Annotated in this window: 386 protein-coding genes, 1 tRNA gene, 12 pseudogenes and 1 riboswitch (2 of these 400 only partly in view); of the genes and pseudogenes, 178 read left to right on the top strand and 221 right to left on the bottom strand. The window is 70.6% G+C overall.

The annotated features are described in order from the left end of the window. Positions 1-199, top strand: the end of a protein-coding gene (locus AB0L95_RS02000) for a glycoside hydrolase family 2 TIM barrel-domain containing protein (protein WP_365155381.1). The gene continues 2,723 nt to the left of window position 1, outside the view; only the last 199 of its 2,922 coding nucleotides appear in the window; its start codon lies off the left edge, out of view; it ends in the stop codon at positions 197-199. Positions 200-237: 38 nt separating this feature from the next. Here AB0L95_RS02000 and AB0L95_RS02005 read toward each other — a convergent pair whose 3' ends face one another. Next, positions 238-1,470, bottom strand: a complete 1,233-nt coding sequence (locus tag AB0L95_RS02005; RefSeq protein ID WP_365155384.1) for an MFS transporter — start codon at positions 1,468-1,470, stop codon at positions 238-240. A gap of 103 nt (positions 1,471-1,573) precedes the next feature. Beyond that, entirely contained in the window at positions 1,574-2,164 is a 591-nt protein-coding gene (locus tag AB0L95_RS02010) for an ATP-binding protein (RefSeq protein WP_365155387.1), read from the bottom strand. Here AB0L95_RS02010 and AB0L95_RS02015 point away from each other — a divergent pair. From AB0L95_RS02015 to mmuM, 7 genes are all read left to right on the top strand, one after another. After that, positions 2,163-2,999 carry a helix-turn-helix transcriptional regulator gene (locus tag AB0L95_RS02015; RefSeq protein ID WP_365155390.1) on the top strand — a complete coding sequence of 279 codons (837 nt, stop codon included), beginning with the start codon at positions 2,163-2,165 and terminating at the stop codon, positions 2,997-2,999. The two genes, AB0L95_RS02010 and AB0L95_RS02015, sit on opposite strands and share 2 nt — an antisense overlap. After that, the gene (locus AB0L95_RS02020) at positions 2,996-3,196 is read left to right on the top strand and encodes a DUF397 domain-containing protein (RefSeq protein WP_365155393.1); all 201 of its coding nucleotides are present in this window, start codon (positions 2,996-2,998) and stop codon (positions 3,194-3,196) included. Before AB0L95_RS02015 ends, AB0L95_RS02020 begins: the two co-directional genes overlap by 4 nt. Positions 3,197-3,241: 45 nt before the next feature. Next, entirely contained in the window at positions 3,242-3,838 is a 597-nt protein-coding gene (locus tag AB0L95_RS02025) for a TetR-like C-terminal domain-containing protein (protein ID WP_365155396.1), read from the top strand. Beyond that, the gene (locus AB0L95_RS02030) at positions 3,831-4,610 is read left to right on the top strand and encodes an alpha/beta hydrolase (protein WP_365155398.1); all 780 of its coding nucleotides are present in this window, start codon (positions 3,831-3,833) and stop codon (positions 4,608-4,610) included. Before AB0L95_RS02025 ends, AB0L95_RS02030 begins: the two co-directional genes overlap by 8 nt. A 602-nt stretch (positions 4,611-5,212) precedes the next feature. Then, the gene (locus AB0L95_RS02035) at positions 5,213-9,496 is read left to right on the top strand and encodes a HAMP domain-containing protein (protein ID WP_365155401.1); all 4,284 of its coding nucleotides are present in this window, start codon (positions 5,213-5,215) and stop codon (positions 9,494-9,496) included. Between the two features lie 342 nt (positions 9,497-9,838). Continuing rightward, positions 9,839-12,226, top strand: a complete 2,388-nt coding sequence (locus AB0L95_RS02040; protein WP_365156471.1) for a SpoIIE family protein phosphatase — start codon at positions 9,839-9,841, stop codon at positions 12,224-12,226. Positions 12,227-12,276: 50 nt separating this feature from the next. Next, on the top strand, positions 12,277-13,236 hold the full coding sequence (gene mmuM / locus AB0L95_RS02045; RefSeq protein WP_365155404.1) for a homocysteine S-methyltransferase: 960 nt from the start codon (positions 12,277-12,279) through the stop codon (positions 13,234-13,236). 161 nt (positions 13,237-13,397) lie between these two features. Here the strand turns inward: mmuM and AB0L95_RS02050 are convergent, their stop codons facing one another. The 3 genes from AB0L95_RS02050 to AB0L95_RS02060 form a co-directional block, all read right to left on the bottom strand. Next, positions 13,398-15,017, bottom strand: a complete 1,620-nt coding sequence (locus tag AB0L95_RS02050) for a carboxylesterase family protein (protein ID WP_365155407.1) — start codon at positions 15,015-15,017, stop codon at positions 13,398-13,400. A gap of 156 nt (positions 15,018-15,173) precedes the next feature. Next, positions 15,174-15,830: a ThuA domain-containing protein gene (locus AB0L95_RS02055; RefSeq protein ID WP_365155409.1), complete on the bottom strand. Its 657-nt coding sequence runs from the start codon at positions 15,828-15,830 to the stop codon at positions 15,174-15,176. A gap of 26 nt (positions 15,831-15,856) precedes the next feature. Then, positions 15,857-17,014: a YihY/virulence factor BrkB family protein gene (locus AB0L95_RS02060; RefSeq protein ID WP_365155412.1), complete on the bottom strand. Its 1,158-nt coding sequence runs from the start codon at positions 17,012-17,014 to the stop codon at positions 15,857-15,859. 123 nt (positions 17,015-17,137) lie between these two features. Here AB0L95_RS02060 and AB0L95_RS02065 point away from each other — a divergent pair, with 123 nt between their 5' ends. The 16 genes from AB0L95_RS02065 (at position 17,138) to AB0L95_RS02140 (ending at position 32,639) form a co-directional block, all read left to right on the top strand. After that, positions 17,138-18,772 carry an acyl-CoA dehydrogenase family protein gene (locus AB0L95_RS02065; protein ID WP_365155415.1) on the top strand — a complete coding sequence of 545 codons (1,635 nt, stop codon included), beginning with the start codon at positions 17,138-17,140 and terminating at the stop codon, positions 18,770-18,772. 428 nt (positions 18,773-19,200) lie between these two features. Next, on the top strand, positions 19,201-20,490 hold the full coding sequence (locus AB0L95_RS02070; protein ID WP_365155418.1) for a GAF domain-containing protein: 1,290 nt from the start codon (positions 19,201-19,203) through the stop codon (positions 20,488-20,490). A 92-nt stretch (positions 20,491-20,582) separates the two neighbouring features. Then, positions 20,583-20,783 (top strand): hypothetical protein, encoded by a 201-nt coding sequence (locus AB0L95_RS02075; protein WP_365155421.1) that lies wholly within the window; start codon positions 20,583-20,585, stop codon positions 20,781-20,783. Positions 20,784-20,936: 153 nt separating this feature from the next. Further along, on the top strand, positions 20,937-22,331 hold the full coding sequence (locus tag AB0L95_RS02080) for a hypothetical protein (protein ID WP_365155424.1): 1,395 nt from the start codon (positions 20,937-20,939) through the stop codon (positions 22,329-22,331). A gap of 153 nt (positions 22,332-22,484) precedes the next feature. Next, on the top strand, positions 22,485-23,057 hold the full coding sequence (locus AB0L95_RS02085) for a GNAT family N-acetyltransferase (protein ID WP_365155427.1): 573 nt from the start codon (positions 22,485-22,487) through the stop codon (positions 23,055-23,057). Positions 23,058-23,182: 125 nt separating this feature from the next. Then, on the top strand, positions 23,183-23,266 hold the full coding sequence (locus tag AB0L95_RS02090; RefSeq protein ID WP_309486338.1) for a putative leader peptide: 84 nt from the start codon (positions 23,183-23,185) through the stop codon (positions 23,264-23,266). 125 nt (positions 23,267-23,391) lie between these two features. Further along, positions 23,392-25,083 carry a nitrite/sulfite reductase gene (locus AB0L95_RS02095; protein ID WP_365155430.1) on the top strand — a complete coding sequence of 564 codons (1,692 nt, stop codon included), beginning with the start codon at positions 23,392-23,394 and terminating at the stop codon, positions 25,081-25,083. Beyond that, positions 25,080-25,259 (top strand): hypothetical protein, encoded by a 180-nt coding sequence (locus AB0L95_RS02100; RefSeq protein WP_365155433.1) that lies wholly within the window; start codon positions 25,080-25,082, stop codon positions 25,257-25,259. The genes AB0L95_RS02095 and AB0L95_RS02100 overlap by 4 nt, the downstream gene beginning before the upstream one ends. Then, positions 25,256-25,966, top strand: a complete 711-nt coding sequence (locus AB0L95_RS02105) for a phosphoadenylyl-sulfate reductase (RefSeq protein ID WP_365155436.1) — start codon at positions 25,256-25,258, stop codon at positions 25,964-25,966. Before AB0L95_RS02100 ends, AB0L95_RS02105 begins: the two co-directional genes overlap by 4 nt. Positions 25,967-26,013: 47 nt before the next feature. Beyond that, a complete protein-coding gene (cysC, locus tag AB0L95_RS02110) occupies positions 26,014-26,550 on the top strand; it encodes an adenylyl-sulfate kinase (protein ID WP_365155439.1) in 537 nt (178 codons plus the stop codon). Next, on the top strand, positions 26,547-27,485 hold the full coding sequence (cysD, locus tag AB0L95_RS02115; protein ID WP_365155442.1) for a sulfate adenylyltransferase subunit CysD: 939 nt from the start codon (positions 26,547-26,549) through the stop codon (positions 27,483-27,485). Before cysC ends, cysD begins: the two co-directional genes overlap by 4 nt. Before the next feature lie 2 nt (positions 27,486-27,487). Continuing rightward, positions 27,488-28,816 (top strand): GTP-binding protein, encoded by a 1,329-nt coding sequence (locus AB0L95_RS02120; RefSeq protein ID WP_365155444.1) that lies wholly within the window; start codon positions 27,488-27,490, stop codon positions 28,814-28,816. 235 nt (positions 28,817-29,051) lie between these two features. Continuing rightward, complete coding sequence (locus AB0L95_RS02125; RefSeq protein WP_365155447.1) at positions 29,052-30,161, top strand: aliphatic sulfonate ABC transporter substrate-binding protein; 1,110 nt, start codon at positions 29,052-29,054, stop codon at positions 30,159-30,161. 35 nt (positions 30,162-30,196) lie between these two features. Further along, entirely contained in the window at positions 30,197-30,985 is a 789-nt protein-coding gene (locus tag AB0L95_RS02130) for an ABC transporter ATP-binding protein (RefSeq protein WP_365155450.1), read from the top strand. Next, a complete protein-coding gene (locus AB0L95_RS02135) occupies positions 30,972-31,883 on the top strand; it encodes an ABC transporter permease (RefSeq protein WP_365155453.1) in 912 nt (303 codons plus the stop codon). The genes AB0L95_RS02130 and AB0L95_RS02135 overlap by 14 nt, the downstream gene beginning before the upstream one ends. Positions 31,884-31,889: 6 nt before the next feature. Further along, positions 31,890-32,639, top strand: a complete 750-nt coding sequence (locus AB0L95_RS02140) for a sirohydrochlorin chelatase (RefSeq protein ID WP_365155456.1) — start codon at positions 31,890-31,892, stop codon at positions 32,637-32,639. An 82-nt stretch (positions 32,640-32,721) separates the two neighbouring features. Here the strand turns inward: AB0L95_RS02140 and AB0L95_RS02145 are convergent, their stop codons facing one another. Continuing rightward, positions 32,722-35,328 (bottom strand): fibronectin type III domain-containing protein, encoded by a 2,607-nt coding sequence (locus AB0L95_RS02145; protein ID WP_365155459.1) that lies wholly within the window; start codon positions 35,326-35,328, stop codon positions 32,722-32,724. Between the two features lie 141 nt (positions 35,329-35,469). Continuing rightward, positions 35,470-36,468 (bottom strand): WYL domain-containing protein, encoded by a 999-nt coding sequence (locus tag AB0L95_RS02150; RefSeq protein WP_365156474.1) that lies wholly within the window; start codon positions 36,466-36,468, stop codon positions 35,470-35,472. A 101-nt stretch (positions 36,469-36,569) separates the two neighbouring features. Between AB0L95_RS02150 and AB0L95_RS02155 the strand changes: the two genes are divergently transcribed. Then, positions 36,570-36,977, top strand: coding sequence for a DUF3224 domain-containing protein (locus AB0L95_RS02155; RefSeq protein WP_365155462.1), 408 nt, complete (start codon positions 36,570-36,572; stop codon positions 36,975-36,977). Here AB0L95_RS02155 and AB0L95_RS02160 read toward each other — a convergent pair. Then, complete coding sequence (locus AB0L95_RS02160) at positions 36,962-38,023, bottom strand: ketopantoate reductase family protein (protein WP_365155465.1); 1,062 nt, start codon at positions 38,021-38,023, stop codon at positions 36,962-36,964. The two genes, AB0L95_RS02155 and AB0L95_RS02160, sit on opposite strands and share 16 nt — an antisense overlap. Positions 38,024-38,097: 74 nt before the next feature. Continuing rightward, on the bottom strand, positions 38,098-38,652 hold the full coding sequence (locus AB0L95_RS02165) for a DUF1697 domain-containing protein (protein WP_365155468.1): 555 nt from the start codon (positions 38,650-38,652) through the stop codon (positions 38,098-38,100). Positions 38,653-38,882: 230 nt separating this feature from the next. Here AB0L95_RS02165 and AB0L95_RS02170 point away from each other — a divergent pair, with 230 nt between their 5' ends. Further along, complete coding sequence (locus AB0L95_RS02170) at positions 38,883-41,150, top strand: MMPL family transporter (protein ID WP_365155471.1); 2,268 nt, start codon at positions 38,883-38,885, stop codon at positions 41,148-41,150. Positions 41,151-41,390: 240 nt separating this feature from the next. Beyond that, positions 41,391-42,254, top strand: a complete 864-nt coding sequence (locus AB0L95_RS02175; protein ID WP_365155473.1) for an aminoglycoside phosphotransferase family protein — start codon at positions 41,391-41,393, stop codon at positions 42,252-42,254. 28 nt (positions 42,255-42,282) lie between these two features. On the opposite strand, the gene AB0L95_RS02180 is transcribed toward AB0L95_RS02175, so the two are convergent. The 4 genes from AB0L95_RS02180 to AB0L95_RS02195 form a co-directional block, all read right to left on the bottom strand. Next, positions 42,283-43,005 carry a 3'-5' exonuclease gene (locus AB0L95_RS02180; RefSeq protein ID WP_365155476.1) on the bottom strand — a complete coding sequence of 241 codons (723 nt, stop codon included), beginning with the start codon at positions 43,003-43,005 and terminating at the stop codon, positions 42,283-42,285. A gap of 198 nt (positions 43,006-43,203) precedes the next feature. Continuing rightward, positions 43,204-44,442, bottom strand: coding sequence for an SAV2148 family HEPN domain-containing protein (locus AB0L95_RS02185; RefSeq protein ID WP_365155479.1), 1,239 nt, complete (start codon positions 44,440-44,442; stop codon positions 43,204-43,206). A gap of 115 nt (positions 44,443-44,557) precedes the next feature. After that, positions 44,558-45,874 (bottom strand): copper amine oxidase, encoded by a 1,317-nt coding sequence (locus AB0L95_RS02190; protein ID WP_365155481.1) that lies wholly within the window; start codon positions 45,872-45,874, stop codon positions 44,558-44,560. 134 nt (positions 45,875-46,008) lie between these two features. Further along, a complete protein-coding gene (locus AB0L95_RS02195) occupies positions 46,009-46,815 on the bottom strand; it encodes a Tat pathway signal sequence domain protein (RefSeq protein ID WP_365155484.1) in 807 nt (268 codons plus the stop codon). A 205-nt stretch (positions 46,816-47,020) separates the two neighbouring features. On the opposite strand from AB0L95_RS02195, the gene glgX reads away from it, so the two are divergent. Together glgX and treY are read left to right on the top strand one after the other, a co-directional pair. After that, complete coding sequence (gene glgX / locus AB0L95_RS02200) at positions 47,021-49,132, top strand: glycogen debranching protein GlgX (protein WP_365155486.1); 2,112 nt, start codon at positions 47,021-47,023, stop codon at positions 49,130-49,132. A 69-nt stretch (positions 49,133-49,201) separates the two neighbouring features. Continuing rightward, on the top strand, positions 49,202-51,553 hold the full coding sequence (treY, locus tag AB0L95_RS02205; RefSeq protein WP_365155488.1) for a malto-oligosyltrehalose synthase: 2,352 nt from the start codon (positions 49,202-49,204) through the stop codon (positions 51,551-51,553). Between the two features lie 79 nt (positions 51,554-51,632). On the opposite strand, the gene AB0L95_RS02210 is transcribed toward treY, so the two are convergent. The 3 genes from AB0L95_RS02210 to AB0L95_RS02220 form a co-directional block, all read right to left on the bottom strand. Then, positions 51,633-52,136 carry an SSI family serine proteinase inhibitor gene (locus AB0L95_RS02210; RefSeq protein WP_365155491.1) on the bottom strand — a complete coding sequence of 168 codons (504 nt, stop codon included), beginning with the start codon at positions 52,134-52,136 and terminating at the stop codon, positions 51,633-51,635. Beyond that, positions 52,133-53,452: a M14 family zinc carboxypeptidase gene (locus AB0L95_RS02215; RefSeq protein WP_365155493.1), complete on the bottom strand. Its 1,320-nt coding sequence runs from the start codon at positions 53,450-53,452 to the stop codon at positions 52,133-52,135. Before AB0L95_RS02215 ends, AB0L95_RS02210 begins: the two co-directional genes overlap by 4 nt. A gap of 211 nt (positions 53,453-53,663) precedes the next feature. Then, entirely contained in the window at positions 53,664-54,215 is a 552-nt protein-coding gene (locus AB0L95_RS02220) for a DUF1707 and FHA domain-containing protein (RefSeq protein WP_365155496.1), read from the bottom strand. 172 nt (positions 54,216-54,387) lie between these two features. On the opposite strand from AB0L95_RS02220, the gene treZ reads away from it, so the two are divergent. Continuing rightward, on the top strand, positions 54,388-56,133 hold the full coding sequence (gene treZ / locus AB0L95_RS02225) for a malto-oligosyltrehalose trehalohydrolase (protein ID WP_365155499.1): 1,746 nt from the start codon (positions 54,388-54,390) through the stop codon (positions 56,131-56,133). 51 nt (positions 56,134-56,184) lie between these two features. Here treZ and AB0L95_RS02230 read toward each other — a convergent pair whose 3' ends face one another. From AB0L95_RS02230 to cyc2, 4 genes are all read right to left on the bottom strand, one after another. Further along, on the bottom strand, positions 56,185-57,108 hold the full coding sequence (locus AB0L95_RS02230) for an aminoglycoside phosphotransferase family protein (RefSeq protein ID WP_365155502.1): 924 nt from the start codon (positions 57,106-57,108) through the stop codon (positions 56,185-56,187). 72 nt (positions 57,109-57,180) lie between these two features. Next, entirely contained in the window at positions 57,181-58,326 is a 1,146-nt protein-coding gene (locus tag AB0L95_RS02235; protein WP_365155505.1) for an aminopeptidase P family protein, read from the bottom strand. A 113-nt stretch (positions 58,327-58,439) separates the two neighbouring features. After that, entirely contained in the window at positions 58,440-59,054 is a 615-nt protein-coding gene (locus tag AB0L95_RS02240; protein ID WP_365155508.1) for a PDZ domain-containing protein, read from the bottom strand. A gap of 49 nt (positions 59,055-59,103) precedes the next feature. Beyond that, positions 59,104-61,272, bottom strand: a complete 2,169-nt coding sequence (cyc2, locus tag AB0L95_RS02245; protein WP_365155510.1) for a germacradienol/geosmin synthase Cyc2 — start codon at positions 61,270-61,272, stop codon at positions 59,104-59,106. Between the two features lie 173 nt (positions 61,273-61,445). Between cyc2 and AB0L95_RS02250 the strand changes: the two genes are divergently transcribed. After that, complete coding sequence (locus tag AB0L95_RS02250; RefSeq protein WP_365155513.1) at positions 61,446-62,225, top strand: alpha/beta hydrolase; 780 nt, start codon at positions 61,446-61,448, stop codon at positions 62,223-62,225. Continuing rightward, positions 62,222-63,484 (top strand): cytochrome P450, encoded by a 1,263-nt coding sequence (locus AB0L95_RS02255; protein WP_365155516.1) that lies wholly within the window; start codon positions 62,222-62,224, stop codon positions 63,482-63,484. The genes AB0L95_RS02250 and AB0L95_RS02255 overlap by 4 nt, the downstream gene beginning before the upstream one ends. Positions 63,485-63,487: 3 nt before the next feature. Here the strand turns inward: AB0L95_RS02255 and AB0L95_RS02260 are convergent, their stop codons facing one another. Both AB0L95_RS02260 and AB0L95_RS02265 read right to left on the bottom strand, forming a co-directional pair. Further along, the gene (locus AB0L95_RS02260) at positions 63,488-64,636 is read right to left on the bottom strand and encodes a damage-control phosphatase ARMT1 family protein (RefSeq protein WP_365155519.1); all 1,149 of its coding nucleotides are present in this window, start codon (positions 64,634-64,636) and stop codon (positions 63,488-63,490) included. Then, the gene (locus AB0L95_RS02265; protein ID WP_365155522.1) at positions 64,629-65,204 is read right to left on the bottom strand and encodes a hypothetical protein; all 576 of its coding nucleotides are present in this window, start codon (positions 65,202-65,204) and stop codon (positions 64,629-64,631) included. Before AB0L95_RS02265 ends, AB0L95_RS02260 begins: the two co-directional genes overlap by 8 nt. A gap of 167 nt (positions 65,205-65,371) precedes the next feature. Between AB0L95_RS02265 and AB0L95_RS02270 the strand changes: the two genes are divergently transcribed. Continuing rightward, complete coding sequence (locus AB0L95_RS02270) at positions 65,372-66,298, top strand: lytic polysaccharide monooxygenase (RefSeq protein WP_365155525.1); 927 nt, start codon at positions 65,372-65,374, stop codon at positions 66,296-66,298. 63 nt (positions 66,299-66,361) lie between these two features. Here the strand turns inward: AB0L95_RS02270 and AB0L95_RS02275 are convergent, their stop codons facing one another. Continuing rightward, positions 66,362-67,018, bottom strand: a complete 657-nt coding sequence (locus AB0L95_RS02275; protein ID WP_365155527.1) for a Tat pathway signal sequence domain protein — start codon at positions 67,016-67,018, stop codon at positions 66,362-66,364. A 634-nt stretch (positions 67,019-67,652) separates the two neighbouring features. Here AB0L95_RS02275 and AB0L95_RS02280 point away from each other — a divergent pair. Beyond that, positions 67,653-68,327 (top strand): DUF6230 family protein, encoded by a 675-nt coding sequence (locus tag AB0L95_RS02280; protein ID WP_365155530.1) that lies wholly within the window; start codon positions 67,653-67,655, stop codon positions 68,325-68,327. Beyond that, positions 68,327-68,746, top strand: a complete 420-nt coding sequence (locus tag AB0L95_RS02285) for a DUF6114 domain-containing protein (RefSeq protein WP_365155533.1) — start codon at positions 68,327-68,329, stop codon at positions 68,744-68,746. The genes AB0L95_RS02280 and AB0L95_RS02285 overlap by 1 nt, the downstream gene beginning before the upstream one ends. Positions 68,747-68,886: 140 nt before the next feature. Here the strand turns inward: AB0L95_RS02285 and AB0L95_RS02290 are convergent, their stop codons facing one another. From AB0L95_RS02290 to AB0L95_RS02300, 3 genes are all read right to left on the bottom strand, one after another. Continuing rightward, on the bottom strand, positions 68,887-69,687 hold the full coding sequence (locus AB0L95_RS02290; RefSeq protein ID WP_365155535.1) for a VOC family protein: 801 nt from the start codon (positions 69,685-69,687) through the stop codon (positions 68,887-68,889). A 163-nt stretch (positions 69,688-69,850) separates the two neighbouring features. Beyond that, positions 69,851-70,321 carry a hypothetical protein gene (locus tag AB0L95_RS02295; RefSeq protein ID WP_365155538.1) on the bottom strand — a complete coding sequence of 157 codons (471 nt, stop codon included), beginning with the start codon at positions 70,319-70,321 and terminating at the stop codon, positions 69,851-69,853. 123 nt (positions 70,322-70,444) lie between these two features. Beyond that, complete coding sequence (locus AB0L95_RS02300) at positions 70,445-70,936, bottom strand: ATP-binding protein (RefSeq protein WP_365155541.1); 492 nt, start codon at positions 70,934-70,936, stop codon at positions 70,445-70,447. A 293-nt stretch (positions 70,937-71,229) separates the two neighbouring features. Here AB0L95_RS02300 and AB0L95_RS02305 point away from each other — a divergent pair, with 293 nt between their 5' ends. Continuing rightward, positions 71,230-72,105 carry a helix-turn-helix transcriptional regulator gene (locus AB0L95_RS02305; RefSeq protein ID WP_365155544.1) on the top strand — a complete coding sequence of 292 codons (876 nt, stop codon included), beginning with the start codon at positions 71,230-71,232 and terminating at the stop codon, positions 72,103-72,105. Between the two features lie 92 nt (positions 72,106-72,197). Continuing rightward, on the top strand, positions 72,198-73,013 hold the full coding sequence (locus tag AB0L95_RS02310; RefSeq protein WP_365155547.1) for an SAM-dependent methyltransferase: 816 nt from the start codon (positions 72,198-72,200) through the stop codon (positions 73,011-73,013). 337 nt (positions 73,014-73,350) lie between these two features. Here the strand turns inward: AB0L95_RS02310 and AB0L95_RS02315 are convergent, their stop codons facing one another. After that, entirely contained in the window at positions 73,351-74,310 is a 960-nt protein-coding gene (locus tag AB0L95_RS02315) for an ABC transporter substrate-binding protein (RefSeq protein WP_365155550.1), read from the bottom strand. A 428-nt stretch (positions 74,311-74,738) separates the two neighbouring features. Here AB0L95_RS02315 and AB0L95_RS02320 point away from each other — a divergent pair, with 428 nt between their 5' ends. Genes AB0L95_RS02320 through AB0L95_RS02335 form a run of 4 tightly spaced genes read left to right on the top strand, consistent with a single transcriptional unit; the run spans position 74,739 to position 78,761 of the window. Then, positions 74,739-77,231: an ATP-binding protein gene (locus tag AB0L95_RS02320; RefSeq protein ID WP_365155553.1), complete on the top strand. Its 2,493-nt coding sequence runs from the start codon at positions 74,739-74,741 to the stop codon at positions 77,229-77,231. Beyond that, entirely contained in the window at positions 77,228-77,704 is a 477-nt protein-coding gene (locus AB0L95_RS02325) for a roadblock/LC7 domain-containing protein (protein ID WP_365155556.1), read from the top strand. Before AB0L95_RS02320 ends, AB0L95_RS02325 begins: the two co-directional genes overlap by 4 nt. A gap of 36 nt (positions 77,705-77,740) precedes the next feature. Continuing rightward, positions 77,741-78,175: a DUF742 domain-containing protein gene (locus AB0L95_RS02330; RefSeq protein ID WP_365155559.1), complete on the top strand. Its 435-nt coding sequence runs from the start codon at positions 77,741-77,743 to the stop codon at positions 78,173-78,175. Continuing rightward, positions 78,162-78,761 carry an ATP/GTP-binding protein gene (locus tag AB0L95_RS02335; RefSeq protein WP_365155562.1) on the top strand — a complete coding sequence of 200 codons (600 nt, stop codon included), beginning with the start codon at positions 78,162-78,164 and terminating at the stop codon, positions 78,759-78,761. Before AB0L95_RS02330 ends, AB0L95_RS02335 begins: the two co-directional genes overlap by 14 nt. 53 nt (positions 78,762-78,814) lie before the next feature. On the opposite strand, the gene AB0L95_RS02340 is transcribed toward AB0L95_RS02335, so the two are convergent. The 5 genes from AB0L95_RS02340 to AB0L95_RS02360 all read right to left on the bottom strand — a co-directional run bounded on the left by AB0L95_RS02340 (position 78,815) and on the right by AB0L95_RS02360 (position 82,586). Then, positions 78,815-79,483: an ABC transporter permease gene (locus AB0L95_RS02340; protein WP_365155566.1), complete on the bottom strand. Its 669-nt coding sequence runs from the start codon at positions 79,481-79,483 to the stop codon at positions 78,815-78,817. Continuing rightward, positions 79,480-80,196: an ABC transporter permease subunit gene (locus AB0L95_RS02345; RefSeq protein WP_365155569.1), complete on the bottom strand. Its 717-nt coding sequence runs from the start codon at positions 80,194-80,196 to the stop codon at positions 79,480-79,482. Before AB0L95_RS02345 ends, AB0L95_RS02340 begins: the two co-directional genes overlap by 4 nt. Continuing rightward, a complete protein-coding gene (locus AB0L95_RS02350; RefSeq protein ID WP_365155572.1) occupies positions 80,193-81,359 on the bottom strand; it encodes an ABC transporter ATP-binding protein in 1,167 nt (388 codons plus the stop codon). Before AB0L95_RS02350 ends, AB0L95_RS02345 begins: the two co-directional genes overlap by 4 nt. Positions 81,360-81,544: 185 nt before the next feature. Then, positions 81,545-82,027 carry a molybdopterin-dependent oxidoreductase gene (locus tag AB0L95_RS02355; protein ID WP_365155575.1) on the bottom strand — a complete coding sequence of 161 codons (483 nt, stop codon included), beginning with the start codon at positions 82,025-82,027 and terminating at the stop codon, positions 81,545-81,547. A 160-nt stretch (positions 82,028-82,187) separates the two neighbouring features. Then, positions 82,188-82,586, bottom strand: coding sequence for a VOC family protein (locus AB0L95_RS02360; RefSeq protein ID WP_365155578.1), 399 nt, complete (start codon positions 82,584-82,586; stop codon positions 82,188-82,190). Between the two features lie 93 nt (positions 82,587-82,679). Between AB0L95_RS02360 and AB0L95_RS02365 the strand changes: the two genes are divergently transcribed. The 3 genes from AB0L95_RS02365 (at position 82,680) to AB0L95_RS02375 (ending at position 85,262) form a co-directional block, all read left to right on the top strand. Next, the gene (locus tag AB0L95_RS02365) at positions 82,680-83,669 is read left to right on the top strand and encodes a YafY family protein (RefSeq protein WP_365155581.1); all 990 of its coding nucleotides are present in this window, start codon (positions 82,680-82,682) and stop codon (positions 83,667-83,669) included. Between the two features lie 76 nt (positions 83,670-83,745). After that, on the top strand, positions 83,746-85,119 hold the full coding sequence (locus AB0L95_RS02370) for a hypothetical protein (protein WP_365155584.1): 1,374 nt from the start codon (positions 83,746-83,748) through the stop codon (positions 85,117-85,119). Positions 85,120-85,186: 67 nt separating this feature from the next. Further along, positions 85,187-85,262, top strand: a tRNA-OTHER gene (locus AB0L95_RS02375). Between the two features lie 156 nt (positions 85,263-85,418). Here the strand turns inward: AB0L95_RS02375 and msrB are convergent. From msrB to AB0L95_RS02395, 4 genes are all read right to left on the bottom strand, one after another. After that, the gene (gene msrB / locus AB0L95_RS02380; protein ID WP_365155587.1) at positions 85,419-85,832 is read right to left on the bottom strand and encodes a peptide-methionine (R)-S-oxide reductase MsrB; all 414 of its coding nucleotides are present in this window, start codon (positions 85,830-85,832) and stop codon (positions 85,419-85,421) included. Positions 85,833-85,846: 14 nt separating this feature from the next. Beyond that, positions 85,847-87,235, bottom strand: coding sequence for a UDP-N-acetylmuramate--L-alanine ligase (murC, locus tag AB0L95_RS02385; protein ID WP_365156477.1), 1,389 nt, complete (start codon positions 87,233-87,235; stop codon positions 85,847-85,849). An 84-nt stretch (positions 87,236-87,319) separates the two neighbouring features. After that, positions 87,320-87,793, bottom strand: coding sequence for an indole-3-glycerol phosphate synthase (locus tag AB0L95_RS02390; protein WP_365155590.1), 474 nt, complete (start codon positions 87,791-87,793; stop codon positions 87,320-87,322). A 185-nt stretch (positions 87,794-87,978) separates the two neighbouring features. Continuing rightward, positions 87,979-88,821: a pyrimidine reductase family protein gene (locus AB0L95_RS02395; protein ID WP_365155593.1), complete on the bottom strand. Its 843-nt coding sequence runs from the start codon at positions 88,819-88,821 to the stop codon at positions 87,979-87,981. A gap of 37 nt (positions 88,822-88,858) precedes the next feature. Between AB0L95_RS02395 and zapE the strand changes: the two genes are divergently transcribed. From zapE to AB0L95_RS02435, 8 genes are all read left to right on the top strand, one after another. Beyond that, complete coding sequence (gene zapE / locus AB0L95_RS02400) at positions 88,859-89,959, top strand: cell division protein ZapE (protein WP_365155596.1); 1,101 nt, start codon at positions 88,859-88,861, stop codon at positions 89,957-89,959. Positions 89,960-90,124: 165 nt separating this feature from the next. Continuing rightward, a complete protein-coding gene (locus tag AB0L95_RS02405; protein ID WP_365155599.1) occupies positions 90,125-90,508 on the top strand; it encodes a hypothetical protein in 384 nt (127 codons plus the stop codon). A gap of 144 nt (positions 90,509-90,652) precedes the next feature. Beyond that, positions 90,653-91,234, top strand: a complete 582-nt coding sequence (locus AB0L95_RS02410; protein ID WP_365155602.1) for a carbonic anhydrase — start codon at positions 90,653-90,655, stop codon at positions 91,232-91,234. A gap of 8 nt (positions 91,235-91,242) precedes the next feature. Then, positions 91,243-92,700, top strand: coding sequence for a SulP family inorganic anion transporter (locus tag AB0L95_RS02415; protein WP_365155604.1), 1,458 nt, complete (start codon positions 91,243-91,245; stop codon positions 92,698-92,700). Between the two features lie 171 nt (positions 92,701-92,871). Further along, a complete protein-coding gene (locus AB0L95_RS02420) occupies positions 92,872-93,951 on the top strand; it encodes a slipin family protein (protein ID WP_365155606.1) in 1,080 nt (359 codons plus the stop codon). A gap of 149 nt (positions 93,952-94,100) precedes the next feature. Further along, positions 94,101-94,952 carry a polysaccharide deacetylase family protein gene (locus tag AB0L95_RS02425; protein WP_365155609.1) on the top strand — a complete coding sequence of 284 codons (852 nt, stop codon included), beginning with the start codon at positions 94,101-94,103 and terminating at the stop codon, positions 94,950-94,952. 77 nt (positions 94,953-95,029) lie between these two features. Then, positions 95,030-95,779, top strand: coding sequence for an aminoacyl-tRNA hydrolase (locus AB0L95_RS02430; protein ID WP_365155612.1), 750 nt, complete (start codon positions 95,030-95,032; stop codon positions 95,777-95,779). Between the two features lie 66 nt (positions 95,780-95,845). Then, positions 95,846-96,139 carry a hypothetical protein gene (locus AB0L95_RS02435; protein ID WP_365155615.1) on the top strand — a complete coding sequence of 98 codons (294 nt, stop codon included), beginning with the start codon at positions 95,846-95,848 and terminating at the stop codon, positions 96,137-96,139. A gap of 46 nt (positions 96,140-96,185) precedes the next feature. Here AB0L95_RS02435 and AB0L95_RS02440 read toward each other — a convergent pair whose 3' ends face one another. Beyond that, on the bottom strand, positions 96,186-97,097 hold the full coding sequence (locus AB0L95_RS02440; RefSeq protein WP_365155617.1) for a glycosyl hydrolase family 16: 912 nt from the start codon (positions 97,095-97,097) through the stop codon (positions 96,186-96,188). Between the two features lie 422 nt (positions 97,098-97,519). Here AB0L95_RS02440 and AB0L95_RS02445 point away from each other — a divergent pair, with 422 nt between their 5' ends. After that, positions 97,520-98,875 (top strand): DUF692 domain-containing protein, encoded by a 1,356-nt coding sequence (locus AB0L95_RS02445; RefSeq protein WP_365155620.1) that lies wholly within the window; start codon positions 97,520-97,522, stop codon positions 98,873-98,875. A 317-nt stretch (positions 98,876-99,192) separates the two neighbouring features. After that, positions 99,193-99,966, top strand: coding sequence for a DUF4142 domain-containing protein (locus AB0L95_RS02450; protein WP_365155623.1), 774 nt, complete (start codon positions 99,193-99,195; stop codon positions 99,964-99,966). A 43-nt stretch (positions 99,967-100,009) separates the two neighbouring features. Here AB0L95_RS02450 and hemQ read toward each other — a convergent pair whose 3' ends face one another. Next, positions 100,010-100,741 (bottom strand): hydrogen peroxide-dependent heme synthase, encoded by a 732-nt coding sequence (hemQ, locus tag AB0L95_RS02455; RefSeq protein WP_365155625.1) that lies wholly within the window; start codon positions 100,739-100,741, stop codon positions 100,010-100,012. Positions 100,742-100,745: 4 nt separating this feature from the next. Then, entirely contained in the window at positions 100,746-102,203 is a 1,458-nt protein-coding gene (gene hemG, locus AB0L95_RS02460) for a protoporphyrinogen oxidase (RefSeq protein WP_365155628.1), read from the bottom strand. A gap of 127 nt (positions 102,204-102,330) precedes the next feature. Between hemG and AB0L95_RS02465 the strand changes: the two genes are divergently transcribed. After that, positions 102,331-103,731: an FAD-dependent oxidoreductase gene (locus AB0L95_RS02465; RefSeq protein WP_365155631.1), complete on the top strand. Its 1,401-nt coding sequence runs from the start codon at positions 102,331-102,333 to the stop codon at positions 103,729-103,731. A gap of 49 nt (positions 103,732-103,780) precedes the next feature. Here AB0L95_RS02465 and AB0L95_RS02470 read toward each other — a convergent pair whose 3' ends face one another. Further along, positions 103,781-104,122, bottom strand: coding sequence for a hypothetical protein (locus AB0L95_RS02470; RefSeq protein WP_365155634.1), 342 nt, complete (start codon positions 104,120-104,122; stop codon positions 103,781-103,783). 125 nt (positions 104,123-104,247) lie between these two features. On the opposite strand from AB0L95_RS02470, the gene AB0L95_RS02475 reads away from it, so the two are divergent. After that, positions 104,248-105,066 (top strand): rhomboid family intramembrane serine protease, encoded by an 819-nt coding sequence (locus AB0L95_RS02475; protein ID WP_365155636.1) that lies wholly within the window; start codon positions 104,248-104,250, stop codon positions 105,064-105,066. Between the two features lie 12 nt (positions 105,067-105,078). Here the strand turns inward: AB0L95_RS02475 and hemE are convergent, their stop codons facing one another. Further along, positions 105,079-106,146: a uroporphyrinogen decarboxylase gene (gene hemE, locus AB0L95_RS02480; RefSeq protein ID WP_365155639.1), complete on the bottom strand. Its 1,068-nt coding sequence runs from the start codon at positions 106,144-106,146 to the stop codon at positions 105,079-105,081. A gap of 224 nt (positions 106,147-106,370) precedes the next feature. Here hemE and AB0L95_RS02485 point away from each other — a divergent pair, with 224 nt between their 5' ends. The 5 genes from AB0L95_RS02485 to AB0L95_RS02505 all read left to right on the top strand — a co-directional run bounded on the left by AB0L95_RS02485 (position 106,371) and on the right by AB0L95_RS02505 (position 113,301). Beyond that, the gene (locus AB0L95_RS02485; RefSeq protein ID WP_365155642.1) at positions 106,371-107,039 is read left to right on the top strand and encodes a DUF3000 domain-containing protein; all 669 of its coding nucleotides are present in this window, start codon (positions 106,371-106,373) and stop codon (positions 107,037-107,039) included. A gap of 311 nt (positions 107,040-107,350) precedes the next feature. Next, complete coding sequence (locus AB0L95_RS02490; RefSeq protein ID WP_003993737.1) at positions 107,351-108,013, top strand: response regulator transcription factor; 663 nt, start codon at positions 107,351-107,353, stop codon at positions 108,011-108,013. A gap of 243 nt (positions 108,014-108,256) precedes the next feature. Next, a complete protein-coding gene (locus AB0L95_RS02495) occupies positions 108,257-109,531 on the top strand; it encodes a ribonuclease D (protein WP_365155645.1) in 1,275 nt (424 codons plus the stop codon). A gap of 426 nt (positions 109,532-109,957) precedes the next feature. Further along, positions 109,958-111,175 (top strand): acetyl-CoA C-acyltransferase, encoded by a 1,218-nt coding sequence (locus tag AB0L95_RS02500; RefSeq protein WP_365155648.1) that lies wholly within the window; start codon positions 109,958-109,960, stop codon positions 111,173-111,175. Next, the gene (locus AB0L95_RS02505) at positions 111,172-113,301 is read left to right on the top strand and encodes a 3-hydroxyacyl-CoA dehydrogenase NAD-binding domain-containing protein (protein ID WP_365155651.1); all 2,130 of its coding nucleotides are present in this window, start codon (positions 111,172-111,174) and stop codon (positions 113,299-113,301) included. The genes AB0L95_RS02500 and AB0L95_RS02505 overlap by 4 nt, the downstream gene beginning before the upstream one ends. 96 nt (positions 113,302-113,397) lie before the next feature. Here the strand turns inward: AB0L95_RS02505 and AB0L95_RS02510 are convergent, their stop codons facing one another. The 5 genes from AB0L95_RS02510 to AB0L95_RS02530 form a co-directional block, all read right to left on the bottom strand. Beyond that, positions 113,398-115,368: a PIG-L family deacetylase gene (locus tag AB0L95_RS02510; protein WP_365155654.1), complete on the bottom strand. Its 1,971-nt coding sequence runs from the start codon at positions 115,366-115,368 to the stop codon at positions 113,398-113,400. Between the two features lie 79 nt (positions 115,369-115,447). After that, positions 115,448-118,321 (bottom strand): stealth conserved region 3 domain-containing protein, encoded by a 2,874-nt coding sequence (locus AB0L95_RS02515; protein ID WP_365155657.1) that lies wholly within the window; start codon positions 118,319-118,321, stop codon positions 115,448-115,450. A gap of 8 nt (positions 118,322-118,329) precedes the next feature. Next, on the bottom strand, positions 118,330-119,196 hold the full coding sequence (locus AB0L95_RS02520; protein ID WP_365156479.1) for a hypothetical protein: 867 nt from the start codon (positions 119,194-119,196) through the stop codon (positions 118,330-118,332). Positions 119,197-119,291: 95 nt separating this feature from the next. Next, on the bottom strand, positions 119,292-121,046 hold the full coding sequence (locus tag AB0L95_RS02525; protein ID WP_365156482.1) for a stealth family protein: 1,755 nt from the start codon (positions 121,044-121,046) through the stop codon (positions 119,292-119,294). Between the two features lie 453 nt (positions 121,047-121,499). Next, entirely contained in the window at positions 121,500-122,615 is a 1,116-nt protein-coding gene (locus AB0L95_RS02530) for a hypothetical protein (RefSeq protein ID WP_365156485.1), read from the bottom strand. 289 nt (positions 122,616-122,904) lie between these two features. Here AB0L95_RS02530 and AB0L95_RS02535 point away from each other — a divergent pair, with 289 nt between their 5' ends. Beyond that, positions 122,905-123,981 carry an LCP family protein gene (locus AB0L95_RS02535; protein WP_365155659.1) on the top strand — a complete coding sequence of 359 codons (1,077 nt, stop codon included), beginning with the start codon at positions 122,905-122,907 and terminating at the stop codon, positions 123,979-123,981. Positions 123,982-124,018: 37 nt separating this feature from the next. Here the strand turns inward: AB0L95_RS02535 and AB0L95_RS02540 are convergent, their stop codons facing one another. Then, positions 124,019-125,032, bottom strand: a complete 1,014-nt coding sequence (locus AB0L95_RS02540; protein ID WP_365156488.1) for a hypothetical protein — start codon at positions 125,030-125,032, stop codon at positions 124,019-124,021. Positions 125,033-125,305: 273 nt separating this feature from the next. Between AB0L95_RS02540 and AB0L95_RS02545 the strand changes: the two genes are divergently transcribed. Next, positions 125,306-125,704: an NTP pyrophosphohydrolase gene (locus tag AB0L95_RS02545; RefSeq protein ID WP_365155662.1), complete on the top strand. Its 399-nt coding sequence runs from the start codon at positions 125,306-125,308 to the stop codon at positions 125,702-125,704. Positions 125,705-125,728: 24 nt separating this feature from the next. On the opposite strand, the gene AB0L95_RS02550 is transcribed toward AB0L95_RS02545, so the two are convergent. The 9 genes from AB0L95_RS02550 to ngcE form a co-directional block, all read right to left on the bottom strand. Continuing rightward, the gene (locus tag AB0L95_RS02550; RefSeq protein WP_365155665.1) at positions 125,729-127,249 is read right to left on the bottom strand and encodes an amino acid permease; all 1,521 of its coding nucleotides are present in this window, start codon (positions 127,247-127,249) and stop codon (positions 125,729-125,731) included. Positions 127,250-127,393: 144 nt separating this feature from the next. Next, complete coding sequence (gene dxs, locus AB0L95_RS02555) at positions 127,394-129,367, bottom strand: 1-deoxy-D-xylulose-5-phosphate synthase (RefSeq protein WP_365155668.1); 1,974 nt, start codon at positions 129,365-129,367, stop codon at positions 127,394-127,396. Positions 129,368-129,603: 236 nt separating this feature from the next. Then, the gene (locus AB0L95_RS02560; RefSeq protein ID WP_365155670.1) at positions 129,604-130,896 is read right to left on the bottom strand and encodes a sugar ABC transporter permease; all 1,293 of its coding nucleotides are present in this window, start codon (positions 130,894-130,896) and stop codon (positions 129,604-129,606) included. Further along, positions 130,893-131,684, bottom strand: coding sequence for an ATP-binding cassette domain-containing protein (locus AB0L95_RS02565; RefSeq protein ID WP_365155673.1), 792 nt, complete (start codon positions 131,682-131,684; stop codon positions 130,893-130,895). Before AB0L95_RS02565 ends, AB0L95_RS02560 begins: the two co-directional genes overlap by 4 nt. A gap of 179 nt (positions 131,685-131,863) precedes the next feature. Continuing rightward, a complete protein-coding gene (locus AB0L95_RS02570) occupies positions 131,864-132,967 on the bottom strand; it encodes a sugar ABC transporter substrate-binding protein (RefSeq protein ID WP_365156490.1) in 1,104 nt (367 codons plus the stop codon). Positions 132,968-133,100: 133 nt separating this feature from the next. After that, positions 133,101-134,300, bottom strand: a complete 1,200-nt coding sequence (locus AB0L95_RS02575) for an ROK family transcriptional regulator (RefSeq protein WP_365155676.1) — start codon at positions 134,298-134,300, stop codon at positions 133,101-133,103. A 198-nt stretch (positions 134,301-134,498) separates the two neighbouring features. Continuing rightward, positions 134,499-135,422, bottom strand: coding sequence for a carbohydrate ABC transporter permease (locus tag AB0L95_RS02580; protein ID WP_365155679.1), 924 nt, complete (start codon positions 135,420-135,422; stop codon positions 134,499-134,501). A 15-nt stretch (positions 135,423-135,437) separates the two neighbouring features. After that, positions 135,438-136,373 carry a sugar ABC transporter permease gene (locus AB0L95_RS02585; protein WP_365155682.1) on the bottom strand — a complete coding sequence of 312 codons (936 nt, stop codon included), beginning with the start codon at positions 136,371-136,373 and terminating at the stop codon, positions 135,438-135,440. Between the two features lie 112 nt (positions 136,374-136,485). Further along, complete coding sequence (ngcE, locus tag AB0L95_RS02590) at positions 136,486-137,928, bottom strand: N-acetylglucosamine/diacetylchitobiose ABC transporter substrate-binding protein (protein ID WP_365155685.1); 1,443 nt, start codon at positions 137,926-137,928, stop codon at positions 136,486-136,488. A gap of 458 nt (positions 137,929-138,386) precedes the next feature. Here ngcE and AB0L95_RS02595 point away from each other — a divergent pair, with 458 nt between their 5' ends. Then, entirely contained in the window at positions 138,387-142,190 is a 3,804-nt protein-coding gene (locus AB0L95_RS02595) for a GH92 family glycosyl hydrolase (RefSeq protein ID WP_365155688.1), read from the top strand. 532 nt (positions 142,191-142,722) lie between these two features. After that, on the top strand, positions 142,723-143,088 hold the full coding sequence (locus AB0L95_RS02600) for a hypothetical protein (RefSeq protein WP_365155691.1): 366 nt from the start codon (positions 142,723-142,725) through the stop codon (positions 143,086-143,088). 151 nt (positions 143,089-143,239) lie between these two features. Here AB0L95_RS02600 and acnA read toward each other — a convergent pair whose 3' ends face one another. Further along, entirely contained in the window at positions 143,240-145,957 is a 2,718-nt protein-coding gene (gene acnA, locus AB0L95_RS02605; RefSeq protein ID WP_365155694.1) for an aconitate hydratase AcnA, read from the bottom strand. A gap of 488 nt (positions 145,958-146,445) precedes the next feature. Between acnA and AB0L95_RS02610 the strand changes: the two genes are divergently transcribed. Both AB0L95_RS02610 and AB0L95_RS02615 read left to right on the top strand, forming a co-directional pair. Further along, positions 146,446-146,643 carry a DUF4236 domain-containing protein gene (locus AB0L95_RS02610; RefSeq protein ID WP_365155697.1) on the top strand — a complete coding sequence of 66 codons (198 nt, stop codon included), beginning with the start codon at positions 146,446-146,448 and terminating at the stop codon, positions 146,641-146,643. 64 nt (positions 146,644-146,707) lie between these two features. Then, on the top strand, positions 146,708-148,237 hold the full coding sequence (locus AB0L95_RS02615; RefSeq protein ID WP_365155700.1) for a UDP-N-acetylglucosamine 1-carboxyvinyltransferase: 1,530 nt from the start codon (positions 146,708-146,710) through the stop codon (positions 148,235-148,237). A 127-nt stretch (positions 148,238-148,364) separates the two neighbouring features. Here AB0L95_RS02615 and AB0L95_RS02620 read toward each other — a convergent pair whose 3' ends face one another. Then, positions 148,365-150,254: a glycoside hydrolase family 15 protein gene (locus AB0L95_RS02620; RefSeq protein ID WP_365155703.1), complete on the bottom strand. Its 1,890-nt coding sequence runs from the start codon at positions 150,252-150,254 to the stop codon at positions 148,365-148,367. Positions 150,255-150,591: 337 nt separating this feature from the next. On the opposite strand from AB0L95_RS02620, the gene AB0L95_RS02625 reads away from it, so the two are divergent. Next, positions 150,592-150,894, top strand: coding sequence for a hypothetical protein (locus tag AB0L95_RS02625; protein ID WP_365155705.1), 303 nt, complete (start codon positions 150,592-150,594; stop codon positions 150,892-150,894). A gap of 42 nt (positions 150,895-150,936) precedes the next feature. On the opposite strand, the gene AB0L95_RS02630 is transcribed toward AB0L95_RS02625, so the two are convergent. Beyond that, on the bottom strand, positions 150,937-151,383 hold the full coding sequence (locus tag AB0L95_RS02630; protein WP_365155708.1) for a RidA family protein: 447 nt from the start codon (positions 151,381-151,383) through the stop codon (positions 150,937-150,939). Continuing rightward, positions 151,380-152,588 (bottom strand): acyl-CoA dehydrogenase family protein, encoded by a 1,209-nt coding sequence (locus tag AB0L95_RS02635; RefSeq protein ID WP_365155711.1) that lies wholly within the window; start codon positions 152,586-152,588, stop codon positions 151,380-151,382. Before AB0L95_RS02635 ends, AB0L95_RS02630 begins: the two co-directional genes overlap by 4 nt. 133 nt (positions 152,589-152,721) lie before the next feature. Between AB0L95_RS02635 and AB0L95_RS02640 the strand changes: the two genes are divergently transcribed. Together AB0L95_RS02640 and AB0L95_RS02645 are read left to right on the top strand one after the other, a co-directional pair. Beyond that, positions 152,722-154,527, top strand: a complete 1,806-nt coding sequence (locus tag AB0L95_RS02640; RefSeq protein WP_365155714.1) for an AMP-binding protein — start codon at positions 152,722-152,724, stop codon at positions 154,525-154,527. A gap of 15 nt (positions 154,528-154,542) precedes the next feature. Next, entirely contained in the window at positions 154,543-155,367 is an 825-nt protein-coding gene (locus tag AB0L95_RS02645; protein ID WP_365155717.1) for a PaaX family transcriptional regulator C-terminal domain-containing protein, read from the top strand. Positions 155,368-155,442: 75 nt separating this feature from the next. Here AB0L95_RS02645 and AB0L95_RS02650 read toward each other — a convergent pair whose 3' ends face one another. Next, a complete protein-coding gene (locus AB0L95_RS02650) occupies positions 155,443-157,731 on the bottom strand; it encodes a bifunctional salicylyl-CoA 5-hydroxylase/oxidoreductase (protein WP_365155720.1) in 2,289 nt (762 codons plus the stop codon). 2 nt (positions 157,732-157,733) lie between these two features. Then, positions 157,734-158,561, bottom strand: a complete 828-nt coding sequence (locus AB0L95_RS02655; RefSeq protein WP_365155723.1) for an enoyl-CoA hydratase family protein — start codon at positions 158,559-158,561, stop codon at positions 157,734-157,736. A 327-nt stretch (positions 158,562-158,888) separates the two neighbouring features. Here AB0L95_RS02655 and AB0L95_RS02660 point away from each other — a divergent pair, with 327 nt between their 5' ends. Continuing rightward, positions 158,889-159,338 (top strand): ATP-binding protein, encoded by a 450-nt coding sequence (locus AB0L95_RS02660; RefSeq protein WP_365155726.1) that lies wholly within the window; start codon positions 158,889-158,891, stop codon positions 159,336-159,338. Here the strand turns inward: AB0L95_RS02660 and AB0L95_RS02665 are convergent. The 3 genes from AB0L95_RS02665 to AB0L95_RS02675 form a co-directional block, all read right to left on the bottom strand. Continuing rightward, positions 159,298-160,773 carry an amino acid permease gene (locus tag AB0L95_RS02665; RefSeq protein WP_365155729.1) on the bottom strand — a complete coding sequence of 492 codons (1,476 nt, stop codon included), beginning with the start codon at positions 160,771-160,773 and terminating at the stop codon, positions 159,298-159,300. The genes AB0L95_RS02660 and AB0L95_RS02665 overlap by 41 nt on opposite strands. A gap of 161 nt (positions 160,774-160,934) precedes the next feature. Continuing rightward, the gene (gene argF, locus AB0L95_RS02670; protein WP_365155732.1) at positions 160,935-161,942 is read right to left on the bottom strand and encodes an ornithine carbamoyltransferase; all 1,008 of its coding nucleotides are present in this window, start codon (positions 161,940-161,942) and stop codon (positions 160,935-160,937) included. A gap of 113 nt (positions 161,943-162,055) precedes the next feature. After that, entirely contained in the window at positions 162,056-163,279 is a 1,224-nt protein-coding gene (locus AB0L95_RS02675) for an arginine deiminase (RefSeq protein WP_365155735.1), read from the bottom strand. A 171-nt stretch (positions 163,280-163,450) separates the two neighbouring features. On the opposite strand from AB0L95_RS02675, the gene AB0L95_RS02680 reads away from it, so the two are divergent. Next, positions 163,451-164,527, top strand: coding sequence for an SPFH domain-containing protein (locus tag AB0L95_RS02680; RefSeq protein ID WP_365155737.1), 1,077 nt, complete (start codon positions 163,451-163,453; stop codon positions 164,525-164,527). Further along, complete coding sequence (locus tag AB0L95_RS02685) at positions 164,524-165,423, top strand: hypothetical protein (RefSeq protein WP_365155740.1); 900 nt, start codon at positions 164,524-164,526, stop codon at positions 165,421-165,423. Before AB0L95_RS02680 ends, AB0L95_RS02685 begins: the two co-directional genes overlap by 4 nt. A 114-nt stretch (positions 165,424-165,537) precedes the next feature. Here AB0L95_RS02685 and AB0L95_RS02690 read toward each other — a convergent pair whose 3' ends face one another. The 9 genes from AB0L95_RS02690 to AB0L95_RS02730 all read right to left on the bottom strand — a co-directional run bounded on the left by AB0L95_RS02690 (position 165,538) and on the right by AB0L95_RS02730 (position 174,425). Continuing rightward, entirely contained in the window at positions 165,538-165,855 is a 318-nt protein-coding gene (locus tag AB0L95_RS02690) for a M55 family metallopeptidase (RefSeq protein WP_365155742.1), read from the bottom strand. 91 nt (positions 165,856-165,946) lie between these two features. Then, complete coding sequence (locus tag AB0L95_RS02695) at positions 165,947-166,048, bottom strand: M55 family metallopeptidase (protein WP_365155745.1); 102 nt, start codon at positions 166,046-166,048, stop codon at positions 165,947-165,949. A 61-nt stretch (positions 166,049-166,109) separates the two neighbouring features. Continuing rightward, positions 166,110-168,689: a polynucleotide kinase-phosphatase gene (locus AB0L95_RS02700; RefSeq protein WP_365155747.1), complete on the bottom strand. Its 2,580-nt coding sequence runs from the start codon at positions 168,687-168,689 to the stop codon at positions 166,110-166,112. Further along, a complete protein-coding gene (locus AB0L95_RS02705) occupies positions 168,686-170,209 on the bottom strand; it encodes a 3' terminal RNA ribose 2'-O-methyltransferase Hen1 (RefSeq protein ID WP_365155750.1) in 1,524 nt (507 codons plus the stop codon). Before AB0L95_RS02705 ends, AB0L95_RS02700 begins: the two co-directional genes overlap by 4 nt. Before the next feature lie 120 nt (positions 170,210-170,329). Beyond that, positions 170,330-171,253 carry an LLM class F420-dependent oxidoreductase gene (locus AB0L95_RS02710; protein ID WP_365155753.1) on the bottom strand — a complete coding sequence of 308 codons (924 nt, stop codon included), beginning with the start codon at positions 171,251-171,253 and terminating at the stop codon, positions 170,330-170,332. A 126-nt stretch (positions 171,254-171,379) separates the two neighbouring features. Further along, a complete protein-coding gene (locus AB0L95_RS02715; RefSeq protein ID WP_365155756.1) occupies positions 171,380-171,856 on the bottom strand; it encodes a DUF6099 family protein in 477 nt (158 codons plus the stop codon). A 235-nt stretch (positions 171,857-172,091) separates the two neighbouring features. Further along, the gene (locus AB0L95_RS02720; RefSeq protein ID WP_365155758.1) at positions 172,092-172,508 is read right to left on the bottom strand and encodes a nucleotide pyrophosphohydrolase; all 417 of its coding nucleotides are present in this window, start codon (positions 172,506-172,508) and stop codon (positions 172,092-172,094) included. Between the two features lie 38 nt (positions 172,509-172,546). Further along, complete coding sequence (locus tag AB0L95_RS02725; protein WP_365155761.1) at positions 172,547-173,836, bottom strand: ATP-binding protein; 1,290 nt, start codon at positions 173,834-173,836, stop codon at positions 172,547-172,549. Positions 173,837-174,035: 199 nt separating this feature from the next. Then, complete coding sequence (locus AB0L95_RS02730; RefSeq protein WP_311692071.1) at positions 174,036-174,425, bottom strand: cell division protein SepF; 390 nt, start codon at positions 174,423-174,425, stop codon at positions 174,036-174,038. 404 nt (positions 174,426-174,829) lie between these two features. On the opposite strand from AB0L95_RS02730, the gene AB0L95_RS02735 reads away from it, so the two are divergent. Continuing rightward, entirely contained in the window at positions 174,830-179,029 is a 4,200-nt protein-coding gene (locus AB0L95_RS02735) for a bifunctional nitrate reductase/sulfite reductase flavoprotein subunit alpha (RefSeq protein WP_365155764.1), read from the top strand. Between the two features lie 193 nt (positions 179,030-179,222). Further along, entirely contained in the window at positions 179,223-180,965 is a 1,743-nt protein-coding gene (locus AB0L95_RS02740; RefSeq protein ID WP_365156492.1) for a hypothetical protein, read from the top strand. A 36-nt stretch (positions 180,966-181,001) separates the two neighbouring features. Here the strand turns inward: AB0L95_RS02740 and AB0L95_RS02745 are convergent. Together AB0L95_RS02745 and AB0L95_RS02750 are read right to left on the bottom strand one after the other, a co-directional pair. After that, a pseudogene (locus AB0L95_RS02745) lies at positions 181,002-181,253 on the bottom strand (transposase); the annotation flags it as partial. 80 nt (positions 181,254-181,333) lie between these two features. After that, positions 181,334-181,699, bottom strand: a pseudogene (locus AB0L95_RS02750) (SDR family oxidoreductase); the annotation flags it as partial. Positions 181,700-181,712: 13 nt separating this feature from the next. Here AB0L95_RS02750 and AB0L95_RS02755 point away from each other — a divergent pair. Further along, positions 181,713-182,099: a hypothetical protein gene (locus AB0L95_RS02755; RefSeq protein WP_365155766.1), complete on the top strand. Its 387-nt coding sequence runs from the start codon at positions 181,713-181,715 to the stop codon at positions 182,097-182,099. Between the two features lie 98 nt (positions 182,100-182,197). On the opposite strand, the gene AB0L95_RS02760 is transcribed toward AB0L95_RS02755, so the two are convergent. The 3 genes and pseudogenes from AB0L95_RS02760 to AB0L95_RS02770 all read right to left on the bottom strand — a co-directional run bounded on the left by AB0L95_RS02760 (position 182,198) and on the right by AB0L95_RS02770 (position 186,004). After that, positions 182,198-184,012: a protein kinase gene (locus AB0L95_RS02760; RefSeq protein WP_365155769.1), complete on the bottom strand. Its 1,815-nt coding sequence runs from the start codon at positions 184,010-184,012 to the stop codon at positions 182,198-182,200. An 810-nt stretch (positions 184,013-184,822) separates the two neighbouring features. After that, positions 184,823-184,964 (bottom strand): annotated as a pseudogene (locus AB0L95_RS02765) (replication initiator); the annotation flags it as partial. An 866-nt stretch (positions 184,965-185,830) separates the two neighbouring features. Further along, a complete protein-coding gene (locus tag AB0L95_RS02770) occupies positions 185,831-186,004 on the bottom strand; it encodes a hypothetical protein (RefSeq protein ID WP_365155771.1) in 174 nt (57 codons plus the stop codon). Positions 186,005-187,547: 1,543 nt separating this feature from the next. Between AB0L95_RS02770 and AB0L95_RS02775 the strand changes: the two genes are divergently transcribed. Next, positions 187,548-188,936 (top strand): mercuric reductase, encoded by a 1,389-nt coding sequence (locus AB0L95_RS02775; RefSeq protein WP_365155774.1) that lies wholly within the window; start codon positions 187,548-187,550, stop codon positions 188,934-188,936. 230 nt (positions 188,937-189,166) lie between these two features. On the opposite strand, the pseudogene AB0L95_RS02780 reads toward AB0L95_RS02775, so the two are convergent. The 3 genes and pseudogenes from AB0L95_RS02780 to AB0L95_RS02790 form a co-directional block, all read right to left on the bottom strand. After that, a pseudogene (locus tag AB0L95_RS02780) lies at positions 189,167-189,412 on the bottom strand (integrase core domain-containing protein); the annotation flags it as partial. Then, positions 189,367-190,131, bottom strand: coding sequence for a YcnI family protein (locus AB0L95_RS02785; protein WP_365155776.1), 765 nt, complete (start codon positions 190,129-190,131; stop codon positions 189,367-189,369). The pseudogene AB0L95_RS02780 and the gene AB0L95_RS02785, both read right to left, overlap by 46 nt. A gap of 43 nt (positions 190,132-190,174) precedes the next feature. Continuing rightward, the gene (locus tag AB0L95_RS02790; RefSeq protein WP_365155779.1) at positions 190,175-190,780 is read right to left on the bottom strand and encodes a hypothetical protein; all 606 of its coding nucleotides are present in this window, start codon (positions 190,778-190,780) and stop codon (positions 190,175-190,177) included. A gap of 101 nt (positions 190,781-190,881) precedes the next feature. On the opposite strand from AB0L95_RS02790, the gene AB0L95_RS02795 reads away from it, so the two are divergent. The 9 genes from AB0L95_RS02795 (at position 190,882) to AB0L95_RS02835 (ending at position 198,189) form a co-directional block, all read left to right on the top strand. Then, a complete protein-coding gene (locus AB0L95_RS02795; protein WP_365155782.1) occupies positions 190,882-191,280 on the top strand; it encodes a helix-turn-helix transcriptional regulator in 399 nt (132 codons plus the stop codon). Between the two features lie 247 nt (positions 191,281-191,527). Beyond that, on the top strand, positions 191,528-192,361 hold the full coding sequence (gene modA / locus AB0L95_RS02800; RefSeq protein WP_365155785.1) for a molybdate ABC transporter substrate-binding protein: 834 nt from the start codon (positions 191,528-191,530) through the stop codon (positions 192,359-192,361). Continuing rightward, positions 192,358-193,209, top strand: a complete 852-nt coding sequence (modB, locus tag AB0L95_RS02805) for a molybdate ABC transporter permease subunit (protein ID WP_365155788.1) — start codon at positions 192,358-192,360, stop codon at positions 193,207-193,209. Before modA ends, modB begins: the two co-directional genes overlap by 4 nt. Positions 193,210-193,243: 34 nt before the next feature. Continuing rightward, positions 193,244-194,332, top strand: a complete 1,089-nt coding sequence (locus tag AB0L95_RS02810; protein ID WP_365155791.1) for an ABC transporter ATP-binding protein — start codon at positions 193,244-193,246, stop codon at positions 194,330-194,332. A 127-nt stretch (positions 194,333-194,459) separates the two neighbouring features. Then, a complete protein-coding gene (locus AB0L95_RS02815) occupies positions 194,460-194,588 on the top strand; it encodes a hypothetical protein (protein ID WP_365155794.1) in 129 nt (42 codons plus the stop codon). Between the two features lie 189 nt (positions 194,589-194,777). Next, a complete protein-coding gene (locus tag AB0L95_RS02820) occupies positions 194,778-195,443 on the top strand; it encodes a DedA family protein (protein ID WP_365155797.1) in 666 nt (221 codons plus the stop codon). Then, positions 195,440-196,090: a phosphatase PAP2 family protein gene (locus AB0L95_RS02825; protein WP_365155800.1), complete on the top strand. Its 651-nt coding sequence runs from the start codon at positions 195,440-195,442 to the stop codon at positions 196,088-196,090. Before AB0L95_RS02820 ends, AB0L95_RS02825 begins: the two co-directional genes overlap by 4 nt. A 27-nt stretch (positions 196,091-196,117) precedes the next feature. Continuing rightward, positions 196,118-196,777 carry a response regulator transcription factor gene (locus AB0L95_RS02830; protein WP_365155803.1) on the top strand — a complete coding sequence of 220 codons (660 nt, stop codon included), beginning with the start codon at positions 196,118-196,120 and terminating at the stop codon, positions 196,775-196,777. After that, positions 196,774-198,189 carry a HAMP domain-containing sensor histidine kinase gene (locus tag AB0L95_RS02835; protein WP_365155805.1) on the top strand — a complete coding sequence of 472 codons (1,416 nt, stop codon included), beginning with the start codon at positions 196,774-196,776 and terminating at the stop codon, positions 198,187-198,189. Before AB0L95_RS02830 ends, AB0L95_RS02835 begins: the two co-directional genes overlap by 4 nt. Here the strand turns inward: AB0L95_RS02835 and AB0L95_RS02840 are convergent. The 4 genes from AB0L95_RS02840 to AB0L95_RS02855 all read right to left on the bottom strand — a co-directional run bounded on the left by AB0L95_RS02840 (position 198,170) and on the right by AB0L95_RS02855 (position 202,621). Then, the gene (locus AB0L95_RS02840; protein WP_365155808.1) at positions 198,170-199,081 is read right to left on the bottom strand and encodes a hypothetical protein; all 912 of its coding nucleotides are present in this window, start codon (positions 199,079-199,081) and stop codon (positions 198,170-198,172) included. The genes AB0L95_RS02835 and AB0L95_RS02840 overlap by 20 nt on opposite strands. A 151-nt stretch (positions 199,082-199,232) precedes the next feature. Next, a complete protein-coding gene (locus tag AB0L95_RS02845) occupies positions 199,233-200,066 on the bottom strand; it encodes a hypothetical protein (RefSeq protein ID WP_365156495.1) in 834 nt (277 codons plus the stop codon). Positions 200,067-200,129: 63 nt separating this feature from the next. Then, complete coding sequence (locus tag AB0L95_RS02850) at positions 200,130-201,104, bottom strand: YbhN family protein (RefSeq protein WP_365155811.1); 975 nt, start codon at positions 201,102-201,104, stop codon at positions 200,130-200,132. Then, entirely contained in the window at positions 201,101-202,621 is a 1,521-nt protein-coding gene (locus AB0L95_RS02855; protein WP_365155814.1) for a hypothetical protein, read from the bottom strand. The genes AB0L95_RS02850 and AB0L95_RS02855 overlap by 4 nt, the downstream gene beginning before the upstream one ends. Positions 202,622-202,872: 251 nt before the next feature. On the opposite strand from AB0L95_RS02855, the gene AB0L95_RS02860 reads away from it, so the two are divergent. The 9 genes from AB0L95_RS02860 to AB0L95_RS02900 all read left to right on the top strand — a co-directional run bounded on the left by AB0L95_RS02860 (position 202,873) and on the right by AB0L95_RS02900 (position 214,221). Then, a complete protein-coding gene (locus tag AB0L95_RS02860) occupies positions 202,873-203,280 on the top strand; it encodes a BlaI/MecI/CopY family transcriptional regulator (RefSeq protein WP_365155817.1) in 408 nt (135 codons plus the stop codon). Then, on the top strand, positions 203,277-204,179 hold the full coding sequence (locus AB0L95_RS02865) for a M56 family metallopeptidase (RefSeq protein ID WP_365155819.1): 903 nt from the start codon (positions 203,277-203,279) through the stop codon (positions 204,177-204,179). Before AB0L95_RS02860 ends, AB0L95_RS02865 begins: the two co-directional genes overlap by 4 nt. Positions 204,180-204,274: 95 nt before the next feature. Continuing rightward, positions 204,275-204,943 carry an RraA family protein gene (locus AB0L95_RS02870; RefSeq protein ID WP_365155822.1) on the top strand — a complete coding sequence of 223 codons (669 nt, stop codon included), beginning with the start codon at positions 204,275-204,277 and terminating at the stop codon, positions 204,941-204,943. Between the two features lie 360 nt (positions 204,944-205,303). Continuing rightward, complete coding sequence (locus AB0L95_RS02875; protein WP_365155824.1) at positions 205,304-206,197, top strand: aminoglycoside phosphotransferase family protein; 894 nt, start codon at positions 205,304-205,306, stop codon at positions 206,195-206,197. 146 nt (positions 206,198-206,343) lie between these two features. Next, positions 206,344-206,745, top strand: coding sequence for a hypothetical protein (locus tag AB0L95_RS02880; protein WP_365155827.1), 402 nt, complete (start codon positions 206,344-206,346; stop codon positions 206,743-206,745). Between the two features lie 262 nt (positions 206,746-207,007). Then, on the top strand, positions 207,008-209,038 hold the full coding sequence (locus tag AB0L95_RS02885) for an ABC transporter ATP-binding protein (protein WP_365155830.1): 2,031 nt from the start codon (positions 207,008-207,010) through the stop codon (positions 209,036-209,038). 112 nt (positions 209,039-209,150) lie between these two features. Further along, the gene (locus AB0L95_RS02890; RefSeq protein WP_365155833.1) at positions 209,151-210,197 is read left to right on the top strand and encodes a GNAT family N-acetyltransferase; all 1,047 of its coding nucleotides are present in this window, start codon (positions 209,151-209,153) and stop codon (positions 210,195-210,197) included. Between the two features lie 136 nt (positions 210,198-210,333). Continuing rightward, the gene (gene fxlM, locus AB0L95_RS02895) at positions 210,334-212,676 is read left to right on the top strand and encodes a methyltransferase, FxLD system (RefSeq protein ID WP_365155836.1); all 2,343 of its coding nucleotides are present in this window, start codon (positions 210,334-210,336) and stop codon (positions 212,674-212,676) included. A gap of 168 nt (positions 212,677-212,844) precedes the next feature. Next, positions 212,845-214,221, top strand: coding sequence for a glycoside hydrolase family 43 protein (locus AB0L95_RS02900; RefSeq protein ID WP_365155838.1), 1,377 nt, complete (start codon positions 212,845-212,847; stop codon positions 214,219-214,221). A gap of 86 nt (positions 214,222-214,307) precedes the next feature. Here the strand turns inward: AB0L95_RS02900 and AB0L95_RS02905 are convergent, their stop codons facing one another. The 3 genes from AB0L95_RS02905 to AB0L95_RS02915 all read right to left on the bottom strand — a co-directional run bounded on the left by AB0L95_RS02905 (position 214,308) and on the right by AB0L95_RS02915 (position 219,460). Continuing rightward, entirely contained in the window at positions 214,308-215,216 is a 909-nt protein-coding gene (locus AB0L95_RS02905; protein WP_365155841.1) for a squalene/phytoene synthase family protein, read from the bottom strand. 193 nt (positions 215,217-215,409) lie between these two features. Beyond that, on the bottom strand, positions 215,410-217,347 hold the full coding sequence (locus tag AB0L95_RS02910) for an FHA domain-containing protein (RefSeq protein WP_365155844.1): 1,938 nt from the start codon (positions 217,345-217,347) through the stop codon (positions 215,410-215,412). A gap of 256 nt (positions 217,348-217,603) precedes the next feature. Continuing rightward, entirely contained in the window at positions 217,604-219,460 is a 1,857-nt protein-coding gene (locus AB0L95_RS02915; protein ID WP_365155847.1) for a protein kinase, read from the bottom strand. A gap of 406 nt (positions 219,461-219,866) precedes the next feature. Between AB0L95_RS02915 and AB0L95_RS02920 the strand changes: the two genes are divergently transcribed. From AB0L95_RS02920 to AB0L95_RS02935, 4 genes are all read left to right on the top strand, one after another. Further along, positions 219,867-220,718, top strand: coding sequence for an IS5 family transposase (locus AB0L95_RS02920; RefSeq protein ID WP_365155849.1), 852 nt, complete (start codon positions 219,867-219,869; stop codon positions 220,716-220,718). Between the two features lie 692 nt (positions 220,719-221,410). Next, positions 221,411-221,827 (top strand): hypothetical protein, encoded by a 417-nt coding sequence (locus tag AB0L95_RS02925; RefSeq protein WP_365155852.1) that lies wholly within the window; start codon positions 221,411-221,413, stop codon positions 221,825-221,827. A 486-nt stretch (positions 221,828-222,313) separates the two neighbouring features. Then, positions 222,314-222,925 (top strand): tryptophan 2,3-dioxygenase family protein, encoded by a 612-nt coding sequence (locus AB0L95_RS02930; protein ID WP_365156498.1) that lies wholly within the window; start codon positions 222,314-222,316, stop codon positions 222,923-222,925. Between the two features lie 124 nt (positions 222,926-223,049). Continuing rightward, on the top strand, positions 223,050-224,504 hold the full coding sequence (locus AB0L95_RS02935) for a pyridoxal phosphate-dependent aminotransferase (RefSeq protein ID WP_365155855.1): 1,455 nt from the start codon (positions 223,050-223,052) through the stop codon (positions 224,502-224,504). Positions 224,505-224,509: 5 nt separating this feature from the next. On the opposite strand, the pseudogene AB0L95_RS02940 reads toward AB0L95_RS02935, so the two are convergent. Continuing rightward, a pseudogene (locus AB0L95_RS02940) lies at positions 224,510-224,688 on the bottom strand (IS5/IS1182 family transposase); the annotation flags it as partial. A 92-nt stretch (positions 224,689-224,780) separates the two neighbouring features. Continuing rightward, positions 224,781-225,278: pseudogene (locus AB0L95_RS02945) on the bottom strand (transposase); the annotation flags it as partial. A 117-nt stretch (positions 225,279-225,395) separates the two neighbouring features. On the opposite strand from AB0L95_RS02945, the gene AB0L95_RS02950 reads away from it, so the two are divergent. The 3 genes from AB0L95_RS02950 to AB0L95_RS02960 all read left to right on the top strand — a co-directional run bounded on the left by AB0L95_RS02950 (position 225,396) and on the right by AB0L95_RS02960 (position 227,989). Continuing rightward, positions 225,396-225,677 (top strand): hypothetical protein, encoded by a 282-nt coding sequence (locus tag AB0L95_RS02950; RefSeq protein WP_365155858.1) that lies wholly within the window; start codon positions 225,396-225,398, stop codon positions 225,675-225,677. Between the two features lie 108 nt (positions 225,678-225,785). Next, complete coding sequence (locus AB0L95_RS02955; RefSeq protein WP_365155861.1) at positions 225,786-226,505, top strand: hypothetical protein; 720 nt, start codon at positions 225,786-225,788, stop codon at positions 226,503-226,505. A gap of 275 nt (positions 226,506-226,780) precedes the next feature. Beyond that, positions 226,781-227,989 carry a phospholipase D-like domain-containing protein gene (locus AB0L95_RS02960; protein WP_365155864.1) on the top strand — a complete coding sequence of 403 codons (1,209 nt, stop codon included), beginning with the start codon at positions 226,781-226,783 and terminating at the stop codon, positions 227,987-227,989. A 933-nt stretch (positions 227,990-228,922) separates the two neighbouring features. Here the strand turns inward: AB0L95_RS02960 and AB0L95_RS02965 are convergent. Next, a complete protein-coding gene (locus AB0L95_RS02965; RefSeq protein WP_037952753.1) occupies positions 228,923-229,093 on the bottom strand; it encodes a hypothetical protein in 171 nt (56 codons plus the stop codon). Between the two features lie 139 nt (positions 229,094-229,232). On the opposite strand from AB0L95_RS02965, the gene AB0L95_RS02970 reads away from it, so the two are divergent. After that, positions 229,233-229,406, top strand: a complete 174-nt coding sequence (locus AB0L95_RS02970; protein ID WP_365155868.1) for a CsbD family protein — start codon at positions 229,233-229,235, stop codon at positions 229,404-229,406. Positions 229,407-229,846: 440 nt separating this feature from the next. After that, positions 229,847-230,698 (top strand): YihY/virulence factor BrkB family protein, encoded by an 852-nt coding sequence (locus tag AB0L95_RS02975; RefSeq protein ID WP_365155871.1) that lies wholly within the window; start codon positions 229,847-229,849, stop codon positions 230,696-230,698. A gap of 384 nt (positions 230,699-231,082) precedes the next feature. Here AB0L95_RS02975 and AB0L95_RS02980 read toward each other — a convergent pair whose 3' ends face one another. From AB0L95_RS02980 to AB0L95_RS02995, 4 genes and pseudogenes are all read right to left on the bottom strand, one after another. Continuing rightward, a complete protein-coding gene (locus AB0L95_RS02980; RefSeq protein WP_365155874.1) occupies positions 231,083-231,928 on the bottom strand; it encodes an RNA polymerase sigma factor SigF in 846 nt (281 codons plus the stop codon). A gap of 96 nt (positions 231,929-232,024) precedes the next feature. Continuing rightward, entirely contained in the window at positions 232,025-233,788 is a 1,764-nt protein-coding gene (locus tag AB0L95_RS02985) for a thiamine pyrophosphate-dependent enzyme (RefSeq protein ID WP_365155877.1), read from the bottom strand. 13 nt (positions 233,789-233,801) lie between these two features. Beyond that, entirely contained in the window at positions 233,802-235,385 is a 1,584-nt protein-coding gene (locus tag AB0L95_RS02990) for an FMN-binding glutamate synthase family protein (protein WP_365155880.1), read from the bottom strand. Positions 235,386-235,952: 567 nt separating this feature from the next. Continuing rightward, positions 235,953-236,168, bottom strand: a pseudogene (locus AB0L95_RS02995) (TetR-like C-terminal domain-containing protein); the annotation flags it as partial. Between the two features lie 5 nt (positions 236,169-236,173). Here AB0L95_RS02995 and AB0L95_RS03000 point away from each other — a divergent pair. Further along, a pseudogene (locus AB0L95_RS03000) lies at positions 236,174-236,716 on the top strand (MFS transporter); the annotation flags it as partial. Between the two features lie 85 nt (positions 236,717-236,801). Here AB0L95_RS03000 and AB0L95_RS03005 read toward each other — a convergent pair. The 6 genes from AB0L95_RS03005 to AB0L95_RS03030 all read right to left on the bottom strand — a co-directional run bounded on the left by AB0L95_RS03005 (position 236,802) and on the right by AB0L95_RS03030 (position 241,291). After that, entirely contained in the window at positions 236,802-238,487 is a 1,686-nt protein-coding gene (locus tag AB0L95_RS03005; protein ID WP_365155883.1) for a ribonuclease J, read from the bottom strand. 191 nt (positions 238,488-238,678) lie between these two features. Next, entirely contained in the window at positions 238,679-238,927 is a 249-nt protein-coding gene (locus AB0L95_RS03010; protein ID WP_365155886.1) for a hypothetical protein, read from the bottom strand. 3 nt (positions 238,928-238,930) lie between these two features. After that, complete coding sequence (locus AB0L95_RS03015) at positions 238,931-239,068, bottom strand: hypothetical protein (protein ID WP_365155888.1); 138 nt, start codon at positions 239,066-239,068, stop codon at positions 238,931-238,933. 275 nt (positions 239,069-239,343) lie between these two features. Beyond that, the gene (locus AB0L95_RS03020; RefSeq protein ID WP_365155891.1) at positions 239,344-239,688 is read right to left on the bottom strand and encodes a MerR family transcriptional regulator; all 345 of its coding nucleotides are present in this window, start codon (positions 239,686-239,688) and stop codon (positions 239,344-239,346) included. A 654-nt stretch (positions 239,689-240,342) separates the two neighbouring features. Then, complete coding sequence (locus AB0L95_RS03025) at positions 240,343-240,939, bottom strand: cation transporter (protein WP_365155894.1); 597 nt, start codon at positions 240,937-240,939, stop codon at positions 240,343-240,345. 43 nt (positions 240,940-240,982) lie between these two features. Beyond that, complete coding sequence (locus tag AB0L95_RS03030; protein WP_365155897.1) at positions 240,983-241,291, bottom strand: hypothetical protein; 309 nt, start codon at positions 241,289-241,291, stop codon at positions 240,983-240,985. Between the two features lie 198 nt (positions 241,292-241,489). On the opposite strand from AB0L95_RS03030, the gene AB0L95_RS03035 reads away from it, so the two are divergent. Next, entirely contained in the window at positions 241,490-242,227 is a 738-nt protein-coding gene (locus AB0L95_RS03035) for a hemolysin III family protein (protein WP_365155900.1), read from the top strand. A gap of 96 nt (positions 242,228-242,323) precedes the next feature. On the opposite strand, the gene AB0L95_RS03040 is transcribed toward AB0L95_RS03035, so the two are convergent. After that, positions 242,324-242,662, bottom strand: coding sequence for a MerR family transcriptional regulator (locus AB0L95_RS03040; RefSeq protein WP_365155903.1), 339 nt, complete (start codon positions 242,660-242,662; stop codon positions 242,324-242,326). A 1,062-nt stretch (positions 242,663-243,724) separates the two neighbouring features. Between AB0L95_RS03040 and AB0L95_RS03045 the strand changes: the two genes are divergently transcribed. Together AB0L95_RS03045 and AB0L95_RS03050 are read left to right on the top strand one after the other, a co-directional pair. Next, positions 243,725-244,084: a hypothetical protein gene (locus AB0L95_RS03045; RefSeq protein WP_352086624.1), complete on the top strand. Its 360-nt coding sequence runs from the start codon at positions 243,725-243,727 to the stop codon at positions 244,082-244,084. An 85-nt stretch (positions 244,085-244,169) separates the two neighbouring features. Beyond that, positions 244,170-245,431: pseudogene (locus AB0L95_RS03050) on the top strand (IS30 family transposase). Between the two features lie 72 nt (positions 245,432-245,503). Here the strand turns inward: AB0L95_RS03050 and AB0L95_RS03055 are convergent. From AB0L95_RS03055 to AB0L95_RS03070, 4 genes are all read right to left on the bottom strand, one after another. After that, positions 245,504-245,830 (bottom strand): SCO5918 family protein, encoded by a 327-nt coding sequence (locus AB0L95_RS03055; RefSeq protein ID WP_365155906.1) that lies wholly within the window; start codon positions 245,828-245,830, stop codon positions 245,504-245,506. Between the two features lie 50 nt (positions 245,831-245,880). Then, positions 245,881-246,282 (bottom strand): CBS domain-containing protein, encoded by a 402-nt coding sequence (locus AB0L95_RS03060; protein ID WP_365155909.1) that lies wholly within the window; start codon positions 246,280-246,282, stop codon positions 245,881-245,883. 45 nt (positions 246,283-246,327) lie between these two features. Continuing rightward, positions 246,328-247,824 carry a DEAD/DEAH box helicase gene (locus AB0L95_RS03065; RefSeq protein WP_365155912.1) on the bottom strand — a complete coding sequence of 499 codons (1,497 nt, stop codon included), beginning with the start codon at positions 247,822-247,824 and terminating at the stop codon, positions 246,328-246,330. 348 nt (positions 247,825-248,172) lie between these two features. Further along, entirely contained in the window at positions 248,173-248,376 is a 204-nt protein-coding gene (locus tag AB0L95_RS03070; protein WP_014145516.1) for a cold-shock protein, read from the bottom strand. A 501-nt stretch (positions 248,377-248,877) separates the two neighbouring features. Between AB0L95_RS03070 and AB0L95_RS03075 the strand changes: the two genes are divergently transcribed. Beyond that, complete coding sequence (locus AB0L95_RS03075; RefSeq protein WP_365155916.1) at positions 248,878-249,396, top strand: hemerythrin domain-containing protein; 519 nt, start codon at positions 248,878-248,880, stop codon at positions 249,394-249,396. 563 nt (positions 249,397-249,959) lie between these two features. Here AB0L95_RS03075 and AB0L95_RS03080 read toward each other — a convergent pair. Both AB0L95_RS03080 and AB0L95_RS03085 read right to left on the bottom strand, forming a co-directional pair. Beyond that, positions 249,960-251,288, bottom strand: coding sequence for a TRAM domain-containing protein (locus AB0L95_RS03080; protein ID WP_365155919.1), 1,329 nt, complete (start codon positions 251,286-251,288; stop codon positions 249,960-249,962). A gap of 121 nt (positions 251,289-251,409) precedes the next feature. Further along, positions 251,410-253,461, bottom strand: a complete 2,052-nt coding sequence (locus AB0L95_RS03085) for an APC family permease (protein ID WP_365155922.1) — start codon at positions 253,459-253,461, stop codon at positions 251,410-251,412. Between the two features lie 379 nt (positions 253,462-253,840). On the opposite strand from AB0L95_RS03085, the gene AB0L95_RS03090 reads away from it, so the two are divergent. Next, complete coding sequence (locus tag AB0L95_RS03090) at positions 253,841-254,512, top strand: TrkA family potassium uptake protein (protein ID WP_365156501.1); 672 nt, start codon at positions 253,841-253,843, stop codon at positions 254,510-254,512. Beyond that, on the top strand, positions 254,512-255,189 hold the full coding sequence (locus AB0L95_RS03095) for a TrkA family potassium uptake protein (protein WP_365155925.1): 678 nt from the start codon (positions 254,512-254,514) through the stop codon (positions 255,187-255,189). Before AB0L95_RS03090 ends, AB0L95_RS03095 begins: the two co-directional genes overlap by 1 nt. Before the next feature lie 64 nt (positions 255,190-255,253). Here the strand turns inward: AB0L95_RS03095 and AB0L95_RS03100 are convergent, their stop codons facing one another. The 7 genes from AB0L95_RS03100 to AB0L95_RS03130 all read right to left on the bottom strand — a co-directional run bounded on the left by AB0L95_RS03100 (position 255,254) and on the right by AB0L95_RS03130 (position 261,764). Continuing rightward, entirely contained in the window at positions 255,254-256,018 is a 765-nt protein-coding gene (locus AB0L95_RS03100) for a DUF3159 domain-containing protein (RefSeq protein WP_365155928.1), read from the bottom strand. A 3-nt stretch (positions 256,019-256,021) separates the two neighbouring features. Then, the gene (locus AB0L95_RS03105) at positions 256,022-256,420 is read right to left on the bottom strand and encodes an OB-fold nucleic acid binding domain-containing protein (RefSeq protein ID WP_365155931.1); all 399 of its coding nucleotides are present in this window, start codon (positions 256,418-256,420) and stop codon (positions 256,022-256,024) included. A gap of 63 nt (positions 256,421-256,483) precedes the next feature. Then, positions 256,484-257,167, bottom strand: coding sequence for a response regulator (locus tag AB0L95_RS03110; protein ID WP_365155934.1), 684 nt, complete (start codon positions 257,165-257,167; stop codon positions 256,484-256,486). After that, positions 257,164-259,707, bottom strand: coding sequence for an ATP-binding protein (locus tag AB0L95_RS03115; protein WP_365155937.1), 2,544 nt, complete (start codon positions 259,705-259,707; stop codon positions 257,164-257,166). The genes AB0L95_RS03110 and AB0L95_RS03115 overlap by 4 nt, the downstream gene beginning before the upstream one ends. Before the next feature lie 197 nt (positions 259,708-259,904). Then, positions 259,905-260,666: a DUF3710 domain-containing protein gene (locus AB0L95_RS03120; protein ID WP_365155940.1), complete on the bottom strand. Its 762-nt coding sequence runs from the start codon at positions 260,664-260,666 to the stop codon at positions 259,905-259,907. A gap of 1 nt (position 260,667) precedes the next feature. Continuing rightward, positions 260,668-261,183: a dUTP diphosphatase gene (dut, locus tag AB0L95_RS03125; protein WP_365155943.1), complete on the bottom strand. Its 516-nt coding sequence runs from the start codon at positions 261,181-261,183 to the stop codon at positions 260,668-260,670. Further along, positions 261,180-261,764: a PaaI family thioesterase gene (locus tag AB0L95_RS03130; protein ID WP_365155946.1), complete on the bottom strand. Its 585-nt coding sequence runs from the start codon at positions 261,762-261,764 to the stop codon at positions 261,180-261,182. The genes dut and AB0L95_RS03130 overlap by 4 nt, the downstream gene beginning before the upstream one ends. Positions 261,765-261,822: 58 nt before the next feature. On the opposite strand from AB0L95_RS03130, the gene AB0L95_RS03135 reads away from it, so the two are divergent. Then, complete coding sequence (locus AB0L95_RS03135; RefSeq protein ID WP_365155949.1) at positions 261,823-262,284, top strand: DUF3093 domain-containing protein; 462 nt, start codon at positions 261,823-261,825, stop codon at positions 262,282-262,284. A gap of 39 nt (positions 262,285-262,323) precedes the next feature. Here AB0L95_RS03135 and AB0L95_RS03140 read toward each other — a convergent pair whose 3' ends face one another. From AB0L95_RS03140 to AB0L95_RS03155, 4 genes are all read right to left on the bottom strand, one after another. After that, positions 262,324-263,223: a hypothetical protein gene (locus tag AB0L95_RS03140; RefSeq protein WP_365155951.1), complete on the bottom strand. Its 900-nt coding sequence runs from the start codon at positions 263,221-263,223 to the stop codon at positions 262,324-262,326. Positions 263,224-263,236: 13 nt separating this feature from the next. Further along, positions 263,237-263,533 carry a DUF4193 domain-containing protein gene (locus tag AB0L95_RS03145; RefSeq protein WP_003993510.1) on the bottom strand — a complete coding sequence of 99 codons (297 nt, stop codon included), beginning with the start codon at positions 263,531-263,533 and terminating at the stop codon, positions 263,237-263,239. 394 nt (positions 263,534-263,927) lie between these two features. Then, the gene (locus tag AB0L95_RS03150; protein ID WP_365155954.1) at positions 263,928-265,160 is read right to left on the bottom strand and encodes a HAMP domain-containing sensor histidine kinase; all 1,233 of its coding nucleotides are present in this window, start codon (positions 265,158-265,160) and stop codon (positions 263,928-263,930) included. Positions 265,161-265,165: 5 nt separating this feature from the next. Further along, the gene (locus AB0L95_RS03155; RefSeq protein ID WP_071369401.1) at positions 265,166-265,819 is read right to left on the bottom strand and encodes a response regulator transcription factor; all 654 of its coding nucleotides are present in this window, start codon (positions 265,817-265,819) and stop codon (positions 265,166-265,168) included. A 413-nt stretch (positions 265,820-266,232) separates the two neighbouring features. On the opposite strand from AB0L95_RS03155, the gene AB0L95_RS03160 reads away from it, so the two are divergent. Next, the gene (locus tag AB0L95_RS03160; protein WP_234513720.1) at positions 266,233-266,406 is read left to right on the top strand and encodes a hypothetical protein; all 174 of its coding nucleotides are present in this window, start codon (positions 266,233-266,235) and stop codon (positions 266,404-266,406) included. A gap of 175 nt (positions 266,407-266,581) precedes the next feature. Here the strand turns inward: AB0L95_RS03160 and AB0L95_RS03165 are convergent, their stop codons facing one another. Continuing rightward, positions 266,582-267,400, bottom strand: coding sequence for an inositol monophosphatase family protein (locus AB0L95_RS03165; protein WP_365155958.1), 819 nt, complete (start codon positions 267,398-267,400; stop codon positions 266,582-266,584). 8 nt (positions 267,401-267,408) lie between these two features. Then, the gene (locus AB0L95_RS03170) at positions 267,409-268,536 is read right to left on the bottom strand and encodes a ferrochelatase (RefSeq protein ID WP_365155961.1); all 1,128 of its coding nucleotides are present in this window, start codon (positions 268,534-268,536) and stop codon (positions 267,409-267,411) included. 193 nt (positions 268,537-268,729) lie between these two features. Here AB0L95_RS03170 and AB0L95_RS03175 point away from each other — a divergent pair, with 193 nt between their 5' ends. From AB0L95_RS03175 to sepH, 3 genes are all read left to right on the top strand, one after another. After that, the gene (locus AB0L95_RS03175; protein WP_365155963.1) at positions 268,730-269,968 is read left to right on the top strand and encodes an MFS transporter; all 1,239 of its coding nucleotides are present in this window, start codon (positions 268,730-268,732) and stop codon (positions 269,966-269,968) included. Beyond that, positions 269,928-271,247 (top strand): D-arabinono-1,4-lactone oxidase, encoded by a 1,320-nt coding sequence (locus AB0L95_RS03180; protein WP_365155966.1) that lies wholly within the window; start codon positions 269,928-269,930, stop codon positions 271,245-271,247. Before AB0L95_RS03175 ends, AB0L95_RS03180 begins: the two co-directional genes overlap by 41 nt. Before the next feature lie 564 nt (positions 271,248-271,811). Then, a complete protein-coding gene (gene sepH, locus AB0L95_RS03185; RefSeq protein WP_365155969.1) occupies positions 271,812-272,855 on the top strand; it encodes a septation protein SepH in 1,044 nt (347 codons plus the stop codon). Between the two features lie 125 nt (positions 272,856-272,980). Here sepH and AB0L95_RS03190 read toward each other — a convergent pair whose 3' ends face one another. Next, a complete protein-coding gene (locus tag AB0L95_RS03190; RefSeq protein ID WP_365155972.1) occupies positions 272,981-273,823 on the bottom strand; it encodes a sulfurtransferase in 843 nt (280 codons plus the stop codon). A 303-nt stretch (positions 273,824-274,126) separates the two neighbouring features. Between AB0L95_RS03190 and AB0L95_RS03195 the strand changes: the two genes are divergently transcribed. Further along, a complete protein-coding gene (locus AB0L95_RS03195) occupies positions 274,127-274,942 on the top strand; it encodes a VOC family protein (protein ID WP_365155975.1) in 816 nt (271 codons plus the stop codon). A 12-nt stretch (positions 274,943-274,954) separates the two neighbouring features. Here the strand turns inward: AB0L95_RS03195 and AB0L95_RS03200 are convergent, their stop codons facing one another. Continuing rightward, entirely contained in the window at positions 274,955-275,554 is a 600-nt protein-coding gene (locus AB0L95_RS03200; protein WP_365156503.1) for a thymidine kinase, read from the bottom strand. Positions 275,555-275,687: 133 nt separating this feature from the next. On the opposite strand from AB0L95_RS03200, the gene AB0L95_RS03205 reads away from it, so the two are divergent. Both AB0L95_RS03205 and AB0L95_RS03210 read left to right on the top strand, forming a co-directional pair. Next, positions 275,688-275,909, top strand: coding sequence for a hypothetical protein (locus tag AB0L95_RS03205; protein ID WP_365155978.1), 222 nt, complete (start codon positions 275,688-275,690; stop codon positions 275,907-275,909). Positions 275,910-276,660: 751 nt separating this feature from the next. Further along, positions 276,661-277,071: a hypothetical protein gene (locus AB0L95_RS03210; protein WP_365155981.1), complete on the top strand. Its 411-nt coding sequence runs from the start codon at positions 276,661-276,663 to the stop codon at positions 277,069-277,071. 689 nt (positions 277,072-277,760) lie between these two features. Here the strand turns inward: AB0L95_RS03210 and AB0L95_RS03215 are convergent. Next, entirely contained in the window at positions 277,761-279,425 is a 1,665-nt protein-coding gene (locus AB0L95_RS03215; RefSeq protein WP_365155984.1) for an alkaline phosphatase family protein, read from the bottom strand. Between the two features lie 1,045 nt (positions 279,426-280,470). Here AB0L95_RS03215 and AB0L95_RS03220 point away from each other — a divergent pair. Further along, entirely contained in the window at positions 280,471-281,205 is a 735-nt protein-coding gene (locus AB0L95_RS03220) for a dienelactone hydrolase family protein (RefSeq protein WP_365155987.1), read from the top strand. A 70-nt stretch (positions 281,206-281,275) separates the two neighbouring features. Here AB0L95_RS03220 and AB0L95_RS03225 read toward each other — a convergent pair. From AB0L95_RS03225 to AB0L95_RS03235, 3 genes are all read right to left on the bottom strand, one after another. Further along, positions 281,276-282,150 (bottom strand): IS5 family transposase gene (locus AB0L95_RS03225; RefSeq protein ID WP_365155990.1). Its coding sequence is split into 2 segments (ribosomal slippage): positions 281,276-281,803 and positions 281,806-282,150, totalling 873 coding nucleotides; the frame shifts between segments, so codons are not numbered across the junction. Positions 282,151-282,432: 282 nt separating this feature from the next. Next, positions 282,433-283,119 (bottom strand): SDR family oxidoreductase, encoded by a 687-nt coding sequence (locus AB0L95_RS03230; RefSeq protein WP_365155993.1) that lies wholly within the window; start codon positions 283,117-283,119, stop codon positions 282,433-282,435. A 709-nt stretch (positions 283,120-283,828) separates the two neighbouring features. Further along, positions 283,829-283,996, bottom strand: a complete 168-nt coding sequence (locus tag AB0L95_RS03235) for a 6-carboxytetrahydropterin synthase (protein WP_365156506.1) — start codon at positions 283,994-283,996, stop codon at positions 283,829-283,831. A 210-nt stretch (positions 283,997-284,206) separates the two neighbouring features. Here AB0L95_RS03235 and AB0L95_RS03240 point away from each other — a divergent pair, with 210 nt between their 5' ends. From AB0L95_RS03240 to AB0L95_RS03255, 4 genes and pseudogenes are all read left to right on the top strand, one after another. Then, positions 284,207-285,415, top strand: coding sequence for an ISAs1 family transposase (locus AB0L95_RS03240; protein ID WP_365155996.1), 1,209 nt, complete (start codon positions 284,207-284,209; stop codon positions 285,413-285,415). Positions 285,416-285,430: 15 nt separating this feature from the next. Further along, positions 285,431-286,567, top strand: a pseudogene (locus AB0L95_RS03245) (replication initiator); the annotation flags it as partial. Then, positions 286,564-286,752 carry a helix-turn-helix domain-containing protein gene (locus tag AB0L95_RS03250; protein WP_365155999.1) on the top strand — a complete coding sequence of 63 codons (189 nt, stop codon included), beginning with the start codon at positions 286,564-286,566 and terminating at the stop codon, positions 286,750-286,752. The pseudogene AB0L95_RS03245 and the gene AB0L95_RS03250, both read left to right, overlap by 4 nt. Then, positions 286,752-288,017 carry a tyrosine-type recombinase/integrase gene (locus tag AB0L95_RS03255; protein ID WP_365156002.1) on the top strand — a complete coding sequence of 422 codons (1,266 nt, stop codon included), beginning with the start codon at positions 286,752-286,754 and terminating at the stop codon, positions 288,015-288,017. The genes AB0L95_RS03250 and AB0L95_RS03255 overlap by 1 nt, the downstream gene beginning before the upstream one ends. A gap of 186 nt (positions 288,018-288,203) precedes the next feature. Here the strand turns inward: AB0L95_RS03255 and AB0L95_RS03260 are convergent, their stop codons facing one another. After that, a complete protein-coding gene (locus tag AB0L95_RS03260) occupies positions 288,204-288,704 on the bottom strand; it encodes a hypothetical protein (protein WP_365156005.1) in 501 nt (166 codons plus the stop codon). 43 nt (positions 288,705-288,747) lie between these two features. Further along, on the bottom strand, positions 288,748-289,209 hold the full coding sequence (locus tag AB0L95_RS03265; protein WP_365156008.1) for a hypothetical protein: 462 nt from the start codon (positions 289,207-289,209) through the stop codon (positions 288,748-288,750). Between the two features lie 127 nt (positions 289,210-289,336). On the opposite strand from AB0L95_RS03265, the gene AB0L95_RS03270 reads away from it, so the two are divergent. Then, a complete protein-coding gene (locus AB0L95_RS03270; protein ID WP_365156011.1) occupies positions 289,337-289,630 on the top strand; it encodes a ribonuclease domain-containing protein in 294 nt (97 codons plus the stop codon). Continuing rightward, positions 289,627-290,103 (top strand): barstar family protein, encoded by a 477-nt coding sequence (locus AB0L95_RS03275; RefSeq protein ID WP_365156014.1) that lies wholly within the window; start codon positions 289,627-289,629, stop codon positions 290,101-290,103. Before AB0L95_RS03270 ends, AB0L95_RS03275 begins: the two co-directional genes overlap by 4 nt. 1,190 nt (positions 290,104-291,293) lie before the next feature. Here AB0L95_RS03275 and AB0L95_RS03280 read toward each other — a convergent pair. Together AB0L95_RS03280 and AB0L95_RS03285 are read right to left on the bottom strand one after the other, a co-directional pair. Continuing rightward, positions 291,294-291,686, bottom strand: coding sequence for a hypothetical protein (locus AB0L95_RS03280; protein ID WP_365156017.1), 393 nt, complete (start codon positions 291,684-291,686; stop codon positions 291,294-291,296). A 258-nt stretch (positions 291,687-291,944) separates the two neighbouring features. Beyond that, complete coding sequence (locus AB0L95_RS03285; RefSeq protein WP_365156020.1) at positions 291,945-292,307, bottom strand: UDP-N-acetylmuramoylalanyl-D-glutamate--2,6-diaminopimelate ligase; 363 nt, start codon at positions 292,305-292,307, stop codon at positions 291,945-291,947. 411 nt (positions 292,308-292,718) lie between these two features. Here AB0L95_RS03285 and AB0L95_RS03290 point away from each other — a divergent pair, with 411 nt between their 5' ends. From AB0L95_RS03290 to AB0L95_RS03300, 3 genes are all read left to right on the top strand, one after another. Further along, entirely contained in the window at positions 292,719-294,359 is a 1,641-nt protein-coding gene (locus AB0L95_RS03290; RefSeq protein WP_365156023.1) for a restriction endonuclease, read from the top strand. 543 nt (positions 294,360-294,902) lie between these two features. Continuing rightward, positions 294,903-295,406, top strand: a complete 504-nt coding sequence (locus AB0L95_RS03295) for a hypothetical protein (RefSeq protein ID WP_365156026.1) — start codon at positions 294,903-294,905, stop codon at positions 295,404-295,406. A gap of 486 nt (positions 295,407-295,892) precedes the next feature. Then, the gene (locus tag AB0L95_RS03300; protein ID WP_365156029.1) at positions 295,893-296,369 is read left to right on the top strand and encodes an SRPBCC family protein; all 477 of its coding nucleotides are present in this window, start codon (positions 295,893-295,895) and stop codon (positions 296,367-296,369) included. A gap of 350 nt (positions 296,370-296,719) precedes the next feature. On the opposite strand, the gene AB0L95_RS03305 is transcribed toward AB0L95_RS03300, so the two are convergent. The 8 genes from AB0L95_RS03305 to AB0L95_RS03340 form a co-directional block, all read right to left on the bottom strand. Then, positions 296,720-297,976 (bottom strand): M20 family metallopeptidase, encoded by a 1,257-nt coding sequence (locus AB0L95_RS03305; protein WP_365156032.1) that lies wholly within the window; start codon positions 297,974-297,976, stop codon positions 296,720-296,722. After that, entirely contained in the window at positions 297,973-298,719 is a 747-nt protein-coding gene (locus AB0L95_RS03310) for a trimeric intracellular cation channel family protein (RefSeq protein WP_365156035.1), read from the bottom strand. Before AB0L95_RS03310 ends, AB0L95_RS03305 begins: the two co-directional genes overlap by 4 nt. Before the next feature lie 407 nt (positions 298,720-299,126). Next, complete coding sequence (locus AB0L95_RS03315; RefSeq protein ID WP_365156038.1) at positions 299,127-299,468, bottom strand: hypothetical protein; 342 nt, start codon at positions 299,466-299,468, stop codon at positions 299,127-299,129. 317 nt (positions 299,469-299,785) lie between these two features. Next, entirely contained in the window at positions 299,786-300,757 is a 972-nt protein-coding gene (locus AB0L95_RS03320) for a restriction endonuclease (protein WP_365156041.1), read from the bottom strand. 735 nt (positions 300,758-301,492) lie between these two features. Further along, complete coding sequence (locus AB0L95_RS03325) at positions 301,493-302,143, bottom strand: thymidine kinase (RefSeq protein ID WP_365156044.1); 651 nt, start codon at positions 302,141-302,143, stop codon at positions 301,493-301,495. 256 nt (positions 302,144-302,399) lie between these two features. Further along, complete coding sequence (locus AB0L95_RS03330; RefSeq protein WP_365156047.1) at positions 302,400-303,590, bottom strand: nucleotide pyrophosphatase/phosphodiesterase family protein; 1,191 nt, start codon at positions 303,588-303,590, stop codon at positions 302,400-302,402. Continuing rightward, positions 303,590-304,186 (bottom strand): DUF5998 family protein, encoded by a 597-nt coding sequence (locus AB0L95_RS03335; protein ID WP_365156509.1) that lies wholly within the window; start codon positions 304,184-304,186, stop codon positions 303,590-303,592. The genes AB0L95_RS03330 and AB0L95_RS03335 overlap by 1 nt, the downstream gene beginning before the upstream one ends. Positions 304,187-304,228: 42 nt before the next feature. Beyond that, complete coding sequence (locus AB0L95_RS03340) at positions 304,229-307,033, bottom strand: GNAT family N-acetyltransferase (RefSeq protein WP_365156050.1); 2,805 nt, start codon at positions 307,031-307,033, stop codon at positions 304,229-304,231. Positions 307,034-307,205: 172 nt separating this feature from the next. Between AB0L95_RS03340 and AB0L95_RS03345 the strand changes: the two genes are divergently transcribed. After that, positions 307,206-307,487, top strand: a complete 282-nt coding sequence (locus tag AB0L95_RS03345; RefSeq protein WP_355920220.1) for an HPr family phosphocarrier protein — start codon at positions 307,206-307,208, stop codon at positions 307,485-307,487. A gap of 258 nt (positions 307,488-307,745) precedes the next feature. Here AB0L95_RS03345 and AB0L95_RS03350 read toward each other — a convergent pair whose 3' ends face one another. The 4 genes from AB0L95_RS03350 to AB0L95_RS03365 all read right to left on the bottom strand — a co-directional run bounded on the left by AB0L95_RS03350 (position 307,746) and on the right by AB0L95_RS03365 (position 312,601). Next, on the bottom strand, positions 307,746-308,441 hold the full coding sequence (locus AB0L95_RS03350; protein ID WP_365156053.1) for a GntR family transcriptional regulator: 696 nt from the start codon (positions 308,439-308,441) through the stop codon (positions 307,746-307,748). Positions 308,442-308,640: 199 nt separating this feature from the next. Further along, entirely contained in the window at positions 308,641-309,393 is a 753-nt protein-coding gene (locus AB0L95_RS03355; protein ID WP_365156056.1) for a M23 family metallopeptidase, read from the bottom strand. A gap of 12 nt (positions 309,394-309,405) precedes the next feature. Beyond that, a riboswitch (cyclic di-AMP (ydaO/yuaA leader) is annotated at positions 309,406-309,618 on the bottom strand. A 224-nt stretch (positions 309,619-309,842) separates the two neighbouring features. Further along, a complete protein-coding gene (locus AB0L95_RS03360) occupies positions 309,843-311,231 on the bottom strand; it encodes a pitrilysin family protein (RefSeq protein ID WP_365156059.1) in 1,389 nt (462 codons plus the stop codon). Next, positions 311,228-312,601: a pitrilysin family protein gene (locus tag AB0L95_RS03365; protein ID WP_365156062.1), complete on the bottom strand. Its 1,374-nt coding sequence runs from the start codon at positions 312,599-312,601 to the stop codon at positions 311,228-311,230. Before AB0L95_RS03365 ends, AB0L95_RS03360 begins: the two co-directional genes overlap by 4 nt. 297 nt (positions 312,602-312,898) lie before the next feature. On the opposite strand from AB0L95_RS03365, the gene AB0L95_RS03370 reads away from it, so the two are divergent. Next, a complete protein-coding gene (locus AB0L95_RS03370; RefSeq protein ID WP_365156065.1) occupies positions 312,899-315,355 on the top strand; it encodes a DNA topoisomerase IV subunit A in 2,457 nt (818 codons plus the stop codon). Position 315,356: 1 nt separating this feature from the next. Here AB0L95_RS03370 and AB0L95_RS03375 read toward each other — a convergent pair whose 3' ends face one another. Next, positions 315,357-316,538, bottom strand: a complete 1,182-nt coding sequence (locus tag AB0L95_RS03375) for a GTP-binding protein (protein WP_365156068.1) — start codon at positions 316,536-316,538, stop codon at positions 315,357-315,359. Between the two features lie 387 nt (positions 316,539-316,925). Here AB0L95_RS03375 and AB0L95_RS03380 point away from each other — a divergent pair, with 387 nt between their 5' ends. Together AB0L95_RS03380 and AB0L95_RS03385 are read left to right on the top strand one after the other, a co-directional pair. Further along, positions 316,926-319,157, top strand: a complete 2,232-nt coding sequence (locus AB0L95_RS03380; protein WP_365156071.1) for a SpoIIE family protein phosphatase — start codon at positions 316,926-316,928, stop codon at positions 319,155-319,157. 61 nt (positions 319,158-319,218) lie between these two features. Further along, on the top strand, positions 319,219-319,395 hold the full coding sequence (locus AB0L95_RS03385; RefSeq protein WP_365156542.1) for a hypothetical protein: 177 nt from the start codon (positions 319,219-319,221) through the stop codon (positions 319,393-319,395). A gap of 9 nt (positions 319,396-319,404) precedes the next feature. On the opposite strand, the pseudogene AB0L95_RS03390 reads toward AB0L95_RS03385, so the two are convergent. The 3 genes and pseudogenes from AB0L95_RS03390 to AB0L95_RS03400 all read right to left on the bottom strand — a co-directional run. Beyond that, positions 319,405-320,001 (bottom strand): annotated as a pseudogene (locus AB0L95_RS03390) (condensation domain-containing protein); the annotation flags it as partial. Between the two features lie 210 nt (positions 320,002-320,211). Continuing rightward, entirely contained in the window at positions 320,212-321,258 is a 1,047-nt protein-coding gene (locus tag AB0L95_RS03395) for an SgcJ/EcaC family oxidoreductase (RefSeq protein ID WP_365156074.1), read from the bottom strand. Positions 321,259-321,418: 160 nt separating this feature from the next. Next, the gene (locus tag AB0L95_RS03400) at positions 321,419-322,219 is read right to left on the bottom strand and encodes an alpha/beta hydrolase (protein WP_365156077.1); all 801 of its coding nucleotides are present in this window, start codon (positions 322,217-322,219) and stop codon (positions 321,419-321,421) included. Between the two features lie 288 nt (positions 322,220-322,507). On the opposite strand from AB0L95_RS03400, the gene AB0L95_RS03405 reads away from it, so the two are divergent. Next, positions 322,508-323,455, top strand: a complete 948-nt coding sequence (locus AB0L95_RS03405; protein ID WP_365156080.1) for a helix-turn-helix domain-containing protein — start codon at positions 322,508-322,510, stop codon at positions 323,453-323,455. Positions 323,456-323,464: 9 nt separating this feature from the next. Here AB0L95_RS03405 and AB0L95_RS03410 read toward each other — a convergent pair whose 3' ends face one another. Continuing rightward, the gene (locus AB0L95_RS03410; RefSeq protein ID WP_365156083.1) at positions 323,465-324,016 is read right to left on the bottom strand and encodes a TetR/AcrR family transcriptional regulator; all 552 of its coding nucleotides are present in this window, start codon (positions 324,014-324,016) and stop codon (positions 323,465-323,467) included. Between the two features lie 91 nt (positions 324,017-324,107). Between AB0L95_RS03410 and AB0L95_RS03415 the strand changes: the two genes are divergently transcribed. After that, entirely contained in the window at positions 324,108-325,355 is a 1,248-nt protein-coding gene (locus AB0L95_RS03415; protein WP_365156086.1) for an MFS transporter, read from the top strand. A 485-nt stretch (positions 325,356-325,840) separates the two neighbouring features. Continuing rightward, entirely contained in the window at positions 325,841-326,476 is a 636-nt protein-coding gene (locus AB0L95_RS03420; protein WP_365156089.1) for a response regulator transcription factor, read from the top strand. Between the two features lie 207 nt (positions 326,477-326,683). On the opposite strand, the gene AB0L95_RS03425 is transcribed toward AB0L95_RS03420, so the two are convergent. The 3 genes from AB0L95_RS03425 to AB0L95_RS03435 all read right to left on the bottom strand — a co-directional run bounded on the left by AB0L95_RS03425 (position 326,684) and on the right by AB0L95_RS03435 (position 330,776). Next, the gene (locus AB0L95_RS03425; RefSeq protein WP_365156092.1) at positions 326,684-327,115 is read right to left on the bottom strand and encodes a hypothetical protein; all 432 of its coding nucleotides are present in this window, start codon (positions 327,113-327,115) and stop codon (positions 326,684-326,686) included. A gap of 357 nt (positions 327,116-327,472) precedes the next feature. Then, on the bottom strand, positions 327,473-328,900 hold the full coding sequence (gene rox, locus AB0L95_RS03430) for a rifampin monooxygenase (RefSeq protein WP_365156095.1): 1,428 nt from the start codon (positions 328,898-328,900) through the stop codon (positions 327,473-327,475). Between the two features lie 289 nt (positions 328,901-329,189). Beyond that, a complete protein-coding gene (locus AB0L95_RS03435) occupies positions 329,190-330,776 on the bottom strand; it encodes a helix-turn-helix transcriptional regulator (RefSeq protein WP_365156098.1) in 1,587 nt (528 codons plus the stop codon). A 1,431-nt stretch (positions 330,777-332,207) separates the two neighbouring features. On the opposite strand from AB0L95_RS03435, the gene AB0L95_RS03440 reads away from it, so the two are divergent. From AB0L95_RS03440 to AB0L95_RS03450, 3 genes are all read left to right on the top strand, one after another. Beyond that, the gene (locus AB0L95_RS03440) at positions 332,208-332,867 is read left to right on the top strand and encodes an alpha/beta hydrolase (RefSeq protein ID WP_365156101.1); all 660 of its coding nucleotides are present in this window, start codon (positions 332,208-332,210) and stop codon (positions 332,865-332,867) included. Between the two features lie 217 nt (positions 332,868-333,084). Beyond that, entirely contained in the window at positions 333,085-333,804 is a 720-nt protein-coding gene (locus AB0L95_RS03445) for a hypothetical protein (protein WP_365156104.1), read from the top strand. Positions 333,805-334,015: 211 nt separating this feature from the next. Further along, positions 334,016-334,957: a D-2-hydroxyacid dehydrogenase family protein gene (locus tag AB0L95_RS03450; protein ID WP_365156107.1), complete on the top strand. Its 942-nt coding sequence runs from the start codon at positions 334,016-334,018 to the stop codon at positions 334,955-334,957. A 150-nt stretch (positions 334,958-335,107) separates the two neighbouring features. On the opposite strand, the gene AB0L95_RS03455 is transcribed toward AB0L95_RS03450, so the two are convergent. Next, positions 335,108-335,527, bottom strand: a complete 420-nt coding sequence (locus tag AB0L95_RS03455) for a nuclear transport factor 2 family protein (RefSeq protein ID WP_365156110.1) — start codon at positions 335,525-335,527, stop codon at positions 335,108-335,110. Positions 335,528-335,673: 146 nt separating this feature from the next. On the opposite strand from AB0L95_RS03455, the gene AB0L95_RS03460 reads away from it, so the two are divergent. Then, a complete protein-coding gene (locus AB0L95_RS03460; RefSeq protein WP_365156113.1) occupies positions 335,674-336,267 on the top strand; it encodes a TetR/AcrR family transcriptional regulator in 594 nt (197 codons plus the stop codon). A gap of 368 nt (positions 336,268-336,635) precedes the next feature. Here the strand turns inward: AB0L95_RS03460 and AB0L95_RS03465 are convergent, their stop codons facing one another. The 3 genes from AB0L95_RS03465 to AB0L95_RS03475 form a co-directional block, all read right to left on the bottom strand. Then, positions 336,636-337,367: a hypothetical protein gene (locus AB0L95_RS03465; protein WP_365156116.1), complete on the bottom strand. Its 732-nt coding sequence runs from the start codon at positions 337,365-337,367 to the stop codon at positions 336,636-336,638. 1,042 nt (positions 337,368-338,409) lie between these two features. Then, positions 338,410-338,997, bottom strand: a complete 588-nt coding sequence (locus AB0L95_RS03470; protein ID WP_365156119.1) for a TetR family transcriptional regulator — start codon at positions 338,995-338,997, stop codon at positions 338,410-338,412. A 99-nt stretch (positions 338,998-339,096) separates the two neighbouring features. Beyond that, positions 339,097-339,507, bottom strand: a complete 411-nt coding sequence (locus AB0L95_RS03475) for a helix-turn-helix domain-containing protein (protein WP_365156122.1) — start codon at positions 339,505-339,507, stop codon at positions 339,097-339,099. A gap of 98 nt (positions 339,508-339,605) precedes the next feature. Here AB0L95_RS03475 and AB0L95_RS03480 point away from each other — a divergent pair, with 98 nt between their 5' ends. Together AB0L95_RS03480 and AB0L95_RS03485 are read left to right on the top strand one after the other, a co-directional pair. Further along, positions 339,606-340,205 carry a flavodoxin family protein gene (locus tag AB0L95_RS03480; protein WP_365156125.1) on the top strand — a complete coding sequence of 200 codons (600 nt, stop codon included), beginning with the start codon at positions 339,606-339,608 and terminating at the stop codon, positions 340,203-340,205. Positions 340,206-340,342: 137 nt separating this feature from the next. Further along, on the top strand, positions 340,343-340,756 hold the full coding sequence (locus AB0L95_RS03485) for an SRPBCC family protein (RefSeq protein WP_365156128.1): 414 nt from the start codon (positions 340,343-340,345) through the stop codon (positions 340,754-340,756). 118 nt (positions 340,757-340,874) lie between these two features. Here the strand turns inward: AB0L95_RS03485 and AB0L95_RS03490 are convergent, their stop codons facing one another. Beyond that, complete coding sequence (locus AB0L95_RS03490; protein WP_365156131.1) at positions 340,875-343,769, bottom strand: SpoIIE family protein phosphatase; 2,895 nt, start codon at positions 343,767-343,769, stop codon at positions 340,875-340,877. Positions 343,770-343,971: 202 nt separating this feature from the next. Then, a complete protein-coding gene (locus tag AB0L95_RS03495) occupies positions 343,972-345,078 on the bottom strand; it encodes an alkene reductase (protein WP_365156134.1) in 1,107 nt (368 codons plus the stop codon). A 429-nt stretch (positions 345,079-345,507) separates the two neighbouring features. On the opposite strand from AB0L95_RS03495, the gene AB0L95_RS03500 reads away from it, so the two are divergent. The 3 genes from AB0L95_RS03500 to AB0L95_RS03510 all read left to right on the top strand — a co-directional run bounded on the left by AB0L95_RS03500 (position 345,508) and on the right by AB0L95_RS03510 (position 348,948). Further along, the gene (locus AB0L95_RS03500; RefSeq protein ID WP_365156137.1) at positions 345,508-346,458 is read left to right on the top strand and encodes a sucrase ferredoxin; all 951 of its coding nucleotides are present in this window, start codon (positions 345,508-345,510) and stop codon (positions 346,456-346,458) included. An 82-nt stretch (positions 346,459-346,540) separates the two neighbouring features. Next, entirely contained in the window at positions 346,541-348,262 is a 1,722-nt protein-coding gene (locus AB0L95_RS03505; RefSeq protein ID WP_365156140.1) for a sensor histidine kinase, read from the top strand. Continuing rightward, positions 348,259-348,948: a response regulator gene (locus tag AB0L95_RS03510; RefSeq protein ID WP_365156143.1), complete on the top strand. Its 690-nt coding sequence runs from the start codon at positions 348,259-348,261 to the stop codon at positions 348,946-348,948. The genes AB0L95_RS03505 and AB0L95_RS03510 overlap by 4 nt, the downstream gene beginning before the upstream one ends. 17 nt (positions 348,949-348,965) lie before the next feature. Here AB0L95_RS03510 and AB0L95_RS03515 read toward each other — a convergent pair whose 3' ends face one another. The 3 genes from AB0L95_RS03515 to AB0L95_RS03525 all read right to left on the bottom strand — a co-directional run bounded on the left by AB0L95_RS03515 (position 348,966) and on the right by AB0L95_RS03525 (position 351,819). After that, complete coding sequence (locus tag AB0L95_RS03515; RefSeq protein ID WP_365156146.1) at positions 348,966-350,027, bottom strand: ABC transporter substrate-binding protein; 1,062 nt, start codon at positions 350,025-350,027, stop codon at positions 348,966-348,968. 123 nt (positions 350,028-350,150) lie between these two features. Continuing rightward, positions 350,151-351,014 carry an ABC transporter permease gene (locus AB0L95_RS03520; RefSeq protein WP_365156149.1) on the bottom strand — a complete coding sequence of 288 codons (864 nt, stop codon included), beginning with the start codon at positions 351,012-351,014 and terminating at the stop codon, positions 350,151-350,153. Beyond that, positions 351,004-351,819 carry an ABC transporter ATP-binding protein gene (locus tag AB0L95_RS03525; protein WP_365156152.1) on the bottom strand — a complete coding sequence of 272 codons (816 nt, stop codon included), beginning with the start codon at positions 351,817-351,819 and terminating at the stop codon, positions 351,004-351,006. Before AB0L95_RS03525 ends, AB0L95_RS03520 begins: the two co-directional genes overlap by 11 nt. 160 nt (positions 351,820-351,979) lie before the next feature. On the opposite strand from AB0L95_RS03525, the gene AB0L95_RS03530 reads away from it, so the two are divergent. Further along, the gene (locus tag AB0L95_RS03530) at positions 351,980-352,672 is read left to right on the top strand and encodes a response regulator (RefSeq protein WP_365156155.1); all 693 of its coding nucleotides are present in this window, start codon (positions 351,980-351,982) and stop codon (positions 352,670-352,672) included. 145 nt (positions 352,673-352,817) lie between these two features. Here the strand turns inward: AB0L95_RS03530 and AB0L95_RS03535 are convergent, their stop codons facing one another. The 6 genes from AB0L95_RS03535 to AB0L95_RS03560 all read right to left on the bottom strand — a co-directional run bounded on the left by AB0L95_RS03535 (position 352,818) and on the right by AB0L95_RS03560 (position 359,761). Next, positions 352,818-354,410: a cation acetate symporter gene (locus AB0L95_RS03535; RefSeq protein ID WP_365156158.1), complete on the bottom strand. Its 1,593-nt coding sequence runs from the start codon at positions 354,408-354,410 to the stop codon at positions 352,818-352,820. Continuing rightward, complete coding sequence (locus tag AB0L95_RS03540) at positions 354,407-354,970, bottom strand: DUF485 domain-containing protein (RefSeq protein ID WP_365156161.1); 564 nt, start codon at positions 354,968-354,970, stop codon at positions 354,407-354,409. The genes AB0L95_RS03535 and AB0L95_RS03540 overlap by 4 nt, the downstream gene beginning before the upstream one ends. A 70-nt stretch (positions 354,971-355,040) precedes the next feature. Then, positions 355,041-355,718, bottom strand: a complete 678-nt coding sequence (locus AB0L95_RS03545; RefSeq protein WP_365156164.1) for a response regulator transcription factor — start codon at positions 355,716-355,718, stop codon at positions 355,041-355,043. Further along, positions 355,715-356,866: a histidine kinase gene (locus AB0L95_RS03550; protein ID WP_365156167.1), complete on the bottom strand. Its 1,152-nt coding sequence runs from the start codon at positions 356,864-356,866 to the stop codon at positions 355,715-355,717. Before AB0L95_RS03550 ends, AB0L95_RS03545 begins: the two co-directional genes overlap by 4 nt. Beyond that, the gene (locus AB0L95_RS03555; RefSeq protein ID WP_365156170.1) at positions 356,863-357,387 is read right to left on the bottom strand and encodes a DUF1453 domain-containing protein; all 525 of its coding nucleotides are present in this window, start codon (positions 357,385-357,387) and stop codon (positions 356,863-356,865) included. Before AB0L95_RS03555 ends, AB0L95_RS03550 begins: the two co-directional genes overlap by 4 nt. Positions 357,388-357,637: 250 nt before the next feature. Continuing rightward, complete coding sequence (locus AB0L95_RS03560; RefSeq protein ID WP_365156174.1) at positions 357,638-359,761, bottom strand: DNA topoisomerase IV subunit B; 2,124 nt, start codon at positions 359,759-359,761, stop codon at positions 357,638-357,640. Between the two features lie 442 nt (positions 359,762-360,203). Between AB0L95_RS03560 and AB0L95_RS03565 the strand changes: the two genes are divergently transcribed. After that, positions 360,204-360,434 (top strand): hypothetical protein, encoded by a 231-nt coding sequence (locus AB0L95_RS03565; RefSeq protein ID WP_365156177.1) that lies wholly within the window; start codon positions 360,204-360,206, stop codon positions 360,432-360,434. Positions 360,435-360,664: 230 nt separating this feature from the next. Here the strand turns inward: AB0L95_RS03565 and AB0L95_RS03570 are convergent, their stop codons facing one another. From AB0L95_RS03570 to AB0L95_RS03605, 8 genes are all read right to left on the bottom strand, one after another. Next, positions 360,665-361,483, bottom strand: a complete 819-nt coding sequence (locus AB0L95_RS03570) for a serine protease (protein WP_365156180.1) — start codon at positions 361,481-361,483, stop codon at positions 360,665-360,667. Positions 361,484-361,603: 120 nt separating this feature from the next. Further along, complete coding sequence (locus AB0L95_RS03575; RefSeq protein WP_365156183.1) at positions 361,604-363,133, bottom strand: RNA polymerase sigma factor; 1,530 nt, start codon at positions 363,131-363,133, stop codon at positions 361,604-361,606. A 596-nt stretch (positions 363,134-363,729) separates the two neighbouring features. Next, on the bottom strand, positions 363,730-364,617 hold the full coding sequence (locus tag AB0L95_RS03580) for a FadR/GntR family transcriptional regulator (protein ID WP_365156186.1): 888 nt from the start codon (positions 364,615-364,617) through the stop codon (positions 363,730-363,732). Between the two features lie 163 nt (positions 364,618-364,780). Further along, positions 364,781-366,520, bottom strand: a complete 1,740-nt coding sequence (locus AB0L95_RS03585; protein WP_365156189.1) for an ABC transporter ATP-binding protein — start codon at positions 366,518-366,520, stop codon at positions 364,781-364,783. Between the two features lie 131 nt (positions 366,521-366,651). Then, on the bottom strand, positions 366,652-367,410 hold the full coding sequence (locus AB0L95_RS03590; RefSeq protein WP_365156192.1) for an NUDIX hydrolase: 759 nt from the start codon (positions 367,408-367,410) through the stop codon (positions 366,652-366,654). Between the two features lie 131 nt (positions 367,411-367,541). Next, entirely contained in the window at positions 367,542-369,491 is a 1,950-nt protein-coding gene (locus AB0L95_RS03595) for a glycogen debranching N-terminal domain-containing protein (protein ID WP_365156512.1), read from the bottom strand. A gap of 389 nt (positions 369,492-369,880) precedes the next feature. Then, positions 369,881-371,566, bottom strand: a complete 1,686-nt coding sequence (locus AB0L95_RS03600) for a DUF4192 family protein (RefSeq protein ID WP_365156195.1) — start codon at positions 371,564-371,566, stop codon at positions 369,881-369,883. A gap of 226 nt (positions 371,567-371,792) precedes the next feature. Continuing rightward, entirely contained in the window at positions 371,793-372,296 is a 504-nt protein-coding gene (locus AB0L95_RS03605; RefSeq protein ID WP_365156198.1) for a hypothetical protein, read from the bottom strand. 782 nt (positions 372,297-373,078) lie between these two features. Here AB0L95_RS03605 and AB0L95_RS03610 point away from each other — a divergent pair. Further along, positions 373,079-374,164, top strand: coding sequence for a hypothetical protein (locus tag AB0L95_RS03610; RefSeq protein WP_365156201.1), 1,086 nt, complete (start codon positions 373,079-373,081; stop codon positions 374,162-374,164). Positions 374,165-374,173: 9 nt separating this feature from the next. Here the strand turns inward: AB0L95_RS03610 and AB0L95_RS03615 are convergent, their stop codons facing one another. Beyond that, complete coding sequence (locus AB0L95_RS03615) at positions 374,174-374,506, bottom strand: hypothetical protein (protein WP_365156204.1); 333 nt, start codon at positions 374,504-374,506, stop codon at positions 374,174-374,176. 163 nt (positions 374,507-374,669) lie between these two features. Next, positions 374,670-374,933 (bottom strand): annotated as a pseudogene (locus AB0L95_RS03620) (GlsB/YeaQ/YmgE family stress response membrane protein); the annotation flags it as partial. 243 nt (positions 374,934-375,176) lie between these two features. Between AB0L95_RS03620 and AB0L95_RS03625 the strand changes: the two are divergent. The 3 genes from AB0L95_RS03625 to AB0L95_RS03635 all read left to right on the top strand — a co-directional run bounded on the left by AB0L95_RS03625 (position 375,177) and on the right by AB0L95_RS03635 (position 378,903). Then, positions 375,177-376,322 carry a TerD family protein gene (locus tag AB0L95_RS03625; RefSeq protein ID WP_365156207.1) on the top strand — a complete coding sequence of 382 codons (1,146 nt, stop codon included), beginning with the start codon at positions 375,177-375,179 and terminating at the stop codon, positions 376,320-376,322. Positions 376,323-376,510: 188 nt separating this feature from the next. Further along, positions 376,511-376,873, top strand: coding sequence for a metalloregulator ArsR/SmtB family transcription factor (locus tag AB0L95_RS03630; RefSeq protein ID WP_365156210.1), 363 nt, complete (start codon positions 376,511-376,513; stop codon positions 376,871-376,873). Between the two features lie 320 nt (positions 376,874-377,193). Then, positions 377,194-378,903: an LCP family protein gene (locus tag AB0L95_RS03635; protein ID WP_365156213.1), complete on the top strand. Its 1,710-nt coding sequence runs from the start codon at positions 377,194-377,196 to the stop codon at positions 378,901-378,903. 85 nt (positions 378,904-378,988) lie between these two features. On the opposite strand, the gene AB0L95_RS03640 is transcribed toward AB0L95_RS03635, so the two are convergent. Beyond that, entirely contained in the window at positions 378,989-381,148 is a 2,160-nt protein-coding gene (locus AB0L95_RS03640) for a RecQ family ATP-dependent DNA helicase (RefSeq protein ID WP_365156216.1), read from the bottom strand. Positions 381,149-381,494: 346 nt separating this feature from the next. Between AB0L95_RS03640 and AB0L95_RS03645 the strand changes: the two genes are divergently transcribed. Next, on the top strand, positions 381,495-382,130 hold the full coding sequence (locus AB0L95_RS03645; RefSeq protein ID WP_365156218.1) for a hypothetical protein: 636 nt from the start codon (positions 381,495-381,497) through the stop codon (positions 382,128-382,130). Positions 382,131-382,550: 420 nt separating this feature from the next. Here AB0L95_RS03645 and AB0L95_RS03650 read toward each other — a convergent pair whose 3' ends face one another. From AB0L95_RS03650 to AB0L95_RS03660, 3 genes are all read right to left on the bottom strand, one after another. Then, positions 382,551-383,162 (bottom strand): hypothetical protein, encoded by a 612-nt coding sequence (locus AB0L95_RS03650; RefSeq protein ID WP_365156221.1) that lies wholly within the window; start codon positions 383,160-383,162, stop codon positions 382,551-382,553. A 69-nt stretch (positions 383,163-383,231) separates the two neighbouring features. Further along, on the bottom strand, positions 383,232-383,933 hold the full coding sequence (locus AB0L95_RS03655) for a ribonuclease HII (RefSeq protein WP_365156224.1): 702 nt from the start codon (positions 383,931-383,933) through the stop codon (positions 383,232-383,234). A 128-nt stretch (positions 383,934-384,061) separates the two neighbouring features. Next, positions 384,062-384,685: a TetR/AcrR family transcriptional regulator gene (locus tag AB0L95_RS03660; RefSeq protein WP_365156227.1), complete on the bottom strand. Its 624-nt coding sequence runs from the start codon at positions 384,683-384,685 to the stop codon at positions 384,062-384,064. 173 nt (positions 384,686-384,858) lie between these two features. Here AB0L95_RS03660 and AB0L95_RS03665 point away from each other — a divergent pair, with 173 nt between their 5' ends. Then, positions 384,859-386,406: an MFS transporter gene (locus tag AB0L95_RS03665; protein WP_365156230.1), complete on the top strand. Its 1,548-nt coding sequence runs from the start codon at positions 384,859-384,861 to the stop codon at positions 386,404-386,406. Between the two features lie 139 nt (positions 386,407-386,545). Here AB0L95_RS03665 and AB0L95_RS03670 read toward each other — a convergent pair whose 3' ends face one another. The 3 genes from AB0L95_RS03670 to AB0L95_RS03680 all read right to left on the bottom strand — a co-directional run bounded on the left by AB0L95_RS03670 (position 386,546) and on the right by AB0L95_RS03680 (position 388,964). Continuing rightward, complete coding sequence (locus tag AB0L95_RS03670) at positions 386,546-387,451, bottom strand: ADP-ribosylglycohydrolase family protein (RefSeq protein WP_365156233.1); 906 nt, start codon at positions 387,449-387,451, stop codon at positions 386,546-386,548. Between the two features lie 92 nt (positions 387,452-387,543). Next, positions 387,544-388,203 carry a histidine phosphatase family protein gene (locus AB0L95_RS03675; protein ID WP_365156236.1) on the bottom strand — a complete coding sequence of 220 codons (660 nt, stop codon included), beginning with the start codon at positions 388,201-388,203 and terminating at the stop codon, positions 387,544-387,546. Between the two features lie 155 nt (positions 388,204-388,358). After that, positions 388,359-388,964 carry a YdbC family protein gene (locus AB0L95_RS03680; protein WP_365156239.1) on the bottom strand — a complete coding sequence of 202 codons (606 nt, stop codon included), beginning with the start codon at positions 388,962-388,964 and terminating at the stop codon, positions 388,359-388,361. A gap of 143 nt (positions 388,965-389,107) precedes the next feature. On the opposite strand from AB0L95_RS03680, the gene AB0L95_RS03685 reads away from it, so the two are divergent. Continuing rightward, complete coding sequence (locus AB0L95_RS03685) at positions 389,108-389,650, top strand: TerD family protein (protein WP_365156241.1); 543 nt, start codon at positions 389,108-389,110, stop codon at positions 389,648-389,650. A 106-nt stretch (positions 389,651-389,756) separates the two neighbouring features. Here AB0L95_RS03685 and AB0L95_RS03690 read toward each other — a convergent pair whose 3' ends face one another. Together AB0L95_RS03690 and nrdR are read right to left on the bottom strand one after the other, a co-directional pair. After that, the gene (locus AB0L95_RS03690) at positions 389,757-392,645 is read right to left on the bottom strand and encodes a vitamin B12-dependent ribonucleotide reductase (protein WP_365156244.1); all 2,889 of its coding nucleotides are present in this window, start codon (positions 392,643-392,645) and stop codon (positions 389,757-389,759) included. Positions 392,646-392,795: 150 nt separating this feature from the next. Next, positions 392,796-393,356 carry a transcriptional regulator NrdR gene (nrdR, locus tag AB0L95_RS03695; protein WP_365156247.1) on the bottom strand — a complete coding sequence of 187 codons (561 nt, stop codon included), beginning with the start codon at positions 393,354-393,356 and terminating at the stop codon, positions 392,796-392,798. A 557-nt stretch (positions 393,357-393,913) separates the two neighbouring features. Here nrdR and lexA point away from each other — a divergent pair. After that, positions 393,914-394,693 (top strand): transcriptional repressor LexA, encoded by a 780-nt coding sequence (gene lexA, locus AB0L95_RS03700; protein ID WP_365156250.1) that lies wholly within the window; start codon positions 393,914-393,916, stop codon positions 394,691-394,693. 161 nt (positions 394,694-394,854) lie between these two features. Here the strand turns inward: lexA and AB0L95_RS03705 are convergent, their stop codons facing one another. The 4 genes from AB0L95_RS03705 to AB0L95_RS03720 all read right to left on the bottom strand — a co-directional run bounded on the left by AB0L95_RS03705 (position 394,855) and on the right by AB0L95_RS03720 (position 401,453). Continuing rightward, complete coding sequence (locus AB0L95_RS03705; protein WP_365156253.1) at positions 394,855-396,828, bottom strand: ATP-dependent DNA helicase; 1,974 nt, start codon at positions 396,826-396,828, stop codon at positions 394,855-394,857. 219 nt (positions 396,829-397,047) lie between these two features. Beyond that, entirely contained in the window at positions 397,048-397,842 is a 795-nt protein-coding gene (locus AB0L95_RS03710; RefSeq protein ID WP_365156256.1) for a GNAT family N-acetyltransferase, read from the bottom strand. A gap of 105 nt (positions 397,843-397,947) precedes the next feature. Next, positions 397,948-399,759, bottom strand: a complete 1,812-nt coding sequence (locus AB0L95_RS03715; RefSeq protein WP_365156514.1) for an IucA/IucC family protein — start codon at positions 399,757-399,759, stop codon at positions 397,948-397,950. Positions 399,760-400,127: 368 nt separating this feature from the next. Continuing rightward, positions 400,128-401,453 (bottom strand): diaminobutyrate--2-oxoglutarate transaminase family protein, encoded by a 1,326-nt coding sequence (locus tag AB0L95_RS03720; RefSeq protein WP_365156517.1) that lies wholly within the window; start codon positions 401,451-401,453, stop codon positions 400,128-400,130. A gap of 462 nt (positions 401,454-401,915) precedes the next feature. Between AB0L95_RS03720 and AB0L95_RS03725 the strand changes: the two genes are divergently transcribed. Continuing rightward, positions 401,916-402,578 (top strand): hypothetical protein, encoded by a 663-nt coding sequence (locus AB0L95_RS03725; protein WP_365156259.1) that lies wholly within the window; start codon positions 401,916-401,918, stop codon positions 402,576-402,578. A 64-nt stretch (positions 402,579-402,642) separates the two neighbouring features. On the opposite strand, the gene AB0L95_RS03730 is transcribed toward AB0L95_RS03725, so the two are convergent. Then, a complete protein-coding gene (locus AB0L95_RS03730) occupies positions 402,643-404,985 on the bottom strand; it encodes an FdhF/YdeP family oxidoreductase (RefSeq protein ID WP_365156262.1) in 2,343 nt (780 codons plus the stop codon). Between the two features lie 219 nt (positions 404,986-405,204). On the opposite strand from AB0L95_RS03730, the gene AB0L95_RS03735 reads away from it, so the two are divergent. Both AB0L95_RS03735 and AB0L95_RS03740 read left to right on the top strand, forming a co-directional pair. Then, positions 405,205-405,666, top strand: coding sequence for a GreA/GreB family elongation factor (locus tag AB0L95_RS03735; protein ID WP_365156265.1), 462 nt, complete (start codon positions 405,205-405,207; stop codon positions 405,664-405,666). A gap of 106 nt (positions 405,667-405,772) precedes the next feature. Continuing rightward, entirely contained in the window at positions 405,773-407,581 is a 1,809-nt protein-coding gene (locus AB0L95_RS03740; RefSeq protein ID WP_365156268.1) for an FUSC family protein, read from the top strand. Between the two features lie 42 nt (positions 407,582-407,623). Here the strand turns inward: AB0L95_RS03740 and AB0L95_RS03745 are convergent, their stop codons facing one another. Then, positions 407,624-408,208, bottom strand: a complete 585-nt coding sequence (locus AB0L95_RS03745; protein WP_365156271.1) for a hypothetical protein — start codon at positions 408,206-408,208, stop codon at positions 407,624-407,626. Between the two features lie 274 nt (positions 408,209-408,482). Here AB0L95_RS03745 and AB0L95_RS03750 point away from each other — a divergent pair, with 274 nt between their 5' ends. Further along, positions 408,483-409,709 carry a hypothetical protein gene (locus AB0L95_RS03750; RefSeq protein ID WP_365156274.1) on the top strand — a complete coding sequence of 409 codons (1,227 nt, stop codon included), beginning with the start codon at positions 408,483-408,485 and terminating at the stop codon, positions 409,707-409,709. Positions 409,710-409,854: 145 nt separating this feature from the next. Here AB0L95_RS03750 and hflX read toward each other — a convergent pair whose 3' ends face one another. The 6 genes from hflX to miaA all read right to left on the bottom strand — a co-directional run bounded on the left by hflX (position 409,855) and on the right by miaA (position 418,411). Next, entirely contained in the window at positions 409,855-411,345 is a 1,491-nt protein-coding gene (hflX, locus tag AB0L95_RS03755) for a GTPase HflX (protein WP_365156277.1), read from the bottom strand. A 194-nt stretch (positions 411,346-411,539) separates the two neighbouring features. Further along, the gene (locus AB0L95_RS03760; RefSeq protein ID WP_365156279.1) at positions 411,540-413,012 is read right to left on the bottom strand and encodes a M1 family metallopeptidase; all 1,473 of its coding nucleotides are present in this window, start codon (positions 413,010-413,012) and stop codon (positions 411,540-411,542) included. 136 nt (positions 413,013-413,148) lie between these two features. Then, positions 413,149-415,368, bottom strand: coding sequence for an HD domain-containing protein (locus tag AB0L95_RS03765; protein ID WP_365156282.1), 2,220 nt, complete (start codon positions 415,366-415,368; stop codon positions 413,149-413,151). A 427-nt stretch (positions 415,369-415,795) separates the two neighbouring features. Beyond that, entirely contained in the window at positions 415,796-416,665 is an 870-nt protein-coding gene (gene dapF / locus AB0L95_RS03770; protein ID WP_365156285.1) for a diaminopimelate epimerase, read from the bottom strand. Between the two features lie 210 nt (positions 416,666-416,875). Continuing rightward, positions 416,876-417,364 (bottom strand): hypothetical protein, encoded by a 489-nt coding sequence (locus AB0L95_RS03775; protein ID WP_365156519.1) that lies wholly within the window; start codon positions 417,362-417,364, stop codon positions 416,876-416,878. A gap of 108 nt (positions 417,365-417,472) precedes the next feature. Next, positions 417,473-418,411, bottom strand: a complete 939-nt coding sequence (gene miaA, locus AB0L95_RS03780; protein WP_365156288.1) for a tRNA (adenosine(37)-N6)-dimethylallyltransferase MiaA — start codon at positions 418,409-418,411, stop codon at positions 417,473-417,475. A 238-nt stretch (positions 418,412-418,649) separates the two neighbouring features. On the opposite strand from miaA, the gene AB0L95_RS03785 reads away from it, so the two are divergent. Both AB0L95_RS03785 and AB0L95_RS03790 read left to right on the top strand, forming a co-directional pair. Beyond that, positions 418,650-418,853 (top strand): hypothetical protein, encoded by a 204-nt coding sequence (locus AB0L95_RS03785; protein WP_365156291.1) that lies wholly within the window; start codon positions 418,650-418,652, stop codon positions 418,851-418,853. A 25-nt stretch (positions 418,854-418,878) separates the two neighbouring features. Then, entirely contained in the window at positions 418,879-419,127 is a 249-nt protein-coding gene (locus tag AB0L95_RS03790) for an antitoxin (RefSeq protein WP_365156294.1), read from the top strand. A 134-nt stretch (positions 419,128-419,261) separates the two neighbouring features. Here the strand turns inward: AB0L95_RS03790 and AB0L95_RS03795 are convergent, their stop codons facing one another. Together AB0L95_RS03795 and miaB are read right to left on the bottom strand one after the other, a co-directional pair. Continuing rightward, positions 419,262-419,981 (bottom strand): class III extradiol dioxygenase subunit B-like domain-containing protein, encoded by a 720-nt coding sequence (locus tag AB0L95_RS03795; protein ID WP_365156296.1) that lies wholly within the window; start codon positions 419,979-419,981, stop codon positions 419,262-419,264. Positions 419,982-420,220: 239 nt separating this feature from the next. After that, positions 420,221-421,750: a tRNA (N6-isopentenyl adenosine(37)-C2)-methylthiotransferase MiaB gene (gene miaB, locus AB0L95_RS03800; RefSeq protein WP_365156299.1), complete on the bottom strand. Its 1,530-nt coding sequence runs from the start codon at positions 421,748-421,750 to the stop codon at positions 420,221-420,223. Between the two features lie 148 nt (positions 421,751-421,898). Between miaB and AB0L95_RS03805 the strand changes: the two genes are divergently transcribed. Both AB0L95_RS03805 and AB0L95_RS03810 read left to right on the top strand, forming a co-directional pair. After that, entirely contained in the window at positions 421,899-422,528 is a 630-nt protein-coding gene (locus tag AB0L95_RS03805) for a protein-L-isoaspartate(D-aspartate) O-methyltransferase (protein WP_365156301.1), read from the top strand. A gap of 177 nt (positions 422,529-422,705) precedes the next feature. Further along, positions 422,706-422,936, top strand: coding sequence for a hypothetical protein (locus AB0L95_RS03810; RefSeq protein WP_365156304.1), 231 nt, complete (start codon positions 422,706-422,708; stop codon positions 422,934-422,936). Positions 422,937-422,967: 31 nt separating this feature from the next. Here AB0L95_RS03810 and tatA read toward each other — a convergent pair whose 3' ends face one another. The 4 genes from tatA to AB0L95_RS03830 form a co-directional block, all read right to left on the bottom strand. Beyond that, positions 422,968-423,225 carry a Sec-independent protein translocase subunit TatA gene (gene tatA, locus AB0L95_RS03815; RefSeq protein ID WP_365156307.1) on the bottom strand — a complete coding sequence of 86 codons (258 nt, stop codon included), beginning with the start codon at positions 423,223-423,225 and terminating at the stop codon, positions 422,968-422,970. A 142-nt stretch (positions 423,226-423,367) separates the two neighbouring features. Further along, positions 423,368-425,941 (bottom strand): magnesium-translocating P-type ATPase, encoded by a 2,574-nt coding sequence (mgtA, locus tag AB0L95_RS03820; RefSeq protein WP_365156310.1) that lies wholly within the window; start codon positions 425,939-425,941, stop codon positions 423,368-423,370. Then, the gene (locus tag AB0L95_RS03825; RefSeq protein ID WP_365156522.1) at positions 425,931-426,299 is read right to left on the bottom strand and encodes a metalloregulator ArsR/SmtB family transcription factor; all 369 of its coding nucleotides are present in this window, start codon (positions 426,297-426,299) and stop codon (positions 425,931-425,933) included. The genes mgtA and AB0L95_RS03825 overlap by 11 nt, the downstream gene beginning before the upstream one ends. 212 nt (positions 426,300-426,511) lie before the next feature. Continuing rightward, entirely contained in the window at positions 426,512-426,916 is a 405-nt protein-coding gene (locus AB0L95_RS03830; RefSeq protein ID WP_365156313.1) for a MazG nucleotide pyrophosphohydrolase domain-containing protein, read from the bottom strand. Positions 426,917-427,014: 98 nt separating this feature from the next. On the opposite strand from AB0L95_RS03830, the gene AB0L95_RS03835 reads away from it, so the two are divergent. Continuing rightward, entirely contained in the window at positions 427,015-428,013 is a 999-nt protein-coding gene (locus AB0L95_RS03835; protein WP_365156316.1) for a TAXI family TRAP transporter solute-binding subunit, read from the top strand. A 42-nt stretch (positions 428,014-428,055) separates the two neighbouring features. Here the strand turns inward: AB0L95_RS03835 and AB0L95_RS03840 are convergent, their stop codons facing one another. Together AB0L95_RS03840 and AB0L95_RS03845 are read right to left on the bottom strand one after the other, a co-directional pair. Next, the gene (locus tag AB0L95_RS03840; RefSeq protein ID WP_365156319.1) at positions 428,056-429,480 is read right to left on the bottom strand and encodes a HAMP domain-containing sensor histidine kinase; all 1,425 of its coding nucleotides are present in this window, start codon (positions 429,478-429,480) and stop codon (positions 428,056-428,058) included. Positions 429,481-429,490: 10 nt separating this feature from the next. Beyond that, positions 429,491-430,177, bottom strand: a complete 687-nt coding sequence (locus AB0L95_RS03845; protein ID WP_365156321.1) for a response regulator transcription factor — start codon at positions 430,175-430,177, stop codon at positions 429,491-429,493. A 387-nt stretch (positions 430,178-430,564) separates the two neighbouring features. Between AB0L95_RS03845 and AB0L95_RS03850 the strand changes: the two genes are divergently transcribed. The 8 genes from AB0L95_RS03850 (at position 430,565) to AB0L95_RS03885 (ending at position 437,181) form a co-directional block, all read left to right on the top strand. Next, positions 430,565-431,341, top strand: a complete 777-nt coding sequence (locus tag AB0L95_RS03850; protein ID WP_365156324.1) for an amino acid ABC transporter ATP-binding protein — start codon at positions 430,565-430,567, stop codon at positions 431,339-431,341. Positions 431,342-431,422: 81 nt separating this feature from the next. Continuing rightward, positions 431,423-432,262: a glutamate ABC transporter substrate-binding protein gene (locus tag AB0L95_RS03855; RefSeq protein ID WP_365156327.1), complete on the top strand. Its 840-nt coding sequence runs from the start codon at positions 431,423-431,425 to the stop codon at positions 432,260-432,262. Between the two features lie 77 nt (positions 432,263-432,339). Next, positions 432,340-433,005 carry an ABC transporter permease subunit gene (locus AB0L95_RS03860; protein ID WP_365156330.1) on the top strand — a complete coding sequence of 222 codons (666 nt, stop codon included), beginning with the start codon at positions 432,340-432,342 and terminating at the stop codon, positions 433,003-433,005. Next, positions 433,002-433,886 (top strand): amino acid ABC transporter permease, encoded by an 885-nt coding sequence (locus AB0L95_RS03865; protein WP_365156333.1) that lies wholly within the window; start codon positions 433,002-433,004, stop codon positions 433,884-433,886. The genes AB0L95_RS03860 and AB0L95_RS03865 overlap by 4 nt, the downstream gene beginning before the upstream one ends. 267 nt (positions 433,887-434,153) lie before the next feature. Next, complete coding sequence (locus AB0L95_RS03870; RefSeq protein WP_365156336.1) at positions 434,154-435,833, top strand: FAD-dependent monooxygenase; 1,680 nt, start codon at positions 434,154-434,156, stop codon at positions 435,831-435,833. 234 nt (positions 435,834-436,067) lie between these two features. Further along, positions 436,068-436,139, top strand: coding sequence for a putative leader peptide (locus AB0L95_RS03875; RefSeq protein ID WP_309544753.1), 72 nt, complete (start codon positions 436,068-436,070; stop codon positions 436,137-436,139). Positions 436,140-436,213: 74 nt separating this feature from the next. Then, positions 436,214-436,783, top strand: a complete 570-nt coding sequence (locus tag AB0L95_RS03880) for a cysteine dioxygenase (protein WP_365156339.1) — start codon at positions 436,214-436,216, stop codon at positions 436,781-436,783. Beyond that, positions 436,780-437,181: a rhodanese-like domain-containing protein gene (locus tag AB0L95_RS03885; RefSeq protein WP_365156342.1), complete on the top strand. Its 402-nt coding sequence runs from the start codon at positions 436,780-436,782 to the stop codon at positions 437,179-437,181. Before AB0L95_RS03880 ends, AB0L95_RS03885 begins: the two co-directional genes overlap by 4 nt. Before the next feature lie 142 nt (positions 437,182-437,323). Here AB0L95_RS03885 and recX read toward each other — a convergent pair whose 3' ends face one another. Both recX and recA read right to left on the bottom strand, forming a co-directional pair. Beyond that, positions 437,324-438,100: a recombination regulator RecX gene (recX, locus tag AB0L95_RS03890; RefSeq protein WP_365156345.1), complete on the bottom strand. Its 777-nt coding sequence runs from the start codon at positions 438,098-438,100 to the stop codon at positions 437,324-437,326. Positions 438,101-438,103: 3 nt separating this feature from the next. Next, positions 438,104-439,231 (bottom strand): recombinase RecA, encoded by a 1,128-nt coding sequence (recA, locus tag AB0L95_RS03895; RefSeq protein WP_365156348.1) that lies wholly within the window; start codon positions 439,229-439,231, stop codon positions 438,104-438,106. 282 nt (positions 439,232-439,513) lie between these two features. On the opposite strand from recA, the gene AB0L95_RS03900 reads away from it, so the two are divergent. Together AB0L95_RS03900 and AB0L95_RS03905 are read left to right on the top strand one after the other, a co-directional pair. Then, positions 439,514-440,446 (top strand): aminoglycoside phosphotransferase family protein, encoded by a 933-nt coding sequence (locus tag AB0L95_RS03900; RefSeq protein ID WP_365156351.1) that lies wholly within the window; start codon positions 439,514-439,516, stop codon positions 440,444-440,446. A gap of 108 nt (positions 440,447-440,554) precedes the next feature. After that, the gene (locus AB0L95_RS03905) at positions 440,555-441,397 is read left to right on the top strand and encodes a hypothetical protein (protein ID WP_365156354.1); all 843 of its coding nucleotides are present in this window, start codon (positions 440,555-440,557) and stop codon (positions 441,395-441,397) included. Positions 441,398-441,410: 13 nt separating this feature from the next. On the opposite strand, the gene AB0L95_RS03910 is transcribed toward AB0L95_RS03905, so the two are convergent. Both AB0L95_RS03910 and AB0L95_RS03915 read right to left on the bottom strand, forming a co-directional pair. Continuing rightward, positions 441,411-442,550 carry an AI-2E family transporter gene (locus AB0L95_RS03910; RefSeq protein ID WP_365156525.1) on the bottom strand — a complete coding sequence of 380 codons (1,140 nt, stop codon included), beginning with the start codon at positions 442,548-442,550 and terminating at the stop codon, positions 441,411-441,413. Between the two features lie 123 nt (positions 442,551-442,673). Continuing rightward, complete coding sequence (locus tag AB0L95_RS03915) at positions 442,674-442,868, bottom strand: DUF3046 domain-containing protein (protein WP_365156357.1); 195 nt, start codon at positions 442,866-442,868, stop codon at positions 442,674-442,676. An 80-nt stretch (positions 442,869-442,948) separates the two neighbouring features. Between AB0L95_RS03915 and AB0L95_RS03920 the strand changes: the two genes are divergently transcribed. After that, a complete protein-coding gene (locus AB0L95_RS03920) occupies positions 442,949-443,893 on the top strand; it encodes a hypothetical protein (RefSeq protein ID WP_365156359.1) in 945 nt (314 codons plus the stop codon). An 84-nt stretch (positions 443,894-443,977) separates the two neighbouring features. On the opposite strand, the gene AB0L95_RS03925 is transcribed toward AB0L95_RS03920, so the two are convergent. From AB0L95_RS03925 to AB0L95_RS03935, 3 genes are read right to left on the bottom strand one after another with little or no spacing between them, the layout of a single operon-like run. After that, positions 443,978-444,286, bottom strand: a complete 309-nt coding sequence (locus tag AB0L95_RS03925) for an AzlD domain-containing protein (RefSeq protein WP_365156362.1) — start codon at positions 444,284-444,286, stop codon at positions 443,978-443,980. Further along, on the bottom strand, positions 444,283-445,062 hold the full coding sequence (locus AB0L95_RS03930) for an AzlC family ABC transporter permease (protein WP_365156365.1): 780 nt from the start codon (positions 445,060-445,062) through the stop codon (positions 444,283-444,285). The genes AB0L95_RS03925 and AB0L95_RS03930 overlap by 4 nt, the downstream gene beginning before the upstream one ends. A 20-nt stretch (positions 445,063-445,082) precedes the next feature. Beyond that, positions 445,083-445,955, bottom strand: coding sequence for an AraC family transcriptional regulator (locus AB0L95_RS03935; protein WP_365156368.1), 873 nt, complete (start codon positions 445,953-445,955; stop codon positions 445,083-445,085). A gap of 111 nt (positions 445,956-446,066) precedes the next feature. Here AB0L95_RS03935 and AB0L95_RS03940 point away from each other — a divergent pair, with 111 nt between their 5' ends. From AB0L95_RS03940 to AB0L95_RS03950, 3 genes are all read left to right on the top strand, one after another. Beyond that, complete coding sequence (locus AB0L95_RS03940) at positions 446,067-451,091, top strand: ATP-dependent helicase (protein WP_365156372.1); 5,025 nt, start codon at positions 446,067-446,069, stop codon at positions 451,089-451,091. Positions 451,092-451,310: 219 nt separating this feature from the next. Continuing rightward, positions 451,311-452,150: a DNA-formamidopyrimidine glycosylase family protein gene (locus tag AB0L95_RS03945; RefSeq protein WP_365156374.1), complete on the top strand. Its 840-nt coding sequence runs from the start codon at positions 451,311-451,313 to the stop codon at positions 452,148-452,150. Positions 452,151-452,187: 37 nt separating this feature from the next. Then, positions 452,188-452,949, top strand: coding sequence for an SDR family NAD(P)-dependent oxidoreductase (locus AB0L95_RS03950; RefSeq protein ID WP_365156377.1), 762 nt, complete (start codon positions 452,188-452,190; stop codon positions 452,947-452,949). 150 nt (positions 452,950-453,099) lie between these two features. Here AB0L95_RS03950 and AB0L95_RS03955 read toward each other — a convergent pair whose 3' ends face one another. The 8 genes from AB0L95_RS03955 to AB0L95_RS03990 all read right to left on the bottom strand — a co-directional run. Then, positions 453,100-453,363, bottom strand: coding sequence for a hypothetical protein (locus AB0L95_RS03955; protein ID WP_365156380.1), 264 nt, complete (start codon positions 453,361-453,363; stop codon positions 453,100-453,102). Positions 453,364-453,597: 234 nt separating this feature from the next. Next, positions 453,598-454,068, bottom strand: a complete 471-nt coding sequence (locus tag AB0L95_RS03960; RefSeq protein ID WP_365156528.1) for a DNA starvation/stationary phase protection protein — start codon at positions 454,066-454,068, stop codon at positions 453,598-453,600. Positions 454,069-454,341: 273 nt separating this feature from the next. Then, the gene (locus AB0L95_RS03965) at positions 454,342-454,719 is read right to left on the bottom strand and encodes a helix-turn-helix transcriptional regulator (protein ID WP_311691687.1); all 378 of its coding nucleotides are present in this window, start codon (positions 454,717-454,719) and stop codon (positions 454,342-454,344) included. Positions 454,720-454,828: 109 nt separating this feature from the next. Further along, positions 454,829-455,374, bottom strand: a complete 546-nt coding sequence (locus AB0L95_RS03970) for a CinA family protein (RefSeq protein ID WP_365156385.1) — start codon at positions 455,372-455,374, stop codon at positions 454,829-454,831. Then, a complete protein-coding gene (gene pgsA, locus AB0L95_RS03975) occupies positions 455,371-456,195 on the bottom strand; it encodes a CDP-diacylglycerol--glycerol-3-phosphate 3-phosphatidyltransferase (protein ID WP_365156388.1) in 825 nt (274 codons plus the stop codon). Before pgsA ends, AB0L95_RS03970 begins: the two co-directional genes overlap by 4 nt. After that, the gene (gene rimO / locus AB0L95_RS03980) at positions 456,192-457,664 is read right to left on the bottom strand and encodes a 30S ribosomal protein S12 methylthiotransferase RimO (RefSeq protein ID WP_365156391.1); all 1,473 of its coding nucleotides are present in this window, start codon (positions 457,662-457,664) and stop codon (positions 456,192-456,194) included. Before rimO ends, pgsA begins: the two co-directional genes overlap by 4 nt. Positions 457,665-457,788: 124 nt before the next feature. After that, positions 457,789-458,670: a RodZ domain-containing protein gene (locus AB0L95_RS03985; RefSeq protein ID WP_365156394.1), complete on the bottom strand. Its 882-nt coding sequence runs from the start codon at positions 458,668-458,670 to the stop codon at positions 457,789-457,791. Positions 458,671-458,961: 291 nt separating this feature from the next. Beyond that, positions 458,962-461,373, bottom strand: partial view of a DNA translocase FtsK gene (locus tag AB0L95_RS03990; RefSeq protein ID WP_365156397.1) — the 3' portion only. It continues 336 nt past the right edge of the window; 2,412 of the gene's 2,748 nt are visible here — the last part of the coding sequence; the start codon falls outside the window, past its right edge — the gene reads right to left on this strand; it ends in the stop codon at positions 458,962-458,964.

The raw sequence follows: 461,373 nt of genomic DNA on the forward strand, positions 1-461,373 counted from the left end.
CGCACGGCGCTGGACGAACGAGGCGCTGGACGCGGCCGGGCACCTCACCGACCTCACCCCCGGCGACAGGGTGTGGGTGAACCTCGACCACGGCCAGCACGGCATCGGTTCCCAGTCGTGCGGCCCGGGACCGCTGCCGCAGTACTTCCTGCGGGTCGAGCCCGCGGAGTTCTCCTTCGTGTTCTCACCGGCCGGCTGACGGTATGGGTACGCCGTCCGGCGCTCCGCCCGGCCCCGTCAGGCGGCCTCCCCGGCGGCCTCCGGGCGGCGTACCCGTACCGGTGTGAACACGGCGAGGGCGGCGATGCACACACAGCACGCACCGGCCACCGCTCCCACCGCCGCGGTGCCCTGGCGCTGTGCGGCCCAGGTGAGCACGGCGGCACCGACGGGGGCCGCCGCGTAGTGGATCGTCCAGAACGTGGAGGTGACCCTGCCCAGCAGATGCTGGGGGGTCACCTCCTGGCGCAGGGACATGGAGCAGGTTCCCGCGGTGGCGGCGGCCCCGAAGAAGGCCGCGGTCAGCAGCGCCACGGCCGGTACGGCGCGCGCCCAGCCGACAGCGCCGAGCGCCAGGCCGCAGACGGCGACCGCGCCGATCCAGGTCGGCCCGAAACCGAGCCCGCGGCGCACCCGGGCCACCGACAGGGACCCGGCGATCGTCCCGAGCGCACCGACCGCGAGCACGGTGCCGACCGCGCCGTCGTTCTGGCCGAGGTCGTGCTTGAGGTGATAGATGATCAGGTCGTTCAGGCCCAGTTGAAGGAAGCTGAACAGGGACAGCAGCACGGTCAGGGTGCGCAGTACGGGGTGGTGCCACAGAAAGGACGCCCCGGTGAGCAGGTCCCGTCGCAACCGCTGCCGGGACGCCGCCGGCTCGGGCGGGGCGGCCTGCCCGAAACGCACGAAGACCAGGCACAGCGCCGACACGCCGAAGCTCGCCGCGTCCACCGCCACCGCGGCGACCGGGCCCGCCCAGGCCGCCACGACCCCCGCGCCCACCGGGCCGACGACGCCGGCCGCCGCGGCGGTCGCGTTCAGCCGCCCGTTGGCCGCGGTGATCCGCTCACCGCCGACCAGTTGGCGTACGACGGTGACGTACGCCACGGCGAACACCATGCCAACGGCCTCGGCCGACGGCAGCACGGCGTACAGCAGCCAGATCCGGGGCCCGGCGAGCCATACGAGCGGGATCAGCGCGTACAGCACCATGCGGACGAGGTCGCAGGCGACCAGCAGCTTTCTGCGGTCCATCCGGTCCACGACCACTCCGGCGAAGACCCCGGTCAGCACCGCGGCCGCCCCGCCGGCCGCGGTCAGCAGCCCCATCCGGGCGACGGACCCGGTGGCCTCCAGCACCAGCAGCGGCAGCGCGATCAGGGCGAAGGAGTCACCGAGCACCGAGAGGGTCTGCGCGGCCCAGAAGATCCCGAAGTCCCTGCTGCCCCGCCGCGCTCGCGTCCGCCCCACCGGCCAGGTCCCCCGCCCTCTGTGTCGCCGTGCCTGCCGCCCGGTACCGCCGGGCGGATGGACGGTCCATGGGTATCACCGGAGGGCGGCCCGGCCAACAGGATTACGGCCTGCGCACCCGCACCTGGGCCCACACCACCTTGTACGGGCGCCCCGGCCGCGGGTCCGCGCCCCAGCGCTCCGCGATCGCGGCGACGATCAGCAGCCCGTGCCCGTCCTCGCCGCCGGGCTCCCGCACCACGGGCAGCCGCTCGGTGCGCGCGTCGGACACTTCGACGCGTACGACGCCGTCGCGCAGCACCAGCCGTACACGGAAGTCACGACCCGGCACCCGGCCATGGCGCACGGCGTTGGCGGCCAGTTCGGCGACGACGAGCGTCACGTTCTCGCTCGGCTCGCTGTCGTACGGGAATCCCCAGACGTCCATCCGGTTCGCCACGAGCCGCCGCGCCAGCCGTGCGCCTCGCGGGGTACTGCTGAACAACTGGGTGAACGTACGTACGGTGACGGGGTCATGGAGCTGCGGGTCTGCGTGCATGGCCCAACCGTCGCCGGGCTCACGGCCGTCGCACCAGGTACGCCACTCGTACGCCGCGCACCGTACGGGTTCACCGAGTGGACAGTGCGGGTAACGGTCCGTGACCATGGGGGTCTTGGCGGGGTTGGCAGCAGTGCACTCGGGGGGTCCCGGCATGACCGACAGCACCATCGACACCACGAACGAGCCGGAGTCGTCCGACAGTCTGAAAGGCTTCGGAGCGGTCCACAAGGCCTTCCGCAAACGCGCGGGACTCACCCAGGAGGAGTACGCACCGCTCGTGCGGTATCAGCCGTCGACGGTCGCCTCGATCGAGCAGGGGCGGCGCTTCCCGCCGCGCGTGTTCGTGGAGCGCGCGGAAGAGGTGCTGGACGCGTTCGGGGCGCTGAAGGGCGCGTACAAGCATGTCGGGCGGGAGAAGGGGCTGGCGTCCTGGTTCCGGCAGTGGACGGAGCTGGAGGAGCAGGCGATCAGTCTGTACACGTTCGAGAATCGGTTGGTGCCGGGCTTGTTGCAGACCGAGGCGTATGCGCGGGTGCTCTTCGACGAGCAGGTGCCGGTCCTCACGGACTCTCAGATCGAGGCCCATCTTGCCGCGCGCGAGGAACGACAGCGCCTGTTGACCGACCGGACCGACGCGGCGTTCAGCTTCATCGTGGAGGAGTACGCCGTCCGACGGGCCACCGGCGGGCGGGACATCACGTGTGAGCTGATCGGCCACATGCTGGAGGTGACCAAGGCCCGCAACGTGGAACTCCAGTTGCTTCCCATGGCACTCGGCGCCCATGCGGGGCTGGCCGGTCCCATCCAACTGCTGGAGACCCCGGAGAACGAGTGGTTCGGATACTGCGAAGGGCAGCGAAGCGGCCAGTTCGTCGCGGACCCGAAAGCGATCAGTGTGCTCCACATGCGCTATGCGAAACTGCGCTCACAGGCTCTCTCCCCGGGCGAGTCCCGGAGCCTGCTCGAACGGATGCGAGGAGCGCTATGAGCACGACCGAACTGGCCTGGTTCAAGAGCAGCTACAGCAGTAGCGGTGACGGCGACTGCGTAGAAGTAGCCCTCCGCCCCACCACCATCCACGTCCGCGACTCCAAGAAGACCACCGGCCCCATGCTCGCCCTCTCCCCGGCCGCCTGGTCGGAGTTCGTGGGGTTCGTCGTGCACGGCCACGACCTCGTCTCCTAGGTGCGCTAGGCTCTTACCTAGGACCCCTAGGTAAGGAGCCCGTCCATGGCCCGTGCCGGGCTCACCGTCGAGCGGATCGTCGCGGCGGCCGCCGACCTCGCGGACGAGGCCGGCTTCGACAAGCTCACCCTGTCGGCCGTGGCGCGGCACTTCGGGGTGAAGGACGCGAGCCTGTACTCGCATGTCCGGAGCCTGGGCGAGCTGCGGGCCCGCCTCGCGCTGCGGGCGGGCGAGGAGATGATCGACGGCATCACGGCGGCCGTCGCGGGGCGGGCCGGCAAGGACGCGCTGGCCGCCTTCGCGGGCGCCTATCGGAAGTACGTCCTCGCACACCCGGGGCGCTACGCGGCCACCCAGATCCGGATCGACGACTCACTGCGCGCACTCGTCGCCGAGTCCGGCGCCCTGCGCCGCACCGCCGAGATCACCTACGGCATGCTCCGCGCCTACGGCCTCGACGAACCCGATCTCACCGACGCCGTCCGCCTGTTGCGCAGCACCTTCCACGGCTACTGCGCTTTGGAGGCCTCCGGCGGCTTCAACGACCCGAGGGACGTACAGGCGTCCTGGGACAAGGCCGTCGAGGCCCTGCACGCGGCATTGGAGCACTGGCCCCGCCAGAAGGAGAAGACCGATGGCTGACCTCTGCCACGACATCCGGGGCAACGGACCCGTGCTGCTGGTCGTTCCCGGCGGCGCGGGGCACCCCATGGGGCTCGACGCGCTGACGGCCGATCTGGCCGGGCACTTCACCGTGGTGACGTACGACCCTCTCGGGCTCGCCCACGGTCGCCTCGGCCTGCCTGTCGCGGAGCAGCGGGTGGAGGCATGGAGCGACGGCGCACGCCGTGTGCTCGACGAGGTGCTGCCGGACGGCGAGTCGGCGTACGTCCTCGGCTTCAGCTCGGGCGGTATCGCCGTACTCGATCTGCTCGCCCGCCATCCGGAACGGCTGCGGCACGTCATCGCGCACGAGCCGCCGGTGGTGCGGGTCCTGTCGGACGCCGAGCGACAGTCGGCGATGTTCGCGGAGGTGTACGACACCTATCGCACCGCCGGTCTCGCGGCGGCCGGAGCCCGTCTCGCCGCCGGCCTGGCGGGCACGCCCGCCACTCCGCCCGAGAGCGGGCAGCCGCTGTCCGCCGAGGGGGAGTTGAGCAGCCCCATGGCCCTCTTCCTGACCCGCGTCCTGACCCGGTTCACCGCGTACCTGCCGGACCTGGACGCCTTGAGGCCGGCGCCGCTGACTCTGGCGGCGGGGGCGGATTCCCGCGGCGGGCCGCTGCACCGGACCGCCTCCGTGGCGGCCGAGCTGACCGGGAGCCGTTTCGCCGAGTTCCCCGGCGGGCATCTGGGGGCGGCCGAGCATCCCCGGGAGTTCGCGGCGAACGTGCTGGCCGCGCTGCGTGGCTGACCGGGTGGGACCTGGAGCGCCCCGGTTCCGGTCGGGACGCCCCAGGGGCTTACGGGCGGGGGCGCGCGGCCGGCGCGCCCACCCCGCGCGTCAGGGTCTCACGGCCAAGGTGAACGACCCTCCGGTATCAAATCCTGCGCCACCGGCGCGTCCCGCACCAGACCCGCGTACCCCGTCACCCTGGCGCCTCTCCCGTGGGGAACGAGAATGCGGCGTTCGAGATCCCGTACCGCATCTCCGGTTCCGAACATCGAAACGGTAGGTGCGCGTCACCAGGAGGTCAACGGGGCGTCAGAGACCGGACGGAAACCGCTTGCAGAAACAGCTGGACGCCGGATCGTCAGAGCGTGAGGACCGCCCTGTCGCGCGCCCGGCCCCGCACCGGTATACCCCCTTCAGGGGGGTCCGATGCGGCGAGCGGGATCTTTGCGAGAGACTTTGGTTGTCACACGACAACTGAGTTAACCTGCGACGGATTTTCTCATCTGGCAGATTCTGTGAACTACCGAAGCGCGGGGGCGGCAAATGGGACCGTTCGCGGGCCCGGGCGCGGTTCCGAGTCCTCGGCGCGAGGACTCCTGGGGAGCGGAACGAGGGTGCGCATGACCAGCAGGACAACCGGGACCGCCCAGCGGACTCCGGGTGACCAGGAGCTGCGGCAGCTGCTGGCCGGGCTGACCGCCGTACGCGACGGCGACTTCGGCACACGGCTGCCGACCGACGGAGAGGGCCTGCTCGGCGACATCGCCACCGTCTTCAACGGGATGGTGGACCAGTTGTCCGTGTTCACCTCCGAGGTGACGCGGGTGGCGCGCGAGGTGGGCACCGAAGGGACGCTGGGCGGTCAGGCGGAGGTGCCCGGGGTCTCCGGCACCTGGGCCGATCTGACCGATTCCGTCAACGCCATGGCCGGCAATCTGACCACCCAGGTGCGGGACATCGCGCAGGTGGCGACGGCGGTGGCCAAGGGAGATCTGTCGCAGAAGATCGACGTGCCCGCGCGCGGCGAGATCCTCCAGCTGAAGGAGACCGTCAACACGATGGTCGACCAGCTCTCCGCCTTCGCCGACGAAGTCACCCGCGTCGCCCGCGAGGTGGGCAGCGAGGGGCGGCTCGGCGGGCAGGCCCAGGTGCCCGGCGTCGGTGGTGTCTGGCGCGATCTGACCGACTCCGTCAACTTCATGGCGGGCAACCTCACCGCCCAGGTCCGCAACGTCGCCCAGGTGACGACCGCCGTCGCCGAAGGCGACCTCTCCCAGAAGATCACCGTCGACGCCCGCGGCGAGATCCTCGAACTCAAGAACACCATCAACACGATGGTCGACCAGCTCTCCGCCTTCGCCGACGAAGTCACCCGCGTCGCCCGCGAGGTCGGCACCGAGGGGCGGCTCGGCGGACAGGCCGACGTCAAGGGTGTCAAAGGCACCTGGCGCGATCTGACCGACTCCGTCAACTTCATGGCGGGCAACCTCACCGCCCAGGTCCGCAACGTCGCCCAGGTGGCCACCGCGGTCGCCCAGGGCGACCTGTCCCAGACGATCACGGTCGACGCCCGCGGCGAGATCCTCGAACTCAAGAACACCATCAACACGATGGTCGACCAGCTCTCCGCCTTCGCCGACGAGGTCACCCGTGTCGCCCGCGAGGTCGGCACCGAGGGCAACCTCGGCGGACAGGCCATCGTCCGGGGTGTGTCGGGGACCTGGAAGGACCTGACGGACAACGTCAATGTGATGGCGTCCAATCTGACCGGTCAGGTCCGCTCCATCGCCCAGGTCGCCACCGCCGTGGCGCGCGGCGATCTGTCGCAGAAGATCACGGTCGAGGCGAAGGGCGAGGTCGCGGCTCTCGCGGACGTCATCAACACGATGGTCGACACGCTGTCCGCGTTCGCCGACGAGGTCACCCGCGTGGCCCGTGAGGTGGGCACCGAGGGGCGGCTCGGCGGGCAGGCGCACGTGCCCAATGTGGCGGGCACCTGGAAGGACCTCACCGACAACGTCAACTCGATGGCCAACAACCTCACCGGCCAGGTGCGCAACATCGCGCTGGTGACGACCGCGGTGGCGGGCGGCGACCTGTCGAAGAAGATCGACGTCGACGCCCGGGGCGAGATCCTGGAGCTCAAGACCACCATCAACACGATGGTGGACCAGCTGTCGTCGTTCGCCGCCGAGGTCACCCGGGTGGCGCGGGAGGTCGGCAGCGAGGGGCGGCTCGGCGGACAGGCCGAGGTCGAGGGCGTCGAGGGCACCTGGAAGCGGCTGACCGAGAACGTCAACGAGCTGGCCGGGAACCTGACCCGGCAGGTACGCGCGATCGCCGAGGTCGCGAGCGCGGTCGCGGAGGGCGATCTGACCCGGTCGATCACCGTGGAGGCCTCCGGCGAGGTCGCCGAGCTGAAGGACAACATCAACTCCATGGTCGAGTCCCTGCGCGAGACCACGCGGGCCAACCAGGAGCAGGACTGGCTCAAGACCAACCTGGCCCGGATCTCCGGGCTGATGCAGGGCCACCGGGAGCTGCCGGTCGTCGCCGAGCTGATCATGGACGAGCTGTCGCCCCTGGTGTCCGCCCAGTACGGCGCCTTCTACCTCGCGGAGGACACCGAACGCGGGCCCGAACTGTGGCTGGTGGGCTCCTACGGCTACCCCGACGACAAGGACCGCCCCGCCCGTATCCCCGTCGGCCGCTCACTGGTCGGCCAGGCCGCCCGTAACCACCGCGCCATCAGCGTGGAGGAGCTTCCCCCCGGATACGTGACCATCTCCTCGGGGCTCGGCCAGGCGGTGCCGAGCGCCCTGATGGTCCTGCCCATCGTGGTCGAGGACCAGGTGCTCGGTGTGATCGAGCTGGCCTCGGTCACCCGCTTCACCCAGATCCACCAGGACTTCCTGGGCCAGTTGATGCCGAGCATCGGCGTCAACCTCAACACCATCGTCGCCAACGCCCGCACCGACGAACTGCTGGAGGAGTCCCAGCGGCTGACCGCCGAACTCCAGGCCCGCTCCGAGGAGTTGCAGGTCCAGCAGGACGAGTTGCAGCGCTCCAACGCCGAGCTGGAGGAGAAGGCGTCCCTGCTGGCCTCGCAGAACCGCGACATCGAGGCCAAGAACCTCCAGATCGAACAGGCCCGGCAGGAACTGGAGACCCGTGCCCAGGAGCTGGCGCTGGCCTCCAAGTACAAGTCGGAGTTCCTGGCGAACATGAGCCATGAGCTGCGCACCCCGCTGAACAGCCTGCTCATCCTGGCCCAGCTGCTCGCGCAGAACCCCTCGCGCAACCTCACCCCGAAGCAGGTCGAGTACGCGGGCATCATCCACTCCGCGGGCTCCGATCTGCTCCAGCTGATCAACGACATCCTCGATCTGTCGAAGGTCGAGGCGGGCAAGATGGACGTCAGCCCGGAGCGGGTCTCGCTGCGGCAGCTGCTGGAGTACGTCGAGGCGACGTTCCGTCCGATGACGACGCAGAAGAGCCTGGAGTTCACGGTCACCACGGCTCCGGGCGCCCCCGCCGACCTGCTCACCGACGACTCCCGGCTGCGTCAGATCCTGCGCAACCTGCTGTCGAACGCGGTCAAGTTCACCGAGCAGGGAAGCGTCGGGCTGCGGATCGAGCCGGCCGCCGGCAAGGAGGTTCCCGAGGGGGTCGTCCGCGGCGGGACCGTCGTGGCCTTCCGGGTGAAGGACACCGGCATCGGCATCCCCCAGCAGCAACTGGAGACGATCTTCGGGGCGTTCCAGCAGGCGGACGGGACGACGAGCCGCAAGTACGGCGGCACCGGCCTCGGTCTGTCGATCACCCGGGAGATCGCCCACCTGCTCGGCGGTGCCGTCACGGTCGACAGCACGCCGGGGCAGGGCAGCACCTTCACGCTCTATCTGCCCGTGGCACGCGCCGACTTCGAGGAACTGATGGACGGCGCCGGCCGGGCGGCGGAGCAGACCGGCCTCATGATGCCCGCCGAGGTGCTGCCCGCGCCGGGTCCGGACTTCTCCGTCCCCCTGGCGGTGCCGGGACAGCGCAGGCGCCGGCTGCTGGTCGTGGAGGAGCGTCCGCGCGGTCTGCTCACCCTGGTCGCGGAGAGCGCGGTGGCGGACATCGCGCACGATCACGACAGCGGCGACACACACGGCGCCATCGACATCATCACCGCCATCGGGGCGCAGGAGGCGGCGAGCGCGCTGGCCGCCGAGCCGTGCCACTGCGTCGTCCTCGAACTCGGTATGCCGGGCGAGGAGGCGTCACGCCTCCTGGAGGCCATGGGGGGCGACACCGCGCTGGCGAGCGTCCCCGTGCTCGTGCACAGCGGCCACCGGGTGGACCTGTCCCAGGAGCATGCCCTGCAGTCCCGTTCGGGGGGCCGGCCGCTGGAATTCCTGTCCAGTCTGGACGAGCTGCGCGAGCACATCACCCTGCACCTGTCCGCCGAGGAACCGGGGGACGTACTGTCCCTGGTCCGTGCCGAGGAGCCGCAGCACACCGCCGCGCAGCCCGTGGACGACGCGTTCCTCGGTCGTACGCTGCTCGTGGTCGACGACGACGCGCGCAACCTCTTCGCGCTGAGCGGGATCCTGGAGCTGCACGGCTTCCGGGTGCTGCACGCGGAGAACGGCCGCAAGGGCATCGAGACGCTGCTCGCCCATCCCGACATCGCGTTGGTCCTGATGGACGTGATGATGCCGGAGATGGACGGGTACGCCGCCACGGCCGAGATCCGTACGATGCCGCGGTACGCGGACCTGCCCATCATCGCCGTCACCGCGAAGGCGATGCCGGGCGACCAGGAGAAGAGCCTCGCGTCGGGGGCGAACGACTACGTCACCAAGCCCGTCGACACACATGACCTCATCGCCCGCGTCCGGCGCTGGCTGCCCGTCTGACCGGGGCGCCCGCTGTGCGCACCAGCCGACCGGGCGCCTGCCGGCGCCCTCCGTGTGCGTCTTAGGACGTCCCAGCCGAGGAACAGGCCAACCGTGAGCAACCCCCCACAGCCCCCCGAGCGGCCCGCCCCGAGTCCGACCGGCACCGGGTCGTCGGAGCGGCCGGATCCGACGCCCCGGCCTCCGGCGGCCGCGGAGGCCACCGGCCCCCACCCGCCCGCTGCCGGTCCGGGCGCTGTGATTCCGCCCGCCGCGGGTCCGGGCGGCTCGGGGGTTCCTGTGGTCGATCCGGACAGCCCTGTAGCCGGCCCGGCCGGGATCCCGCAGGTCAGCGACGGTCGTATCGAGGCCGGGTTGTCCAGTGACGTCACCCAGGCCTCCGTCTCGCGAGTCGGGCGGCTGGCGGCCACCGTCGAGCGGTTGCGGCGCGAAGTGTTGGCGGCGCAGGCCCAGGCCGACGGGCGGGCCCTGATCGAACTCGCCAAGGGCATCCTCGTCGAACGGCTGGGCTGCGGCCCCGCACAGGCGGCCCGGCAACTCGCCGAGCTGACCGAGCAGGCGGGTGCGACCTCCCTGGAGTTCGCGGTCGAGGTCATCAACCAGGCCTCCCGCGACCGGCTCTCGGAGGTCACCTCGGCCTTCCTGGCCGCGACAACGGGCTCCGGCGCCAAGGCGGAGGGCGCCACCGCCCCGGGTGCGTCCTCCGCCGTACGGCTGCGGGCCGCCGAGAGCGGGGCGCTGGCCGCCGACGACACCCAGGCCGTGGCCGACTCCCTGCTGGAGCACGCCCTGACCCCGCTCGGCGCGACGGCCGTGGCCATCTGGGCCGTGGGCGCGGACGGCTCCCTCACGCTGGCGGGCAGCTCCGGGTTCTCGGTGGCGGAGGCCGGCCGCTGGCGGTATGTGCCCCCGGGCGTGGCGACCGTGGCGCGTCGCGGTCTCGCCGAGCGTGCGGGACAGTGGATCGTCTCCCTGTCCGCGGCCGGTCTGCCCTCCATCGGCCAGCACCACCACCCGGAGGGCGGGAGGGTGGCCCTGCCCGCCGGTACCGGCGGACGCATCCACGGTGTGCTGGAGATCGCCTGGCCCGCCCCGCTGGAACCGCAGCCGCCGCAGATCGTCCGCCAGATCGAGGCGTTGGCGGAGCTGTGCGCGCACACCCTGGAGAGCGGTACACGGCGGCACCCCGACGGGGACGCGGGGCCCCGCGTGCTGCCGGACGCCGCGGAGCTGATGGACCTGGCGGACGGGCTGCACGACCCCGCGCTGGTGCTGGTGCCGCACCTCGGTCCCGACGGGGACCTCGTCGACTTCCGCATCCAGCACGTCAACAGCCGCTTCCTGGACCCCGTCGGCCGGCCGCGGGGCGTCGTGAGCGGTGCTCTGCTGCTGGAGGCGTACCCGATGGCCGCCGGGCGGAGCGAGCTGTTCGACCGGATAGAGCGCGTCTACGCCACCGGCGAGCCCTTCCGCGCCCACCGCATGCGGCTCACCGCGCTGGTGGGCGACGTACCGCTCGCGGCGGTCGCCGACATCAGCATCAGCCGGCACGCGGGCAGTGTGCTGCTCATCTGGCGCATCGAGGACGAGGCGGCCCGGCTGGCGAGCCTGCTCCAGCACGCCCAGCGCCTCGGCCGCATCGGCGGCTTCGAGGAGAACCTGCTCACCGGCGAGATCACCTGGAACGGACAGCTCTTCGCCCTCTACGGCAAGCCCGCCTCAAGCCTGCCGGTGCCCCTGGAGGACTTGCCCGCGCACGCCCACCCCGACGACACCGTCGCCATCGGCAGGTTTCTGCGCACCCTGCTCCACCGCCGGCGGCCGGCGTCCACGGCCTTCCGGCTGCAACGCCCCGACGGGGTGACGCGGCACATCCGGGTGGTGGCCGAACCGGTCCTGGACTCCGACGGGCGGCTGTTCGTCGTACGGGGGGCCTATCAGGACATCTCCGCCCAGCACTGGACGGAGATGGCGCTCGCCGCGACCCGCGACCAGCTCGCGCACACCGAACAGCAGGCGAGTGAACGCAACCGGCTCACCCTGCAGTTGCAGCATGCCATCATGCCTCCGGCGCAGGCCCCGCTGGAGGCGGACGGCCTCCAGGTCGCGGCGCGCTACCGGCCCGCGGAGACCGAACAACTGGTGGGCGGCGACTGGTACGACGCGGTCGTCCTGCCGTCCCGGCTGGTCCTGCTGTGTGTGGGCGACGTCGCCGGACACGGCATCGAGGCGGCCACGAGCATGGTCGTCCTGCGCAACGCGCTGCGCGGGCTCGCCGTGACGGGCGCCGGGCCGGGCCAGTTGCTGGCCTGGCTCAACATGGTGGCCCACCATCTGACCGGCGCGGTCACCGCCACGGCCGTCTGCGGCCTGTACGACCCGAACCGTCACACCCTGCGCTGGGCCAGGGCGGGCCATCTGCCGCCCGTCCTGGTGCGCGGCGGCGAGACGGCGGCGCTGCCCCTGGTCAAGGGCATGCTGCTCGGGGCCGTACCCGAGGCGGTGTACGAGGAGCACCAGGTCCAACTTGCCGTCGGTGACCGGCTGTTGATGTTCACGGACGGTCTGATCGAGCGCCGGGACCGTTCCGTGGAGGAGTCCCTCGCCCAGTTGCTGACCGCCGCGCGGACCGTGCCCCCGACGCTGGACCAGCAGCTGGACCGTCTGCTCACCTACAGCAGGTCGGACACCGACGACGACACCTGCATCGTGGGCATCCGGGTCGGCTGAGGCAGGCCCGCGCCTGTCCCGGGAGGACGTGTTCGACTAGCGTCGTTGTCATGACCGGCAACACCACCCCCACCCTCGCCGAGGCGCTCGCCGACGGGACGGTCGTCCTGGACGGCGGCATGTCGAACCAGCTCGCGTCGGCCGGGCACGACCTGAGCGACGCGCTGTGGTCGGCGCGGCTGCTCGCGGAGCGGCCCGAGGCGATCACCGAGGCGCACCTCGCGTACTTCGAGGCGGGCGCGGACGTGGCGATCACAGCGAGCTACCAGGCGACCTTCGAGGGCTTCGCCCGGCGCGGCCTCGACCACGACCGCGCGGCCGGGCTGATCGCCCTGAGTGTCGGCCTCGCCCGCGAGGCGGCGACGCGGGCGCGCGCGAAGGGCGTCACCCGCCCGCTGTGGGTGGCGGCGTCCGTCGGTCCCTACGGGGCGATGCTCGCGGACGGCTCCGAGTACCGGGGCCGCTACGGCCTCACGGTCGCCGAGCTGGCGGCCTTTCACCGTCCGCGTCTGGAGGTGCTGGCCGCGGCCGGGCCCGACGTACTGGCCCTGGAGACGGTGCCCGACGCGGACGAGGCCGAGGCCCTGCTGCAAGCGGTGCGCGGGCTGGGCGTCCCCGCCTGGCTGTCGTACACCGTCTCCGGCGACCGTACGCGCGCCGGGCAGCCGCTCCAGGAGGCGTTCGCGCCGGCCGCCGACGCGGACGAGGTGATCGCGGTGGGCGTGAACTGCTGCGCGCCCGAGGACGTGGACGCCGCGGTGGAGACGGCCGCGCGGGTGACCGGCAAGCCGGTGGTGGTCTACCCGAACAGTGGGGAGAGCTGGGACGCGGAGGCCCGCGCCTGGGACGGACGCAGCACGTTCAGCGCCACGGAGGTCACGCGCTGGCGTGCGGCCGGGGCCCGGCTGATCGGCGGATGCTGCCGGGTGGGCCCGGAGGCGATCACGTCGATCGCGGGCACGCTGAGGGAGGGTGCCCTGAGGGCGGGTGCGGACACGGCGTCGGACTGAGCCGCGCCGCGTATCCGCGTACCCCCATATCCGCTATCCCCATATCCGCTATCCCCATATCCGCTATCCCCATATCCGCTATCCCCATATCCGCTATCCGCGTATCCGCGTATCCGCGTATCCGCCCGCTGCTGGCGGATACGCGGATCGAGGGTCTCCTCTCACCGGCGCGGGGCGGCTCCCGGCCGGCGCAGCCGCCGTACGGCCGACAGCGGGGTCGCTCCCTTGAGGAGCGAGACGCTTGCGGCGCCCGGTGCGGCGGGCACGGGTTCCGGGCGGGTGGCCGCCGCCTCCCACAGCGCCATCTCCGGGTCCCGCAGGCCATGGGCCACCGGCTCCCCGTCGCCGCCGAAGACGCGTACGGGACGGGTGGCGTCCCAGACCGGCCAGCCCGGGTCGCCGTCCGTCGCGAAGCGCACCCACGCCGTGTGCATCTCGCGGGCGAGTTCACGAGGCGCGCCGGGGCCGGCCAGTCTCGCCGACTCCGGCACCTCCGCGCTGTCGAACACGAAGCCGAGCTCCAGGGCGTGACAGGCGCCGAGACCGGGCACCCGGGAGCGCCAGGCGAACTCGTAGACATGGCAGGGCGCGCGGTCGCCGCCCGTGCGGGAGCCGGCCAGCCGGTGCAGCGGACGGCGGAGCAGATGGTCGGTGACCATCTGGCCCACCAGGTCGGAGACCGGGGCGTCCGGATGGGCGGTGCGGTAGCCGCGCGGCACCTCGGGGCCGCAGTGGCAGCGGGCCATCGCCCCGGCCAGCGCCACCGCGCCGAGCCGGTCGATGCGTTCGGTCAGCCCGGTGGGCACGAGCCACAGCCGGTACTCCTCACTGGTCCAGCCGAGGAGCAGCGGTACGTCCCCGGCGGCGCCGTCGAGCAGCGCCTCCAGGGGGTCGCGGGGCACCAGGTCACCGTCGACGACGATGCCGAAGGCGGGCCCGCCGAGGATCGGGCTCGCCCGGCGGCCCGCCTCCGCCTGCGCCTCGGCCAGCAGCCCGCGGTCCACCTCGGCGAACGCGGCCGCGGTGGCCGGTACCTTCAGCCGCGCCGCCATGCGCCGCACCAGGCGCCGCACCTTGTCCCGTTCCGTCGACTCGGGCGGCCCGCTCTGCAGCACAGCCCGGTGGAACAGTCCCCGGGCGTGCGGACTCGCCAGCAGCGCGCCGATGCTGATGGCGCCCGCGGACTCGCCGAAGACGGTCACCCGGTCCGGGTCCCCGCCGAACGCGGCGACGGCGTCGCGCACCCACTCCAGTGCGGCGAGCTGGTCGCGCAGTCCCGGGTTGGGCGGGGCGTCCGGGAAGAGGCCGTACCCCTCCACCCCGAGGCGGTAGTTGAAGGAGACGAGGACGACCCCGTCGCGGGCGAAGGAGCTGCCGTCGTAGACGGGCACGGCGGAGGAGCCGCGGGTCAGGGCGCCGCCGTGGATCCACACCATGACCGGGAGCCGGGCGCCCGCCTCCGGTGCCGGTGTCCACACATTGAGGTTGAGGCAGTCGTCGCCCGCGACCACCGGGTCGGACAGATAACGGGCGAACGCCGGCGAGTACGGCGGCTTCGGGGGCGTCGGCCCGAACGCGCCCGCGTCCCGGACACCATCCCAGGGCTCGGGCGGTACGGGTGGGCGGAAGCGGCGCGGGCCGAAGGGCGGGGCGGCGAAGGGGATGCCCCGGAAGACGGCGATCCCGTGCTCGTACCGTCCGCGCACCGCGCCGTAGGGGGTGCGGACCACCGGGTCCGCCGCGTTCACCGGGTCCGTCGTCGCCTCGTCCGCACGCTCCATCCGGCCTCTCCTCATCGCCTGGGGACCGCCCGGCCGCCCGACCGGACCGGAAGTGCCCGCCTGCGCGGACCGTCCGATCGCCCGATCGCCAGCGAGTGGCCCGCCTCATCGCATCTCATCTCTTCCCCGTCCGGCCCCCGGGCACGGCACCCGGGGCTACTCCGCGCGGGCCGCCCAGCGGATACCGCCGAGCAGATGGGCCCGGAAGACGGGATCCGCGTAGGCCTCGGTGGCGTGGCCGAGCGCCGTGTAGAAGACCCGTCCCGCGCCCTGTTCGCGGCACCACACCAGCGGATGGTCCTTGCCCATCCCGCCGCCTTCGTACGAGGACTCGTCCGCGGAGGCGAGGACGCGCACCGAACCGCGGGGGCTGGAGCGGAAGTCGTACCACTCGTCCGTGAACTCCCAGACGGCGGGCAGGTGCGCGGTCGCCGGATGACAACGGTCCTCGATCAGCGCCCGGCCCGGCTGGTACTGCGGGTGCCGCGCGAACCGGGCGCCCAGCAGTTCGCCGTAGTACGGCCAGTCCTCCTCGGTGCAGGCGGCCGCGTGGACACCGGCGAAGCCGCCGCCGCCCTCCACGTAGGCCGCCAGCCGGGCGCGCCCTTCGGGCGTGAGGACCTCGCCGCTGGTGGACAGGAACACCACCGCCGCGTACCCGTCGAGGGACGCCTCGAAGAGGGCGGGGTCCGCGCCCTCTTCGACGTCGAACCCGTGCGCGGCGCCGAGGGCGCGTACGGCGGCGACGGCGTCCGGGACGGAGTCGTGGCGGTAGCCGGTGGCGCGGGTGTACACGAGAACGCGGAAGGACACGGCCCGAGCCTAGGCGACCTTGGTCCTCACTCCCCCGTGGTGTCCTTCTTCCCGGGCTGGGGGGCCGCGTTGCGCACATGTGCCCGCAGGCGTGAGGTCACGTCCTCGTGGGGCAGGAAGCGCGACCAGCGCTCCGGGAACTCGGAGGGCATGTCGGGGTCGTCGGGATCGGCGGGATCGGCGGCGCGCGCCGCGGCGGCGCGGGCCACGTACTCGGCGGCCTGCTCCTCCCGCAGCCGTTCGTTCGCCTCGCGGGCCGCAGCCGTGGCCGCGGCGGGCCACACCCGGTCGATGGCCGCGTTGACGGCGGCGCCGACCAGCACGGCGAAGGCGGACACCCCTATCCACAGCAGCACCGCCACGGGCGCGGCGAGCGAGCCGTAGATCGTCGGCCCCTCGACCGTCTGGGTCAGGTAGATGCGCAGCAGGAAGCTGCCCAGCACCCACATCGCGAGGGCCACCAGGGCGCCGGGCACGTCCTCCACCCATGCGGAGCGCACCGGCACGGACACGTGGTAGAGGGTCGTCAGGAAGACGATCGACAGGACGATGACCACCGGCCAGTACAGGACCTGCACCACGGTCGTGGACCACGGCACGACGTTCACCACGGCGTCCGGACCGGCGACCATCAGCGGCAGCGCCACCGACCCGATCAGCAGCGCCACGATGAACAGGACGAACGCCAGCAGCCGGGTCTTCACGATCCCCCGGGTGCCGTCGAGCCCGTACATCACCGTGATCGTGTCGATGAAGACGTTCACCGCCCGGGAGCCCGACCACAGGGCGAACAGGAACCCGATGGAGATGACGTCGGGCCTGCCCCCCTTCATCACGTCGTGCAGGATCGGCTGGGCGATCTCCGTGACGCCCTTGTCGGACAGGACCGTGCGGGACGCCTCCAGGATGTTGTGCTCCAGGCTCTGGATGGTGTCGGCGCCGGTCCAGGCGTCCACGTAGCCGAGCAGCCCGATGAGGCTGAGCAGCAGCGGCGGCACGGACAGCAGCGTGAAGAACGCCGCCTCGGCCGCGAGCCCGAGGATGCGGTACTCCATGCACGAGTTGACCGTGTCCTTCAGCAGCAGCCAGGCGGTCCTGCGCTTGGAGACGTTCCGGTACAGGGCGCGCGCCCGGTGGAGACGGCCCGACGGCCGCTTGGGGGGTTCACTTGCTGCTGACTGCACGCCTTAACGGTATCCGCCGCCCGGGCCTGCCCTCATCCCCCGCCCGGGCCGCCCCCCGAGGGGGCGGCCGGATGCGCCGGGATACGGGTGACCCGGGGGCGTACTCGGGGGTAAGTTCGCCCCATGGCAGCCACCACGCACACCGTGACCAACCAGGCTCCGCCGCTGGTCGAGTACGACGTCTTCACCGCCGATCGCGCCCTCGTGGAGGCCGTCGAGCGGCATCTTGACCCCGCGCTCCTCGACGAGGCCCGCGCCGAGTTGTCCGGACTCGGGCACAGTGCCGGTTCCGCCCAGGTGCAGGAGTGGGGCGTCCAGGCCAACGAGAACCCACCGAAGCTGCGCACCCACGACCGCTACGGCAACCGTATCGACGAGGTCGAGTTCCACCCGGCCTGGCACCGGCTGCTCGGCAAGGGGGTCTCCGCGGGACTGACCGCGGCCTGGGTACGGCCGGGCGGTCATGTACGGCGCGCGGCCGCGTTCACGGTCTGGTCGCAGGTCGAGGCGGGCAACGGCTGCCCGTTGTCGATGACGCACGCCGCGGTTCCGGCCCTGCGCACGGACCCGGCGCTCGCCGCCGAGTGGGAGCCCCGACTGACCTCGCTGGTCTACGAGCAGGGTCTGCGCCCCGCCGCGCAGAAGGCCGGGGTGCTCTTCGGCATGGGGATGACCGAGAAGCAGGGCGGCAGCGACGTACGCGCGAACACGACCGAGGCCCGGCCGCTCGCGGAGGACGGGACGTACGAACTGCGGGGCCACAAGTGGTTCTGCTCGGCGCCCATGTCCGACGGGTTCCTGGTGCTGGCGCAGGCACCGGGAGGACTGACCTGCTTCCTCGTCCCGCGTGTGCTGGAGGACGGCACCCGGAACGTGTTCATGATCCAGCGGCTCAAGGACAAGCTGGGCAACCGGTCGAACGCCTCCAGCGAGGTGGAGTTCGACGGCACCTGGGCGCGCCGGGTCGGCGAGGAGGGGCGCGGGGTGCGGACCATCATCGAGATGGTCGCGGCCACGCGGCTCGACTGCGTCCTCGGCTCGACGGCGCTGATGCGACAGGCGCTGGTGCAGGCGATCCACCACTGCGGCTACCGGGAGGCGTTCGGCGGCAAACTGCTCGACAAGCCGCTGATGCGCAACGTGCTGGCGGACCTGGCCCTGGAGTCGGAGGCGGCGACGACGCTGGCGCTGCGGCTGGCGGCGGCCTACGACGACGGGAGCGAGCAGGAGCGGGCGTTCCTGCGGCTCGCGGTGCCCGCCGCGAAGTACTGGGTGACCAAGCGCTGCACCCCGGTGGTGGCCGAGGCCTCCGAGTGCCTGGGCGGCAACGGCTACGTGGAGGAGTCGGGGATGCCCCGGCTGCTGCGGGAGTCGCCGCTGAACTCGGTCTGGGAGGGCGCGGGCAATGTGCAGGCGCTTGACGTGCTGCGGGCCATGCAGCGCGAGCCGGGGTCGCTGAACGCCTTCCTCCAGGAGGTCGGCCGGGCACGTGGCGCGGACCACCGGCTGGACGGCGCGATCAAGGATCTGCTCACCGAACTCGCCGATCTGGAGGGCATCGAGGCGCGGGCGCGCCGGCTGGTGGAGCGGATGGCGCTGGTGCTCCAGGGGTCGCTGCTCGTCCGGTACGCCCCGACCGAGGTCGCCGACGCCTTCTGCGCATCCCGGCTGGGCGGCGACTGGGGCAGGGCCTTCGGCACCCTGCCGCACACGCTGGATCTGGCCACGGTGGTGGAGCGGGCGCGACCGGTCCTCTGACACCTTCGGCGCACAACAGGACGTAGGAGCGCGCGCGGGGGTGGTGCTGCGCCGACACGGCACCACCCCCGCTCGTCTGGCCCCCCAGAAGGAGCGCGGACGTCGCCGGAGCGACGTTGCACAAGTTTCAATCAGCCTGAGGGCGTCCGCCAGGGTTGCAGAGGGTTGCAACTTTCTGCCCGCAGTTGGCCGGAGTACGCCCCTCCGCCCTGGGCAGACGGCAATATGAGAACCACCGTCAACACGGGTCCGGGTGTATCCGGCCGAAAACGGCCGACGGGCGCGGCGGGCGAGCCGCCGAGGCCGTGGCCGGCGGCGCACGGACGCCGGCGCGGGAGAGACCACGCACGGCAGGTTCTCGCCACCGGCCCGGGCGGCCCGCGGTGGACGGGCCGGACGGCAGCGACAGGTCCTTGGGGGAGGTTCCAGTGGCGCACTCGGCGAAAGACGTCACGCGGCTCGCCGTCCTGAGCCCCGTGCAGGCGGCGCGTGTGCTGAGCGAGGTGCGCAGCGCGACGCTCTCGGGGCAGCGCGCCCCCGTCCCGCCGCGCCCGGTGATCGAGGCGTCCTGGGGACGTGCGCTGCGCGGCGGCGTAGACCCCGAGCACGACGTCCGGGCCCGACCGCTCAGCCACGACGAGATCGAGCGGCGCCGCCGAGACTCGCCGCTCCGGCAGGTGCTGCCGGTGCTGCGGGAGGGCCTGCTGTCGGTCGCGGACGTCGCGCACCACATCATGGTGGTCGCCGACGCGGACGGACGGGTGCTGTGGCGCGAGGGCAGCCCCCCGGTCCTGCGCAAGGCGGACCGACTGGGCTTCGAGCCCGGCGCGGACTGGGGCGAGGGGGTCGTCGGCACCAACGGCGTGGGCACCCCGGCGGTGACCCGGCGCCCGGTGCAGGTCTTCGCGTCCGAGCACCTCGCACGCTCCCACGCCTCCTGGACGTGCACCGGCGCCCCGATCACGGATCCGCGCGACGACCGGCTGATCGGCGTCGTGGACATCAGCGGCCCGCTGCGGACGATGCATCCGGCGACGGTCGCCTGGGTGGACACGGTGGCCAAGCTCGCCGAGGCCCGGCTGCGCGAGCTGCATCTGACCTCGCTGGACCGGCTGCGCGCGGTGGCGGCGCCCTTGCTGGCCGGGGTCGGCGGCCGGGCGCTGGCGGTGGACAAGGACGGCTGGACGGCGGCGGTGACCGGGATGCCGTATGTGAGCCGGGTGGCCCTGCCCGTGGCGATCGCGCCCGGTCGCTCTCTGCTGCCGGTGGTGGGGCCCTGCACGGTGGAGCCGCTGCCGGACGGCTGGCTGATCCGCGCGGCCGACGCGCCCGCGCCGGAGCGTGCCAGCCGCGTGGTCCTGGATGTGGCGCACCCGCGCCGCTGGTCGGTGACGGTGTCGGGCGACACGGGTTCCTGGACCCATGAACTGAGCCCTCGGCACGCCGAGTTGCTGTACCTCCTCGCGCTCCGGCGCGCGGGCCGCTCGGCCGCCGATCTCTCCGCCGACCTGTTCGGCGACCCCGCTCGCACGGTCACGGTGCGCGCGGAGATGTCCCGGGTCAGGCGGTACCTGGGGGCCTTTCTGGAGCACCGGCCCTATCGATTCCGCGATGCGGCGGAGGTGGAGGTGCTGCTCCCCGCCGACCCCGCGGATCTGCTGCCGCACTCGGTGGCGCCGGCGGTGGTGAGGGCCCGAAGCACCACCGCGTCGCCATGACACCGAGGAGGCCTGAGGCGCGCCCGAGGGCAACGGCCGAGGACAGGGCGTGCATCGGGAACTGATCGCTGCCCGTCGGCGTCATCGCGTTCATGACGCAAGGTGGGGGCACAGCGGGCGGGCACTCGATATGGGCCGATCTGCTTTCCTGGGCAGAGGGCCTGCTCGCCCTCTCCCTCATGGCGGTGGTCCCCACCATCGTCGGAGCGTCGGTGGTCGTGTCCCTTGTCGGACTGACGGTCTGGGCGACAGCACCGCTGCGACGACGCAGACGGAACGACACCGACGGCTGACTAGCCCTCACGGTGGGGATATCCCTTTATTTCCCGGGTCTTGGACCGGTGCCGCAGCCGTCTGCCGTAGCATCCCCTGCACAGGCCACCCCACCCGCTCCCCCCGTCAACGTCCGGATCATGAGGAGCAGTTGGCCTACGCCGGGAGGTCGTATGAAGCACCGTGGCAGACACCGCCGTAGGCGGCGGGGCCGTGCGCTACGGGCCACGCTCGCCGGAACCGCACTGGCGCTCACCGCCGCTGCCACGCTGATCAGCACCTCCCAGGCCGCGGGCGGGGACAACCCCGGCGGCCTGACCCGGGTCACCACCGCGGCGGAGACCGCCGGGCTCCGCCTCCACGAGAACCTCACCGACCACCGGGCACTCGACTCGCTCACCCATGCGATGGGCGGCCGTGTGGGCGTCCACGACGTCCTTCAGGCCGCCGACCACCCGATGCGCGAGCGGTCCGCGTGCGACGCCGCCGAGACCGCCGCGCTGCCGGTGAAACCGACGGCCACGCGCGCGTACTGCTGGGACAACGGCGACGCGACGACCCCCCAGTGGCTGCCCCGGTCCGTCACCACCTCCGGGGACGCCGACAACGACGGGCGCTGGGGTCCCGACCGGGTCGTCCTGTCCGGCTGGACGCACGACGACCGCCACGCCGGGCGTCACTCCTCCGCGGCCGACCGGGGCCTCGCCCGGGTCGCCTTCATCGACGCGAACGATCCGGCCCGCCTCGCCTACCGCTGGGTCCTGCTGGTCGCCCCGCGCGCCGACGGCAAGGGCTTCGAGGCCGTACGCACCCGTCTGTCCGGGATGGTGTGGTACCAGGACAAGCTGATCGTCACCGCCCGGGACTCCCTGCTCGTCTTCGACCTCCAGCGCATCCTGAAGGCGGACGTCGACAGTGACGCCATCGGCCGGGTCAAGGGCGGCTACTCCGCGCACGGCTACCAGTTCGTGCTGCCCGAGATCGGCTCCTACCGTCTGACGGGCGGCCCCTGTTCGACGGCCGACGACCGCACGGTCCCCTGCTTCTCCGCCCTCTCCCTGGACCGCACCTCGACCCCGGACAGCCTGGTGGCCAGCGAGTGGTTCCCGCCCGGCGGCACCAACCGGCCGGCCCGTCTGTGGCGCTACGCCTACAGCACCGTCCCCGGCCGCACCGGACTGCTGGCCACGGACGCGCACGGAGACGTCCGGGCCACGGAGACCTACGAGACCGACGCGGCCGGGGTGCAGGGCGTGCTGTCGCACAAGCGCCCGGGAGCTTCCCGGCCCGACTGGTACGTCGACCGCGCACCCGCCGTCGGCGGCCGACACGGGACGCTCTGGCGGCAGACCGCCTCCGGCGCGAAAGCGGCCACTTGTGCGGCCGACGAGACCCATGCCTGCTGGGGCCGGCACACCACTTCCCTGTCGTACTGGCAGCAGACGGGCGAGCTGTGGACGCTGACGGAGGGAGCGGTCGGCGAGGACGACGACTCGGGGACGGGCTCGGCCGACGGGCGGGTGCTGTACGCGGTGCCGCTGGACTCCGTCGACGACGCGCTGGATTGACGGACGCAGGGCCGGCCGGACCGACGACACGCCGCGACAGCGCACACGGACCGGCCGGAGTGACGACACGCCGACGTGCCTGACGCGGACCGGTCGGAGTCCGGACAGCGGCCCCCCTCGTCAGGCCGCGTGCCCCCGTGATTCCCTGACCGCATGAGCACTCTCACCGTGACCACGTGGTCCCTAGAACAGACCTCCCCGGCCGATCTGCGTCCCGCCACGGCCCCCGAAGGAGATGTCCGGATCGTCCGCGCGGAGGTTCCCTCGCCGGAGCTCAACCGCTTCCTGTACGCGTCGGTCGGCGGGGACATCCGCTGGATCGACCGGCTGAGCTGGACCTACGCACGGTGGCAGGAGTACCTGGAGCGGCCGGGCGTGGAGACCTGGGTCGCCTACGACCGGGGCACCCCGGCCGGGTATGTCGAGCTGGTCCCGGTGGCGGAGGGAGTCGTGGAGATCGCCCACTTCGGGCTCGTCCCGGCGTTCCGCGGGCGACGGATCGGGGGACACCTGCTGTCGTACGGCACCGCGCGCGCCTGGGACCTCGCGGACCGCTGGCCGACCCGCGTGCCGACGAAGCGGGTGTGGCTGCACACGTGCAGCAAGGACGGCGAACACGCGATGGACAACTACCAGCGCCGGGGCTTCCGGCTCTTCGACACCAAGGTCGAGGACGAGCCCGACCTGCCCACGCCCGGACCCTGGACGGGGGCCTACTCGGCCTGACCTGCATCCGCACGGCGCGCCCCGCCGTGTGACCCAGGACACCCCTGTCCCGCATCGCGGGACAGGGGTGTCCACATGACGGACGGATCTGGACTGGGTCCAATACGCCGTGACACGCTTCCGTCATGTCTGGAACTGGAATCGCCTTGGTGAGTCGACGACACGTCGATCTCGGCCGCATGTCCAGCGCCATCTGTCCGGCGAGCTGAGACCCGCAGCCAGTTCCCGCATTTCTCCTCTTCCTCCCCCTCGCGCAGAGCCGCGCATTTGTGACATGCGCCTGTAAGCGCAGGCAAGAGCCGCTGCCCCCGTCTGTCCGAAGGACGTATTCACCATGGCCGCCACCCCGCAGAACTCCGCCACGCCCCGCCGCAAGGTGAGCCGTCACCGTGGCGAGGGTCAGTGGGCCGTGGGTCACTTCACCCCGCTCAACGGCAACGAACAGTTCAAGAAGGACGACGACGGTCTCAATGTGCGGACACGCATTGAGACGATCTACTCCCGGCGCGGCTTCGACTCCATCGACCCCAGCGATCTGCGCGGCCGGATGCGCTGGTGGGGGCTGTACACCCAGCGCAAGCCCGGGATCGACGGCGGCAAGACCGCGATCCTGGAGCCGGAGGAGCTGGACGACCGGTACTTCATGCTCCGCGTCCGCATCGACGGCGGCCGGCTGACGACCCGGCAGCTGCGCGTCATCGGAGAGATCTCGCAGGAGTTCGCCCGCGGCACCGCCGACATCACCGACCGGCAGAACGTCCAGTACCACTGGATCCGGATCGAGGACGTCCCCGAGATCTGGAACCGTCTGGAGGCCGTCGGGCTGTCCACCACCGAGGCCTGCGGCGACACGCCCCGTGTCATCCTCGGCTCGCCCGTCGCCGGTATCGCCGAGGACGAGATCATCGACGGCAGCCCGGCCATCGACGAGATCCACCGCCGGGTCATCGGCAACAAGGCGTACTCGAACCTGCCGCGCAAGTTCAAGACCGCGATCTCGGGATCGCCGCTGCTCGACGTGGCGCACGAGATCAACGATGTCGCCTTCGTCGGCGTGGTCCACCCGGAGCACGGCCCCGGCTTCGACGTGTGGGTCGGCGGCGGTCTGTCCACCAACCCGAAGATCGGGCAGCGTCTCGGCGCCTGGGTGCCGCTGGACGAGGTGCCGGACGTCCACGAGGGCGTCATCTCGATCTTCCGTGACTACGGCTACCGCCGGCTGCGCAACCGCGCCCGGCTGAAGTTCCTGGTCGCCGACTGGGGCGTGGAGAAGTTCCGCCAGGTGCTGGAGGACGAGTACCTCAAGCGCAAGCTGACCGACGGCCCGGCGCCCGCGCAGCCCGTACAGCGCTGGCGCGACCACGTCGGTGTGCACCGGCAGAAGGACGGCCGCTACTACGTCGGGTTCGCGCCGCGGGTGGGCCGTGTGGACGGGACGACGCTGACGAAGATCGCGGACCTCGCCGAGGCCCACGGCTCCGGGCGGGTCCGGACGACCACCGAGCAGAAGATGATCGTGCTCGACGTCGAGCAGGACCAGATCGACTCGCTGGTCGAGGGCCTGGAGGCGCTCGACCTCCGGGTGAAGCCGTCCTCGTTCCGGCGCGGCACCATGGCCTGCACCGGCATCGAGTTCTGCAAGCTCGCCATCGTCGAGACCAAGGCGCGCGGTTCCGCGCTGATCGACGAACTGGAGCGCCGCATCCCGGACTTCGACGAGCCGATCACCATCAACATCAACGGCTGCCCGAACGCCTGCGCGCGTATCCAGGTGGCGGACATCGGTCTCAAGGGCCAGCTGGTCCTGAACGACAAGGGCGAGCACGTCGAGGGCTACCAGGTGCACCTGGGCGGCGCGCTCGGCCTGGAGGCCGGCTTCGGCCGCAAGGTCCGCGGTCTGAAGGTCACCTCCGAGGAACTGCCGGACTACATCGAGCGGATCCTCCACCGCTTCCGGGCGGAGCGCGAGGACGGCGAGCGGTTCGCGGCCTGGGCAGCCCGGGCTTCCGAGGAGGCGCTGTCGTGAGCGAGCGAGCGGCCCCCTTCTACTGCCCCTACTGCGGCGACGAGGACCTTCGTCCGAGCGAACAGGGACATGGGGCATGGGAATGCGCGGCGTGCAATCGAGCCTTCCAGCTGAAGTTCCTGGGCCTGCTGGCCCGGGGGCTCCAGCGAGCCGACAGCGGAGGGGACGAAATATGACGACGACTCAGCAAGAGCGCACCGCCGACGAGTTGAAGGCGCTCGCCGAGCAGGCGGGTCGCGATCTGGAGGACGCCTCCGCCCTGGAGATCCTCACATGGGCGGCCGGCACCTTCGGCCGGCGCTTCTGTGTGACCTCCTCGATGGAGGACGCGGTGGTGGCCCACCTGGCCTCCCGCGCGCTGCCGGGTGTGGATGTCGTGTTCCTCGACACCGGCTACCACTTCCCGGAGACCATCGGCACCCGCGACGCGGTCGAGGCCGTGATGGACGTCAACGTCATCACGCTCACCCCGCGGCAGACGGTCGCCGAGCAGGACGCCGAGTACGGGCCCCGGCTGCATGACCGGGATCCCGACCTGTGCTGCAAGCTGCGCAAGGTCCAGCCCCTGGAGGAAGGGCTCACGGGCTATGCCGCCTGGGCGACCGGCCTGCGCCGCGACGAGTCCCCGACCCGGGCGAACACCCCGGTCGTCGGCTGGGACGAGAAGCGGCAGAAGGTGAAGATCTCGCCGATCGCCCGCTGGACCCAGGAGGACGTGGAGGCGTACATCGCCGAACACGGCGTCCTCACCAACCCGTTGCTGATGGACGGGTATGCCTCCGTCGGCTGCGCCCCCTGCACCCGTCGGGTCCTGGCGGGCGAGGACGCGCGCGCCGGCCGCTGGGCGGGCCGCGCCAAGACCGAGTGCGGGCTGCACGGCTGACCATGACTCAGCTTTCCAGAGACCTTCCGACAACCAGGGAGTCCCCCGTGACAACCGGAGCCACCGTCTGGCTCACGGGTCTGCCGAGCGCCGGCAAGACCACGATCGCCTACGAGCTGGCCGGCCGGCTGCGCGAGGAAGGCCACCGGGTCGAGGTGCTCGACGGCGACGAGATCCGCGAGTTCATCTCTGCGGGCCTCGGCTTCAGCCGCGCGGACCGGCACACGAATGTGCAACGCATCGGCTTTCTCGCGGATCTGCTCGCCCGTAACGGCGTCAAGGCGCTGGTCCCGGTGATCGCGCCGTACGCGGACAGCCGCGAGGCGGTGCGCAAGCGCCACCAGGAGAGCGGGACGCCGTACCTGGAGGTGCATGTGGCGACGCCGCTGGAGGTGTGCTCCGTACGCGATGTGAAGGGCCTGTACGCCCAGCAGGCCGCGGGCGAACTGACGGGCCTGACGGGGGTCGACGACCCGTATGAGGAGCCCGAGTCCCCCGATCTGCGGATCGAGTCCCAGAACCAGACCGTGCAGGAGTCGGCGGCCGTGGTGCACGCGCTGCTCAGCGAAAGGGGACTGGCATGACGACCACCGTCGCCTCGACCAGCGAGGGCACGGACAGCCCGTACGCCCTGTCCCATCTGGACGCGCTGGAGTCCGAGGCCGTCCATATCTTCCGTGAGGTGGCGGGCGAGTTCGAGCGGCCGGTGATCCTCTTCTCCGGCGGCAAGGACTCCATCGTCATGCTGCATCTGGCGCTGAAGGCGTTCACGCCCGCGCCGGTGCCGTTCTCGCTGCTCCACGTGGACACCGGGCACAACTTCCCCGAGGTGCTGGAGTACCGCGACCGCGCCGTCGAGAAGCACGGTCTGCGGCTGCATGTGGCGTCCGTGCAGGACTACATCGACCGGGGGGTCCTCAAGGAGCGCCCCGACGGCACGCGTAACCCCCTGCAGACCCTCCCCCTGACGGAGAAGATCCAGGCCGAGCGGTTCGACGCCGTCTTCGGCGGCGGGCGCCGGGACGAGGAGAAGGCCCGCGCCAAGGAGCGCGTCTTCTCGCTGCGCGACGAGTTCTCCCAGTGGGACCCGCGCCGCCAGCGCCCCGAGCTGTGGCAGCTCTACAACGGCCGCCACGCGGCCGGCGAACACGTCCGGGTGTTCCCGTTGTCCAACTGGACCGAGCTGGACGTGTGGCAGTACATCACCCGCGAGGGCATCGAACTGCCCGAGATCTACTTCGCCCACGAGCGCGACGTCTTCCAGCGCAGCGGCATGTGGCTGACCGCGGGCGACTGGGGCGGACCGAAGGAGAGCGAGACGGTCGAGCGGCGTCTGGTGCGCTACCGGACCGTGGGTGACATGTCCTGCACCGGTGCCGTCGACTCGGACGCGGTGACCCTGGAGCAGGTGATCGCCGAGATCGCCGCCTCCCGGCTCACCGAGCGCGGCGCCACCCGCGCCGACGACAAGCTCTCCGAGGCCGCCATGGAGGACCGCAAGCGCGAGGGGTACTTCTAGTCATGACCACGACCACGGAACTCTCCGCCACCACTCTCCTGCGGTTCGCCACCGCCGGTTCGGTCGACGACGGCAAGTCCACGCTCGTCGGACGGCTGCTGCACGACTCCAAGTCGGTCCTCGTCGACCAGCTGGAGGCCGTGGAGCGCGCCTCGGCGAGCCGCGGCAAGGAAGGCCCGGACCTCGCGTTGCTCACCGACGGTCTGCGCGCCGAACGCGAGCAGGGCATCACCATCGATGTGGCGTACCGATACTTCGCCACCCCCCGCCGGCGGTTCATCCTCGCCGACACCCCCGGCCATGTGCAGTACACACGGAACATGGTCACCGGTGCCTCCACCGCCGAGCTGACGGTGGTCCTGGTCGACGCCCGCAACGGCGTCGTCGAGCAGACCCGCCGCCATGCCGCGATCGCCGCCCTGCTGCGCGTCCCGCACGTCGTCCTCGCCGTGAACAAGATGGACCTCGTGGACTACCAGGAGTCCGTGTTCGCGGCGATCGCCGAGGAGTTCACGGCGTACGCGACCGAGCTGGGCGTCCCCGAGGTCACCGCGATCCCGATCTCGGCGCTGGCCGGTGACAACGTGGTGGAGCCGTCCGCGAACATGGACTGGTACGGCGGCCCCACCGTCCTGGAGCATCTGGAGACGGTCCCGGTCAGCCACGACCTGGCGCACTGCCACGCGCGGCTGCCCGTGCAGTACGTGATCCGTCCGCAGAGCACCGAGCATCCCGACTACCGGGGCTACGCGGGCCAGATCGCGGCCGGCACCTTCCGCGTCGGCGAGCAGGTCACCGTGCTGCCCTCCGGCCGGACCACGAAGGTCTCCGGGATCGACCTGCTCGGCAGGCCGGTCGACGTGGCGTGGACCCCGCAGTCGGTGACCCTCCTGCTGGAGGACGACATCGACATCTCGCGCGGGGACCTGATCGTGCCGAGCGAGGACGCGCCCGCGACCACCCAGGACATCGAGGCGACGGTCTGCCATGTCGCGGACCAGGCGCTGACCGTCGGCCACCGGGTGCTGCTCAAGCACGGCACCCGCACGGTCAAGGCGATCGTGAAGGACATCCCGTCCCGTCTCACCCTGGACGACCTGTCCCTGCACCCGCACCCGGGTCAGCTCGTCGCCAACGACATCGGCCGGGTGAAGATCCGTACCGCGGAGCCGCTGCCGGTGGACGCGTACGCGGACTCCCGCCGCACCGGATCGTTCATCCTGATCGACCCGGCCGACGGCACCACGCTCACCGCGGGCATGGTCGGCGAGTCGTTCGCCGCGCCCGAGCCGGTGAACGACGACGCCGACGGCGACGGGTGGGACTTCTGATCATGATCACCACCTGCTTCTACTCGCTGTTCGCGAAGGAGGGCGGCCGCGTCGGCAGCGGTGCCCTCGGGAGCGGGCAGGGCGGAGTGGCGCGATGTGCGTGCTGACGTACGCGCACTGCCTGCGCGCCCCGTCCCCCCACCTGACGTCCCAGAAGCGACGAAGACCCTCAGCCGAACTCCCGGCCACGCCCTGAGAGAGCGTGACCGCCGGGCCAACGAGAGGACAGCCTCCCGTGCCTGCCAACCGCTCCCTGCTTCGCGGCGGCATAGCCGCACTCGCCGCTCTCCCCCTCCTCGCCCTCGCCGCCTGTGGCTACGGGTCCGAGGCCAAGGACGACACCTCCAGCCAGAAGATCGCCTCCGGAGCCAAGAAGATCGACGGTCTCGACTCCGTGAAGATCGGCTACTTCGGCAACCTCACCCACGCGACCGCACTCGTCGGCGTCCAGAAGGGCTTCTTCCAGAAGTCGCTCGGCGGCACGCAGGCCAAGTACCAGATCTTCAACGCCGGTCCCTCCGAGATCGAGGCCCTCAACTCCGGTGCCATCGACATCGGCTGGATCGGCCCCTCCCCGGCGATCAACGGCTACACCAAGTCCGACGGCAAGAGCCTGCGCATCATCGGCGGTTCGGCGTCCGGCGGGGTGAAGCTCGTGGTCGACCCGAAGAAGATCAAGTCGCTGAAGGACGTCAAGGGCAAGAAGATCGCGACGCCTCAACTCGGCAACACGCAGGACGTGGCCTTCCTCAACTGGGTCGCGGAGCAGGGCTGGAAGGTCGACCCGGAGAGCGGCAAGGGCGATGTCTCGGTGGTCCGCACCGACAACAAGGTCACCCCTGACGCCTTCAAGTCCGGCTCGATCGACGGCGCCTGGGTGCCGGAGCCGACCGCGTCCAAGCTGGTCGCGGAGGGCGGCAAGGTCCTGCTGGACGAGTCGTCGCTGTGGCCCGACAAGAAGTTCGTGATCACGAACATCATCGTGTCGCAGAAGTTCCTCACGGAGCACCCGAAGGCCGTGGAGGCGGTCCTGAAGGCGTCGGTCGACACCAACAAGTGGATCAACGCCAACCCGGACGAGGCGAAGACCGCGGCGAACAAGCAGCTGGAGGCCGACTCCGGCAAGGCCCTGCCGGCGAACGTGCTGGACCCGGCGTGGAAGTCGATCCAGGTCACCGACGACCCGCTGGCCTCGACCCTGAACACCGAGGCGCAGCACGCGGTCAAGTCCGGTCTGCTGAAGGACCCGAAGCTGGACGGCATCTACGACCTGACCCTGCTGAACAAGGTCCTCAAGGACGAGGGCGAGAGCACCGTCGACGACGCCGGTCTCGGCGCCAAGTAAGCCCGGTCCCGAAGAGTTCCCAGGAGGTGACGACCATGGCCACCGCTCTCGCCAAGGCCGCCGAAGGAGCCGCGTCGGTGGAACACGCCGCCCGGATCGAGCATGTCTCGAAGTCCTTCGCCGGGCCCGCCGGACAGCAGCTCGTCCTCGACGACATCACCCTGGATGTCGCCCCGGGTGAGTTCGTCACCCTCCTGGGGGCCTCGGGCTGCGGCAAGTCCACCCTGCTCAACCTGGTCGCGGGGCTCGACAAGCCCTCCGCGGGCAGCATCACCACCCAGGGGCGCCCGGCCCTGATGTTCCAGGAACACGCCCTGTTCCCCTGGCTGACCGCGGGCAAGAACATCGAACTCGCCCTGAGGCTCCGGGGCGTTCCGAAGAGCGAGCGGCGCGGCAAGGCCGAGGAGCTGCTCGAACTCGTCCGTCTCCAGGGCTCGTACGGCAAGCGGGTGCACGAGCTGTCCGGCGGTATGCGCCAGCGTGTCGCCATGGCGCGCGCCCTGGCCCAGGACAGCCAACTGCTGCTGATGGACGAGCCGTTCGCGGCCCTCGACGCAATCACCCGGGACGTGCTGCACGACGAGCTGACCCGGATCTGGGCGGAGACGGGCTTGTCCGTGCTGTTCGTCACGCACAACGTGCGGGAGGCGGTCCGGCTGGCGCAGCGCGTCGTGCTGCTGTCCTCGCGTCCGGGCCGGGTGGCGCGGCAGTGGACGGTCGACCTCCCGCAGCCGCGCCGCATCGAGGACGCCCCGGTGGCGGAACTGTCCGTCGAGATCACCGAAGTACTGCGTGGGGAGATCCGCCGTCATGGCCAGCACTGAGACCACCGACCCGACGGCGGACTCCGCCGTCAGGGACAGCGCCGGGCTGGGCGGCCTGGAGGCGGGCCTCGACGCCCTGGAGGTCTCCGCCACCGGCCGGACGCCGTTCCGGCAGACCTTCGTCCACAAGATCCTGCCGCCGATCCTCGCGATCGTGGTCGTCCTGCTGGTCTGGCAGGCGCTGGTCTCCTTCAAGATCGTCGATGATCCGACCAAGCTGCCGTCCCCCGGCGAGGTGTGGGGCGAGGTGGCGGACGCCTGGCTGCAGGGCAAGCTGCTCGGCTACATCTGGACCAGCGTCTCGCGCGGTCTGCTGGGCTTCCTGCTCGCCCTCGCGATCGGCACCCCGCTGGGTCTGGTGGTGGCCCGCGTGAAGTTCGTGCGCGCGGCCATCGGCCCGATCCTGTCCGGGCTCCAGTCGCTCCCGTCGGTGGCCTGGGTGCCGCCGGCCGTGATCTGGCTGGGCCTGAACAACTCGATGATGTACGCGGTGATCCTGCTCGGTGCCGTGCCGTCGATCGCCAACGGCCTGGTGTCGGGTGTCGACCAGGTGCCGCCGCTGTTCCTGCGGGCGGGCCGGACGATGGGAGCCACCGGGCTCAGGGGCACCTGGCACATCGTCATGCCGGCCGCGCTGCCGGGCTATCTGGCGGGTCTGAAGCAGGGCTGGGCCTTCTCCTGGCGCTCGCTGATGGCGGCGGAGATCATCGCCTCCTCGCCCGACCTCGGCATCGGACTGGGCGCGCTGCTGGAGAACGGCCGCAACGCGAGCTCCATGTCCATGGTGTTCGAGGCCGTCATCCTGATCCTGATCGTCGGTATCGCGATCGACCTGCTGATCTTCAGTCCGCTGGAGCGGTGGGTGCTGCGCAGTCGCGGTCTTCTCGTCAAGGGCTGACGTCCCATGCATCCGAAGCCGGTCCGCCCCGTCCTGGTGGTCATCGCCCACGGCAGCCGCGATCCGCGGCACGCCGCGACGGTGCACGCCCTCGTACGGCGGGTGCGGTCGCTGCGGCCCGGGCTGCGCGTGGAGACCGGCTTCCTGGACTTCAACGTCCCCTCGGTGCAGGGGGTGCTGGAGTCCCTGGCGGCCGAGGGAGTACGGGAGGTCGTGGCCCTCCCCCTGCTGCTGACGCGGGCGTTCCACGCCAAGGCGGACATCCCGGCGGTCCTGCGGGAGGCTCCGTCCCGGCTGCGGATCCGGCAGGCGGAGGTGCTGGGCCCCTCGCCGCTGCTGCTGCACGCACTGGAGCGGCGGCTGTACGAGGCGGGGCTGACCCCCGCCGACAAGTCCTCGACCGGGGTCGTGCTGGCCTCGGCGGGGTCGACGGACCCGGAGGCGATCGCAGTGATCGCTGATATCGCGCGGGAGTGGCGGCACACCGGTTGGTGCGCCGTGCGGCCTGCGTTCGCCTCCGCATCCCTGCCCCGCACCGAGGACGCGGTGCGGGAGCTGCGGGCGGCGGGCTGCGCGCGGGTGGCCGTGGCGCCGTACGTCCTGGCCCCCGGTTTTCTGCCGGACCGCATCGCCCGGGGCGCCGCCGAGGCGGACGTGCTGGCCGCTGTCCTGGGGCCGGCGCCGGAGGTGGCCAGGGCGGTGCTGGAACGCTACGACGAGGCCCGGCTGCCGCTGCTGACGGCCCTCGGGGCCTGAGAGCTCCGCATGCCAGGGGCGCCCACCGGCGGTGGGCGCCCCTGGGGACGTCAGCCGATGCCTGCGGCGCAGGCGCGGTCGGTCACGGCGCGGTCTTCGCCGTCACCGTCGCCGCCGGGCCGGTGCCCGCTGCCGTCACCGCGGCGACCGTGACCGTGTACGAGGTGCCCGGCCGCAGACCGCCGATCACCCGGAACATGCCCTTGGCGGACGGCTGGGAGACCAGGACGTCCCGTCCCGTCACCTCGATCGGGTCGCGGCCGTCGGAGACCGTCACCCGGTAGCCGATCACCTTGGCGTCGCCGGTCGCGGTCGGCGGGGTCCAGGCGAGGGTGGCCGCCGTGGACTGCGTCCGCAGCTTCGGGCCCGTGAGCGCCGCGGGCAGCGCGGTGGCGGCGGTGGGCGTCAGCGGGAGCGAGGCCAGGGACGGGGCGCTGGTGCCCTGGGCGTTCGCCGCGGTGACCGTCACCGCGAACGGGCCGCCGGTGGAGGGCAGTCCGCCGATCCGGACGAGCGCCGTGCGCCGGAAGTCCGCGGCGGTGACCGACTGCTCGCCGACCTGCCGGCCGGTGGTGTCGTAGGCGCGGGCCGTGTAGCCCGACACCGGTGAACTCCCTTCGACGAAGCTCGGGTTGAAGGTGACGTACAGGGCGTCCGCGCCTGCGGTGCTCGTGCCGACGCGGGAGGGCGCCTCGGGGGCGGAGGGTCCGCCGGTCCCCCGGTGCAGCAGTCCGCGGTAGGCCGGTTCGAGGCCCGCGTTCGCGACGATCTCGGACGGGACGTCCGACAGCGCCGTCATGATCTTGTTGCCGGTCGTCACCAGGCCCTTGTTGTCGCTGTCGGCCGTGCCCTCCTCCCACCAGTTGTCCTTGACCAGGGTCGGGTCGTTGTTGCCCAGGCCGTCGCGGTAGTCGGTGTGGCGGGAAGCGACGTTGGCGTACGAGGCGTGGTACAGGACGTTGCCCTGGACCGTCTCGTAGGTGCAGCCGTTGTCGGTGTAGACGCTCTTGCCCAGGCCCCACTGGTCGTGGATGACATTGCCGGTGACCTGCTCGCCATCGGCCATCGACGTGCCGGTCAGACCCTGGGTGTAGATGCCGCCGCCGTCGTCGAGCATCTGCATGTAGTCGTAGATCAGGTTGTCGCGGACCGCGTTGTCGTGGCCGGCGTTCGGGGTTGCCGGATCGCCGATCTTGTCGGGCCATCCGCCCCAGCCCATCGAGACGGCGCTGTAGCCGACATGGTCGATCTGGTTGTGGGCGATGGTGTCGTGCTCGGTGTAGCCGTTGAGGATCGCCACGCCGCCGTGGTACTCGCGGGGCAGGCCGTAGAGGTGATTGTTCGTCACCTGGACGCCTGAGGCGGGGCTCTGCCCGTCCACTCCGCCGATCTCCAGGCCGTTGCCGGAGATGTCGGTGAAGACGCTGCCGCTGACGGAGGAGTCCTCGCTGCCCGTCCCCAGGTCCAGCCCGGAGGCGCCGAGATGGGCGAAGACGTCGTCGGCGAAGGCGATGCGCTGCCCGTGGCTGAAGGACACGTTGCCGGGCATCTTCGTCCACGAGGCGAACGGGCAGGTGCCGCCGTCGACGTAGTGGCACAGGCCCTGGGTGGCCCAGCCACGGTCGCCGGTGATGGTGTAGCCGGCCTGGATCTCGGAGAAGCCCTCGGGGCTGGAGGGGGTCAGCCAGGTCGCGTAGCTGAACCGCAGGCCGCGGAAGGCGATGTCGTGCACGGGGGCGGCGGCGGTGCCCCGGCCGTCGACCAGTTTCTCGGCGGCGGGCGCCTCGACATCGGCCCGGCCGAGGTTCTCACCCTTGCGCGGCAGGTAGTAGACGCGGTGGGCGCCGCGGTCGAGGTACCACTCGCCGGGCTGGTCGAGGAGTTCGTAGGCGTTCTCGACGTAGGTCGCCTTGCCGCTGTTGGTGAGCCGGCCCGGCCCGACCATGCTGACCGTGCGGCCGGGGATGTCCGGGAACTCGACCCGCTTGTTGGAGTTGTCCCAGCACGGCTGGGTCATGGTGATGGTGGTGCCCTCGGCGGAGGCGAGACGACAGCGGGGCTCGGTCCACTGGCCGAGGCCGTTGCGCTCGATGTTCCACAGCGCCTCGCCGCTGGTGTAGACGAACTCGGCGTCGGAGGGGCGCTTCCAGTGGGCGATGGCGTCGGAGGACGCCGTGTAGCCGGTCGCCGTCTGGGTCAGGGTCACCGGGACGGCGCCCCGGGCCCGCTGGGCGCGCACCCCGTCGACGTACAACTGACGTGTGTCGGTGAGCCCTCGGGGGGCCGGTGCGGACCAGAGTCCCGGCCGCCCCTTCACCGGCCGCCAGCCGGTGACCCGGCGGCCGCCGCTGACGACGGTGTCCCCCGTGCCCTGCCAGATGACGCGGTGGCCGTGGGTGCCGGAGTCACGGGCGTCGAGGACGAGGGGGTCCGTCAGACGGTAGGTGCCCGACGCGAGATGGACCGTCAGATCGGCCTGGAGATCCGCGGTGCGGGCCCGCGCCAGGTCGCGGGCGCGTTCCAGGGTGCGGACGGGGTGGCGGGCGGTGCCGTCGGCGTGGTCGTTCCCGGACGGGGACACATAGACGTCCGGGGACGCGGGCCGGGCCCGGGCGACGGCGCCGGGCGCACCGACGGCCAGGATCGCGGAGACGAGGGTGACGAGGACGGCTCTTCGGTGCGTGGGCATGGAACCCTCCCGTGGGCTTAGCCTGTACCCAACGCCCGGAAAGGTAGGAGCACTTGAGCGTCACAGTCAATTGAATTGACAGAAACCGTCGAATTGAGCCTCCCCTAGGGGCACTCGTGATTCGATTCATCCGAGCAGTGGTCACATCTCTGACTGAGTCCCAGGGGTGCGCAGGGCCTGCGCATAGCGGTCGGCCAGGGCGGCCACCGTTTCAGCGAGGGCCCGGCGCAGCTCCGGCGGGCCGAGCACTTCGGCCTCCGTACCGAGTCGGAGCAGATCACCCACGGCCACCGCCTGGGCCTCGACCGGAAGTTCCACCTGGACCCAGCCCTCGTGATCCGGCGCTCCGGCGGTTTCGAGGGCCTGTGTGCCGGCCGCGCCGAACTGCATGGGCAGCAGCCGCTGCGCCCGGGGAGAGAGCCGCACCTGTGCGGTTCCCTGGTGGCGCGCGTCCTCCAGCCGCCGGGAGGACTCCGCCCAGTACGCCGCCAGCTCGAACGCGGGCGGCCGGGCGAAGACCTCGTCGGTGATCTCCACCGCCAGGAACCTTGATATCCGGTAGGTCCGCAGCGCCTCGTCCACGAGCGCCACCAGGTACCAGATACCGCCCTTGAGGACGACGCCGAGTGGGCGCAGCTCCCGGTGGACCTCCCCGCGCCACCGCCGGTAGTGGGCGCGCAGCACGCGCTGCTCCCACACCGCCCGCGCGACCGGCGCCAGATGCGGAACCGGGTCGGCGTCCCGGAACCAGGCCGGCGCATCGAGGTGGAACCTCTCCTCGACGAGCCGGGTGCGCGCGGCCGGTTCGGCGGGCAGGGCTGCCCTGAGTTTCAGCTGTGCGGTCGCCAGCACCGGCCCCAGACCGAGATCCCGCGCCGGGCCGGGCGCCCCGGCGAGAAACAGGGCCCCGGCCTCGGCGTCGGTGAGCCCGGTGAGCCGTGTGCGGTATCCGTCCATCAGCCGGTAGCCACCGGCGGGCCCGCGGTCGGCGCGGACGGGTACACCCGAGGCGATGAGCGCCTCGATGTCGCGGTAGACCGTGCGGACCGACACCTCCAGCTCGGCGGCGAGGTCCGGCGCGGTCATCCGCCCACGGTTCTGCAACAGCAGGAGCAGCGAGAGAAGCCGGTCGGCACGCATGGGGGTCATTGTCCCGTCGTACCTGACAGAAGGTGTCAGGTACGACGGTCAGGCTGGTCACCGCACCGCCGACCCCTCGGCGGCCGACCGAAAGGATCCCCATGCCCGCGCACATCACCGGCCATATCGCCTCCGCTGACTGGAAGGAGGTTCCGGCCGGACCGGCCGAGACGACCCCGAGGCTCGCCCGCGCCTGTGTGACCAACACCTTCAGCGGCGGCATCGAGGCGGACCGCACGGTCTGCGAGTACACCATCGTCTACGGCACCGAGAAGACCGGCGGTTTCACCGGCATGGAGTTGCTGGCCGGGCGGCTGGCGGGACGCGAGGGCAGCTTCGTCGTGGAGCAGCGCGGCACCTTCGCGGCCGACGGCACCGTGCAGTGCACCTTCGAGGTGGTGCCGGGGACGGGCACCGGCGAACTGGCCGGTCTCTCCGGCACCGGCGCCTTCACCTACACACCGGGGGAGTCGCCCTTCCCCTACACCTTCGACTACGACCTCGGCTGATCCCCGGCGCCGGTCCGGTCCGGGCGGGGGGCCCGGACCGCCCGCTCCGCCTCCTCGGCGCGTCGCACCAGCTCCGCCACCGGCAGCGACCCGGCCGGCCGCCGCTCACGTGCGAACGCGGTGGCGAGCTGTTGCAGCAGCTCGTTCAGGGGCGTGGGCAGGCCGTGCAGCCGGCCGAGGAGTGCGATCTCGCCGTTGAGATAGTCGGCCTCGATCGTGCCGGTACCGCGGGTGAGCGACTGCCAGGAGGAGCCACCGCCCCGCGCGGCCCCGTCGAGCGGCACCAGACGGATCTTGTCGCCGCGTGCCTCCTTCTGTTCCGTCGTGCTCGCATACGGGATCCCGGCGGCGCGGAGCACCGACTCGCCCTCGGCGCGCACCCGCTCCAGCAGCCGCAGCGCCTCCTCGTCGGCCAGCGGCCCGCTCACCGCCTCGACGGCGTTGGCGAGGTTGCCCAGCAGCTTGGCGTACTGCCAGCGCGCCACATCCGGTACGACAGGTGCCTCGAAGCGGGCGCTCTCCAGATCGGCGGCAATCCGGCGAACGGTGTCATCGGTGCCGTGGGGGTGGCGGCCGAGGTGCAGGATGCCGGTGAGCGGGGTGCCCGCCGCGGAGACCACGCCCGGCTCCACATAGGTGCACGGCAGCCAGACGCAGACCCCGTACACCCGGCGAAAGCGGCGCAGGGCGATCCGGGGGCTCTCCACCCCGTTCTGCAGGCAGACCACGGGCAGGTCCTCGGCGGCCGTGCCGCCGCCCGCCACGGGTGCCGGGCCCCAAGCGTCCAGCGCGGCCTCGCTGTCCTGTGTCTTGACGGTCAGCATGAGCACGTCGTCCGGACGCAACTCGCCCAGTGCGTCCGGACCGTCGACGACCGGCAGCCGGTGGATCCGCTCGCCCTCCGGGCCGTGGAAGCGCAGCCCGTGCTTCCTCAGCGCGGTGAGCTGCGCGCCGCGCGCGACCAGGACCACCTCGTGGCCCGCCCCGTCGAGCCGGGCGCCGATCGTGCCGCCGACCGCCCCCGCTCCGATGATGATGTAGCGCATGCCGACGAGCCTCGCACAGCCGTCAGTCGGGCTCCGTCCGGGGGCCGTTGGTGCGTGCCCGCACCCGCCGGAGGTCATGCTCCCGGAGCGGTCATCTCGGCCAGCTTGACGACGGTGTTCCAGTTCCGGGTGGTGGCGATCACGCCCTTGGTCAGCCGGCGCTTGGCGAGATGCTCGGCGAGCTTGGAGCGGCCGAGTCCGTCGGGGGCGTAGAGATAGAGGGCACGGTCGCCCAGCCGGAACTCCTCCGGCAGATACCCGGCCCGGTCGATCTCGGCGAAGCGTTCGGCGTCGATCGGCCGCGAGAAGTACGTGAGATGCAACTGCCTGCCCTCCAGCCGGTCCGCGGGGAACGGACAGGCGTCGCGCACGGACGTCAGATACCCGTGGTCGCGCACGATCACATCGACGGAGAAACCGAACCGCTTCTCGATCGCCCCGGTGAGCTCCGCGGCCAGGGACTCCTCGTCACCGTGGTCGCAGCGGAAGACGGCCTGGCCGCTCTGGAGATAGGTGCGGGCGCCGTCGTAGCCGAGTCCCTCCATCAGGGTACGCAGTTCGGCCATCGGAATCTTCTTGCTGCCGCCCACGTTGATCCCGCGCAGCAGCGCCGCGTACGTCGTCGTCATCCGCACACACTACGACCGCGCGGACCCTGATGCCGGTCCCCCGAGAACCCCGAACAGGTGTAAGGGCCCCGCTCCTCCCCGATGGTGAGACGACGGGGTACGAGGGGAGGATTCGGGCCGTGCGCGGTTCACCGGCCAGCACGAGGTGAGGCTCCCCCGCCCGCACCTACCGTCGAAGCGAACGGTGACGGCACGGGCCGTCACGTGCACACGAGGGGGGCACGCCCGTCATGGGGAACGGAGACACACGGGTGCGGGGCATCGCCGCGCGGGCCGGCGGCTGGAGCGCCCGGCACCGATGGGCGGCCGTCGGCATCTGGGTACTGTTCGTCGTCCTGGCGATGGCCGTCGGCTCGGCGGCCGGCCGCGTCGACGTCAAGGACAGCGACCAGATGGGGGGCGAGACACACACCGCCGCACGGATCATCCAGGACGCGGGGATCGAGCAGCCGGCCGGTGAGACCGTCCTGATCCAGGCCGAGGACGGCCGGACCACCGCCACGGACCCGGAGTTCCGCTCCGCCGTCACCGCGGTCGTACGGGCCGTCGAGGGCACCGGGCGGGTGACGGACGTGACGTCTCCGTACGACACCAAGACCATCTCGCGGGACGGCCGCAGCGCGCTGGTGCAGTTCGACATGCGCGGGGACGCGGACACCGCGGGCGACCGGGTCGAGCCGGTACTGAAGGCCGTCGCCGGGGTCCAGAAGGAGCACGGCGGGCTGCGGATCGAGGAGATCGGCGGCGCCAGCATGCAGAAGACGTTCTCCGACGCGTTCGGCGACGACTTCCAGCAGGCCGAGTACTCCGCGGTGCCGGTGGCGCTCGGCATCCTGCTCATCGCGTTCGGCGCGCTGGTCGCCGCGCTGCTCCCGGTCGCGCTCGCCATCACCGCGATCATGGCGACGATGGGTCTCATGGGCATTGTCAGCCATCTGCAGCCGATGAGCGACACCGCCAACTCCGTGATGCTGCTGGTGGGCATGGCCGTCGGCGTCGACTACTGCCTGTTCTATCTGCGGCGCGAGCGTGAGGAGCGCGCGGCCGGCCGGGATGCGGGCACCGCGCTGCGGATCGCCGCCGCGACCAGCGGGCGTGCCGTCATCGTCTCCGGTGTCACCGTGTGTGTCGCCATGGCGGGCATGCTCTTCACCGGGATCGCCACCTTCGAGGCGATGGGTCTGGCCTCACTGATGGTAGTGGCGGTGGCCATGGTCGGTTCGGTGACCGTGCTGCCCGCGCTGCTGTCCCTGCTCGGCAAGCGGGTGGAGAAGGGGCGTCTTCCGTTCCTGCACCCGAACCGCCGGCGCGGTGCCGGCGCCCGCTCCTCCGCCGAGGGCAGCCGGCTGTGGGCCGCCGTGCTCAAGGTCGTGCTCGCCAGGCCCGCCGTCTCGCTGGTGGTCGCGGCGGGTGCCCTGCTGGCGGTCGCGGCGCCCGCGCTCGGCATGAAGACCCAGAACCTGACCATGGACCAGGAGTTCGGCGACAAGCTGCCGATCGTGGCCACGTACAACCGGGTCAACGACGCGTTCCCCGGCGGCTCCGAGCCAGCCCAGGTGGTCGTCCGGGCCAAGGACATCAACGCCCCTGACGTGAAGGCCGCGCTCGCCGACTTCCGGGCGCAGGCGATCAGTTCGGGCGCCTCGCGGGGCCCCGTGGACATCAGGCTGCACGACGCGCAGAACGTGGCCGTGGTCTCCGTCCCGCTGGTCGGCGGCTCGGACCTGGACCGGGCGGGCAAGAGCCTGGAACTGCTGCGCGACAAGGTACGTCCGGACACCCTCGGCAAGGTCGACGGCGTACAGGCACCGATCACCGGGCAGGTCGCGGGCTCGCACGACTTCAACGACCAGCTCGTCGGCTCGGTGGTCCCGGTCTTCGCGTTCGTCGTGGTCTTCGCCTTTCTGCTGATGCTCGTGTCCTTCCGTTCGCTGACGGTCGCGATCACCTCGATCGTGCTCAATCTGCTGTCGGTCGGGGCGGCCTACGGCATCCTGGTCGCCGTCTTCCAGCACGGCTGGGGCGCGTCGCTGGTGGGCGCCCATGGCGTGGGCGCCATCGTCACCTGGCTGCCGCTGTTCCTCTTCGTCATCCTGTTCGGGCTCTCGATGGACTACCACGTGTTCGTGGTCTCCCGGATCCGTGAGGCGCGGCTGCGCGGCCGTTCGACGAAGGAGGCCATCACGCACGGCGTGGTGACCACGGCGGGGGTCGTCACCAGTGCCGCGGTCATCATGGTGGCCGTCTTCGCGATCTTCGGCACGCTGTCGATGCAGTCCATGAAGCAGATGGGCGTGGGCCTCGCCGCCGCGGTGCTCATCGACGCGACCGTCATCCGGGGTGTGCTGCTCCCGGCGGTGATGGCCCTGCTCGGCGAGCGGAACTGGTACCTGCCGAAGTGGCTGCACCGGCTGCCCGACCTGACGCACGACGAGTCGGCCCCGGCTTCCCCGCCGCCCGAGCCTCCGGCGCTGGAGGGGGAGAAGGCCGGCGTCTGAACCCCTGCCGGTGAGGGCACCGAGGGCTTGCGTGGCCGGGATGAACGTCCCGGCCACGCTGCCGTTGCACCGGCCCAGGCGGCGACTTGTGGCCGATGCCCCGCGCACACGGTGCGACCTGGGGGAATGCGACACTGGCGGGCGGACGGCCGGGGAAGCTCCCCGAGGCATGTGCTCGGGGGTGCGCTCGGCGGCCGTTCACGAGCACATCAAGGACCGCGTCGAGGCACGGAGGCGAACATGGACGAGGCGAAGGCGCGCGACCTGCTGGCGGCGGCGGGCGTGCTGCCCGGGCCGGCCGGGGACGCACGACTCCTCGCCCTGGGCGAGAACGCCGTGTTCGCCGCCGGTGACCTGGTGGTCAAGGTGGGCCGCGACGCCGAACTCCTGGACCGCGCACGGCGGGAGCTGGACACCGCCGTCTGGCTCGCCGAGGAGGGCGTCCCCGCCGTACGGGCCGCCGAACCCCGACCGCTCCTCGTGGACGGCCACCCGGTGACGGTGTGGCACCGGCTGCCCGATCCCGTACGCCCCGCGGAGCCGCGGGACCTGGCCGAACTGCTGCGGATCGTGCACACACTCCCCTCCCCCTCCTTCGATCTGCCGCCCCGCGATCTGCTGGGCGGTGTGGAGCGCTGGCTACGGCTGGCGGGCGAGGCGATCGACCCCGCGGACGCGGCATATCTGCGCGAGCGCCGGGACGGGTTCGCCGCCGCGGCGGCGGCCCTGACGCCGCATCTGCCGCCGGGCCCGATCCACGGCGACGCGCTGCCCCGCAATGTGCACATCGGCCCGGACGGACCGGTCCTGGTGGACCTGGAGACCTTCGCGGTGGATCTGCGCGAGCACGACCTGGTGGTCATGGCCCTGTCCCGCGACCGCTACGGGCTGCCCGCCGAGGCCTACGACTCCTTCACCCGCACCTATGGCTGGGACGTGCGCGACTGGGAGGGCTGCTCCGTGCTGCGCGGCGCGCGCGAGACCGCCAGCTGTGCCTGGGTCGCGCAGCACGCGCCGAGCAACCCCAAGGCACTCGCCGAGTTCGAGCGGCGGGTGGCGTCCTTGCGGGACGGGGACGAGACCGTGCGCTGGTATCCCTTCTGAGCCCCTGAGCCCTGAGCCCGCGAGGCCGTCAGACCGTGTGCCGCGCCGCCTCCCGCAGCGGCCAGGCCCCGTCCACCACGGCCTCCGTGTCGCCCTTGCGGCGCAGAAACGCCTGGAAGTCCGCCGCCCAGTCCGCGTGCCACTCGATCTGACGGCGGTGCAGCTCCGCCGGGCCGAGCGCCGCGATCTTCGGGTGGCGGCCGGCTATCGCGCGGGCGAGCCGGGCCGCGGCCAGGGCGTCCGCGGCGGCGTTGTGCGCCGAGTCCAGCGGGACGCCGTACTCCTCGCAGACCGCCTGGAGGGTGCGCTTGCCGCGGCGGTAGCGGTCGGCCCGGCGGTCGATGGTGTACGGATCGACGACGGGCGCGGGCTCCGGTCCGCCGAGCCGCTCGCTCAGCGAGGGGAGTCCGTACCGGTGCAGCTCGGCCGTGAGCAGGGTCAGGTCGAAGGACGCGTTGTACGCGACGACCGGGACGCCTGTCTTCCAGTATCCCGTGAGCACGTCGGCGATCGCGTCCGCGACCCGGTCGGCCGGGCTGCCGTCGGCGGTCGCCCGCTCATTGCTGATCCCGTGCACCGCGACCGCGTCCGCCGGGATCTCCACGCCGGGGTCGGCCAGCCATTCGCGGCGGCCCAGCGGCTCCCCGTCCTCGACCTCGATCACCGCCCCCGTGACGATGCGCGCCTCATACGGATCCGTCCCGGTCGTCTCCAGGTCGAATCCGATGAGCAGCTCTCGGTGCCAGGCCATGGCGGCCCCCCCTTCTCGGTGGTGCTTTCCCCCAGTGGCCTCCACCTTCGCATGCGCCACTGACAATCCGGGGAGCGTGCTCCGCTCGGTCCCCGGCCGGCGTCCGCTTCTGGACAGTCCAGGACCGTTCAGGACAGTCCAGTACGGTTTCGGACGATTCTGGATGATTCCGGACGGTTCCGGATGCTGCGGAACGGCTCAGGACACGGGTCGTGAATCGGCCCAGGCCTGTTCGAACTCCTCGCGATACGTCGGGAAGAGACCGCCCTCGACGGCTTCGTCCGACTTGACCACCCGGCTGCCGTTGCGCAGCACCAGTACCGGTGCCTCCATGCCGCGGCTGCGCCGCAGATAGGACTGCACCACCGCGATCCCGTCGGAGCCGTCCCCGTCCACCAGGTACGCGGTGAAGCGGGGCGTCTCGTCGAAGACCTGGATCTCGAAGGCGCCCGGGTCGCGGAGCCGGGCGCGCACCCGGCGCATGTGCAGGATGTTCATCTCGACGGCCCGGCTCAGCTCGCCCTTCTTGATGCCGAGTTCCCGCTCGCGCCGTTTGACGGCACTGGAGGCCGGGTTGAGGAACAGCAGACGCGTCCGGGCTCCCGACTCCGCGAGGCGCACCAGCCGGCGCCCGGAGAAGTTCTGCACGAGCAGATTGAGGCCGATGCCGATGGCGTCGAGGCGGCGGGCACCGCCGAAGATGTCCTCGGCGGGGAACTGCCGCAGCAGCCGTACCCGGTCGGGGTGGACGGCGACCACGTCCGCGTACCGGTCGCCCACGAGATCCTCGACCGCGTCCACGGGCAGCCGGCGCGCGGAGGGCACATCGCCGCCCGCACCCAGGATCTCCAGCAGCCGGGCGGAGGCGCGCTCGGCCTGGGCGAGCACCGTCTCCGACAGGGCCCGGTTGCGCGAGACCACGTTCCGGGTCACTTCCAGCTCGTCCAGGGCGAGTTCGACGTCCCGGCGCTCGTCTATGTACGGCTCGAAGCACGGCCAGTGCTGCACCATCAGCTCGCGCAGCTGCGGCAGCGTCAGAAAGCTGAGCACATTGTCGTCCGCGGGGTCGAGCAGATACCCCTTGCGGCGGCTGACCTCGCGGACGGCGACCGCGCGCTGCACCCACTCCTGTCCGGCCGGCCCGGCCGCGGCGACCACCCACTCGTCGCCGTGGACGGGTTCGTAGATGGGACGGAGAACAGCGGCCACGACCGCGCGCAGCCGCTGTTCGACCAGATTCAGCCAGATGTAGGCGCGTCCCGCCCGCTGAGCGCGGGTCCGTACCTCGCGCCATGCCTCGGCGTTCCAGTCCAGTTCCGGTCCGATGGATCCCATCTCCATCGGCCGTGCCAGGGACACCGCCCCGGGCGGGACCTCAGTGGAGTTTCCCTCGTGACCCTCGTCACCAGGGGGCAGCTCCAGCCCTCCCGAGCCCACCCGCGCACCGCCTTCCGCTCCCCCGAGCCTCCTCAGGGGCCAGGCCCCAGCCAACGATCAAGGAAGAGTACTCCGGGAGAGCGGCGGGATGCAGCCGGATGCACAGGGTCGTTTCTCAACTACCGGGTTGTGTATGCCCGTTCTGGCCCGCCAGGGCCGGTGGCGTGAGGGGATTCATAGCCGTGACGTCGCGCGGAGCGATCGAGAAGCCCTGCCAGTGGACCGGCATCGGCTGCTGGTCCTCGTCACGCGCGATGTGATGGAAGCCGACATTCACCCACACCACCGGGTGAGTGAGCGTCTGTCCGTTGACCCACGTGTCCACCGACTTGCCCGCTCGGGCGCCGCAGTTGCCGAGGTTGTCACTGGCGAACTGCTCGCACCTGTTGTATTCGGTGAAGTAGACGTCGTGGCGGGTGAAGTCGTGCCCGAGGTACTTGGTGCTGGGGCCGGGGACGAGTTCGTACGACCGTGCGTGGCCGTCCTTGTTCTTGCCGGTGTCGCTGACGACCCGCCACCAGCGCATGTTCTGGGCGTCGCCGGCGAGTTCCTTGGTGATCTTCGTGCGTGTGGTCTTGTCGGTCGGCGCCTGGGCACCGTGGGCCGGCGGGCTGACCTGGGAGTCGTACTGCTCGACATGGTTCTTCGACGAGCCGTCGAGGCCGAAGTCGAGCCGCCAGAAGACGTTGTGGCTGTGGCTGGTGGCGTACGCCCTGGCGCCCTTGCCGATCGGCCAGCCGCGGCCGTCGCCCGCGTCGTAGTCGAACGGCGAGAGGCTGCCGGTCGCGCCGATGTTCATGTTGATCGTGCCGTCGTCCTGGAAGCGCCACTCGGTGATGTACTCGTACCAGCCGACCTTGTTGACGGTGTAGACCAGCAGGTCCTTGCCCTGGGCCTGGTAGACCTTGGTCCCGGTGTCGCTCTGCATGCGGTAGGCGTGGCCGCGTGAACGGGTCGTCGTGCACAGGCCGTTGACGCTGGGGTGCCGCGGGTCCACGGCGCCTGGCACCTTGACCGACTTGATGGTGCCGCCGGGACACTCGCCGGGCGTCATGGCGGACAGGCCCTGCGCGAAGCCGGCACCCGTCAGGTCGCTGTACTCGACCGAGCCGTCGTCGTAGGGCACGTCGATCTGGGCGAGCCGGGCGCTGTTGAGGACCTTGATCGGGCGGGCCTCCCCGGGCGGCTGGTAGGAGACGTGCTCCAGGACGAGGCCGGCGTAGGTGTCGTAGCGCCAGCACATCCGCCAGGTGGTGCCGGTGGAGAGCTTCTGCTCGATCCGGTACGCCGCACCGCACTCGGCGGCCGGCTGGGCCGCGGCCCGGGGCTGGGCGACGGCCGGTGCGGCCGCCGTGCCCCCGAAGGCCAGCCCGGCCGCCACGAGGCCGGTCAGGACCCGCCTGCGGGCGCGGCTGTTTCTGTTCACGCGCATGACGAAGAGACTCCTCTTGCACACATCGCACAAAGCGAGAAGGACAAAGCCGGAAAGATGAGAGATGAGGACGGCGAGACGGCGCGCCCGCGGTCCCGGAGGGCGTGCTGTCCGGTGCGCGGGGGACACGTGGCTCAGGCGAGCTTGCCGACCTTTCGGGCGCTCAGGTCGACCACGAAGGAACGGCTGTCGATCCAGGCACCGTTCGGGATCTTCGGGAAGAGCCGCACACAGCGGTGCCGGCCGCACTGGTCGAGGACGGCCGGCTGGGCTCCCGGGACCGCCCGGTAGACGATGCTGGTGAGCGTCAGCTGACCCGGGGAGGTGAGGTCCTTGCCGGTGGCGTCCTTGTAGTCGGCCCTCAGGCCCGCGCCGAGCGGGTCCGCGATCAGCAGTTCGGCCGCCTCGGCGTTCTCCTCGGGGCCGAGAGGCGGCTGTACTCCGTGCTGGGTACCGGTCCGCTCGACCTTCCCGGTGTCCAGGTTGACGGTCTTGGAGATGACGCTGTCGTCCTTGTAGTCGTAGAACGACACGTCCGCGCGGCGGGGCGCGTGGGGGTCGTCCAGGTGGTCCGGGTCCGGCTCGGCCACGTCCACGCTCAGCCGCTGGAGGCCCTTCTTCCCCTCGACGTCCTCGCCGGCCGCGAACTGCTGACGGGTCAGCGCGATGTCCTCGACGCGCTTGATCTCGTCGTCGGTCAGCGGGTCGTCGCCCGTGCCCTTCGTCCCCTCGGCCGGGGCCTGCTCGACGACGCCGGGCGCCGCCGCCTGCCCGCCCTGTCCCCCGCTCTGACGGGCGGCCACCGCGCCGCCCCGGCCTCCGGATTCCTCGGCCGACACCGAGCCCGGAAGCGTGATCCCGACCATCACTGCGGTCCCCGTCACCGCGATGGCCGTACCCGCCACCACCTTGCCCAGATGGCGGCGCACTATTCTGCGCACATTTCCCCCTGCTCCCCCTGTGTCACGGGAGTGGTTCGAGCCCCACTGGTTCGGCATACGCGGTCGCACGGGTGGCTGCGCCCTGACACGTATGCACTGGTCGGCTGATAAGAGGGGCGTAAGTCGTAGGGGGTTCCCGGACTTTCGGGGAAGACTCGGCCACAGGGCGCCCCTCGGGGCCAGGACAACTGGGAGAGTCGTATCCATGCAGGTCTGGCCTGGAGAGGCATATCCGCTCGGCGCCACGTATGACGGCGCAGGGACCAACTTCGCGGTCTTCTCGGAGACCGCCGACCGAATCGAGCTGTGTCTGCTGCACGACGACGGTTCGGAGACGGCGGTGGAACTGCGGGAGACCGACGCGTTCGTACGGCACGCGTATCTGCCCGGGGTGATGCCGGGGCAGCGGTACGGGTTCCGGGTGCACGGCCCGTACGCCCCCGAGCGCGGGCTGCGCTGCAACTCGGCGAAGCTGCTGCTCGACCCGTACGCGCGAGCCGTCAGCGGCTCGGTGACCTGGGGCGAGGAGGTGTACGGCTACCCCTTCGGCTCCCCCGACAAGCGCAACGACCTCGACTCGGCGCCCCACACCATGGCGTCCGTGGTGATCAACCCCTACTTCGACTGGGGCGACGACCGCCGGCCGCACACCGAGTACCACCGCACGGTGATCTACGAGGCCCATGTGAAGGGTCTGACGATGCGCCATCCGGCGCTGCCCGACGAACTGCGCGGCACCTACGCGGCGCTCGCCCATCCGGCCATCATCGAACACCTGACCGAGCTGGGCGTCACCGCACTGGAGCTGATGCCCGTACACCAGTTCGTCAACGATCACCGTCTGGTGGACATGGGCCTCGCCAACTATTGGGGCTACAACACCATCGGCTTCTTCGCCCCGCACAACGCCTACGCGTCCTGGGGCGACCGCGGCCAGCAGGTCCTGGAGTTCAAGTCGGCCGTCCGCGCGCTGCACGAGGCCGGCATCGAGGTCATCCTCGACGTCGTCTACAACCACACCGCCGAGGGCAACCACCTCGGCCCGACGCTCTCCTTCCGGGGCATCGACAACCCCTCGTACTACCGGCTGACGGACGATCCGCGCTACTACATGGACACGACCGGGACCGGCAACTCCCTGCTGATGCGCTCCCCGCACGTGCTCCAGCTGATCATGGACTCGCTGCGCTACTGGGTCACCGAGATGCATGTAGACGGCTTCCGCTTCGACCTGGCGGCGACGCTCGCCCGGCAGTTCCACGAGGTCGACCGGCTGTCGTCGTTCTTCGACCTGGTCCAGCAGGACCCGGTGGTCTCCCAGGTGAAGCTGATCGCCGAGCCCTGGGACGTGGGCGAGGGCGGCTACCAGGTGGGCAACTTCCCCGCCCTGTGGACCGAGTGGAACGGCAAGTACCGCGACACCGTACGGGACCTGTGGCGCGGCGAGCCCCGCACGCTCGCGGAGTTCGCCTCCCGGCTGACCGGCTCCTCGGACCTCTACCAGGACGACGGCCGCCGGCCGCTCGCCTCGATCAACTTCGTGACCTGTCACGACGGCTTCACGCTGCACGACCTCGTCGCGTACAACGACAAGCACAACGAGGCCAACGGCGAGGACAACCGCGACGGGGAGAGCTACAACCGGTCCTGGAACTGCGGGGCCGAGGGCGCGAGCGACGACCCGGCGGTGCTTGTGCTGCGGGACCGGCAGATGCGGAACTTCATCGCCACGCTGATGCTCTCCCAGGGCGTGCCGATGCTCAGCCACGGCGACGAGTACGCGCGGACCCAGCAGGGCAACAACAACGCCTACTGCCAGGACAACGAGCTGTCCTGGGTGGAGTGGCCCGAGGACGGCGGCGGGGAACTGCTGGAGTTCACGCGCGCGATGGTGTGGCTGCGCCGGGACCACCCGGTCTTCCGCCGGCGCCGGTTCTTCCACGGCCGCCCGGTGCAGGGCACCCACGACGAGCTGTCCGACATCGTCTGGTTCACCCCGCGGGGCGAGGAGATGACCCAGCGGGACTGGACGTCGGCGCAGGTGAGCGCGCTGACCGTGTTCCTGAACGGCAACGCGATCTCCGAACCCGGCGCGCGCGGCGAGCGGATCACGGACGACTCCTTCCTGCTGCTGTTCAACGCCTCGCCGAAGCCGCTGGAGTTCGTGGTGCCCGTCGACCACGGGCGTCAGTGGCAGGTGGTCGTCGACACCTCCGTCCCGGAGGGGGTGACGCGGGGCACCGGCGACAAGGTCGCGGCGGGGGGCCGGCTGACCCTGGTGGACCGGAGCCTGGTGGTGCTTCAGCGGCCCGCCTGAGCGAGCCGGGGCGGCACCCGACGGCGCGTTTCCGGCACGAAAGCCGGCGGGGCGGGTACGTAGGTCTGCATGACACCTGAGCGTCCCGCCCCGCCGGTGCCCACCGCCACCTACCGACTCCAACTGCAGCCGGAGTTCCCGTTCGGCGCGGCCGAGGCGGCCGTGCCCTATCTGGCCGCACTCGGCGTCTCGCATCTGCATCTGTCTCCCGTCCTGGAGGCCGTCCCCGGGTCGACGCACGGCTACGACGTCGTCGACCACGCGCGCGTACGGGAGGAACTCGGCGGCGAGGCGGGGCTGCGCGCCCTGGCCCGCACCGCCCGGGAGCACGGGCTGGGTCTGGTCGTGGACATCGTGCCCAACCACATGGCCGCCGCCCCGCGCCACAACCGTGCCCTCTGGGAGGTGCTGCGCGAGGGGCCCGGGTCGCCGTACGCGCGCTGGTTCGACATCGACTGGGAGGCGGGGCGCGGGCAACTCCTGCTGCCCGTGCTCGGGCGCCGGCTCGGCGAGGAGATGGGGCAGCTGAAGGTCGACGGGGACGTGCTGCGCTACCAGGACCAGGTGTTCCCGCTGCGCGAGGGCACCGGGACGCTGCCGCTGCCGCAGCTGCTCGACGCGCAGTGGTACCGCCCGGTGTGGTGGCGGCTGGCCCGGACCGAGCTGAACTACCGGCGGTTCTTCACCATCTCCGAGCTCATCGGGGTGCGTGTGGAGGACCCGGAGGTCTTCATCGCGACCCATGCGACGCTGCTACGACTGCTCGACGAGGGGGTGGTCGACGGTCTGCGCGTGGACCACCCGGACGGCCTGGCCGACCCGGAGGGGTATCTGCGCCGTCTGCACGAGGCCACCGGCGGGCGGTGGACCGTGGTGGAGAAGATCCTCGCCGCCCACGAGTGCCTGCCCGCCGCCTGGCCGGTCGCGGGCACCACCGGATACGACGCCCTGCACCGGGTGGACGGGCTGTTCACGGACCCGGCAGGCGCCGCGGATCTGCTCGGCCACTACCGGCGGTTCGCGGCCCCTCTGGGCGACCGCGGCGGGCACTGGGCGTCCACCGTGCGCCACGCCGCCCACCGGGTGGTCACCCATGAGCTGGCGGCCGAGGTGGACCGTCTCACCCGCCTGGCGAGCCGGCTGTGCGAGGCCTCCCCGGACCCTGCGCTGCACGACCACGCCCCCTGGGCGCTGCGCACCGCGCTGTGCGAACTCCTCGTCCGCCTGGAGGTGTACCGGCCGTACACCCCCGGGGACGCCGCCGCGGTCCTCACCGAGGAGGCCGCCGCCGAGGCCCGCGCGGCCTTCATCGTGCCCGAGGAGGCCCACGCGGTGACCGTCGTACGGGACCTGGTGCTGGGACGCGCCGGGGACGGGTCCCTCCACGCCGAGTTGCGGGCCCGGTTCGCCCAGACGGCGTCGGCACTGCGCGCCAAGTCCGTGGAGGACACGGCGTTCTACCGCTATGTGCCGCTGCTGTCCGCCGACGAGGTGGGCGGCGACCCCGGCGCCCCGGCCGTCGCCCCGGAGGACTTCCACGCGTACTGCGCGCGCGTGCAGCGCGAGTGGCCCGCCACCGGGACCGCGCTGTCGACGCACGACACCAAGCGCAGCGCGGACGTTCGGGCCGCCGTCTCCGTGCTCACCCAGTGCCCGGAGCGCTGGGCCGACGTGCTGGCCGAGGTGACCCGCGCGGGCGATCCCGGGCCCGACCCGCATCTGGCCTGGGTCGCCTGGCAGACGCTCTTCGGACTCGGACGGGCCGACCCGGAGCGCCTGGGCGGGGCGCTGCTGAAGCACGTACGGGAGGCGGGGCTGCACACCACCTGGACCGAGCAGGACCCGGCCTACGAGGAGGCCGTGGCGGCGTTCGTCGCCCAGGGACCCTGCGGCGCCCCGGGGCGGCTCGTGACGCAGGCGCGGGACGCGCTGGCGCCGCACATCCGGGCGAACGTCCTCGGGGCCGCGCTGGTCCAGCTGACGATGCCGGGCGTACCGGACGTCTACCAGGGCACGGAGGGCGAGTACCGGGCGCTGGTCGACCCGGACAACCGGCGGCCGTTCGCGCCGCGCACGGCGTCTTCGGAGAAGGCGGACCTGACCGGGGCCGCGCTGCGGCTGCGCGGGCGGCGCCCGGAGGTCTTCGGCGCGTCGGGCACGTACGCACCGCTCGAAGCCGAGGGGCCGGCCGCCGCGCACTGCGTGGCCTTCGTACGGTCCGGGGAGGTGCTCACGGCGGTCACCCGGCTGTCGCTGCGGCTCGCGGAGACCGGCGGCTGGCGCGACACGTCCCTCACCCTGCCGCCCGGCCGGTGGGCGGACGTGCTCGCCCCCGAGCGGCGGTTCGAGGGGCACACGCGCGTGGCGGAACTTTTCGCGCGGCTGCCGGTGGCGTTGCTGGAGCGGGTCACCGGGGAGTGAGGCCCGGCGTACGGCGCACCCCGTCCGGTGCCCCGCGCGCGTGCCGTGGTGGACGCCGGGCACGCGCGCGGGGTGCGGCTCAGTGCCGTACGCCCGAAGCTGCGTGGTGCGGGACGCCAGGGGCCGACCGGTGCGGTACGCCGCCCGGAGCGGACCGTTGCGCGATCGTGAACACCGCTCCGGTCCTCGCCTGGAGCTCGCACACGTTGGCGAAGGTGTGGCTGTACTCCACCGGGCGCTCGTCCCACTCACCGCGCGCGGTCACGGTGACGGGGGCGTAGAGCATCGGGCAGAACGAGTGGCCGCGCGGGATACGGCCGATGTCCCCCTGCGCCGCCTGGAGTTCCGCGCAGGCCTCGGCGGCGCGGGAGTGGCCCCGGGGCGGGTCGCACAGTAGCAGCGTGCCGTTGATCTCCCGGGACCGGTCGTCGCCGTCGGTGACGGTCAGATAGAGCCAGTTGCCGCCGGCCACCGGTCGGGGCGCGGCCTGGGCCGGCGTCATGGGGAGCAGGGCGGCCGCCGCGAGCAGGGCGGCCGCCGCGAGCAGGGCGCCGCGCAGGGCCAGGGTGGTCTTCGTCGTCATTCCCTATGCATCGGCACCGCGGCCTGCGGGCCCCAGCCGGACTCACCCGAACGGGAGCGCACGGGCGCCTCCCGCCCGGCCAGCTCGACGGCGGCGAGCACCACGCGCGTCTGGTACTCGGCCTGGCGGGCGACCGGGATCCAGCGCGTCCCGTAGCCGTCGCGATAGTCGGCGCACCAGTCGTCGATCAGCCCGTCGAGTTGTGGCAGCACCCCGGCCGCCTCGCGCCCGGCGGCCCTGGCGAGCTGGTGGAGCAGTCCGGCGGTGCGCAGCGCGACACGGCGCCCGGAGATGCCGAGGGCGGTCAGCCGGGCGGTGTCGAGCGCCGGCAGGGGCCGCCGGCCGGCGGCGTGGACGTCGGGGTCCCAGGAGTCCGCGAGTCCGGGGCCGACCAGTAAATAGTCGTCCACGGGGGCGAGCAGCCGGGCGGCGTCCGGGACGTCGGCCAGCCGGGGGCGGATCCGGTCCAGGAGTCCCGCCAGCAGCCGGGTGTCGTGGCGCAGGGTGGCGCTGACGGCGCGGAGCACCGCCTCGGGGTCCGGGGGCGGCGAGGCGTCCTCCACGGCCCTCACCCCCCACATGGGAGCCTCCACGACCGCCGTGACGGTGCCGTAGCGGTGCGGGTGGAACCAGGTCGACTCGACCGCGGCCTCCGTGATCGCCGCGGCCAGGTCGCCGCGCCGGGGCGGCGGGATGCGGTACACGGCGGGCCCGAGGGTCGGCCAGTACAGGGTGTCGTAGGGGCCGAGTTCGCGCGGGATGCCGAGCCGGGCCGCGCACTGGGCGACGCGCTGGGCCATGCCCGGCAGATCGTGGGTCAGCTCGACGAACCCGCCGCCGACGTCGACGCCGTGCAGGGAGCACTGGAAGAAGGGCCGCAACTGGTCCTGGAGGTCGAGCAGGGCACGGGTCTCGGGCAGGGCGGCGCGCTCCGCGCCGTCGGGCAGCCACTCGGGCTGCTCCAGGAAGCCGGGCCGGAAGAAGTTCCGGAAGTAGCGGCCCAGGGTGTACGGGCCCGACAGCCAGCCCTCGTTGCGGCGGGCGCCGTCGGGGTCGAGGCAGAGCAGCAGGTTCCAGGTGGTGTCGGCGCCCAGGCGGGGGTCGGCGAGCACCCGCTCGGCCAGGCGCAGGACGGTGGCCCCACCGACGGGTTCGTTGGCGTGGGGGCCGGCGACGACGAGGGTGTGGCGGTCTCCGTGGCCGACGGAGAGCAGCCACAGGGGCGTGCCGCCCCGGGAGGTGCCCACGCGGCGCAGCCTGGCGTCGCGGGGGCGGCGGGCGACGAGCGCGGCCGCGTGGGCCCCGAGTTCGTCCACGCTCGGATAGCGGAGGAGGGGCGACAGGGCACACCTCCACTGTGTGGTGCCGTCGGTTCACCTGATGTACACGGCGTACGCACAGTCAGTCACGGCCCGGGAGCTACGTCAACACCGCGGCGGGTACGCGCGCGGGGCGGGGCGCGGGGAGGGCACTCCGACGGCGGAACGGGGCCCGGCGGGGCGCGCTCCGGTGCGGCACGGTGGCCGGCTACTGCGCGGCCAGGCGGAAGGTCATCGATCCGAAGCTCACCTGGTCGCCGTCCCGGACGACCGCGGCGCCGATCACCCGGCGGCCGTTGACGGAGGTGCCATTGGTCGAGCCGAGGTCGCGCAGCACCCACAGCCCGCCCTGGTGCCGGAGTTCGGCGTGCACTCGGGAGACCGTCTCATGGCTGAGCCGGAGGCCGCTCGCGGGGTCACGGCCGATCCGCAGCGGATAGGGGTTGCCCGGCTGGGGCAGCAGCAGCTTCGGCAGCCGCTCGGCCTGCCAGGCCCGGCGCAGCCGCACGGTGAAGCCGGAGACCGCCTCGACGGCCCCGAAGACATGTCGCGACCAGTGCTTCTCGGAGGTCAGGTCGGCCGTGAGCGCGGCCAGTTCCCGCGGCTCCCGGGCGACCAGCGCCAGCTCCATCCGCCGCATGAACGTGTCGTGCGACAGACGTCCCAGGGCGACGCCGTCGCTGAGCACCTTCAGCGCCCTGTCGCGTTCGGCGTCCGACAGCCGCGCCGGGTACGTGTGGAACTCGAAGGACGACGTCACGGAGGTGATTGTCGGTCAGTCGGTCCGCACTGTCCAGGAGACGACAAAACGACCGCCGACGCCGTGGGGGTCCTTCGGGCGTGTCAAAAGGGCGGATCCGGCGGCCGATTGATCTCGTATGAAGCACGATGGACGCGCTACATCACGATGAGCAGACGAGGGGGAACCGTCCGTGCGGTTCGAGGTGTGGGCACCACAGGCAGCCCGGGTGACGCTCCGTTGCGGTGACGTCACGCGCGCGTTGGCGCGCGATCCGGAGCGGTCGGGGTGGTGGACCGGTGAGGCGGAGGCCGGGGACGGCACCCGGTACGGGTTCGCGGTGGACGACGGCCCGGTGCTGCCCGATCCGCGGTCGCGCCGCCAGCCGGACGGCCCGGACGGGCTGAGCGCGGTGGTCGACCAGGGGCGGTACGACTGGCGCACCCGATGGGCGGGGCGCGGACTGCCCGGAGCGGTGCTGTACGAGCTGCACGTGGGGACGTACACCCGCGAGGGCACGCTGGACGCGGCGGCGCAGCGGCTGGAACACCTGGTGGAACTGGGCGTCACTCATGTCGAGTTGCTGCCGCTGTGCCCGTTCCCAGGCCGGCACGGCTGGGGGTACGAGGGCGTCAGTCTCTGGGCGGTGCACGAGCCGTACGGCGGGCCCGAGGCGCTGAAACGGTTCGTCGACCGGGCCCATGAACTCGGCCTCGGGGTGGTGCTGGACGTGGTCCACAACCATCTCGGCCCCTCCGGCAACCACCTGCCCGCGTTCGGGCCGTACTTCACGGAGACGTATCACACGCCCTGGGGCGCCGCGGTGAACCTGGACGCGCCGGGCTCGGACGAGGTGCGCGCGTATCTGATCGGCAGCGCGCTGGCCTGGCTGCGCGACTACCGGCTCGACGGGCTGCGCCTGGACGCGGTGCACGCGCTCCACGACACCCGCGCGCTGCACTTCCTGGAGGAGCTGTCGTCGGAGGTGGACACGCTGGCCGCCGAGACCGGCCGGCCGCTGTTCCTGGTCGCCGAGTCGGACCTCGGCGACCCCCGGGTCATCACCCCGCGCAGGGAGCACGGGCTCGGGCTGCACGCCCAGTGGAACGACGACTTCCATCACGCGCTGCACACCGCGCTGACCGGTGAGTCCCAGGGCTACTACGAGGACTTCGCCCGGGCGCCCCTCGCGGCCCTCGCCAAGACCCTGACGAGCGGCTTCTTCCACGACGGCACCTACTCGACGTTCCGCGGCCGGCGGCACGGACGCCCGCTGGACCGTACGCGGCTGTCCGCCCACCGTCTGCTCGGCTACGCCCAGACCCACGACCAGATCGGCAACCGCGCCCTCGGGGACCGGCTCCCCGCGTCCCTCTCCCCCGGGCTGCTGGCGTGCGCGGCGGCGCTGGTGCTCACCGCCCCGTTCACCCCGATGCTGTTCATGGGCGAGGAGTGGGCCGCGGGGACGCCCTGGCAGTTCTTCACCGACCACACCGATCCCGGACTGGCCAAGGCCGTACGGCAGGGCAGACGCCGGGAGTTCGCGGCCCATGGCTGGGCGGAGGAGGATGTGCCGGACCCCCAGGACCCGGCGACCCGCGACCGCTCCTGCCTCGACTGGTCCGAGCCGGCGAGCGAGCCCCACGCGCGCGTGCTCGCCTGGTACCGCGAGCTGATCGCCCTGCGCCGCACCCAGTCCGATCTGATGGATCCCGACCTGGAGGGTGTGAAGGTCGCCTACGACGAGGACGCCCGCTGGTTCGCCTTCCGTCGCGGCGATGTACGGGTCGCCGTGAACCTCGCCGAGGAACCCGCGCGGATCCATCTCGGTCTGCCGCACGCGCGCGTACTGGCCGCGTGGGAGCCCGTGCAGCCGCCGGACGAGGAGGGGGTGCTGCATCTGCCCGCCGAGTCGTGCGTGGTGCTGACGCAGGGGTGACGAGGCGTCGGGGCCCCGGGGGCGCGCCGGGCGGCCGGGCGCCCGGGGTCCCTACGGGGCGTCGTCGTCCGGCAGTTCGGTGATCCGCTCCAGCAGGATCGCCTCCCAGGCGCGTCGCAGCCGTGCGCGCAGAACCGGCGGCGAGGTGCGGTCGCGGCCCTGGAGTCCGTCGGCGAGACGGGTGAGCGTGTCGCAGCGGGCGAGCCACAGACCGCGCAGACAGGGGCGGGCGCCGTAGCCCGCGAGGGTCGCGGCGCGCACCGCCGCGGGCGCTCCGACGGCGACCGCCAGGGAGGCGATGTCCTCGGCCGGGTCGCCGACGACTGCCTCGGCCCAGCCGAGGACACCGCGCACCCGCCCCTCGCCGCTCACCACGAGGTGGTCGCCGCTGAGGTTGTGGTGGACCAGGACGGCGGCGCCGGGCTGGGGCACCAGCTGGCGGCCGGCGGGCGCGGTGAGCTGGGCGAGGCGCGCGGGGTCGAACTCGTCGTCCTCGGCGAGGCGGTCGGCGGCGGTCGCGGCGGCGGCCCGGAGCGCCTCCAGGGAGCGGGGCGCGACCCGGGGCACGCCGAGGGACTCGGCCTGCCGTACGGGTACCTCGCGCAACCCGGTGAGCAGCGTCGCGAGGTCCGCCTCGCCGAGCGCGGAGACGTCCGGTGCCTCGCCGGTGGTGCCGGGCAGCCGGGTGTCGAGGGTGTAGCCGAGGCCGGCGGCCCACTCTCCGTGCGCGACACTCGTCGGCACGGCGACCCCGGTGTGCGGGCGCACCAGGGCGCGCACCCGCAGTTCGCGCCGCTGGCGCGCGGAGGCGTCGCGGTCGGTGGCCAGCCGCAGCACATGGCGGGTGCCGACCCACCAGGCGGAGTGTCCCGGGCCCTCCGCGGCGGGTGTCACCTCCGGTCCGCCCTGGTCGGGGAGCAGGGTGCGGACCAGTCGGCGGACCGTCTCCGCCGTCGGTGTCGGTGCCTGGGTCATGATCGCGCCGTTGTCGTCTCGGGGGCGTGCTTGCTGGGGACTCCTGGTGCCGGGGCGGCCGGCCCCTTTCCGTTAGTCGACCAACGCCATCTCCCGGGGAGTGTCGTTGAGGCGGCGTCCGCCGTTCTCGGTCACCGTCACGATGTCCTCGATCCGGACGCCGAAGCGGCCGGGCAGATAGATGCCGGGCTCCACGGAGAAGCACATGCCGGGGACGAGGGGCTGTTCCTCGCCCTCGATCATGTACGGCGGCTCGTGGGTGGTGACGCCGATGCCGTGCCCGGTGCGGTGGATGAAGTGCTCGCCGTACCCGGCGTCGGCGATGACCGCGCGGGCCGCACGGTCCACGTCCTGGCAGGCGGCACCCGGCCGGACCGCGCGGAAGCCCGCCTCCTGAGCCGCGCGCACCAGGTCGTGCACCGTGCGCTCCTCGTCGGTCGGCTCGCCCACGTGGACGGTGCGGGAGGTGTCCGAGCCGTAGCCGTGCTTGAGGCCGCCGAAGTCGAGGACGACCATGTCGCTACGCTCGATGACGCGCTCGCCGGCCTCGTGGTGCGGGTTGGCGCCGTTGGGGCCGGAGGCGACGATGGTGAAGTCGACCTGTGTGTGCCCGAACTGCCGCAGCAGATCGGCGAGATCCGCGGCGACCTCCCGCTCCCGGCGTCCCGCGAAGGGGACCTTCCGGATCTCCTCGTAGGCCGCGTCCGCGGCGGCCCCGGCGGCGGCCAGCCGGTCGAGTTCCGCGGCGTCCTTGACGGCCCGCAGCATCGGCAGGGCGCGGGTGAGGGCGATGTGTCCGGCGTCGGGGAGGCGCTCGCGCAGGCCGAGCAGATGCAGGGCCCAGGCGTTGTCGCTGATGCCGTAGCGGCCGTCGGGTCGCAGCAGGCCCGCGGCGGCCTCGTACGGGTCGTGACCGTCGGTCCAGTCGCGCAACGTGAGCGCGGGCGCGCCGGCCGCCTCCGCCGCGTCGGGCGCCTCCAGGGTGGGCACGACGAGAACGGGGTCGTGTCCGGCCCGCAGCACCAGCAGGGTGAGGCGCTCGGTCTCCACCGGCCGGTACCCGGTCAGCCACACCAGGTCGGGTCCGGGCGCGATCAGCAGCCCGGCGAGCCCGGCCGCGTCGGCGGCCTGCGCGGCGCGCCGCATCCGGGCCGCGTAGTCGCCGGCGGTGAAGGGCGCGGGTCCGTCTGTGTCGGGGTGCGCGGGCGTGCCGGTCATCCTTGTCCTCCGCGGGTCCGGATCTCCCAGGGTCTACGGGCAGCATCCTGCCCTTCCCCCGGGGCGGATGCGAGCCCATTGCGACCATGGCGGCCGTGCGGCGGCGGTACGGCTCAGGTGAGGACGCCGGGTGTCGCGGTCAGGTGGGCACGACTGCCGTCGGGACGGCGGACGGTGAGGGTGACGGCGGTGCCGGGGCGGACGGCGGCGATCGCCCTCGCGAGGTCGGCGGCCGAGCCCAGCCGCGTCCCGTCGAGGGCGAGCAGGACATCGCCGCGCGCGAGCCCTGCCGAGTGGCCGGCACTCGGGACCTGCACGCCGACCAGCAGGGCACCGCCGGACGCGGCGTCGACGGCCTCGACGCCGAGCGTGGCCCTGGAGGGCGCCGGTGCGGGGCCTCCGCCGCGGGCCGCGGCGGAGGCGGTGTGCGCCGGGGCGTGCCCAGTGCCCCGCGACCGGCCGCCGGCGGCCGAGGGTGTGAACCGCCCGGACGCCGCCGCATGCCGCTTCATCTGTGCGAACCGGCTCATGCCGGTCACCGTGGCGCCCACCGTGCCGAGCCCCACCCCGGACAGCACCATGAGCGTCCCGACGACCAGGGCGCACAGCAGGGGCACCAGACTTCCGCCCCGGCGGGCAGGGGGCGGACGCCCTGCGGGGCCGGACGGGCTCCCCTCGCCGGTGTTCCGGCCCGCCGCCGGGTCGGGGCGCGACGCGGCCTGGTCCATGGATCGCCTCCCGTTCCTACCGCCTCGGTTCTGCCCGGCACGCACGTGGTCAGCGGGGCACCCGCTCGGGCCGCAGGCCGACGGCCGAGGCCAGGTCCGGGACGAAGCCGTGGATGCGCCGGGCCAGGTCGGCGGCGCCGTAACGGCGGCAGCCGCGGTGCCAGTTCAGGATGCCTGACATGTAGTTCTGCAGTTCCACGACATAGCCGTCCATGACGGCCCTGGCCTTCTTCGAGAGGTCGAAGTCGTCGTAGAGGACGGTGAGTTCGCGCTCGGCGACATGCTGGAACTGCCGCATGCGCTGGGTCATCAGGTCGCCCACGATCCGCACGGCCGTCGGGTAGTCGCAGCCGAAGAAGTTCTGCACGACGAGCACGGCGTTGTGGATCTCGCCCTCGTACTGGATCTCCTTCTGGTACGAGAAGACGTCGTTGATCAGCATCGCGTAGTCGATGGCCGCGTTCTCCAGGGCGCGGACCGTGCCGCTGCGGTACACCTCGGGCGGCACCTCGGGGCCGTGGCCCATACGGCACAGGTTCTTGGTGAGGTCGGCGCCGAAGGTCGCCCGGCGCATCTCCAGATAGTCCACGGGGTCCGGGATGCGGTTCTGAAGCTGGTTGGACAGCTCCCACAGCCAGCTCTCGGTCATCGTGTCCACGGCGGCGCGCAGGGTGCTTCGCTGGTCGAGGGTCATACCGGCGGTGGTGCACGCCCACAGGTCGATCAGACCGCGCTCCAGGCCGCTCGCCGCCACCGGGGGATCCTCCCCGTCGAGCGGCATGCACGACGACAGCCGCGCGGTGCACGCCCGCGCCGCCGCGAGGTCGCGCCGGAGACCGAAGACCAGCGGGTAGTAGTCGTCGCCGTAGGTGCCCCAGGCGAGCCACCGGGAGCTGAGGTCCAACGCCTCGGGGGTCGCGTCCGGGTCCAGGCCGGCCGCGCACAGCGGAAGGTCGTAGGCGAGGAGTTTGTCCTCGTCCCAGACGCCCTCCCGGAGGATGCCGGTCCGGTGCGCCCAGGGGGTGAGTCTGCTGCGGGCCCCGTCCAGATGGGGGCTGAGTTCCAGCTCGTAGGGCATGTGGAAGTCGGGGAGCAGGGAGGGCCCCACCCGCTGGAAGGGAACATGGGTGTAGGCGCGCATCCTCGCCGCCCCCACGTCGGCGAGCAGGGCGCGTACGTCGGCGGCGGACATGCCGGGGCCGGTCGGTCCGGGGCGCTGCCCGGTGCGGACCTCCTTGTTCATGTAGCGGCTGGACCTCATGTGCCATTCGTGGCCGCCGGACTGCCAGTCCTGAAGTCCCTTCGCGTACGCGCCGATCGCGGCGACCTCGTCCGGGGTGAGTCCCTGGTCCAGGGCGAGGGCGGGCACCTCGGTGAGCGCGGTGTGCTCGAACTGGTGCAGCCGTGAGGTGAGGATGTCGTTGACGGTCTCCGCCGCCTCCTGCGTGGTGCAGCCGAAGAAGGTCTCCAGGACGAGGACGCCGTTGCTGAGTTCGCCCTCCTCCTCGACCTCGCGCTGGTAGGAGAACAGGTCGTTGCGCAGATGGACGCCGTCGGAGAAGGTCTCCATGAGCACGCGCAGCGGGCGTGACTCGGCCACGGCGGCGGGCACTTCGGCGGTAGCGAACTCGACCAGGCCCGCGGACCAGGGCGCGCCGCCGACCTTGCGGCGCATCTCGATGTACTCGACGGGGTTGGCGATCCGTCCTTCGTTGATGTTGGACAGCTCCCACAGCGACTCGTTGAGCAGGTGCTCGGTCGCGACCGCGAACCGGCGCCGCCAGTCCGGGGACATGGACGGCACGGTACGCGCCCACAGGTCGGCGAGTCCCGCCTCGACGGGGTTCTCCGGCTCGGGTACGGGGGTCGCCGGGTCCGTGGGCATGAACAGCGGCAGCCGGTCCAGGTGGGCCTTGCCGGCGTCGCGGTCCTGGGTGCGTTTGTAGGCCTCCAGGAAGTGGTCGTCGAAGAAGAACACCCAGACGTACCAGTCGGTGATGAGGGAGAGGGCCGGGCCGTCGCAGTCGGGGTGGGTGTACGCGCACAGCAGCCCGTAGTCGTGCGCTTCGAGGTCGGTCTGCTCCCAGATGCCGGAGCCCTCCAGCATGCCCATGGCGCGGGCCCATTCCGTGGAGTGGGCCCTCGCCTCGTCGAGATGCGGATTGAGCCGCGCGGGATACGGCATGTAGAAGTGCGGGAGTTGGAACGGCTGCGTCATGGCCCGGCACTACCCGGGGGCCCAGCGGGCCATCCGTGTGGCGGGATGTGATCACACCATCGCGTGAATCGGGAGCACGGGCGCCTTCGAGGGCCCGGGCCCCGCGGGCATTCCGGCGCACGGGGACGTCACGCCCCCTTGCCGCCTCTTCTCCCCGGGGCCACGGTAAGCGCATGACCTCCTTCGTGCTGCCTCATGAAGTGCACGGCGACGGCGCCCACAAGGTGTTCGCGGTGCACGGCTGGTTCGCCGACCGGTCCGCGTACGCGACGGTGCTGCCGGATCTCGACCGCGCCGCCTTCACCTACGCCCTGGTGGATCTGCGCGGGTACGGGGCGGCGCGGGACGCCTCCGGCGCGTTCGGCACCGCCGAGGCCGCCGCCGACCTCCTGGCGCTGGCGGACCGGCTGGGCTGGAACCGGTTCTCGGTGATCGGGCACTCGATGGGCGGCGCGGTCGCACAGCGGCTGCTCGCGCTCGCCCCCGACCGTCTGCGCAGGATCGTCGGTGTCTCGCCCGTCCCGGCGTCGGGGATGGCGCTGCCCGCTGACCAGTGGAGGCTGTTCGCGGGGGCCGCCCACCGGCCGGCGAACCGGCGCGTCATCCTCGATGTCACCACCGGCGGCCGGGCCCCGGCCGCCTGGCTGGACCGTATGGTCGCGCGGTCGCTGGCGCACAGCGACGCGACCGCGTTCCGGGCCTGGCTGGACTCCTGGGCCCGGGAGGACTTCCACTCCGAGGTCAAGGGGGCGACGGTGCCCGCGCTGGCTGTCACGGGCGCGCTCGACCCGGCGCTGACGACGGGGCTGCTGCGCGAGACCTGGCTGCGCTGGTATCCCGGCGGCTCACTGGTGGAACTGCCGTCGGCCGGCCACTACGCGATGGACGAGGCGCCCCTCGATCTGATCCGCACGGTGGAGGACTTCCTGCGGGCCGAGGACACCTCGGCGTGAACGTACGACAGGCGCCGCCCGTCCCCGATGTCTTCGACCCGCGGCGGTACACCGACGGGGTGCCCCACGCGGCGTACCGGATCCTGCGCGACCACCATCCCGTCGCCTGGCAGGAGGAATCCGAGGTGCTCGGCTGGCCGGCGGGGCCCGGCTTCTGGGCGGTGACCCGGCATGCGGATGTGGTGCGCGTACTGAAGGACTCGGCGACGTACTCCTCGTATCTCGGTGCCACCCAGATCCGTGACCCCGATCCGGCGGATCTGCCGTTCATCCGGCGGATGATGCTCAATCAGGATCCGCCCGCACAGGGGCGGTTGAGGCGTCTGGTGAGCCGTGCGTTCACACCGCGCCGCATCGACCGTTTCGCGACGGTCGCGCAGGCCCGGGCGCGGGCCCTGTTCGTCGGGGCGGTGGAGGCGGCGCGGGCCGGTGACGGCACCTGTGACGTCGTCGCCGCCGTCACCGACGACTACGCCGTCCGCAACCTCGGCGACCTGCTCGGGGTGCCGGAGTCCGACCGGGGACTGCTGCTGCGCTGGACCCAGCGGGTGATCGGCTACCAGGACCCGGACGAGGCGGGCGAGGCACGGCTCGACGCCGGCGGCCGGCCCGTGGATCCGCGCTCGCCGGCCGCCCTGCGGGACATGTTCGGGTATGCGCAGGAGCTGGCCGCCCACAAGCGGGAGCACCCGGCCGACGACATCATGACCACGCTCGCCACGGACCCCGAACTCACCGGCCCCGAGCTGGAGATGTTCTTCTTCCTGCTGACCATCGCCGGCAACGACACGGTCCGCTCCGCGGCCCCCGGCGGACTGCTGGCGCTGGCCGAGCATCCGGGGGCGTACGGCGCGGTGCGGGAGCACCCCGGCCGGCTGCCGCTCGCCGTCGAGGAACTGCTGCGCTGGCATCCGCCCGTGCTCAGTTTCCGGCGGACCGCCGCCCGCGACACCGAACTGGGCGGGCGGCGCATCCGCGCGGGCGACAAGGTGGTCGTCTTCCACGCCTCCGCCAACCGGGACGAGCGTGTCTTCGCCGCGCCGGACCGGCTCGACCCGTTCCGGACGCCGAACCCGCACGTCTCCTTCGGGGACGGTCCGCATGTGTGCCTGGGCGCGCACTTCGCCCGGCTCCAGTTGCGGGTGCTCTACGGGGAGGCGCTGCGCGCCCTGCCCGCGCCGCGCCTGGCCGCGCCGCCGGAGCGGCTCGTCTCCAATTTCATCAACGGCATCAAGTCGCTTGTTTTGCAGCTCACTTGACGGTCACGGTCGGACCTGGACCAGGGCGTGTGTGCCGTTGGTGCGCCACCGCTGCCCTTCGGCGGCGACCAGGGCGGCCTCCGTGGCCGCGTCCAGGCCGACGATCACGTCGGACTTCAGGGTGCGCAGGGCCGCCACGGGGCCGGGGAAGTAGGCGGTGACGTCCGCGAACGAGGTCGTCGGAGGATAGAGCCGGTCGCCCACCAGGCGGCGGTAGTTGAGGTCGCCCTTGAAGACGGTCAGGTCCGCCGCGGCGAACTGGATGCGCAGATCCTCCGGCATGTCCGCGTACGGCAGCGGGGCGCAGGAGAAGGGGTGCGCCCTGACCTCGATACGACCGTCGGCGAGCGCGGCCCACAGCCGCTCCCCGGCGTCGGCGGCCGCGCCCTGGGCGGCGGTCAGCCGGCGTACCGCGTCCACGACATCGGCCGTCGTGGCGTCGGAGATGTAGTAGGGGTACGGCTTCACCTGCAGCAGCGCCCGCCGGGCCTGCCCGTGGCGCAGCAGATGATCGAGGAGCAGCAGGTCCGGGATCAGTTCCCGGCCCGCGTTGTCGGCGACCAGGCAGACGGTGTCGGCGGGCAGCAGCGACCAGAGCGCCTCGCTGTCGTCGGCGACGAGCTGCGAGACCGCCGCGGTGGCGCCGGGTGCGGAGAGCCGGAAGCCGAGGTCCGCGCGGTTGCCCCAGAGCGAGCCGTGGAGCAGGGCCCTGGCCTGCTCCTGTTCGGGCCGTCCCGTCAGCCGGTCGAGCGCCGCCAGTTCCTCGTCCGTCTCCGGTGCGTCGAGTTCGGCGAGCTTGAAGGGGCGGAAGGGGTCGATGCCCTGCCAGGGGCCGGGGCCGAAGTAGCCGACGGCCTGGAGGAGTTGGCGGTAGAAGTAGCTCTCGGACCACAGGAAGGGGACCTCGAACCAGGAGCGGCCGAGGTACCGGCGGGCGCCCCAGGCCATCCAGTGCTCGTCGTCGTCCGTGCCGAGCGGTTCGATGACGCCCTCGGTGGCGCTGGTGAGCAGCGCGTCGAGCGCCCGCCGCTGACCGGGGCCGTAGGGGAAGGCGTCCCGTACCGCGCGGATGAGGGCGGGGTGGCGCGCGGCGAGCACACCGTGCGCGAAGGAGGCCGGATCGTCGGCGAGGATGACGGGAGCGTCAGGCATGGTCGGGGCTTCCTCCAGGGCCGGCCGGGACGCCGGGCGGCAGCTTCACGTCCGCGAACTGTTCCTCGAGCTGCTGTCCGTAGCCGGCCTCGGTCCACACCAGCTTCTTGAACTGCTCCGGCGTCAGCCGACCCTGCCATGGAGTGCCGCCGGGGCAGAACACCGACGCGCATCCGGCGCAGTAGTACGCCGATCGCCACAACATGTCGGCGTGGGGCGCGGCCGCCGCCACGAGGGCCCGCTCGCGGGCCTCGCTCCGGACCACGAAGACCGTGCCGATGAACACCAGCACGGCGAGCAGGGTGCCGCCCGCGGTGTAGAGCGGTTTGTGGCCGTGGAAGCCCTCGTAGGCGAGGGCGACGCCGACTCCGGCCATCAGCATGCCCTCCGCGAAGTGCAGCAGGCTGTCGGACCGCGAGGGCACGTCCGGCGACCGCGCCAGCCGGTCGGCCAGGCCCTCGCGCCGGGCCTCCTGGTCGGCGCAGACCTCCGGTACCGCCCGCGCCCCGGCCGAGTCGCAGCCCGGACATATCACCTCGACCGCCCCTGGGGCGCTCTCCGTTCCCATGGCCCTACGCTACGGCCTCCGTCGGCCGGCTCCGACCGGTCGCGGTGCGGGCGCTCCGGCCGGCGCTCGTCACGGGCGGGGCGCCGGCAACGGGGGTGAACGCGCGTCGCCGTTTCCCCGTACCTCTTCGTACGCACCTGCCGGACCCGATGCGCTGGAGAGACCGGATGACCGCACCCCGCACCGCCGCCGCGGCCGCCGTCGCCGTGGCGGTCACGCTGCTGCCGGCGACCCCGGCCTTCGCCCACGGCGCACCCACGGACCCGGTCAGCCGGGTCTTCGCGTGCTCGCCCGAGGGCGGCGGACGGCAGAGCACTGCCGCGTGCCGGGCGGCGATCACGGCGAACGGCGCGCCGTTCACGGCCTGGGACAACCTGCGGGTGGCGGATGTGAACGGCAGAGACCGGCAGGTGATCCCGGACGGCCGGCTGTGCAGCGGCGGACTGCCCGCCTACCGGGGCCTCGACCTGGCACGCGCCGACTGGCCCTCGACCCGGCTCACGCCCGGAGCCGCACTGACGATGACGTACAGCTCGACGATCCCGCACACGGGCACGTTCGAGATGTATCTGACGAAGCAGGGGTACGACCCCACCAAGCCGATGGCCTGGTCCGATCTCCCCGCCAAGCCGTTCGCCGAGGTCAAGGACCCGCCGCTGCGGAAGGGCGGGTACCGGATCAAGGCGACGCTCCCGGGGGACCGTTCGGGACACCACGTCCTCTACACGATCTGGCGGAACACGAGCACGACCGACACCTACTACTCGTGCTCGGACGTGGTCTTCCCGGCATCGGGCGCCGCGGGCGCCTCGAAGGCCGAAGAGAAGAAGGGCCCGTCCGGCACATCCCACACATCCGCCACGCCCGGCACACCCAGTCCGTCCCGGACGCCGGGCACGCCCGGCACGTCCCGGGCGCCCGCGCCGTCCCCCGACGAACCGGCGGCCACCGTGTCCGGGGCTCCGGCGGCGGCCACCGTGCCCCGTGACGGAGGCGGCGGCCCCTCGATGCCGCTGCTCGCGGGCGGTGGCGCCGTGGTGCTCGCGGCGCTCGCCGGGGGCGCCACGCTGATGCTGCGCCGCCGACGCGGGTGAGACGACCGCACGGACCGCCTCCGGTCCCGCACGGACCGGAGGCGGTCCGGGAGTTCCGAGCGGTCAGTTGACGGTGACCGCCGGGCTCCCCGACTGGCTGGTGTCGGTGACCGGGGCGTACTTCGCCGTGAAGTAGCCGTTCGCGAAGCACAGGGACGAGCCCGAGGACTTCGTGAACTGCTGGTTGGTGAAGGCGAGGCTGTTGTCGGCGTTGTCCGTCTTGCCGGTCAGGCCGGCGGCCTGGTAGACGCAGGTGATCGAGCCGAGCAGGGTGCGCAGCTTGACCGTGGTCTGGATGGTGGAGCCGGCGGCCGGGGTGACGTCGACCGTACCGTCGGAGGCAACCGCCGTGGTGTACGGCAGGTTGTCGACCGTGATGCTGGTGACACCCAGGACACCGGTGACATTGCTGGTGCAGCTGCTGCTGGTGAAGGTGTGGCCGCTCAGCGACTCCGTGGCGGTGCCGGGCGCGGCGGGGTTGTCGGTGACGGTGGCGGTGAACGCGGACGAGGTGCAGGAGACGCCGCTGGTGCCGGTGGCGCTGGAGTAGAGCGTGGCGGTGGTGCCGCCGGCCAGCGAGGCGTTGAGCACGTCGCCGACGGCGACGGCGGTGCCCCCGGCGGTGAGCACCGCGCTGTCCGCGGAGGCGGGGGCGGCCGCGGCCACGGCGAGCGCCGCGGCGGCGCCGGTGAGGGCGAGGAGGGATCGAGTCGTACGCATGGGGGGTGCCTCTTCTCCGAAACGGGGAGCTGTGCGGGTGATGGGTGCCGCTGCCGGCCCGGTACGCCTTCTCCGTACGCGCCGGGCCGGCGGCGACCGTCGGCCACCGGCACGGACCGCAGCAGGGGTGAGCGGCCGTGCCGGAGTCACGGGGAAGAAAGAGCGGATCGCCGTCGGAAGGCGAAGGGATCCGTGCGTCGCACCGCGCGGAAGGGGGGTGTCGCGGGCGTTCCGGGCGGACGGGGCCGGGAGAGCGACATGCGCGGTGCCACGGATCCGGCGCCACGGACCCGTGGGAAACAGTCGAATTTGTAAACCTGATGGAGCGTCAACGTCAAGAGGACGTACGGAAGTTGACGCCTGGTGCGGCTACAGGCCAGGTGGGAACAGGTAGGCCGGAGCGGGCCCTCGACACCCCTCCCCCACAGGTGCCACACAACCGGCACCCTTCTGCCACAACTCCCTTGACCCTTCATGTAACCCCGGGTAACTTCCTCGTCGGTAACTGCCGCGCCACGAGAAAGCCCTTGCACGCGACGGGACGTGTGAGGAGGCGTCGCGCGGCAGCCGCTGTCCGCGCCAGGACATCGCGCCGGTGAAGCCTTCCCCGCACTGCCTATGCCCAGGAGCAGACATGGCCTCGTCCTCGGATGCCACGGCGTCCCCCGATTCCACTCCCGACCACCCGGAAAGCGGTTCCGCCGCCGGGTCGCCCGCAAGACACGGGCGGGTCCGCCTGCGCCGCGCCGCGGTGATGGCGGTGCCTGCGACCGTGCTCGCCGCGGGGCTCGCGATCATGACGGCCCAGGGCGCGCTGGGTGTGCAGTTCGCGATCTCCGGTATGCCCTTCACGGTCACCGCCACCGACCTGGACGGCACCGGCTTCGAGCAGTTCGGCAACCTCCGCTACATGGCGGACGACAGCCCGAACGCCGGCGACACCGGCGGCCAGGTGCTGGTCGTCACCTCCGTGGTGAAGAACGCGAAGCTCACGAAGCTGTGCCAGAGCGTCGACCTGGGCGGGACCAACCTCTACATCACCGCGGGCGACGGCAAGGACAAGGTGATCGCCACCGATCTGACCACCGATTCCACCGCGATGTCCGGCAACGCCGAGTTCCACGGCATCGAGATCGGCAACGACGCGAGCACCCTCGACAAGGGTGGGGTGCAGGGCGCCAAGGGCGTCTTCAGTCAGCAGGCCGACACCGTGCACATCGACAACCTGCGGCAGACCAACTACGCCACCACGGCCGGTGTGTTCACGCTGCCCAACCTCCACCTCAGCTTCCACGACTCGGGGTGCTGATGTCCGGCCGGGCGAGGTCCGCCTTCCAGCGCTGGCGGGGGAACCGCCCCTTCTGGGGCGGAGTGCTGCTCGCGCTGGGCGGGGCGGAGATCCTTCTCACCGAGAAGGCGCCGTTGAAGGTGGTCATGCACATCGGCATCCAGGGTCTGGCGGGCTATCTGCTGCCGACGGTGATGCTGCTGTGCGGACTGCTGCTCCTCCTCAACCCCGCGCAGCGGCTCTTCTACTCGCTCATCGGCGTCCTGGTGTCCCTCGGCACCTGGCTCACGTCCAACCTCGGCGGGTTCCTGATCGGGCTGCTGCTGGGCGCGGCGGGCAGCTGTCTGGCGTTCGGCTGGCTGCCGGACCAGGAGCCACGCCGACGCCTGCTGCGCCGCCATCGGTCGGCGTCCCCCACCGCCGACTCGGCCGCGTCCTGAGCCCCCCCCACGGGGCCCCGCCGGTTCACACCGTCGGGGTCCCGGGGAGCCAGGCCCGACCGCCGCGCATGCGCTCGGAGACGACCACTCGAGCGCTCCCGCTCCGACTGCTTGAGCGCTCCCGCTCCGAGTTGAGCCCTTCACCGTTCGAGCTTGGAGGTCACCGTGAAGCGGGCGCCGTCCGGGTCCGCCAGGACCGCCTCCTCCGCGCCCGCCTCCCACTGCAGTACCTCGCCGCCATGCGTGCGGGCGGTCCGTACACAGGCGGCGACGTCGGCGACCGCGAAGTTCACCTGCCAGTGCGGGCGGATCGTGGGGTCCGGCGCCGACTCCACGGCCCCCGAGTGGATCCGCGCCACCACCACTCCCCCGCTGCGCAGCACGACCTCGTCACCGTCGTACTGCACCTCGCAGCAACCCTGGCGCGCGGTGGCCCAGTCGAGGACCTCCCCGTAGAAGATGGCGGCGTCGAAGGCGTTGCGCGTGTGCAGCCGTATGAAGGTGGGGGCGGCCTCGTGCCACCGCTCCCAGTCCGTCACGAGCCGGCCCTCCCAGATGCCGAAGACGGCCCCGTCGCGGTCCGCGAGGAGGGCCGCCCGGCCGGGCGGCAGGGAGAGCGGGCCGACGGCTGTCGTACCGCCGCGTTCGCGGCAGCGGGCCGCGACGTCGTCGGCGCTCGGGACCGCGAAGTACACGGTCCAGGACACCGCCATCTGCCACATCGAGGCCACGGCCGCGATCCCGGCGACGGGCACGCCGTCCACCAGCGCCACCCTGAACCGGTCGCCGAGGCTGTTCGGCCGCCACTCCCAGCCGAACACGGCGCGGTAGAACTCCTCCGTGGTCTCGACATCGCGCGTGGTCAGGCTGACCCAGCACGGCGCGCCGAAGACCGTGCCGCTGGAGACTCCCCCCTTGCCGCTCGTCTCGTTCTCGGCCATGCCCACACACCGCCCGGTTTCGAGGGGGAGGCGCCGGCCACCTCCCCCGTCGCTAGCTCAGGGCATCCGGGTACCCCGATCGCGCCCCTGCAAGGATGCGCCACGGGAGGCCGGACGTCATCCGGAGAGGGACCGGGCGAGACGCCTGAGGCCCGGAACCGCCTCAGGCGCCGACCCCCGGGAACCAGTGCGGAACGCTGCCGGTCAGGCGGCAGGCCAGGAAGTACAAGGGGATGGGCGGTGTGTACGGAGAGTCATCGCCCGGGTGGTGGATCAGCAGCGGCCGGCCGGCCCGGGGGCCGCTCCAGGAGGGGTCGGCGAGCGGTGCGTCCGTCGCCGGGCCGGCGGAGGGCCCCAGGCGCGCGCCGACCGCGTAGGACGTCGACGGCGGCCAGGTGATCCCGATGTCCGAGCCCGCCGGGACGATCCACCACCAGCGCAGGTCGTCGGCGAAGACACAGCCGACGCGGGGCAGCGAGTTCATGATCTTCTCGCCGTGTTCCCGGGGGATGCCCACGGCGTCGTGACCCAGGGTGGCGGCCAGGTCATCGGGCAGGACGAGCTGCCCGGCGGGGGCGGACGGCCGGTCGGGGGACGGATGCGGCAGCGGGTCGCAGACGCGCAGTCGATTCATGGGGGGAGTCCTTGGTGCTCATGCGCCTCCGGGGCCGTGCGCCGGGGTGGAGGGGGCCGGGTGCACTCCCCCTCTCCCCACCGGTGCGCCCCGTCGGCTCGGTCGGCCGGGTGGGGGACGGGCCTAAGAGTGCGGGGCGGGCGGCGGGCCGGTCGCGATCACCTCGCCGGGTTCCGGGGCCAGCTCGGCCCAGACGACGCGCCCGGACCCGTGCGGGGCGTCAAGCACACCCCACTCGCTGCTCAGCGCGCCGACCAGGACCAGCCCACGGCCGCCCTGGTCGTCCGGGCCGGGGCAGCCCCGGGCGGGCACGGTGCCGCTGAGGCTCTGGTCCTCGACCTCGACGCGCAGCCGGTGGCCGTCGGTGCTCACCCGGCACAGGACACGTTCGCTCGCGGTGTGCAGCACCACGTTGGTGACGAGTTCGGAGACCACGAGGACGGCGTTGTCGCCCGTGCCCGCGCCGGTGCCCCAGCGGCGGAGCAGCCCGCGGACACTGCTGCGGGCCGCGCCGACCGCGGACGGGACGGCCGGAAGGTCGAAGACACCCGATCTACGGGGGAACGCGCCCGCGGGAAGGCGGGCGGAGGACTGGGGGAGGGAGGGCGGAGCCATCGCCGTACGCCTTTCGTCTGCCTGGGCACCCTGGCCGGTGCCCCGCCGCCGGACACCCGGACGCGTGCCCCGTGTCCCTCGCGCCGCGTGTACCGACGCACAGCTCCGTCTCCCCCAACCGAGCTGCTCAGCCGCTTCGTTCATCGGCTTCCGGCGACAGGAACACTCTGGCATCCGCCAACAGCGGCTCGCAACCGACAAGTTGAAAATTGCAATTCAAGAGGTGCATGCTGCTTCGGTCGGCGGCCGATCGTGACGGACGGCGGCCGTGCATCCCGTGCGAGGGGGTAGGCATGACGGCGGAGACCGACTGGGGCGGTGCCCCCACCGTCCTGCGCATGATCCTCGGCCGTCAGCTGGAGGAGCTGCGGACCCGGGCCGGACTGAGCTACGAACAGGCCGGCGAGGCGATCGGCGTCAGCCACTCCACCATCCGCCGCATGGAGGCCGCCAAGGTGGCGCGGCTGCGGCTCGCCGACGCGGAGAAGCTGCTCCAGACGTACGGCGTCACGGACCGGCTGGAGATCGACACCTTCCTGAAGTCGGTCCGCGAGGCCAACAAACGCGGCTGGTGGCACACCTACCGCGATGTGCTCCCGGACTGGTTCGACGCGTATCTGAGCCTGGAGCAGGCTGCACTGCAGATCCGGGCGTACGAGCCGGAGTTCGTGCCCGAGCTGCTGCAGACCGAGGACTATGCGCGTGCCCAGCTGAGCGCCGCCGACCCGCACGCCCCAGCCGAGGCGACCGAGCGGCGGGTGGCGCTGCGCATGCGGCGCCAGGAGCTGCTGGCGCGGCCCGCGCCGCCGCGCGTATGGGTCGTGCTGGACGAGACGGTGTTGCGCTGGCCGGTCGGCGGCAGGGAGGTGATGCGCGGTCAGATCGACCGTCTGAGCGCGATGAACGCGCTCCCCCATGTCACCGTGCAGATCATGCCGTTCGGCAACGGCCCGCATCCGGCCCTGCGTTCCGGCGCGTTCCACCTCTTCCGGTTCAGGGCGCCCGAGCTGCCGGACATCGTGTATCTGAGCGGCCTCGTGGGCGCGGTCTACCTCGACAAGACCGACGATGTCGTCGTCCACCGCGAGGCCCTGGACCGACTGGGCGCGCAGGCCGCGCCCGCGAAGAAGACCGAGGCCGTCCTCGGCGCGATCCGCGAGGAGTGGTGAGGTGCAGCAGCAGCTGTACGCAGCTGTGTGCCGTCCCACGCGCCCGGCGCCTTTCACCCCGACCCCCACCACCCCCGACACAGGAGGCAGCGTTGTCCGACAACGGATGGCCGGCCGACCGCATCGACACCGACAGCGCCCATTCGGCGCGTATCTACGACTACATCCTGGGCGGTAAGGACTACTACCCGGCCGACCGGGAGGCGGGCGATGCCATGACCCGGGAATGGCCCGCCCTGCCCGTCCATATGCGGGCCAACCGCGACTGGATGAACCGGGCGGTGCGCCGGCTCGCCGAGCGGGAGGGGATGCGCCAGTTCCTGGACATCGGCACCGGCATCCCCACCTCCCCCAACCTCCATGAGATCGCCCAGTCGGTGGCCCCCGAGTCCCGGGTGGTCTACGTCGACAACGACCCGATCGTGCTCACCCTCTCCCAGGGCCTGCTGGCCAGCACGCCCGAGGGGAGGACCGCCTACGTCGAGGCCGACTTCCGCGACCCGGAGACGATCCTCGGGGCCCCGGAGTTCCGCGAGACCCTCGACCTCACCCGGCCGGTCGCCCTCACGGTCATCGCCATCGTCCACTTCATGCTGGACGAGGACGACGCGGTGGGGATCGTACGGCGGTTGCTGGAACCGCTGCCGTCCGGCAGCTGTCTGGCGATGACCATCGGCACGGCCGAGTTCGCGCCGCAGGAGGTGGGGCGGGTCGCGCGCGAGTACGCGGCGCGCAACATGCCGATGCGGCTGCGGACGATCGACGAGGCCCATGAGTTCTTCGAGGGACTGGAGTTGATGGAGCCCGGCATCGTGCAGGTGCACAAGTGGCACCCTGACGGCACGGGCGAGCAGGGGATCCGGGACGAGGACATCGCGATGTACGGAGCGATCGCCCGGAAGCCGTGAGTTCCGCGGCGGCCGCTGTAACTCCGCGGGCCCGACGAGGAGTTCCGCGGCCGCCGTCACGGCGACACCAGTTCGCAGGCCAGGACGTGCGACAGGCTTCGACCGCCCTCAGGGTCTGGCGGGCGGCCCGGGAGGCGGGCCGACCGCCTCTTCCGGGCCGTGCGTCCGGACCGCCGGGCGCGCCCGCGGCGGCGCCGCCGCGGGCGCGGCGGGCCGGGCCGTGTCGTCGGCGAGGCGGACCGCCCCGCCGACGTCGAGGCAACTGCCGTCCAGGAGGACGCGGGGGACCGTGTCCCCGGGCGGGGGCGTCCGCGTCGGCCCGTCCGCGGCGGACGGGTCAGTCCAGGCCGGCCGACTTCAGCCAGGCCTTGGCGACGTCGAGCGGGTCCTTGTTGTCGAGCTGCACCTGGCTGTCCAGGTCGAGCAGGGCCGCGGTGTCGAGCTTGGCCGAGACCGCGTTGAGCGCCTCGACGCCCTTCTGGGACAGACCCGACTTGTAGACCAGCGGCTGTACGTTCTCGAACCCGAAGAGGTTCTCCGGGTCCTGCAGGACGACGAACTTCTCCTTGGAGATGGTCGGGTCCGTGGTGAACAGGTCCGCGGCCTGCACGGTGTTCTTCTGCAGCGCGGCCTGGGTCAGCGGGCCGCCCGCGTCGAGCGCCTTGAAGGACTTGAACTCCAGCCCGTAGACGTCCTTCAGGCCGGCCAGGCCCTGGTGCCGGGTCTGGAACTCCGGCGAGGCGCCCATGACCAGGTCCTTGGCGATGCTCTTCAGGTCCGTGATGCCGGACTTGCCGGTGAGGTGGTACTTCTGCGCGGTGGCCGCGTTGACGGTGACGGAGTCCTTGTCCTGCGCGGGCGCCGGGTCGAGCAGCGTCAGCTTGGAGTCGAGCTTGGCGTTGATCGCGGCCGTGGTGGCGGCGACCGTCTTCGGGGCCGCCTTCTTGTCGAGATAGGCCAGCAGGGCGCCGTTGTACTCCGGCAGGACCGTGATGGAGCCGTTCTTGAGCAGGCCGTAGGTGGTCTCGCGGCTGCCGATGTTGGGCTTGTAGCTGACCTTGACACCCTTGGCCTTGAGGGCCTCACCGTAGATGTCGGCGAGCAGGATGCTCTCGGCGAAGTTGTTGGAGCCCACGACGACGCTGTCGCCGCCCGCCTGGCCGCCCCCGAGCGGGTTGTCGGACGTGTCGGAGGACGAGGAACACCCCGCGAGCAGTGCCGCCGTGGCGGCGAGGGCGACAGCGGCCGCGCCGGGGATTCTCCTGCTGGACGTGCTGGTGTTCGCGGTAGAAGTCACGATTCCCGTTCCGGGCTGGGGAGGGTGAGGCAGGGCTTGGCAGAGCTGTGCGGAGATGCGGGCACCGCACCCACCGATCCAAGCCAGCCGGTTCTCGGTCAGTCAAGTCCATTCTGGTCACGATTGACTTCAACGCAGAGCCAGTTGTGAATGACCGGTTGTGAAGGAGTGACGCGCGGACCGGAACGGAACCGGGCGCTCTTTGTAATGGATTCTTGACGTAGGGCGATCGGATGTGTGGCCTGATGAGGCGGTAGTCTCCGGACGTCGGCGACGGGCTGTGGTGCGGGCCGGCATCGGCGTTCCAGGCCGCCGCATACCGTTCTGTGTCGACCACGTCCGGTTCCGATGGTGACCCGGGTCGACCGGTCAGTGTCACTTTCCTGTGCAATCCTCGCGCGCCCTGAGCGGCCTTCGAAGGAGGCTTGGTGTCCACGAACGAGGTGGACGCGCCGGCCCGGCCGGCGCCGTCGTCGCCGCGGGCCGGCCTGAGCGGCTTCGCCGACCGATGGCCGTTCAGGCGCAAGCTCAACGTCCTCGTCGGCGTCCCGCTCGCGGTGGTCGCCGTACTGCTCGCCTACCTCATCACCGACCTGTTGCAGCAGTCGAGCAGCGCCGAGTCCGCGGCCCGGCTCGTCCGGGACAGCACCCAGGTCGCACGGCTCGTCGACCGGCTGGAGGCAGAGCACCAGCAGGCCGTCCTGCTCTCCGTACGGTACGAGGCCACCTTCGACGGCGGCACCCCCTCCCTGTCCGGCTACCGCGACGCCCAGCGGGCCGTCGACGCCCAGATCCGTACCGTGCGCAGTACCTTCGGTGACCGGCTGCCGGCGACGGAGGACCAGGCCCTGAAGCAGGTCGAGGGCCTCGCCAGCCTGCGTGAGCGCGTCGAACAGAGCTATCTGCCCGCCGACAGCATCGACCCGGCCTACACCAACACCGCCAAGGGCCTGATCGACGGACTCGCTCTGGAGCGCAACGCGGATCTCGCGACGAGCTTCACCGGCAATCTGCTCGACTCCCTGCTGCGCGCCGATGCCGCCCACGCGGCCTTCGAGACCGGCGTGTTCTCGGCGACGACCGGGGACGCCAACGCGCTCATCGAGTTCACGGGCGCGGTCGGCTCCCACGAGCTGTACACCTACCAGGCCGACCGCTTCGGGCGGTTCGCCGCCGATGACCAGACGGACGAGCTGTCCGGCATGGAACACAACGCGGCCCAGCGGGACATCACGCAGGCGTACGCCGGGCTCCAGATCGACCCCAGCGGGCTGCAGGCCGGCACCACGGCGCAGGTCCGGCAGACGTTCCTGAACGCGCTGAGCGACTACCCAGCCTTCCCGAAGCAGGCCGACAGCCGGCTCAGGATCACCGCCTCGCTGATCCAGCAGATCGCCGACCGGGCCGAGGGCGCCTCGAACACGGCGCAGTGGCGGGCGGGACTGCTGCTCAACCTCGCGCTGATCGGCGCCGTCGTCTGGATCGCTTTCTCCGTGGCGGTGCGCCGCTCGGTGGTCCGCCCGGTGCAGGCCCTCACCGCCGCCGCGCAGCAGGTCGCGGAGGTCGCAGGCCGCGAACTCGCCCGCGTGGCCGACGACGACGCCGAGGACGACGGCCCGCCCCGGCTGCGGGAGATGCCCGTCACCGCGCGCGACGAGATCGGCGAACTGGCCGAGGCGTTCAACCATGTGCAGACCACCGCCGCCGCGCTGCTGGAACGCCAGGTGCTCAGCCGCCGCAACGTCGCCGAGATGTTCGGCAACGTCGGACGCCGCGTCAGCAATCTGACGACCCGCCAGCTGTCCCTGATCGACGCGGTGGAGCGGGGCGAGACCGATCCCGCGCTGCTGGAACGCCTCTACTCCATCGACCACATCGCCGTGCGCCTGCGCCGCAACGCCGACAGCCTGATGCTGCTCGCCGGCATCCGCGAGACGGTCCTGGACTCGGGCCCCACCGCGCTCACCAATGTCGTACGGGCCGCTCTCGGCCAGATCGAGGGCTTCCAGCGGGTGCTGCTGCGGGGCGGGACCGAGGTCCTGGTGGAGCCCGACATCATCGGCGATCTGACCCTGATGGTCGCCGAACTCGTGGAGAACGCCGTCTCGTTCTCGCCCGCGGGCAGCTTCGTCGAGGTCATGGTGGCCGAGGGCGCCGAGGGCGCGGTGGTCTCGGTCGCCGACCACGGCCTGGGCATGAGCGCCGAGCGGCTGGCCGAGGAGAACGCCCGGCTGGTCCGCCGCGAGCGCCTGGACGTCGTCCCGACCAAGGTGCTCGGTCTGTTCGTCGTGGGTACGCTGGCGCGCCGCTGGGAGGTCGGGGTCGTGCTGTCCCGTACCCCCGGCGGTGGTGTCACGGCGACGGTCGAGATCCCCTCGTCGCTGCTACTGAGGATGAGTCCGGTGAGCGCCCCGACGGCCGGCGCCGCGGCGACCCTCACCTCCGCGCCGGTACCCGCGTCCGCCGTGTCCGGGCCGGTGCCCGCGCGGGCCGCCGTGGCGAAGGACATGACGCCCGCGCGAGCGACCGGCACCATCGCCCGGGACCCCGCGGCCACGGGATCCGAGCCCGCCCCCGGGAACGGGACGGGGTCCCTGCCCCGGAGGGTCCCCCGCCGCGATCCCGGCCCGGACCCGGAACCGGGCACGTCCCGGCCGCTGCGCCGTCGCGTCCGGGGTGCGACGCTGCGGAGCACCGCCGATGCCGCCGAGCGGGCGGCATGGCAGATCTCCCGGCCCGCCGACGCGGACGCCGTACGCGCCGCGGTCGAGGAGTTCGACGCGGCGGTGGAGCGCGCGCACCGCGACAGCCCCGCCCCGCGCCGTTCGTACGGCACACACGACATGCACCGCACACACCACTCGCAGGACCCGCACGACCCGCACGACCAGAACCACCTCCCGGAAGGAGCGGAGCAGTGAGCACGTCGACAGGTGACACCCCCGCAGAGGGCACCACGCCGGCCGACCTCCAGGCCGCCGCAGCCGACTTCACCTGGCTGCTCAACCGTTTCGCCACGGAGACAGCGGGCGTCGTCGACGCCATCGCGGTGTCCTCGGACGGACTGCTCATCGCCGTCTCCGAACTGCGCGAGCCCGCCGACTCGGAGCGGCTCGCCGCCATCGTCTCCGGCATCACCAGCCTGGCCGCCGGCGCTTCCGGCAACTACGGCCTGGGCGGCCTCAACAAGGTCATCATCGATCTGGAGGGCGGCCATGTGCTGGTCTCGGCGATCGGCAGCGGTGCCGTGCTCGGCGTCGTCACCGACAAGGAGGCCAAGCTGGGCAACATCGCCTACGAGATGACCCTGTTCGCCAACCGTGCCGGTGCCGCGCTCAGCCCCCAGCTCGTGCTGGAACTGAAGAACAGCGTCGGCGCCGCGTCGACGGGGTGACCGGTCTCCGCCCGGTCGAGGAAGGAAGTAGCACCCATGGCGGACGGCCGCAGTGCGCGCGGCGCCGGCGAGGAAGACGGGTCGGGGCCCGTCGGTCCCGCCCCCGCCGTGCGGCCGTTCCTGGTCACCGCCGGCCGGGTGGCGCCCACGACGTCCGGCCGGCCGGTCCCCGTCGAGACCCAGGTGGTGGCCACCGCCGCCGGCCTTGAGGCCCTCGACGGGCTGTCGTTCGAGCAGCACGACATCGTGGCCGCATGCAGACAGCCGCAGTCCATCGCGGAGATCGCGTCCCGGCTGCGGCTGCATCTGAACGTGGTCCGCGTGCTGGCCGAGGACCTGCGCGCCGCCGGGCAGTTGACGGTGCATGTGCCGCAGGCCGACGTCACCCACCAGGCATCCGTTCTGCGCAGGGTTATCGATGGCCTCCGGGCCGTTCCCGACTCCCGGGGGGTACTCCGTGACACCGACTGAACCCGTCCCCCGCGGTGCCGGGACGCAGACCGCCGTACGACCGCCGCTGCCGGTCAAGATGGTGATCGCGGGCGGATTCGGGGTGGGCAAGACCACCGCCGTCGGCTCGATCTCCGAGATCGAGCCGCTCACCACCGAGGCGGCCATCACCGAGGTCGCGGCGGGCGTGGACGACCTCACGCACACCCCGCGCAAGACCACGACCACGGTCGCGATGGACTTCGGCTGCATCACCATCGACCCGACCCTGAAGCTGTATCTGTTCGGCACGCCCGGCCAGGAGCGGTTCGGGTTCATGTGGGACGACATCGTGGAGGGCTCGGTCGGCGGACTCGTCATCGTCGACACCCGTCGCCTCGACGACTGCTACGCGGCCGTGGACTACTTCGAGCACCGCGGGATCCCGTTCGCGGTCGCCCTCAACGCCTTCGACGGCAAGGTGGAGCACGACGTGGACGAGGTCCGCTGGGCGCTGGACGTCGCCGCGCACGTCCCGGTCCTCGTCTTCGACGCGCGGGAGCGCGGCTCGGTGCGGGACGCGCTGCTCGTCGTACTGGAGCAGGCGCTGGCCCGTACGGAGGCATGAGCCGGACGGACGAGGGCCCGGAGGATGTTCCCTCCGGGCCCTCGTACCTGCCGTCAGGCGCTTCTGCGCACCCCGGGCGACACGGCGGTCCGCGCCACCGCCCAGAACACGCCGAGGGTCACCAGCGCCAGTACGGCCACCAGCGTGGCGCCGCCCACGACCTTCTCGTAGTCGCGCTGGTAGAGCCCGTCGACGATGTACCGGCCGATGCCGCCGAGGCTGACGTAGGCGGCGATGGTGGCCGTGGACACGATCTGGATGGCCGCCGAGCGCAGACCGCTCAGGATCAGCGGCAGCGCGACGGGCACCTCGACCTGGAAGAGGATCCGCGGCTCGGTCATCCCCATGCCCCGCGCGGCGTCCACGGGTGACGGGTCGACGGAGCGCACGGCCTCGTACGTGGTCACCAGGATCGGCGGTACGGCGAGCACGACCAGCGGGATCATCACGGGCAGCAACCCGAACCCGAGCAGGATGAACATCAGCACCAGCAGGCCGAAGCTGGGGAGCGCCCGGGCGGCGGTGGCGATCAGGGCGAGCGTGTTGCCGCCGCGTCCGGTGTGACCGGTGATCAGGCCGACCGGCAGCCCGATCGCGGCGGCGACGGCGAGCGCGATGAGCGAGTACCGGACGTGTTCGAGCAGGCGGTGCGGGATGCCGTCGTAGCCGTGCCAGTGGGCGCTGTCGCTGAAGAAGGCGTTGACGAAGTGGAGTACGTTCACCGGACGGCCTCCTCCAGGGCGGGCAGGGCCCGTTCGGGCCGGGCCTCGGCGCCCTTCGCCCGTCCGCGGCCCGTGCCCCGCGGCATCCAGGGGGTCAGCAGGACGCGTACGAGGACCAGCAGGCCGTCCGCGAGGATGGCGAGGACCGCCGTGGTGAGCACGGAGTTCCAGGCCAGCTCGGGCCGGTGGTAGATGTTCGCGTCGTTGAGCAGGTTGCCCAGCGCGCCCTGGTTGCCGATCAGCATGCCGACGCTGACCAGGCTGATGCTGGACACGGTCGCGACCCTCAGGCCCGCGAGAATGGCGGGCACGGCGATCGGCAACTGCACCTGGACATAGCGGCGCAGCGGCCCGAAGCCCATGGCGGCGGCCGCGTCGAGGGTCTCCTGGGGCACCGAGCGGACACCGTCGACGATCGCCGGGACCAGGACGACCAGGCTGTAGACGGCCAGCGGGATCATGACGGTCAGCTCGGTCTGGCCGGTGTAGTCGATGAGGACGACGAAGAAGGCCAGCGACGGGATGGCGTAGAGCACGGTCGTCACGCCGAGCACCGGCGGGTACAGCCAGCGGAACCGCACGCACAGCTGGGCGATCGGCAGGGCCGCGGCCAGGCCGGCCAGGACGGGCAGCAGGGCCTCCCGCAGATGCAGCCCGATCAGGCCGAGCCAGCTGTGCTGGAGGTCGCTCGGGATGTCGAAGAACCGGTTCATCCGGCGGCCTTCTCCTTCCGTGCGTCCTCCCGCTTGTCGTCCCGCCCGTCCACCGGCGCGCCCGCGGCATGGGCGCTGCGGATGGCCTCGCCGACGGTCTGCTGCGACACGACGCCCGCCACCCGGCCCTCGCCGTCCACGGCGACCGCCCAGCCGGTGGGCGACAGCACGGCGCCGTCGAGCGCGGCACGCAGCGAGTCCCGGCCATGGACGAACGGCCGCCCGTACGGCAGCAGTCGCTCCGGCGCGATGTCCCCCGCGACCAGCTTCTCCGGCTCGCTCCAGCCGAGCGGCCTGCCGTCGAGGTCGGTGACGAGAAGGTACGGCGCCTCCGGGGTGGTGCGGGAGGCGATCTGTTCGGCGGTGGAGTCGACGGCGACGATCGGGGTCTTCGTCAACGCCAGTTCCCCGGAGGCGAAGAAGGACAGCCGCCGAATGCCCCGGTCCGTACCGAGGAAGTCCTCCACGAAGGAGTCGGCCGGGGCGGAGAGCAGTTCGGCGGGCGGGGCGAACTGGGCGAGCCGGCCACCGGTGCGCAGCACGGCGACCATCGTGCCGAGCCGGATCGCCTCGTCGATGTCATGGGTGACGAAGACGATGGTCTTGCCCAACTCGTCCTGGATCCGGAGGAGTTCCTCCTGAAGGCCCTTGCGTACGATCGGGTCGACGGCGGAGAACGGCTCGTCCATCAGCAGCACCGGCGGGTCCGCGGCGAGCGCCCGCGCCACGCCGACGCGCTGCTGCTGTCCGCCGGAGAGCTGATAGGGGTAGCGCTTGGCGAGCGACACGTCGAGGCCGACCCGATCCATCAGCTCCCGGGCGCGCGTGCGGGCACGGTCCCTGCCCCAGCCGAGCAGCCGGGGCACGGTCGCGATGTTGTCGACGATGGTGCGGTGCTGGAAGAGGCCCGCGTTCTGAATGACGTAACCCATGGACCGGCGCAGCGAGTTCACGGGCTGCCGGCCGATGTCGACGCCGTCGATGGTGATCGTGCCCTCGCTCGGCTCGATCATCCGGTTGATCATGCGGAGGGTCGTGGTCTTGCCGCAGCCGGAGGGGCCGACCAGGACGGTGATCGAGCGGTCCGGTATCTCCAGGGACAGCCGGTCGACCGCCACCGTGCCGTCCGGGTACCGCTTGGTGACTGAATCTATCCGTATCAAAGCGCCGAATACCCTTCGGGTGTGGCAGGAGCGGCCCGATCCCCGGCCGATGTCGCACGGACCGTTGCGGGGAGAGTGTAGACGGCGAGTGTTGCGGCTTCATGGCGGGTGACCTGGCAGTCGGCCCCACGGGAGCGATCAGAGGCAGCCGCCCGCGCCCTGCGCCGGGAGCGCCGCCGTCGCCGTCAGGCCCACGCCTGGAAGGCGCCGTCCACCCGGATCGCGTTGACGCCGCTGACGTACCGCGCCCCGCAGCGGTCCTGGGGCAGCACCAGTTGGGGCCCCGCCCGGTCGAGCGGGGTGTCGTCGATGCTGCCCGCGAGCAGCACGGGCGCATGCCCGAAGTCGGGGTCGATCTCGGCCCAGGACAACAGCACATGATGACCGTCCGCGCCCCTCACGGCGATCAGGAAGCGGAGCCGGTCCTTGCGCCGGGCGGGGTCGAAGCCGGGGCCCGCGGCGGACAGCACGTCGTACAGCAGCGGGCCGGTGAACCGGTGTCGCCGTACGCCGCTGGTGGCGCATTCGAAGGTCACCCCCAACCGGTGCTGGGGCCAGGCGCCGAGGTCGGGCACGGTCAGCCGGACCGGGCGCGCGAGGTCCCCGGTCAGCGCGAGCACCGCCGCCGGTCCGGTGCCGACGGCCGGCCCCACGGGGGACGGGCTCACGGGCCACCACCTCCGTGGGCAACGGTACCCAGGCAGCACGCCCTCACAAACGCATCCGCCCGCCGAAACGCGAGAAGACCCTGGCCCCTGCGGCAGGGGTAGGGCCTTCTTCCTCGCAGATACGGCTACGCGAGCCGTCCGATGTCAGCCGTGTCCGGCGTCAGCGAGCGAACTTCTCGATGGCGGCCGGGGTGACCGGGGTGAAGAAGTTGACGAGATTGCCGTCGGGGTCGCGGAAGAGCAGCGACCGATTGCCCCAGGGCATCGTGGTGGGCTCGTTGACGAAGTCGGCGACAAAGCCGGTCAGGTTCCCGTGCACGCGGTCCACGTCGTCGACGAGGAACTCGATGATCACGCTGTGGTTGTCCGCCGGGCGGCCGGCCCCCGGAGCGAACAGTGGGACGGTGCGGGTGCCGGCGATCGCGAGGGTGGCGCTGGGGGTGTTGAGTTCGGCGAAGTCCTCGGTGGCCCATGTCGCCAGTACCCCTGTGGCCTTCTCGTAGAACTCGACGAGGCGCGCGACGTCGCCGGTGATGATGCGGATCGAAACGAAGTCCATGGTGATCTCCCAGGTTGATGGAGCCGCTGCGATCCGCAGACTAGGACAAATAGTGGACAGAATCGGTCCGGTATTCGCGTTAAGCTCCGAATCATGTCTCGACCTACCGGGCGCGTGCTGACTCTCCTGGAGCTGCTGCAGTCGGGCGGCGTCCGGACGGTGGCCGAACTCGCCGACCGGCTCGGCGTCGACGGACGGACCGTGCGGCGGTATGTGGACCAGCTGATCGACCTCGACGTGCCGGTGGAGGCGGTGCGGGGCCGCTACGGCGGGTACCGGCTCGCCCCCGGACACCGCTTGCCTCCGCTCATGCTCAGCGACGACGAGGCGCTCGCCGCACTGCTCGGCCTGGTCGCCGGCCGCCGAACGGGGCTGATGACGACGTCGGACACGGCGAGCGAGACGGCAGCGGCCAAGATCCGCAGGGTGCTGCCCGAGCGCTTGGCCCGCAGGCTGGACACGGTCCTGGAATCCCTCGCATTCACAGCTCCGCCCGGCGAGTTCGCAAACCCGGACGCCGAGGTCCTGCTCACCGTCGCCGATGCGGTACGCCACCGACGACCGGTCTCGATCAGATACACCGACCGGGACGGCCGACACAGCGAACGCCAGCTGCACGCGTACGGGATCGTCGCCCATTCGGGCCGGTGGTACGTCACGGGCACGGATCCCGGGATCGGCGAGGACCGGACCTTCCGGCTCGATCGCATCGCGAGCGCGAGAATCCTGCCCGGCTCGTTCGAAGCGCCCGCCGGACTCGAGCCGGCACAACGCCTGTTGGCAGGGTTCGCCACGGCTGAGTACCGGTATGCGGTGACGTTGCGGATCCAGGGGACGGTCGATCAGATCCGCGCCCGCCTTCCGGCCGGCGTTGCGAGCCTTGAGGAGCCTGCTCCCACGGCAGGCGCGGATCCGGCGACCGAGCGTTGGCTGCGAGTCGAGCTACGGGCGGAAAGCCTCGACTGGCTGCCGCCGGTACTCGCCTCGCTTGACCGGCCGTTCGTCATCGAGCGCCCCGATGAACTGCGCGACCTCGTCATCGCGTTCGCTGACCGCCTTGCCTCCTGCGCCCGTCAGGCCTGAAAGGAGGGAACCGATGTCATGAGACGGCACAATTAACCGGTGGAGGTCCCGTACGCGTGATGGCAGGGTGTGCCGTATGCCGTCGCACCACACCGAGCAACTGCTGCGCGAATTGCATGCCTCGCTCGGTCTCCGCAAGCGTCCCGAGGACATGGCCCAGCTGATCCAGGACCTCTTCGCCGCCCGGCAGGTCACGCTGGATCCTGCCACCGCCGCGGCTCTGGAGAAGGCCTCTGCGCATTCGCTGCGCATGCTGTGGCACGGCTACACCTCCATGCTCGAGGAGTTCGCGCAGCCCATCGGCGCGCGGCGGCAGCTCCACCGCGCAGCGACGCTGTTCGCCTCCGTGCCCGACCTCCCGGAGGGAACCGGGGAAGATCCTTCGGAGATCGAGGCGGTCATCCGCCGGGCCGGCGAGGAGATCTGTCGGCAGTACGGGGAGAACGACTTCGGCCTGGACCGGCTGAATCGCGCCGAGCGCGCCGCAGCCGGCATCAGCGAGATCTCCAAGCGCCAGTACAACAAGCGTTTCCGGCTGCTGCGGCGGATGGAGGCGAAAATGGGCCGGCTCATCCACGAGCAGCGCCGCCGCGAGGTCACCATGACCGGCAAAGGCGCGCTGGCCCACACCCTGCCGTACGACCTCTTCGCCGCCGATCCGGACACCGCAGCCTTCATCGCCTACTTCACTGCCCGCGCGAACATGCGCAGCATCTTCACCAACGGCACACAGCGCCGCCCGTACGACGAGGTCGCCGACGCGCTCTTCGGACGCCTGCGTGCGGCGCCCGAGCAGACGAACTGGTACGCCGTCGCTCACGTACACCCCACCGCCGAGGTGCTGGGGCACGTGTCCGACGAGGAGCTGGTCCGGCTCCTCGTCCGCTGGAACCGCTTTCTGCGCGAGGTGGCCGAGCTGCTCGAGGACGCCTGGAACCGCTCCGGTTTCGAGCCTGAGAGCATGATCGTGCGGCGTGGCGACGATTCCTCGACTTGGAACCAGGCTGCGCAGGCCTGGAGCACCGCCCGAGCGCATTGGTTCGCGCTGATGACCGAGCTGGGCCAGGAGGAGGTCCTGAACCGCGTGTGCCCGGGCAAGGTCCCCCGGCTGATGGCGGCGGACGTGGCCTACTGGCACCGCAGGAGCGGCGGCGGCCTGCACCCCGACACGTACGTGTGGGCGGAACTGCCCCGGCCGTGGGAAGTCCTCCGGGGCGAGAAGGAGTGTCTCCGCTCCATGGTCGAGGCAGCCTGCGCGCGACACGGTGTGGACCCGGTGGTCGGCGGCTGGACCGCACCCCGGCCGGCCGCGGAGGCCGTCCGCTTCAGCCGCACGCCGGAGCTGGTGCACGGCGTGGCCGTCGGCGATCCGCTCATGGCGAGCGCTCTGCGGTCCGCCGGAGTGTTCTCGGGCCGGGGAAAGCGCGCCGCCACCGAGGAATGGCTGTGACGTTCCGGCAGTGCCGGGCCGTAAATCAGTTGCCGGGGCCGCCGCGCCTGACGAGAATCGGGACGGCGGCGAGGAAGCTCTGCGGAGGAGCGCCCGGCTCGTTCTCCGGGTGGACGTAGGTTCGAATCCTGCCCTTGCCGCCACCCTCTGCGCCCCGAGGCGAGATGCTGCTCACCGACTCGGGCACGGGCGCGGCCACCCCGCCGTCGCCCCGGAATTCGCACGAGAGCCCCGGAAACGATCAGCGTCCGGGGCTCAAGACCTCTCGGGGCCGCGGTCGTCCGCGGCCGCCGCGCCGGTCAGCCCTCGTCGGAGTCCGGGGCCAGCCGCAGAGAGATCGAGTTGATGCAGTACCTCTGGTCGGTCGGGGTCGCGTAACCCTCGCCCTCGAAGACATGCCCGAGGTGCGATCCGCAGCGGGCGCAGCGCACCTCAGTGCGGACCATCCCGTGCGAGCGGTCCTCGACCAGTTCCACCGCGTCGGTGTCCTTCGGGTCGTAGAAGGACGGCCAGCCGCAGTGGGACTCGAACTTCGTTCCCGAGGTGAAGAGTTCGGCACCACAGGCCCGACAGGAGTAGACACCCTTGGTCTTGGTGTCGGTGTACTCACCGGTGAAGGCGGGCTCCGTCGCGGCCTGACGCAAGACCGCGTACTCGGACGGGTTCAGCTCCGCGCGCCACTGCTCGTCCGGCTTCTCGACGTTGTACGCCATGCTGTGTCAGCCCCTTACTTCGACAGACGGTCCAGGATGTGCGGGCCGAGGTCGGTGACATCGCCCGCGCCCATGGTGAGAACCAGATCACCGGGCTTCACCATTCCCGCCACCGTCTCGGGGACCTCCGCCTTGTCGTGGACGGCCTGCACGTCGGCGCCCGCGGCCCGGGCCGCCGCGATGATCAGCTCGCTCGTCACGCCCGGGATGGGGTCCTCGCGGGCCGGGTAGATGTCCAGGACCACGGAGGCGTCCGCGAGGGCCAGCGCCGCGCCCATCTCCTTGCCCAGTTCCTGGGTGCGGGAGAAGAGGTGGGGCTGGAAGACGACCAGGATGCGGGAGCCGTCGGCCGCGGCCCGCATCGCCTCCAGGTCCGCGGTCATCTCCGTGGGGTGGTGCGCGTAGGAGTCGATGACCTGGACGCCGGCCTCCTCGCCCTTCAGCTGGAGGCGGCGCTTGACGCCCGTGTACGCGGCCAGGGCCGGGGCCAGCTCGGCCGGCGGGACGCCCAGCGCCACGGCCGCCGCCAGCGCCGCGACCGCGTTGTGCGCGTAGTGGCGGCCCGGGACGGAGACCGTGAAGGTCAGCTCCGCACCCTCCAGGACCACCGTCACCCGGCTCTTCAGGCCCTGCGGCACCACCGAGAGGATGCGTACGTCGGCGCCCTCCGACTCGCCGTACGTCACCGTGCGCACCGAGCCGTCCAGCCGTCGCGTCAGCTCGCGCGCACCCTCGTGGTCGGCCGTGATCACCAGTGTGCCGCCGGGCACGATCCTGCCCGCGAAGGTCTGGAAGGACTCGTAGATCTCCTCCATGGACGCGTAGTTCGCGTGGTGGTCCAGCTCGACGTTGAGGACGATCGCGACCTCGGGCGCGTACTTGTGGAAGCTGCGGTCGCTCTCGTCGGCCTCGGCGACGAAGATCTCGCCCTCGCCGTGCAGGGCGTTGGAGCCGGGGGCGTCCAGGTCGCCGCCGATGGCGTACGACGGGGCGAGGCCCAGCGCGGTGAGGGACACCGCCAGCATCGACGTGGTGGTCGTCTTGCCGTGGGTGCCGGCGACCGCGATCGGGCGCAGGCCGTCCATCAGGCGGGCGAGCGCGTCCGAGCGGTGTACCACGGGGATGCCCAGTTCCGCCGCGCGCGCCAGCTCCGGGTTGTCGGCCCGGATCGCGGAGGAGACGACCACGCAGGTGGCGTCGTCGGCGAGGTGCTCGGCGGCGTGCCCGATGTGCACGGTCACCCCCAGCGCCCGCAGGGCCTCGGCGGTCGCCGAGTCCTTGGCGTCGCTGCCCGCCACGCGGGCGCCGCGCTGCGCGAGGATCTTGGCGATGCCCGACATTCCGGCGCCGCCGATGCCGATGAAGTGCGGTCGGTCCATCGCGGTGGGAAGGCCGGGGGCCATATGGGTCTCCTGGAGGGGTACGGCGAACGTGGAGCGGCACACCACCCTAGTCGTATCGCGCGCGCGACACTTTCTCCGCGCTGCTCACGCCTTGCTGTGCGAGAACAGCTTCAGTACGGGCACGCCCACCTTGTGCCGGGCCCTGGACGCCCAGTCGCGGTGGAAGAACTCCTCCACGTAGTGCGGGTCGGTCAGCACGATCACCTCGTCCGCGTCGACCTCGTCGACCAGCCTCTTCAGCGCGTCCAACGGGTGGTCCTCGATGAGGCGGCCCTCCGCCTCGCTGCCGGCCGCCCGCAGCGCGGTCAGCGACACCTCCAGGGCCTGCTGCCCGAGGGCCGCGGCGTCCTTGCCCTCCGGGGTCTCCCGCTCGTGCGCGGCCTCGTCCAGCTCGCCGAGGGCAATGTCGTCGATGGCCCGCAGCAGGCGGTCGGCCTGGTCGCCGCGCGGCTGCAGCAGCACACGGAAGGCGACCGGCTCCTCACCGTGCAAGGTCGTCACGAACTCCACGTCGGCCGTCGTGAGGGCCTTCTCGATCATCAGTACGCTCGTGAACACGGCAGGCGCCCCTTCCTGTGAGGACCCCGCCGGGGGCCTCTGTCGTCCGTGGGCCGTAGAGGCCCTGCGGAAACCATCCTGCCCCGTGATCGCACAGGGTTGGCAAGATCTAGTGTGCCTGGGGAGGACCGCCGGGTCCGACCGGGGTCGTCCACGTCAGGTCCGGTCGCAGCGGCCGAACGCCGTCAGGTCCGGCGGTAGCGGCCGAAGAGGAATCCCTCCTCCTCCAGCAGCGACACCAGCCCGAGGCGCTCGGGCACCGCCACCGAGGGGCCCCCGGCGATCCGCTGCGCGTCACCCGCCGTAAGCATCGGGGAGACCGTCAGACACAGCTCGTCCAGGACCCCCGCGGCGATCAGCTGCCCGAGCAGACGCGGGCCGCCCTCGGTGAGCAGCCGGGTCATCCCGAGATCCGCCAGGGCGCGTACGGCGCGGGCGGGATCCACCCCCATGCCGTCCCCGGCGATCAGCACACGGGCACCCGCCCGCTCGGCCGCGGCCACCCGGTCCGGCGCCGCGGCGGCCCCGGTCAGCACCAGCGTGGGCACCAGGGGCGAGGTGAACAGCGGCCAGGAGAAGTCCAGGTCGAGACCGGCGCTGACCACGGCGATCGCCGGCGCGGGAGCCTGCCCGGCCGCCTCCCGGAGCCCCGCGAAGGCCGCACGCGCGCGTGCCGGGCGATAGCCCTCCTGCCGTACCGTCTCGGCGCCCACCAGCACGACGTCCGCGAGCCCCCGCAGCGTGCCGAAGATCCGCATGTCGGCGGCGTTGGAGATGGGCTGGGAGCGCCCCTCGTGCTGGGCGGCGCCGTCGAGGGTGGTGACCATGTTGGCGCGCAGCCAGGGCTCCCGGCCGCCTGGGCCGGGCTCGGGGTAGGCGTACGCCGCGGCCAGCTCCTGAAGGCTCCACTCCCGGTCGGCGGTGTCCGTGGCGGGGGGCCCACCCACCGGGCCGGCCTCCGCACCGCCGGGGGGCGTGTCACCGGGTCGGGGCGCTGTCTGGTCGGTCACAGGGAACAGGCGTCGCATGACGTGCAGTGTGGCACGGCCTTTAGCATGGGTAACCGTGTCCTCCTCCTCCGCCGCCACCGGGATCGAACCGATAGCCGAAGCGGTCCCGTTGTCCCTGTGCGCCCGCGAGCCGCACGTCCCCGCCGACCGGCTCGTCGCCGAGATGGTGCCGCCCCCTCGTTTCGACTCGGTCCGCTTCTCGACGTACATCCCGGACCCGAACCAGCCCAGCCAGAGCGAGGCCGTGCGCGTCCTGGAGGGCTTCGCCACGGGTCTCGGCGGGGCCCCGGCCGCGCCCGCCAGGCGCTCGTTCCTCGGCTTCGGGAAGGCGAAGTCCCCCAAGGCCCCGGCCGGCCCCCGCGGTGTCTACCTCGACGGCGGCTACGGCGTCGGCAAGACCCATCTGCTCGCCTCCCTGTGGCACGCCACCCCGGCCGAGCCCGAGCTCAAGGCCTTCGGCACCTTCGTGGAGCTGACCAACCTGGTCGGCGCGCTCGGCTTCCAGCAGACGGTCCGGACGCTCTCCGGGCACCGTCTGCTGTGCATCGACGAGTTCGAGCTCGACGACCCCGGCGACACCGTCCTCGTCTCCACCCTGCTCGGCAAGCTCGTCGAGGCGGGCGTCGCCCTCGCCGCCACCTCCAACACCCTGCCGGGCAAGCTCGGTGAGGGCCGGTTCGCCGCCGCCGACTTCCTGCGGGAGATCCAGGGCCTGTCCGCGCACTTCCGCGCGCTGCGCATCGACGGCGAGGATTACCGACACCGCGGTCTGCCCGAGGCCCCGGCGCCGTTCACCGAGGAGCAGGTCGAGAAGACGGCATACGCCACCGAGGGCGCCTCGCTCGACGCCTTCCCCGACCTCCTGGAGCACCTCGCCCGGGTCCACCCGAGCCGCTACGGCGCGCTGACCGACGGGGTGAGGGCCGTCTGCCTGACCGACGTCGGGCCGGTGCCGGACCAGTCGACGGCGCTGCGGCTGGTCGTGCTCGCGGACCGGCTCTACGACCGGGAGGTGCCGGTGCTCGCCTCCGGGCTGCCGTTCGACCAGTTGTTCAGCGAGGAGATGCTGAAGGGCGGTTACCGCAAGAAGTACTTCCGCGCGATCTCCCGTCTCACCGCTCTCGCTCGCGACGCAAAGGGTCTCGTAAAGGCGTAACAGTCCTGAACGGTTGTGCGCCGTCGGCGCGTTCCGGCCATCCTCACCTCGGTTTTTGGGCTGTCCTTTACCTGAAACGTGAAGTTAACCCTGCAAACGAGCCGGCCGGGTTAACGTGTTGGTCACGTCATCAGTGACGCACGCACACGGTGGGAAGGGGGGCGCATGGTTCGCGGCACGACGGTCCGGTGGGTGCTGACGGCGCTGTCCGTCCTCCTGCTCGCCCTGCAGCTCTTCACGCCCACCCCCTCCTTCGCCTCCGCGCACCGGACCCAGCTGACCGCCGCCGGCTCCCCGGAACCGGTCACGCACAAGCGCGCGGACGACACGGACGAGACCGTCCTCCACGGCGGGACCGGGCATCCTGCGGTCCCGGCCGGCCCGCTGCGCACCCGCGACCGTCATCGCACGGCCGTGGAGCCGGTGCCGGGGAATCCCGCGCCGATGTCGTCGGAGTGCGACGCCCCGGCCGCCCGGCCCGCCGCGCCGCACATATCCAGACCCTCGACGGCTCACACTCCCGCGGCACTCCAGGTGTTCCGCTGCTGAGCCGTCCGTCCGGTACGGACTGACAGCGCCCTCACCACGCCACGTTGGCCGAGCGCGTCGACGTGGGGCCATGTCGCCGTACCCGCATATGCCACGTTCTCGTACGCCGACGCGCCGAACGAAGCGCGCCAGGAGGAACTGACAATGCAGCCCCTCATCGATCACGCCCGTGCGCACGGACAGCGCCCCGAGGAGTTCGCCCGGCTGGCCGAGGGCCAGTCCCCGCAGGTCCTGTTCATCACCTGCTCCGACTCCCGGGTCGTGCCTGCCCTGATCACCGGAGCCCGGCCCGGTGAACTCTTCGAACTGCGCACCGCGGGCAACATCGTGCCCCCCTACGCCTCCGTGCACCCCACCAGCGAGGCGGCCACCATCGAATACGCCGTGGAGGTGCTCGGCGTCAGGGACGTCGTCGTCTGCGGCCACTCCCACTGCGGTGCCGTCGGCGCGCTGGTGCGCGGCGACGACCTCACCGCCGTCCCCGCCGTGCGCGACTGGCTGGCGCACGCCGCGCCCGAGCCGCGGGCGGCCGACGCGGAGGACCCGGCGGTCGCGGACGCCGTACAGAATCACGTGCTCGCCCAGTTGCTGCGCCTGCGGTCCTACCCGTGCGTGGAACAGCGGCTGGCGACAGGCCTGTTGCGTCTGCACGGCTGGTACTACGAGGTGCACACCGGAGCCGTGCACGAACACCGCAGCGCCACCGACACCTTCGAAGCCCTGTGAGCGGCCCGATGCGCGCATTCCCCTATCTCAGGCAGGACTTCACCGCCTCACTCGTCGTCTTCCTGGTCGCGCTCCCGCTGTGCGTGGGCGTGGCCGTCGCCTCCGGCGTGCCCGCCGAACTCGGCCTGATCACCGGCATCGTGGGCGGTCTGGTCACCGGAGTGCTACGCGGCAGCAGCCTCCAGGTGTCCGGTCCCGCGGCCGGACTGACCGTGCTGGTCTTCGAAGCGGTAAGGGAGTTCGGACTGCCGCTGCTGGGTGTGATCGTGCTCGCCACCGGTGTGCTCCAGCTGCTCATGGGCGCGCTGAGGCTCGGGCGCTGGTTCCGCGCCATCTCGGTCTCCGTCGTGGAGGGCATGCTGGCCGGCATCGGCCTGGTGCTGATCGCGGGACAGCTGTACTCCGTGCTCGGGGCGAAGGCCCCGGCCTCGGGCCCGGGCAAGATAGCCGGGCTGCCCTGGGCGCTGATCGACGCCGCGTCGAGCACCCGGACGCTGGCCTCCCTGGCCCTCGGCGCGGGCACCGTCGTCGTCCTCGTGCTGTGGAGGCACCTGCCGCGCGCGGTGCGCACGGTGCCCGGTCCGCTCGCCGCCGTGGGCCTCGCCACCCTCGCCGGCGTGGTCCTCGGACTGCCGGTGGCCACGGTCGAGGTGAAGGGGCTGCTCGGCTCGGTCCGACCGCCCTCCCTGAGCGCCTTCGGCGAGCTGGCGAACCCGGGGCTGCTCGGCACGATCGTGGCGTTCACGCTGATCGCGTCCGCCGAGTCGCTCTTCAGTGCGGCCGCCGTGGACCGGCTCCACGACGGTCCGCGCACGCAGTACAACAGGGAGTTGATGGCGCAGGGCGCCGGCAACGCGGTGTGCGGGCTGCTCGGGGCGCTGCCGATGACCGCGGTGATCGTACGCAGCGCGGCCAATGTCCAGGCGGGCGCCCGCACCAAGGCGTCACGGGTGCTGCACGGAGTGTGGCTGCTGCTGTTCGCGGCGCTGCTGCCGTCAGCGCTGGCGTACATCCCGATCCCGGCGCTGGCCGGTGTTCTCGTGTACTCCGGCGCCAAGCTGGTCCCCGTACGACCACTGGTGGCACTGTGGCGCGAGCATCGGGGCGAGGCGCTGATCCTGCTGGTCACCGCGGTGTCCATCGTGGCGATCAGCATGTTCGAGGGCGTGCTCATCGGGCTCGCGCTGGCCGTGCTGAAGACGGCGTGGGAGGCCTCGCACGTCCGGCTGGAGGTCATAGACAAGGGCGCGGGTCCCGTGCAGGCGTATCTGTCGGGCAATGCGACGTTCCTGCGACTGCCGAAGATCCTCGAAAGTCTGGAGGCGCTGCCGCAGGACCGGCCGGTGCGGCTGGATCTGGCCGGGCTGCACCATCTGGACCACGCCTGCCGTACGGCCCTGGAGAACTGGGCGGAACGGCACAGCGCGGCCGGGACGGAACCCGTCCGGTTGACGTCCGGCGGCTGAGGCCCCGGATCGCTCCCGGCCCCGACGCACAAGGGCCCGCCGGTGCCGCACCGGCGGGCCCTCGCTTCGTGAGCCCCGACGGAATTATCGTGATTATCGAGGCAAGTGCGGATGCATCCGGATATGCCGGGTGCACGGGACTGCACCGGACCTCTCGGTGAGGAGGTCGTCATGCTCTCGGAGCTGGTGGGTGCGCTGGTCGGACTCGGTGCCGTGGGGCTCGTGTACGTGTCCGCGGCGGCCCGGGTGGTCAAGCAGTACGAGCGCGGGATCGTGTTCCGCTTCGGGCGGCTGCTCAGTCCGCCGAGGCCCCCGGGCTTCACCGTGATCGTTCCCTTCGTCGACCGGCTGCAGAAGGTCAATATGCAGATCGTGACGCTGCCGATCCCCGCACAGGAGGGCATCACTCGGGACAATGTGACGGTGCGCGTGGACGCCGTCGTCTACTTCAAGGTGATCGACCCGGAGAACGCGGTCATCCAGGTCGAGGACTACCGGTTCGCGGTCTCGCAGATGGCCCAGACCTCGCTGCGCTCGATCATCGGCAAGAGCGATCTGGACGACCTGCTGTCCAACCGGGAGAAGCTCAACCAGGGCCTGGAGCTGATGATCGACAGTCCGGCCGTGGGCTGGGGCGTGCAGATCGACCGGGTAGAGATCAAGGACGTGTCGCTGCCGGACACGATGAAGCGGTCGATGGCCCGCCAGGCGGAGGCGGACCGTGAGCGCCGGGCGCGCGTCATCAACGCGGACGCGGAACTCCAGGCGTCCAGGAAGCTGGCGGAGGCCGCCGGGGTGATGTCGCAGCAGCCCGCCGCGCTTCAGCTGCGGCTGCTGCAGACCGTGGTGGCGGTCGCGGCGGAGAAGAACTCCACGCTGGTCCTGCCCTTCCCGGTCGAGTTGCTGCGCTTCCTGGAGCGGGCGCAGTCCGGGGAGGACGGGACGCACTCGGCCCTCGGCGCGCCGGTCCAGCCGGTCCAGCCGGTCCAGCCGGTCTCCGACGCTCCGGAGCAGTCGGCCGAGGGTCCGCCGACGCCCGCGAGCGGGACCGCACCGCAGCTGTCGGAGGGAGCGGCGGCGGAGCCCCCGGAGGAGGTCACCGCGACACCTGCGCACGGGCTCGCCCAGGTTCCGCTCGGCGAAGGTGCCTCGACTCCGTCGGGCGAGGCCCCTCCGGAGCTGTGGGCGGAGCCCCCGGCCGAGGACGTGCCGTCGGCCCCCGCCCCCGCCTCCGCCGCCCGCGACGACTGACCGACCGCCGCCCGCCCTCGGCCCCCCTTGCGAGGGGCCGACCGGCCGGCCGTGCGCGGCAGCCCAGCCGGGTGACTTCGCCGTCGTACCGGCCCGGCGCACCGCAGCCGGGACCGATCTCCTCGTAGGCGCGCCCGTACGTTGGTGCGGTGATCTCTCTTGTGCGACGGATCGCCACCGTCTGCGTGTGCGGCGCCGTCCTCGCCGCCTGCGGAGCCCCGAACACCCCGCACGACCCCGGGCGGCCTTCGGCGCCGGCCGCGCCGTCACCCTGGACGGCCGTCTCCAGGATGCCGATGCTCGCGCCCGGGTCCCCCGGGCTGACGCCCGTCTTCCTGAGCGCCCGGACACAGCAGAAGACCGTCGCCCTCACCTTCGATGCGGACATGACCGCCGACGACGGGCCGCGGGCGGCGCACGGCGAGCGCTTCGACAATCCCGGCCTGATCGTGACGCTGCGCGAGCTGAAGGTGCCGGCCACCCTGTTCATGACCGGCCGATGGGCCGACCAGTACCCCGACGAGGCCCGGGACATCGGCAGGGATCCGCTCTTCGAGGTCGCCAACCACTCCTACAGCCACTACTCGTTCACCGACCGCTGCTACGGGCTGCCGGTGCTGCCCGAGTCGAAGATGCGCGCGGACGTGGAGCGCGCCTTCACGGCGATCCGCAAGGCGGGCGTCGCCCGTCCGATGCCGTACTTCCGCTTCCCCGGCGGCTGCTACGACAACCGCGCCCTGCGCGCGCTCGGTCCGCTCGGGGTCACCGCGATCCAGTGGGACGTGGTCAGCGGGGACACATTCGCCGCGGACGCGGGCGCGGTGGCGCGGCGGGTGCTGCGGGGGGTGCGGCCCGGCTCCGTGGTGATCATGCACTGCACACGGAGCGCGGCGCCGGTGACCGAACCGGCGGTGCGCAAGCTGGTGCCTCAGCTGCGCAGGCAGGGCTACCGCTTCGTCAAGGTCTCCGGGCTGGTCGGGGCGTCGGGCGGACACCGTTAGACCTCGGCGGCCTCCGTCTGCGCCGGGGAAACGGCTCACCCGATGACCCGATCTTCCGCCCTGGCACACTTGGCGTCGTGAGCAGTGACCAGACCCCCGCAACGTCGGCGGACGCCCCGCACGACGACCAGGACAGCCCCTTCCGCTCCGAGCGCACCGCGCGCGACGAGGCACCGCAGTTCGTCATGCCGCTGGTGGTCCGCATCGAGCGGGCCGCTCCCCCGGCGCGTACGGACGCGCTGGAGACCGCGGCGCGCGCCGTGCTCGTCATGCTCAGCGACGCGCGTTCGCTGGGCGAGGGCGAGTGGGCCCAGGCCATGCGGGACTGGCAGGACGCACGGATCCGCAAGGTGGTGCGCCGGGCGCGCGGCGCGGAGTGGCGCAGGGCCGAGGCACTGCCCGGCATCACGGTCGCGGGCAAGTCCGCGGAGGTACGGGGCTTCCCGCCGGTCCCGCTGGACGGCTGGCCCAAGGACCTGGCCCGGCTCCAGGTCTCGGGCACGGACCTCGACGACCCGGAGCCGCCCATCGAGCCGGACCCGTCCACGCCGGTGCTGTGGCTGAACCCCGGCCTGGAGATGTCCGCGGGCAAGGCGATGGCCCAGGCCGGTCACGGCGCGCAGCTCGCCTGGTGGGACCTGCCGGACGACGAGCGCGAGGCCTGGCGCGACGCCGGCTTCCCGCTCCAGGTCCGCATGGCTCCCCCGGCCCGCTGGGCCGAACTGACCGCGTCCGGCCTGCCGTTGGTACGCGATGCGGGCTTCACGGAGATCGCCCCCGGCAGCTGCACGGTCGTGGCCGACCACCCGGCCTTGCGCCGGCGCTGACCGCGCGCGGTGCGCGCCGTCCCTCCGATGCGGCGCCGGGAACTCCTTGGTGACAGGATCGGCGTTATGGGCACCGAGACGGACTGGGTGTACCGGGTGTTCGAGCCGCACGGCTCGGAGGGATGGCGCCCCTACGGCAGCGACCCCGCACGGTGGCGGGGCACGATCAGCGCCGCCGACTCCAGCGAGGGCGCCCAGTACGCCGTCGCCCTCGTCGTCGCCGACCTGATGACCGAGTGGAAGGCGTGCGGCCTGCCCCGGGCGAAGCACGTGCGGGTCTTCCTCTGGCGCGAGGAGGAGGGCGAGGCGGCGGACGCGGACATCATCGTGGAGGTCCGGCCGGACATCCACGCAGTGTGACGTGGGGTGTCCGATCCGCCTTCTCCGGCCCGCTCCCGCGCCGGGGTCATCCGCGCGCCGCCTGGTATCGGTAGCAGGTCAGCCAGGTCGTGTCGATCTGGACGGAGGAGCCCCGGGCGGCGTAGTGGCCGCCGAGGCTCGACTCGTTCTGGAGTACCCAGGGCGTGGCGTCGGGGTTGTCGCCCGACACCGCGCCGATCTTTCTGCCGTCCAGGTAGAAGGTGACGCCCGACGGGGTGATCTCGTAGGTGCTGGTGTGCCAGTCGGTCCAGCGGCCGGAGGCGTCGGCGTTGTACTCGCGGAAGCCGTGGACGAAGGCGCTGATCGGGTCGTAGGCGAAGTTCTCGCCTGCCTCCGGGAAGTCGATCTCGCTTCCGGCGTAGCGCAGGTGGGCCATCTTGTAGCCGTCGAGCGTGCCGTGCACACGCCAGCGCTCGCTGAACTTGCCGTAGCGGATGTTCATACAGCCCAGCGGCACCGGCGCGGACACATGGTTGTCACCGACCGGCGGCCGGTACATGCGCACGTGCAGCTGCCCGTCCCCGCTGGATGACGGACCGATCCAGGTGGTGTCGTCCGCGCGGTACTCGCCGCCGAAGGTGCGGGTGTTGCCGTTGGAGTGGTTCTTGGGGTTGGCCGTGTCGTACCAGCCGCGCGGATAGGCGCCGATCTGCCGGTACACGGTGCCGAACATCCTGAGGCCCGCGCAGCGGAAGTCGCCGTCCCCGGCACAGCCGGTGAAGGCCCCGAGCGGCACGTACTGGCCGTTGAAGTCGTCGGCGACGACCTGGCGGAAGGGCCCGCAGTCGCCGTGGGGCATCGCATCGCCCACGGTGTGGCAGGCGTCCTGCGACGGTGCGGCCGCGTGCGCGGGGGCCACGCCGGGGGACGTCACGAGGGCGGCCAGGACGAGAGCGACCGCACCGCGCCGGCGGTGCCTGTGGGGACGGGTGATCACGGTTCCTCCGGATGGGGGTGGGCCTCCGCTGCGAGATGCCGCACGGTCACCAGCAGCTCTTCCTGGGGGCCGCGTGCCGTAGTGCCCTCCGTTGGAGTGGAAGTGGGGAGCCGGGGCTCGGAGAACCCTCCGGCGGAGGGTGCCGGGGCGGGGCGGGTGCCGGACTGAGGCGGGCGCCGGGCGGAACCTCAAATGTTGCTCTGAAGGTTTCCGCGGAGGGTTCGGCCCCGGGGGCCGGGGCCATCACTCCGTCACACCGGCAGCGGCGGTCGTCGACGGGGACGGGCGGGGCGGGGACGGGGCGACGACGGGGACGGGCGGGGCGGGGACGGGGCGACGACGGGGCGAGAGACCACAAGGTCGGCCGGGAGCCGGTGGCCGCGCGAGAACGCGCCGGGTGATCCATGGCGGAGGAGGGGACGATGGAGCGTCTGGGTTCGGGCATCGGGTGGCGGCCGGAGATCGCCGACGCAGTGGAGCGGATGCCCGGCATCGACTGGGTCGAGACCGTGGCCGAGAACGTGTGCCCCGGCCACCTTCCCGAGTCGCTGGTGCGGCTGCGCGAGCGCGGTGTCACCGTCGTCCCGCACGGCGTCTCCCTCGGCCTCGGCGGCGCGGACCGCCCCGACGAGGCACGGCTGGCCGCGCTCGCCGAGTGCGCAGGGGCCCTGGGCTCGCCGCTGGTCACCGAGCACATCGCGTTCGTACGGGCGGCCGGGCCGCTGACCGCCTCGCGGACGCTGGAGGCGGGCCATCTGCTCCCGGTCCCGCGCACCCGCGACGCGCTGGACATCCTGTGCGAGAACATCCGTATCGCCCAGGACGCGCTTCCGGTGCCGCTCGCCGTGGAGAACATCGCGGCGCTGATCTCCTGGCCGGGCGAGGAGATGACCGAGGGGCAGTTTCTGTACGACCTGGCCGACCGTACCGGCGTACGACTCCTGATCGACGTCGCCAATCTGCACACGAACCACGTCAACCGCGGCGAGGACCCGGCCAGGGCGCTGGACGAGCTGCCCGTGGAGGCCATCGCGTACGTCCATGTCGCGGGCGGCTTCGAACGCGACGGCGTCTGGCACGACAGCCACGCCCACCCGGTGCCGCAACCGGTCCTCGACATCCTGGCCGACCTCGCGTCACGCGCCACCCCGCCCGGGGTCCTGCTGGAGCGCGACGAGAATTTCCCCGAACCGGACGAACTGGAGCGGGAGTTGTCCGCCATCCGGCAGACGGTCGAGAAGGCGAGGACCGGGTCGGCGGGCCATGCCGGTGCGGACGAGCCGACGGGCGACACGGGCCCGGGCAGGTCGGCAGGCGGCGTGGGTCCTGGGTCCGGCCGCGGCGACGACGGTGACGGTGACGCGTCCGCGCGGGAGCGGCTCGCGCTGGCGCAGGCCGCGCTGCTGTCCTGTCTCGTCGCCGGCACTCCGGTGCCCGAGGGATTCGACCGCGTACGGCTCGGGGTGCAGGCGCGCGCCCTGGCCGCCAAGCGGGCCGGTGTCGTCGCGAAGGTCGCGCCCGAGCTGCCGGTGATCCTCGGGGAGGCGTACCTGCAGGTCTTCCTGGACTACGCCCAGAGCCGTCCGATGACCAGGGGCTACCGGCGCGACGCCCTCGACTTCGCCGAGCATTTGCTGCGCGCCGGGCTCCCCGAGGACGCCGGGGCGCGGCGACGGCTGCGTGACTGGTGGGTGGAGCGCTCGGGCCCCACCCCGCCCTCCCGGCACCCCGCGGCCCGGCTGGCCCGGGCCACACGCCGGGTACTGCTCCGGCACTGAGCCCCCGCAGTCGTATGACTCACGGGCCCCCGCTCCGTATCACCCCAGCCCCGCCCCGGTATCACTCCCGGCTGTGCGCCGGAGGCCTTCTCGCGGAGTGTGCCGCGGATAACACAGCGGCCCCATGGCTCGAACACAGCGGTCGTTTTGGATGCCTTCGCAAGGGAATGCCCCTCGCTCCCCACAGCGCATTCCATGTGGCATGCCCGCTTTTCCAGCTGTTTCTCCCCTCACGACAGTTGGCACAGAGAGCGCAGAAACATGCCAAACCGCACCCGAAGCGCACTGGCGTGCGGTGCCGCAAGCAGGAGGCCCCCATGCGATCCAGACCCGTCAAAGGCCGCAAAATCCTCAGCGGCACCGGGATCCTCATCACCTTGCTCGCGGGGACCCTCGCCGCGCTGGTCTTCCCGGTCTGGTCCTACGCGGACCGCTCCGGCACCGGCCTGGACACTCTGAACGCCCAGACCGTCCCGACGAGCTACGGCCCGCTGTCCGCGCTGGACCGGGACTTCATCACCCGGGTCCGGCTGGCCGGGCTGTGGGAACTGCCGGCCGGGCAGCAGGCCGAGCAGAAGGGCACCACCCAGGCAGTCCGCACCGCGGGGGAGCATCTGGTCCAGGGCCACACCTTCCTGGACGCGCGCGTCCGCGATGTCGCCGGACGCCTCGGGCTCGCCCTGCCCCGTCAGCCGAACGCACAACAGCAACAGTGGCTCGCGACCCTGAACACGGCCCAGGGCGAGGAGTACGACCGCGACTTCGCCAATCTGCTGCGCCAGGCCCACGGCAAGGTCTTCACCGTCGTCGCCCAGGTCCGCGCCACCACCCGCAACTCACTGGTGCGTGCCCTCGCCGACGACGCCAACGCCACCGTGCTGGACCACATCAAGGTCCTGGAGGCCACCGGCTTCGTCGACTTCGACGCGCTGGCCCGGGACGCGGCCACCGCCTCCCCGCCGCCGCTCACCTACTCCCCCGCCCCACCGGGCCCCACTGCCGACCCGGGCACACCGGTTCCGGTGACTCCGTCGGCGACGTATCCGCTGCCGCCCGCCACGTCCAGCCCTGCGCCGCCCGTGACAGGCTGACGCGCCGGGCACCCCGGGGTGCCCGGCGCGTTATGCACCGCGGTCAGGCGAGACCGGCGACCAGCTCGGCCACCGACTTGCGGCGGCCGGTGAAGAAGGGGATCTCCTCGCGAACGTGCATCCGGGCCTCGGAGCCGCGCAGATGGCGCATGAGGTCGACGATGCGGTGCAGCTCGTCGGCCTCGAAGGCGAGGACCCACTCGTAGTCGCCGAGGGAGAACGAGGCGACCGTGTTGGCGCGCACGTCCGGGTAGCCGCGGGCCATCTTGCCGTGGTCCGCGAGCATCCGGCGGCGGTCCTCGTCCGGCAGCAGATACCAGTCGTAGGAGCGCACGAACGGGTAGACGCTCACATAGTTGCGCGGCGTCTCGTCGGCGAGGAACGCCGGGATGTGCGAGCGGTTGAACTCGGCGGGGCGGTGCAGCGCCATGTTCGACCAGACCGGGGTGAGGGCGCGGCCCAGCTTCGTGCGGCGGAAGAGGTTGTACGCCTCCTGCAGCTGGTCGCTGGTCTCCGCGTGCCACCAGATCATGAGGTCGGCGTCGGCGCGCAGGCCCGACAGGTCGTACGTACCGCGGATGGTCACGTCCTTCGCGGCGAGCTGGTCGAACAGCTCCTGGACCTCGTCGGCGTACCCGGCGCGGTCCTCGGGCAGCACGTCCTTCAGCTTGAAGACGGACCACAGCGTGTAGCGGATGACCTCGTTGAGGTCCTTGGCCAGCTTGCCCTTGTTCGGGATCCTGCCGGACTCGGTGGTGGGGGCGTCGTCGCTCATGTGCCTATTCTCCCGCTCCGCCATGGAGGCTCTGCACCGGGTTGGCGGTGAGCCGCTGCACACCGCGCAGATCGCCGCCCAGCTGGTCCACGGCCGCGTACGCGCTCGCGATGCAGGCGGGGATGCCGACACCGTCGTAGGCCGCACCGCACACGGCCAGTCCCGGGAGCTTCGCGACGTACTCACGGACGCGGGCCGCGCGCGCGTGGTGGCCCACGGGGTACTGCGGCAGGCCGTCGGTCCAGCGGGTCACGCGGGTCTCCACCGGGGTGGCGTCCAGGCCGGTCGCCTCCCGCAGGTCCTCGCATGAGACGGCCACGAGGCCGGCGTCGTCGCGCTGGAGGATCTCGGTCTCCCCGTACCGCCCCACGGACGTTCTCAGGACGAGCAGGTCGGGGTTCTCGTCGGCGATCCAGCCCCACTTGCGGGAGGCGAAGGTCGACGCCTTGATCGTGCGTCCGTCGACCGGCGGCACCAGGAAGCCGCTGCCGTCGGGGAGGTCGGCGTCGGCGCGGCGGTAGGCGAGGGTGACCAGGGCCATGGAGGCGTACTCGACGCTGCGCAGTTCGGCGGCGGCCTCGGGGGACGCGGTGCGCAGCAGACGGGCGGCCTGCGGGGCGGGGGTGGCGACGACCACCGCGTCCGCTTCGTACAGACGGTCCTCGGCCAGGACCTCCCAGCCCTCGTCGGTGCGGCGCAGCCCGTCCACGACCGAATTCAGGACGATCTCGCCGCCCCTGGCCCGGACCGACTCCGCGACGGCGAGCGGAAGCCGGCCGACGCCGCCCTCGATGCCCATGAACACCGGGCCGGTCTGGGCGGCCGCGGCGGCCTTCGCCTGGATGTCGCGGACCGCCGCCGTCAGCGAGTCGTGGGCCCGCGCGGCCTGGAAGAGCTGCGGTACCGCCGAGCGCATCGAGATGCGGTACGCGTCGCCCGCGTACACCCCGCCCAACAGGGGCTCCACCAGGCGGTCGACGACCTCGCGGCCGAGGCGGTCCGCCACGTACTCCCCGACCGCGACGTCGTCGCCGATCTCCGTGCGCGGCAGCCGTGCGTCCTGCTCGATACGGCGCAGGCCGTCGTCGGAGAGGAGGCCGAGGAGCGCGGACGCGGTGCCGGGGACACCCATGACATGGCCCTTGGGCATCGGCCGCAGGGCACCGCGGGTCCAGATCGAGGCGGTCGCCGTGGCCGGCGGCTGCAGCCGGTCCCCCAGGCCTGCCGCGCGGGCCAGCGCCACCGCCTCGGGCCGCCGTGCCAGCATCGACTCGGCCCCGAGGTCGACCCGCACGCCCGCGATCTCACCGGGCAGCAGCTTGCCGCCGAGCCGGTCCGAGGCCTCCAGGACCGTCACCCGCGCACCCCGGTCCAGCAGCCGGTGGGCGGCGGCCAGTCCGGCGATCCCGCCTCCGATGACGACGACGTGCCCCGCGTCCGCGCGGGCGTCCAGTGCGCTCATGTCCCCCAGCCTCTCAGACAGCACTGACAGCCCCGCAGGGGCCAGGTGTCCCCACCCGGGCCCGACCGTCACCGCACCGAGAGGGCCGGATCCGGCCGGACGTGCCGCCTCCTCGTAGCGTGTTCGCATGAGCATGAGCCGTACGAAAGAGCGCCTCGTCGTCATCGGCGGCGATGCGGCGGGCATGTCCGCCGCATCGCAGGCACGCCGTCTCAAGGGTCCCGACCAGTTGGAGATCGTGGCGTTCGAACGCGGCCACTTCTCCTCGTACTCGGCGTGCGGCATCCCGTACTGGGTGGGCGGCGACGTCGACTCCCGGAACCGGCTGATCGCCCGTACGCCCGAGGAGCACCGCGCGCGCGACATCGATCTGCGGATGCGGACGGAGGTCACCGAGATCGATGTCGCACGATGCCGGGTACGCGTGCGGGACGTCGATTCCGGGGCCGAGTCCTGGACCTCGTACGACAAGCTCGTGATCGGGACCGGAGCCCGCCCGATCCGTCCAGATCTGCCCGGTGCCGACGCGCCCGGGGTGCACGGGGTGCAGACGCTCGACGACGGCCAGGCCCTGCTGGACTCGCTCGCCGCCACGCGGGGGCGTCGCGCGGTGGTCGTCGGCGCGGGTTACATCGGCGTGGAGATGGCCGAGGCGATGATCAACCGCGGTTACGAGGTCACGGTCGTCAATCGGGGCAGCCAGCCCATGGCGACCCTCGACCCGGACATGGGCCGGCTGGTGAACCGTGCCATGGAGGGTCTGGGGATCACCATGGTGAACGACGCCGCGGTCACCAAGATCCTCACGGCAGCCGCCGGCCCGGAACGCCGGGTGCGGGCGGTCGGCACGGACGCGGCCGAGTACCCGGCCGACGTGGTGATCCTCGGGATCGGCGTACGCCCGGAGACGGCGCTCGCGCGGGCGGCCGGTCTGCCGCTCGGCGCCCACGGCGGGCTGCTCACCGATCTGGCGATGCGGGTGCGCGGGCACGAGAACATCTGGGCGGGCGGCGACTGTGTGGAGGTGCTCGACCTGGTCTCGGGGCGGATGCGGCACATCGCGCTGGGCACCCATGCCAACAAGCACGGTCAGGTCATCGGCACCAATGTGGGCGGGGGTTACGCCACGTTCCCGGGCGTGGTCGGGACGGCCGTGAGCAAGGTCTGCGACCTGGAGATCGCGCGCACCGGGCTGCGGGAGAAGGACGCGCGACGGGCCGGGCTGCAGTACGAGACGGTCGTCATCGAGTCGACCAGCCGCGCGGGCTACTACCCGGACGCCGCCCCCATGACCGTCAAGATGCTCGCCGAGCGTCGTACGGGACGGCTGCTCGGCGTCCAGATCGTCGGCCGGGAGGGCGCGGCCAAACGCGTCGACATCGCGGCGGTGGCACTGACGGCACAGATGACGGTGGAGGAGATGACGGCCCTCGACCTGGGCTACGCGCCGCCGTTCTCCCCGGTGTGGGACCCGGTCCTGGTGGCCGCGCGCAAGGCGGCCGCGGCGGTGGCAGGAGCGCCCCGGTAGGGGCGGGAGACCGCGCGACCGGCGGCCACCGGTCGCGGTTCCCGTCCGGTCAGGCCGTCTCGTGCTGGCCGACCCCGTTGATCCGCTCGATCGCCTGCCGGGCCTGCTCGGCCGGCGGGCGCGGCGGCAGCGAGGACACGGACGCGCTGGAGGTCACAGCGGCCGGCTGGGGCTGCACGGCGGGCTTCGCGTGCGCGGCGCCGGCCCGGGTGGAGCGCAGCCGGTGGCTGACGGCCTCGTCGAGGGTCACGGGACGCTGCATCTGGGACGCCAGTCGCCCGGCCTCCTGGCCCAGCCGGGCGATGTCCTCCCAGGGCAGATGGATCACGAGCGCGAGCTCGGCCTCACCGTCGGGCAGGGCGTGTATCGGAGGAGTAACTCGGTCGTTCATCGCCTGTTCCTCACGTCGTCCCCGCGACACGCCTTCCCCGCACCGCGGGCGGTTGAGGAGACATACGCACGGGCGGAGCACCGCGTTCACCGGTTCGCCGGTCGCATCCCGGGCACTACTTTCTTGTGGTCATTCCCGTTCATGACGTCAACCCGGTGCGACGCACGCCCTATGTGACGTACGCGCTGATCGCCGCCAACTTCGTCGTCTTCCTGGTCACCCCCGGCATAGCGGGTTCGGTGGCGGGCCAGAGCGACCTGTCCCAGCTGTGTCATCTCCAGGCGTTCCTGGACCACTACGCGGCGGTGCCCCGGGAGTTGATCCACGATCAGCTGCCGCGGCTCGTGCCCACGGGCGCGGTGGGCGTCGGCTCGCACGGCGCGGGCTGCGTGGTGGCCCCGCCGGGCTACCACAAGTCGCCGCCGGCGTCCGTCTTCACGGCGATGTTCCTGCACGGCAGCTGGCTTCATCTGCTGGGCAACATGCTGTTCCTGCTGATCTTCGGGAACAACATCGAGGACCGCCTGGGCCACATCCGCTTCGCGCTCTTCTACGTGGCGTGCGGCTACGCGGCCGGATACGGCTTCGCCCTTCTCAACGACACCTCGGGCGACCCGCTGATCGGCGCGTCCGGCGCGATCGCGGGCGTGCTCGGCGCGTATCTGGTGCTGTATCCGCGGGTCAGGGTCTGGATCCTGGTCCCGTTCCTGCTCTTCCTGCCGCTGCGGCTGCCCGCGTGGATCGTGCTGGGCTTCTGGTTCGTGCTGCAGGCGGTCTACTCGTCCGGGGGCGGCGTCTCCAAGGCCGGGACAGTGGCGTACGCGGCCCATGTGGTGGGCTTCCTCGTCGGCATGATTCTGGCCTGGCCGCTGCGCTCGGGCACCCCGGCGCCGCCCGAGCCGCGCGGCCTGCGATGGGGCAGGCAGGCGCGGGCCGGGTGGTGAACCGGGGGACGGTCAGCGGGCCGTCTGCGTGTGGACGTACTCCACGAGCCGGGTGAGGGCGTCGGGGTCGGTGGACGGCATCACGCCGTGGCCGAGGTTGAAGACATGGCCCTCAAGGCCCGCGGCGGCGTCCAGCACCTCCCGGGTCTTCGCCTCGACGGCCTCCCTCGGGGCGAAGAGGATCGCCGGGTCGAGGTTGCCCTGAAGGGCCTTGCCGGGGCCGACGCGGCGGGCCGCCTCGTCGAGCGGGACGCGCCAGTCGACACCGACGACGTCCGCGCCGGCCTCGCCCATGAGGCCGAGCAGCTCACCGGTGCCGACACCGAAGTGGATACGGGGCACGCCGTATCCCTCGACGGCGCGGAAGACCTTGGCCGAGGCGGGCAGCACCGAGCGGCGGTAGTCCACGGGGGCGAGGGCGCCGGCCCAGGAGTCGAAGAGCTGGACGGCGGAGGCCCCCGCCTCGATCTGGACCTTCAGGAAGGCGGCCGTGATGTCCGCGAGCCGGTCCAGCAGGTCGGCCCACAGCTGCGGGTCGCCGTACATGAGCGCCTTCGTGTGCTCGTACGTCCGGGAGGGGCCGCCCTCGATGAGGTAGCTCGCGAGGGTGAAGGGGGCGCCCGCGAAGCCGATCAGCGGGGTCGCGCCCAGTTCGGCGGTGAGCAGCCCGATGGCCTCCGTGACGTACGAGACGTCCTCGGGGGTCAGGTCGCGCAGCTGCGCCAGATCGGCGCGGGTGCGGATCGGGTGTGCGACGACGGGGCCGACGCCCGGCTTGATGTCGAGGTCGACGCCGATGGCCTTGAGGGGGACGACGATGTCGCTGAAGTAGATCGCCGCGTCCACGCCGTGCCGGCGGACCGGCTGGAGCGTGATCTCCGTGACCAGCTCGGGCCGCATGCAGGACTCCAGCATGGGGGTGCCCTCGCGCACCTTGCGGTACTCGGGCAGCGAGCGCCCCGCCTGCCGCATGAACCACACCGGGGTGTGCGGCACCGGCTCGCGCCTGCACGCCTTCAGGAAAGCGGAGTCGTACGTGGCTGTCGGCTGGCCCGTCGCGGGGCGGTCATTGGCACTCACGCGAAAAGTCTCGCACGCCGCACAGACATCCCTGTCCCGGGTGGGCAGCCCCCGGACGGGGCTCGTCGGCGCCGGGGCACGGGGCTGTCGGACATCGCACCCGGCGCGCGGTCGTGCCCCGGCGCCGACGGCTGCAACCACACCGCGCCGTTCCCCGCCAAACCGCCGCCGGCTTCGGGTGTCTCTCCCTGCGAACGCGCTTTCTTCCCCTTACTCTTCCCCGCATGGCTGCGGCTCAGGGACGACTGACGGACGGCGCTGGCGGAATGGACGACGCGCAGGAGGAGGACCCGGATGGGACGGATACGACTCCGGCGCCCTTCCGTGCCGCGGTCGAGGCGCTGAGGACCGCGCGTCTTCGGGCCGAGATCGAGGTCGAACCCACGCGCCCGCCGCAGCGGCTGGCGCCGTTCGCCTATGCCCTGGAAGCGGCGGTCGTCCAGGAGGACGAGGATCTGGCCGACGGACGTCTCGTGCTGCTCCACGACCCCGCCGGGCACGAGGCGTGGCAGGGGTCCTTCCGTCTGGTGACCCTGGTGCGCGCGGAACTCGAACCGGAGATGGCCTCGGATCCGCTGCTGCCCGAGGTGTGCTGGTCCTGGCTGACCGGCGCCCTCCAGTCCCGCGGACTGTCCTACGGCGAGCCGAGCGGCACCGTCACCCGCGCGAGTTCGCACTACTTCGGGGGGCTCGCGGCCCGGCCGGCCGCCTCCCAGATCGAGATCCGTGCCTCCTGGACGCCGCGTGAGGGTCTCGGCGGGGTCCCGGACACCGCGGCCCACTTGGCCTGCTGGTGCGAACTGCTGGCCCAGGTGGCGGGTCTGCCCCCGGCAGGCCCGGGGGACGGGTCGGTGGTGACGCTGCCGCAGCGGCGGGGGCCGCAGCCCCGCTGACACCCCCGGCGACGAGTGCAGTGAAGATCGCACGCGCGGAGGCCTCGACCTTGTCAACCCCGACTTGACCCTTCTTGCCGTCTCTTTGTCGATACGACCACTTTCGGCCGCTTCTCCATAAAGGACCGAACCCATTCGATCTTCAGCTGATCGCTCGCGCATCCGAATTGCCCGGATTGTTACTCACCAAATCGTGATCATTCTCTAAAGGAGCATGGGTTTGGTGCCGAAGACGACTGTGACCTTGAAAGCACGGTTCGTCCCGGCTTCATCCCCAGAGCCGGCCCCGTCCCGCACCCCCAGGAGGCCTGGTGTCCGTTCTCCTCGAGCAGCCCGCAAGCCTGGTCGCCTACCGCCCGAACAAGCCGACCGCCATGGTGGTCGTCGCCGACCCTCGGGTCCGCTCCACCGTCACCCGTCACCTCTGGGCGCTCGGAGTGCGCGATGTCATCGAGGCGTCGTCGATCGCGGAGGCCCGCCCCCGTATCGGCAACCCGCGTGACATCTGCGTCGCCGACGTCCACCTCCCCGACGGCTCCGGCCTCACCCTCCTGTCGGAGACCCGCGCCGCGGGCTGGCCCAACGGCCTCGCCCTGTCCGCCGCCGACGACATCGGCGCGGTCCGCAACGCCCTCGCGGGCGGTGTGAAGGGCTACGTCGTCACCGGTACGCGCACGAACGTCGGGCTCCCCACCCGACCCGGCGCCGCCCCCATCGGCGCCGCGGCCGCACGCCTGCACCGCCGCCCCCCGGGTGCCCCGAGCCACCCGGGCGGCTACCGCGAGCTGTCCGGTCGCGAGGTCGAGGTGCTGCGGCTCGTCGCCGAGGGCCAGTCGAACAAGGCGATCGGCGTCTCCATGGGCCTGTCCGCACTGACCGTCAAGAGCCATCTCGCCCGCATCGCCCGCAAGCTGGGCACCGGCGACCGCGCCGGAATGGTGGCGGTGGCCCTGCGCACCGGCATCATCCACTGACCCGCCCCCGAACCCCCGTCCCCGCACCCCGCACGCCACATCCCGGCCCGTGCCGACACCGAGCCGCCGCCGACACGAGTCCGGGTCACCGACCACCCCCTGGACGCGCCCGCCCCGTACCGCCCGTGGGCACGGGAAGCGCACGCCGCCATGTCTTGCACATGACTGGTTTACGCCCCTCCGGCGCCCGTCGACGGAACGTTCCGTCGACGGGCGCCGTCCACGCACAGATACCCTTGACAGGTGACCGACGCCCAAGAGACCGCAGCAGACAGCCCACTGCGAACCACCGGAGGCGCCCCTCCGGACGATGTCGAAGCGGCGCCGATCCCCTTGCTGGAGCCGCGCGACGGCATTCCGCCCGTGATCGCCGACGAGGTCTCGCTCGCCGAGGTGATCGCCGCGTTCGCCGCCGGCAGCGGCCCCGTCGCCGTCGACGCCGAACGCGCGTCCGGCTACCGGTACGGCCAGCGCGCCTATCTGGTCCAGCTGCGCCGCGAGGGCGCGGGCACGGCACTGATCGACCCGGTGGCCTGCCCCGACCTGTCGGGCCTGGGCAAGGCGCTCGCCGGAGTGGAGTGGGTGCTGCACGCCGCCACCCAGGACCTGCCCTGTCTGCGCGAGATAGGCATGGTGCCCACACGTCTGTTCGACACCGAGCTGGCGGGGCGCCTCGCCGGATATCCGCGGGTGGGCCTCGGCGCCATGGTGGAGAGCGTCCTGGGCTTCGTCCTGGAGAAGGGGCACTCGGCCGTCGACTGGTCGACCCGGCCGCTGCCCGAGCCGTGGCTGCGCTACGCCGCCCTCGACGTGGAGCTGCTCGTCGACCTGCGGGACGCCCTGGAGAAGGAGTTGGACCGGCAGGGCAAGCTGGACTGGGCCCAGCAGGAGTTCCAGGCGATCGTCTCCGCGCCGCCGCCGGAGCCGCGCAAGGATCCCTGGCGCCGTACGTCCGGGATGCACAAGGTGCGCCGCCGCCGACAGATGGCGGCCGTCCGCGAGCTGTGGCAGACCCGGGACCGGATCGCCCGGCGCCGCGACGTCTCGCCGGGCAAGGTGATCGGGGACGCCTCGATCGTCGAGGCCGCGCTGGCCCTGCCGCCGAACGTGCACGCCCTGGCCTCGTTGAACGGTTTCGGTCACCGTATGGGCCGGCGTCAGCTGGAGCAGTGGCAGGCGGCGATCGACCGGGCGAGGGAACTGCCCGAGGCCGAGCTGCCGCAGCCCGGGCAGCCAGTGGCCGGTCCCCCGCCGCCGCGCGCGTGGGCCGACCGCGACCCGGCGGCCGCGGCCCGGCTCTCCGCCGCGCGCGCCGCGGTCTCGGCGCTCGCCGAGCAGCTCTCCATGCCGCAGGAGAACCTGATCTCCCCGGACGTCGTACGGCGCCTGTGCTGGGAGCCGCCGAAGCCGGTCGACGCCCCGACGGTCACGACCGCGCTCACCGGATACGGCGCCCGGCCCTGGCAGGTCGAGCAGGTCGCCCCGGCCCTGGTGACCGCGCTGTCCGTGAACAGCTGAGGCAGCCGGGCCGGGCGCCCCGGCACAAGGGACGCGGGCGCGGCCACGAGCCGCCCCGCCACCGTACGAACACGGCCACGAGCGGCCCGGCCACCGTACGAACACGGCCACGAGCCACCCCGCCGCCGCACGAACACGGTCGCGACTCCCGCACGCGACCGCCGAACCGGCATGAACACGCCCCTCTGGCGCCCCCGGAAGCCGAGCGGTCGTGTCGGCATCACGCCAACCGGCCACCCCTCCACGGCACCCCCTGCTCTCCCCCCTCTCCTCCCTTTGCCGCTTTCCGCCCCTGCGTCGGCGGTGTGACCTTCACCGCTTGGCCCGGCGGGGCTGGGCAGCTTGGTTACCCACAAGTAGCATGGGACTGAGCGCGCGCTCAGCGTGTCGCAGCAGTGCCATCCCGCACCCTGGAGGAGAGCCATCGTGCCTCGTACCGTCAGGGACGTCGTCTTCGTCGACGGCGTCCGCACCCCGTTCGGCAAGGCGGGCCCGAAGGGCATCTACCACGAGACCCGCGCCGACGACCTCGTCGTGAAGGCGATCCGGGAGCTGCTGCGCCGCAACCCGGGCCTCGACCCGAAGAAGATCGACGAGGTCGCCATCGCCGCGACCACCCAGATCGGCGACCAGGGTCTGACCCTCGGCCGCACCGCGGGCATCCTCGCGGGTCTGCCGACCTCGGTGCCCGGCTACTCCATCGACCGTATGTGCGCGGGCGCGCTGACGGCCGTGACGACCACGGCGGGCTCCATCGCGTTCGGCGCCTACGACGCCGTCATCGCCGGTGGTGTCGAGCACATGGGCCGCCACCCCATGGGCGAGGGCGTGGACCCGAACCCGCGGTTCGTGAGCGAGAAGCTGGTCGACGAGTCCGCCCTGTTCATGGGTATGACGGCGGAGAACCTGCACGACCGCTACCCGCACATCACCAAGCTGCGTGCCGACGAGTACGCGGTGCGCTCGCAGGAGAAGGCCGCCAAGGCGTACGCCAACGGCAAGATCCAGCAGGACCTGGTGCCGATCTCAGTGCGCCGCACCACCCCGGAGGCCGGCGAGACGGGCTGGGGCCTGGTCACCGCCGACGAGCCGATGCGCCCGGGCACCACGCTGGAGAACCTGGCGAACCTCAAGACGCCGTTCCGCGTCCACGGCCGGGTCACCGCGGGCAACGCGGCCGGTCTGAACGACGGCGCCACCGCCTCGATCATCGCCTCCGAGGACTTCGCGCGCGAGAACGGCCTGCCCGTCAAGATGCGTCTGGTCTCGTACGCCTTCGCGGGCGTCGAGCCGGAGGTCATGGGTTACGGCCCGATCCCGGCGACGGAGAAGGCTCTCGCCAAGGCGGGTCTGTCCATCTCCGACATCGGCCTGTTCGAGATCAACGAGGCCTTCGCGGTGCAGGTCCTGGCCTTCCTGGACCACTACGGCATCGCGGACGACGACGAGCGCGTCAACCAGTACGGCGGCGCCATCGCCTTCGGTCACCCGCTCGCCTCCTCCGGCGTCCGTCTGATGACGCAGCTGGCCCGCCAGTTCGAGGAGCAGCCGCAGGTCCGTTACGGCCTGACCACCATGTGCGTCGGCTTCGGCATGGGCGCGACGGTCATCTGGGAGAACCCGCACTTCGAGGGGGACAAGTGAGCACCACCACTGAGCTGCTGAAGGGTGCGGCCGAGCTGTTCCCGGGCGAGGTCGTCACGCAGGCGCACGTACGCCACTTCGACCTGCCGCTGAACGCTGGGCGCTTCGCCCTGATCACCCTCGACAACGGCCTGGACCACACCAAGCCGACCACCTTCGGCCCCCAGTCGCTCGCGCATCTGAACACGGCGATCGACCAGGTCGAGAAGGAGGCCGCGGACGGCGACATCGTCGGTGTCGGCATCACCGGCAAGCCGTTCATCTTCGCGGTCGGCGCCGACCTCAAGGGCGTCGAGCTGCTGAAGCGGCACGAGGACGCGCTGGCCATCGGCCGGGGCGGCCACGAGGTCTTCAAGCGCCTGTCGAAGCTGGCCGTCCCGACGTTCGCCTACTACAACGGCGCGGCGATGGGCGGCGGCGTCGAGGTCGGCCTGCACTGCACCTACCGCACGGTGTCCGCGGCCCTCCCGGCGTTCTCCCTGCCCGAGGTGTTCCTCGGCCTCGTTCCGGGCTGGGGCGGCTGCACCCTGCTGCCGAACCTGATCGGCGCCGACAAGGCCGTCTCGGTCGTCATCGAGAACTCGCTCAACCAGAACAAGCAGCTCAAGGGCAAGCAGGTCTACGAACTGGGCATCGCCGACGCCCTGTTCGAGGGCGCCGACTTCCTGGAGCAGTCGCTGATCTGGACGGCGTCCGTCCTCAAGGGCGAGATCGAGATCGAGCGCCCGGCGATCGACCGCGGCGAGGCCTGGGACCAGGCGGTCGCCCGGGGTCGCTTCATCGCCGACAGCAAGGTGCACGGCGCGGCCCCGGCCGCCTACCGCGCGCTCGACATCATCGCCGCGGCCAAGAACGGCGACCTGCAGCAGGGCTACGACGCCGAGGACCAGGCCCTCGCGGACCTGATCATGGGCGGCGAACTGCGCTCCGGCATCTACGCGTTCAACCTCGTCCAGAAGCGCGGCAAGCGTCCGGCGGGCGCCCCCGACAAGAGCCTGGCGCGTCCGGTCACCAAGGTGGGCGTGGTCGGCGCGGGTCTGATGGCGTCGCAGCTCGCCCTGCTCTTCCTGCGCCGCCTGGAGGTCCCGGTCGTCCTCACGGACATCGACCAGGCGCGCATCGACAAGGGTGTGGGCTACGTCCACGCCGAGATCGACAAGCTGCTCGCCAAGGGCCGCGTCAACCAGGACAAGGCCAACCGTCTGAAGGCGCTGGTCTCCGGTGTCCTGGACAAGGCCGAGGGCTTCGCGGACGCGGACTTCGTCATCGAGGCCGTGTTCGAGGAGATGTCGGTCAAGCAGCAGGTGTTCGCCGAGGTCGAGGCGGTAGCGCCCGCGCACGCCATCCTCGCGACCAACACCTCCTCCCTCTCGGTGACGGAGATGGCGTCGAAGCTGCAGCACCCCGAGCGGGTCGTCGGCTTCCACTTCTTCAACCCGGTCGCGGTGCTGCCGCTGCTGGAGATCGTCCGCGGCGAGACGACCGACGACGCGTCGCTCGCCACGGCGTTCGCCGTCGCCAAGAAGCTGAAGAAGACCGCGGTTCTGGTCAAGGACGCCCCGGCGTTCGTCGTCAACCGCATCCTCACCCGCTTCATGGGCGAGATCCAGAACGTCATCGACGAAGGCACCCCGGTCGAGGTCGCGGAGAAGGCGGTCGAGCCGCTCGGCCTCCCGATGTCCCCGCTGGTGCTGCTGGAGCTGGTCGGCCCGGCGATCGGTCTGCATGTCTCGGAGACCCTCAACAGGGCGTTCCCGGACCGCTTCACGGTCTCCTCGAACCTCAAGGCGGTCGTCGAGGCGGGCAAGCGCGGCTTCTACGTCTACGACAGCGGCAAGCCGGAGCTGGACCCGGAGGTCGCCGCGCTGCTGAAGCAGGGCGACTCGGTGCTGACCGAGGAGCAGGTCCGCGACCGGGTGCTGGACGCGGTCACGCAGGAGATCGGTCTGATGCTCGACGAGGGCGTCGTGGCCGAGGCCCAGGACATCGACCTGTGCCTGATCACGGGCGCCGGCTGGCCCTTCCACCTGGGCGGCATCACGCCGTACCTGGACCGCGAGGGTGTCTCCGAGCGTGTGAACGGCAAGAGGTTCCTGGAGCCGGGCGTGGCGTCGGTCCCGGCGTAACCGCCGCCGCCGAACCCGACGGCAACCGCCGTACATGACAAGGGCCTCCGCATCGCGCGGAGGCCCTTCGTCGTACGCGGCGGCGTCGGCGACGGGTCAGCCGGTGATCTGCCAGGGGCCGAACTCCGGTGAACCGGGGGCGGTCTGGCGGGCGACGGCCAGACGGCCGTCCGCGCCCAGGACCGCGACGGTGGCGCGGCCCAGCGCGTCGAAGGCGGCCGCGGGGGCGTGCGCGATCGTGCCGCCCAGTACGGTCGTGGGCAGTTCCCGCCAGGTCTCCTCGCCGGGCAGGAAGCGGTAGGCCACCCCGCCCAGGTCGCCTCGGGTGACGACGAGCGTGCCCGTCTCGGGCGACGGTCCCGCCGCAAGGGCGATCGCGCCGAAGCCGCCGCGGCCCCCGATCGACGCCGCCGGCTGGGCCCACCGGCCTCCGGGGGCGTCCTCCTGCGCCATCAGCAGACGACCCGATCCGGGCTGCCGGTAGACCGTCATGACCTGTCCGCCCGGCTGGACGACGGCCGCGGCGGGACCGCCCGGCACGGTGAGCCGGAAGCGGGGCGCCCTGCTGGGCGGCGTGTCGAGGGAGCTCTGCGACCAGTGGAAGACACCCTCGCGGCTGGCGGCGAACACCTCCACATGGCCGTTCGGCGCGGTGAGTGCGGTGAGTCCCTCCTGGAGTTCATGGCCGCGCAGGTCGGTCCACTCTCCCCAGGAGCCGTCGGCCTCCTGGACGCGGCTGTGCAGTCCCTGGCCGGCGTTGCGCACGAAGAGATGCAGCCGCCCTCTGCCGTCCCTGGTCACGGCGGGTGCGCCGAGGTGGCGGTCGCGCTGCGGGTCGCCCGCGGAGGGGTTGCCCAGGGTGATCCAGCCGGGGAACACCCCGTCCGGCTCGGACTGTTCGAGCAGCACGATCTCGCGGGCGTGGCCGTCGTCCGCGGCGAGCCGGGACAGCCGCAGGGCGAAGATCTGCCAGCGGCCGTCCGGGGTGTGGCTCACCGCGAGGTTCGGTGCGAGCGGGCCGCCGCCGAGGAAGAAGGGGCCACGCCACTGGTCGGCGCCGGGCCGGGCCTCCAGCCATACCGCGGCCTGCTGATTGACCACGGCGAAGGCCGCAAGCCGGCCCCGCCGGTCGGCAAGCAGCCAGTTCGTCCCGGACGGATGGCGTGGTGCGGTGCTCTGCACCCAGCCAGTGCGCCGGGCGTTCAGACCGACCGCGTAGTCGCCGCTGCCGGCGGGGTCCCCGCCGTCGTACCCGTCCGCGGCGCCGTAGACGTTGAGGAAGTACTCCTTCAGGGAGACGGCCTGCGGGCTGAGGTTGTGCGGCCAGCGTTCGTTGTAGTAGCCGCGGTACGCCTCCACCGTGAAGGTGCGGTTCTCGGCCGGGCCCTGGTAGCGGTCGAGGGCGAGCCAGGAGAACAGGGCGGCGGCGGTGTGGTCGCAGTGGTCCGAGAGGTCGCCGTGGTCGTGCCGCTGCGGGAACTTCTCGTCGTGCACCAGCCGGTCGGGGTCCGGGTCCATGGTGCGCACCAGCGTCGGCCGGACGATCCCCATGATCTGGACCAGCGTGTCCACCAGAGCGGCCCGGGTGTACGTGTGCGTCTCGGGCACGAGGCCGCCGCTGAGCGCCAGCGTCGGGACCTGATCGGTCTCCTCGTGCCAGAGCGCGTGCAGACTGCGCGGCGGCCCCTCCGGCGTGCCGTGCTGGCGGATGTTGAGGAAGATCAGCGTCACCCAGGGCGCGTCGGCGAGGGAGTACACCTCGGCGAGCGCCCCGCCCGCCGTGGACAGGGTGCCCGGGTTCCAGGCGGCCGTGCGGTCGCCGGACACCATGGCGGCGTAGGCGGCCTTGATGCCGTTCTGGCGTGCCTTGCCGTACGCGGCGCGGTCCTCGACGACCGGTTCCAGCTGCCACGGCCGGGGGTTGCGCCCGTTCGCGTCGCCGCTGGTGAGATACACCGTGGTGGTGGGGGTCCCGGCCTTCAGGCCCTGGAAGGTCGCGGGGTTCATGAAGTACAGGTCGTCGTCCGGGTGGGCCACGATCTGCAGGACGGATGCGGGACTGTTCACGTGGTAGCTCCTCCTGACGGCGCGGACGGCGCGAGCGACGGGGACGGCGGGGACGACAGAGGCGGTGGCGACGGCACGGTCACAGCGGCCATCCCGGCAGATAGCCCGCGTGGGCGCGCTGATTGCGCGGTGATCCGGTCTCGAACTGGCTCGGCACCGGGAAGTAGCTCGGCAGGAACGCGGCGAGGATCGCGTCCTGTTCGTCCTCAGGGACGTCACCGTCGTGGTAGTCGTTGAGGCAGAACACGTCGTGCGGACGCACGGTGAGGATCCGGTTCAGCCTGGCGGCGTGCTCGCTCAGGCCGACGTTGACGAATCCGCACGAGATGCTGCCGGGCACACTGCGCTGGGTGTGGAAGCCGAAGTAGTGGTGCAGCGACGAGGCGACGGACAGATCGCTGTGGCTGCGCAGCCGGCTGGCCGCGGTGTCCGCCACCGCCTGCTGGTAGCGGTGCTCGATGTCCGCGAGGACACCGCGCCGCAGCGGGTGCGGCGCGTGCAGGAAGGAGTGCACCAGCGTCTGCCCGAAGTCCCGCTCGACCAGAGCCCGGTTGTTCTTCGCGGCGCTGATGTTGAACTCGTCCTCGGCCGCTCCGGGTCCCATCGGCACGGCCGTCGGCGACATGAAGTGCTTGGCCTGGCCGTTGCCGAGGAAGAACATGTCGGGCCGCACGGTCCGGCCGAGGAACACATCGTCGTTGAAGTAGAGGAAGTGCTCGGCCAGCCCCTCGATGTGGTGCAGCTGACTCTCGATGGCGTGCGAGTTGTAGGTGGGCAGCACACCCGGGTCGCGGAAGATCTCGCTGTGGTCCACGACCCGCACCCGCGGATGGCCGAGGTCCAGCCAGTGCGGCACCTGCCGGTCGGTGACGAGGTGGATGGTGCGGATCCACGGGGCGTACATGTCGATGGACCGCAGGGAGTAGCGCAGTTCGTCGCGGTCCCGGAAGCGGGCGGCGCTCGTGGCCGCGTCCTCGGTCTCAAGGCCCATGGCGGCCAGGACCGCGTTCTTGCGTTCCAGCCATGCCATGTCGGCGCCGTCGACCCAGGTGTAGACGGCGTCGACGGGGAAGGTGATGTCTCCGTGCAGCGCCCGCCCGAAGGCGTCGATCGTCGGGTAGGGGCGGCTGCCCAGGGTGAGGGTGCCGCGCCGCATGGCGCTGTTCGGGACCCGGTCGCCGATCAGCGTGCGTGCGGGGGCCCTGAGGTGGTTCTCGTCCTCCGGGTCGGTGTCCCAGAAGGAGATGGTGCAGCCGTAGACGGCGCCGAGGCGCAGCAGACGTGAGTGCGAGACCACGTTCTGGTACACCCGGATCCCCGAGGACGGGGTGTCGGCGTAGGGGGCGGCGAGACCGGCGAGGACGGTCGCCACCGTCTTCTGCCCCTCGTTGAGCACCGCGGCGTACACGGCCTCCTCGGCATACCGGTCGGCGAGTGCCTTGAAGACCGCCTCCTTGTGCACCGCGTGGACGGCGACCGTGTGCCGCACCAGGCTGTCGCGGACCACGAGATAGGGGATGTCCGCGCCTTCGAGGGCGCCCGCGGCCAGGGCGAGGTTCTGCTGGACGACGTCCCAGGGCGACTCCCAGTCGAGGAGCCGGCACAGCTGGCCGCCGTCGTGCACCAGATGGCCGCCGCGCTTGAGCAGCCGCTCCTCCAGTGCGCGCTGGTCGGAGGTGCGCACGGTGGTGGCGGGGGCGGGGGACGCGGCGGGCAGGGTGCCGTCGTGGCCGCTGTAGAAGGCGTGCACGGCCCCCCGCTCGGCCTTGGCCACGGCGCGGCGGCCGCTGTCGCGCTCGGCGGCGAGTTCGTGGAAGATGCGCTCCCAGTGCGCGGTGACGACGGTGGGCGAGAAGCGGTTGACGGACGCGAGGGCCGCGGCGCCCATCCGCTCCCGTAGTTCGGTGTTCTCGATCAGCAGGAGCAGGGCCGAGGCCAGGGCGTCGGTGTCGCCGGGCGGTACGAGGATCCCGGTCCGCCCGTCGATGACCACTTCACGCGGACCGTTGGGCGAGTCGTAGGAGACCACCGGGACGCCGGCGGCATGGGCCTCGGCGAGCACCAGGCCGAAGGCCTCGTTGCGGGAGGTGAGCGTGGCGATGCTGGCCTTGGCCCACTCCTCCGCCAGATGCCGGGAGTTGCCGTTGAGCTGGACGCAGTCGTGCAGTCCGAGCATGTCGATCTGCCGGCGCAGGGCGCCGCTGAGCGGTCCGTCGCCGAAGATCCTCAGCTGCCAGTCCGGGTGGTGCCGGGCCACGGTCGCCCAGGCGGTGACGGCATGGTCGATCTGCTTCTCCGCCACGAGCCGGCCGGCGATCACCACGGTACGGGTCCGCAGGGTGGAGCGGGGACGGAAGCCGCTGGGCAGGGCGTTGGGCACCACCTCCAGACGGGGTGCGGCGGGACCGAGGGTCTCCGCGAACCACTCGCGGGTGCGTTCGCTGAGCACGGCGAGCGCGTCCAGCCGGGAGGCGTAGCGGCGCAGCGGCTCCCCGCTGGTGCCGCGCAGTTCCGAGACCCGGTGTTCCTGGTGGACGGTGATCACATGGGCCGGGGCCAGCTGGACGGCGAGAGCCATCAGGGCGGGGGTCGTCGTGACCAGGACGTCGGTGTCGGTGCCCTGGAGGGCGAGTTCGAGTTCCACGTCGGACAGCCGGTTGAAGGCCGACTCCCAGGACCGGACGACGATCTGGCTGGGCTGGGCGGCCAGGCCCGCCCACACCGAGTCGTCCACTTCGGTCGGGCGCAGCGGGCGAGGGGTGCGCGCGGTGAGGTCCACGAGGTAGTCCACGCGGACCCGTTCGTCGGGGGTGAAGAACTGCGCCGGTCTGCTCTTGAAGACACTGAGCACCCGGACGTCGTGCCGGGCGGCCAGCTCCGACGCCTGGTTGAACACGGCGCGTTCGGTTCCGCCCACGGCGTCGGCCGTGGTCAGCAAAAACGTGATCTTCATCTGTCGGTTCAGCCTGCCTCGGGCATGCGCGTGCAGGTGACCCGGAGATTTCCTGCGGGGGTGTAGCGCGGTTGGACGATCATGGGCGGGTGGCCCTGGGGGGTGACGGCGAGGCCGCGCATGGCGAAGACGCGCAGCGGGTTGCGTACATCGTGCAGCCGCCGTCCGAGGCGCAGGGACCGGCCGGTCGCATCGCGGAGCACGACGTCCCAGTGTTCGGGCCGGGTCCCGCGGGGCGTCATCCGGCTCAGCGGCACGGCGACCCAAAAGCGGTCCGGTCCGAGGGGTTCGACGGCCTGCTCGATCATGCGTCCCGCGGCGACGAACTCCGCCCGCGGTCCGTCCACGGACGTGCCGAACACCCGGAAGTCGACGGTGACGCCCGCATGGGTCAGCTGCACCTTGGTCACCTCGACAGCGGCGCGGGCGGCCGTGCTGACCACCCGGGCGCTGCCGCGGACGGAGCGTCCGAGCCTGTGGCGTTCCCCGGTCACCGGGGAGGCCTCCATGGGCTTGGTCGGTCCCTCGTACGGAACCGGGGGCTCCAGCAGGAGCAGCGACAGCGTGCGGGACCGGCGCCCCGAGTACAGCTTCAGCCGCAGGCGCCAGCGCCCGGTGCCGACGGGCACCCCGCCGACTTCGGTGCCCAGCAGGATCGCTGCGTCGACCAGGGCCTCGCCGGACGGGCCCTCGTGGACCCGTGCCTCGCAGGGGTGACGGCGGCGGCCACGGCGCAGGACGATCTCGGCCCGGTCCGGCAGGCCTGCGGAGGGCGGCAGTTGGGCGTGCAGGTTCACGGTCTGGCCGTCGAGGATGGCGGCGTAGCGCAGGTGTGCGGTGCGCCCGCGGCGCAGCGGCACGAACAGGCGCAGCATGAGCCAGGTGCGCAGGGCGGCGGCGCGGGCACGCAGTCGGCGGCGCGGGCCGCCCGCCGCGCCACCCGTGGTGGCGCGGCCGGTGGGTCGGGGAGTCATGAGCCGGCGCGTCCCAGCTCGGCGACGCGCGCCGGACGACGGGGGGCCACGATGCCGGAGGCCCTCTCGTAGGGGCTCGCCACCGGGAAGTAGGCGTTCAGGAAGTTCTCGACCATACGGCTCTGGGCTTCGGGGTCGGCGGCGGTGACCGTGTCGTTCATGCAGAAGGTGTCGAAGTTGCGGCGGGCCAGGAGGGTGTCGAGCCTCCGCTGGGCCAGCGCGTCGGCGAGGTCGACGTAGACGTAGCGGATGTCCCCGATGGTGGCCCGGGCCGAGTGGTAGGCGTAGTAGTGGTGCAGCGAGGAGGCGATGGGCACGTCGCCCGGCGACCGGAAGCGGGAGTGCTGGGTCACCCGGTGCGCCTTGTCGTAGACCTGCTCGATCTCCGCGAGCACACTGCGCCGCAGGGCGTGCGGGGTGTGCTTCATCTTCTGGGAGATGACGGTGCCGAACTGCTGGGCGATGAGTCCGCGGCTGTTCTTGCCGGCCGCGTTCACGGGCAGGTCCTCGGTGCTGGCCCGGCCGGACGGGATCAGGGCCTTGGACTGGAAGAACTTGGTCAGGCCATTGGGGTGGAAGAACTGCCCCGGCTGCACGGGCCGGCCGAAGAACACGTCGTCGTTCAGGTAGAGGAAGTGTTCCGAGAGGTCGGGGATGCGGTGCAGCTGGCTCTCGATCGCGTGGGAGTTGAACGTCGGCAGCGCGGCCGGGTCGGAGAAGATCTCCCGGTGGTCCACGACCCGCAGTCCGGGGAAGTCGGTGTTCAGCCAGGCCGGTGTCTGGCCGGCCGTGACGAGGAAGATGTTGCGCACCCACGGGGCGTACTGGTGCAAGGAGCGCAGCGAGTACAGCAGTTCGTCGCGGCTGGTGTAGCGGGCGTCGTTCGCTGCCTGCTCGTGCAGGGTGTTCCCCGGGGCGCCGGTGAGCCGGCCGCGTGCCGCGTCACGGCTCGCCCGCCATGCCGGGTCGGAGTCGTCCACCCAGGTGTAGACCACGTCGATCGGGAAGAGATGGTCGTCGGGCAGGGCGGCGACGAACTCGGGCAGGGTGCGGGCGTGGCCGGTGGTGTACACGGCGGGCACAGCACTGAATCGTTTCTGCTCGGCCCAGCAGCGGCCCGCGTCCACCGGCACCTCGGTCACCACGCGATTGGGCCGCGGCGCGACCAGCAGGCCGTCCTGTTCGGCCCAGAACTCGATGTCACAGCCGGACTCACGGCCGAACACCAGGTGTCCGGTGGGGTCGCAGACGTTCCACGCGACGCGCAGCACGTGCTGCCCGCGCAGGGCACGCCAGCTCGCGGCGGACGCACCGGGACGCATCTGCCCCGGGGAGACGGTGCCGACGTACCCCGGGCTCTCCACGCACAGCAGCCGCAGCACTTCCTCCACCTCGGCGCGCTGCCCGGCCGGGACGGCCACGCAGGGAGCAGCTGACGCGGCGCCACGTACGCAGAAGTAGTCGATGCCGGCCTCACCCAGGACGGAGACGAGGATGTGGAGATTGCGCGCCCGGGCGGCCCAGGCGGTGGCCCCGGGCACCTCCATGGCACGGACATGCCTCCCTGCCACCCGCACGACACGGATGCGGCCCGCGGAAGTGTGCTTGCCGGCCTTGCGCTGCCCGCCCAGCGCCCGGACCACGACGGCGGAGCGCACGGCGTCGGCCGAGGCCAGGGAGCGCTTCACCGAAGCGCGCAACGGAACCGGTACCCGGCGTACGATCCGGCGTCGCGCCCCCACCGGCACCAAAGATCGATATGTCGACACAAGGGCGCTGGCCTCTGGATTGTTGAGGCTCACCTGATTTCCGCACCATCCACTTCGAAACCGGGACACACCGCCCGGCTGTCCGTCGGCGACACCGCCGCTCCCCTGCCTTTGCCATGCGTACGCCGACCACCGCCCCCCGGCGGCGACTCCGGCTCCCCTCCCCTGCCGACGACCGCACCCCCTGGTGCGGTGTCCGCCGGGACCGATCGGCACACCTCTCCCTTAACCCGCAGACCACCCGTTGCTTACCTGCGCCTTACCGATCGGACAGAATGTTTACATCTGCTCCTCAAACTGTCCAGAAGTAATCGGTTTCTGGTGGAGCCTCTGTCGTCAATGCCACATCCATGGAGACTTGATGGAGGCTCCGGTGAGACACCGGGAAGGCGCCGAGGCGGTGCCCCCCGGCCCGGCGCGCGCCACCTCGTCGCGTCAGACGCGCAGCCAGTCCCCGAACATGAGCCCGGGTCCGGACGACTGCCGGGCCACACAGAGGGTGCCGTCCGGATCGAAGGCGGCCAGCACCACACGGCCGTAGGCGTCCCGCGCGAGGGCGGGTGCGCCCAGACAGGACCTGCCCGCGTCCGTCCACCACAGCCCCGCCGACTCGGCCTCCGTGCCGCACACGCCGAACAGAACGCCGCCGTCCACGCCCCGGTGCGCGAGCACCGTGCAGTCGTAGCCGTCCAGGAGGGCGCGCAGCACGGCATTGGCCCCGTCACCGGGAGCGCCGCCCAGCGACACGGGCCAGCCGCCGGGCCGGTGGCAGACCAGACCGGAACCGGCCGGGTCGGTCCAGTAGTGGGTCAGCCGGCCGGGGGCGGTCTCCACCGCGGCCACGGAACCGGGCAGCGGGGCCGGCCGTATGTCGTGGGACCGCTGCGGTGCACCGCCGGATTCCGGCCGGACCCAGTGCAGCGCCACACCGCCGGCGGGCGCGAACACCTCGACCCCGCCGCTCGACGTGGCCGTGGCGAGCAGTCCGTCCCGCACGTCGGTGCCCCGTAGATCGGCCCAGGGTTCCCAGCGGCCGCCCTGCCCCTCACGGCGCATCATGAGCCCGCCGCCCGCGTTCCGTACGAAGACATGGACCGTGCCGGAGGTGTCCACGGCGGCCGTCGGCACCCCGAAGCGCCGGGCCTTGTCCGGCTCGCGATGCGGATTGCCGAGGGAACGCCATTCCGTCACCGGACGGCCCGTCTGGTACTGGATCGCGTGCACGATGTCCACGTCCGCACGGCCGTCCGGCTGCCGACGCTCCCGCCGGCCCGCGAAGTGGACGTAGGTGTCGGCACCCTGGGCGACCGTGAGATGCGTGAGGCCGGCGACCGGGAACAAGTCGGGCGCGGACCAGTCGGGTCCGCCGGGCCGGGTCTCGGTCCAGCGCAGCAGTCCGCCCTCGCACGGGGCGTACGCGGTGAGCCTGCCGTCCTTGCCGCGCACCAGCCATGAGCCCGCGGCGGTCCCGGTCACGGCGGATGACGGCGTACCGACCGCGACCGCGGGGGTACGGCGTCGCTGCGCGGTGCGCACGGACCGGCCCCGCATGACCATGACGGACTCCTTGCAGAACACGCCCGGCCTCGGCCCGGGAACCCGGAATTCACGTGGAATTCTCACATCATATGCATAGGACATACACTCCCCCGGGCTCGGACCGAGGGCACGGCACCGCTTCCCGGGCAGCGCCATGGGTGGCGTCAGGGGACATGACGAACCATCACCGCGAATCATGTGATTCGGATCACGGTCATACAACGCCCGGGGCATGTGACCGGTCTGTCCGATCACCCGAGCACTCCATGCCCGGCCGAAAGAAGACGAGGACACCGATCCGATGACGACCCCAGCCGTCGAGAGCCCGCGCGGATCGCGCCGCGCCTCCAAGGCCGCCAAGCCCCGCCGCCGCAAGGGCCGGTGGGTCCTGCTCTCGCTGGCCGTGCTCGTCGTGGCCGCGGGCGGCACCGGCTACTGGCTCTACAGCGGCCTCGACAACAACATCCAGGGTGTCGACATCGACAGGGCCCTCGGCGACGACCGGCCGGAGAAACTGCCCACTTCAGGACAGAACATCCTCGTCCTGGGCTCCGACTCACGGGCCGGCGCCAACGCCGCCCTCCACACCGGCAATGTCTCCGGGGCGCGTTCCGACACGGCGCTGGTGATGCACATACCCGACGGCCGCACCAAGGCCGTCGCGGTCAGCATCCCCCGCGACACCCTGGTCACGCGCCCCGAGTGCACCAAGTCCGACGGCACCCAGGTCCCCTCGGCGAAGCGCGTGATGTTCAACTCCATCTACTCCCAGGTGGGTCCGGCCTGCGTGGTCAAGACCGTGGAGCAGATGTCCGGGGTCCGCATGGACCACTACGTCGAGATCGACTTCGCCGGTTTCAAGGGGCTGGTGGACGCGATAGGCGGGGTCACCGTCACCGTCGACCAGGCCATCCACGACAAGTCCAGCGGTCTGAACATCACCGCGGGCACGCACCGGCTGAACGGCACGCAGTCGCTGGAGTTCGTCCGCACCCGGCACGGCATCGGGGACGGCAGCGACCTCGGCCGCATCGGGCTCCAACAGCAGTTCATGCTGGCACTGTTGGGCGAGATCAAGAAGCAGGACCTGCTGGGCAGCCCGACGAAGGCCTACAAGATCGCCGACAGTCTGACCGCGGCGCTGACCACCGACTCGGGGCTCGCCTCCCTGACCAAACTGGCGGACTTCGGCCGCAGCATGAACGGGGTGGACCCGTCCACCATGGAGACGATCATGCTTCCGGTGGCGTACGACAGGATCGACCCCAACCGGGTGGTCGCCGCCGAGCCGCAGGCGAGCACGCTGTGGAAGGCGATCCGGACCGACTCGGTCATCCCCGCCTCGGCGAAGAAGTCCCCGGCCACCGGCGGCTCCTGACGAACGATCGCCGGGGAGCAGCGCCCCCGGCGAGCCGTCACACCGACTGCCACGCCGCCAGCGCCAGCCCCGGCTCGTCCTTCTGACGGGCCACGCGGAGTTCACCGTCCGGGGTCAGGCTCGCAGCCGTCACCCGCCCCTCGGCGTCCTCGGCCAGCGCGACCCGCGTGCCCACCGGCAGCTGCGGGCCCGACTCGCTCCACCACAGGCCGGCCGACTCCTGTTCGGTGGGGCAGGCCGCGAGGACGACCCGGCCGGAGTCCGAACGCTGGGCGAGCAGCGTGCAGTCGTAGCCGTCGACGGCGCAGCGCAGTGCCGCCACCGGACCCGCTCCCGCGGTGCGCAGCAGCGGGACCGGGTCGCCGCCCGGACGCCAGGCGTGCAGCATGCCCTCGGGGTCCGCGAAGAACAGCGTGGTGTGCTCCTTGGAGGTGGGCAGGGCGGTCAGCGTGCCCGGCCGCACGGCCGCCTCCAGCGCCTCGTCGGGCACCAGGACCCCACCGGGCTCCTCCTGGCGCCAGCGCAGAATGCCGTCCGACGTGGTGGCATACAGCTCGACGCGCCCTGACCCCGCGGCCACGGCGGCGAGTTCCTCGTGCGCGCCCGGGCCTCCGATGTCGCGCCAGGGGCCCCAGCCGCCGCGCTCCTTCTGGGCGAGCATGCTGACGCCGCCGCCCTTGTTGCGCGTGAAGACATGGGCGCGGCCCTCGGCGTCCACCGCCACCGCCGGCAGCCCGGTCCGGTCGCCCTTCTTGTCCGGGTGGCCGACCGGGGTCCAGTCGAGCGCCGCCAGATGCGGACGGAAGTGGGTGGAGTGGACGAGCCCCGACTCGCCCGGGACCGTGGGGCGCCACGCGACGAGGTGGGCATACCCGTCGGCGCCCTGGCCGAGCGCCAGTTGGGCGTGGAGCCGCTGGTCCCCGCCGACCTTGCGCGGGGGCTCCCAGGGAAGGCCCGGGTGGTGTTCGGCCCGGCACCACACCGCTTCGTCCCGCGAGGCGTAGGTGCTCAGGCTGCCGTCCCGGCCGCGCAGCAGCCAGGAGCCGTTCAAAGTACGGACCGTTGACACTCCCCCACTCTAGTGCTGCGACCGGGAAGGTTCACCGGCTCGCGACTCCCCCCGCCCGGCGGCTGGGAGGTGCCCCCCAGGCACGGCACCTCGCCGCGTTGTCGCATCACCCGCGTACATCCAGTACGCGGGCGATGCTCCGCCTTGCGATCCACCGCACCGGACGCCGCTGGCTTTCCGGCAAACCGTCCGGCCACAGCACTGGTCGGGAGAGCCCGCCGGGCGGGTGTCGCAGGCTCGTGCGAGGCTGTGGGCATGAGCGCCCCGCCCCTGGTGATCGTCGACGCCGCGAACGTCGTCGGATCCGTGCCCGACGGCTGGTGGCGGGACCGGCACGGCGCCGCGGAGCGACTGCGGGACCGCCTGGCGGGATACGCCGAGCGGGGGCTGCCCGGCCGCCCCGGTCCGGTGGAGCTGGTGCTCGTGGTCGAGGGCGCGGCACGCGGGGTTCAGTCCGTGCCCGGCGTACGGGTGGAGACGGCGCCCGGCAGCGGTGACGACCGCATCGTCGAACTGGTGGAAGCGGCCGGGGACCGGCCCGTCCTGGTCGTCACCGCGGACCGGGAGCTGCGCCGCCGGGTCGGCGACCGGGGCGCGGAGTTCGCGGGTCCGCGGTCGTTGCGCGATCCGGAGCCTCCGGCCGGCCCGAGCTGAGAAGCGGCCCGAGCTGAGAAGCGCTCACGGGGTCGCGTCGCCCGGCCGCCCGGCCGCCCGCCCCGCCGCACGCTGCTCCTCGCCCACCCGGCTGTGCCTACGGCCGTAGAAGAAGTACACGAGGAAGCCGACCACCAGCCAGACGGCGAACCGCAGCCAGGTCGTGGCGGGCAGGTTCAGCATCAGCCACAGCGAGGCGCACACCGAGAGGGCGGGCAGCACCGGCACGAACGGGGTGCGGAAGGCGCGGTGCAGATCGGGGCGGGTGCGCCGCAGAACGACCACGCCGATCGCGACGACGACAAAGGCGAAGAGCGTACCGATGTTGATGAGTTCGGCGAGTTCGCTGAGGCTGGTGAAGCCCGCGACCACAGCGATGACCACGCCGAGCAGGACGGTCGGCCGGTGCGGGGTCTTGAAGCGCGGGTGGACCCGGGAGAAGAACCGGGGCAGCAGTCCGTCCCGGCTCATCGCGAAGAAGACCCGGGTCTGACCGAGGAGCAGGATCAGGCAGACCGTGGTCAGGCCGACGGCGGCACCGAAGCTGATCACTCCCGCGTACCAGGGGTGTCCGATGCTCTTGAAGGCGTCGGCGAGCGGTGCGTCGACGGACAGGTCGTTGTAGCGCTGCATCCCGGTGACCACGATCGACACCGCCACGTACAACGTGGTGCAGATCAGCAGGGAGCCGAGGATGCCGCGTGGCATGTCGCGCTGCGGGTTGCGGGTCTCCTCGGCCGTCGTCGACACGATGTCGAAGCCGATGAAGGCGAAGAAGACGACGGACGCGGCGGTGAAGATCCCGAGCACTCCGAAGTCGGAGGGCACCCAGCCGGCGATGAGCTGGATGAGCGGTGCCTTGAGGCTGCCGGCCGCCGGTACGGCCTCGGCCTTCGGGACGAACGGCTTGTAGTTGGCGGTGTTGATGAAGAAGGCACCCGCAATGATCACGATCAGCACGACGACGACCTTGACGGCGACGACGAGCCGCGTGACCCGGGCCGACAGCCTCATCCCGACGACGAGGATGGCGGTGAGCATCAGGACGAGCCCGGCGGCGAGGATGTCGAAGCCGAATCCGCCGGTCCCCTCGTGGCCGCTCAGCGCCGCGGGCAGATGCAGGCCCGCGTTGTCGAGCAGGGAGCGGATGTATCCGGACCAGCCGACGGCGACCACCGCCGTGCCCAGCGCGAACTCCAGGACCAGGTCCCAGCCGATGATCCAGGCGGGCAGCTCGCCGAGGGTGGCGTACGAGAACGTGTAGGCGGATCCCGCGACCGGGACCGTCGAGGCGAACTCGGCGTAGCAGAGCGCAGCGAGCGCGCAGACGACAGCGGCCACGACGAACGACAGCGAGACGGCCGGTCCCGCGTTCTCCTTGGCGACCTTGCCGGTGAGCACGAAGATGCCGGTGCCGATGATGACCCCGACGCCGAACACGGTCAGATCCAGCGCGGTGAGGGTCTTCTTGAGCGCGTGCTCCGGCTCCTCGGTGTCCTGGATCGACCGCTCGATGTTCTTGGTCCTGAAGAGGGTGCTGCTCACGGCGTACCTCCCACGCTTGTCGTCCTCGACATGATCGAGAGGGGCCGTAGTGCGTATGCCCCGAAAGAGTGGGATTCACGCAAATGGGCCGGTCCCGCCACCGTAAAGGATGGCGGGACCGGCCCGGGCCGATCGGCGGGAGGGTCAGTCCCGTGCGGACTCCACCGAGTCCACGGCCCGCGCGGCGGCCGTACCGTCGGCGGAGATCCCGCCGTTCGGGCGGATCCGGGAGGAGTAGGGAAGGCCGTCGAGCTTGGCCACGAGGCCGGTGACCTGGCGGGCGATGTCCGGCGCGGTCAGGCCGATCTCCGCCATGACCTCCTTGCGGGAGGCGTGGTCGAGGAAGCGCGGCGGGACGCCGAAGTCGCGCAGCGGCACATCGACGCCCGCGTCACGCAGGGCCTGCGCGATCGCCGAACCGACACCGCCGACCCGCGAGTTGTCCTCGACGGTGACGACCACCCGGTGCTGCTCGGCGAGCGGGGCGAGCGCCGCGTCGACGGGCTTGACCCAGCGGGGGTCGACGACGGTGGTGGAGATGCCCTGCTTCTTGAGCAGGTCGGCGATCTCCAGGCACATGGGCGCGAGCGCGCCGACGGACACCAGCAGCACGTCCGGCACCGGGGCGTCGGCCTTGCGCAGCACGTCCATCCCGCCGACCTTGCCCACCGCGGGGACCGCCGGGCCGACGACGCCCTTGGAGTAGCGCAGCACGGTCGGCGCGTCATCGACCTCCACGGCCTCGCGCAGCTGGGCGCGCAGTTGCTCGGCGTCGCGCGGGGCGGCGATCCTGAGGCCGGGGACGACCTGGAGCATCGACATGTCCCACATGCCGTTGTGCGAGGCGCCGTCGTCGCCGGTGACGCCGGCCCGGTCCAGCACGAAGGTCACGCCGCACTTGTGCAGGGCGACGTCCATGAGGACCTGGTCGAAGGCGCGGTTGAGGAAGGTGGCGTACACCGCGAAGACCGGGTGCAGTCCGCCGGTGGCGAGGCCGGCCGCGGAGACCGCGCCGTGCTGCTCGGCGATGCCGACGTCGTAGATCCGGTTCGGGAAGGTGTCCGCGAACTTCTTCAGGCCCACGGGGTGGAGCATCGCCGCGGTGATGGCGACGATGTCCTTGCGCTCGTGGCCGAGCTTGACCATCTCGTCGCCGAAGACGGAAGTCCAGCTGGCGGCGGCCGCCTTGATGGGCAGGCCGGTGTCGGGGTGGATGGGGCCGATGCCGTGGAAGCGGTCGGCCTCGTCCTGCTCGGCGGGCTTGTAGCCGCGGCCCTTCTCGGTGAGGCAGTGCACGATGACCGGGCCGCCGAACCGCTTGGCGCGGGCGAGGGCCGACTCCAGGGCCTCGATGTTGTGGCCGTCGATCGGGCCGACGTACTTCAGGCCCAGGTCCTCGAACATGCCCTGCGGGGCGATGAAGTCCTTCAGGCCCTTCTTGGCGCCGTGCAGGGTCTCGTAGAGGGGCTTGCCGACGACGGGGGTGCGCTCCAGCACCTCCCTGGTGCGGGTCAGGAACTTCTCGTAGCCGTCGGTGGTGCGCAGGGTGGCCAGATGGTTGGCGAGACCGCCGATCGTCGGGGAGTACGAGCGCTCGTTGTCGTTGACGACGATGACCAGGGGGCGGTCCTTGGCGTCCGCGATGTTGTTGAGCGCCTCCCAGGCCATGCCGCCGGTCAGCGCCCCGTCACCGATGACGGCGACGACGTGGCTGTCCCGCTCCAGCAGCTCATCGGCCTTGGCGAGGCCGTCGGCCCAGCCGAGGACCGTGGAGGCGTGCGAGTTCTCGATGATGTCGTGCTCGGACTCGGCGCGCGAGGGGTAGCCGGACAGTCCGCCCTTGCTGCGCAGCTTCGAGAAGTCCTGGCGGCCGGTGAGCAGCTTGTGCACATAGGCCTGGTGGCCGGTGTCGAAGAGGACCTTGTCCTTGGGCGAGTCGAAGACACGGTGCAGGGCGATGGTGAGCTCGACCACACCGAGGTTGGGGCCGAGGTGGCCACCGGTCTTGGACACGGCGTCGACGAGGAAGGTCCGGATCTCCTCTGCCAGCTGGTCCAGCTCCTCCAAGCTGAGCTGGTCCAGATCGCGCGGTCCCCTGATGCGGGTCAGCAGCGGCACCCGTGCCTCCTTGCAGTAGAGCTGAGTCGAGCTTTTGCTGGGCCTGTCGAGTCTAATGTTCCGCCTGTGCGGATCATGAGCGGCCCTGGCGTTCGGGGCATATCCGTTTTCGGCCGCACCCTGCCGGCCGGGGCCGGACAAGACTGTGCCCGGCACCGCCATGGGCGCCGGGCACGGGTCTGTCAGGGGACGGTCGCGTCCCGCCCACGAGGCGCAGAGCGCCCCGCGGTGGGGGACTAGGCGCGACCGGCCGTCTTCTGCGTCTTGCGGGTGACCGCGTCGATGACGACGGTCGCCAGCAGAACACCACCGGTGATCATGTACTGGACCGGGGAGGCGATGCCCTCCAGGGCGAGGCCGTACTGGATCGAGACGATGACCAGCACACCGAGCAGCGCGTTCCAGGTGCGGCCACGGCCGCCGAAGAGCGACGTACCACCGATCACCGCGGCGGCGATCGCGTTCATCAGCAGGTCACCGGCACCGGCGCCCTGGTTGGCGGAGGCGATCTTCGAGGCGATGAACAGACCGCCGATCGCGGCGAAGGTGCCGGAGATCGCGAAGACCGAGATCCGGACCGTGGCCACGTTGATACCGGCACGGCGGGACGCCTCCACGCTGCCGCCGAGCGCGAACACCTTGCGGCCGTACGCGGTGCGGCGCAGGACGAAGTCCGTGATCAGCAGCACAGCGATGAAGATCACCACGGCGAGCGGCAGGCCCTTGTACTGGTTGTAGACGATGGCCACGGCGAACGAGAGGATCGCCAGCAGCACCGTCCGCAGGATCGTCTCGCTCAGCGGCCGGGACGGCACACCGGCGGCCTCGCGCCTCTTGTTGCCGAAGTAGGCGCTGAGGAAGTACAGCACGGTCACCGCGAACGCGAGCCCGTAGGCGGCGGCCACGTCGGAGAAGTAGTACGTCGTCAGCTTGGCGACCAGGCCGTCGCTGTTCAGGTTGATCGTGCCGCTGTCGCCCAGGATCTGGAGCATGAAGCCGTTCCAGAACAGCAGACCGGCCAGGGTGACGGCGAACGCCGGCACACCGATCTTCGCGAAGACGAAGCCGTGGAGGGCTCCGGCGACCGTACCGGTGAGGATGGCCAGCACGAAGGCCAGCACCTCGTTCATGCCGTGGGTGATGTTCAGCACCGCGAAGGCGGCACCCGCGACGCCGGACACCGAGCCGACCGACAGGTCGATCTCACCGAGCAGCAGCACGAAGACGATACCGACGGCGATCATGCCCGTGCCGACCATGGCGACGGAGATGTCGGAGAGGTTGCCCGCGGTGAGGAAGTTCGAGTTCAGGCTCTGGAAGATGATCCAGATGATGGCCAGGCCGACGACGACCGGGATCGCGCCCAGGTCACCGGCCTTCATCTTGCGCTTGAACTCGCCGATGTAGCCCGCGAAGCCCTGTTCGCGCACCAGCAGCCGGGGGTCGACCGCGGTGACCGCCTTCGCGGCCGCCTCGGGGTTCTCCACGGCCGTGTCCTCGGGGGGTGTCGAGGTCTTGTCGATGCTCACTTCTTGATCTCCCCATTGCTGCGCGCCGCACGACGGGTCACGGCGTTGTCCGTGGCGCCGGTGATGGCGGAGATGATCTCTTCCTGAGAGGTCGACTTGACCTCGAAGATGCCGTTGTTGTGTCCCAGACGAAGCACCGCCACCTTGTCGGCGACGGCCTTCACATCGGCCATGTTGTGGCTGATGAGGATCACGGCGTGACCGCGCTCGCGCAGCCGCTCCACCAGGTCGAGGACCTGCGCGGTCTGCTCGACACCGAGGGCGGCGGTGGGCTCGTCGAGGATGACCAGCTTGGGCTCGCCGAGCATGGAACGGGCGATCGCCACGACCTGGCGCTGACCGCCGGAGAGCGAGGCGATCGGGATACGGACGCTCGGGATGCGGATGGACAGCTGGTCCAGCAGCTCACGCGAGCGCCGCTCCATCTCCACCTCGTCCAGCACGCCGCGCCGGCGGATCTCCCGGCCCAGGTACAGGTTGCCGACGACGTCGATGTTGTCGCACAGCGCGAGGTCCTGGTAGACCGTCGCGATGCCCAGGTTCTGGGCGTCGTTCGGCTTGCCGATGTTGACGGTCTTGCCTTCCCACTCGATGACGCCCTCATCGATGGGGTGCACGCCGGCGATCGTCTTGACCAGCGTGGATTTTCCGGCGCCGTTGTCGCCCACGAGGGCGACCACCTCTCCGGAGTGGACCTCAAGCTCTACGTCGGTGAGCGCCTGTACGGCACCGAACCGCTTGGAGACCCCGCGCAACGCCAGCACGGGCGTAGCGGACACGTGAACCATCTCCTTCGCCGCCTGACCCGGCGGGAGGTTGTGCAGAAGTTTGGGGGATGTTCCGTCCGGCGCCCCGCTACGAGCTTGCGGGGCTGGTGAGAGCGGGACGCCGGAGGAGCTTGCGTGTGCCCGGTCCGGTACGGGAATTCACGGACGAATTCCCGTACGAGGAAAGGACTCGGGGTCGCTTACTTCAGACCGATCTTGTCGCAGGCGGCCTTGAACTGCGCGGTGCAGATGTCGGCCGTGGTGTAGATGCCGTCCTTGATGACGGTGTCGTTGATGTTGTCCTTGGTCAGCGACTGGACCGGGACCAGAACCGACGGAACCTGCTTGGTGGTCGGGCTGTCGACCTTGTCCTTGGCGATCGAGTCGAGCGACTTGCCCTGGGCGAGCGCGACGGCCATCTGCGCGGCGATGTCCGCCTCCTGCGGGTAGGACTTGTACACGCTCATGTACTGCTCACCCGTGACGATGCGCTGCACACCCGCGAGCTCCGCGTCCTGGCCGGTGACCGGGATGTTGGTCAGGCCGGCGGCCTTGAGGGCGGTGATGATACCGCCGGCCATGCCGTCGTTGGCGGAGTAGACGCCGATGATGTTCTTCTTGCCGAGGGCGGAGATGGCGCCCTCCATGTTGGTGTTGGCGTTCTCCGGCTTCCAGTCCTTGGTGTCGTACTCCTTGCCGACGTTCACCTTGCCGTCGAGCACCTCGTGGGCGCCCTTCTTGAACTGCGCGGCGTTCGGGTCGGTGACGGAGCCGTTCATCATGACGATCTTGCCGGACTTGGCCTTGGAGCCCAGCGCCTTGAGGAGGGCCTCGCCCTGGGTCTTGCCGACGGTCTCGTTGTCGAACGAGGTGTAGGCGCTGATCGGGCCCTGCGCGAGGCGGTCGTAGGCGACGACCGGGATGCCGGCGTCCTTCGCCTTCTGGACCGAGCTCTTTATGGCCGCAGAGTCCACCGCGTCCACGATCAGCACGTCGACCTTGTTGGTGACCATGGTGTCGACCTGCTGGTTCTGCGTGGTGGCGTCCTGCTTGGCGTTGGCGTAGACAACCTCGCCCTTGCCGTTCGTGAGCTCCTTGACCTTCTTCTCGATCAAGGGGCGGTCGAACTTCTCGTAACGCGCGGTCTGGTTCTCGGGGAGAAGCAGACCCACCTTGATGGCGTCGCCCTTCTTGGCGCTCGGCGCGGACGAGGAGGAGCCGCCACCCGACTCCTTGGCGCTGCCACATGCGGCCAGCGAAACGGCCATGGCACCAGCAGCAACGGCGAAGGCCGCACGACGCATACGCGTGTTCACTTCAGAAACCTCCCTGACGAGGCCGCGTCGTTGCGGCCGAGGTGGCTGGAAGTCAACTCGGCCGCACGTGCGACGTCAAGAAGTAAATCCTTAACGAGATGGCAACGGTGCCATCCGTTCTCTAAGTGAAGGCAGGCACGACGGCAGAAAGAGTGCCGTCCAAAAGGGTCGAATCGCCCATCTCGCTGAGCGCGAGAGCGAGCGCTCCGAGCACCTCGGCGCGACCCCCGAGCGCCCCCGGCAGCACCGACAACTGCCGTGCGGCACTGGGAATCGCGTACCGGCCCACCGACTCCCTGATGGGCCCGAGAACCAGCTCTCCGGCCTCGGCGAGATCACCGCCCAGGACCACGCGGCTCGGGTTCAGCAGATTGCAGAGATTGGCGACCCCGCTGCCGATGTGGCGGCCGACGTCGGCGATCACCCGGCGGCAGCCCGGATCCCCGTCCCGCGCCAGCCTGACCACGCCCTCCATGGTCAGATCGGCGCCGTGGCTGGGCTGGAGCAGCGGCAGCACATACCGCGCCGCCGTGAACGTCTCCAGGCAGCCCCGGTTGCCGCAGCGGCAGACGGGACCGGATTCATCGAGAGTGATATGCCCGATTTCTCCTGCCGTACCGCCGGGCCCCCGGTAGATCGTCCCGTCGATCACCAGACCGGCGCCGACACCGCTCGCGACCTTGATGTACGCGAGGTCCTTGACCCCCCGGCCACTGCCCCAGACCAGCTCGCCGAGGGCGCCCAGGTTGGCGTCGTTGTCCACGTGCACCGGCACGCCGAGCCGCCCCCGCAGCTCCTCGGCGGGCCTGGCGCCGGTCCAGCCCGGCAGGATCGCGGTGGAGCCGAGCGTGCCCGACTCGACGTCGATGGGACCGGGTACCCCCAGACCCACGCCGGCGATCTTCGACCGGTCCACCCCGGTCGCCTCGATCAGCCTGCTGACCAGCTCTTCCGCCCGGTCGAAGCCCTGCGCGGCGGAGGCGTCCACATCCAGCGGCTCCGCCTCCTCGGCCAGCACCTGATGGGCGAGGTTGCCTACCGCGACGCGCAAATGGGTGTGCCCGAAGTCGATGCCGATCACGATGCCGGCATCACCGCTCAAAGAGACGCTACGGGCCCGCCGGCCGCCCGACGACGTGGGCGTGACCTCAACGGTTCCGCCGTCCTTGAGCTCCCGCACGATATTGGAGACCGTTGCCGCGGACAGACCCGTCGTCCTCGCGATCTCCGCCTGCGTGAGGGACCCGGCCAGCCGCACGGCACGTACAACCCGCTCCAGGTTGGCTCGGTGCAGCGACGACTGCGACCCTGGAGTCTCCACGACGACCTCCTGAGCACGGGACCGCTTCGGTGAGGCCCCGCCTATGTCCAACTAGTGAACTCTAAGCTGAGCCGTTCGGGTTGCCTCCCGTCAAGAGGTTGAACCGCATCCGGGTCCTTGGACACAGTGCCGCGCGCCGCCCGGGAGCCCCGAGCGGCGCGCACCGAATACGTCACGGAGTGTGACGAACCCTTGGGGTTACTTGAGTGTCGCCGAGGTCAGACCCGCTTGCACCTGGCGTTGGAAGGACAGATAGACCACCAGCATCGGGATCATCGCGATGGTCACGCCTGCGAACAGAACCGGCAGGTCGGAGGCGTATCCCTGCTGTTGCTGGAGCTGGATGAGGCCCTGGGTGAGCACATAGCGTTCGGGGTCCGAACCGCTCTGCGGCTGCATCAGAACCGTCGGCAGGATGAACTGGTTCCACTGACCCAGCGTGTTGAAGATCCCGACGCTGACCAGACCGGGCTTCGCCATCGGCAGCATCACCTGGAAGAACGTCCGGGTGTGCGAGGCACCGTCCAGGACAGCCGCCTCGAAGACCGCCGTGGGCAGGGTCCGGAAGAAGGCGTGCATGAAGAACACCGTGAACGGCATCGAGTAGGCGATGTAGACCAGGATCAGACCCTGGTAGGTGTTCAGCATGTCCAGCCGTTTGACCATGAAGAACAGCGGGACCAGGGCGAGGAACACCGGGAACATCGCGCCCGCGACGAAGAAGTAGTACAGGAACCGGTGGCCCGGGAACGGGTAGCGGGCGAGCACGTACGCGGCCATCGAGCCGAACAGCATCGTCAACGGCACCGAGAACACCAGCACGATCACGGTGTTCAGGAAGTAGTCGCCGATCCCCTTGTCCCAGGCCCGCCGGAACACGTCGAAGGACCACTCGTGCGGCAAGCCGAAGGCCGAGCCGCCGATCTGGGCGTCGGTCTTGAAGGAGCTGAGCACCAGCCACAGCAGCGGCAGCACGATCAGCAGGGCCCACAGGGCGAGGAAGCCGTGTGAGAAGACGTTCAGGACCACGCCCTCGCCGCGCCGGTCGCCGGGGCGGAGGGGAACCTTGGCCGCGGACCGCTGGGCGGGCACGGCCGCGGTCTGCTGGATGGGTGCGCTCATCGTCGTCTCTCCCGCTCAGAACTCGATGCGCTCGCGGCGGGTGGCGCGCAGCGTGACCACGGACAGGACCAGGGTGAGCAGCAGCATGACGACGCCCATGGCGCAGGCATAGCCGCTCTTGCCGAAATAGAGGAAGTTGCGCATCATCACGGTCGACATGACGTCGCTGTGATGGTCGGGGCCGCCGCCGTAGGCACCCATGTTCTGGGTCATGGAGGAGACCAGGACGAACATGTCCATGGCCACGATGCCCAGATACACCCATGCGGTCTGCACGGTGTCCCACAGCAGCGGCAGCGTGATGCGGAAGAAGGACTGGGAACGGTTCGCACCGTCGATGAGCGCCGCCTCGTAGATGTCCTTCGGAATGGACTGCATGGCGGACGAGAACAGCACCAGATAGAAGCCGACGCCGTGCCAGACCACGACCAGGATCAGCGCCCACAGCACCAGGTTGGGCTCGTTGAGCCATTCCACGGGATTGTCGGGGTCGACCAGGCCGAGTTTGATGAGGAAGCCGTTCAGCAGACCGCCGCCGTCACTGCGGTACACCGCGTTGAACAGCACCGCGAGAATCGCGAGTGACAGCACCTGAGGAAAGAAGTAGACGATCTTGTAGAACTTCGATCCCGCCACGCCCTGGACGCCGCCGGCCCGGCTGCGACCGCCCGCGTTCACCATGAAGGCGAAGAACAGGGCGAACAGAATGGTGATCACCGGGATGAAGACCAGAAACAGGATGTTGTGCCAGATGGCCTCCAGGAAGACGTCGTCCTGGAGCAGCGCCCGGTAGTTGTCCAGGCCGACGAACTTGAAGGTCTGCGACTGGCCTTTCCAGTCGGTCAGCGAATAGCCGAACGTCTGGATGTACGGCCAGATGACGAAGATCAGATAGAGCGCCACGGGGGCGAAGAGAAATCCCGCGACGAACCGGTACTGCCCTTTGTGCATGGCGTTCCTGCCCCTGGTGTGCCGTTCCGGGCCGGGAATCGATCTGATTCCCGGCCCGGAATCCGGTCGGTCGAGCGGGCCCCGGTCGCGCGGGCCCGGCCGGCGGCGAGCCTCAGTCGTGGTGGTTCTTCTTGGAGGCCGGGTCCTTGGCCTGCTTGTCGACCGCGGCCTGACAGCGCTTCAGCCACTCCTTGGGCTGGATGCGCTTGGCCATCAGCTCGTTGGAGGCGTTCTGGATGTTGGTGTCCATCTCGCTGTACCAGTCCGGGTAGAGGAAGCGGAAGGTGTTGGTGCCCGCCGCCTTGGACGCCTCGACCGTGGACTGCGTGCCCGGGCGCAGGGTCACACCGGTGTCGACACCGTTCTGGAGGATGGTGAGCGAGTTGGCCTGCTTGGCGAACAGCGTCGACCACTCCTTGGAGAGCATGTGCCGCATGAACTCCTTGGCCCCGGGCAGGTTCTTGGCCTTCGCGGGGATGATGAAGGGCTCGCCGGAGCCGGCCCGGATCGCCTCGAAGGGCATCTCGCTGCCGGACAGCGGCGGCATCGGCAGGAACTTCATGTCGAAGTCCGACGGCGTCTGCTTGAGCTGCTCGTTCTCCAGCCAGGAGCCACAGGTGATGAAGGCGGCCTTGTACTGGTTCCAGCGCGTCTGCGACTCGGTGTGGGTCAGGCCGTTCGTGCCGGGCATCAACAGGCCCTTCTCGACGACCTCGTAGATCGCCTCGATGCCGGCCTGTGCGGCGTCGGAACCGACGAACGCCTTCGGGTCGAGGTTGTCGATCGCCTTGACGGCGTCGATACCGCCCTTCTTGGCGATCATGTCCATGATGGCGACGTTGATGTAATAGGGGTACTTGCCCTGGTGGGCGAGGCCACCGATGCCCTGCTTCTTGGCGTCCTGGCAGATGGCGAGGAAGTCGTCCCAGGTCTTGGGCGCCGTCCAGCCCTTCTCCTTGAAGAGTTTGCCGGAGTACCACAGACCCCACACCGTGTAGATGTAGTTGAGGGCGACGACCTTGCCCTCCTGGATGCCCGGGTCGAGAGTGCCCGGGATGAGGGTGTCGCGGACCTTCTTGCTCGGGTCGTCGACCGACGGCGCGTCGAGGACCTCCGCGAGGTCGAGCAGCTGGCCGTTCTTGTAGAGGACGTCGACCTTGATCTGCTGGGCGCCGGAGTCGTCCACGATGTCCGGCGGGTTGCCCGCGTTGAAGCGGGGCTGGAGCTTGCCCGTGATCTCCTGGGTGCCGGTGTGGGTCGAGGTGATGCCGAGCTTCTTCTGGTAGTCGGCCTCCCACGCCTTGGCGTAGTCGTCGCCGTAGCCGCCCTTGAAGACGACGACGTCGAGCTTGCTGCCCTTCTCCGCGCCGAAGGGGTTCGTCTTGGACGTCTTCCCCTTGGTGTTGTCGTCGCTCGAACCGCCGCCCCCGCCGCTGGCGCACGCGGACAGAAAGCCCATCGCGGGGACGGAGATCAGACCGAGCGCGGCGGACCGCTTGATCAGGTCGCGGCGGCCGACGCCCCCGGATGTGTTCTCGCCGGAAGTGGATCCCATGCTCAAGTCCTCGCCTTCTCCAGGACTCAGGCGGTGAACCGGATCCTCCGGCACCGCGGTGATGGTGAAGCTGGGGTCGTGCATGAGGGATTCGGTGGGAGAGCGCTACAGCCCGTCGTGCCGAAAACGGTCCGCCGCCTCCCGATTCCCCCCGGTCCTGCCTGTCCAGGGCTTGCCGTGGCGCTGGGCGACGGCTGCCCGAACGCCGACAGGTATAGTCCACTTCCCGCCAACGGAGCAAGATCGAATGCAAGGTTGACGGTGTGCTTTTCCGAGTTGAGACCTCGCGGAAATACGGGATGCCCGTATGTCACTCGCACGAGATATCCGCCGCAATGACCCCGAATGCCACACTCAACACCCTTGACATCACAGACCACTTGGGCACCTACTGGTCCTTGCGCAGCAGAGTTGACAACGTTGTCCATATTTTCACAGCGCAGGGAGGGTGCTCGCGCATGCAGCACAGATCTCGGCACAGACGGGCTCGGTCGGCGGTCGTGGCAACGGCCGCCTTCGCATTGGTGGCGGGTCTCCAGGGCGCGGCGGAGGCGCTGCCCCACCAAGGCCCCGCCGCGGAGCGGGAGTTCGCCTCCTCGTTCGAGGCGGGTGACCCGGCGCCGACGTGGCTGAACACCGTGGACACCGGAGCCGACGGCAGCAAGCGGGCGTCCGGCGTGGACGGCGGATACACGACGGGCATCCCCGGCAATGTGACCGACGAGGTCACCGATGTCCGCGCCAGTGCCGAGAACTCGGGCGCGGGTGAGGTCAAGGAGAACCTGATCGACGGCGAGCCCGGCACCAAATGGCTCACGTTCGCGCCCTCGGGCTGGGTCGAGTTCGACCTCGACGCGCCGGCCAAGGTGGTCACCTACGCGCTGACCTCGGCCAACGACTACGCGGAGCGGGACCCCGCCGACTGGACCCTCCAGGGCTCCACGGACGGCAAGGACTGGAAGACCCTCGACACCCGCACCGGTGAATCGTTCGACCAGCGTTTCCAGACCAAGTCGTACGATCTCGCGGAGCCTGCCGAGTACGCCCACTTCCGGCTCGACATCACCAAGAACCACGGCGCGGACATCCTCCAGCTCGCCGATGTGCAGTTCTCCACCGGCAAGACCACCGAGCCCACGCCCAAGGACATGCGCACCCTGGTGGACCGCGGCCCGATCGGCTCCCCCACGGCCAAGGCGGGCGCAGGCTTCACGGGCCGCCGGGCCCTGCGGTACGCGGGGTCGCACACGACGGACGGACGGGCGTACTCGTACAACAAGGTCTTCGACGTGAACGTGCGCGTCGAGCCGAACACCCGGCTGTCGTACCGGATCTTCCCGTCGATGGCCGACAAGGACCGGGACTACGACGCCACGAACGTCTCCGTCGACCTCGCCTTCACCGACGGCACCTATCTCAGCGGCCTCGGCGCGCTCGACGAGCACGGCTTCCCGCTGTCCCCGCAGGGGCAGGGCGCCTCCAAGGTGCTGTACGTCAACCAGTGGAACGACGTGGCCTCGCGGATCGGGTCGGTCGCCGCGGGCAAGACCGTGGACCGGATCCTGGTGGCGTACGACTCGCCGAAGGGGCCCGCGAAGTTCCGGGGCTGGGTGGACGACATCGCGCTGAAGCCGACGCCGCCGGAGAAGCCCAAGGCCCATCTGTCCGACTACGCGCTCACCACCCGCGGCACCAACTCCAGCGGCTCCTTCTCACGCGGCAACACCTTCCCCGCGACCGCCCTGCCGCACGGCTTCAACTTCTGGACGCCGGTGACCAACGCGGGCTCGCTGAACTGGCTGTACGACTACGCCCGGGCGAACAACGCGGACAACCTGCCGACCATCGAGGCGTTCAGCGCGAGTCATGAGCCGAGCCCCTGGATGGGTGACCGGCAGACGTTCCAGGTGATGCCGTCGACCGCCGCCGGCACCCCGGACACCGGCCGCGCCGCACGGGCACTGGCGTTCCGGCACGACAAGGAGACGGCACGCCCGTACTACTACGGGGTGACCTTCGAGAACGGGCTCAAGGCGGAGATGACGCCCACGGACCACGCGGCGGTGCTCCGGTTCACCTATCCGGGCGACGACGCGAGCGTGATCTTCGACAATGTGACCGAGCAGGCCGGGCTGACCCTCGACAAGGACAACGGGATCGTCACCGGGTTCTCCGATGTGAAGTCCGGACTGTCGACGGGGGCGACGCGCCTGTTCGTCTACGGCGTCTTCGACGCACCCGTGACGGACGGCGCGGCCTCGGGTGTGAAGGGCTATCTGCGCCTGCGCCCCGGTGCGGACCACACGGTGACCCTGCGCCTGGCCACCTCGCTGATCAGCATCGACCAGGCGAAGGACAACCTGCGCCAGGAGGTCCCGGACGGCACGTCGTTCGACACGGTGAAGGCTCGCGCGCAGCGCGCCTGGGACAAGCTGCTCGGCACGATCGAGGTCGAGGGCGCGACCCCCGACCAGCTGACGACGCTCTACTCCTCGATGTACCGGCTGTATCTGTACCCCAACTCCGGCTACGAGAAGGTGGGTTCGGGCTACCAGTACGCGTCCCCGTTCTCCCCGATGACGGGCCAGGACACCCCCACGCACACCGGGGCGAAGATCGTCGACGGCAAGGTGTACGTCAACAACGGCTTCTGGGACACCTACCGGACGACCTGGCCGGCGTACTCCTTCTTCACCCCGAAGCAGGCCGGTGAACTGGTCGACGGCTTCGTCCAGCAGTACAAGGACGGCGGCTGGACCTCCCGGTGGTCCTCGCCCGGCTATGCGGACCTGATGACGGGCACCTCCTCGGACGTGGCGTTCGCGGACGCCTATGTGAAGGGCGTGAAGTTCGACGCGGAGGCCGCCTACGACGCGGCGGTGAAGAACGCGACGGTCGCCCCGCCCGCGTCCGGCGTCGGCCGCAAGGGCATGACGACCTCGCCGTTCCTCGGCTACACCAGCACCAGCACCGGCGAGGGCCTGTCGTGGGCGATGGAGGGCTACGTCAACGACTACGGCATCGCGAAGATGGGCGAGGCGCTGTACAAGAAGACCGGCAAGAAGCTCTACCAGGAGGAATCGCAGTACTTCCTGAACCGCGCCCGGGACTATGTCGACCTCTTCGACCCGAAGGCCGGCTTCTTCCAGGGCCGCGACGCGCAGGGCAACTGGCGGGTGGACTCCTCGAAGTACGACCCGCGGGTGTGGGGCTACGACTACACCGAGACCAACGGCTGGGGCTACGCCTTCACGGTCCCGCAGGACAGCCGGGGCCTGGCGAACCTCTACGGCGGCCGCGCCAAGCTGGGCGACAAGCTGGACGAGTTCTTCGCCACGCCGGAGACGGCCTCGCCCGAGTTCGTCGGCTCGTACGGCGGGATCATCCATGAGATGACGGAGGCGCGTGACGTCCGGATGGGCATGTACGGGCACTCCAACCAGGTCGCGCACCATGTGATCTACATGTACGACGCGGCGGGCCGCCCCTGGGAGGCGCAGGCGAAGGTCCGCGAGGTGCTCGCCCGGCTGTACAACGGCAGCGAGATCGGGCAGGGCTACCACGGTGACGAGGACAACGGCGAGCAGTCGGCCTGGTATGTGTTCTCGGCGCTGGGCTTCTACCCGCTGGTGATGGGCAGCGGTGAGTACGCCATCGGATCGCCGCTGTTCAAGAAGGCCACCGTGCATCTGGAGAACGGCCGGGACCTGGTCATCAACGCCCCGAGGAACAGCACGCGCAACGTGTACATCCAGGGGCTGAAGGTCAACGGCCGCCCGTATACGTCAACGGCGCTGCCGCACTCCCTGTTGTCCCGGGGCGGAGTGCTGGACTTCGACATGGGTCCGCGCCCGTCGTCCTGGGGCAGCGGGAAGAACGCGGCTCCCGTGTCGATCACCCAGGACGACAAGGTGCCCTCGCCGCGCGCGGACGTACTCAGGGGCGACGGCCCGCTCTTCGACAACACCTCGCTGACGGAGACGGCCGTGACGAGCGTGGATCTGCCGGTGGCGAGCCCCACCAAGGCGGCGCAGTACACGCTGACGTCCCCGGCGGACCATACGAAGGCCCCCACGGGCTGGACCCTTCAGGGTTCGACGGACGGTACCCGGTGGACCACCCTCGACCAGCGCTCGGACCAGTCCTTCCCCTGGGACCGGCAGACCAGGGCGTTCTCGATCCCGCACCCGGGCTCGTACACGCACTACCGGCTGGTCCTGAACTCGGCGTCGACGCTGGCGGAGGTGGAGTTGCTCGCCTGACACCCCCGTGAGAGAAGGGGCGGCCGCGGAGTCTCCTCCGCGCCCGCCCTGTTGTCGTACGGGCCTCGCTCAGCCCACCGGAGTGAACCAGCGAGCGGGTCGCACAAGCCGCAGGGACACCAGCGTGCGCCTCACGCACCGGCGCAGAGCGCCCCCCGAACACCCTCGGTAATGGCGAACGCCCTTGACATCGTTGTCTGCCCGGAGGGTACAGTCATGTACAGGCCATCCCGACAACGTTGTCGTCTCCATCGGTCGTCACAAGCCATGTCCCACCCGGTACGGCCCACTCCCCCTTCCCGGCCGAACCGGCTCGCGGACCGGGTGGCACGCTCACCGCCCACCCGGTCCGCCCGGAGTTGTCTCCCAGCCCCCCCGCCGCCCATGGCATCCATTGCATCCATGGCACCCTCGCACCCGACAGGTCACCCGTGGGGGCGGTGTTGGCCGCACCAGGGCGCGAACGGGGCAACCCCAGTGCTCTCGTGGTCATCTACCTGTACGAACGCAAGGACCTGGGAGAGGGCGGGCTGTGCACGGTTCCGGTGCGGACGGTGGCCACGAGAGGGGCACCGCCGGTTCCTGGTGGGCGCCCGCCGTGGCGAATCTGCTGATCGGACTGGTCGCGATACTGCCGGGCCTGTGCGTACGGTGGCTGCTCGCCAGATACGCGGTGATCCACTGCGCCGGCGGGTTCGGCTGTGCCGGCAAGTCACCGGACAACACGCTCGGTATGACGCTGGGCGCGGTGCTGGGCGGCGGGTTCGTCCTCGGCATGGTGCTGGTGGTGGACATCCTCATGCCCTGGCAGGAGGGCCGGCCGGTGCATCTGTGGCTCGGCATGGCGACCCTGGTTCCCGCACCGTTTGCGATCGCTCAGGCCGCGGGGTGGATCTAGTGCCCCGCCAGGCAACGTTCGTCCCGTCGCGAAGCCCGGCACGGCAATAGCGGGGTGAGCCCCCGCCCGGTGACCGCCCCCGCCCGGGACACGGCAAGGGCCGCACCCCCGCCGAGCGGGGATGCGGCCCTCGACTGCCGTGCCGGACCGCTTACTTGCGGATCAGGCTGCGCAGCACGTACTGCATGATGCCGCCGTTGCGGTAGTAGTCGGCCTCACCGGGGGTGTCGATGCGGACGACCGCGTCGAACTCGACACCGGAGTCGGTGGTGACCTTGACCGTGCGCGGCGTGGTGCCGTTGTTCAGCTCCTCGACGCCGGTGAAGGAGAAGGTCTCCTCGCCGGTCAGGCCGAGGGACTCGGCGGTCTGGCCCTCCGGGAACTGGAGCGGCAGGACGCCCATGCCGATGAGGTTCGAGCGGTGGATGCGCTCGTAGGACTCGGCGATGACGGCCTTGACGCCCAGCAGCGCGGTGCCCTTGGCGGCCCAGTCGCGGGACGAGCCGGAGCCGTACTCCTTGCCGGCCAGGACGACCAGCGGGATGCCCTGCTCGATGTAGTTGCGCGAGGCGTCGTAGATGAACGACACCGGCGCGTCGGCCTGAGTGAAGTCGCGGGTGTAGCCGCCCTCGGTGCCCGGCGCGATCTGGTTGCGCAGGCGGATGTTGGCGAACGTACCGCGGATCATGACCTCGTGGTTGCCACGGCGGGAGCCGTAGCTGTTGAAGTCACGACGCTCCACTCCGTGCTCGGTGAGGTACTTGCCGGCCGGGGTGTCGGCCTTGATCGCACCGGCCGGGGAGATGTGGTCGGTGGTGACCGAGTCGCCCAGCTTGGCGAGGACGCGGGCACCGGCGATGTCGGTGACCGGGGCCGGCTCCATCTGCATGCCCTCGAAGTACGGGGGCTTGCGGACGTAGGTCGACTCGGCGTCCCACTCGAAGGTGTTTCCGGTCGGGATCGGCAGCGACTGCCACTGGGCGTCGCCGGCGAAGACGTCCTGGTAGGACTTGTTGAACATGTCCTCGCCGATGGCGTTGGCGACGACGTCGTTCACCTCGGCCTCGGAGGGCCAGATGTCCTTCAGGTAGACCGGGTTGCCGTCCTGGTCGGTGCCCAGGGCGTCGCGGGTGATGTCCACCTTCATGGAGCCCGCGAGGGCATAGGCGACGACCAGCGGCGGGGACGCCAGGTAGTTCATCTTGACGTCCGGGTTGATCCGGCCCTCGAAGTTCCGGTTGCCGGAGAGGACCGAGGTGACCGCGAGGTCGTGGTCGTTGACGGCCTTGGAGACCTCCTCCGGCAGCGGGCCGGAGTTGCCGATGCAGGTGGTGCAGCCGTAGCCGACGAGGTTGAAGCCGACCTTGTCCAGGTACGGCGTCAGGCCCGCCTTGTCGAAGTAGTCGGTGACGACCTTCGAGCCCGGGGCGAGGGTGGTCTTGACCCACGGCTTGCGGGTCAGGCCCTTCTCGACGGCCTTCTTGGCCACCAGGGCGGCGGCGACCATGACATACGGGTTGGACGTGTTGGTGCAGGAGGTGATGGCCGCGACCGTCACCGCACCGTGGTCGATGGTGTAGGTCGTGCCGTCGGGGGCGGTGACCGGGACCGGGTTGGACGGGGCGCCGTTGGGGGCGACGGCCGGAGCGTCGGAGGCCGGGAAGGACTCCACGCCCGCCTCGTCGACGGCGTCCACGTAGTTGCGCACGTCCGTCGTGAACTGCTCGGCGGCGTTCGCGAGGACGATACGGTCCTGCGGGCGCTTCGGGCCGGCGATCGACGGGACGACGGTCGACAGGTCCAGCTCGAGCTTCTCGGAGAAGTCCGGCTCGGCCTTCGGGTCCAGCCAGAGGCCCTGCTCCTTGGCGTAGGCCTCGACAAGCGCGACCTGCTGGTCGCTGCGGCCGGTCAGACGCAGGTAGTTCAGGGTCTCGTCGTCGATCGGGAAGATCGCGGCGGTGGAGCCGAACTCCGGCGACATGTTGCCGATGGTGGCGCGGTTGGCCAGGGAGGTGGCGGCGACGCCCTCGCCGTAGAACTCGACGAACTTTCCGACCACACCGTGCTTGCGGAGCATCTCGGTGATGGTGAGCACGAGGTCGGTGGCGGTGGTGCCGGGCTGCAGCTCACCGGTGAGCTTGAAGCCGACGACGCGCGGGATGAGCATGGACACCGGCTGGCCGAGCATCGCGGCCTCGGCCTCGATGCCGCCGACGCCCCAGCCGAGGACGCCGAGGCCGTTGACCATGGTGGTGTGCGAGTCGGTGCCGACCAGGGTGTCGGGGTAGGCCTTGCCGTCACGGACCATGACGACACGAGCCAGGTGCTCGATGTTGACCTGGTGGACGATGCCGGTGCCCGGCGGGACGACCTTGAACTCGTCGAAGGCGGTCTGGCCCCAGCGCAGGAACTGGTAGCGCTCCTTGTTGCGGCCGTACTCCAGGTCGACGTTCACCTTGAAGGCGTCGTTCGTACCGAACTTGTCGGCGATGACGGAGTGGTCGATGACCAGCTCGGCCGGGGCCAACGGGTTGATCTTCGCCGGGTCGCCGCCCAGCTCCTTCACGGCCTCACGCATGGTGGCGAGGTCAACGACACAGGGAACACCCGTGAAGTCCTGCATGATCACGCGGGCCGGCGTGAACTGGATCTCCTGCGACGGCTGGGCCTGGGAGTCCCAGTTGCCGAGGGCGCGGATGTGGTCGGCGGTGATGTTGGCGCCGTCCTCGGTGCGGAGCAGGTTCTCCAGCAGGACCTTGAGGCTGTACGGAAGGCGGGCCGAGCCCTCCACCTTGTTCAGCCGGAAGATCTCGTACGACTCGTCGCCCACCTGCAGCGTGCTGCGGGCGTCGAAGCTGTTCGCCGACACGACAGTCTCCTTCATTGATGTGCGCGTACCACCGCAATGCTGCCGCCACGACGGCTGGACCGATCCGCTAAGGTAAGGCTAAGTTAGGTAACCCTTACTAGAGCGTCGGCTGTGGTGCGCCTCGGCAGATATCTCGATGTCGAGATAACTCTAGTACATGGGTGCGGCTCGGTCATGCCGGAGCCACCCCGGGAGCCCCGGAAGGTCCCTCGGGGTCCGGAAGATCCCCCCGGAGCCCGCGAACATCCCCGGGACCCCCAAGACCCCCCGACCTCCCGAGCACCCCCAGGGAGCCCACACCACCCCCCGAGAACCCCCCGGGGGCCCGCACCACCCCTCCGCGCGCCCCTCCACCCACCCCCGCCGCCTCCCCGTGCCCCCTGCACCGACCCCTGCACCCTGCCCGCCATCAATCCGCCGAGCGCGGGTATCCGACGTGAGCCGGGACATCCGAAGCGAGCCGGCGAACGAAAGAAGGAGGCACCCGTATGCCGCTCACGTTCCGCAAGAGCTTCCGGATCCTTCCGGGGGTGCGCCTGAACATCAACAGGCACTCCTGGTCGCTCACCACCGGAGGAAACCACGGGCCGCGTCACACGCACAGCAGTACGGGACGTCGTACGATATCGATGGATTTGCCGGGACCTTTCGGCTGGCGTCGAACCCGTTCCACCAGGCGTCGTTGACGACGCATCACCCGAATGGGCCCCCCGAGAGGCGCCATCTCATATCTGAGATAACCTCGGTCACATGTCAGACGACTACCTCGTACGTATCGGCAGGCTCATCCGTGACGCCCGGCAGCACCGTGGCTGGACTCAGGCGCAGCTCGCCGAGGCGCTCGGTACCAGTCAGAGCGCCGTCAACCGGATCGAGCGCGGCAACCAGAACCTCAGCCTTGAGATGATCGCCAGGATCGGCGAGGCCCTGGACAGCGAGATCGTGTCCCTGGGCTACGCGGGTCCCATGCATCTGCGGGTGGTCGGCGGCCGCCGGCTCTCGGGCGCCATCGACGTCAAGACGAGCAAGAACGCCTGCGTGGCCCTGCTGTGCGCCTCGCTGCTCAACAAGGGGCGCACCGTACTGCGCCGGGTCGCCCGCATCGAGGAGGTGTACCGCCTCCTGGAGGTGCTGGCCTCGATCGGCGTGCGCACCCGGTGGATCAACGAGGGGATCGACCTGGAGATCGTGCCGCCCGCCGATCTCGACCTGGAGGCCATCGACGCCGCGGCCGCCCGCCGTACCCGGTCCATCATCATGTTCCTCGGGCCGCTGCTGCACCGTACGGACCGCTTCCGGCTGCCGTACGCGGGCGGCTGCGACCTCGGGACGCGCACCGTCGAGCCGCACATGATCGCCCTGCGCCGGTTCGGGCTGGACGTCACCGCCACCGAGGGGCACTACCACGCGGTGGTGGACCGCACCGTCACCCCCGGCCGGCCGATCGTGCTGACCGAGCGCGGCGACACCGTGACCGAGAACGCGCTGCTCGCCGCCGCCCGCCACGACGGGGTCACGGTCATCCGCAACGCGTCCTCCAACTACATGGTCCAGGACCTGTGCTTCTTCCTGGAGGCGCTCGGCGTCGCGGTCGAGGGCATCGGCACCACCACGCTCACGGTGCACGGTGTGCCCAACATCGACGTCGATGTCGACTACTCCCCCTCCGAGGACCCGGTCGAGGCGATGAGCCTGCTGGCCGCTGCGGTCGTCACCGAGTCGGAACTGACCGTGCGCCGCGTGCCGATCGAGTTCCTGGAGATCGAGCTGGCGGTGCTGGAGGAGATGGGGCTCGACCACGACCGCAGTCCCGAGTACGTGGCGGACAACGGCCGCACCCGGCTGGTCGACCTCACCGTACGGCCCTCCAAGCTGGAGGCGCCGATCGACAAGATCCACCCGATGCCGTTCCCCGGCCTGAACATCGACAACGTCCCCTTCTTCGCGGCCATCGCGGCCGCCGCGCAGGGCAAGACGCTGATCCACGACTGGGTGTACGACAACCGGGCCATCTACCTCACCGACCTCAACCGGCTCGGCGGGCGGCTGCAACTCCTCGACCCGCACCGCGTCCTGGTGGAGGGCCCGACCCGCTGGCGCGCCGCCGAGATGATGTGCCCGCCGGCCCTGCGGCCCGCCGTGGTGGTCCTGCTGGCGATGATGGCGGCCGAGGGCACCTCGGTGCTGCGCAACGTGTACGTCATCAACCGCGGCTATGAGGACCTGGCCGAACGGCTCAACTCCGTCGGCGCGCAGATCGAGACGTTCCGGAACATCTGAGAGGCGGGGCCGCCGGATCCCATCCGACCTGCGTCGATGCGGGTCCGGGAGGGGTCCGGCGGGGTCTCTGGGACTTCTCTGGGACCCACGCGCACCCTTCTAGGAGTTGCAGTAGTTCGGGTGGGCGCTATCGAGCAGACACCCAGTACGGCCCCGGAAAGAGCGAGGAGCGGGAGATGATCGGCATGGCGACATCGTCAAGGTGAGCGTCCAGGGTCAGCGCGGCGTTGATGATGGCGAGATGGGTCAACGCCTGGGGGAAATTCCCGAGTTGGTCGCCGGTCAGCCCGATCTCCTCGGAGTACAGCCCGAGATGGTTGGCGTACGTGAGCATCCTGTCGAACACGAGCCGGGCTTCTCGAAGACGACCGGCGAGAGCGAGGGATTCAACGTACCAGAAGGTGCACGCGGAGAAAGTGCCTTCGGAACCGCGTAGGCCGTCCGGGGAAGCGGCAGGATCGTAGCGGTAGACGAGATTGTCGGACACCAGATCCTTCTTGATCGCGTCCATCGTGGAAATCCAGCGCGGGTCGTTGGGCGCGATGAACCCCACCGCCGGCATGACCAAGAGGGAGGAGTCCAGGACGTCGCTACCGAGCGATTGTGTGAACGCAGCGCGCTCCCGATTCCAGCCGTGCTCCATGACTTGCGAGTACACCGCGTTGCGGTGGCCGATCCATCGGCCCAGCTCGGCCGGTCGGCCTCTGGCGGATGCCATGCGGATGGCCCGGTCCAGGGCAATCCAGGTCGCGACCCGCCCGTACGTGAAGTCCTTGTCCCCGCCACGGGTTTCCCATATTCCCGCCTCGCGCTGCTCCCAGTTGTCGCACACCCAGTCCACCATGCGGGTCAGCGCCTGCCAGTTGGCGTAGCTCGTCTGCAGACCGCGCTGGTCGGCGTGTTGGAGGCAGTCCAGCACCGACCCATAGATGTCGAGTTGCAACTGGTCGGCGGCGCCGTTGCCGATGCGCACCGGAGCGGAGGCCCGGTAGCCCTCCCAATGGTCCAATGTCTCCTCGCTCAGATTCCCTGAGCCGTCCACCCGGTACATGACCTTCAGAGGGTGTTCCCCACCACCGGCTTGTTCCCGGACGCGGTTGCCCACCCAGTCCGTGAATGCGGCGGCTTCCTCGGTGAAACCCATCCCGAGCAGGGCGTGCAGGGACAAGGTGGTGTCGCGGATCCAGGCGTAGCGGTAGTCCCAGTTGCGCTCGCCGCCGATCTGTTCCGGCAGGCTGGTCGTGGGAGCCGCGATCATGGCCCCGGAGGGGGCATAGGTCATGAGTTTGAGTGTCATGGCGGAGCGGTTGACTATCTCCCGCCACCGACCCTTATACCGAGAATGCGCCAACCAGCCGTGCCAGAAGCTGACCGTGTCCTCCAGAAGCCGGTCGCACTCCTCCGGCGGGACGACGCGCGGCGGACCGTCGGGGTCCGTCTCCAGCAGCACCCCGGTGGCGCTGCCGGCTCTCAGCCTGGCAGTCAGCTCCAGCACGCCCCCGCGGATCCGCCCTTCACTCACGCACTGGTCGCCTAGCGAATCCACGACGTGCACCGCCAGACGCTCATCCCCGCTGACGAATTCCCACCCCTCTGCGGTCGCGGTGACCTCATGCGGTTGCCGTGCGTAGTCGAACCCGGGCGCGATCTCGATGTTGAACGTCATGTCGCCGCGCGCGCAGCGCACCAGACGCACCAGACGGTGGTTCTTCGTCGGCTTGCCCGTCAACGCCGGGGGCATGAAGTCGATGACCGCGCCCACGCCTTGCTCGGTGAGGAATCTGGTGACCAATACACAGGTGTCCGGAGAATAGTGCTGCCGCTTCGTGTACGTCTGCACACGAGGACTGATCTTGCAGTAGCCCCCTTTCTCGCGATCGAGGAGCGCTCCGAAGATGCTGGGCGAGTCGTATCGCGGACTGCAGAACCAGTCGATCGTCGCCTCGGTGGAGACCAGTGCTGCCGTCTGCAGATCACCGATGAGTCCGTGTTCCGATATCAGCGGGTATTCGTCCATCGAGCTTCTCGCCTTTCGACCGGTCGTATCGCGCAACGAGCCCCGTCTGTGGCCGGTCGTTCGCCGCTGGTCGTCCGCCGCCCACCCTGTCGCTCACGGCCGGGCGGTGCTCCCATGTCCAGATTGCATGCTGTGGTCAGGTCCCGCATGATTTTGTCGCCTCCTACACCAAAGGCCGACCAATTATGATTGTTTGGGGGTAGACGGTCACCAGGACGTCACCGCAGGCCGCGGAAGCGGGAGCGGCAGCGGGAGCCGGAGCGGGAGCGGCAGCGAAGGGCACAACGAACAGAGGTGCGCTGCGGAGGTCTCACGCGTGCCCTGCTTGGATCACTCCATGATTTCTCCTGGCGCACCGGACGAGACACACGACGTGTCGGAACTCGCGGTCTGGTTCGGTGGAGCGTCCGTGACGTGCTGGTTCTGCTGCCCGTTCTGGATGCTTGTCTGGTTCGTCTCGCTGCCGCTCGCCCTCGTCGGCCTGGTGCGTGCGTACATCGAGTACCGAGCGTCGAAGCTCGGCCGGACGAGCAGGTCGCGGGCCGTGCTGGGAGGGGTGTTGTCCCTGGTGGGGGCGGCGGCGGCCATCGCGTACGTGGTCTTTCTGGCCCTGCATCCGGATCTTCCCGTCCAGGGCTGACGGTTCAGCTCGATTGCGCCGCGGTCAGCGTCTTCGCCGGAGTCACGGAAGCACCGCGAAGCCGTCGAGTTCCACGAGGGCCTCCTCGTCCCAGAGGCGTACGGTTCCCACGACGGCCATCGCGGGATAGGCGCGGCCCGCCAGCCGCCGCCAGATGCGGCCGAGTTCGGGGGCGTGGGCGCGGTAGTCGGCGACGTCGGTGGCGTAGACCGTGACGCGGGCGAGGTCGTCGGGGGTGCCGCCGGCGGCGCGCAGGGCGGTGAGCAGGTTGGCGAGCGCCCGCTCGAACTGCTCGGGGAGGGTGGCGCCGACGACCTTGCCGGCCGTGTCGAGGGCGGTCTGCCCGGCCAGGAACACCACCCGGGACCCGGCGGCGACCACCGCGTGGGAGAAGCCCGCCGGAGGGGACAGGTCGGGCGGGTTGATACGCGAGGGGGCGGGCGGGTTGCCGACCGGCAGGTCGGGCGGGTCGGTGCGCTCGACGGTCACAGGGCCTCCAGGGTGGCGTACAACTCCTTGGCGACGATGCCGCGTTGGACCTCGCTCGCGCCCTCGTAGATCCGGGGCGCGCGCACCTCGCGGTACAGGTGCTCAAGGAGGTGGCCGCGGCGCAGGGCGCGGGCGCCGTGCAACTGGACGGCCGCGTCGACGACGTACTGCGCGGTCTCGGTAGCCAGCAGCTTCGCCATCGCGGCCCGTTTCGGGACGTCCGGGGCGCCTTCGTCGTACGCCGTCGCCGCCGCGTAGACCATCAGCCGGGCCGCCTCCGTGCGCAGGGCCATCTCGGCGACCTGGTGTGCGACGGCCTGGAGGTCCTTCAGCTTGCCGCCGAACGCGTCCCGCTCCGCCGTGTACGCGAGGGTCGCGTCGAGGGCCGACTGCGCCATGCCGACCGCGAAGGCGCCGACACTGGGCCGGAAGAGATTGAGGGTGCCCATGGCGACCCGGAAGCCCCGGCCGGGCTCCCCGAGGACGTCGTCGGCGGTCACGGGCACGGCGTCGAAGACCAGGGCGCCGATGGGGTGCGGCGAGAGCATGTCCAGCGGGGAGCCGGTCAGGCCGGGGCGGTCGGCGGGGACGAGGAAGGCGGTCACGCCGCGTGCGCCCGCGCCGGGGGTGGTGCGGGCGAAGACGGTGTAGAAGTCGGCCTCTGGGGCGTTGGAGATCCAGCACTTCTCGCCCGTGAGACGCCAGCCCCGCTCGCCGTCGCGCTCCGCTTGCACGGACCCGCTGTCGCCGGTCTCCGTGGCGCTGCCACTGTTCCTGTTCGCGCTGTTCGCGGTCGAGTCCGGGTCCGCTCGCAGGGCCAGCGCCGCGGCGTCCGAGCCCGCGTCCGGCTCGGTCAGGGCGAAAGCCGCCACTGTCGTCCCCGCGCGGACACCGGGGAGCCAGCGGGCGCGCTGGGCCGGGGTGCCGTAGGCGTGCACGGGGTGGGCGCCGAGACCCTGCAGGGCGAGGGCCGTCTCCGCCTCCGTACAGGACTGGGCCAGCGACTCCCGCATCAGGCACAGCTCCAGCGCGCCCGAGGTGAACAGCCGGTCCAGCAGACCGAGTCGGCCGAGTTCCGCGACCAGGTCCCGGTTGACCCGGCCCGGCTCGCGCTTCTCCGCGAGCGGGTGCAGTCGCTGCTCGGCCAGGGTGCGCAGTTCCGTGCACCAGGCGGTTTGTGCCGGATCGAGCGAGAATGCGGTCATTGCCGGTCCCTCTCCCTGACGGCGCACCGGGGCGGGTGGGCTGCCCACCCGAGCGTATCGCGGACCGTTGACTGTCGTCACCAACACGATACGCTCGATGCGCGAGCCCACCACGACAAGGGGGCGAGACGCCATGGAAGCCATGGAAGCCACGGATCCGAGGGACGCCGACAGCGCCCCGGCCGCCGCAGGCACCACGGACATCTCCGGTATCGCGGAGACGTCCGACACCGCAGAGCCCTCCGGTAGCGCGGAGACATCCGACGCCGCGGGGACAATCGGCACCTCCGACCCGGTCGGCGCCCCCACCGCCCACCTGGACACGTTCTCCCGGGACCACCTCCCGCCCCCCGAGCAGTGGCCCGAACTCCGATTCGACCTGCCCGAGCTGCGATACCCCGAACGGCTCAACGCCGCCGTCGAGCTGCTGGCGGACACCGCCGCCGAGCGCCCCGCGTTCCGTACGGCGGACGGGGACGTGTGGACGTACGGTCAGCTCCGGGCCCGTGTAGACCGGATCGCGCACACGCTCACCGGCAGCCTCGGCGTCGTCCCCGGCAACCGCGTCCTGCTGCGCGGCCCGACCACTCCCTGGCTCGCGGCCTGCTGGCTCGCGGTGCTGAAGACGGGCGCGGTCGCCGTCACCGTGCTCGCTCAGCAGCGTGCGCACGAGCTGCGCACCCTGTGCGAGATCGCGCGGGTCGGACACGCCCTGTGCGACGCGCGCGCCGTCGACGATCTGGTCAAGGCCGAGGTCCCCGGGCTGCGCATCACCCCCTACGGCGGTGACGCCCCCGACGATCTGCTGCGGCTGCCGGCGCCCGGGGAACCGTACCCGCCGGTGGACACGGCGGCCGACGACGTGGCGCTGATCGCCTTCACCTCGGGCACCACGGGCCGCCCCAAGGGCTGTATCCACTTCCACCGCGATCTGCTCGCCATCGCGGACACCTTCTCCCGGCATGTGCTCCGGCCTCGTCCCGACGACGTCTTCGCGGGCAGTCCCCCGCTCGGGTTCACCTTCGGACTCGGCGGGCTCGTCGTCTTCCCGCTGCGGGCCGGCGCGAGCGCCCTGCTGCTCGAACGGGCAGGCCCCCGGCAGCTGTTGCCCGCGATCGCCGAGCACCGGGTCTCCGTGCTGTTCACCGCCCCGACCGCGTACCGCGCGATACTCGACGAGCTGAACAGTGAGGACGGGGCCGACGGGCACGGCCGGCACGACATCACGTCGCTGCGGCGGTGTGTGTCGGCCGGGGAGAACCTCCCCACCGCGACCTGGCGGGCCTGGCACGAGCGCACGGGGCTGCGCATCATCAACGGCATCGGCGCGACCGAACTGCTGCACATCTTCATCTCCGCCGCGGACGACGGGATCCGCCCGGGGACCACCGGAGTTCCGGTGCCGGGGTGGCAGGCCCGGGTGCAGGACGCGCACGGCACGCCCCTGCCCGACGGCGAGCCCGGGCTGCTCGCCGTGCGCGGCCCGGTCGGCTGCCGCTATCTCGCCGACCCCCGGCAGCGGGACTACGTCCGGGACGGCTGGAACATCACGGGCGACACCTATGTCCGCGAACCCGACGGCTACTTCCGTTATGTGGCGCGCGCCGACGACATGATCATCTCGGCCGGGTACAACATCGCCGGGCCTGAGGTCGAGGAGGCGCTGCTGCGGCATCCGGACGTGGTCGAGACGGCGGTCGTCGGCCGGGCGGACGAGGCGCGCGGGCAGGTGGTGGTGGCGTACACGGTCCTCCGGCCGGGGGCGCGCCGCGACCCGGAGGCGCTGCGTGCCTTCCTCAAGTCCGAGCTGGCGCCGTACAAGTGCCCGCGCGAGTTCGTCTTCCTGGACGCGCTGCCCCGCACGGCGACGGGCAAGCTCCAGCGCTTCCGGCTGCGGACGGACAACCACCCGGTACCGCCACTTGGTGATCATGAGTGACGCGGACGTTCTAGAGTGATCATCGTGTCCGATCAGCACGCTCCCCGTTCCCTCATCGTGACGTTCTACGGTGCCTACGGCCGCTTCACACCCGGACCGGTGCCGGTCGCCGAACTGATCAGACTGCTCGCCGCGGTCGGTGTGGACGCACCCTCCGTGCGCTCGTCGGTGTCCCGGTTGAAGCGGCGCGGACTGCTGGTGCCGGCGCGCACGGCCGCGGGCGCGGCGGGGTACGCGCTGTCACCGGACGCCCTGCAACTGCTCGACGACGGCGACCGGCGTGTGTACGCGACGACGCCGCCCGAGGACGACGGCTGGGTGCTCGCGGTGTTCTCGGTACCGGAGTCGGAGCGGCAGAAGCGGCATCTGCTGCGCTCCCGGCTCGCCGGGCTCGGTTTCGGCACCGCGGCCCCGGGGGTGTGGATCGCTCCGGCCCGTCTGTACGAGGAGACCCGGCACACCCTGGAGAGGCTGCGCCTGGACCCGTATGTGGACCTCTTCCGCGGTGAGCACCTCGGGTTCGCGCCGACCGGTCAGACGGTGGCGCGCTGGTGGGACCTGGCCGGGATCGCCAAGCAGCACGAGGCGTTCCTCGACCGCCACGCACGGGTGCTGCACGACTGGGAGGCACGCGAGGACACCCCGCCGGAGGCGGCCTACCGCGACTATCTGCTCGCCCTGGACTCCTGGCGCCATCTGCCGTACGTCGACCCGGGGTTGCCCACCGGGCTGCTCCCCGGGGACTGGCCGGGCACCCGCTCCGCCACGGTCTTCCGCGCGCTGCACGAGCGGCTGCGGGACGCGGGAGCGGTCTTCGCGGGGGCGGACCCGGAAGCATGACGCGAGGGTGCGCGGGCATGACCCGGTGGCGCCCCGGGACGTGATCGATGCTCCCTTCGCCGGGCGGCGGTCTCGTCAACCACCCAGTGCCAGGCGGGGTTTGGGCGCATCCGTGCGTCCTGTCTGCGGGCGGCGGCTGCCGGCGCGATAGGGCGTGGGCCATGCGACGCCCGGTCCGCTGTAGCCCTGTTCGGCCGCCGCGTGCAGCGTCCAGTGGGGGTCGTACAGATGCGGTCGGGCCAGAGCGCACAGATCGGTGCGCCCGGCCAGAATCAGCGAATTGACGTCGTCCCAGGACGAGATCGCACCCACCGCGATCACCGGGATGCCCGTCTCCTGACGGATCCGGTCGGCGTACGGCGTCTGGTACGACCGCCCGAACTGCGGCTGCTCCTCGGCCACCACCTGGCCGGTCGACACATCGATCGCGTCGGCGCCGTGCGCGGCGAAGGCACGGGCGATCTCGACGGCCTCCTCGGCCGTGGTACCGCCCTCGGCCCAGTCGGTCGCGGAGATCCGTACGGTCATGGGCCGTTCCTCGGGCCACACCGCGCGTACGGCGTCGAAGACCTCCAGCGGGAAGCGCAGCCGTTTGGCGAGGCTGCCGCCGTAGGCGTCGGTGCGCCGGTTGGTGAGGGGCGAGAGGAAGCCGGACAACAGATAGCCATGGGCACAGTGCAGTTCGAGCAGATCGAAGCCGCCGCGGGCGGCCCGGCAGGCTGCGGACGCGAACTGTTCGCGGATGTCGGTCAGTTGGGCGCGGGTCAGCTCGCGGGGCGTCTGGCTGCCGGGCCTGTACGGAAGCGGGGAGGCGGCCAGCAGCGGCCAGTTGTCCTCCTCCAGCGGTTCGTCCATGCCCTCCCACATCAGCTTGGTGGAGCCCTTGCGGCCGCTGTGTCCGAGCTGCACGCCGATCGCGGTGCCCGGTGCCTGGGTGTGCACGAAGTCGGTGATCCGGCGCCAGGCCTCGGCCTGCCGCCCGCTGTAGAGCCCGGCGCAGCCCGGGGTGATGCGCCCCTCGGCGCTCACGCACACCATCTCGGTCATCACCAGGCCGGCCCCGCCGAGCGCCCGGGCGCCCAGGTGGACGAGGTGGAAGTCGCCGGGGACGCCGTCCACTGCCGAGTACATGTCCATCGGCGAGACGATGACCCGGTTGCGCAGGGTCAGACCGCGCAGCCGGAAGGGGGTGAACATGGGCGGGGTGCCGGGCGGGCAGCCGAATTCCTGTTCCACCGCCTCGGTGAAGCGCGCGTCGCGCAGCCGGAGATTGTCGTGGGTGACCCGGCGGCTGCGGGTGAGCAGGTTGAACGCGAACTGCCGGGCGGGCTGGTCGAGATAGAGCCGCAGCTCCTCGAACCACTCCAGGCTGGCCCGGGCCGCGCGCTGGGTGGAGGCGACGACCGGGCGCCGCTCCTCCTCATAGGCGACGAGGGCGTCCCGCAGGGAAGTGTGTTCCTCCAGGCACGCGGCCAGCGCCAGCGCGTCCTCCACCGCGAGTTTGGTGCCGGAGCCGATCGAGAAGTGGGCGGTGTGCGCGGCGTCGCCGAGGAGGACCAGGTTGTCGTGCGACCAGCGGGCGTTCACGACCGTGCGGAACGTCGTCCAGGTGGAGTTGTTGGAGCGCAGGGGCCGGCCGCCGAGCGCGTCCGTGAAGATCTTGGCGCAGTGCTCGATCGTCTCGGCGGTCTCCGACTCGTCGAACCCGGCGGCCCGCCACACCTCCTCCCGCATCTCGACGATGACGGTCGAGGCGTCAGCGGCATACGGATAGCCGTGCAGTTGCATCACGCCGTGTTCCGTCTCGGCGATCTCGAAGCGGAACGCGTCGAAGGCGAAGTCGGCGGCGAGCCAGATGTAACGGCAGCGGTGCTCCTCGACGGTCGGCCGGAACACCTGTGCGAAGGCCTCGCGGGCGCCGCTGTGCACCCCGTCGGCGGCGATCACCAGGTCGTACGCCTTCATCAGCCGGGCCGGGTGCGGGGCCTCGGTGCTGAAGCGCAGCTCGATGCCGAGCGAGCGGCAGCGCTCGTGCAGGATCTGGAGCAGCCGCCGCCTGCCGAGTGCGGCGAAGCCGTGGCCGCCGGAGGTCTGGCGCACTCCCCGGTGCACGATGTCGATGTCGTCCCAGCGCACGAACTCGTCCTTCAGGGCCGCGTGCACCACGGGGTCGGCGTGCTCGATGCCGCCGAGGGTCTCGTCCGACAGGACGACACCGAAGCCGAAGGTGTCGTCGGGGGCGTTGCGCTCCCAGACGGTGACCTCCCGCGCCGGGTCCAGACGCTTGAGCAGGGCGGCGGAGTACAGCCCGCCGGGTCCGCCGCCGATCACGGCGACGCGCAGAGGCCGGGGGGCCGTCGTCATCGCTACCTCCCCTGCCATTTCGGGGGCCGCTTCTCGGTGAAGGCCGCGTGGAACTCGGCGTAGTCCTCGCCGTTCATCAGCAGTGCCTGGGTCGAGGCGTCCAGTTCGACGGACGCGGCGAGCGGCATGTCCAGCTCGGCGGTGAGCAGCGCCTTCGTCTGCGCGTACGCCAGAGCCGGGCCGTCGGCGAGGCGGCGGGCCAGCGCCTGGGCGGCCTCGTCGGCGTGCCCCTCGTCGGTCAGCTCGCTGATCAGCCCGATCCGCTCGGCCTCGGGTGCCCGCACCGGCTCTCCGAGCATGAGCAGCCGGGTGGCGTGGCCGAGTCCGACGACCCTGGGGAGCAGATAGGCGGCGCCCATGTCGCCGCCGGACAGCCCGACCCGGGTGAAGAGGAACGCGAAGCGGGCGGAGGGGTCCGCCACCCGGAAGTCGGCGGCCAGCGCGAGCACCGCTCCCGCACCCGCGGCCACCCCGTGCACGGCGGCGATCACCGGGAAGGGGCACTCCCGCACGGCCCGGACGACCTGTCCGGTCATGCGGTTGAAGTCGAGCAGCTGGGCGGTGTCCAAGGAGAGGGTGGCGCCGATGATCTCGTCGACGTCGCCGCCCGAGCAGAAGCCGCGTCCCTCGCCGGCCAGCACCAGGGCCCGCACGGACCTCTCCCGGGACAGCTGGGCGAGCAGATCGCGCAGGTCGGCGTAGGCGCCGAAAGTGAGCGCGTTGAGTTTCTCGGGGCGGGCCAGGGTGACCGTGGCGACCCCGTCGGACTGGGTGTACCTCAGGTGACGCCACTCGGAGGTGTGGGCGGCGGAGCCGGTGAAGGGACTCATGACGTGCGGCCTCCTCGGTCGGGGGGCGGCTGTCTGCACTGCTGCTCTGTGACGAAGTTATCACTGATCCGTGACTGTCGTCACGAGTGCGCGATACCCCGAACGGGGAGACATAGGCCGTACGGCGCGCTGTCACAGCCGCGCGCGGGTCGTCACGCCTCGTCGACAGCCGGGTAACGACGAGCTCCCGGGTGCGCGGCGGGACGTCATCCGGGGTACGCAGCCCGGTACCGGGACCGCCGAGGTCCCGGACGAAGCCCGCCGACCGCCCCGTACGGGTCGCGCCGTACCATGCTGCCTCGTGTCGAAAGCAGGACCGCCTGCGCCATGAACGGACCCGCCGTGTACGAACCCCCCGCCCCCGCCTCCTGGCGCGTCGCGCTGCCGCACACCGCCGCGGCGGTGCCGGTCGCCCGCGCACTGGTCCGTACGGCCCTGGCGGAGCTGCAGCACACGCCCGACAGCGACACCGCGGAACTGCTCACCGCGGAACTGGTGGCGAACGCCGTGGAGCACGCGGCGGGCGAGGGGCCGATCGAGCTGGTCGTCGAGCTGATGCCGACCGGCTGCACGGTCGAGGTGCACGATCCGGACCCGGCGCCGCCCGGCGATCTGACCCGGCCCGCCCTGACGCCCGCCGACCCCTGGCAGGAGCACGGGCGCGGTCTGCTGCTGATCCGCAGCCTCAGCTCGTCCTGCGGTCACCGCCCCACCGCGTCCGGCAAGGCGGTGTGGTTCAGACTGCCTGTGGTTCCGCGACAGCGTCGTCCGCGGTGACAGGTGCGGACACCAGCCGGGAGCGGCGGCGGCCGTAGAACGCGTAGACCAGGCAGCCGACCGCCAGGAAGGCCGCGAACTGCACCCAGGTCGTCCAGCCGGTCTCGTACATGAGGTAGAGGCAGAAGGCGACGCCGAGCAGCGGCATCACGGGGTACAACGGGACCCGGAAGGAGCGGGCGAGGCCGGGTTCGCGGCGGCGCAGGGCGATCACCGCGACGTTGACCACGGCCATGGTGGCGAGGGTGCCGATGGTGCACAGGTTGACCACCGCGTCCAGCGAGGAGAAGGCCGCCGGGACGGCGAAGACGACCGCCACGATCAGGGTGCCGCTGACCGGGGTCGCGGTCTTCGGCGAGATCCGCTCGAACACGCGCGGGACGAGGCCGTCGCGGGACATCGACATCAGGATGCGGGTCTGGCCGTACATCACCGCGAGCACCACCGAGGCGATGGCGACGACCGCGCCGAAGGCGATGACACCGCCGCCGACCGTGGAGCCGGTGACCTGGTTGACGACATAGGACAGTGCCGCGGGCCGGCCGCCGACCGCGGGGCCGCCGATGGCGCCGATCGCGGCGAGCGCGACCGCGCAGTACAGCAGGGTGACCAGGCCGATGCAGACGAGGATCGCCACGGGGATGTTGCGGCGGGGGTTCTTGGCCTCCTCGCCGGCGGTGGTGATCGCGTCGAAGCCGATGTACGAGAAGAACGCGGCCGTGGTGCCGGCGCCGATGCCGCCGAGCCCGGCGGGCGCGAACGGGGTCAGGTTGCCGTGCTGGAAGGCGGTGAACCCGATGGCGCAGAAGGCGACGAGGATGGCGAGCTTGAGGACCGCCATGGCGGCGGTGGCCCAGGCGCTCTCGCGGACGCCGCGCACCAGGAGGACGGAGGCCAGGGCGATGACGATCACGGCGGGCAGGTTGATCACCCCGCCGTCACCCGGCCCGGCGGACAGCGCCGCGGGCAGCTGCCAGCCGGTGAGGCTGACCAGCAGTTCGTTCACATACTGGCTCCAGCCGACCGCGACGGCCGACACGGACACCCCGTACTCCAGCAGCAGGCACCAGCCGACAAGGAAGGCCGTGCCCTCGCCGAGGCCCGCGTAGGCGAAGGAGTACGAGGACCCGGAGACCGGGATGGCGCCGCCCAGCTCGGCGAACGCGAAGGCGGTGAAGACGCAGGTGAGGGCGGCGAGCAGGAAGGAGACCACGACCGCGGGCCCGGCCTGGGCGACCGAGTCGGACAGGCCGACGAAGATGCCGGTGCCGACGATCGCTCCGACGCCGAAGCAGACGAGCTGGAACAGGCCCATATGGCGCTTGAGGCCATGACCCGCGAGATCGGCGCCGGCCTCGGCGACGAGCCGCTCGGGTGACTTGATGCGGAAGGGGTTGGCGGGGCTGCCGGGCATGTAGGTGGTGCTCTTTTCCATGGTGCGGGGCGACCGGGGGGTGTCCCCCGCCCGGGCGAGGCCGAGAGCCTGCCGAGCGTTTGGGGGAGGTCGCGCGACGAGCCACGGAAGGAGTGGTTCCGGGCTCGCCGAGGATCGTACGGGAAGGGTGCCGGGTTCCGCTGTGGCAGCGGGCACGCCGGTCAGGCGAGGGTGGCGACCAGGATGGCCTTGATCGTGTGCATCCGGTTCTCCGCCTCGTCGAAGACGACGGAGTGCGCGGACTCGAACACCTCGTCGGTGACCTCCAGCTCGGTCAGCCCGTGCCGCTCGTGGATCTCGCGGCCCACCTCCGTGCCGAGATCGTGGAAGGCCGGCAGGCAGTGCAGGAACTTCACGTCGTCGTTCCCGGTGGCGCGCAGCACGTCCATGGTCACGGCGTACGGGCCGAGCAGCGCTATGCGCTCGTCCCAGACCCCCTTGGGCTCGCCCATCGAGACCCATACGTCGGTGGCGATGAAGTCCGCGCCGCGCACGCCGTCCTTCACGTCCTCGGTGAGCGTGATCCGGGCGCCGGAGGCGGCGGCGAGCCGCCGGGCCTCCTCGACGACCGTCTCGTCCGGCCACAGCACCCGGGGGGCGACGATGCGGACGTCCATGCCGAGCAGGGCGCCGGTGACGAGGTAGGAGTTGCCCATGTTGGAGCGGGCGTCGCCGAGGTAGGCGAAGGTGATGGCGGTCAGCGGCTTGGCGCAGTGCTCGGTCATGGTGAGCACGTCGGCGAGCATCTGGGTGGGGTGCCACTCGTCGGTGAGGCCGTTGTAGACGGGGACCCCGGCGTGGACGGCCAGTTCCTCGACCACGCGCTGCCCGTGCCCCCGGTACTCGATGGCGTCGAACATCCGGCCGAGCACCCGGGCGGTGTCCTTGACGGACTCCTTGTGCCCGATCTGCGAGCCGGTCGGGTCCAGATAGGTGGTGTGGGCGCCCTGGTCGGCGGCGGCGACCTCGAAGGCGCACCGGGTGCGGGTCGAGGTCTTCTCGAAGATCAGCGCGATGTTCCTGCCGCTCAGACGACGCGTCTCGGTCCCGGCCTTCTTGGCCGCCTTCAGCTCGGCCGCCAGCTCGACCAGGAAGCGGAACTCCTCGGCGGTGAAGTCCAGCTCCTTGAGGAAGTGGCGTCCGGCGAGGGCGGTCGGGACTGTCGCCATGGGGGCGCTCCAGGGGTTGCGAGAGGCAGGACGAACAAGGGGACGAATGGAAGTCTATACGATGTCCCACATTTCTATACGAACCCCGGCCCGCCCCGGCCGCCCCGGCCCCCTCAGACGCCGTCCCTCTCCACCGGACAGCTCATGCACCGGGGCCCGCCCCGGCCACGGCCCAGCTCGCTCCCCGGGATCTCGATCACTTCGATCCCCTGCTTGCGCAGATGGGTGTTGGTGGTCGAGTTCCGCTCATAGGCGATGACCACCCCGGGCTCGACGGCGAGGACATTACAGCCGTCGTCCCACTGCTCCCGCTCGGCCGCGTGCACGTCCTGCGTCGGGGTCAGCACCCGGATCTCGCTCAGGCCCAGCGATGCGGCGATGGCCCGGTGCATGTGCTCCGGCGGATGGTCGGTGACCTTCAGCTCCTTGTCACCGGACCCGGGCTCGATGGTGTACGAGCGGAGCATGCCGAGCCCCGCGTACTGGGTGAAGGTGTCCGCGTCCACCATGCTCATCACGGTGTCGAGGTGCATGAGGGCGCGCCGCTTGGGCAGGTCGAGCGCGACGATGGAGCGCGCCGACCCCGCGGCGAAGAGCTTGGTCGCGAGCATCTCGACGGCCTGGGGCGTGGTCCGTTCGCTCATGCCGATGAGCACGGCGCCGTTGCCGATGACCAGCACGTCGCCGCCCTCGATGGTGGAGGGGTAGTCGGCCTGCCCCTTGGACCAGACATGGAAGGCCTCGTCGCGGAACAGCGGATGGTGGCGGTAGATCGCCTCGAAGTGGACCGTCTCGCGCTGCCGGGCGGGCCAGCGCATGGCGTTGATGGAGACACCGTCGTAGATCCACGCGGAGGTGTCGCGGGTGAAGAGGTGGTTGGGGAGGGGGCGCAGCAGGAAGTCGTCGAGATCCATGACATGGAACCGCACCGACATCGGCTCCGGATGGCCCTCCAGGAACTCCCGCTTCGTCATGCCTCCGACGAGGGCCTCGCCCAGCTCGGCGGCGGGCATGGCCTCGAAGGCGGCGCGCAGATGATCAGTGGCGAGCGGCCCGTACTCCTTCTCGTCGAAGACACGGTCCAGCACGAGAGCCCTGGCCGCCGGGATCTCCAGGACCTCGGTGAGCAGATCGCCGAAGAGATGGACCTCGACCCCGCGGTCGCGCAGCACGTCGGCGAACCCGTCGTGCTCGGCGCGGGCCCGGCGCACCCACAGCACGTCGTCGAAGAGGAGCGCGTCCTTGTTGCTGGGCGTGAGCCGTTTCAGCTCGAGATCCGGCCGGTGAAGGATGACGCGACGCAGCCGCCCGGCCTCGGAGTCGACATGGAATCCCATGCCTCCATCCTGACCATTCGGGCGCGTGTTCACCCTTCGTTCCTTCAGAACCGGGCGGTTTGGTCTGCCGGGACCGGACTCCCCGATGTCGTCTACTTGACGATAAGCGGCCTCCTTGATTATCGTCCTTGTGACGAGAATCGGGATCGCGAACAAGGGGGCTTCGCACACATGGCCGACATCACCAGACGCTTCGGCTGGCGTCATCTCCGCGGGGCACCGACCGCGCACATCCGTCACCACCGGGCGGGCCGTCTGGTCCACGACGGGCCGGGGCTCAGCTTCTGGTACCGCTCGCTGACCGCCGCGCTCTCCGAGATCCCGGTGGAGGACCGCGAGCTGGCGATGACGTTCCGCGCCCGTACGTCCGACTTCCAGGACATCGCGGTGCAGGCCACCGTCACCTACCGGATCAGCGACCCGGGCGTCGCCGCCGAGCGGCTGGACTTCTCCGTCGACCCGGACACCGGCGTGTGGCGGGGCGCGCCGTTGGAACAGCTCTCCACGCTGCTGACGGAGACGGCCCAGCAGCACGCCCTGGACGTCCTGGCCCGTACGCCGCTGTCGGCAGCCCTCGTCGACGGCGTCGCGGCGGTACGGGAGCGGGTCGCGGCCGGGCTCGCAGCGGAGCCCCGGCTGCCCGCGACGGGGATCGAGATGGTCGCGGTCCGGGTGGTGGCACTGCGACCGGAGCCCGAGGTGGAGCGGGCGCTGCGCACTCCGGCACGCGAGCGCATCCAGCAGGACGCGGACCGGGCGACCTACGAGCGCCGGGCCGTGGCCGTCGAGCGGGAACGCGCCATCGCCGAGAACGAGCTGGCCAGCCGGATCGAACTGGCCCGGCGCGAGGAGCAGTTGGTCGAGCAGCGGGGTACGAACGCACGGCGCGAGGCGGAGGAACAGGCGGCGGCGGACGCGGTGCGCGCCGAGGCGGAGGCCGCGCGGACGGTACGGCTGGCCGACGCCGAGGCACGGCGCACCGAGCGGCTCGCCGAGGCGGAGGCGGCACGCTCCGTACGGCTCGCGCGTGCGGAGGCCGAGGGCGCACGCGAGGTCGGCGAGGCGCGGGCCCAGGCGCAGGCGGCCTGGCTGCGGGTGCACGCGGACGTGGATGTCACGACGCTGCACGCGTTGACGGGGACCCGGCTGGCCGAGAACCTGCCGCGCATCGACAGCGTGACGGTCTCGCCGGATGTGCTCACCGGACTGCTGTCCCGGCTGGGCGGGACACCGGGAGAGCGGGCGTGAGTCTCGCCCCCCGCGCTGTGCTGGTCCATCGCGCCACCGAGTACGAGGAGTTGGTGGCGCGGCACGGCACCCATGGACAGGCCGCGTTCTTCCTGGCGTCCCGGGGGCGGTCGCTGGAGGAGGTGGCGGAGCGGCACCGGCGGGCACACCAGGCGCTGACCGAGGTGACGGCGGCGGTACCGCTGACCTGGCGCCAGGCACGGGTGGAGCGGCGCGACCTGGACCGGTTCCTGTTCGCGCCCGAGGACGTGGTGGTCGTGGTCGGGCAGGACGGGCTGGTGGCGAACGTCGCCAAGTATCTGGCGGGCCAGCCGGTGGTGGGGATCGACACGGATCCCGGGCGCAACCCGGGCGTGCTGGTCCGGCACCGGCCGGGGGACGCGGGCGCCCTGCTGCCCGCCGCCCTCGCCCGTGACGGCGGGGTCGACGAACTGACCATGGTCGAGGCCGTCGCCGACGACACACAGCGGCTCGTCGCGCTCAACGAGATCTATCTGGGAGCCGCCGGCCACCAGACCGCCCGCTACCGCCTGGGCCTCGACGGCGACAGGGGTGTCGTCGAGGCCCAGGCCTCCTCCGGGGTGCTCGTGGGCACGGGAACCGGCGCCACGGGCTGGCTTCGTTCGGTGTGGCAGGAACGGGGCAGCGCTCTCACGCTCCCGGGCGCCACGGAGCCGCGTCTGCTGTGGTTCGTCCGCGAGGCCTGGCCGTCGCCGGCCACCGGGACGTCCCTGGTGGCCGGCGAACTCGCCCACTCCGCATGGCTCCGGGTCACCGTGGAGTCGGACCGGCTGATCGCCTTCGGGGACGGCATGGAGAGCGACGCGGTGGAGCTGACGTGGGGGCAGACGGTGCGCGTGGGGGTGTGCGGGGAGCGGTTGCGGCTGGTGGGCTGACGATGGCCGACGGGCACCCCTCGCCGTACTGCCGTGCCCGTCGCCGTCCTGTCGGCAGGTGCCCGTCCCCGTACTGCCGGCAGGTGCCCGTCGCCGTACTGCCGGCGGCGCCCGTCAGCAGTGCGGCGGCTGGTCGGTCAGGGAGGTCGCGACGCGCATCCAGACGTCGAAGAGCCGGTAGAGCGCGGGGAGTTCGCCCTCGGCGCGGACGGTCCGGCTGTCGGTGGCGGTGACCCCCGGGATGCCGAGCAGCGTGGCCGGCACCGAGGCCGACTGCCAGCGGACGGTGAGGGCGGACGGCCCCGCTGGCGCCGGGACCGGTTCGCGTGGGGCGGCGAGGGCGGCGGTGACCGCCTCCTCGATCGTCTGCCGCGCCTCCGCCTCCGGGCGCAGCTCGGCCGCGAACCGGCCGCGCGCGTACTTCACCGCCACGGTGGCGCGGGACCCGTCCCAGGCGGCGGCCTCCCCGCACGCGGCGTCGTCCCCTGTGAGCCCCGGACCGCCGCGTTGACGTCCTGGGCCATCATCCGCCAGCCGTGTCGTAGTCCCGTCCGCCGGGCTGGACGTCGTCACGGTCGACGAGTCCGGTGATGCCCTCCATGTCGGCGCTGATGTAGATCCGCACAGTGCGTACTCCTCAGGCTCGATCGTCCGCAAGGACGCCAGGCCCGAGGAGTACGGTTCCGTCACAGCCGGGGGTCCACCGGTTCCGACTCCAGGGCCAGCACCCCGAACACCGCCTCATGGACCCGCCACAGCGGCTCGCCCTCCGCGAGGCGGTCCAGGGCCTCCAGGCCGAGGGCGTACTCGCGCAGTGCGAGGGAGCGCTTGTGGTTCAGGAACCGGTTGCGCAGCCGGGCGAGGTTCTCCGGGCGGGTGTACTCGGGACCGTAGATGATCCGGAGGTACTCACGGCCGCGGCACTTGATGCCCGGCTGCACCAGACGGCCGGCCGCACTCCTGACCACCGCCTCCACCGGCTTGACGACCATGCCCTCGCCGCCGCGCCCGGTCATCTCCAGCCACCAGTCGATCCCGGCGCGCACCGACTCCGGGTCGCCGGTGTCGACGTAGAGCCGACGGGTCGTCTGCAGCAGCCCGCTTCCGTCGTGCTCGACCAGCCGGTCGATCAGCGCCAGTTGCTCGTTGTGCGGGACCGCCGCGAGACTGCGGCCCTGGACCGCCAGCAGCTGGAACGGGGCCAGACGGACACCGTCCAGTCCCTCGGTCGTCCAGCAGTAACGGCGGTACGCCGCCGTGAACGCCGCCGCGTCCGCCGCCCGTGCACGCTGCCGTGCCAGCAGCTCCGCCACGTCCACGCCCCGCCCCGCCGCGCCCTCCAGCGCGGCCAGCGCCCCGGGGAACGCCGCCCCGGACGCCGCGCCCACCGCCGCGTACTGCGAGCGCAGCAGCCCGGACGCCTTCAGCGACCACGGCATCAGCTCGGCGTCGACCAGCAGCCAGTCCGTCTCGAGTTCCTCCCACAGGCCCGCCGCGCCGATCGCCGAGCGCAGCCGGCCGAGGATCTCCTCGGTGACCGCGTCGTCGTCGAAGAACGGGCGGCCGGTGCGTGTGTACAGCGACCCGGTAGGGCCTTCCCCGCTGCCGTCCGCGTCCGGACCGAAGGCACTGCCGACGCCGAAGCGCTTCCGTGCCGCCTCGGCGTCCCGGCACACCAGGGCCACCGCCCGCGAGCCCATGTGCTTCTCCTCGCACACGACCCGCGCGACCCCGTCCTCCTGGTACTGCGCGAAGGCCTCGGCCGGGTGCTCCAGATAACCCTCGACGCGGCTGGTCGCGGTCGGTGCCATCGTCGGGGGCAGATAGGGCAGCAGACGCGGGTCCACCGCGAAGCGGCTCATGACCTCCAGGGCCGCCGCGGCGTTCTCCTCACGGACCGAGACCCGGCCGGCATGCCGGGTCTCGACCACCCGGCGGCCCTGGACGTCGGCGAGGTCCAGCGGCCGGCCGTCGTGCCCGCCGGGCGCCTCGGAGCGCAGCGGCCTGGCCGGCTCGTACCAGACCCGCTCGGCCGGTACGTCGACCAGCTGCCGCTCCGGCCAGCGCAGCGCCGTGAGCTTGCCGCCGAAGACGGCACCGGTGTCCAGGCAGATGGTGTTGTTCAGCCAGGTGGCCTCGGGGACCGGGGTGTGTCCGTACACCACGGCCGCCCGGCCCCGGTAGTCCTCCGCCCACGGATAACGCACCGGCAGGCCGAACTCGTCCGTCTCGCCCGTGGTGTCGCCGTAGAGCGCGTGCGAGCGGACCCGGCCCGAGGTGCGGCCGTGGTACTTCTCCGGCAGCCCGGCGTGGCACACCACCAGCCGTCCGCCGTCGAGGACGTAGTGGCTGACGAGCCCGTCGATGAACTCCCTTACCCGCTGTTTGAACTCCTCGCTCTCACCCTCCATCTGCGCGACGGTCTCGGCGAGTCCGTGGGTGTGCTGGACGTTGCGGCCGCGCAGATGGCGCCCGAACTTGTTCTCGTGGTTGCCGGGCACGCACAGTGCGTCTCCGGACGCCACCATCGACATCACCCGGCGCAGCACGCCCGGGCTGTCCGGGCCGCGGTCGACCAGGTCGCCGACGAAGACGGCGGTGCGGCCCTCCGGGTGCGCGCCGTCGACGTAGCCCAACTTGGCCAGCAGCGCTTCCAGTTCGAGCGCACACCCGTGAACGTCGCCGATGATGTCGAAGGGACCGGTGAGGTGGGTCAGGTCGTTGAAGCGCTTCTCGGTGACGACGGTCGCGTTCTCGATCTCCGCCACGCCCCGCAGGATGTGCACCTTGCGGAAGCCCTCGCGCTCCAAGTGCCTGATCGAGCGGCGCAGTTCGCGGGTGTGGCGCTGGATGACCCGGCGCGGCATGTCCGCGCGGTCGCTGCGAGCCGCGTTGCGCTCGGCGCACACCTCCTCCGGCACGTCGAGCACGATCGCGATCGGCAGCACGTCGTGCTCTCTGGCCAGCTCGATCAGCTGTCGGCGGCTCTCCTGCTGCACGCTGGTGGCGTCGACCACCGTGCGGCGGCCCGCCGCGAGGCGCTTGCCCGCGATGTAGTGCAGCACGTCGAAGGCGTCCCGGCTCGCGCTCTGGTCGTTCTCGTCGTCGGCGACCAGCCCGCGGCAGAAGTCCGACGAGATGACCTCGGTCGGCCGGAAGTGCCGGCGGGCGAAGGTGGACTTGCCCGAACCGGACGCACCGATCAGCACCACCAGGGAGAGGTCGGTCACGGGCAGGGCGCGCCCCTTGGCGTCGGTCTCGGTCATGCGGCCTTCTCCTCCTTCGCGGTGAGCGTGAACACGGCCATCTGGGTGGGCGGCCCCACCTCGGGGTCGTCGGGTCCCACGGGGACGAACCGCACGTCGTAGCCGTGCCGTCCGGCCACCGCGTCCGCCCATGCGCGGAACTCCCCGCGGGTCCATTCGAAGCGGTGGTCGCCGTGGCGGGCGTGCCCGGCGGGCAGGCTCTCCCAGCGGACGTTGTACTCGACGTTCGGGGTCGTCACGAGCACCGTCCTGGGGTGGGCCGCGCCGAACACCGCGTACTCCACGGCGGACAGCCGCGGCGGGTCGACGTGCTCGACGACCTCGCTGAGCACGGCCGCGTCATAGCCCTTGAGGCGGCGGTCGGTGTACGCGAGCGAGCCCTGCACGAGCCGCACGCGCGACGCCTGCCGCTCCCCCATGCGGTCCAGCTTCAGACGCCGGGCGGCGATGGTGAGCGCCCGCACCGAGACGTCCATGCCCACGATCTCCGTGAACCGGGGATCCTTCAGCAGCGCCTGCACCAACTGGCCCTGCCCGCAGCCCAGATCGAGAACGCGGGCTGCGCCGGACTCCTGGAGTGCGGCGATGAGTGCCTCCCTGCGCAGCACCGCGAGCGGGGTCGGCCTGTCCTCGGTCCCGGTTTCGGTCCCGGTTTCGGTCCCAGCCTCGGCCCCGGCCTCGGTTCCGGTTCCGGTTCCGGTCTCGGTCTCCTCGACCGCGTTGTCGATCTCCTCGACCTCGCTGTCGTCGGTCTCCGCGAGCCGCACCAGCTCCAGCCGCTGTATCGCCTGCCGGGTCAGCGACCAGCGGCGCGACAGATAACGGCTGGTGATCAGCTTCTGCTCCGGATGGCCGGGCAGCCAGCCCTCGCCCGCCCGCAGCAGCTTGTCGACCTCGTCGGCGGAGACCCAGTAGTGCTTGGCGTCGTCGAGGACCGGAAGCAGGACGTACAGATGGCGCAACGCCTCGGCCAGGGTCAGTGCCTCCGACTCCAGCACCAGGCGCACATACCGCGAGTCACCCCACTGAGGGAACTCTGCGTCCAGCGGCACCGGTTCGGCGGTGACCGCCCAGCCGAGCGGCGCGAAGAGCCGGTGTACGAGCTCGGGGCCGCCCCGGGCCGGCAGGGCGGGTATCTCGATGCGCAGGGGCAGCGGCTGCCCGGCGCGCTCGGGCAGGATCGTGCACACGCCCCGCATCGCGGTCGAGAACACACCGCTCAGCGCCACGGCGAGCAGGGAGGACGCCGCGTACGGGCGGTCGTTGACGTACTGGGCGAGGGTCGCGTCGGGAGCGCCGTCCCGGCCCTTGCCCTTGCCGCGCCGGACCAGTGCCACCGCGTCGACCTCCAGCAGCAGCGCCGCCGTGCAGCGCTCGGCGTCCGCCTCGGGGTAGAGGACGTGCGCGGTGCCGTAGGAGGTCGAGAACGCCTGCGCCCTGCCGGGGTGCTTGTGCAACAAGAAACCCAGATCTGTCGCGGGGCGTTCAGCCGTGCCGGTGGTACTGATCGTCAGGAACATGCACCGAGTCTTCCGGCTCCGGTCCACCGCGACCACCGGATTTCGAACAGCGCGGCCGGACCGGGCCCGGACCGGGGCGGGGCTTCGCCGGGGTCCGGACCGGGCAGGGGCTCGCTTCGGCTATCGCAGCTGGGACTGGACCTGCGCGGAGATCAGCTCCAGGTGGTCCAGGTCGGCGAGGTCGAGGATCTGGAGGTACATACGGCCGGAGCCGATCTCCTGGTACCGGCTGATCTTGTCGACGACCTCAGCCGGGGTGCCCGCCAGGCCGTTGGTCTTCAGCTCGTCCACCTCACGGCCGATCGCGGCAGCGCGGCGGGCCACCTCCTGGTCGTCCTTGCCGACACAGGCCACCAGCGCGTTCGAGTACGTCAACGCGTCCGCGGCGCGTCCGGCCTGCTCGGCGGCCGCACGGACCCGGCCGAACTGGCGCTCGCTGTCCTCGATCGACGCGAACGGCATGTTGAACTCGTCGGCGTACTGAGCGGCCAGCCGCGGGGTGCGGGTCGCGCCGTGGCCGCCGATGAGCACCGGGACCCTGGACTGCGCGGGCTTGGGCAGAGCGGGCGAGTCCGTCAGGTCGTAGTACTTCCCGTCGAAGCTGAAGGTCTTGCCGGCCTCGGTCGCCCACAGGCCGGTGACGATCGCGAGCTGCTCCTCGAGACGGGCGAACTTGTCCTTCGGGAACGGGATGCCGTAGGCCTTGTGTTCGTCCTCGAACCAGCCCGCGCCGATGCCCAGTTCGACACGGCCCCCGGACATCTGGTCGACCTGCGCGACCTGGATGGCGAGGACACCGGGGAGGCGGAAGGTGGCGGCGGTCATCAGCGTGCCGAGGCGGATGCGCTTGGTCTCGCGGGCGAGTCCGGCGAGGGTGATCCAGGCGTCGGTGGGACCGGGCAGGCCGTCCACCTCGCCCATCTTCAGATAGTGGTCCGAGCGAAAGAACGCGTCGAAGTCGAGTTCCTCGGTGGCCTTGGCGACGGAGAGGAGGGTGTCATACGTCGCCCCCTGCTGGGGCTCGGTGAAGATGCGAAGATCCATGCCTCCATCCTGCACGCTCGAACGCCCGGCAGCCTCGGTACTCCCGCCGGGACCCCGTGGAATCGGTCGGGTGAAATCCGCGAGGCCGTCGGCCCGCGCGCCCGGCCGGGGCCACGGAGGGTGTGCTCAGCCCGCCGTTCTGTACCGCTCCCGTATCTCGCCGTCCCTGGCCGCCAGCCTGCGCAGCATCTCTCTGACCCGGTCCCGCGACTCGTCGGCCGCGTCTATGGCCTCCATGCACTGCCAGTACGTGCCCTCGTCACCAGCCGCGCTCGCGACCGCGACCAGGGCCATGCCGAGCTCCGTGAGGAGGGTGCCGAGGTCGAGGAGTGCCTTGCGGGCATCGCCCAGCTCCGTGAGCTGAGCGGCTCGCAGATCTGCCACGTCGATGGAGGGTGTGTCCAGCACGCCACAGCCTCTGCCCGCCAGCTCCGTCAACCCCAGTGCCTCACCGCGCAGTTCGGGAGGGCCCGAGACCGCCAGGCGACTGCCGATCGCCTGCGCCAGGGCGTAGGCCTGCCACGCCTCCATCATGATCCGCGACCCGTCCTCGCTCCCCGACAGGGCGCGCCTGCTCATCACGATGAGCCGCACCGCGTCCATGCGCTGCCCCCGCTCTGTTCCGACGCGCTTGCGCGCGTCTGGCCCGAACTCCGTTATCCACTACCCAGAGTGAAGGCTCGCGGGACGAAAAGCCAGAGCTGGACCGAAATCTGTGGACAACCTGCAGGATGGGGACAACTCACCGACTCCGGAGAGTGACGAGGCGAGGTCCGTCTCCCGGGAGGCGGAGGCTCGGGCGTCGCCCACCCGGGCCGGGGGCGGCGGCGGTTTCGTCTCAGTCGGTTCCCGGGGCCGGGAACCTCTCCTCATTGCGGTCGATCTTCGCGTCGAGCGCTGCCAGGGCGTCGATGCCGAGCACCTCGCACAGTTGGAGCAGATACGCGAACACGTCCGCCACCTCGTCCGTCACCCGATGGGCCGTCGTCGGGTCGTCCATCACCCGTGCCGACTCCTCCGGCGTCAACCACTGGAAGATCTCGACCAGTTCGGAGGCCTCGACACTCAGCGCGGTCGCCAGGTTCTTGGGCGTGTGGTACGGCTGCCAGTCGCGGGCCGCGGCGAAGTCGGCGAGGCGGCGCTGCAACCCCGCCACATCCAGCCCCTCGCCCCGCCCGGGTTCGGGTGCCGGGCGCCCGCGCCGCGGTGTGGGGTGCTCGGGGCGCGGTGCGGGGTGCTCGGGTTCCCGTCTCATGGGATCGGGTTCCGGTGTCACGGGCTCGGACTCTGATGTCACGGGCTCAGGTCTACCACCGTCACCCCGTCCGCCTCCGTCGCCCAGCGCGCCTCGCTCACCGCGCCCACCAGGCGGACATGCCCGCGTTCGGTCATACGCGCCGCCAGCCGCAGCAGTTCCCGTGTCTGCGCGGGGTCCATGCATCGGTCGAGGCCGTCCGCCAGCACGGTGAGGGTCTGCATCGCCGCCGGGACCTCGCCCACCGGGTCCACGTCGAGCACGCCCGGACCGGTGAGGAGCACCAGAGCCAGGGCCACATAGCGCAGTTCGCCGTCGCCGAGCAGTTCCAGCGGTGTCCGCAGCCCGTCTCCCCGGTCGAGCAGGGCGCGGACCCTGCCGTCGCCGAGCGGCTCGGCCAGCAGGTCGACGACCCGTCCCGCGCACCCGGCGGCGACCGCCGAGGCCAGCAGCGCGTGCCGTCGGGCACACTCCGCGCGGGTACGCCACAGGACATCGGCGAGGTTGTCGCACCCCGGCAGCAGCCGGCCCGCACCCGACGGAACGGGGGCCCGCATCCGGCCGGGGCGCGGGTCACAGGCGAAGACCGAGCGCAGGGCGACCACCATCTGCTCGGCCGCGGCGAGCACCCGGCGCTGGCCCTCGGTCCTGCCCGCCACGCGCAGCGGCAGCAGGGCGGTGCCGAGGCGGTCGTCCGGGAGCGGGCCCCGGGTGACCGGTGCGGAGCCGGCCGTGTGCCAGGCCGCCTGCACCGCCGCCCGGCCCGGATCGCGCAGGGCCGACTCCAGCAGCACCAGGTGGCCGGAGGTCAGCCGTTCGCCGACGATGCGCAGTTCGGGCTCGGCCTGCACGGCGAGGTCGAGCCGCACGGGTCCCTCGGGGCCGTCAGCCGTGCAGCCGATACGGAAGCCGCGCCGCCGCTGGGCGTCGGGCCGGGCCCGCTCGGGCACGCAGCCCGCCGGGTCCGGGAACGCCTCCCCCAGCTCCGCTCCGCCGCCGAGCCGCGCCAACGCCTCGTAGGCCTGCAACACCCGGGACTTGCCCGAGCCGCTGGGACCGGTGAAGAGCGTCAACGGTCCCAGCGGGAAAGCGGCCCGTCGGTGCCCGGCGAACGCGGACAACCGCAGCTCGGTGACGCGGGACCGGTGCGGACCCGAGTTCGCGGCCCCGGACCGGTCCGAACCCGGATCGGCGGCCCCGGACCGGTCCGAACCCGGATCGATGGTCCCGGGCCGGTCCGAACCCGGATCGGCGGCATCGGGCCGGTCCAACCCGGGATCGACGGAGCCGGACCCGTCCGGCTCAAACAGCGCAGGTAAGACGGTCATATCCGGGACGGTAGGGGCCCGCGGTCCGGGCGAACCGTTCCGCCCTCGCAGCCTTCCTACGATCGGGCGATCGAAACAGCCGCAGGACGACGACGATCGACCGTCCGTCCGACCGACCGACCGACGTCACATCAACAACCTGTCGGCCCCCATCGGCGCCCCGTCCGCGTCCCGCCGGTCACCGGCCAGGACCCCGGGATCAGACGCCGGGAACCCCCGCCCCCTCGATCAGCCCCCGCACCTCGGTCCCGGGCGGGGTCAGCAAGAAGACGTTGCGGTCGACCCGGTGCATCCCGCTGGCCAGGCCGAAGACGACACCCGTGCTGAAGTCCAGCACCCGTTTGGCCACCTCGGTCTCGGCGCCCGTGAGGTCGAGCAGCACGGGCACGCCCGCCATCAGTGTCTCGGCGACCTCGCGGGCGTCCGCGAACACATTGACCCGCAGGACCACGAAACGGCGGCGCGCCTCGGTCGGCGCCTCGGGTATGGACCGGTGGCCGACCGAGGACGGCCAGGCGTCCCGGCCACGCAACGGAACAACCTGAGCGAGCCCTTCCCACTGTTCGTCGGTGACATCGTGGCTGTTCACCGGCCCTCCCCGCTGGCTCGCACTCATCGTCTGCACTGGCCAATTCTTACGCATGGTCACCCGTTCGGCCCAACAGCGACACGGACCGCGACCCGGGCCGCGCCCCGGACCACGACGCCACGGCGGCCACTCGGGCCCTTCCGCCGCTCCCGCCGCCGAGGCCGAAGCGGCCGTTTGCGCCGCTCCGACCACCGCTTGCGTCGACGTGACCGCTTCGACCGCACCGTCCACTCCGGCCCCACAGGTCACTCCGACCGAAGTGGCCGCTTCCGCCGCACCGCACTCCCCGGGTACCGTCCGCGCGCCCCCTCACAGCGTCCGGGCGCCCCCTGTGCAGTGCCCGTAACCCCTCAAGATCGAGGCGCATAACATCCGCGTAACCACCGGTTCCTACGGTCGTCGTCATGACCACCAGTCCCGGAACGCGGCAGATACGGACCGTCTGCTCGTACTGCGGCGTCGGCTGCGGGATCGTGCTCGACGTCGTGACCGGCGCCGACGGCCGCCGCCGCGTCGTCAAGGCGTCCGGCGACAAAGAACACCCCGCCAACCGCGGCCGGCTGTGCACGAAGGGCGCGACCACCACGGACCTGCTGGCCGCCCCCGGGCGGCTGACCACGGCACTCGTCCGTGCGGACCGCGGTGCGGAGCCGGTGCCCGCGTCCGTCGACGCGGCGGTCCGGGCGACCGCACGCCGGCTGCGGGAGACCGTGGACCGGCACGGTCCGGACGCGGTCGCGTTCTATGTCTCGGGGCAGCTCAGCCTGGAGGCGCAGTATCTGGCGAACAAACTCGTCAAGGGCTTCATAGGGACGAACCGGATCGAGTCCAACTCGCGGCTGTGCATGGCGAGCGCGGGGGCGGGCTACAAGCTGTCGCTGGGCGCCGACGGGCCCCCAGGCTCGTACGACGACCTGGACAAGGCGGACGTCTTCCTGGTCATCGGCTCCAACATGGCCGACTGCCACCCGATCCTCTTCCTGCGGATGATGGACCGGGTCAAGGCGGGCGCCAGACTGATCGTGGTCGATCCCCGGCGCACCGCGACCGCGGCGAAGGCCGATCTCTTCCTGCAGATCCGGCCCGGTACCGATCTCGCCCTGCTCAACGGGCTGCTGCATCTTCTGCACGAGTCCGGCCACACGGACGACGCCTTCATCGCCCGGCACACCGAGGGCTGGGAGGCGATGCCCGGCTTCCTCGCCGACTATCCGCCCGCGACCGTCGCGGAGATCACCGGTCTCGCCGAGCGGGACGTCAGGGAGGCGGCGCGGCTCATCGGCGGGGCGAAGGAGTGGACCAGCTGCTGGACCATGGGCCTCAACCAGTCCACGCACGGGACCTGGAACACCAACGCGCTCGTCAATCTGCATCTGGCGACCGGTGCGATCTGCCGCCCGGGCAGCGGTCCGTTCTCGCTCACCGGGCAGCCCAATGCCATGGGCGGGCGCGAGATGGGCTACATGGGGCCCGGGCTCCCGGGGCAGCGGTCCGTGCTCGTGCCCGAGGAGCGGGAGTTCGTCGAGGACTTGTGGGGGCTGCCCGCCGGCACGCTCCGCGCGGACGGGACCGGGCGCGGGACCGTCGAGATGTTCCAGAAGATGACGGAGGGAGAGATCAAGGCCTGCTGGATCATGTGCACCAACCCCGTGGCGTCGGTGGCCAACCGCAAGACCGTCATCGAGGGGCTGGAAGCCGCGGAGTTCGTCGTCGTGCAGGACGCGTTCGCCGAGACCGAGACCAACGCGTACGCCGACGTGGTCCTGCCCGGCGCGCTGTGGGCCGAGGCGGAGGGTGTCATGGTCAACAGCGAGCGCGGGCTGACGCTCGCCCGGCCCGCGCTGGATCCGCCGGGTGAGGCGACGGCCGACTGGCGGCTGATCGCGGCCGTCGCGCGCGAGATGGGGTACGTGGACGGGTTCTCGTACGACAGCGCGGAGGAGGTCTTCGAGGAGATCAGGCGGGCGTGGAACCCGAAGACCGGCTGGGATCTGCGCGGGGTGACGTACGGGCGGCTGCGCTCCGGGCCCGTGCAGTGGCCGGCCGCGCGGGAGGACGGCCCGGCGCGCAATCCCGTCCGGTACGTCGAGGGCGGGCTGTCCTTTCCCACGCCGAGCGGGCGGGCGGTGTTCCACGCCCGCCCGCATCTGCCGCCCGCCGAACTCCCGGACGACGACTTCCCGTTCCAGCTCAACACCGGGCGGGTGCAGCACCAGTGGCACACGCTGACGAAGACGGGGAAGGTCGCCCGGCTCAACAAGCTCAACCCCGGGCCGTTCGTGGAGGTGCACCCCGAGGACGCCGCAGCGCTCGGGATCGCGGACGGCGACCCGGTCGAGGTCGCCTCGCGGCGCGGGCGGGCCGTCCTGCCGGCGGTGGTGACGGACCGGGTACGGCCGGGGTGCTGTTTCGCGCCGTTCCACTGGAACGACCTGTTCGGCGAGTATCTGAGCGTCAACGCGGTGACCAGCGACGCGGTGGACCCGGTGTCGTTCCAGCCGGAGTTCAAGGTGTGCGCGGTGGCGCTGACGAAGGTGGCGGAACCGGCCGCTACGACAGGCGGCCCGCAGTCGGCGGCGGCCCCACCGGCCGGGGCGTCCTCGGCGGACCCGACCACCTCCCATGGCCAGGTTCCCGCCCATGCCTTCGCACCGGGCACGGCTCCGCTCTCCCCCGCGCCGGGCGCGGCCCCGTTCCGCACCGCCCCGACGGGCGTTCCCTTCGGATTCGTCCCCTCCCCTCCCCCGGTCCTGAACAGCCTGGAACGCCAGTACCTGACCGGGTTCCTCACGGGCCTCGCGTCCGGCGCGCCGGGCGTGCCCGTACTGCCGCCGGACGCGCCCTTCAGCCCCGAGCACGCGCTGTGGGTCAACGGTCTCCTGGCCGGCCTGTACTCCAGGTCCGGGACCGGGAGCGCGCCCCCGGAGCGGGCAGGCCGCGAGGTCGTCGTGCTGTGGGCGTCGCAGACGGGGAACGCGGAGGAGTTCGCGGCGGCCACCGTGCGGCGGCTCACGGAGACCGGACACCGGGCCACCTTGGCCGGCATGGACGTGACCGATGTGCGCCAACTGCCCGACGGCGCGGATCTGTTGCTCATCACGAGCACGTTCGGCGACGGGGGGCCGCCGGACAACGGCTCCGGGTTCTGGAGCGATCTGTCCGGCCAGGAGGCCCCCCGGCTCGACGGCGTACGGTACGCCGTGCTCGCCTTCGGGGACTCCTCGTACGACGACTTCTGCGGGCACGGGCGCCGACTGGACGTGCGTCTGCATGAGCTGGGCGGCATACGCCTCGCGCAGCGCACGGACTGCGAACCCGACTACGAGCCGTCGGCGGGGGCCTGGCTGGACGAGGTCCTCGGCGCCCTCGGCGGTTCGACATCCGCACCGGCCCCGCGGGCGCCCGTCGCGGGAGCGCCGACCCCGCCCGCACCGGGGACGCCGCTCCCGGCGGCACCCGGCGTGAGCGAGCCGGCCCCCCGCGCCGGGAAGCCCGTCCCGGCCACCGCCCGCCTCGTCGACAACCAGCCGCTCAGCCGGCCCGGCGCGGGCAAGGAGGTGCGGCGGTTCACCTTCGACACGAGCGGGACGGACCTCGCGTACGAGACCGGGGACGCGCTCGGGGTACACCCGGTCAACTCCCCTGCTGTCGTGGAGGAGTGGCTGGAGGCTACGGGGATCGACGGCTTCACGGCGGTCGAGGCCCCGGACGGCGACGAGATCCGCTTCTCCGACCTTCTGCACCGGCATCTCGACATCACCCGGATCACCCCGGACCTGCTGCGTTTCGTGGCCGACCGCACCCGTGACGACCGCGAGCTGCGGCAGTTGCTGCGACCCGACAACAAGGACGGGCTCGCACGCTGGTCCTGGGGGCGGCAGGCCGTCGACGTGGTCGCGGAGCACGCGGTGAAGGCGTCGGCCGATGAGTGGGCCAGGGTACTCAAGCGGCTACGGCCCCGGCTGTACTCGATCTCGTCGAGCCCGCTCGTCGATCCGCGCAGGGTGTCGCTGACGGTGTCCGTCGTGCGCTACGAGGGCCTGCACGGACGACGCAGGGCCGGAGTCTGCGGCGGCTTCCTCGCGGACACCGAGCCGGACACGGCGGTCCCGGTCTTCGTGCAGCGCGCCCCGCACTTCCGGCCACCGGCCGACGGCTCGACACCGATGGTGATGGTGGGCCCCGGAACCGGAATCGCACCTTTCATCGGCTTCCTGAACGAACGCCGCGAAATGGGGCACAGGGCACCGAACTGGCTGTTCTTCGGCGAACAGCACCGTGCCACGGACTTCTACTACGAGGACGAGCTGACCTCGCTCCACAAGGAAGGCGTCCTCACCCGGCTCGACACGGCGTTCTCCCGCGACCAGCGCGCCAAGGTCTACGTCCAGGACCGCATGCGCGAGCACGGCCTGGAGCTGTGGCACTGGCTGCGCGACGGCGCCCGTCTCTACGTCTGCGGAGACGCCTCCCGCATGGCCAAGGACGTCGACCAGGCGCTACGGGACATCGCGGCCGTACACGGCGGCCTGAGCGAACCGGAGGCAGTCGCATACGTGAAGCAGCTGACCGCCGAGAAGCGCTACGTGCGGGACGTCTACTAGAACGGCAGAACCGGCCGGGGATGCGTCCACGTCCAGTCGGTACACCCCTGTACAGGCACTTCTTACCGCCCTCACACCGGACTCTTCACCTCCAGGCGGTCGACGTTCATCCTGCCCCCTTACGTTCCGTGGCGTGCAGTTGGCAGAAGTGACGCCCCCGACAAGCGGACGATGGATACGTCTGCGCCCCCTCGTGGCGCCGGACGAACCCGAAAGAACTCCCGCGCAGTGGCATCGGATCCTGACGCTGCTCGCGGACATCAGCCTGTTCATCGGCACCCGCGAGGTGTGGACCTCCGCCGCCAGCCATCAGCCGGCGATCGCCGCGATGATCTCCCTCTGCTACGCGTCGATCCTGGTCACCGGCGTACTGACGCTGGTGGTGCGGAGCAGCCGGTCGCTGGCGCGGCTCGACCTCGTCGTCCTGGTGACGGCGGTCACCCTCGCCTACTGCGCCCTGGCCGTGAAGCACGGCTTCAGTGACGAGTCGATCCTCACCACGCAGGCCGCCCGTGAACTGCTCCACGGCCACCCGGTGTACGGGCAGCCGTGGCCCTGGCTGTTCGGTCACGGTATCGCCTACACCGCGACGGTCACGGGCGGTTACGACTACACGTACGGCTACCCGCCGCTCACCGCCCTGCTCACCGCGCCCCTGCTCTGGCTCGGCCACGGCGCCATACCGGAGACCCTGGTCACCACGACCGCGATGGTCCTCGGGGCGATCGTCATGTGGAAGATGCTGCCGACGCCATGGCGCTCCGCGGCCACCATGGTGTGCCTCGGCTTCGGCATGGTCCCGACGTACGCCCGACTCGGCTATCCCGCGGTCGTCGCGCTCGCCCTCCTGATCCCGGTCGTGGTGCGCTGGACGCGGATGGGCGGGGGCGGCCCGGTCGACTGGGCGCGGGCCGCGTGTCTGGGCGCGGCCTGTGCCACCCAGCAACTGCCCTGGTTCCTCGCGCCGTTCCTGCTCGCCGGGGTCTATGCGCTGCGCCGTGGTGAGCTGGGGGCGCGCGCGGCCGCCGCGGCGGTGGGACGCATCGCCGGCATCGCCGCCGGAACCTGGCTGCTGGTCAACGCGTACTTCATCGTGAGCGAGCCGCGCACCTGGCTGTCGGGCATCGCGTTGCCGATCACCCAGGGTGCGGTGATCCACGGCCAGGGCCTGGTCGGCATCTCCCTGTACTACACCGACGGCAGCGACCGTCTGAGCTGGTACTCGCATGCCAGCATGCTGCTGGCGGCGGGCCTGCTGGCACTGTTCGTCCTGTTCGTGCGCCGGCTGGGGCCGGCCGCGACCGTGCTGCCGTGGTGCGCGTTCTTCCTCGCGACCCGCTCGCAGGACGGCTACTACCTGCTGATGACGCCGCTCTGGCTGGCGGCTGCCGTCACCGTGCCGCCCACGGCCTTCACCAACGCCTGGCAGCCGCGTCTGCTGCCCGGGCGGCGGGTGGCCCGGATGGTGCTGGCCGGTGCCGTGGTGGCTCCGTCACTGGTGGCCGTGGCCCTGGCGGCGACCGGCCAGCCACCGCTGCGCATGCGGACCGCCGCCGCCTCCCGGACGCCCCTGACGGTCAAGACGCTCGGGATCAAGGTGCGCAACAGCGGTGACACGGCCCTGGAGCCCCATTTCATGGTGACCACCGGGCAGGGCATGAGCCGCTACTGGAAGGTGCTGGACGGCCCCTCGTCCGTCGCCGCTCATACGACGGCCACGTACCGGATCCAGGCCCCGGGCGGCAGCTTCGTGATCCCCAAGAAGGGCACCCGCATCCGGCTGCGCGCGTTCTCCGCGTCACCGATGACCCTGTCGAGCCAGGACATCCACCTGGAGCGCGAGCAGGGGCCGTCGAAGGGGGCGAAGGGACCTCAGGGATCCAGGACATCGAAGACTTCGAAGACCTCTGACTCTTCAAGGACCTCGAAGGGCTGACGGACTCGGACCGAACGCCCGTCACGTCACGTGGGCGTCGACCACCAGTACCGCCTGGTCGTCGTGCAAGTGCTCCACCACGTGGCTGCGAAGGTCGTCGCGGACGGCGTCAGCGTCCCACTTGGCCCGGCCGAGCAGGTGCTGCATGCCGTCCGGGAGCGTCTCCCCTGCCCACTCGGCGATCGTCCAGCAGTTCTTGCGCGGTAGGTCCGACAGTAGCCCGAGTACCGATCGAGCCGCCCGACGGCGGGATTCGACCCGGGCGAACCGGCCCGCCCCCCGGCCCATCACGTCCTCAAACACATCCCGTCGGCGGGCCCCCTCGGGCGGGAAGTCACCGCGGGGTGCTCCCACCCAAGGAGAGAGGCTCACAGCCCAGAACCGCCCGTCGCGTCGATCACCCGGCCGGTCACCCAGCGTGCGTCGTCGGAAGCGAGGAAGGCCACGATGTCAGCCACGTCTTCCGGCTGCCCGACCCGGCCCAGCGCGGCCAGGGACGCCGCGTGGGCTTCGGCCTGCGGATTGCCGCGTAGCCAGCTTGCGTTGACGTCCGTGTCGATGACGCCGGGCGCCACCGAGTTCGCGGTAATGCCTCGGGGCCCCAACTCCTTGGCGAGGTTGAGGGTGAAGGTGTCGAGCGCGCCCTTGGTGGCGCCGTTGGCGATGATCTCTGGCATGGCGAGGCGAGCCGCGCCGCTGGAGATGGTGATGATTCGCCCTCCGTCGCGCACACCCGTGGGCGCCTTCATGGGCGTTGCCCTTGAGGAGGAACCCACCGCCCACGCCGCGTTCACCCGCATCCTGCGTGAGGCAGCGGTCATCTATCCCGACCCCGCCCACCCGGCCGGATGCCTGACGATCAGTGCAGCCACCAACGTCACCCCGCAAGACGCCGAGGTGGAGGCATTCTTGCGCAACCTACGCAACGAGAACCTGGACGTCTTCGAGGCCCGCCTACGCATGGCGCAGCAGGCCGGCGAGCTATCCGATGCAGCCGACCCCCGTGCGCTGGCGGCGTACTTCGCCACGGTCATCCAGGGCATGTCGCAGCGCGCCCGCGACGGGGCCGCGGCGGCCGAGCTGACCGAAACCGTCGAACTGGCCCTGATGGCATGGCCCGCGGCACGACACTGATCCCACGCGCCAACCTGCCGTCTCGCCTGCCCAGCCACACTGAACGGCAAGATCACGGTCTGCAGCTGGAGTACTGACTGAGAGGTACTACAAGATCGTTACTGCTTACCGCACAGCGAGATGACCTTCTGCTCATCCTCCGAGAGGGTGGGGCCGGGTGTGGGAGTGGGTGCGGCGCCCCCCGCCTTGCCCTCGCCCGTCTTGGCGTTGGCCTCGCTCTCAGCGGCCTGGCGCTGGGCCTCCTTCCTGCACGCGGAGGCCTGGACGGCCAGTTCCTGGACCTTCGACTCGGCATCGTTCAGACTGCCCTCCGCGATGGTGGCCTTGACCTGCTTCTGCTGGTACTGCGGCAGGTATTTGAGTTCGATCTCGGGGTGGTCCTTCTGCACCTTCGACAGCGACACCCAGGCCAGGTCCTGGCTGATGCCCTGGTACAGCGCGACGTGCTCGCCCTTGGCGCCGACGTAGTACTGGGTCTGCGTCCACTGGTAGCAGCCCATGAGGCCGCCGACGAGGACTGTGAGGCCGACGCCAAGCAGGATCCCTTTCTTGAGGGGCCAATGGATGCGGAGGCGTCGAGCGGCGGGCGCCGGGACCCCAGCAGTGGTGTCCGGGGGCTTCGCAGGCGCAAGCGGCATCCGCGGCAGGCCTGTCGGCGCAGTGGCCGCCGTCGCAGGCGGGGCGGGGCTTCTGGGGCTAGGGGTGTGGCCGAGTGGCTGGGGCGCGGGGCCTGCCGCGGGTCGTTCTGCCGGGTCGGGAGTGGTGGTGCCGGGGGCGGGCGAGAGCGGAGGGGGTTGTCGGGGCCCGACGGGAATGTGGTACGCCCCGGGTGCTGCCGGGGCGGCGGGTGGTGAGGAGTGGGGCAGATTGGTGGATGACGGCAGGGGTGTCCCTGGTGGCGCGGAGGCATCCGGGGCGCCGGGGAGGGGTTGGTGGGGAGTCTCGGGCGGTGCGGGGCCCGTACTCGGCGGTGTCGGAGGCAGGGTGTGAGGGGTGAGGGTGGAGGCGTGGTCCCGGACGAGCCGGGCGACCGGGGAGGGCATCCAGCTGGGCTCGGTGAGCCGTAGCGTGGCGGTGGCGGTTCGGCCGCCCTCGTCCGCGCCGTCTGTGGTGGTGAGCCGGTCGAGCAGGTGGGCCACTGTGGGGCGCCGCATGGGGTGTTTGGCCAGACAGGCGGCCACCACCTCGCGCAGCTCGGGCGGGAGGGCATCCAGGTGGGGCGGTTCGTGGACGGCACGGTAGTGCAGGGCGTGCGGCGTGCCGGTGCCGAACGGGCCGACCCGGGTGGCGGTGTAGGCCAGCAGCGCGCCGAGGGAGAAGACGTCGCTGGCCGGCCCGACCGGCTGCCCGGTGATCTGTTCGGGGGACATGAAGCCGGGTGTGCCAATCGTCATGCCGGTCTGGGTCAGCACACTGGCCTCGTTGGCCGCCGAGATCCCGAAGTCGATCACACGGGGGCCGTCGGCGGCCAGCAGTACGTTGGAGGGTTTGAGATCGCGGTGGATGATGCCCGCCGCATGGATCGCCTCCAGGGCCTCGGCCAGCGCCGCGCCCAAAGCGAGGACTGGCCGGGCCGGCCAAGGACCATGCCTGGCGATCGCCTCCCCCAGCGGGATGCCGGGGACGTAGACGGTGGCCAGCCAGGGCGGCGAGCCGTCCGCATCGGCGTCCACCACGCCAGCGGTGAAGGCCCCGTTGACCCGCCGGGCCGCGGCCACCTCACGGGCGAAACGGCGCCGGAAGTCACCGTCCCCGGCCAGCTCGGGGCGCACCGTTTTCACTGCGACCGCACGCCCGCCGGGCGAGCGCGCCAAATACACCCGGCCCATCCCCCCGGCACCGAGCCGTGCCACGATCCGGTAGCGCCCCACCCGCCGTGGGTCCTCCGGCTCCAGGGCCTTGAACACTGCCATCCCACGCCCCCTGTGCCCTGTTCTACGGCCCCCAGTTTGTTGCCCGTAGATGGCGCATCATTCCCGACATTCCCGCGCCTGTTCAATCCACGGACGCAGCCCCTTCCGACCAGCCGCAGGTGGACCAGGCACCTCGGCCGTCCGAGCCTGCCTGGGCAGCCAATTGGGCTCCTTCCGTGGGCACTTCAGCTGAGCCGACCCCTCCACGCCCTCACCAGGGGTATGTGAAAACCACAAGAGTCGAGTACCTGCGTTGACCTGCGGATTAGGCAGGTCTCGTTTTCCCGGCCGGCCGGAGCCCCGACGCCTGATCGAGGCCATGACAGCATGGGGATACCCGCCCGCCGAGTGGCGTATGCGGTACCGGTCCGACGTCGACGCGGAGCCAGGACCGCTGGGACACGGGCGAACGCCGTCCCGGACCGCTCAACGGGTGGGCGTGGCCGAAGCCAGTGGTCGTGGTCCACGGTCGTTTGATTCGGCTTGGGAAGGTCCCCCGCTTCCCAAAACAGGAGGAGCGCCCCAGCACTTCTGGAAATCTTTGGGCGCAGGGCCGAGGAGCCGCGCGAGGCACGCAGCGCTCTTCGGCCCTATCCGTGTCGGGAACTTGGCCGCCTGGCGTTCAACCGCCCGAGTCCACTGCTCGCTGTGGCGTCTCGTCATCGGGACACCTCACGGTTCGTGACGATGTCTTCGGCGACTCCAGCGGCGATGAGTGCTGCGCCGGGAGTGTGGCCGGAGCTGACGTAGCGCCAGTGTCCCTCGGTGACGCCGCGGCGCCCCAGGCCGGGGTTCGTCGTTGGGTTCGTTCGGGCCGTCGAGGCGGATGACAGCGTGGACGTGGACGGCGGCGCGTGTTCTGGTACTCGGCGACGCGGGCGAACGACAGCCGGGCGTGCTGGGCCAAGCGGGACTGCACGAGGCCGACCGAGGAGGCGAGACGCCGCCGGACGGCTGACCAGCGAGACAGCACAAACCCACGGCTCTGACCTGTTCAGGTGCGTTTTGCGTCTTGACCGTGCCAGCGCCGAGGACCTGCACGAGGTGCTGTGGCTGGTAGGTGAGCACCTCGCTGCGGGTGCGCCTATCCCGGCCTTGCCCTGGGAGGCGAACGAGCGGCTGGGCCGGGTGATCAGCACGTTGGGTGACTCGCTGGGTAAGGCCCGGCCATCTAGTGGCGGATCGCTGGGCCGTCCCTGGGCCGTGCGGACGGTCCTCGTGTGTCGGAGCCGCTGTGGGAGACCGCGCTCGGGGACTGGTACGGGCCGGCGACTCCGCTGATGCAGAGGACTCGCACGTACAGCCCGAACAGGCGCGGGGAGATTGTGCTGCGCCGTCGGCTGCGTATGCTGCTGGCGCGCTCTTCCGCAACAGGCTTCACCGTCATGGGCGTGCTCCTTGCGTTCCACGCAGTCGGCGTTCCTCCGCGTCGCCCGCAGGACGCAGCATTCTTCCCGGCCATCGCCTTCCTCATGGCAGCCGTTCGCGCATCAAAGCAGAGACCGTGGCGTACTTCCGAGCACTCGATGAGGGTGCCTTCCGCCACACTGACGAGGAGGGCGGCCGTGACCTGCGGCCGCCCCATCGATCAACGCTCTGACCTGCTGCTGAGCTGTCGGCGGTTGTCGACGTTGGTCACCATCGAGCGCCCTTCCACGGCCCGCGGACGGCCCGGGAGAGCGCGCTCGTGTGTTGGGGTGACACCGGCCTTGTAAGGGTGGGGTGAGGAGAGAACCCTGTGCCCGCCAGACGGCTACTGCCTTGCACATGGGCCGGTGCCACGTGCTCAATGAAGGGGCACCCAATCTCGTGACCTCGTCAGTGCTTGAAGGAGTCCTTGGTCTCCTCCTTCGCGCCCCGCATCCTGCCCCGCGCTTCGAGGGCGGCGCCCTTTGCTGCGAGGGTTTCTTTGTGCACCGCATGGGCCGTCTTGCGCACGATCTTTCCGGCGACTTGTTCGGCCTTTGCCTTGGCCTTCTCCCCGACACTCATCTCAGCACCTCCGCGGAGTCTCACTGGCTGCCTGCCCTTGAGGCAGAGGGCAAAACCATCCTGCGGAACGCGCCGATCGGGGACGGACGGGGTCTTGGGGGTCTGGAGGGTTACGACGAGGCGGAACCACGGGCGGCCGGCCGCCATGGCGAGCGGAGCGCCGAGCGTCTCCGCTGTGTAGATGAGCTCTGCCCAGGCTGGAGCGCCGCCTCCCGAGCCGCAGTACGCGCCAGTCGGCCGATTGCAGCCGACCCTCGACGGGGCGCGTATAGGCGCACGGCTCCGGAGTGAATGCGTCGATCACTCCGGATAGCTCTCTGACCTGCGACGGATTCCATTGCAGGACGTCAGCGGCACAGAGGGTGTCGTAGGTGTGTCGGGCGACCCCGCGGCTCGCCCTGTCGGCCCGTTAGCGGAGTCCGGATGGCCTTGAAGCGAGGGCCTCGGGTCGTGTGGATCAACGCACCATTGCCCCCAAAGAACTGAAGCACCCGAACGCCCTCTGTGGGAATTGACGTACGCCGAAGACAACAGCCAAGCCCTGCCGCCATCCCGCGAGTTGCCGAGGCCGGTAACGATCGTAGAGTGGAATGAGGGGCGCAGGGAAATGGGAGGCCGGCATGGTTTTTGTGCGTGTTCACGTGATGAAAGATAAACTGAACGCAGAACAAAAACGTGAACTCGGTGATAAATTGATCGCCGCCGTGGCGGAGGTCGAGAAACTCCGAAACACGGCACGCCATCAGCAGACATCGTGGGTTCAGTACTACGAATTCGATCCCGATAACTGGTACAATCCGCATAACCTTGGTGATCCGTCTGCGCAGTGGCAGATCGACGTAGTCGCCCCCCAGAAGCTTCTGCCGACACCGAAAGAGACTAAATTGGTTCTAGAGAAGGTGACGGCCGCAGTCCGTTCCGTCAGCGGAGAAGGTCTGCTGCCCGCCCGAGGGCCATGGGTGCATGTATACGTGATCCCTGATCTGAGTGGGGCATGGATGGCAAGGTCCCGAACTGGGACGGCTGGAGAGCGTACTTCGAGGCGGACACGCAGGAAGAAGTTGACCGTGCACTTGCCATGGTCTTCGGGGAAGATTAAAAAAAGTTGCTACAGTGCACTCAGAAACTGCATCTACTGCGCGCACAGCAGTGGTCACCCCAATGTGCGCTTGAGTAAATTCCACAAGCTGGTTGCGTGCGCAACAGTTCGACTCGCCTGGGAACTGAATGTTCGGGTCGCGGATCAGTTGCCTCATCGGTACATGTCACGCGGACTACCCTTGACCCTCGACAGTCATTGTTTCCATCCTTTCCCTATGCTCCGGACTCGCCCCCTTTGCGGAGTTGGGAAAATTCAGAGAGTCCTTTCACGCCCAGGGCATCGGCATTCTGACTACCATCACCGTTCCCCTGCGGGGACACTGGTTCTCGAACCAATTCTCGGCCACTGACTACAGCTCGACCACCCACCGATCAGCAACACACCCACACCCACGTGTGCACGCTCAGTGCACACGGAATTGCATGGGGTTACGATCTCGCTGTGGCAGACGAGGGCTATGACGTGATCGTGATCGGGACCAGCCAGGGCGGTCGGTTCCTCCCCGTCGATCTGGCGAAGGCAGGCAGGAAGGTGGCGCTCGTCGAGCGCGACCACCTCGGCGGCGTCTGCGTGAACACCGGGTGCACCCCGACCAAGACGATGGTCGCCAGCGCACGCCTCGCCCACCAGGCACGGCGCGGCGCCGAGTACGGCGTGCGGACCGGACCGGTGTCGGTCGACCTCACCGCCGTGCGGGAGCGCAAGCGGGCAATGGTCGCGGGCGCGCGGGAGAACTACGCGAGCCGCCTGGCGCAGGACGGGCTCGACCTGATCGAAGGCGGGGCCCGTTTCACGGGGCCCAAGACGATCGAGATCGCCCTGAGGAACGGCGGGACGCAGGAGATCAGCGCACCGGTGATCGTCATCGACACGGGCGCCAGGCCCAAGCCGCTGGCGATCAGCGGCGCACAGAACGTCCCTGTCCTGGACTCAACGTCGATCATGGAGCTGGGCGAGCTCCCTGAGCACCTAATCATCCTCGGCGGCGGCTACATCGGGCTGGAGTTCGGGCAGATGTTCCGCAGGTTCGGCAGCGAGGTCACGATCGTCCAGACCCGCCCGCGCCTGATGATGATCGAGGACGATGACGTCTCCGACGAGGTCGCCGCCATCTTGCGCGATGACGGAATCACGGTCCTGACTTCGACGACGCCGGACCGGGTCGAGGAAGCAGGCGGCGGGCGCGTGCAGCTGACTGTTCGCACGCCGCACGGCGAGCAGCAGATCGAGGCCTCCCACCTGCTGTCGGCCACCGGCCGCGCCCCCAACACGGAAGCGCTCGCGCCGGCGGCCGCCGGCATTCGGCTGCGCGACAACGGCTTCATCGAGGTCGACGAGTACCTGGAAACCACCGTCCCCGGCATCTACGCCATGGGGGACGTCAAGGGCGGCCCGGCCTTCACCCACCTTTCCTACGACGATTACAGGATCCTGCACGCCAACTTGCTCTGCGGCGAAAAGGCCAGCACGCGGGACAGGATCGTCCCGTACACCGTGTTCATCGACCCGCAGCTCGGCCGCGTCGGAATGACCGAGCGGCAGGCCAGGGAGCAAAACCGGGCGGTCCGCGTCGCGAAGCTGCCGATGAGCGCCGTCATCCGGGCCCTCGAGACCGGGGAGACACGCGGCTTCATGAAGGCCGTCATCGACGCGCACACCCAGCAGATCCTCGGCGCCGCCGTGCTCGGCACAGAAGGCGGCGAGATCATGACGATCATTCAGGTCGCCATGCTGGGCAAGCTCCCCTACACCGCAATGGCGAACGCCATCTTCACGCACCCGTTGCTGGCGGAGGGCCTCAACAGCCTCTTCACGACGCTCGACGCCTAGCCGAACGGCGCCGCGTGGCTCCGAGAGCACTAGTTCGGAAGATCGCGTATGCGGTCCGGCCTGACGTGGGGGGGGGGGGAGGCTGACCAGCGCGTTTGCGGAGCGCTGTCGGGTGTCCCGTGGCTCCCCCTGGCGCGCCTTTCCAACGGGCACGCCGGGGGCACGGTGCCGCTCATCTGGCGGTGTTCCCGGAGTGAAGCTCGACCACGGCCTGCCCTGACGATCTCCGCCTACGCCTGGGTCGCGGTCTTCTGCTTCAAACGTTCGTAGGGTGTCCGGCCGCCGAGGCCGCCGTGGGGGCGATGGTAGTTGTAGCAGTCCCCCTCGCGCAGCTTGTCGTTGAAGACCTCGGCGTCGTCGATGACGACCCCGTCGAGGAGTCGGTAGAACTCCTCGGCGTCGATGCGGTGGGAGCGTTCGACCTTGCCTTTCAGGCGCGGGGTGCGGGGCTTGATGTACCGCGGACGAGCGCGAAGGCCGCTGCGGCCAGGCCCAGGACACCGACGACCAGGCCGGCGACACCGAGCCCACGGGCGGTGGAGTCGCTGCTGGAGGCGGCCTGCGTGGAGGCCGCGCCCGACTTCCCGGTGGTAGTGGTGGCGGCGGCGCCGGACGAGGCCGCCGGCGTGGACGTGCTGCCCTCGGCCGTGCCCTTGGCCGTCAGCGAGAGGACCGGCGCGGGGTTCTCCGGCTCGTCCCCGCCCTTCGGGGTCTCCTCGATCCAGCGGACGACGTTCCCGTCGGAGTAGGTCTGCAGCGTCTTGAAGGTGAGCTGGTCGGTGTCGTCGGGGAGCTGGCCGAAGGCGACGTGGAAGTCCTGGTACTGGCCGTGCCGGATGCGCCCGCCGGTCCAGGTGATCTCGGAGACCGCGTCGGTGATGTTGCCGTCGTCCGTCTTGACCGGCGTCTTGAGCTTGGTGGTGGTCACCTGTGCGGTCCAGCCGTCCTCGGGGGTGACCAGCACGCCCAGAACCGGGTGGTCGGTGGGCAGGAAGACCTGCACCTTGGTGGTCGCGGCGGTGTCCTCCTCATTGGGGACACGGAAGGTCAGAACGCCGTCGGTGGCGCCCTTGGCGTAGCTCTCGGGGTGGACGGTGACATGCGCGAAGGCCGCGCCCGCCGCGGCGAGGACACCGCCGGCGGTGAGGGCGGCGACGGTGCCGGCGCGGCGCAGGGTGGTACGCAGAGAGGACATGGGTGGTGGTGCTCCGTACTCGTGCTCGGTTTTTTTGGGGGGTTCAGATCGTGTACGGGGCAGCCGGGGGCGGTCCGCGCCGGGACAGGGCGTGGCGGAGCAGCGCTTGGCGGAGGGGGCGGCACCGGTCGGCGTACGGGCGCGGGAGTCTGGCGTAGGCGAGCAGGGGCGCCGTGCGCCACCAGGCGACGAGGCGCGGGACGAAGGCCACGGCCTTGCGCAGCAGGGACCACAGGGCGGCCTCGCCGCGTCGCAGACACCAGGCGGCCAGAAGTGCGGCAACCAGATGCGCGGCGACGGCGTGCGAAGTCATGGCGTGCGACGGGGCGGCCATGTGCATGCCGTGCGGCATGCCCGGCATGTGCATCGTGGTGTCCGGCGGCCCGGCCGCGTCGAAGGCGAGGTGCAGCCCGCCCTGTACGAGGAGCATCGCGAGGCCGATGCCGGGGAGCGAACGCTCACGTCCGGCGAGCAGCACACCGCCCGCGAACACGGGCAGGAACCCGACCGCCTCCACCCACAGTGCCGGCTCCATGCCGGTGGCGAGGGTGTGTCCCCCGGCAGCGAGCAGGACGCATATGACGGCGAACACCGCCGCGCGCACGCTCCGCACCGCCCAGGACACACCCATGGGGTGGGATCCTGCCATGCGGACGACGGCGGCCACGCCGATTCCCGCAGATCCGGCGCGCCCGGGGCCGTCCGGGGCGTGTTGCGGCCCGAGCGACCCGGGCGCCTATCGTGGCGCCCATGCAGTCCTACACAATCGGGCAGGCCGCCCGTCTGCTGGGGGTGAGCCCGGACACCGCACGCCGATGGGCGGACGCGGGCAGGGTGGCGACCCGTCGCGACGAGGGCGGACGCCGGGTCATCGACGGCACGGATCTGGCCGCGTTCTCGGTGGAGCTGGCGCGCGGCGGCACCGGCGAGGAGGACGCCCCCTCGTACACCTCCGTCCGCAACGCATTCCCCGGGATCGTCACCGCCGTGAAGCTCGGTGACGTGGCCGCCCAGGTGGAGATCCAGGCGGGGCCGCACCGGCTGGTCTCGCTGCTGACCCGGGAGGCGGTGGAGGAACTCGGCCTGGAGGTCGGGATGGAGGCCACCGCGCGCGTGAAGTCGACGAACGTGCACATCGACCGCGCATGACCCGCACGGGGTGCCGCCCATCCGACCGCGCATGACTCCCCGTCGGGGCCGCTGCCGATTCGGCTGTGCGTGACCGCGCGGCGGGGAAGAGGTGCCGTAGAAACGCACATGCGGGGTTCCGGACCGCGATCACCCAGCTCATGCGATGCCACAGCAGACTTACGGATGGCATCTGCGTCAGTATGATCGGCGTATCGGAGGGGTCCGGGGGATCTCTCCCGCGACGAACAGAGGGAGTGCACCCGTGATGACCCGTTCCGTGCGCCTGAACCGCCGGATGCTGCACGTGACCGGCGCGACGGTCGCCGCACTGCTGGCCCTGAGCGCCTGCTCCTCCTCGTCCGACTCCGACTCCACCAAGAAATCGGACTCCTCGGACTCGTCGGCGTCCTCGTCGGCGAAGCTCTCCGGCACGGTCACCGTCTTCGCCGCCGCCTCCCTCAAGGAGAGCTTCACGACCCTGGGGAAGCAGTTCGAGAAGGAGCACCCCGGCACCCACGTCACCTTCAACTTCGGCGGCAGCGACACCCTCGCCGCGAGCATCACCGGCGGTGCCCCCGCCGACGTCTTCGCCGCGGCCAGCCCCAAGACCATGGCCATCGTGACGGACAAGAAGGACGCGGCCGGCACCCCCGTCACCTTCGTGCGCAACCAGCTGGAGATCGCCACCCTGCCCGGCAACCCGGACAAGGTCGCCTCCCTGAAGGACCTCACCAAGTCCGGCCTGAAGGTCGTGCTGTGCGACAAGACCGTGCCGTGCGGTGCCGCCGCGCAGAAGGCGCTGGACGCCAGCAAGCTGAAGCTCACGCCGGTGTCGTACGAGCAGGACGTCAAGAGCGCGTTGACGAAGGTGGAGCTGAAGGAGGCCGACGCCGCGGTCGTCTACAAGACCGATGTGAAGGCGGCGGGTGACAAGGTGGAGGGCGTGGAGTTCCCCGAGTCCGCCAAGGCGGTCAACGACTACCCGATCGCCCTGCTCAAGAACGCGCCCAACGCCGAGGCGGCCAAGGCGTTCATCGCCCTCGTGCAGTCCGCCGAGGGGCGCAACGTGCTGACTGAGGCCGGGTTCCTCCAGCCGTGACCCCCAGCGACACCTCCGACGCCGCGGCCCGCCCCCTGACGGGTGGGCCGCGGCGCGGGCGTGCCTGGGGGCCGGGGGTGCCGCTGCCGCTGCTGCTGCCCGCGCTGGCCGGCCTGGCGTTTCTGCTGCTGCCGCTGGTGGCCCTGCTGATACGGGCCCCGTGGCGCACCCTGCCCGCCCAGCTGACCAGTACGGAGGTGTGGCAGGCGCTCCAGCTGTCCCTGGTGAGCGCGACCGCCGCCACCGCGCTGAGTCTGGTGCTGGGCGTTCCACTGGCGTGGCTGCTGGCGCGTACGGACTTCCCAGGGCGGCGGCTGGTACGGGCCCTGGTGACCCTCCCGCTCGTGCTGCCCCCGGTGGTGGGCGGCGTCGCACTGCTGCTGGCGCTCGGGCGCAACGGGGTGGTGGGACGGTGGCTGGACACATGGTTCGGGATCACCCTGCCGTTCACCACGGCGGGCGTGGTGGTGGCCGAGGCGTTCGTGGCGATGCCGTTCCTGGTCATCAGTGTCGAGGGCACACTGCGGGCGGCCGACGCACGGTACGAGGAGGCCGCCGCGACGCTCGGCGCCTCCCGTTTCACCGCCTTCCGCCGGGTCACGCTGCCGCTGGTCGCGCCCGGCGTCGCGGCCGGTTCGGTGCTCGCGTGGGCCCGGGCGCTCGGCGAGTTCGGGGCGACGATCACCTTCGCCGGCAACTTCCCCGGCCGTACCCAGACGATGCCGCTGGCCGTCTACCTTGCGTTGCAGAACGACCCGGCGGCGGCGATGGCGCTGAGCCTGGTGCTGCTGGCGGTGTCGATCGCGGTCCTGGCGGGGCTGCGGGACCGTTGGACGACGGCGTCATGACCGACCGGCGTACGGCAGCAGGGGCGGGCCTGGGATGACCGACATCGACGACACCACGGCCGCTCGGGAGGCCGGTGTCCGGGCGGAGGGCCTCGACGCCCGGCTCGTGGTCGACCGCGGCTCCTTCCGGCTGGACGTCGCGCTGTCCGCCGCGCCGGGCGACGTCATCGCCGTACTCGGCCCGAACGGCGCGGGCAAGACCACCGCGCTGCGCGCCCTCGCCGGTCTCGTCTCGCTCACCGGCGGTCATCTGCGCCTGGACGGCAGGTCCCTGGACCGTACGCCGCCGGAGTCCCGCCCGGTCGGAGTGGTCTTCCAGGACTATCTGCTCTTCCCCCATCTGTCGGCGCTGGACAACGTGGCCTTCGGGCCGCGCTGCCGGGGCGCGTCCAGGACGGAGGCGCGGCGGCAGGCCGCCGCATGGCTGGAGCGCATGGACCTCGCCGAGCACGCCGGCGCCAAACCCCGGCGGCTCTCCGGCGGCCAGGCGCAGCGCGTCGCCCTGGCCCGCGCCCTGGCCATCCGTCCCCGGCTGCTGCTCCTCGACGAGCCGCTCGCCGCGCTCGACGCCCGTACCCGGCTCGACGTACGCGCCCAGCTCCGGCGTCATCTCGACGAGTTCGAGGCGGTCGCGGTGCTGGTCACCCATGACCCGCTGGACGCGATGGTGCTCGCCGACCGGCTGGTCGTGATCGAGCACGGCAGCGTCGTCCAGGAGGGCGCCCCCGGCGACATCGCCCGCCGTCCCCGCACCGACTACATCGCACAGCTGGTCGGCCTGAACCTCTACCGGGGGCAGGCCGACGGTCACACCGTACGGCTCGACTCCGGCCCCGCGATCACCACCACGGAGGACCTCGCCGGGCCCGTCTTCGTGGCGTTCCCGCCGGGCTCGGTGACCCTGTACCGGGAACGGCCCGGCGGCTCCAGCGCGAGGAACCTGTGGCGCTGCGAGGTCGCGGGGCTGGAGACCCATGGTGACCAGATCCGTGCCGACCTCATCGGTGAACTCCGGCTCGCCGCGGATCTGACCACCGTCGCCGCGGCCGAACTCGGTCTCCAACCGGGTGCCACGGTCTGGGCGACGGTGAAGGCGGCGCAGACGCACGCGTATCCGGCCTGACGCGCCGTACGCGTATCCGGCGCGCCACGCGCCCATCCGGCCTGACGCGCCGCGCGAGCGCCGTCGAGCGCAGCCCGGGACTGCGGCTACGGTGGGTCCGTCGCAACGGAATCCGACCTTTCGTCGCATGTTGTCGCGTTCCCCGCTTCCCCACCTTCCGCGAGGCGCGCCCACGAACCTGAGCGTCCGACTGCTGTCCGGCTCCTCGGTCGTCGCGCTGATCAAGTCGACGGAGGTCTCGCTCGCCATCCCCTGAGCCCGGCCGACGGCAGGCGGTGTCCACGAGCCGCGTGCCATGCCATGCCATTCACCCGTGGAGGTGATCGAGGGAACGCCTGCCGCCTGGTTCTCGTCTACAGTTCAGTAGACGGTCTACATCTTTGTAGTCAGCTGCCGGGCGACGCCCCCGTCGTGCCCGGCCTCCCGTACGGAAAGGCTCGTGCCGATGGCCACACCCCTGACCCTGAGCTCACAGCTCGCGGTGAACGTGCTGGACGCCCAGTCCCTGCTGGCGGCCTTCGGCGTCCTGGGCGTGGGCGTGGTGATGTTCGCCGAGACGGGCCTGCTGATCGGCTTTTTCCTGCCCGGCGACTCCCTGCTGTTCACGGCGGGCCTGCTGTGCACCGGCTCCGGTCAGCACGGGGTGAAGCTGTCGCTGCCCGCACTGCTCGTCGCAGCGGCCGTGGGCGCGCTCGCCGGGTCCCAGTGCGGCTATCTGCTCGGGCGCAAGGCCGGCGGCGCGCTGCTCGCCCGCAGCCGGTCGGCCCGGCTGCACGAGGGCGCGCACCGCGCCGAGGAACTCCTGGAGCGCTACGGGCACGCGAAGGCGATCGTCCTGGCCCGCTTCGTCCCCGTGGTGCGTACGGTGCTGAACCCGATGGCCGGGGCGCTGCAGGTGCCCGTGCGGACCTTTACCGTCTGGCAGGTGGCCGGCGGTCTGGCATGGAGCCTCGGCCTCACCCTCGCCGGGTACGCGCTGGGTTCGTCGGTGCCGAACGTCGACAGATACCTGCTGCCGATGATCGCGGTGATCGTCGCGATCTCACTGATCCCCCTCGCCCTGGAGTTGCTGCGCTCCCGCCGCGCCGCGAAGGAGGGTGTCCGCGGATGATGTACGCCTTCGACGGCTCGTCCCTGGACGGCCCCGCCTACACCGACGTGGTGGATCTGGCCCACCGCGCCCCCGCCTGGCTGGACTCCCTGGTCTCCGCCTGGTCGACGTACGGGCTCGGACTGTTCGCCGTGCTGATGCTGGCCGGCTGGTGGCGGGCACGCCGCACCGGCTCGGGTCCGGCCCTGGTCGCCCTGGCGGTGCCCCTGGTGGTCGTCCTCGGGTACGCGGTGAACTCGGTGGTGAAGCTGCTGGTCCGTGAGGACCGCCCCTGCCAGAGCCTGCACGTGGTCACGCTGGAGGCGTGTCCGGCGCCGGGCGACTGGTCGTTCCCCAGCAATCACACGGCGATAGCCGCGGCGGCCGCGGTCGCCCTCATATGCGTCTCACGCCGGATCGGTTACGTCGCGCTGGTGGCGGCGGGGGCGATGGCGGTGTCACGGGTGTGGGTGGGCGCCCACTACCCGCACGACGTCATCGCCGGGTTCGTCGTCGGAGCCCTCGTCGCTTCCGTCACGATCATCCCGCTGAGCAGCCGCCCGGACACCCTGGCCCGCCGCTTGGAGACCACCCGACTGCGTCTCTTGCTCACGGCGTCCGCGCCCAGGCGCGAAGCCGCCCAGGAGCGGGTGGGCACCCCCACGTAGTCCACGGGTAGCGAGCGACGGAGAGCCATGCGCCACAAGATCCTGGTCGTCGAGGACGACCACGCGCTGCGGGATGTGCTGCTGCGCGGTCTGCGGGACGAGGAGTACGACACCGTGGCCGCCGCGGACGGCGCGACCGCGCTGCGACTGGCCGGCGACGACGTCTCCGCAGCCGTCCTCGACATCGGGCTGCCCGACGCCGACGGGCGGGATGTGTGCCAGGCGATCCGGGCCAACGGGTTCGCCGGGCCCGTCATCTTCCTGACGGCCCATCACCGGCTCACCGACCGGCTCTCCGGGTTCTCCGCGGGCGGCGACGACTATCTGCCCAAGCCCTTCCACCTCGCCGAACTCGCCGCCCGGCTGCGGGCGGCACTCAAGCGCGCCGCACCCCGCCCGGCGCCCGTCGGGGACCTGGTCCTGGACGCCGTACGGCACGGCTTCACCGTGGACGGCAGGCATGTCGGTCTGACGCCGACCGAATTCCGTCTCCTCGCGGCCCTGACGGCGGCTTCCGGGGACATCGTGCGCCGGCGCGAGCTGATCCGGGCGGGCTGGTCCGAGGGCTCCCACGTCAGCGACAACACCCTGGACCAGTATCTGACCCGGCTGCGCCGCAAGCTGCGGGAGGCGGGCAGCGCGCTGACGATCGGCACCGCGCGCGGCATCGGCCACCGGCTGTCATGACGACGCGGTCCGCCCGGCCGAGGCCGCCGGTCCCCCGCCCGGCGTCGCTGCTCGCCCGGCTGGGGCCGCACACCCTGCGGGGCCGGCTCTCCCTGGTGGCGCTCACCACGGCCGCGCTCATCATGGTGGTCCTCACGGTCGTCTTCAACGCGGTCGTACGGCAGCACCTCCAGCGCCAGGCGGACGACGAACTGCGCACCCGGGCGGCGGCGGTCGCCACGACGATCGACACCAGAGGCCCGCAGGTGCGCGTCCTGGAGACCTCCAACGACGCGCTTCTCGACGCCAATGTGTGGATCTACGCCGGTGCCCGTCTGCTCGAACAACCCTCCTCGACGACGGCGCACGGGCCGCTGACCCGTGTCGCGGACGCTCTGGTGACCCGTGGCGGCCCGGGCTGCGTCACCACCGAGGACCACGGCCACGGGTCCGTCCGGTTGTGCGCCCGGCCCGTACCGCGTCGTGCGGGAGAACGCGCGGCCACGGTCGTCACCGCCCTCGACCTGTCGCCGTACCGGAGTTCGGCGGACACCCTGCTGCTGGGGTCCCTCGTCCTGGACACCGTGATGCTCGCGTGCACCTACGCGCTCACACGCCTGGCGGTCGGGCGGGCCCTGCGGCCCGTGCGCACGATGACGGACCAGGCCACCCAGTGGGGTGCAGTGGCCTCCGAGGAACGGTTCGGCGCGATCCGGAGCCCGACCGAACTCGCCCGGCTGGGCGGCTCGTTGGACGCGCTCCTCGACCGCATCCGGGCGGTGCTGCGCCATGAGCGGCAGCTGACCGCGGAGCTGTCGCACGAACTGCGCACACCGCTCAGCCGGATCGTCGCCGAGCTGGACTGGTGGCAGGCCCGCCCGCGCACGGACGCCGAGACCAGGGCCACGCACACAGTGATCGCCGACGCCGCCCAGTCGATGCGCACCATCTGCGACACCCTTCTCGACGACGCCCGGGACGGCGCGCCCACGGCTCCCGGCACGACCCGGGTGCTGCCGGCGCTGCGGCAGCTCGCCGCCGGCCTCGACCGCCCGGCCCGGGTGACGGCCGAGGTCCGCGCGGAGGACGAGCTGCTGGAGGCGGGCGTCCAGGCCGCGCTGCTCGAACGGATCGTCAGCCCGCTGCTCGGCAATGCCCTGCGCTACGCCCGCGCCCACATCACCGTGGAGGCCCGGCGCACGCACGACGGCGTACGCATCGACGTCACGGACGACGGCCCCGGGGTGCCGGAGCCGTTCGCGGGGCGGCTCTTCCAGCCGGGACAGCGGGCCGACCCGGACGACGGGCACGACGGGGCGGGCCTGGGGCTGCCGCTGGCGCGACGGCTGGCCCGCTCCGTCGGCGGTGAGGTGCACCACGATCCGGGGCACGGCCCGGGCGCACGATTCGTGGTCAGCCTGCCCGCTGGGTGACCGGCTCCCTCCCGCCGGCGTCCGGCGCGAGCGCGGCATCCCGCCTGCGTCCCCGGAGGTGGGCGTGGGCCATCAGGCCGAACAGCACCGCGAGAAGCACGGCGGACGAGCCCGCGGTGCCGAGGTCCAGGCCGCCCTTGGCGACCGGCTTGGTGAGAAAGTCACCGGCGGTGGCACCGAGCGGGCGGGTGAGGACGAAGGCGATCCAGAACAGCAGCACATTGGGCACCGCGGGGGCCCGCATCAGGACCACGAGCACCGCGAGCAGACCGGTCACGAGCAGCGCCGCGCCCGCGTAGCCGAGGCCCGAGCTGTCGGAGAGGAAGTCGCCCATGGAGGTGCCGAGCGTGTTGGAGACGAGGATCGCCGACCAGAACAGGGCCTCGCCGCGGAAGCTGACGATGTCGCGGATCCGGAAGGTCATCCCGGTCAGTTTCCAGATCGCGAAGATGACGAGCAGGACCGAGACGAGGAGGGCGGCTCCGGCGGGGTAGCCGAGTCCCAGGCCCTGGGGGCCCCAGCCGAGCGAGGTGGCGCCGTTCGACAGGTACGCGGCGCTGGCGTCGCGGTTCATGAAGTCGGACATGGTGGTGCCGGCCATGCTGGTCGACAGGATGACGGTCCAGTAGAAGAAGGGGTTGTAGCGGGCGGAGCGCAGTTGGACGACCAGGGTCACCGCGAAGACCAGGAACAACGCGACGGTGGTGAGGAAGTAGCCCAGCCTGAGGGTCTGGGAGAACAGGTCGCCCGCGGTCTCGCCCAGGGTGGTCGCCGCGATCTTCATGATCCAGAAGGCCAGGGTGACCTCCGGGAGCTTCTTCACCACGCTCTCTCGCGCCTCTTGTCGCACCTCCGCGCCCTCGGGACCGGTGCGGGTCTCGGACTTCTCCATGTGCGGACACTCCTGTTCGTGCCACGACGCAGGGCGCTCGTCCATGGCGAGCGCCCTGCGCGGACGGTGGGGACGGCCGCGCACGGCGGCCGCGTCGGTGTCCGACCCTGTCAATGGTGACCTGAATCGATCCTGAATGCGTGACAAGTCGTCACACTGCGTGTTCAGTGGCGCGTTCGGGTTCGGCGACGTCCGTGCGGGTCACCGAGAGGTAGACGACCAGGCCGAGGATGACCAGGAGGAACAGCGCGCTGGTCACCACGGTGCCCAGGCCGAGGCCGCCGTCGCCGGTCGGCTGGGAGAGGTAATCACCCATCGAGGCGCCCAGCGGACGGGTGAGGATGTACGCGATCCAGAAACTCCACACGGCGTTCAGGCCGAGGGCGAAGCGGGCCACCGCCACGGCGGCGATCGCCGCGGCGAACAGAACGGCGGAGATCCAGTAGCCGAGGTCCATCCGCTCGGCGACGAGGTCGCCGGCCGAGGTGCCGAGGGCGAAGGTGAACAGGACGGCCAGCCAGTAGAAGGTCTCGCGGCGGGTGGAGTCGATGTGGTGGATGGACAGGGTCCGCTCGGTGCGATACCAGGCGGCGAACACGATCGCGAGGACGATCGCGAACACCGTGGTGGTGGTTGTCAGCGGCACGCCCATGTTGTCGGTGAGGTTGTCGCTGACCAGGGTGCCGACGACGCTGATCAGGGCCACGGCGAGCCAGTACACGCCGGGGCGGTAGGCCCGGGTGCGGAACTGCACGACGAGTACGACCGCGAGCAGCGCGCTCATCAGCAGGGACACACCGGTGAGCCCGAGCCCCGCCTTCTCGTTGAGCAGATCCGCGGCGGTCTCGCCGACGGTCGTGCACAGCACCTTGATGACCCAGAAGTAGACGGTGACCTCGGGGACCTTGTTCCAGCGCGGGCGGGGAGCGGGCGCGGCCGCTGCGGGGCCTCGCAGCCCCGCCGTCTCGGATGTCTCGTAGCTTATGGGACCCGACGCTGTCACCGGAAACCTGAACTCATCCTGACCGCCGCCCGGCACCCCGCCTGATCACAGTGCCTTGCGGCGGACGAGCAGGCCGAGCACCACCAGGCCCGGGACGAGCGGCAGCCACACCGTCAGCAGCCGGTAGCCGAGGACCACGGAGGCCGCCGCACTGCCGGGGACTCCCGCGAGCGTGAGCGCGAGCGCGAGCGCGGCGTCGAGGGACCCGATGCCGCCGGGGGTGGGCAGCAGGACGGCCGCGCTGCTCGCCGCGAGGTAGGCCAGTGCCACCCGTTCCGGAGGCACCGGCAGGCCGAGGGAGCAGGTGACCGCGATGACCACCAGCGCGTGCAGCGAGGGGAAGGCCAGGGACCCGCCCCACAGGGCGGCCGCCCGGGCGGGCAGCCGGTGCACGGCCCGTACGTCCGCCGACACGGTCCGCACGGCGCGCCGCAGCGGTCCGGACAGCAGCAGCAACGGGAGCGCGGCGGTCGCGACCAGCGCCGCCGTCACCACGGTCGGGGAGACACGCGGCAGCCGCAGCAGTCCGGGCCCGGCGAGGGCGAGGACGGCGATCAGCGCGGCGCGGGCGACGGCCCCGGCGGTGGCCTTGACGGCGAGCGAGGTCGCCGAGCGGGGCACGGACAGTCCGCAGCGGGTCAGAAAGCGCAGATTGACGGCGCCCGCGCCGAGGCCCGCGGGCAGCACATGGTTGGCGGCGGAGGCGGCGAACTGTGCCGCCACCAGCCGCCCGCCGGGCAGCGCCTCGGCCACCGCGCCCTGCTGGGCGAGGGCCGAGCAGGCCCAGGTCGAGGCTGCGGCCGTCGCCCCGAGCAACAGCCAGCCCGGGTCGGCGCCCGCGAGCCGGGCGGCGCCGGCCTCGATCACGGGCCAGTGGCGCCGGGCGAGCAGCGCGGTGCCCACGAGCACCACGAGGGTGACGGCGGCGTGCCAGGAGGCGCGTGCCGGCAGGACCCTGGTCCGGGCGGGCGCCACCACCGACGCCTCGGGGGCCGCCTTCGTGGTCGTCGGCGGCGTCATCGGTGTCCGCCCGGGGTCGTCGAGGGGCCGGTCCCGGGAGCGATGTACAGGCGGATGCCGGCGAAGGAGTGGGCGGGCCAGCCATGGGTGTACGCCGGCGGACGGCCCGTGGCAGTGCCCAGATACGCGACGGGCATGTGCTGTGCGGTGCGGGTGATGTCGGCGGGGGTGCTGTTGGCGTTGCTGCCACTGGTCGCCGCCGAGGAGCAGCCGGCGTAGAAGGCGATCGGGACGGAGTCGTTCCCGGTGAGCAGACAGGGCGGCCGGACGCCCAGCCGGTGCAGTTCGGCGGCGGTGCGGGACCAACCGTGGCGATCGGCGTCGGTGCGTGCGACGGTGCGGTGCAGGACCGTGAACTGCACCGCCAGATGGCAGGCCAGCCCGAGCGCCACGAGCGTCCCGGCGAGGGGCCGCCATCGGCCGTCCGGTGCGGTGACCAGATCGAGGAGGCCGTCGGCGACCGGGATCGCGAGGAGGGCGTAGGCGGGGAGCAGGAAGCGGGGCGCGGCGTATCCGATGAGGAAGAGGTAGGGGAAGGCCGCGGTCGCCGCGCAGGCCAGCGGCACCAGGGTGCGGGCCGGGCGCCGGGCACCGATCGCGACGCACGCCGCGAGCACGGCCAGCAGGGGCAGCGCGAACCACCAGGCGGTCACCGCGGGGTTGGGCAGCGGACCGGTGCACGGGCGGCACAGGGAGCGTCCGGCGAGACTGCGCAGCTGGTCGGCGACGGCGATGTCCCAGCCCAGACCGCCCTGGATCCGGGAGCCCTCGGACAGGCGCCGTACCAGTCCCCCGTAGTCGGCGACATATGCCTCGGTGATCCACTCGGCCGCCCCGACGGCCAGCCCGGCCAGCAGTGCGAACACCAGTGCGCGGCGCCGCCAGCGGCGCAGGAACACCACCACGACCAGCAGGGGCGTCGCGATCCACAGGGCGTCCGTGGGCCGCATCCACGCCATGAGCGCGGCGCTCACGGCGACCCCCCGCACGGCGGCCCGGTCGGTCGGGTCGGCGTGGGCGCGCAGGAAGCAGCCGGTACCGGCCAGGGCACCGATCGCGACCCAGTAGTTGGGCATGGCCTGCGGGCCGTAGAACAGGGTGATCCACAGGCTCCCGAACAGGGCGCCGCCGAGCACGAGCACCCCGGCCGGGAAGAGCCCGCGCCAGGCGCGCAGGGCGAGGTACAGGGCGGCCCCGGACAGCACCGCCAGATAGACCCGGAGCAGCGCGGTGGACGAGGACCACAGGGTCACGGGCGCGACCAGCAGGGATATGCCCCGGGCGCGCGGCGCGCTGAAATACGCGGCGGGGGCGTGGGCGCTGACCTGGCTGACGTACACCGTCTCGTCCCAGCCGAGACCCATCCCCGGACCTACGAGGACGAGCTGGGCCAGGGTGAAGGCGCCCGCCACCACGGCGATCAGGGCCGGGCCGCGGTCGCGCCACGAGGTGCCGGCGACCGACGGCCCGGCGGGCCGGCGGACTCCTGCGAGCGCGATGTTCGAGCTGTTGGCCACGGCCCACCCCTCACTTCCCTACAGACCGTAGGGCCTCATACCCTACAAGCCGTAGGGTCGACGGCGTGAGTCGGGAATGAAGTCGGCAAAACACGGACAAGTTACCCCGGACGGAGGGGCGTTGCAGGGTCAAGCGGCCCGCCACACCGGTCACGGTGGATCGCATTGCGCCGAACGGGTGATCCGGGTCGCACCCGGAGGCCTCCACCGCTGGTGCAGGCGGCTTCCCTACGCGCTGTAAGGTTGCGGGCATGGCTGGCAGAGGCCCCCAGGGCAGGGCGGAACGGCGCAGCGCCGGCGAGTTGGAGAGCGAGGTGCTCGCCACGCTGTGGGCCACCGAGCAGGCGCTCACCCCCGCCGAGGTCCAGGCCGACATCGGCGGCGGCCTCGCCTACAACACCGTGCACACCATCCTGAAGCGCCTCTACGACAAGGGACTCGTACTGCGCGACGTGGACGGGCGGCGCGGCGCCTACCGGCCTGCCAAGAACGCGGCCCAGCTCACCGCCGAGGCCATGCACGAGGCCCTTGACCGCGGCCCCGACCCGATCGCCACGCTTCAGCAGTTCGTGACCGGACTGAGCCCCGAGGAGGAGCAGGCCCTGCGCGAACTCCTGGACGGGGGTGCACACCGGCATCCGAACGGGGGCGCCGCATGAAGATCGACGTCTACCTCCCGATCCTGCTCTCGCTGCTGCTGGCCGCGGTCGGACCGGTGGTCGGCCGGCGGGTGGCGCCCGCGCTCGCGGCCCGGGTGCTGACCGCCTCCGCCGTGTTCACCGCGGCCGCCACCACCTGGTCGCTGCTCCTGCTCGCGGTCACCCTGGTCGACCGGGCCCCGCCCGTCGTGGCGGACGCCCGCGCCGACGGCCACCGGTTGCCCGACCCGGTCCCGGAGACGGTCGCCGTGGCCGCCGCACTGGCCCTCGTCCTGATCGCCGTGCGCGTGTACCGCACCGCCCGCGCCGAGCGGCTGACCCGCCGCGCGCTGCGCAGCCTGTGCGCCGGGCATCCGCCGGACACCGAACTGATCGTCGCCGCCTCACCCGTACCGCAGGCGTTCGCCATCCCCGGCAGCGGCGGCGCACCGGGCCGGATCCTGGTCACCTCGGCGATGCTCAGCGCCCTCGAACCCGCCGAGCGCCGTGTGCTGCTGGCCCATGAGCGCACTCATCTGCGCCACCGGCACGCGCTGCTGGTGACCGCCGTGACGCTCGCCAGCGCGGCCGACCCGCTGCTCGCTCCCGTCCGCGCCACGGTCGCGTTCCTGGTCGAGCGCTGGGCCGACGAGCAGGCGGCCGACGTGGTCGGCGACCGCTCCACCACGGCCCGGGCCCTCGCACGCGCCGCGCTGAGCGCGGGCCGCCGGGCACCGGCGTGCGCACTGCACTTCACCGACCGCGCGGTCAGCCGCCGCATCGCCGCCCTCCAGGTCGCTCCGCCCCCGCACCTGTGGCCGCTCGCCGCGACGACGCTGGCGCTCGGGGCACTGCCGGCGCTGGGGGCCGCGGACGCCACCAGCGATCTGCTGCACCTGCTCACACACCTGCTCATGTGACCCGGCCGGCATCTCCGGCGCACAGACGTGCGCCGTCTGTTCCCCCGTCATGCGCCGGGAGTAGATTCGATGATCCACTCGAACGGAGGGATCTCATGAGCGGCATCATCGAATCCGGCGACGGGTTCCGGGACGTTCCGACGACCACCCTCGCCGATCTGCTCGGCCGGGCACAGGTCATGGACATCGGCATCCGCCCGTTGTGGTCCGGGACTCCGCGCGTGGCCGGTCCGGCGTTCACGGTCCGCTGCCCTCCCGGTGACAACCTGATGCTGCACGCGGCCATCCACCGCGCCGAGCCCGGCCAGGTCATCGTCGTCGAGTCCGGGGACGTGGACCACGCCCTGGCCGGCGGCAACGTCTGCGCCGTCGCCCGGCGCCGGGGCGTCGCCGCGTTCGTGGCCGACGGGGTCATCCGTGATCTCGCGGAGGTGCGCGAGATGGGCTTCCCCGTCTTCGCCCGGGGCGTCATCCCCATCCCCGGCGCCAAGAACGCCGTGGAACCCCTCAATGCCGAGGTGCGGTGCGGCGGTGTGAAGGTGCGTCCCGGGGACATCGTGGTGGCCGACGAGGAGGGCGTCGTGGTGGTTCCGGCGGACCGCCGCGAGGAGATACTCGCCGCCGCCCGGAAGAAGCTGGCCAAGGAGGCGGAGGAAACCCTGGACGCCTGGGAGAAGGCGCACCGGGCGAAGATCGACGCCCTGCTGGCCGAGCGGGGCTTCACGGAGCACGTCGCAGCTGACACCCCGTCAACCGGCGCGTGAGCAAGCGCCCGGCAGGGTCACTCATCACCACACGGGGGAATCGAACGACCTCACGCACATCGTCCCCCAGGGCGGCTTGAGGCTGAGCGAATCTCTCGCATCTTTGTCCGAGAATTCGCTCCCGGGTACCCGTTACGAGTTCATGATCGGGGCGGTTGTTCGGGCGATTGTTCGGCACCTTGTCCGTCGCCCGAGCCCTGGAGGAATCATGAACCCCGTCCCCGCCCCTGCCGCCGCTCACCCCGTGTTCGAGAGGCGGCCCCTGCGACCCGTCGTCGCCGGACGCGGAGTTGACGTCCGCGCCCTGACCCGTGCCGCCGTCCGCGCCTCCTCATCACGTCCGGCACCGAGGAGGGACGCATGAGCGTCCGCACCCCGCTGCCGCCCGCCCTGACCGCCTGGGCCGAGGGCGTCGTCGGTCCCGTCCGGTCCGTGCGGGACGTCTCCCGGCCCCCTACGGCCTCCCGGGTCTGGGAGCTGACGTCCGACGGCGCCCGCGCCTGCCTCAAGGTCGCACCGACACCGGCGTCCTACGCCCGCGAGACCCGCGCCTACCGCGAGGCGGCCCCCGCGCTGGAGCGGGACAGCGTGCCACGGCTGCTGGAGACCGACGCGCACCACCAGGCCCTGCTGCTGACCGCGGTGCCCGGCCGCCCCGTGGGGGCCCTCGACCTCGCCCCCGGGCGACGCCGTGCCCTGCACCGCCGCGCGGGCGCATGGCTGCGCCGGTTCCACGGCGACGCCCGGGATCTCACCGCCCGGGACCGCGCCGAGGCGCAGGACGAGGTCGAACGCGCCGTCCTGGACGCCGAGGCCCACCTGGAACGCGCCGGCGACCTCGTCACGGCACCGGAGCGGGACGTCGTACGCCGCCATGCCGTCGCGCTGGCACTGCTCGGCCCGCTGCCCGCCGGATACGTCCACGGCGACTTCCGGGAGCACAACTGGCTGTACGACTCCGCGACCGGCGCGCTCGCGGTGGTCGGTCTGGACCGGGCCCGCCCGCACGCGGCGGTCGCCGACCTCGTCCGGCTCGCCTGCGGCCCCTGGACACGGTGGCCCGAGCTGCGGACCGCGTTCCTGGAGGGCTTCGGGCGCCCGCTGACCGGCGAGGAGGAGGCCGCGCTGCGCAGTTTCTCCGCCCTCGAAGCGGCGAGCGTCGTCGCCCGGGGCGCGCTCCACGACGACCCGGGGGCGATCACCCGCGGCCGCACCGCCCTGGCCCACCTGCTCACCCTGCCCGCTCACCCCTGAGTCAGGCCGGAGCCGGGGCCCGACGGCAGCCCCGGCTCCGCCGTACGGATCGGCTCCGGCACACGGCCGGGCTCGGCTCCGCCCCGCATCCCGGCGGAACATGCGCGCCCCGCCTACGGCACCACCTTGATCCTCTTCATCGTGAAGTGCGACGTGACGTTCTTGGTGCGGGGGATGGTCATGACACGCTGGCTGAGAAAGGTCTCGTACGCGGCCTGGTCGGTGTCGCCCTCGGCGCGGCCCTGCCCGCACCGGTCAAGGGCATGGAGTTCACTTTGTGCGCCCTGTTCACGGTGCTCCCCCTGGACGCGCTCCGCCCCCGCCAGGAGATCCCCTCGCTGCTGCTCGCCGGGGCCGGTGTCACCGTCGCGCTGGTGCTGACCCAGGGCGTCGCCCTGTTCACCGCGCTGTTGCTGTTCGTCGCCCTGCTCTACGCCCTGGCCGCCGTGGCCGTCACCATCGGCGTACACCTGGTCTTCGGCCGCCGCACCATCCTGAGCGTGGGCCTCGGCACCACGGTCTACGTCATCCTCCTCAGCGCCCTGTAACGGCCCCACCCGACGATCCGGGCGTAGGCGTCGACATCGTCCGGCGTGACGTCGCGCGGCTGCATGGAGACCTCGGCCGACCGCTGCGTTTCGGCCAACCCCGTTTCCCCCAGGCGCCCTTGCGGGGCAAAGCCCCGTGCATCCCGCATCTTTCGCGAACCGCCTGAGGACGGGATCCGCAGACCGACCGAAAAACACGCGTTCGAAACCGGGGGGTGCGTCGTTGAGCCCGGCAACACCGCCAGACCTCGAAGGAGCCACGTTGACGACGACCGGCTCGGGCCGCGACACGCCGCCAGACACGAAAACACCGGACACGAAAACAGAAGACACCAGGATCTCGAACGCGGAACGCGAGCTGTACGGCGGCAGACTCCGCTACGACCACTCCTTCGTACGCCACGAAGGCCCGCTGACCCGGCTGTCGTTCGGGCACATGGCGACCGCCCTGCCCCGCATGATGGGCATGGTCCTGCGCACCGGATGGCAGACGGACCCGCGGGCGCTGGCCGGAGTCGTGGCGGCCCAGCTGGGCCAAGGGGTGACGTCGGCCTGGGGGCTGGTCGCGGTCAACAGCGTCCTCGCCGAGCTGTTCGCGGACGGCCCGACCGCGAACAAACTACGGGACGCCCTGCCGTCGCTGGTCCTGCTGGGCGCGACCGCGGTGACGGCGGCGCTGCTCGCGGCCTGGTCGACGGCGATGTCGGGCCGGCTGGAGCCGCAGGTGGAGCGGGCGGTGTCCGGCCGGTACTACGCGGCCGTCACCCGGGTCGAGGTCGCGGCGACCGAGCGACCGGAGGTCCAACGCGTCCTGGAGGCGGGGAAGTTCGGCACCGATTCCGCGCGGAACATGCTGCGGCTCTCGGTGGGCGTGGGCAACGTGCTCATCGGGATGGCCGCGGCCGCGGTCGTTCTGGCATCGCTGCACTGGGCGCTGCTGCCGATGCTGCTCGCGATCGCACTCCCCAAGGGGTGGGGTGCCGTCCGCTCGGCGCGCCGCGACTACATCTCGCGGCTGAACTGGGTCGATCACCGGCGGGCGATCGCCTCGCTGCTGGCCTATCTGACCCGCCCGCACGCCGCCGGGGAGATCCGCGTGCACGCGGCCGGCACCAAGCTGCTGGCCGGCTATGCGGAGATGTCCCGGCAGACCGAGGCCGAACAGCGCCGGCTGGCCCGCGCCCAGGCCTCCACCGATCTGGTCGCCGGCGCCTTCGCCGGCCTGGCGTCGCTCGCCTGCTACGGGCTGCTGTGGTGGCTCCTGTCGAGCGGTGGACTGCCGCTCGCCGTGGGCGGGACCGCGGTCATCGCCATCCGCACCTCGACCGCGCGCCTGACCTCCCTCGTCCAGCAGGTCAACAGGCTTTACGAGGAACTGCTGTTCCTCACCGACACCGAGACCGCCGTCGACGTGGCCGGCGAACACGCCATCCCGGCGGCGGGCACCGCGCTGCCCGCCGCCGTGGACCGGGTGCGCGTACAGGACGTGTCGTTCACCTATCCCGGGGCCGACGTCCCAGCGCTGAAGCAGGTCAGCCTGACGGTCCGCCGGGGCGAGGTGACCGCCCTGGTGGGCGCGAACGGCTCCGGGAAGACCACCCTGACCAAGGTGCTCGCCGGGCTGCTGCTGCCCGCCGAGGGACATGTGTGGTGGGAGGACGGGAACGGCGCCCGGGTCGAACTGCGCGAGGCGGACCGGGCCGGCGTCTTCGCCGCGGTGGGCCTGCTCGCCCAGGACTTCCCGCGCTGGGAGATGACCGCCGCCGCGAACGTGGCCATCGGCGCCGGTGACCGTCCCCGGGACATGGACCGCGTTCGAGGAGCCGCGCGGGAGGCGAACGTGCTCACCCTCGTCGAAGGCCTGCCCCACGGCTGGGACTCGATCGTGTTCAAGGGCTACGAGCGGGGTGTCCAGCTCTCCGGCGGGCAGTGGCAGAAGCTGGGCACCGCGCGCAGCCTGTACCGCGGCGCGCCGTTCCTGTTCGTCGACGAGCCGACCTCCGCACTCGACCCGCACGCGGAGATCGCCGCGTTCGACGGACTGTGGTCCCTGGCCGAGCAGGGCCACGCGGTCGTGCTCGTGACCCATCGCCTGGCCGCCACGGCGAAGGCCGACCGGATCTATGTCCTGGCCGGGGGGCACGTCGCCGAAGAGGGCACGCACGACGAACTCATGACGCGGGAGGAAGGGGTGTACCGCGGCATGTACACCGCCCAGGCCGCCCAGTACGGCCTTTCCACCCCGGCGGACACCCCGTTGCCCACCGCCCGCCGCCCTGGAGACGCCTCGTGAGCGGAATGAACGGAGGGCACGAAGCGCAACGGACACCGAGCCGCTGGACGTCAGCCCTGGCCCGACCGCGCGCAGAACGCTCCTCGCCCACATCACCCGAAGGAGGCGCCTCATGAATCGCGATCTGGCACACGCCGCCACGGTCGGCCCGCCCGCCACAGCCGGACCACCGGCGATCCGTACCCGTACGGCCGTGCCCTGCGACGCCGAGGGCATCGTCCGGCTGCGCTCCGCATACGTCCTCTCCGAGCCTCTGAGCGAGGAGTGGATCCGCCGGTGCACCGACGAGCTCGCACCGCGCCTGACCCTGACGGGGGACGCGCGGGCCTGTGTGATCGACGCCCCTGACGGCTCGATCGCCGCCTGCGCCCTCGGTCTGATCCACCCTGTGCTCCCGGGGCCGACGCATCCCAGGGGCCTGGCCGCCCGTGTGCAGATCGTCGCCACCCACCCCGACCTCCGGCGCCGCGGCTACGCGAGGACTGTGGTGTCGGCGCTGCTCGACCGGCTCCAGACCGAGGACGTCACGCTCTTCGAGCTGCACGCCGGCGCCGAAGCCGTGCGCCTCTTCCGGGAGTTGGGGTTCGCCGACAGTCCGGCGCTCATGCGGATGACACGCCTCGCCAACCCGGTCGAGCCGGCGCCCGGGAAAGGCGCTCGGGTCTGGCTGCCGCCCACGGAGTACGCCGAGACCGTCCTCAAGGCGACCGCCTTCGCGTGCGTCTACTTCACCGACGAGGACGACCGGCCCCTCCAGCTGCACTCCACCTACTCCCCCAGCCACCCCTGGCAGCTGGCGGGCGGCACGCTGGACCCGGGCGAACGCCCCTGGCAGACAGCGGTTCGCGAATGCCAGGAGGAGACCGGCCTCACGCCGGCCGGGCCGCCGCGGCTCCTGGCGACGGTGTACAGCCTGCCCGGTGCCGGATGGCCCTACAGCACGATCGGCTGCGTCTTCGACGGAGGCCGGCTCACCAAGGCGCAGATCCGCGGCATCGCCCTGGACGCCGACGAGCACGACGAGGCCCGCGTTCTGACCCTGGCCGACTGGGAAGCACTGATGCCGCCTCGGGACTTCGGGCGCCTGAGCGCCGTGGCAGAGGCCCGCCGCACCGGCACGGCCTCGTACTTCGACACCTGGGACTGGGACGACGAATGAGCACCGAGTGATCACACCGGCCGTACGACGAGCGGTACTCGGCGCTGCGAACAAAGCAGTCGGCCGCCCCGTGCGGACCCGTCGGACTGCCGTAGCCACGCCGCACCACCCGCCTTTCACGTACGAGGAGCGATCTGTGGGATACACCCGGGCCGAATGGTCCGCACACTTCAGCGAGGGCCGTGGGTTCGGGCCGCTGGGAGACGAGGAGAAGAGGCTGCTCGTCGAGCACGCTCCGGCGCCCGAGGGCGGCCGGGCGCTCGACGTCTGCTGCGGAGCGGGTGAGCTGGCCGCCTTCCTGGCCTCGCTCGGGTACACCGTCGACGGCACCGACTTCGCCGAGGGCGCCCTCGCGCGGGCCCGCGCGGAACACGCCGAGGTGGAGGGGGTGCGCTGGCTGTGTCTGGACGTCGAGCACGACGACCTGGCCGACCTCGCCGAGGACGGCTACGACCTGATCACCATGCGTCTGTCCGTCGCCTTCATCCACGACCGCGCACGGGTCCTGCGCCGCCTGGCCGCGCGGCTACGGGAGGGCGGGACGTTCGTCGTCATCACCCCCGTTGTGGAGAACACGCCCGAAGAGCGGCGCCGTATCGCCCTGGACGAGGACGAACTCGTCACACTCGCCGACGGCTTCCGGGAAGCGGCGCGGTTCGACGCTGCGGGCCTGGCGCTGCTGGTTCTGCGCGGCCCGGGCGGGTCGTTCACCACCGAGGAGAAGCGGCGACCCGACCCGCAGGCGGTCTTCGGGGCCGCGGTGGTCGTCACCGACCCGTCCGGGCGGGTCCTGCTCGGCCGCTCCGTCCGGGGCATGTGGGAGTTGCCCGCCGGGCGGATCGAGACGGGCGAGTCCGCATCGGCCGCTGCGGTCCGGGCGCTGGCGCAGGAGACGGGCCTGACGACACACGAGGCCGACGCCCACGTGCTCACGGTCCTCCACGACGATCGTCTCGACGTGCGCCGTATCACCACCGTGGTCCGCGTCACGTGCTGGGACGGCGAGCCCGGCCTGCCGGAGGCGCACCGCTTCTCCCGCTGGGAATGGCACGACCTGCACACCCTGGACACGCTGGGCAGGATCTTCGCGCCCTCCGCCCACGCCCTGAACGCGGTGTGGCCAGGGGTGCTGCCCGGGCTGCCGCCCATCCGCTCCTACCCGTGCGCCACCGCGGTCCCGCCCGTGCCGGGAGAGCCGGCCGAGGCCGTACGGCTGCGCGCACGGATGACCACCGCCGTGGTCGAGGGCGGCTGGGCTCCCTCTCCACAGGTCCCGGCCGCCCTGCGCGCTGTCTCCCGGCACCGGTTCGTCCCTGAGGTCCCCCTGGAGAAGGCCTACGACGACAACGGGGCCGTGCCGACCGTGAGGGACTCCGCCGGTGCCGCGGTCAGTTCGGTCTCGGCGGCCTGGCTGCAAGCCGACATGATCGAGCAGCTCCGGCCGACGCCGGGAACGACCGTGCTGGAGGTCGGGTCCGGCGGGTACAACGCGGAGCTGCTCGCGCACGTTCTCGGGGAGCACGGCCGGGTCGTCACCGTGGACATCGACCCCTACGTGGTGCACCGCACGCAGCGGCTGTGCGCGGAGGCCGGCAGCGGCCGGGTCACCGCCGTCCTCGGCGACGGCAGCCTCGGCGCGCCCGCCCACGTCCCCTCCGGTGGCTTCGACGGCGTGATGATCACGCACAACGCGGCGGACATCGCCCCGGCCTGGCGTGAGCAACTGGCCGACGGGGGCCGCCTGGTCGTCCCCCTGCAGATGGGCGGCTACACCCGCTCCGTCACCCTGGTCCGGCGCGGCGACATCCTGCACGCCGAGCACTGGACGTACTGCGGCTTCGTACGGGACCGCGGCGCCGCCGCCCGCACCGCCCCGGCCGTCTCCCTGGCCGACGGCGCGATCACGGTCCGGTGGGAGGACGGCACCCCCGGCGGCACCGACGGTCTCGAGGACGCCTTGCGCGCACCACGGCATGAGCTCCCCACCGGACTCGTCGTGGCGGCCCGGTTCAACTTCGAGACGCTGCAGATCTACGCCGCGACCGTCCTGCCAGGATTCTGCCGTCTGACCGTCCCGGACGGATCCGGGCTTGTGGCGCAGCAGGACGCGGCCGCGATCGTGGCCGAGGGCTCCCTCGCGTATCTGACCTATGTCACGGTCCGCGACGCGCCGGAACTCGTCGACCGCCGCTCGGAGTTCACCGTCCACGCCTACGGTCCGACCGGACCGGATCTGGCCGAGCGGTTCGCCGAGTGTGTGCGGGACTGGGACCGGCACGTGCGCGAAAGCGGCTACCCACCCCTGACCGTCCACCCTGCCGCGACCCCCGACGACCGGCTCCCGCCCGGCGACGTACTCGACAAACCCGCCTCCCGGCTCGTCTTCCCGTGGCCGGGCCGTACCGCGTCCGGGACAGCTGCTCAACGTTCCGCATCTGGGCCGGGTGACGAGCCACACCTGCTCCAGGCATCGAGGTAGGCCCGTGGATCGGCGTCAGTCCCGTCCCACAGGAATCACCAAAGATGACCGAGACGATTGACGCGCACATGCCCTATCCCTACCTTCTGAACGGTCGACCGAACTCTGTTCGATATACCGAGCATCGCCGTTGCCCTCAAGGTCCCCCCCACACCCCCTGGAGCGCGCATGGCCACCTCCCGCCGTCGGTTTCTCGCTCTCGCGGCCGCCACCCCCCTGGCCGTGACCGGCACGCTGAGCCTCGGGGCCGGGACCGCGCAGGCAGCCGACTCCGCCTACGTGATGTCCTACTTCACCGAATCGACCAGTCTCGGCGACGGCACGGACTACGGCCTCCATCTGGCCGTCAGCCAGGACGGGCTGGAATGGACGCCGCTGAACCGGAACAACCCCGTCGTCACCCCCACGGAGGGCGACCTCGGGCTGCGCGACCCCTTCATCCTGCGCAAGCAGGACGGCACGTTCGTCGTCCTCGCCACCGACCTCAAGGGCACCGACTGGACGTACGTCAGCCAGTACATCCACGTCTGGTTCTCGACCGACCTGTGCACCTTCACCGGCTACCACCGGCTGAAACTGCACGACATGAACACCCACGCCTGGGCACCGGAGGCGTTCTGGGACGCGGGCCGGGGCACGTACGCGGTGATCTACTCGGCCGTCAACGACACCGCCCACAACGTCATCATGGTGAACCACACCACCGACTTCCTGACCGCCTCCGAACCGCAGGTCTTCTTCGACCCGGGCTACGACGTGATCGACGGCGACATGGCGGTGGGTGTCAACGGCGTCAACTACCTCTACTTCAAGAAGAACCAGACGCTGGTGGGCGCGCGTTCCACGTCGCTCGACCCCGGGAGTTTCACGGAGTTCAGCACGGCCGTCGCGCACGGCGGCACCGAGGCCCCCGAGCTGGTCAAGTCCCTGACGTCCGACAGCTGGTACCTCTACGGAGACACCTACACACCCAACGGCGTCTTCTACGTCTGGCAGTCCGGGGATCTGTCGACGGGCACCTGGACCGCGCTCGACCAGAAGACCTACACCCAGCCGGTCAACTCCAAGCACTGCGGCATCCGCGCGATCACGTCGGCCGAGTACGCCAAACTCCTGACGTACTGGGGAACTCCGAGCAGCAACCGCCTCAAGTCGTACAACCACCCAGCCCGTTACATCCGCCATGCCGACTTCGTCGGCCGCGTCGACGAGTACCCCATCGACCCGTATCTCGACTCGGAGTGGACACTGGTCCCCGGCCTCGCGGACTCGACGGGCGTCTCCTTCCAGTCGGTCAACTACCCGACGCGCTACCTCCGCCACTACGACTACCAGCTCCGCCTGGACGCCGGCGACGGCACGTCCACGTTTGCGGGTGACGCCACCTTCTACCGCACACCGGGCCTGGCGGACTCGGGGTGGACATCGTTCCGGTCGTACACCCACCCGACCCGCTACATCCGCCATGCCGACCACGTACTGCGCATCGACCCGATCTCCATGGCCACAGACCGGCAGGACGCGACCTTCCGGGTCGGGTACTGACCGCGGGAGGCAGGGCCCTACGGCTTGACGGCGCCCGGGTATGCGGCGCAGCAGCGACAACGACAGTGCGGGCGACGGCACAGCCGTCAACGCCCTGTGCGAACCCTCCGGCGAGCACCCAGCAGCACCCGTAGCGTCGCCGGCAGCGGCGGCCTCGCCGAGCCGCGCAGCAACCTGGCACCACGCGCCAGCGCGGCATCGGCGGTCAGCAACTCGACCTCGATCAGTGCGCCCAGCAGCGGGCTGCAGGGAGCCGGAGCCAGGGCGGGCAGTTCCCTGGCCGCTTCCAAGCTCCTGCGCGCCTGCCCGACCTCATGGGCCACCAGCTCCCGCACACCCGGTACTTCGCGCCCTGCGGCCACGTCCTCCAGCGTGAGGGAGAAGTGTTCCAGCGTCTTCGCCGGGATGCCCGGCCGCCCCTCCCGCAGGTCCTCGGCGATGTCGTTGACGAAGTCCAGCCGCTGGCTGCCGTCGATGAACGTCCGGCACGCCGCCCGATACGGTCCGTCGTCGGCCTCCGGCCCCACCAACGCGCCCACCAGCATGAACGCGGGCAGTGAATAGGCATCCACATAGGCCTGGTAGTCCGCCTCGTCGAGGAATCCGGTGAACTCCAGCTCAGCCGTCGCAGTGGACAGATACTCCTCCACCGGCCCGCGCAGCCGCGGGTGCTCCGCGATGGTGTGAGCCAGTGTGCTGAGCAGCGGATCACTGCTCACTCCTGTGTCCAGCACCTGACGCACCTGCTGTTCCCAAGACGCCCACAGCGCGGCTCGCTGCGCCTTCGGCCCGGTGTCCAGGAGGTTGTCCCCGTGGTGCATCACGGCTGTCGCCGCGACCACATGGGGCAGCATCGGCCGCGGCAGCAGTAGCTGAACCGCCAGGTATGAGGTGCGGCGGTAGCGCGACACCAGCCGGCGCTGGGCGTCGTAGTCCCTTCGCAGCGCCGGTGCCCGGATCCCCGCAGCGTCCAGTCCGTCTTTCCACGCGTTCATGGCTCGATCGTATGAGGATCCCGATCAGGTGTGTGGCGTCGCCCGCGAGGGTGACGCCTTTGATCGATCCGGAGGCGGCGGCGAGACCTGGTGAGCGCGGCGGATCGCGGAAGGGAGCCCGGATGTGCGGGGCCCCCTTCTTCCATGGCGCCACGGGAGGTGAACCTTCGGCCTCAGGGACGAAGTGCCCGCATCACGCCGGGTCGAGCGCCCCCGGCTGACGTGAGTCTGCCGCCTGGCCGATGATGCGCGGATCGACGGGGCGTCCGACGAAGACCGGGGCGTCCGACTGGTAGAAGATGTCGATGTCGGCCTCCTCGCCGCCGACGATCAGCGTCTCCCAGGCGCCGCTCTCCTGCAGGGTCCGCAGGGTCGACGGGGCGAGGGCGGACAGGTGGCTGCGCAGTTCCTCGTCGGTGGGCATTCCGGGGAGGCGAGGGGCGAGGCGCTCGCGGATCGCGCGCATGCGGTCCAGCAGGTTGTCCAGATCGGACCGCTCGTCGTCGGGTTCGGCGACGACCCGGTCTCCTTCCATGCTGTCGGCGATGATGTCCTTGATCGCACGGGTCACGCCTCGCTCGTCGGTGGTGACCATGGCGTTCCAGGCGCGGCTCTTGTGCCGGTACTGGAGCATGGACATCGCCGCCTCGTGCCGGATGAAGTCGGCGTCGCGCAGCGGACGGCCCTGCCAGACCCGGCTGAGCGAGCGGGCGAGGGAAACGGCCGAGGCGAGGCCGCTGTTGAGGCCGCGCCCGGGCCAGAAGTGGATGGCGTTGGCCGCGTCGCCCAGCAGGAAGCCGTAGGTTCCGGGGGTCGTGGCGGTGGGGCGGGTGAGCTGGGCCGTGAACCGGGGGCGCTGCACCATGTCCAGCCGGAACGAGGTGATGGCGCTGAGGTCGTCGGCGGCGACGCCGAACAGCCGCAGACCCTCCTGGATCCGCTTCCACAGCGGCGAGCTGCGCAGCAGGGCGGGCAGGAACAGGGTCCCATGGGTCGGGCAGACGAACTCGTTGTCCTCCTGACGGCTCATCAGGCAGGGCCGGGCCGCGACACACTCCTCGAAGACCTGCCGCACCGGGTCGATGCCGATCACGCTGCCGGCCTCCTCGCGGGTCAGCCTCATGTTGAGGAAGCCCTCGCCACGCAGCGAGTTGAGCAGGAACCGGTTCTGCGCCACGGTGAGCAGGACGCTCATGGGGTCCGAGAGCCGGGACTTGACCCGCAGTCCCAGCACCAGGTCCTGAAGGTGCTCCCCGTCGAGGGAGTAGATCGAGGAGTCGGCCGCGCCGAAGCTGTCCGCGAAGTGCTCTCGGGTGCGCGACCGGCCGCCCTCACCGATCACCAGGACGTGTTCCTGGGAGAGTCGGTGCTGCTGCTCCGACGGATCGAACCGCTTCGGCACCAGGCGGATCGCGGACTTGGCGTTGGCCAGCTCCAGCAGCTTGTCCTCGATGTAGGCGATCCGGATGTTGCGGGGCGGGCGGCCCTCCACGGAGTCCGGTCCCAGGGGCCACATCTCGGAGAATCCGCCCGCGTCGAACAGCGCCGACTGCATCTCCTCGGTGAGCGCGAGGTACTGCCGGCTCTGGACGGTGACGACCTGCTGACGGCGGACGTTGCCCTGGGTCTCGTCCTTCCAGACCACGGTGGAGCCGTTCCTGATCCACCGGCCGTCGTAGACGGTGATGGACACCCTCCCCGACAGGGCGTCGTCCAGCAGCAGGGCGAAGGCGAGGCCGACCGGGCCTCCTCCGGTCACCGTGACCCGCAGCTCGCCCGGGTTCGCCGACGCATTGGCGCGGGGCAGGTCGAGCTGGGAGAGGTCGATGACCGTCTCCACGGCCTCCTGCGTCTCGAAAAGGAAGGTCTCGTCACCGATGCGTATGGAGTCGCCGGGCGCGAGTACGTGACGGGTGACGCGCTGGTCGTTCACGAAGGTGCCGTTCTTGCTGCGGTCGTAGAGGACGTACGCGCCCTCCTCCGCCACGATCTCGGTGTGCAGGCGGGAGGCACTGACACTGACGATGACCACATCGTTGTCGCTCTTGCGTCCGAACCGCAGCGGAGCGCTGCCCAGAACCACGCTCTGACCGGCGAAGGGACCCGTGCGTCCCACGATGACCGACGACACAGAAACTCCTTGCGAAAGTCTCGGGTGCGGCCAGAGGAACCGCACCCTGCGGTTGATCCGCTACGAGGGTGAGAGCCGTACGTCACTCCTACAGAACTCCGGCCCAGCAGCTCTCACTTGACCGGTGATGTCCGAGTCGGCCCGGAAGCGGTCCAACTCGTACTGGTTGAAGTATGGCGGACGCGCGGGAATGCCTCGGTTGCGCGGCGCCGGCGTTGACGCCCCCTTACAGCACCAGCCGCCCGTCATTGCAGCACTAGCCGCCCGTCGTCGCGTCGCATGTCACCGAGAACGGCACCACGTTGGACACCGCTTCGAACGGCGAGCGGATCTCCACGGCCATCTTGCTGCTGAGCGTTCCGGTCTGCGCATACGTCGACAGCCGCACCGTCTCCTGATGGGTGCGGGGACCGCCTTCCGGGAACGCCAGCGTCCGCCACTGCTGGTCGATCACGGACCCGTTCGTCGAGACCCACCGGTACGAGAACTGGAAGGGCAACTGGGACACCTTGAAGGTCGCGGTGAACCAGGGAGCCTGCGAGTCCGCCGGGGGGCAGTCTCCGACGTACGTGGTCGCGCCCCCCTTCACGGTGACCGCGACGGGCTGCTTGGCGGTGTGATCCGACCCGCCGCTCGCCGCACCGGAAGCGGCGGCCTGCGCCCGTCCGGTGGGCGAACTGCTGCCCTTGCGGCCATCCCCGTCGCCACCGAGTCCATAGACCAGGCCGCCGACGAGGAGCGCGAGCACGACCGCTCCCGCCGCAGTCGGATATCCGAGGCGCCGGCTCCGCCGCGTGGGGCCCTGCCCGGACGCTTCGGCGCCCTCTGGTTCGAGCGCCGCAGAGGTACCGGCGGCTGTGGACACCCCCGACGTCCCCGGCGCCCCCGCCTGTCCGGCCCCGGCGGAACCGGGAGGCACGGGCTGTGCCGGGGCGCTGGGGGCGTGGGTGCGCGCCGGGGCCGTGGGCATGTCGACCGTGGCGGTGGGTGAGTCGACCGTGGGTACGTCGACCGTCGCGGTAAATGTGTCGGCCGTGGGTACGTCGACCGTCGCCGCGGAGGTGTCTGCCGTGTCCCTGGCCTCCGTGGCGCCTTCCGGGACAGACGATGACGCCGAGACGGCCGCCGCCCCGGTCATGGCCGTGTCTGCGGCCGTGGCCATGGCCGTAGGCACGGTCTCCCCGAACGGGGACTCGGCGGTGGGCAGCTCTTCGGTGGCTGCTACGGGCAGTGGGGCGGACGGCGTGGCCGTGTCGGCGCCGGAGACGGCGTCAGCACCGGCCAGGCGCAGCTCCTGCTCGGCCTGTTCGACCGACATCCGAGCGTCGGGGTCCTTACGCATCAGGCCTTCGATGACGGACATGAGGGGTCCGGCCCGATGCGGCGGGGGCAACTCGTCGTCGACGACGGCGCGCAGAGTGGCCAGCGGGGTGGTCCGGCGGAAGGGCGAACGGCCCTGGACGGCCGTGTAGAGCAGCGCCCCGAGGGACCACAGGTCCGACGCGGGGCCGGGGTTCCGGCCCAGTGCCCGCTCCGGCGCCAGATACTCGGGCGAGCCGACGACCTCGCCGGTCAGCGTCAGCGCGGAGTCCCCCTCCACGGTGGCGATGCCGAAGTCGGTGAGCACCACCCTGCCGTCGTCTGCGAGCAGGACGTTGGCGGGTTTCACGTCGCGGTGCAGCACACCGGCGCCATGCGCCGCGCGCAGCGCGGCCAGCACGCCGGCACCTATACGCGCGGCCTCCCGCGGTGTGAGGGCACCCTGGGAGCCGATCACGTCGGCCAGCGACCGGCCGCGGACGAACTCCATGACGATCCAGGGTCGGCCGTCGTCGGTGGCGACGTCGTGGACGGTCACGACACCGGGAGCACTGATGCGCGCCGCCGCCCAGGCCTCCCGCTCCAGGCGGGTGTACATCCGCTCGACCTGCGCCGCGGCCAGTCCGACGGGAGGGCGTACCTCCTTGACGGCGACCTCGCGGTGCAGTACCTCGTCACGAGCACGCCACACGGTACCCATACCGCCCTCGCCGAGAACGGCCAGCAAACGGTAGCGACCGGCGACCAGCCGTTCGGCACCCGCGTCCGGCGACGCCGTGTTCTGTTGTGGCATGAGGGCCGTACTCCCTGTCCTGTGCGAACGGCCGGGGAGTGGCGACGCTCCCGTCCGATCCGTGACCTGCCGGGGCGGCGTCCCTTCGGTTCGGCCGCGGCCGGACGCATTCCGCCGGTGTGGAAGCACCGACGACGCACCACGCCGCCGGCCGCGAAGGACACAGCCCCCGGACAGTATGATCAAACACCTGACGTTCGTGAAGTGCGGACCGGGGTCGACCATCAGCCGGCCTGCCACCGCAGCCCCATGCCCACGTCAGCCGACCAAGGGGCTTGCAAAGGGACGGCTAAGACCGACCGGCAAATGGTGAGGTCGAGCGTTCACCGACGGCCCTGGTTGTGAGACAGGCACGAGCCTGAGTGATCATGGAGGTCTCTACGCTCAGCAATCACTCGGAGGGCTCGTGCCTGCGATCCCATCTTGCCTGCTGGAGCCCCTGTGGGACCAATTCGCTGCGTTGCTGGTTGCGCGGGATGGGTATGCGGAGGGACACCCGTTGGGGTGCCACCGGCGACGTGTCCCGGACGGCGTCGTCTTCGATCACATCGTGCTGGCGTTGGTCCACGGCTCCGGATACGAGCGGATCGCCACCCCGGGCTGCTCGGACCGCAGCATCCGACGCCGCGTCAAGCAATGGGCTGAACTGGGGATATCCGAGCCGGCTCACGCTCTGGCGCTTGAGGCGTACGACCGCGTGATCGGCCTTGGGCTGACCGAGATCTCGGTCGACGGGTGCATCGCCAAGGCCCCCTCGGGTGGAGAGAAGGCCGGCCGCTCGCCGGTCGACCGAGGCAAACAGGGGCTGAAGCGCTCGGTTGCCTCCGACGCCTGCGGCGTCCCGCTCGGGATCATCTCCGACGGAGCCAACCGCCATGACTCGCCACTGCTCGGACCCACCTTGGATGCGGTGAAAGAGCAGGTCGGTGTATTGCCGCAGGCCGTCAACATCAACCTCGACCGCGGCTACGACAGTAGCAAGTCCCGTGCTCTGCTGGCCGAGTTGGGCTTCACGGCCGAGATAGCACGCAAGGGCGTACCGGCCCCGATCCAGGCCGGCAAGCGCTGGGTGGTCGAGCGAACGCACTCGTGGATGAACGACTACGGCAAGCTGCGGCGCTGCACCGAAAGGAACGGCAAGGTCGTGGACTTCTACCTTTACCTCGCCGCGGCCCTCGTCACGCTCCGCATGCTGATCCGCCGAGCGACGAACCTCTATCGCTGGGACGACCGCCCCACCACCCGACGCCTCAAGTGATCCATTTGCCGGTCAGTCTTAATGGACGTTGGACCTGCACCATGCTGCGGTTGCCCGCGGCGGCAGGCCCGACCTCGTGCCCGGCGCCGGGAACACGCGGCTGTCAACGTCGCTCTGGGAAGCCCGTGTGTTCCGGCGTCGGGCCACTACCTGAGCTGGCTCGTCCCCGCGCTGCTCATCCTGACGCGCCTTGTGTGCCGTCACACGAGGCGCCGCCGTCGGCCTGCACCCGCCATACAGCACCTCGCCGCAGTCGAGGACGCGCGGTTCGCCGCCTGTGCCACCAGATCACCCACGCTCGACAAGGGGGAGATCAATGACCACCACCAGCGGGTACACCCTGGCGGGCAGAGAAACAGGCCCCGCTACTACGCGCTTGTTCCGGCAGACACGGCTGAGCGGGTGGAGTGGCGCGAGCAGCGTCACGTGCCGTTCGCCGAGTGCCTCGCCCATGACTCCTACGTCGGCGTGCCCCGGCCGGGCATCAACAGCCCCGCCCTCCACACCGGTCATTGGTGCGTGCTGATGGATCAGCCCGGGACCCTGTGCGTCGCCGAAGCTGTGTCCCAGCTCGTCTCCGGACGACGCCTCTTCGTGTGCGGGAGGCGGGCGTGGACAGTGAGCAGCCCCAGCCTGCCGGCCCCGAGACCACAGCGTCAGCCGGCCGACTCGGCAGCCCTGGAAATACTTCAATGACGGCATTGGACGCCGAGGAGATCGCGCGGTTGCACCGGCTGGTCGCCCTGGAGACACCGGCGGGTCTGTCCCGCGAAGCGGACACCGGTCAGGTCTGCGTCTGGTGCGGCCACCCGACGGACCAACTCGCCGTGCCCATGAGGCCGGTGCATCCGGAGTGGAAGGCATGCCCGTCCTGCTGCACGGTCCGCGTGAACTGGTTCTCCACCTGGTACGACTGGCACCGCCACGCCGGTGACTGCGTCCCCTGCCGGCAACGGCTGGACGTGACCACGTTGGCCGTGCCCCTGGTCTGGGAGGGGCAGTCCTCGCCCCAGCTCGGCTACGCCCATGTCGGCAGGAAGCCCGGGCTGCTGCGGCTCCTGCGGGAGACGGATGTCCCTGAAAGGGGGATACGGCCGCAGCCCGGATAGGGAAGTTCCGTGGGTCTTCTGATTTCGGTAGATGTTAAGGGTAACCAGGATGCCTTCGCATGACACGGGCGGTGGGCCGCATGTCAGCTTTGTCGATTGACCCTTCCTCTCACCAGCCGTCGCGGCACCAGCGCGCCGCAGGGGCCTCGATCTTCGACAGCGCTCTCCGGCCCGGGAGGAAGCGAGGAGGTCGCCCGCGGACGGCTCACAGCACGACTTGCAACGTCCCAACCGCCCTGACGGGTTCGCGGTGGCCTGAGAGCGTCGGCGCCACCGTCCTTCCGTAAGACCCCGTCAGGCCAGGAACCGCCAGGGGCCAGCCCGGTAGCCACGCACCCACGACGTACCCCGAGCGGGCATACGGACCGACCCCCGGACCAGGCCTGGAAAACCTGCCGAGACTCTGTTCCCACCCTTTATGCCACTCCACCGGCTCTGACGGGCCGATTGGATCACCACTCACGAATGAGGAACCCTGTGGCCGGGATGTATGACAGCTATCTTCAGCTGCCGACGCTGCTGTCGCTTCAGTCCCCCCGGGCCGATGCCCTCGGTGTGGCTGTGCACGACTCCGAACTGTATTTCATCACCGTCCACCAGTCCGCCGAAATACTCGCCCAGCAGCTGCTGACCGACCTCGAAGCAGTCGCCGTGTCCGCCGTGGATGGCAGTGCGGACTGGAAGGAGATCAACACGCGGCTCCGGCGCGCGATCTGCCTTGTGGCGCTGCAGCGTGAGCTCCTGCGGGCACTCGACCACCTGCCCAAAGAGCATTTTCTTGCCTTCCGGCCCCTGCTCGGCACGGCGAGCGGGGCTGCCTCCGCGCAGTTCGCCGCGCTCTTTGCCATGTTCGGTACCGACGGCCACTCGGGACGCTGGCCCCTGGCCGCCGACGGCGACCGCCCTGCGCCGGCGCAGATCGAGGAAGAGATAGGGGCTCTGCGTGAGGAACTGCGGATGTGGCAGCTCTCGCACGTTCAGCTCGTCGAACGCATGATCGGTGACGCGCCGGGTACCGGGGGGAGCGCAGGCGCCCGGTGGCTGCTGTCACGGGTCCTTTCGACTCCCCGGGTCCACAGCGGTGCAGGTCACAGATGAACCCCTTGGACACGACGGCACGAACCGCGGCCACCGCGTCGGCCCGGAACCGAGCACGGCCGACAGGGCCGCACGCGGGGGACAACCGACAGTCTCCGACCTGCAACGCCGGCCCGTGGGAGCGATGATGCACAAGCTCGATGACATTGCCGGCTGCGAGGGGACCCCCAACCCCTACGACGATGTCGCCCGCCTGCGCCACTACGCCGCGGGCGGCCGGGACCTCGGGCAGGCGATCTACCTGAGTCTCGGCGAGACGTGGACCGAGGTTGCACCGGGACTGCGCGCGGCCCTCGCGGGCGCGATCCCCGCCTACGCCCACGGCTACATCCTCAGCCCCTACGGGCTGCCCGCGCTCCACGAGGTGCTGCGTGACTACATCAGCGCCGATCACAGCCTCCATGACGTGGCCGTGATCGGTCGCGACTACGAAGTAGCGGTTTCGCAGAGCAGCACCCGTAGCGCCATGTTCCACTTCGGCCGCTTGCTGCTGGAAGAACAACAGGCCGGACCGGCTGTCGCCATCTGCTCGGCCCCGGGCTGGGACTATGCCGGAATCTTCGCCCCGCTAGGTTTCCAGATCCGGCCGTTTGTCCTGTCCAGGGGCCGTGGTTTCCAGCCCGACAGCGTTCAGGTGGAAGAGGTGGTACGAGAAGCCCGGAGGACCACCCGCGGGCCTGTCCTGCTGGCCCTCAACGCCCAACACAACCCGACCGGCGCGAACTGGGACGAGCACACGGTGCGTGCCATGATCCAAACAGCGAACGACTACGACGTGGCCCTTCTCGTCGACGATGCCTTCTACGCCGTCCACGATCCGGGCCACCCGCCGACACCCACCCTGCGCATCCTGCTGGAGGAGACCGGCATGCGCTGCGGACTGCCTTCCCCCCGCTGGCTCGCCGTGCGCTCTTTGGGCAAACAGTTCCACTGCAACGGCTGGGGTATTGGCGCGATGACCGCAGCACCGGACACACTGGCCCAGTTGCTCACCCGTCTTCTGCCCCAGCACACCTACGTCAGTGCGGTCCCCCTGCAAGCCGCCATGGCCGAATGGCTGCAAACCCCTGCCAGTGCGCAGTACCTTGAACTCCAGCGCCACGAGTACGCCCAGAAGCGCCAGGCCCTGACCCAGAAGCTCACCCAGGACCTTGGATACCCCAATGACGCGGTGTTCGCCGGCGAATGTGCAAGCTTCCTGATCGCGAAAGTCCCACCCTGGTATGAAGCGGACGCCCCGGCTGTCGGCTCCGACTACCGCGGCTACTGCTTGGAACGGGCCGGCGTCCTGCCCGGCGAGGCCCACATGACCACACCCGGCCAGCAGCCCGGCACCCGCGACGACTACATCCGTGTATTCCTCGGAGCACCCCGACACACCCTCGAGGAAGCCCTCGACCGCATGCAGGCAGCTGGCCTCACCTGGAACGGCCGCCCCCACACCCGCACCACAGCCGAAGGAACGCCCGCTCACACACCGGCCCTCACCGGATCCATCCATCCGCTTGCCGGTATGCCTCTTCCGCGGTCACCCATGCCCAGCGAATCATCGTCCGAGCGAGCTGGGCTGGCTTCGTAGTCGTGGGCAAGGCGCCGATGGCCGGTGAGCCACGAGAAGGTGCGCTCCGCCGCCCACCGCTGCGGCTGGACCTGGAATCCGCGCTGCTCGGGGTCCATGCGGACGATCTCCACACACGGCCGAGGACCCGCGCGGCCGAGTCGACCAAGCGACCGGCGAAGCCCTGGTCCGCCCAGATTTTCCGGACGCACGGGTGGTCGAGGCGGGTCCACAGCAGCGGGTGCCTGGCCCCATGGGCGTGTACGGAACTTTGTGCAAGACTGACCGGCAAATGGATCACTTGAGGCGTCGGGTGGTGGGGCGGTCGTCCCAGCGATAGAGGTTCGTCGCTCGGCGGATCAGCATGCGGAGCGTGACGAGGGCCGCGGCGAGGTAAAGGTAGAAGTCCACGACCTTGCCGTTCCTTTCGGTGCAGCGCCGCAGCTTGCCGTAGTCATTCATCCACGAGTGCGTTCGCTCGACCACCCAGCGCTTGCCGGCCTGGATCGGGGCCGGTACGCCCTTGCGTGCTATCTCGGCCGTGAAGCCCAACTCGGCCAGCAGAGCACGGGACTTGCTACTGTCGTAGCCGCGGTCGAGGTTGATGTTGACGGCCTGCGGCAATACACCGACCTGCTCTTTCACCGCATCCAAGGTGGGTCCGAGCAGTGGCGAGTCATGGCGGTTGGCTCCGTCGGAGATGATCCCGAGCGGGACGCCGCAGGCGTCGGAGGCAACCGAGCGCTCCAGCCCCTGTTTGCCTCGGTCGACCCGCGAGCGGCCGGCCTTCTCTCCAGTCGCCATATGACCCCCGGATGCACGGGAGTTGAACCCGCGGTGACACCAGTGAGGCGATGTGGCGGAGTGAAGGGAGGGACCTTGACGCGTGCCGCTCTCGATTATGTTGAGGCCGTGCGGACACAGCGGCAGTCAGGGCCCGCCTTCGGCACCACCCCGGGCGCCGTCCACACCGACAGCGAGGAGGCCGAGGTCCAGCGGCGCAACCACCGCGAGCTGATGACCGCGCTGTCGGAGACCAACCTCCGTGTGAACAAGGACCAGTTGCTGTCCACGGGCATACGGCCATCAAGGACTGGATGGTGCGCGCCCACTCCGGCGTCGCGGCCAACTCCGTCGGCACGCAGAGCAGTTCGCGCTCGATCGGCGGCCTGGTGCTCGGGCAGGCCCAGGTGATTCCCGGTGAGCTGACCGGCACGGCGCGCTACGAGCGCCACAACATCGGTAGCCGCCGGCGACCACGCCTACATCAGCGGCGAGAAACTCCGCTCCGGCAGTCCGGAGGTGAAGGCCGCCCTGTCCCGGCAGGGCCGCTACGGCGAGATCGCCCAGAACATGCGGGTCAAGGAAGTGCGGATCTCCGACACCGAACGGTTCGTGATCTGCCACAACCCCGAGGCCGCCACCCGGGACCAGCACATACGCGAACAGCTCGTTGCCCAGCTCACGACCCTGATCGAAGACACCGACAGCCTCAGCGAGTTCAAGCGAGGCGAGCTCCGAGGGAAGATCGCCGGCAAGCCCGGCCTCAGCCGCTACCTCCGCACGACAACGGCCGGCAAGCTCCGCATCGACACCGCGAAGATCAAGGCCGAGGAGAACCTCGACGGCAAGTATCTGCTGCGATGCTCCGACCCGGACCTGTCCGCGGAGGACATCGCGCTCGGTTACAAGCAGCTCCTCGAAGTCGAGCGGGGCTGGCGGGACATGAAGCAGATCATCGACCTGCGGCCCGTGTATCACCCCCTTGAGGAACGCATACGCGCACACGTCGTCCTCTGCTGGCTCGCTCTGCTGCTGATCCGCATCACCGAGACCACCACCGGCGGGACCTGGACGACCGCCCGCCGCGAACTCGACCGGCTCCACCTCGGCACGTTCACCGGCCCCACCGGCCTGTTCCGGCAGGTCACCGCCCTCACCAAGACCCAGACCGACCTCCTGGCCAAGCTCGGCATCCCCACACCGGAGCAGATCATCGCCCTCCAACCCGCACCCCGCTGACCAGCACGAACAGCAGCGCCTAGAGAAACGTCTCTCAGGCGCCCTCACCCATGTCCGCGCAGGTCAGGCCCCAGATTCGTGACTCTAGGCCGCTGAATTACGCGGAACCCAGGGGGTGACATCCTCAGCAAAGACTGTGCGGCTGGCGTCGCGGTGTCGGTGGGCTCGGTCCAGGCAGACGGCTGGAGTGCCGCGGTGCCGGCCGGGAATGTGGTTGTTCGGGCTCGCCCAGCGCCCGTGACGTTCTGTCTTCATGGTCCAGTGGGAGATTCGGCGTGATACTCGACGGCATACCGGCACCCCCTGCGCGCGACACCGCGCCTGACGCAGCAGCGCGCAAGCAGCGCCTACGCCGTCGCCTGGAGCGACTGATCGGCGTGGCCGCCACCGAAGGCAATGACCTGGTACCCCTGCGCAACGGTGACGAGATCTTCCCCGCGATGCTCGGGGCGATCCGTTCGGCTCGGCACACCGTCGACATGATGACGTTCGTGTATTGGCGGGGTCAGATCGCCCACGACTTCGCCGTCACTTTGGCCGACCGCGCCCGCGCGGGGGTGCGCGTGCGACTGCTGCTCGACGGCTTCGGCGCCAAGGAGATCGAGCGGCGGCTGCTGGACCTCATGAGCGCCGCGGGCGTGCAGGTGGCCTGGTTCCGCAAACCCGTGTGGCTGTCACCGTTCAAACAGAACCACCGTTGCCACCGCAAGGCCCTCATCGTCGACGAACACACCGCCTTCACCGGCGGCGTCGGCATCGCGGAGGAATGGAGCGGCAATGCCCGCAACCCTGCCGAGTGGCGCGACACCCACGTCCAGGTGCGCGGCCCGGCCGTGGACGGCATCGCCGCCGCGTTCGCGCAGAACTGGGCCGAGTGTCATGACGAACTCTTCGATGACCGCGACCGTTTCACGGAACACCCGCAGGCCGGCTCGTCGGTGGTGCAGGTCGTGCGCGGCTCCGCAAGCATCGGCTGGCAGGACATGCAAACCCTCATCCGGGTCATGCTCACCTCCGCCGAGGAACGCTTCCGGCTGGCCACCGCCTACTTCGCCCCCGACGCCTACTTCATCGACCTGCTGTGCCAGACCGCACGTCGCGGCGTGCATGTCGAGATCCTGCTGCCCGGCCCCCACACCGACCAGCGCGCCTGCCAGCTCGCTGGTCAACACCACTACAGGCGTCTGCTGCAGGCCGGCGTGCACATCCGCCAGTACCAGCCGACCATGATGCACGCCAAGATCATCACCGTGGACTCGGTCGCCTCTCTCATCGGATCCACCAATTTCAACCGCCGGTCCATGGACCACGACGAAGAAGTGATGCTCGCCGTCCTGGACGAGGAGTTCACTGCCTCCCTCGACCGCGACTACGAGGCGGACCTGCGCCACAGCGTGGGCATCGAGCTCACTCGATGGAGACGACGGGCAGTGCTGCAACGCGCCAAGGAAGCCGCCGTCACCCCGTTCCGGCGCTTCCTGTGAGCCGACCGGCACCCTGGCACAATGGCGAACCGCAGGATCCGCGCGAGCCAGCCAGCGCCGCACGCGTGAAGCGAAGACACGCCGTACCCGCGGTCCCACAGACCGATCGCCCTCCCGACAGCACGCGAAAGCCGCTCACCGGGTCGGTTCCAGGGCCGGTCGGCGGGGCCGCTCGGCCCCAGGTAGGCGCCCCCCCTGGCGACCCTGCCGCAGAACGAGACGTAGCGCACTGCGAGTTGCCGCATCTGGCCGCTGAGAACCGGAAACGGCCTCGGTCACCGGTGGACACGCTGCCGCGACGGCCCACCGCATGGTCGTCCGCGACCTTGCTCACCGCGGTCCATGCCCAGATCTGTCAGGTCAAGCCGGCCCGCACGGGCGGCGTTGAGGGCGGGGCGCGTACAAGAAGCCGGCCTCGTGGTGCAGGAGCCCTGGAGGAGAAGGCCCCGCCCCTGCCCGGCTCTGAGCCGCTCTCCGCATCCAGGTATCGAAGCACTGTTACGTCTCCCCAGGGTCAGGCTTCGAACGGAAGCCGACGCTGAAAGGCAACGGGAGGTCCGTACGGGCGTGGTCGGGGCTGCGACGGATCAGCTCGGCCGTGGTCGCTTTCTATCTGGCCACGTCCGTAGCCGCGTCCCGGTCGCCGGCCACTGCGTCCGGGAGTCGCGCCACGGGACCTCCGCGCGTCGCCGCAGCCCGGCTGGGCGCACGGCCGCCGGTAACGCCGGGGCGGGGACACGGCAGGAGGTCGCGCGGGTTCCATCGCGCGTGCGTGTCCCGCCCCCGACTGCAACACGCCTACCCCGCTGCCGTTTTGGACACCTATGGGCTGTACGGTCTCTTACGTCCCAGGTCGCCTCACGTCCGGCATGCGCACGGGGCCCGGCCGTCATATCGGCCGGACCCCGTGATGAAGGCGCGCTGCGGGTCAGATCACCATCGGTACCAACGACCTCGGCCGCCACCGGCGGTGGTGGAGCGCATGACGAAGCCGAGAAGCCACAGCACCAGGACGGCGACGGCGACCCACCAGAGGATCTTGATGGCGAAGCCGGCACCGAAGAGGAGCAGTGCAAGAAGCAGAACAAGCAGCAGGGGAACCATGTTTATCAACCTCCTGCACGTTCGTCTGCCCTGCAATTCCGTCGCCATTCACCGACTACGCTTTGTTTGTGAAAGGAACGCCGGGGCACAAGCGGGTTACCGCGACAGCGGCACACCAGCTATCAGGAGGTACTCTTCCATGACTGCCGGCGAGAAGGCCAAGGCAAAGAGCGAGCAGGCCGAGGGCAAGGCCAAGGAAGCCGTGGGAAGCGCCATCGGAAACGACCGTGTGGCTGCTGAGGGGCAGACTGAGAAGAGCACGGGTGATGCCCGTGAGGCCAAGGAAAAGGCGAAGGACGCGTTCAAGCACTAAACCTGCGTTCTCCACCGAGAATTCGAAAGGGGCCTGCCCGGCGTGACTCCGGGCAGGCCCCTTTCGACGGATTGCCGAGGGCGGAACACGCAGGCACTGAGTCTCGCCTCAACTGCTCATCGACCTTCTCACCCGCCACCATGCCGACGTTTTCCCGTCCATGGCTGTCGCCCAGGTCGCCACCAGGCCCGCACCCACAAGTCCCCGGCGGACACGGCCAACGTGCCGACGGCTCTGTTCACCGCATGGTGGCTGAGAGAGGCAAGGCCGTCCGCCGGCCAGAGCGGCGGCTCGAAAAGCGTGCCGGGCATGCGTACAGTGAGGGCCAGAGTGTCTCGGGCAGCAGGCACTTGGTGCGGTACGTGACACACGCGGCCGGGTGGTGTCGCACCGTAGTGCTGGATGAGGCGGCCCGAGGACGGGGGTGAGAGCTCCGCGTCATGGATGATGCAGACGGTCACACGGCTCGATGGTGGGCGGCGCTGCGCCGGACGCCGGTGGCCGTCTGGAACGACGACGTCACGGACTGGGCCGCTGCGCTGACCTATTACGCGGTCCTGGCCCTGTTCCCCTTGCTGCTGGTGATCCTCTCGATCCTGGGTCTGACCATGCCCACGGCCAAGCCGGAGGTCATCGACCGCATGTCGCAGGCCGCTCCGGTCGCATCCCGCGCTCTGCTGCGCAGCACCCTGCGGCAGATGGCCGGACAGTCGTCGGCGGCATGGACGTTGATCATCCTCGGAGGAGCGGGAGCGCTGTGGTCGGGGTCCAGCTATCTGAGCGTCTTCCGCCGGGCGTTGCACGCCATGCATCGGACCAGCGCGCACCGGCCGGTCTGGCGCACTGCTCCGCGTATCATCGCCACGGCCCTCGTCCTGATCTCCCTGCTTCTCGCGTCGACCCTCGCGCTGTTTCTCACTGGCAGCCTGGCCCGGCGTCTGGGCCGGGTGCTGTCTCTGGGTACCTGGCCCCAGGCCGCCTGGGACACACTGCGGTGGCCGGTCGTGGCCGCGGTCGCCGTCGCCCTGGTACTCGTCCTGTACCGTTCGGGCCCGGCGCCCTCCCGCCCTGTAGGGAAGAGGGCGCCCGGCGGCACGTTGGCGGTAGTGCTCCTGTTGGCGGTCTCACTCGGATTCGCCGTCTACACCTCCCATGTCAGCACCTATCACCGTCTGTACGGTTCACTGGCAGGCGTCGTGGTCTTCCTGGTCTGGCTATGGCTGTCCAACCTGTCCCTGCTGGTCGGCGCTCAGTTCAACGCGGAGCTGGCGAAGCCCGTGCACGGGGAATGAGCCGGTCTTCCAGTACCTGCGGCGAGACCGCCCGCAGCCTTCCCTTCGGCCGGTTCGCTCAGTACGGCACGCACGCGCCGACACCGCACGAACCGTGAGCAGGCACTCGGTTGACCTGTGGCGGTGTCTGCCCGCCGACCGCGTGGGCGGTCGCGGCCTCCGGCCTCGCGCGGTGCGTCGCGTCTCGGGGTGGGAACGGGGCTCGGAGCGCCGTATCTGTCATCGGCCCGTACCCGATCGCGGGGAGTGTGGAGGCGGACCGCACCCCTCAGCCGCGGGGCCCCGCCCGATCGGCAGGACCTCGCAAAAGTGAGGCACTACACCCGGCATCTCCCCCGCTCCGCAGGACGCCCGGCTGCCGTCCGGCTGCCGGGCCCCCGACCGTCAGACGGTGCTGAGCATGCCTTCACGCAGGCGGGCCAGGAGACGGGAGATCAGCCGGGAGACGTGCATCTGGGAGACACCGAGACGTTCACCGATCTGGGCCTGGGTGAGTTCCTCCACGAACCGCCAGTGGATGATCTTGCGGTCGCGTTCGTCGAGTTCGGCGATCATCGGGGCGAGGGCATGGAAGTCCTCGATCAGGCCGAGGGCGGCGTCCTCGTCGCCGATGAAGTCCGCCAGCGCGGCCTCGCCGTCCTCGCTGCCGTTGATCGCCGCGTCCAGGGAGGCGGACTTGTAGCCGTTGGAGGCCAGTTGGGCCTCGACGACCTCGTCCTCCGGAAGGCTCATCAGCTCGGAAAGCTCTTTGGTGGTCGGCGTCCGGCCCAGTCGGCTGCGCAGTTCCTCGTTGGCGCGGGCGAGTTGGACGCGGGCTTCCTGGAGCCGGCGCGGGACATGTACGGCCCAGGAGGTGTCGCGGAAGAACCGCTTGATCTCGCCGACGATGTACGGCACGGCGAAGGAGGTGAACTCGACCTCGCGGGTCAGCTCGAAGCGGTCGATCGCCTTGATGAGTCCGATCATGCCGACCTGGACGATGTCCTCCATCTCCTCCGGCCCGCGGCTGCGGAACCGGCCGGCCGCGTAGCGGACCAGGGACATGTTCATCTCGATCAGCGTATTGCGCGCGTACTGATACTCGGGCGTTCCTTCCTCCAGGACGGCCAGCCGGTCGAAGAACGGCTTCGACAGCTCCCGCGCGTCCTTCGGCGCGACCTTGGAAGGGTCCGTGATCTCCGGCACATCCACCGTCTGCTCGGCGGTCAGCACGGTCGTCGTCGGCATCATGGCGCCCTCCCAGTCGATCAGCCTCGTCCTCGCCGGTCCACCGTCCGGCAGGCACGCGCCTACCCCGTCCGCCGATCGGCATTCCTCGAACTGCTGTCAGTCCCCGCCGGACTCTCCATGGCTGCGTACGATTTCCTTCACCTTGGCGACCGCGAAACCCCAGCCCTGCTCGACGGTCGGCTTGGCCGGGACGGCGATCTCATCGGGGTTGGTGAGGACGTCCAGCAGGACCGGGCCCGGACTGCACAAGGCGCGTCGCACGGCGCCCTCCACGTCGGCCGGGTCGGTCACACGGATGCCGGTGATGCCCATGGCTTCGGCTACGGCGGCGAAGTCGGGGTTGTCGAGCACGGTGCCGAACTCGGGCAGGCCGGCCTGCTCCTGTTCGAGTTTCACCATGCCCAGCCGGCGGTTGTCGAAGACGACGAGCTTGACGGGAAGGCGGTACGTCTTCAGGGTCATGAGGTCGCCAAGGAGCATGCTCAGTCCGCCGTCGCCGCAGAAGGCCACGACCTGGCGCTCGCGGTCCAGGCCCTGGGCGCCCAGGGCCTGGGGCATGGCGTTGGCCATCGAGCCGAGGTTGTAGGAGCCGATGAGGCGCCGCTCGCCGCGCATCTCGACGAAGCGCGAGAGCCACACGGTGGCCATGCCCGTGTCGGAGGTGAAGACGGCGTCATCGGCCGCGATCCGGTCGACGGCCGCGGCCAGCGCCTCGGGGCGGATGTCATGGGCCCGGTTGTCCAGCGCGGAGCGGATACGGCCCACCACGCCCTTGTCGTGCGACGGATCGGCGAGCCGGGCCTGACCGGTGCGCCACTGGTCGAAGCGTTCACGCGCCTTCTCCAGGTGAGAGCGGTCACGTGCGCCTTCGAACCCGGCGGGCGCGGCGGCGAGGTCGTCCAGGAGGTCGCGTACGGTGGCGCCGGTGTCTCCCACGAGCCCGACGTCGACCGGTACCCGGCGTCCGATGTGGGTGGCCTCGGTGTCCACCTGGATGACGGTCCGGCCCTCGGGATACCAGTCCCGGTAGGGGAAGTCCGTGCCGAGCAGCAGCAGGGTGTCCGCGTCCTGGAGGGCCGCAGCGGCGGCGGGGTTGCCGATCAGCCCCGTCTGGCCGACCTGGAAGGGGTTGTCGTCGCCTTCGAAGCCCGCCTTGGCCTTCAGGGTGAGCACCATCGGTGCGGCCAGGCGGTCGGCGAGGGTGAGGACCTCCTCGCGAGCGGCGCGGGCGCCCTCACCGACGAGCAGGGTGACCCTTTCGGAGCGGTCGAGGAGTTCCGCGGCGCGGTGGACGGCGGACCCGTCCGGCCGGCTCACCGGGGCGTTCAGGGAGAACCGGGCCGGCCGGTCGGCGGTCAGTTCCCGCTCGCCCAGGTCACCCGGCACCGTGAGAACGGCGACGCCCCTGCGGCCCAGTGCGTGACGCACCGCCGTCTCCAGCATCTGCGGAAGCTGGTCGGGAGAGGTGATGGTCGCGCGGAACACGGCCACGTCCCTGAAGAGGGCGTCGTTGTCCACCTCCTGGAAGTAGTCGCTGCCGAGTTCGGCGAGTGGCACCTGGCCGGCGATGGCCAGGACCGGGGCGTGGCTCTTGGCCGCGTCGTACAGCCCGTTGAGGAGGTGGACGGAACCGGGTCCGACCGTGCCCATGCACACGCCGAGGGTGCCGGTGAGCTGCGACTGGGCGCTCGCGGCGAAAGCCGCCGCCTCCTCGTGCCGGCAGCCCACCCATTCCAGGCCCTCGGTGGTGCGTATGGCGTCGGTCAGGGGATTGAGCGCGTCTCCCACGACGCCGAACACCTGGCGCACGCCGAGCTCGCTCAGTGCGTCCACGATGACGCGGGCAACAGTACGGGTCACGTAGTCCTCCAGGTCACACGGTGAAACGGTCGGGGTCGGCGGCCTGCCAGTCGGCCGCCCAGGAGGCGGGCGGCTCGGCGAGCAGCTGCCCTGGCGCAAGCCACTCGTACAGCTCCTCGAAGGAGCGCTCGGTGCAGGGGTCGACGCGCCGGCGGAGCATGTGCGGACGCAGTTCCGCGGGATCGGTGACACCCATGGACGCCATGATCTGCAACGCGCTGGCCACGGTCGCCTCCTGGAAGCGCTGGACGCGCGTCGTCTTGTCGCCTACGTCGAGGGCGCGGGCACGCCGTGGGTCCTGGGTCGTGACACCCGTGGGGCAGGTGTTGGTATGGCACCTCTGCGCTTGGATGCACCCGACGGCGAACATCATCGCCCGCGCAGCGTTGCCGTAGTCGGCGCCCTGCACCATGCGTTTGACCAGGTCGGTGCCGGTGGCGATCTTGCCGCTCGCCCCGATCTTGATCTGATCGCGCAGGCCCACGCCCACGAGGGCGTTGTGAACGGTGTGCAAACCCTCGGTGAGCGGGGTGCCCACATGGTCCGCGAACTCCAGCGGCGCCGCACCGGTCCCGCCCTCGGCGCCGTCCACCACGATGAAATCAGGCGCAGTGCCCTCCTCCAGCATGGCCTTGCACACGGCCAGGAACTGCCGGCGGGAGCCCACACACAGCTTGAACCCGGCAGGCTTGCCACCGGACAACTCGCGCATGCGGGCGACGAAGCGCACGAGTTCGCGCGGGGTGGAGAACACCCGGTGGTACGGCGGGGAGATGACCGTCTGCCCCTCGGGCACGTCGCGGACCCGGGCGATCTCGGCGTTCACCTTGGCTCCCGGCAGAACACCGCCGATGCCGGGCTTCGCGCCCTGCGACAGTTTCAGGGACACGCACTTGACGTGTTCGTGCGCGGCCTTGTCGGCGAACTCGGCCGCGTCGAATTCGCCTTCCTCGGTACGACAGCCGAAGTATCCGGTGCCGATCTCCCACACGAGGTCGCCTCCCGGACGGAGGTGATACTCGGACAGGCCGCCCTCACCGGTGTCCTGGGCGAAGCCCCCGGCCGCGGCACCCCCGTTGAGCGCGAGGACCGCGTTGGCGGAGAGCGAGCCGAAGCTCATCGCCGAGACGTTCAGCAGTGCCATGTCGTACGGACGGCTGCAGTCCGGTCCGCCGATCCTCACGCGCGGCGGGTCCTTCGGCACCGGGCGCGGCGCCATCGACGGGACCAGGAACTCGTGACCGGGCTGGTACACGTCCCGTTCGGTGCCGTACGGCTCCTCCGCGTCGGTGCCCTTGGCCCGCTCGTAGACGATGCTGCGCACATCCCGGTCGAAGGGGCGCCCGTCGTAGTTCCGCTCGATGAAGTACTGCTGCAGCTCCGGGCGTACGCGCTCCAGGAGGTAGCGGGCATGGCCGAGGACGGGATAGTTGCGCAGCACCGAGTGCCGCCGCTGCACCAGGTCCCAGGCGCCCAGCACCCCCGTGAACATGAGCGGAACGGCCGCGAACCACCAGTAGGGCGAGAGCCCGAACGCCGCGGCCACAGCCCCGAGAGCGGCCACCAGAGTCAGGAGAACGATTCCAACGCGTGTCACACCTGGCGTGTTGCCCGGTTATCGATCGCCATGCGCGACAGTCGGGCACTGGACGCTTCCAGTCGCCGTGGCCGCCGGACGGGCCGCGAGCCCCCGGCCACGCTCGTCAGGGTGGTGGACCGCGTGGGGCTTCTCCAACGCCCTCGCCCTCAGCGCCGCGTCCTGACGACGAAGCGTTCCCCGCCTACGGGCTCGATGACACCACGATCACCGCTCTCCGCTCCTGGGCTGTGGAATGGGCCGACGACCTCGCTGCTCGTCTCCTCGAAGAGGGCGGTGCTTCGGACAACGACTGATCAAGCCCCGGGGAGACCACAGCTGCGAACGATGATTCGACGCCGACTCTTGTGCGTCGGAGCATACGCAAGCTGGATCGACGCCTACGACCCGCACCTGGACGTCGACTTCACTCTGATCCGCGGCGACGGGCCGCCGACCGACGGATTCAGCCAGGCCGCGTGAGCCGGCCAAGGGCCGGATGCCTGAGCCGACCGGGCGCGTGTCGGCGAGCACCTCGCGGAGCCCCGGCACCGCGTCCGAGGGCCGATCGCGGGAACCGGGTTGAGGTCACAGCAATCGGTCGACCAGCCCGTCGATGTAGTCCGGGGTGAGCGGGACCATGCCGAACAGGACGCGGATATACATCGGGGCCAGGATGTGGTCCAGCACCTCGAACGCGTCGGGTGCGTGCTCGCCACGGTCGCGGGCGCGATCGAGCATGGACTGCAGTTGCCGGGTGCGTTCGGCGCGGAGGTCGGCACCAGCCCGCAGGCCCTGCTGACCGCGGCCAGACCCTGCCGGTATCCCTCGCCATGGTGATCGTCAGCCCGCACGCGGGCCGACTCGCCGCCCGGTACGGCTTCCGAATCGTGGTCACCACCGGCCTGGCCCTGGCCGGCCTGGGACTGCTAGCGCTCGGCATGGTGCACGCCGACACCGGCTACGGAAACGTGTGGTGGCGGCTGGGACTCGCCGGCATCGGCTTCGCACTGGCCCTGCCCCCACTGACAGGCGCCGCCATCCAAGCAGTCAGCCCGCAGGAAGGCGGCCTCGCCTCAGGCATCAGCAGCACCACCCGGCAGATCGGCGCGGTGCTCGGCGTGGCGGTACTCGGAGCCATCGTCCGCACCCGGCAATCCGGCGGCGCCTCCTTCGCGACCGGCCTCAACAGCGCCTTCCTCGTTGCCGGCACCGTCACTTTTGCCACGGCCGTGTTCACCGGCCTGTGGCTGGCCAGGTCCAAGCCCGCGGAAGGCTCCGTGGCGCCGCAACGTTCCACTGATCCAGGTGCGGTCACCACCTCGAACCAGGCATCTGTGAACAGCCGTTGACAACAACCGCCTTGGCCGGGAGAAGCGGCTGCGTTTCACCTCGTGCGCATCGGCGTCCGACCCCGGACGCCTGCCGGGCTGTTGCTCAGGCGTCGATGATGACGGGGATGATGAGGGGCTTGCGGCGGTAGGTGCGGAACGCCCAGTTCGCCACGGCGCGGGCGAGGAGTTGTTCGAGTTGGCGCGCGTCCCCGACACCTTCCTCGGCCGCGGTGGCCAGGGTCTTCTCGATGACGGGGATGACCGGCTCGAAGGTGGCGTCGTCGTGCACGAAGCCCCGGGCCAGGAAGTCGGGGGCCTCGGCGAGCGCGCCGGTGTCCGCGTCGACGATCGCCACCACCGTGACCACGCCTTCGGCGGCAAGGGTGAGGCGGTCCTTGAGGGACGCTTCGGTGGCGCCGCCGACTTCCATGCCGTCCACGTAGACGTTGCCGGCGGGGACCTTGCCCGTGATGGAGGCGCGCCCGTCGACCAGGTCGACGACGACGCCGTCCTCGGCGATGACGACCCGTTCGGGGTCGACACCGGTACGGATGGCGAGGTCGCCGTTGGCCCGCAGGTGGCGCCATTCACCGTGCACGGGCATGACGTTGCGGGGCTTGACGATGTTGTAGCAGTAGACGAGTTCGCCGGCGCTGGCGTGCCCGGAGACGTGCACCTTGGCGTTGCCCTTGTGGACCACGTGGGCGCCCCACCGGGTCAGTCCGTTGATCACCCGGTAGATGGCGTTCTCGTTGCCGGGGATGAGGGAGCTGGCGAGCAGGACGGTGTCGTCCTTGCCGATGCGGATCATGTGGTCGCGGTTGGCCATCCGTGACAGCGCGGCCATCGGTTCGCCCTGGGAGCCGGTGCACACCAGAGTGATCTTGTGGTCCGGGAGCTTCTCCAGCTCCTTCGTGCTCACGACCAGACCGGAGGGGACCTTCAGATAGCCCAGGTCACGGGCGATGCCCATGTTGCGGACCATCGACCGGCCGACGAAGGCGACCTTGCGGCCGTGCTGGTGGGCGGCGTCCAGGACCTGCTGGATGCGGTGCACGTGGCTGGCGAAGCTGGAGACGATGACCCGGCGCGGCGCGGTGCGCATCACCTGCTCGATCGCCGGGTTCAGCTCACGCTCGGAGGTGGTGAAGCCGGGTACTTCGGCGTTGGTGGAGTCGGTGAGGAACAGGTCCACGCCCTCCTCGCCGAGGCGGGCGAAGGCGCGCAGATCGGTGATGCGGTCGTCGAGAGGGAACTGGTCCATCTTGAAGTCGCCGGTGTGCAGCACCATCCCGGCCCGGGTACGGATCGCGACCGCGAGGCTGTCGGGAATGGAGTGGTTGACCGCCACGAACTCGCAGTCGAAGGGCCCGAAGCCACGTCGGTCGCCCTCCCGCACCCGCACCGTCCGCGGCCGGATGCCGTGTTCCTTGAGCTTGGCCTCCAGGAACGCCAGCGTCAGCTTGGAGCCGACGACGGGAATGTCGGACCGCTCCCGCAGCAGGTACGGCACGCCGCCGATGTGGTCCTCGTGGCCGTGGGTGAGGACCACGGCGACGATGTCGTCCAGCCGGTCCCGGATCGAGGTGAAGTCCGGCAGGATCACGTCCACCCCGGGCTGGGTCTCCTCGGGGAACAGCACGCCGCAGTCGACGATGAGCAGCTTGCCCGCGTGCTCGAAGACGGTCATGTTGCGGCCGATCTCACCCAGGCCGCCCAGGGCGATGACCCGCAGCCCACCTTCGGGAAGGGGCGGCGCGGCTTTCAGCTCGGGATGCGGATGACTCATACCGTGACGGTACCCGGAGAGCGGGACAGGGTGATCCATTACCTCCTCCCGACAGGGTCGGGGCACCACAACGGTGTCCGGGGACGATCTGATGACGCCGGCGGCCGGACAGGGAGGGGTCAAGGCGGGGTCCAGCCAAGGTGAGCTCAAAAGCCGCCACGAGATGATCTTGGAGTCCTGAAGGCGGCTGGTCAGGATGCGGTAGGCATCGCGCGGGCGAGCGGCGCCAGGTTTCCGTACAGGGCGGCGTGCAGGGCGGCTGCGAGTTCGCGGGCCCGGCTCTCGTCTGCCACGTCGTGCAGTACGAAGTAGACCGGCCCCGCGGAGGAGTCCGAGCGGATCTCGCCGGCGCGGATCATCTGGATGACCGCGGCGCGGATGGCGTCGTACACCGAGTCGGCGACGGCGTGCTGCGGGGCGGTGATCACGTCGGCCTTCACCGTTCAGTGCTCGCCCAGAGACTCGATGGCGACGAAGACGGCGTCCTGCTCCTTGGCCTGCCGGTACGCCGCTTCGAAGGCCGCCATGCCCGTCGCGCCGGGAATGAGGTCCGCGGGGTAGGGAGCCGGCAGCGGCTGCATGAGAACCATCGTCCAGGCGCGCGGGACGGCACGGACGTCGACACGCCAGGCGCGTGCCTCACTGGGCCTGGCAGGCCGCCGATGGGCAACCGGCGTGCTGGCAGGGCTCCGGCCCGGGACTGGTGGAACCGTCTCGGACAGAGAAGGACCCCAGCGTGGTGATCGCCGGGGTCCTTGCCCTGCGGGAGTCAGGGGCGCTCGTTTCAGGGGCCGATGGTGGGGTCCAGTCGGTGGCGGGCCGGGAGCGTCGTCCGTGTCTTCGTGCCGGCGTCCGGTCAGGCTGAGGTCTTCGACTGCGGCTCGGGGCCTTGTGTGCGCATTTGCTCGTTGATGCGCTGCGCTTCTTCGAGTTGGTCTTCGAGGACGATGATGCGGCAGGCAGCTTCGATGGGGGTGCCCTGGTCGACGAGTTCGCGGGCACGGGCAGCGATGCGCAGCTGGTAGCGGGAGTAGCGGCGGTGGCCGCCTTCGGAGCGCAAAGGTGTGATCAGGCGGTGTTCGCCGAGGGCGCGCAGGAAGGCGGGGGTGGTGCCGAGCATGTCGGCGGCCCGGCCCATGGTGTAGGCGGGGAAGTCGTCGTCATCGAGAGGGGTGACGGCGCGGGAACTGCCAGGGGGCATAGACCTCTTCTTCCGGGGGACGCGTCGGGGGCCCGGGCGCCGTACTGGCACCCGGGCCCCGAGCTTTCAACACCATCTACCGGCGAACTGCGCCGGCCTTGTACGTCCGCAGGGTCCGACTGGGAGGGCGGGACTGCGGGGATCGCGGATGCGTGACCGGGGACCACCTTCCAATCCGGGGCCTGCGGTACGCGGGCGGACCGCTTCCTCGCCCGGGCGATCCTGATGGTGTCTCGCTCCTTACCTTCGGTTACTCGGTGGTACTGCTGAATACCGCGGGTACTGCTCACGACCCTCTTGGGCCGTGTCCTGCTTGACCTGCCGGCATGGCAGTTCGTGTCTGCAGTGCCCACTTCGACTTCCTGGGTACGACAAAGACAGTAACCCTGCGACAGGCCAATGTCTACTGTCGTCACGACAGGTTTTCTCCATGGTCAGTGCCTGGACTTCTTCCGCAGATACACTCGGAAGAGTGATCCCTCGCCGCAGGTGGAGATGATGGCGCTTCAGAACACGATCGAGAACTCGAACGTGCTGCTGAACATGCTGAAGTCGGTGGGCTTGTAGGGCCTGTGAGGCTCTACGCTGGGTGGATCCTCCCGGTGGCCTCCCCCGTGCCGCCGTGACGGCCTTTGTAGGTGAGGGGGAGGTTGGTCAGTGCTGGGCGGCGAAGATCTCCCGTACCTCGCGGATGGCGTAGTAGACGAGCACGTACCCCGCGGCGGGGTCGGCCCACCAGAAGCCGAAGGCGGCGTTGAGGACCAGGCCGAGCAGGACTGCGGCGGCCAGCAGCCCGTCGATGAGTGTCACCCGGCCCTCGGTCTTGAGGACCGGGTTGTCCAGCGCGGTGCCAGTGCGGGCTTTGCCCGCAGCGAGGGCGAACATCACGGCCGCGGTGATGGCCGTCCATCCGATGCCCAGCGGTGAGTGGTGGGGGCGGTAGTCGGCGGCCAGCACCCAGGTGGATTGCACCACCAGATAGACGGCCAGGAGCGCGAAGCCGATACCGATCAGCTTCAGCGCGCGGCACTGGCGGGCCTCGCCGGTCCCGGACAGTTCCCAGATCACCACGGTTGAGGCACCGATTTCGATCAGGGAGTCCAGGCCGAACCCGGCCAGCGCCACGGACCTGGCGGAGATCGCCGCGAGGGCGAGCACCACGATCCCGACGACGTTCCAGGCGAGCGTGGCGTACTCCAGGGCGAAGCCCCTGCGGAGCAGGGTGCTGCGGGCGGCGTCGGCAGTGGTCACCGGCCCGATTCTGACAGGCGGCTTGGTGGTCACCGGCCAGGGGTCATGCGTCATCGTCTTCGGCGAGGATGCGGTAGACGGTGGCGACCGAGGGGTGTTCGCCCTTGTTCTTGCCCGAGGTGATGACGAGCTTGCTCGCGATCTGCGGCACGGGCACCCCGTGGGCACGCAGGCTACGGGCGTAGGTGGCCATGTCGTCGTCGACGACCTTCGGGCGTCCGCCGTGACGGCCGCGCTCGCGGGCGGACGCCTGTCCTTCGAGGGGCTTCTCCCGGATGTACTCCCGCTCGGACTCCGCCATGCCGGCGAAGAACGCGAACAGCGCGGCGCCGTGCCCCGAGGGGTCGTACACGCCCTGGAGGGGGCCGGTGAGGCGTTCGTGCGCGCTCGGGAACCTTGGTCCTTCCCATGGCTAGGCGGCTTACACGCTTCCGCAGGCCCAGTTGGTGGCGAGACCGACCTCGGCGGACGCTGTCACGGGCAGGCAGGCCCTTAGCACGATCGGATGGTTGCCGATGATGCCCAGAAGAACGGGAGAGGACGGGAAGTTGTGTCTGGGGACGCCGTAGCCGGTATCCCCGGCGGATCACATCATGGCAATGCCGGGGAGGAGTTTCACCCGGTTGCCGACCTGGTCGAGTGGGCGGCCGACCTGGTCGAGCCGGTCAAGCCGAAGCTGCGTGGCTGGCTCCATGCCGCGATGGTCCCTGCCTCGGTGAGCGCCGGCATCGTCCTCGTCTGCCTGGCTCGTACCCAGCAGGCGGCTCTGGCCTGCACCGTGTACTCCGTCACCGCCTGCCTGCTGTTCGGGACGAGCGCCGTCTACCACCTGGGTACCTGGGGGCCGATGGGCGAGGCCGTCCTGCGTCGCCTCGATCACGCCAACATCTTCCTGATCACCGCCGGGACCTGCACCCCTCCGGCCGTGCTCCTCCTCCCTCCTGACCGGCGAAACCTGCTGCTGTGGATCGTATGGACGGGCGCGCTGACCGGTATCGCCTTCCGCGTGCTGTGGGTCAACGCTTCCCGCTGGCTGTACACCCCCTGCTACCTGGCCCTGGGGTGGGCACCGGTGCGTTACCTGCCTGACTTCCTGCACACCGGCGGTGCGGCCGTGGTCACCCTGACTGTGACCGGCGGTCTCCTCTACAGCGCGGGCGCGGTGGTCTACGCCGTCCAACGCCCCGCCCCCTCGCCCCGCTGGTTCGGCTTCCACGAGGTGTTCCACGCCTTGACCGTGGCGGCCTTCACTGCGCACTACATCGCCATCTCCCTCGCCGTCTACTGACGGGGGAGCCGTTCGGACACGAGGATCATCTCTGCGCGCCGCAGCCCGGCCACGCGCGGGTGTGATAGCCCGCCGATACCGGCGGGCCCGCTCACCTCAGGCTGCGGCCGACGGACTGGACGATCCGCCGGTGCGGCGGTATTCGGCGTTGATGCGCTGGGCTTCTTCGAGCTGGTCTTCGAGGATGATGATCCGGCATGCGGCCTCGACCGGGGTGCCCTGGTCGACGAGCTCACGCGCGCGGGCCGCGATGCGCAGCTGGTAGCGGGAGTAGCGGCGGTGTCCGCCCTCGGAGCGCAGTGGTGTGATCAGTCGCGCTTCGCCGATGGCGCGGAGAAAGCCGGGAGTGGTACCGAGCAACTCGGCGGCCCGGCCCATCGTGTAGGCGGGGTAGTCGTCGTCGTCGAGACGGCCTAGCGACTCGTCCGCTGTCATCTCACCTCTCTGTGGAACGGGTAGAGGGGCCTTGGTGCCGTTTGGCACCAAGGCCCCGAAGGAACTGCAACACCATCTGCCGGCCCTAGTGCTGCGCCGGCCTTCTGTTTCCGCCCAGCCGCCTGATACTCCGACGGGGGTGCGGGGATCGCGGATGCGTGACCGGAGACCACCTACCTATCGATGTCCTGCGGTACCCGGGCTCGCGTCTTCCGCCCGGGCGATCCTGATGGTGCTCGACTCCTCCGTTCTTCCTCGGAACCAATCACTTGCAAACAGGGACTGCGTACTACTGGTACCGCAACCGCGTGAACTGCGGTCTGCTCACGGCGGCCCCTCATCACTTCAGGCCACCCGGTCCGGTCGTCAGTCCCGTCGCCGTCGTACAACAACCTGGCTTCGGAACTCCACCACCGCACCGTCATACGTGGACTGCTGCCCGGCAGTTCGTGTCTGCCGGGCCTTGCTCGATCTCGGCTACGAAAGAAACCATAATCACTGAGACATCGAATGTCTACTCCAGCGAGCATAGATTTGCTGCGGCTCGACGATGAGGTCTCCCGCTGAGCCGATCTGCGGATACTGGGGGCTGTCCGCGGCGCAGGTCCGACGCACGGATGAGACCCAGAGCCGCCCGCGGAGCTTCCCGTGGCGGCGCCGACCGGCGCGGCGCGTCGACCGCGATTCTCAGCCCCCTCCGGCGAGCACGGTGGCTCGGGTGGGTTGGCGGGCGGGGCGCAGGGTCGGGTAGGCAAGGGCCGGAGATGAACGATCCGCAGACGAGGGTGACCCTGATGAACACGATGTCCGTCAACGCCACATCTGTCCTGTTCCACGCGGCCGTTGCCGACGCACGCGATACCGCACAAGCCTTCATCGAAGACCTGCGGCAGCCGAACGGCAGCAGACCAATGCCTCGAAGCACGCCCCTGACTCGCAGCCGCCGCACATGCGCACCCCCGGGCCTGTAGTGCGGCACCAGGGGAGCCGTATGCGCCCGTCTCGCCCGGTTGCGCCATCGTCCAAGCCACCCGGGCGGGCCGGTGCATAGAATCCGACCCCATGCCGAAGCTTGACGAGCTGCTCGTTGCGATAGCTGCCCTTGTGGAGTCCGGGCAGAGCAATCAGATGTCCCTGACCGTGGTCACCAGTGGTGCTGTCATCACCGGTCGGCTGGCTCCGGAAGCCATGTGGAGGCAGAGGGTGTCCGAGGTGCTGACGGACTCCGCCGACCTGGGCGAGTTCTCCGCCGTCTTCGACACCCCCGCGAGGAAGGACGGACCGCCCACGCATCTGCATTTCCATGTCGCCCGGATCCTGCAGGGTACGGTGGGGATCCCGGAGACAGGCGGGATGTACCGCGTCGCGATCGAGGACGTCAGTGCCTGGACCGTGGGCGACTTCAGCTACTCCGACCACTGACTCCCCGACCCACGGCACACAGTGAGGCCCCACCGGCACGCTTCCGTTCTAGTGGTCGTCGCAACAGCCCAGTTCAAGGGGTGCGATGGACTTCGAGATCCGGAAGGATCTGCGGCCTCAGGGGCCCAGGAGGTTGGACCCTGAGCGGGAGGAATACCTTCGGCTCGTGGATCTTGGAATAGGGAACACGGAAGCTTGCCGGATCATCGGCATCAACCGCCGCACCGGCAAGCGTCGGCTCTACGGCCGGCAGGCATCCGCGAGGTACAGGGCAGCCCCGCCCATCGTGGACACGGGGCTGCCCTGGCAAGCACCCGAACCCCCGGCTCGCCCTGCGGAACCCGTCGGCCCGTCGCGCTACCTCACCGAGGCCGACCGCATCCACATCGCTGACCGGCTCCGCGAGAAGGCGTCCGTCCGGGCCATCGCGGCCGAGCTGGCCGCAGTCCCTCCACCGTGAGCCGGGCGATCCGCCGCAACCACGCGCTCATGTCAGGCGGCGGCTGGTCCTACCATCCGCACGCCGCCCAGCGCCGCGCGGACGCCCGCGAACCGCGCCCCAAGCCCGGCAAGACCGGCCGGAACCCCAGGCTGCGGGACTTCCTCCAGGACCACGTGACCCGGCGGTGGAGCCGGGAGCAGATCTGCCACGCTCTACGGGCACGTTTCCCCGACCAGCCGGAGATGCAAGTGGTCCACGAGACGATCTACCAGGCGCTTTACGTCCAAGGCCGCGGGGAACTGAGGCGCGAGCTGCCCCGGGCCCTGTGGACCGGACGCGCGATGCGCCGCCCGCACCGGCACTCGGCGGGCCGCCGATCGCGGTTCGTGCACCCCATGGTCATGATCAGCGAACGGCCCGCCGAGGCCGCCGACCGGGCTGTCCCCGGCCACCGGGAAGGCGACCTGATCGTCGGCAAGAACAACGGCTCCGCCATCGGCACCCTGGTCGAACGCAGCACCCGCTACCTGATGCTCGTGCACCTCCCACGCGACCACGGCGCCGCCGCTGTCCGCAACGCGCTCACCGACACCGTCCAGACCCTCCCGCCTCACCTGATGCGGTCCCTGACCTGGGACCAGGGCATCGAGATGGCCTCCCACCGCGCCTTCACCATCACCACGGACATCCCGGTCCACTTCTGCGACCCGGCCAGTCCCTGGCAGCGCGGCTCGAACGGGAACACCAACGGCCTGCTGCGGCAGTGCTTCCCCAAGGGCACCGACCTATCCCGCCACACCCGCGAGGACCTGGACGCCGCCGCCACCGAACTCAACAGGCGCCCACGCAAAACGCTCGACTGGGAGACCCCAGCCGAGCGTCTGTTTACACTGCTCGCGGCTTGATCAACTCACCGCAGTGTTGCTACGACCCCTGCAATTCGCCCACGCCGGTGGGGCCTCACTGCTCTGTTCGGCTCACACCTGTCCGTAAGTCGGGCGGACAGGCAGAGTGCCGAGCGTTGCGGAAGCCGGCCCGTACGGGTCGGCCAGGGGCGCAGATGCGGCGGTAGGGCGGGTGCGGCAGGTGAAGCCGAGTTGGGTCATGGCCCTGAGGACTTCGCCGGTGCTGAAATCGCGCCGGTCCTGGCGGGTGACGACCTGGCCGACCTGCTTGGCGGGGTAGTGGCGTCGTCCGATGATGACGAACTCACCGGTGACCAGCTCAGGTGTGCCGTCCTTCATCGATTCCACCACGCCGCTCTTGGTCAGGTCGAACGGGAAGCGAGCGATAACACAGCGCATGATGCCTCCAGGGAGAAGAGAAGACGGGGCCGGGTAGGGGTGACGGCGGTTCAGCGAGAGAGGGCGAGGACGCCCAGAGCGTTGCCGTGTCCGTCGACCACCGGCGGGGCCCCGAGCCGGCGGCAGCGCATCGCACGCTCGGCTTCGGCCCTCGTGGCCAGCGGCGACGCGAAGGGCCCGATGACGTCGGCGATGTCACGCAGGCGGATCCGGTCCGTGTATCCGGAACCGTCACGAACGGCCGTGAGCCGGTCCCAGGTGACCAGGCCGGTGCACATACCGTCCTCGTCGCAGACGACCAGCTGAGCTGTACGGGCGGCGGCCATCACGGACAGTGCCACCTCCACGGTCATGTCCTCCCAGACCTGCGGTCCGGCCGCGTCCGCGGGATCGGCCGCCGTCTGCACGGCGTTGGTACGTGTTGAGCGGAACTGCGTCTGGTCCAGCGTCAAAGGGTGCCTCCTGCGAAGTTGGGCGGGCTTCCTGACACGAAGGTTCTATGCCGCCGCACCGGCGGTGGACTGCCGTACGAGCGCGCGGCGGGCCGCCGAGACGGGGCGGCGTCGGCCGCGTGAGGTGGCGCCGCGCTTCTTGGGGCGTTCGACCACCGGTGCGGTGATGACGACCGGGATGCCGGAGGGAGCCTGGGCGCCGGTGATGCGGTGCAGGGCCTCTTCGCCGGCGCGGACCTGGGTGGTCTGCGGGACGATGCCGGCCGCTGCCATGAGGCGGGTCATGCCGCGGCGCTGGTTGGGGGTGACCAGGGTGACGACGCTGCCGGACTCTCCTGCGCGGGCGGTACGGCCGCCGCGGTGGAGGTAGTCCTTGTGGTCGGTCGGCGGGTCGACGTTGACGACGAGGTCGAGGTTGTCGACGTGGATGCCGCGCGCCGCGACGTTGGTCGCTACCAACACGTTGACGTGTCCGGTCTTGAACTGTGCCAGCGTGCGGGTGCGCTGGGGCTGTGACTTCCCGCCGTGCAGGGCGGCGGCCCGTACCCCGCTGTTCAGGAGGTGTTCGGTGAGGCCGTCGACGGCGTGCTTGGTGTCCAGGAACATGATCACGCGGCCGTCGCGTGCGGCGATCTGGGTGGTTGCCGTGTGCTTGTCGGCGCCGTGAATGTGGAGCACGTGGTGCTCCATCGTCGTGACCGCGCCGGCCGAGGGGTCGACGGAGTGCACGACGGGATCGCTGAGGTAGCGGCGCACGAGCAGGTCGACGTTGCGGTCGAGAGTGGCGGAGAACAGCATGCGCTGGCCTTCGGGGCGGACCTGGTCGAGGAGGGCGGTGACCTGCGGCATGAAGCCCATGTCGGCCATCTGGTCGGCCTCGTCGAGGACGGTGATGGAAACCTGGTTCAGTCGGCAGTCGCCACGGTCGATGAGGTCTTTGAGGCGTCCCGGCGTGGCGACGATGATCTCGGCGCCAGCGCGCAGCGCGCTCGCCTGTCGGCCGATCGACATTCCGCCCACCACCGTGGCCAGCCGCAGCCTCACGGAGCGGGCGTACGGGGCGAGCGCGTCGGTGACCTGCTGCGCCAGCTCACGCGTGGGTACGAGGATCAGCCCCAGCGGCTGCCTCGCCTCGGCGCGCTGCCCGGCCGTACGGGCCAGCAGCGCCAGCCCGAAGGCGAGGGTCTTGCCGGAGCCGGTGCGGCCACGGCCCAGTACGTCCCGGCCGGCGAGGGAATTCGGCAGGGTCGCGGCCTGGATCGGGAAGGGTACGGTCACGCCTTGCGAGCTGAGCGCGCCCAGCAGCGCCCCGGGCATGTCGAGATCGGCGAAGCCCTCCACGGCGGGGAGCGCGGGAGTGATCGTCCTGGGCAGCGCGAACTCCCCCTGGACCGCGGCGGGCCGGCGGCCGTAACCACCGGAACGGCCCGGCCCGCCGGAGCGGCTCCGGGCCGACGAACCGAATCGGCTGCCGCCCCTTCCGGATTCGGCACTGCCGTTACGGGTGCGGGTGAAGCGGTCGTTCGTGCGTGTGCGGTTCATGCGGAACCTTCCTCGATGCGGCACATATCAAGGAATTCCCGCAGCGATCAGCAGCACAGAGAATTGCAAGAATGGACCAGTTGAATGGGAAAGCGAATCTGACCGACGAAAAATCCGTGCGGCACAGGAGCTGGAATGAGTGGCGCGAAGCGGGACGCAATGTTCGGGCGTCCGCCGCGATGACGCTATGAAGGGATGCGTGTACCCCTGAAGGATGCCCCGCATGCGGTAAGCCTACGGGTTTCCTGGTTGTCGTCCGCAGGCGAAACCACTGCGGAAGAATGCGAGTAGCTGGGGCCCGCACCCCGAAGGACGCGGGCCCCAGCTACAACTACGCGACAGTCAGCGTCAGGCGAGAACGATGTTCTCGGCCGTCGGGCCCTTCTGGCCCTGCGCGATGTCGAAGGTCACCTTCTGGCCCTCCAGCAGCTCGCGGAAGCCCTGGGCGGCAATGTTCGAGTAGTGGGCGAACACATCAGCGCCGCCACCGTCCTGCTCGATGAAGCCGAAGCCCTTTTCCGCGTTGAACCACTTCACAGTACCAGCAGCCATGTCATTTCTCCTTTGGGGCAGTGCATCGGGATCCGCACTGCACGGACCCCGTGTCGCTGCGATGATCACCCCGCCCGGAAAAAGACCGGATAACAAAAGTGCTTCCAGTGGCACAGGCGCCGCCCGGAAGGCACTTGAAGTTTTGGGAACCACAACTGCAACTGAGATCGACAGTAGCACGCCGCAGCGGCCTGTGTACGGTGAAGAATCACACTCTACTTAATGCGGTAGAGAATCTGTCTGCCTCTTCCGTTGAAATCTCAGCTCGCGGGCACAGATATTGACCCAGCCGAAGCGTAACGTTTCGGGAAGCATTGGGGGCGCGCCCAGCGTAAGGGCTGCTCCCCCAAGGGATGGTGCGGGCGGGCGTGGAGATCAGGGTGGCGCCGGCAAGCGTCACGGCCCGTGTCCGGCGCACGCGCGGGAGCGACCATATCGAGACCATCAAGGATCAGACCGTCGATCAGCTCGGTGGAAGCAGCAGCATCTTGCGGCAACGCCGTGAGCACGAGGAAACGGCGGCTGACGGATCAGTACCTGACCCTCGACGACCTTCACCAGCGGGAACGCGTTCTGAAGCAGGCGGTGCAGCTGGTCTTCAGCCATGCCTTCGCGGAAGAGACGGTGCTGTGGCCCGCCGTACGAGCCTCAGTCCCGGACGGCGAGGAACTGACGGCCCGGGTCGAGGAAGAACATCAGCTCAACGATCTCGTCGCGGACATCGAACGCCTTCCTGCCAGCGATCCCGGGCGGGAGGAAAGGGTGCAGTGGGCCTTCGCGCTGATACGGCAGGACATCAGGGACGAGGAAGATCTCCTCCTCTCCCGGTCTCTGCCGATTGCAGGGCACGATGGATACCGGCCGGGCACACTCGGCACCACCTGGGCGGCGGTACGACAGACCGCCCCGACGCATCCGCACCCCGTCATCCCCCGGCGGCCTCCCGGGAACGCGCTGCTGGGTGTACCGCTGAGCGACGCTCTGGGCATCGGCAGCTCCGCCTCACGGCGCAGAAGGTGATCGCGGCCTGGCCGGGATGCTCGCTACCGCTTTCGTGGCCGTCGCCGCACAGCGCCCCAAGCGGAACTGAGCGCCCGGAACCGTGTTCCTTGCCGGAGCCGCGTCGATCATCGCCGGGGTGCTGCTCTCGACGCGCCTGGCCGCCATCACCATCGCGCAGGTTCCGTCAGTACGCCTGGGCAGCGGAGGCAAGCGGTGAAAAGGGCCTCGTCAGCGCTCTGATCGGAGAGCATCGCCTTGGCGATGCCGCACTCGGAGGCCAGGAGTCGGCAATCAGCGTGGCCGGCCCTGGTCCTGTCGCCGCCCGGCTCGACGCACGAACCGCACAGTCCACCCCCTCATTCACAACCTGACGCGCCGTCAGAGCGAGCGTCACATGAGCGTCAGAACTGCCTGGCGCGGACCCTGCGAAGACCGGGAGCACCACGCGCCCACCTTCCCCTTACTGATCGAAGCCGCAGGTCACGGGCGTACGTCCGGCACGCGACCTGCTCCACGTCATGCGCCCACCGAAACATGTCGAGCGACCGGCCCGGATCCTGGGAAACCAGGGAAACAGCAGGTCAGAGCCCCTTTGCGGCAGGCTCCAAAACAGCCACGCACTCCACGTGCGACGTCATCGGAAACAGATCGAACGCCCGCAGCGTCCGTACCCGGTACCCCCCGTCCCGGAAGTACGCCAGGTCCCGGGCGAGGGCTGCCGGGTCGCAGGCCACGTAGGCGATGCGGCGTGCGCCCAGTGATGACAGGTGGGCCACCGTTTCCCGGCCCGCGCCGGCGCGGGGCGGGTCCAGGACGATCAGGTCGACCTCCGTGATGCCGGTGCGCGGCAGGACCGATTCGACCTTGCCCTGTTCGATGCGCACCCGGGGGAAGTCGGCGAGGTTGTGCCGGGCGTCCTCCACCGCGCGCTTGCCGGACTCGATGCCGAGCACCGCGCCCTTCTCGCCGAGCCGGTCGGCGAGCGCGCCGGCGAAGAGGCCGACGCCGCAGTACAGGTCGAGCGCGGTCTCGCCCTTGCGCGGCAGCAGGCCCTGCATCACCGCCGTCACGAGGGTGTCCGCCGCCTTCGGGTGGACCTGCCAGAAGCCGCCGCCGCCGACGCGGTGCGTACGGCCGTCGGCGCGTTCGCGGACGAAGGGGCGGCCGTGGACGCGGTGCACGCCCCCCGTCTTCTCGTCGACCCGCAGGACCGAGACCGGCTTGTCCAGTTCGACCAGCGGCAGTCGCGCGCCCGGCTTCGGCGTCAGGATCACCTGACGGTCCTGCGAACCCGTCGCCGCGATGGCCTCGACGGAGTCCATGCCCGTCCAGTCCCGCTTCTCGATGCCCAGCTCGCTGACGCCCTCGGCGGCGATCATGCAGTGGTCGACCGGTTCGACCTCGTGCGAGCGGTGCCGGCGCAGACCCGCCCGGCCGGCCGGGTCCACCGCGTACTGGACCCGGGTGCGCCACTGCGGCACCTCGCCGACCGGCAGCTTGTCGCCCTCGGCCGGCATCACCGTGCCGTCCCAGCCTGCCTCCTCGGGGGTCAGGCCCGCGAGCCGCCGCAGCTGCTCGGCGATCACCTCGCCCTTCAGCCTGCGCTGCGCGCCCGGCTTGGCGTGCTGCCAGTCACAGCCGCCGCAGCGGCCGGGGCCCGCGTACGGGCAGGGGGCGTCGACACGGTCCTTCGACGCCTCCAGCACCCGCACCGCGTCAGCGCGCAGGAAGCGGGCGCCCTCCTCGCCCTCGGTCACCTGGGCCACCACCCGCTCCCCGGGCAGGGCGTGCCGGACGAAGAGGACCTGGCCGGTCTCGGTACGGGCGATGCAGTGGCCGCCGTGGGCGACCGGGCCGATCTCGACCTCGTACTCCACGCCCACCAGCGACTTCTTCGGTTCTGCCTGCATGGTGGGACGACTCCAGACGAGAGATGGGGGGACGGGCGCGCAATGGGTGCGGCCGGACGACAGCCCACCAGTCTACGTGGCTGTCGCCCGGCCGTTCACCATGAGTGCCGTGCGGGGGGCCTCAGCTCTGTGAGGGCGAGGACTCCTTGGGGCGCTGCTCCGCCGGGCCGCGCCGGACCGCGCCGGGCGCGTTCCAGTCCTGCCGCCTGCGGGCCCGCTGCTTCGCCAGTTCGGACGACTGCAACTGGTACGGCACCGAGGTCACCATGACGCCCGGCGTGAACAGCAGCCGGCCCTTGAGCCGCAGTGCGCTCTGGTTGTGCAGCAGATGCTCGTACCAGCGGCCGACCACGTACTCCGGGATGATCACGGAGACGGCGTCACGCGGGGACTCACGGCGCAGGCTCTTCACGTACTCGATCACCGGTCGCGTGATCTCGCGGTACGGCGAGTCGAGGATCTTCAGCGGTACGTCGATGCCGCGCCGCTCCCACTCGTCCTTGAGGGCCTTCGTCTCCGCCGGGTCGACGTTGACGCTGAGCGCTTCCAGGGTGTCCGTGCGCAGCAGCTTGGCGTAGGCCAGGGCGCGCAGGGTCGGACGGTGGATCTTGGAGATGAGCACCACCGAGTGGACACGCGAGGGGCGGACGCTGTCGTCGCTGGGGCCCTCGGGGGCGACCAGTTCCTCGGACACCCTGTCGTAGTGGCGGCGGATCGCGGTCATCGTCGCGTAGAAGATGCACATGCCGAGCAGGGCGACCCAGGCGCCGTGCGTGAACTTCGTGACGAGGACAACGACCAGGACCAGGCCGGTGAAGAAGGCGCCGAAGGCGTTGATGGCGCGCGAGCGGACCATATGGCGGCGCTTGGCCTGGTCCTGCTCGGTGGCGAGGTGCCGGTTCCAGTGGCGCACCATGCCCGTCTGGCTCAGCGTGAACGACACGAACACACCGACGATGTACAGCTGGATCAGCCGGGTCGAGTCGGCACCGTAGATGAAGATCAGCATGGTGGCCGCGCCAGCGAGCAGCACGATGCCGTTGGAGAAGGCGAGGCGGTCGCCGCGGGTGTGCAGCTGGCGCGGCAGATAGCGGTCCTGCGCGAGGATCGAGCCGAGCAGCGGGAAGCCGTTGTAGGCGGTGTTCGCGGCGAGGAACAGCACCAGCGCGGTGGCCGCGGCCAGCACGATGAACAGGAAGCTGCCCTTGCCGAAGACGGCCTCGGCGACCTGCGAGATCACCGGGTTCTGGACATAGCCGGAGCCCAGTGCGACGCCGTGGTGGAGCAGGTCGGCGGCCGGGTTCTCGGCCATGTGGACCTTGGTCGTCATGGCCAGCACGATGATGCCGCAGAACATGGTGACGGCGAGCAGGCCCATCATCGCGAGCGTCGTCGCGGCGTTCTTCGACTTGGGCTTGCGGAACGCCGGGACGCCGTTGGAGATCGCCTCCACGCCGGTGAGCGCGGCACAGCCGGAGGAGAACGCGCGCAGCAGCAGGAAGACGAGCGCGAATCCCGCCAGGCCCTGGTGCTCCGCCCTGATCGCGTACGACGCTGTGGGCGCGCGCATGGTGTCCCCGAGGACCAGCCCGCGGAATGCGCCCCACACGATCATGATGAAGACGCCCGCGACGAAAACATACGTCGGGATCGCGAAGAGCGTGCCGGACTCCTTCACCCCGCGCAGGTTCATCAGCGTGAGCAGCACGACCACCACGACCGCGCAGAGAACCTTGTGCTCGACGACGAACGGGATCGCGGAGCCGAGGTTCTCGATGCCCGAGGAGATCGACACCGCGACCGTGAGGACGTAGTCGACGAGCAGGGCGCTGGCGACGGTGAGGCCCGCCTTGGGGCCGAGGTTGGTGGTCGCCACCTCGTAGTCGCCGCCCCCGCTGGGGTAGGCGTGCACGTTCTGCCGGTAGGAGGCGACCACCGTGAACATCAGTACGACGACGGCGAGCGCGATCCAGGGGCTGAAGTGGTAGGCCGACACTCCCGCGATGGACAGGACCAGCAGCACCTCGCCGGGCGCGTACGCCACGGAGGAGAGCGGGTCGGAGGCGAAGACGGGGAGTGCGATGCGCTTGGGCAGGAGGGTCTCCCCCAGCCGGTCACTGCGCAGTGCGCGCCCGATCAGGATGCGTTTGGGCACGTCGGTCAGTTTGGACACAACAGAGGATCGTAAGGGGTCGGTCCGGGGGGCGCCCACCCGCTGATGGAGATCTGCCTCACGAGTGAATTCGGTGAGGGGTCACGCTGCGGATTCCGCAGGTGACGAGTTCTGCGTGCCTCTATGGCAAAACCCGTTCCGTTGCCACCTTCGGAGGATCCATGTACGCGTTCGCGGTGTTCCCCGGCGCCCTCACGCGACTCGTCGGCCTCGGAATCGTGACACTTCTGGGCGTCCGCGGCTGAGCACACGATGCCGTCCGGCGCCTGTGCCCGGGGGGTGCCCTACCCGGACCGCGCGTGTGTAGCTTGGGCGGCGGTCTGAGACCCTGTTCTTGGTTTTCGACTGAGCCATGACCATTGACATCGGAAGGACGGTCGTGCACATCGTCATCATGGGCTGCGGAAGAGTGGGCTCCGCTCTTGCCCAGACCCTGGAGCAACAGGGGCACACGGTCGCGGTGATCGACCAGGACCCCACCGCCTTCCGACGGCTGGGCTCCGGGTTCGGCGGCCGCCGTGTCACCGGAGTGGGCTTCGACCAGGACACCCTGCGCGAGGCGGGCATCGAGGAGGCCGGCGCCTTCGCCGCCGTCTCCAGCGGCGACAACTCGAACATCATCGCCGCACGTGTGGCCCGCGAGATGTTCGGCATCGAGAACGTGGCGGCCCGTATCTACGACCCCCGCCGTGCGGAGGTCTACCAGCGCCTGGGCATCCCCACCGTGGCGACCGTCCGGTGGACGGCCGACCAGATGCTGCGCCGCCTGCTCCCCTCGGGTGCCGAGCCGCTGTGGCGGGATCCCACCGGCGGTGTCCAGCTCGCCGAGGTGCACGCCTCGCCCGCCTGGGTCGGGCACAAGATCAGCCGGCTCCAGGAGGAGACCGGGGTGCGCGTCGCGTTCCTCACCCGGCTGGGCGAGGCCATGCTGCCCACCTCGCAGACGGTCTTGCAGGAGGGCGATCTGGTGCACGTGATGATGCGGACGCACGACGTCGAGAAGGTCGAGGCGGCGTTCGCCAAGGGGCCTGAAGGAGAGGGCGGGCACTGATGAGGGTCGCCATTGCCGGTGCCGGTGCCGTGGGTCGCTCGATCGCGGGCGAGCTGCTGGAGAACGGGCACGAGGTCCTGCTGATCGACAAGGCGCCCACCGCGATCTCGGTCGAGCGCGTACCGCAGGCGGAGTGGCTGCTGGCCGACGCCTGCGAGATCACGTCCCTGGACGAGGCGGCGCTGCAGCGCTGCAACGTGGTGATCGCCGCGACGGGCGACGACAAGGTGAACCTGGTCGTGTCCCTGCTGGCGAAGACGGAGTACGGCGTTCCGCGCGTCGTCGCCCGGGTGAACAACCCGAAGAACGAGTGGCTGTTCAACGAGGCATGGGGCGTGGATGTGGCCGTGTCCACCCCGCGTCTGATGTCCGCGCTGGTGGAGGAGGCGGTGAGCGTCGGCGACCTGGTCCGCCTGCTCCGCTTCAGCCACGGCGACGCGAACCTGGTGGAGCTGACCCTGCCTCCGGAGTCGGCTCTGGCCGGCACACAGGTCGGTGACGTGGAGTGGCCTCAGGACACCTCGCTGGTGACCATCATCCGCGGCACCCGGGTGCTGACGCCGTCCCAGGAGGACTCCCTGGAGGCGGGCGACGAGCTGCTGTTCGTGGCGGCCCAGGCCCGTGAGGGACAGCTGGAGGATCTGCTCTCGGTACGCCGGGAGGACTCGGCGGGCTAGGCCCGTCGTGGCCGTGGGGCGCTCCGATCGTGCCGGGGCGCCCCGGCTCTTTTCCGGGGAACCGCTAGGAATCCCGGCGGTGGCGGCCGCCCTGGGCCTCCCGGTCGGCGGTCGGCGCCGCCGCTGCCGCCGCCTTCCGCTCCTCCTCGGCCTTCTCCTCCGCCTCCATCTCCGCGAACACGTCGATCGGCGCGGGGGCCTTCGCCAGGAACACCCAGGTGAGCCAGACGGCGAGCAGGAACGGCGGGATCTTGAGCGCGATCAGCACCCAGCCGAGCTGGGCGGTGTTGGCCCACCAGTACAGGGGGAACAGGATCGCGCACTTGGCGAGCAGGATCAGCCCCCAGGCCCAACTGGCCTTGGTGTAGGCCTTCTTGCGACCCGGGTTGCGGGTGCGCCAGGAGAGGTTCTCCTTGAAGACCGGGCCGAGGATCAGCCCGATCAGGGGTACTCCGGCGAGCGTGGTGATGATGTACGCGAGTGCCAGGCCCAGCGTGTAGAGCATGCCGGGCAGATAGAAGTCCTTGGCGTTGCCGGTCATCATCGCGAAGACCACGCCGAAGGCGACACCGAACACACCGCTGAAGGCGTGCTTCACGGTGTCCCGCATGGCAAGGCGGACGACCACGAGCAACAGCGACACCGCGAGCGCGGTGATCGCCGACCAGTGCAGGTTCTTGTTGATCGTGAAGATGGTGACGAAGAAGAGACCCGGCACCACGGTCTCGACCATGCCGCGCACCCCGCCGAACGCCTCGAACAGCGCGGCCTCGGTCGCCGCCCGTGAATCGTGCTGGGCGTCTTCGGTCGGCTTCTCGAGTGACGTCACCGGCTACTCCCGTCCGAGCGGTCTGAGTTCGTACTTGGGGTTGAACAGCACCCTGCGGCCCCGGCTCATCGAGATCCGGCCCGAGGCGATGAGCTTGCGCCCCGGCTCTATACCGACGATGGAACGCCGGCCGAGCCAGACCACGTCCAGCGCGGCCGAGCCGTCGAACAGCTCGGCCTCCAGGGCCGGGACACCGGCCCGCGGGCGCAGCGTGACCGTCCGCAAGGTACCAGTAACCGTCACGATCTGCCGGTCGTGGCAGTCGCCGATGCGCGTACATCCCGCGGTCTCGGCGTCCTCACGCAGTTCCTCGGACTCCAGATCCTCCTGCGACGAGGAAAGCCGGTCGATCATCCGCCGGAAACGACCCGCCGGCTTTTCGGAACGAGGGACAGCGCTCATACAGAAAGCGTACCGGGGTGCTCCGACAGCTCCGCACGGATGCCGCTGCCCCGCCCACGGATCTCACTTCTCGAATCTGTATCCCATCCCGGGCTCGGTGATGAAGTGCTTCGGGTGCGAGGGGTCCGCCTCCAGCTTGCGTCGCAGCTGGGCCATGTACACCCGCAGGTAGTTCGTCTCCGTGCCGTACGACGGCCCCCACACCTCCTGCAGCAGCTGCTTCTGGCTGACCAGGCGGCCGGTGTTGCGGACGAGCACCTCCAGCAGATGCCACTCCGTGGGGGTGAGGCGTACGTCCCTCCCGGCCCGGTTGACCTTCTTCGCGGCCAGGTCGACGGTGAACCCCTCGGTCTCGACCAGCACGTCGTCCTCGCCCGACCCGTTCGGCTCGGCCCGGCGGACGGCGGCGCGCAGGCGGGCCAGCAGTTCGTCCATGCCGAAGGGCTTGGTGACGTAGTCGTCGGCGCCCGCGTCCAGCGCCTCGACCTTCTCGTCCGAGGAGTGGCGGGCGGACAGTACGAGGATCGGGACCCGGGTCCAGCCGCGCAGCCCCTTGATCACCTCCACGCCGTCCATGTCGGGCAGTCCGAGGTCGAGCACGATGACGTCGGGGTGGCGGGCCGCGGCGAGCTGGAGTGCGGTCGCGCCGTCGGGAGCCGCGTCCACCTCGTACTTGCGTGCCTTGAGGTTGATCACGAGGGCGCGCACGATCTGCGGCTCGTCGTCGACCACGAGCACCCGGGTCATGTGGTTTGCCTTTCTGGTTCGGCGACGCGTGCGGGGCCTTGAGGGCTCCCCACGCCCCGCAGGGAGAGGACCATCGTGAGTCCGCCGCCGGGGGTGTCCTCGGCGTTCAGAGTGCCGTCCATGGCCTCGGCGAAGCCGCGGGCGACCGCGAGGCCGAGACCGACACCGGCACCGCGGGGGGCGTCGCCGTAGCGCTGGAAGGGTTCGAAGATCCGGTCCTTCGCCTCGTCGGGGACGCCCGGCCCCTGGTCCACCACCCGCACCTCGACCCGGTCGGCGAGGGCGCTCGCGGCGACCAGCACGGGCGTTCCCAGGGGGCTGTACTTGACCGCGTTCTCGACCAGGTTGGCGACCGTCCGCTCCAGCAGTCCGGCGTCCACGGCGACCATCGGCAGGGTCTCCGGGACGTCCAGGTCGACACTGTCCTCGGGCACCCCGCCGAGCGCCATCGGCACCACCTCGTCCAGGTCGATCGCCCGGATGAGCGGGGTGACGGTTCCGGTCTGGAGGCGGGACATGTCGAGCAGATTGCCCACGAGGTGGTCGAGCCGGTCGGCGCCTTCCTCGATCGCCGCCAGCAGTTCGGCGCGGTCCTCCTCCGACCACTCCACGTCGTCCGACCTGAGCGAGGTGACCGACGCCTTGATGCCCGCGAGCGGGGTGCGCAGATCATGGCTCACGGCGGCCAGCAGGGCGGTGCGGATGCGGTTGCCCTCGGCCAGCGCGCGGGCCTGTTCGGCCTCCTGCTGCAGGCGCTGGCGGTCCAGCACCACCGCGGCCTGCGCGGCGAACGCGGCCAGCACCCGGCGGTCGGAGGCGGGCAGGACGCGCCCGGACAGCGCCAGCGCCATGTGGTCGCCCACCGGCACGTCCACGTCGGCGTCCTCGGGCCGTTCGACCGCCGTGCCCGGGCCTACGCTGCCCGCGCAGGTCCAGGGGTCGACGTCGCTCGTCCGCTCCAGCAGGGCCGCCGACTCCATGCCGAAGGTCTCGCGCACCCGTTCCAGGATCTCCTCGAGGCCGGTCTCGCCGCGCAGCACGCTGCCCGCCAGGAAGGAGAGGATCTCCGACTCGGCGCGCAGCCGTGCCGCCTGGTGGGTGCGCCGGGCGGCCAGGTCCACCACCGAGGCCACCGAGACCGCGACCCCGACGAAGATCGCGATGGCGACGATGTTCTTCGGGTCGGCGATCGTCAGGCGGTGCAGCGGGGGCGTGTAGTAGTAGTTCAGCAGCAGGGAGCCGAAGGCCGCCGAGGCGAGCGCGGGGAAGAGACCGCCAAGCAGGGCCGCCGCCACGGTCAGTGCCAGGAACAGCAGCATGTCGTTGGCGAGGCCGAGGTCCACGGTGTTCAGCAGCACCGCGAGGACGACCGGGCCGACGATGCCGGCCAGCCAGCCCGCGATGATGCGGGTACGGCCGAGCCGTGCGCCCCGGGCCACCGGCAGGCCGCGCCCCTTGGCGGCCTCCTCGTGGGTGACGATGTGCACGTCGAGGTCGGGCCCGGACTCACGGGCGACCGTGGCGCCGACGCCGGGCCCGAAGACGTACTGCCAGGCTTTGCGGCGCGAGGAACCGAGGACGATCTGGGTGGCGTTCACTCCGCGTGCGAAGTCCAGGAGCGCCGCCGGGATGTCTTCGCCTACGACATGGTGAAAGGTTCCGCCGAGATCCTCCACCAGGGTGCGCTGGACCGCCAGCTCCTTGGGCGAGGCGGAGGTGAGTCCGTCGCTGCGGGAGATGTAGACGGCCAGCACCTCGCCGCCGGCGCCCTTCTCCGCCAGCCGGGCGGCCCGGCGGATCAGGGTCCGCCCCTCGGGGCCGCCGGTCAGGCCGACCACGATCCGCTCGCGCGAGCCCCAGATCGTCGACACCCGGTGTCGCCGGCGGTACTCGTTCAGATACTCGTCGACCCGGTCGGCCACCCACAGCAGGGCGAGTTCCCGCAGGGCGGTCAGGTTTCCGGGCCGGAAGTAGTTCGACAGCGCCGCGTCGACCTTGTCCGATGTGTAGATGTTGCCGTGTGCCATCCGCCGGCGCAGCGCCTGCGGGGACATGTCCACCAGCTCGATCTGGTCCGCACGGCGCACCACCTCGTCGGGGACGGTCTCCCGCTGTCGTACGCCCGTTATGGACTCCACGACGTCACCGAGGGACTCCAGGTGCTGGATGTTGACCGTCGAGACCACGTCGATCCCGGCGGCCAGCAGCTCCTCGACGTCCTGCCAGCGCTTGGTGTTGCGCGAACCGGGAATGTTGGTGTGGGCGAGTTCGTCCACCAGGGCGACGGCGGGGGCGCGGTGCAGCACCGCGTCCACGTCCATCTCGGTGAAGACCGCGCCCCGGTGGGTGAGCTCCTTGCGCGGTACATGCTCCAGGCCGTGCAGCATCACCTCGGTGCGGGGGCGGCCATGGTGCTCGACGAAGGCCACCACGCAGTCCGTGCCCCGCTCGATGCGGCGGTGGGCCTCGGACAGCATGGCGTAGGTCTTGCCGACACCCGGTGCTGCACCGAGATAGATCCGAAGCTTGCCGCGTCCCATGGCCCCATTGTCTTCCTACACATACCTGCGTACGCTTCGTCGACCTTACGGCCAACAATTACGACAAATAGGACATGGTGTACCCGGACGTGCGTCTTTGACGCAACCCTGATACCTCCGCGGGGTCCTGGATTCGGGTACGACAGAGGCCGTACCCCCAGGGGATACGGCCTCGCACAGTCCTGTCCGCCGAGCGGTCAGCGGACCTCGGTGATCTCCGGCCCGCGCTGCAGCTGACCCATGCCGCCGGAGAAGCGCGAGCCGGCCTCCTCCTGCTGCACACCCTCGGGCACCATCTGCGCGTCGTTCGGCAGCTTCAGGACGATCGGGTCGCGCGGCGCCATCGGGCCCTCGCCCCGCACCACGACGGTGTCCCGGAAGATCTGCTCCAGCAGCCCCGCGGCCTGCGGCTGCACCGCTCCCTGACCGGAGATCACGCCCCGCAGGAACCAGCGCGGACCGTCCACGCCGATGAACCGCACGACCTGGAAACCGCTCGTGCCGTCCGGCAGCTGCACCGGCACCTGGGCGCGCAGCTCCCAGCCGAGCGGCCCCTCGACCTCGTCGACGATGCCGCCCTGCTGGGTGATACCGCTGGCGATCTCCTCGCGGACCTCACCCCAGATGCCCTCGCGCTTGGGCGCGGCGAAGGCCTGCAGCTGGACGGCGCTGTCCCGCAGCACGACGGTCGCCGCGACGATCGCGTCGCCCGCGACCTCGACCCGCAGCTCCATGCCCTCGACCCCGGGCACCAACAGACCGCCCAGGTCCACCCGGCCCTCGCCGGGGTCGCGGACCTCGGAGTCGTCCCAGGGGCCGTCGGGGCGCGGCTCCGGCTCCAGCCTCACGCGCTCACGCTCGACTTCTTCCTCCGCCTCGGTGTCGACACCGTCGACGACCTGCTCGGCCTCGCCGGCCGCATCCTCGGCGGCACCCTTCTTGTTGCGACGTCCGAACACGTCACTGTCCTTCCCGGTCGGATACGACCGAAGCGTATCGATTCCCACCCGTTGCCCCGCCCACGGCGGCATGACCGCCGGTGGACCCGAAGCCCCCCTCGGCCCGCGTAGAGCCGGGAAGCTCCGCGACCTCCTCGAAGCGGACCTTCTCGACCTGCTGTACGACCAGTTGGGCAATCCGGTCGAAGCGCTCGAACCGCACGGGCTCGCGCGGGTCGAGATTCACCACGATCACCTTGATCTCCCCACGGTACCCGGCATCAACCGTCCCCGGGGCATTCACAAGGGCGACACCGCAGCGCGCGGCGAGACCCGAACGCGGATGCACGAAGGCCGCGTACCCCTCAGGGAGCGCGACAGACACACCTGTGGGCAGAACGGCACGTTCGCCGGGTCCGAGTTCGCAGCTCTCGGTGGTGCGCAGATCGGCCCCTGCGTCACCGGGGTGCGCGTACGCCGGGAGGGGTACGTCGGGGTCGACGCGCCGGATCAGCACGTTCACGGGGTCACGGGTCACGGGTTCACCTCGAAGGCTCGTGTGCGCCGGAGCTGGTCCGGGTCGTTCATGGCCGCCTGGATCTCCCTCGGGCGGCCGTTGTCGATGAAATGGTCGACCTTGACCTCGATGAAGAGGGCCTCGGCACGGACGGCGACGGGTCCGTCGGAGCCGCCGACCCGGCCGGTGGCCCTCGAGTAGATCTTCCGTCCGGCCACGGCCGTCACCTCGGCCTCCAGATACAGCACGGTGCCCACGGGAACCGGCCGTACGAAGTCGGTCTCCAGCCGTCCGGTCACCGCGATGGTGCGCAGCAGCCAGTTCAGTGAGCCGAGGGTCTCGTCGAGGGCGGTGGCGAGCACCCCGCCGTGGGCGAGGCCCGGTGCCCCCTGGTGGGCGGGGCGGACGGTGAACTCGGCGGTCAGGGACACGCCCTCACCCGCCCGCGCCTGGAGGTGCAGTCCGTGGGGCTGGTCTCCCCCGCATCCGAAGCACTGCCCGTAGTGCGCGCCGAGCAGCTCTCCCGGAGCGGGCGCGGCGGGGTGCCGCACGGGCGCCACGGCGTCGGCGGGGGGCGTCAGAGCTGCGGAAGTACCACTCACAGCGGCAGACCTTACCCGCGCGTGAACGCCTCCCGGACACCATGCCAAGCTTGGCCTCATGCAGCTTTCCGCGTCGCCGTACGAAGAACGCCTCACCGCGCCCCGCTCCTGGTGGCTGATGTGCCTCCTGGTCGGTGTCGCCCTGGCTCTCGTCCTGCTTCCCTTCGGCACGCTCCCGCTGCTCGGCGGACTCGTCGGCGGTACCGCGGTCTCGGCCGTGGTGGTCAGCTCCTACGGCTCCGTCCGGATCCGCGTGGTGGGGGACTCGCTCCTGGCGGGCGAGGCCAGGATCCCGCTGTCGGCGCTCGGCGACTCGGAGACGCTGGACAGGGAGGAGGCGCGCGCCTGGCGCACGTACAAGGCGGACACGCGCGCCTTCATGCTGCTGCGGGCGTACATTCCGACGGCTCTGAAGGTCGAGGTCACGGACCCGGCCGACCCGACGCCGTATCTCTATCTGTCGACGCGGGAGCCGGAGCGGCTCACGGCGGCGCTCAAGGCGGCCCGGGCGCAGGCGTAGGGGCGCGCCGACCCACCGGACCCGGCCGGTCGCCGGCGGTCAGGTGTCGAGCTCCAGGGGTCTCTTCGGTTCCTCCAGAGGCGGCAGTTGCGGCAGCGCCTCCCAGGGCACCTGCCGGCGTCGCAGATCTCTGCGGATCCGTGCCGCGAGGCGTCGGGTGTCCCGTCGGTTCATGACCGCTCCGACCGCGGCCCCGACCATGAACGGCATCAGGTTCGGCAGGTCGCGGACCACGCGCTTCATGATCTGCTGCCGCAGTTCCCGCTTCATCTGGCCGCCCAGAGCCGCGTCTATCGTCGACGGCTTGGTCACCTCGATCCCGCGCTCGCCGGACCAGGACCTCAGATACGCGGTGCTGCGCTGCGTGAGGGGCCCCTGCGGTCGTACGCCGTAGACCTCGTGCAGTTCGGCGATCAGTTTCAGTTCGATCGCCGCGACCCCGGTGATCTCCGCGGCCAGTTCGGTCGGCATGGCCGGCGGCACCGGCAGCATCGCGGCGGCGCCCACCCCGGCCCCTACGGTGGCCGTCGCCTTCGACGCGCCTGCCACGAGCTTGTCGGCCAGCGCCTCGGGCCCGAGCCCGGGGAACTGCGCACGAAGGGCCTGAAGGTCCCTTACGGGGACCCGCGGGGCCAAGTCGATGATCCGGTCGGCGAGATACGCCAGGCCCGCTCTGGCCCGGCTGCCGCCCTTGCGGACGCCTTCCTGGATGCCGGCCCGGACCGCGGCCGCACGGCGGCGCGCGACCGGTGCCGGCGGACCGGCCGGCGCCTCGGCCCCCTGGGGGGGCGCCGAAGCGTGCGCCGGTTCGAGCGAGGCTGCTCCCTCGGTGGAAGAGCCCCGCTCGTCGTCGCGCACGCCGTCAGAGCCGTCGAGCGGCTCAAGGTCCGCTCCCCGGCGCGGGAAGCGGCGCTTCCAAGGAGGGGTCGAGCCGTTCACGGCCGACCCCGGCTCAGTCGCAGTCGCGGCAGATCGGCTGACCGTTCTTCTCCCGGGCCAGCTGGCTGCGGTGGTGCACCAGGAAGCAGCTCATGCAGGTGAACTCGTCCTGCTGCTTGGGGAGCACACGGACGGCCAACTCCTCGTTCGAGAGATCGGCGCCCGGGAGCTCCAGGCCTTCGGCGGCCTCGAACTCATCGACGTCGACGGCCGACGCGGACTTGTCGTTCCTCCGGGCCTTCAGCTCTTCAAGGCTGTCGGAATCCACGTCGTCGTCGGTCTTGCGTGGGGTGTCGTAATCCGTTGCCATTTCGCTCTCCCCCTCTGGGTGTCTGCGGGTGTCTCCAGCGCACGTAACGCGTGAGAGGCCGGACTTGTGCCCGCCTCGAGGCGGAGATTTTGCCTCACATCAAGGTCTGTTACTCAATCGACACCCAACCGAACTCCTCACGAGTGATCGGGTTGGATGGCGAAGCGGACCGTACACGGTCCCGGGGCCGCACTTCAAAGCCACCTCATCGGGTACTTCCCGTGATCAAGCCCCCGGAAAACCCGGATTTTCCCGGCTTTACGGGAGCCAGGGACTCACGGAGAGTAGATGGCCGGAAAGAAACCCTTGTGATCGATCACACACAGGCCCCCCGGATCAGATGCCCGAAAATTCCGCTCAAAGCGAACAGCGAGCAGCGCTCGGGGACATGATCTCAGACCGGCAGCGTGACGCGCATCACGAGGCCACCCCCTTCACGGGGCTGGGCGGTGATATGGCCGCCATGAGCGCGCGCCACGGACCGGGCGATGGACAGACCGAGGCCGACGCCCTTGTCGCTGCCCGTGCGCTCCGTCCGCAGCCGGGTGAACGGCTCAAACAGATTGTCGATCTCGTACGCGGGGACGACCGGACCGGTGTTCGTGACCACCAGGACCGCCTGCCCGTGCTGAGCCTGGGTGGTCACCTCCACCCAGCCGCCCTCCGGGACGTTGTAGCGCACCGCGTTCTGGACGAGGTTCAGGGCGATCCGCTCCAGCAGCACCCCGTTGCCCCGGACGACCGCGGGAGCACGGTCGCCGCGGATCTCCACGCCCTTGGCCTCCGCCTCGGCGTGCACCTGGTCGACGGCCTGCGAGGCCACCTCGGCCAGATCGACGGGCTTGCGCTCGACGATCTGGTTGTCGCTGCGGGCGAGCAGCAGCAGCCCCTCCACGAGCTGCTCACTGCGCTCGTTGGTGGCGAGCAGTGTCTTGCCGAGCTGCTGCAGCTCCATGGGCGCCCCGGGGTCGGACAGGTGGACCTCCAGGAGCGTGCGGTTGATCGCGAGCGGGGTGCGCAGCTCGTGCGAGGCGTTGCCGACGAAGCGCTGCTGGGCCGTGAAGGCCCGCTGGAGCCGCTCCAGCATGTCGTCGAAGGTGTCCGCCAGCTCCTTCAGCTCGTCGTCCGGGCCGTCCAGCTCGATCCGCCGGGACAGGTCCGAGCCGGCCACCGCACGGGCCGTGCGGGTGATCCGCCCGAGCGGCGACAGCACCCGGCCCGCCATCGCGTAGCCGAAGGCGAAGGCGATCACGGCGAGGCCGAGGAGGGCCAGCAGGGAGCGGCTGAGCAGGTTGTTCAGGGCCTGCTGGCGTTGTTCGTTCACGCAGGCGTTCATGGCGTCGTTGAGCTCGGGCGCCGACGGGTGGGACGGGAAGTTGCAGGTGTCGCTCGCGACCTGCCCCGAGAGGATCTTGAACGGCAGATCGCTGCCCACGTTCAGCGCATGCGCCGCAAACAGGTAGATGATCGACAGCAGCAGGATGCCGGCGATCAGGAACATGCCGCCGTACAGCAGCGTGAGCCTTATCCGGATGGTCGGGCGCAGCCAGGGGAAGGGGGGTTCCGGCCGACGGGGGTCCCAGGTGGGCTTGGGCGGTGCCGTGGGTGGCGCGGGTGTCGTGGCCACGGCGATCAGATCCGGTATCCGGAGCCGGGCACGGTGACGATGACCGGGGGCTCGCCCAGCTTGCGACGCAGGGTCATGACGGTCACACGCACCACATTGGTGAACGGGTCCGTGTTCTCGTCCCAGGCCTTCTCCAGGAGCTGCTCGGCCGAGACGACGGCGCCCTCACTGCGCATGAGCACCTCCAGGACGGCGAACTCCTTGGGCGCGAGCTGGACCTCCCTGCCCTCGCGGAAGACCTCGCGGCGGTTGGGGTCGAGCTTGATCCCTGCGCGCTCCAGAACGGGCGGCAGCGGCACGCTCGTACGCCGGCCGAGGGCCCGCACGCGGGCGATCAGCTCGCTGAACGCGAACGGCTTGGGCAGATAGTCGTCCGCGCCGATCTCCAGGCCCTCGACGCGGTCGCTGACATCGCCCGAAGCGGTGAGCATCAGGACGCGGGTGGGCATCCCCAGCTCGACGATCTTTCGGCAGACGTCGTCGCCGTGCACAAGCGGAAGGTCACGGTCGAGGACGACCACGTCGTAGTCGTTGACGCCGATGCGCTCCAGGGCGGCCGCACCGTCGTACACGACGTCGACGGCCATGGCCTCCCGGCGCAGTCCGGTGGCCACCGCATCGGCGAGCAGTTGCTCGTCCTCGACGACGAGTACGCGCACGTCGCTTGTCCTTCCTGTGTCCACCCGCGGCGCCCGGATGCGGGCAGCCCGCGGGCGGGTCTGTCGTGGGTGTGACCTCCATCCTGCCCTTTTCGGCCGTAAACCGGCTGTAAGGCGGGTGGGAGGGGCCCGGACGACGGTCGCGGCGCGCGGGAATGCGAAATTTTCTCGTGCGGTTGAGGTTTCCGACGAAGAACGTCGGGGGAGGACGGCTTTACACCCCGCGATCACGCTCTGCATGTGGCACACCACATGTGGTCGGCTGCTCACCACTTCCCGTAGAGCGGGCGCGGGTGTCCGGCACCGTCGCCGCCCAGCCAGGGCAGCGCTGGGCACCCAGAAGACGTGATCGCCCCTTCCCAATGGCACACCCCCGTGCCACCGACCCACGACCCAGGACGAGGGGGCGCAGCATGGACGCATTCACCGCAGGACTTCTGCAGCGCATACGGGCGACCGAGTCCGACCTGACGCGTGCCCGTGAAACCGGCGACGACTTCCTCGCGGACGTCGAACAGTCGGAGCTCGACGACCTGCACCGCCTTGCCGCCGAGCACGGTGTGGAAGTCGGCGCGACACGCGTCTGATCAGCTCGCTCGAAGCGGGGCCCCGGCAGATCCAGGCCGGGGCCCTGTTTCACGTAGGCGCCGGGGCGCGGGACCCGTGGCGCTGTCGCGCGCGCTCGTCCCGAGGTCCGGCCGACCCGTGCCGCCCTCAGGCGCACTCACCCCTCCGGCCGAACGAGCCGGAGGACCGTTCCGGTCAGTCGTGCCACGCCCCCAGTTCGTCCAGCCTCGTCTGAAGCCGTTCGAACAGGCCCGGCGGGGCCGCGATCGTCAGGGCCGGGGAGACCGGCTCCCCGGGGCGGCCGCCGGTCAGGGCGCCCGCCTCCCGGGCGATCAGGTCGCCCGCCGCGTAGTCCCAGGGGTTCAGCCCTCGTTCGTAGTACGCGTCCAGGCGTCCCGCCGCCACATCGCACAGGTCGATCGCGGCGGAGCCGCCCCGGCGGATGTCCCGCACCTCGGGGATCAGCCGCCGCGCCACCTCGGCCTGCCCGGCCTTGCGCTCGGCGAGATAGCCGAAGCCGGTGCTCACCAGGGCGAGCCCCAGCTCGGGCGCGGGGCGCACGCGCGCGGGGCGATCGTTCAGGAACGCGCCTCCGCCCTGGACCGCCCGGAAGATCTCCTCGCGCATGGGCGCGTGGACCACCCCGACGAGGGTCTGCCCGTCCTTGCGGGCCGCGATGGAGATCGCCCAGCTCGGCAGCCCGTAGAGGTAGTTCACCGTGCCGTCGATCGGGTCGATCACCCATTCGACGCCGCTACGGCTCTCGACGCTGGCCCCCTCCTCGCCGAGCAGGCCGTCGTCGGGCCGGCGGTCGGTGAGCAGCCCGGTGATCAGCTTCTCGGCGGCGATGTCCATCTCGGTGACGACATCGATGGCGCTGGACTTGGTGGCGGCCACCCCGAGGTCGTCGGGGCGCCCCTCCCGCAGGAAGGTCCCCGCCCGGGTCGCCGCCTCCAGCGCGAGTTCCAGCAGTTCGGCCTTCAGACGTTCGGACGGCTCTGCCTGGTCGGTCACGGTGCTCCTCACACGTACGGGCTGTCGGCGCCAGCAGCGGCGGGCTTGGGGGTGCGGGCCGGGCAGCAGCCCACCGGGCAGAGGTTGTGGCTCGGGCCCAGCGCCCCGAGGGCGCACGGGGTCACCTGCTGCCCGCGCTCGGTCGCGGCGCGCTCGACGACCAGGTCGCGTACGGCGGCGGCGAACCGCGGATCGGCCCCGACGGTGGCCGAGCGGCGCACCGGCAGGCCCAGCTCCTCGGCCTTCGCCTCGGCCTCCGTGTCCAGGTCGTACAGGACCTCCATGTGGTCCGAGACGAACCCGATCGGCGCCATCACGACGGCCGGGGCCCCGGCGCCGTGCAGCTCCTCCAGGTGGTCGCAGATGTCCGGCTCCAGCCAGGGGATGTGCGGCGCGCCCGAGCGTGACTGGTAGACGAGCCGCCAGGGGTGGTCCACACCGGTCCGCTCGCGCACGGCGTCCGCGATCAGCCGCGCCACGTCCAGGTGCTGCCGCACATAGGCCCCGCCGTCCCCGTGCCCCTCGGCCGGTCCGGAGGTGTCGGCCGCCGTGGTCGGGATGGAGTGGGTGGTGAAGGCGATGTGGGCGCCGGACCGGACGTCCTCGGGGAGGTCGGCCAGAGACGCCAGGACGCCCTCGGTCATCGGCTCCACGAAACCCGGGTGGTTGAAGTAGTGCCGCAGCTTGTCGATCTTCGGCAGCTGAAGGCCCTCGGCCTCCAGTGCGGCCAGGGCACCGGCGAGGTCCTCGCGGTACTGACGGCAGCCCGAGTAGGAGGCGTAGGCGCTGGTCGCGAGGACCAGGATGCGGCGGTGACCGTCCGTGACCATCTCGCGCAGGGTGTCGGTCACATAGGGCGCCCAGTTGCGGTTGCCCCAGTAGACGGGCAGGTCGAGGCCGTGGCCGGCGAAGTCCTTGCGGAGGGCGTCCAGGAGGGCGCGGTTCTGGCCGTTGATGGGGCTGACCCCGCCGAAGAGGAAGTAGTGCTGCCCCACTTCCTTCAGGCGCTCCTTGGGGATGCCCCGGCCCCGCGTCACGTTCTCCAGGAACGGGACGACGTCGTCCGGACCCTCCGGGCCGCCGAACGAGAGGAGCAAAAGGGCGTCGTACGGGCTGGCATCTAGTGCGTCGGGCATGTCTACGATCCTGCCACTCACCACCGACAGCGCTTCCGCCACCCGCCCGTACCGACGATGCTTCACCGGCGGTCGCGCCGCTCAGCCATGTCCGAACACTGGTGCGGACATCGCACGGCAAATACGTTAGGGTTGCCTAACTCGTAAGGTACATGCCTCCTTTTCACGCCTTACCGGACGCATCGGAGACTCCGTGCCCAGCCCTTACCGCGCCCTGTTCACCGCTCCCGGCTCCAAGGGCTTCTCCGCCGCCGGCTTCCTCGGCCGGATGCCGCTGTCGATGATGGGCATCGGCGTGGTCACGATGGTCTCCCAGCTCACCGGACGCTATGGGCTCGCGGGCGGCCTCTCGGCCACCATCGCGCTGTCCGCCGCCGTCGTCGGCCCCCAGATCTCGCGCCTGGTCGACCGGCACGGGCAACGCCGGGTGCTGCGCCCGGCGACGCTCGTCGCGCTGACCGCGGCCACGGGACTGCTCCTGGCCGCCCACCTCGCCTGGCCGGACTGGGTGCTCTTCGCATGCGCCGCGGGCATCGGCGCGGTGCCCAGCCTCGGCGCGATGGTCCGGGCCCGCTGGGCGGCCCTGTACCGGGGCACCCCGCACCTGCACACCGCCTACTCCTTCGAGTCGGTGGTCGACGAGGTGTGCTTCATCTTCGGGCCGATCATCTCCATCGGCCTGTCCACGAGTTGGTTCCCGGAGGCCGGCCCCCTCCTCGCAGCGTGCTTCCTCGCGATCGGCGTCCTCTGGCTCACCGCACAGCGCGCCACCGAACCCGAGCCGCACGCGCGCGACGACCGCTCCGGGGGCAGCGCGCTGCGCTCACCGGGACTCCAGGTCCTGGTCGCCACGTTCGTGGCCACGGGAACGATCTTCGGGGCGGTCGACGTGGTGACCGTCGCCTTCGCCGACGAGCAGGGCCACAAGGCGGCCGCCAGCGTCGTCCTGGCGCTCTACGCGGCGGGCTCCTGCGTCGCCGGCCTGGTCTTCGGGCTGCTGCGCTTCACGGGCGCCCCGGAACGCAGATGGCTGCTGGGCATATGTGCCATGGCCGTGAGTATGATCCCCCTCCTACTGGTCGGAAACTTGCCGTTTCTGGCCGTGGCGCTGTTCGTTGCGGGCCTGACCATCGCACCCACCATGATCACGACGATGGCCCTCATCGAACGGCACGTACCACGCGCGCATCTGACCGAGGGAATGACCTGGGTGTCCACCGGGCTCGCGGTCGGGGTCGCGATCGGTTCCTCCATGGCCGGCTGGGTGATCGACGCGGCCGGCGCGAGGGCCGGGTACGGGGTTCCGGCCGTGTCCGGGGCCGTCGCGGTCGCGGTCGGTTTCCTCGGGTATCGCCGGCTCAGCAGGCCGGTTCCGCAGCGGGGAGGGTCCCATGAGCACCACAGTGAGCGGGAAGAGCGGCACGTGGCGTAACTGGGCGGGGAACATCACCGCCCGACCCCTGCGGGAGATCACCCCCGCCTCGGTCGAGGAACTCTCCGACGCCGTACGCAGGGCGGCCGAGGACGGACTCAAGGTGAAGGCCGTCGGCACCGGGCACTCCTTCACGGCCGCCGCGGCCACCGACGGGGTGCTGATACGTCCTCAACTGCTGGCGGGCATACGCGCGATCGACCGTACGGCCGGCACGGTCACCGTCGAGGCGGGCACCCCGCTCAAGAGACTCAACGCGGCCCTCGCGCGCGAAGGGCTGTCGCTCACGAACATGGGCGACATCATGGAGCAGACCGTCTCCGGCGCCACCAGCACCGGCACGCACGGCACCGGCCGCGAGTCCGGCTCGATCGCCGCCCAGATCAGGGGACTCGAACTGGTCACGGCGGACGGCTCGGTGCTCACCTGCTCCGAGAAGGAGAACCCGGAGGTCTTCGCGGCGGCCCGCATCGGCATCGGCGCCCTGGGGATCATCACCGCGATCACTTTCGCGGTGGAGCCGGTCTTCCTGCTCACGGCCCGCGAGGAGCCGATGCCTCTGGAGCGGGTCCTTGCCGAGTTCGACGAACTGTGGGCCGAGAACGAGCACTTCGAGTTCTACTGGTTCCCGCACACCGGGAACACCAACACCAAGCGCAACAACCGCAGCGCCGGCCCCGAGCAGCCGGTCGGGCGGCTGAGCGGCTGGTTCGAGGACGAGTTCCTCTCCAACGGCGTCTTCCAGGCGGCCAACTGGGTCGGCCGCGCCGCTCCCGCCGCCATCCCGGCTATCGCCCGGATCTCCAGCCGCGCCCTGTCCGCGCGCACCTACACCGACCTCCCCTACAAGGTCTTCACCTCCCCCCGGCGGGTGCGGTTCGTGGAGATGGAGTACGCCGTCCCGCGCGCGGCCCTCGTGGACACGCTGCGCGAACTGAAGGCCATGGTCGACCGGTCGAACCTGCGCGTCAGCTTCCCGGTCGAGGTCCGCACCGCCCCGGCCGACGACATCACCCTGTCCACCGCGTCCGGACGGGACAGTGCGTACATCGCCGTACACATGTTCCGCGGTACGCCATATCAGGCATACTTCACCGCCGCCGAACGGATCTTCACGGCGCACGGGGGACGGCCGCACTGGGGCAAGGTCCACACGCGCGACGCGGAGTACCTCGCCGGGGTCTATCCGCGCTTCGGCGAGTTCACGGCCGTGCGGGACCGGCTCGACCCGGACCGGCGCTTCGGAAACGACTACCTCCGGCGGGTGCTGGGCTCGTAACGGACGCTCAGATCCCGTCGTAACGCCCGCCGTCCACGCCCCGGATTCCACGTCCGCGCCGGCATTCACCCTTCCGGCCCGCCCCCGGGCCGCCCCACAGGGGCACCCGACCGCCCGTAGGCGACCGTCCGCCCGCGCGAGAGGAGGACGCACGACCCTCACCATTGGTTCCGTTTCGGGTGGTTGGGTGAGGTGCGCCACGTTTGGGGGACACGAAAACGGCGCATCGGACGGCCAACTCGCGCGGCGTGCCAGAAGTTGGGCGGCGTGCCGATCCACGTAGGTGGCCCGAATGGAGTACTGTTGCGAGCCCTGGGTCCGGTCTCCCGCCAGGGCGTCCGGGGCCTTGCTCGACCGCCGGGAGGGGGCTAGTTGCACAGGGTGACGGAGTTGGTCACTTAGCGTTGCGAACAGGTAACCGTGCCATAACGGCGACCCCGGGCTCCTGCCCGACACGCCGGGCAACTCGGCAAGGTTGTGGCAGGCTGCACCCGGGCAGGCCACACTCGACTAGCGGAAGCAGCGACGCACGTGACGTCGGCAGGCACCACCCGGGAGGTCCCCATGCCCGAACTGCGTGTCGTGGCCGTCTCCAATGACGGCACACGGCTGGTGCTGAAGGCTGCGGACAGCACGGAGTACACGCTTCCGATCGACGAACGGCTCCGCGCCGCCGTGCGCGGCGACCGTCCCCGCCTCGGCCAGATCGAGATCGAGGTGGAGAGCCATCTCCGCCCCCGAGACATCCAGGCCCGCATACGGGCCGGCGCGTCCGCCGAAGAGGTCGCACAGCTCGCCGGGATTCCCGTCGACCGCGTGCGCCGCTTCGAGGGCCCGGTCCTCGCCGAGCGCGCCTTCATGGCCGAGCGCGCCCGCAAGACGCCTGTGCGCAGGCCCGGGGAGAACGCCGGCCCCCAGCTCGGCGAGGCCGTCCAGGAACGGCTGTTGCTGCGCGGCGCCGACAAGGACACCGTCCAGTGGGACTCCTGGCGCCGCGACGACGGCACCTGGGAGGTCCTGCTCGTCTACCGGGTCGCGGGCGAGGTGCACTCGGCGAGCTGGACGTACGACCCGCCCAGGCGACTCGTCCAGGCCGTCGACGACGAGGCGCGTTCGCTGATCGGGGAGTCCGACGACCTGGCCGCGCCCGAGCCGAGCTACCCGTTCGTGCCGCGGATCGCGCGTCTGCCGCGCGAAGGCCGTCTCGACCGCGCCCTGGACCGCCCGGCGGACCGGCCCGTGCTGCCCGCGCAGGCGCCCGAGCCCGCGGAGGAGAGCGCCGGTGAACGGGACTCGCTCACCAGCCTCCTGGAGGCGGTGCCGAGCTTCCGCGGTGACATGGTCGTGCCCGAGCGACCCGCGGAACCGCAGGAGGAGCCCGTCGAGGAGCCCCCGGCGGAGGAACCCCCGGCGCCCGCGGCCTCGGCGTCGGCCGGTTCGGCGTACGCGGACGTGCTCATGCCGCGCACGGTCGCCAGCCACCGCGATCGCCTCATCGGTGCGACGGACCGTCAGGCCGAGGCGGACGGGGTCCGTCCGGGTCGTCGGGCGGCCGTCCCCAGCTGGGACGAGATCGTGTTCGGAACGCGGCGCAAGAAGCAGGAGTAGGCGTAGGCGTACACACCACGCCGACACCCCCAGGCACCGTGGCCACATGGGTGCGGGGCCCACGCGATCGCGCGGGCCCCGCACCCATGTGGCCCCCTGAGGCGGTCAGGCCGGGCAACCGGCGCTCACTGCGGGCCGGAGCCCACCGCCACCGGACGGCTGCCGTCCGACGACCACTCCGACCACGAGCCCACATACAGCGCGGCCGGGATCCCCGCGAGCGTGAGCGCCAGGACCTCCTGCGCGGCGGAGACTCCCGAACCGCAGTACACGCCGACCTCGGTGCCCTCCGTCACGCCGAGCGCCTTGAAGCGTTCGGCGAGTTCGGCGGCGGACCGGAAGTGCCCGCTCTGCGTGAGGTTCTCCGTCGTCGGCGCGGACACCGCGCCCGGCACATGCCCGCCCACGCGGTCGATCGGCTCGACCTCGCCCCGGTAGCGCTCACCGGCCCGCGCGTCCAGCAGCAGGCCCGTGCGGGCGAGCGCCGCGGCACCGTCGGCGTCGAGCAGCCGTACGGCACCCGGCACGGGCCGGAAGTCGCCGAGGGTGGTCTCCTCGACTCCGGCGGCCAACGGCCCCTCCCAGGTGCTCAGTCCGCCGTCGAGCACCCGCACGTCCGGGTGACCCGTCCAGCGCAGCATCCACCACGCGCGCGCGGCGGCCCAGCCCGGTCCGTCGTCGTACACGACGACCGGCCGGTCGCCGGACACGCCCGCGGCCCGCATCGCGGCACCGAAGTGATCCACGTCGGGCAGCGGATGGCGGCCCGCGGGACCGGGCGGACCCGCGAGATCGGCGTCCAGGTCCACGAAGACGGCACCCGGAATGTGCCCGGCCGCATGGGCGGCGCGGCCGTCGAAGCGGGGGCCGGCCGCGGTACTGAGCTGCCAGCGGATGTCCAGGAGCGTCGGCGGACGCGGCCCCGCCAGGTCACTGGCGAGTTCGGATGCGGAGATGATGGCCTTCATGGCCCCATCCTTGCGCACAGGGTGGCCGCCTCGCCCGCGTCCGGCTACTCTGCTCGGCCGGACGGTCCCGATCACCGTTCGTACGGAATCGGGCACACCCCGTGCTCCCGATGGACCGCGCCCGCCATCCGCCGGGACGGCCGGCACCCACGGCTCGCGGGCGCCGCACCCCGGCGCGGCCGCGGCACAGGACACGCGCCGTGGTGCGAGCATCGGCACGGGGCGTGCAGCTGCGCGTGCGCGGCACATGCGCACGCGGTGGAAGCCGAGCGGCCACCACCAGAGGCCGAGAAGAGAGTGACCATGACCGAAGCGCGGGGGCCGGCCGGCCCGAACGGCACTACGCATGCGTGGCATCCGCCCGGCACCCCGTGCTGGGCGAGTCTGATGGTGCACGGGATGGCCGCCACCCAGGAGTTCTACGGGGCACTGTTCGGCTGGGAGTTCCGGCGGGGCCCCCGGCCGCTGGGGCGGTATGCGCGGGCCGTGCTGAACGACCGCGAGGTGGCCGGTATCGGTCTGCTGCCGCCGGACCGTCAACTGTCGGCCGCCTGGACGCCGTACTTCGCCTCGGACGACGTGGACGCGACCGCCGAGTCGGTCCGCAGCTGCGGCGGCACGGTCGCGGTCGGTCCGCTGGACGCCGCCGAGGCCGGACGGCTCGCGATCGTCTCCGACCCGATGGGCGCGGTGTTCGGCGTCTGGCAGGCGGCCGGGCACCTCGGCAGGGGGCTGACGGGCGTCCCCGGGACCCCCGCCTGGAACGACCTGTTCACCTACGACGCCGCGGGCGTCGCCAAGTTCTACCGGACCGTCTTCGCCTCCGGAGGGGAGCCGGTCGTGGACGACGACCCCGATGACGTCGTCCTGCGCATCGAGGGGCGTCCGGTCGCCGGCATCCATGGCGCGGGCGCCGTGCTGCCCCGGGACCGCGGTCCGCACTGGATGACGTACTTCCAGGTCGAGGACGTCGACCGGGCGGCCGAACGGGTCGCCGCACTGGGCGGGCATGTGGTGCGGTCCGGGGGCGTCACGGCCGTCGGCCGTGCGGTCACCGTCGCGGATCCGGAGGGCGCGCTGTTCGCGGTGGTCAGCCGGTCCGACCAGCCGCTCGGGTGAATCCTCGGGTCGTCAGGTGGACGACACCGGCAGGACGTCCGGGGAGAGGGCTGCGGCGCGGGCCGTGGCCGCCGTCATACGGCGCCGGTGGTGACGGCGGCACAGCACCTCGTAGCCGACCTCGTCCGCGGACTGGTTGACGTCGCCCACGACCACCTGGGCGCCCTCGACCACCATCGCGCCCCCGATCGTGCGGGCATTGTGGGTGGCACGGGCGCCACACCAGCACAGGGCCTCCACCTGAAGGACCTCGACCCGGTCGGCCAGCTCCACGAGGCGCTGCGAGCCGGGGAAGAGCTTGCTACGGAAGTCGGTGGTGATGCCGAAGGCGTAGACGTCGAGGCCGAGGTCGTCGACCGCACGGGCCAGCTGGTCGATCTGTTCCGGCGCCAGGAACTGGGCCTCGTCCGCGATCACGTAGTCGGCGCGGCCGCCCTGCGAGAGATGGTCGACCAGATAGGCGTAGAGGTCCTGCCCGTCGGCGACCTCCGCCGCGTCCGTGACCAGGCCGAGGCGTGAGGACAGCTTGCCCTCGCCCGCCCGGTCGTTCCGCGTGAAGATCACGCCCTGCAGACCCCGCGCGGAGCGGTTGTGCTCGATCTGGAGAGCCAGTGTCCTTTTGCTTGGCCATTCGCCAACTCCCGCAAGGCCGTATCTCTGGGTGTTCCTGGTTGCCCGCAACTCCGTCGACGGACAACTCCGCTGCCCTCCTGCCGGCGGGAGACCGAGACGCCAAGATCGTCACTTGGGTGAGGACACAGCGGATCGTCCAGCCCGCCGCGGCCAGGCCAACGCCGGCTCCACGATCGCGCAGGCCACCATCGGTGCCGCAGCACCGCGCCTCGGCGGCGTTGGCGCCAAGACGGGCACCGCGCAGGAAGGCGACCACACCAACGGCCGACTGACCGCCTACAACTCCCGCATCATGGTCGAGGGCGGCAGCTCCGGCGTGGACTCCGCCGGGTAGGTCGTCCGTCAGTTGCTGACCGGTTGACTCGCCGTCAGTCCGAGCCGTCGGACCGGGCCAAGCCCACACCGGCACCGATGGCACTTGCCCACCGCAGTCGCGAGCGCGGCACTCCTCGTCGGGCCGCAGGGCGCCCGGGATGCGAATTCGTTGATGCCCAGCACGTCGGTGTCGCAGGCCCGTTCGGGCCACGCACGGGGCAAGCGTCGAAGTGCGTACGAGCTCATTGGGGGACGGCTAGCGGATGCCGACCCGGGTCTGACTGCCTCGCCAACGCCGTGGAGGCACTGGCCACCCTAGCCCCGACCCTGGCCTCCAGGCCGCGAAGACTGCTTCCACCAAGCGTCCCAGAATCACGACGACACCCTGCCACCGATCGACCGGATCGCCGCGGACCGCAACGGGTCCCCCAAACAGAGGCCCCCCGTCGTTACTGAAGCCATTGGGCCGTTCGAAGGAGTTGAGGCAGCGAGACAGCCAAGAGTGTCACGGACCATCAGCTGCATTTCCTTCCTGCTCTCAGCGTGATTCCAAGTTGGGACAGGGCCGGCGCCAGGCCCCCTCCCCAGCATCAATGGCCCATACAAGGGAGAGTTACGGATATATCCGCGCTTTGTAACGCGAATCCTTTCCTCGGTCTGGTGTCGTCGTGGAGGGCCACAGTGTGGGCCTCGGCACCGAGCCGGGAATTTCGGATAGCACGCCGGGCCCCGACCAGGGTCGGTGTGCACGAACGTGAGGTGACAGATTCATGTCTGTTTCTCGTACGACGGTCCGCCTGATCGCCACCTGTGTGGCTTCGGGCGCACTCGTCGGCGCGGCCGCCATGCCGGCCCTGGCCGCCGGAGCCGGCCATGACCGCGTCAACGGAAGGGGTTACTCGCACAGCCACAGGAGCGACCACGACCACGACGGCCACTTCGGCGACCGGGACTGGGGCTGGGACCGGGGCCACCATGACCGGGACCGGGACCGCGGCTGGCACCACGGCTGGGACCGGGACCGCGGCTGGCACCACGGCTGGGACCAGGACCGGGACCGCGACCGGGGCTGGCACCACGGCTGGGACCAGGACCGGGGCTGGGACCGGGACCGCGACCGGGGTGAGCACCACGGCTGGGACCGGGACCGGGATCACGACCGCCTCCTCGGCCACCGCTAGCCCACCTGCTGTGACGCGGAGGCTCACATCCTCTGCCATCCGTCGTCATAGCCGGCACGGCCGCTACACCCAGCCGGAGGGCCGAAGACCGTTCCTTGCAGTCTTCGGCCCTCCGGCCACGTATCGCACCGTGCGGTCGTTGCCCGGGTACCGCACCGCCAACGTTCAGTAGCGGCGGGCCTTTCAGGGAAGTAGCGCGACGATATGGCCGTCAGCGACCGATCCGTGTAGAGCTACGACAACTGATCTGACAACCGTGGCGGGAACGGCAAGAGCAGAGTCCCTGCCGCTCAGGTCCAGGCGAGTGATGGGACCAGGATCAGGCATCGGTCGATGAGTGGCGGGCAGCTGACGAGTGATCGCCCCTGGGCCGTCTCTGGGCCGTCCGAGGCCGCTCAACAGTGGCCAAGGACGACCAATGACGACCACCAGGCACTCGGGAACACCGCCCTTGAGCAGGGAAAACGCAAGTCACCAAGATCGCCGACAAGACCCGGAGCAAGAAGAAGGAAGCAGTACCGAAGAAGCCCCATACCTGCGGTTTCAACCTAGGCAGGGATTTCCAGCGGGCTCGGGCTTGCCGGCAGGCCGTGGCACATCAGCACTTGACGCCCTCGAATGAGCACGGGTAGGCCGCACGCCCGTTCTGCGTGCGGCCCACCCGCGCCGGGGTCACGGGCTGCCGAGGGTCAACGGACCGGCAGGACCTGGGTGTGGTCCTTCTGGACGGCCTGCAGGTTATGGGGGTTCAGGCCCAGGAGGGACAGGATCGTCGGAGCGATCTGGGTGGTCTCGACCTGAGCAGACTTGGCCACGCCCGCAGGGGTGCCTGCGCCGGAGATGACGAGCGGGACGTTCAGGTCATCGGCGTGGGCTCCGCCGTGTTCGGCGATCTTCTTGGTGCCGCCCGTGTAGACCACGCCATACTTGGCGATGCCGAACAGGTCCGGGACCCGGGCGTCACCAGGCTTGACGCCGAAGTAGGCGGCCGCCTCCTTGCCCGCGTAGACCCTGCTGAGCCCGCCGTTCGTGAAGGACTTGGTGGGCTTGCCGTTGATGTCGGTGCCCGTGCCGCTCTGCGACAGCAGGTACTGCTTGGCGAACGAGGTGGCCTCGGCGGAGCGGTCGTTCAGCCACAGCAACATGCCGTCGTCGTCCACGGAGTGCGCGACGAGATCGCCGGCGCCTGGGTGCTTCTTCTTCCAGGCGGCATTGAGCCCGTCGAGCAGCGGACCGTCGTCAACGCGGGTCAGGGCCTTGGGGTCGGTGGGCGACTGGCCGTGCTTGGCGGACAGAACGATGTCCGTGCTGGCGGCCAGGCCCTTGGCCTGGATCTCCTTGACTATCGCGCCGACCTCGGTGTTGACGTAGTCGAGGTTCTTCTGCAACAGCGGGCCGGGGAGACCCTTGGAGGCGTAGCCGCCCTTGAGGCCCTCGGAGGAGGGCAGCTTCTGCGCGGTGGAGACCGACTGGAAGTTCATGCCGAAGATCGCCGGGGTGCCGACCTTGTGACTGCCGCTGTGGTCGTAGCCGTCGATTTCGTTGAGGACGGCCTTGACCTTGTAGCTGTCGTACTGCTCGGTCGCCTTGTTGTCGGTGGTCCAGTCGTTCCCGGCCGGGTAGCCGTTGGCGTCGCTGTTGATCTCCGGGGAGAACTGGTCCTGGATGCCCGTGCCCGAAGGGCCGTTGAGGATGTCGTAGGCGATGTGCTTGTCCGACCAGGCGGTGCGCAGGCCGGCCTTGCGGGCCACGTTGAAGACGGTGTTCACCTGCAGGTACGAGTGCGGGTAGACCGGCTTGCAGGTCGTGGGGTCGACGGGCAGCTTGCTCGGGTCGAGCAGGCTCTGCGGCCGGCCAGTCATTTGGAGGATGCTGCCGGGCAGGTTCTTCAGGCCCTGGCCGGCATCGAGGGAGGCCTTGTTCTTGTCCATGTCTTCGGTCATGTCCACCTCGGCGCCGGGCTTGACGCCCTTGCAGTTGGTGGTGCCGGCCGGGAGCAAGGCGTGGTTGTACACGTCGTCGTAGTAGATGCCGGTGGTACCCGGGCCGCCGCCGGTGACCTGGGCGGTCATGCCGGGGAAGGAGTCCGAGGGGGTGGTGGTGTGCGCGTTGGTGTAGTGCACGCCGCCGTTCACCAGCCGAGCCAGCGCGGAGCCGGGGTGGCGGGCGAGGTACCAGGTCAGATCCGACTGGTGCAGACCGTCAACGGACAGCAGGAGGACGTGCTTGGCCGCTGCGGGCTTCTGCGGCGCGGCGGAGGAGCCGGTGAGCTCCGACGCCGCGGCGAGCGAGCCTCCGGCGAGGGTCATGGCGACACCGAGGGCGGCGGCCAGGCGTATGGATCGGCGGGTCACAACTAACTCCAGTTGCTACTGATGACGCGGGCAGCGATGCGGGACATGAGTAACCGCCGGTTCTGTCCCGGCAACGGCCGGAATGTGAACATTTGATAAACCCGCCGTATTTACCCCTCCACGTAAGACCGTGGGTCCGTGGCGCCGGAGCGACGGAAGTGAAGCAGGCACTGGCCTCGACCAGCCTGCACGAGGTCTCGACCGAAGACATTGAGAAGACGTTGAGAAGACGTTGAGCAGGGCGGGCAGCGACCACGTCAGCGCAGGCGCAACGGAGCCGTCGGCACGCTCGGACGGCGAAGAGGGACCGCATGCCCGGGGTGCGCGGCGTCGCCTCCCGCCGGCTGATCAGCGTCCGGCAGCTGGCACCGTGATCCGGGTGAGGGCATCTTGACGAGCCGTAGGCGGACGTACCAGATCATCTGCTACGTGGTTGGCGGGCGCATAAGGGGGCTGAGTACATCAGGGTCATACCGCGGGTCTGAGGCTGAGTCCCTTCAACCGGCCATCTCAGTTTCCGTCTCTTTCACCGCCGTTCGGGGCCTTTCACGACGCGTCGGCCACGTTGCTCGGAACTCAGACGAGTCCGGCATGTACGCAGGTGAACGGCAGCGGCCGCAGCCCTGTGAACAACCAACGGACTTGGAAGGCGTGTTGGGGGCAACCACGAGTTCGAACCTCGTATCCTCGTGCGGGCACTAGGGCGTGTTTCAGAAATGCGGTGAGGACCGTGCAGTCGCAAGCTCGGTATTGGTGTCACGGGCAGCGCATTGACGGGGTTCAGGATGCGAGGCGTTGGCCGAGATCATTCTCGCGAGCTGCGCTGTGGACTGGGGGTGCTGGCGTCGGCTTTGTTCGGTGGACTAGGTTGTGGGGGTGACTACCGGGACGGCATTGCGCCACACACGGATCGGTGACCCGGTGCTCTTCTGAGCGCCGTACGGGCCAGTGCGGGCCCGCTGTTCGATCGAGGATCTTGCGCTGCTGCGCGGGCTCCACCTCCGTCGTGTTGATCACAGGACACATCAACACGACAGGAGAGTTCATGCCCACCAAGATGCTGCAGATTCCCACCGCGGACGGCCAGGCCGATGCCTTCGCCGCCTTCCCTGACGACGGCGAGCGGCACCCAGGGGTGCTGATGTACGCGGACGGCTTCGGCATCCGGCCCGTGCTGCGGGAGATGGCCCGCGAACTGGCCGACCACGGGTACTACGTGCTCGTCCCCAACTTCCTCTACCGGCACGGCCCAGCACCTGTGGTCGAACTTCCCGAGCACATCGGAGAAGAGGCCCGGACCGCGGTCATGGGTCGGCTGATGCCCCTGATTGAGGCGCACACCATCGAACGGACCCTGCGCGACGCCGACGCCTACCTCAGATTCCTCACCACCCAGCCCGAGGCCAGCGCCGGACCCGTCGCGGTGACCGGCTACTGCATAGGTGGCCTCCTGGCGGTGCGCACCGCCGCGGCCCACCCCGGCCAGGTGGCCGCCATCGCCGGATTCCATGCTCCAGTGGGCGCCGCCGGGCCCGACAGCCTGCGCCGCCTCACCGCCCAGGTCCACTTCGGCCACGCCGAAACCGACCTGACGCCCGAGGCCCTCGCCGAACTCAACCAGGCCCTGGACGCCGCGGGTGTCGACTACACCTCTGAGATCTACCCCGACACCGTCCACGGCTTCACTATGGCCGACACCGACGCTTTCAACCCCGCCGCACTGCAGCTTCACTGGGACCACCTGCTCCCCCTCCTCGGCCGCACTCTGGCCGAGTGTTGAGGCTCTGGTCCGGAATCCGAACCTGAAGTGCACGGCTCCGCAGTCCTGGGGCGTGTTGCGAGAGTACTGGTCACAGCCACTCATTGATGGCCGCGACCAGCACGGTTGCTTCGTAGCGGACAGCAAGCTTGTCGTATCTCGTGGCGACCGCGCGGTGGCGTTTGAGACGATTGATCCCGCACTCCACCGCGTGGCGCTCTTTGTAGTCGGCCGGGTCGAACTTCGGCGGACGCCCACCGCGAGAACCACGCTTCTTACGGTTGGCGATCTGATCGCGCTTCTCCGGGATGGTGCAGCGGATCCCGCGGTGGCGCAGGTAGCCGCGGTTCGCTCGGGAGCCGTACGCCTTGTCCGCGCGGAACTTGTCCGGCCGGGTGCGCGGCCGTCCCGACCCGAGCCGGGGCACGCGGATGCGGCCGAGGACGACCTGGAACTGCGGGGAGTCTCCACGCTGCCCGGCTGTGATCACAAGCGACATCGGTTTCTGGGCCTGCTCGACCGCCAGGTGCAGTTTGGTGGTCAGCCCGCCCCGCGAGCGTCCGAGCCCGTGGTCGTCAGGCTCGGTGAACACCCCGCCGGGCGGCTCGACCTGGAGATCCCCCTTTTGCGGGCGCCGGCCGCGTGCTGGTGGGCGCGGGCGATGGTGGAGTCCACCGAGACGTCCCAGGTGATCAGACCCTTTGCATCGGCCCGGGCCTGGAGCTGTTCGAGGATGCGGTGCCAGGTGCCGTCGCGCTGCCAGCGGCGGAAAAGTCCGTACACCGTCCCCCACGGCCCATAGCGTTCCGGCAGGTCCCGCCACGGTATGCCGGTCCGAGTACGAAACCGTATCCCGTTGATCAACTGCCGTTTGGTGTGCACTGGCGGGCGTCCGGACTTGATGCCCTTCGGCAACAGCGGCTCCAGCACCGCCCACTGAACTTCTGTCAGATCTCCCCGAGCCACGGGACGTGATCATCGCACGGCCTTGATCCACTTCTGAAACACGCCCTAATTCCTGATAGACCCAGTGAGCGCCCTTACACCGTCGGGCAGGGGGTCGTGTAATGGATCCAGTGCTCACGCCCGAACGCTCCCGGGCGGGCACGCCATCCCATCAGCAGTCCGGCCTCCCGGCCGACCAGCAGGGGCACGGTCTGACACCAGAGCTCGGACGGCTCAGGTGATGGCAGTGCTCACCTGCTGGCGGCCACTCACCGAGTCTCACTCACGACCCGATGAGTCCCATTAGGTGACGCGCAGTCCGCCGTCGACGAAGAGGTCCTGGGCGTTGACGCCGGTGTTGCGGAGGAGGAAGTCGGTGGCGTCGGCGACTTCCGCCATCGTCACCAAGCGCCCGATGGGAGTACGCGGTACGTGTGGGTGGTCGGGCATGTCGCGCCACCTCGGGCTGTCGCCCACCACGCCGGGATGGATCGAGTTCACACGATGAGGGGCGATCTCCAGTGCGAGAGTCTTCACCAGTCCGGTGACACCCGAGTTGATAGCGGTCACGATGGTGGAGCCGGGGTAGGGGCGTTCTTTGGCCAGGCCGCCAAAGAGTACGACCGACGCCGTAGGGGTGAACCGGTCACGCAGTACTCGCACGATCTCGGTGTACCCCACCAGCTTGACGGTCACGGCCTCGACGGCCTTGGCGATGTCGAAATCCGCGAGAGTGTTGAATCCCTCTGGGACACCGGTGATCACCAGGTTGTCAACGTCTCCTACATCGACAAGCGCTCCCGCGATGGTCTCCGGCCGCGACAGGTCAATGGCCAGGCCCCGGACCGCGCCGGCGATCTCGGCGGCCACAGCGTCCGCGCGCGCCCTGGTGCGGCTGGTGAGGATGACAGCGTCGCCACGGTCGGCGAAACGCTGTGCCAGAACACGCCCCAGGGCGCCGCTGCCTCCGACAATGATCGAGGTGGTCACGGGCCAGGGGTCCCTTCCGATAGACAAAGAGCCAGTCAGGGATCCTATGCGGCCTGGTATGGACGGTGCGGGCGCAGCCGGAATGGTCCACCCGGACGGCCGAGCACCTGTACCGCCGAGCGACAGCTCCAACCAAATAGCGGGCAACCGGAACAGACAGCTCGTTCGGTTCGGCTCGCAGGAGCGGGCTTTGGGACCGAAAGAGTGCCTTCGGTGCACTGTGCCTCCATCCCGGACAGCAGTTGACCTTGCTGCGGTCCAGGCCGCCCGGCGACGGCCGGAACCGCAACCGAGTGCCGCGCCAACGGTCGGCGAGGCGAGGGCTGCCACGGCGGAGGCGGCCACCCCCGGACCTCCAGTGGTGAAGAGGCAGGGCACCGGCGGCACGAGCGCGACGATCTCGAACAGGAGCAGCGACCTGACGGCGGCGGCCACAGGCGAAGCGACCTTCTCGACGCTGACGCCGAACAGGATGCGCAGCACCGTCGCCCGGGAGTGTGGCGGAGCTGTACGGAGACAGGGCCATCGAGTTCCGCCGATTGCGCGTCGATGGGCTGGCTTCTCCATCCCGACCGCCGAAACCGCGATGCCGAAGACGATGACGAAGTAGGAGTACCCGATGGAGTAGACGGCGCCCCGGGGCCGCCGGCCCGCCGGGACCCGTTCCAGCCGAGTCAGGACCGCAACCAGTCAGAGATGCAGCGACGTTTCATTGCTCCGGCCGATACTCAGCCCACGTCTTGGGCGTCTCGGAGACCCTGACCGCGGTCAACTCCGGAAGGCGATCGACCCAGAGGTCGAAGATCCACACGGCCGGACATCCCGCTGAGGGTGAGATACCAGGGACCCGCGGCGGGAGTGCGGGACCGTTTGATATCTGGTGCGGCGATCACACAGCGTGCGATGCGGTGAGCGTGGCGTCGTGTCGGCAGGGCGGTTGCAAGTTCCGGGGGCGTGCGGCTGGTCGGGTTGTGACCGGTTGGGGTGCATAACAGGGCAGGCACGGGCTTCGTGATCATTGTGGTGTCTAAGCCCGATGATCACGAGGTGGCCCGTGCCTGCCGCTGTATCTTCTCCCATTCCCGCCGTGCTGGTGAAGCTGGGGCCGCTGGATGCCGGTCGGATCACTGACCTGCGCCTCTACTTCGACTCGGTGCCCGACCCGCGCTCCCGGCGGGGCCGGTGGTACTCGCTGACCGCGATCCTGCTGGTGTGTGCCTGCGCGGTCGTCTCGGGAGCGAGGAGCATCGACGAACTCGCCGAGTGGGGCCAGCGTGCCCCGAACACACTCCTGGCAGTGATCGGGATCCGGCGCCACCTGCTCAGATGGCGGCGCACTCCGTCGCCGACCACGATCGGCCGTGTGCTGGGGGCTGTTGACGGTGACGCCCTGGACCGGGCGGTGGGCGCCTACCTGGCCGACCGGCACCGCGCCGCCACCGAGCCCGCCCAGGCACCGTCGCCCTCCGCGTCTGGGCGGCCGCGCGTGATCGCTGTCGACGGCAAAGCACTCAAGGGATCAGCCCGTCTCACTGCGACGCGCCGGCATCTGCTCTCCGCGGTCACGCACGGCACCGTCGTGACCCTCGCTCAGGTGGAGGTCGGCGCGAAGACGAACGAAACCACACACTTCCGTCCGCTGCTGGCACCGCTGGACCTGGCCGGCGCCGTTGTCACCTTCGACGCCCTGCATTCGGTCAAGGCGAACATCTCCTGGCTGGTCGAGGCCAAGAAGGCCCACTACATCGCCGTGATCAAGACCAACCAGCCGACCGCCCACAGCCAGCTCGCGGCCCTGCCGTGGCGGGACATCGCCGTCCAGCACACCGTCTCCGCCACCGGGCACGGCAGGCGCGAGTCCCGCTCGATCAAGACCTGCGCCGTCGCGGACGAACTCGGCGGGATCGCCTTTCCCTACGCCCGTCTGGCCATCCGCGTCCACCGCCGGCGCAAGCAGTCCGGCAAGCGCGAGACCCGTGAGAGTGTCTACGCCGTCACCAGCCTCGACGCCCACCAGGCCGGCCCCGCCGACCTGGCCGCCGCGATCCGCGGACATTGGGGAGTGGAGAACTCCTCGCACCACATCAGGGATGTCACCTTCGCCGAGGACGCCTCCACCGTCCACGCCGGGACCGCACCGCGGGCCATGGCGACCCTCCGCAACCTCGCTATCGGCGTGCTGAAAATCCTCGGAGCCGACAACATCGCCAGGACCACCCGGGCGATCCGCGACGAACCCCAACGAGCACTCCCCATCCTGGGCATCACCAACGATCCGGACGCCTACGGAACTTGATCAAGCCCTGTCACTACTTACGACTACGCGGGCGCGGTGCTGTGGAACGCCCACGCACCGGCCCTGTGGGCACGCTTCACCACCCACCTGCGCCGCGAGATCTCCAAGGCCGCCGGCCTCACCCAGCGGGCTCTACGCGATCACGCCACCCTCTCCTACGCCAAGGTCGCCGAGTACCAGAAGCGGGGCCAGGTCCACTTCCACGCCGTCATCCGCCTCGACGGACCCACCGGCCCCGGCAGCACGCCGCCCACCTGGGCCACCGCCCAGCTCCTCGACCACGCCGTCCGCGCCGCCGCCGCACGCACCCGCGTCCACCACGACGGCGAACCGCCGGAGCAACCGCAGCCCACCGGGGACATCTCCACGTCCGCGCCCCAAAACTCAGATCAGGCCGGACGTTTGGTGTTCCGGTTCGGGCGGCAGATCGACGTCCGGGCAATCCGCGGCACCGACTTCACTGAAGGTGGCCCGGTCACCGACCGGCACGTCGCCGCCTACATCGCCAAGTACGCCACCAAGGGAGCCGAGACCACCACCGGCACCCTCGACCGCCGCCTCCGCCGCCTCGCCGAACTGGCCCAGTACGACATCACCGACCACACCCGCCGCCTGATCCACACCGCCTGGCACCTTGCCACCAACCGCCGACACGCCCACCTGCGCCTGCGCGAATGGGCCCACATGCTCGGCTTCCGAGGCCACTTCTCCACCCGCACCCGCCACTACTCCACCACCCTCGCCCACCTCCGAGCCGAACGCACCGCCTGGCGAACCGGCCGACCCGACCCCCAGACCCCAGCCCCAGCGTCGGCTCAGACGCAGGCCGGTCAAAAGGACGGCAGCTCGGTCGGTGACCGCACCGAACACCCCACTGACCTGGCCCCCGGTCACCGCAACATCGCCAGTCAGCGCGTGGACTCGGACACCACGCTGGTCATCTCGCACTGGCAGTACGCCGGGACCGGTCTCCTGCCCGAACTCGCCCACCTCGCCGACCTCCTGACCGCGACGCGGCAGACCCGACCCGAGCAACCGACCCGCGCCCGGCGAATGGAGCACCTCGGTGACCGCGCCGGTCACTCAGAAGGTCAGCCGGTCGGTCTTGCCGCCGAGTCGCTGACCGGCGCCGTCCGGGCGGGGGTCGCGTGACCGCCGACACCGAACTTCTCACCGTCCCCGAGGTCATGGCCTACCTGAAGGTCGGCCGGTCCACCGTCTACGACCTCATCCGCACCCGGCAGCTCGCCTCCCTCACCGTCGGCCGCGCCCGCCGTATCCCCGACTGCGCCCTGACCGACTACATCCACCGCCACCTCGAACAGGAAGCCGCCTGATGGCCACACCGCGAAACACCCGGAAGTCCCGCGCCAACGGCGAAGGCACCATCTACCAGCGCAAGGACGGCCGCTGGGAGGCCGCCGGCTACATCTTGATGACCGACGGAACCCGCAAGCGCACCCGCGTCTACGGCGCCACCCGCCGCGAGGCCGCCAACAAGCTCACTGAATGCATGGCCGCCAGCAGCCGCGGACTCCCTGCCCCGGCGGCCGACTGCACCGTGGCCGTCTACCTCACGCACTGGCTGGACAACGTCGCCGTCCACCGGCTGCGGGAGAACACCCACACCCGCTACCGCACGGCCGTCCGCCTCTACATAACCCCGCCGCTCGGTAAGAAGAAGCTCAGCCAGCTCACCGCCAAGGACGTCCGTGCCTTCCTGGACCAGCTCCGCACCCGCTGCCAGTGCTGCACACGCGACCTCGACACCGCCCAGCGGTGCTGCTCTGTCGGCGAGTGCTGCGGCAAGCGCCTCTCCCCGCTTACCGTGGCCTACGTGCACTCCGTGCTCAAGTCGGCTCTGCAGCACGCTGTCCGCGAGGACGAACTGCCGCGCAACGTGGCCCGGAACGTCGCAACCGGTGCCGTCAGGCCCCGGCGCGTGGAGCCGCTGACCGCCGGTGAGGCCCGACAGTTCCTCCACGCAGCCGCAGACCATCGCCTCCAGGCTCTGTTCGAACTCGCCCTGCGCACCGGGCTCCGCAAGGGCGAACTCCTCGGCCAGCGTTGGGACGACCTCGACCTGGAGAACGGCACGGCCAGCATCCGCCGTACCCTCCAGCGCACCAGCAGCCGGGGCCTGACCACCCTGCCCACCAAGACCGCCAACTCCGAGCGCCGCATCGCCCTGCCCACCGAGTGCATCCGCTCACTGGACCGACACCGCGCGCGGCAGCAGCAGGAGCAGGCCGTTGCCGGGAACGCCTGGCCCGACAGCGGCTACGTCTTCGCCACGCCCACCGGCCAGCCGATCGACCCCAGCAACCTCAGCCGGGTCTTCACCGCGCTGTGCCGCCATGCTGGGCTCCGCCGCATCCGGTTTCACGACCTCAGGCACTCGGCGGCGACCCTCCTCCTGGAACAGGGCGTCGAGCTCGTCGTGATCAAGGAACTCCTCGGCCACGCCCATATCGGCGTGACGGCTGCCGTCTACGCCCACGTCCGCCCACGTCTCCAGCGGCAAGCCATCGACACTCTCAGCACCGTCCTCCGTCAGGACGCCGACCCCGACGACCTGCCCCTCACCGGAGCACCCCGCTGATCCACCCCAGAGACGCCGGAGCCCCCCACGAGAACCTCGTGGGGGGCTCCGGCGTCCAACCGCGTTGCCGTCAGCGTTGCCGTCAAACCAGCCAAGAAGCTCGCCGGAACTACCTTCGACCGGGAACTCATGGCAAATCATGCAGCGATACATAAGAAGTATGCATTGCCGCGAACATTGCCGGCCTCAATTCCCATGGCTTCCCCGGCAGCGATTTTTTGCAACCCGCCCAAGGAACGGATTGCCTTCAAGTTCTGGATGAGTCGACAGGATCTCACCCGTGGCCGAATCAAGCAATTCAGAAACGGAATTGTGATATTCCACAACGGAAATGCAGGCGCTTTCCTTCGCTCGATCCGAAGCGATTCTCAAACTCTTCGAGTCCCGGATGAAGTACATGCGGAAAGAGCCAGTGGCCGACTGAACTTGAGATCCTCGATGAGCCTGCAGCTCCCGGCAGCCAAGATTTAGCATCAGGCAATAATCAAGTAGGGTCTGATTTGGATCATCGACACCAAAATTGATTCCGTTCACCACAAAGGACACGGCAGCCCGAAAGAGGTCGAAGGTGAAGGCGCTGGCGCTGACCTGCTCCCACTCGACCTGCCCCCCCGATGAGTCGGTAGGGGTCCAGGCGGTGGACCAGGAGGGATCTTCACCTCTCCGCTCGATGCTGAACTCAATCACCGGGGACACTCCTGGGCTAGAAAATCCAACTGAGGGGCCTGACCTAGTACGAGAACACTGGGGCCAGCGATTTGAGGTTATTGAACTCGTCAACGAAGAGTTTCAACCCATTTTGGCCCTGGTGTCCAATCTCTGGATCGTCCATCTCGTCAAACGAATGCGTGATGTAATACCCGCCTCGCGGGTCGCCCGCTGAGCGCTCGGTTCGAGTTCCGTTCCGAATGGTCCGCTGGATCAATCCGCCGAGCGTTTCCTTGTCAGCAATATCAGGAGAGAGAACATTCTCAAGCTTCCCCTCCTGGTGATATGAACCGCCCTGCCTATGGGACTCCCAGGCGTGATCAAGCGCACCGTCAGAGACGGTTACGTTGCAGTTATGCACCAGGACTGGCGTCGACCCGGCGAGTACATAGTACGTGTGGAGTTCGTTGACCGTGAGGTTGTACGTCGGGAAGTGAGTGACGTAGTTGCGGACCCTGGCGACCGTCACGGCGGGGGCGTGCACGTACTATGTGATGGCCGGCACGGCTCCGGTTCTCGTTCACAACAGCAACTGCTTTGCCGCCGGGACGACTCTCGGAGACACGAGCCGTCTCCCAGGGTGGATTCCAAGCTCGGTTCCTGAGGAGAGCATGGAAGTCATCAGCGACCTGAAGAGATTTGGACACGATGCGACTGGTTGGGGTCCGCAATTCCAGGGTCCAAAGTGGCTGGAACCTTTCGAGAACAATGGGAATAATGGCGCCTACAGGCTACCGACGCATACATCGGATGGCACTCCCATCACCTACCGAGAGTATGGGACTGCGCAGTCTCCCAGCAATCCAAACCCCGGTGGGGAACGTATCGTGATGGGCAGCGACGGGTCTATCTACTACAGCCCGACGCACTATCAGACCTACATTGTGGTGGAGTCTCCGAAGTGACAGAGAGACAAGGCCAATGGGCCGCCATCAAGCCGTGGTTCCATGTCGTGAGCAACGGAGCCTGTGTGCCGGTCGGCGAGCTGCTTCCTGCGGCCGGTCTCAACTTCGTGGCGTCCTTTCAGGGAGCGGATGCGTTCAGCGTCGACGACGCGTTCCAGAAGTTCTGGGATGCGTTCAAACTTCCAGACTATTTTGGCTGGAACTGGCCGGCGCTGCACGATTGCCTGCGGGATCTCAGCTGGCTGCCCGGCGATCAGTACTTGCTGGTGATTTCCGAAGCCGAAAAGGTGCTTCTAGGTGATGAGGAAGGTCGTCTAGAATTCTTGAGGCTCCTCGCCGCAACTGGGAGGAGATGGTCCTACGTGCGACACCCCGAAGGGACGGAGACGGGGAGATTTAAAATCGTCCTGATGTGCAGCGAGTCGCATTTCGATGATTTGAGAAACACCTTCGAAACTCTCCTTCATTCTTGATGTTCGGAGACTAGGGGTGCATATCTGAGGCCCGGACAGGCACCGCTTGGCCGGGCCTCAGCATCGGCTGACTGAAGCCAAGCCCGACAGCCACACCTGCTCGTGACTGCGCTTCTGCGGGGGCAGATAGGGCATGGTCGCCGACCGAGAGGCCATGTGGATGCACGCGATCACGGCTGCATCTGCCTCCTCCGCATCGGATCCGAGTCTTGCCGTCATCACTCGCGTCGGGAACCTACAAAGCCAGCAAAGGCTCGATCCAGCGGTTAACCCGGTGAACGTTGCCGGTCACGGCGCTAGGGACATCACCATGCCGGGCCCGCCGGCGGCGAATACAGCACCCAGACCCTCGTACGCGATGTTCGGACCCGGCACGACTTGTGCGAACTGGTAGACCGGCACCAGCCGCCAGTGACCGAGTACACCACCGAATCGCTCGCCACCAGCGTTCCCCGCCTTGTCCGCCTTGGCACGGCGGCCAACCCGCCACAACGTCGGTCAGACACCACCCCGTCTGCACCCCGACTCCCCAACCGCTGACGCGCCGCCGGGCTGTGGCCGCTCCGAAGCCGGCGTTACCTCGTACATCGCTCCCCCACACACCCGCCCTTCCGAGGGCGGGTGTCTCTCCTAACAAGCCCTTCCCGGGCCGGAACTACGTAAAGGCGGGCTGTACCACCCACACGGGGGTGGTACAGCCCGTCGGCGCAGCCAACCTTTCAATAGGGCGTAGGAGCCGGGGGCGACTTCCGATCTGCTCTGCCTCACGCGGGGCACACAGCGGGGTGCGGAACTTTCCCTACCTGATCAAGCCCGGGCTGCGCTCCGCTCCGCCGGGCGCGCTTCCCGGCTCCGCTGCGGGTGGCGCTCCTGCCTCCGGCCCGCTCCGCCCGCGTTGCGCCGACACGCGCCCACTGGTGGATAGGGCCGGTGCCCATGAGTCGATCACCGCGTACGCGACGGTCAGAACAGTGCCTCCGGCGGGGGATCTGCCGACACCGGGATGGAGGGGGCGCCGTCGCCGACCGCAGGTCCGCCGTGGCGGATGCTGGGAGCTCCCATCCCGCACACCATCGACCCAGGCAGAGCCGAGCAGACGTGGTCCATGGCGTACGGGATGGGAGCTGAGGTAGGTGGTGGTCAAGGTCGTCAGCCGGTGCAGCCGGGAACGCATCCGCACCTGCGCGCGGTCAAACTGTGGGAGGGACGGCCCGGGTCAGGGGTTCAAGATCTCCGTACAGGGCGGCGTGAAGCGCGGCAGCGAGCTCGCGAGCTCGTTCTTCGCTCCGCAGCCCGTGCATCATGTAGTAGATCGGCCCCGTGTAAGCGCCCCAGTCGACCTCGTGCCTTTCCACGAGGCGGGTGATCGCGGCCCGAACTTCCTCGTTGACCGCGTCGGCGACTGCGTGCCCGGGGCCGGCAGTGAGCGTGTCCGCCTTCACGGTCCACTGGTGTCCTTCGCATTCGACGGCGACGAACACGGCGCTGTCCGCCATGGCGTTCCGGTACGCGTGGTGGAACGCGCCGGTGCCGGTGGCGACCGGGATGAGGTGGGCGGGGCACGGAACCGGCAGCGGCTGCACGAGGAGCATTATTACAACCGGTGAGGATCAATCGCGCTCAGCGACGCACAGGTCAGCGACAACCCCCTGATCCATGGAATAGCCGGTACACGCCCGTGTCCGGGCCCGGCACTTCCGGGCCAGGCCGGAAGATCTGAACGGTATCCACCATGATTCGCTTCATAACCGGCGCGAGGGCGGCCAGCGAGATGGGGCTGCTTATGCATTCGAGCCTAGGCGCCCGGGCGGACAACGCCCCTGAAAGGTGGCCCCGCGCGATCAGCTGAGGATGCCGGTGATCTCCTGCCCGGTAAGGGCCTGCGCGATCTGCCACCGCATGCCGCGCCGCGAGCCCTTGATCAGCACCACGTCACCGGGCTGGACAAGCTTGTTCAACAGGGCCGTCGCCGTCTCGTTGTCGCTGACGATGGCAGCGTCCCCTCCCGCGTCAGCGGCGCCCAGCGCGAGCTGCTTGGCCATGCCGCCGCCCACCGCAATGACGAAATCGGCGCCGTTCTCGCCTGCCATCCAGCCGACGTTCCAATGCGCTTTCGCCGCTTCGTCGCCCAGCTCGAACATCTCGCCGAGTACTGCAATCCTCCGGCCGCCGGAGGTCTCCTCGGGGCTGACGTTGTCGCTCACGCCTGGCCCCGTCGCCGCCACGTCGCCCAGGCCAGCGGATTCGGGTTGAACAACGCTCTCTACCGGCCAGAATCGGGAGACGAGTGGGCTCTACCACATGGTTCGGGCCCGAGGCCTGGGGGCGATCAGGGCTTGGGTGGCGGGCTCGGGTTCAAGGCCGAGGTCGGCGAGGTGCCGCTCGAGGCGTGTGTAGGTGTGCCGTGCGGCGTCGTGTCGGCCTGCGGTCTGGTAGAGGCGGATGGCGTGCTATGAGGCTTGGCACCGGGGCAGCTCTTCGGGGCGCGCATGTAGAAGCGCGGTCGTGTCAATCCTGGGGCTCGGTGAGGGTGCCTGGGAGCCAAGCGGCCTTCGGAACCCCGTAATCCGTGCAGCGGCGACGTGCAGCTCGCGTGATTCTGTGAGGAGGGGGGAATGCAGACTTGTGGCAGCCGAAGCCTGGGGGAGGGCAAGCAGGTGGCACAGCGGAGTAGTGGCCGAGGCAACGAATACCAGCGGCAGCAGCAGGCTTTGCGGCGGGCCCAGGAGCAACAGGCCCGCCAAGCGGAGCGTGCCCGCAAGACTGCTGAAGCGGCCAGCAAGCGGCGGGAGCAAGAGCGGAAGGCTGCGTATCTGGAGCAGCAAGCCGAACAGGCCAGGGTGCAGACGATCGGGGTCGAGCACGAGGTCGAGCAGCTGAGCCAGTTGCTGCGTGATGCTCTGGTCGGTGACCCGCCCACAACGTTCGAGCGCCGGCGGAGGACTCATACGCCGACAGTGTTAGATGAACGGCCTTGGTCCCGACCCGAGCCTGCACCACGGTGGGAAGACTTCGCACCCCCAGAGCCGGGCGGCCTCGCTGCCGTCCTAGGCATGGGCAGGAAGCGATACGAGGCGCAGGTCGCCGACGCCCGTGAACGATTCAGCGAAGCGCAGCAGCGGCACGCGCGAGCTGGGGAAAAGCGCAGGGAGGCGCTGGAGCAGAGGCGCGCGGAGCACCGCCAGGCGGAGGAGCGGGCCGCTGAGGAGGTCGAGGCCTTCAACAGGCAGTTGGATGAGCAGCGCGAGGCGTACCGCGCTGGCGATCCTGAAGCAGTGGAAGCGCACCTGGGGGCCGTCCTCGATGCTTCGTCCTACCCGATGGGTTTCCCGCACGAGCACCGCATCGCCTTCCGGCCCGCTACAGGTGACGTCCTTGTCGAGATTCAGCTGCCGCCGGAGACGATCGTGCCCGCCGCGCGCGGCTACAGGTATGTGAAGAGCCGGGACGAGACGACTGCGGTACCTCGGCCGGAGAAGGAACGCAAGGAGATCTACTCGTCTGTCTTGGCACAGGTCGCTCTACGGACTGTCCACGAAATCCTGGCTAGCGACCCCGACCGGGTAGTCAACGGCGTCATCCTGAACGGTCACGTCAAGACCATCGACCGAGCTACCGGTCAGGAGGTCTCACCCTGTCTCGTCACACTGAGCGCCAGCAGGGAACAGTTCGGCAAGCTGCGCCTCAGCCAGGTCGATCCAGCCGCCTGTCTCAAGGGACTCAATGCCCTTGTCTCTCCCAACCCTTACGACCTCGAACCCATCCGGCCCATCATCGAGTTCGATCTGACCAAGTACCGCCTGATGGACAGCATGGACGTGGTAGCTGACCTCGACAGCAGGCCCGTACTGGTCAAGCTGACCCCCACCGAGTTCGAACACCTGATCCGTCAACTCTTCGAAGCGATCGGGATGGAGGCATGGAACACCCAGGCCTCAAAAGACGAAGGTGTCGATGCGGTGGCCGTCAGCAAGGACCCAGTCTTCAACGGCGAGTGCATCATCCAAGCCAAGCGCTACAGCAAGCTCGTAGGTGTCGAGTCAGTCCAGGCGCTGGCCGGCGTTGTGGAGCACAAGCGCGCCGCTAAGGGCATCCTGATCACTACTTCATGGTTCGGCAGGGCCAGCCACGACTTCGCCCGTCAGCATGGTCGGCTTCAGCTCATCGAAGGACCGGAGCTCAAGTACCTGATCAAGGAACACCTAGGCAAGGACGTGATTCCGGGCCCGGTCCCTCCAAAGCGTCCGTCGCGCTGAGATCAGACGGCCTACACGGGCCCAGTCGAGCCGTGATCCTGGCCGTCTCTGGGCCGTCCGAGGCCGCTCAACAGTGGCCAATGGTGACCAACGACGACCACCAGGCGCACGAGCTCACCGTTCCTTACCAGCAAAAACCCAGCTCCCCGAGCTCCCCGACAAGACCCAGGGCAATAAGAAGTAAGTTTCGCGATCATCCCCCCTCTTGCACGGGAAGCCACGGGGTCTGGCCCGGCTCATGCGCGCCGCAAGTGCCCGGGACTGTGCGGCCGTGGGCCGCACCGCCTTGCTTTCCCCGCGGCGGGCCCTCGGCCGGACGCCCACATGCACGGTGGCTCTATGTAATAGATCGGCAACCATGGGTGCATGTGCTGGTTGGCCGGGTAACTTCTCCGCGACTCACCAGAGGGGGGAGAAGTGACGATCACACAGTCGCCAGACGCCGCACCCGGGTCGCCCGACCCGTCACAGAATGACTCTGCCAGTGATGGAGATCCCAGCAGAGGGAGGAAAGCCCTAAAGCGAGTAGGGGCGGCCCTTACTGTGATCTTTGCCTGTATCGGCGCCGTCAGCACAACCGGGTACACCATCAAAGACGATCTAGTTCCGCATCTTCAGGATCTCGGCAAAAAGAACGCGTCGTACGAGATCAAGAGCCCTACCCCGAGAGATCAGCCGGTCATCGTACAACGTTGCACGGCGGTCGCTGTCCGCGTTAGCGGGGACCTACCCGCCGGTGACGGGCTGTGGCTCGGGACGAACCTGCAGGGGCGTAAGGCGGTAGTCCAAGAATTGGATGCCGCAGGTGATGGGATGTACAAGGGGAACGTTTCCATCGGTCGCGAGATAGACCATGATCAGCAGCGTGAGCTTGACGTCGTACTCGTTAACCCTGAAGCGGCCGATTGGCTGCGGAGCGTCACAGACAAACGTTCGCTCTACGACGTCGCAAGCCGCAAATGGCTACCGGGCGTCCGCGTAGTCGCCAGGATGGATGTCCAGCGCGATGGCGCCACCAGCGAATTGGACTGTAGCGGCAAGAAGTGAGGCCTCGACGCGTCGCGACAGCCGAAGCCGTGGTGCCGAGTGGAAGCTTCGACACTGCGGCTTCACCGGCACTTACTGCGGCGAATCTTGTGGACGGAGCGCCTTGCCGGACAGTTGGGGTGCCGGGCGGCTGACGGCGTTGAGTGAACAGGAAGCGACCTGCACAGTCCTTACTCCTGCCTGACCGAGGCTTTCGATGCCTGGCGCCGAGGGGTGCCTGCCCCAACCAAGTGGTCGTGCCACACGCGTGCCAGATAGTGCGGGGAACCACGGGGAACACCGGGGAAGCAACGGACGTGTCACTGGCCGGGCGAGGTCCTGCCATCGCAGGTCAGCCCCGCGGCAAGCCCTAGATCACCTCAGCTTCCCAAGCTGAGGGCCCCGGCACCGTTGTCACGGGTCGGCCGTCGCGGCGTGCTGGCTGAGCGGGCCGGCCGCACGTGTGTCAAGCTCCCGAGCATGAGTGGCTGGACTAGCGTGGAGGTTATGGCCGTCGACGTCCTCACCGAGACCGTGATCGCCTGTCCCTGTGCGGAGGTCGCCGCCTATGCCGGGGATCCGACCAATGCGCCGCACTGGTACGCCAACATCGTCTCGGTTCGTTGGCGGACCTCGCCGCCGCTCGCCGTGGGCTCGAAGCTCGACTTCGTCGCCCGGTTCCTGGGTCGCACCCTGACCTACACGTACGAAATCGTCGAGTACTCCCCCGAACGACTCGTGATGCGCACCGAACAGGGGCCGTTTCCCATGGAGACGACCTACACCTGGCAGCCAGTGGACGCCGACCATACCCGGATGACGCTGCGCAATCGCGGCGAGCCATCGGGCTTTGCCAAAGTGAGCGCTCCGATGATGGCCGCGGCTGTGCGGCGAGCGAACGTCAAGGACCTGGCAGCATTGAAAGCACTGCTGGAAGGCGGCGACGCCACCGACGCCGGCCGACGCTCACCGGGCGACTTCTGACATCCACGGCTGACATCAAGATGCCACACCGGATCATGCAGGTTCGTAGCCCCTGTACCTGGCGGTCCTGACGGCAGGCCGTGACGGCAACAGAGTCGTACCCCTGGGGACCTTGGCGGTAGCAGGAGGACTGCCTTGAGCCCTTGGAGTAGCAACGCGGCAGCGCGTATGGAGCCAAGAATGAACTCCTAAAGCGGTGGTCGTCGGCAAGGTCAGGCACGGACCAGGTGAGCGTCATAGCCACTGGGACGTGCGGGCAACCGATCACGGTTCGGAGCCGGCCCGTCTGTGGGCCGTCCGAACCTGGCCGACGACGCGATCACTGGCTCAGGGCCGTTGCGAGACCACGGTTACCTGCCGAGCCACGCGAGGGTTGCGACGGTCAGGGCGCTGATGCCGGTGTCCAGGGTTGGCTGGATGACAGGGGCGAAGGTGGGACTGTGATTGACGGGGATGTCCTGGGCGATGGTGTCGTTCTTGACGGCCTGGGCGTACAAGGCGGGGTCGATGCCGCCGATGCCCCAGTACGTGAAGGGAACGCCGAACGCCTTGGGGATCTCGCTCATGTCCTCGCTGGCGGTCTGCAGATCGATGGTGTGTGCGTCGTCGCCGAAGTGGGCCGCGAATGCCTCGGCGACTCGCCGGGTCGGGGTCTCGTCGTTGACCGTGGGCGGGAAGGTGACGATCTTCTCGATCTCGGGTGCCTTCGGCGACTGGGACGCCTCGCACTCGGCTTTGACGATCCGTTCGATTGCACGGAGGACCTTGGTGCGCGAGGCGTCGTCGTAGGTACGGACGTTGAGTTGGATAACTGCGCTGTCGGGAATGATGTTGGGGTCCGTGCCGGCGTGGATGCTGCCCACGGTGACGACGGCAGGGTTGGTGGCGGCTAGTTCCCGGGAAACGATGGTCTGCAGGCGCACGACGATCATCGCGGCCATCACGACGGGATCCACTGCGGCCTGAGGCATGGAGCCGTGTGCACCCCGACCGTGGACTGTGATGCGCAGGCTGTCCGCAGCCGACAGGAACGGCCCGGAGCGAATGCCGACATAGCCCGCCGGATAGGGCAGGACGTGTTGGGCCAATACCACGTCGGGCCGCGGCGACTTGGACGTCAGACCATCGTCGATCATGGTGGCGGCTCCGTCACCTTTCTCCTCCGAGGGCTGGAAGAGCGCGACGAACGTGCCTCGCCAGGCATCCTTGGCCTGGGCCATCAGCCGTGCGCAGCCGATCAGGCAGGTCACGTGCACATCGTGCCCACAAGCATGCATCACAGGCTGCTCGGCGCCGCCGTCCCCGGAAACGGTGACCGTTGAGGCGTAGGGCAGGCCGGTCTGCTCGCGCACCGGGAGGGCGTCCATATCGGCGCGGGCCATGACGATCGGGCCCTCGCCATTGACCAAGACCCCAATCACGCCGGTGCCGCCGATGCCGTCAGTGACCTCGTAGCCAAGGTCCCGCATGGCATCGGACGCTTTCTTTGCCGTGCGGTGCTCCCGCAGGCCGAGTTCGGGATGTCTGTGCAGGTCCTTGTACAAGTCCTCGAGGTCGGAGCGAATGTCGTCCAGACGGGCCAGCACAGTGTGGACACGGTCGTTCATGACGAATCCTTGCGCGAGTCGGACCCTCCGCGACGGGCGGCGGGACGGGAGCGGCGTCGCATCAGCGAGGCCAGTTTCGAGTCCGGCTGCCAGTCCAGACCACTGGGAAGGTTCCAGCCGTAGTGCACGGCGGTGAGCCGGAAGACGAGGGCCGAGGCGATGCCCAGACCGATACCGACCTGGGGAATGCCGAGGTACCAGCAGAGCACAGTGATCGCGGCGACCGCCAAGGCGACGGTGGCGTACAGGCCGTTGCCGCCGAAAACGGCAGGCATCCGGCCGAGGACGACGTCGCGCAGGGCGCCACCGCCGACGGCGGTGAGGGTGCCCAGCAAGACGGCCGGGAGCCAGCCCAGGCCGACCGTGAGCGTCTTGTTGGCCCCCGCGACCGCCCAGAATCCGATCACCGCGGCATCAAGCACGGTGAACAGTCGATTCCAGGACTGTTCACTGACCCGGATGAGGAAAGCGATCAGGATGCCGGCGAAGGCGGTCAGTAGGTAGGCGTAGTCCGTCAGGGCGACCGGGGTGCCGTGCTGCAGCAGTACGTCCCGCATGATGCCCCCGCCCAGGCCGGAGACGATGCCGACTACCAAGAATCCGAACAGGTCCAAGCCAGCCGTACGGGCCACAGCGCCACCCAGCACGGCGCACGAGAAGACGCCAGCAAGGTCCAAGTAACGCGTCGCAATGCCAATCCCTACAGAGATCGAAGAAGCCGACATAGCGGACCCAGTGGACATGGCGTGAGCCTACTCATGGCCGGACCTTCGTGCCGTGCCGGGCGCGTCAGACGGACGTGCGCCAGACTGAGTCCTTCACGTCCCCGGCCCCTGCCCGTAGACGTGAGCAGTGAGCGAATGCGGCCACCGGTGTCGCGCGGGGAACAGCGGGGAACCACGGTGAAGGCGGCCCAGCCTGACGCGGTCACGAACCGTCCGTTCACCAGTTCAGCGCCCGAACCGCTTCCGAATGCTCGCAGCTTCCCAAGCTGAGGGCACGCTGCGGTGGTCACGCGCCGGCCGCCGCGGCTTGCTTTGGGTGACGGCATCAGTAGCGTGGCTGAGCCCGGTGGGGGGACGGCGAGACATACGCGCGCCTGATCGTTCGACGCCCCAACCGTCGTCGCTGAACTTTCGCTGGCTGAGGTTCAGACGCAGGTCCGCCGCACGCCGGTGCAGGCGATCAGCCTGCTGCCGTCTTCGGTCAGAAACAGCATGAACGTCCAGGAGCCATCGGCAGTCCTGATCTCCCCCAGGCGAACCTGCTGCTGTTGCCGGGCGAGCAACTCCACGGCGCGTGTCAGGTTCGTGGTCTCGATGCCCCGGCGGCGCGTGTGCCGTAGCCGACGTCCATAGATAAGGGCGAGCGGCTCAGCAGACGTAGTTCCCTCCCAGAGCACGTGGGAACCGCCGCAGCGGAGCGCAGCCAGAGCGGCCACGGACGCCTCGTCGTTGCCAACCAGTAGCCGTTCGAGTAGTTCCCGCTCCATGCCGCCACCCCCACCAGGATCCTGCTGTACAGCAGCCGGATACAGCAACCACTGCAACCGGCCCTGGCCCGTAGCGTCCCCCTGGGGCCGATGCGCGACCTGTATGACCGTCGCTGACCGATCTCTGTAGAGCTACAGATCAGAAGGCACCTGACATCTAAAGGTGACATCAACACCACCGGACGAAGGCGTACCCGAGCGCCCCTGTCCGGTCGCAATGGCGCCAGGCCCCACCGCCAAGACCAGCCCTGAACCGAACTCCTAAAGCGGGTATCACAGGTTCGTGCGTCCGCCGTCTCATTCCTGAATTCGGGTAGTCAGGATGAGGGGGGTAGTTCCTCCATGACACCGGTCAGCGGCTGTCCCGCCTCCGCCCACTGCCGGAGGCGGTCACGACCGATCAGACGGATGCCGACATGGTGGGCAAACTCAACTGCATCTTTCGTGAAGCCGCTATTGGTAACGGCAAAGGCAATGTCAGCCTTATGGATGTCTTTCGCAGTTCCGTTCACCTCATAAAGGTCAGGCGCACCGACGTTTCGGCGGCCTGCAGTGTGCTTGCATTGAAAAACGAAGCGTTGCCCGAAGTACCCGGAGGCGATCACGTCGGCCGCTCGGTCGTTTTTGCGACCTCCCGCCTGAAGGACTGAAAACCCATCTCGCTTCAGGAGCGCTACTATCAGCCTCTCGAAAGCGCCAGGGTCGAGCTGGTCAACCGCCTCCATCGGGATCGTGGAGACAGAAGCAAAGAGTGCTTCAGGCTGCCTCTGTACCATCTCGACGACCTGGCCGGCGATCCGTTGAACGGCGTCTAGCTGGCGCTCGAGCTCGTCCGGAGCAATCACGACAGTCCGCATTCTGGCGCCGAAAAGCATATCGTCCCGCACTATGTCTTCTTGTCTAGCCAATAGCGAACCCCAGAAGCGACGCTCCACATTCACGAGTTGTCGCCGAAGGCGCAGCACGTCGAGTTTCTGAGCGTTCAGGAAAGCTTGGAATTCAGCACTAAGACTAATCAGGTGATCCGCATACAGGAACGAGATCTCCGTGACACCCTCCACTAGCGCATCGTCCATCGCGGCGTCGAGAAGATCGGTGATCACCAAGACAGCGTCGAGGCGAGCAGCGAGTCTGGTGATCTGTTCGCCAAACGATGGTACGGGGTAGGGCTCGTGGGCTCCGTTTGCGATGCTCTTCAGCATCTCCACCATGACAGCAACATGGTTACCGCCGGTGTCGATCTCATCGGCCAGAATCCCCCGGACCGCGAGCAAGTCGAAGTGCTCCATGCGCGCAGGTTACCTGTGTAGGCATGGCTCAAGACTCAGCGTCTCCAGCCCAGCGCCGTTGTGTGCCACAGTTGTGCCAGACGGGAAGGTCATCAGCAGTCAACCAGGGTGACTGCGGGCGTTTCACGCCCGCCAACTCGACAGACATAACCGCAGGTCACCCCCTGACACGCAGCCTCGCTCCTCACGTGGCGCTCGCGTCACCCGTGGACTATCCGTGGACTCGTCCAGACCTGATCCGCCCTGCCAGTGCCCTGCCCTGTCGCGTTGTCTCGCCGTCAAGGGGCCTCCGGAACCGCGTACGCAGGTTCGAATCCTGCCCAGGACTCGAACCTGCGGCCCGGTCCACGCCCATCGGACATAACGGACCCTATGGCGCCCTGCCGTGACGCTCCGGGTGACGATGCCGACGCCCCACCGTCGGCACCAGCCGCCCCGCCGTGGCCCGTCGGCTACGGATTCCGCGGCCGGTCTGCGACAAGTCCAGCTGACCCACCGTCAGTCAGATCCAGCACCGATCCAGCACTGGTACGGATAACCAGGGATGACGACAGGTGACGAGACGTCAGGAAATCCAGCACGGATCCAGCACCGGATACAGCGACGGGGTCGGCCCCGATCGGAGCCGACCCCGCCTGACCTGCACATTTGCCAGATCGCTACGCCGATGCTATGGCGCCAACTAAACGTTGAAGCGGAACTCCACCACGTCGCCGGCACGGACGAACCACGTCGTCAATCCGATGTAACCGGCAGAACATCGGGGGACAACGCACCCGCATGGGCTGAAGCGCTGGTCATCCTGCGGAGATGATGGCGGCGGCACAGAACCTCGTAACTGATCTTCTCCACCGGGCGGTTGACATCGCCCACAACCACCTGAGCACCCTCGACCACCATCTCCCCAGCCACCGTACGGGCGTTGTGCGTTGCCCGCGCGCCGCACCAGCACAGCGCCTCCACCTGGAGGGTCTCGATCCGGTCGGCCAGCTCGATCAGCCGCTGCGAGCCAGGAAAGAGCTTGGTGCGGAAGTCGGTGGTGATGCCGAAGGCAAAGACATCGAGCCCGAGATCGTCCACGACCCGCGCCAACTGATCAATTTGCGCCGGCGCGAGGAACTGCGCCTCGTCGACGATCACATAATCGACCTTGCCGCCCTTGGACAACTGACCGACCACATATCCGTACACATCCATACCCTCGGTGGCCTCGACGGCTTCTGTGACCAGGCCCAGTCGCGAGGACAGCTTCCCCTCGCCCGCCCGGTCATCCCGCGTGAAGATCACGCCCCGAAGACCCCGGGCTGAGCGGTTATGCCCGATCTGGAGCGCCAAAGTTGACTTTCCACAGTCCATAGTTCCAGAGAAGAACACCAATTCGGACATCAGGAGCGCGGGACCTTCCGAATCGAACCAAGACGGCACACACCGCCCACACGAACAACAACCGCACCCAACGTCACAACCCCGCACACAGCACCATCAACGCATGGCGAATGCCCAAACAAGTCGGTCGACTTCCCGCAGTCCATCGTTCCGGAGAAGAACACCAGCTCGGGCATGGAAAAGTGCGGCCTTTCGGGGCGGGGCGGAAGGGAGGGGGGTGAGGGGGCGGCGAGAGGCGCGGGCGTGCGCCCCCTGCTCAGGTACGGACTTCGAGCAGCGGCACCAGCTGCTCCACGGCCGTCATCGAGCCGTGGTTGCCGACCATCGACGACTCCTTCGGCTCGCGCTGCGAGGCGATGATGAGGACGTCGTCGTGGGCCGCCGCGACCACGTCACCGATGCGGGCGTACACCCGTTCGTCGACGTGCGGGCCGAACCAGCCGGCCGCGATCGCCTCCTCCCGTGAGGCCACCCAGAACTGCTCGCCGAGCACCTCGCGCCAGCAGGTCAGCACGTCGTTCTCGGCGCCGGGCAGGGCGTAGATGTGCCGGGCACGTCCCTCGCCGCCGAGCAGGGCGACTCCGGCGCGCAGCTCCCAGTCCTCGTCGAAGTCGATGCGGTGCCGCTCGTCGAACGGGATGTCGATCATGCCGTGGTCGGCGGTGACATACAGCGCGGTGCGCGGCGGCAGCTGCTCCGCCAGGCGTTGGGCGAGCCGGTCGACGCACATGAGCTGGCCGCGCCAGGCGTCGGAGTCGACGCCGTAGCGGTGGCCGGCGCCGTCCAGTTCGGCGTAGTACGTGTACACCAACGAGCGGTCGCCGGCGGCCAGTTGCTCGGCCGCCAGGTCCATCCGGTCCTCGCCGGTGAGCCGGCCGCGGAAGGTGCCGCCGCTGAGGGCGACCTTGGTGAGCGGGGTGTGCTCGAAGGTCGGGGAGGACACCTGGGCGGTGTGCACACCGGCCGCGTCCGCGAGCTGGAAGACGGTCGGGTACGGCTGCCAGGCGTACGGGTCCGTCCAGGGCTGCCAGCGGAGCTGGTTCATCAGCTCGCCGGTCTCCGGGTTGCGGACCGTGTATCCGGGCAGGCCGTGAGCCCCCGGCGGCAGACCGGTGCCGACCGAGGCGAGCGAGGTCGCGGTGGTCGCCGGGTAGCCCGCGGTCAGGGGACGGCCGGTGCCGCCGCGGGAGGACGCCAGCAGCGAGGTGAGGAAGGGCGCCTCGTCGGGGTGTGCCTTGAGCTGCTCCCAGCCGAGACCGTCGATCAGGAACACGCAGTTGCGGTCGGCTGCGGTGAGTTCCGCGATCACCGAGGTCTGGCCCGGCACGCCCATGCCCGCGGCCAGGGTGGGCAGAAGGTCGGCGAGGGAACCGGATCCGTACTGAGGCAGAGGCGCGGACCCGGCGGCGAGCGGCTCCGGGTGGTCCTCCCAGGTGGGCAGTGCCATCAGTGGTTCAGATCCGCGGTCGCCTCGGAGAGGGACTGCGCGAAGGCGAGCGCCTGGCGCACCGTCTCCGGGCCGTCCCCGGCCTCGCTGACCCGGAGGCTGAGGTCGTCCGCCGTCGAGCTGCCCGTGTACCCGTGGTCCGCCTCGCAGTTGGGGTCGCCGCAGGCGGCGGGCTCCAGGTCGATACGGGAGACGGCACCCCAGCCGATGGTCAGCACGACCTCGCGGGGCAGGGTGCCCGGGGTGTACGACTCCGGGTTGGCGACCATGCGACTGACGACGACCGACGAGATCCGGCCGAGCTTCACCGACTCCGTCGACGTCGTGGCGTACGGCGACGGGGAGGTGTCGTCCGCGGCCTGCTCGTCGGTGTGGCTCACGATGAAGCGGGTGTCGGTGAGGACCAGGACGGTGACATGGCGACGGACCTCGTTCGCGTCGAACGTGGTCTCCTGGTGGACCAGGTACGACCGAATGGGCTCGCCGCCCACCGCGGCTTCCACCGCTTCGGCCACGAGAGCCGGGTAGTAGCCGCTGCGCTCGATCGCCGCGCGCAGACCCTGGGTCGTCGTACTGGTCTTGGCCATGACGTCCATCCTACGGGGACGCACTGACTGCGAGGCACCGCTCGTCACCGCTCAGTACGGCGGGAGGGTCCGCGGGCCGAGGTCGCCACGGGCCGGCGGCGGCGCGAGGCGCACGGAGGCGCCGAGCACGCTGAGGCCGCGGGGGGAGACGACGACCGGTTCCAGGGTGACCGCGACGATCTCGGGGTGGTCGGCGACCAGCCGTGACACGCGCAACATCAGCTCCTCGAGGGCAGGTGTGTCCACGGGGGCGGAGCCGCGCCAGCCGAACAGCAGCGGCGCCGTCCGGATCGACCGGACCAGAGAGGCGGCGTCGCGGTCGGTGACCGGAATCAGGCGGTGCGCCATGTCGTCGAGCAGCTGCGAGGCGGCCCCGGCGAGCCCGAAGGACAGCACGGCGCCCGCCCCCGGGTCGATCACGGCCCGTACGAGGGTGTCCACGCCGCGTGGTGCCATGCCCTGGACGACCGGCCGCAGCTCCTCCGGCCTCCCGAACAGGTCGCTCAATTCGGCGTACGCGCGCCGCAGTTGCTCCTCGTCGGCCAGGTCGAGGCGGACCCCGCCCAGGTCGGCGCGGTGCCGCAGATGCGGCGCGGTGGCCTTGAGGGCGACCGGGTAGCCGATCGCCAGGGCGGCCCGGGCGGCGGCGTCGGGGGTGGGCGCGGGCAGGGCCCTGCGGGCGTGGATGCCGTACCGGGCCAGCAGGTCGCAGGTCTCGTCGGTGCCGAGCGTGAGGCCCTGGCCCCGCGCGAGCAGCCTTCCGATGAGCGCGGCGGCGCCCTTCTCGTCGATGTCGTCGTACTCGGGCACCTTGCCGGGCTCGGCGGTGTCGCGTCGCCACTGGGCGTATCTGACCGCTTCCGCCAGTGCCCGGACGGCGCGTTCGGCGGCGGGGTAGGCGGGGATCAGACGGGCGTCCGACGGGGCCTGAACCGTGGCGGGCGGCGGTCCCGCCGGGCGCGTGAGGTCGGTGCGCCGGCCCTGGGGCGAGGTGCTGGCCGCGGCGGACAGGGCCTCGGCGAGCCCGCCCAGCTCGACGTGGACCACGAGCACCGGCTTCGCGGGGGCCGCCGCGGCGGCCGAGCGGAGGGCCTGCGCGAGCGCCGCGTCCCCTGCCGAGGCCTCCCCCACCGCCGGGATGGCCGTCACGACGACGGCGTCGCAGGCGTCGTCGGCGAGCGCCGCGGTCAGCGCCCGGTGGAAGTCCTCGGCCGATGCCGCCGTCGTCAGGTCGAGCGGCGGCAACGGGCGCAGCCCTTCCGTCAGGCAGGCGTCGTAGGTCAGCAGGCCGAGCGACTCGGAGTTGCCGAGGATCGCCACCCGGGGCCCGGCGGGCAGCGGCTGGCGGGCCAGCAGCAGCCCCGCGTCCACCAGTTCCGTGATCGTGTCCACCCGGATCACCCCGGCCTGCCGCAGCAGCGCGGAGACCGTGGCGTGCGGCAGCCGCGTGGCGCGTACGGCGTGGCCCTGGGGGGCGCCTCCGTGTCGCGCGCCCTGCACCACGACCAGGGGCTTGGCGGCGGCCGTGCGCCGTGCGAGCCGGTTGAACTTGCGCGGGCTGCCGATGGTCTCCAGATACATCAGGGCGACATCGGTTTCCGGGTCCTCGTACCAGTACTGGAGGACGTCGTTGCCCGAGACGTCCGCCCGGTTCCCGGAGGAGACGAAGGTCGACACACCGGTGACCCCGGTGACGCCTCCGCCGCGCCGGTGCAGCCGTGAGAGCAGCGCGATGCCGATGGCGCCGGACTGGGCGAACAGCCCTATGCGCCCGGTGCGCGGCATCTCGGGCGCGAGGGAGGCGTTGAGCCGGACGTCGGGTGAGGTGTTGATGATCCCGAAGGCGTTGGGCCCGATGATCCGCATCCCGTACGACCGCGCGAGGCGCAGCAGATCCCGCTGGCGTTCGCGTCCGTCCGGCCCGCTCTCGGCGTATCCCGCGGAGATCACCACCAGGCCCTGCACCCCGTGCTCGCCGCACTCGGCGACGGCCTCGGGGGCGTGCTCCGCGGGGACGGCGACGACCGCGAGGTCCACCGGCTCGGGGATCTCGCGGACGGAGCGGTGGGCGGGGACCCCGTCGAGTTCCTTGCGGTCCTCCTCGAAGGCCTTGTTCACCGCGTACAGGCGGCCGGTGTACCCGCCGTCTCTGAGGTTGTCGAGAACGCTGCGGCCCACTCCCCCGGGTGTGCGGCCCGCGCCGATCACGGCGACCGAGCCGGGGGCCAGCAGTCGCTGCACCGACCGTGCCTCGGCCCGCTGCTCCCGCGCCCGCTGCACGGCCAGCGACCGGTCGGTGGGCTCCAGGTCCAGTTCCAGGCGTACGACGCCGTCCTCGAAGCTGCGCTGCTGCTGGTACCCGGCGTCCGTGAACACCTTGATCATCTTGGAGTTGGCGGGCAGCACCTCGGCGGCGAACCGGCGGATGCCGCGCTCCCTCGCGACCGCCGCGATGTGTTCGAGGAGGGCCGACGCGACCCCGCGTCCCTGGTGCGCGTCCTGCACGAGGAAAGCGACCTCGGCCTCGTCGGAGGGCGCGGAGGCGGGCATGCCGTCGGCGCCGATCCGGTCGTAGCGTACGGTGGCGATGAACTCGCCGCCGATCGTGGCCGCGAGTCCCACCCTGTCCACAAAGTCGTGGTGCGTGAAGCGGTGGACGTCCCTGGCGGACAGACGTGGGTACGGCGCGAAGAAGCGGTAGTACTTCGACTCGGCGGAGACCTGCTCGTAGAAGCTGACGAGGCGGTCGGCGTCATCAACGGTGATGGGCCTGATGCGTGCGGTGCCGCCGTCGCGGAGCACCACGTCGGCCTCCCAGTGGGCGGGGTACTCATGCCGGTCCGACGCGGTCTGCATGGGCCCCAGAGTACGGCTCGCGTCCGGCGACGACGCGAGGCAGGCTGGGGGAACCGTGCGCGGACCGTCCAGCATGCGGACCCTCCGGGGAGGGGGCTTCCGTCCGGTCCGGGAACCCTTCACCATATGGAAAACTGGTCTAGACAACCCTGAAACCGAAGGGCAGCAACACATGGCTGAGCGCCGCGTCAACGTCGGCTGGGCCGAGGGCCTCCACGCCCGTCCCGCCTCCATCTTCGTCCGGGCGGCAACGGCGTCCGGCGTCCCCGTGACCATCGCCAAGGCCGACGGCAACCCCGTCAACGCCGCGTCCATGCTGGCGGTCCTCGGGCTGGGCGCCCAGGGCGGCGAGGAGGTCGTCCTGGCCTCCGACGCGGACGGCGCGGACGCCGCGCTGGACCGTCTGGCCAAGCTGGTCGCCGAGGGTCTCGAGGAGCTCCCGGAGACCGTCTGACCCTTCGGACACCCCGGTCACGAAAGCCGCGTCACCCCTGAGGGACGCGGCTTTCGCCGTCTCCCGGCAGCGGACCCGGCGGGCTTCGCGGCCCCGAGGGCGGCATCTCCACCCGGCGCGCGCGAGAAATTCGGCGCGGTCGCGAGAATTCCGCACCGCACCCGGAAATCACGTACGCCGGATTTATCGGGGCACGCGAGAACGAGGGCAGCCGAAATGGGCTTCGCGGAATATCCCTCTTTGTATACGGCGCCTGTGTTAATGCCGGGCTCCCGACACGTTTACGGCATGTTGCGAAGTCCTCACTCGGTCCGCGCGGTCGCCCGCGCCGGGCAGACGCAGCCGGTGCGCGGCGGTCGCGCGCTCGGTGTGCAGTGCCGTGATGGCGCGCGCCCGCTCACTGTCGCCGCGCGCGACGGCGTCCACGATGCCGCCGTGCTCGGCCCAGGACTCCACGGGGCTGACCGGCGCCTCGACCGTGTACATCCAGGCGATCTTGTGCCGTAGCTGACCGAGCGTCGAGGCGAGCACGGGGCTCCCGCAGGACTGTGCCAGGGTCTCGTGGAACCAGCCGCCCAGCGAGCGCAGATCCTCGCTGGGGCCTCTCCTGACGCGCTCCTGACCCAGTCTGACCAGGCCGCGCAGCACCTTGAGATGGGCCTCGGTGCGACGCTGTGCGGCGCGCGCGGCCCCCAGCGGCTCCAGCAGCATCCGCATCTCCAGAAGGTCGGCGGCCTCCTGCTCGGTGGGTTCCGCGACACATGCGCCCGCGTGTCTGCGGGTGACGACGAAGCCCTCTGCCTCCAGGGTGCGCAGGGCCTCGCGGACGGGGACGCGGGAGACGCCGTAGCGGCGGGCGAGGAGTTCCTCGGTCAGCCGGCTGCCGCGCTCGTAGAGACCCGCGACGATGTCGTCACGGATCGCCGTGCATACCGAGTGCGCCGGAATACGCATGCCCGACCACCGCCTTAATCCCCGTGAAACGTCCCCGGTCGACGTGTGTCCAGCCGACTCTATTGCAGCGCGCCGGAATTTCCGACGGCAGGCCGGAATCCATGGATATTTTTTGGACAGACAGGAGTTCGAAACGACGAAGGCCCCGGCTGAGGGGCCGGGGCCGTCACCTTCACGGGCGCCGTGCGGCGGCCGGCGGTCAGACGTTCACACCGTGCGACCTGAGGTAGGCGACCGGGTCCATGTCCGAGCCGTACTCCGGGGTGGTGCGCGCCTCGAAGTGGAGGTGCGGCCCGGTCGTGTTGCCCGTGGCCCCGGAAAGGCCGATCTGGCCGCCGGGGGTGACGTGCTGGCCCACGGAGACACCGATGGACGACAGATGGCCGTACTGCGTGTAGGTGCCGTCGTTCATCTTGATGACGATCTGGTTGCCGTACGCGCCGCCCCAGCCGATCTCCACGACCGTGCCCGAGCCGACCGCGTGGACAGGCGTGCCCGTGGCGGCGTGGAAGTCGATACCGGTGTGGGCGCCGGAGGACCACAGGGAGCCGCCGGTCTTGTAGCCGGTGGAGACGTACGAGTGGTAGATCGGCGCCACGAACGCGTTCAGCCGCTCACGCTCGGCCTCGCGGGCGGCGCGCTCCTTGGCCTCGTGCTCTTTGCGCGCCTTCTCCGCCGCCTCCCGGCGCGCGGCCTCGGCGGCCTTCTTCTGGTCGGCGGCCTGCTTCTGTGCGGCGGCCTGAGCGTCGATCTTCGCCGCGACCGAGTCGCCGAGGGTGACGGCCCGCATGAGTCCCGTCTCCTCGACGGGGTGCCCGGCGGCGAAAGCCGGGGCGGCCAGGGTGCCGATGGCCCCGGTGGTGGTGAGCGCCGCGACGCCCATCGCGTTCGTGGCCGTACGCTGCATACGGCTCGGACGGCGGTGCTTCCCGGTGGCGCAGGTGAACGCCATGAAGTGGCTGGTCCTTTCCTTCCCTCTCGCCTACCGGGTTAGCTGACGGGTTCGGAGCAGGAAGGTCTCCTACGGGCTGGCGCCCGATTCACCCCAGGGACTGCGTGGGCCCTTCCGGCCGCGAAGGCGACGAGAGCGGGCCCCTCCGGCCGCGAAGGCGACGAGAGAAGGTGGGTCCCCGGCTCCCCTGGCTCGCGCCGTACGGGGACTCGGCGATGACTGTCCGGTGCCGCGGGTGCGGCGCACTGCCTGACGAACAGCCCGACAGACGCTAGAAGGGCCCTCTGTCCCCCGGCAAACCGAGCGTGGGGTTTGTAGCGCATCCCACAGGGCAGAGGGGCAGCCTCTATGGCAATACGGACAAAACCCAAGGAGAAGGGCCCTGATGACGGGGGACGTCACCAGGGCCCCTGCGGAACGTCGCCGTTCCGGACGCCTGCCAGGAGCGTCTACTCGGCCCGTACGACGTGCACTTCGCCGATGCCGAGCGCCTTGACGGGCTCCTCGATCTGCGCGGCGTCACCGACCAGGACGGTCACCAGACGGTCCACCGGGAAGGCGTTCACGACGGCGGCCGTGGCCTCGACCGTGCCGGTGTCGGCGAGCCTCTGATAGAGCGTCGACTGGTAGTCGTCCGGCAGGTGCTGCTCGACCTGGTCGGCGAGCGAGCTCGCGACGGCGGCCGCGGTCTCGAACTTGAGCGGCGCCACACCCACCAGGTTCTGCACGGCGACATCGCGCTCGGCGTCCGTCAGCCCCTCGGCGGCGAGCGTGCGCAGTACCTTCCAGAGGTCGTCGAGCGCCGGGCCGGTGTTCGGCGTGTCGACGGAGCCGCTGATGGCCAGCATCGCGGCGCCGGTGCCGTCGGGCGCGGAGCGCAGGACCTGGCCGAACGACCGCACACCGTAGGTGTAGCCCTTCTCCTCCCGCAGGACGCGGTCCAGGCGCGAGGTCAGGGTGCCGCCGAGGCAGTACGTGCCGAGCACCTGTGCGGGCCACACCCGGTCGTGGCGGTCCGCGCCGACGCGGCCGATGAGCAACTGCGTCTGGACGGCCCCGGGGCGGTCCACGATGATCACGCGGCCGGTGTCGTCGGCGGTCACCGGGGGCACGGGGCGCGGCTTGGCGGCCTCCCCCGTCCAGGCCCCGAGGGTGTCGCCGAGGAGCGCGTCGAGGTCGACGCCAGTGAGGTCGCCGACCACGACGGCGGTGGCCGTGGAGGGCCGCACATGCCGCTCGTAGAACCCGCGGACGGCGGCCGCGTCGATGGTCTCGACCGTCTCCTCGGTGCCCTGACGCGGGCGCGACATCCGCGAGGACGCCGGGAACAGCTCCTTGGAGAGCTCCTTGGCGGCGCGGCGGGCCGGGTTCGCCATCTCGTGCGGGATCTCGTCGAGGCGGTTGTGCACCAGGCGCTCGATCTCGCTCTCGTCGAACGCCGGTGCCCTCAGGGCGTCGGCGAGCAGCCCGAGCGCCTTCGGGAGGCGGGAGACGGGCACTTCGAGGGACAGCCGCACCCCGGGGTGGTCGGCGTGCGAGTCGAGGGTGGCGCCGCAGCGCTCCAGCTCGGCGGCGAACTCCTCGGCGGAGTGCTTGTCGGTGCCCTCCGAGAAGGCGCGCGCCATGATCGTGGCGACGCCGTCGAGGCCGGCCGGCTCGGCGTCCAGGGGTGCGTCGAGGAGCACCTCGACGGCGACGACCTGCTGGCCGGGGCGGTGGCAGCGCAGCACGGTCAGGCCGTTGTCCAGGGCGCCGCGCTCGGGTGCGGGGAACGCCCAGGGCCGGGCCGTGCCGGGCTGGGGCTGCGGGTGGAAGTCCATGGTCGCGAGCTCGGTCACTTCGCCGACTCCTCGTCGTTGCTGGTGCCTTCGGCAGCGGTGGTCTCGGCGGCTTCCGGGGTGTCGGCAGTGACCGGCTCGTACACGAGCACCGCGCGGTTGTCGGGGCGCAGGCGGGCCTTGGCGATCTCCTGCACCTCCTCGGCGGTGACGTCGAGCACCCGCTGCACGGCGGTCAGGGCGAGCTGGGGGTCGCCGAACAGCACCGCGTACCGGCACAGTTCGTCCGCGCGGCCCGCGACCGTGCCGAGCCGGTCCAGCCATTCGCGCTCCAACTGGGCCTGGGCGCGCTCCATTTCCTCGGCCGTGGGGCCCTGCTCGGCGAACCGGGCCAGCTCCTCGTCGATGGCGGACTCGATGACGGGCACCTCGATGTCGCCGGAGGTCTTCACGTCCAGCCAGCCCAGGGAGGGCGCTCCGGCCAGCCGGAGGAGACCGAAGCCGGCGGCGACGGCCGTGCGGTCACGCCGTACGAGCCGGTTGTAGAGCCGGGAGGACTCGCCGCCGCCGAAGATGGTGAGGGCCAGGTCCGCCGCGTCGCACGCACGCGTGCCGTCCTGCGGCAGCCGGTAGGCGGCCATGAGGGCGCGCGCCGGGACCTCGTCCTCGACGACCTCGCGCAGCTGCTCGCCGATGATGTCGGGCAGCGAGCCGTCGCGCGGCGCGGGCTTGCCGTCGTGGGCCGGGATGGACCCGAAGTACTTCTCGACCCAGGCGAGGGTCTGCTGCGGGTCGATGTCCCCGACGATGGAGAGGACGGCGTTGTTGGGCGCGTAGTACGTGCGGAAGAAGGCGCGCGCGTCCTCCAGGGTGGCCGCGTCCAGGTCCGCCATCGAACCGATGGGCGTGTGGTGGTACGGGTGGCCCTCGGGGTAGGCGAGCGCGGTCAGCTTCTCGAAGGCGGTGCCGTACGGAACGTTGTCGTAGCGCTGGCGGCGCTCGTTCTTCACGACGTCCCGCTGGTTCTCCATGGACTCGTCGTCGAGGGCGGCGAGCAGGGAGCCCATGCGGTCGGCCTCCAGCCAGAGGGCGAGCTCCAACTGGTGGGTCGGCATGGTCTCGAAGTAGTTCGTGCGCTCGAAGCTCGTCGTGCCGTTCAGCGAGCCGCCCGCGCCTTGCACCAGCTCGAAGTGGCCGTTGCCTTTCACCTGTCCCGAGCCCTGGAACATCAGGTGCTCGAAAAGGTGGGCGAGGCCGGTGCGGCCCTCGACCTCGTGACGCGAGCCGACGTCGTACCAGAGGCACACCGCCGCGACCGGGGTCAGGTGGTCCTCGGAGAGCACCACGCGCAAACCGTTGGCCAGGCGGTGCTCGGTCGCTGTCAGGCCCCCGGAGCCTGCCTCGGCTGTGGCCGTGTGACCCATGGGCATGTACGTCCCTTCGATCGCGGAGCTGTCGCGGAATCCCGCAGTTTCCTACCAGTCCTGTCACTGTATGCAAGCGTGCGGACCAGTGGCGAAGTTCCCGGGCTGCGTACGCCCAGAGCGAGACTGTGATTACGGGGGGTGGAGGACACCGTACGGTGTTGACAACCCCAGGACGCGCCCGTTCCCGGGCCGAGGGCTCCGTAGTACGGGTCCTGGTCCGCGTTGTCGGTGCGGCGGTCCACAATGGTCGGCGTCAGATTCCGTTCATGCCCAGCGCAGACTGTGAAGGAGCCGGCAGCAATGGCCCGCCGCAGCACGAAGACCCCGCCGCCCGACGACGACTACGAGGAGAAGATCCTCGACATCGACGTCGTCGACGAGATGCAGGGCTCCTTCCTCGAGTACGCCTACTCGGTCATCTACTCCAGGGCCCTGCCGGATGCCCGCGACGGCCTCAAGCCGGTGCACCGGCGCATCGTCTACCAGATGAACGAGATGGGCCTGCGCCCCGAGCGCGGCTATGTGAAGTGCGCCCGTGTCGTGGGCGAGGTCATGGGCAAGCTGCACCCGCACGGCGACGCGTCCATCTACGACGCCCTGGTGCGCATGGCCCAGCCCTTCTCGATGCGTGTCCCGCTCGTCGACGGCCACGGCAACTTCGGTTCGCTCGGCAACGACGACCCGCCGGCCGCCATGCGGTACACCGAGTGCCGTATGACCGAGGCGACGAGCCTGATGACCGAGTCGATCGACGAGGACACGGTCGACTTCGCGCCCAACTACGACGGCCAGGAGCAGGAGCCGGTGGCCCTGCCCGCCGCCTTCCCGAACCTGCTGGTGAACGGCGCCTCGGGTATCGCGGTCGGCATGGCGACGAACATGCCGCCGCACAACCTGGGTGAGGTCATCGCGGCCGCCCGCCATCTGATCCGCTATCCGAACGCGGATCTGGACGCCCTGATGAAGCACGTCCCGGGTCCGGACCTGCCGACCGGCGGACGGATCGTCGGCCTCTCGGGCATCCGGGACGCCTACGAGTCGGGCCGCGGCACCTTCAGGATCCGCGCCACGGTCTCGGTGGAGGACGTGACCGCGCGCCGCAAGGGCCTGGTCGTCACCGAGCTGCCGTTTACGGTCGGCCCGGAGAAGGTGATCGGCAAGATCAAGGACCTGGTCGGCTCGAAGAGGCTCCAGGGCATCGCGGACGTCAAGGACCTCACCGACCGCCAGCACGGTCTGCGCCTGGTCATCGAGATCAAGAACGGCTTCGTGCCGGAGGCGGTCCTGGAGCAGCTCTACAAGCTGACGCCCATGGAAGAGTCCTTCGGCATCAACAACGTGGCCCTGGTCGACGGCCAGCCGCTGACCCTGGGCCTCAAGGAGCTGCTGGAGGTCTACCTCGACCACCGCTTCGACGTCGTCCGCCGCCGCTCGGAGTTCCGCCGCGGAAAGCGGCGCGACCGCCTCCACCTGGTGGAGGGCCTGCTCACCGCGTTGGTGGACATCGACGAGGTCATCCGTCTGATCCGCTCCAGCGAGAACTCCGCGCAGGCCAAGGAGCGCCTGATGGAGCGCTTCTCGCTGAGCGAGGTCCAGACGCAGTACATCCTCGACACCCCGCTGCGCCGTCTGACCAAGTACGACCGCATCGAGCTGGAGGCGGAGAAGGACCGGCTCAACGCCGAGATCGCGGAGCTGACCCGGATCCTGGAGTCGGACGCGGAGCTGCGCAAGCTGGTCTCCGCCGAACTGGCCGCGGTGGCCAAGAAGTTCGGCACGGAGCGGCGCACGGTGCTCCTGGAGTCCTCCGGCGCCCCGGCCCCGACGGTCTCACTGCAGGTCGAGGATGCCCCGTGCCGGGTGCTGATGTCGTCGACGGGCCTGCTGGCGCGGACGGCGAACGGCGATCCGTTCGAGGAGGACACCGAGGGCAAACGCGCCAAGCACGACGTGATCGTCTCGGCGGTCCCGGCGACGGCACGCGGCGAGGTGGGCGCGGTGACGTCCGCCGGGCGGCTGCTGCGGGTGAGCGTGATCGACCTGCCGCAGCTGCCGGAGACGGCGGCACGGCCGACCCTCTCCGGCGGCGCGCCGGTGTCGGAGTTCGTCTCCCTGGAGGCGGGCGAGACGGTGGTCTGCCTGACGACGCTGGACGAGTCCTCCCCGGGCCTCGCGCTCGGTACGGAACAGGGCGTCGTCAAGCGTGTCGTCCCGGACTACCCCGCGAACAGGGAAGAGCTGGAGGTCATCACCCTCAAGGAGGGCGACCGGATCGTCGGCGCGATCGAACTGCGCACCGGCGAGGAGGACCTGGTCTTCATCACGGACGACGCGCAGCTGCTGCGCTACCCGGCGTCCCAGGTGCGGCCGCAGGGCCGCCCGGCGGGAGGCATGGCCGGCGTCAAGCTCACCGACGGCGCGAAGGTGATCTCCTTCACGGCGGTGGACCCGGCGGTCGATGCGGTGGTCTTCACCGTCGCCGGCTCGCGCGGCACGCTCGACGACTCGGTGCAGACGACCGCCAAGCTGACCCCGTTCGACCAGTTCCCGCGCAAGGGCCGGGCCACGGGCGGTGTCCGCTGCCAGCGGTTCCTCAAGGGCGAGGACTGTCTGTCACTGGCCTGGGCGGGCGCTGCGCCGGCCCGGGCCGCGCAGAAGAACGGCACGCCGGCCGAGCTGCCCGAGATGGACCCGCGGCGTGACGGCTCGGGTGTGTCACTGGCCAAGACGGTCGCGGTGGTGGCCGGACCGATGTAGGTCAGTCCTGCGGGTCGCCGGGGTCACCGAGGTGCTCGGCGACCCCGGTCTCCGTGTCCTGGACGTATCGGACGTAGCGAAGAACGCCCCACATGCTGTGCTCGTCGGCCTGGGAGGCGTCGTCCGTGCACGCCTGGAGCTCCTTGTGCAGGGCGGTGGTATCGATGCCGGACCCGATCAGGACGAGCTGGGTGAGCCGCTCGTCGCCGGCGCGCCACGGCTCCGGGTAGAAACGCAGAAACCTGCCGACGGCGTGCACGGCGTACCGGTTGCGCGGGTCCGCGGCGCCGAAGTCGACATATCCCTTGATCCGGTAGAGCCCCTCCGGCCGGGTGTCCAGGAAGTCCAGCAGGCGCCTGGGGCTCATGGGCACGGCCGAGCGGAAGGAGAGGCTGTCGTAGGCCGCGTGCAGGTGGGTGTGGTGGTGCGCGTCGTACGAGTGGTGCGGGTCGGAGTGCCCGTGGCCCGAGCAGCCGTCCTCGACATCCTGGCCGTCCGCGTGGTCGTGCTGCCGGTGGAGGTCGTCGAAGGACAGCTGCCCGATCCGCTCCTCGGCCGGTCGGCAGTCGAAGAGCAACTCGGGATCGATACGGCCGTAGGCGGCCGGTACGACGGCGGCCCCCTCGGCGAGCGCCTGCACGAGCCGGAGGACCCGCTCGCCCTCGCCGGCCCGGCCGTTCTCGCCGACCCGGTCGGTCTTGTTGACGACCACGAGGTCGGCGAGGGCGAGGTGTCGGTCGAGCTCGGGATGCTTCTCCCGGGTGGCGTCGAACTCCACCGCGTCGACGACCTCCACAAGTCCTCCGTAGACGACCTGCGGCTGCTCGCTGGCGAGCACCATGCGGACGAGTTCCTGTGGCTCGGCGAGTCCGCTGGCCTCGATGACGATGACGTCGATACCGGCGGGCGGCTGGGCGAGCCGGTCGAGATAGCCGTCGAGTTCGCTCACGTCGACGGCGCAGCACAGGCATCCGTTGCCGAGGGAGACCGTGGAGTCCCCGAGCGCCCCGGCGACCGCCATCGCATCGATCCCGATGGCCCCGAAGTCGTTGACGATCGCGCCGATGCGGCTGCCTCCGCTGTGGTGGAGGAGATGGTTGAGCAGGGTGGTCTTGCCCGACCCCAGGAATCCGGCGAGTACGACGACCGGAATCTGCTGCGGACCCGACGACGGCTGACTCAACGTGCGCCCTTTCTCCCACCGACGTCCCACCGACGTCTGGGCGACGCCCCCGCGACGCCCCGGCACGGAATGCCGCGCCCCAGGATACGGAGGGGGCGACCCCCGCGACGCGCTGCGCGGCTCGTGGCGGCCGGGCGATGGCGAGGCCGCGACCCGTGCCGCCCTCGCTGCGGGTGCGGGCGTCGTCCAGAAGCGTGAAGCGGTCGAAGACCCTCTCACGGTCGGGCTCGGGCAGCGCTCGGCACGGCGGATCGCGGCTGCGCTCATGGCCCTCCGGAGTGACCATGGGGAGTGGATCGCACATCCGGCCCGCGAGACAGGGGCGACCGACCGTGCGGCTGCGGTGACCGCCCCGCCGCACGCTTTGGTCATCTCAGGAAGTGAATCATGAGTCGCCACGCGACAAGCAGCCCCGGCCCGCTCCGCGGCGCCGCTGAGGGGGACGCGACAGCGCTCGATGCGCTGCTGGCAACCGCAGCGTGCGAAGCGGTGGAGCGGATGGACTCCGAAGCGAGCATCGTCTACCTCTTCTGCCCGTCGGAGAGGCAACTGGGCGCGGCAATGATCTGCGGCACCCCTCCCTCGATCTTCATGGTGCCGGAGCGGATGGCACTGGACTCCCCGTACACGTCCGCACGGGCCTGGCAGGCCGAGAGTGTGGTGGTCCTCGGGGAGCCGCGGGAATGTCCGCACGGAGCGGAGTACACGGGGCTCGGGCCGTTCCCCTACACCGTGGCCTCCACGCCCTTGATCTTCGCCGGTCGCCGGCTCGGGGTGCTGACCGTCCTCCGGATGCCGTCGCGGGTGGGTGCCTTGGGCGACGACCAGCGCGAGCGGCTCCGTGAGTCCGGCGACCGGCTGGCGCGCGAGCTGGCCTCGCTGGCGGAGCACGGGGTGTCACTCGCGCTTCGGTCTGCGCCGCTGCTGGTGCCCGCGATGCTCGGATCACGTTCCTCGTACGCGGCGCCCCGTGCGCATGGCTGGGGCCTTCCCGGTGTCCCCGGCTCCGCGCCTTTGACCTGCATGTACCACTTGAGCAAGCTCAGCGACGCGCTCAATCAGGCGCTGGACACAGATGATGTCACCCAGGCCGCCCGGATGCGCATGATGGAGCCTTTCGGCGCCCAGGTCCTCGTCCTGAGCGTGGTTCGTGACGGCCGGCTGTGGGTGGTGGGCCACTCCGGCAAGTCCTCCGCGATCGTGAAACATCTGCACGGCTCGCGCGCTGACGGCGCCACACCGGAAGCCGACACCGTTCTGGGCCGCGACCCGAGGTTCTTCCGAGACCGCGCCGGCCTGCTGGCCGCCTACCCCGACGCGCTCGACACCGGTCAGAACGCGTGGGCGTTCCTCCCGCTGAGGGCAAGCGGGCGGACGACGGGTGTCTGCTCCCTGGGCTTCGGCAAGGAACACTCCTTCGAGCCCGAGGAGCAGGCGGTGCTGATGTTCATGGCGGACGTGGTTGCGCCGGCGCTGCAACGAACCCGTCTGAGCGAGAGCGAGCACATGCTCGCCGTGAGCCTTCAGAAGACACTGCTGCCGCGCATCCTCACGGACCTGCCGCAGGTGGTCACCACCGCCCGCTACCTGCCCGCCCCGGCGACCGCGGGGGTGGGAGGGGACTGGTACGACGTGATCACCTTGCCCCAGGACAGGATGGGGCTGATCGTCGGGGACGTCCAGGGCCATGGCATCGAGAGTTCGGCGGCCATGGGCCAGTTGCGCAGCACGGTGCTTGCCTACGCCACCGAGGGCCATGGGCCGGCGGCGGTGATGAACAGGGCCGGCAAGTGTCTCGCCGCAATCGGCACCGAGTTGACGGCGACATGTTGCTTCGCCTGTCTGGACACCGCTGACGGTTTGCTCGAAGTGGCCCTGGCCGGCCATCCGGCGCCCCTGTTGCGCGAACCCGGCGCAGGTGTCCAGGCACTGGACGCGCCGTCGAACGTACCGCTCGGCGTCCAGTCCGACACTCCCTACCAGGCTTTCGACATCACCCTCGCGCCCGGCTCGCTCCTGCTCCTCTACACCGACGGCCTCGCCGGCCGACAGACCGCGGACGTGGTGGACATCGCCCGGTGCATGCTCTCCGCCGGCATCCGGGAAACCGGCGACAATCTGGAGCGGCTCGCCGACCGGCTCACCGACGCTGCCCCCGAACCTCCTGAGCGCCGTGACGATGTCGTCCTGCTGCTCGCCCGCTACGAAGGCGCGCTGCCGGGTACCCATGGCCGGGTCAACCGGATGATGATCCAGAGGCACGATCTGCGGGGTGTCCGCACAGCGCGCAGATTCGTCCGTGACAGCATGCGGGAGTGGGGCCGGGACGCGATGGCGGACGATCTGGAACTCATCGTCTCCGAAGTGGTGACCAACGCCCTGATCCACGCCGACAGCGAGGTCGACCTGCGGCTGCGCGAGTACCCGGACCACGTTCGTCTGGAGGTCAGGGACTCCGCCTCGACGCCCCCGATACCCTCCTCGATCTCCGTCCTCGAAGAGGAGAACGCGCAGGCCGAACATGGACGCGGCCTCGTCATCGTCGACGGCCTCGCCCGCATATGGGGCACTTCACCCAGTGGCCGTGGCAAGACGGTCTGGTTGGAGCTGGCCACCTGAGCCGCAGCACCGAACACGTCAACCGCCCGGTCCAGGCTGCGGACTGACGTCCTGGTGCACCATGCCTCAGCTCATCCGGTCGGCCCCCGTCCAGCCGGAGATCGCCCTCCACGCGTGGCCCGGCACCGTCGGCTGCGACATCTACGCGTTGACGGCCTCGACGAGCCCGTCGGCCAGCACCCTCACCACGGACTCGCCCGTCCGCGCGGTCGCCGCCCGGATGACCGCCCGCAGCTAATTCGACACGCCCGCTTTCGTAGCGCTGCTCCGGCGGTCGCGGTCGGTCCGTGGAAAGGTCCAGCACGGGAGGTGCGCCGTCCAGGGCGCGCTGCCAGTACTCCTCCTGCTCCGCGAGCACACCGCCGAGGACGGCCTCACGCTGGGCCTGCGCGTGGTCGGCGTACTGGATCTCCAGCGGCGGCGACGGATTCTCGACGCCCTTGTGCAACGCGTCGTACAGAACGCCGAGTTCGCGCCGGGCAACCGAGCTGGGAACCAGAGTCGTTGCTGGGCGAAGGAGGCCGGCCGGACCCGTGCCGCCGGATCGGTGCCGTCGGCGGCGGATCCCCCGTGAGGTGCGGAGCCAAAGAGGCGGGAGCGGCGCGGCGGACGTTCTGCGCCAGCGGTACCTGACCTTTCCTGTCGGTGTGCAACGGGATGTGGGCACGGGGTCCCGGCCGCACAGGGGCGGACGCGCGCCGGGGTTCGGGAGGTGTTCGTGGGGGGTGAGGCCGTCGTCGCCATGGCTGCGCGAGGCGTTGGGCTGGGCGGGGCAAGACGCGCGACCGCTCCGGCAAGGTGACGTGCGGGCGGATGCACCTGCGGACGAGGTGCGGCGCGGCACCCGCCAGCGGCAGCCGCGAGAAGAGCCGCCGGCTCAGCGCGGCCCACGGGAACTCCCGTACGCCCGAGGTCTCCCCGTCGACGAAGAACAGCCCGTCACCCGGTTCACGGGCGACGGGCTCGGGATACCTCGACCAGGACCGACGGCAAGCACGGCGCGAAGAGGAACGGCGGGCGGCCTGCGCGTCCGTGCGCAGGCCGCCCGAGCCGGTCAGCTGAAGAACGGGTCGTCCACGACATGGACCCAGCCGCCGTCCGGCTGGCGTCGGAGGATCTCGGTGGTGGTGGAGACCACCGGCTCCGGTCCGACACCGGTGAGGGTGGCGTTGTTCGACACCAGGGCGACATCGCCGACGTGCCGGATCTCGCGCAGTTCGAGCGTGAGGCGCGCACCGCTGTCGATCATCTGCTGCAGGGCCTCGCGGATGGCGTCCGTGCCCACCAGATGGGTTCCGGGGGTGGGGACGAAGTGGGCGTTCGGCTCGTAGAGCGACACCAGGCCCTCGATGTCAGCGGCCTCCAGGTACTCCATGAACAGGGTCGCCACCTGCTGGGGTGTCTCCGCGCGGCGCCGGGCGGTGGCGCCGACCGGCTTGTCGCCCCAGCCGGCCGCGGCGAGCAGGTCGTACCAGGCGGGATGGGCGCCGTAGGGCAGATGACGGCGCAGCAGCTCGCCCGGGAAGGTCAGCGGGGGCGCCTTCTGGGGCTTGGCCTCGGCCTGGGTGAGGATGGCGTCGCTGAGCGCGTAACCCAGGTCCAGACGCGGGAGCAGGGCGTGCACATCGTCGGCGAGGCCGGGCGGAAGGCTCTCGCGCCGGGCTCCGAGGATGTCGGTGCCGATGCCCGCCTGGGCCAGCACCACCTCGCTGCCCTTCCGCACGGCGATGCCGTCCGAGGTGTGCAGGGCGATGGCGTCCCAGGCGATGGCGATACGCCGTTCGTCGACACCTCGCTCGCGGAGGAACACCGCTGCGGTGTCGGCGCCGTCGACCTCGAAGCGCTGGTCGCCGTTGCCCTCCTCGCTCAGTCCGATGTCATGCAGAACGCAGCTGACGAACAGCAGCTCGTCGTCGTAGTCGGCGCCTGCGCGCAGGCTCTGGTTCCGGGCATGGGCGCGGGCGAAGACGTAACTGCGGACGCTGTGATGGAAGACGAAGGCGGGTGTGGCCCGTGCCGCATAGGCGTATGCGTCCCGGGTGAGGCTCGTGTCGGGGAGGTCGAGTTGCTCGAAGACGGCCAGTGGTGCGCCGGTGGTCATGATGTGTCTCTTTCGACGGATGCCCCGGTCCGGGGCGATCGGTGCGGTGGCCGGGCGGCGCCCTCGTACGTGCCGGGCACCGGGGGTTGCGGCCGCACGGCACGGGGAGCGACAACCGATCGCCCCACGGGGGATGTGGGGCCGGATTGCCGTGCGGGGGCTACAGCTGGGCGACGAACGCGGCGATGTGCGCGGCCACCTGGTCGGGCACCTCGATGGGCGAGAGGTGGCCGGTGTCCTTCAGGACGGTCAGTGAGGCGGTCGGGATCAGCGGCAGCAGGTGGTCGGCGAGCACGGCCGGCGGGTCGACCTTGTCGTGGCTGCCCGCGAGAACCAGCACCGGCACCTCGATGGCTCCGAGGCCGTCCGACACATCCTGGATCAGGCCGTGGCGCGGCCATGTGAGACGGGTCTGGTCACCGCCGCGCAGACTGTCCTCGACCACCTGCCGGCGCAGCTCGGGCGTCAGCCCGCCGTGGGTCAGCATCAGGTCGATGCTCTGCAGAACCGCCTCTTCGTTGTCGTAGGCGTGGGAAACCGTCTCCTGCACCTGTTCGGTCACCCCGATCGGCGCGGGCGGCGCGGGCGCCACGAGGACGACTCCGGCCAGGCCCTCGGGCTGTTGTGCGGCCACCATCTGAGCCACCTTGCCGCCCATGGAGTGCCCGACGAGCACATAGCGGGAGCGTCCGAGCGCGTCGATGACACGCTGTGCGTCGTCCGCGAGCTGCTCCAGGTCGTAGGGCCCCGGCACGCTCGTTGACTCGCCCCATCCGCGCTGGTCGTAGGCCACGAAGGCCTGCCCGGGGTCCAGACGCTGCAACACCGGGATCCAGGTGCGGCGTGAGCCTCCCCAGTAGTGCAGGAAGACCAGCGCCGGGCCGTCGCCCTCGCGGACGTGGGCGTACACCTGGCCGCCCCGCACGTCGAAGAAGCGGCCCACCACATTCTGCGAAGTCATCGTCGGTTCCTCGTCCACGGCCGGGGTCTCGGACAGCTCCACCGGTGTGTGGAGCTGGTTGCCCCGCCCTCGCCATTCGATCCTTCTCCGGAACCTCCCCGTCGGGCCGCGGCTCATCTGCCAGCATGCGCATCTTTCGGGCCACGCCGGTGCGAACGAGCCATCACTCTCCCGCCGCACGAACTGCGGGTTGAGCAGGGGCTCTGCTGGGACGACCCGGGGATCCGAGGGACAGGGCGGCCCGCCGGACCTCCTTGCGAAATATGCACCGGCCGTAACATTGCGGCCATGAACAAGCACCGCGTCACAGTGCTGGCGCTGGACGGCGTGCTGCCCATGGATCTCGGTATTCCCACGCAGATCTTCAACGCCCGTCCGAACACCCCCTACGAGCTCACCGTGTGCGGCGACACCGAGGAGGCCGTGACCACCAGCGCCGGTTTCACTCTCGGACTGACCGCGGGGCTCGAAGCGCTCGCCGAAGCGGACACGATCATCGTCCCGGGCTTCGAGGACTTCCGGCGCCCTCCGCACCCACGGGTGAGGGCCGCTCTCAAGCTCGCCGACCGCGCCGGGATCCGCATCGCCTCCATCTGCACCGGCGCCTTCGCCCTCGCCGCGGCCGGACTGCTCGACGGCCGCACCGTCACCACCCATTGGGCCAGTGCCGATGACCTTGAAGAGCTCTACCCCGGGCTGCGCGTCGACCGCAACGTCCTCTACATCGACAACGACACCATCCTGACCTCCGCGGGCGTCACGGCCGGCATCGATCTGTGTCTGCACCTGGTCCGCAAAGACCTCGGCGCGGCCGTCGCGAACGACATCGCCAGGGACATCGTCGCCGCCCCGCACCGTGACGGTGGACAGGCGCAATACATCGCGAGGAGTCTCCCCGCCCCCCAGGCCACCACGCTCGCCGACACCCGCGAGTGGGCCCTGCGCCGCCTCGAAGAAGAACTCTCCATCCCCCGGCTCTCCCACCATGCCGGCGTCTCCGCACGCACCCTGACCCGCCTATGGCGCCAGGAAACCGGCGTCAGCCCCCACCAATGGCTCGTGAACGCCCGCGTCAACCGTGCGCGAGAACTCCTGGAGACCACCGACCTCCAGGTGGAACAGATCGCCACCCGGTGCGGCCTCGGCAGCGGCGCCAATATGCGCGCCCGCTTCCGTGACGCCGTCGGCATCACGCCCACGGCGTATCGCCGCGCCTTCCAGCACCAGACTGTCTGACGGCCGGGGTCAGTCGAGGCGGTCGCAGAGTTCGTCGACGTAGGCGCGCGGGTCCACGTCGGGCAGCGTCCAGGGCAGGAAGATCGCCCGGTAGATGATGGGGGCCACCAGGTGGTCGATGACATCGTCACCGGTGAAGGTGCTGCCCGGCCGGGCCGCGAAACCGGCCGCTTCCGCCCGCCGGTCGCGCAGGCAGTCCGACTCGCTCTCACCGGCCGCCGCGGCCCCGCCGCGCAGCAGAGCCGCGTTCACCGGCACGCTGTAGTGGCTGACCATCTCCTGACCCCAGGCCGCCAGATCGGCGCGCAGGTCCCCCGTGTCCGGAAGACCGCGGTCCGGGTCGAGCCGGTAGGTCGCCAGGTCATTGATCATGGTCCGCGCGTCACCCCAGCGCCGGTAGATGCTGGAGTGATTCACCCCCGCGCGCTCCGCGACCATCGGAATGGTGATCGCGTCACTGCCGCGTTCGGCGATCAGCTCCTCGACGGCCTTCCGGATGGACGCCAGCACTACGGCGCTACGGCCGCCGGTGCGCCGCCGCGGGGAGGATTCATCAGCCATGCCCCTACTGTAACGCACAACGGTTGGCATTAAGACGTCGTCGGGCCTATAGTGCCACTAACGCACACGCCTTTGCCTTAGGAGGCTCTAGGTGTCCCTCACTCAATCAAGGCCCGACCGCAGCTCCAGCCGCACCACCCCCGAACCCACCCGCGCCCGCAGACTGCTCCCCTCCCGCACGGCATTCGCCGGGTCGGCCGCCGTCTTCGCCGCGCTCTACCTCGCCGCGGGCGCACCCACGCCCCTCCTGGTCGTCTTCGAGCAGCAATGGCACTTCCCCGCCTGGGTACTGACCGTTGCCTTCGCCTCCTACGCCCTCGGCCTGCTCGCGGCCCTTCTCGTCACCGGCTCCCTGTCCGACCACATCGGACGGCGCCCCGTCCTCGTCACTTCGCTCCTCGTGGAGCTCGGGGCGATGCTGATGTTCGTCTTCGCCCCCGACATCGGCTGGGTCATCGCGGCCCGTACCCTCCAGGGCATCGCCACCGGAGCAGCGACCAGCGCCTTCTCCGCCTCCGTCGTGGAACACGCCCCCGAACACCACAAGAAGCTGGGCACCATCATCACCAGCATCGCCCCGGCGGGCGGGCTCGGACTGGGAGCGCTGCTCACCGGCACGGCCATCCAGTTCACCAGCCATGCCACCGTGATCGTGTTCACCGCCCTCGCGGCCGTCATGGTCGTCGGCACGGCCGTCGCCGCCTTCTCCGCGGAGACCGCCACCAAGCGTCCCGGAGCAGCACGCACCCTCGTCCCCCGCGTCTCCCTCCCCCACGCCGCTCGCCGAGAGTTCATGGCGAGCATCCCCGTCCACATGGCCGCATGGATGCTGGCCGGTCTGTTCATGGGGCTCGTCCCCACCATCATCCGAGACCTCCTGGACCTGCACAGCGGCCTCCTCAACGGCGCCACGGCGTTCGTCGAGCCGGCAGCGGCAGCCGTGGCCGGTCTCTTCCTCGGCCGCCTGACAGCGCGCCACACCATCCTCGTCGGCACGGCGGGTGTGCTGCTGGGAACCGCGGTGATCGAGGCCGGTGTCGCCACCGGCATGCTCTCGCTGCTCTGGGTGGGAGGCATCATCGGCGGCATAGGCTTCGGCGCGTCCTTCTCCGGCGCCATCCGGGGCGTCGCCCCGCTCGTCCAACCCCATGAGAGGGCAGGGCTCTTCGCCTCCGTCTACCTGGTCGCCTATCTGAGCTTCGGAGTGCCGGCAATCATCGCGGGACTCCTGATCGCTCCGATCGGCCTCCGGACCACCGTCCTCGGATACGGCGTCGTCATCCTCGCCACGGCCGCCCTCGGACTGCTCGCCCAGTACCGCACCCACACACGCCGCTAGGGTCCCGGCAGGGGCACCAGGCCGGCAGCTGCGGCCAGGAGGATGTGAAACATGTCCGCAGCCGCTCGCCAAGTGCCCACAAACTTACGAGTGATGGCAGAGGAGCGCATAGACGATCAAGGGTTGTCCGGACAGCGATCGGGTACGGTTGCGGCACCGCGAGACAGCCCGGGCCTCCCCCGGTCCCGCCCCCGTACCAAGGCGAACACCACAGCCGAGCAGTCCTGACCGCCATGACATGTGCAATCGGATGCACATGTCGGTAGGTTCAAGACACATGCGCAGGGAAATCGGGCTTGTCACAGCGCAAGTGACTTCTCGCACCGGGCCCTGTGACAGTTCATATCTGCAACGTTGCGTCGTCCCACGAGCTGCGCCGGACGGCGGGGAGAAGCACTTTGGAGAACAGCCTCCAAACAATGCGCCGGAAAGTCTCCGACACGGAGAGCACCACCAGTCATTCGCAGGAGGAGTCGTCGGCACACATGTCCATGGCCGCAACTCCTGACGACGGCCGTGTCGTACTGTCGGTGACAGCGGACGATCAGCTCACCCGTGAGGGCGCCGTGGCGGCCTTGTCGCACTCCGCCCAAGTGCACGTCGCGCAAACGGAGTCCACCTGTGAAGTCGATGTCTGCGTCGTGCTCGCGACCGAGGTCACGGACGAGGTGCTCGGGCACATCGCGAGGGAGTCGGAGCGCTGCACGGACGCGCCTGTCGTGCTGGTCGCGAACAGCATCAGCGAACCCGGCCTGCTGAAGGCCGTGGGCCTCGGGGTGGTGGCGTTCCTGTCGCGGGGCGAAGCCACCTTTGACGACATCGTCGAGGTCGCGAAGGCCGCGCAGGACGGACACGCCGCGGTGCCACCCCCGCTGCTGGGGCCGATCATCCGTCACTTCAGGCAGCTGGAGGACCGGAGCGATCCCGACCTCGGCCTGAGCGTCAGGGATCTGACGGTCCTGAACCTCCTGGCCGAAGGGCTCGACACGGCCCAGATAGCCCTGCGCCTGAGGTACTCGGAAAGGACGATCAAGAACATCATCCATGGTGTCGTCAGCACCCTGGGTGTCGCGAACCGGACCCAAGCGGTGGCACATGCCATCCGTGCCGGCATCTTGTAGTCGTACGCGTCCGCCGAAGCGGATGTCGACAGACCGAGGCCCGCAGAGACCACGGGGGAAGGCCCCTGCGGGCTATCACGATCATAGCCAAGGATCACAACCAGCAGAGCCCTCAGAGTCCTCGGAAGGACACTGTGCCCCAATGAGCAACATCAGCGTGAACACATCAGCGCCGCACGGCACATGGTGCGCCCATGGGTGAACGTGTCAGGAACCGGCCTTCGGTTCCTGAGCCTCCTGAACCGCGTACTTGACCGACTGGCCGTCACGGGACCTCCGTGCGATCCCCTTGGCGACCAGCGATTCCAAGGTGTTCCTCACCACCACCTTGCCCGGAGGGGCGATGGGCGAGGACTGAAGCGCGACGTGGACGTCACGGACGGAGACGGGTTCGGTGGCTTGGCGCAGGAATTCGAGTACGACATCCCTGACCAGCGGGCCGTGCCGCCTTCCGCCGAGCCTACGACGCCCCTCGGTACGCTCCCCGAGGCCGCTCTCGCCCTCCGGCGCGGAGGCCTGCTCGGGCAGGGGAGACTGCGGCGCCTGCGTCGGACCGGACTCGGTGGCCGGAGACACCGGCCCGGACTCACCGAAGACGTTCTCCCACAGTTTGCTCAGCAGGGCCCGATCGACAGTCAACTCCTCGAGCCTGGCTTGGACCTCGACAATCTCGGCGTCCACTCGCTCCAGGTCTGCACGGACCCGCGTCGCGTATGCGTCGGTCAAACCAACTCGGTCGTTTGCCTCTACGGACATCGCCATCCTCCCTTTTGGGCAGTGTATCGGATGTGTGGTGTACCAATACATCCGGAAAAGCACAGATTTGTGACAGTGAGTCAGTGGCAGCGTCACGTTTCAGGGTCGTCGGTTCGTCGATCGAGGCGTCATGGCGCGGATCACGGCACGCACCAGTCACTACGTCCCGATCAGTCGTGCGGCACGGTCTGGTGTGCCATGCCCTCATCGATCGGCAGGAGAAACATGTGCCACACGTCCTCAGTCGACGGGCGCACCGAACCAGGTGGGAAGCCGGCTGAGCAGCTCCTGCTGTTCCTCACCGACCCACGCGACGTGGCCGTCCGGCCGCAACAGCACCGCGGGCGCGTCCAGCTCCTCGCTGACGTCGACGACATGGTCGACCCGATCCGCCCAGCCCCGCACCGAGAGCCGGCCGGTCTGGTCGAGCAGCAGTCCGCGACCACCGTGCATCAGCTCGTAGAGACGACCTTGCTTCAGCTTCACGTCCCGCATCCGCCGACCGAGCAGTTCATGGTCCTCGCCGAAGTCGTAGCGGACCCCGACCGCCGTGATCATCTCGGTCACGTACCGGTTCACCTCCTCGAAGTCCATCAGGTGCGAGAGCAGCTCCCGCAGCGCGACCGCACCCGGGTCGGTCCCCAGCAGCGTGATCTGCGCGCGGGTGTTGTCCAGCACGCGGGCGCCCACCGGGTGGCGTTCGGTGTGGTAGCTGTCCAGCAGGCCTTCCGGAGCCCAGCCGCCGACCGCGGCGGCCAGCTTCCAGCCGAGGTTGAACGCGTCCTGCACGCCGAGGTTGAGCCCCTGCCCGCCGGTCGGCGGGTGGATGTGGGCCGCGTCGCCGGCCAGCAGCACCCGGCCGACCCGGTAGCGCTCGGCCTGCCGGGTGGCGTCGCCGAACCGGGACAGCCAGCGGGGCGAGTGAATCCCGAAGTCGGTGCCCGCGAAGGTCCGCAGCTGCTTCCTGAACTCCTCCAGGGTCGGCGCGGTCGCGCGGTCCTCGGCCACGCCGTCGGCGGGCACGACGATGCGGTACATGCCGTCATCGAGGGGAACGGCGCCGAACCGCAGCTGGGTCTTGCGGACCTCCTCGACGACGGCGGCGACCGTCGCCGGATCCTCGGTCACCCCCATATCGCCGAGCAGCGTCTCGACCGTGGCGGGTTCGCCGGGAAAACCGACGCCGAGCCGCTTGCGCACAAAGCTGCGGCCGCCGTCGCAGCCGACGAGATAGCGCGAGCGCAGATGCGTACCGTCCGCCGTCTCGACGGTCACCCCGTCCTCGTCCTGGCTCAGCCCCACCACTTCACAGCCGCGCCGGATCTCGGCCCCGAGTTCACGGGCACGCTCGTCGAGAAGCTGCTCGGTGACCGACTGCGGGACGGTGAGGCCGTACGGGTGTGCCGTGTCCAGCCGGTCCGGCCACGGCTTGTGGATACCGCCGAAGAAACCGCCGACCCGGAACTTCTCGCTGACCGCGAGGAACCGGTCCAGCAGGCCACGCTGATCCATCATCTCGACGCTGCGTGTGTGCAGGCCGCGTCCGCGGGACTCCTCGGCCGGCCCGGTCCGCTTCTCCAGCACGACCACGTGCACATCGTGCAGCCGCAGCTCGCCGGCCAGCATCAGGCCGGTCGGTCCGCCGCCGACCACGATCACATCAATCATCACAACACCCGTTCGACGAGAGAGGGTTTCGGCCGGCCGCTCCCGGGCAATCCAGCGGCACGCGTACTCCGGCGAATCCGTGAATTCCGCAGGTACTGGCTTCGGCCGGAGATTGTGCAGCACGAACGGGGCCTTGCCGCAAGGCCCCCGGTGCGCTATATGTTGAGAGTGGCAAGGAGTGGATGAACTCCTTGCCTTGTCTTTTGCCGTCGCACCGGCCACCTCACATCCCCGGACCATCAGTCCCGGGGTGCTCCGATCGCCTCGGAGGTCATGTCGTGGGGAGTTCTCACGGCGAATGATCACGCAGTGCGTTCGCCAGCTGCACCCGAGAATGAATGCTGAGTTTGTTGAAGATCGACCGCATATGGGTGCCGACGGTGTTGGGCGGGACACCCATTTCCACGGCGACGGCACGGTTGGTGAGTCCGGCGCCGATCAGCCTGGCGACTGTCGTCTCCGTCCGGGTCAGGGCAGCCCAGCCGGAGGCCGCACGGGTCGATCGAGCCGACCATTCAGCTCGGCGTACACCGACGCTGCTCAGCAGCCGACGGCTGTCCTCCGCCGCCACGGTGTGGCCGATCTCGTCGTAGATCTTCGATGCCCGCTCCAGCTGTGTGACAGCTTCCGATCGCAGCCCCGTGTCCAACAGGGACCGTCCCAGATCAGAAGCGGCAAAGGCCCGTAGCACCGGGCGTGGGCTCTTGACCAGGACGCTGTCCGCGGTACGCAGCAGATCGATGTCGTCGGCCGCCAGACCGCGCACGTGGTACGCGACTCCTTCGAAGCTGGCAACGCCCGGATTTCTGAGCGAGCCCTCCGCCGCGATGCGCGCCGCCTCGGTGAGGACGGTGCGGTCCCCCGCGGCGCGTCCGATATGGGCGACCATGACCATCAGTCCCGGTTGCCACGGCCAGTACGCTCCCCGGTCGAGTGCCTCCGCGAGACGGGGACGGAGGATCGCCAGTGCGTCGTCGAGGTCCCCCGCAGAGGCCAGGAGCACTGCATCGACCACCTCTGTGGCCTGTGCCCACACAGGATCGTTGTGCTTGTTCAGCCGCGCCCGCGCCGCCAACTCGGCGCGGGCCTCACCGATATCGCCCGCTGATTGGGCCAGCAGCGAGAGGATCAGATGCGCGGCGAGCCCATAGTCGGCATCACCGTATTGCTCGGTCATCCTGACGACCGCGCGCGCCCCGGCTCTGGCGTCCTGCCTGCGTCCGAGACCGAAGTCCTGCCACATTTGGGCGTAGGCGACGGAGGGGAGTGTGCAGGTCCCTGTCCGCGCTGCTGCCGATATCTCTTCCTGGGCCTCGGGGAACCGATCGAGAAGCTGGAGGGAGAGCACCTCGGCGGACGGATGGGCGTCACCGGCCATCGCTTTCAGACGGCGTGTCCGACGGAGCGCCTCGGCATGCGATCCGCGTTTCATCGCGAGTTCCGCGAGTGCGTATTCCGCGGTCTCCGCTGACACGCGATCCCGTGCCTTGCGGGCCAGTTCCAGGGCCTCCTGAGCGCGTGCCAGAACGGTGTCGCCACCCTCGTACCCCGTTGCCACCAGGGCCCAGTTCGCCATGAGGCGGGCGCGCGAGCCCTCGGAGATGTCATCGGCGAGCCGCGCCTTCACCCGTTCGACGAGGTCGGCGGTTCTGCCCGCCTGTCGCAGGGCCTGCGACGCTTCGATTTCTATGGCCGCCATCGACTCGGGCGAGGTCGCGGGTGCCAGCATGGCGTCGGCCACGGTGATGACAGCCGATCCCCGCTGCGCCGCGGCGAGCACCCGCAGCGCGCGTGATCCCTGGCTGTGCCGGGTACGGCTGTCGGGCCTGAGGAGCTCGAATGCAGCAAGTGCCAGTTCGGCGGCGGTGTCAGGCATCGAGTGCCGCGCCTCCTCCGCGGCCTGCATCAGCAACTCGGCTGCGTCCTCGTCGCCGTTCGAGGCGGCGACGAGGATGTGCGCCGCGACCGACAGAGGGCCGGCGCCCTCCGCGAGCAGGAAGTCGGCACACCTCTGGTGCAGACCACGCCGAATGCCGGAGGAGAGTTCTTCCTAGACGGACTCGCGCACAAGGTCGTGGCGGAAGGTGAGCGCGTGTCCCTCGTACTCCAACAACCCGATGCCGAGCAGTGTCTCGATCGCTGCCGACAGGGGGCTTCGGAGGTGTGCAGAAGTCTGGTGAGCTCACCGAAGGTGGCGGGCCTGCCCAGGGTCGCGATGAGGCGGACCAGCAGGAGTTCCACACCGGTCAGCGGAGCCAGCCGACGGCGCAGGGCACGGATGAATTCCGGCGGAATATGAGGATAGGTTTCGCCCCGCTCACGCGCATGAGCCACCGCTTTCAGCATCTGGACGGCGTAGAAGGGGTTTCCGCCCACCCGTCCGAGCACGCCCAGGGTGAAGGCGTCGGGTTCCTCACCGAGCATGTCTCTGCCGAGCTCGACCAGGGCGCTCTGGGACAGCGGGCCGAGGTTGAGCACACGGACCGGCGAATGGCCGTCGTGCAGGCTCTCCGCTACGTCATGAGCGGAGTCACGTGTGGTGTAGATCCAGACGACCGGGCTCCCGGACAGCCGCTCGGGCAGCGCGTACGCGGCCATGCGGCTGAGATGGTCAACCCAATGCAGATCGCCGATATAACGCGGCGAGGACCGCCGACTTCCCGATGCCGGCCTCCCCGCCGATGACGACTACTCGGCCTTGGCCGGTTCGTCTGGTGCGGCGCAGCTCGGCGAGGGCCTCCGAGATGGCGGCCGACCAACCGCGGAGAACCGGAGCGGGTGCCACGTCGTTCAAACTCCGTTACCGACAACATTCCGGATCGTCCTACCTTGCGCGCATGGAAACCGGCTCGAACGTGTCAACGTCCGTGCTGAGGAACGCAGCTGCGGGACCAGCCCGGTCACCCTGACTCCGCTGAGGTGTCGCTACGTCGTGCGGCCTTTGTGAAGTGATTGCCTCCAAGTGTGCGGTCTCCAGACTATAGCCGAGCGCTCCCGGACGGCCGGGACAGTTCACCAACGGAGTGTGTCGCGAGTGTCTGTCAGGTTGGTTTTTGGTGTGTTCGGCGATCGGCCGTCTCACCTGTTCATGTGATGCAGCGGCATCGCATGAACATGGTCAACTGGAACCTGTCACCCGGAGCGCTCTTTCGACTGCACGGGCCGCACACGGGTCCGACGCGACCGACGGACACACGTCCTTGGACGACGCCCGGACCACGGCTGAACGTGACTGCGGTTGTTCCGTCCCGAGAGGATCGGCCTGTGCCTCCATGGAGTTGCCCGGTCATGGGAAGAGGGCGATGAGATGTCTGTGCATGTGATCGTGTTGCCAGGGGGCGGCTATGTGCAGCACGCCCCGCACGAGGCCGAGCCGGTCGTCATCTGGCTCAACGGGCTGGGTTGGGCGGCGAGCGTCTTCCGGTATCCGCTCAATGTGCGGCATCCCGCGCCGCTCACGGCACTTCAGGCCGAGATCAGATGCCTGCGGGCCGAGGGCGCCGACACCATCGGGTTGGTGGGGTTCTCGGCCGGCGGGCACCTCGCGGGCCTGGCGGCCCTCGCTCCGAACGCCGACGAGCGGACATCGGTCCAGTTCGCCGTGCTCGGCTATGCGATCACCTCGATGGAGACCGAGACATACCGGCCCTCGCAAGTCGTGCTCCTGGGTGAGGACGCGTCGCCGGAGCTGCGTCGTGCGACCTCCCTCGACGCACTGGTCACTCCGTCGGCTCCTCCGTTCTTTCTCTGGCACACGGCGGAGGATCCCTACGTGTGGCCTGAGCACACCTACCGCCTCGCTGTGGCCCTGGCCGCCGACAACGTGCCCCACACGGTGCATGTGTTTCCCCATGGACCCCACAGCCTGGGCCTTGCCCATGATGCCGGCGAGGCATCGACCTGGACTCGCTTCGCCGCCTCCTGGATCGCCGAACAGGTCGGTGCCGCCACGCAGGGCAGAACTTGATCGTCACGGTGTGTTCACGCGGCGGCCCGATGAACCGTACGACGGCCGCGACAGCGGTTGAGCTATGCCAGATAATCGAAGCTGCAAGCCCATGACCTTCACGTACTGGTCTTCAACAGCGCCGACGCCGCTTTCTTCCGCCGCCCGCACAGAGGGACCGCCCGGCGGCCTCGACGGTCGGCAGCCGACTCATCCACGTGAAAAGGAGACCACCCCTATGACCGAGCTACTCGATCTCGTCCTCGATGCCCACGGAGGTCTTCCTCGCTGGCGCGAGACGAAGACCATCCGCGCACAGGGCTCCGTGGGCGGACTGCTGTGGAGCATGCGCGGTCAGGAAGGCATCCTCGCCGACACGGACATCACCGTGGACGTCCAGCAGCAACGTGCGGTCTGCAACAACTTCACCGGCGCCGGACTCCGAGGCGTCTTCACCCCCGACCGAGTAGCCGTCGAAACCCCCGACGGAGAAGTCCTCGCCGAACGCACCGCACCCCGCGACGCCTTCGCCGGCCACGGCCCGGACACCCCGTGGGACCGGCTGCACGCCCTGTACTTCAGCAGCTACGCACTCTGGAACTACCTGACGGCCCCCTATCTGCTCACCCGTCCCGGCGTACAGGTCCAGGAACGTGAGCCGTGGAACGAAGCCGGCGAGGAATGGCGCCGACTGCACGCCCGCTTTCCCCAGGACATGGCCACCCACAGCAAGGAACAGGTCTTCTACTACGACGCCTCCGGCCTGCTGCGCCGCCATGACTACGCCGCCGAAGTCCTCGGTGGCGTGCCGGCCGCTCACTATTCGGAGCAGCACACCACCGCCTCGGGCCTCGTCTTCCCCACCCACCGGTATGTCGTCCCCGTACAGGAGGACGGCCACGCCCTGCCCGAGCCGATCCTCGTCAGCATCGACTTCACCGACATCACCGTCGGCTGAACCGTCCGCGGCGGGGCCTCCCGTCGACGGCGGATACGCACGGACAGCCGGCCGTGTGTACGTCAGCCCTGGGTGGCTCTGGGCAAGAGCGAGGTCTCCGTGCCCAGCGGCGCGTACACGCTCACCCGTCCCGACAACGTGGTGGCCGACCTCGACCGCGAGCTCCCCACGGCATCCCGGTAGGTGCCGATGACGAAAGCTGAAGCCAACGATGAAGATCGCGATTCTCGACGACTACCAGAATGTTGCCCTGGGTCTGGCGGACTGGGATTCACTGGGCGCTCAAGTGGACGTCTTCGACAAGGCGTTCGGGGACGAGGCGGCGACCGTGGCGGCTCTGGCCGACTACGAGGTGGTCGTGGCCATGCGTGAGCGCACACCCTTTCCGGCGTCGACACTGCGTCAACTGCCGCAACTGCGGCTGCTCGTCACCACCGGCCCCGTCAACGCGGCGATCGATGTCGACGCCGCCCGGCAGCTGGGGATCACCGTGTGCGGCACAGGGTACTTCTCCTATCCGACGGTGGAACTCACATGGGGACTGATTCTCTCCGCCACGCGCCTGATTCCTCAGCAGGTCGCGTCCGTCCGCAACGGCGGCTGGCAGGTGGGGCTGGGCACGAGTCTGAACGGTGCCACTCTGGGCGTTCTCGGCCTGGGACGGCTGGGTTCCCGTGTGGCGGAGATCGGCCGGGCCTTCGGCATGGAGACGATCGCCTGGAGCCAGAACCTCAAACCGGAAGAGGCCCAGGCGAAGGGCGCAGCGTACGTCTCGCGTGACGAGTTGTTCGCCCGCTCGGATGTGCTGAGCATTCACGTCGTGCTCAGCGAGCGCACGCGCGGGCTGGTCGGTGAGCGTGAACTGCGCCTGATGAAGCCCACAGCGATCCTGGTCAACACATCACGAGGGCCGGTGATCGACGAGACCGCACTCTTGGACGCGCTCCATGAGAAGAGGATCGCGGGGGCGGCACTGGACGTCTTCGACCACGAGCCGCTGCCCGCCGACCACCCTCTGCGCTCTGTGCACAACGCGGTGGTGACCCCGCACATCGGCTATGTGAGCCGGGATCTGTACGAGATCTTCTACCGGGACGCGGTCGAGGACATCGCAGCGTGGGCAGCGGGCTCTCCGCGACGCACCGTGACCTGACGGCGGTGCATCGCAAGGCGGAGCGTCGCCCGCGTACTGGATGTACGCGGGTGATGCGACAACGCGGCGAGGTGCCGTGCCTGAGGGCACCTCCCAGCCGCCAGGTCGGGGGAGTCGCGAGCCGGTGAATCTTTCCGGTCGCAGCACTAGCTAGCGACCGGCGAGTTCGGTCCGCGGGGTGAACATGGGGTTGCCCGCGGCGGTGTCGCTCGCGGGTACCTCGTCCTGGAGGACGTCCCAGTGCTCCACCACCAGGCCGTCCTGGAAGCGGAAGATGTCGATGCCGACGAGGGGCGTCTCGGCCGCGCCGCTGTAGCGGCCGTGCACCATGACCAGGTCGCCTTCGGCGATGATCGCGCCCGGCTCATAGCGGGTGGCATCGGGCAGGCCGGCTATGAACCCGCGCAGTCCGGACTTGGCCGGCGGGATGAACGGGTTGTGCTGAACGTAGTCCGGGTGCAGGTACCGGTCCAGCGCGGTGAAGTCCTTGGAGCTGAACGCGGTCGTCAGGAACTCGAGGATGACGGCCTTGTTCCGTTCGGTCTGGGCCTGGGGCTGGTTCTCCTGCATGGGGTCCTCCGCAAGAATTTGTTGACCAATTGGACCACTATCGAAACATGATGTGGTCCAGTCGGTCAACAAATCGGTACGATGGCGTCTCGGCGACACATGCACGCGACAGCGTCCGGACGACACGGGGAGGAGCGACGATCCAGATGGGCAGGAAGCGAGAGTTCGACGAGGGGCACATGCTGGCGGTCATCCGGGACCAGTTCTGGTCCCGGGGCTACGACGGCACCTCGACGTATGACCTCATGGAGGCCACCGGCCTGGGCAAGGGCAGCATCTACAAGGCCTACGGGAACAAGCACGAGCTGTTCCTGCGCACCTTCCGCGACTACTGCGAGGGGCTCGCCGCCGGAGCCCGGCAGGCGCTGTCGGCGGAGAGCGGGTTCTCACCGGTGAAGCGCGTCGAGGACTACCTCCTCGGTGTCATCGACGGCACATTCCTGCAGTCCCCGCGACGGGGGTGCTACCTCACCAAGGTCACTGTCGACCTGGCGGCGATCGACGAAGAGGTGGCCAAGATCGCCAAGAGTGCCTACGAGGAGATCGCCGGCGCCCTCGAAGCGGCCGTACGGGAAGGCCAGGCCGTCGGCGAGGTCGATCCGGGCAAGGACGCGAAGGCCCTGGGCTGCCTCATGCTGGCGACGATCCGAGGCATCGACTGCCTGGCCCGCAGCGGCATGGCCGACAGCCTCCTCCGGGACACGGCGTACGCGGCGCTCTCCGCGCTGCGTACCGCGTAGACGAACCTTCTTGCACCCGGCCCACAAGGCCGGGCACGGTCACCCGGCTCCGGGGCGAGGCGCGGCGGCGGGTGTCCCCAGTTTGCTGTCCGGGCGCACCCGCTCACAGGGACGGGGGACGAGAACACTGCCGGGGATGCGGACGCGGCGGAGGCAAGGAGTCTCTTGAACGGCTCCGTGTCGCTTCATGGTTACTCCCGATCGATGCGTGGTTCCCCAGGCGCGGTGGCTCCGGTCTGTCGAACCAGAAGAACCAGCAACAAGGAAGCCGGCATTCCGCGGCCCTGTGTGAAGCGAGCCACCCCACCCGGCACGGGTGGCCCCGGCGTGCGGTAGCAGGCCCGCCGCGCCCGCCCCTTCGAACCCGCTCAGTGCTCCGTGCGGGAGGACCAGAGCGCGGCACCGCCCTGGCTGATGACGACGTTGCCGTCGTTCTGCAGCACCAGTTCCGCGCCGTTGTGTCCCTCGGTGCCTGACGACCACACGGCCTGATTCGCGCTGTTGTACACGACCAGGTTGCCGTCCGCCTGGAAGACGGCGTGGTTGCCCGCTCCGAAGGTGTTCGACGCCCACCGGGCGTGTCCCTGCTCGTCGTAGATGACCAGGTTGTCGTCACCTTGCATCGTCAGGCGAGCGAGGGCGGCGGACCACGACTGCCCGGCGGACAGGGTGCGGGTCGCCTGGATCACCACCGTGCTCGCGTTCGCGTGCGGGTCGGCGGTGTGCCTGGGGATCGTGGCCCTGTGCCGGACCGGCACCGCGCTGCTGCGAGGCACGGCGTGCTTGGGCGGCTTCCGCTGCTGGGGCAGGGCGCTCGGGGACGCCGTCACGGCCTGCTTCTCGTTCTTCGCGGCAGGCCCCCGGTGCTTCCCGGTCCCCGGCGAGGAAGGAGCGCTCGTCCCGGCGGTCCCGGCCGAGGCGTCCGGGGTCCCGGCATCGGCGTCCTCGGTGCCGAGTACGGCGCGAACGGGGGTGTCGTGCTGCTCGGCCTGCTGATTCTGGTCCTCGTGGCCGCGGCCGAACAACAGCAGGCCGCCCCCGACGAGGAGGACTCCCGCGGCGCTCGCGGCCGCGAGCAGCGGCCTGCCCGAGCGGCGCACGTGACGCGTGGCGCGGTCTGCGGCGACGGGAGCCGCCTGGGCACCGATCGTGGGGCCTGACGTTCCACGGCGACCGGGGCCGCTTCGGCACCGATCGCGGGGGCCGGAGCGGCCCCGGCATCAGTCCTGGCGACCTTGACCTCCGCGGCGACCGAAGCCGCTTCGGCACCGATCGCGACAGCCCGAGCCGCCTCGGCCCCAACCCTGCCGACCTGAACCTCCACAGCGACTGAGTCCGCCCCGGCGCCGATCGCAGCAGCCGGAGCCGCCTCGGCACCCATCGCGGAGGCCTGGCCTTCCACGGCGGCCGGGGCGCTCCCCGCGAGCCCGTCCGGCCGGATCTCCTCGGCTGCGGAGACGGAGAGCTCCGGTGCTTCTTCCGTCACCGCCGCTTCCTCCGCGGTCACCGCGGCCACGCCGTACTCCACGCCGCGCGGGGCTGCGACGACCGGGGACGGCTGCTCCGAAGGCAGAAGCGGGGTGTCAGGGGCTTCGAAGCCTGGAACAGGGTGGTCGGATCCGGCCGCGGTCTGCTCCACCGGCTGCGACACCGCCTCGGCCTCACTGTCCGGCACGGCGGGGACGGCCTGCTCCGCGGCTGCGGAAGCGACCCCGGTCGCGTCCGGAAGTGGGTCTTCGGCGACGCTCGCCACGGGGCCGTGGTCCTCTGTGGCCTCCGCGTCGGCGGTCTCGTAGAGCGAGTCCATGCCCCAGGCCTTGAGGTCGTCGTCGGACATGGTGCCCCAGGACTCGACCTCGTTGTCCGTGCCGGCGTCGGAGGCCCTTGCGTCTGCCTCATGCGATGTCCAAGCGTTTATGAAGAGTGGATACCGTGGAGCACGCCGATCATTTCATGGCACCATCCGCAACTGAAAAGGCATCAGTGCGGGCGGTCATTGCGCGCTTTCACAAGGTGGACTGTCCGACTGGTGATCAGGTGAGCGAAAAATGCCTCTGCCCAACGGGAATTGGATCGGCCGAGACCCACAATTCCCCTTGCGTAAAACACCTGACGGCGTTTTTTCGCCAGTCTGCGCACCGTTCAGCACAAGTCGGCTGCGGGGTCGGCGCCCGGCCAAGCGGGCACGTCCCCGCCGGTCAGAGCGCGATACAGGACCTTGAGGTCGCCGACGATGTCCACGGAGGGGTCTCTGAGCCACTGGATCTGCAAGCCTTCGAGTGCCGCGATCAGGACACGGGCCTGTGAGGCGTAACCGGGCCCTAGTAACTTCCGCGTCCGCGCGTTGAGCGCCTCGGACCGCTGGAGCATGAACGAGTGCGCGGGGTGCCGAGGGTCGGCGGCGGCCGCGCTCATGTCGACGAAGAGCTTGACCAGACCGGGCGTCCGCACGGTGTGGGCGACCACGGCCCACACACCGTCGAGGCTGGTGAGGTCGTAGGTCTCGGCGTATGTGCGGTCGCGCTCCTCGAGGACGGCCACGAGCAGCGCGTCCTTGCTGTCGAAGTAGTGGAGCACCCCCGCCTCGGTCAGCCCCGCCGCCTGCGCGATGGTCCGGAGTGTGGGTCCCTGTCGGCCCGAGGACTCGTAGGCGTTCAGCGCCACTCGGAGGATCTCCGCACGCCGGGCGACTCCCTTCGCGTACTGACTGCGTCGCGACTTCGTCGTCATGCGCCCGAATCTACCGCGGGCCCGCACCAGGTCCGGCCGCGTACACCATGCCGGGCCGTGTGCACCAGGGAAACCCGGCGTCACCAGGTTTCGTGGTCGTCAGTCGGCGGTGCGCTGGTCGTAGGCGGCGCGGGCGGCGTAGACCCGGGCGGCACGGGTGTGGGTCCAGGTGCACAGGACGCGGGTCTCCTCCGCGATCTCACCGCCGAGATCGGTCAGCCCGTAGTGCACCAGCGGCGGCGTGGCCCTCGGGTCGACCGTCCTGGCCACCAGCCCGTCGCGCTCCAGGGTCCGCAGGGTCTGCGAGAACATCTTGCGACTGATCCCCCCGATGGACCGCTGCAGCTCGGAGAACCGCTGCACACCCCGCTCCCGCAGGCTCAACAGCATCAACAGCGCCCACTTGTCCGCCAGGTCCACGAACACGTCACGGCTCGGACAGGCCGCGTCCAGGATGTCCATCGGCCGCTCCGGATCCAGACCCACGGGTGACTGCTCTTCTTGTGACATAACCCTCACAGTACACCCAGCACCCCCACGGGGGCTTGACCTCTAAAAGAGGTCAGCTCTAGATTGGAGTCCTGACCTACTCAAGGAGCAAACCTGCCATGACCACCCGCCGCCCCCGCATCGCCATCGCCTTCCACTCCGGCTACGGACACACCGCCGTCCTCGCCGAAGCGGTCAGGCGCGGCGCCGAAAAGGCCGGAGCCGACGTCGCCCACATCGCCGTCGACACCATCACCGACGAGGACTGGCAGCGCCTCGACGACGCCGACGCCATCATCTTCGGCTCCCCCACCTACATGGGCGGCGCCTCCTCCGCCTTCCACGCCTTCGCCGAAGCCACCAGCCGCCGCTACCTCAACAACACCTGGGCCGACAAGATCGCCGCCGGCTTCACCAACTCCGCCTCCAAGAGCGGCGACAAGTCCAACACCCTCGCCTTCCTCACCGCCCTCGCCTCCCAGCACCACATGATCTGGGTCGGCCTCGGACTGCCCCCCGGCTGGAACGCCCTCACCGCCGACGAGAACGACCTCAACCGGCTCGGCTACTGGATCGGCGCCGCCGCCTCCACCCCCCAGGACGGCGGCACCGACACAGTCCACCCCTCCGACATCGCCACCGCCGAACACCTCGGCGCCCGCGTCACCCACCACGCCGACATCCACATCGCCGGCAAGAACGCCCTCGCCCACCGGTAACACCCACTCGCACCCCGCCCACGCCCTGCATTCCCCACACACCGGCATGCGAGGGCGTCCACGGACGACGGTGCACCGTGCCCCGTCACCGACCGCGGGGTCGGCCCCCTTCCGCACACCCCGTGAGGACCGAGCGCATGACCGCCTTCAGCCTGAATCAGCACTACGACGCCCCCGCCGCCGAGGTGTGGGATCTCGTCGGCGACTTCTACGCCGTGGAGAAGTGGATGCCCGGCGTCGCCGGTGTCCTGAAGAACGAGAACCAGCAGACCCGCGTCATCACGATGCATGACGGCGCGCGGCTCGTCGAAAGGCTCACGGATGAGGGCCCGCTCTTTCACCACTACCGCTTCGACGACCCCGGGCCGGTCCCGGTCCGGGACTTCACCGCTCGCCTCACGGTGACGGCGCTCGGCCCGGACCGGTCCGAGATCGACTGGGCCGCCCAGTTCGAGTCGGCGCCGGGAGTCACCGAGGAAGCGGCCACGACCGCCATGGTGGGCTTCTACCAGGCGTGCCTTGACAAGATCGCGGCGGAACTCGGCGCGTAGGGGCCGGGAACAGGGCGGCCGATCCCTCCCTCTCGCCCAACCCCACCAGCACGCGCGGCCCTTCGCGTCCATCCTTCTGGTCGACCGCCTCAGCCTCGCCGTCGCCGCCCTCAAAGGCTCACCGAGGCAGGTCGGCAGTCAGAGGCTGTTCGGTCCAGAGGCATTTGCCGGAGGAAGTGTAGCGGGCACCCCAGCGACTGGTGAGGGCGGCGATCAACTGGAGCCCGCGGCCGCTCTCGTCGGTGTCGGCCGCGCGGCGGATCCTGGGCATCGTGGGGCTGGCGTCGGTGACTTCGCAGACAAGGGTCCGGCCGCGCAGCAGCCGTAGCGTGATCGGTCCGCGCGCGTGGCGTACGACATTGCCCACGAGTTCGCTGACGACGAGTTCGGTGGTCGTGATCAGCTCGTCCAGGTTCCAGGCCGTGAGCTGGTCGCGGACATACGTACGGGCCTGGCCGGCGGCTTTGGGGTCGTCCGGCAGTCGCCGGCAGAAGGTGTCCTCGGGAGCCAGTGCGTGGACGCGGGCGACGAGCAGCGCGCTGTCGTCGCGGATGACGCGCTGCTCGGGCAGCAGGGCGGTGACCACGCGGTCGCACAGGTCGTCGAGGGGCTCTGTCCCCTGAGCTCGTACGGGACCGGGCCGGTCGAGGTGAAGGTGACGGGCCAGGCGGTCCATGCCTTCGTCGATGTCCAGCTCGTCGGATGCGACGAGGCCGTCGGTGTAGAGCGCGAGCAGGGCGCCGTCCGGCAGGCTGAACTCGGCCGTGTCGAAGGGCGGGGCGGCGGCACCGAGCGGCGAGTTGACGGGCAGGTCGGGGAAGTAGGTGGTGCCGTCGGGCAGAAGTACGACCGGCGGAGGATGACCGGCGGTGATGGCCTGGCACAGTCGGCTGGCCGGGTCGTAGACGATGCAGAGGCAGGTGGCGTAGAAGTCGTCCCCGAGAGCACTCACACCTTCGTTGATGTGGAAGAACAGCTCGTCCAGCGGCTGCTCCAGGTCGGCGAGCGCACGGCCCGCGGTGCGCAGGCGGCTCATGGTGACGGCCTCGCGCAGGCCATGGCCCATGACATCTCCGATGGCCAGGGCGACCCGCTCGGACGACAGCGGGATGACGTCGTACCAGTCACCGCCGACATCCATGCCGTCGCCGGCGGGCTGGTAGCGGGCGGCGGTGCTCACGGCAAGCAGGGCGGGCAGGGTTCGCGGCAGCAGAGCGCGCTGGAGTTCATGGGCCCGGCGGTGCTCGGCGTCGAACAGCCGGGCTCGTTCCATGGCCTGGGCGACCATGCCGCTCATCGCCGTGAACAGGGTGCGTTCCTCGCTGCTGAAGAGGTGCGGGCGGTCGTAGGTGATGCAGGCGACGCCTATGGAATGCCCGGAGGCGATCAGCGGCAGGATCGCCCATGCCTGGGCCCCGCTCACGACGGGCAGGTCGGAGAGTTCCGGGTAACGGCCGATGAACTCCTCGACAGTGGAGATGAAGTTCGGAGTGCCGGTGAGGAAGGTCTGGGCAGCCGCGGAGAGTTCGGAGATGCGGGCGCCTTCGAACCGGTGCAGGCTTTCGTTCGAGTAGCCGGAGCTGCCTACCAGAAACGCTCGTCCGTCTTCGTTCACCCACACGCCGACGCCTTTGGCACCGAACAGGGGCACCATGTGCGTGGCCATGACACCCGCCACGTCATGTCCGGTGACCGCTACGGCAAGGGCTCGGGTCAACTCTGCGATGCGTGCGGCGCGCTCGACGGCGGCGCCCTCGGCGGCCGCCTCCTCGGCCTGCCGACGCCGGGTGCTGTTGATGTCGGTGACACACACGGTCAGGCCGTCCGGCAGCGGGGCCAGTCGCACATGCAGCCACCGGCCGGTGTCCGAGTGGATGTCCAGTTCGGTCGGCCTGCCCTCGGTCCCGGTCTGTCGGTCGACTTCCTGCAGGCCGAGCGTGCGCAGCGCGGGAACCGCTTCCCACAGCACGTTCCCGAGCAACCGCCCCGACGGAGCGAGGAGGCGCTCGGCCTCCGGATTCGCGAAGGTGATCCGCCCGGTGTGATCGACGGCCAGAAGTCCGTCGCGCATCCGCCCCAGGGCTTGCTCCGCCGATTCCCTGGCCAGGTGGCCCGGGGAGATGTCCCGCACGATCCCGGCCAGGCGAGGGCCGGAGCTGTCGTCGAGGCTCGACGCCTGCCCCCGGCCCTCCACCCGGCGCAGGCCGCCGTCCGGCTGGCGGACCCGGAATTCCACCTGGTAGAGCGTGTGGGCCCGGATGGCCTCGTCGGCCCGGGCCAGCACCAGCGGCAGGTCCTGCGGGTGGACCAGCCGCCGCCAGGTACGGATCCGCCCGTCGAACCCCTTCGCGTCGATCCCCAGGATGTCGAGCGCGGCCCCGTCCCAGATCACCCTGCCGGTACGGAAGTCCCAGCCCCAGAATCCGACAGAAGGGTCCGCCGCGGGGTAGTGCCCCGGGCGCCCCGTGTCCGTGGGCCCGGGGTGTCCCGCACTGCCGCGCAGACAGTCGGCGATCCAGACCGCCACGGCCATCAGTTGCTCGTGCAGTGCCGACTCCTGCGGCATCCGCGTGAAGGCGGAGAGCGCGCCGAGCGGCCCGTCCGGGGCCGGCATCGGAACCGAGAGCAGTCCCGTTCCCGTGGGCAGGCCCGGAGGGGACGCGTCGAGGCCGGGACTCACCGCCGCCCATGCCGGGGCGTTCGTGCGGACCGCGCAGGCAGGCGCGTCCGGCGAGCCGCGGTCGACCTCTTCCCAGTGCCGGGCCGACGGCCCCTCGATGCCGGTCTCCACCGCCAGGTACAGGCTGCGACTCCCCGGGGCCCCGAGATGCACCATGCCACCCAGTGCCTGGACCACCGCGACGGCGCGGTCGAGTCCGGTCCGTAGCAGTTCGTACGTGCTCGATCCCGCACCGGGTACGGACGACAGGGGCGGGAGTTCCGGTGCCGGGGCACCTCCGGGAGCCCCGCCCGCGGCCGCCACGTCCGGGCCATGCCTGCTCTTGCCCGACATCGTCTCCCCACCTGCCAAGCCGGTCAGGAAAGATATAGACAAAACACTATCCGAAGTGGAGTAATTGCGAATATTCCGGGCTTCTGGGGCCGGAAGGTCGGGTTGCGACCCTTCGCACCTTGCCGATCAGCCCGGGGCGCTCGCGTGGGGCGCGACCCGGCCCCGGCAGTCAGGGACCGGCATGCGGTCACCGGTGACTGCCTCACGCACCCAAGGGCGGGTAGTCGGTGTAGCCGGCGGCATCCGGACCGTAGATCAAGTCCCTCTTGGGTTCGGCGAGCGGCGCATGGGCGGCGAACCGGGCCGGCAGATCGGGGTTGGCGATGAACGGCTGCCCGTAGGCGACCAGATCCGCCAGGTCGTCCGCCAGGACCGCGTTCCCCCGGCTCCGGTCGAAACCGACGTTCGCGATGACGGTGCCCTGATAGACCTTGCGGAAGTGCCGGAACATACCGTCGCCGGCCAAGCCCTCCAACGGCCCTCCGGCGGCATCGGCCATCATGCCCATGAGCAGGAGATGCGACAGTTCGTAGTCGTTGAGCCGCCCGAGTACGTACTCGCTCTCGGTCAGCGCCTCGGGTCCGGAGACGAACTCTCCCGTCTCACCCCAGGCGGGTCCGGCCTTCACGCCGACGCGCCGCAGGTCGACGTACTCGCCGACGGCCTCGATGATCTCGAAGAGGAACCGGGCACGGTTCTCGATCGAGCCGCCGTAGCGGTCGGTGCGCACATTGGTGCGGGGATTGAGGAACTGGCTGATCAGATAGTTGAAGCCTGCCTGCAGCTGCACACCGTCGAATCCCGCCGCCATGGCGTTGCGGGCCGCCGTCGCATAGTCGGCGACCGTCCGCCGGACGTCCTGCGCCGACATCGCCAGGGGCTCCACGGTCGGCCGGCGGCCGGACGACGTCGGAGACAGCAGCCCGGGGTTCACCGCCGACGGGGCAAGGGGCGGACGGCCGTCGAAGAAGTCGGGGTGGGAGGCCGAGCCGGTGTGCCACAGCTGAGCGAAGATGACACCGCCCGCCTGGTGGACCGCGTCCGTCACGCGCTTCCAGTGGGCGACCTGCTCGTCGGCGAACAGCCCGGGGACGTCATGCCATCCGACCGCGTCGCGGCTGATCCACACGCCCTCGGAGATGATCAGACCGGCCGACGCCCGCTGGGTGTAGTACGCGACGTGGAGGTCGGTGGGCAGAAGGTCGCCGTTGCGTGCGCGGCTTCGCGTCAGCGGGGCCATGACCACGCGGTTCGCCAGAGCGAGGTCGCGCATCTTGTACGGCTGAAGCAAGGGCTGTGCGGAAGTCATGTACGTCTCCTGGTGTGGGGGCTCCGGGAGCGGTGACGGGATGCGATCGACGACTTTGTCCGACCTCGCCCCGTTCCTTAAAGCGCGGATGTGTGCTTTAGAAAGAGGCTAGCACTTTCGCCCACTAAGGCAAATATTCGTGCCTTAGTGGGCGGGGTGGGTGTCGGTCGGCCCGTCCCTCCGTTGCGCTACGACCGCCACGACGAGGGCCGCCGGGTCCGGCGTCGGGGGCGGTGGCGGGCCGGGCGGATCACCGGCCGCCTTTTTCCGACGGGGTGTCACTTCGGTTGCCCGCCGCGAGGCTCGGGCCGCTCGTGACGTGATCGCCGACCCTCCGCGCGCTCCCCCCGTGCTTCCGGCACGCCCCAGCGCGCCCCGGGGCGCGAGGCTGGAAGTCACCACAGGTGAAGTCAGGTTAGGCTCACCTCTGTGAGTACGTGCACGACCGCGTCCCGGGACCTCGACGAGCCCCTCGCGGGGACCGCGGCGACCGCCAGAACATGGCTGCTGCTGGAGCAGCCCGGCCCTTGGGGCCCGAAGGCGCTCACATCGAGCCATCTTGATCCGGCACTCGGCCGCGCCCTGGAGGCGGCCGCGGACGGCACCGGCGTACGCATCGCGCTCATCCGCCGCCCCGGCCGACACGCCGACCACGGCACGCCCGCCCTACGGCAGGTGTATGCGGCCCACACGGTTCCCGGAAAGGTATGGCTGCACGCCGCCGCGACAGCCGAGCCGGAGCTGTTGCTCGACCTGGACTTCATGGCGCTCGGGAACGGCGATCCTCGCACCTTCGACATGTCGCTCCAGGGCGAGCCGCACACCGGCGATCCCCTCGCGCTCGTCTGCACCAACGGCAGGCGGGACCGCTGCTGCGCCCTGCTGGGCCGCCCGCTCGCGGCCGAGCTCGCGGCCTCGGGGGTCGACGGCGTCTGGGAGGTCACCCATCTCGGCGGCCACCGCTTCTCCCCCACACTCCTCGTCCTTCCGTTCGGATACGCGTACGGGCGGGCCCTGGCACCGCACGTCAAGGAGGTCCTCCACGGCGTTCGCGAAGGGCGGGTCGTGGTCGAGGGCTGCCGTGGCAGCTCCGCCTGGGAACGGCCCGCACAGGCGGCGGAGCTGGCGGTGCGCACATCGGCCCACGAGTACGCGGCGGACGCGCTGACCGTCGTCCGCACGGACGGTGCCGCACCGCGCTGGGAGGTCACCGTCGCCCACACCGACGGCCGGCTGTGGCGCGTGCTGGTGGCGCAGGGCGCCTCCCTGCCGCCGCGCCCGGAAAGCTGTGGTTCGCCGCTGGGTTCGCCGGCCCGGATGGACGTCGTGTCGGTACGGGAACTGCATGCCACGGCCCTCGCGGACCCCGCGCACTGCTGAGCCACCGGCCCCGCGGGTGCCCCGGGAGATCCATGTCACCCCGCTCATGGCAGGAGCCGTCCGTCCCCGTACCGTCGTACGCATGAGCCCATCTCCCCCTGCACGACGGCTGCGCCTCGGTCTGCCGCGGCGGATGTTCTCGCAGCTCCTGCTCATGCAGGTGGCCATCGCCGCGGGCGTCGCCGTGCTCGCGACCGGGCTGTTCCTGGCTCCGCTCGGTCACATGCTGGACGACCAGGCGATGCGCCAGGCCCTGGCGATCGCGCAGGCCACGGCTGCCCAGCCGCAGATCGCCAAGGACCTGCAGTCGACACGGCCGTCGGTCGACGGGCCCGTGCAGGCCGAGGCGGAGCGCATCCGCAAGGCCAGCGGGGCCGAGTACGTCGTGGTGATGAACATGCGGCATGTGCGCTGGTCGCACACGGACACCACGCAGATCGGCAAGAAGGTCTCGACCGACCCGAGTGAGGCCCTGGCCGGCAAAGAGGTCATGCAGATCGACAGCGGCACCCTGGGCCGCTCGGCCCGCGGCAAGGTGCCGCTGCGGGACGCGCACGGCCGGATCATCGGCGCGGTCTCCGTGGGCATCGAGTACAACAGCGTGCGGGCCGGGCTGATCCACGCGATACCGGGGCTGTTCGCCTACGCGGGCACGGCTCTCGCCATCGGTGCGCTGGCCGCGTATCTGATCTCGCGCAGGGTGCAGCGGCAGACCCGCGACCTCGCCTTCTCCGACATCTCGGCGCTGCTGGCCGAGCGGGAGGCGATGCTGCACGGCATCCGGGAAGGTGTCGTCGCCCTGGACCACGCGGGCCGGGTGCGCCTCCTCAACGACGAGGCGCGGCGTCTGCTGGGCATCGGCGACGAGGCCGTCGGCCGGTCCCTCGACGACGCGCTCGGCGAGGGCCGTACGACCGATGTGCTCACCGGCCGGGTCACGGGCACCGACCTGCTCACCGTGCGCGGCCACCGGGTCCTGGTCGCCAACCGTATGCCCACCGACGACGGAGGCGCCGTCGCCACCCTGCGCGACCGTACGGAGCTGGAGCAGCTGGGCCGGGAACTGGACTCCACGCGCGGCCTGATCGATGCCCTGCGCGCACAGGACCACGAACACGCCAACCGGATGCACACGCTCCTGGGGCTGCTCGAACTGGAGATGTACGACGACGCCGTGGAGTTCGTCGGCGAGGTGGTGGGCGATCACCGGGCCACCGCGGAACAGGTCACCGAGAAGATCCACGATCCGCTGCTCGCCGCGCTGCTGGTGGGCAAGGCCACGGTCGCCGCGGAGCGCGGTGTGGCCCTGTGGATCGCGGACCGCACGCTGCTGCCGGACCGGTTGATCGATCCTAGGGGGCTCGTCACGATCGTGGGGAATCTGGTCGACAACGCACTGGACGCCGTCGCGGGCACACCGCACGCGCGTGTGGAGGTCGAACTGCGCGCCGATGGACGTACGGCGGTCCTCCGGGTGAGCGACACCGGGCCCGGCATCCCGGCCGAGCGGCGGGAGTTGGTCTTCACCGACGGATGGTCGACCAAGCAGCCCCCGGCCTACGGCAAACGCGGGATCGGCCTGCCGCTGGTGCGCCGCCTCGCAGAACGCCAGGGCGGCACGGCCCATGTGGACGAGGCGGAGGGCGGGGGCGCGGAGTTCACCGTCGTACTGCCGGAGGCGCTCGAGGAGGCGGGCCCGCCGGCCGAGAACGGCCAGGGCCTCATTCCCCCGCAGAAGACACCCGAAGACGGCGGAACCGGCCTGAGGGCACCTGTTCACGGCCGCGAGGAGGAGTCGCGATGAGCCGGCCGATCGACGTCCTGGTCGTGGACGACGATCTGCGCGTCGCGCGGGTCAACGCCGCATACGTGGAGAAGGTCCCCGGCTTCCGGGTGTCGGCGAAGGCGCACAGCGCGGCCGAGGCACTGCGCCGGTTGGAGGCCCCGCCCCGACCGGACCTGGTGCTGATGGACCACTACCTGCCCGACGACACGGGGATCGCGGTCGTCCAGGAGATGCGCCGACGCGGTCACGACACTGACGTGATCATGGTGACCGCGGCCCGTGATGTGCAGACCGTGCAGGCGGCGATGCGATACGGGGTCCTGCAGTACCTGGTCAAGCCGTTCGCGTTCGCAGGTCTGCGGGCCAAACTGGAGGCCTACGCCGAACTGCGCCGCACCCTCGACGGCCGTGGTGAAGCCGAACAGCCCGAGGTCGACCGCATCTTCGGTGCCCTGTCGGCCGGTTCGGTGTCGGAGTTCCCCAGGAGCCACTCCCCCACCACGGCGGACCTCGTCCGCCATGCCCTGATGAACGCCGAGCGGCCGCTGTCCGCGCAGGAGATCGCCGACGGGACCGGGCTGAGCCGGCAGACCGCCCAGCGCTATCTGAAGCTCCTGGAGCGCACGGGACGGGCCACGCTGACCCTCAAGTACGGCGACGCGGGCCGCCCGGAGCATCGCTACTCCTGGGCAGCCCGCGCCTGAGGGCACGGCCGGCGGGCTCAGCCGGCGGCCTTCTTGGCGAACTCCGTGGTGTAGGTCTTGTCGAGGTCGATGGTGGCGTTCTTGATGTTGGGGTTGAACGCCTTGAGGACCTTCTCGACGGTCTCGGGCCCGTTCGCGGGCATCACACCGTCCGTGGTGAACATCGGCAGCGTGCTCTTGACGGCACTCGCGTAGAGCGTCTGGTTGCCCTGCGAGTAGTCGGCGGGCATCTTCGCGGCGATCTCGTTCGCGGAGTGCGTGGACATCCACTTCAGGGTCTTCACAAACGCGTTGACCAGCTTCTGGACCGTGTCCTTGTGGCTGTCGACCCAGTCCGTCTGCATGTAGAGGCTGGACGACGGGTACGGGCCGCCGAGCGCGTCCTGCGACCCCTGGGGGGTCCGCATGTCGACGAGCACCTGACCGAGGTTCTTCTGGATGACCGTGGCGACAGTCGGGTCCGTGGTCATACCGGCGTCGATGGAGCCCTTCTGGAGGGCGGAGACGAACGTCGGGCCGGCCCCGACGGCGACCGGGCTGAACTCGTTGACCTGCACGCCGTTCTTGACCGCCAGGTACTTGGTGAGGAAGTCCGTCGAGGAACCGAGGCCCGTGATCCCGAGCTTCCTGCCCTTGAAGTCCTTGGGCGAGCCGATGTTCTTGGAAGCCTTCTTGGAGACGAGCTCGACCTCACCGGGCGCGTGCGAGAACTGCACCACGGACTCGACGTGCTTGCCCTTGGTCTGCAGGTCGAGCGTGTGGTCGTAGAACCCGACGGCTCCCTGGACCTGTCCGGAGACGAGCGCCGTCTCGGCCTGCACGCCGGCCGGCTCGCTCAGCAGCTCCACGTCGAGGCCCTCGGCGTCGAAGTAGCCGAGCCGCTGGGTGAGCATGGCGGGCAGGTAGATGACCTTGTCCAGACCGCCCACCATGATCTTGACCTTCTCGCCCTTGCCGTCGCCCTTGCTGCCGGAACCGGAGGAGGCGGTGGAGGCGGCGTCGTTGGCACAGGCGGTGAGCGAGGTGACGGCGAGCAGGCCGCTCGCGGCGAGAGCGGCGATTCTGGCGGACTTGCGCATGGCGGTTCACGTCCTTGTGAGATGGCGGTGCGGGAGAGACAAGCAGGGGAAGGAACACGCGTCCCGGATGACGGAGCGAAGAGATCCCCGGCAGGAACGGGCGAAAAGGGAGGAAGAGAGGGGTCAGTGCTCGGAATCCGACGCCTTCCAGCGGAAGATGCGGCGCTCGGCGAAGGTGAGCAGTCCCTCGGCCACCAGCGCGACGACCGCGAGGATGACCATCGCGGCGTACACACCGGCCGCGTTGAAGGTGCCCTGCGACTGGGCGACCAGCAGACCGACACCCTTGGTGGCCCCGATGTACTCGCCGACGATGGCGCCGATGAGGGCGAAGCCGAAGCTGACGTGGAGGCTGGTGAAAATCCACGAGGTGGCCGACGGGATGACGACCTGAAGGGTCACACGCCGGTCACTGGCGCCCAGGATGCGGGCGTTGGCGACGAGGTTGCGGTCGACCTCGCGGGCGCCCTGGAAGGCGTTGAAGAACACCGGGAAGAAGACCAGGACGACGGCCGACGCCACCTTGGAGGACGGGCCGAGCCCGAACCAGATCACGAAGATCGGCGCGAGGACGATCCTGGGGATCGAGTTGAGCACCTTGATGTACGGACCGAGGACATCGGCGAGAAAGGCGATCCGGCCCAGCGCGATACCGCAGAGCACACCGGCCACCACACCGATGATCCAGCCGAGCAGCGCCTCCTGGAGGGTGACCCAGATCTGCTCGCCGAGCGAGCCGAGGGCGGTGCCATGGGTGATCCAGGTGTAGATCTGATCCCAGATCTTCGACGGCATCGAGAAGTTGAACGGGTCGATGACCTCGGTCCGGGAGAGCACCTCCCAGAGTCCCAGCACGGCGACCAGCAGCAGCACACGCGCCACCAGGATGACGGCCTTGCGCTTGCGGGCGGCACGCGCGCGTGAGTGGGCGCGGTCGGACTTGGACGTGTCGACCGTGGCCGGCGCGGAGATGACGTCAGGCGACACGGGCGGCACCCCTCTCGCGGGTGATGCGGACCTCTTCGCCGAGCGACTCCCAGATCTCGCGGTAGATCTCGATGAACCGCGGCTCCAGGCGCACCGACTCCACCTTGCGCGGCCGCGGCAGGTCGATGTCGAAGACCTGCTTCACGGTCGCGGGGCCGGCCGTCATCACGACGACCCTGTCGGCCAGCGCGATCGATTCCTCCAGGTCGTGGGTGACGAAGACGACGGAGGCGCCCGTGCCCTCCCACAGCTCCAGCAACTCGTCGGACATCAGCGCCCGGGTCTGCACGTCGAGCGCCGAGAACGGCTCGTCCATGAGCAGGATCTCGGGGTCGTTGACAAAGGTCGCGGCGAGCGCCACACGCTTGCGCTGGCCGCCGGAGAGCTGGTGCGGGTAGCGGTCCTCGAACGCGGCGAGCCCGACGCGGCCAAGCCACTCGCGCGCCTTCTCCCGTGCCTCCGCCTTGGGCATGCCACGGAAGCGGGGGCCCGCCATGACGTTGGACAGCACCGTACGCCAGGGGAACGTGGCGTCCTGCTGGAAGACGAAACCGACCTTGTCCCCGACGCCCGCGACGGGCTCGCCCGCCACCAGGACATCCCCCTCGGTGGGCTCCTCCAGACCGCTGACCAGGGTCAGTGTCGTCGACTTGCCGCACCCGGTGGGCCCCACGACGGCGACGAACTCGCCACGCCCCACCGTCAGGTTCAGGCCCCGGACGGCCGTGTGCAGACCCCCCGACGGGGTCTTGAAGGTCTTGCTCGCGCCCCGTAGCTCGATGGCGGGGCTGGTGTCTGTGCTCATGGCCGGGACCGTAGATGTGGTGCGGGCCACAACTGCAGTCTTGTGAGCGCAACCCCGTCTTCTGCTTGCAAGAGTCTGTTGTGCTCATTTTGCTCGCGCTACAACAGCGGAGCCGAAACACGGGCTTAACGCTCGCCTGGGCTTGAGGGAGAGAGGCCCGATGATTGACGTCCTGGTCGTGGACGACGATTTCCGCGTCGCCGAGATCAACGCGAAGTACGTGGGGAAGGTTCCCGGCTTCCGGGTCGCTGCCCGCGCGCACAGCGCCGCCCAGGCGCTGGCCGCCGTGGAGCGTGCCCCGATCGACCTGGTCCTGCTCGACCACTATCTGCCCGACCAGACGGGTCTGGAACTGGTCCACCGCATGCGGGAACGCGGGCACGGCACGGACGTCATCATGATCACGGCGGCCGGCGATGTGTCGACCGTGCAGAACGCGATGCGTCTGGGTGCCCTGCACTACCTCGTGAAACCGTTCACCTTCGCGGCCCTGCGCACCCGCCTCGACTCGTACGCCGCCCTGCGCCGCACCGTCGACCGGGTCGGCGGCCGGGGGGTGGCGGGCCAGGAACAGGTCGACCGTATCTTCGGCGCGCTGCGCACCACCCCTGTCTCCGCGTCGCCCAGGCTGCCCAGTGGTCAGTCCGAGCCCACGACGGACCTCATCTGCGAGGTACTGCACCAGGCCGAACAGCCGCTCTCGGCCCATGAGGTGGCCACCAGGACGGGGCTCAGCCGTTCCACCGCCCAGCGCTATCTGCGCCATCTGGAACAGGCCGGGCGACTGCGGCTCTCCCTGAAGTACGGCGACACGGGACGGCCGGAACACCAGTACACGTGGGCGGCGCCGTAGGACCACGGCCCGGGACGGGCCCCGCGCCGTGCCCCAGGGCCCGCAGAAGACGATGCGGCCGGCACCGGGGCCCTCGGCGCGAGTGCCCCGGCTCGTCGTGTACGTCACCGGGGGCGCCCGCACGCCGCCCCGGCGCCCGGGACCGTCAGACGGCTCCGGCGCCCGTGAGCGACCGGACCTCGGTCTCCGCGTGCTTGGCCTCGTCGGCCGGTTCCGCCGAGGTGACCGTGCCGAGCCAGCCCGCGAGGAAGCCGAGCGGGATGGAGACGATGCCCGGGTTCTGCAGCGGGAAGTACTGGAAGTCGACGCTCGGGAAGAGCGATCCGGGGCTTCCCGAGACGACGGGGGACAGCGCCACGAGTCCCAGCGCGGGCACGAGACCGCCGTAGACCGCCCACACCGCGCCCCTGGTCGTGAAGCTGCGCCAGAAGAGCGTGTACGTCAGGACCGGCAGGTTCGCGGACGCGGAGACCGCGAAGGCGAGCCCCACCAGGAAGGCCACGTTGAGGTCGCGGGCGAGCAGCCCGAGCCCGATCGCGAGGCCGCCGATGCCGACGGCGGCGGCCCGCGCCACCGCCACCTCGCTGCGCGGCCCCGAGCGCCGCCGCCGCAGCGAGGTGTACAGATCGTGGGCGACGGCGGCCGAGGACGCGAGGGTGATTCCGGCGACGACCGCGAGGATGGTGGCGAAGGCGATCGCGGCGACCACGGCGAACAGGACCGTTCCCCCGGTGGAGTTCGCTCCGCCGCCCAGGTTCAGCGCCAACAGGGCCACCGCCGTGTTCCCGGCCGCGTTGGACTCCCGCACCGCGCTGGGTCCGACGACGGCGGCGGCGCCGAAGCCGAGCACGATCATCATCAGGTAGAAACCGCCGATGAGCCCGACCGACCAGACCACCGAGCGCCGGGCTGCCCGCGCGGTCGGCACCGTGTAGAAGCGGGACAGGATGTGCGGCAGCCCGGCAGTGCCCAGCACCAATGCGAGGCCCAGGCTGATGAAGTCGATCCGCGCGGTCCAGTCCCCGCCGTACTTCAGGCCCGGCGCGAGGAACGCCTCACCGTGCCCGCTGCGCTCCGCCGCCGTGTGCAGCAGCGCATCGACGTTCCCGTGGAAGCGCACCAGGACGAGCACGGTCAGCGCGATCGTGCCGCCGAGCAGGAGCATGGCCTTGACGATCTGGATCCAGGTCGTGGCCCGCATACCGCCCATCGACACATAGATCACCATGAGCGCGCCGACGACGATCACCGTCCAGGCGCGCGCGGCCGCGCTGGTCCCCCCGAACAGCAGCGCGACCAGGCTGCCAGCTCCCACCATCTGCGCCACCAGATACAGCACGGACACCGTCACCGAGGACATGCCAGCAGCGATCCGCACCGGCCGTTCCCGCATCCGCGCCGCGATCACGTCCGCGAGCGTGAACCGCCCGCAGTTGCGCACCAGTTCGGCTACGAAGAACAGCACCACCAGCCAGGCCACCAGAAAGCCCACCACATACAGCATTCCGTCGTACCCGAAGAGCGCGATGAGCCCGGTCACGCCCAGGAAGGAGGCCGCCGACATGTAGTCGCCCGCGATGGCAAAACCATTCTCCATGGGCGAGAACAGCCGCCCGCCCGCATAAAACTCCTCCGCCGACCCATGCCGGTTGCGGCTCACCCAGGTCGTGATCGCCAGTGTGATCGCGACGAAGACGCTGAAGAGCATCAGCGCCAGCGCCTGATGGTGTCCGGTCACCGCTCGCCGCCCTTAAGTCCTCGTGTGAGCTCCTGGGTGTCCCAGCGCAGATCGAGCGCGGCCCGGTCCCTGCGCAACCGGGCATGCCGCGCGTACGCCCAGGTGAGGAGGAACGTCGTGAGGAACTGTCCCAGCCCCGCGAGCATCGCCACGTTCACAGAGCCCGCCACCGGTCGGCCCATCAGCCCAGGGGCCGTCTGCGCCGCCACCACATACCCCACATACCAAGTGAAGAAGACGGCGAGCCCCGGGATCACGAACCGCCGGTATCTGCGGCGCACCTCCCGGAACGCCTCGCTGCGCTGAACCTCCAGGTAGACGTCCGCCACCCGGCCGGTTCCCTCCTGTTCCGTGCGCATGTGCGGCACATCGGGAGCGGGAGCGCCCGTTCCGTCCAGTTCGCCCCAGCCGGGTGTGAGCGCGTCCTGCCAGGGGTCCTCGTAGCTCGCCTGGCCGTCCGTACCGGCGCCTTCCGGGGCCGGAGCGCGGCCTTCGCGCTTCTCAACCGAACTCTCGGGGCCTTCCCCGCGGCTGCGGAAATGGCCATTGCTTGACTTCATGCCACAAGGATGGACAGATCGGGAAGATCCCCGACTCTTCTTCTCAGACCTCTTCACCCCATCAGGTGACTCACTTCGACGGGGGCCTCACCAGCCCCTGCGCATAGGCGTAACGGACCGCCTGCGCACGGTCCTTGACCCCCGACTTGGCGAAGAGGTTGTTGATGTGGGTCTTCACGGTGGCCGTGGAGACATGCAGTCTGCGGGCGATCTCCTGGTTGGTCAGCCCGTCGGCGATCAGCATGAGCACCTCCGTCTCCCGTGCCGTGAGCCCGTCCGGCGCGACCGCGGGGGCGACCCGCTCCGGCTCCGACAGCCGCTCGAGCAGGCGCCGTTGGACACCCGGTGACAGCCCCGCGTCCCCGGAGAGCACACTCCGTACGGCCCGCACGATCTCGTCCCCGCCCGCGTCCTTGGTGAGATAGCCGCGCGCACCCGCTCTCAGCGCCGGGAACAGCGAATCGTCGTCCGCGAAGGTGGTGAGCACCACGACCTGGGTCCCCGGGTGCTCCGCGCGGATACGCCGGGTCGCCTCGACCCCGTCGCAGCGCGGCATGCGCAGATCCATCAGCACGACGTCCGGCGCGAGTTCGGCGACGAGCTTCACCGCCTCGTCACCGTCCGCGGCGGCGCCGACGACCTCGATCCCAGGAAGCAGCCCGAGCAGCATCACGATGCCCTCGCGCACCACCGTCTGGTCGTCCGCCACCACGACCCGGGCGGGCTCCCTGCTCTCCTCCTCCGTCATACCGGCACCTTCAGCGTCACCACGAACCCCTCTTCGCCCGGCCCGGCGTCCAGCGAGCCGCCTAGCAGCTCGGCACGCTCCCGCATGCCCAGGAGACCGTACCCGGCCCCCGATCCGGTCAGCTCGCCCGGCGAACCGCCCGAGTCCCTGACGTTCAGCGTCACCTGGTGCTCTGCGTACTCCAGCCGTAGGTGCACCTTGGCGCCGGGAGCGTGCTTGCGGACGTTGGTCAGGGCCTCCTGGGCGACCCTGCGGACCGCTTGTGAGGCCTCGGCGGGCAGCGGTCTGCGATCACCCGAGACGGTGACGTCCGCACCGTCCGCCGCGGCGACGAGGTCGCTGAGGAAGTCCTCGATCGGAGACATCTCACCCCGCAGGGCGGAGAGCGCCTGCCGGGTCTCGGCAAGTCCCTCGCGGGCCATGCCCCGTGCCGCCACCACCCGTTCGAGGATCTTGTCCCGCTCGGCTCCGTTCTCGATCAACAACCGGGCCGCCTCCAGATGCACCATCTGTGCCGAGAGACTGTGCGCCAGCACATCGTGGATCTCGCGGGCGATCCGGGCCCGTTCCGCCAGGGCCGCCGACTCCCTCTCGGCCGCCCGAGCGGCTCGCTCCTGGGCGAGGAGCCGGTGGGCGTTGCCCCGGGCCTCCGCGTCCAGGCGCAGCACATAGCCGGCGAGCGCCATGCCCACCACCGTGGCAGCGGTGGTCAGCCACATGTCGTTGTTGACCGCGGAGTACGCGGCGAGGGCGACCGAGGTCACGGGCGCAGCGGCCGCCAGCGGCAGCCGCTCCAGGGCGGTGATGCCGCAGCCGCACCAGATCACGAGGGCCGGAACCCGGAAGCCGGTGGCCTGTGCCGCGACCGCCAGCCCGAGCAGCACGGTGACGAGCCCCAGGGACGGCCAGAGTCTGTGCGCCAGCGTGGTGCGGAAGAAGGCCCACGCGAGCAGGGCGGTCACGACGAGGCCCGCCGCTGCCGCGACCGCACCCCAGCCGTGGACATGGCTGCTGTGGAAGACGCCCCACAGCAGCGTGCCGAGGACCACCATCCTCACGATCCAGGCGAGCAGTCGCCTGGGCTCCGAGAGCCTCCGCCGGTCGAGCGCCTCACGGGAGGGCCAGCGTGTCCACGTGCTCTCCGTCATACACGCTCCTTCCACATGGGCCGGGGCACACCGTCACCGTACGCCGTGGCCCGGCGGGCCGAGGAAGTGACGGACCGCGCACGCCAGACCAGGATCCCGGAGCGCACCAGCAGCGTGACCGAGAGGGCCAGGAGCAGGGCGGAACTGTCCTGGTGGACGCCCAGCGACGCCCCGAGGGCGAAGAGGCCGACGCGCAGGGCGATGCCGAGGATCCAGACAGCCACGCTCGCTTTGGTGCTCTTGCTCCATGCGACGCCGTCCGCCTCGGCCCATATACGGGTCGTCCAAGCCCAGCCGGCCCCGGTGGCCAGTCCGATGAGCAGCTCGGCGCCGAGCAGCACGGCGGATTCCGTGCGGTGCTGGGCATCGAGCAGGCCGGGCCCGCGCAGCGCCACGGCCGCCAGGATCACGGGCAGGAGCCACCAGCGCCGATCGGCGTCGACCTGGCGAGCACGGAACTGCCGCACGATCACCAGGGCGGCCACCGCCACGATCACCAACGCATTGACAAGCCCGGACATCACAGCCTCCGTGAGCGGAAAAGGAGCTGTCGACGGCGAGTGCTGTCGACGCCTTCGACGCTACGGAAATCCGCTGGTCAGCTGGATCGGAGCCGGGGTGGATCGTGGGTGGAACCCGGAAGGCCCCCGGTCTCCACCCACGGGTGGACGGACGTCCGCTCGTCTTGCCCCTGCCCTGCCCCGCACGTCGCGAGGGCGGTCCACGGAATGCCTTCCGCCGACCGCACTCCGACCGTCCCCGGAGCAGTTGCTAGGCGTCGATGCGCGAGCGGTCCAGCGTCGCCGCCGAGCTGGAGATGAACTCCTTGCGTGGTGCCACGTCGTTGCCCATCAGCAGATCGAAGACCTGCTCGGCGGCCTCCAGGTCGGAGAGGTTGATCCGGCGCAGGGTGCGGTGGCGCGGGTCCATCGTTGTCTCGGCCAGCTGGTCGGCGTCCATCTCGCCGAGACCCTTGTAACGCTGGATGGAGTCCTTGTACCGGATGTTCTTGCTCTGCAGCTCCAGGAGCTTGTCGCGCAGCTCGCGGTCCGAGTACGTGTAGATGTACTTGTCCTGGCCCTTCTTCGGCTGGACGATCTCGACACGGTGCAGCGGCGGCACCGCGGCGAACACCCGGCCCGCCTCGACCATCGGCCGCATGTAGCGGTGGAACAGCGTCAGGAGCAGGGTCCGGATGTGGGAGCCGTCCACGTCGGCGTCGGTCATCATGATGATCTTGCCGTAGCGGGCCGCGTCCAGATCGAAGGTCCGGCCGGATCCGGCACCTATCACCTGGATGATGGCACCGCACTCGGCGTTCTTCAGCATGTCCGTCACCGACGACTTCTGGACATTGAGGATCTTGCCGCGGATCGGCAGCAGCGCCTGGAACTCGGAGTTCCGGGCGAGCTTGGCCGTGCCGAGCGCGGAGTCGCCCTCGACGATGAACAGCTCGCTGCGGTCGACGTCGTCGCTGCGGCAGTCGGCGAGCTTGGCAGGCAGCGAGGAGGACTCCAGAGCCGTCTTACGACGCTGAGCGTCCTTGTGCTGGCGGGCGGCGATCCGCGTGCGGGCGGCCGCGACGACCTTCTCCAGGACCGTGCGGGCCTGCTGGGCCGCGTCACGCTTGGTGGAGGTCAGGAAGTCCTTCAGCTCCCTGGAGACCACGTTCGTGACGATGCGGCGCGCCGCGGAGGTGCCGAGGACCTCCTTCGTCTGTCCCTCGAACTGAGGTTCGGCCAGGCGGACCGTGACGACGGCGGTGAGGCCCTCCAGTGCGTCGTCCTTGACGACGTCGTCCTCGGCGACGCGCAGCAGCTTCTTGGCGCGCAGCACCTCGTTCATCGTCTTGGCGACGGCCTGCTCGAAGCCGGCGACGTGGGTGCCCCCCTTGGGGGTGGCGATGATGTTGACGAACGACCTGAGCGTCGTGTCGTACCCGGTCCCCCAGCGCAGCGCGACGTCGACGCCCAGTTCCCGGGTGACCTCGGTGGGCGTCATCTGGCCGTGGTCGTCCAGGACGGGGACGGTCTCCTTGAAGGTGCCCTGCCCGGAGAAACGGAGGACGTCGCAGACCGGCTTGTCGGTCGCCAGGTACTCACAGAACTCGCTGATTCCGCCGTCGAAGCGGAAGGACTCCTCGCCCTTGCTGCCGCCCTCACCGAGCCCGTACTCGTCGCGGACGACGATGGTCAGGCCGGGCACCAGGAACGCGGTCTGGCGGGCGCGCTGATGCAGCGTCTCCAGGGAGAGCTTGGCGTCCTTGAGGAAGATCTGGCGGTCGGCCCAGTAGCGCACGCGCGTGCCGGTGCGGGTCTTGGGGATCTTCTTCGCCTTGTGCAGGCCGCTCCTGCTCTCGAACTGCGTGTCCGGGCCCTCACCCGCGAAGGCACCCGGCACACCGCGCCGGAAGCTGATCGTGTGCGTGTGGCCGTTGCGGTCGACCTCGACGTCCAGGCGCGCGGAGAGTGCGTTGACCACCGACGCGCCGACACCGTGCAGACCGCCGGAGGCGGCGTACGAGCCGCCGCCGAACTTGCCGCCCGCGTGCAGCTTGGTCATCACGACCTCGACGCCGGACAGCCGGGTCTTGGGCTCCACGTCGACCGGGATGCCTCGCCCGTTGTCCCGCACCTCCACCGAGGCGTCGTCGTGCAGGATCACCTCGATGTGGTCACAGTGTCCACCGAGGGCCTCGTCGACGGAGTTGTCGATGATCTCCCAGAGGCAGTGCATGAGACCGCGGCTGTCGGTCGAGCCGATGTACATGCCAGGGCGCTTGCGTACGGCCTCGAGGCCTTCGAGGACGAGCAGGTGCCGCGCGGTGTAGTTGGAACCGTCCCGGTCTGCTCCGGTCAGCAGCGCTGTGGACGGCACGGACGTCTCGGCGGTCACGCGGTTCGCTCCTCGCTGAATTTTGGATGGGGCCCATTTGGGTAAGGGGCCGGCTTCGGTCACCGGTCCGAGGGTACCGAGGCCTGGTAGAGCCGTTGTAACGCCACCCTCGTCTGGACCCAGACTAGTCCAGACTCGTACGAGCGTTCGATCCTCAAGGGGGGGTGAAGCGCACATCACGTTCCCTTCGAGGCATGAACCATTTAGGCTCCGGGCACGTCCTCATGAACAACCGGCAACCCCGCCGGGAGGACGCGACAATCGACAGACAGCGCGAATCCGTACTACAGAAGACATGCAATACGGCACATTCGCCGCCAACCGGCAGCAGACAGCCGGCTCGGAAAGAAATTTTCGAGGAAAAGCCGCGAGCGGGAACGTTTTCGGCCTGGTTGGATGTTGACCCTGGTACGACAGCTCGTCGAGCTAGAGAAGAGGCGACGTGACTACTGTTCTGACCCCCGCGAGCCCGCTGACGGCCGCTGACCGCTGCGACCGTTGCGGCGCCCAGGCGTACGTGCGCGTCGTCCTCCTGAGCGGCGGAGAACTGCTCTTCTGCGCCCACCACGGGCGCAAGTTCGAGCCGGAACTCAAGAAGATCGCCGCTGAGATACAGGACGAGACGGAGCGGCTGACCTCCGTACCGTCGAGCGCCTCCGAAGAGGACCGCTGACACCTCGCATCACGACGAGCCGACACCGGCGCCGAAGCCGGTGTACGGGCGGCCACCCCGCTCACACGGGGAACGGCCGCCCGTACTCGTAGGGGCGCCTCCAGGCCGGCATCCTGCGCGACGCCCGCCCGGTGCGCTCCCTCGACACCGTCGGCAGCACAGAAGGCGGGCTGGGGCTCCACGCGTGGCGAAGGCCTGGCCCGCGGCATCCGGCAGGCCGGACGCCGTGCTCAGTGGACGCCGCCCAGGGTCCTGACGACCTCGGAGATGCGCGTATAGACCCCTGGGCTCCCTGCTCGCCCGCAGCCGCTGCCCCAGGACACCAGACCGATGAGCCGCCCATTGGCGACGAGCGGGCCTCCGCTGTCCCCCTGGCAGGCGTCGCGCCCGCCATTGGGCTCTCCGGCACACAGCATGGAGTGGGCGTCGTACTTCCCGTCCGCACCGCCCGGGTAGGCCCGCGCACAGTCCGGGTCCGGAAGCACTTGGAGGTTCGCGGCCCGAAGGCTGTGCGCGTACTCGGCATCCCCTGTCACATCGCCCCAGCCGTACACCGTCGCGGTCGCACCCGGCGCGTATCCGGGGTCACCGGCTGCCGCCATCCCGATCACCGAACTCGCCGGGAGCGGGGAGGCCAGGGTGAGCACGGCGAAGTCGCCCGAGTTCGTCTCCCCGTTGTACCGGGGATTGACCCACGTGGCCTGCACCGGGATCTCCGCGCCCTTGCCGGACAGCAGGTCGGTGCGCCCCGCGATGACCTTGAGATCCCGCACCCGTCCCGGTGGTGCGCCCAGAACGCCCGCGGTCATGCAGTGCGCCGCGGTCAGAACCATGGTCCGGCCTACCGCCACACCTCCGCAGAACTGTCCGGCCCGCGTACCTCCGAACCGGTCACGGCTGGCGATGGCGACCGTCCATGGACTCTGGGAGATGTCCACCGGAAAGCCTCCGATGACGACACTGTCCGCCGTGGCAGGGGCAGGGGATCCCAGCTGTATCAAGGCAGCTGCGGCTGACAGGACCAGTGCTCGGGCGAAGTGGCGGCGCATGTGCACTCCTCACTGTGACGTACCGATGGAACACCCACAGTGATCCAGCTCGTCGGATCGCGCATACGCAAAGGGGCCGGTTCCCCGGGGAACCGGCCCCTTGTCGCTGTCGGCCGCGGCCTAGTCGAGGTAGTCGCGCAGCACCTGGGAGCGCGACGGGTGACGCAGCTTCGACATCGTCTTGGATTCGATCTGACGGATGCGCTCACGCGTGACGCCGTACACCTTGCCGATCTCGTCGAGGGTCTTCGGCTGACCGTCGGTGAGACCGAAGCGCATCGAGACGACGCCCGCCTCACGCTCCGAGAGGGTGTCGAGCACGGAGTGCAGCTGCTCCTGGAGCAGCGTGAAGCTCACCGCGTCGGCCGGGACGACCGCCTCGGAGTCCTCGATGAGGTCGCCGAACTCGCTGTCGCCGTCCTCACCCAGCGGGGTGTGCAGGGAGATCGGCTCACGGCCGTACTTCTGGACCTCGATGACCTTCTCCGGGGTCATGTCGAGTTCCTTGGCCAGCTCCTCCGGAGTGGGCTCACGGCCCAGGTCCTGGAGCATCTGGCGCTGGACGCGCGCGAGCTTGTTGATGACCTCGACCATGTGCACCGGAATACGGATGGTGCGGGCCTGGTCGGCCATCGCGCGGGTGATCGCCTGACGGATCCACCAGGTGGCATACGTGGAGAACTTGTAGCCCTTGGTGTAGTCGAACTTCTCGACCGCACGGATCAGACCGAGGTTGCCTTCCTGGATGAGGTCCAGGAAGAGCATGCCGCGGCCGGTGTAGCGCTTGGCCAGGGAGACCACAAGACGGAGGTTGGCCTCGAGGAGGTGGTTCTTGGCGCGGCGGCCGTCCTCGGCGATGATCTCCAGCTCGCGCTTCAGCTTGGGGGCGAGCTTGTCGGCGTTGGCCAGCTTGTCCTCGGCGAAGAGGCCGGCCTCGATGCGCTTGGCCAGCTCGACCTCCTGCTCCGCGTTGAGCAGGGGGACCTTGCCGATCTGCTTGAGGTAGTCCTTGACCGGGTCGGCGGTGGCACCGGCAGCTGCGACCTGCTGCGCGGGCGCGTCGTCCTCGTCCTCGTCGGAGAGCACGAAGCCGGCATTCTCGGTGCCCTCGGGCTCCTCGCCGCCCTTGGCCTCCTCGAGGACCTCCTCTTCGAGGAGCTCGGCGTCGTCCTTCTTGGCGGTCGTCTTCTTGGCCACCGCCTTCTTGGCGACGGCGGCCTTCTTCGCCACGGTCTTCTTGGCGGCCGTCTTCTTGGCAGCGGCCTTCTTCACGGGCGCGTCCTCAGCCGGGTCGTCGGCGACCGGCACGGCTGGAGCGGCAGGGGCGGTGGCCTTCTTGGTGGTCACCGTCTTCGCCGCGACGGTCTTGGTGGCGGTGCGCTTGACCGGACTCTTCGCTGCGACGCTCTTGCGGGTGCGCTTGGGCTCTGCGGCACTGACCATCAGCGTCACACCCTCTTCCTCGAGGATCTGGTTGAGGCTGCGCAGTACGTTCTTCCACTGAGTGGCCGGAATCTGGTCAGCTTCGAAGGCCCGACGCACATCGTCGCCGGCGATCTGCCCCTCAGCCTTTCCCCGCTCAATGAGAGCCATGACAGAGACGGACTCGGCGATCTCCGGCGGGAGCGTACGGGATGTGCTGGCCGACACGAACAACCTCTCGGAACGTTGGAAAACGGCTTCCGGCCCCGTCCACTACGGACAGGAGCCGACCGCCGGCTTGGGGATGGGCCGACGGTGCGGGCGGGGGCCGGGGAGATCCACAGCGCCGTGAACGGCGTCCGTATTCCTTCCTCGGCTATCACCTCTTAGGTCATCGCGCAGTTCCGAAGAGCGTTACGCCCAATCTGCGTGGCCCGAGTCACACCCCGTAACCGCTTAAAAACGCCCAGATGTGGGCAGAGGTGATCGATTGTTGTCGTGATCGATGTCTCGGTCCTCGCGGCGCCAGGCCCCTCCCCCGCCGACGCCCCGCGCCCGACCCCGAAGTCCATGATCGACGGTGGGAGTCCACGGCCGGGATCACCACCGATTCCGCCGGTCGCCGGGACCGGCGGCGGACATTGCACAGCGGCATCACCTACCCCGGCGGTGCCGACGGCCGCCACCGGTCTCCGTCGGGCTCCGCCGGGTCCCGGAAGGATCCGACGGAGCCCGACGGCGGGAGATCGGCGCCCGGCCGCGGCGGGGGCGGGTGCTGCCCGGCGAGGAACCCGGTCCCGCTCACACCGGCCGCGGGGCGCGGATCAGTGCTCGCGAGGCGCGGGCACCACGCGCTCCACCTCGGGGTGGACGGTGAGCAGTTGACGCATCGCCCCCTCGGCGGCCGCGCCGTCACCCGAGGCGAGCGCGTCCACGATCCGGCTGTGCTGGGCCAGGGCCGCGTCGTTCGGGCGGTCGCAGCCGGTGACCGGGCCGCCGGAGACCTGGAGTGCGGCCGAGACGATCCCCGAGAGGTGCTCCAGCATGCGGTTGCCGGCGACCTGGATGAGCAGCGAGTGGAACTCCGCGTCGGCGCGCGAGAAGGTCAGGGAGTCACCCTGCCCCATGGCGTGGCCCATGATCTCGACCATGTCGCCGAGCCGCTGCTGCACCTCCTCGCGCCCGTGGCCGGCGGCGAGACGCGCCGCGAGCGGCTCGATGGTCCAGCGCAGCTCGCTGAGCTCGCGGCGCTGGTCGTCGCGCTGCGGCCCGAAGGCCCGCCACTCGATGATGTCCGGGTCGAGGAGGTTCCAGTCGCTCACGGGGCGCACGCGCGTGCCGACGTTCGGGCGGGCGCTGACCAGGCCCTTGGCCTCCAGGACGCGCAGCGACTCACGGACGACGGTGCGCGAGACCTCGAAGCGCTGGCCGATCTCCTCGGGCACCAGCGGGCGGTCCGCGCCGAGGTCGCCGGAGACGATCATCTGGCCGAGCTGCTGGACGAGTTGGCCGTGCAGGCCGCGTCCGCGGCTGCCCGCGGCGCGTCGGCCGACGCGGCCCAGTTCCGGGTCCGCGCCCTCCCAGGAGGGCGTGCCGACGCGGTCGGGGGAGGGCGTCTCGGCGTAGGGGTAGCGGTCGAGTTCGCCCGGTCCGGCCAGGCCGGAATCTGCTGAACGGGCGGCGGTCATCATGGTGTGCGCAAGGGTACTCACGGATCCTTTGTCGGCGCCCTCTCCAACTCCCTTGAGGTCTTTGGTGAAAAGCACACGAAAGGGTGATCGCTCACCCTGTCGCAATTGACGCCTTATCGGAAAGAAACGGGCTTTCTCCGAGGAACTTTCGCACAGGGCAGATACAGATCGACACGGACCGTGTTCATCGGGCCCTGCCGCGCAGGGTGGTGAGCAGGTAGGCGCCGAGCAGCGCGGCCAGGGACAAGGCCAGTGCGCCACCCACGGGTTGGGCGATCATCCGCACCGCGGCGGCCAGATACCGCCCCCCGCCGAACGGCCACTGAGACAGCACCGCCTCCCGCATCCGCGCCGCAAACCCCGCCGCGGTCCCGACGGACCCTGTCTCCAGCGCGTTCCGCACCAGGGGTACGACGCCCACGGGCACCGCCAGCACTGCGGCGAGCCCGGCGGTCATGGACCGGAAGACCCCGGCCGCCAGCACACCGGCCCAGGCGCATCCCACGACCAACCCGGCCCAACTCGCGCTGGCGGGAAGCCAGTCGGCGGGAACCTCGGCCGCCTTCCGTCCGTAGACGACAGAGAGCACCTCGAAGTCGAAGCCAACGGTGAGAAAGGCCAGTGCCACCGCCGTGGCCCCGGTGACGAGGAGTTTCGCGGCGAGCAGCCCGAGCCGGCGGGGGACGCCGGCGCGATCCGCCGCCAGGGCGGGGTGACGGAACTCGTCCCCGAAGGCGACGGCACCGAGCAGTCCGGCGCCGAGCGCCGCGGGTGGCAGCGGGAGCCGCCACGGCCAGGCGGCCAGCAGCCGGTGCTGCGGGGCGTGGCCGGCACGGGCGAGGAGCAGGGAGAGGAGAGCGGAGACGACGAGTACGGCGGCCGCGGCGAGGGAGACGGTGCCGATCCCGGCGGCGCGGCGCAGTTCGTAGCGCAGTGGGTGCTGAGGGCCGGGAGCGGACCGGACGTCCAGGGGCGGCGGCAGCGGAGGCAGATCACCCGGCTCCGGCGTCTCCGTCGACGCGGACGAGGTTTTCCCGGCGACGGCGGTCGGCCCCATGTCTGCGATCTCGTCGGCGAGTTGATGTACGAGGATGCCGTGCTGGAACGCGATCTCGCCGATGTCGGCGCACGTACTGCCGTACACCGACAGCCGGTTGCCGTCCTCGTGGACGACCTCCACGGAACGCCGGGCGATTCTGGCCTCTTTGACGAGGAGGTCGCCGAGCCGGGCGGCGTGCGGGCTGCGGACGGTCACGCGGGGCCGCAGCCGGGTGCGGGCAAAGTCAGCGGCTTCCTGGTCCGCGACGAGCCGACCCTCGTCGAGCGTGATGACGCGGTCGGCGGTGAGTGCGGCCTCCTTGGGGTCGGCCGTGGCGAACAGAACGGTGCCGCCCCGGGCGGCGTGCGCCCGAAGCACGCCGTGCAGCCAGCGGCCTTCCCGGGCGGACAGCCCGGCCGCCGGATCGTCGAGCACCAGGCTGTGCGGATCGGCGAGCAGGGCGCAGGCGAGGCCGAGGTGACGGTCCATGCCGCGCGAGAGGGTGTCCAGGCGTTCGTCCTGCAGACCGACGAGTCCGACCGCTTCGAGGACGTCGTCGGCGCGGCGCGCGGGCACACCCACGGCGGCGCACAGCATGCGCAGATGTCCGCGGACGGTGCGGGCGGGATGACCGGGCACGTCTCCGAGGAGAACCCCCACTTCGCGCGCTGGACGGGCAAGGCCGTGCAGCGGTCGGCCCCGGAAGTATGTGATGCCGCGGCCCGGTTGGAGTTCGAGCAGGAGCCTCAGCACTGTCGTCTTGCCGGCACCGCGGGCTCCGAGGAGCGCCGTCACCTGACCTGCGCGCGCCTCGAAGGACACGTCGTCGACGACGGGCGACAAGTCCTTGCGGGGATCGCCGGTCAGTCCGATCGCCTGGATCACTCGAAGCAAGATAGCGCGATATGTCTGCTTTTTCGGTCACCCTGACAGGGAGGCGTCGACTCCCGTCCCGCGCGGCCCGTGCCGGAAGGCGCGCGTCGGCGCGCTGCTCAGACCTCGGGCCGCAGCGGTGATCAGACCTCTGGCCGCAGCATGGGCGGGTTGAGCAGTGTGGCACCGCCCGCGCGGAACAGTTGCGCGGGGCGACCGCCCTGCCGGGTCGTCGTACCGCCCGTGGGGACGAGGAAACCGGGTGTGCCGGTCACCTTGCGGTGGAAGTTGCGCGGGTCCAGCGCCACGCCCCATACGGCCTCGTAGACCCGTCGCAGCTCGCCGACGGTGAATTCGGCCGAGCAGAAGGCGGTGGCCAGCGAGGAGTACTCGATCTTCGAGCGGGCACGCTCGACGCCGTCCGCCAGGATCTGCGCGTGGTCGAAGGCGAGCGGCGCCGCCTGCTCGCCGTCCCTGCCGTAGCCGCCTTGCTGCAGCAGCTCCTCCACGGGCGCCCAGCGCGCGCTGTTGGCGTCTCCGCCGGCCCGAGGCGCGGGCAGGTCGGGGGCGAGTGCGAGATGAGCGACGCTCACCACTCTCATCCGCGGGTCGCGCTTGGGGTCGCCATATGTGGCCAGCTGTTCCAGATGGGCACCGTTGTCCTGTGCCGGTGCGGCCGGGTCGTGTGCGCGCAGTCCCGTCTCCTCGGCCAGCTCGCGCGCCGCCGCCTGCGCCAGGTCCTCGTCCGCCCTGACAAAGCCGCCCGGAAGCGCCCATCGCCCCTGGAAGGGCGGCTCCCCCCTCCGCACCGCCAGCGCACACAGGGCATGGCGGCGCACGGTCAGCACGACCAGGTCCACGGTGACGGCGAAGGGGGGAAAGGCTGACGGGTCGTAGGGCATGCCGCGATCATAGTCGTCTGCCTGACGATAAACACTCCCTTCGTCACCCGCTTCGGCGGTAGATCCACATCTGTCCGGTACGGCTGTCGCCGGCCACTACCGCGCACCGTCCACGAGCATGTCTCCCGAGGTCACACCCCCAGCTGCAGTCCGTCGGCCGCCTCCTCCACCATCGCGAGGCCAAGGCGCCCGACGCGCACGGAGAACGGGGCTCCCGCGAGTCTCAATCCCCTCAGCACGATCTCTCCGAGCGGCGCGCTGCGGACGGGGCTCAGGGTCACCGTTCCGGCCGGGACGTCCGGACGGATGCCGACAAGCGCGGTCAGAAGCAGCACCCCGGCGGCGGCCGCCGTTGCGGCCGGGCGGCAGGCAGCCGGATGCGGCAGGGGCGCACCCCCTTCGGTCCGCGGTTCTCCGGCGAACATCTCGGGCAGCCGGTGTCCGAACGCCTCCGCCGCGGCCAGCAGCCCGTGCAGCAGCCCGCTCGCCTCCTTCTCGTAGCCGGCTGCGGCGAGTCCCGCGGCGGCGACTGCGGTCTCCGGGACCCGCACGGCTCCGCCGCGGTGCCCGAACGGGTTGTACGCCGACTCCGTGGCGGCCAGGCCGCGCAGCCCCCAGCCCGAGTCCATGGCCGGACCGGCGAGCAGTCGGGCGAGTTGCTCGGTCCTCACCTTGTCGAGCAGTCCGGGCGCCGGCATGCCGGCGCCGAGCAGGCCGGTGTCGAGGAGATGCGCGGCGCCCGCAGCGAGGTGCGGAACCAGCCGTCCGTCGCGGGTGCGTGCGGCCGCCGGTCTGCCGCCCGACCGGTCCTCGATCCAGAAGTCCTGACAGAACGCGCCGCGCAGTTCCTCGGCCCACTGACGCAGATGCGGCCCGCCGGGACGCCCGTACGCCTCCAGTAGATCGGCACCGAGCACCGCGGCCCGGTGGGCGTAGGCCTGGGTCTCACAGCGCAGCAAGCCGCCCGGCTGCGGGTCGGGGAGGTAGACGCCGTCGCCGACGGTGGTGCGCAGCCACCGCAGACAGTGCTCGGCCGCGGGCAGCAGCTCTGCCGTCTCCCGCTCCAAAAGCCCCCAGCGCCGGGCCTCCGCGAGGAGCACGGGGAACAGCAGGGTGGCCTCGGTGCCCATGCAGCTCGGCGGAAGGTGCGGCCCCGCGTCCCGTCGGGGGCCCGGGATCATGCCCGACCGAAGGCCCGGGCCGCCAAGTTGGGTGCGGGCCAGGATACGCAGCGTGCCCGCGGCAAGCCGAGTGCCGAGCGGCAGCGTCATCCGGGCCGCCGCCAGGGACTCGGCGGGGGCCGGTCCGCAGCGCCAGGGTGCGCCCGCCGCGAGATGGGTGTCGGAGGGGTGCAGCGGGTCGCGCAGGAGAAGGGCCTGCAGGTCCTCGACACAAGTACGCAGAAGCGGCTCGACTCTGGGGTCGTCTCCACCGGCCCGGGCCTGCGCAAAAGGGCTCCCCGCGGCGCGCCCCACAGCCCTGACCGGCCCCGTGCCGTCCGACCGCACTCTCAGTTCCAGACTCCGAGTGCCCCCGGGCGGCAGCACCCACTCCCAGCGCAGCAGCCCCGCGGAGGCGAGCGCATCGGTGGGCGGCGGGTCGGCGGTGATCGCGCAGTCGCCCTTCGGACCGGACCACCGCAGCGCCGCGTCGTGCACGCTGGCGGTGAGTTCGGGCCCCGGGTCGCCCGCGGCGATCGCACCCAGCTCTGCGAGGTCCGCGCCGAGGGCCACCTCCACGGGCAGCCGCAGGGGGCGCTGCGCCGCGTTGTGCAGGGTGATCCGCTCGATACCGTCCGCGGACCGGATGCGCTCCACGACGACATCCGGGTCGGGCCCGGAGTCCGGCGACGCGTGCACGGTTCCGATGAAGCGGGCCCGGTCGGCCCCCACCATCCGGGCCTGCACCGGGATCGGCTCCCGCCCCGCCACCCGCAGCCGGCAGCGGGAGAGCACCCGTCGGCCCGCCCGGTAGAACCCCTCCAGGCCTTGCCCCGTCAACTGCCCCTCGTGGGTGGAGATCACCAGCCCGGGCAGGGCGACACAGATCAGCGCGGCGTGGGCGGGCGGCAGGTCGGCGATGCGACGGGCCGGGGCGGCCGGGCGCTGGGGCGGACCCTGGACCCGCCGGTCGGCGCGCGGCACGGAAGCCGGTGTTCCAACTGGCTCTCCACGCTCGGCCGGTGAGACACCCCCCGACGCGGAAAACGCCGAGGGACCGAGGCCGAACGGGCTGCCGTGGTGGGCTGAGGGCGGTGGGGGGAGGGACATGAGGCGGCTTCCTGTGCGCTCGGTGCGCCCCGGGCGCGGCCGGCACCGGGTGAGGGGCTCCGGAGGGTCGTGAGCGGTGATGGGTGGCGCGACCCGGGCCCGGGCTCCGCCACTCAGGTGAACGGCGCGGACCTGCCCAGGGTCACGCCCATGAGAGGGGAAGCCCACCGAACGGTGGTGCCGCGGACAGCAGGACTCACTCATGTGGCCTCCTCCCCCTTACGTCGGCCGAAACCGCGGTGGGCCCTGAGCCGGCTGTCCGCGCCTTCGGCCGCCCGAGGTGACCGGTCGTGATGTGGCCCCTCGCCCGCAGGGGTGTCACCAGGCCGCCGTCGCCTGGCATCGGGCGCCCCCGGAGAACGACGGCTCGGCCTGGTCCCGCTCCCGGGTCGCACCCTGCGCCGCCTTCGGACAGGGACACGCTGTGGCGCGGAGGGCTCCGCGTCTTCGAGGCGCTCCTGGACCATGTCCCGGGACGAGTCGGACGTGTCGGAGGACAACGGGGCGGATGTGCGGCGTTCCGACGGGGTGGATGTGTCGCGCGCTGAGGGGGTGGGTGTGTCGAGTTCCGACGGGGCGGATGTGTCGAGTGCTGACGTGGCCGACGTGTCGTGCGCCGGCGTGGCGGTGAGGTCCGGCGTCACCGCGACGGTCTGGTCCGGTCCGGGTCGGCCCGCTCGCTCCGCCCGCAGGCAACGACGGACGGTCTCCGGATCCAGGCCCTCGTTGCACGCCTGGTGCAGCAGGCGGGCGAAGAGGTAGTCCGGGTCAGCGCCCAGGGCCATGGCGAAGGCCTCGCGGGCCTCCAGTTCGTCGCCGGTCGACCAGGCGACCCATCCGGCGAGCGTCAGGGGCGCCGCGGCGTGCTCACCGTACGGGCCGACGCAGCGGCGGGCGAGGGCGCGCCACAGGCGTAGTGCCGCAGGGGCCTCGGCACCCTCCATCCACTCCGCGGCCCGGTCTCGTGTCGTGCGGTCCTGCAGACCGAGAATCAGGGCCGCTGCCTCGTCGTGGGCCAGGAGTTCGTCGTCGCGCAGGTCCGCCGCCTCCGTACCCGGCACGGGTGGTGCTGCGCCGAGCCGGTCCATCATCCGCTCGACCAGTGCGAGCGTGTCCGCGGCCACGTCCTCGCGGCTGTCGCCGTCGAGAATCCGTGGGACGAGCGCACGACTCGCGCTGTCCAGCGCCGCCTCCTGCACGCGGGCGGCGTCCGTCTCGCACGGGCTCAGCCTGACCCTGAACTCCTTGAGGCTGCCGCGCACTTGGAGGCCGGCATAGGTCGCCGCGGCGGCCAGGACCGAGGTGCCCGGCAGGCCCATCGGCTGTCCTTCGGGCGGACAGCAGCCCGGGCTCGGGCAGCAGTACGACCAGAAACGTCCGTCGGAGATGCACAGGGCCTCCACCACCGGGACGTCGAGGCTGCCACAGGCCGTGCGCAGCGACTGGGCAAGCGGTCGGAGGCGTTCCATCACCTCGCGTCCCGTCTCGCCGCTCGCGGCGGGTTCCTGGACGAGGTAGACGACCATGCTCTCGGGCCGGGCGCCTCTGCGCTCGCTGCCGGTCACCAGTCCACCGGCCAACTGCTGGGCCACGGACGGCCAGTCGTCGGGATGGGCGGGGATACCGAGCCGTGCGCGCCCGCCGAACCTCCCCCTCCTTTCCCGATCGTGCAGCGCGACCAGCACGATGCTGTCCTCGGAGCGGTACCCGAGCAGATAGGGCAGGGCGTCGGCCAGCTCGGCCGGTGTGCGCAGGGTGACCTGGGGCTCGCCGTGCGGTCCCGAGGGTCCGTGCCTTCCGTAGGCCGTGGTCTCGCCGTCGTGGTGGGAGGGACCGCCGCTCTCGCCGATGCCGGAGCAGCCGGCCGCTTCGTCGTGGTTCGTCATGCCGCGACCATCTCGCGGATCTTGAGGTTCCGCTTGGGCTGTGGACAACCGCGGCCATGGGCACGCCAGAGGTTGTCCACAACTCGTGAGGCTCAACCGCACGATGTCCGGTCGATCGGGTTGCATGGACGTCATGACCGACGAACACAGGGAAGGCCACACCGTGCGGGTGCGGCCGTCACAAGCACGTTGGGTCCGGCCCAGCAGCACGCCCGGCATCACCCACTCAGTCAGAGCAGGGCACACCCAGTCCCGGAAGCCGGGCATCTGCCAGGCCACTGGTGACGGACCCGAGAGGAGCGGCGCACGTGCATCGAGTCACGGTCGCCGTGAAGAATCCGCTGTTGTCGGAGTAGAAGTCGTCGTTCACCGCAAGAAACAGTTCCCCACGGCCCACCAGCGTTGTCGGCCCCGTCCCGATGTACTGCCACGGCCCGTTTCCGATCCGGCCGATCAACGACCAACTCGGCACCCCCTGCAGTGGGAAGCCCTGCCCGGCGAGCCTCGTGGGATCACCCCCGGGACCGAAGGTGGGGGTGCCATTGCTGGTGATGGCGATCAGTCCCGTCGCGGTGAGGCGCACGGCCTCGCGTACACACACGCCGGTGTCGATCTCGCCCGTGGCATTCGGGAATCCATGGGGACCGGCCACTGCCGGGACCTGAACGGTTCGGGCGTGCTGCTGGAAGATGGGGCAGGCAGGCACGCCGGTACCCTGCTCGGCCGCCACGGCGCTGGGGGTCGTCACCAGGGCCAGCGCCGTCGCAGCGGAGGCGCACATCCATCTGCGGCGGCTCACCGCCCCTGCGATCGCCTTCAGACGTGCTCTTGCCTTCATACCCGCCGAGCCCTTTCGTTGTTCCTGAGCTGCAGCGGCACACCCGTGCAGCCCCGCCTGAGGAAGGCCGACCGGACGACCACAAGAAGCACATCCGAAGGAAGACCGCCGGCCGGTCACTCCAGTAGTGCACGGGAGAGCCGCGATGAGGCTTCACGGCGATGCGAAGGGACTGTGGACCAACCGAACGGCGCACTCACCGCCGGAGCTCGGTGATGAGCGCTCACGTCACGGCGCTCCCGGCTCCGCTGCTTCGGGCGGCGTCGTTGCCGCATTGGCGGCCGTCCTGCTGCTCGTCGCGGCTGTCGCCCGGCCCACCCTGCACCGGGCCGAGCGAGCTGACCTTCCTGTCGCCGGTGCGGCCGGCGCCCTGAGCCGCAGCCCGGTTTACTCCGTCGTTCGAGGCACGAGGCGCCACAGGGCTGCCGCGGCCGCGAGCAACGTGAGGGTCATGACGACCCACCACAGCCGGAAGGCGGTGGCGTGGAGGGTCGGCCCTGGTCGCCCGCTCCAACCTCGTCCTGGCCGGAGTCAGTGACGGCGCCTCGGTCATCTCCCAGTCCAGCACCTCCAACGACGGGCTGAGGGGGTCCGACGTCACCCGGCTGACCATCAAGGACCTCACCTTCCAGGGGCCGGGCAGCGGCAGTGGCAACGGCATCGTCCTGACCCGGGTGGCCAACCCCGCGACCGTGTCCCTGGAGTTCTCCCGTGTCACGGTGAAGTACTTCGGCGGCAGCGGCATCGACCTGTCCAACCCCATCGTGTCCACCTTCAACACGGTGACCTCGGCCAACAACGGCAACCACGGCTGGACCATCCACGGTGTCTCCGGCGGGGCCGCGGGTACCAGCTGCTCGTTCGTCTCCTACTACGCCGACACCGTCACCAACACCGGCTTCCACATCGACACCATGGCCTACTGCTCCTTCGTCAGCTGCGCCGCCGACCACTGCGGCATCGGCTACGAGGTCACGGGCACCGGCAGCCAGGCCATCAGCTTCACCGGCTGCGGCACGGAGTCCAATGTGAACCGGGGAACCGGATACGACGGCTACGGCTGGAAGATCAACGCCGCGATCGGCGTCGGCCTGTGGAACTGCTTCACCTACGCCAGTCCCAACTCGAGCATCTGGGTCACCGGCAACGCACGCGCGGTCAGTGTCTTCGGCTTCGCGGAGAACACGCCGGCCGCCTCGGCCACCAACTCGATCGTGGTCGACTCCGGCTGCTCAGCCTCCCTCGGGGACTTCAGCAACGTCAAACCACTGTCCCTGGCCGGCTACACCAACGTCACCAACGACACCCAGGGCGGCACGGTCGCCGTCGGCTTCGTCTACGGCGCCGGCTCCGCGTACTACGAAGGCAACGTCTCCACGACCGCCTCCCCCACCCAGGCCCAGCACCTGACCCGCAAGGACTACGTCGACTCCAAAGCGGCCCCGGCTCCTGTCACGCTGACCGACGCGTCGACCATCGCCACCGACGCCGCCCAGGGAAACCTCTTCCGCGTCACCCTCGGTGGCAACCGCACGCTCGGCACGCCCACCAACCCCACCGACGGACAAGTCGCCACCTGGGAATTCATCCAGGACACCACCGGCAGCCGGACCCTCACCCTCAGCTCCGCCTTCGGCCTGGGCTCGACCATCTCCTCCATCACACTGACGACCACGGCGAACAAGCGGGACTTCCTCACCGCGATCTACAACGCCGCCAAGAGCAAGTGGTACGTCATCGACTTCGCCAAGGGCTACTGAGCGGCCGCTTCAAACGGTGCCGGCGGGCGACCGGACAAACCTCACGCTCACGAACGTGGCGTTCTCCAGCCCCGAGTCGGGGGGAAGCGTCTCCTCGGCGTCGCCACGGCAGCCGGAATACGCGTACAGCTCGACGCTGCCGTTGGTCTCGTTGAGGATGCGGCCCTGTCCGCTGACGTTGTAGCAGACATCGTCGAGCGGGTTGTACAGCATGTACCGGATGTTCCCGGGCTGCGTGGTGTACAGGAAGAACCCGGTGGCGGCATGGGCGCTGCCCATCGGCACCGTGAGGGCCAGCACGGTGGCGGCCGCGCCGGCGAGCAGGGCTCTGCGTACCCGCATCACAAAACCTCCCAGGGGCATTTCTTGCCTGAACACCCTCGGGCTTCCCGGCGCCTGCTCCCCTCACTCGCGGTGACCTGGCACATCACCCGCTCGGGTGGCCGAGGCCCCGGGCAGCGACTGCCGAGGCGCTCGGCGCCCCTGCCGGCCCACCCTCGGGTCGCTCTCGGGAGTTGCCGAAAAGGACGCGGTAGCCGATCAGCAGGACGAGAGAGCCGGCGATCGCCGCGCCCCAGGTGTAGAGGTCGAAGAAGTGCTTCTCCACGGGGCGGTCGAGGAAGCGGGCGGAGAGCCAGCCGCCGACGAAGGCGCCCGCGATGCCGATGAGGGTAGTGCCGATCAGGCCCCCCGGGTCGCGGCCGGGCAGCAGGATCTTGGCGATGGCTCCGGCGAGCAGTCCCAGGATGATCCAGCCGATGATGCCCACGTCGTCGTCCTCCAGTCGATGGGATCCGGCGGTGTCCGCCAGACGCCTGTTGCTGTGCATTGCTTGATTGCGCAAGCGTAGGGACCGGTTCGAAGGCGTGGCGAGAGCGGACTGACGCCTGAGAATGAGCCGTTGAGGTTCTGTCACATGATCAAGACATTTGCGCAATCGGGGAACTGAAACCGCTAGGGTCGCGTTGATCAGGATGAACGCGGGAAGCGGAAGCAGCTGCGGAGGACGTGCATGAGTGTGTCCCTGACCAAGGGCGGCAATGTGTCGCTGAGCAAGCAGGCCCCCGGCCTGACTGCGGTGACGGTCGGACTGGGCTGGCAGGCGAACACCGGTTACGACCTGGACGCCGGCGCGCTGCTGTGCGACGGGTCCGGGAAGGTGCTGTCCGACGAGCACTTCGTCTTCTTCAACAACCTGACCAGCCCGGACGGCGCGGTCCGCCACTCCGGAGACGGAAGCCCCGCCGACGGAGACGGCCAGCAGATCCACATCGACCTCGCCCGGGTCCCGGCCGAGGCCGTGAAGATCGTCTTCTCCGTGTCTCTCTACGAGAGCACGGCCCGCGGCCACAGCTTCGGCCAGGTGCAGCGCGCCCACATCCGCGTCCTCGACCAGGAGTCGGGCGCCGAACTGGCCCGCTACGACCTCAGACCCGGCAGCCTGTCGAACGAGACCGCGCTGGTCTTCGGCGAGCTGTACCGACACGGCGCGGAGTGGAAGTTCCGCGCCATCGGCCAGGGCTATGCCGCCGGACTCTCGGGCATCGCCGCCGACTACGGCGTGGACGTACTGCGGGAGACGGCGCCGAGCCCGAACCCTGCCCCCTCGCCTCAGGTGAACACCGGCACCCACGTGCCGCCTCTGCCCGCCGTACCACCACCGAGCGCCGTCCCGCCGCTTGCATCGCCTGCACCGCCTGCACCGCCTGCACCGATGTCTGTCGCACCACCGCAACCCACAGGGAGTTCCTCCGTGACGTGCTTCTTCGACCCCAGCCACGGCCCCGGCATGACGACCGTGACGTGGTCTCCCCAGTGGGGTGTCCCTCGGCCGATCCAGACGTGCGGCGGCTGCGCGCAGCGGGTGCAGACCACGCCTCCCCCGTTCTACACGCCGCCCCAGCAGGGCTACCCGCAGGCGGTGCCGCAGGGTTATCCCCAGCAGGGCTATCCGCAGCAGGGATACGCGCAGCCGTACGGAGAGCACTACGACCACCCCGACTACCACGACCACCAGCAGCAGGGCGGCGGACGGCGCTTCGGGACCGGGGCGCTCATCGGCGCCGGCGCGGCCGGCCTGATCGGTGGCGCGCTGCTGAACGAGGCGTTCGACGACGACGAACCGGACGTGGTCGTCAACAACTACTACGAAGAGTGACCGGAGACTACTACGAGGAGTGACCGGAACGACGACGAGGACTGACCGACCGATTCCGTCGCGGTCGGCCCGGCCGTCCGCTGAGGACGGCCGGGCTCTCCCCACAACGCGTGTGCGCCGAGGGCGGACACCTACACTGGGTGGGCGCGTGTGCGGCGACTGTGATGTGGGCGGAACGGGAGAGGACCGTGGGGGAGAGCGTCGGTGGCTTCGAGGACCCGTCCGCCGAGGTTCTGGCGGAGGCGGCCGCGGCGTTCGGACTGCTCGCCTCGCCGGCCCGGCTGCACATCATGTGGGCGCTGTTCCAGCGTGAGAGCGATGTCACGCACCTCGCGGATCGCGTCGGTGGTGCGCTGCCCTCGGTCAGCCAGCATCTGGCGAAGCTGAAGCTCGCCGGGCTCGTGCGTTCCCGTCGTGAAGGCCGGCGACAGGTCTACTACGTCGACGACCCGGACATCGCGACCGTGGTGCGCGTGATGCTCGGGCAGCTGACCGTGCGCTCCTACCAAGCCTCCGCCCCGGTGGGTTCGCTGCGCCGGACCGGTGGCTGAGAGCACCACGGCCGGCCGCGGGGCAGGATGCCGTGGGCAGGACACAGCCAACAGGACAGGGCGTGCGAGGCGCCACCCGCCCGCCACCCGCTCTTGCCGGTGCGGAGTGGTGGGACGCCGTGATGGTTCCATGAGATCCCTCACTTGTGAATTGCGGCAGGAGCTGTGCTGCTCTGGCTATGGATTTGTTAGATTGCGCAACTACGCAACCAAGGTGAAGTCCGCACGTCGTGCCTCGCCTGCCCGTACACCGCCGTGCACGCCCGGCCCCACATCCGACGGCCCGGCTTGCTGAGGCCGACCGTTCATGGGAGTGGGAGATGAGCGACCCGTGGGACGGCCCGGGCAGCCAGGCCACGCGCAGCCACAAGGCCCGGGTGGTCGCCCAGCGAACGGCCGCGCCTGACGAAACGCGCCTGCCTGGCGGCCGGGGCGCGGCACGAGCGGCCTCCCGCTCGCGCGGCGGCCCGGGGTCGCGACGGTCCCGGCCGGTCCGGCGCGGCAGGCGTGTGCTGCGGATCATCGGGATGTGCCTGGCGATCCTGGTGCTGGGCACGGCCGGTGTCGGCTGGTGGTTCTACGAGCACCTCAACGACAACATCCACAGCGTCTCGCTCGACGGCAAGGGCGGATCGGAGAAGGCCGACGCGTTCGGGCGCACCCCGATCAACATCCTGGTCATGGGCTCGGACGGGCGCACCAGCACGGAGGACTGCAAGCTCGGCGGCGGCTGCTCGAAGACCGGCGTGCAGACCGGCAGCGGGAACGCTGACGTGGAGATGGTGATGCACATATCGGCGGACCGCTCCAACGCCACCGTCATGAGCATCCCCCGCGACACCATGGCCAACGTCCCGGCCTGCAAGGACAGCGCGAGCGATGTCTCCACGGCCGGCTACTACGGCCAGGTCAACAGCGCGCTGCAGTACGGCCCCGCCTGCCAGGTGGCCACCGTCCACCAGCTCACGGGCATCCCCATCGACCACTTCGTCAAGCTCGACTTCTCCGGCGTGGTCAAGATGTCCGACGCGGTCGGCGGCGTGTCCGTGTGTGTCAGCGACAACGTCTACGACACGTACTCGCATCTGAAGTTGTCCAAGGGCGCCCACACCCTCAAGGGCGTCGCGGCACTGGAGTTCGTCCGCTCCCGGCACGGCTTCGGCGACGGCAGCGACCTCGGGCGGACCGTCTCCCAGCACATCTTCCTCAGCGCGATGATGCGCAAGTTCAAGAGCGCGGGCACACTCATCGACCCCACCGCGGTCTACGGTCTCGCGGATGCCGCCACCAAGGCGTTGACCGTGGACGACGGTCTCGGCAGCGTCAAGAAGCTGATCGGGCTCGCGTCCGACGTGAACAAGGTCCCCACGAAGCGGATGACCTTCACCACCATGCAGACCGCTCCCGACCCGGCCAACCGCGACCGCGTGGTGGTGGGCCAGGGCGCCAAGCCCCTCTTCGCCGCCATAGCCAACGACCAGTCCCTGACGACCGGTTCCGGCGCGAAGTCCACGGCGGCCTCCGCGACAGCACCGGCGACAGCCCCCACCGTGCCCGCGTCCCAGATCGCCGTGACGGTCGAGAACGGCACCGGCATCTCCGGCCGCGCCTCCGGCATCGCCGGCGCACTCACCGACGCGGGCTTCAGCTCCGGCACGACCACGGCCAACGCGGCGAGCCCTGCGAGCAGCACCACCCTCAGCTACGGCGCCGGGCAGAAGGGCGAGGCCCAGACGGCCGCCAAGGCCCTGGGGCTGCCCGCCTCGCACCTGAAACAGGGCACCGGGACGGGCCTGACCCTGGTGATCGGCAGCGATTGGCCGAGCGGTAACTCGTACCCCGGCGGCTCGTCCGCGCCGGCACCGGCCGACACGAAGGCCGCGGTCTCCAACGCCCACGCCCAGACCGCCGACCAGGCCAAGACCTGCGCCAAGGTCAGCCCGTACCGGACCGTCAGCCTCAACGGAGTCCCCATGACGCCGTCCCAGGCGTACGCGGCGGCGAAGAAGCAGCCTGACTCCGACTCCTGAGACCGGCACCGGGTCCGGGTCCGGTCCACGGGTCCGAGTTCGGTCCGGGTCCGGTCCACGGGACCGTCGGACCCGGCCAGGACGGTCAGCCCGCCGCGGCGAGCACCAGCGGCAGGACCTGGCCGGCCCCCGTCTTCCTCAGCAGGCGGGCGGCGACGGCGAGGGTCCAGCCGGAGTCGGTGTAGTCGTCCACGAGCAGGACGGGCCCCGGGGTACGGGCCAGGGCGTCGGCCAGGTCCTCGGGGAGGGTGAAGGCGGCGGACAGTGCCCGGAGCCGTTGCGCGGAGTTACTGCGTCGTGCCGCGTGCGCGCCACTCGGCTCGGTGTAGGCCAGGGCGCCCAGGAAAGGCAGGCGCCCGATGTTCGCGACGCCCTGAGCGAGGGACGCCACCAGTCGGGGGCGGGCCAGGGACGGTACGGCGACGACCCCTACGGGCCGGGGGGAGGCGTCGGGGCCGTCCGACATCCAGCCGCCCGGAGAGCGCGCCCAGTCGGCGAGGACAGTCACCACGGCCTTCAGCACGTCCTCGGGGACGGGTCCGTCCTGTGCCTGCTCGGACAGCAGCGGACGCAGCCGGTTGCCCCAGCCGATGTCGGAGAGCCGCCCCAGGGCCCGGCCGGGGGAACATTGTTCCTGGGCCGCGATGCGTCCCTTGAGCTCGACGCCCAGTGCGGGCATGCCGGTCGGCCACATCCGGCGCGGCTCGATCTCCGCCCCCGGGCGGCCCAGCTCCTTCGTCGCCCCCGCCAGGCTCTCCATCGAGACGGCGGGGTCGGCCCAGGCGCCCGCGCAGTTGTCGCAGCGGCCGCACGGCGCGGCCTCCTCGTCGTCCAGTTGGCGACGCAGGAACTCCATGCGGCAGCCGGTGGTGGCCGCGTAGGAGCGCATCGCCTGCTGCTCGACGGCACGCTGCTGGGCCACCCGGGCGTACCGCTCCGCGTCGTACGCCCAGTCGGCACCCGTGGCGATCCATCCGCCCTTCACCCGGCGTACGGCGCCGTCCACGTCCAGCACCTTCAGCATCGTCTCCAGCCGACTGCGCCGGAGATCCACCGAGGCCTCCAGGGCCGGCACGGACACCGGCCGTCCCGCCTCGGCGAGGACCGCGAGCGTCCGGCGCACCTGGTCCTCCGGCGGGAAGGCGGTCTCCGCGAAGTAGCGCCAGATCGCCTCGTCCTCCTTGCCCGGCAGCAGCAGCACCTCGGCGTGCTCCACGCCGCGGCCGGCGCGGCCGACCTGCTGGTAGTAGGCGATGGGCGAGGACGGCGAGCCGAAGTGCACCACGAAGCCCAGGTCCGGCTTGTCGAAGCCCATGCCCAGCGCGGAGGTCGCCACCAGCGCCTTGACCCGGTTCTGGAGCAGGTCGTCCTCCGCCTGCTGACGGTCGGCGTGCTCCGTCCGGCCCGTGTACGAGGCCACCTGGAGGCCGCGCTGTCGCAGGAACGCGGTCGCCTCCTCGGCCGCCGCCACCGTGAGTGTGTAGATGATCCCGGAGCCCGGCAGCTCGTCCAGGTGCTCGGCGAGCCAGGCCAGCCGGTGCGCGGCGTCCGGCAGCTGCACCACGCCCAGCCGCAGGCTCTCCCGTTCGAGCGGGCCGCGCAGCACCAGTGCCTCGCCGCTGCTGGTGCCCAGCTGCTCGGCCACGTCCGCCGTGACCCGGGCGTTGGCCGTCGCCGTCGTGGCCAGCACCGGGACGCCGGGGGTCAGGTCCGCGAGCATCGTGCGCAGTCGGCGGTAGTCGGGGCGGAAGTCGTGGCCCCAGTCGGAGATGCAGTGCGCCTCGTCCACCACGAGGAGGCCTGTCGTGGCCGCGAGCTTGGGCAGCATCTGCTCTCGGAAATCAACGGAATTCAGGCGTTCAGGGCTTACCAGGAGAACATCGACGTCGCCGCGCTCGACCTCCCCGTGGATCGTCTCCCACTCCTCCGGGTTGGCCGAGTTGATGGTGCGCGCATGGATACCGGCCCGTGCCGCCGACTCGACCTGGTTGCGCATCAACGCCAGCAGCGGCGAGACGATCACCGTGGGGCCGGAACCGCGTCGGCGCAGCAGAGCAGTGGCCACGAAGTACACCGCCGACTTGCCCCACCCGGTGCGCTGCACCACCAGCGCGCGACGGCGCTCTACCACCAGGGCCGCCACCGCCTGCCACTGGTCCTCCCGCAGCCGCGCCGCCCCTGTAGGATCACCGACCAGCTCGGCGAGGATGGCGTCGGCTTCGGCACGCAGCTCCAGAACGTTCATACCTCCCATGCAACCCGACGGCACGGACAATCGGCCACTTCGCCCCACGTGACGGACGGCACGGCCCCGTGATCACCAGGGTGTGACCGCTGGTCCTCGCCGGGCAGGCGTGATCAGCCCTCTCCCCGGGAAGCCATTGAGCAGACCGCGGGCAGGGATATAGGTCGCACACCAGCACAAACCGGCCGGTGGCCCCAATTGCTCGTTGCCGCATTCCAGTTCGACGGGAAGAATTAGGAGTCCGCTCCCCGCACGGCTCGTACGTGATCCGAGAGGGCTGTGCTGGGGTGTGCGCCCCCGAGTCCGACCCCGCCCGCAGTCCGGGCGCGTAGCCGAAGGGAGGATCGTGACCTTCGGATTCGCTCCGTCCTCGGCGGCATCCATGTCGGCCTCCGCCGAACTGTCCGCCGCTTCCGCCAACCCCCTGACCCGCATGCTCGAGCCCGCAGAATGGGCAGCCGCCGGGATACCTCTGCTGCGCAGCCCCCGGGAAATCGTCGGCGAACTGCACGCCCTTCACCAGCCACGGCTCTCCACGGCCGTCGTGGCCGTTCTCGACCCGGACGAACGGCTGCGGGCGAGCGCCTCGTTCACGCGGCGTCCGGCACCGGCGGACGGCTGGGTGTTCCGCAACGCGCTGCTCGCCCAGCTGCGCCGCGTCATCCCGCACGACCTGCGCCGCCGTACGCCGGTGCGGACCGCCGTGCTGCTCTACTGCCGTGAGGGGGACGGTCGTTGGACGGAGGAGGACGGGGCGTGGATGTGGGGCCTGCGCGACGCGTGCACCTTGCACGGGCTGCGCTGCGGTGCGTACATCACGCTGACGCGTGACGGCTGGCAGGTCCTCGGCGAGGGGCGCGGTGGACGCCGCCCCAACGCGGAGTCCTCGGCGGAGCCCTTCGGGCTGACCGGCGGGACGCCCCCGCTGCCGCGCACGGGAGGCGTCGCCTCCGAGGTGCTGCGCCGGGCCGCCGCCCGCTGAGGCGCCCCGAAGGGGAACTGCGCCGCCGTAGCACCGGGGCGTGCCCCGAGGCCGTACGACCACGGGCGCGAACGCGGAGCAGCCCGGAGGCAGCAGCTCCGGCCCCGTACGCCCGCGCGTCGACGCACCCAGGCGCCCACGCACCGAAGACCACGCCCTGCCCGGACATGAACGCGAAGGTCTTCGCACCGGGAGTCGTCGCCTGCCGACCCCAGCGGGGGTCCTCACACGGGACCGTAGGCCGCCCTCCCGGTCCTGGGCGCAGTCGCCCGGGCTCCGTGCATACCGAAGCGACCGCCGTGTCGGTGCCGCCCAAGCGTCACCGCGCCGTTCGGCCCCTCGTGGTCCGGGGCCGACCCGGCTCCGGGCCCTCGGTGCGGGACGCGCAGCGTGCGAGCGTAGAGGTCCGGACCGGACCGCTCAGACGCCCACGCCCAGCACCGAGTTGATCTGCTCCGGATCCCCGCAGACGATCAGCAGGGCACCGGCCCGGCCGAGCGCCAGCGGAAGCGCGGTGGCGACAGCGGCGTCGGAGCCGCCGTTGACGGCGGCCACGACCACCGGGCGGGTGGCGGCGCGGGACGCGACGGAGGCGTCGGCGTAGAAGACGTCGTCACGGGCGTCGTGCTGCGCCCAGTACGACGCTTCGCCGAACGACATCTCGTGCGCGGCCCACGGGTGCGACTCGCCGGTGGTGATCACCAGCACGTCGCCGGGGGCGCGGCCGGTCTCCAGCAGCAGGTCGACGGCTTCTTCGGCGGCATCCAGCGCACCCTCGGCCGAGGCCGGGATCAGCTGGATCTGCGGGGTGGCGGCGGGAGTGGACGGCCCAGGCTTGGCCGCGGCCGGCTCGCGCGTGGTGCGCTGTGCCGGCATCGGCCGGACGGGCCCCGGACGACCGGGACGCGCTGGGGCCGCGGGGCGGGGGCCGGGTACAGGACGGGGGGTCGGCGCGGTCCGGCCGGCGGCCGGCGTGACGCGGGGACCCTGGGCACTCTCGTGAATCTGAGGCTCCTCGGGAATGAGAGGCATGAGCTGATTTTTATCAAACGCCGGTGCTGGTCGCGTCGGCGGGTGGCACATGAGTGCGATCGGAACGGGTCAGAAGTCGAAGCCGAGCTGGCCTTCGATCTCCGGCACGTGTCCGTCCGCCCGGCTGCGGACCTTCTTGAGATGCCGCCACTGGGGCAGCGCATCAAGATACGCCCACGACAAGCGGTGGTACGGGGTGGGGCCCCGCTCCTCCAGCGCGGCCTTGTGCACCGGCGAGGGATACCCGGCGTTGGCCGCAAAACCGAAGTCTGCATGGTCGATACCCAGTTCGGCCATCATTTTGTCTCGGCGGACCTTGGCGATCACCGATGCCGCGGCGACCGCCACACAGGACCGGTCACCCTTGATCACCGTACGCACCCTCCAGGGCGCTCCGAGATAGTCGTGCTTCCCGTCGAGGATGACCGCGTCGGGCCGGACGGGCAGCGTGTCGAGGGCGCGTACCGCGGCGAGCCGGAGCGCTGCCGTCATCCCGAGGTCGTCGATCTCCTCGGGTGAGGCATGACCGAGGGCGAAGGCCGTCACCCACTGTTCCAGCTGCCGGGCGAGCTCGGTGCGGCGCTTGACGGTGAGCAGCTTGGAGTCGGTGAGACCCAGGGGTGGTCGGCGCAGGCCGGTGACTGCGGCGCAGACGGTGACGGGACCGGCCCAGGCACCGCGCCCCACCTCGTCGACACCGGCGATGACCTTCGCTCCGGTCGTTGCGCGAAGGGAGCGCTCGACGGTGTGGGTAGGCGGTTCGTACGGCATGGCGCCCTTAGCGTACGCCGCCCGGATCCCCGCGCGACACCCAGGTTTCCCCAGGCGACGGCACGCCCGGCGGGGGGCGTCCGCGATGGCCCCCGCGGGACCGCCCGGACGCACCCGCGGGACACGGTTCAGCCGCGCTCCGGCCGTAGCAGCGGCATCATCAGCTGATCGATCATCTCTACGATGTCCGGGTCACCCCATTCGCTCCCGCACATCTTTGAGCGATACATCATCATGGCGGGGACGGCATCGAAGACATATCCGTTCGCGGCGTCGGTGCGCACCTCACCCCGCTCGATTCCTCGGCTGATGACCTGGTGCAGCAGCTTGATGATCGGCTCTACGACCCCGTCGAAGATCACTCCATGGAATCGTTCAGCCTGCGTTGTGTCGCACTCGTGAATCACGGAGCGAAGCGCGAACCCGGGCCGTGAGTACAGCGCATCCCGGGCCTGCCGGCACAGCGCCAGCAGATCCTCGCGCACGTTCCCGAGGTCGGGCGCCACATCGAAGCGCGGCAGTCCGGCCTGGAGCGCGTCGGCGACGAGGTCCTCCTTGGACGGCCAGCGGCGGTAGACCGCGGCCTTCCCGGTCTGCGCGCCGGCGGCGACACCCTCCATGGTGAGGCCGTTCCAGCCGACCGTACTGAGCTGCTCCAGGGCGGCGTCGAGGATCGCGCGCTCGAGTACGGCACCGCGCCGACGAGGGGAGACCGGCTGGGCGGAGGTTTCCGTCCAGGGCGAAGTACCCATCTGTGATTCTCCGTTGAGCAAGGGGAAGCGGGGGTTCCGGGGAGGGGCGGGGGGCGGGGACGCATCGCGCGGCAAGAATTCAGTGAACGCTTGCGTTCACTGACGGGGACTCACTACCGTTTGACGCGACAGTGAACGCCAGCGTTCACTAACGCACTTGTGGGGGACCCATAGTGACAACCTCTCCATTGATCCAGGAAGACAAGCCGAAAGCCGCCCGCCGGGAGGGGCGTCCCGGCATCGCGCTGACCGTCATCGCGGCCTGCCAACTCATGGTGGTCCTCGACGCGACGATTGTGAACATCGCACTCCCGCACATTCAAGACGCCCTCAAGTTCAGCACGACCGACCTGACATGGGTGGTCAGCGCGTACACGCTGACCTTCGGCGGGCTGCTGCTTCTCGGCGGCCGGGCCGGGGACATCCTCGGCCGGCGCCGCGTGTTCATGACGGGCATCCTGCTGTTCACCTTCGCCTCGTTGCTCGGTGGACTCGCCCAGGAGCCATGGCAGTTGCTGGCCGCGCGCGCCCTGCAAGGGATGGGTGGCGCGATAGCGTCGCCCACCTCGCTGGCACTCATCACCACCACCTTCCCCGAAGGCCCGGAGCGGAACCGGGCGTTCGGAGTGTTCGCCGCGGTCTCGGCCGGCGGCGGCGCGATCGGTCTGCTGGCCGGCGGCATGCTCACGCAGTGGCTCGACTGGCGTTGGGTCCTCTTCGTCAACGTGCCCATCGGTGTGCTGATCGCCGCGCTCGCACCCCGCTACATCGACGAGTCCGAGCGTCACCCGGGACGTTTCGACATCGCGGGCGCGCTCACCTCGACGACCGGCATGGCGTCCCTGGTGTACGGCTTCATCCGGGCCTCCGAGAACGGCTGGCGGGACCGGGGCGCGATCGGCTCGTTCGCGGCGGCCGTGGTGCTGCTGCTCGCGTTCGCCTTCATCGAGGCGCGGGCGAAGGAGCCGATCACACCGCTGAGGATGTTCGCCGACCGCAACCGCTCGGGCACGTACGTGATCATGCTGTGCCTGGCCGCGGCGATGTTCGGCATGTTCTTCTACATCGTGCTGTTCGTGCAGAACGTGCTGGGCTACTCGCCCATCTCGGCCGGCGTGGCGTTCCTCCCGGTGACCGTGGCGATCGTGACCGGCGCGGGTCTGTCGCAGCGGTTCCTGCCGGTGCTCGGCCCCAAGCCGTTCATGCTGACCGGGGCGGCGCTGGTCGCGACCGGGCTCGGCTGGCTGACGTTCATCAGCCCCGACAGCTCGTACGTCTCCGGCGTGCTCGGCCCGATGCTGCTGTTCGGCCTGGGCATGGGGCTGAACTTCGTGACCTTGACGCTCACCGCGGTCTCCGGGGTCGCCCCGCACGAGGCGGGCGCGGCCTCCGGTCTGCTCAACACCACGCAGCAGGTGGGCGGCTCCCTCGGCCTGTCGATCCTGACCACGGTCTTCGGCACGGCCAGTCGGCACGAGGCGGACAAGCAGATACCGAGGTTCCTCGCGAACGGCACGGCCGAGCAGAAGGCGCAGTTCGCGAAGACCCACCAGTTGCCCGCTCCCTGGGGGCACGAGGTGCTCGCCCACGGAATCGGGACGGCGTTCCTCCCGGCCGCCGGAATGGCGCTGCTGGCGCTGATCATGGCCACTGTGGTGATCCGCGTACGCAAGAGCGACCTGGAGGCCCTCTCCGGCACGGCGGGGCCCGCCGCGGCGTGACGGCTCCCGTCCGCTCCCGTCCCCCGGTCCGTCGGGGGCGGGAGCGGAGCGCGGCCGGATCCCGCCCGGTGGCACGACGGTGAGGGCGACGGTCCGGCCGTCCGCGAGAGGGGTGGGTGCGGTCAGCGGTCCGGCCCGCCTACGCGAGCGCCGGAGCCCAGTCCGGCAACGGTTCCACCCGGTCCAGCCACTCCCCCGGCAGCGCGCCGGTCTTCCCGGAGGCGACCACCGAGCCGACGATGGCGCAGGTCGTGTCCATGTCGCCGCCCACCTGGGCGGTGGTCCAGAAGCCCTGCTGATAGTCACCGAGGGCGCGCGCGGCGGACCAGAGCGCGAAGGGCACCGTGTCGTGCGCCGTCGTACGCCGTCCGCTGCCCAGGACGGCCGCGACGGTCGCCGCGTCGCCGTAGTCGAGCATGTCCCGGGCGCGTCGCAGTCCCATGCCGACGGCGCTCTTCGGTACGAGCGTGACGACTCCGTCGAGCAGCGCCCCGGCGCTCGGCGGTCCCGCCGGATCGGCGGCCAGGGCGGCGGCCGCGGCGACGGCCATCGCGCCGACCACGGCCTCGCGGTGCTGATGCGTCGGATAGGCGGAGATCTCCGCCTGGTGCGTCGCCTGCTCGGGGTCGTCCGCGTACCAGGCGCCGATGGGGGCGGCCCGTACCGCCGCGCCGCTGCCCCACGAGCCATGGCCCCTGAACATCGAGGCGGCCAGTTCCCGCCAGTCGCCGCCGGCGGCGATCCGCTCCAGCAGGAGGTCGATCGCCGGTTCGTGCCGACGGGCGGCACCGTGGTGCTCGGCGAGGGAGCGCGCCAGCGCGTCCTGGTCCACCCTGCGGTGCGCGGCCAGCACGGCGAGCACGGAAGCGGCCATCTCCGTGTCGTCCGTCCAGGGCCAGGGTCCGGGCGGCAGTTCGCGGCGCTGAAGCAGGGGGTAGTTCGCGGGAAGGAAGAACTGCGCGCCCAGCGCGTCTCCCACGGCCAGTCCGCGCAGGGCTGTCAGGGCGCGTCCCAGACGGCCTTCGGGAGCGGAGTCAGCGGTCATCTCTCTGCCACTGTATCCCGTGATCCAGTTCTGCCCCGTGATCCAGTGCGGGTCCGGATCTCTGTCCCGTGATCCAGTACAGGCCCGGAACTCTATCCCGTGATCCAGTACGGATCCGGATCGCGCCAGCGTTCGAACGGCCGGTCGAGCGTGTATCTGCCGTCGTCGCCGAGGACGAGCATGCGTGTCTCGCCGTTCCCGGGGTTGGAGAGCGACTCGAATTCGGCGACCGTCCAGTGGAACCAGCGCATGCAGAACAGCCGCATGGCCAGGCCGTGCGTCACCAGCAGCACGTTCGGCGGGTGGTCGGGGGCCTCGAAGCTCCGGAACAGGCTCTCCAGGAAGCCGCCGACCCGGTCGTAGACGTCGGCACCGGACTCTCCCTGGGCGAAGCGGTAGAAGAAGTGCCCGTAGGCGTCCCGGTAGGTCTTCTGCAGCCGTAGGTCATCACGGTCCTGCCAGTTGCCCCAGTCCTGCTCGCGCAGCCGGGGCTCCTCGCGGACGCGGACGAATTCGGGGTCCAGGTGGAAGGCGCGGAGCGTCTCGTGGGTGCGGCGGTACGGGGAGACGTACACGCTGACCTGCTCCTGACCGAAGACCTCCCGCAGCCGCTTGCCCGTCTCCTCGGCCTGCCGCCATCCCCTCTCGGTGAGCGGCAGTGCGTGGTCGGGCTCGCGTTCGTACACGGAGTCATCGGTATTGCCCACCGACTCGCCGTGTCGGACAAGGACGATGCGCCGTGGTCGTGCCATGCCGAAACCCTAGATCGAGTGACGGCCGAACGGGCACCCGAAGAGCCCTCATACGGCACAGGTCACACTAGGGCCTTCGCCACACCTCGGTCCGGATCTCACGTTCACCGGGGTCGTCGGTGCAGCCGGGCCGCGGAATCACGCGCGGCGGGCCCTCACACCGTCCAGGCCGGCTCCAGTTCCACGATGTCGCCGGTGAGCGCCGCGACGTCCGCCTCCGTCTGAGCCCTCAGCGCCAGCCGTTCCACGCGCTCCTCGCGGTACTTGCCGTGCTCAGCCGCCGACTGCCACATCGACAGGATGAGGAACTCATGCCCCGGCCCCTCGCCGAACAGTCCGCGGATCATGCCCGGCGAACCCGCCATGGCCGGGTTCCAGACCTTCTCCTGCATCAGGGCGAAGTGCTCGGCCCGCTCCTCATGGATCCGGCAGTGGGCCACGCGCACCAGATCGGCGTCCGAGAAGCGGGGCTCGAAACCGGTCTTCACATCGAAGCGGTGGTCGAAGAGCCGGACCTGCTGGTCCTTGAACGTGCCCGACTGGGACGCGGCCAGCCGGTCGTGGGATCGCGCCATGAACGAGTCGTAGAAGGCGCGGCTCTCCCAGAACGCGAAGACATGCGCCACCCCGGGCCTGACCCGGCTGAAGCCGCCGCCCTGTCCCCGGAAGCCCGGCTCCCCCGGAAGCCCCGCCCACTTCCGCTGCCCCCGTTCGAAACCGCGGCGGTCCACCACGGTGCAGCGAGTCCACTTGACCAGCACCGCGCCATCGTAAGGCCCTATCGCGTGGCGCCGGTCACTCTCCGGTGGAGTGCACCCCGCCGAGCGCCCCGGCGCACGAGGCACAATGGACAACTGGGCCTTGGCGCAACGAAGTTCGCGCGAGGCTGTAGTGACGGGGAGGGATGAGAGAGATGACCGGTCTCAACAAGGGCATCAGCAAGGTCGAGTTGGCACTGAAGTGGGACCCCAGTCCGAACGGACAGTCGCCCACCGATCTCGACCTCATTGCCGCGACCTACTTGGCGGACGATCCTTATGGTGCCCCCGCCTATGTGGTGCACTTCGACAGCCGCTCCCCCGACGGCACGATCTATCTCAACCGCGACAGCCTGGACGGCAAGGGCTTCGGCTGGGACGAGGCCATGACGCTCGAGCTCTACCGGCTCGACAGCCGGTACGCGCGCGTGGTGGCCGGGGTCGTGATCCAGCAGCGCACCGGACACAAGACGTTCGTCGACGTCCTGAACCCGGCGGTGCGGCTGCGCGAGGGGTACACCGTGCTCGCCGAGGACGACTTCGCGGGCGCCCTGGGTGCGACGGCGGCGACGGTGGCCGAGTTCGTCCGCGACGGCTCGGGCGAGTGGACGTTCCACCCGGGACTGACCGGATACGACACGGATCCGGAGGGCTTCGCCCACGTCATGGGCGGATCCCGCACTTCCTGAGCCGTCTCTGCGACTTCCCGGGGAGCTCCCCCGGAGGGCAGTCCTCGACACCTCGACGCCGAAGGGCGGCACGACCATCGGCCGTGCCGCCCTTCAGGCGCTCAGATCAGCTGCAGCCGCTCGTCGAGCCGCAGCCCTCGCAGATGTAGCAGGAACCCGCCCGCTGCATCTTCGTGCCGCAGGAGAAGCAGAGCGGGGCGTCCGCCTGGATGCCCAGCTGCATCTCCACCAGCTCGGCGCTGGTGTGCGCCTGCTTCGGGGCCGGCTCGGCCGTCACGGCCTCGGCCTTGGGGGTCGCGACCGCCTTCAACTCCTGGGCGCGCGGCGCCGACTGGGCCAGGCCCTCGACGTCGACCTCGTCCTCGGAGGGCTCGTAGGAGCCGGTCTCCAAGTGGCGCTGACGCTCCTCGGCGGAGTGGATGCCGAGCGCGGAGCGCGTCTCGAAGGGCAGGAAGTCCAGCGCGAGACGGCGGAAGATGTAGTCGACGATCGACTGCGCCATCCGCACGTCCGGGTCGTCCGTCATACCGGCCGGCTCGAACCGCATGTTCGTGAACTTCGAGACGTAGGTCTCCAGCGGCACGCCGTACTGCAGGCCCACCGAGACGGCGATGGAGAAGGCGTCCATCATGCCCGCGAGGGTCGAGCCCTGCTTGGACATCTTCAGGAAGACCTCGCCCAGACCGTCGTCCGGGTAGGAGTTGGCCGTCATGTAGCCCTCGGCACCGCCGACGGTGAAGGAGGTGGTGATGCCGGGACGACCCTTCGGGAGGCGCTTGCGCACCGGACGGTACTCGACGACCTTCTCGACCTTGGGCTCGACGGCGGCGGGCTCCTCGGTCTTCTCCTGCGCGGTCTCCTTCTTCTTGGCGGAGAGCGGCTGGCCGACCTTGCAGTTGTCGCGGTAGATCGCGAGCGCCTTGATGCCCAGCTTCCAGGCCTCGAAGTAGATCTCCTCGACCTCCTCGACGGTCGCCGTCTCCGGCATGTTGACCGTCTTGGAGATGGCGCCGGAGATCCACGGCTGGATCGCGGCCATCATCCGGACGTGGCCCATCGGGGAGATGGCGCGCTCGCCCATGGCGCAGTCGAAGACCTCGTAGTGCTCGTGCTTGAGGCCCGGCGCGTCGATCACATTGCCGTGCTCGGCGATGTGGGCGACGATCGCCTCGATCTGCTCCTCCTGGTAGCCGAGGCGGCGCAGCGCCTGCGGCACGGTGCCGTTGACGATCTGCATCGAGCCGCCGCCGACCAGCTTCTTGAACTTGACCAGCGCCAGGTCCGGCTCGACACCGGTGGTGTCGCAGGACATCGCGAGACCGATGGTGCCGGTCGGCGCGAGGACGGACGCCTGGGAGTTGCGGAAGCCGTTCTTCTCGCCGAGCCGGAGCACGTCCTGCCAGGCCTCCGTGGCGGCGGCCCACACCGAGGTGTCCAGGTCGTCCATGCGGACGGCCGTGGCGTTGGCGTCGGCGTGCTGCTTCATGACGCGCAGGTGCGGCTGCTCGTTGCGGGCGTAGCCGTCGTACGGGCCGACGACCGCGGCGAGTTCGGCGGAGCGCTTGTACGCCGTGCCGGTCATCAGGGAGGTGATGGCGCCGGCCAGGGCGCGGCCGCCGTCGGAGTCGTACGCGTGGCCGGTCGCCATGAGGAGGGCGCCGAGGTTGGCGTAGCCGATGCCGAGCTGGCGGAAGGCGCGGGTGTTCTCGCCGATCTTCTGGGTCGGGAAGTCCGCGAAGCAGATCGAGATGTCCATCGCGGTGATGACCAGCTCGACGACCTTGGCGAAGCGCTCGACCTCGAAGGACTGGCTGCCCTTGCCGTCGTCCTTCAGGAACTTCATCAGGTTCAGCGAGGCGAGGTTGCAGGACGTGTTGTCCAGGTGCATGTACTCGCTGCACGGGTTCGAACCGTTGATCCGGCCGGACTCCGGGCACGTGTGCCAGTGGTTGATCGTGTCGTCGTACTGGATGCCCGGGTCGGCGCAGGCCCAGGCGGCCTCGGCCATCTTGCGGAACAGCGTCTTGGCGTCGACCTCCTCGATGACCTCACCGGTCATACGGGCACGCAGGCCGAACTGGCCGCCGCTCTCGACGGCCTTCATGAAGGTGTCGTTGACGCGGACCGAGTTGTTGGCGTTCTGGTACTGGACGGAGGTGATGTCGTCTCCGCCGAGGTCCATGTCGAAGCCCGCGTCGCGGAGGGCGCGGATCTTCTCCTCCTCCTTGACCTTGGTCTCGATGAAGTCCTCGACGTCCGGGTGGTCGACGTCCAGGATGACCATCTTCGCGGCGCGGCGGGTGGCACCGCCGGACTTGATCGTTCCTGCGGAGGCGTCGGCGCCGCGCATGAAGGAGACCGGGCCGGAGGCGTTGCCGCCGGAGGAGAGCAGTTCCTTGGAGGAACGGATCCGGGAGAGGTTCAGGCCGGCGCCGGAGCCGCCCTTGAAGATCATGCCCTCTTCCTTGTACCAGTCGAGGATCGACTCCATGGAGTCGTCGACGGACAGGATGAAGCAGGCGGAGACCTGCTGGGGCTGGGGGGTGCCGACGTTGAACCAGACAGGGCTGTTGAAGCTGAAGATCTGGTGCAGGAGGGCGTACGCCAGTTCGTGCTCGAAGATCTCCGCGTCGGCGGGCGAGGCGAAGTACTTGTAGTCCTCACCGGCCTTCCGGTACGTCTTCACGATGCGGTCGATCAGCTGCTTGAGGCTGGTCTCGCGCTGCGGGGTGCCGACGGCACCGCGGAAGTACTTGCTGGTGACGATGTTGACCGCGTTCACCGACCAGAAGTCGGGGAACTCGACGCCACGCTGCTCGAAGTTGACCGAGCCGTCGCGCCAGTTGGTCATGACGACGTCACGGCGCGCCCACTCGACCTCGTCGTACGGGTGCACGCCGGGGGTGGTGTGGATGCGCTCGATACGCAGTCCCTTGGTGACCTTGGCGCCCTTCGCTCGGGAACCTCGTGCCGGACCGCTCGCCGTCTCTGTCATGCCGCCTCCCTATACCGGGCAAAACGCCCTGAAGTGCCCATTTTCTTCCCGGGCACGGTGTTGTGTCTGCTTGTCACGCACGTCGCACGCGGGCGCGCGTGACGGGTCTGTGTGCGCCGCCGACGGGGCCGGTATCCACCGGCCCTCCCGTCAGTCGGCGGCGATGGCGGGCACGGGGACGTCGGCCGTCCCTCCGGACCCGCGGTCGGTTCCTCGGCGCTCCGCGACAGGGTTCTCGTGGCCGTCACCCACGGCGGGGCGCTCCCGCTGCTGCTCCCTGAGTTCCGTGATGGCGGCCTCGAAGTCCTCCAGCGAGTCGAACGCCCGGTAGACGCTCGCGAACCGCAGGTAGGCGACGAGGTCGAGCTCCTGCAAGGGTCCGAGTATGGCCAGCCCCACGTCGTGGGTGGTCAGCTCGGCACTCCCGGTGGCCCGCACCGCTTCCTCGACCCGCTGGCCGAGCTGGGCCAGGGCGTCCTCGGTGACAGGCCGCCCCTGGCACGCCTTGCGCACGCCGTTGATGACCTTGGTGCGGCTGAAGGGCTCGGTGACTCCGGACCGCTTCACCACCATGAGCGAGCACGTCTCCACGGTCGTGAAACGACGGGAGCAGTCGGGGCACTGGCGGCGCCTGCGGATGGACGTGCCGTCATCGGTCGTACGACTGTCGACGACGCGGCTGTCGGGGTGCCTGCAGAAGGGGCAGTGCATGGCTCCAACCCTCCTTTTCAGCACGACTCATTGACCTCGCAGGCCTCACGGGCCCCTCGAAGCAGCCCCAAGCATAGGCGATCGCCCGAGGCCCGAAGACCGGGGGGACCACAACTTCTGGGCCACTGTCGCAATCCAACCACTACATGTAGCGATCAGCTCGCACATTTGGCGGCGACACGCCCTCCAGGGGCGGATTGGCACATGCCACAGGACCACGCCGGATCAGGCCATGCGTGGATACGGTGGACGCCACATGGAGAAGAGGGGCCGGTACACGGCGGACGGGGTGCCGGGTGGCAGACTGGGCACCTGCCCGCGGCGGCCCACAAGGTCTTCGCTCCGGCGGTGAAGAGTACAGCAATGAGCGCTTTTGCCCTCTCCGCACTCCTGGCTCGACCCCGAACCGGGAGACCCCGGGGAGCGGCATAGGCCATACACCGCGAGACCCGATCACGTCAGGTAATTCGCCGTTTTTCACTCGAACGTGTGTTTGGCGCAACCTTTCGAAAGCAACTACCGTTGTGCTGCACGGGAGACCATCGAGAGGGGCCGACGTGACCACCACCGCAGACAGTGCCACCATCACTGGCCAGGACCGCTCCCAGGGCCGACTCGAGCCGGTGCACGCCATGAACGAAGCCACGAACCCAGAGGGGCCCAAGAGGTCTCTACCCGGCCGGCCTCCAGGCATCCGGGCCGACAGCTCCGGACTGACCGACCGACAACGCCGGGTGATCGAGGTCATCCGGGATTCCGTGCAGCGGCGCGGTTACCCGCCGTCGATGCGTGAGATCGGCCAGGCCGTGGGCCTCTCCAGCACCTCTTCGGTGGCACATCAGCTGATGGCTCTGGAGCGCAAGGGCTTCCTGCGCCGCGACCCGCACCGCCCGCGCGCGTACGAGGTGCGCGGCTCCGACCAGTCATCCTCCGTGCAGCCCACCGACACCGCGGGCAAGCCCGCCGCGTCCTACGTCCCGCTGGTCGGCCGTATCGCCGCCGGCGGCCCCATCCTCGCCGAGGAGTCCGTGGAGGATGTCTTCCCGCTCCCGCGGCAGCTCGTGGGCGACGGTGAGCTGTTCGTCCTGAAGGTCGTCGGCGACTCCATGATCGAGGCCGCGATCTGCGACGGCGACTGGGTCACGGTCCGCCGCCAGCCCGTCGCCGAGAACGGCGACATCGTCGCGGCCATGCTCGACGGCGAGGCCACGGTCAAGCGCTTCAAGCGCGAGGACGGCCATGTCTGGCTCCTCCCCCACAACTCCGCCTACCAGCCGATCCCGGGCGACGAGGCGACGATCCTCGGCAAGGTGGTGGCGGTGCTGCGGCGCGTGTGACACCGTCGCGGCGGGCGGCCCCTTTCGGACGCCCCCATGATCCGGGCCCCGGGACCCCTGCGCCGGTTCCGGGGCCCTGTGCTGTCCGGGGACCCCTGCGCCTGGCCGACACACGGACCGATGCGGACCGGGCTTGCTCGCCGAACCGCACCGGCCCGATGTCACGCGTCCTGTGCCTTTGCCGCCGCGTCGATCGCCGCCAGCGATCTGCGCACCTGGTTACGGTCCGTCGTGTACCAGAAGTCGGGAAGTGACGTTTTCAGGAAGCCGCCGTAGCGGGCCGTGGCGAGCCGCTGGTCCAGCACGGCGACCACCCCGCGGTCCCCGGTGGCCCGTACGAGGCGGCCGGCGCCCTGCGCCATCAGCAGCGCGGCGTGCGTCGCGGCCACGGCCATGAAGCCGTTGCCCCCGTCGTCCTCCACCGACTTCTGGCGAGCGCTCATCAGCGGGTCGTCGGGGCGGGGGAAGGGGATCTTGTCCATGACGACCAGCTGACAGCTGGGTCCGGGGACGTCGACCCCCTGCCAGAGCGAGAGCGTGCCGAACAGGGAGGTCTTCGGGTCGGCCGCGAAGTTCTTGATCAGCTCGCCGAGCGTCTCCTCGCCCTGGAGGAGGATCGGGAACTCCGGGATGCGGGTGCGCAGGTCCTCGGCGGCGAGCTGGGCGGCCCGCATCGACGAGAACAGGCCCAGCGTGCGGCCGCCCGCCGACTGGACCAGCTCCGTCAGCTCGTCCAGCATGTCCGCGCGGTCGCCGTCCCGCGCGGGACGTGACAGATGCTTCGCGACATACAGGATGCCCTGCTTCCGATAGTCGAAGGGCGAGCCGACGTCGATGCCCTTCCACTTCGGCAGGTCCTCCCCCTCCGTGCCCTCGGGAGCGAGGCCCAGGGAGCCCGCCACCCCGTTGAAGTCGCCGCCCAGCTTCAACGTGGCGGAGGCCAGGATCACCGAGCGGTCCGCGAAGAGCTTCTCCCTGAGGAGCCCCGACACCTTCAGCGGGGCGACCCGAATGGACGCGCCGAAGCGGTCATGGCGCTCGTACCAGACGACGTCCCACTCGGAGCCGTTGGTGATCCGCTCCGCCACCTCGTGCACGGTCTCCACCGAGGCCAGCGCCTGCTTGCGGACAGCGTCCTCGTCCTGGACCGATCGGTCGCGGGTGTTGCCGAGCGCCGAGATCACCGTACGGGCGGCGTCGCGCAACGCCATCAGGGCGTATCCGAGGTCCTCCGGGATCTCCTCCAGACGGCCCGGCAGCGCCAGCTCCATCAACCGCTCGAAGCCCTCGGCGGCGGTCTGGAGCTGGTCCGCGGCTTTCTCGTCGACGAGCCTGGCGGCGCGGCGCACCGCGCGGTTGACCTGGCCGGGGGTGAGTTCACCGGTGGCGACACCCGTGACCCGGGAGACCAGTTCATGGGCCTCGTCGACGATCAGCACCTCGTGCTGCGGGAGGACCGGCGCGCCCTCGATGGCGTCGATCGCGAGCAGCGCATGGTTCGTGACGACCACCTCGGCGAGCTTGGCGCGCTCACGGGCCGTCTCGGCGAAGCACTCGGCTCCGTAGGCGCACTTCGAGGCGCCGAGGCACTCCCGGGACGACACCGACACCTGGGCCCAGGCGCGGTCGGAGACTCCCGGGGTGAGGTCGTCGCGGTCGCCGCTCTCCGTCTCCTGGGACCAGTCGCGCAGCCGCAGCAGGTCCTGGCCCAGCTTGCTGCTGGGCGCGGCGGCCTCGAACTGGTCGAAGAGGCCCTCCTCCTCGTCCTGGGGCACGCCCTCGTGCAGTCGGTGCAGGCACAGGTAGTTCGACCGGCCCTTGAGCATCGCGAACTCCGGGCGGCGGCGCAGCAGCGGATGCAGCGCCTCCACCGTGCGCGGCAGGTCTCGCTCGACCAGCTGACGCTGCAGCGCAAGGGTGGCGGTCGCCACCACGACAGGCTCCCCGTGCGCGAGCGCGGGCACCAGATAGCCGAGCGACTTGCCCGTACCGGTGCCGGCCTGGACCAGCAGATGGGTGCCGTCGTCGATGGCCTCCTCGACGGCTTGGGCCATGGTCACCTGGCCGGGGCGCTCCGTGCCGCCGACGGCTGCGACGGCTGCATGCAGGAGTTCGGGGAGTGAGGGCTTCGTCATAGCCCGACCACCCTACGGCCCCGCACTGACAAGAGGGGGATCGAGGACGCGGCGCACGGGGCGTCCATGGGTGGTGCGGGGGTTCGCGATGGTTCGGTGAGCCACGCGGGACAGGCGCTCGGAACGGTCCGAGCGGGACGAGCGGGCGGACTCGGCACAAAAACTCCTCGGCTCGGAACTCACGCAGAGCGAGGCTCGTTACGCAAAGTGACAGAGCAGCTACAGCAGATCGCGCAGGATCCGGTCCCGGACCATGAGGGCGGCCCGTTTGTCGGGCAGGTCGACCTCGGCGGACAACCGGAAGCCGGCGCTCAGGAAGGCGGCGATGGAGGGTGTGTTGCGCAGGTCGGGTTCGGCGACGACACGGGCACAGGCAGGGCGCCGGTCGAGGACGAGATCGGCGACGGCGCGCAGCAGGGTGGAGCCGAGGCCGCGCCCTCGGGCGGCCACCTCCCCGATCAGGAGGTGGATGCCGGTGTCGTGGGGGCGGGCGGGATAGTGCCGGGCCAGGGGGTCGAGGTCGGCGCGGTAGATCTCCCAGTAGCTCATCGGCGTGCCGTCCAGTAGGCCCAGGCAGGGCACGCTGCGTCCGTCACCCGCGAGCTGGGCGCGCAGGTGCCGCTCGGTCACCGCTTCGTCTCCCGCCAGTTGCCAGAAGACCGCGGCGGTGGGGTCGTTCATCCAGCGCGTGAGAAGGGGGAGATCACGGTCGAGACGGACGGGAAGGAGGTGGAAGACACCGGCCGGGGTGGTCGTCGGGCCCCAGTCGGCGAGGCGGCCGAGAAGGTCGTCGTCCTGGGGGACGGCGAGGGGGGCGTGGGGTGCGGCGGGCGCCTCTCCCGGGTCCTTGGCCGATGTGGGCACGGCTGGGCCGCCACGGCTCGTCTTCTCCTTCGCGCACAGCGCCATGAACCCGTCGGGGAGCCGGAGGTCGAGGGTGTCCTCGCTGTCGAAGCCGGAGCCCGGGCCCGGCTTGGGGACCGGGACGGTTTCGGCGCGAGACGCGGGGCTCATGGCGGTGTGGGGCCTCCTTGGCGCGGAGGCGGTGCCGGCGTCGGTGCTGGCGTCGGTGGCAGACACGACGACGCTCCTCTCAGAAGACGGGGTGGGGCATGTTCCTCAGGAGTGAAGGGGGTTGGTGAGGGTGACGTAGACGGACTGGGTGTCGACCGGGCCGACGAGTTCGTCGAGGCCGTGCAGCCGGGTCAGCAGGTTGGCCTTGCACCGCAGGACGGGTGAGTCGAGCAGGCGGGCGGGCAGGGACGAGCGCAGTCGGCCGGGGCCGGCGGCCGCCCCGGCGAGGAAGCGGCGGAACGCGGCGAGCAACAGCGTCTCGTCGACGAGACGCTGGGAGCCGAACGCACCGATGAGACCGAGCACATTGTTGATGCCGAGGTAGTAGGCGAAGCGTTCGTCGGTGACCTCGTCGGAGACGAACGTGTCGCTGTACTCGCCGATGCCGGGCAGCCGGGCTTCCAGTTCGGTGCGACGGGACGCGCGGAAGTAGTAGCCCTGGTTGTCCCGGTAGCGGCCCCCCACGGGCCAGCCCTCGGAGTCCAGCAGGAGCACGGTGTTCTGCTGGTGCGCTTCGAGAGCGACACCGGCTTCGCCGTCCAGCCAGAGGACCGGACGCACGACGAGTGCGAGGTAGCGCAGGAACCACTCGATGGCGACGGCACCGAGCGGGCGTCCGGTACGCGCGGCGAGGCGTGCGGTGATCGCCGCCAGCCGGGAGGACGGAGCGGGGTGCTGCTCCGTGGCGGTCCGGGCATGGCATCCGGGTGCGACGAGTCCGGCGACGCAGGCCGCACGGTCCGCCGGGGTGAACGGGTTGTGGCGGATCATCACGTCCAGGCCGGTCACGGGGGTGCCGTCCATGGCGTCGACGGCGAGCCAGGCGGGGTCGCGGACGATGTCGAAGCCGGGGTGGGCGGACCGCCACTGCTTGCCGAGGCCGCTGCGCAGCAGGCGGTGCACCTCGACGCCCCGGTGGAGTTCCTTGCGGAGGTTCTCCCGGCGGGAGTTGGTGATGCGCAGGCCCAGCGACAGCTTGAGCATCGCGGGGGTGCCGGAGCGGTAGACGGTGCGGACGGAGGAGGTGGGGTGCCAGGGTTCGCCGTGCGGGCCGAGGTCCCGGAGCAGTCCGGCGTCCAGCAGGGCCCTGACCGCGGGGCGATGCAGGACATCGCGGGCCTGCCAGGGGTGCAGCGGCAGGGCGGCGAAGCCTTCGGGCAGGCGGAGACCCGGACCGGCGAGGCGTTCGGTCAGCTGGGTGGCGGGTACGGATCGGCCGCGTTCCGTCCAGGCCGATTCGGTGGCGAGAAGGGAGGGTGCGATCGCGAACCAGTGCAGCGGGAAGGTGCCGCGCAGTTCGGGCGAGCAGAGCCGGGCCTCGGCGTCGGACAGGCCCTCGCGGCTCTTGGCCGTGGGGTGCATCGGGTGCCCGAGCAGCAGCGCCTGCTCGGCGGAGAGAAAGAAGTCGGCCGCGTCCGCCGGTCGAGCCCGGTGCTCCGCGATGAAGGCCGCGGTGCGGTGCGCGGAGTCGGCTACCCGGCGCACCAGGTCGGCGGTGTGATCGGGGGCGGGGGGCTGCGCATGCTGGGGGGCGGTGTCTCGTGCGGAGTACTGAGCAGGCTGTGCGGTCGTCTCGCGTGCCAGCAGTGCCGCTACGGTCGCGGCGTCGGCGGGCGGTGCCCCCTCGGGTGCGTTCGCCAGGCGGGGTGGGCCGAGGCGGTGCCAGCCGGTCGCGGACCAGTAGCGGACCGGGACGTGGAGGGCGGTGGCGCTGGCGGGCAGCGGGATCCGGAGGGTGGCATCGGCGGGAGCGGCAAGGTCTGTCTCGCGTACCCAGCAGCGCAGCAGGTTCTCGACGGTCGCGGCCTGGGCCGCCCTGTGCGGGTCGGGGTGCTCCAAGGGGTCGGGGTGCTTCAGGGGGTCGGGGTGCTCGGGCGGGTCTGCGGTGACGACACGCGACTCCCTGGCCACGGAGACGCGACCGCTGTCGGGCAGCGGGGCTGGGACCGCGGCCTGGGGGGTTGCCGCGGCTGCTTCCGGAACCGCCGGTTTCTGTCGGGGGAAGGCGGCCGGGCCCAGCGGGGTATCGGGGGGCTCGGTGCGGCTGGTCAGCGGCTCGGGAGGGGGCGGGGCGGCGTTGGAGGCGGGTGTGACGTTCAAGGGCGTTCCTGGGGTCGTTCGAGCCCGTGCGGCGACGGGCCGCGGGTGAGTGCCGAGGAGGGCGGGGGCCGGGGGCGGGGAGTCGTGGGCGCTCTCGTGCCGGTCTCCGGGTGCGGCGTGGAGGGTCACGGCCGGGCGATGCGGGCAGGCTCCCTGGCGACCGCGGCCACCGCGTCGGCGAACCGGTCCAGGACCGCGTTCGTCTGCTCGTCGCTGATCGTCAGGGGTGGGAGCAGCCGGACCACGCTCGCGTGCCGCCCGCCCAGCTCGACGATCAGGCCGCGCCGCAGGCACTCCCGCCGGACGGCGGCAGCCAGGGCGGGAGCGGCGTCCGGAGGGTCGGGTGGCCTGTGTCCGGGTGCGGGGTCGGGGTCGGGGTCGACCAGTTCGATGCCGATCATCAGCCCCCGGCCGCGTACGTCTCCGATGCAGGGGAACTCCGCTGCCAGCGCACGCAGTCGGGCGAGCAGGCGGGTGCCGAGCGAGGCTGCGCGTTCGGCAAGGCGGTTCTCCCGGACGTAGGCGAGGGTCGCGGCGCCGGCTGCCATCGCCAGCTGGTTGCCGCGGAACGTGCCGGCGTGGGCACCGGGTTGCCACACGTCGAGGTCGTCGCGGTAGACGACGACGGCGAGCGGCAGGCTGCCCCCGATCGCCTTGGAGAGGACCATCACGTCCGGGACCACCCCGCTGTGCTCGACCGCCCAGAACCGCCCGGTGCGCCCCACGCCCGTCTGCACCTCGTCCGCGATCAACGGGATCGACCGGGTCTCGGTGATCTGCCGCATACGACGCATCCAGGCGTCCGGCGCGGGATTCACCCCGCCCTCGCCCTGGACGGGTTCGAGGATCATCCCGGCGGGCTGCGGTACGCCCGACTTGGTGTCGTCGAGGACGGACTCGGTCCAGCGGGCGGCGAGTTCGGCGCCGCGCTCACCGCCGACGCCGAACGGGCAGCGGTAGTTCTGCGGATACGGCAGGCGCGTCACCCGGACGTCGGTCGCGCCTCCGGAGGCCTCCAGTGCTCCCGCGGTCATCCCGTGGTACGCCCCGGTGAAGGCGAGGATCCCGCTCCGGCCGGTGGCGATGCGCACCAGTTTGAGCGCGGCCTCCACGGCGTCCGTCCCGGCCGGACCGCAGAACTGCACCCGCGCGCGGTCGGCGAAGGCCGGCGGGAGCGTATGGAACAGCTCGGTGATGAAGGCGTCCTTGACGGGCGTGGCCAGGTCCAGCACATGCAGCGGTGCCCCGGAGTCGAGGACCTTGCGGATGGCCTCCAGGACGACGGGATGGTTGTGCCCGAGGGCGAGTGTGCCCGCGCCCGAGAGGCAGTCGAGGTAGCGGCGCCCGTCGGCGCCCTCGATAGTGAGCCCGCGCGCCCGCACCGGCACGATCGGCAGGGCGCGCGCATAGGTGCGCGCCGCCGATTCGCGCGCCGACTGCCGGCGCAGAATCCCCTCGTGCGCCGAGCGCGCTCTCCCGGCGGCTGAAGCCCCGTCTCGCGCCGGTTGTTGCTCCTCCGCTCCCCCCTCCGCTCCGCCCTCCACCGGCACCACCGCAGTCTCCGACACGGTCACGACGTCAGTTCCTCCACTGTTCAGAGGGGGCGGGGTGAGGGCTCCGGCGCGCATGGCAGGTCACCCCGTACGTATCAACGACGTGAACGGCCTGTGGAAGCGGGTGGTCACAAGATCCTTACGGGGTGTCCGCCGACGCGGACGTCCGGCACCGGGACCGCCTGGCGAGAACGAGCCCCATAGCCCGCATGGGCCACCAGGCGCGCGTTCCCCGGTTTCGGGCGGCATGGTGTTGGTTGCGGGCTTCGGTCGGCTGCTCCCCTGTACCGCGCGCCCCACAGGGTGCGGCCGGGAAGGAGCGTCCATCGGCACGGCAAGCCCCTACGGCTGGGAGGACGCATGCGGGAGAGACTGCTGAGCAGGATCGAGGACGAGCTGTTGCGCCTGCGTCACGACGTGTCGCACACCGCGAAGGACCGTTCGACACCGGTCGGTTTCGGCCTGGACAGTGCGCTGGTCAGCGGTTTCGTCACCGGCACCCTCACCCCGCAGCAGGAGACGGAACTGGCTCGGCAGGTGGCGAGCCTGTTGCCCTACCACTGGGCGCAGTCCAACACGTACGCGGAGGCGATGTCGCAGGTCTCCGACCATCTCGGCGGTCAGCGCGAGCTGGCGGTCTGGCTGGACCGCTTCCCCGGTCTGCCCCGGCTGGCGGCTCGGTTGTATGTGTTCATGGGGCTGCTCGACCAGCTCAGCGAGAACTCCGCCGTGGTCGACGCGTTGCGTGAGTTCCGGCAGCGGACGCCCTACCCGACGGGCCTGCGGGGTTACCTGGTCCCGGAGACCGACGACGAGACCGTCGCCGGCATCGCCTTCCGGATCGAGGAACTCCTCAGTGACGGGGAGCGGGACAAGGCCGTCGAGCTCGCGCTCGCCATGGCGGAGTGCCTCCGGCAGGTCGCGCCGCGCGCCAAGGAGACCGATCCCGGTCTGGACGACCTGGGCGAGCTGATGGACCACAGCGCCAAGGACCTTCGGGAAGCGGCCGCCGAACAGGGGTGAGGCGTTCGGCCGAACGAGGCGATCCGGATCTTCACCCTGACCGCGGGTCGCCCCCGCCGCCCCTTCAGGTGGCGGGGGCGATGGTGACCTTGACGTGCTTCATGAGCGGCTGGTCGCTCTGGGCGCTGTAGTCGCAGATCGCGAGCAGCACGTTCATCTCCGGCATGTAGCCGGCCGCGCAGCCGCGGGGGATGTCGTAGGGAATGGCGAGGAAGCCGTCGAGGTGACGGTGGCTGCCGTCCTTGGCCGTGCTGGTGATGTCGACCGGATCGAACTCGGCGATGCCGCGCTCCCGCATGTCGTCCTTGTTCATGAAGACGAGCGTGCGCAGGTTCTTGATGCCGCGGTAGCGGTCGTTGTCGGAGTAGATGGTGGTGTTCCACTGGTCGTGGGAGCGCATGGTGCCCAGCGCCAGGGTGCCGGGGGCGGGGATCACGTCGGGCAGGGGCGCGCTGGAGAACTCGGCGCGGCCCGACGGGGTCAGGAAGACCAGTTCGCGGGCGGGCTGCTTGATCCGGAAGCCGAGCGGCAGCCGCACCCTGCGGTTGAAGTCCTCGAACCCGTCCAGGACCTGGGCCATGGTGTCGCGGATACGGTCGTAGTCCTCGATGTACCACTCCCAGGGAGTGCGGCTGTCCGGCAGGGCGGCGCGGGCCATCCCGGCGATGATGGCCGGCTCGGACAGCAGGTGCCGCGAGGCGGGCCGCTTCATACCGAGGGACAGATGGACCATGCTCATCGAGTCCTCGACCGAGGAGCTCTGGATGCCGTGGCGCTGATGGTCCTTTTCGGTGCGGCCCAGACACGGCAAGATGAGCGCGCGCCGGCCGTGGACGAGATGGCTGCGGTTGAGCTTGGTGCTCACCTGGACGGTGAGGTCGCACTGGCGCAACGCCTCGTAGGTGTACGGGGTGTCGGGCGCGGCGAGGGCGAAGTTGCCGCCCATGCCGACGAAGACCTTCACGTCGCCGCGGTGCATCGCCTGGATGGTGCCGACGGTGTCCAGGCCGTGCTCATGCGGCGGGTCGATCTTGCAGAACTCCGCGAGACGCTCCAGGAAGTCCTCGGTGGGCCGGTGGTCGATGCCGCAGGTCCGGTTGCCCTGGACGTTGCTGTGCCCGCGCACGGGGGACGGTCCCGCTCCCTCGCGCCCCAGATTGCCGCGCAGCAGCAGGAGGTTGACGATCTCCCGGACGGTGTCGACGCCGTGTTCGTGCTGGCTGACGCCCAGGCACCAGCTGACGATGGTCCGGTCGGCGTCCCGGTACACACGCGCCGCCTTGAGGATCTCGTCGCGGTCGACCCCGGACTGGTGCTCGATCTCGTCCCAGGGGGTGTCCTCGCACAGAGCCCGGTACTCGTCGAAGCCCGAGGTGTGGCGGTCGACGAACTCCTGGTCCAGCGCCTTGGGGTCGGTCTTGGCCTGTTCCAGGACCGCTTTGGCGACGCCGCGTATGAGGGCCATGTCGCCGCCGATCCGCGGTTGCAGATTCAGGGTGCTGGTCCGCGTCGCCTTGAAGAGGGCCATGTCCGTGAAGTCGTGCGGCACGATGGTGCGCGTGGCGGCCGCCTCGACCAGCGGGTTGATGTGCACGATCTGGGCGCCACGGTGGTACGCCTCGGCCAGGGCCGTGAGCATCCTGGGCGCGTTGGAGGCGGCGTTGACGCCCATGATGAACAGGGCGTCGGTGGTCTCCCAGTCCTTGAGGTCGACGGTCCCCTTGCCGGTCCCCAGCGATGCGTCCAGCGCGCGGCCGCTGGCCTCATGGCACATGTTGGAGCAGTCCGGCAGGTTGTTCGTACCGAGTTCGCGGGCCATCAACTGGTAGAGGAAGGTGGCCTCGTTGCCGAGGCGGCCGGAGGTGTAGAACGACGCCTGATGGGGGCTGTCCAGCTCGCGCAGGGTGCGGCCCGCCAGCCCGAACGCGTCGTGCCAGCTGATCGGGACGTAGTGGTCCGACTCCGGGTCGTAGACCATCGGTTCGGTCAGCCGGCCCTGGTCCTCCAGGGCGTAGTCGCTCCAGTCGTAGAGCTCCGTGACCGAATGGGCCGCGAAGAAGTCGCGGCCGACCCGCTTGGGGGTCATCTCCCAGGTGACGTGCTTGATGCCGTTCTCGCAGATGTCCAGGTGCAGGCCTTTGGTGTCGTCGGGCCAGGCGCATCCGGGGCAGTCGAAGCCGTCGTTCTCGTGGTTCATACGCATGATCGCCCGTGGTCCGTCCACGAGGGCACGTTCGCGTACGAGCACCCGGCTCACGCTCTTGGCCGCACCCCAGCCCGCGGCGGGATGGTGGTAGGGGTGGAAGAACGGTTCACCTGTGGGTTCGGGCCCCACTCGGGGCTCGAGTCCGTCCTGGTGGTCATGCGAGGCGTTCAAGGAACTCACCCCTTCGCCCGTTCCGGGCATGGGCCGGTATCGGCACTTCTTCTCAGGCTAGGCCGGGGGATCAGATGGTGCCACGCGACGGGTGGCGGCCCCCGGGACGCCCCCGCGTCGCGGCTCGCCCGTGTCCGCGCGCACCGCACAAAGCCACTGGATTCGACGCGACACCGGCCCTAAATACGACTGATATGATGCACAATGCCCTGTTTGGGACCCTCCCTCTGCTACCCCCGAGGAGCAGGCATGCCCAGCGAACCAGCGCCGATCAGCGACGCCGCCCGCCACGCCCTGGAACATGAGCTTGCCGACCTGCGCGCCGAACGCACGATGGTCGCCGCGACGCTACGGGACTCCGACGCGGCGGTGGGCGACCGCGCCGACGAAGCCGACGAGTTGCAGCGCGCCGGTGATCTGCAGCGTCTGGACGCCCGGATCTCGATGATCACGACAAGGCTCCGAGAGGCGGAAACGGCAGGCCCGCCGCCCACCGACCTGGTCGGTGTGGGCAGCACGGTCACCGTGCGATTCCCCGACGGCTCGATGGAGACTCTCCAGATCGGCGAGACGGCCGAGGAGTTGGACCCGACGCTGGTCACGGCCGACAGCCCGCTCGGGCGCGCCCTCCTCGGCCACCACGCGGGCGACACGGTCAGCTACGACGCGCCCGGGGGACAGGCGACCGCAGTGGTGGTGTCCCTGGGCTAGTGCCGCGACCGCGGCGGCACTGAGGCCCGCACGCGCGGCAGACGACGGCGGCCCGGCTCGACTCGGTGATCGCGACCCCGACGAGAGCAGGGGGTATACACCCGACATGCGGATTGTGCGCCGCTTCGCCCTTCCCGAGCCTCGGCAAGGCCGGCGGCGCTGGCTCGCCGGCGCACCCCACGCGCTCTCACCGCGCGGTGCGCTGACGCTGCACGAGGTGGACGGGGCGTTTGTGTTCGCCCTGCGGGCCGCCCTGGCCATGGGGCTCCTCGCGGTGCCGATCACGCAGGCAGGACGGCCCGACCTCGCCGTCTACGCCATGCTGGGCTCCTTCACCACCACCTTCGGCCGCAATCTGCCCTACGCGCGCCGGGCCCGCGTCCTGGCCGTGGTGGCCGTGGCCATGACGGTGCTGGTGGGCTGCGGTGCGGCCCTCGCCGCGTGGGCGCGGCCGTCGGCCGGAGGTGCCGGTACCGCGGCGGTGGTCGCGGCGACGGCCCTGGTCGCGGGAGCGGCGAAATTCGTCTGTGACGCGAAGCGGCTGAGCGGGCTGGGCGCGGTGCTGCTGCTGTTCTCGTTCGCGGTGGCGGCCAACGACTCGACCCGGAGCGCCGATGTGCTCCCGTACACCGCTCTCGCGGCGGCGGGAGCGGCCCTGGCCTGGCTGCTGGGCGTATCGGGCCGACTGGTGCATCCGGACCGGCCGCAGCGTCTCGCGGTGGCCACCGCACTGCGCAGACTCTCCGAACTCCTGGAGGCGTCCGCTGCCGGGGAGGTGCCCCGGCAGCCGCGGCACCGGGCGACCGTCGCCGTCCTCCACGCGTACCAGTGCCTCGGAGTCGCGCCGCCCGCGGGCGCCGGGAGGTCGGAACCCGGTCGCGACGCGGCCTTCGTCCAGCTGACCGATCTGTCCTGGACCCTGTTGATCGGCTCGGCGGCGCACTCCCCCGCCGACCCGGCCGGCACGGCGCACCACCTGCGCCGGCAGGCTCGTCTGCTGACCGACCGACGGCGCCGAGATCCCCTCGTGCTCAGCGAGCTGTGCCCTGGGGCATCAGGCGGCCCGGATGCGCCCGGAGTGTCAGGAGAGCGCCGAGACGCCGCGGGGGTCGTGCGCCCGGCCGCGGCGGTCACGGCGCAGGGCGGTCCGGCCGCGCGCCGTGCCACCGAACTGCTGATGGGACGGCACAGGGGCACCGGTCGCCTCGCCGTCCTGGCCGTTCCCGCCGTGCGGATGGCATTGGGCACCGGAGCGGCGGGAGGGATCGCGGCCTTTCTGGGCCTGGAGCGCGGCTACTGGGCGGCGATCTCGGCGGCCGCCGTGCTGCACTCGGTCAACCTCCGCACCACGACCCAGCGTGCCGTTCAGCGGACCCTCGGCACGGTCGTCGGGCTGGTGCTCGCGTTCGGAGCCCTCGCCGCGCACCTGGAACCCGTGGCGCTCGCGATGCTGATCGTGATCCTTGAGTTCCTGCTGGAGTACGTCGTGGCCCGCAACTACGGCCTCGGCGTCGTCTTCCTCACGCCGTTGGCACTGCTGCTGAGCGATCTGGCGGCGCCCGCCCCGACCGGACAACTGGTCCTCGACCGGGTGCTGGGCAGCATCGTGGGCATCGCCGTGGCGGTGCTGTGTGCGCTGCTCGTGGTCCACGACCAGGCCGCGATCCGGGTGGAGCGGGCGCTGGCCGCGTGCCAGGAGGCCGCGGAGCGGGCCGAACGGGCGCTGGACCACGTCACCGGAGCGCCGCCCGCGTTCATCCAGGTGCATCTGGCGATAGCGGTTGTGGAACTGTGCGAGGCCGACGACGCCGCGGCCGGTGAGCTGTGGCCGGCCGGGATCGACCCGGCGCTGCTCGTGGCCACCGAACAGCGCGCCTACCGTCTGCTCGCACAGCTGCACCGCCATCGCCCCTGAGAGCTCCGGACACCATGGTCGCCGGGCTCAGCGTCGACTGCCTCACGTCGACAGCTGGGCCAGGAATTCTTGTGAAGTGATGGCGGCCCCGTCCTCGGTCTTCACGACGGGGATCACCTGGTCGTCGTACCAGACCACCGGCGTTCCCACCACGCCGAAGGAGGGGAAGCTGCCGACCGCTTCTCCGGCCCAGGTCAGATAGGTGTCGTCGGTGACCTTGTGGTCGAAGTCGGGGGACCTCAGTCCGTCGACCTCGCTCGCCAGCGACAGCAGTACGGACGGGTCGGAGAAGCGGTCGTTTCCGGGCGGGAACGGCTGCGCCGCGAACAACGCGGCCAGGTACTCGATGAATTGCCGTTGCCCCACGTCGCTCGCCGCGCCGAGTGCGCTCAGACCGCGCCGGGAGCCGCTGCCGCCGACCGTGTCGTCCATGGTCGCCGCGAAATGGAACTTCACGACGAACCTGTTGTCGTCGGCGGCCTGGCGGATGGTGCCGAGGAGGCTCTCCGCCATGCGGTGACTGCCCCGGTCGCGCAGTTCGAGGAACACCTGAAGGGCGTGACCGTTGTCCAGGTTTCCGTAGTACACCGTGGCGCCGTCGGCACCCGTCGTGTTCGCCGGAGTCATAACACGAGGCTGCCACACCAGGACAAATGACACGACTGGACCGCAGAGTGCTGCGCTCCGTGCGCTCTGCGGTCCACAGCTGCGGTTCATGCTTCGCCGCGGTTCATGGTCCACGACCACGCACCGGGCGGCCGGACACACCCGTGCGGCAGTTGCCGGAACCGGCCGAGGCCGCTTGTAGCCGAACCGTTGCCGTTCCATGGATTGCCGTCCACAGCCGGCCCATAGTGTGGGAGGCCGTTCAGCACTGCTCGTGTCAGGGGGAGTTCAGACCATGCGACGCATACGCCCGCCCTTCACCGTGCGCAGGGAAGGGAGCGTGCCCGCCAGAACGTCCCGGGGGCTGACGGCAGTCGGCCTCGCCGCGGCGCTGGCGCTGACCGCGACCGCGTGCGACTCCGGTGACGGTGCCCGGGCGAGCGGCGAGGCGAGCGCGTCCGCGTCCTCCGCCGACGACGGAAAGATCAAGATCCCGGACGACATCAAGCGGAAGCTCAAGGAGCACGGGATCGATGTCGACAAGTGGAAGAACGGCGCCTGGAAGAACTGGAAGAAGGACGACTGGCTGCGCGAGGCCGACGACTTCATCAACCCCGTGATCAAGGGCCTGTGGAACCCGGAGCGGATGCGCAAGGCCAATGACCCCGACAAGGTCGTGGGCGTCGACGACCTCTCGGGCGACCAGGGCGTCACCGACCCGACGCCCGCGCCGGTTCCCGCGCAGGCCGTACCGGCCGCGTACCACGAGCACGCGCCCACGGCGGGCAAGGTGTTCTTCGACTCCCCCAAGGGCACGATGGTCTGCTCGGCGACGGTCGTGCAGGACCCGGCGCACCCCGGCAAGTCCAACCTCGTGTGGACGGCGGGCCACTGTGTGCACGCCGGCAAGCAGGGCGGCTGGTACCGCAACATCGCGTTCGTGCCCGCGTACAACAACTCCGGGTTGACGGCGGCCCGGATGGCGAGTGCCACACGGCAGCAGATCGCCCCGTACGGCGTCTGGTGGGGCGACTGGGCGCAGACGTCGCAGCAGTGGATCGAGCAGGGCGGCGAGACCGGCGGCCAGGGCGCGTCGTACGACTTCGCCGTCATCCATGTGACGCCGGAGGCGGGCAACGGCGGGAAGTCACTGGAGGAGACCGTCGGTTCGGCGCTCCCGGTGAACTTCAGCGCGCCGGCCGTGCCGAAGGTCGACAGCATCACGGCGGCCGGCTACCCGGCGGCGGCGCCGTACGACGGCCAGAAGCTGTACCAGTGCCAGGACAAGCCGGGCCGGCTCTCGCTGCTGCGCACGGACCCGACGATGTACCGCATCGGCTGCACCATGACGGGCGGTGCGTCCGGCGGCGGCTGGGTGGAGCGGGACGCGAGCGGCAAGCCCGCGCTGGTCTCCAACACCTCGATCGGCCCGGTGTCCTCGGGCTGGCTGGCCGGACCACGGCTGGGTCAGGTGGCCAAGGGCGTCTACGACTCGGTCAGCGAGAAGTTCGCCGGCCGGTGACGGGACGCGGCGGCCCGCGCCCGGACGTGCCCGGGCCTACGCCGGCTAGGCGCCGGGACGGCCCGTACGGCGACCGGTGACGGAACGCCCATGGACACGCGAAGGCCCGCTCCCTCTCGGGGGAGCGGGCCTTGTCGCTCGGGGGTCAGAGCGCGGGAGCCGGGACGTACGGCGCCAGGTCCGCCGCCAGTTCCTCGTGCACCCGCACCTTGAGCAGCGTGCCCTCCGGGGTGTGCTCCTCGGAGATCACCTCGCCCTCGGCGTGGGCCCGCGCGACCAGACGGCCCTCGGTGTAGGGCACGACCGCCTCGACCTCGACCGCCGGCCTGGGCAACTCGTTGTCGATGAGCGCGCGCAGTTCCTCGATGCCCCGGCCGGTGCGCGCCGAGATCGCGATCGCGTGCTTCTCGACCCGCAGCAGCCGCTGGAGCACCAGCGGGTCGGCCGCGTCCGCCTTGTTGATCACGACGATCTCGGGCACGTCCGTGGCACCGACCTCACGGATCACCTCGCGCACGGTGGCCAGCTGCTCCTCCGGGTCCGGGTGGGAGCCGTCCACCACGTGCAGGATGAGATCGGAGTCGCCGACCTCCTCCATGGTGGAACGGAACGCCTCGACCAGGTCGTGCGGCAGATGCCGGACGAAGCCGACCGTGTCGGCCAGGGTGTACAGCCGCCCGCTCGGGGTCTCCGCCCGGCGCACGGTGGGGTCGAGGGTCGCGAACAGTGCGTTCTCGACCAGGACGCCCGCGCCCGTGAGGCGGTTGAGCAGGGAGGACTTTCCGGCGTTGGTGTAGCCCGCGATGGCGACCGAGGGCACCTTGTGGCGCCTGCGCTCCTTGCGCTTGATCTCGCGGCCGGTCTTCATGTCCGCGATCTCCCGGCGCATCTTCGCCATCTTCTCGCGGATCCGCCGCCGATCCGTCTCGATCTTGGTCTCACCGGGACCACGGGTCGCCAGGCCGCCGCTGCCGCCGCCCATCTGCCGGGACAGCGACTGACCCCAGCCGCGCAGCCTCGGCAGCATGTACTGCATCTGGGCGAGGGCGACCTGCGCCTTGCCCTCCCGGGACTTGGCGTGCTGGGCGAAGATGTCCAGGATCAGGGCCGTACGGTCGATGACCTTGACCTTGACGACGTCCTCGAGGTGGATCAGCTGGCCGGGGCTCAGCTCACCGTCGCAGATGACGGTGTCCGCACCCGTCTCCACGACGACGTCCCGCAGCTCCTCGGCCTTGCCGGAGCCGATATAAGTGGCCGCGTCGGGCTTGTCGCGGCGCTGGGTGACACCGTCCAGCACGAGCGCGCCGGCGGTCTCCGCGAGGGCCGCCAGCTCGGCCAGCGAGTTCTCCGCGTCCTGCGCGGTCCCCGAGGTCCACACCCCGACGAGCACGACGCGCTCCAGGCGCAGCTGTCGGTACTCGACCTCGGTGACGTCCTCGAGCTCGGTGGACAGGCCCGCGACCCGGCGCAGGGCCGCGCGCTCGGAGCGGTCGAACTGGTCGCCGTCCCGCTCTCCGTCGATCTCGTGGCTCCAGGCGACGTCCTCTTCCATCAGGGCATCGGCCCGAAGACCCTCGGGGTGGGTGTGCGCGAAGCGCTTGGTGTCCTGGGAAGGGGAAGAGGAGGAGGTCATTGGGTCCTTACGTCGTTGGGGAATCCGTTTGCGGCGTCGGTGGGGGCCGTCTCGGCCACACCACTCGCACAGGTCACAACGCTCGGGCTGCCCGGGAGATTCCCGTCGCCCGGCCCGGGGCCGCGCCGCCGACCCGTCGATGGTCGCACGGCACGGCCCGTCCCGTCATCCGAGTTGTCGTCCCGCCCCGGGGCTCAGACGGGGTTGCTCTTCCAGTCCGGGTGGCCCGGCATCGGCGGGGTCTTCCTGCCGTACAGCCAGCCCTGGAAGAACGCGCTCAGATCGCGCCCCGCCTCGCGGGAGGCCAGCTGCTCGAAGTCGGCCGTGGTCGACGTGCCGTCCCGGTGCAGGGCGGCCCAGGACCGCTCCAGGCGCCCGAAGGCGGGGCGCCCGATCTCCTGGCGGAGCGCGTACAGCACGAGCGCGGCGCCGTCGTAGACGCTCGGCCGGAAGATGGCGATCTTCTGGCCCTGCCGGGGCGGCTGGGGGGCCGCGGGCGGGCCTCCGGTGGCGCGCCAGCGGTCGGAGAGGGCGTAGGCCGCCTTCATACGGTCCTCCATCGGCCGGTGCGCGGTCTCCTCCGCGTACAGGGACTCGTACCAGGTGGCGTGCCCCTCGTTGAGCCACAGGTCGGACCAGGTGCGCGGGCTGATGCTGTCACCGAACCACTGGTGGGACAGCTCGTGCACCATGATCGACTCCACGTACCACTGGGGGTAGGCGGGGTTGCCGAAGACGTCCTTCTCGAAGAGGGAGAGCGTCTGGGTCTCGAGTTCGAAGCCGGTGCGCGCCCGGGCGATCAGCAGCCCGTAGGTCTCGAAGGGGTACGGGCCGACCTTCTGCTCCATCCAGGCGATCTGGGCGGGGGTCTTCGCCAGCCAGGGTTCGAGCTGCGCCGCGTCCTGGGCGGGGACGACGTCACGCAGCGGCAGTCCGTGCGGGCCGCGGCGCTGGAGCACGGTGGTGCGGCCGATGGAGACCTGGGCGAGTTCGGTGGCCATGGGGTGCTGGGTGCGGTAGCTCCAGGTCGTGGCGTCGCCGCTGGGCCGGGTGTCCACCGGGAGTCCGTTGGCCACGGCCCGGTAGCCGGCCGGCGCGGTCACGTGGAAGGTGAACAGCGCCTTGTCGGAGGGGTGGTCGTTGCAGGGGAAGACCAGATGGGCGGCGTCGGCCTGGTTGGCCATCACGAGCCCGTCGTCGGTCTGCACCCAGCCGCCCTCCCGGCCCTTCTCGGACACCGGGTCGCTGGTGTGCCGCACGGTGATGATCAGCGCGCCGCCCTTGGGGAGCGGGGCGGCCGGTGTGATCACCAGGTCCTCTCCCGCGGTGGTGAAGCCCGCGGGCGCCCCGTTGACGTCGACGGACGCCACCGTGCCGTGCGCGAAGTCCAGATTGACGCTCTCCAGACGCTGGGTGGCGCGCGCACGGATCTTGGTGACGGCGGTGAGCGGCTTGCTGTTGCTGCCGGGATAGGTGAAGGAGAGGTCGTACGACAGGACGTCGTAGCCGGGGTTGCCGAGCGTCGGGTAGAGCCGGTCGCCGATGCCCAGGGGCGCGGCGGGCGTGGGGGCGCCCGCCGCGATCAGACAGCCGGAGACGACACAGGCGAGCAGGGCCGCCCGGGCACGCCGGGCACGAGGGATGGCGGAACGGGGGGTGTGCGGCATGGACCACGGCTACCAGCGCGCGTGCATCACGCGGTGACGACGCGCGCCGGGCCCACCCGAACGGGTTCAGTTCCGGGCCCCGAGAGCCCCGGCCGCCGCCTGGAGGGGGATGGCCGGGGAGCGGACGTACGGCTGCTCAGCGGGCGGCCGCCGCGGCGTTGTGGGCCCGGCTGACGTCGTACACACCGGGCACGTTCCGCATGGCGCGCATGAGGGCCGGAAGATGTGCCGCGTCCGGGAGTTGCAACGTGTAGGTGTGGCGCACCCGCTGCTGGCTGGGCGGCTCGACGGTGGCGGAGACGATGGCCACGCCCTCCAGGGCGATGGCCTCGGTGAGGTCCGCGAGGAGGTGCGGGCGCCCGAACGACTCGGCGACGAGGGTGACCCGGCAGTCGGTGGTGTCGCCCCAGCGCACGCCGATCTCCGGGCGCCCGGTGCTCTTCATGCGCGCCGCTCCGGCGCACTCGACGCGATGCACGGTCACCGCACCTCCGCGAACGGCGAAGCCGGTGACCTCGTCGGGCGGCACGGGCGTACAGCAGCCGGCGAGCCGTACCGAGGCGCCGGGGAGGTCGACGACCGCGTTGGCGGCGCGTGCGCCGGGCGCGTCCGCCATGGGGCGCGCGGGAGGCGCGGGTGGGCGTGAGGGCGGTGCGGTGGGGCGTGCGGCGGTGTCAGGCGCGGAGGTGTGCGCGCCTGCGCCGTCCGCAGCGGCCTCGGCGCCGTGGCGCGCGGCGCCCGGTGCCGACGTGCCGCCGGACGGGTCCCCCGGCGCGGGATGCGCCGCCAGCCGGCGCTGGATGGCGATCCGCGCGGCGGGGGTGTGCGCGTGTTCCAGCCACTCTCTGGAGGGCTCGGAGGCCGGGTCCTGGCCCATGAGGAGCTGCACCGTGTCGCCGTCCTGCAGAACGGTGCCCAGCGTCGCGAGCCGTCCGTTGACGCGGGCACCGATACAGGCGTGCGCGTCCTCCCCGTACTGCGCGTAGGCGGCGTCCACACAACTCGCGCCCTCGGGGAGCCCCAGGGCGCCCCCGTCGGGGCGGAAGACGGTGATCTCCCGGTCCTGGGCGAGGTCCTCGCGCAGGGTGGACCAGAAGGTGTCGGTGTCCGGGGCGGCCTCCTGCCAGGTCAGTAGGCGCGAGAGCCAGCCGGGGCGGGTGGGGTCGACGCGCTCGCCGTCGGACGGGTCGTCGGGGGCGGGGGCGTAGGGGTTGCCGAGGGCGATCACGCCCGCCTCCGCCACCTTGTGCATCTGGTGGGTGCGGATGAGGACCTCGGCGATCTCGCCGTCCTCGCGCGCGACCGCGGTGTGCAGCGACTGGTACAGGTTGAACTTGGGGACGGCGATGAAGTCCTTGAACTCCGAGACCACCGGCGTCATACAGGTGTGCAGCTCGCCGAGGACCCCGTAGCAGTCGGCGTCCTCGTTCACCAGGACCAGGAGCCGGCCGAAGTCCGCGCCGCGCAGCCGGCCCCGCTTGCGGGAGATGCGGTGCACGGAGACGAAGTGCCGTGGCCTGATGAGGACTTCGGCCTGGATATCCGCCTCGCGCAGGACCGTGCGCACCTGTTCGGCCATGCCGGCGAGCGGGTCGTCCCCGTGCGCCGCGCTCTCGACGATCAGCTCCCGGGTGTGCTCGTACTCCTCGGGATGCAGGATCGCGAAGACGAGGTCCTCCAGCTCGGTCTTGAGCGCCTGGACGCCGAGGCGTTCGGCGAGCGGGATGAGCACGTCCCGGGTGACCTTGGCGATCCGCGCCTGCTTCTCCGGGCGCATCACGCCAAGGGTGCGCATGTTGTGCAGGCGGTCGGCGAGTTTGATCGACATCACGCGGACGTCGCTGCCGGTCGCGACGAGCATCTTGCGGAAGGTCTCGGGTTCGGCGGCGGCGCCGTAGTCGACCTTCTCCAGCTTGGTGACGCCGTCGACGAGGTAGCGCACCTCCTCGCCGAACTGCTCGCGCACCTGGTCGAGTGTCACGTCCGTGTCCTCGACCGTGTCGTGGAGCAGGGATGCGGTCAAGGTGGTGGTCTCGGCCCCGAGTTCGGCGAGGATCAGGGTCACGGCGAGGGGGTGCGTGATGTATGGCTCGCCACTCTTGCGCATCTGTCCGCGGTGTGAGGATTCGGCCAACAGATAGGCGCGGCGCAGTGGTTCGAGGTCGGCGTCGGGGTGGTGGGCGCGGTGCGCCTCGGCGACATGGCCGATCGCGTCGGGCAGCCGGTCGCGGGTGGCGGGGCCGAGCAGGGCGGCGCGCCCCAGGCGGCGCAGGTCGATCCGGGCGCGGCTCTTCCTGCGGTGCGTCCCCGGTGTGGCAGGGGCGGGGGTGGCAGGGTTCGTGGCCTCCGCACTCATGGGGCACCTCCGGCTCGTGGACCGGCGGACGGAGTGCCTCTTGGCATACGCGGCGCAGGGGATGGCGACGGTCCCCCGTCCGGGCCGGTGCTTGATGCTATCGAGCCCACCACGCCCGCCCGACCGGCTCTCGCCGAGCGTGAACCGGATCACCCATTCGAGCGACGATTCAGGGGTTTACGGCTTTCGGCCATAGGTCAAGACGCCGACCATCGATTCGAGCAGACCCGGCCGCCCCGGGCTGCGGATCGGAGCGCCCTGAGGGAGCCGGGCTGCGATCCGGAGCCCCTCGGAGGAGCGGCCCGGGGATGTTTTCCGGCCACCCCTCTGTGCCGAGTGTCACGTTCATGTGCGACCCCGTGCTTCAGCGCGCCGCCAGTTCGCCCCCAAGGGGCCGCTGGTCGGGGCGGGTTGACAGGGTGCCGGGTCAGCGCGCCGCGGCCCGCAGCCAGTCGGTGTCGATCTCCCCCTCGGCGACGATCACCGCCGGGCCGGTCATCTCGATCTCGCCGTCCGGGTGCTCGGTGATCACCAGGGTACCGCCGGGAACGTCCACGGTGTACGTCACCGGGGTGCCCGTGACGGTCGGGTCGGCGCCGTCGCGGCGGGCCGTGGCGACGGCCACGGCGCACGCGCCCGTGCCGCACGAGCGGGTCTCGCCGGAGCCCCGCTCATGGACGCGCATCGCCACGTGCCGGGGCGCGCGGTCGGCCACGAACTCGACGTTCACCCCGTCCGGGTAGACGGCGGCCGGGCTGAACGGGGGCGCGGTGTACAGATCGCCCGCGTGCGCGAGGTCGTCGACGAAGGCCACCGCGTGCGGGTTGCCCATGTTCACGTTGCGGGCGGGCCAGCTGCGCTCGCCGACGCTCACCGTGACCCCGTCCTCGGGGAGGAGCGCCCGGCCCATGCCGACGGTGATGTCGCCGTTCTTGGCGATGTGCACGGTCTTGACGCCCCCGCGCGTGGCGACCGTGAGATCCCCCTCGGCCACATGCCCCGCGCGCCGGAGGTAGTGCGCGAACACCCGTACGCCGTTGCCGCACATCTCCGCGATCGAGCCGTCCCCGTTGCGGTAGTCCATGAACCACTCCGCCTGGTCGGCCACCCCCCGGGCGTCGGGGTGCGCGGCGGAGCGCACGACGTGCAGCAGACCGTCGCCGCCGATGCCCGCGCGGCGGTCGCACAGGGCGGCGACGGCGGATGCGGGCAGGTCGATGACGTTCTCCGGGTCGGGGACGATCACGAAGTCGTTCTCCGTGCCGTGCCCCTTGAGGAAGGCGATCCGCGTGCTCATTCCTCGATCGTACGGGGTCGCCATGACACCCGGGACGAGTGGCCCGGGGGCGGACGGCCTGGTGGGGGGCGTAGGCGGGGCGGCGACGGCATCACGACGGGAGTGCGGTGGCCGGATCGCGACGAGCGTACGGCGCCTGGATCGCGACGGGGGTACGGCCGGCGGTTCGCGACAGGGATACGGCCGGTCGGCCCGATGGGTCCCGGCGGCTCAGCGCAGTCGGGCCACGCGCCACACGGCCAGCACGACCACCGCGGCGACCAGGACGACGTAGGCGAGGACGACCCGCCAGTCCGGGCGCCGCCCGGAGCCGCGCTGCGGCAGGCCCGGCCACGTGTGACCGACCCGGCGCGCGGCCATCATGCCCCAGCCCGCCGCGCAGGAGAAGATCAGCAGGCCGAGCATGGCGACCACGGCGCCGCCGTCACCGAACTCGAAGGCCAGCGGGAAGGCGAACATCAGCGAGCCCAGCGCCGCCAGCCCCACGATGGGGGCCAACTGCCAGATCCGCAGCCGACGCTGCGGGCGCAGCTCGACCTCGACCTCGGGCCCGGTGGACAGCTCGTCCACACCCGGCCCGTCGTCCGTCACACCGCCCGCAGGCTGATCGTCGGGACCATCGGAACTGAGCCTTTGGTCCCCGGACTCCGCGGTGTCGTGCTCCGCGCTCTCTGCGGTGTCGCGAGGGCCGGCCTCCATCGCCACGCGCCCTCCCAACTCGGACTCCACTTGGTCGATCGAAGCTCGATGATGGCATGCCGTCGGAGGCCCGGATGACGGGCGGGGCGTCCCGATGCCATCACGTGATCAGGCTGTAACCGGTCGTTCGACCAACGCCAGCGCACGGTGCGGAAGTTCCCGCAGGTCCGCCGCGGCGCCGCTGAGCCAGTGCACCCGCGGGTCGCGGCGGAACCATGAGTCCTGACGGCGCGCGAAGCGCTTGGTAGCGCGTACGGTTTCCGCGCGCGCCTCCTCCAGCGTGCACTCCCCCGCGAGCGCCGTGAGCACCTGCTGATATCCCAGAGCGCGCGACGCCGTGCGCCCCTCTCGCAGCCCCTGTGCCTCCAGTGCGCGCACCTCGTCCACGAGTCCCGCCTCCCACATCCGGTCGACCCGTCGCGCGATGCGCTCGTCGAGCTCGGGGCGCGCCACGTCCACGCCGATCTGGACCGTGTCGTAGACCGAGTCATGGCCGGGGAGGTTGGCGGTGAAGGGCTTGCCGGTGATCTCGATGACCTCCAGGGCCCGGACGATACGGCGGCCGTTGCTGGGCAGGATCGCCTGCGCGGCCCCCGGGTCGGCGGCGGCCAGGCGCGCGTGCAGCGCTCCCGAGCCGCTCAGGGCGAGCTCGTCCTCGAGCCGGGCGCGCACCTCCGGGTCTGTTCCGGGGAACTCCAGATGGTCGACCGCGCCCCGTACATACAGACCGGAGCCGCCCACCAGGATCGGCCAGCGCCCCTCGGCGAGCAGCGCGTCGATCCGGGCGCGGGCGAGGCGCTGATACTCCGCCACGGACGCCGTGACCGTCACGTCCCAGATGTCCAGCAGATGGTGCGGGATGCCGCCGCGCTCCTGGGGGGTCAGTTTGGCGGTGCCGATGTCCATCCCCCGGTAGAGCTGCATGGAGTCGGCGTTGACGACCTCGCCACCGAGATGTCGGGCAAGGAATACGCCCAGATCGGACTTTCCGGCCGCGGTCGGTCCGACGACGGCGATGACCCGCGGTGCGGGGGCTGCACTACTCACCGCAACAGTCTCGCAAACCTCCGGACCCCTCCTCGAACGAGCGACGTTACGCCCCGCACGCAGGGTCGTTGCCTGATGCGAGGTTCCGGCCACCGGTTCGAGAGCGGGAGGGTCGGGCCATGCAAACGGGCGCACCGAGCTACGCGGTATTTCGCCCGCACGAGTAACGTATGGAGTAGGTATGGGCGTTTTTGCACGGCTTTTCCGGCGGTCGAGGACGACGGAGGAGGCACAGTCCGTGGCGGCGGAGGCCACGCGGACGACGGCCGGGAGCGAGGCGGAGGCGACGGACGCAGGCAAGGGGGTGGCCGGGACCGAGACCGGGCCGGAGACGGCGGCGGAGGAGACAGCTCCGACCGCCGAGGACGGCGTCGGGATCCCCCGGCAGCAGTCCGCCGCGGAGGCCGCCGAGAACGAGGTCGAGGAGGGCGCCCGCACATAACCGCGCTTCGCAGGGAAGGTGGACCATGGGTCTCGTGGACAACCTGATGGCCAAGGTCACGAACTTCGCGCAACAGCACGAAGGAAAGGTCGATCGAGGCCTGGAGAAGGCCGCGAAGATGATCGACGAGAAGACCAAGGGCAAGTACAGCGGCAAGATCGACACGGGCACGGGCAAGGCGAAGCACGCGATGGAACGCATCGCGCACCGGGACACGGGCCCCGCGACCAGTGGGCAGACACCGCCCGGCGGATCGCCGCCTCCGGCGTCCTGACACGACACATCGGCGGACGGCCGCGAGGCAGGGGCCTCCCGGCCGTCGCCGTGTCCGTGGTCGCGGGTCAGCGTCACGGGGTTACGGGGTCCGGGGTCCCGGCCGCGGCGACCTGAGCCGGGTGGCCGGGCGTGCTACGACCAGGTCGCCACGAGATACCCGACCCCGTAGGGCGCGTCGTCGTACAGGAGCGCGCCGGTGAGGTCCGCGCCCGCCGCCGCGCCCGCGAGGATCTGCCAGGGCGCCCGGCCCCAGGCCTGCAACTCGTGGGCCAGGCCGACGTCCAGGGCCCTGAGGGCCGCGAGGTCCGCCGTGTCGAGCGCACGTGCCACGGCGGCGTCGAAGCCAGCCGCGCGCTCGTCCAGATAGCCCGGCGCCTTCAGGGTGCGGCAGGCGCTCGCATCGCCCATGACCAGCAGCGCCACCCGCTCCGCCTGCGCGGCGAGCGCCGCCCCCGTCTCGGCGCACTGCTCGGGGTCCATGAGTTCCGGCACGCCGAGCCCCTCCATGGGCGCGTCCGCCCAGCTCAGGCGGTCCAGCAGCCATGCGGCGACGGCGAGTGAGAGCGGAAGCTCCCGCCCCGGCACGACCGGCCTCGGCTCAGCGCTACCGAGCCGTACGTCGACGTCCACCCCGAACCCGCGGAACGACCCCGGCGTGCCCTGCGGATGCGGCCCGCAGCCGTTCTCCGGGGCGGGGCCGACGACCACCAGCCGGTCGGGGCGCGCGGCGGCGAGCACGCTCAGTGCGTCCGCACATGCGGTGCGGGCGCCGTCCAGTTCGGGCGCGGCGCCCGCGGCGACCGCGGGCACGAGCAGGGGCGGACAGGGGCAGACGGCTGCGGCGACGAGCATGATCCGCAGCGTAACCCCGCAGGACGGCGCCATGTCACTCCGCGGACGCGCTCGGCCTCACGCCCCCGCGAGCGGGCGACGGACCTGCCCACGCGGGGTCTGTCGGTACGCGGCAGCCGCACGCGGCCCGAGCCCGTCCCGGGTCGCAGCAGGCGACCCGAACAGTCGACGTCGGCCCCCGGTCGTCCAGCCGTCCCGCCCGCGCCCGCGCCCGCGCCCGCCCCAGGAGACGCCCGTCGTCAGTCGCAGCCGCAGGCCCCGGCCGTGGCGACCGGCAGGGGCTCCGGGCGCCCGATCTTCGGCAGCCCCAGCATGACGCCGGCCGGCTTGGCGGCCTCCGCCGCGTTCCGCTTCTCCCACGCGTCGCCCGCGCGCGTGCGGCGCACCCTCAGCACCGGGCCCTCGGCGAGCAGGTGGTGCGGGGCGGCGTACGTGACCTCGACCGTCACCACGTCGCCCGGGCGGACCTCCTCGTCGGGCTTGGTGAAGTGGACCAGACGGTTGTCGGCGGCGCGGCCGGAGAGGCGGTGGGTGGCGCCGTCCTTGCGGCCCTCGCCCTCGGCGACCATCAGCTCCAGGGTGCGGCCGACCTGCTTCTTGTTCTCCTCCCAGGAGATCTCCTCCTGAAGGGCGACGAGACGCTCGTAGCGCGCCTGGACGACCTCCTTGGGGATCTGGTTCTCCATGGTGGCCGCAGGGGTCCCGGGCCGCTTGGAGTACTGGAAGGTGAACGCCTGCGCGAACCGCGCCTCGCGGACCACGTGCAGCGTCTGCTCGAAGTCCTCCTCGGTCTCGCCCGGGAAGCCGACGATGATGTCGGTGGTGATCGCGGCGTGCGGGATGGCGGCCCGCACCTTCTCGATGATCCCCAGGTAGCGCTCCTGGCGGTACGAGCGGCGCATCGCCTTCAGGACCGTGTCCGAGCCGGACTGCAGCGGCATGTGCAGCTGCGGCATCGCGTTCGGGGTCTCGGCCATGGCCGCGATGACGTCGTCGGTGAAGTCGCGCGGGTGCGGGGAGGTGAAACGGACCCGCTCCAGACCCTCGATGGTGCCGCAGGCGCGCAGCAGCTTGCTGAACGCCTCCCGGTCGCCGATGTCGGAGCCGTAGGCGTTGACGTTCTGTCCCAGCAGCGTGATCTCGGAGACGCCCTCGGCGACCAGGGTCTCGACCTCGGCGAGGATGTCGCCGGGCCGGCGGTCCTTCTCCTTGCCGCGCAGGGCGGGGACGATACAGAAGGTGCAGGTGTTGTTGCAGCCCACGGAGATCGACACCCAGGCCGCGTACGCGCTCTCGCGCCGCGTCGGCAGGGTGGAGGGGAACGTCTCCAGCGACTCGGCGATCTCGACCTGCGCCTCCTCCTGGACGCGGGCGCGCTCCAGCAGGACCGGCAGCTTGCCGATGTTGTGCGTACCGAAGACGACGTCCACCCAGGGCGCCTTCTTCACGATCGTGTCGCGGTCCTTCTGCGCGAGACAGCCGCCGACGGCGATCTGCATGCCGGGGCGGTCGGCCTTCCTGGGCGCGAGGCGGCCGAGGTTGCCGTAGAGGCGGTTGTCGGCGTTCTCGCGCACGGCGCAGGTGTTGAAGACGACGACGTCCGCGTCACCGTCGGACCCCTCGGGAGCACGCACGTACCCGGCCTCTTCGAGCAGCCCGGCCAACCGCTCGGAGTCGTGGACGTTCATCTGGCACCCGTAGGTGCGGATCTCATAGCTCTTGGGTGCGGGAACGTCCACTGCGAGGCTCCGGTCGCTGCTGCTGGTCATTCCTCAAGAGTAGGCGTTTCCTGGAAGTCCCTGCCCCGGTGCTGCCCGGAGCGGGCGCCTCGTGGAAACCCGCAGCCCAGCGGCTGCCCGGGCCTGGTGGTGTGATGACCTGACCGTGACCTCGGTACCCAGGGATCCCGGAGATCTCGTGCGCGCCCTCAGAGCGGCCGGGATCAGGGACGAGCGACTGCTCGAAGCCGTGCGAACGACGCCCCGGGCAGGGTTTGTCCCATCCGGGGAGACAGCCGCCGCCTACCGGGACGTGCCCGTTGCCATCGGGCAGGGACAGGTCACCACGCAGCCGTCGCTGTCCGCCCTGATGATCGAGGGTCTCGGTCTGGACGGGAGCGAGCACGTCCTCGAGATCGGCACCGGCCTCGGCTTCCAGACAGCGCTGCTCGCCCGGCTGGCCGCCGACGTGGTCAGCATCGAGGTGCGGCCGGACCTGGCCCGGCAGGCGCGCGCGCATCTCGCGCGGCAGGGCGTGCGGAACGTGGACCTGCGGGTCGGCGACGGCACGTGCGGCGTGCCGGAGCGGGCTCCGTACGACGCGGTCCTTGTGTCGGCGGCGTTCACCGAGGTGCCCGCGCCGCTGGTCGAGCAGTTGCGGCAGGGCGGCCGCCTGGTGCAGCCGATCGGGCCGGGCGGGCACGAGCAGGTGGTGTGCTTCGAGCGCACGGAACGGGAGTTGCGACAGCTGCGGGTGCTGACCGCAGCCTGCTTCGTCCGGCTCCAGGGACGACACGGCTTCCCGCCGGACGATGCGCGATTCCCTTGAGCCCGCCCCAAGGGTCCCCGCTGCCGATTCCCTTGAGCCTGTCCTACGGGCCCTCGCCGCCGCGGTCGCGGCGCCTCTCCCCACGCCCCCTGGCCATGGCCCGTCGGCCCGCGCATCGCCCGCCGAGGTGGCAGAGCTCACAACACTTCAGCGATTGCGCAACTTTACAGTACAGACATGGATCTTCATGTCGCGACGAAGTGGGAGACGGCGGTCCTCGCGGGAGGGCCTGCCGACGGCCTGCGCATGCGGGTCGCGGGCCGGCCCTCGGTGGTGCAGGTGACCTGCCCCTGCCAGGTGGAGGACCCTGCGGACGGCGTCCAGGTGGCGGCGCTGTACGTGTACCGGCGCCGGCTCGGCGCCCGGGACGAGCCCCTGACATACGGCTACGACAGCGCCAGCCCCTGACCCGGCCGGGCCGGCAGTCGGCAGCCCCGGCTCAGGAAGCGGTGGCCGGCGGTTCGGCCGCCGCGGCCTCGGCAACGGTCCGGATCGCCGTCGGGGTCACCGGGGCGGACTCGGAGACGGTGTAAGTGGCCGCGTTCTCGCCCTTCATCGCCTTGGCCTCGCTCTTGAGGATGCGCATCGACTTGCCGAGCGCACGGGCGGTGTCCGGCAGCTTCTTCGAGCCGAACACCACGATGACGACGATCGCCACGATCAGCAGATGCCAGGGTTCCAGTCCGTTGCGGAGCATCGGCCGCGCCCGCCCTTCCTCGCCTCGGCCGAGGACGCCTGCCGTCGCTCGCCCGTCCGGTTCATGGTTGCTACTTTGCGCAACTGTACGACCGTAAGGGGGAATCGGGAGCGCGGGGCGGCCGCCCGGCCCGAACCGTGACCTACAGGTGATCGCCGCCGGCCGCGGCCCGCCGCTCGTAGCGCGCCCGGACCGCCCACAACGCCAGCGCGTACAGCGCGAGGACGGCGGCGAGCAGCACGTAGTAGCCCACCGGCAGCGAGGTCATGCCGAGCGTCGCACCGAGAGGGGTGAAGGGCAGCAGGAGGGCTACGGCGGAGAGGACGGCCGCGGCCCGGCCCACCGGCCCCGGGACACGCCCCGCGGCGAGGCCTCGGCCGGAGCGCAGCAGCACCATCACCAGGGACTGGGTGAGCAGGTTCTCGGTGAACCACGCCGAGTGGAAGACCGCTTCGTCGTCGAGTGCGTCGGGCCCGTACAGGGCGAGCGCGAGGACGGCGAAGGTGGCGAGGTCGGCGATGGCGTTGAGCAGACCGAAGCCGGTGATGAAGCGGAGGAAGTCGCGCGGGCGCAGCGCGGTGGGGCGGGTGAGCACCCCGGGCGCGGGACGGTCGTAGGCGAAGGCCAGTTGGGCCGCGTCGAAGCACAGGTTCTGGGCCAGGACCTGGGCCGGGAGCATCGGCAGAAAGGGCAGCAGAAGGCCCGCGGCGAGCATCGCGACGACATTGCCGAGGTTGGAGGAGAGCGTGACGCGCAGATAGGTGGCGATGTTGCCGCTGCTGTGCCGGCCGGCGGCGACGGCGTGGTCGATCGCGGTGAGGTCCTTGTAGGCGAGGACGACGTCCGCGCTCTCCCGGGCCACGTCGACGGCGTCGCGCGGGGCGATCCCGACATCGGCGGCGTGCAGCGCCGGGACGTCGTTGACGCCGTCGCCGAGGAAGCCGACGGTGTGCCCGGCCCGGCGCAGCGCGGTGACGATCCGCGCCTTGTCCTCGGGGGTGCACCGGGCGACGACGGCCGCGGCGTCGTCGCCCGCGGCGCCCGCGGTCCTCACCTCACCCGGGTCGAGGCCGAGGTCGCGGCAGGCGCGGGCCGCCGTGCCCGGGTGGTCGCCGGTGAGGATCCGCACGGTGACGCCGCGGGCAGCAAGGTCCTGCAGGGCCCGCGCGGCGGTCGGGGCGAGGGCGTCCCGGAAGGTGACGAAGCCGCGGAAGGCGAGTCCGCGCTCGTCGGCGGGTGTGTAGGGGCGAATGCGGGCGGGGCGGTCGCCGGTGGCGACCGCGATCACCCGCAGGCCGTCCCGCGCCTGGCGGGCGGCGAGCCCGAGCAGCCGCTCCCGCTCGGCGGGTTCCACCGCGCAGCGCTCCAGTACGGCCTCGGGGGCGCCCTTGACGAGAAGGGTGTGGGTGCCGAGGCCGCCGCGGACCACGGCGGTGGCGAGCCGACGGACGGGGTCGAACGGCACGGCGGCCACCCCCTCGTACGCCTCCCAGCTGCCGTCGGCCGCGTCCAGCAGCGCTTCGTCGAGGGCGTCCGGGGCGGGGAGATCAGCGAGCTGGAGGGTCCACCAGGCGCTGGCGGCGGCCTGGCGCAGCACCTCGGGCGCGTCCCGGCCGACGCCGTCCAGGGCCCCTTCGACGACCGGCCGGTCCTGGGTGAGGGTGCCGGTCTTGTCCAGGCACAGCACATCGACCGCGCCCAGGTCGTGCAGGGCGGGCAGGCGCTTCACGATCACGCCGTGGGTGCGGGCGAGCAGCCGGGCGCCGCGCGCCAGGCAGGTGGTGACGATGACCGGCAGCATCTCGGGTGTGAGGCCGACGGCGACGGCGACCGCGAAGGGCAGCGTCTCCAGGCCCCGGTCGCGCAGCGTCGCGTTGGCCATCAGCACCAGCGGCGGGGTGAGCAGCATGAACCGGATCAGCACCCAGGAGATGCCGTGCACGGACCGCTCGAAGGCACTCGCCTCGCGCCGGGCGGGGACCCCGTGGGCCCGGGCGAACCGGGTGCGGGTGCCCGTCTCCAGGACGAGCGCGGTGCCGCCGCCGGTGGCGACACTGCTGCCCTGGAAGCACAGATGAGGCTGCTCGAAGGGGCCTGCCTCCACCACCGTGGGCGCGTCGAGCGCGTACTTGGCGACCGGTGCCGACTCACCGGTCAGCGCCGCCTGGTGCACGGTCAGGCCGCCCGTGCGCAACAGCCGTACGTCGGCCGGGACCAGATCGCCGGGCGCGAGGCGGATGACATCGCCCGGCACCAGTTCGGCGGCGGGTGTCTCCCACTCCCGGGGCGGCCGGTCGGCGTCCGGACGGCGCAGTACGGTCGCGGTGGTGGCGACCAGACCGCGCAGCGCGGCCATCGAACGGTCGGCCCGGTGCTCGCCGGTGGCGCGCAGCAGGCAGCTGACGACGACGAGGGAGAGGATCACGCAGGCGGTGCCCCAGGCGCTCACCGTCGCGGACACCAGGCCGAGGCAGAGCAGGACCGTGGTGAACGGATCGCGCAGGCCGCGCACGAAGCGGCGGGACCAGGAAGGGGTACGGACGTCGGGGAGCACGTTCTCGCCGACGTCCCCGAGCCGGGCCTGCGCCTGCGCGTCGGTCAGTCCGCGCGGACCGCTCCGCAGCCGGCGCAGCTCCTGGAGGGCGGTGGGCGTCGCGGGTCCGGGGCCGGCGCCTGCGGGCCGGGCCGGCGACGGTGCGGCGGTCTCAGAGGCCACGGAGCCTGGCGGCCGGGACACGGGTGCGGGCGGCATGGTTGCTGAGCTGGTCCACCACCAGGCGCACCACGGTCACGACGTCCGCCCCGTCGGCGGTGTCGACGAAGTACACCTGGCGGCGACCCTCGCGACGGGAGCGCACCAGTCCGGCGAGCTTCAGCTTGGTCAGATGCTGGCTCACGGCGGGCAGCGCGCCGCCGACGCGCTCGGCGAGTCCGGTGACATCGCTCTCGCCCTGCGCGAGCGCCCAGACGATGTGCAGTCGCGCGGGCGAGGCCAGCAGCCCGAACGCGGCGGCCGCCTCCGACCACACCTCGGCGGGCGGGTCCTGCGTGAAACCACCGCCACCTGCGGCCACCGTCGTGGTCCCCTTCCCGTTGCGGGTCATGTCCTGAGAGTCGCCCCAGTCTAGGGGCGACTCCCGGGGAGCCGGCCCCACCGAGGGCGCGGGCCGCCGACGAAGCATGCCGGGGTACGAAGATTGCGGGGGACGCGGCGGGCGGCGGGGGCCGCGGAACGTAGGCGCTGGCGTTGGCATTGGCGTTTGGCGTAGTCGCAGACGTGGGTGTCCTACGCCGAAGGCGGCGTCCACCCCTGACGGCGCAGCACCGTCGACACGTCCGGGGCCCGGTAGTGGTCGCCCTTGAGGACCTTCCCGTCCTCCCGCCGGGCCACCGTGCCGTCCGGGCCGACCTTGGTCATGTTGGCGCGATGGATCTCGGCGATCACGGCGTCGAGGTCGATGCCATGCACAAGAGCGGTGCCGTAGGCCACGTACACGAGGTCGGCCAGTTCGTGCGCCAGCCGGTCCAGCGGTCCGGTGACGGCCACCTCGGCGACCTCGGCCGCCTCCTCCGCGAGCAACTCACCGCGGTGCGCGGCCAGCTCCGGGGAGACCTCGGTCGGAACGGTACGGGCGTCGAGGCCGAAGGCGAGATGGAACTCTCGGACGAGGGAGGCGGGTGAAGGGTACATCCGGCGACCCTATCGGCCGCCGTCGCCGCGCCTCTCGCGCTCATCCGCACGCGCCCCGCCCTGGTCAGGGGTGTGTGCGGCCTGGCAGGATCGCCCCCATGCTCCAGGCACTCCCCCGTATCAGCAGGCGCCGTGCGCTGCTGGGCTCGACAGCCGCCCTCGCGGTCGTCGGGCTGCTGCTGTGGTGGCTGTTGCCGATCGGCGACGAGTCCCCCAGCGGCACCGTCACCTTCAGTACGGGCACCCCGACCGGCGTCTACCAGAAGTACGGCATGCTCCTGCAGGGCGCCATCGCGAAGGACCTGCCGCGGCTGGACGTCCGGCTGCTGGACAGCGACGGCTCGCAGCAGAACGTACGGCGGGTGGCCACGGGCCAGGCGGACTTCACGATCGCCGCCGCCGACGCGGTGGAGACCTACCGCCTGGAGAACCAGCCGGGCGCCGGCCGGCTGCGCGGCTGCGCACGGCTGTACGACGACTACGTCCACCTGGTGGTGCCGCGCTCGTCCCCCGTGCGGTCCGTGGCAGACCTCAAGGGGCGCACCGTCGCCGTCGGGCCGGCCGGCTCGGGGGTACGGCTGATAGCGGAACATGTGCTCGCCGCGGCCGGGCTGGATCCGAAGAAGGACATCACCGCCCTGTCCGACGGCATCGGGACCATGCCTGACCTGCTCAAGCGGCACAAGATCGACGCGTTCTTCTGGTCGGGCGGACTGCCCACCAGTGCGGTAACCCAGCTGTCGAACCGGTTCGGGATCCGTCTGGTGCCCATCGGCAGCGATCTGGTGGCGAAGCTGCACGCGCAGGGCGGCGCGTCACGCTACTACCGGGCCGCGGTGATGCCCGCCGACGCCTACCCGGACATCGAGCAGGGCTCCGCCGTGCAGACCGTGGCCGTCGCGAACCTCCTGATCACCCGGGAGGACATGAACGCGGACCTGACCGAGAAGCTCACCCGCACGGTGATCGACAGCCGGGACCGGATCGGCGCCCAGGTACACGCGGCCCAGCTGGTGGATCTGCGGACGGCGATCTACACGGATCCGCTGGAACTGCACGAGGGCGCACGGCGGTACTACGAGTCGGTGAAGCCGTAGTCGGGGGGCGCCGCATCGCGCATCACAACCCCGGTCTCGTCCTCACGAACCGGACGGCCCGCCCGGGCCGACCGTCCGTGGCACCGTGACCGTCACCTTCAGGCCTTGCGGCTCGTGGTGCGCGTACGCGATCGATCCCCCGCCCGCCGCCAGCAGCGTCCGTGAGATCGACAGCCCCAGCCCCGAGCCCTTGATGTTCTGATGCGCCGCGCTGCGCCAGAAGCGGTCCCCGATGCGGGCCAGTTCCTCGTCGCCGAGTCCGGGGCCGCCGTCGGTGACCACCACCGTGGCCCACTCGCCGTCCACCGCGACCTCGACCTCGACACGCTCCCCCTCCGGGGTGAACTTCACCGCGTTGTCGATGACGGCGTCCAGGGCGCTGGAGAGGGTGACGGGGTCGGCCCAGGCGGTGGTGGCCGGGCAGTTCCCGATCAGCCGTACGCCCCTGGCCTCGGCGGCCGGACTCCAGGCCGCGACCCGCTCGGCGGTCAGCGCGCCCACGTCGGTGACCCGCAGGTCGGCCTCGGTGTGCTCGGCGAGCGCCAGGTCGAGCAGGTCGTCGAGGACCTGTGCTAGGCGCTTGCCCTCGGTCCGCACCGAGGCGATCTCCTCGTTGCCCTCGGGCAGTTCGAGGGCGAGCAGCTCGATGCGCAGCAGCAGCGCGGAGAGCGGATTGCGCAGCTGGTGGGAGGCGTCGGCGACGAACGCGCGCTGCTGCTCCAGGACTTCCTCGACGTTGTCCGCCATCTCGTTGAACGACCGGGCCAGCCGCCGGAGTTCCGGCGGTCCGCCGGCGGCGGCCACCCGGGACTTCAGGCGCCCGGTCGCGATGTCGTGGGTCGTCGCGTCCAGGACCCGTACGGGCCGGAGCACCCAGCCGGTCAGACGCAGCGCCGCGCCCAACGCCAGCAGCATCGCGGCGATCTCCCCGGCGCCGATGAACAGCCAGCCGTGGAGGATCCGCGACCGCATCTGCCCGGTGGGCGACTCGGTGACGACGACGGCGATGACGTCACCGTCACGGATGACCGGGGAGGCGACCACGAGCCGGGTCCGCTGCCAGGGCCACACCTGCTCCGGGTCGTGGCTGCGGCGTCCGAGCAGGGCCTCGTTGAAGGCGTCGCGGCCGTCGCCCTCCTGCGGCAGGTACCAGTCCTCGGGGGCGTTGGCCATCGGTACGTCGTCGCGGTAGAAGACACCCGCGCGGATGCCGTAGACGCTGTAGTACATGGCGAGTTCCTTGCGCAGGGTCTCACCACGTTCGTCCTCGGCCCCCACGCGGGACCCGGCCGCGGGCCGGTCGGTGACGAACTGCGCGAGGGCCGCGAAGCGCGCCGTGTCGTCGATCCGGTCGACGACGACCCGCTGCTGCTGCGCGGCGGCGAGACTCACCGCGAGCGGGACGCCGAGCGCGAGCAGCACGGCCGCCATCAGGACGATGAGCAGCGGAAGCAGTCGTGCGCCCACCCGTCCCCCGCTAGACGACCGGGGCGACGAGCCGGTACCCGACGCCCCGCACGGTCTCGATCAGCGCGGGCATCCGCAGCTTGGAGCGCAGGGAGGCGACATGCACCTCCAGGGTGCGCCCGGTCCCCTCCCAGCTGGTCTGCCAGACCTCGCTGATGATCTGCTCGCGGCGGAAGACCACGCCGGGGCGCTGGGCCAGCAGGGCGAGCAGATCGAACTCCTTGCGGGTCAGCTGGACCACCGAACCGTCCACGCTGACCCGGCGGGTGGGCAGTTCGATCTGCATCTGGCCGAGGCGCAGCACCGTCTCGGTGGCGCCGGTGTCGTCCAGGTGCGGGATGCGCCTGGCTACGGCGTGGATGCGCGCGAGGAGTTCCCCGGTGTCGTACGGCTTGACCACGTAGTCGTCGGCGCCGAGGTTCAGGCCGTGGATCCGGGAGCGCACGTCGGAGCGCGCGGTCACCATGATCACCGGGATGTTGGCACGCTTGCGGATCTTCCCGCAGACCTCGTAGCCGTCCTGGTCGGGCAGGCCCAGGTCGAGCAGGACGACGTTGAAACCGGCCCCCTCGGGTACCAGTGCCCGCAGGGCCTCCTCACCGTTGCGGGCATGGGTGACGTCGAAGCCGTGTCGCGCGAGCACGGCGGACAGGGCGGCCGCGACGTGGTTGTCGTCCTCGACGAGCAGCAGTCTCATACCGGCCCCCTCCGGATTTCTGGGTCCCACGGTCCCCGTTCGCTGCCATCCTGTGCAAGAGCCGGTCCGCATCCTCTACCGGGAAGGGGCCGTCTGTGCCGGGAAGACGTCACCCGCCCGAAGGCGGAAAGCGTCATCCGTGCGAACGAATGCACGCGGGCGCGTGCACCAAGGCAGTCACGCCGATGAACAAGGACGGCGTCAAGAGGGATCCGGTTGCGGACGCCTTCCGTTATTCAGCCGGTACGCGGACGGCCCGCGGTGACTACGACAGGTGAACGATCGCTATCGGATCGTGATGCTCAGATCTCCCTCAGATGTAATGACGCTGGTCGCACGGCGTCACTACTGTCCTCCGAAACCGAGTGAGGACGGAGCCAACCAGTAATGACCGCAGCATCGGTGGCCAAGGACTCGGTGGCCGCGACCGACGAACTGGTCGTCCTGAAGAGCGTGAACAAGCACTTCGGCGCGTTGCACGTGCTCCAGGACATCGACCTGACCATCACCCGTGGTGAGGTCGTCGTGGTCATCGGCCCCTCGGGGTCGGGAAAGTCCACCCTGTGCCGCACCATCAACCGCCTGGAGACGATCGATTCGGGCACCATCGCGATCGACGGCAAGCCGCTGCCCGAGGAAGGCAGGGAACTGGCCCGGCTGCGCTCTGACGTCGGCATGGTCTTCCAGTCCTTCAACCTCTTCGCCCACAAGACCGTGCTCGAGAACGTCATGCTGGGCCAGATCAAGGTCCGCAAGACGGACAAGAAGCAGGCCGAGGAGAAGGCCCGCGCCCTGCTCGACCGGGTCGGCGTCGCCACCCAGGCCGACAAGTACCCCGCCCAGTTGTCCGGCGGCCAGCAGCAGCGCGTCGCCATCGCGCGCGCCCTGGCGATGGACCCGAAGGTCATGCTCTTCGACGAGCCCACCTCCGCCCTCGACCCCGAGATGATCAACGAGGTCCTGGAGGTCATGCAGCAGCTCGCCCGGGAGGGCATGACGATGATCGTCGTCACCCACGAGATGGGGTTCGCACGATCGGCCGCGAACCGCGTGGTCTTCATGGCGGACGGCCGGATCGTCGAACAGGCCGCCCCCGACCAGTTCTTCAGCAACCCGCGCAGCGACCGGGCCAAGGACTTCCTCTCCAAGATCCTGCACCACTGACGGCGCGGGCCCCGGCTTTCCCACCATCCGGGGCGCCCTCCCTGACGGACCTCGTTCCTCACCACTCAAAGGATGTTCAGCATGAAGTTCCGCAAGGTCACCGCCGCCACGGTCGCCGTGCTCGCCCTCGCCACCGCCGCCACGGCCTGCGGATCGGGCGACAAGAAGGACGGCGGGTCGTCCTCGGGCGGCGGCAAGACCATCAAGATCGGCATCAAGTTCGACCAGCCCGGCATCGGCCAGAAGACGCCGCAGGGGTACACCGGCTTCGACGTGGACGTCGCCACGTACGTCGCCAAGCAGCTCGGCTACAACGCGGACCAGATCGAGTGGAAGGAGTCGAAGAGCGCCGACCGCGAGACCATGCTGCAGCGCGGTGACGTCGACTTCATCACCGCCTCCTACTCGATCACCCCGGAGCGCCAGCAGAAGGTCGACTTCGCGGGCCCCTACCTGCTCGCCCACCAGGACGTGCTGCTGCGCGCCGACGACAACCAGATCAAGGCGCCCGCGGACCTGAACTCGAAGAAGCTGTGTTCGGTGACGGGCTCGACCTCGGCGCAGAACGTCCACGACAAGCTCGCCCCGAAGGCCAAGCTGCAGCAGTACCCGACCTACTCGGCGTGTCTGACGGGTCTGGAGAACGGTGCCATCGACGCGCTGACCACCGACGACTCGATCCTCGCCGGCTACGCCTCGCAGGCCGCCTTCAAGGGCAAGTTCAAGCTCGGCGGCTTCAAGATGACCAACGAGAACTACGGCATCGGCGTCAAGAAGGGCAGCGACCTCAAGGCGAAGATCAACACCGCCCTGGAGAAGATGGTCTCGGACGGCTCGTGGAAGACCGCCGTGGAGAAGAACTTCGGCCCCGCCGGCTACAAGAACGAGCCCGCGCCGAAGATCGGCAACATCGTCCAGTAAGCAGGGCCTGACGACCGTGCGCCGCCCCCGGTGGGCGGCGCACCCGGCCTGTCCGACACGCGGAAGCGCGGGACCTCATGTTCGACTTTCTTGATCGCTACGACCTGCTGGGAGCGTTCTGGGGGACGGTTCAGCTCGCCGTCCTCTCCGCGATCGGCTCCCTGATCTGGGGCACTGCGCTGGCCGCGATGCGGGTCGGCCCGGTGCCGGTGATGCGCGGTTTCGGGACCGCCTACGTGAACATCGTGCGGAACATCCCGCTGACCGTGATCATCCTCTTCACCTCCCTGGGACTCAACCAGACCCTGGGGGTCAGCCTCGGCGCCTCGGACTTCGACACCATCAACTTCCGGCTGGCGGTGCTCGGTCTGAGCGCCTACACCGCGACGTTCGTGTGCGAGGCGCTACGGGCCGGCATCAACACCGTGCCGGTCGGGCAGGCGGAGGCGGCTCGTGCTCTGGGGCTGTCCTTCACCCAGGTCCTCACGCTGGTGGTCCTGCCGCAGGCGTTCCGCGCGGTCGTGATCCCGCTGGCGAACGTGCTGATCGCGTTGACCAAGAACACCACGGTGGCGGCCGCGATCGGTGTCGCCGAGGCGGCCCTGCTGATGAAGAAGATGATCGAGAACGAGGCCCAGATCCTGCTGATCGCCGGGGTGATCGGCTTCGGGTTCGTGTGTCTGGTGCTGCCGACCGGCCTGATCTTCGGCTGGGTGGGCAAGAAGGTGGCGGTGAAGCGATGACTTCCGTCCTCTACGACGCCCCGGGGCCCCGGGGCAAACGGCGCAACGTCGCCTGGACCGTGCTGTTTCTCGCCGCCCTGGCCGCCCTGGCGTGGTGGGTGTTCACCAGCCTCGACGACAAGGGCCAGCTGGACTGGGAGAAGTGGAAGCCGTTCTTCGGCGGGACGGAGGCCTGGACGACGTATCTGTTGCCGGGTCTGCAGAACACGCTCGAGGCGGCGGCCCTGGCGGTGCTCATAGCACTGCCGCTGGGCGCGGTCCTGGGCATCGCCCGGCTCTCCGATCACGCCTGGATCAGGGTTCCGGTCGCGATCGTGGTGGAATTCTTCCGAGCCATTCCGGTGCTCGTTCTGATGATCTTCGGCAACGCCCTGTTCGCCCAGTACACGAACGTCGCCTCGGACGATCGCCCGCTGTATGCGGTGGTCACCGGTCTGGTCCTCTACAACGCCTCCGTCCTCGCGGAGATCGTCCGCGCGGGCATCCTGGCCCAGCCGAAGGGCCAGTCCGAGGCCGCGCTGGCGATCGGTCTGCGCAAGAACCAGGTGATGCGGCTGATCCTGCTGCCGCAGGCGGTCACCGCGATGTTGCCGGCGATCGTCAGCCAGCTGGTGGTGACCGTGAAGGACACGGCGCTCGGCGGCGCGCTCCTCACCTTCCCCGAACTGCTGTCCGCTGTGTCGCCGATGAGCTCCTACTACGGCGCCAACACCATCGCCAGCTTCACGATCGTGGCCCTCATGTTCCTCGCGGTCAACTTCGCTCTGTCGATGTTCGCGAGCTGGCTGGAGAAGCGGCTGCGGCGGGCCAAGAAGTCGACCGGAGCGGTGCTGGCGCCGGCGGCCGTCAATGGCGCGGAGTCGACGGGCATCAACGCCTGACGGTTCCTCAGGCGGTCGTGGGCGCTCTCCGTCGGCCTGAGTGCCACAGCGGCGCTTGTGCGATCGGTCTTCCGTCGGCCCGCCCGCCGGAGCGACCGGTTCCTCGAACCGCCTGTCCCCCAGGGCAGTGGCGTCACGCCACTGCCCTGCTCGCTTGACGGGCGCAGCGGCAGTGGGTTGCATACGTTCTGTGATCGTGCACCCTGCTCCAACTGCCTGTTCCCGTACGTCCCTCAGGGCACCGCTCAGGGCAGGGGGCGCCGCGCCGTGGACCCGGTGATCATCGTGGGAGCGGGGCCCGTGGGGCTCACGCTCGCGCTCGCACTGGCGCGTCAGGAAGTGCCCTCCGTCGTCCTCGACGAAGGCCCCGGCAAGGACGAGCAGCGCGCCGCGCGCACCGTCGTGCTGCGGGAGGACACCACCGCGCTGATGGAACGATTGGCCGGGGTGCCGCTCGCGGGCGCCGGGCTGCGCTGGACCGGGTGGCGGTCGATGCGGCGCAAGCAGACGACCCGGGAGGTCTTGTTCGCACCGGCCGGTGGCGCACAGGAACGGGGCGGGGGCGGATACGGCGCCGCCGAGAGCCGGAGCGGTACGGCGCAGGAGGACGAGGTCGCCGACGGACCGGCCCCGCTGCACATCGCGCAGCATGTCCTCACCGGCGCCCTGCGCGCGGCCATCGCCCGCGAACCGCTGGTCGAGGTCGCGGTGGAGAGCCGGCTTGACTCCGTCGAGCAGGAGCCGTCGGGGGTCACGGCGCACACCCGTGGCCCCCGGGGCATCTGGTGGCGCGGCAGTCATCTGGTCGGCTGCGACGGACCGCGCTCGACGGTGCGCAAGCTCCTGGACATCCGCTTCCCGGGGCGTACGGCCGTGGAGCGCCATGCCGTTGCGGCGCTGCACGCCGAACTCCCCTGGCCCGGGGAAGCGTTGCTGCACCGGACGCCGCCGTGGCGGACATCGGGCACGGCGGTCGGTGAGATCAGCGCGCGCCCGCTGCCCGACGGCGTATGGCGGCTGGACTGGCTGCTGCCGGCGGGCACGGACCTGGTCACGCCCGAGCTGCTGGTGACCCTCGTCCGGGAGACGCTCGCGGGCTGGCACGGGGGCTCCACCCCCGCCTACGACCTGCTGGACACGGGCGTCCACACCATCCATCACCGGCTCGCCCGCCGCTGGCGCGTCGGCCGTGTCTTCCTCGCCGGGGACGCCGCCCATCTGCTCGGCGCGCTCGGCACCCACGGCCTGGACGAGGGGCTCAGGGACGTGGACAACCTCGCCTGGAAACTGGCGTCGGCCTGGCACCACGGCCCGCACGAGACACTGCTCGACAGCTATCAGGCCGAGCGCCGCGCCGTGGTCGCGGCCCGGCTGCGCGCCGCCGACCAGGCGCTGCCGTTGCTGCGCGGCGGCGGGCCTCTGCGGTCCTACGTTCCCGGGACCGCACGCGGCCAGGACGCCCTGCTCGCGGACGGCCATCTGGGGCGCGGGGCGCTGGGCGCGCCGGGCAGCTACGCCGGCTCGCCGCTCCAGCCCGCGCCCAGCGAGTCGGAGGCACCGGTGGACACCGAGCCCGGGGGGACGGTCGCGGATGTGCGGGTGACCGCCGAGGACGGTTCGTCCGTACGACTGCGGGACCGGCTGGGGCGCGGATCGCTGCTGGTGGTGCTGGTGGCGCCGGGCACCGGAGTGTGGGAGCGCAGGCACTGGGTGTCGGCCGGGATCATGCCCCGGCTGGCGGCGGCGGTGACGGCCCTGCCGCATCCCGCCGAACTGCTGGTCGCCGAGAGCTATCCGGGCGCGGCCGCCCACACGGTTCTCCTGGTCCGCCCGGACGGCCATCTGGTGACGGCACTGAGCGGGGTGCGGCCGGCGGACCTGTACCAGGCGGCGGAGGCGGCACTGGGCGGCCCGGCGAAGGAACAGGCGGCGGCGAACGCGGGCTGAAGGGCTTTCTGGGCGCGGACTGGAGTCGACTGAAGGGCATAGCGGACACGGCTGAGGGGGGTGCGGGCGCGGCTGCGGGGGTTCCGGACGGGGCTTGAGGGGCGTTCCGGGCGCGGCTGAGGGGCCGGGGAATGCGCTCCCTCGAACGCTCGGTCACCGTGACGTCCACATAGTGACGGTGAGTTGACCGGTCGCCACCTCCGTGGTCTACTCCGGATCGTGACCGACACCTGTGTGCGCCTGTGGCGGAGGGTCCATATGGACCTCGTCCGCTATGCGGGCTGCGTGTGTCGTCCGTCCTGCTGATCTCGCTCCCCCTTCACCCGCGCGCGCCGTCTGGCACCACCGCGCGCCCCCACGCGAACCTCAGGACGGTCCCCGTGTCTGTGCACCCTTCTGCCTCATCGGTCCCCCCTGTCTCAGCTCCCCCCGCCTCATCGGTCTCCGCTCCCGCTCAGGCACCCGGCCAGGCCGAGTTGCTCGACTTCGTACGCCGGACGGCCGCGAACACGGAACTGGTCTCCTCGCTGCCGCTCGACCCCGAGGGCCGTACCTGGGTACGCCTGGAGGGTCCCGGAGGCAGCGAGGCGTGGCTGATCGGCTGGCCGCCCGGCACGGGCACCGGCTGGCACGACCATGCCGACTCGGTGGGTGCCTTCGTCACCGCCTCGGGCGAACTGAAGGAGAACTCCCTCGCGGCCCGGCTGCCGTCCGACGGCTGGCGGACCCTGGAACTCACCGAGGAGGTGGACCGCGAGCGGCGACTGCCGGCGGGCAGCGGCCGTTCCTTCGGGCAGCACCATGTGCATGAGGTGCTCAACGAGTCCACCGACCGGCATGCGGTCTCGGTCCACGCCTACTACCCTCCCCTGCCGCAGATCCGCCGCTACAGTCGCTCAGGGCAGGTACTGCGTCTGGAGCAGATCGAGCGTCCGGAGGACTGGCAGTGACGTCCCTACCCGAAAACCCCGTAGGCATCGATGTGTTGCTGGAGCGGGTCCGTGAGGGTCTCGACCGCGTTCAGGCCCAGGAGGCCTACGAGGCCGCACGGGCCGGGGACGCCCTGCTCGTGGACATCCGGTACGCGGCCCTGCGCGACCGTGACGGGCTGATCCCGGGCGCCCTCGTCATCGAGCGCAACGAACTGGAGTGGCGCCTGGATCCCCAGGGCAGCCATCGCGTTCCCGAGGCTACGAGCCACGACCTGCGCGTGGTGATCATCTGTAACGAGGGCTACGCGTCGAGCCTCGCCGCCGCCTCCCTGCGCCAACTGGGCCTGCATCGCGCCACGGACCTGGAGGGCGGCTTCCAGTCCTGGAAGGCGGCGGGGTTGCCGGTGACACCGTAGGCCCCGTCGTACGGGTCAGGAGCCTTCGAGCCCTGGACGCGATCGGCGCCCCCGCGCGTCCACCGTGTCCAGGGCTCTCGTCCCGTGCCCGGTCCCACCGGACCGCACGTGGCCCACCCTGCCGCCGAGCGGCTCCGTGGGCTCAGAACTCCCCGTCCCCCAGCGCTTCCACGTCCTCCCCCTCGTCCTCCAGTGCCTGGCGGACCACCCGCAGGGCCATGCCCTCGGAGTAGCCCTTGCGGGCGAGCATGCCCGCGAGGCGGCGCAGGCGTTTGTCGCGGTCCAGGCCCCGTGTCGCGCGCAGTTTGCGGGCGACGAGTTCCCGCGCGGTGGCCTCCTCCTGCTCGGTGTCGAGCTGTCCCACCGCTTCGCCGATCAGCGTGGAGTCCACGCCCTTGGTCCGCAGCTCCCGCGCAAGCGCCCGGCGAGCCAGTCCCCGGCCGTGGTGCCGGGACTCCACCCAGGCGTCCGCGAAGGCACCGTCGTCGATGAGACCGACCTCCTCCAACCTCGACAGCACCTCCTCCGCCACGTCGTCGGGGATCTCCCGCTTGCGCAGGGCGTCCGCCAGCTGCTTGCGCGTGCGCGGGCTCCCGGTGAGCAGACGCAGACAGATCGCGCGCGCCTGCTCCACCGGGTCCGCCGGGGGCTCCCCCTTCTCGGCCCTCGACGAGAAAGGCAGCCCTCCGTCCTGTGGACCGTCGGCCGGTTCCCCGAAACCGCGCCGCCGCCCTCGTCCGCGTCCCGCGCGCGCACGGCCGTCGTCACGCGAAGCGCCCGCCCCCTGGGCGTCCGCGTCCCCCCACATGTCGTCGTACGCCCCGTCGCCGTCCTCGGCCGATCCCCCCTCGCCCCGGCTTCCCCGCCCCTGCGGGGCCACCGGGAAGGCGTGCTCGGCCCAGTCGGTTCGTCGTGTCACGGGTCAGCTCTTGGCCGCCGGAGCCTTGGCCTTGGTCGTCTTGGCCGTCGACGCGGGCACCGTCTTGGCGGTGTCCTCGGCCGTGGCCGTGCCGCTCGCCGCGTCCGCGCCCGGCTCGGCGGCGGGCTCCTCGGGACGCACGCCGACGCCCAGCTTCTCCTTGATCTTCTTCTCGATCTCGTTGGCCAGGTCGGGGTTGTCCTTCAGGAAGTTGCGCGCGTTCTCCTTGCCCTGGCCGAGCTGGTCGCCCTCGTACGTGTACCAGGCGCCGGCCTTGCGGACGAAGCCGTGCTCGACGCCCATGTCGATCAGGCCGCCCTCACGGCTGATGCCCTGTCCGTAGAGGATGTCGAACTCGGCCTGCTTGAAGGGCGGGGCGACCTTGTTCTTGACGACCTTGCAACGAGTGCGGTTGCCGACCGCTTCCGTGCCGTCCTTCAGGGTCTCGATGCGGCGGATGTCGATACGCACCGACGCGTAGAACTTCAGCGCCCGGCCACCGGTCGTGGTCTCCGGGGAGCCGAACATCACGCCGATCTTCTCGCGGAGCTGGTTGATGAAGATCGCGGTGGTCTTCGACTGGTTGAGCGCGCTGGTGATCTTCCGCAGGGCCTGGCTCATCAGACGGGCCTGCAGACCCACGTGGCTGTCGCCCATCTCGCCCTCGATCTCCGCACGCGGGACGAGCGCGGCGACGGAGTCGATGACGATGAGGTCGAGAGCACCGGAGCGGACCAGCATGTCCACGATCTCCAGCGCCTGCTCGCCGTTGTCCGGCTGGGAGAGGATCAGGTTGTCGATGTCGACGCCCAGCTTGCGCGCGTACTCGGGGTCGAGGGCGTGCTCAGCGTCCACGAAGGCGACCTGGCCGCCTGCCTTCTGCGCGTTCGCCACCGCGTGCAGGGTCAGGGTCGTCTTACCGGAGGACTCCGGTCCGTAGATCTCCACCACTCGGCCGCGGGGGAGGCCGCCGACGCCGAGGGCCACGTCGAGCGCGGTCGACCCGGTCGGGATGACCTCGATGGGCTCCCTGGACCGCTCGCCCATGCGCATGACCGCGCCCTTGCCGAATTGCCGTTCAATCTGTGCGAGCGCGGCGTCCAGGGCCTTCTCGCGGTCGGTACCTGCCATGGGTTCCACCCGGTTTGCTTGAGTCGATCGCTTCACGTCAAAGACGCTAACGCCTGCCACTGACAATGCGCCCCGACGCTCGTCCGGCCTGTGGATAACTCGGGCACTTCTCCATGAAAACCCTGTCGGAGCCCCACGGAGAACCGAGCCGGAGAGCTCCATAAGAATGGATGTTCGATTTTCATGTCAAGCGCACCGCAAGCATCTCCGAGCCTACGTTCCTCCGCACGGAGCGCGGACCGCCACAAACGGTGAGTCACCGGCGGTCTACCGTGGCTCCGCATGCCCCACGCCGAGATCGAGGTCACCGCGGAGCTGGTCCGGGATCTTCTGCATGACCAGCACCCCGACCTGGCCGATCGCCCGTTGAGGCTCGGCGCGCGCGGCTGGGACAACCAGCTGTGGCGGCTCGGCGACGACCTCGCGGTCCGGCTGCCCTGGGCGACGCGGTCCTCGGACGCGCTGCTGCTCAAGGAGCACGCCTGGCTGCCCTCCCTCGCCCCGCGCCTTCCTTTGCCGGTCCCCGTCCCGCAGCGCCTCGGCGAGCCCTCGAAGCGGTTTCCGCGGCCCTGGATCGTCACCACCTGGGTGCCGGGCTCGCCCGCCGACCGCGCTCCCGCCACACGCGCTGCGGAGTCAGCCGACGCCTTGGCCGCCTTCCTCACGTCCCTTCACCGACCCGCCCCCGACTCCGCGCCCGTCGGCGGCTACGGCCGCGGGGGGCCGCTGACCGACCTCGCCGAGCAGTTCGTCCAGCAGCTGGCCGAGGCCACCGGCCTGGGGCTGATCCCCGACCCGGACGCCGTACGCGCCGTCTGGGACGACGCCGTCTCCGCGCCCCTCTGGACGGGCCCGGCACTGTGGCTCCACGGCGACCTGCATCCGGCCAACGTCCTCACCGCGGACGGCACCTTCTGCGGCGTGATCGACTTCGGCGACCTCTGCGCGGGCGACCCAGCCTGCGACCTTGCCGCACCCTGGGTGCTGCTGCCGGACGGCGCCGCCGAACGCTTCCACAGCGCCTATCAGCCGGCCGCAGACACCGCGACACTGCGCCGCGCCCGCGGCTGGGCGGTGCTGCGAGCCCTCAGCGGCATCCTCATCGGAGAGGCCGGCATCCACGGCCGCCCCGGCGGCAAGCCCACCTGGGGCCCGCCCGCACACACCGCGCTGAGACGCCTTGTCGCAACGGGGCGCCGCCGACGAAAAGGGTGACCCGGACGCCGGTGCCCCACCGCGACGGGAGACTGCTTCGCGGGGCGTACCGCAGGAGTCTCCGTCGGTACGACGACCCGGCGGGCCCGTCGCCCCGACGCTGTCCCCATGGACCGACACGGATTCCGCCTCCCCGCTGCCACCGCCCCGGACCGGACCGCCGGCACCGCCCCAACCCCCGTCCCCGTCGGCCGGACGAGCGCGGTGTGGCGCGCCGCCCGTCCCGGCGAGCGCCTCTGTCTCGCGACCGGTGCCGCCCTCGTGCTGTCGGGGCTGGCGCATCTGCTGGTGTTCGCCGTCGACGGAGGCCCCTGGGACGGACCTGTCTCCTGGCGCAAGCCCGTCACGTTCGGGCTCTCGTTCGGGCTGACGCTGATCGCGGTCACCTGGGTGACCTCGTATCTGCGCATCGGCGCACGGTCGCGCACCGTGCTGCTCGTCGTCTTCGCCGTCGACTGCGTCGTGGAGGTCGCCGGGATCACCCTCCAGGCATGGCGTCACGTGCCCTCGCACCTCAACACCACCACGCCCTTCGACACCGCGGTCGCGATGACGCTCGCGGTGGGCGGCGGGGTCCTGGTCGTCGTGCTCTCGGCGTTCGCCGCGGCAGCGTTCCGGCACCGGCCCCACGGCCCCTCGGGTATGCCGCTCGCGCTGCGCTCCGGCTTCGCGATCCTGATGGTGGCGCTGCTGTCGGGAGCGGTGATGATCGCGCGGGGGGTCGTGCTGTCCCGCACCGGGCACCAACAGGCGGCGTACCACTCGACGGCGCCGCTCAAGCCCCTGCACGGCGTCAGCCTGCACGCCGTGCTGGTGCTGCCCGCACTGGCCTGGCTGCTGTCCCGTACCGCCTGGAGCACCACCGCGAAGCAGCGCGTCCTGCGCGCGGCGGTCGGCGTCTACACGGCCGCCGTGCTCGGTGCGGGCGTGTGGGCGGCGCTCGCCTGGTGAGTCCCTGTGGCACTCAGCGGGACAAGAGCCGTCGTAGACGCATGCCCAGGCTTCCGGAGCCTCGCGACGACCGGTGCCCATGGACCCGGGGGTCGTCCATGACGGCGTACCGCTTCACATACGCCCCCAGGAACGCCTGCAGCGTCGCGACCGCGGGGATGGCGATCAGCGCGCCGACCGCGCCGAGCAGGGCGGTGCCCGCGATGACCGACCCGAAGGCGACCGCGGGGTGGATGTCCACGGACCGCGCGGTCAGCTTGGGCTGGAGCATGTAGTTCTCGAACTGCTGGTAGATCACGACGAAGACCAGCACCCACACCGCGTACCAGGGAGCCACGGTGAAGGCGATCAGCATCGGAAGGGCACCCGCGAGATAGGTGCCGATGGTGGGGATGAACTGCGAGACCAGCCCGACCCACACGGCGAGCACGGGCGCGTACGGAATGTCGAGCGCCACCAGCAGGACGTAGTGCGCTATGCCCGAGATGAGCGCCATCAGACCGCGCGAGTACAGATAGCCGCCCGTCTTGTCGACCGCGATCTCCCAGGCACGCAGCACCTCGGCCTGCCGGGCGGGCGGCAGCACCGAGCACAGCCCGCGCCGCAGCCTCGGCCCGTCGGCGGCGAAGTAGAACGAGAACAGTCCGATCGTCAGCAGCCTGAAGAGGCCGCCCAGCACCTGCGCGGAGACGTCCAGCACACCGGTCGCGCTGTTCTGGACGTACTTCCTGAGCCAGTCGGAGTGGATCACGCTGTCCTGTACGTCCACGCGTCTGACCTTGGTGTGGAACGTCGTGTTGATCCAGTTGATCACGGAGTCGAGATAGGCCGGGAAGCCCTCGACCATCCTGACGATCTGGCCCGCGAGCATCGAGCCGAGCAGGGTGACGAACCCGGCCACGGCGATCGTGAGGCCGAGGAAGACCAGGAAGGTGGCCAGTCCCCGGCGCATGCCACGGGAGGCCATCCAGCTCACCGCGGGCTCGATGGCGAGCGCCAGGAAGAACGCGATGAGGATGTTGATCAACAGGCCGGTCAGCTGGTGGAACGCCCAGCTGCCCAGCTGGAACACGGCGATGAGGGCGAGCGCCAGCACCATGGCACGCGGCAGCCAGCGCGGCATGCGGGCGGGCGGCACGGCGCCATCACCCACCGAGGGCCGGTCGGGCTGCGATTCCTGCTGGGGGACCTGTGCGGTCTCGTCTGTCGGGGCCACGAAGCAAGTCTCCCCGACGCCACCGACAATCGGGGACCACCTGGCGATCTTCGTGCGCGTTCAGCGCTTCTCGTGCGGAACGTTCATGGTCCCGCACACCACCCGCCACACGTCCTTGGCCTCCCAGCCGGCGTCCAGCGCCTGGTGCACCGTACGACCGCCCAGCTCCGACATCACGTGATCGCGCGCGAAGGTCTCGGCGTACGCCCCACCGAAGTGATCCGCCATCCGCTGCCAGAAAACCGTCAACCGCATGACTCCAGTATCCAGCTCCTGAGAGTGGGCCCTGCCCGGGACCGCTCGCCAAGGCCGCTTTCCGTCCTACGGTCTGACCCATGGCCGAAACCGGAGCATCCTCACTCCCCGCTGCACCCCCGGCGCACACCCCGCTCTCCCGCGCCGCGCAGTTCGTCTGGCTCACCGCGCGCGTACTGGAGCAGCGCCGCTTCGCCTACCACTTCCTGGACGGCGGCGCCGACCCGGTGGAGACGGCACTGGCCGCCTACCGCAACGAGGACGAGGGCTACGGTCATGCCCTCGAACCCGATCTGCGGGGTCCGGTCAGCCAGCCCCTGCACACCGCGCACGCGCTGCGCGTCCTGGACTCGATCGGCCGCTGCGGCGGGCAGCGGGTCGAGCGCGTGTGCCGTTACCTGACCGCCGTGTCGACACCGGACGGTGCCCTCCCGGCGATCCATCCCAGCCAGCGCGGCTATCCGGCGGCCCCCTTCGTGCCGATCGCGGACGACCCTCCGGGCGACCTTCTCGCCACGGGCCCGGTGGTGGGTCTGCTGCACCGCAACGAGGTCTGGCACGCATGGCTGTTCCGGGCCACCGACTTCTGCTGGCAGGCGATCGACTCCTTGCGCAAGACGCATCCCTACGAGGTGGAGGCCGCGGTGGCGTTCCTGGACTCGGCGCCCGACCGGCCGCGCGCGCAGGCCGCCGCCGACCGGCTGGGACGCCTGGTGCGGGAGGAACGGCTCGTGTGCCTGGACCCCGGCCGTCCGCAGGAGTACCCGGTCGCCCCCGGGTACGCGCCGGGCGAGCACCACTTCCCGTACGACTTCGCGCGTACGCCGGACTCCCTCGCGCGCGCGTGGTTCACCGACGAGGAGATGGCACGCGCCCTGGACCACCTCACGGGCGAGCAGCAGGAGGACGGCGGCTGGCCTGTCCGGTGGCGCCAGTGGGCTCCGGGCACGGCCCTGGAATGCCGCCCCATGGTGACCATCGAGGCGCTGCTCACCCTCCGGGCGTTCGGGCGGGCCATCGGCTGACGCCCCGGGACGGCCGGGCCCGCCTGGTACTCATGCACCGACGGGCGGGCCGGCCGTCGGCCTCGGGGCGGGCGGGACGCTCCGTCAGCCCGTCAGCGCGCGCAACCCCGCCGCCACCACGACCGCGACGCCGACCACGACCAGGAACGGGGCGCGCAGAAGCAAGGCGACGGCGGCCGCGGTGAGCCCCGCCGCCCTGGCGTCCAGTACCAGGGCACGGCCGTCGGCGAAGGTCTGCTGGGCCGTGAGGGCGGCCAGCAGGGCGACGGGCAGCAGAGCCGCGAGCCGCTGGACGAGCGGCCGCTCCAGGATCCCGGCCGGAACGAGCAGACCGAGGAGCTTTACGGCGTAGCAGCCGACGGCGGTGGCGCCGATCGCGATCCAGACGTTCAACGGTCTCCCCCTTGGGTCTCGTCGGCCTTCCGCACGGTCTCGGTCCGTGCTCCCCGTGTGTTCGCCGCCGTCCGCCGGCCCGCCAGGAAGAGGACCGCTGGAGCCGCCAACGCCGCCGCCAGGACCGGCACACCGGCGGGCAGGACCGGCAGCAGCCCGAGCCCCAGCACGACGGCCGCGACCGCCACGGCACGCTCCGTGGCCGTTCTCAGCATCGGCGCGAGCAGCGCCAGGAAGACCGCGGGCCCGGCGGCGTCCAGCCCCCACGCCTTGGTGTCGCCGATGGCCTGCGCGCCGAGGGCCCCCAGCAACGTGGTCAGGTTCCACAGCACGTACAGGGTGATCCCGGTCACGGTGAAGCCGACGCGGGCGCTCCGCCGGGTCGGCTGGGCGAGCGCCACGACGGTGGTCTCGTCGATGACCCACTGCGCGGCGAACGGCCGCACCGCGCGCGGGAGGGCCAGCAGCTGCGACAACCGCAGCCCGTAGAACGCGTTCCGTACGCCCAGGAAGAAGGCCCCCGCGGCCGCCGTGAGCGGGTTGCCGCCCGCCGCGAGCGCGCCCGCGAGCGCGAACTGCGAGGCACCGGTGAACACCAGGAGGCTGAGCGCGCAGGTCTGCGGCAGGGTGAGCCCGCTGCCGGCCGAAGTGACCCCGAAGGCGAAGCCGGACAGGCCGACGGCCACCCCGACCCCGAGGGCGTCCCGGACGACGGCGGCGTCCGGCTTTTCGCTGTCTCTCCTGCGGAGGTCCGCAAGAGCACTCTGTTCTGCCACGCCCCGGAGGCTACGAGCGCTCAGGCCTTCGGGTCTTGTACGTTCTTGCGCCCCGCGGCGCGGGATCCGTCCCCCTTGCGCTCGCGTTGGTACGCCCCCGGAGGGACGCCCACGATCCGCGTGAAGTGACGGTTGAGGTGGGGCTGGTCGGTGAAACCGACCGCGACGGCCGCCTCGGCGGGCGTGGTCCCGGTGTCCAGCAGACGCCGGGCCCGGCGGACGCGGGCGTCGGTCAGCCAGGTGTGCGGCGGCATCCCGTAGGCGGTGCGGAAGGCGCGCAGCAGCGAGAAGGGGCTGGTGCCGAGGTCGGCCGCGAGCCGTTCCAGGCTCGGGGGCTGTGCCATCCGCTCCTCGAGCACGACACGCGCGCGTGCGGCGGCCCGGGCTCCCGCGGTGCGCACGGCCCGTTGCGGCAGGGGCCCGCCGACCCGCCGCAGCAGCCGGGTCACGGCGACCCGCAGCAGGGTGTCGGCGGCGAGCGGGTTGTCCTCGTCCACGGCCCGGAGCACCTCGTGGACCAGGCCGGCCGCATACGGATCCTCCAGCACCGGACCGGTGAAGCCGGGCGTGCCGCGGATGGCCGTGGTCTCGGCAGCGATCTCGGCCACCAGCTGCGGCGACGGATAGACGGCCCCGTACCGCCAGCCCTCCGGCACCCCGGCCCGGCCCGTGTGCGGGGTGTCCGGGTTGACCAGCGCCAGCGCTCCTGGGCCCGCGTACTGGTCCGCACCGCCGTGGTGGAAGATCTCGACGCCGTCGGAGATGGCCGCGATCACGAAGTTCTCGTGGGTGTGCCGCACGAACGTCTTGTGGATGTAGCGGGCTCGCAGCAGGTCGACACCCGGCAGTTCCTCGTACCGCCAGTGCCGTGCCCGCTCCCTGAAACCTGCCATGGCTCCATTCTGCGGTACGGCCCCCACCGCCCGGCACCCCCACGGCACCCCCCTCGTCCGGCGTTTACGCAGGTCAGGTGGATTGTCAGTGGCTGGGTGCAGGATGGACGCATGCCCAGTCCTGCACACCGAGCCCTCGACGGCTTCTCCCCCGCGACCCGCGGCTGGTTCACGGGGGCGTTCTCCGCGCCCACCGCGGCCCAGGCCGGGGCGTGGCGCGCCATCGGTGAGGGCTCGGACGTGCTCGTGGTCGCCCCGACCGGTTCCGGCAAGACGCTGGCCGCGTTCCTCGCCGCGCTCGACCAGCTGACGTCAACGCCGCCGCCCGCCGATCCCAGGAAGCGCTGCCGGGTGCTGTACGTGTCCCCGCTGAAGGCCCTGGCGGTGGACGTCGAGCGGAACCTGCGCAGTCCGCTGACGGGCATCCGTCAGGAGTCGGTCCGGCTCGGTCTGCCCGAGCCGGAGATCAGGGTCGGCATCCGTTCCGGCGACACCCCGGCCGCGGAGCGCCGCGCCCTGGCCACCCGCCCGCCGGACATCCTGATCACCACACCGGAGTCGCTGTTCCTGATGCTGACGTCCGCCACGCGCGATGCGCTGACGGGCGTGGAGACCGTGATCCTGGACGAGGTGCACGCGGTGGCGGGCACCAAGCGGGGCGCCCACCTCTCGCTCTCCCTGGAGCGCCTCGACGAGCTGCTGCCGATGCCCGCGCGCCGCATCGGCCTGTCGGCCACCGTCCGCCCGGTGGACGAGGTCGCGCGCTTCCTCTCTCCGCGCCGCAAGGTGGAGATCGTCCAGCCGGAGTCCGGCAAGGAGTTCGACCTGTCCGTCGTGGTCCCGGTCGAGGATCTCGGCGAGCTGGGCGGCTCCCCGGTCAGCGACGGGTCCGAGGGCGCAGAGCGCCCGTCCATCTGGCCGCATGTCGAGGAGCGGATCGCCGATCTGGTCCAGGCCCACCGCTCCACGATCGTGTTCGCCAACTCACGCCGCCTCGCGGAGCGGCTGTGCAACCGACTGAACGAGATCGCCTACGAGCGGGCCACCGGCGAGTCGCTGGAGGAGCACCACTCCCCCGCCCAGCTGATGGGCTGTTCGGGTGCGGCGCAGGGGGCGCCGCCGGTGCTCGCGCGCGCCCACCACGGCTCGGTCTCCAAGGAGCAGCGCGCCCTCGTCGAGGAGGACCTGAAGGCGGGCCGGCTACCCGCCGTGGTCGCCACCTCCAGCCTTGAGCTGGGCATCGACATGGGTGCCGTGGACCTCGTCGTCCAGGTGGAGTCCCCGCCGTCCGTGGCCTCCGGGCTCCAGCGCGTGGGCCGTGCGGGACACCAGGTCGGAGCGGTCTCCACAGGCGTGGTCTTCCCCAAGTACCGGGGCGACCTGGTCCAGGCGGCCGTGGTCACCGAGCGGATGCGGTCCGGCTCCATCGAATCGCTGAGGGTCCCGGCGAACCCGCTGGACGTGCTGGCCCAGCAGCTCGTCGCCATGACGGCGCTGGACACCTGGCAGTTCGACGACCTTCTCGCCATGGTCCGCCGGGCGGCACCCTTCGCCTCGCTCCCCGAGTCGGCGTTCACGGCCGTGCTGGACATGCTGGCGGGCCGCTACCCCTCCGACGCCTTCGCGGAGCTGCGCCCGCGCGTGGTGTGGGACCGGGTGGCGGGCACGATCACCGGCCGCCCGGGCGCCCAGCGACTCGCGGTCACCTCCGGGGGCACGATCCCGGACCGCGGGCTCTTCGGGGTCTTCCTGGCCGGGGCCGACCCGAAGAAGGGCGGCGGCCGGGTCGGCGAGCTGGACGAGGAGATGGTGTACGAGTCCCGGGTCGGGGACGTGTTCACCCTGGGCACCAGCTCCTGGCGGATCGAGGACATCACGCGCGACCGTGTGCTGGTCTCCCCCGCGCCCGGCGTCCCGGGCCGGCTGCCCTTCTGGAAGGGCGACCAGCTGGGCCGTCCGCTCGAACTGGGCCGCGCGGTGGGCGCGTTCCTGCGCGAGGTGGGCTCGCTGCCGAAGGAGGACGCGCGGCTGAGGCTGCTGGCAGCCGGACTCGACGCCTGGGCCGCGGACAACGTGCTGTCGTATCTGGCCGAGCAGCGCGAGGCCTGCGGCCATGTCCCGGACGACCGCACGATCGTCGTGGAGCGCTTCCGTGACGAGCTGGGCGACTGGCGGGTCGTGGTGCACTCCCCCTTCGGCGCGCAGGTCCACGCCCCGTGGGCGCTCGCGCTGGGCGCCCGGCTGGCCGAGCGCTACGGCATGGACGCCCAGGTGATGCACGCCGACGACGGCATCGTGCTGCGCCTGCCGGACGCCGATCTGATGGGCCTGGACCTGCTCGACCAGGAGCCGACGAAGGCGGGCGCACCCCTGCATACGGCGGTCGACGCCGAGCAGGCGCCGGTCGGCGCGACGGACGTCGTCTTCGACAAGGGCGATGTCGATCAGATCGTCACCGACCAGGTCGGCGGGTCGGCGCTGTTCGCGGCCCGGTTCCGCGAGTGCGCGGCCCGCGCGCTGCTGCTGCCGCGACGCAACCCCGGCCGCCGCACCCCGCTGTGGCAGCAGCGCCAGCGGGCGGCCCAACTGCTCCAGGTCGCCAGCGAGTTCGGCTCGTTCCCGATCGTCCTCGAAGCGGTCCGCGAGTGCCTGCAGGACGTCTTCGACGTGCCGGGTCTCACCGAGCTGATGGGCGACATCGAGTCACGCAAGGTGCGGCTCGTCGAGGTCACCACCCCGGAGCCGTCCCCGTTCGCCCGCTCCCTGCTGTTCGGGTACGTCGCCCAGTTCCTCTACGAGGGAGACTCCCCGCTCGCCGAGCGGCGCGCCGCCGCGCTCTCCCTGGACTCCCGGCTGCTGGCGGAGCTGCTGGGCCAGGCGGAGCTGCGGGAACTGCTCGACGCCGAGGTGCTGACCGAGCTGGAGCGGGAGCTGCAGTGGCTCACCGAGGACCGGCGGGTCAAGGACATCGAAGGGGTCGCGGACGTACTGCGGTTGCTGGGCCCGCTCACCGACACCGAGCTGGTGGAGCGGGGGGCCGAGCCGCACTGGGCTCCCGAGCTGGCCGCCGCCCGCCGTGCGATCAAGGTCCGTATCGCGGGCACCGACCACTGGGCGGCGATCGAGGACGCCGGCCGGTTGCGGGACGCCCTGGGCACGGCGCTGCCGGTGGGCGTCCCGGAGGCCTTCACCGAGCCGGTCAAGGACCCGCTCGGCGACCTTCTCGCACGGTACGCGCGCACGCACGGCCCCTTCACCTCGGCCACCGCGGCGGCCCGGTTCGGCCTCGGGGTGGCCGTCACCGAGGGCGCGTTGCAGCGGCTCGCGGCCTCCGGCCGGATCGTTCAGGGAGAGTTCCATCCCGCGGGGATCGGTCAGGAGTGGTGTGACGCGGCCGTGCTGCGCAGGCTGCGGCGGCGTTCACTGGCGGCGCTGCGGCACGAGCTGGAGCCGGTGCCTCCGGCCGCGCTCGCACAGTTCCTGCCGCAGTGGCAGCACATGGGCAGCGGACACGGTCTGCGGGGCGTGGACGGTCTGGTGCGCGCGATCGAACAGCTCCAGGGAGCGTCCGTGCCCGCGTCCGCCCTGGAGAAGCTCGTCCTGCCGTCCCGCGTCGCCGCCTACGCGCCCGCGATGCTGGACGAGCTCACGGCCGCCGGCGAGGTGGTGTGGGCGGGCGCGGGCGCGCTGCCCGGCAAGGACGGCTGGATCTCCCTCTACCTCGCGGACGCGGCCCCCTTGCTGCTGCCCGACCCGCATCCCCTGGAGCTGACCGCGCTCCACCAGTCGATCCTGGCCGCCCTCTCGGGGGGCTACGGTCTGTTCTTCCGGCAGATCGGCGACCAGGTCCGGGTCACGACGCACCCGGGCGTCTCGGACCCCCAACTGGCCGACGCGATCTGGGACCTGGCCTGGTCTGGCCGGCTGACGAACGACACGCTGGCGCCGATGAGGTCGCTGCTCGGCTCGGGCCGCACCGCGGGTTCCACCGCCCACCGCGCCAAGCGCGCGGTCCCGCGCGGACGGTACGGCTCGCTCACGGCCGCCGCCCGCCCCCAGTCCCGTACGGGGCCGCCGACCGTCGCGGGCCGCTGGTCACTGCTCCCCTCCCGCGAGGCGGACCCCACCGTCCGCGCCCACGCCCTGGCCCGGACGCTGCTGGACCGGCACGGCGTCGTGACCCGGGGCGCGGTGGCGGCGGAAGGCGTGGAGGGCGGCTTCTCCGCCGTCTACCGCGTCCTGTCCGCCTTCGAGGAGAGCGGACAGGCCCGGCGCGGTTACGTGGTCGAGGGGCTGGGCGCGGCACAGTTCGCGATGGACGGCGCGGTGGACCGGCTGCGCGCGGTGGCGAACGCACGCGAGCGGGGCGAACCGCTGCCGGGCCCGGGATCCGGCGCAGGCAACGGCTACGCCAACGGTTTCACGAACGGGTTCCCCGGGAGCCACGGGCAATCGCCCGAGAGCCCCTTCGGCACCGGCTACGACGACACCCCGGACGGCCCCTTCGCTACCACCGGGGACCACGACGGCTTCGACGGCCCGCCCGCCCCGGCCTTCAGCGATCCCTCGGCTGCCGGCTTCGGTGACCCCTTCGACTCGGGCCCGGCGCTCCCCGACCCGCTGTCCGCGCCGGGGTTCGGAGGTCCGCGCTCCGGTTCCGGGACCGGAGTGGGGTCCGGCCCCCGTCCGCCGTACGGACAGCGCGGACCAGGGCTTCCGCCGCACCGGACCCGCTCCACCGGCCCCGCCCGCACCGTGGTCCTCGCGGCCGCCGACCCGGCCAACGCGTACGGCGCCGCGCTCGCCTGGCCCGAGCCGCCCACGGGTGCGGGGCACAAGCCGGGGCGCAAGGCCGGTTCGCTGGTGGTTCTGGTCGACGGCGAGCTGGCGCTCTACATGGAGCGCGGCGGCAAGACCCTGCTGGCCTGGCCCGTGGACCCGGAGACCGAGCCGACGGAGGACACACGTCTGCGCGCGGCCGCCGAGGCCCTCGGGGTGGCCGCGCGGGCGGGCTCCCTGGGCACGGTCACGGTGGAGCGCGTCAACGGCGCATCCGCCCTGTCGTCCCCTTTCGGCACCCTCCTGGAGGGAGCGGGTTTCATCGCGACCCCACGGGGACTGCGCATCCGCGCATAAGCCTCCGGCGGCACCCCCGCGACAGCGGGTCCGAGCACCCTCGGCCATTGCCCTGCTCCCCCGGCCACCGGCGGGCCCACGACCACGGCCCCACCCCCCAGCCACCCGCGCACACCACGACCACCACCCCGCTCCCCGGCCACCGGCGCGTACCACGGCCGTCGGCGCACGCGGCCAGGGGCCCGCCGCCGTGCCCTCCCCGCGTGTCACCCTTGACCCATGCCCGAAGGCGACACCGTGTACCTGGCCGCGAAGCGTCTGCACGGGGCGCTCGCGGGGAAGGTGCTGACGCGCTCCGACCTTCGGGTGCCCAAGTACGCCACGGCCGACCTCACCGGCCGTACCGTCCTCGACGTCACCCCGCGCGGCAAACACCTGCTGACCCGGATCGAGGGCGGACTCACCCTGCACTCCCACCTGAAGATGGACGGTGCCTGGAAGATCTTCGCGGCGGGACAGCGCTGGACCGGCGGCCCCGCCCACCAGATCCGGGCGATCCTCGGCACTGCCGACCGCACGGCCGTCGGCTATCGCCTGCCCGTCCTGGAACTGCTCCGCAGCGCCGACGAGCCCCGCGCCGTGGGCCATCTCGGCCCCGACCTCCTCGGCCCGGACTGGGATCCCGCTCTGGCACAGGAGAACCTGCTGCGTGACCCCGTCCGCCCGCTCGGCGAGGCCCTCCTGGACCAGCGCAATCTGGCCGGCATCGGCAATGTCTACAAGAGCGAGCTGTGCTTTCTGCTCCGGGTGACCCCATGGCTGCCCGTCGGCGACCTCCCGGCCGAGCACGCCGCACAGCTTCCCGTCCTCGCCCAGAGACTTCTGGAGGCGAACCGCGACCGCCCGGCGCGCAACACCACGGGACGGCGTGAGCAGAACCTGTTCGTGTACGGCCGTGCGCCCCGGCCCTGTCTGTACTGCGGCACCCCGATCCGGGTGGCCGACCAGGGTGACGGCTCCCGGGAGCGCCCCACCTACTGGTGCCCGGCCTGCCAGTGGGGGCCGACTCCGCCGCCGCGCCCCGGCAGAACCGGGCGGCAACCCTCCCCGTACCACTAATTGACGACCCGTCAGAGATACTCGTACCGTCGGGGCCATGCCCGTCACGGCGTACGACCTCAGCGGACGCACCGCATTCGTCACCGGCGCCGCGAGCGGCATCGGCCGGGCCACGGCCGTGCTGTTCGCGGCGGCCGGGGCGACCGTCCACTGCGCGGACCGGGACGCGCACGGCCTGGACGAGACAGCGGCCTTGATCAACGACCGTGGCGGCACGGCGCATCTGCACCCGCTCAACGTGACGGACCGGGCACGACTGCAACAGGCGGTCGCCTCCTGCACGCGCCTCGACGCGATGGCCGCCGTCGCCGGGATCATGCACAGCAGCCCCGTCCTGGAGACCCGGGACGAGGACCTGGACCGGGTGCTGGCCGTCAACTTCAAGGGCGTGCTCTACGCCTGCCAGGAGGCGGCCCGCCGCATGATCGCGGACGGCACCCGCGGCAGCATCGTCACGATGGCCTCCGGCGCCGTCGACACCGGCGGCCCGGGACTGCTGTGCTACGGCGTGGCGAAGGCGGCCGTGGTACAGCTGACGAAGACCCTGGCGGCCGAGGTCGGGCGGCACGGGATCCGGGTCAACGCGGTGGCGCCCGGATGGACCCGTACGCCGATGACCGACCGGCACGGGGAGACCCAGGCACGCACAGAGGCATCCATGGCGCGGCTGTCACCGCTCGGCCGGGTCGGCGAACCGGAGGACGTCGCCCACGCGGTGCTGCACCTCGCCTCCGACGCCGCCTCGTTCACCACGGGCCAGATCCTGCGCCCGAACGGCGGTGTCGCGATGCCCTGGTGAGCAGCCCCGGTCGCGAGGAATCGCAGGGCCCGCACCCGGGCCCCCTTCGGCCTCGGCGGCCGGGCCGGCCGTAAACCACACCCAGGAGCCCCCTGAACGCCCCCGGACACCGTCTCCAGCCGACCCCGCACGCCCCCCTTTCTCCCACCCTCACCCCGGTTGCGCGCCCCTCCCGCGCCCCCGCGCGGTCCACCACCGGCGCCAGGACCCAGCCTGCTGGTCCGACCCGGCCGCCCCCACGGCACGGGTCTTCGGCACACAGTGCACCGGTAGCAGGCTCAGCCCCCACCCCCCGGTCACGACCGCCCCCTCCAGCACCCCCGCATCGGGTGCCAGCACGAGTCGGAGTACCCCCCACCACCACAGCGCACCCAGCGCCAGCGTCGCCCCCCAGCGCGCCGTGCGCCCCGCCATGGCCGTCACCTCCAACCCGAGGAACCAGACCCTAGACCGCCCTGTCACCACCAGGGAGGGCGCACCAGCGGCACACAGGCGCACTGGACCCAGCGCATGCCCCGGGCATCTGTCGCACACGGCGCACCCCGCGCACACCCTCCCCCGCGCCCGGCCCCACCACACGAGTCCGGTGCCCCTCGCGACCCGGCCCGCTCACCCGTTCGCCTGACCTGTTCGCCTCCCCTGTCCGCCTCACCCGTTCTCCGCCTGGAACATCCAGTGGTGCTTCTCCAGGTCCGCGGTGATGTCGAGGAAGATGTCCTGGCTCACGGGGTCCGGCGCGGCGGTCGCCCGCACCCGCTCCCGCATGCGTGCGATCACCGCGCCGAGCGCGGAGACGAGCGTGCCGACAGCGTCCGTGTCCTTGACCCAGCCCTGCGGGACCGCACCGATGCCGCTGCCCCGGGCGACGGTCTCGGCGCGCCCGTCCGGCGGGACGCCGAGTGCCGAGGACCGTTCCGCCACGGTGTCCGAGTGGAGGCGCGCACTGTCGACCACCTCGTCGAGCTGGAGGTGGACGGAGCGGAAGCGCGGCCCGATCACGTTCCAGTGGACCTGCTTGGCCGCGAGGGAGAGGTCCACCAGATCGATCAAGGCCCCCTGCAGGGCCTCGGAGACGATCTTGAGGTCCGTGTCGGACAGCGGGCTCTTCACGACGTACATCGACATCCTCCGCAAGCGTGCGTACGGCCCCGAGCGCCCTTCCACGATGACCGCACCCCACCGGCCCGGCAAACGGGACCGCACGCCCGCCGGCCCGGGAACCCGACGGCCACGAGGACCACAGCCCCGGGCGCACAAAGGATCACGGCCCATCGCACGAAGGATCACGCCCCGGACATACGAAAGCCCCGGCCGCCCCCTCCAGGTCTCCTGGAGGGGCCCCGGCCGGGGCTCTCGTACGCTTCGGTGCCGTGCGCACCCCTCCGCGGGGTGTCAGGCGGCGACCACGTCCACCGCTTCGCTGGGCGCCTTGATCGTGACCCGTTCCGGTGGGACACCGGTGACGGACACGGAATTGAGCATGGGCCGACGCACCGGCGCGGGCACCGGCTCGGTGGCCGCTGCCGACTGTGCCAGCTCGGCGAGCGCGAGCTCGTCGCTCACTTCCCGCATGAGCTCGGACATCCGTACGTCCAGCGCGTCGCAGATCGCGGAGAGCAGTTCGGAGGACGCCTCCTTCTGCCCCCGCTCCACCTCGGAGAGATAGCCGAGCGAAACTCGGGCGGACGAGGAGACTTCGCGCAGAGTACGGCCCTGGCGCTGGCGCTGCCGACGCAGCACGTCACCCAGCAGGCGACGGAGCAGAATCATCGGTGGCTCCCTCCTCGGACCGCGTAACCGCATCCTTCACGCCCCACCGTACCGCCTTGCGCCGCGGCCGTGCGGGGAGCGCTGTTGTGTTCACTCAGGGCTGCAAACATCAAGTCCCCCCGTTCTGTTCCGTATCCTGTGCCCGCTCATTCCCGGTCTGTTCGCCCGCAAGCTCCTCGAGAAGCAGTGCGAGTACGCTCCGTACACTCTCCATACGGATTTCCGCACGGCTGCCGTTCAACCGCAGCGCTGCCACTTTCCCGCCACCGAGTTCGTCGGAAACTCTTTCGAGTGGCCCGTCCACGGCCACGAACACCGTGCCCACCGGCCGGCCGTCCTGGGGATCGGGCCCGGCCACACCGGTCGTCGCGAGTCCCCAGTCCGCACCGAGCGCCTTGCGCACACCGGCCGCCATCTGGGCCGCGACCTGCGGATCCACCGCTCCCCGCTCGGCCAGCAGAGTGCCGTCCACGCCCAGGACGTCCCGCTTCAGATCGGTGGCATAGGCGGTCACCGACCCACGGAAGGCCTGGGAGGCGCCGGCCACCGCCGTGATCTCCGCGGCCACCAGGCCGCCGGTGAGCGACTCGGCGACGGCGAGCGTCTCGCCTCTCACGTTCAGTAGTCGCAGCACTTCGGCGGCCAGGGATGTCAACGTTGCGCCTCCTCGGCCGCGGCACGGCGCTCGGCGATGCCGCGCCTGCGCAGCACAATGGCCTGTCGTACATAGTCGAGCCCGGTGACCACGGTCAGGACGAGCGCCGCGGCCATCACCCAGAACCTCAGGGTCGCCAGCCACCCCGTGAGCGCCAGAACGTACATCCCCACGGCGACACCCTGGGTCAGCGTCTTCAGCTTGCCGCCCCGGCTGGCCGGTATCACGCCGTAGCGGATGACCAGGAAGCGCAGCAGGGTGATGCCCAGCTCACGCCCGAGGATCACACCCGTCACCCACCACGGCAGGTCGCCGAGCCACGACAGACAGATGAGGGCCGCGCCCATGATCGCCTTGTCGGCGATGGGGTCGGCGATCTTCCCGAAGTCGGTGACGAGGTTGTACGTGCGCGCCAGATGACCGTCGAACAGATCGGTGATCATGGCGATGGCGAAGGCCGCCCAGGCGAGCGAGCGCCACGCCGGGTCGTATCCGCCGCCCGCCAGCATCAGCGCGACGAAGCCCGGTACCAGGACCAGGCGGAGCATCGTCAGCAGATTGGCGACGTTCCAGACGCTGGCCTGGTTGACCGCGGCGGCCGTCAGCTTGCCGCCCCGCGGCGGCCGTGCCTCGTCGTCCGGGGTGCCGGAGGAACCGGGCGTGTCCGGGCTGCTCCGGGCCGACCGGGCGGCCGGGGTGCCGGAAGGTCCCTTGCCCGCCTTGGGGCCGGACATCGCCGCGGTGCCGGGGGTGCCCGGCGCGGACGCCGCGCCCCGCGGGCGGGAGGAGCCGCCCGCCGCGGATGCCGGGATTCCGGTCATCTGCCCGCCTCCTCAGGACACCCGAGCGAGCCCGCGAGCGGCTCGGCCACCAGGTCGACACCCTCCGTACCAACCACCTTCGCCTCGACCATACGGCCCACGCTCAGGCCTTCGCTCCCGGTGAACAGCACCTGGCCATCCGTCTCGGGCGCCTGGTGCGCGGCGCGGCCGTAGGCCCCCTCCTCCGCGTCCACCGACTCCACGAGCACATGGACGCTCTGGCCGACGCGCTCCTCGGCGCGCTGCGAGACCAGCTCCTCGGCAAGGCGGGAGATATGGGCCAGCCGCTCGGCGACGACGTCCTCGTCGAGCTTGTCGTCGTACGTCGCGGCCTCCGTGCCCTCCTCGTCGGAGTAGCCGAAGACACCGATCGCGTCCAGCCGGGCGCCGTTCAGGAAGCGCTCCAGTTCGGCCAGGTCGGACTCGGTCTCGCCGGGGAAGCCCACGATGAAGTTGGAGCGCACACCGGCTTCCGGCGCCTTGCTTCTGATGGTGTCCAGCAGCTCCAGGAAGCGGTCGGTGTCGCCGAAGCGCCGCATCGCGCGCAGCACACCGGGCGCGGAGTGCTGGAAGGACAGGTCGAAGTAGGGCACGACCTTGGGGGTCGAGGTGAGCACGTCGATCAGGCCGGGCCGCATCTCGGCCGGCTGGAGGTAGCTGACGCGGACCCGCTCGACGCCGTCCACCTCGGCGAGCTCGGGCAGCAGGGACTCCAGGAGACGGATGTCACCGAGGTCCTTGCCGTAGGACGTGTTGTTCTCGGAGACCAGCATGATCTCCTTGACGCCCTGCTCGGCCAGCCAGCGTGTCTCGTTCAGCACATCGCTCGGGCGACGCGAGATGAACGAGCCACGGAAGGACGGGATGGCGCAGAAGGAGCAGCGCCGGTCGCAGCCCGAGGCGAGCTTGACCGAGGCCACCGGGGAGCCGTCCAGCCGGCGGCGCAGCGGCGCACGGGGGCCCGAGGCCGGGGCGACGCCCTCCGGGAGGTCGGCCGGACCGTGACCCGGCAGCGCGACGGCCGCGGCGGACTCCTGCCGCTCCGCCGGAGTGATCGGCAGCAGCTTGCGCCGGTCGCGCGGGGCGTGGGAGGCGTGGATGCCGCCGTTCAGGATGGTCTGGAGGCGGTCCGAGATGTTCGCGTAGTCGTCGAAACCGAGCACGCCGTCGGCCTCGGGGAGGGCCTCGGCGAGCTCCTTGCCGTACCGCTCGGCCATGCAGCCCACCGCCACGACGGCCTGGGTTCTGCCATGTCCCTTGAGGTCGTTGGCCTCCAGAAGGGCATCGACGGAGTCCTTCTTCGCGGCCTCGACGAAGCCGCACGTGTTCACGACGGCGACATCCGCGTGCTCGGCGTCCTCTACGAGCTCCCAGCCGTCCGCCTCCAAACGGCCTGCGAGCTCCTCCGAGTCCACCTCGTTACGGGCGCAGCCAAGAGTGACGAGTGCGACGGTACGGCGTTCAGACATGGGCTCAAGACTACTTCGTCCCGCTGACAGCCCACGTCGACGGGGTTGGCCGATCTTGGCCAACCCCGTGTGTCCGTGCCCCTTGCGTACCGCTCGGTCACCGCCCGGGCGCCGCGGCCGTCCGTCACCCGGTGACGGGGTCGCCCTTCGTGTAGGTCAGGCGCTCGACCTGGCCGGACTGGAAGTCGTCCTGGATCTTCTTGCCGTTGACGTAGAGCTGGATGGCGCCCGCGTCGCCGAGTACCAGGTCGATCTTCTCCTTGTCCTGGAAGGTCTGCGAGTCGCCCTGCTTGAGCAGCCCGTCGAAGAGGGTGCGGCCGTTGTGGTCCTTGGCGGAGATCCAGCTGCGGCCGTCGGCGGCGCTGACCTGCACGGTCACCTTGTCACGGGGCGCGGCGGCGATCGCGCTGTCGGACGGTTCGGGCTTCGGGGCGGCGGGCTTGCTGCTCTTGGGCACGGCCGAGGCGGCCTTGCCGGTGCCGGCCTGGGGACCCTTGGCGACCGGCGTCTTGGCGCTCTCCCCGCTGTCACCGCCCTTGACCAGGGTGAAGCCGACGAAGCCGATCACCGCGACGATCGCCGCGACCATGGCCGCGGTCCAGTTGGGCCCCCGGCGCTCGGGGCGGATGCGTTCCGCCTCGAAGAGCGGGGCCGCCGGGGTCGGAGCGGGGCGTCCGCCGTGCTCGGCGGCGTACTGCTCCAGCAGGGGTGCGGGGTCGAGATGCACAGCTCGCGCAAGCGTGCGGAGGTGACCGCGGGCGTAGACATCGCCGCCGCACGGCGCGAAGTCGTCCTGTTCGATCGCGTGGACGATCGTGGTGCGGACCCGGGTGGCACTGCTGACGTCGTCGACGGTCAGCCCGGCCGCGATACGCGCCTGCTGCAGGGCTCGGCCGATCGAGGGGCGATCGGACGCGGAGGCGTCCTCACGGGCGTCGTCACGGGCGTCGTCGAAGGGAGGTACGTCCTCAGGGGAGTTTCCGTCTGGGGAGTTGCCGATGGACACGGGGGCGCCTTTCGAGCGTGTAGCCACCTGTGCTGGAAGTTCAGTCTAGGGGGGGTACGAAAGGGTGGGGCAACCGGGCGGTACGACTTTGTACGCCATCTGAATGGCCGGTCATCCTGATGGTGGGACATATTGCTGTCGTCTTGCTCAAGTTGACGTGCGCGGCAGTGGAACGGTTGCTCACGGATCACTTACGAGTGGGTCACGGTCGGATGCCGGGCGCGTCGCCGGGGGTGCCGGTGGCGCGCCCGGCCGGCCCGCTCGTGCGGCGCTTCCGGGAACGTCCGATCCCTACGGTTGAGACTCCCCGCGAATGAGGGCGAGCACTCCGTCCAGTTCGTCGGGTTTCACCAGGACGTCCCGGGCCTTGGATCCCTCGCTGGGACCGACGATGTTCCGCGACTCCATGAGGTCCATCAGGCGGCCGGCCTTGGCGAAGCCGACGCGCAGCTTGCGCTGGAGCATCGAGGTGGATCCGAACTGCGTGGAGACGACCAGTTCGGCCGCCTGGCACAGCAGATCGAGATCGTCGCCGATGTCCTCGTCGATCTCCTTCTTCTGCTTGCCGCCGACCGCGACGTCCTCCCGGAAGACGGGCGCCATCTGGTCCTTGCAGTGCCGGACGATCGCCGCGACCTCCTCCTCGGTCACGAACGCGCCCTGCATACGGGTCGGTTTGTTCGCGCCCATCGGCAGGAAGAGCCCGTCGCCCTTGCCGATCAGCTTCTCGGCGCCGGGCTGGTCGAGGATGACGCGCGAGTCGGCCAGGGAGGAGGTGGCGAAGGCCAGCCGGGAGGGCACGTTCGCCTTGATCAGACCGGTGACGACGTCCACGGAAGGCCGCTGGGTGGCGAGCACCAGATGGATGCCCGCCGCGCGCGCGAGCTGCGTGATGCGCACGATCGCGTCCTCGACGTCGCGCGGTGCGACCATCATCAGGTCGGCCAGCTCGTCGACGATCACCAGCAGATACGGGTACGGCTGCAGTTCACGCTCGCTGCCCTCGGGCGGTTTGATCTTGCCCTTGCGGATCGCCTCGTTGAAGTCGTCGATGTGCCGGAAGCCGTACGCCGCGAGGTCGTCGTAGCGCAGGTCCATCTCCCGTACGACCCACTGGAGCGCCTCGGCGGCCCGCTTGGGGTTGGTGATGATCGGCGTGATCAGGTGCGGAATGCCCTCGTACGCGGTCAGCTCGACGCGCTTGGGGTCGACGAGGACCATGCGCACGTCCTCGGGGGTCGCCCGCATCATGATCGAGGTGATCAGGCAGTTGATGCACGACGACTTGCCGGAACCGGTGGCGCCGGCGACGAGGATGTGCGGCATCTTCGCGATGTTCGCCATCACGTACCCGCCCTCGACGTCCTTGCCGAGCGCGACCAGCATGGGGTGGTCGTCCTCGGCGGCCGCCGCGAGCCGGAGCACGTCACCGAGGTTGACCATCTCCCGGTCGGTGTTGGGGATCTCGATGCCCACCGCGGACTTGCCGGGAATCGGGCTGATGATCCGGACATCGGGGCTGGCGACGGCGTACGCGATGTTCTTGGTGAGCGCGGTGATCCGCTCGACCTTCACGGCGGGGCCCAGCTCCACCTCGTAGCGGGTGACCGTCGGGCCCCGGGTGAAGCCGGTGACGGCCGCGTCGACCTTGAACTCGGTGAAGACGTTCGTGAGCGAGGCGACCACCGCGTCGTTGGCGGCGCTGCGCGCCTTGCCCGGCCCGCCGCGCTCGAGGAGGTCCAGAGAGGGCAGGGAGTAGGTGATGTCGCCGGAGAGCTGAAGCTGCTCGGCACGCGGCGGCAGATCGCGGACTTCCTGCGGTGCCGCCTTGGTGAGGTCGGGCACCGCCTTGTCGGCCGGGAGCCTGTCCTGCTGGGGCCGTGCGCCCGGCACGGGCGTCGGCGTCGTCGGCTCGCGGTCCTGGGTGCCGACCCCCTGGGTGAGGTCGGCGACGAGCGGTGACGGCGGCATCCCGTGCAGGACGGCGCCGTCCAGGGCGGCAGCGGCGGCCGCCGCGACGTCCACGGCGTCCATCTCCCGGCCCAGGGCGGGCTGCTGCACGGCGGGGCGCCGGGAGCGGCCGCGCCGTCGGGCGATCGCCTCCTCCTCGGCCCCGTCCGGGTCGTAGGGCCCCTCGGCGGATCCCCGCCGGCGGGAGCGGGGCAGCGCCTCGCGCCACTGCTCGTCGTACCGCTCGTCGTCCTCGCTGCTGAAGCCGTCGCGGTCGTCGTCCGAGGCGTGCAGAAGACCCAGCTTCACGCCCATCAGCCGCAGCCGCTGCGGAATGGCGGTGACGGGCGTGGCGGTGACGACGAGCAGCCCGAAGAAGGTGAGCAGGACGAGCAGCGCCACCGCGAGGGCATCACCCATGGTGTACGTGAGCGGAGTGGCCGCGGCCCAGCCGATGAGTCCGCCGGCGTCCCTTATCGCCTGCATGCCGTCGCTGCGCGCCGGGCCGCCGCAGGCGATGTGCACCTGGCCGAGCACTCCGATGACGAGCGCGGACAGGCCGATGACGATACGGCCGTTGGCCTCCGGCCGCTCCGGATGCAGGATCAGGCGCACGGCGACCGCGCCGAGCAGTATCGGCACGAGCAGGTCGAGCCGTCCGAAGGCGCCGGTGACCAGCATCTCGACGAGGTCGCCCACGGGGCCGCGCAGACTGGCCCAGGTGCCCGCGGCGACGATCAGTGACAGACCGAG

It is taken from the genome of Streptomyces sp. NPDC052036 (assembly GCF_040680495.1).
Lineage (GTDB): Bacteria > Actinomycetota > Actinomycetes > Streptomycetales > Streptomycetaceae > Streptomyces.

Excerpts from the sequence above, each read along its gene's own strand:
- AB0L95_RS02210 (WP_365155491.1), bottom strand. The coding sequence starts at position 52,136 with ATGACGACGAAGACCACCCTGGCCCTGCGCGGCGCCCTGCTCGCGGCG.
- treY (WP_365155488.1), top strand. The coding sequence starts at position 49,202 with ATGACACCTGAGCGTCCCGCCCCGCCGGTGCCCACCGCCACCTACCGA.
- AB0L95_RS03325 (WP_365156044.1), bottom strand. The coding sequence starts at position 302,143 with ATGTCCGAATTGGTGTTCTTCTCTGGAACTATGGACTGTGGAAAGTCA.
- AB0L95_RS03705 (WP_365156253.1), bottom strand. The coding sequence starts at position 396,828 with ATGACGAAGCCCTCACTCCCCGAACTCCTGCATGCAGCCGTCGCAGCC.
- AB0L95_RS03095 (WP_365155925.1), top strand. The coding sequence starts at position 254,512 with ATGAGGGTCGCCATTGCCGGTGCCGGTGCCGTGGGTCGCTCGATCGCG.
- AB0L95_RS02650 (WP_365155720.1), bottom strand. The coding sequence starts at position 157,731 with ATGACGACGGCCCCCCGGCCTCTGCGCGTCGCCGTGATCGGCGGCGGA.
- AB0L95_RS02075 (WP_365155421.1), top strand. The coding sequence starts at position 20,583 with ATGACGCAAGGTGGGGGCACAGCGGGCGGGCACTCGATATGGGCCGAT.
- AB0L95_RS02300 (WP_365155541.1), bottom strand. The coding sequence starts at position 70,936 with ATGGCTCCGCCCTCCCTCCCCCAGTCCTCCGCCCGCCTTCCCGCGGGC.
- recA (WP_365156348.1), bottom strand. The coding sequence starts at position 439,231 with ATGGCAGGTACCGACCGCGAGAAGGCCCTGGACGCCGCGCTCGCACAG.
- AB0L95_RS02830 (WP_365155803.1), top strand. The coding sequence starts at position 196,118 with ATGCGCCACAAGATCCTGGTCGTCGAGGACGACCACGCGCTGCGGGAT.
- AB0L95_RS03640 (WP_365156216.1), bottom strand. The coding sequence starts at position 381,148 with ATGAACGTTCTGGAGCTGCGTGCCGAAGCCGACGCCATCCTCGCCGAG.
- AB0L95_RS02090 (WP_309486338.1), top strand. The coding sequence starts at position 23,183 with ATGTCTGGAACTGGAATCGCCTTGGTGAGTCGACGACACGTCGATCTC.
- AB0L95_RS02760 (WP_365155769.1), bottom strand. The coding sequence starts at position 184,012 with ATGGCAGTGTTCAAGGCCCTGGAGCCGGAGGACCCACGGCGGGTGGGG.
- AB0L95_RS03545 (WP_365156164.1), bottom strand. The coding sequence starts at position 355,718 with ATGACGGAGGAGGAGAGCAGGGAGCCCGCCCGGGTCGTGGTGGCGGAC.
- modA (WP_365155785.1), top strand. The coding sequence starts at position 191,528 with ATGACCCGTTCCGTGCGCCTGAACCGCCGGATGCTGCACGTGACCGGC.
- AB0L95_RS03195 (WP_365155975.1), top strand. The coding sequence starts at position 274,127 with ATGACCGAAGCGCGGGGGCCGGCCGGCCCGAACGGCACTACGCATGCG.
- AB0L95_RS03505 (WP_365156140.1), top strand. The coding sequence starts at position 346,541 with ATGAGCCCATCTCCCCCTGCACGACGGCTGCGCCTCGGTCTGCCGCGG.
- AB0L95_RS03655 (WP_365156224.1), bottom strand. The coding sequence starts at position 383,933 with ATGCCGTACGAACCGCCTACCCACACCGTCGAGCGCTCCCTTCGCGCA.
- AB0L95_RS03135 (WP_365155949.1), top strand. The coding sequence starts at position 261,823 with ATGCAGCTTTCCGCGTCGCCGTACGAAGAACGCCTCACCGCGCCCCGC.
- AB0L95_RS02515 (WP_365155657.1), bottom strand. The coding sequence starts at position 118,321 with ATGAAGATCACGTTTTTGCTGACCACGGCCGACGCCGTGGGCGGAACC.
- AB0L95_RS02450 (WP_365155623.1), top strand. The coding sequence starts at position 99,193 with ATGCGATCCAGACCCGTCAAAGGCCGCAAAATCCTCAGCGGCACCGGG.
- AB0L95_RS03765 (WP_365156282.1), bottom strand. The coding sequence starts at position 415,368 with ATGAGTGCGGAGGCCACGAACCCTGCCACCCCCGCCCCTGCCACACCG.
- AB0L95_RS02970 (WP_365155868.1), top strand. The coding sequence starts at position 229,233 with ATGACTGCCGGCGAGAAGGCCAAGGCAAAGAGCGAGCAGGCCGAGGGC.
- AB0L95_RS02175 (WP_365155473.1), top strand. The coding sequence starts at position 41,391 with ATGGACGAGGCGAAGGCGCGCGACCTGCTGGCGGCGGCGGGCGTGCTG.
- AB0L95_RS03725 (WP_365156259.1), top strand. The coding sequence starts at position 401,916 with ATGCGGGAGAGACTGCTGAGCAGGATCGAGGACGAGCTGTTGCGCCTG.
- AB0L95_RS02795 (WP_365155782.1), top strand. The coding sequence starts at position 190,882 with ATGCAGTCCTACACAATCGGGCAGGCCGCCCGTCTGCTGGGGGTGAGC.
- AB0L95_RS03395 (WP_365156074.1), bottom strand. The coding sequence starts at position 321,258 with ATGACCACCGGCGCACCACTGGCCGTCTTCGAGCAACTCGACCTCCCC.
- murC (WP_365156477.1), bottom strand. The coding sequence starts at position 87,235 with ATGGCCCCCGGCCTTCCCACCGCGATGGACCGACCGCACTTCATCGGC.
- AB0L95_RS02085 (WP_365155427.1), top strand. The coding sequence starts at position 22,485 with ATGAGCACTCTCACCGTGACCACGTGGTCCCTAGAACAGACCTCCCCG.
- AB0L95_RS03830 (WP_365156313.1), bottom strand. The coding sequence starts at position 426,916 with ATGTACCCTTCACCCGCCTCCCTCGTCCGAGAGTTCCATCTCGCCTTC.
- AB0L95_RS02230 (WP_365155502.1), bottom strand. The coding sequence starts at position 57,108 with ATGACCCAGGCACCGACACCGACGGCGGAGACGGTCCGCCGACTGGTC.
- AB0L95_RS02015 (WP_365155390.1), top strand. The coding sequence starts at position 2,163 with ATGACCGACAGCACCATCGACACCACGAACGAGCCGGAGTCGTCCGAC.
- AB0L95_RS03760 (WP_365156279.1), bottom strand. The coding sequence starts at position 413,012 with ATGCCGCACACCCCCCGTTCCGCCATCCCTCGTGCCCGGCGTGCCCGG.
- AB0L95_RS03515 (WP_365156146.1), bottom strand. The coding sequence starts at position 350,027 with ATGCGCAAGTCCGCCAGAATCGCCGCTCTCGCCGCGAGCGGCCTGCTC.
- AB0L95_RS02170 (WP_365155471.1), top strand. The coding sequence starts at position 38,883 with ATGGGGAACGGAGACACACGGGTGCGGGGCATCGCCGCGCGGGCCGGC.
- AB0L95_RS03470 (WP_365156119.1), bottom strand. The coding sequence starts at position 338,997 with ATGACGACGAAGTCGCGACGCAGTCAGTACGCGAAGGGAGTCGCCCGG.
- AB0L95_RS03865 (WP_365156333.1), top strand. The coding sequence starts at position 433,002 with ATGACTTCCGTCCTCTACGACGCCCCGGGGCCCCGGGGCAAACGGCGC.
- AB0L95_RS03370 (WP_365156065.1), top strand. The coding sequence starts at position 312,899 with ATGGCCCGCCGCAGCACGAAGACCCCGCCGCCCGACGACGACTACGAG.
- AB0L95_RS03960 (WP_365156528.1), bottom strand. The coding sequence starts at position 454,068 with ATGTACGTCGTGAAGAGCCCGCTGTCCGACACGGACCTCAAGATCGTC.
- AB0L95_RS02790 (WP_365155779.1), bottom strand. The coding sequence starts at position 190,780 with ATGGCAGGATCCCACCCCATGGGTGTGTCCTGGGCGGTGCGGAGCGTG.
- AB0L95_RS03380 (WP_365156071.1), top strand. The coding sequence starts at position 316,926 with ATGAGTCGCCACGCGACAAGCAGCCCCGGCCCGCTCCGCGGCGCCGCT.
- AB0L95_RS02905 (WP_365155841.1), bottom strand. The coding sequence starts at position 215,216 with ATGAACGCGTGGAAAGACGGACTGGACGCTGCGGGGATCCGGGCACCG.
- AB0L95_RS03345 (WP_355920220.1), top strand. The coding sequence starts at position 307,206 with ATGGCTGAGCGCCGCGTCAACGTCGGCTGGGCCGAGGGCCTCCACGCC.
- AB0L95_RS03615 (WP_365156204.1), bottom strand. The coding sequence starts at position 374,506 with ATGCGGGTACGCAGAGCCCTGCTCGCCGGCGCGGCCGCCACCGTGCTG.
- AB0L95_RS02785 (WP_365155776.1), bottom strand. The coding sequence starts at position 190,131 with ATGTCCTCTCTGCGTACCACCCTGCGCCGCGCCGGCACCGTCGCCGCC.
- AB0L95_RS02680 (WP_365155737.1), top strand. The coding sequence starts at position 163,451 with ATGGCCGACATCACCAGACGCTTCGGCTGGCGTCATCTCCGCGGGGCA.
- AB0L95_RS02840 (WP_365155808.1), bottom strand. The coding sequence starts at position 199,081 with ATGGAGAAGTCCGAGACCCGCACCGGTCCCGAGGGCGCGGAGGTGCGA.
- AB0L95_RS02360 (WP_365155578.1), bottom strand. The coding sequence starts at position 82,586 with ATGGACTTCGTTTCGATCCGCATCATCACCGGCGACGTCGCGCGCCTC.
- AB0L95_RS03340 (WP_365156050.1), bottom strand. The coding sequence starts at position 307,033 with ATGCAGACCGCGTCGGACCGGCATGAGTACCCCGCCCACTGGGAGGCC.
- AB0L95_RS03270 (WP_365156011.1), top strand. The coding sequence starts at position 289,337 with ATGGAAGTCATCAGCGACCTGAAGAGATTTGGACACGATGCGACTGGT.
- AB0L95_RS02275 (WP_365155527.1), bottom strand. The coding sequence starts at position 67,018 with ATGCGTACGACTCGATCCCTCCTCGCCCTCACCGGCGCCGCCGCGGCG.
- AB0L95_RS03915 (WP_365156357.1), bottom strand. The coding sequence starts at position 442,868 with ATGCGGTTGACGGTTTTCTGGCAGCGGATGGCGGATCACTTCGGTGGG.
- AB0L95_RS02820 (WP_365155797.1), top strand. The coding sequence starts at position 194,778 with ATGGCCACACCCCTGACCCTGAGCTCACAGCTCGCGGTGAACGTGCTG.
- AB0L95_RS02345 (WP_365155569.1), bottom strand. The coding sequence starts at position 80,196 with ATGAACCGGTTCTTCGACATCCCGAGCGACCTCCAGCACAGCTGGCTC.
- AB0L95_RS03055 (WP_365155906.1), bottom strand. The coding sequence starts at position 245,830 with ATGCGCTGTGTTATCGCTCGCTTCCCGTTCGACCTGACCAAGAGCGGC.
- AB0L95_RS02545 (WP_365155662.1), top strand. The coding sequence starts at position 125,306 with ATGAGCGCCCCGCCCCTGGTGATCGTCGACGCCGCGAACGTCGTCGGA.
- AB0L95_RS02980 (WP_365155874.1), bottom strand. The coding sequence starts at position 231,928 with ATGATGCCGACGACGACCGTGCTGACCGCCGAGCAGACGGTGGATGTG.
- dapF (WP_365156285.1), bottom strand. The coding sequence starts at position 416,665 with ATGAGCACGCGGATCGCCTTCCTCAAGGGGCACGGCACGGAGAACGAC.
- AB0L95_RS02860 (WP_365155817.1), top strand. The coding sequence starts at position 202,873 with ATGGCTGGCAGAGGCCCCCAGGGCAGGGCGGAACGGCGCAGCGCCGGC.
- AB0L95_RS03900 (WP_365156351.1), top strand. The coding sequence starts at position 439,514 with ATGCCCCACGCCGAGATCGAGGTCACCGCGGAGCTGGTCCGGGATCTT.
- AB0L95_RS03410 (WP_365156083.1), bottom strand. The coding sequence starts at position 324,016 with ATGGCTGATGAATCCTCCCCGCGGCGGCGCACCGGCGGCCGTAGCGCC.
- AB0L95_RS03220 (WP_365155987.1), top strand. The coding sequence starts at position 280,471 with ATGCCCACCAAGATGCTGCAGATTCCCACCGCGGACGGCCAGGCCGAT.
- AB0L95_RS03440 (WP_365156101.1), top strand. The coding sequence starts at position 332,208 with ATGTCTGTGCATGTGATCGTGTTGCCAGGGGGCGGCTATGTGCAGCAC.
- AB0L95_RS03070 (WP_014145516.1), bottom strand. The coding sequence starts at position 248,376 with ATGGCTGCTGGTACTGTGAAGTGGTTCAACGCGGAAAAGGGCTTCGGC.
- AB0L95_RS02265 (WP_365155522.1), bottom strand. The coding sequence starts at position 65,204 with ATGGGAACGGAGAGCGCCCCAGGGGCGGTCGAGGTGATATGTCCGGGC.
- AB0L95_RS02080 (WP_365155424.1), top strand. The coding sequence starts at position 20,937 with ATGAAGCACCGTGGCAGACACCGCCGTAGGCGGCGGGGCCGTGCGCTA.
- AB0L95_RS03945 (WP_365156374.1), top strand. The coding sequence starts at position 451,311 with ATGCCCGAAGGCGACACCGTGTACCTGGCCGCGAAGCGTCTGCACGGG.
- AB0L95_RS03105 (WP_365155931.1), bottom strand. The coding sequence starts at position 256,420 with ATGAGCGCTGTCCCTCGTTCCGAAAAGCCGGCGGGTCGTTTCCGGCGG.
- glgX (WP_365155486.1), top strand. The coding sequence starts at position 47,021 with ATGCAGGTCTGGCCTGGAGAGGCATATCCGCTCGGCGCCACGTATGAC.
- cyc2 (WP_365155510.1), bottom strand. The coding sequence starts at position 61,272 with ATGACGCAGCCGTTCCAACTCCCGCACTTCTACATGCCGTATCCCGCG.
- AB0L95_RS03850 (WP_365156324.1), top strand. The coding sequence starts at position 430,565 with ATGACCGCAGCATCGGTGGCCAAGGACTCGGTGGCCGCGACCGACGAA.
- AB0L95_RS02585 (WP_365155682.1), bottom strand. The coding sequence starts at position 136,373 with ATGCACAAAGGGCAGTACCGGTTCGTCGCGGGATTTCTCTTCGCCCCC.
- AB0L95_RS02295 (WP_365155538.1), bottom strand. The coding sequence starts at position 70,321 with ATGAATCGACTGCGCGTCTGCGACCCGCTGCCGCATCCGTCCCCCGAC.
- AB0L95_RS02445 (WP_365155620.1), top strand. The coding sequence starts at position 97,520 with ATGGAGCGTCTGGGTTCGGGCATCGGGTGGCGGCCGGAGATCGCCGAC.
- AB0L95_RS03730 (WP_365156262.1), bottom strand. The coding sequence starts at position 404,985 with ATGCCCGGAACGGGCGAAGGGGTGAGTTCCTTGAACGCCTCGCATGAC.
- AB0L95_RS03485 (WP_365156128.1), top strand. The coding sequence starts at position 340,343 with ATGACCGCCTTCAGCCTGAATCAGCACTACGACGCCCCCGCCGCCGAG.
- AB0L95_RS02720 (WP_365155758.1), bottom strand. The coding sequence starts at position 172,508 with ATGAGACGGGAACCCGAGCACCCCGCACCGCGCCCCGAGCACCCCACA.
- AB0L95_RS03670 (WP_365156233.1), bottom strand. The coding sequence starts at position 387,451 with ATGACCGCTGACTCCGCTCCCGAAGGCCGTCTGGGACGCGCCCTGACA.
- AB0L95_RS02290 (WP_365155535.1), bottom strand. The coding sequence starts at position 69,687 with ATGGCCGAGAACGAGACGAGCGGCAAGGGGGGAGTCTCCAGCGGCACG.
- AB0L95_RS02470 (WP_365155634.1), bottom strand. The coding sequence starts at position 104,122 with ATGAACGACCGAGTTACTCCTCCGATACACGCCCTGCCCGACGGTGAG.
- AB0L95_RS03305 (WP_365156032.1), bottom strand. The coding sequence starts at position 297,976 with ATGAACGACCGTGTCCACACTGTGCTGGCCCGTCTGGACGACATTCGC.
- AB0L95_RS02140 (WP_365155456.1), top strand. The coding sequence starts at position 31,890 with ATGCATCCGAAGCCGGTCCGCCCCGTCCTGGTGGTCATCGCCCACGGC.
- AB0L95_RS02420 (WP_365155606.1), top strand. The coding sequence starts at position 92,872 with ATGCTCTCGGAGCTGGTGGGTGCGCTGGTCGGACTCGGTGCCGTGGGG.
- pgsA (WP_365156388.1), bottom strand. The coding sequence starts at position 456,195 with ATGACCGGAATCCCGGCATCCGCGGCGGGCGGCTCCTCCCGCCCGCGG.
- AB0L95_RS03315 (WP_365156038.1), bottom strand. The coding sequence starts at position 299,468 with ATGGAGCGGGAACTACTCGAACGGCTACTGGTTGGCAACGACGAGGCG.
- AB0L95_RS03525 (WP_365156152.1), bottom strand. The coding sequence starts at position 351,819 with ATGAGCACAGACACCAGCCCCGCCATCGAGCTACGGGGCGCGAGCAAG.
- AB0L95_RS02900 (WP_365155838.1), top strand. The coding sequence starts at position 212,845 with ATGGCCACCTCCCGCCGTCGGTTTCTCGCTCTCGCGGCCGCCACCCCC.
- AB0L95_RS03635 (WP_365156213.1), top strand. The coding sequence starts at position 377,194 with ATGAGCGACCCGTGGGACGGCCCGGGCAGCCAGGCCACGCGCAGCCAC.
- AB0L95_RS02565 (WP_365155673.1), bottom strand. The coding sequence starts at position 131,684 with ATGGTTCACGTGTCCGCTACGCCCGTGCTGGCGTTGCGCGGGGTCTCC.
- AB0L95_RS03365 (WP_365156062.1), bottom strand. The coding sequence starts at position 312,601 with ATGCCCATGGGTCACACGGCCACAGCCGAGGCAGGCTCCGGGGGCCTG.
- AB0L95_RS02700 (WP_365155747.1), bottom strand. The coding sequence starts at position 168,689 with ATGACCGAGACCGACGCCAAGGGGCGCGCCCTGCCCGTGACCGACCTC.
- AB0L95_RS02395 (WP_365155593.1), bottom strand. The coding sequence starts at position 88,821 with ATGCGACGCCTGTTCCCTGTGACCGACCAGACAGCGCCCCGACCCGGT.
- msrB (WP_365155587.1), bottom strand. The coding sequence starts at position 85,832 with ATGGCGTACAACGTCGAGAAGCCGGACGAGCAGTGGCGCGCGGAGCTG.
- AB0L95_RS03810 (WP_365156304.1), top strand. The coding sequence starts at position 422,706 with ATGGATCTTCATGTCGCGACGAAGTGGGAGACGGCGGTCCTCGCGGGA.
- AB0L95_RS02965 (WP_037952753.1), bottom strand. The coding sequence starts at position 229,093 with ATGGTTCCCCTGCTGCTTGTTCTGCTTCTTGCACTGCTCCTCTTCGGT.
- AB0L95_RS03310 (WP_365156035.1), bottom strand. The coding sequence starts at position 298,719 with ATGTCCACTGGGTCCGCTATGTCGGCTTCTTCGATCTCTGTAGGGATT.
- AB0L95_RS02530 (WP_365156485.1), bottom strand. The coding sequence starts at position 122,615 with ATGCGGGGCCGGTCCGTGCGCACCGCGCAGCGACGCCGTACCCCCGCG.
- AB0L95_RS02485 (WP_365155642.1), top strand. The coding sequence starts at position 106,371 with ATGGCTGCGGCTCAGGGACGACTGACGGACGGCGCTGGCGGAATGGAC.
- AB0L95_RS03590 (WP_365156192.1), bottom strand. The coding sequence starts at position 367,410 with ATGCCCTACGACCCGTCAGCCTTTCCCCCCTTCGCCGTCACCGTGGAC.
- AB0L95_RS02620 (WP_365155703.1), bottom strand. The coding sequence starts at position 150,254 with ATGGACGAATACCCGCTGATATCGGAACACGGACTCATCGGTGATCTG.
- AB0L95_RS03445 (WP_365156104.1), top strand. The coding sequence starts at position 333,085 with ATGACCGAGCTACTCGATCTCGTCCTCGATGCCCACGGAGGTCTTCCT.
- AB0L95_RS02665 (WP_365155729.1), bottom strand. The coding sequence starts at position 160,773 with ATGGAAAAGAGCACCACCTACATGCCCGGCAGCCCCGCCAACCCCTTC.
- AB0L95_RS02180 (WP_365155476.1), bottom strand. The coding sequence starts at position 43,005 with ATGGCCTGGCACCGAGAGCTGCTCATCGGATTCGACCTGGAGACGACC.
- AB0L95_RS02655 (WP_365155723.1), bottom strand. The coding sequence starts at position 158,561 with ATGAGTCCCTTCACCGGCTCCGCCGCCCACACCTCCGAGTGGCGTCAC.
- AB0L95_RS02010 (WP_365155387.1), bottom strand. The coding sequence starts at position 2,164 with ATGCCGGGACCCCCCGAGTGCACTGCTGCCAACCCCGCCAAGACCCCC.
- AB0L95_RS03355 (WP_365156056.1), bottom strand. The coding sequence starts at position 309,393 with ATGGCGTTCACCTGCGCCACCGGGAAGCACCGCCGTCCGAGCCGTATG.
- AB0L95_RS02705 (WP_365155750.1), bottom strand. The coding sequence starts at position 170,209 with ATGTTCCTGACGATCAGTACCACCGGCACGGCTGAACGCCCCGCGACA.
- tatA (WP_365156307.1), bottom strand. The coding sequence starts at position 423,225 with ATGCTCCGCAACGGACTGGAACCCTGGCATCTGCTGATCGTGGCGATC.
- mmuM (WP_365155404.1), top strand. The coding sequence starts at position 12,277 with ATGACCGGCAACACCACCCCCACCCTCGCCGAGGCGCTCGCCGACGGG.
- AB0L95_RS02370 (WP_365155584.1), top strand. The coding sequence starts at position 83,746 with ATGCCGTCGCACCACACCGAGCAACTGCTGCGCGAATTGCATGCCTCG.
- AB0L95_RS03950 (WP_365156377.1), top strand. The coding sequence starts at position 452,188 with ATGCCCGTCACGGCGTACGACCTCAGCGGACGCACCGCATTCGTCACC.
- ngcE (WP_365155685.1), bottom strand. The coding sequence starts at position 137,928 with ATGGGATCCACTTCCGGCGAGAACACATCCGGGGGCGTCGGCCGCCGC.
- AB0L95_RS03045 (WP_352086624.1), top strand. The coding sequence starts at position 243,725 with ATGCCGAAGCTTGACGAGCTGCTCGTTGCGATAGCTGCCCTTGTGGAG.
- AB0L95_RS03490 (WP_365156131.1), bottom strand. The coding sequence starts at position 343,769 with ATGTCGGGCAAGAGCAGGCATGGCCCGGACGTGGCGGCCGCGGGCGGG.
- AB0L95_RS02020 (WP_365155393.1), top strand. The coding sequence starts at position 2,996 with ATGAGCACGACCGAACTGGCCTGGTTCAAGAGCAGCTACAGCAGTAGC.
- AB0L95_RS03420 (WP_365156089.1), top strand. The coding sequence starts at position 325,841 with ATGTCCATGGCCGCAACTCCTGACGACGGCCGTGTCGTACTGTCGGTG.
- argF (WP_365155732.1), bottom strand. The coding sequence starts at position 161,942 with ATGGCGACAGTCCCGACCGCCCTCGCCGGACGCCACTTCCTCAAGGAG.
- miaB (WP_365156299.1), bottom strand. The coding sequence starts at position 421,750 with ATGACCAGCAGCAGCGACCGGAGCCTCGCAGTGGACGTTCCCGCACCC.
- AB0L95_RS02675 (WP_365155735.1), bottom strand. The coding sequence starts at position 163,279 with ATGGGATTCCATGTCGACTCCGAGGCCGGGCGGCTGCGTCGCGTCATC.
- AB0L95_RS02155 (WP_365155462.1), top strand. The coding sequence starts at position 36,570 with ATGCCCGCGCACATCACCGGCCATATCGCCTCCGCTGACTGGAAGGAG.
- AB0L95_RS03015 (WP_365155888.1), bottom strand. The coding sequence starts at position 239,068 with ATGCAGCCGCTGCCGGCTCCCTACCCCGCGGACCTCATTCCCGGCGCG.
- AB0L95_RS02050 (WP_365155407.1), bottom strand. The coding sequence starts at position 15,017 with ATGGAGCGTGCGGACGAGGCGACGACGGACCCGGTGAACGCGGCGGAC.
- AB0L95_RS03510 (WP_365156143.1), top strand. The coding sequence starts at position 348,259 with ATGAGCCGGCCGATCGACGTCCTGGTCGTGGACGACGATCTGCGCGTC.
- AB0L95_RS03350 (WP_365156053.1), bottom strand. The coding sequence starts at position 308,441 with ATGCGTATTCCGGCGCACTCGGTATGCACGGCGATCCGTGACGACATC.
- AB0L95_RS02535 (WP_365155659.1), top strand. The coding sequence starts at position 122,905 with ATGACGACCCCAGCCGTCGAGAGCCCGCGCGGATCGCGCCGCGCCTCC.
- AB0L95_RS02280 (WP_365155530.1), top strand. The coding sequence starts at position 67,653 with ATGGCCTCGTCCTCGGATGCCACGGCGTCCCCCGATTCCACTCCCGAC.
- AB0L95_RS02870 (WP_365155822.1), top strand. The coding sequence starts at position 204,275 with ATGAGCGGCATCATCGAATCCGGCGACGGGTTCCGGGACGTTCCGACG.
- AB0L95_RS03625 (WP_365156207.1), top strand. The coding sequence starts at position 375,177 with ATGAGTGTGTCCCTGACCAAGGGCGGCAATGTGTCGCTGAGCAAGCAG.
- AB0L95_RS03555 (WP_365156170.1), bottom strand. The coding sequence starts at position 357,387 with ATGTCCGGGCTTGTCAATGCGTTGGTGATCGTGGCGGTGGCCGCCCTG.
- AB0L95_RS02615 (WP_365155700.1), top strand. The coding sequence starts at position 146,708 with ATGTCAGACGACTACCTCGTACGTATCGGCAGGCTCATCCGTGACGCC.
- AB0L95_RS02580 (WP_365155679.1), bottom strand. The coding sequence starts at position 135,422 with ATGAGCGCACCCATCCAGCAGACCGCGGCCGTGCCCGCCCAGCGGTCC.
- AB0L95_RS02190 (WP_365155481.1), bottom strand. The coding sequence starts at position 45,874 with ATGCGCGTGAACAGAAACAGCCGCGCCCGCAGGCGGGTCCTGACCGGC.
- AB0L95_RS02105 (WP_365155436.1), top strand. The coding sequence starts at position 25,256 with ATGACGACGACTCAGCAAGAGCGCACCGCCGACGAGTTGAAGGCGCTC.
- AB0L95_RS03400 (WP_365156077.1), bottom strand. The coding sequence starts at position 322,219 with ATGACTTCGCAGAATGTGGTGGGCCGCTTCTTCGACGTGCGGGGCGGC.
- AB0L95_RS02710 (WP_365155753.1), bottom strand. The coding sequence starts at position 171,253 with ATGGATCTTCGCATCTTCACCGAGCCCCAGCAGGGGGCGACGTATGAC.
- AB0L95_RS02640 (WP_365155714.1), top strand. The coding sequence starts at position 152,722 with ATGGAAGCCATGGAAGCCACGGATCCGAGGGACGCCGACAGCGCCCCG.
- AB0L95_RS02365 (WP_365155581.1), top strand. The coding sequence starts at position 82,680 with ATGTCTCGACCTACCGGGCGCGTGCTGACTCTCCTGGAGCTGCTGCAG.
- AB0L95_RS03835 (WP_365156316.1), top strand. The coding sequence starts at position 427,015 with ATGCTCCAGGCACTCCCCCGTATCAGCAGGCGCCGTGCGCTGCTGGGC.
- AB0L95_RS03750 (WP_365156274.1), top strand. The coding sequence starts at position 408,483 with ATGCGACGCATACGCCCGCCCTTCACCGTGCGCAGGGAAGGGAGCGTG.
- AB0L95_RS02160 (WP_365155465.1), bottom strand. The coding sequence starts at position 38,023 with ATGCGCTACATCATCATCGGAGCGGGGGCGGTCGGCGGCACGATCGGC.
- AB0L95_RS03740 (WP_365156268.1), top strand. The coding sequence starts at position 405,773 with ATGCGGATTGTGCGCCGCTTCGCCCTTCCCGAGCCTCGGCAAGGCCGG.
- AB0L95_RS03290 (WP_365156023.1), top strand. The coding sequence starts at position 292,719 with ATGCAGACTTGTGGCAGCCGAAGCCTGGGGGAGGGCAAGCAGGTGGCA.
- AB0L95_RS03455 (WP_365156110.1), bottom strand. The coding sequence starts at position 335,527 with ATGCAGGAGAACCAGCCCCAGGCCCAGACCGAACGGAACAAGGCCGTC.
- AB0L95_RS03855 (WP_365156327.1), top strand. The coding sequence starts at position 431,423 with ATGAAGTTCCGCAAGGTCACCGCCGCCACGGTCGCCGTGCTCGCCCTC.
- AB0L95_RS03210 (WP_365155981.1), top strand. The coding sequence starts at position 276,661 with ATGTCTGTTTCTCGTACGACGGTCCGCCTGATCGCCACCTGTGTGGCT.
- AB0L95_RS03955 (WP_365156380.1), bottom strand. The coding sequence starts at position 453,363 with ATGGCGGGGCGCACGGCGCGCTGGGGGGCGACGCTGGCGCTGGGTGCG.
- AB0L95_RS03775 (WP_365156519.1), bottom strand. The coding sequence starts at position 417,364 with ATGGAGGCCGGCCCTCGCGACACCGCAGAGAGCGCGGAGCACGACACC.
- AB0L95_RS02330 (WP_365155559.1), top strand. The coding sequence starts at position 77,741 with ATGGCGGACGGCCGCAGTGCGCGCGGCGCCGGCGAGGAAGACGGGTCG.
- AB0L95_RS02715 (WP_365155756.1), bottom strand. The coding sequence starts at position 171,856 with ATGGACGCGGTGCGGCTCATCGTGATGAGCAGGCGCGCCCTGTCGGGG.
- AB0L95_RS02570 (WP_365156490.1), bottom strand. The coding sequence starts at position 132,967 with ATGCGTCGTGCGGCCTTCGCCGTTGCTGCTGGTGCCATGGCCGTTTCG.
- AB0L95_RS02135 (WP_365155453.1), top strand. The coding sequence starts at position 30,972 with ATGGCCAGCACTGAGACCACCGACCCGACGGCGGACTCCGCCGTCAGG.
- AB0L95_RS03745 (WP_365156271.1), bottom strand. The coding sequence starts at position 408,208 with ATGACTCCGGCGAACACGACGGGTGCCGACGGCGCCACGGTGTACTAC.
- AB0L95_RS02065 (WP_365155415.1), top strand. The coding sequence starts at position 17,138 with ATGGCAGCCACCACGCACACCGTGACCAACCAGGCTCCGCCGCTGGTC.
- AB0L95_RS02165 (WP_365155468.1), bottom strand. The coding sequence starts at position 38,652 with ATGACGACGACGTACGCGGCGCTGCTGCGCGGGATCAACGTGGGCGGC.
- AB0L95_RS03480 (WP_365156125.1), top strand. The coding sequence starts at position 339,606 with ATGACCACCCGCCGCCCCCGCATCGCCATCGCCTTCCACTCCGGCTAC.
- AB0L95_RS03690 (WP_365156244.1), bottom strand. The coding sequence starts at position 392,645 with ATGACAGAGACGGCGAGCGGTCCGGCACGAGGTTCCCGAGCGAAGGGC.
- AB0L95_RS02035 (WP_365155401.1), top strand. The coding sequence starts at position 5,213 with ATGACCAGCAGGACAACCGGGACCGCCCAGCGGACTCCGGGTGACCAG.
- AB0L95_RS03190 (WP_365155972.1), bottom strand. The coding sequence starts at position 273,823 with ATGAAGGCCATCATCTCCGCATCCGAACTCGCCAGTGACCTGGCGGGG.
- AB0L95_RS02810 (WP_365155791.1), top strand. The coding sequence starts at position 193,244 with ATGACCGACATCGACGACACCACGGCCGCTCGGGAGGCCGGTGTCCGG.
- AB0L95_RS03320 (WP_365156041.1), bottom strand. The coding sequence starts at position 300,757 with ATGGAGCACTTCGACTTGCTCGCGGTCCGGGGGATTCTGGCCGATGAG.
- AB0L95_RS03685 (WP_365156241.1), top strand. The coding sequence starts at position 389,108 with ATGAGAGAGATGACCGGTCTCAACAAGGGCATCAGCAAGGTCGAGTTG.
- sepH (WP_365155969.1), top strand. The coding sequence starts at position 271,812 with ATGCCCGAACTGCGTGTCGTGGCCGTCTCCAATGACGGCACACGGCTG.
- AB0L95_RS02030 (WP_365155398.1), top strand. The coding sequence starts at position 3,831 with ATGGCTGACCTCTGCCACGACATCCGGGGCAACGGACCCGTGCTGCTG.
- AB0L95_RS03020 (WP_365155891.1), bottom strand. The coding sequence starts at position 239,688 with ATGCCCCCTGGCAGTTCCCGCGCCGTCACCCCTCTCGATGACGACGAC.
- cysD (WP_365155442.1), top strand. The coding sequence starts at position 26,547 with ATGACGACCACCGTCGCCTCGACCAGCGAGGGCACGGACAGCCCGTAC.
- AB0L95_RS02625 (WP_365155705.1), top strand. The coding sequence starts at position 150,592 with ATGATTTCTCCTGGCGCACCGGACGAGACACACGACGTGTCGGAACTC.
- AB0L95_RS02285 (WP_365155533.1), top strand. The coding sequence starts at position 68,327 with ATGTCCGGCCGGGCGAGGTCCGCCTTCCAGCGCTGGCGGGGGAACCGC.
- AB0L95_RS02890 (WP_365155833.1), top strand. The coding sequence starts at position 209,151 with ATGAATCGCGATCTGGCACACGCCGCCACGGTCGGCCCGCCCGCCACA.
- AB0L95_RS03710 (WP_365156256.1), bottom strand. The coding sequence starts at position 397,842 with ATGAGCCCCGCGTCTCGCGCCGAAACCGTCCCGGTCCCCAAGCCGGGC.
- AB0L95_RS03570 (WP_365156180.1), bottom strand. The coding sequence starts at position 361,483 with ATGCGCCGCCACTTCGCCCGAGCACTGGTCCTGTCAGCCGCAGCTGCC.
- AB0L95_RS02435 (WP_365155615.1), top strand. The coding sequence starts at position 95,846 with ATGGGCACCGAGACGGACTGGGTGTACCGGGTGTTCGAGCCGCACGGC.
- AB0L95_RS02145 (WP_365155459.1), bottom strand. The coding sequence starts at position 35,328 with ATGCCCACGCACCGAAGAGCCGTCCTCGTCACCCTCGTCTCCGCGATC.
- AB0L95_RS03660 (WP_365156227.1), bottom strand. The coding sequence starts at position 384,685 with ATGGGTACTTCGCCCTGGACGGAAACCTCCGCCCAGCCGGTCTCCCCT.
- AB0L95_RS03005 (WP_365155883.1), bottom strand. The coding sequence starts at position 238,487 with ATGAGTCATCCGCATCCCGAGCTGAAAGCCGCGCCGCCCCTTCCCGAA.
- AB0L95_RS03145 (WP_003993510.1), bottom strand. The coding sequence starts at position 263,533 with ATGGCAACGGATTACGACACCCCACGCAAGACCGACGACGACGTGGAT.
- AB0L95_RS02130 (WP_365155450.1), top strand. The coding sequence starts at position 30,197 with ATGGCCACCGCTCTCGCCAAGGCCGCCGAAGGAGCCGCGTCGGTGGAA.
- AB0L95_RS03335 (WP_365156509.1), bottom strand. The coding sequence starts at position 304,186 with ATGGACGTCATGGCCAAGACCAGTACGACGACCCAGGGTCTGCGCGCG.
- AB0L95_RS03080 (WP_365155919.1), bottom strand. The coding sequence starts at position 251,288 with ATGCAGGCAGAACCGAAGAAGTCGCTGGTGGGCGTGGAGTACGAGGTC.
- AB0L95_RS03965 (WP_311691687.1), bottom strand. The coding sequence starts at position 454,719 with ATGATTCTGCTCCGTCGCCTGCTGGGTGACGTGCTGCGTCGGCAGCGC.
- AB0L95_RS03795 (WP_365156296.1), bottom strand. The coding sequence starts at position 419,981 with ATGCTCGTCGCCGCAGCCGTCTGCCCCTGTCCGCCCCTGCTCGTGCCC.
- AB0L95_RS02465 (WP_365155631.1), top strand. The coding sequence starts at position 102,331 with ATGAGCATGAGCCGTACGAAAGAGCGCCTCGTCGTCATCGGCGGCGAT.
- AB0L95_RS02120 (WP_365155444.1), top strand. The coding sequence starts at position 27,488 with ATGACCACGACCACGGAACTCTCCGCCACCACTCTCCTGCGGTTCGCC.
- AB0L95_RS03300 (WP_365156029.1), top strand. The coding sequence starts at position 295,893 with ATGGCCGTCGACGTCCTCACCGAGACCGTGATCGCCTGTCCCTGTGCG.
- AB0L95_RS02150 (WP_365156474.1), bottom strand. The coding sequence starts at position 36,468 with ATGCGTGCCGACCGGCTTCTCTCGCTGCTCCTGCTGTTGCAGAACCGT.
- AB0L95_RS02915 (WP_365155847.1), bottom strand. The coding sequence starts at position 219,460 with ATGCCACAACAGAACACGGCGTCGCCGGACGCGGGTGCCGAACGGCTG.
- AB0L95_RS03435 (WP_365156098.1), bottom strand. The coding sequence starts at position 330,776 with ATGCCTGACACCGCCGCCGAACTGGCACTTGCTGCATTCGAGCTCCTC.
- AB0L95_RS02250 (WP_365155513.1), top strand. The coding sequence starts at position 61,446 with ATGACCTCCTTCGTGCTGCCTCATGAAGTGCACGGCGACGGCGCCCAC.
- AB0L95_RS03460 (WP_365156113.1), top strand. The coding sequence starts at position 335,674 with ATGGGCAGGAAGCGAGAGTTCGACGAGGGGCACATGCTGGCGGTCATC.
- rimO (WP_365156391.1), bottom strand. The coding sequence starts at position 457,664 with ATGTCTGAACGCCGTACCGTCGCACTCGTCACTCTTGGCTGCGCCCGT.
- AB0L95_RS02875 (WP_365155824.1), top strand. The coding sequence starts at position 205,304 with ATGAGCGTCCGCACCCCGCTGCCGCCCGCCCTGACCGCCTGGGCCGAG.
- AB0L95_RS02520 (WP_365156479.1), bottom strand. The coding sequence starts at position 119,196 with ATGCTGCGCCTGTTCGTGCCGCTGCGCCGCGGGCGCACCGCACACCTG.
- AB0L95_RS03920 (WP_365156359.1), top strand. The coding sequence starts at position 442,949 with ATGGCCGAAACCGGAGCATCCTCACTCCCCGCTGCACCCCCGGCGCAC.
- AB0L95_RS03160 (WP_234513720.1), top strand. The coding sequence starts at position 266,233 with ATGGACGCATTCACCGCAGGACTTCTGCAGCGCATACGGGCGACCGAG.
- AB0L95_RS03330 (WP_365156047.1), bottom strand. The coding sequence starts at position 303,590 with ATGGCACTGCCCACCTGGGAGGACCACCCGGAGCCGCTCGCCGCCGGG.
- hemG (WP_365155628.1), bottom strand. The coding sequence starts at position 102,203 with ATGAGCGCACTGGACGCCCGCGCGGACGCGGGGCACGTCGTCGTCATC.
- AB0L95_RS02835 (WP_365155805.1), top strand. The coding sequence starts at position 196,774 with ATGACGACGCGGTCCGCCCGGCCGAGGCCGCCGGTCCCCCGCCCGGCG.
- AB0L95_RS03255 (WP_365156002.1), top strand. The coding sequence starts at position 286,752 with ATGGCCACACCGCGAAACACCCGGAAGTCCCGCGCCAACGGCGAAGGC.
- AB0L95_RS03600 (WP_365156195.1), bottom strand. The coding sequence starts at position 371,566 with ATGACGAACCACGACGAAGCGGCCGGCTGCTCCGGCATCGGCGAGAGC.
- AB0L95_RS03180 (WP_365155966.1), top strand. The coding sequence starts at position 269,928 with ATGAGCACCACAGTGAGCGGGAAGAGCGGCACGTGGCGTAACTGGGCG.
- AB0L95_RS03935 (WP_365156368.1), bottom strand. The coding sequence starts at position 445,955 with ATGGCAGGTTTCAGGGAGCGGGCACGGCACTGGCGGTACGAGGAACTG.
- AB0L95_RS02415 (WP_365155604.1), top strand. The coding sequence starts at position 91,243 with ATGCGCGCATTCCCCTATCTCAGGCAGGACTTCACCGCCTCACTCGTC.
- AB0L95_RS02610 (WP_365155697.1), top strand. The coding sequence starts at position 146,446 with ATGCCGCTCACGTTCCGCAAGAGCTTCCGGATCCTTCCGGGGGTGCGC.
- AB0L95_RS02975 (WP_365155871.1), top strand. The coding sequence starts at position 229,847 with ATGGATGATGCAGACGGTCACACGGCTCGATGGTGGGCGGCGCTGCGC.
- AB0L95_RS02635 (WP_365155711.1), bottom strand. The coding sequence starts at position 152,588 with ATGACCGCATTCTCGCTCGATCCGGCACAAACCGCCTGGTGCACGGAA.
- AB0L95_RS02260 (WP_365155519.1), bottom strand. The coding sequence starts at position 64,636 with ATGCCTGACGCTCCCGTCATCCTCGCCGACGATCCGGCCTCCTTCGCG.
- AB0L95_RS03115 (WP_365155937.1), bottom strand. The coding sequence starts at position 259,707 with ATGGGACGCGGCAAGCTTCGGATCTATCTCGGTGCAGCACCGGGTGTC.
- AB0L95_RS03110 (WP_365155934.1), bottom strand. The coding sequence starts at position 257,167 with ATGACCCGGGTGCTCGTGGTCGACGACGAGCCGCAGATCGTGCGCGCC.
- AB0L95_RS03650 (WP_365156221.1), bottom strand. The coding sequence starts at position 383,162 with ATGCCTCTCATTCCCGAGGAGCCTCAGATTCACGAGAGTGCCCAGGGT.
- AB0L95_RS02660 (WP_365155726.1), top strand. The coding sequence starts at position 158,889 with ATGAACGGACCCGCCGTGTACGAACCCCCCGCCCCCGCCTCCTGGCGC.
- AB0L95_RS03385 (WP_365156542.1), top strand. The coding sequence starts at position 319,219 with ATGCCTCAGCTCATCCGGTCGGCCCCCGTCCAGCCGGAGATCGCCCTC.
- AB0L95_RS03530 (WP_365156155.1), top strand. The coding sequence starts at position 351,980 with ATGATTGACGTCCTGGTCGTGGACGACGATTTCCGCGTCGCCGAGATC.
- AB0L95_RS03405 (WP_365156080.1), top strand. The coding sequence starts at position 322,508 with ATGAACAAGCACCGCGTCACAGTGCTGGCGCTGGACGGCGTGCTGCCC.
- AB0L95_RS03940 (WP_365156372.1), top strand. The coding sequence starts at position 446,067 with ATGCCCAGTCCTGCACACCGAGCCCTCGACGGCTTCTCCCCCGCGACC.
- AB0L95_RS03860 (WP_365156330.1), top strand. The coding sequence starts at position 432,340 with ATGTTCGACTTTCTTGATCGCTACGACCTGCTGGGAGCGTTCTGGGGG.
- AB0L95_RS02935 (WP_365155855.1), top strand. The coding sequence starts at position 223,050 with ATGATGCACAAGCTCGATGACATTGCCGGCTGCGAGGGGACCCCCAAC.
- AB0L95_RS02235 (WP_365155505.1), bottom strand. The coding sequence starts at position 58,326 with ATGACCGGCACGCCCGCGCACCCCGACACAGACGGACCCGCGCCCTTC.
- AB0L95_RS02305 (WP_365155544.1), top strand. The coding sequence starts at position 71,230 with ATGACGGCGGAGACCGACTGGGGCGGTGCCCCCACCGTCCTGCGCATG.
- hflX (WP_365156277.1), bottom strand. The coding sequence starts at position 411,345 with ATGACCTCCTCCTCTTCCCCTTCCCAGGACACCAAGCGCTTCGCGCAC.
- AB0L95_RS03735 (WP_365156265.1), top strand. The coding sequence starts at position 405,205 with ATGCCCAGCGAACCAGCGCCGATCAGCGACGCCGCCCGCCACGCCCTG.
- AB0L95_RS03475 (WP_365156122.1), bottom strand. The coding sequence starts at position 339,507 with ATGTCACAAGAAGAGCAGTCACCCGTGGGTCTGGATCCGGAGCGGCCG.
- AB0L95_RS03550 (WP_365156167.1), bottom strand. The coding sequence starts at position 356,866 with ATGACGGAGAGCACGTGGACACGCTGGCCCTCCCGTGAGGCGCTCGAC.
- AB0L95_RS02595 (WP_365155688.1), top strand. The coding sequence starts at position 138,387 with ATGCAGCACAGATCTCGGCACAGACGGGCTCGGTCGGCGGTCGTGGCA.
- AB0L95_RS03540 (WP_365156161.1), bottom strand. The coding sequence starts at position 354,970 with ATGAAGTCAAGCAATGGCCATTTCCGCAGCCGCGGGGAAGGCCCCGAG.
- AB0L95_RS03495 (WP_365156134.1), bottom strand. The coding sequence starts at position 345,078 with ATGACTTCCGCACAGCCCTTGCTTCAGCCGTACAAGATGCGCGACCTC.
- AB0L95_RS02725 (WP_365155761.1), bottom strand. The coding sequence starts at position 173,836 with ATGACCGTCTTACCTGCGCTGTTTGAGCCGGACGGGTCCGGCTCCGTC.
- AB0L95_RS03845 (WP_365156321.1), bottom strand. The coding sequence starts at position 430,177 with ATGAGACTGCTGCTCGTCGAGGACGACAACCACGTCGCGGCCGCCCTG.
- AB0L95_RS02240 (WP_365155508.1), bottom strand. The coding sequence starts at position 59,054 with ATGGACCAGGCCGCGTCGCGCCCCGACCCGGCGGCGGGCCGGAACACC.
- AB0L95_RS02925 (WP_365155852.1), top strand. The coding sequence starts at position 221,411 with ATGACGGCATTGGACGCCGAGGAGATCGCGCGGTTGCACCGGCTGGTC.
- AB0L95_RS02270 (WP_365155525.1), top strand. The coding sequence starts at position 65,372 with ATGACCGCACCCCGCACCGCCGCCGCGGCCGCCGTCGCCGTGGCGGTC.
- AB0L95_RS02025 (WP_365155396.1), top strand. The coding sequence starts at position 3,242 with ATGGCCCGTGCCGGGCTCACCGTCGAGCGGATCGTCGCGGCGGCCGCC.
- nrdR (WP_365156247.1), bottom strand. The coding sequence starts at position 393,356 with ATGCACTGCCCCTTCTGCAGGCACCCCGACAGCCGCGTCGTCGACAGT.
- AB0L95_RS02865 (WP_365155819.1), top strand. The coding sequence starts at position 203,277 with ATGAAGATCGACGTCTACCTCCCGATCCTGCTCTCGCTGCTGCTGGCC.
- AB0L95_RS02755 (WP_365155766.1), top strand. The coding sequence starts at position 181,713 with ATGGGCGTTGCCCTTGAGGAGGAACCCACCGCCCACGCCGCGTTCACC.
- AB0L95_RS02410 (WP_365155602.1), top strand. The coding sequence starts at position 90,653 with ATGCAGCCCCTCATCGATCACGCCCGTGCGCACGGACAGCGCCCCGAG.
- AB0L95_RS03450 (WP_365156107.1), top strand. The coding sequence starts at position 334,016 with ATGAAGATCGCGATTCTCGACGACTACCAGAATGTTGCCCTGGGTCTG.
- AB0L95_RS02850 (WP_365155811.1), bottom strand. The coding sequence starts at position 201,104 with ATGACGCCGCCGACGACCACGAAGGCGGCCCCCGAGGCGTCGGTGGTG.
- AB0L95_RS03790 (WP_365156294.1), top strand. The coding sequence starts at position 418,879 with ATGGGTCTCGTGGACAACCTGATGGCCAAGGTCACGAACTTCGCGCAA.
- AB0L95_RS02405 (WP_365155599.1), top strand. The coding sequence starts at position 90,125 with ATGGTTCGCGGCACGACGGTCCGGTGGGTGCTGACGGCGCTGTCCGTC.
- AB0L95_RS02770 (WP_365155771.1), bottom strand. The coding sequence starts at position 186,004 with ATGAGTGTCGGGGAGAAGGCCAAGGCAAAGGCCGAACAAGTCGCCGGA.
- AB0L95_RS02095 (WP_365155430.1), top strand. The coding sequence starts at position 23,392 with ATGGCCGCCACCCCGCAGAACTCCGCCACGCCCCGCCGCAAGGTGAGC.
- AB0L95_RS02735 (WP_365155764.1), top strand. The coding sequence starts at position 174,830 with ATGACCACCAGTCCCGGAACGCGGCAGATACGGACCGTCTGCTCGTAC.
- AB0L95_RS03905 (WP_365156354.1), top strand. The coding sequence starts at position 440,555 with ATGGACCGACACGGATTCCGCCTCCCCGCTGCCACCGCCCCGGACCGG.
- AB0L95_RS03040 (WP_365155903.1), bottom strand. The coding sequence starts at position 242,662 with ATGACAGCGGACGAGTCGCTAGGCCGTCTCGACGACGACGACTACCCC.
- AB0L95_RS03675 (WP_365156236.1), bottom strand. The coding sequence starts at position 388,203 with ATGGCACGACCACGGCGCATCGTCCTTGTCCGACACGGCGAGTCGGTG.
- AB0L95_RS02930 (WP_365156498.1), top strand. The coding sequence starts at position 222,314 with ATGTATGACAGCTATCTTCAGCTGCCGACGCTGCTGTCGCTTCAGTCC.
- hemQ (WP_365155625.1), bottom strand. The coding sequence starts at position 100,741 with ATGAGCGACGACGCCCCCACCACCGAGTCCGGCAGGATCCCGAACAAG.
- AB0L95_RS02815 (WP_365155794.1), top strand. The coding sequence starts at position 194,460 with ATGTTGTCGCGTTCCCCGCTTCCCCACCTTCCGCGAGGCGCGCCCACG.
- AB0L95_RS03170 (WP_365155961.1), bottom strand. The coding sequence starts at position 268,536 with ATGCCCGACGCACTAGATGCCAGCCCGTACGACGCCCTTTTGCTCCTC.
- AB0L95_RS02825 (WP_365155800.1), top strand. The coding sequence starts at position 195,440 with ATGATGTACGCCTTCGACGGCTCGTCCCTGGACGGCCCCGCCTACACC.
- rox (WP_365156095.1), bottom strand. The coding sequence starts at position 328,900 with ATGATTGATGTGATCGTGGTCGGCGGCGGACCGACCGGCCTGATGCTG.
- AB0L95_RS03065 (WP_365155912.1), bottom strand. The coding sequence starts at position 247,824 with ATGAACCGCACACGCACGAACGACCGCTTCACCCGCACCCGTAACGGC.